382 protein-coding genes, 4 tRNA genes, 1 pseudogene and 2 riboswitches (2 of these 389 cut by a window edge) are annotated in these 461,373 nt (G+C 64.9%); of the genes and pseudogenes, 219 read left to right on the top strand and 168 right to left on the bottom strand.

All coding sequences use genetic code 11. The annotated features are described in order from the left end of the window. From ENE74_RS04150 to ENE74_RS04100, 11 genes are all read right to left on the bottom strand, one after another. Window positions 1-1,639 carry the 5' portion of a sensor histidine kinase gene (locus ENE74_RS04150; protein ID WP_127689338.1) on the bottom strand. Its footprint begins 1,034 nt before the window's first position, so only the first 1,639 of its 2,673 coding nucleotides appear in the window; it begins with the start codon at window positions 1,637-1,639; the stop codon falls past the left edge of the window. Continuing rightward, complete coding sequence (gene kdpC, locus ENE74_RS04145; RefSeq protein WP_127689337.1) at window positions 1,636-2,226, bottom strand: potassium-transporting ATPase subunit KdpC; 591 nt, start codon at window positions 2,224-2,226, stop codon at window positions 1,636-1,638. Before kdpC ends, ENE74_RS04150 begins: the two co-directional genes overlap by 4 nt. Before the next feature lie 18 nt (window positions 2,227-2,244). Further along, the gene (kdpB, locus tag ENE74_RS04140; protein WP_127689336.1) at window positions 2,245-4,293 is read right to left on the bottom strand and encodes a potassium-transporting ATPase subunit KdpB; all 2,049 of its coding nucleotides are present in this window, start codon (window positions 4,291-4,293) and stop codon (window positions 2,245-2,247) included. Between the two features lie 14 nt (window positions 4,294-4,307). Next, window positions 4,308-6,011 carry a potassium-transporting ATPase subunit KdpA gene (gene kdpA / locus ENE74_RS04135; RefSeq protein WP_127689335.1) on the bottom strand — a complete coding sequence of 568 codons (1,704 nt, stop codon included), beginning with the start codon at window positions 6,009-6,011 and terminating at the stop codon, window positions 4,308-4,310. An 11-nt stretch (window positions 6,012-6,022) separates the two neighbouring features. Beyond that, on the bottom strand, window positions 6,023-6,112 hold the full coding sequence (kdpF, locus tag ENE74_RS04130; RefSeq protein ID WP_127689334.1) for a K(+)-transporting ATPase subunit F: 90 nt from the start codon (window positions 6,110-6,112) through the stop codon (window positions 6,023-6,025). 224 nt (window positions 6,113-6,336) lie between these two features. After that, window positions 6,337-6,549, bottom strand: a complete 213-nt coding sequence (locus ENE74_RS04125) for a DUF4169 family protein (RefSeq protein WP_127689333.1) — start codon at window positions 6,547-6,549, stop codon at window positions 6,337-6,339. Further along, window positions 6,542-6,814 (bottom strand): hypothetical protein, encoded by a 273-nt coding sequence (locus ENE74_RS04120; protein WP_127689332.1) that lies wholly within the window; start codon window positions 6,812-6,814, stop codon window positions 6,542-6,544. The genes ENE74_RS04125 and ENE74_RS04120 overlap by 8 nt, the downstream gene beginning before the upstream one ends. Before the next feature lie 12 nt (window positions 6,815-6,826). After that, window positions 6,827-7,762 carry an NAD(P)H-dependent flavin oxidoreductase gene (locus ENE74_RS04115; protein ID WP_127689331.1) on the bottom strand — a complete coding sequence of 312 codons (936 nt, stop codon included), beginning with the start codon at window positions 7,760-7,762 and terminating at the stop codon, window positions 6,827-6,829. Between the two features lie 143 nt (window positions 7,763-7,905). Beyond that, window positions 7,906-8,223, bottom strand: a complete 318-nt coding sequence (locus tag ENE74_RS04110; RefSeq protein ID WP_127689330.1) for a hypothetical protein — start codon at window positions 8,221-8,223, stop codon at window positions 7,906-7,908. 185 nt (window positions 8,224-8,408) lie between these two features. Continuing rightward, on the bottom strand, window positions 8,409-10,004 hold the full coding sequence (locus ENE74_RS04105) for an isocitrate lyase (protein ID WP_127689329.1): 1,596 nt from the start codon (window positions 10,002-10,004) through the stop codon (window positions 8,409-8,411). A 130-nt stretch (window positions 10,005-10,134) separates the two neighbouring features. After that, on the bottom strand, window positions 10,135-11,361 hold the full coding sequence (locus ENE74_RS04100) for a dicarboxylate/amino acid:cation symporter (RefSeq protein WP_127689328.1): 1,227 nt from the start codon (window positions 11,359-11,361) through the stop codon (window positions 10,135-10,137). A gap of 121 nt (window positions 11,362-11,482) precedes the next feature. On the opposite strand from ENE74_RS04100, the gene ENE74_RS04095 reads away from it, so the two are divergent. From ENE74_RS04095 to ENE74_RS04085, 4 genes are all read left to right on the top strand, one after another. After that, a complete protein-coding gene (locus ENE74_RS04095) occupies window positions 11,483-12,763 on the top strand; it encodes an MFS transporter (RefSeq protein WP_241241810.1) in 1,281 nt (426 codons plus the stop codon). Window positions 12,764-12,868: 105 nt separating this feature from the next. Then, window positions 12,869-13,027: a hypothetical protein gene (locus ENE74_RS18455; RefSeq protein WP_241241809.1), complete on the top strand. Its 159-nt coding sequence runs from the start codon at window positions 12,869-12,871 to the stop codon at window positions 13,025-13,027. Between the two features lie 130 nt (window positions 13,028-13,157). Beyond that, complete coding sequence (locus tag ENE74_RS04090) at window positions 13,158-14,813, top strand: TolC family outer membrane protein (protein ID WP_127689327.1); 1,656 nt, start codon at window positions 13,158-13,160, stop codon at window positions 14,811-14,813. Between the two features lie 116 nt (window positions 14,814-14,929). Beyond that, window positions 14,930-35,869: a calcium-binding protein gene (locus ENE74_RS04085; RefSeq protein WP_127689326.1), complete on the top strand. Its 20,940-nt coding sequence runs from the start codon at window positions 14,930-14,932 to the stop codon at window positions 35,867-35,869. 6 nt (window positions 35,870-35,875) lie between these two features. Here the strand turns inward: ENE74_RS04085 and ENE74_RS04080 are convergent, their stop codons facing one another. Further along, window positions 35,876-37,387: a S10 family peptidase gene (locus ENE74_RS04080; protein WP_127689325.1), complete on the bottom strand. Its 1,512-nt coding sequence runs from the start codon at window positions 37,385-37,387 to the stop codon at window positions 35,876-35,878. A 167-nt stretch (window positions 37,388-37,554) separates the two neighbouring features. Here ENE74_RS04080 and ENE74_RS04075 point away from each other — a divergent pair, with 167 nt between their 5' ends. The 3 genes from ENE74_RS04075 (at window position 37,555) to ENE74_RS04065 (ending at window position 41,207) form a co-directional block, all read left to right on the top strand. Continuing rightward, a complete protein-coding gene (locus tag ENE74_RS04075; RefSeq protein WP_127689324.1) occupies window positions 37,555-39,288 on the top strand; it encodes a tetratricopeptide repeat protein in 1,734 nt (577 codons plus the stop codon). 96 nt (window positions 39,289-39,384) lie between these two features. Beyond that, window positions 39,385-40,485 carry a bifunctional transcriptional activator/DNA repair enzyme AdaA gene (locus ENE74_RS04070; protein WP_127689323.1) on the top strand — a complete coding sequence of 367 codons (1,101 nt, stop codon included), beginning with the start codon at window positions 39,385-39,387 and terminating at the stop codon, window positions 40,483-40,485. Further along, window positions 40,485-41,207 carry a 2OG-Fe(II) oxygenase gene (locus ENE74_RS04065; protein ID WP_127689322.1) on the top strand — a complete coding sequence of 241 codons (723 nt, stop codon included), beginning with the start codon at window positions 40,485-40,487 and terminating at the stop codon, window positions 41,205-41,207. The genes ENE74_RS04070 and ENE74_RS04065 overlap by 1 nt, the downstream gene beginning before the upstream one ends. Before the next feature lie 20 nt (window positions 41,208-41,227). On the opposite strand, the gene gyrB is transcribed toward ENE74_RS04065, so the two are convergent. Continuing rightward, entirely contained in the window at window positions 41,228-43,717 is a 2,490-nt protein-coding gene (gene gyrB, locus ENE74_RS04060) for a DNA topoisomerase (ATP-hydrolyzing) subunit B (RefSeq protein WP_127689321.1), read from the bottom strand. 81 nt (window positions 43,718-43,798) lie between these two features. Here gyrB and ENE74_RS04055 point away from each other — a divergent pair, with 81 nt between their 5' ends. Continuing rightward, window positions 43,799-44,320, top strand: a complete 522-nt coding sequence (locus ENE74_RS04055; RefSeq protein WP_127689320.1) for a hypothetical protein — start codon at window positions 43,799-43,801, stop codon at window positions 44,318-44,320. A gap of 135 nt (window positions 44,321-44,455) precedes the next feature. On the opposite strand, the gene ENE74_RS04050 is transcribed toward ENE74_RS04055, so the two are convergent. From ENE74_RS04050 to rpmI, 7 genes are all read right to left on the bottom strand, one after another. Beyond that, window positions 44,456-46,021, bottom strand: a complete 1,566-nt coding sequence (locus ENE74_RS04050) for a peptide chain release factor 3 (RefSeq protein ID WP_127689319.1) — start codon at window positions 46,019-46,021, stop codon at window positions 44,456-44,458. A gap of 161 nt (window positions 46,022-46,182) precedes the next feature. Beyond that, entirely contained in the window at window positions 46,183-47,055 is an 873-nt protein-coding gene (locus ENE74_RS04045; protein WP_127689318.1) for an aldose 1-epimerase family protein, read from the bottom strand. Window positions 47,056-47,202: 147 nt separating this feature from the next. Beyond that, on the bottom strand, window positions 47,203-49,572 hold the full coding sequence (pheT, locus tag ENE74_RS04040; RefSeq protein ID WP_127689317.1) for a phenylalanine--tRNA ligase subunit beta: 2,370 nt from the start codon (window positions 49,570-49,572) through the stop codon (window positions 47,203-47,205). Further along, complete coding sequence (pheS, locus tag ENE74_RS04035) at window positions 49,569-50,666, bottom strand: phenylalanine--tRNA ligase subunit alpha (RefSeq protein ID WP_127689316.1); 1,098 nt, start codon at window positions 50,664-50,666, stop codon at window positions 49,569-49,571. Before pheS ends, pheT begins: the two co-directional genes overlap by 4 nt. 90 nt (window positions 50,667-50,756) lie before the next feature. After that, window positions 50,757-52,616, bottom strand: a complete 1,860-nt coding sequence (locus tag ENE74_RS04030) for an acyltransferase family protein (RefSeq protein ID WP_164847366.1) — start codon at window positions 52,614-52,616, stop codon at window positions 50,757-50,759. Between the two features lie 301 nt (window positions 52,617-52,917). Then, window positions 52,918-53,283, bottom strand: a complete 366-nt coding sequence (gene rplT / locus ENE74_RS04025) for a 50S ribosomal protein L20 (protein ID WP_127689314.1) — start codon at window positions 53,281-53,283, stop codon at window positions 52,918-52,920. A gap of 14 nt (window positions 53,284-53,297) precedes the next feature. Continuing rightward, on the bottom strand, window positions 53,298-53,501 hold the full coding sequence (gene rpmI / locus ENE74_RS04020; RefSeq protein ID WP_104951759.1) for a 50S ribosomal protein L35: 204 nt from the start codon (window positions 53,499-53,501) through the stop codon (window positions 53,298-53,300). Between the two features lie 202 nt (window positions 53,502-53,703). Between rpmI and ENE74_RS04015 the strand changes: the two genes are divergently transcribed. Beyond that, window positions 53,704-55,863, top strand: coding sequence for an AsmA family protein (locus ENE74_RS04015; protein WP_127689313.1), 2,160 nt, complete (start codon window positions 53,704-53,706; stop codon window positions 55,861-55,863). A 39-nt stretch (window positions 55,864-55,902) separates the two neighbouring features. After that, window positions 55,903-56,319, top strand: a complete 417-nt coding sequence (locus ENE74_RS04010) for a VOC family protein (RefSeq protein ID WP_127689312.1) — start codon at window positions 55,903-55,905, stop codon at window positions 56,317-56,319. 9 nt (window positions 56,320-56,328) lie between these two features. Here ENE74_RS04010 and hisN read toward each other — a convergent pair whose 3' ends face one another. Then, on the bottom strand, window positions 56,329-57,117 hold the full coding sequence (gene hisN / locus ENE74_RS04005; RefSeq protein ID WP_127689311.1) for a histidinol-phosphatase: 789 nt from the start codon (window positions 57,115-57,117) through the stop codon (window positions 56,329-56,331). A 109-nt stretch (window positions 57,118-57,226) separates the two neighbouring features. Between hisN and ENE74_RS04000 the strand changes: the two genes are divergently transcribed. Together ENE74_RS04000 and ENE74_RS03995 are read left to right on the top strand one after the other, a co-directional pair. Beyond that, window positions 57,227-57,619 carry a VOC family protein gene (locus ENE74_RS04000; RefSeq protein ID WP_127689310.1) on the top strand — a complete coding sequence of 131 codons (393 nt, stop codon included), beginning with the start codon at window positions 57,227-57,229 and terminating at the stop codon, window positions 57,617-57,619. A gap of 55 nt (window positions 57,620-57,674) precedes the next feature. Then, window positions 57,675-57,908, top strand: a complete 234-nt coding sequence (locus ENE74_RS03995) for a hypothetical protein (RefSeq protein ID WP_127689309.1) — start codon at window positions 57,675-57,677, stop codon at window positions 57,906-57,908. A 75-nt stretch (window positions 57,909-57,983) separates the two neighbouring features. Here the strand turns inward: ENE74_RS03995 and ENE74_RS03990 are convergent, their stop codons facing one another. Beyond that, window positions 57,984-58,919: a ribose-phosphate pyrophosphokinase gene (locus tag ENE74_RS03990; protein ID WP_127689308.1), complete on the bottom strand. Its 936-nt coding sequence runs from the start codon at window positions 58,917-58,919 to the stop codon at window positions 57,984-57,986. Window positions 58,920-59,037: 118 nt separating this feature from the next. Between ENE74_RS03990 and ENE74_RS03985 the strand changes: the two genes are divergently transcribed. From ENE74_RS03985 to ribH, 7 genes are all read left to right on the top strand, one after another. Next, window positions 59,038-60,693 carry an NAD+ synthase gene (locus tag ENE74_RS03985; RefSeq protein ID WP_127689307.1) on the top strand — a complete coding sequence of 552 codons (1,656 nt, stop codon included), beginning with the start codon at window positions 59,038-59,040 and terminating at the stop codon, window positions 60,691-60,693. Then, window positions 60,690-62,030, top strand: a complete 1,341-nt coding sequence (gltX, locus tag ENE74_RS03980; RefSeq protein ID WP_127689306.1) for a glutamate--tRNA ligase — start codon at window positions 60,690-60,692, stop codon at window positions 62,028-62,030. Before ENE74_RS03985 ends, gltX begins: the two co-directional genes overlap by 4 nt. Window positions 62,031-62,235: 205 nt before the next feature. Then, on the top strand, window positions 62,236-62,697 hold the full coding sequence (locus ENE74_RS03975; protein WP_127689305.1) for a hypothetical protein: 462 nt from the start codon (window positions 62,236-62,238) through the stop codon (window positions 62,695-62,697). A 2-nt stretch (window positions 62,698-62,699) separates the two neighbouring features. Then, a complete protein-coding gene (ribD, locus tag ENE74_RS03970; protein ID WP_277601350.1) occupies window positions 62,700-63,695 on the top strand; it encodes a bifunctional diaminohydroxyphosphoribosylaminopyrimidine deaminase/5-amino-6-(5-phosphoribosylamino)uracil reductase RibD in 996 nt (331 codons plus the stop codon). An 11-nt stretch (window positions 63,696-63,706) separates the two neighbouring features. Next, window positions 63,707-64,315 (top strand): riboflavin synthase, encoded by a 609-nt coding sequence (locus tag ENE74_RS03965; protein WP_127689304.1) that lies wholly within the window; start codon window positions 63,707-63,709, stop codon window positions 64,313-64,315. A gap of 72 nt (window positions 64,316-64,387) precedes the next feature. Next, a complete protein-coding gene (ribB, locus tag ENE74_RS03960) occupies window positions 64,388-65,671 on the top strand; it encodes a 3,4-dihydroxy-2-butanone-4-phosphate synthase (protein WP_127689303.1) in 1,284 nt (427 codons plus the stop codon). A 13-nt stretch (window positions 65,672-65,684) separates the two neighbouring features. Then, window positions 65,685-66,104, top strand: coding sequence for a 6,7-dimethyl-8-ribityllumazine synthase (ribH, locus tag ENE74_RS03955; RefSeq protein WP_127689302.1), 420 nt, complete (start codon window positions 65,685-65,687; stop codon window positions 66,102-66,104). 53 nt (window positions 66,105-66,157) lie between these two features. Here the strand turns inward: ribH and ENE74_RS03950 are convergent, their stop codons facing one another. Continuing rightward, window positions 66,158-67,252: an alkene reductase gene (locus ENE74_RS03950; RefSeq protein ID WP_127689301.1), complete on the bottom strand. Its 1,095-nt coding sequence runs from the start codon at window positions 67,250-67,252 to the stop codon at window positions 66,158-66,160. Window positions 67,253-67,320: 68 nt separating this feature from the next. Between ENE74_RS03950 and ENE74_RS03945 the strand changes: the two genes are divergently transcribed. The 5 genes from ENE74_RS03945 to ssb all read left to right on the top strand — a co-directional run bounded on the left by ENE74_RS03945 (window position 67,321) and on the right by ssb (window position 71,644). Further along, on the top strand, window positions 67,321-68,217 hold the full coding sequence (locus ENE74_RS03945) for a DMT family transporter (protein ID WP_127689300.1): 897 nt from the start codon (window positions 67,321-67,323) through the stop codon (window positions 68,215-68,217). Window positions 68,218-68,227: 10 nt separating this feature from the next. After that, window positions 68,228-68,890 (top strand): COQ9 family protein, encoded by a 663-nt coding sequence (locus tag ENE74_RS03940; protein ID WP_127689299.1) that lies wholly within the window; start codon window positions 68,228-68,230, stop codon window positions 68,888-68,890. An 80-nt stretch (window positions 68,891-68,970) separates the two neighbouring features. Beyond that, window positions 68,971-69,228, top strand: a complete 258-nt coding sequence (locus ENE74_RS03935) for a FeoA family protein (RefSeq protein WP_127689564.1) — start codon at window positions 68,971-68,973, stop codon at window positions 69,226-69,228. Beyond that, entirely contained in the window at window positions 69,225-71,084 is a 1,860-nt protein-coding gene (gene feoB, locus ENE74_RS03930) for a ferrous iron transporter B (protein WP_127689298.1), read from the top strand. Before ENE74_RS03935 ends, feoB begins: the two co-directional genes overlap by 4 nt. Window positions 71,085-71,110: 26 nt before the next feature. Then, window positions 71,111-71,644 carry a single-stranded DNA-binding protein gene (gene ssb, locus ENE74_RS03925; protein WP_127689297.1) on the top strand — a complete coding sequence of 178 codons (534 nt, stop codon included), beginning with the start codon at window positions 71,111-71,113 and terminating at the stop codon, window positions 71,642-71,644. 24 nt (window positions 71,645-71,668) lie between these two features. Here the strand turns inward: ssb and ENE74_RS03920 are convergent, their stop codons facing one another. Beyond that, window positions 71,669-73,159 carry an MBL fold metallo-hydrolase gene (locus tag ENE74_RS03920; RefSeq protein WP_127689296.1) on the bottom strand — a complete coding sequence of 497 codons (1,491 nt, stop codon included), beginning with the start codon at window positions 73,157-73,159 and terminating at the stop codon, window positions 71,669-71,671. 90 nt (window positions 73,160-73,249) lie between these two features. After that, a complete protein-coding gene (locus ENE74_RS03915; protein WP_206517632.1) occupies window positions 73,250-74,986 on the bottom strand; it encodes a class I adenylate-forming enzyme family protein in 1,737 nt (578 codons plus the stop codon). A gap of 68 nt (window positions 74,987-75,054) precedes the next feature. Here ENE74_RS03915 and lgt point away from each other — a divergent pair, with 68 nt between their 5' ends. The 4 genes from lgt to ENE74_RS03895 all read left to right on the top strand — a co-directional run bounded on the left by lgt (window position 75,055) and on the right by ENE74_RS03895 (window position 79,208). Further along, on the top strand, window positions 75,055-75,921 hold the full coding sequence (gene lgt / locus ENE74_RS03910; RefSeq protein ID WP_127689295.1) for a prolipoprotein diacylglyceryl transferase: 867 nt from the start codon (window positions 75,055-75,057) through the stop codon (window positions 75,919-75,921). Then, on the top strand, window positions 75,911-76,996 hold the full coding sequence (locus tag ENE74_RS03905; RefSeq protein ID WP_127689294.1) for a class I SAM-dependent methyltransferase: 1,086 nt from the start codon (window positions 75,911-75,913) through the stop codon (window positions 76,994-76,996). The genes lgt and ENE74_RS03905 overlap by 11 nt, the downstream gene beginning before the upstream one ends. Continuing rightward, a complete protein-coding gene (pgeF, locus tag ENE74_RS03900) occupies window positions 76,993-77,757 on the top strand; it encodes a peptidoglycan editing factor PgeF (protein ID WP_127689293.1) in 765 nt (254 codons plus the stop codon). The genes ENE74_RS03905 and pgeF overlap by 4 nt, the downstream gene beginning before the upstream one ends. Before the next feature lie 104 nt (window positions 77,758-77,861). Further along, a complete protein-coding gene (locus ENE74_RS03895) occupies window positions 77,862-79,208 on the top strand; it encodes a cystathionine gamma-synthase family protein (RefSeq protein ID WP_127689292.1) in 1,347 nt (448 codons plus the stop codon). 14 nt (window positions 79,209-79,222) lie between these two features. On the opposite strand, the gene ENE74_RS03890 is transcribed toward ENE74_RS03895, so the two are convergent. After that, window positions 79,223-80,767 (bottom strand): hypothetical protein, encoded by a 1,545-nt coding sequence (locus ENE74_RS03890; protein ID WP_127689291.1) that lies wholly within the window; start codon window positions 80,765-80,767, stop codon window positions 79,223-79,225. Between the two features lie 125 nt (window positions 80,768-80,892). Here ENE74_RS03890 and ENE74_RS03885 point away from each other — a divergent pair, with 125 nt between their 5' ends. Beyond that, the gene (locus tag ENE74_RS03885; protein WP_127689290.1) at window positions 80,893-81,957 is read left to right on the top strand and encodes a D-alanine--D-alanine ligase family protein; all 1,065 of its coding nucleotides are present in this window, start codon (window positions 80,893-80,895) and stop codon (window positions 81,955-81,957) included. After that, the gene (locus ENE74_RS03880; protein WP_127689562.1) at window positions 81,957-82,820 is read left to right on the top strand and encodes an NTP transferase domain-containing protein; all 864 of its coding nucleotides are present in this window, start codon (window positions 81,957-81,959) and stop codon (window positions 82,818-82,820) included. Before ENE74_RS03885 ends, ENE74_RS03880 begins: the two co-directional genes overlap by 1 nt. Window positions 82,821-82,823: 3 nt before the next feature. Here the strand turns inward: ENE74_RS03880 and ENE74_RS03875 are convergent, their stop codons facing one another. Beyond that, window positions 82,824-83,939, bottom strand: a complete 1,116-nt coding sequence (locus ENE74_RS03875) for a helix-turn-helix domain-containing protein (protein WP_127689289.1) — start codon at window positions 83,937-83,939, stop codon at window positions 82,824-82,826. Window positions 83,940-84,247: 308 nt separating this feature from the next. Between ENE74_RS03875 and ENE74_RS03870 the strand changes: the two genes are divergently transcribed. Further along, window positions 84,248-85,357, top strand: coding sequence for an aspartyl protease family protein (locus ENE74_RS03870; RefSeq protein WP_241241808.1), 1,110 nt, complete (start codon window positions 84,248-84,250; stop codon window positions 85,355-85,357). On the opposite strand, the gene trhO is transcribed toward ENE74_RS03870, so the two are convergent. After that, complete coding sequence (trhO, locus tag ENE74_RS03865; protein WP_127689288.1) at window positions 85,348-86,172, bottom strand: oxygen-dependent tRNA uridine(34) hydroxylase TrhO; 825 nt, start codon at window positions 86,170-86,172, stop codon at window positions 85,348-85,350. The genes ENE74_RS03870 and trhO overlap by 10 nt on opposite strands. 65 nt (window positions 86,173-86,237) lie before the next feature. Here trhO and pdeM point away from each other — a divergent pair, with 65 nt between their 5' ends. Both pdeM and ENE74_RS03855 read left to right on the top strand, forming a co-directional pair. Next, a complete protein-coding gene (pdeM, locus tag ENE74_RS03860) occupies window positions 86,238-86,939 on the top strand; it encodes a ligase-associated DNA damage response endonuclease PdeM (RefSeq protein WP_127689287.1) in 702 nt (233 codons plus the stop codon). Window positions 86,940-87,122: 183 nt separating this feature from the next. Next, window positions 87,123-89,957 carry a TonB-dependent receptor gene (locus tag ENE74_RS03855; protein ID WP_127689286.1) on the top strand — a complete coding sequence of 945 codons (2,835 nt, stop codon included), beginning with the start codon at window positions 87,123-87,125 and terminating at the stop codon, window positions 89,955-89,957. An 87-nt stretch (window positions 89,958-90,044) separates the two neighbouring features. Here ENE74_RS03855 and ENE74_RS03850 read toward each other — a convergent pair whose 3' ends face one another. From ENE74_RS03850 to cyoA, 7 genes are read right to left on the bottom strand one after another with little or no spacing between them, the layout of a single operon-like run. Beyond that, on the bottom strand, window positions 90,045-90,617 hold the full coding sequence (locus tag ENE74_RS03850; RefSeq protein ID WP_127689285.1) for a response regulator transcription factor: 573 nt from the start codon (window positions 90,615-90,617) through the stop codon (window positions 90,045-90,047). Further along, complete coding sequence (locus ENE74_RS03845; RefSeq protein ID WP_127689284.1) at window positions 90,607-91,974, bottom strand: ATP-binding protein; 1,368 nt, start codon at window positions 91,972-91,974, stop codon at window positions 90,607-90,609. Before ENE74_RS03845 ends, ENE74_RS03850 begins: the two co-directional genes overlap by 11 nt. Continuing rightward, window positions 91,971-92,723 carry an SURF1 family protein gene (locus ENE74_RS03840; RefSeq protein ID WP_127689283.1) on the bottom strand — a complete coding sequence of 251 codons (753 nt, stop codon included), beginning with the start codon at window positions 92,721-92,723 and terminating at the stop codon, window positions 91,971-91,973. The genes ENE74_RS03845 and ENE74_RS03840 overlap by 4 nt, the downstream gene beginning before the upstream one ends. 30 nt (window positions 92,724-92,753) lie before the next feature. Further along, window positions 92,754-93,122 carry a cytochrome o ubiquinol oxidase subunit IV gene (gene cyoD / locus ENE74_RS03835; RefSeq protein WP_127689282.1) on the bottom strand — a complete coding sequence of 123 codons (369 nt, stop codon included), beginning with the start codon at window positions 93,120-93,122 and terminating at the stop codon, window positions 92,754-92,756. Next, window positions 93,119-93,751 (bottom strand): cytochrome o ubiquinol oxidase subunit III, encoded by a 633-nt coding sequence (cyoC, locus tag ENE74_RS03830; RefSeq protein ID WP_127689281.1) that lies wholly within the window; start codon window positions 93,749-93,751, stop codon window positions 93,119-93,121. Before cyoC ends, cyoD begins: the two co-directional genes overlap by 4 nt. Continuing rightward, window positions 93,751-95,769, bottom strand: a complete 2,019-nt coding sequence (gene cyoB, locus ENE74_RS03825) for a cytochrome o ubiquinol oxidase subunit I (protein WP_127689280.1) — start codon at window positions 95,767-95,769, stop codon at window positions 93,751-93,753. Before cyoB ends, cyoC begins: the two co-directional genes overlap by 1 nt. An 11-nt stretch (window positions 95,770-95,780) precedes the next feature. Next, window positions 95,781-96,986 carry a ubiquinol oxidase subunit II gene (gene cyoA, locus ENE74_RS03820; protein WP_127689279.1) on the bottom strand — a complete coding sequence of 402 codons (1,206 nt, stop codon included), beginning with the start codon at window positions 96,984-96,986 and terminating at the stop codon, window positions 95,781-95,783. A gap of 156 nt (window positions 96,987-97,142) precedes the next feature. Here cyoA and ENE74_RS03815 point away from each other — a divergent pair, with 156 nt between their 5' ends. Continuing rightward, window positions 97,143-98,492 (top strand): MFS transporter, encoded by a 1,350-nt coding sequence (locus tag ENE74_RS03815; protein WP_127689278.1) that lies wholly within the window; start codon window positions 97,143-97,145, stop codon window positions 98,490-98,492. Here the strand turns inward: ENE74_RS03815 and ENE74_RS03810 are convergent. The 3 genes from ENE74_RS03810 to ENE74_RS03800 form a co-directional block, all read right to left on the bottom strand. Then, window positions 98,489-98,848 (bottom strand): thiol-disulfide oxidoreductase DCC family protein, encoded by a 360-nt coding sequence (locus ENE74_RS03810; protein ID WP_127689277.1) that lies wholly within the window; start codon window positions 98,846-98,848, stop codon window positions 98,489-98,491. The two genes, ENE74_RS03815 and ENE74_RS03810, sit on opposite strands and share 4 nt — an antisense overlap. Before the next feature lie 61 nt (window positions 98,849-98,909). Beyond that, window positions 98,910-99,584, bottom strand: a complete 675-nt coding sequence (locus ENE74_RS03805; RefSeq protein WP_206517631.1) for a spermidine synthase family protein — start codon at window positions 99,582-99,584, stop codon at window positions 98,910-98,912. Between the two features lie 242 nt (window positions 99,585-99,826). Then, window positions 99,827-101,407: an Ig-like domain-containing protein gene (locus ENE74_RS03800; RefSeq protein ID WP_164847365.1), complete on the bottom strand. Its 1,581-nt coding sequence runs from the start codon at window positions 101,405-101,407 to the stop codon at window positions 99,827-99,829. Between the two features lie 542 nt (window positions 101,408-101,949). Between ENE74_RS03800 and ENE74_RS03795 the strand changes: the two genes are divergently transcribed. Together ENE74_RS03795 and ENE74_RS03790 are read left to right on the top strand one after the other, a co-directional pair. Beyond that, window positions 101,950-102,741, top strand: a complete 792-nt coding sequence (locus ENE74_RS03795) for a PhzF family phenazine biosynthesis protein (RefSeq protein ID WP_127689274.1) — start codon at window positions 101,950-101,952, stop codon at window positions 102,739-102,741. Window positions 102,742-102,817: 76 nt separating this feature from the next. Continuing rightward, a complete protein-coding gene (locus ENE74_RS03790) occupies window positions 102,818-103,330 on the top strand; it encodes a YdeI/OmpD-associated family protein (RefSeq protein WP_164847364.1) in 513 nt (170 codons plus the stop codon). A 35-nt stretch (window positions 103,331-103,365) separates the two neighbouring features. Here the strand turns inward: ENE74_RS03790 and ENE74_RS03785 are convergent, their stop codons facing one another. Next, a complete protein-coding gene (locus ENE74_RS03785) occupies window positions 103,366-104,481 on the bottom strand; it encodes a serine hydrolase domain-containing protein (RefSeq protein WP_241241807.1) in 1,116 nt (371 codons plus the stop codon). A gap of 38 nt (window positions 104,482-104,519) precedes the next feature. Here ENE74_RS03785 and ENE74_RS03780 point away from each other — a divergent pair, with 38 nt between their 5' ends. After that, window positions 104,520-104,831: a hypothetical protein gene (locus ENE74_RS03780; RefSeq protein ID WP_127689271.1), complete on the top strand. Its 312-nt coding sequence runs from the start codon at window positions 104,520-104,522 to the stop codon at window positions 104,829-104,831. A 132-nt stretch (window positions 104,832-104,963) separates the two neighbouring features. Here ENE74_RS03780 and mnmA read toward each other — a convergent pair whose 3' ends face one another. Beyond that, window positions 104,964-106,070: a tRNA 2-thiouridine(34) synthase MnmA gene (gene mnmA / locus ENE74_RS03770; RefSeq protein ID WP_127689269.1), complete on the bottom strand. Its 1,107-nt coding sequence runs from the start codon at window positions 106,068-106,070 to the stop codon at window positions 104,964-104,966. Between the two features lie 137 nt (window positions 106,071-106,207). On the opposite strand from mnmA, the gene ENE74_RS03765 reads away from it, so the two are divergent. The 7 genes from ENE74_RS03765 to ENE74_RS03735 all read left to right on the top strand — a co-directional run bounded on the left by ENE74_RS03765 (window position 106,208) and on the right by ENE74_RS03735 (window position 114,189). Then, window positions 106,208-106,507 carry a hypothetical protein gene (locus tag ENE74_RS03765; RefSeq protein WP_241241806.1) on the top strand — a complete coding sequence of 100 codons (300 nt, stop codon included), beginning with the start codon at window positions 106,208-106,210 and terminating at the stop codon, window positions 106,505-106,507. A 121-nt stretch (window positions 106,508-106,628) separates the two neighbouring features. Next, the gene (sciP, locus tag ENE74_RS03760; protein WP_127689268.1) at window positions 106,629-106,928 is read left to right on the top strand and encodes a CtrA inhibitor SciP; all 300 of its coding nucleotides are present in this window, start codon (window positions 106,629-106,631) and stop codon (window positions 106,926-106,928) included. A 220-nt stretch (window positions 106,929-107,148) separates the two neighbouring features. After that, window positions 107,149-107,406: a GlsB/YeaQ/YmgE family stress response membrane protein gene (locus tag ENE74_RS03755; RefSeq protein ID WP_127689267.1), complete on the top strand. Its 258-nt coding sequence runs from the start codon at window positions 107,149-107,151 to the stop codon at window positions 107,404-107,406. 325 nt (window positions 107,407-107,731) lie between these two features. Beyond that, window positions 107,732-108,928 carry an efflux RND transporter periplasmic adaptor subunit gene (locus tag ENE74_RS03750; protein WP_127689266.1) on the top strand — a complete coding sequence of 399 codons (1,197 nt, stop codon included), beginning with the start codon at window positions 107,732-107,734 and terminating at the stop codon, window positions 108,926-108,928. Between the two features lie 54 nt (window positions 108,929-108,982). Then, entirely contained in the window at window positions 108,983-112,204 is a 3,222-nt protein-coding gene (locus tag ENE74_RS03745) for an efflux RND transporter permease subunit (protein ID WP_127689265.1), read from the top strand. A gap of 69 nt (window positions 112,205-112,273) precedes the next feature. Beyond that, on the top strand, window positions 112,274-113,548 hold the full coding sequence (locus ENE74_RS03740; RefSeq protein WP_127689264.1) for a DUF445 domain-containing protein: 1,275 nt from the start codon (window positions 112,274-112,276) through the stop codon (window positions 113,546-113,548). Between the two features lie 197 nt (window positions 113,549-113,745). Then, window positions 113,746-114,189 carry a response regulator gene (locus ENE74_RS03735; protein ID WP_127689263.1) on the top strand — a complete coding sequence of 148 codons (444 nt, stop codon included), beginning with the start codon at window positions 113,746-113,748 and terminating at the stop codon, window positions 114,187-114,189. Here the strand turns inward: ENE74_RS03735 and ENE74_RS03730 are convergent. Further along, window positions 114,134-115,657 carry a PAS domain-containing protein gene (locus ENE74_RS03730; protein WP_127689559.1) on the bottom strand — a complete coding sequence of 508 codons (1,524 nt, stop codon included), beginning with the start codon at window positions 115,655-115,657 and terminating at the stop codon, window positions 114,134-114,136. The genes ENE74_RS03735 and ENE74_RS03730 overlap by 56 nt on opposite strands. A 7-nt stretch (window positions 115,658-115,664) precedes the next feature. Continuing rightward, the gene (gene murA, locus ENE74_RS03725; protein ID WP_127689262.1) at window positions 115,665-116,948 is read right to left on the bottom strand and encodes a UDP-N-acetylglucosamine 1-carboxyvinyltransferase; all 1,284 of its coding nucleotides are present in this window, start codon (window positions 116,946-116,948) and stop codon (window positions 115,665-115,667) included. A 206-nt stretch (window positions 116,949-117,154) separates the two neighbouring features. Here murA and ENE74_RS03720 point away from each other — a divergent pair, with 206 nt between their 5' ends. Beyond that, a complete protein-coding gene (locus tag ENE74_RS03720) occupies window positions 117,155-117,889 on the top strand; it encodes a Crp/Fnr family transcriptional regulator (protein ID WP_127689261.1) in 735 nt (244 codons plus the stop codon). A gap of 30 nt (window positions 117,890-117,919) precedes the next feature. Here ENE74_RS03720 and ENE74_RS03715 read toward each other — a convergent pair whose 3' ends face one another. Next, complete coding sequence (locus tag ENE74_RS03715; RefSeq protein ID WP_127689260.1) at window positions 117,920-118,486, bottom strand: HNH endonuclease; 567 nt, start codon at window positions 118,484-118,486, stop codon at window positions 117,920-117,922. Window positions 118,487-118,590: 104 nt separating this feature from the next. Between ENE74_RS03715 and gluQRS the strand changes: the two genes are divergently transcribed. The 5 genes from gluQRS to egtD all read left to right on the top strand — a co-directional run bounded on the left by gluQRS (window position 118,591) and on the right by egtD (window position 122,641). Then, on the top strand, window positions 118,591-119,469 hold the full coding sequence (gene gluQRS, locus ENE74_RS03710; protein WP_127689259.1) for a tRNA glutamyl-Q(34) synthetase GluQRS: 879 nt from the start codon (window positions 118,591-118,593) through the stop codon (window positions 119,467-119,469). A gap of 9 nt (window positions 119,470-119,478) precedes the next feature. Then, window positions 119,479-119,715 carry a twin transmembrane helix small protein gene (locus ENE74_RS03705; protein WP_127689258.1) on the top strand — a complete coding sequence of 79 codons (237 nt, stop codon included), beginning with the start codon at window positions 119,479-119,481 and terminating at the stop codon, window positions 119,713-119,715. Between the two features lie 12 nt (window positions 119,716-119,727). Further along, complete coding sequence (locus ENE74_RS03700) at window positions 119,728-120,297, top strand: cob(I)yrinic acid a,c-diamide adenosyltransferase (protein ID WP_127689257.1); 570 nt, start codon at window positions 119,728-119,730, stop codon at window positions 120,295-120,297. Window positions 120,298-120,402: 105 nt separating this feature from the next. Then, a complete protein-coding gene (egtB, locus tag ENE74_RS03695; protein ID WP_127689256.1) occupies window positions 120,403-121,674 on the top strand; it encodes an ergothioneine biosynthesis protein EgtB in 1,272 nt (423 codons plus the stop codon). Between the two features lie 4 nt (window positions 121,675-121,678). After that, entirely contained in the window at window positions 121,679-122,641 is a 963-nt protein-coding gene (gene egtD, locus ENE74_RS03690; RefSeq protein WP_127689255.1) for an L-histidine N(alpha)-methyltransferase, read from the top strand. Here egtD and ENE74_RS03685 read toward each other — a convergent pair whose 3' ends face one another. After that, on the bottom strand, window positions 122,642-123,685 hold the full coding sequence (locus ENE74_RS03685) for a DUF1176 domain-containing protein (protein ID WP_241241804.1): 1,044 nt from the start codon (window positions 123,683-123,685) through the stop codon (window positions 122,642-122,644). 87 nt (window positions 123,686-123,772) lie between these two features. Here ENE74_RS03685 and ENE74_RS03680 point away from each other — a divergent pair, with 87 nt between their 5' ends. Then, complete coding sequence (locus ENE74_RS03680) at window positions 123,773-124,654, top strand: 3-hydroxyacyl-CoA dehydrogenase NAD-binding domain-containing protein (RefSeq protein WP_127689254.1); 882 nt, start codon at window positions 123,773-123,775, stop codon at window positions 124,652-124,654. A gap of 142 nt (window positions 124,655-124,796) precedes the next feature. Here the strand turns inward: ENE74_RS03680 and ENE74_RS03675 are convergent, their stop codons facing one another. Next, window positions 124,797-126,119 carry a hemolysin family protein gene (locus tag ENE74_RS03675; protein WP_127689253.1) on the bottom strand — a complete coding sequence of 441 codons (1,323 nt, stop codon included), beginning with the start codon at window positions 126,117-126,119 and terminating at the stop codon, window positions 124,797-124,799. Window positions 126,120-126,270: 151 nt separating this feature from the next. Here ENE74_RS03675 and ENE74_RS03670 point away from each other — a divergent pair, with 151 nt between their 5' ends. Then, the gene (locus ENE74_RS03670; RefSeq protein ID WP_127689252.1) at window positions 126,271-126,948 is read left to right on the top strand and encodes a YiaD family glycine zipper/OmpA-like lipoprotein; all 678 of its coding nucleotides are present in this window, start codon (window positions 126,271-126,273) and stop codon (window positions 126,946-126,948) included. Between the two features lie 122 nt (window positions 126,949-127,070). Here ENE74_RS03670 and ENE74_RS03665 read toward each other — a convergent pair whose 3' ends face one another. The 5 genes from ENE74_RS03665 to argB form a co-directional block, all read right to left on the bottom strand. Then, window positions 127,071-127,688, bottom strand: a complete 618-nt coding sequence (locus ENE74_RS03665; protein ID WP_127689557.1) for a MarC family protein — start codon at window positions 127,686-127,688, stop codon at window positions 127,071-127,073. Further along, window positions 127,688-128,323 carry a Cif family virulence factor gene (locus tag ENE74_RS03660; protein WP_127689251.1) on the bottom strand — a complete coding sequence of 212 codons (636 nt, stop codon included), beginning with the start codon at window positions 128,321-128,323 and terminating at the stop codon, window positions 127,688-127,690. The genes ENE74_RS03665 and ENE74_RS03660 overlap by 1 nt, the downstream gene beginning before the upstream one ends. Window positions 128,324-128,424: 101 nt before the next feature. Further along, the gene (gene folD / locus ENE74_RS03655; RefSeq protein WP_127689250.1) at window positions 128,425-129,318 is read right to left on the bottom strand and encodes a bifunctional methylenetetrahydrofolate dehydrogenase/methenyltetrahydrofolate cyclohydrolase FolD; all 894 of its coding nucleotides are present in this window, start codon (window positions 129,316-129,318) and stop codon (window positions 128,425-128,427) included. After that, window positions 129,318-129,614, bottom strand: coding sequence for a YggT family protein (locus ENE74_RS03650; protein WP_127689249.1), 297 nt, complete (start codon window positions 129,612-129,614; stop codon window positions 129,318-129,320). Before ENE74_RS03650 ends, folD begins: the two co-directional genes overlap by 1 nt. Window positions 129,615-129,723: 109 nt before the next feature. Continuing rightward, window positions 129,724-130,626, bottom strand: a complete 903-nt coding sequence (argB, locus tag ENE74_RS03645; RefSeq protein WP_127689248.1) for an acetylglutamate kinase — start codon at window positions 130,624-130,626, stop codon at window positions 129,724-129,726. Window positions 130,627-130,845: 219 nt separating this feature from the next. On the opposite strand from argB, the gene ENE74_RS03640 reads away from it, so the two are divergent. After that, complete coding sequence (locus tag ENE74_RS03640; protein ID WP_241241803.1) at window positions 130,846-131,868, top strand: MlaA family lipoprotein; 1,023 nt, start codon at window positions 130,846-130,848, stop codon at window positions 131,866-131,868. Here ENE74_RS03640 and ENE74_RS03635 read toward each other — a convergent pair. Then, a complete protein-coding gene (locus tag ENE74_RS03635; RefSeq protein ID WP_127689247.1) occupies window positions 131,828-132,547 on the bottom strand; it encodes a dienelactone hydrolase family protein in 720 nt (239 codons plus the stop codon). The two genes, ENE74_RS03640 and ENE74_RS03635, sit on opposite strands and share 41 nt — an antisense overlap. A gap of 84 nt (window positions 132,548-132,631) precedes the next feature. Between ENE74_RS03635 and gpmA the strand changes: the two genes are divergently transcribed. From gpmA to ENE74_RS03565, 14 genes are all read left to right on the top strand, one after another. Next, window positions 132,632-133,318 carry a 2,3-diphosphoglycerate-dependent phosphoglycerate mutase gene (gene gpmA, locus ENE74_RS03630; RefSeq protein WP_127689246.1) on the top strand — a complete coding sequence of 229 codons (687 nt, stop codon included), beginning with the start codon at window positions 132,632-132,634 and terminating at the stop codon, window positions 133,316-133,318. A gap of 215 nt (window positions 133,319-133,533) precedes the next feature. After that, window positions 133,534-134,019 carry a 5-(carboxyamino)imidazole ribonucleotide mutase gene (gene purE, locus ENE74_RS03625; protein WP_127689245.1) on the top strand — a complete coding sequence of 162 codons (486 nt, stop codon included), beginning with the start codon at window positions 133,534-133,536 and terminating at the stop codon, window positions 134,017-134,019. Further along, window positions 134,016-135,086 carry a 5-(carboxyamino)imidazole ribonucleotide synthase gene (locus ENE74_RS03620; protein ID WP_127689244.1) on the top strand — a complete coding sequence of 357 codons (1,071 nt, stop codon included), beginning with the start codon at window positions 134,016-134,018 and terminating at the stop codon, window positions 135,084-135,086. The genes purE and ENE74_RS03620 overlap by 4 nt, the downstream gene beginning before the upstream one ends. A gap of 31 nt (window positions 135,087-135,117) precedes the next feature. Next, complete coding sequence (locus ENE74_RS03615) at window positions 135,118-135,636, top strand: dihydrofolate reductase (protein WP_127689243.1); 519 nt, start codon at window positions 135,118-135,120, stop codon at window positions 135,634-135,636. A gap of 41 nt (window positions 135,637-135,677) precedes the next feature. Further along, window positions 135,678-136,502 (top strand): alpha/beta fold hydrolase, encoded by an 825-nt coding sequence (locus tag ENE74_RS03610; RefSeq protein WP_127689242.1) that lies wholly within the window; start codon window positions 135,678-135,680, stop codon window positions 136,500-136,502. Window positions 136,503-136,554: 52 nt separating this feature from the next. Beyond that, window positions 136,555-137,514, top strand: coding sequence for a bifunctional riboflavin kinase/FAD synthetase (locus tag ENE74_RS03605; RefSeq protein ID WP_127689241.1), 960 nt, complete (start codon window positions 136,555-136,557; stop codon window positions 137,512-137,514). Window positions 137,515-137,675: 161 nt separating this feature from the next. Then, window positions 137,676-140,831, top strand: a complete 3,156-nt coding sequence (locus ENE74_RS03600) for an isoleucine--tRNA ligase (protein ID WP_127689240.1) — start codon at window positions 137,676-137,678, stop codon at window positions 140,829-140,831. 140 nt (window positions 140,832-140,971) lie between these two features. Further along, window positions 140,972-141,487: a signal peptidase II gene (lspA, locus tag ENE74_RS03595; RefSeq protein ID WP_127689239.1), complete on the top strand. Its 516-nt coding sequence runs from the start codon at window positions 140,972-140,974 to the stop codon at window positions 141,485-141,487. Further along, window positions 141,480-141,932: a DUF3035 domain-containing protein gene (locus tag ENE74_RS03590; RefSeq protein WP_127689238.1), complete on the top strand. Its 453-nt coding sequence runs from the start codon at window positions 141,480-141,482 to the stop codon at window positions 141,930-141,932. The genes lspA and ENE74_RS03590 overlap by 8 nt, the downstream gene beginning before the upstream one ends. Window positions 141,933-142,005: 73 nt before the next feature. Then, a complete protein-coding gene (locus ENE74_RS03585; RefSeq protein WP_127689237.1) occupies window positions 142,006-144,636 on the top strand; it encodes a putative bifunctional diguanylate cyclase/phosphodiesterase in 2,631 nt (876 codons plus the stop codon). Between the two features lie 124 nt (window positions 144,637-144,760). Then, a complete protein-coding gene (locus ENE74_RS03580; RefSeq protein ID WP_127689236.1) occupies window positions 144,761-145,330 on the top strand; it encodes a hypothetical protein in 570 nt (189 codons plus the stop codon). A gap of 3 nt (window positions 145,331-145,333) precedes the next feature. After that, complete coding sequence (locus ENE74_RS03575) at window positions 145,334-146,041, top strand: COG3904 family protein (RefSeq protein ID WP_127689235.1); 708 nt, start codon at window positions 145,334-145,336, stop codon at window positions 146,039-146,041. Between the two features lie 65 nt (window positions 146,042-146,106). Next, a complete protein-coding gene (lepA, locus tag ENE74_RS03570; RefSeq protein ID WP_127689234.1) occupies window positions 146,107-147,912 on the top strand; it encodes a translation elongation factor 4 in 1,806 nt (601 codons plus the stop codon). 62 nt (window positions 147,913-147,974) lie between these two features. Continuing rightward, complete coding sequence (locus ENE74_RS03565) at window positions 147,975-148,502, top strand: DUF3833 family protein (RefSeq protein ID WP_164847363.1); 528 nt, start codon at window positions 147,975-147,977, stop codon at window positions 148,500-148,502. A 13-nt stretch (window positions 148,503-148,515) separates the two neighbouring features. On the opposite strand, the gene ENE74_RS03560 is transcribed toward ENE74_RS03565, so the two are convergent. Both ENE74_RS03560 and ENE74_RS03555 read right to left on the bottom strand, forming a co-directional pair. Next, window positions 148,516-149,295, bottom strand: a complete 780-nt coding sequence (locus ENE74_RS03560; RefSeq protein ID WP_127689232.1) for an ABC transporter ATP-binding protein — start codon at window positions 149,293-149,295, stop codon at window positions 148,516-148,518. Then, window positions 149,289-150,275, bottom strand: a complete 987-nt coding sequence (locus ENE74_RS03555; protein WP_127689231.1) for a FecCD family ABC transporter permease — start codon at window positions 150,273-150,275, stop codon at window positions 149,289-149,291. The genes ENE74_RS03560 and ENE74_RS03555 overlap by 7 nt, the downstream gene beginning before the upstream one ends. 129 nt (window positions 150,276-150,404) lie before the next feature. Here ENE74_RS03555 and ENE74_RS03550 point away from each other — a divergent pair, with 129 nt between their 5' ends. After that, complete coding sequence (locus ENE74_RS03550; RefSeq protein ID WP_127689230.1) at window positions 150,405-151,199, top strand: ABC transporter substrate-binding protein; 795 nt, start codon at window positions 150,405-150,407, stop codon at window positions 151,197-151,199. 33 nt (window positions 151,200-151,232) lie between these two features. On the opposite strand, the gene ENE74_RS03545 is transcribed toward ENE74_RS03550, so the two are convergent. From ENE74_RS03545 to ENE74_RS03535, 3 genes are all read right to left on the bottom strand, one after another. Beyond that, entirely contained in the window at window positions 151,233-153,167 is a 1,935-nt protein-coding gene (locus tag ENE74_RS03545) for a TonB-dependent receptor plug domain-containing protein (RefSeq protein WP_127689229.1), read from the bottom strand. A gap of 182 nt (window positions 153,168-153,349) precedes the next feature. Beyond that, window positions 153,350-153,574: riboswitch (cobalamin riboswitch) on the bottom strand. Between the two features lie 95 nt (window positions 153,575-153,669). Next, window positions 153,670-155,382 (bottom strand): cation acetate symporter, encoded by a 1,713-nt coding sequence (locus ENE74_RS03540; RefSeq protein ID WP_241241802.1) that lies wholly within the window; start codon window positions 155,380-155,382, stop codon window positions 153,670-153,672. Then, window positions 155,379-155,705 (bottom strand): DUF485 domain-containing protein, encoded by a 327-nt coding sequence (locus tag ENE74_RS03535; protein WP_127689554.1) that lies wholly within the window; start codon window positions 155,703-155,705, stop codon window positions 155,379-155,381. The genes ENE74_RS03540 and ENE74_RS03535 overlap by 4 nt, the downstream gene beginning before the upstream one ends. Before the next feature lie 108 nt (window positions 155,706-155,813). On the opposite strand from ENE74_RS03535, the gene ENE74_RS03530 reads away from it, so the two are divergent. From ENE74_RS03530 to ENE74_RS03520, 3 genes are read left to right on the top strand one after another with little or no spacing between them, the layout of a single operon-like run. Next, window positions 155,814-156,221 (top strand): hypothetical protein, encoded by a 408-nt coding sequence (locus ENE74_RS03530; protein WP_127689228.1) that lies wholly within the window; start codon window positions 155,814-155,816, stop codon window positions 156,219-156,221. Window positions 156,222-156,278: 57 nt separating this feature from the next. Next, window positions 156,279-158,300 (top strand): TonB-dependent receptor family protein, encoded by a 2,022-nt coding sequence (locus ENE74_RS03525; RefSeq protein ID WP_127689227.1) that lies wholly within the window; start codon window positions 156,279-156,281, stop codon window positions 158,298-158,300. Window positions 158,301-158,314: 14 nt separating this feature from the next. Beyond that, complete coding sequence (locus ENE74_RS03520; protein ID WP_127689226.1) at window positions 158,315-159,604, top strand: PepSY-associated TM helix domain-containing protein; 1,290 nt, start codon at window positions 158,315-158,317, stop codon at window positions 159,602-159,604. Window positions 159,605-159,703: 99 nt separating this feature from the next. Here the strand turns inward: ENE74_RS03520 and ENE74_RS03515 are convergent, their stop codons facing one another. Next, the gene (locus ENE74_RS03515) at window positions 159,704-160,069 is read right to left on the bottom strand and encodes a DUF983 domain-containing protein (RefSeq protein ID WP_127689225.1); all 366 of its coding nucleotides are present in this window, start codon (window positions 160,067-160,069) and stop codon (window positions 159,704-159,706) included. Between the two features lie 110 nt (window positions 160,070-160,179). Between ENE74_RS03515 and pabB the strand changes: the two genes are divergently transcribed. The 10 genes from pabB to ENE74_RS03465 all read left to right on the top strand — a co-directional run bounded on the left by pabB (window position 160,180) and on the right by ENE74_RS03465 (window position 171,396). Then, window positions 160,180-161,370, top strand: a complete 1,191-nt coding sequence (gene pabB, locus ENE74_RS03510; RefSeq protein WP_127689224.1) for an aminodeoxychorismate synthase component I — start codon at window positions 160,180-160,182, stop codon at window positions 161,368-161,370. Continuing rightward, window positions 161,367-162,041: an aminotransferase class IV gene (locus tag ENE74_RS03505; protein WP_127689223.1), complete on the top strand. Its 675-nt coding sequence runs from the start codon at window positions 161,367-161,369 to the stop codon at window positions 162,039-162,041. The genes pabB and ENE74_RS03505 overlap by 4 nt, the downstream gene beginning before the upstream one ends. 36 nt (window positions 162,042-162,077) lie before the next feature. Further along, on the top strand, window positions 162,078-162,515 hold the full coding sequence (locus ENE74_RS03500; RefSeq protein WP_127689222.1) for a CoA-binding protein: 438 nt from the start codon (window positions 162,078-162,080) through the stop codon (window positions 162,513-162,515). 38 nt (window positions 162,516-162,553) lie between these two features. Then, window positions 162,554-164,824 carry a xanthine dehydrogenase family protein molybdopterin-binding subunit gene (locus tag ENE74_RS03495; RefSeq protein WP_241241801.1) on the top strand — a complete coding sequence of 757 codons (2,271 nt, stop codon included), beginning with the start codon at window positions 162,554-162,556 and terminating at the stop codon, window positions 164,822-164,824. Between the two features lie 34 nt (window positions 164,825-164,858). Beyond that, the gene (hemH, locus tag ENE74_RS03490; protein WP_206517647.1) at window positions 164,859-165,878 is read left to right on the top strand and encodes a ferrochelatase; all 1,020 of its coding nucleotides are present in this window, start codon (window positions 164,859-164,861) and stop codon (window positions 165,876-165,878) included. A gap of 20 nt (window positions 165,879-165,898) precedes the next feature. Further along, window positions 165,899-166,621, top strand: coding sequence for an acetoacetyl-CoA reductase (gene phbB, locus ENE74_RS03485; RefSeq protein WP_127689220.1), 723 nt, complete (start codon window positions 165,899-165,901; stop codon window positions 166,619-166,621). 60 nt (window positions 166,622-166,681) lie between these two features. Beyond that, entirely contained in the window at window positions 166,682-166,957 is a 276-nt protein-coding gene (locus ENE74_RS03480; protein WP_127689219.1) for a ribbon-helix-helix domain-containing protein, read from the top strand. Between the two features lie 57 nt (window positions 166,958-167,014). Beyond that, window positions 167,015-169,432, top strand: coding sequence for a TonB-dependent receptor (locus tag ENE74_RS03475; RefSeq protein WP_127689218.1), 2,418 nt, complete (start codon window positions 167,015-167,017; stop codon window positions 169,430-169,432). 145 nt (window positions 169,433-169,577) lie between these two features. Continuing rightward, on the top strand, window positions 169,578-170,261 hold the full coding sequence (locus ENE74_RS03470) for a Fe2+-dependent dioxygenase (protein ID WP_127689217.1): 684 nt from the start codon (window positions 169,578-169,580) through the stop codon (window positions 170,259-170,261). 16 nt (window positions 170,262-170,277) lie between these two features. Next, a complete protein-coding gene (locus ENE74_RS03465) occupies window positions 170,278-171,396 on the top strand; it encodes a PepSY-associated TM helix domain-containing protein (protein ID WP_127689216.1) in 1,119 nt (372 codons plus the stop codon). A gap of 83 nt (window positions 171,397-171,479) precedes the next feature. Here ENE74_RS03465 and ENE74_RS03460 read toward each other — a convergent pair whose 3' ends face one another. Both ENE74_RS03460 and ENE74_RS03455 read right to left on the bottom strand, forming a co-directional pair. Then, window positions 171,480-176,159, bottom strand: coding sequence for an NAD-glutamate dehydrogenase (locus ENE74_RS03460; RefSeq protein ID WP_127689215.1), 4,680 nt, complete (start codon window positions 176,157-176,159; stop codon window positions 171,480-171,482). Window positions 176,160-176,286: 127 nt separating this feature from the next. After that, entirely contained in the window at window positions 176,287-177,612 is a 1,326-nt protein-coding gene (locus ENE74_RS03455) for a PAS domain-containing protein (protein WP_127689214.1), read from the bottom strand. 186 nt (window positions 177,613-177,798) lie between these two features. On the opposite strand from ENE74_RS03455, the gene ENE74_RS03450 reads away from it, so the two are divergent. The 3 genes and pseudogenes from ENE74_RS03450 to ENE74_RS18450 all read left to right on the top strand — a co-directional run. Beyond that, a tRNA-Thr gene (locus ENE74_RS03450) sits at window positions 177,799-177,874 on the top strand. A 263-nt stretch (window positions 177,875-178,137) separates the two neighbouring features. Then, a complete protein-coding gene (locus ENE74_RS03445) occupies window positions 178,138-179,016 on the top strand; it encodes a hypothetical protein (protein ID WP_127689213.1) in 879 nt (292 codons plus the stop codon). A gap of 241 nt (window positions 179,017-179,257) precedes the next feature. Further along, a pseudogene (locus tag ENE74_RS18450) lies at window positions 179,258-179,386 on the top strand (hypothetical protein); the annotation flags it as partial. Window positions 179,387-179,459: 73 nt separating this feature from the next. Here ENE74_RS18450 and ENE74_RS03435 read toward each other — a convergent pair. From ENE74_RS03435 to ENE74_RS03405, 7 genes are all read right to left on the bottom strand, one after another. Then, on the bottom strand, window positions 179,460-181,004 hold the full coding sequence (locus ENE74_RS03435) for a phospholipid carrier-dependent glycosyltransferase (protein WP_127689211.1): 1,545 nt from the start codon (window positions 181,002-181,004) through the stop codon (window positions 179,460-179,462). Continuing rightward, entirely contained in the window at window positions 180,998-182,170 is a 1,173-nt protein-coding gene (locus tag ENE74_RS03430; protein ID WP_127689210.1) for a TonB-dependent receptor domain-containing protein, read from the bottom strand. The genes ENE74_RS03435 and ENE74_RS03430 overlap by 7 nt, the downstream gene beginning before the upstream one ends. Then, window positions 182,170-183,261 carry an endonuclease/exonuclease/phosphatase family protein gene (locus tag ENE74_RS03425; protein WP_127689209.1) on the bottom strand — a complete coding sequence of 364 codons (1,092 nt, stop codon included), beginning with the start codon at window positions 183,259-183,261 and terminating at the stop codon, window positions 182,170-182,172. The genes ENE74_RS03430 and ENE74_RS03425 overlap by 1 nt, the downstream gene beginning before the upstream one ends. A 118-nt stretch (window positions 183,262-183,379) precedes the next feature. Continuing rightward, on the bottom strand, window positions 183,380-184,555 hold the full coding sequence (locus ENE74_RS03420) for a glycosyltransferase (RefSeq protein WP_127689208.1): 1,176 nt from the start codon (window positions 184,553-184,555) through the stop codon (window positions 183,380-183,382). A gap of 3 nt (window positions 184,556-184,558) precedes the next feature. After that, a complete protein-coding gene (locus ENE74_RS03415; RefSeq protein ID WP_127689207.1) occupies window positions 184,559-185,086 on the bottom strand; it encodes a DUF2141 domain-containing protein in 528 nt (175 codons plus the stop codon). Next, window positions 185,083-186,021: a hypothetical protein gene (locus ENE74_RS03410; protein ID WP_127689206.1), complete on the bottom strand. Its 939-nt coding sequence runs from the start codon at window positions 186,019-186,021 to the stop codon at window positions 185,083-185,085. Before ENE74_RS03410 ends, ENE74_RS03415 begins: the two co-directional genes overlap by 4 nt. Further along, entirely contained in the window at window positions 186,018-187,250 is a 1,233-nt protein-coding gene (locus ENE74_RS03405) for a glycosyltransferase (RefSeq protein WP_241241800.1), read from the bottom strand. The genes ENE74_RS03410 and ENE74_RS03405 overlap by 4 nt, the downstream gene beginning before the upstream one ends. Window positions 187,251-187,405: 155 nt before the next feature. Between ENE74_RS03405 and ENE74_RS03400 the strand changes: the two genes are divergently transcribed. The 3 genes from ENE74_RS03400 to ENE74_RS03390 all read left to right on the top strand — a co-directional run bounded on the left by ENE74_RS03400 (window position 187,406) and on the right by ENE74_RS03390 (window position 189,527). Continuing rightward, a complete protein-coding gene (locus ENE74_RS03400; protein WP_127689205.1) occupies window positions 187,406-188,230 on the top strand; it encodes a hypothetical protein in 825 nt (274 codons plus the stop codon). Between the two features lie 170 nt (window positions 188,231-188,400). Further along, window positions 188,401-188,853 carry a PA2169 family four-helix-bundle protein gene (locus tag ENE74_RS03395; protein WP_127689204.1) on the top strand — a complete coding sequence of 151 codons (453 nt, stop codon included), beginning with the start codon at window positions 188,401-188,403 and terminating at the stop codon, window positions 188,851-188,853. Window positions 188,854-189,011: 158 nt separating this feature from the next. Further along, window positions 189,012-189,527, top strand: a complete 516-nt coding sequence (locus tag ENE74_RS03390) for a sterol desaturase family protein (protein ID WP_127689203.1) — start codon at window positions 189,012-189,014, stop codon at window positions 189,525-189,527. 23 nt (window positions 189,528-189,550) lie between these two features. Here the strand turns inward: ENE74_RS03390 and ENE74_RS03385 are convergent, their stop codons facing one another. Both ENE74_RS03385 and ENE74_RS03380 read right to left on the bottom strand, forming a co-directional pair. Next, window positions 189,551-189,997 (bottom strand): hypothetical protein, encoded by a 447-nt coding sequence (locus tag ENE74_RS03385; protein ID WP_127689551.1) that lies wholly within the window; start codon window positions 189,995-189,997, stop codon window positions 189,551-189,553. A gap of 199 nt (window positions 189,998-190,196) precedes the next feature. Next, window positions 190,197-190,358 carry a DUF1674 domain-containing protein gene (locus tag ENE74_RS03380; protein WP_127689202.1) on the bottom strand — a complete coding sequence of 54 codons (162 nt, stop codon included), beginning with the start codon at window positions 190,356-190,358 and terminating at the stop codon, window positions 190,197-190,199. Between the two features lie 88 nt (window positions 190,359-190,446). Here ENE74_RS03380 and htpX point away from each other — a divergent pair, with 88 nt between their 5' ends. The 10 genes from htpX to ENE74_RS03330 all read left to right on the top strand — a co-directional run bounded on the left by htpX (window position 190,447) and on the right by ENE74_RS03330 (window position 201,763). Continuing rightward, on the top strand, window positions 190,447-191,373 hold the full coding sequence (htpX, locus tag ENE74_RS03375) for a zinc metalloprotease HtpX (RefSeq protein WP_206517628.1): 927 nt from the start codon (window positions 190,447-190,449) through the stop codon (window positions 191,371-191,373). A gap of 60 nt (window positions 191,374-191,433) precedes the next feature. Continuing rightward, on the top strand, window positions 191,434-192,738 hold the full coding sequence (locus tag ENE74_RS03370; RefSeq protein ID WP_127689200.1) for an RsmB/NOP family class I SAM-dependent RNA methyltransferase: 1,305 nt from the start codon (window positions 191,434-191,436) through the stop codon (window positions 192,736-192,738). Between the two features lie 57 nt (window positions 192,739-192,795). After that, window positions 192,796-193,284, top strand: coding sequence for a diguanylate cyclase (locus tag ENE74_RS03365; RefSeq protein WP_127689199.1), 489 nt, complete (start codon window positions 192,796-192,798; stop codon window positions 193,282-193,284). A 74-nt stretch (window positions 193,285-193,358) separates the two neighbouring features. Then, complete coding sequence (rpe, locus tag ENE74_RS03360; protein ID WP_127689198.1) at window positions 193,359-194,033, top strand: ribulose-phosphate 3-epimerase; 675 nt, start codon at window positions 193,359-193,361, stop codon at window positions 194,031-194,033. 14 nt (window positions 194,034-194,047) lie between these two features. Beyond that, window positions 194,048-195,805: a heparinase II/III family protein gene (locus ENE74_RS03355; protein ID WP_241241838.1), complete on the top strand. Its 1,758-nt coding sequence runs from the start codon at window positions 194,048-194,050 to the stop codon at window positions 195,803-195,805. A gap of 40 nt (window positions 195,806-195,845) precedes the next feature. Further along, window positions 195,846-197,435 (top strand): bifunctional phosphoribosylaminoimidazolecarboxamide formyltransferase/IMP cyclohydrolase, encoded by a 1,590-nt coding sequence (purH, locus tag ENE74_RS03350; RefSeq protein ID WP_127689197.1) that lies wholly within the window; start codon window positions 195,846-195,848, stop codon window positions 197,433-197,435. A 104-nt stretch (window positions 197,436-197,539) separates the two neighbouring features. After that, window positions 197,540-197,878 carry a UrcA family protein gene (locus tag ENE74_RS03345; protein WP_127689196.1) on the top strand — a complete coding sequence of 113 codons (339 nt, stop codon included), beginning with the start codon at window positions 197,540-197,542 and terminating at the stop codon, window positions 197,876-197,878. A gap of 131 nt (window positions 197,879-198,009) precedes the next feature. Continuing rightward, entirely contained in the window at window positions 198,010-199,590 is a 1,581-nt protein-coding gene (locus tag ENE74_RS03340; RefSeq protein WP_127689195.1) for an NAD(P)/FAD-dependent oxidoreductase, read from the top strand. A 5-nt stretch (window positions 199,591-199,595) separates the two neighbouring features. Beyond that, a complete protein-coding gene (locus tag ENE74_RS03335; protein ID WP_127689194.1) occupies window positions 199,596-199,994 on the top strand; it encodes a GtrA family protein in 399 nt (132 codons plus the stop codon). Beyond that, window positions 199,994-201,763 (top strand): hypothetical protein, encoded by a 1,770-nt coding sequence (locus tag ENE74_RS03330; RefSeq protein ID WP_164847362.1) that lies wholly within the window; start codon window positions 199,994-199,996, stop codon window positions 201,761-201,763. The genes ENE74_RS03335 and ENE74_RS03330 overlap by 1 nt, the downstream gene beginning before the upstream one ends. 2 nt (window positions 201,764-201,765) lie before the next feature. Here ENE74_RS03330 and msrB (ENE74_RS03325) read toward each other — a convergent pair whose 3' ends face one another. Genes msrB (ENE74_RS03325) through ENE74_RS03315 form a run of 3 tightly spaced genes read right to left on the bottom strand, consistent with a single transcriptional unit; the run spans window position 201,766 to window position 204,488 of the window. Further along, window positions 201,766-202,278 (bottom strand): peptide-methionine (R)-S-oxide reductase MsrB, encoded by a 513-nt coding sequence (gene msrB / locus ENE74_RS03325; RefSeq protein ID WP_127689192.1) that lies wholly within the window; start codon window positions 202,276-202,278, stop codon window positions 201,766-201,768. 30 nt (window positions 202,279-202,308) lie between these two features. Next, window positions 202,309-203,517 (bottom strand): ABC transporter permease, encoded by a 1,209-nt coding sequence (locus ENE74_RS03320; protein WP_127689191.1) that lies wholly within the window; start codon window positions 203,515-203,517, stop codon window positions 202,309-202,311. Further along, window positions 203,514-204,488 (bottom strand): ABC transporter ATP-binding protein, encoded by a 975-nt coding sequence (locus tag ENE74_RS03315; protein ID WP_127689190.1) that lies wholly within the window; start codon window positions 204,486-204,488, stop codon window positions 203,514-203,516. Before ENE74_RS03315 ends, ENE74_RS03320 begins: the two co-directional genes overlap by 4 nt. Before the next feature lie 23 nt (window positions 204,489-204,511). On the opposite strand from ENE74_RS03315, the gene queG reads away from it, so the two are divergent. Further along, a complete protein-coding gene (gene queG / locus ENE74_RS03310) occupies window positions 204,512-205,558 on the top strand; it encodes a tRNA epoxyqueuosine(34) reductase QueG (RefSeq protein WP_127689189.1) in 1,047 nt (348 codons plus the stop codon). A 16-nt stretch (window positions 205,559-205,574) separates the two neighbouring features. On the opposite strand, the gene ENE74_RS03305 is transcribed toward queG, so the two are convergent. Both ENE74_RS03305 and ENE74_RS03300 read right to left on the bottom strand, forming a co-directional pair. Further along, on the bottom strand, window positions 205,575-205,961 hold the full coding sequence (locus tag ENE74_RS03305; RefSeq protein ID WP_241241799.1) for a hypothetical protein: 387 nt from the start codon (window positions 205,959-205,961) through the stop codon (window positions 205,575-205,577). Next, window positions 205,954-206,631, bottom strand: coding sequence for an EI24 domain-containing protein (locus ENE74_RS03300; RefSeq protein WP_127689188.1), 678 nt, complete (start codon window positions 206,629-206,631; stop codon window positions 205,954-205,956). Before ENE74_RS03300 ends, ENE74_RS03305 begins: the two co-directional genes overlap by 8 nt. A gap of 122 nt (window positions 206,632-206,753) precedes the next feature. Here ENE74_RS03300 and ENE74_RS03295 point away from each other — a divergent pair, with 122 nt between their 5' ends. Beyond that, window positions 206,754-207,752, top strand: coding sequence for an adenosine kinase (locus ENE74_RS03295; RefSeq protein ID WP_241241798.1), 999 nt, complete (start codon window positions 206,754-206,756; stop codon window positions 207,750-207,752). Window positions 207,753-207,827: 75 nt separating this feature from the next. Here the strand turns inward: ENE74_RS03295 and ENE74_RS03290 are convergent, their stop codons facing one another. The 3 genes from ENE74_RS03290 to tsaD all read right to left on the bottom strand — a co-directional run bounded on the left by ENE74_RS03290 (window position 207,828) and on the right by tsaD (window position 211,472). Further along, window positions 207,828-209,345: a lipopolysaccharide biosynthesis protein gene (locus ENE74_RS03290; protein WP_127689186.1), complete on the bottom strand. Its 1,518-nt coding sequence runs from the start codon at window positions 209,343-209,345 to the stop codon at window positions 207,828-207,830. A gap of 112 nt (window positions 209,346-209,457) precedes the next feature. Continuing rightward, window positions 209,458-210,441 carry an NAD(P)H-dependent glycerol-3-phosphate dehydrogenase gene (locus tag ENE74_RS03285; protein WP_127689185.1) on the bottom strand — a complete coding sequence of 328 codons (984 nt, stop codon included), beginning with the start codon at window positions 210,439-210,441 and terminating at the stop codon, window positions 209,458-209,460. Then, window positions 210,438-211,472: a tRNA (adenosine(37)-N6)-threonylcarbamoyltransferase complex transferase subunit TsaD gene (tsaD, locus tag ENE74_RS03280; protein WP_127689184.1), complete on the bottom strand. Its 1,035-nt coding sequence runs from the start codon at window positions 211,470-211,472 to the stop codon at window positions 210,438-210,440. The genes ENE74_RS03285 and tsaD overlap by 4 nt, the downstream gene beginning before the upstream one ends. 44 nt (window positions 211,473-211,516) lie before the next feature. On the opposite strand from tsaD, the gene hemC reads away from it, so the two are divergent. From hemC to ENE74_RS03260, 4 genes are all read left to right on the top strand, one after another. Further along, complete coding sequence (hemC, locus tag ENE74_RS03275; protein ID WP_127689183.1) at window positions 211,517-212,473, top strand: hydroxymethylbilane synthase; 957 nt, start codon at window positions 211,517-211,519, stop codon at window positions 212,471-212,473. Between the two features lie 83 nt (window positions 212,474-212,556). Beyond that, complete coding sequence (locus ENE74_RS03270; RefSeq protein WP_241241797.1) at window positions 212,557-213,204, top strand: uroporphyrinogen-III synthase; 648 nt, start codon at window positions 212,557-212,559, stop codon at window positions 213,202-213,204. Then, window positions 213,201-214,202, top strand: a complete 1,002-nt coding sequence (locus ENE74_RS03265; RefSeq protein WP_127689181.1) for a hypothetical protein — start codon at window positions 213,201-213,203, stop codon at window positions 214,200-214,202. The genes ENE74_RS03270 and ENE74_RS03265 overlap by 4 nt, the downstream gene beginning before the upstream one ends. Before the next feature lie 69 nt (window positions 214,203-214,271). Then, complete coding sequence (locus ENE74_RS03260; protein WP_127689180.1) at window positions 214,272-214,982, top strand: alpha/beta hydrolase; 711 nt, start codon at window positions 214,272-214,274, stop codon at window positions 214,980-214,982. A gap of 4 nt (window positions 214,983-214,986) precedes the next feature. On the opposite strand, the gene ENE74_RS03255 is transcribed toward ENE74_RS03260, so the two are convergent. After that, complete coding sequence (locus ENE74_RS03255) at window positions 214,987-215,382, bottom strand: acyl-CoA thioesterase (protein ID WP_127689179.1); 396 nt, start codon at window positions 215,380-215,382, stop codon at window positions 214,987-214,989. A 5-nt stretch (window positions 215,383-215,387) separates the two neighbouring features. Beyond that, window positions 215,388-217,463 (bottom strand): S9 family peptidase, encoded by a 2,076-nt coding sequence (locus ENE74_RS03250; protein WP_127689178.1) that lies wholly within the window; start codon window positions 217,461-217,463, stop codon window positions 215,388-215,390. Window positions 217,464-217,564: 101 nt separating this feature from the next. Here ENE74_RS03250 and ENE74_RS03245 point away from each other — a divergent pair, with 101 nt between their 5' ends. Next, window positions 217,565-219,346: an aminopeptidase P family protein gene (locus ENE74_RS03245; protein ID WP_127689177.1), complete on the top strand. Its 1,782-nt coding sequence runs from the start codon at window positions 217,565-217,567 to the stop codon at window positions 219,344-219,346. A gap of 7 nt (window positions 219,347-219,353) precedes the next feature. Here the strand turns inward: ENE74_RS03245 and ENE74_RS18135 are convergent, their stop codons facing one another. Further along, window positions 219,354-219,500: a hypothetical protein gene (locus ENE74_RS18135; protein ID WP_164847361.1), complete on the bottom strand. Its 147-nt coding sequence runs from the start codon at window positions 219,498-219,500 to the stop codon at window positions 219,354-219,356. A gap of 131 nt (window positions 219,501-219,631) precedes the next feature. On the opposite strand from ENE74_RS18135, the gene ENE74_RS03240 reads away from it, so the two are divergent. From ENE74_RS03240 to ENE74_RS03230, 3 genes are all read left to right on the top strand, one after another. Continuing rightward, window positions 219,632-219,706: transfer RNA gene (locus ENE74_RS03240), tRNA-Thr, on the top strand. A gap of 81 nt (window positions 219,707-219,787) precedes the next feature. Further along, a complete protein-coding gene (locus ENE74_RS03235) occupies window positions 219,788-220,789 on the top strand; it encodes a threonine aldolase family protein (RefSeq protein WP_127689176.1) in 1,002 nt (333 codons plus the stop codon). 11 nt (window positions 220,790-220,800) lie between these two features. Continuing rightward, window positions 220,801-221,733 carry a DMT family transporter gene (locus ENE74_RS03230; protein ID WP_241241796.1) on the top strand — a complete coding sequence of 311 codons (933 nt, stop codon included), beginning with the start codon at window positions 220,801-220,803 and terminating at the stop codon, window positions 221,731-221,733. Here the strand turns inward: ENE74_RS03230 and ENE74_RS03225 are convergent. Beyond that, the gene (locus ENE74_RS03225) at window positions 221,646-222,500 is read right to left on the bottom strand and encodes a Rossmann-fold NAD(P)-binding domain-containing protein (protein ID WP_127689175.1); all 855 of its coding nucleotides are present in this window, start codon (window positions 222,498-222,500) and stop codon (window positions 221,646-221,648) included. The genes ENE74_RS03230 and ENE74_RS03225 overlap by 88 nt on opposite strands. A 97-nt stretch (window positions 222,501-222,597) precedes the next feature. On the opposite strand from ENE74_RS03225, the gene pepN reads away from it, so the two are divergent. Further along, entirely contained in the window at window positions 222,598-225,198 is a 2,601-nt protein-coding gene (pepN, locus tag ENE74_RS03220; RefSeq protein WP_127689174.1) for an aminopeptidase N, read from the top strand. 3 nt (window positions 225,199-225,201) lie between these two features. On the opposite strand, the gene ENE74_RS03215 is transcribed toward pepN, so the two are convergent. The 9 genes from ENE74_RS03215 to ENE74_RS03175 form a co-directional block, all read right to left on the bottom strand. Beyond that, window positions 225,202-227,310: a transglycosylase domain-containing protein gene (locus tag ENE74_RS03215; protein WP_127689173.1), complete on the bottom strand. Its 2,109-nt coding sequence runs from the start codon at window positions 227,308-227,310 to the stop codon at window positions 225,202-225,204. 72 nt (window positions 227,311-227,382) lie between these two features. Next, entirely contained in the window at window positions 227,383-227,787 is a 405-nt protein-coding gene (gene msrB / locus ENE74_RS03210; RefSeq protein ID WP_127689172.1) for a peptide-methionine (R)-S-oxide reductase MsrB, read from the bottom strand. A gap of 36 nt (window positions 227,788-227,823) precedes the next feature. Next, window positions 227,824-228,912 (bottom strand): NAD(P)/FAD-dependent oxidoreductase, encoded by a 1,089-nt coding sequence (locus tag ENE74_RS03205; protein ID WP_127689171.1) that lies wholly within the window; start codon window positions 228,910-228,912, stop codon window positions 227,824-227,826. Beyond that, complete coding sequence (locus ENE74_RS03200; protein ID WP_206517627.1) at window positions 228,909-229,601, bottom strand: methyltransferase domain-containing protein; 693 nt, start codon at window positions 229,599-229,601, stop codon at window positions 228,909-228,911. Before ENE74_RS03200 ends, ENE74_RS03205 begins: the two co-directional genes overlap by 4 nt. Further along, window positions 229,601-230,650 (bottom strand): type III polyketide synthase, encoded by a 1,050-nt coding sequence (locus ENE74_RS03195; RefSeq protein ID WP_127689546.1) that lies wholly within the window; start codon window positions 230,648-230,650, stop codon window positions 229,601-229,603. Before ENE74_RS03195 ends, ENE74_RS03200 begins: the two co-directional genes overlap by 1 nt. Window positions 230,651-230,728: 78 nt before the next feature. Continuing rightward, window positions 230,729-231,760 (bottom strand): DNA polymerase III subunit delta, encoded by a 1,032-nt coding sequence (holA, locus tag ENE74_RS03190; RefSeq protein ID WP_127689170.1) that lies wholly within the window; start codon window positions 231,758-231,760, stop codon window positions 230,729-230,731. Next, the gene (lptE, locus tag ENE74_RS03185) at window positions 231,747-232,274 is read right to left on the bottom strand and encodes an LPS assembly lipoprotein LptE (protein ID WP_127689169.1); all 528 of its coding nucleotides are present in this window, start codon (window positions 232,272-232,274) and stop codon (window positions 231,747-231,749) included. Before lptE ends, holA begins: the two co-directional genes overlap by 14 nt. A 116-nt stretch (window positions 232,275-232,390) precedes the next feature. Next, the gene (gene leuS / locus ENE74_RS03180; RefSeq protein ID WP_127689545.1) at window positions 232,391-234,910 is read right to left on the bottom strand and encodes a leucine--tRNA ligase; all 2,520 of its coding nucleotides are present in this window, start codon (window positions 234,908-234,910) and stop codon (window positions 232,391-232,393) included. A gap of 57 nt (window positions 234,911-234,967) precedes the next feature. Further along, on the bottom strand, window positions 234,968-235,420 hold the full coding sequence (locus tag ENE74_RS03175) for a DUF3576 domain-containing protein (RefSeq protein WP_127689168.1): 453 nt from the start codon (window positions 235,418-235,420) through the stop codon (window positions 234,968-234,970). Between the two features lie 254 nt (window positions 235,421-235,674). Here ENE74_RS03175 and ENE74_RS03170 point away from each other — a divergent pair, with 254 nt between their 5' ends. The 4 genes from ENE74_RS03170 (at window position 235,675) to ENE74_RS03155 (ending at window position 240,843) form a co-directional block, all read left to right on the top strand. Beyond that, window positions 235,675-236,403 (top strand): hypothetical protein, encoded by a 729-nt coding sequence (locus ENE74_RS03170; protein WP_127689167.1) that lies wholly within the window; start codon window positions 235,675-235,677, stop codon window positions 236,401-236,403. A gap of 129 nt (window positions 236,404-236,532) precedes the next feature. Then, window positions 236,533-237,909, top strand: coding sequence for a M20/M25/M40 family metallo-hydrolase (locus ENE74_RS03165; RefSeq protein ID WP_127689166.1), 1,377 nt, complete (start codon window positions 236,533-236,535; stop codon window positions 237,907-237,909). Between the two features lie 45 nt (window positions 237,910-237,954). Beyond that, window positions 237,955-239,115, top strand: a complete 1,161-nt coding sequence (locus ENE74_RS03160; RefSeq protein ID WP_127689165.1) for an aromatic ring-hydroxylating oxygenase subunit alpha — start codon at window positions 237,955-237,957, stop codon at window positions 239,113-239,115. 99 nt (window positions 239,116-239,214) lie between these two features. Further along, complete coding sequence (locus ENE74_RS03155; RefSeq protein WP_127689164.1) at window positions 239,215-240,843, top strand: phytoene desaturase family protein; 1,629 nt, start codon at window positions 239,215-239,217, stop codon at window positions 240,841-240,843. Here ENE74_RS03155 and ENE74_RS03150 read toward each other — a convergent pair. From ENE74_RS03150 to ENE74_RS03140, 3 genes are all read right to left on the bottom strand, one after another. Next, window positions 240,805-242,121: an amino acid permease gene (locus ENE74_RS03150; RefSeq protein ID WP_127689163.1), complete on the bottom strand. Its 1,317-nt coding sequence runs from the start codon at window positions 242,119-242,121 to the stop codon at window positions 240,805-240,807. The two genes, ENE74_RS03155 and ENE74_RS03150, sit on opposite strands and share 39 nt — an antisense overlap. A 100-nt stretch (window positions 242,122-242,221) precedes the next feature. Further along, window positions 242,222-244,600, bottom strand: a complete 2,379-nt coding sequence (locus ENE74_RS03145) for a TonB-dependent receptor (RefSeq protein WP_127689162.1) — start codon at window positions 244,598-244,600, stop codon at window positions 242,222-242,224. A gap of 149 nt (window positions 244,601-244,749) precedes the next feature. Further along, window positions 244,750-246,579, bottom strand: a complete 1,830-nt coding sequence (locus ENE74_RS03140; protein ID WP_127689161.1) for a tetratricopeptide repeat-containing sulfotransferase family protein — start codon at window positions 246,577-246,579, stop codon at window positions 244,750-244,752. Window positions 246,580-246,625: 46 nt separating this feature from the next. On the opposite strand from ENE74_RS03140, the gene ENE74_RS03135 reads away from it, so the two are divergent. After that, complete coding sequence (locus ENE74_RS03135; protein ID WP_127689160.1) at window positions 246,626-247,654, top strand: 2-oxoadipate dioxygenase/decarboxylase family protein; 1,029 nt, start codon at window positions 246,626-246,628, stop codon at window positions 247,652-247,654. 21 nt (window positions 247,655-247,675) lie between these two features. Here the strand turns inward: ENE74_RS03135 and ENE74_RS03130 are convergent, their stop codons facing one another. Beyond that, on the bottom strand, window positions 247,676-248,626 hold the full coding sequence (locus tag ENE74_RS03130; RefSeq protein WP_206517626.1) for a tetratricopeptide repeat protein: 951 nt from the start codon (window positions 248,624-248,626) through the stop codon (window positions 247,676-247,678). A gap of 138 nt (window positions 248,627-248,764) precedes the next feature. Between ENE74_RS03130 and ENE74_RS03125 the strand changes: the two genes are divergently transcribed. The 4 genes from ENE74_RS03125 to ENE74_RS03110 are packed head-to-tail and all read left to right on the top strand — an operon-like array spanning window position 248,765 to window position 254,980. Then, window positions 248,765-251,308 (top strand): cyclic nucleotide-binding domain-containing protein, encoded by a 2,544-nt coding sequence (locus ENE74_RS03125; protein WP_241241795.1) that lies wholly within the window; start codon window positions 248,765-248,767, stop codon window positions 251,306-251,308. 1 nt (window position 251,309) lies between these two features. Beyond that, a complete protein-coding gene (locus ENE74_RS03120) occupies window positions 251,310-252,185 on the top strand; it encodes a hypothetical protein (RefSeq protein WP_127689159.1) in 876 nt (291 codons plus the stop codon). Window positions 252,186-252,189: 4 nt separating this feature from the next. Further along, window positions 252,190-254,109, top strand: coding sequence for an FHA domain-containing protein (locus ENE74_RS03115; protein ID WP_127689158.1), 1,920 nt, complete (start codon window positions 252,190-252,192; stop codon window positions 254,107-254,109). A 22-nt stretch (window positions 254,110-254,131) separates the two neighbouring features. After that, the gene (locus tag ENE74_RS03110; RefSeq protein ID WP_127689157.1) at window positions 254,132-254,980 is read left to right on the top strand and encodes a phosphodiesterase; all 849 of its coding nucleotides are present in this window, start codon (window positions 254,132-254,134) and stop codon (window positions 254,978-254,980) included. A gap of 40 nt (window positions 254,981-255,020) precedes the next feature. Here ENE74_RS03110 and ENE74_RS18130 read toward each other — a convergent pair whose 3' ends face one another. The 14 genes from ENE74_RS18130 to ENE74_RS03045 form a co-directional block, all read right to left on the bottom strand. After that, on the bottom strand, window positions 255,021-255,161 hold the full coding sequence (locus ENE74_RS18130; RefSeq protein ID WP_164847360.1) for a hypothetical protein: 141 nt from the start codon (window positions 255,159-255,161) through the stop codon (window positions 255,021-255,023). 87 nt (window positions 255,162-255,248) lie between these two features. After that, window positions 255,249-259,295: an LVIVD repeat-containing protein gene (locus ENE74_RS03105; protein WP_127689156.1), complete on the bottom strand. Its 4,047-nt coding sequence runs from the start codon at window positions 259,293-259,295 to the stop codon at window positions 255,249-255,251. Beyond that, a complete protein-coding gene (locus ENE74_RS03100; RefSeq protein ID WP_127689155.1) occupies window positions 259,295-261,151 on the bottom strand; it encodes a hypothetical protein in 1,857 nt (618 codons plus the stop codon). The genes ENE74_RS03105 and ENE74_RS03100 overlap by 1 nt, the downstream gene beginning before the upstream one ends. Window positions 261,152-261,154: 3 nt before the next feature. After that, window positions 261,155-263,119: a heme-binding protein gene (locus tag ENE74_RS03095; protein WP_127689154.1), complete on the bottom strand. Its 1,965-nt coding sequence runs from the start codon at window positions 263,117-263,119 to the stop codon at window positions 261,155-261,157. Between the two features lie 112 nt (window positions 263,120-263,231). Then, window positions 263,232-264,692, bottom strand: coding sequence for a multiheme c-type cytochrome (locus ENE74_RS03090; protein WP_127689153.1), 1,461 nt, complete (start codon window positions 264,690-264,692; stop codon window positions 263,232-263,234). 125 nt (window positions 264,693-264,817) lie between these two features. Next, a complete protein-coding gene (locus tag ENE74_RS03085; RefSeq protein WP_127689152.1) occupies window positions 264,818-266,251 on the bottom strand; it encodes an aldehyde dehydrogenase family protein in 1,434 nt (477 codons plus the stop codon). 118 nt (window positions 266,252-266,369) lie between these two features. Then, window positions 266,370-268,016, bottom strand: coding sequence for an acetolactate synthase large subunit (locus tag ENE74_RS03080; RefSeq protein ID WP_127689151.1), 1,647 nt, complete (start codon window positions 268,014-268,016; stop codon window positions 266,370-266,372). 72 nt (window positions 268,017-268,088) lie between these two features. Further along, window positions 268,089-276,506 carry a beta strand repeat-containing protein gene (locus tag ENE74_RS18625; RefSeq protein WP_127689150.1) on the bottom strand — a complete coding sequence of 2,806 codons (8,418 nt, stop codon included), beginning with the start codon at window positions 276,504-276,506 and terminating at the stop codon, window positions 268,089-268,091. Beyond that, window positions 276,503-278,278 carry a ShlB/FhaC/HecB family hemolysin secretion/activation protein gene (locus ENE74_RS03070; RefSeq protein WP_127689149.1) on the bottom strand — a complete coding sequence of 592 codons (1,776 nt, stop codon included), beginning with the start codon at window positions 278,276-278,278 and terminating at the stop codon, window positions 276,503-276,505. Before ENE74_RS03070 ends, ENE74_RS18625 begins: the two co-directional genes overlap by 4 nt. 393 nt (window positions 278,279-278,671) lie before the next feature. After that, complete coding sequence (locus ENE74_RS03065; RefSeq protein ID WP_127689148.1) at window positions 278,672-279,436, bottom strand: hypothetical protein; 765 nt, start codon at window positions 279,434-279,436, stop codon at window positions 278,672-278,674. Further along, window positions 279,423-281,432, bottom strand: a complete 2,010-nt coding sequence (locus tag ENE74_RS03060) for an adenylate/guanylate cyclase domain-containing protein (protein WP_127689147.1) — start codon at window positions 281,430-281,432, stop codon at window positions 279,423-279,425. The genes ENE74_RS03065 and ENE74_RS03060 overlap by 14 nt, the downstream gene beginning before the upstream one ends. Window positions 281,433-281,448: 16 nt before the next feature. Then, the gene (locus ENE74_RS03055) at window positions 281,449-284,583 is read right to left on the bottom strand and encodes a CHAT domain-containing protein (protein WP_241241794.1); all 3,135 of its coding nucleotides are present in this window, start codon (window positions 284,581-284,583) and stop codon (window positions 281,449-281,451) included. Between the two features lie 121 nt (window positions 284,584-284,704). Continuing rightward, on the bottom strand, window positions 284,705-285,565 hold the full coding sequence (gene phhA, locus ENE74_RS03050; RefSeq protein WP_127689146.1) for a phenylalanine 4-monooxygenase: 861 nt from the start codon (window positions 285,563-285,565) through the stop codon (window positions 284,705-284,707). A 24-nt stretch (window positions 285,566-285,589) separates the two neighbouring features. Beyond that, window positions 285,590-286,642 carry an oxidoreductase gene (locus ENE74_RS03045; RefSeq protein WP_127689145.1) on the bottom strand — a complete coding sequence of 351 codons (1,053 nt, stop codon included), beginning with the start codon at window positions 286,640-286,642 and terminating at the stop codon, window positions 285,590-285,592. Between the two features lie 89 nt (window positions 286,643-286,731). Between ENE74_RS03045 and ENE74_RS03040 the strand changes: the two genes are divergently transcribed. Then, window positions 286,732-287,181, top strand: a complete 450-nt coding sequence (locus ENE74_RS03040) for a hypothetical protein (RefSeq protein ID WP_241241793.1) — start codon at window positions 286,732-286,734, stop codon at window positions 287,179-287,181. A 38-nt stretch (window positions 287,182-287,219) separates the two neighbouring features. Here ENE74_RS03040 and ENE74_RS03035 read toward each other — a convergent pair whose 3' ends face one another. Continuing rightward, window positions 287,220-287,711 (bottom strand): Lrp/AsnC family transcriptional regulator, encoded by a 492-nt coding sequence (locus ENE74_RS03035; RefSeq protein WP_241241792.1) that lies wholly within the window; start codon window positions 287,709-287,711, stop codon window positions 287,220-287,222. 45 nt (window positions 287,712-287,756) lie between these two features. On the opposite strand from ENE74_RS03035, the gene ENE74_RS18125 reads away from it, so the two are divergent. From ENE74_RS18125 to ENE74_RS03000, 8 genes are all read left to right on the top strand, one after another. Next, on the top strand, window positions 287,757-287,945 hold the full coding sequence (locus ENE74_RS18125; protein ID WP_164847359.1) for a hypothetical protein: 189 nt from the start codon (window positions 287,757-287,759) through the stop codon (window positions 287,943-287,945). Window positions 287,946-288,056: 111 nt separating this feature from the next. Beyond that, entirely contained in the window at window positions 288,057-291,056 is a 3,000-nt protein-coding gene (locus ENE74_RS03030) for a TonB-dependent receptor plug domain-containing protein (protein WP_127689144.1), read from the top strand. A 111-nt stretch (window positions 291,057-291,167) separates the two neighbouring features. Further along, on the top strand, window positions 291,168-292,787 hold the full coding sequence (locus ENE74_RS03025) for an amidohydrolase (protein ID WP_241241791.1): 1,620 nt from the start codon (window positions 291,168-291,170) through the stop codon (window positions 292,785-292,787). 72 nt (window positions 292,788-292,859) lie between these two features. After that, window positions 292,860-294,446: an amidohydrolase gene (locus tag ENE74_RS03020; protein ID WP_127689143.1), complete on the top strand. Its 1,587-nt coding sequence runs from the start codon at window positions 292,860-292,862 to the stop codon at window positions 294,444-294,446. A gap of 74 nt (window positions 294,447-294,520) precedes the next feature. Beyond that, window positions 294,521-294,826, top strand: a complete 306-nt coding sequence (locus tag ENE74_RS03015) for a WYL domain-containing protein (RefSeq protein WP_127689142.1) — start codon at window positions 294,521-294,523, stop codon at window positions 294,824-294,826. Window positions 294,827-294,940: 114 nt separating this feature from the next. Next, the gene (locus ENE74_RS03010; protein WP_127689141.1) at window positions 294,941-295,330 is read left to right on the top strand and encodes a YciI family protein; all 390 of its coding nucleotides are present in this window, start codon (window positions 294,941-294,943) and stop codon (window positions 295,328-295,330) included. Between the two features lie 34 nt (window positions 295,331-295,364). Next, entirely contained in the window at window positions 295,365-295,727 is a 363-nt protein-coding gene (locus ENE74_RS03005) for a YciI family protein (RefSeq protein ID WP_127689140.1), read from the top strand. 10 nt (window positions 295,728-295,737) lie between these two features. Then, on the top strand, window positions 295,738-296,973 hold the full coding sequence (locus tag ENE74_RS03000) for an RNA polymerase sigma factor (RefSeq protein ID WP_127689139.1): 1,236 nt from the start codon (window positions 295,738-295,740) through the stop codon (window positions 296,971-296,973). A 160-nt stretch (window positions 296,974-297,133) separates the two neighbouring features. Here ENE74_RS03000 and ENE74_RS02995 read toward each other — a convergent pair whose 3' ends face one another. Together ENE74_RS02995 and ENE74_RS02990 are read right to left on the bottom strand one after the other, a co-directional pair. Beyond that, complete coding sequence (locus tag ENE74_RS02995; RefSeq protein WP_127689138.1) at window positions 297,134-298,585, bottom strand: aldehyde dehydrogenase; 1,452 nt, start codon at window positions 298,583-298,585, stop codon at window positions 297,134-297,136. Window positions 298,586-298,877: 292 nt separating this feature from the next. After that, window positions 298,878-298,952 (bottom strand) — tRNA-Val (locus ENE74_RS02990). A 149-nt stretch (window positions 298,953-299,101) separates the two neighbouring features. On the opposite strand from ENE74_RS02990, the gene ENE74_RS02985 reads away from it, so the two are divergent. Further along, window positions 299,102-300,427 carry a dicarboxylate/amino acid:cation symporter gene (locus ENE74_RS02985; RefSeq protein ID WP_127689137.1) on the top strand — a complete coding sequence of 442 codons (1,326 nt, stop codon included), beginning with the start codon at window positions 299,102-299,104 and terminating at the stop codon, window positions 300,425-300,427. A 69-nt stretch (window positions 300,428-300,496) separates the two neighbouring features. Here ENE74_RS02985 and cpdR read toward each other — a convergent pair whose 3' ends face one another. Next, entirely contained in the window at window positions 300,497-300,874 is a 378-nt protein-coding gene (gene cpdR, locus ENE74_RS02980) for a cell cycle two-component system response regulator CpdR (RefSeq protein ID WP_127689538.1), read from the bottom strand. A gap of 152 nt (window positions 300,875-301,026) precedes the next feature. Here cpdR and ENE74_RS02975 point away from each other — a divergent pair, with 152 nt between their 5' ends. Continuing rightward, complete coding sequence (locus ENE74_RS02975; protein WP_127689136.1) at window positions 301,027-301,950, top strand: N-formylglutamate amidohydrolase; 924 nt, start codon at window positions 301,027-301,029, stop codon at window positions 301,948-301,950. A 231-nt stretch (window positions 301,951-302,181) separates the two neighbouring features. Here ENE74_RS02975 and ENE74_RS02970 read toward each other — a convergent pair whose 3' ends face one another. Both ENE74_RS02970 and ENE74_RS02965 read right to left on the bottom strand, forming a co-directional pair. After that, window positions 302,182-302,952 carry a SapC family protein gene (locus ENE74_RS02970; RefSeq protein WP_127689135.1) on the bottom strand — a complete coding sequence of 257 codons (771 nt, stop codon included), beginning with the start codon at window positions 302,950-302,952 and terminating at the stop codon, window positions 302,182-302,184. Window positions 302,953-303,106: 154 nt separating this feature from the next. Continuing rightward, the gene (locus ENE74_RS02965) at window positions 303,107-305,368 is read right to left on the bottom strand and encodes an NADP-dependent malic enzyme (RefSeq protein WP_127689134.1); all 2,262 of its coding nucleotides are present in this window, start codon (window positions 305,366-305,368) and stop codon (window positions 303,107-303,109) included. Between the two features lie 121 nt (window positions 305,369-305,489). Here ENE74_RS02965 and mutS point away from each other — a divergent pair, with 121 nt between their 5' ends. From mutS to ENE74_RS02950, 3 genes are all read left to right on the top strand, one after another. Further along, window positions 305,490-308,102 (top strand): DNA mismatch repair protein MutS, encoded by a 2,613-nt coding sequence (gene mutS / locus ENE74_RS02960; RefSeq protein ID WP_127689133.1) that lies wholly within the window; start codon window positions 305,490-305,492, stop codon window positions 308,100-308,102. Between the two features lie 43 nt (window positions 308,103-308,145). Next, window positions 308,146-310,920, top strand: a complete 2,775-nt coding sequence (locus ENE74_RS02955) for a [protein-PII] uridylyltransferase (RefSeq protein WP_127689132.1) — start codon at window positions 308,146-308,148, stop codon at window positions 310,918-310,920. 82 nt (window positions 310,921-311,002) lie between these two features. After that, the gene (locus tag ENE74_RS02950) at window positions 311,003-312,631 is read left to right on the top strand and encodes a helicase HerA-like domain-containing protein (protein ID WP_127689131.1); all 1,629 of its coding nucleotides are present in this window, start codon (window positions 311,003-311,005) and stop codon (window positions 312,629-312,631) included. A gap of 204 nt (window positions 312,632-312,835) precedes the next feature. On the opposite strand, the gene ENE74_RS02945 is transcribed toward ENE74_RS02950, so the two are convergent. Continuing rightward, window positions 312,836-315,148: a TonB-dependent receptor plug domain-containing protein gene (locus ENE74_RS02945; RefSeq protein ID WP_241241790.1), complete on the bottom strand. Its 2,313-nt coding sequence runs from the start codon at window positions 315,146-315,148 to the stop codon at window positions 312,836-312,838. Window positions 315,149-315,343: 195 nt separating this feature from the next. On the opposite strand from ENE74_RS02945, the gene ENE74_RS02940 reads away from it, so the two are divergent. The 3 genes from ENE74_RS02940 (at window position 315,344) to ENE74_RS02930 (ending at window position 320,272) form a co-directional block, all read left to right on the top strand. Next, window positions 315,344-316,420 carry a phytase gene (locus tag ENE74_RS02940; RefSeq protein ID WP_164847358.1) on the top strand — a complete coding sequence of 359 codons (1,077 nt, stop codon included), beginning with the start codon at window positions 315,344-315,346 and terminating at the stop codon, window positions 316,418-316,420. Window positions 316,421-316,537: 117 nt separating this feature from the next. Beyond that, complete coding sequence (locus ENE74_RS02935; RefSeq protein ID WP_127689130.1) at window positions 316,538-319,180, top strand: TonB-dependent receptor; 2,643 nt, start codon at window positions 316,538-316,540, stop codon at window positions 319,178-319,180. Between the two features lie 24 nt (window positions 319,181-319,204). Further along, a complete protein-coding gene (locus tag ENE74_RS02930; RefSeq protein ID WP_127689129.1) occupies window positions 319,205-320,272 on the top strand; it encodes a tyrosine-protein phosphatase in 1,068 nt (355 codons plus the stop codon). Window positions 320,273-320,297: 25 nt separating this feature from the next. On the opposite strand, the gene ENE74_RS02925 is transcribed toward ENE74_RS02930, so the two are convergent. Together ENE74_RS02925 and queF are read right to left on the bottom strand one after the other, a co-directional pair. After that, window positions 320,298-320,696 carry an acyl-CoA thioesterase gene (locus ENE74_RS02925; RefSeq protein WP_127689128.1) on the bottom strand — a complete coding sequence of 133 codons (399 nt, stop codon included), beginning with the start codon at window positions 320,694-320,696 and terminating at the stop codon, window positions 320,298-320,300. Between the two features lie 55 nt (window positions 320,697-320,751). After that, window positions 320,752-321,210, bottom strand: coding sequence for a preQ(1) synthase (queF, locus tag ENE74_RS02920; protein ID WP_127689127.1), 459 nt, complete (start codon window positions 321,208-321,210; stop codon window positions 320,752-320,754). A 111-nt stretch (window positions 321,211-321,321) separates the two neighbouring features. Here queF and ENE74_RS02915 point away from each other — a divergent pair, with 111 nt between their 5' ends. The 7 genes from ENE74_RS02915 to ENE74_RS02885 all read left to right on the top strand — a co-directional run bounded on the left by ENE74_RS02915 (window position 321,322) and on the right by ENE74_RS02885 (window position 332,651). Beyond that, window positions 321,322-322,482 (top strand): hypothetical protein, encoded by a 1,161-nt coding sequence (locus ENE74_RS02915; protein ID WP_127689126.1) that lies wholly within the window; start codon window positions 321,322-321,324, stop codon window positions 322,480-322,482. Window positions 322,483-322,513: 31 nt separating this feature from the next. Beyond that, window positions 322,514-324,058, top strand: coding sequence for a cryptochrome/photolyase family protein (locus ENE74_RS02910; RefSeq protein ID WP_127689125.1), 1,545 nt, complete (start codon window positions 322,514-322,516; stop codon window positions 324,056-324,058). Window positions 324,059-324,085: 27 nt separating this feature from the next. Beyond that, window positions 324,086-324,928: a 3-mercaptopyruvate sulfurtransferase gene (sseA, locus tag ENE74_RS02905; RefSeq protein ID WP_127689124.1), complete on the top strand. Its 843-nt coding sequence runs from the start codon at window positions 324,086-324,088 to the stop codon at window positions 324,926-324,928. Beyond that, entirely contained in the window at window positions 324,925-326,151 is a 1,227-nt protein-coding gene (gene metC, locus ENE74_RS02900; RefSeq protein WP_241241789.1) for a cystathionine beta-lyase, read from the top strand. Before sseA ends, metC begins: the two co-directional genes overlap by 4 nt. A 104-nt stretch (window positions 326,152-326,255) precedes the next feature. Further along, window positions 326,256-327,863, top strand: coding sequence for an alpha,alpha-trehalase TreF (gene treF, locus ENE74_RS02895; protein WP_206517625.1), 1,608 nt, complete (start codon window positions 326,256-326,258; stop codon window positions 327,861-327,863). A gap of 127 nt (window positions 327,864-327,990) precedes the next feature. After that, window positions 327,991-330,531 carry a TonB-dependent receptor gene (locus ENE74_RS02890; RefSeq protein ID WP_127689122.1) on the top strand — a complete coding sequence of 847 codons (2,541 nt, stop codon included), beginning with the start codon at window positions 327,991-327,993 and terminating at the stop codon, window positions 330,529-330,531. A gap of 125 nt (window positions 330,532-330,656) precedes the next feature. Then, on the top strand, window positions 330,657-332,651 hold the full coding sequence (locus ENE74_RS02885; protein WP_241241788.1) for a hypothetical protein: 1,995 nt from the start codon (window positions 330,657-330,659) through the stop codon (window positions 332,649-332,651). Between the two features lie 6 nt (window positions 332,652-332,657). Here ENE74_RS02885 and ENE74_RS02880 read toward each other — a convergent pair whose 3' ends face one another. The 4 genes from ENE74_RS02880 to ENE74_RS02865 form a co-directional block, all read right to left on the bottom strand. Beyond that, window positions 332,658-333,335, bottom strand: coding sequence for a DUF6445 family protein (locus ENE74_RS02880; protein ID WP_241241787.1), 678 nt, complete (start codon window positions 333,333-333,335; stop codon window positions 332,658-332,660). A gap of 2 nt (window positions 333,336-333,337) precedes the next feature. Further along, window positions 333,338-334,867: a tryptophan halogenase family protein gene (locus tag ENE74_RS02875; RefSeq protein WP_127689119.1), complete on the bottom strand. Its 1,530-nt coding sequence runs from the start codon at window positions 334,865-334,867 to the stop codon at window positions 333,338-333,340. A gap of 107 nt (window positions 334,868-334,974) precedes the next feature. Further along, window positions 334,975-336,267 carry an MFS transporter gene (locus tag ENE74_RS02870; RefSeq protein WP_127689118.1) on the bottom strand — a complete coding sequence of 431 codons (1,293 nt, stop codon included), beginning with the start codon at window positions 336,265-336,267 and terminating at the stop codon, window positions 334,975-334,977. Between the two features lie 25 nt (window positions 336,268-336,292). Next, complete coding sequence (locus ENE74_RS02865; protein WP_241241786.1) at window positions 336,293-337,075, bottom strand: 2-keto-4-pentenoate hydratase; 783 nt, start codon at window positions 337,073-337,075, stop codon at window positions 336,293-336,295. A gap of 192 nt (window positions 337,076-337,267) precedes the next feature. Between ENE74_RS02865 and ENE74_RS02860 the strand changes: the two genes are divergently transcribed. The 5 genes from ENE74_RS02860 to ENE74_RS02840 all read left to right on the top strand — a co-directional run bounded on the left by ENE74_RS02860 (window position 337,268) and on the right by ENE74_RS02840 (window position 342,582). Continuing rightward, complete coding sequence (locus ENE74_RS02860) at window positions 337,268-338,320, top strand: LacI family DNA-binding transcriptional regulator (protein WP_127689116.1); 1,053 nt, start codon at window positions 337,268-337,270, stop codon at window positions 338,318-338,320. A gap of 88 nt (window positions 338,321-338,408) precedes the next feature. After that, window positions 338,409-339,248, top strand: coding sequence for a 5-dehydro-4-deoxy-D-glucuronate isomerase (gene kduI / locus ENE74_RS02855; protein WP_127689115.1), 840 nt, complete (start codon window positions 338,409-338,411; stop codon window positions 339,246-339,248). A gap of 12 nt (window positions 339,249-339,260) precedes the next feature. Further along, a complete protein-coding gene (gene kduD, locus ENE74_RS02850) occupies window positions 339,261-340,016 on the top strand; it encodes a 2-dehydro-3-deoxy-D-gluconate 5-dehydrogenase KduD (RefSeq protein ID WP_127689114.1) in 756 nt (251 codons plus the stop codon). A gap of 18 nt (window positions 340,017-340,034) precedes the next feature. After that, window positions 340,035-341,045, top strand: a complete 1,011-nt coding sequence (locus ENE74_RS02845) for a sugar kinase (RefSeq protein ID WP_127689113.1) — start codon at window positions 340,035-340,037, stop codon at window positions 341,043-341,045. Continuing rightward, the gene (locus tag ENE74_RS02840) at window positions 341,032-342,582 is read left to right on the top strand and encodes a carboxylesterase/lipase family protein (protein ID WP_127689112.1); all 1,551 of its coding nucleotides are present in this window, start codon (window positions 341,032-341,034) and stop codon (window positions 342,580-342,582) included. Before ENE74_RS02845 ends, ENE74_RS02840 begins: the two co-directional genes overlap by 14 nt. 3 nt (window positions 342,583-342,585) lie before the next feature. Here the strand turns inward: ENE74_RS02840 and ENE74_RS02835 are convergent, their stop codons facing one another. Continuing rightward, complete coding sequence (locus tag ENE74_RS02835; RefSeq protein ID WP_127689111.1) at window positions 342,586-342,984, bottom strand: cupin domain-containing protein; 399 nt, start codon at window positions 342,982-342,984, stop codon at window positions 342,586-342,588. Continuing rightward, window positions 342,981-344,444 (bottom strand): pectate lyase family protein, encoded by a 1,464-nt coding sequence (locus ENE74_RS02830; protein ID WP_241241785.1) that lies wholly within the window; start codon window positions 344,442-344,444, stop codon window positions 342,981-342,983. The genes ENE74_RS02835 and ENE74_RS02830 overlap by 4 nt, the downstream gene beginning before the upstream one ends. A gap of 185 nt (window positions 344,445-344,629) precedes the next feature. On the opposite strand from ENE74_RS02830, the gene ENE74_RS02825 reads away from it, so the two are divergent. The 3 genes from ENE74_RS02825 to ENE74_RS02815 all read left to right on the top strand — a co-directional run bounded on the left by ENE74_RS02825 (window position 344,630) and on the right by ENE74_RS02815 (window position 350,173). Beyond that, complete coding sequence (locus tag ENE74_RS02825; protein WP_127689110.1) at window positions 344,630-347,485, top strand: TonB-dependent receptor; 2,856 nt, start codon at window positions 344,630-344,632, stop codon at window positions 347,483-347,485. A gap of 106 nt (window positions 347,486-347,591) precedes the next feature. Continuing rightward, the gene (locus tag ENE74_RS02820) at window positions 347,592-348,596 is read left to right on the top strand and encodes an alpha/beta hydrolase (protein WP_127689109.1); all 1,005 of its coding nucleotides are present in this window, start codon (window positions 347,592-347,594) and stop codon (window positions 348,594-348,596) included. Continuing rightward, a complete protein-coding gene (locus ENE74_RS02815; protein WP_127689108.1) occupies window positions 348,593-350,173 on the top strand; it encodes a family 43 glycosylhydrolase in 1,581 nt (526 codons plus the stop codon). The genes ENE74_RS02820 and ENE74_RS02815 overlap by 4 nt, the downstream gene beginning before the upstream one ends. On the opposite strand, the gene ENE74_RS02810 is transcribed toward ENE74_RS02815, so the two are convergent. Both ENE74_RS02810 and ENE74_RS02805 read right to left on the bottom strand, forming a co-directional pair. Continuing rightward, complete coding sequence (locus ENE74_RS02810; protein ID WP_127689107.1) at window positions 350,170-351,027, bottom strand: SMP-30/gluconolactonase/LRE family protein; 858 nt, start codon at window positions 351,025-351,027, stop codon at window positions 350,170-350,172. The genes ENE74_RS02815 and ENE74_RS02810 overlap by 4 nt on opposite strands. A gap of 22 nt (window positions 351,028-351,049) precedes the next feature. Beyond that, a complete protein-coding gene (locus ENE74_RS02805) occupies window positions 351,050-352,858 on the bottom strand; it encodes an IlvD/Edd family dehydratase (RefSeq protein ID WP_127689106.1) in 1,809 nt (602 codons plus the stop codon). Window positions 352,859-353,256: 398 nt separating this feature from the next. Here ENE74_RS02805 and ENE74_RS18620 point away from each other — a divergent pair, with 398 nt between their 5' ends. The 3 genes from ENE74_RS18620 to ENE74_RS02790 are packed head-to-tail and all read left to right on the top strand — an operon-like array spanning window position 353,257 to window position 354,923. Continuing rightward, complete coding sequence (locus ENE74_RS18620) at window positions 353,257-353,391, top strand: hypothetical protein (RefSeq protein WP_277601347.1); 135 nt, start codon at window positions 353,257-353,259, stop codon at window positions 353,389-353,391. Beyond that, window positions 353,392-354,291 (top strand): 2-dehydro-3-deoxygalactonokinase, encoded by a 900-nt coding sequence (locus ENE74_RS02795; protein ID WP_127689104.1) that lies wholly within the window; start codon window positions 353,392-353,394, stop codon window positions 354,289-354,291. Further along, entirely contained in the window at window positions 354,291-354,923 is a 633-nt protein-coding gene (locus tag ENE74_RS02790) for a 2-dehydro-3-deoxy-6-phosphogalactonate aldolase (protein WP_127689535.1), read from the top strand. Before ENE74_RS02795 ends, ENE74_RS02790 begins: the two co-directional genes overlap by 1 nt. Before the next feature lie 24 nt (window positions 354,924-354,947). Here the strand turns inward: ENE74_RS02790 and ENE74_RS02785 are convergent, their stop codons facing one another. After that, complete coding sequence (locus ENE74_RS02785; RefSeq protein ID WP_127689103.1) at window positions 354,948-356,354, bottom strand: HlyD family type I secretion periplasmic adaptor subunit; 1,407 nt, start codon at window positions 356,352-356,354, stop codon at window positions 354,948-354,950. Between the two features lie 93 nt (window positions 356,355-356,447). Here ENE74_RS02785 and ENE74_RS02780 point away from each other — a divergent pair, with 93 nt between their 5' ends. The 4 genes from ENE74_RS02780 to ENE74_RS02765 all read left to right on the top strand — a co-directional run bounded on the left by ENE74_RS02780 (window position 356,448) and on the right by ENE74_RS02765 (window position 361,628). Continuing rightward, a complete protein-coding gene (locus ENE74_RS02780; protein ID WP_127689102.1) occupies window positions 356,448-358,706 on the top strand; it encodes an ATP-binding cassette domain-containing protein in 2,259 nt (752 codons plus the stop codon). A 96-nt stretch (window positions 358,707-358,802) separates the two neighbouring features. Next, window positions 358,803-359,519 carry a hypothetical protein gene (locus tag ENE74_RS02775; protein ID WP_127689101.1) on the top strand — a complete coding sequence of 239 codons (717 nt, stop codon included), beginning with the start codon at window positions 358,803-358,805 and terminating at the stop codon, window positions 359,517-359,519. 34 nt (window positions 359,520-359,553) lie between these two features. After that, the gene (locus ENE74_RS02770) at window positions 359,554-361,230 is read left to right on the top strand and encodes a hypothetical protein (protein ID WP_127689100.1); all 1,677 of its coding nucleotides are present in this window, start codon (window positions 359,554-359,556) and stop codon (window positions 361,228-361,230) included. A 35-nt stretch (window positions 361,231-361,265) separates the two neighbouring features. Beyond that, complete coding sequence (locus ENE74_RS02765) at window positions 361,266-361,628, top strand: PilZ domain-containing protein (protein ID WP_127689099.1); 363 nt, start codon at window positions 361,266-361,268, stop codon at window positions 361,626-361,628. 21 nt (window positions 361,629-361,649) lie between these two features. On the opposite strand, the gene ENE74_RS02760 is transcribed toward ENE74_RS02765, so the two are convergent. Then, window positions 361,650-362,585: a glutaminase gene (locus ENE74_RS02760; protein ID WP_127689098.1), complete on the bottom strand. Its 936-nt coding sequence runs from the start codon at window positions 362,583-362,585 to the stop codon at window positions 361,650-361,652. Window positions 362,586-362,670: 85 nt separating this feature from the next. Here ENE74_RS02760 and ENE74_RS02755 point away from each other — a divergent pair, with 85 nt between their 5' ends. Together ENE74_RS02755 and ENE74_RS02750 are read left to right on the top strand one after the other, a co-directional pair. After that, window positions 362,671-362,871, top strand: coding sequence for a hypothetical protein (locus tag ENE74_RS02755; RefSeq protein ID WP_127689097.1), 201 nt, complete (start codon window positions 362,671-362,673; stop codon window positions 362,869-362,871). An 11-nt stretch (window positions 362,872-362,882) separates the two neighbouring features. Further along, entirely contained in the window at window positions 362,883-363,674 is a 792-nt protein-coding gene (locus ENE74_RS02750) for a crotonase/enoyl-CoA hydratase family protein (protein ID WP_127689096.1), read from the top strand. Between the two features lie 3 nt (window positions 363,675-363,677). On the opposite strand, the gene ENE74_RS02745 is transcribed toward ENE74_RS02750, so the two are convergent. Together ENE74_RS02745 and ENE74_RS02740 are read right to left on the bottom strand one after the other, a co-directional pair. Further along, window positions 363,678-364,244 carry a carboxymuconolactone decarboxylase family protein gene (locus tag ENE74_RS02745; protein ID WP_127689095.1) on the bottom strand — a complete coding sequence of 189 codons (567 nt, stop codon included), beginning with the start codon at window positions 364,242-364,244 and terminating at the stop codon, window positions 363,678-363,680. Window positions 364,245-364,501: 257 nt separating this feature from the next. Further along, a complete protein-coding gene (locus tag ENE74_RS02740; protein ID WP_127689094.1) occupies window positions 364,502-365,644 on the bottom strand; it encodes an acetyl-CoA acetyltransferase in 1,143 nt (380 codons plus the stop codon). Between the two features lie 68 nt (window positions 365,645-365,712). Here ENE74_RS02740 and ENE74_RS02735 point away from each other — a divergent pair, with 68 nt between their 5' ends. Further along, entirely contained in the window at window positions 365,713-366,075 is a 363-nt protein-coding gene (locus tag ENE74_RS02735; RefSeq protein WP_127689093.1) for a Zn-ribbon domain-containing OB-fold protein, read from the top strand. On the opposite strand, the gene ENE74_RS02730 is transcribed toward ENE74_RS02735, so the two are convergent. Continuing rightward, window positions 366,063-367,298, bottom strand: a complete 1,236-nt coding sequence (locus tag ENE74_RS02730; protein WP_127689092.1) for a CaiB/BaiF CoA transferase family protein — start codon at window positions 367,296-367,298, stop codon at window positions 366,063-366,065. The two genes, ENE74_RS02735 and ENE74_RS02730, sit on opposite strands and share 13 nt — an antisense overlap. A 98-nt stretch (window positions 367,299-367,396) precedes the next feature. Here ENE74_RS02730 and ENE74_RS02725 point away from each other — a divergent pair, with 98 nt between their 5' ends. Next, window positions 367,397-368,125: a ThuA domain-containing protein gene (locus ENE74_RS02725; protein WP_127689091.1), complete on the top strand. Its 729-nt coding sequence runs from the start codon at window positions 367,397-367,399 to the stop codon at window positions 368,123-368,125. A 24-nt stretch (window positions 368,126-368,149) separates the two neighbouring features. On the opposite strand, the gene ENE74_RS02720 is transcribed toward ENE74_RS02725, so the two are convergent. Beyond that, window positions 368,150-368,812, bottom strand: coding sequence for a TetR/AcrR family transcriptional regulator (locus tag ENE74_RS02720; RefSeq protein ID WP_127689090.1), 663 nt, complete (start codon window positions 368,810-368,812; stop codon window positions 368,150-368,152). 109 nt (window positions 368,813-368,921) lie between these two features. Here ENE74_RS02720 and ENE74_RS02715 point away from each other — a divergent pair, with 109 nt between their 5' ends. From ENE74_RS02715 to ENE74_RS02685, 7 genes are all read left to right on the top strand, one after another. Continuing rightward, on the top strand, window positions 368,922-369,680 hold the full coding sequence (locus ENE74_RS02715; protein ID WP_127689089.1) for an SDR family oxidoreductase: 759 nt from the start codon (window positions 368,922-368,924) through the stop codon (window positions 369,678-369,680). A 72-nt stretch (window positions 369,681-369,752) separates the two neighbouring features. After that, window positions 369,753-370,544 (top strand): SDR family NAD(P)-dependent oxidoreductase, encoded by a 792-nt coding sequence (locus ENE74_RS02710; protein ID WP_127689088.1) that lies wholly within the window; start codon window positions 369,753-369,755, stop codon window positions 370,542-370,544. After that, complete coding sequence (locus ENE74_RS02705; RefSeq protein ID WP_127689087.1) at window positions 370,544-371,305, top strand: SDR family NAD(P)-dependent oxidoreductase; 762 nt, start codon at window positions 370,544-370,546, stop codon at window positions 371,303-371,305. Before ENE74_RS02710 ends, ENE74_RS02705 begins: the two co-directional genes overlap by 1 nt. 32 nt (window positions 371,306-371,337) lie before the next feature. After that, window positions 371,338-372,669, top strand: a complete 1,332-nt coding sequence (locus tag ENE74_RS02700) for an aromatic ring-hydroxylating oxygenase subunit alpha (RefSeq protein ID WP_127689086.1) — start codon at window positions 371,338-371,340, stop codon at window positions 372,667-372,669. Beyond that, window positions 372,669-373,643 (top strand): thiamine pyrophosphate-dependent dehydrogenase E1 component subunit alpha, encoded by a 975-nt coding sequence (locus ENE74_RS02695; RefSeq protein WP_206517624.1) that lies wholly within the window; start codon window positions 372,669-372,671, stop codon window positions 373,641-373,643. Before ENE74_RS02700 ends, ENE74_RS02695 begins: the two co-directional genes overlap by 1 nt. A 10-nt stretch (window positions 373,644-373,653) precedes the next feature. Then, window positions 373,654-374,664: an alpha-ketoacid dehydrogenase subunit beta gene (locus ENE74_RS02690; RefSeq protein ID WP_127689085.1), complete on the top strand. Its 1,011-nt coding sequence runs from the start codon at window positions 373,654-373,656 to the stop codon at window positions 374,662-374,664. Between the two features lie 4 nt (window positions 374,665-374,668). Continuing rightward, complete coding sequence (locus ENE74_RS02685) at window positions 374,669-376,060, top strand: 2-oxo acid dehydrogenase subunit E2 (protein ID WP_127689084.1); 1,392 nt, start codon at window positions 374,669-374,671, stop codon at window positions 376,058-376,060. A gap of 105 nt (window positions 376,061-376,165) precedes the next feature. On the opposite strand, the gene ENE74_RS02680 is transcribed toward ENE74_RS02685, so the two are convergent. From ENE74_RS02680 to ENE74_RS02665, 4 genes are read right to left on the bottom strand one after another with little or no spacing between them, the layout of a single operon-like run. Further along, window positions 376,166-376,699: a nuclear transport factor 2 family protein gene (locus tag ENE74_RS02680; protein WP_206517623.1), complete on the bottom strand. Its 534-nt coding sequence runs from the start codon at window positions 376,697-376,699 to the stop codon at window positions 376,166-376,168. After that, window positions 376,696-377,010, bottom strand: coding sequence for a putative quinol monooxygenase (locus ENE74_RS02675; protein ID WP_127689082.1), 315 nt, complete (start codon window positions 377,008-377,010; stop codon window positions 376,696-376,698). The genes ENE74_RS02680 and ENE74_RS02675 overlap by 4 nt, the downstream gene beginning before the upstream one ends. Further along, a complete protein-coding gene (locus ENE74_RS02670) occupies window positions 377,007-377,306 on the bottom strand; it encodes a putative quinol monooxygenase (RefSeq protein ID WP_127689081.1) in 300 nt (99 codons plus the stop codon). Before ENE74_RS02670 ends, ENE74_RS02675 begins: the two co-directional genes overlap by 4 nt. Then, entirely contained in the window at window positions 377,306-378,673 is a 1,368-nt protein-coding gene (locus ENE74_RS02665) for an aromatic ring-hydroxylating oxygenase subunit alpha (RefSeq protein ID WP_127689080.1), read from the bottom strand. Before ENE74_RS02665 ends, ENE74_RS02670 begins: the two co-directional genes overlap by 1 nt. Window positions 378,674-378,923: 250 nt before the next feature. Here ENE74_RS02665 and ENE74_RS02660 point away from each other — a divergent pair, with 250 nt between their 5' ends. From ENE74_RS02660 to ENE74_RS02645, 4 genes are read left to right on the top strand one after another with little or no spacing between them, the layout of a single operon-like run. Beyond that, entirely contained in the window at window positions 378,924-381,404 is a 2,481-nt protein-coding gene (locus tag ENE74_RS02660; RefSeq protein WP_127689079.1) for a TonB-dependent receptor, read from the top strand. After that, entirely contained in the window at window positions 381,404-383,329 is a 1,926-nt protein-coding gene (locus ENE74_RS02655; RefSeq protein WP_127689078.1) for an outer membrane protein assembly factor BamB family protein, read from the top strand. Before ENE74_RS02660 ends, ENE74_RS02655 begins: the two co-directional genes overlap by 1 nt. Window positions 383,330-383,344: 15 nt before the next feature. Next, complete coding sequence (locus tag ENE74_RS02650) at window positions 383,345-384,508, top strand: acyl-CoA dehydrogenase family protein (RefSeq protein WP_127689077.1); 1,164 nt, start codon at window positions 383,345-383,347, stop codon at window positions 384,506-384,508. A gap of 8 nt (window positions 384,509-384,516) precedes the next feature. Further along, window positions 384,517-385,155 (top strand): FMN-dependent NADH-azoreductase, encoded by a 639-nt coding sequence (locus ENE74_RS02645; protein WP_127689076.1) that lies wholly within the window; start codon window positions 384,517-384,519, stop codon window positions 385,153-385,155. On the opposite strand, the gene ENE74_RS02640 is transcribed toward ENE74_RS02645, so the two are convergent. After that, window positions 385,126-385,617 (bottom strand): MaoC/PaaZ C-terminal domain-containing protein, encoded by a 492-nt coding sequence (locus ENE74_RS02640; RefSeq protein WP_127689075.1) that lies wholly within the window; start codon window positions 385,615-385,617, stop codon window positions 385,126-385,128. The genes ENE74_RS02645 and ENE74_RS02640 overlap by 30 nt on opposite strands. A 128-nt stretch (window positions 385,618-385,745) precedes the next feature. Between ENE74_RS02640 and ENE74_RS02635 the strand changes: the two genes are divergently transcribed. The 4 genes from ENE74_RS02635 to ENE74_RS02620 all read left to right on the top strand — a co-directional run bounded on the left by ENE74_RS02635 (window position 385,746) and on the right by ENE74_RS02620 (window position 389,301). After that, window positions 385,746-386,234 (top strand): PaaI family thioesterase, encoded by a 489-nt coding sequence (locus ENE74_RS02635; RefSeq protein ID WP_164847357.1) that lies wholly within the window; start codon window positions 385,746-385,748, stop codon window positions 386,232-386,234. Further along, window positions 386,231-386,755: a VOC family protein gene (locus tag ENE74_RS02630; protein WP_127689073.1), complete on the top strand. Its 525-nt coding sequence runs from the start codon at window positions 386,231-386,233 to the stop codon at window positions 386,753-386,755. The genes ENE74_RS02635 and ENE74_RS02630 overlap by 4 nt, the downstream gene beginning before the upstream one ends. Window positions 386,756-386,851: 96 nt before the next feature. Further along, window positions 386,852-388,498 (top strand): class I adenylate-forming enzyme family protein, encoded by a 1,647-nt coding sequence (locus ENE74_RS02625; RefSeq protein ID WP_127689072.1) that lies wholly within the window; start codon window positions 386,852-386,854, stop codon window positions 388,496-388,498. Beyond that, the gene (locus ENE74_RS02620) at window positions 388,495-389,301 is read left to right on the top strand and encodes an SDR family oxidoreductase (RefSeq protein ID WP_127689071.1); all 807 of its coding nucleotides are present in this window, start codon (window positions 388,495-388,497) and stop codon (window positions 389,299-389,301) included. Before ENE74_RS02625 ends, ENE74_RS02620 begins: the two co-directional genes overlap by 4 nt. Here the strand turns inward: ENE74_RS02620 and ENE74_RS02615 are convergent. The 6 genes from ENE74_RS02615 to ENE74_RS02590 all read right to left on the bottom strand — a co-directional run bounded on the left by ENE74_RS02615 (window position 389,288) and on the right by ENE74_RS02590 (window position 395,223). Next, window positions 389,288-389,518, bottom strand: coding sequence for a hypothetical protein (locus tag ENE74_RS02615; RefSeq protein ID WP_127689070.1), 231 nt, complete (start codon window positions 389,516-389,518; stop codon window positions 389,288-389,290). The two genes, ENE74_RS02620 and ENE74_RS02615, sit on opposite strands and share 14 nt — an antisense overlap. Window positions 389,519-389,568: 50 nt before the next feature. Continuing rightward, window positions 389,569-390,198 (bottom strand): DUF1109 domain-containing protein, encoded by a 630-nt coding sequence (locus ENE74_RS02610; RefSeq protein WP_338142973.1) that lies wholly within the window; start codon window positions 390,196-390,198, stop codon window positions 389,569-389,571. A gap of 11 nt (window positions 390,199-390,209) precedes the next feature. Further along, window positions 390,210-390,746: a sigma-70 family RNA polymerase sigma factor gene (locus ENE74_RS02605; protein ID WP_127689069.1), complete on the bottom strand. Its 537-nt coding sequence runs from the start codon at window positions 390,744-390,746 to the stop codon at window positions 390,210-390,212. 80 nt (window positions 390,747-390,826) lie between these two features. After that, a complete protein-coding gene (locus ENE74_RS02600; protein ID WP_127689068.1) occupies window positions 390,827-391,204 on the bottom strand; it encodes a PilZ domain-containing protein in 378 nt (125 codons plus the stop codon). 38 nt (window positions 391,205-391,242) lie between these two features. Then, window positions 391,243-392,883, bottom strand: a complete 1,641-nt coding sequence (locus ENE74_RS02595) for an alkaline phosphatase D family protein (protein WP_127689067.1) — start codon at window positions 392,881-392,883, stop codon at window positions 391,243-391,245. Between the two features lie 30 nt (window positions 392,884-392,913). Then, window positions 392,914-395,223 (bottom strand): TonB-dependent receptor, encoded by a 2,310-nt coding sequence (locus tag ENE74_RS02590; protein WP_127689066.1) that lies wholly within the window; start codon window positions 395,221-395,223, stop codon window positions 392,914-392,916. 430 nt (window positions 395,224-395,653) lie between these two features. Here ENE74_RS02590 and ENE74_RS02585 point away from each other — a divergent pair, with 430 nt between their 5' ends. From ENE74_RS02585 to ENE74_RS02515, 15 genes are all read left to right on the top strand, one after another. Continuing rightward, window positions 395,654-396,040 carry a RidA family protein gene (locus tag ENE74_RS02585; RefSeq protein WP_127689065.1) on the top strand — a complete coding sequence of 129 codons (387 nt, stop codon included), beginning with the start codon at window positions 395,654-395,656 and terminating at the stop codon, window positions 396,038-396,040. Beyond that, window positions 396,037-396,966 carry a cobalamin-binding protein gene (locus ENE74_RS02580; RefSeq protein ID WP_127689064.1) on the top strand — a complete coding sequence of 310 codons (930 nt, stop codon included), beginning with the start codon at window positions 396,037-396,039 and terminating at the stop codon, window positions 396,964-396,966. Before ENE74_RS02585 ends, ENE74_RS02580 begins: the two co-directional genes overlap by 4 nt. Window positions 396,967-396,994: 28 nt before the next feature. Beyond that, window positions 396,995-397,345, top strand: a complete 351-nt coding sequence (locus tag ENE74_RS02575; RefSeq protein ID WP_127689063.1) for an ArsC family reductase — start codon at window positions 396,995-396,997, stop codon at window positions 397,343-397,345. 164 nt (window positions 397,346-397,509) lie between these two features. Then, window positions 397,510-398,532 (top strand): glycerophosphodiester phosphodiesterase, encoded by a 1,023-nt coding sequence (locus ENE74_RS02570; protein WP_127689062.1) that lies wholly within the window; start codon window positions 397,510-397,512, stop codon window positions 398,530-398,532. Window positions 398,533-398,588: 56 nt separating this feature from the next. Continuing rightward, on the top strand, window positions 398,589-399,008 hold the full coding sequence (locus tag ENE74_RS02565; RefSeq protein WP_127689061.1) for an RrF2 family transcriptional regulator: 420 nt from the start codon (window positions 398,589-398,591) through the stop codon (window positions 399,006-399,008). A 181-nt stretch (window positions 399,009-399,189) separates the two neighbouring features. Next, complete coding sequence (locus tag ENE74_RS02560; RefSeq protein ID WP_127689060.1) at window positions 399,190-399,885, top strand: RBBP9/YdeN family alpha/beta hydrolase; 696 nt, start codon at window positions 399,190-399,192, stop codon at window positions 399,883-399,885. A gap of 228 nt (window positions 399,886-400,113) precedes the next feature. Further along, on the top strand, window positions 400,114-400,317 hold the full coding sequence (locus ENE74_RS02555; protein ID WP_241241784.1) for a YezD family protein: 204 nt from the start codon (window positions 400,114-400,116) through the stop codon (window positions 400,315-400,317). A 92-nt stretch (window positions 400,318-400,409) separates the two neighbouring features. After that, window positions 400,410-402,860, top strand: coding sequence for a TonB-dependent receptor (locus ENE74_RS02550; protein WP_127689058.1), 2,451 nt, complete (start codon window positions 400,410-400,412; stop codon window positions 402,858-402,860). A 105-nt stretch (window positions 402,861-402,965) separates the two neighbouring features. Further along, on the top strand, window positions 402,966-403,517 hold the full coding sequence (locus ENE74_RS02545) for a hypothetical protein (RefSeq protein ID WP_127689057.1): 552 nt from the start codon (window positions 402,966-402,968) through the stop codon (window positions 403,515-403,517). A 200-nt stretch (window positions 403,518-403,717) separates the two neighbouring features. Beyond that, window positions 403,718-404,590 (top strand): 3-methyl-2-oxobutanoate hydroxymethyltransferase, encoded by an 873-nt coding sequence (panB, locus tag ENE74_RS02540; RefSeq protein WP_127689056.1) that lies wholly within the window; start codon window positions 403,718-403,720, stop codon window positions 404,588-404,590. Between the two features lie 88 nt (window positions 404,591-404,678). After that, entirely contained in the window at window positions 404,679-405,383 is a 705-nt protein-coding gene (locus ENE74_RS02535) for a tetratricopeptide repeat protein (protein ID WP_127689532.1), read from the top strand. Further along, window positions 405,373-406,701: an outer membrane protein assembly factor BamB family protein gene (locus tag ENE74_RS02530; RefSeq protein WP_241241783.1), complete on the top strand. Its 1,329-nt coding sequence runs from the start codon at window positions 405,373-405,375 to the stop codon at window positions 406,699-406,701. The genes ENE74_RS02535 and ENE74_RS02530 overlap by 11 nt, the downstream gene beginning before the upstream one ends. Before the next feature lie 105 nt (window positions 406,702-406,806). Then, window positions 406,807-408,183 (top strand): ribosome biogenesis GTPase Der, encoded by a 1,377-nt coding sequence (gene der, locus ENE74_RS02525; protein WP_127689054.1) that lies wholly within the window; start codon window positions 406,807-406,809, stop codon window positions 408,181-408,183. A 9-nt stretch (window positions 408,184-408,192) separates the two neighbouring features. After that, window positions 408,193-408,438 (top strand): sulfurtransferase TusA family protein, encoded by a 246-nt coding sequence (locus tag ENE74_RS02520; protein WP_277601346.1) that lies wholly within the window; start codon window positions 408,193-408,195, stop codon window positions 408,436-408,438. A 130-nt stretch (window positions 408,439-408,568) separates the two neighbouring features. Next, entirely contained in the window at window positions 408,569-408,973 is a 405-nt protein-coding gene (locus tag ENE74_RS02515; protein ID WP_127689530.1) for an Hpt domain-containing protein, read from the top strand. Window positions 408,974-409,033: 60 nt separating this feature from the next. Here ENE74_RS02515 and bfr read toward each other — a convergent pair whose 3' ends face one another. The 3 genes from bfr to ENE74_RS02500 all read right to left on the bottom strand — a co-directional run bounded on the left by bfr (window position 409,034) and on the right by ENE74_RS02500 (window position 411,094). Beyond that, entirely contained in the window at window positions 409,034-409,513 is a 480-nt protein-coding gene (bfr, locus tag ENE74_RS02510; RefSeq protein WP_127689053.1) for a bacterioferritin, read from the bottom strand. A gap of 103 nt (window positions 409,514-409,616) precedes the next feature. Next, the gene (locus tag ENE74_RS02505) at window positions 409,617-409,787 is read right to left on the bottom strand and encodes a (2Fe-2S)-binding protein (protein ID WP_127689052.1); all 171 of its coding nucleotides are present in this window, start codon (window positions 409,785-409,787) and stop codon (window positions 409,617-409,619) included. Between the two features lie 62 nt (window positions 409,788-409,849). Then, window positions 409,850-411,094 (bottom strand): DUF418 domain-containing protein, encoded by a 1,245-nt coding sequence (locus tag ENE74_RS02500; protein ID WP_127689051.1) that lies wholly within the window; start codon window positions 411,092-411,094, stop codon window positions 409,850-409,852. Window positions 411,095-411,168: 74 nt separating this feature from the next. Between ENE74_RS02500 and ENE74_RS02495 the strand changes: the two genes are divergently transcribed. The 8 genes from ENE74_RS02495 (at window position 411,169) to ENE74_RS02460 (ending at window position 420,154) form a co-directional block, all read left to right on the top strand. Next, the gene (locus tag ENE74_RS02495) at window positions 411,169-411,933 is read left to right on the top strand and encodes a methyltransferase domain-containing protein (protein WP_127689050.1); all 765 of its coding nucleotides are present in this window, start codon (window positions 411,169-411,171) and stop codon (window positions 411,931-411,933) included. Between the two features lie 172 nt (window positions 411,934-412,105). Then, a complete protein-coding gene (locus ENE74_RS02490; protein ID WP_127689049.1) occupies window positions 412,106-412,381 on the top strand; it encodes a metal/formaldehyde-sensitive transcriptional repressor in 276 nt (91 codons plus the stop codon). Between the two features lie 2 nt (window positions 412,382-412,383). Next, window positions 412,384-413,334, top strand: coding sequence for a CDF family Co(II)/Ni(II) efflux transporter DmeF (gene dmeF, locus ENE74_RS02485; RefSeq protein ID WP_338142972.1), 951 nt, complete (start codon window positions 412,384-412,386; stop codon window positions 413,332-413,334). Between the two features lie 58 nt (window positions 413,335-413,392). Continuing rightward, window positions 413,393-415,585, top strand: a complete 2,193-nt coding sequence (gene purL / locus ENE74_RS02480; RefSeq protein ID WP_127689047.1) for a phosphoribosylformylglycinamidine synthase subunit PurL — start codon at window positions 413,393-413,395, stop codon at window positions 415,583-415,585. Window positions 415,586-415,770: 185 nt separating this feature from the next. Beyond that, on the top strand, window positions 415,771-416,943 hold the full coding sequence (gene crtY, locus ENE74_RS02475; RefSeq protein WP_127689046.1) for a lycopene beta-cyclase CrtY: 1,173 nt from the start codon (window positions 415,771-415,773) through the stop codon (window positions 416,941-416,943). Next, entirely contained in the window at window positions 416,943-418,424 is a 1,482-nt protein-coding gene (locus tag ENE74_RS02470) for a phytoene desaturase (RefSeq protein WP_127689045.1), read from the top strand. The genes crtY and ENE74_RS02470 overlap by 1 nt, the downstream gene beginning before the upstream one ends. 130 nt (window positions 418,425-418,554) lie before the next feature. Continuing rightward, window positions 418,555-419,136, top strand: coding sequence for an LOG family protein (locus ENE74_RS02465; RefSeq protein WP_127689044.1), 582 nt, complete (start codon window positions 418,555-418,557; stop codon window positions 419,134-419,136). A gap of 52 nt (window positions 419,137-419,188) precedes the next feature. Next, complete coding sequence (locus ENE74_RS02460; RefSeq protein WP_127689043.1) at window positions 419,189-420,154, top strand: phytoene/squalene synthase family protein; 966 nt, start codon at window positions 419,189-419,191, stop codon at window positions 420,152-420,154. Window positions 420,155-420,302: 148 nt separating this feature from the next. Here the strand turns inward: ENE74_RS02460 and ENE74_RS02455 are convergent, their stop codons facing one another. Further along, window positions 420,303-421,094, bottom strand: a complete 792-nt coding sequence (locus ENE74_RS02455) for an inositol monophosphatase family protein (RefSeq protein WP_127689042.1) — start codon at window positions 421,092-421,094, stop codon at window positions 420,303-420,305. A gap of 7 nt (window positions 421,095-421,101) precedes the next feature. After that, window positions 421,102-422,448 carry a TldD/PmbA family protein gene (locus tag ENE74_RS02450; protein WP_127689041.1) on the bottom strand — a complete coding sequence of 449 codons (1,347 nt, stop codon included), beginning with the start codon at window positions 422,446-422,448 and terminating at the stop codon, window positions 421,102-421,104. Window positions 422,449-422,734: 286 nt separating this feature from the next. Between ENE74_RS02450 and ENE74_RS02445 the strand changes: the two genes are divergently transcribed. Further along, window positions 422,735-424,141 carry an amino acid permease gene (locus tag ENE74_RS02445; RefSeq protein WP_127689040.1) on the top strand — a complete coding sequence of 469 codons (1,407 nt, stop codon included), beginning with the start codon at window positions 422,735-422,737 and terminating at the stop codon, window positions 424,139-424,141. A gap of 3 nt (window positions 424,142-424,144) precedes the next feature. Here ENE74_RS02445 and ENE74_RS02440 read toward each other — a convergent pair whose 3' ends face one another. Genes ENE74_RS02440 through mutY form a run of 4 tightly spaced genes read right to left on the bottom strand, consistent with a single transcriptional unit; the run spans window position 424,145 to window position 428,061 of the window. Further along, window positions 424,145-424,768 carry a TonB family protein gene (locus ENE74_RS02440; RefSeq protein ID WP_127689039.1) on the bottom strand — a complete coding sequence of 208 codons (624 nt, stop codon included), beginning with the start codon at window positions 424,766-424,768 and terminating at the stop codon, window positions 424,145-424,147. A gap of 4 nt (window positions 424,769-424,772) precedes the next feature. Beyond that, window positions 424,773-425,690, bottom strand: coding sequence for an NAD(+) diphosphatase (gene nudC / locus ENE74_RS02435; RefSeq protein WP_127689038.1), 918 nt, complete (start codon window positions 425,688-425,690; stop codon window positions 424,773-424,775). Then, on the bottom strand, window positions 425,687-426,976 hold the full coding sequence (locus ENE74_RS02430; protein ID WP_241241781.1) for a serine hydrolase domain-containing protein: 1,290 nt from the start codon (window positions 426,974-426,976) through the stop codon (window positions 425,687-425,689). Before ENE74_RS02430 ends, nudC begins: the two co-directional genes overlap by 4 nt. Further along, complete coding sequence (mutY, locus tag ENE74_RS02425; protein WP_127689037.1) at window positions 426,952-428,061, bottom strand: A/G-specific adenine glycosylase; 1,110 nt, start codon at window positions 428,059-428,061, stop codon at window positions 426,952-426,954. The genes ENE74_RS02430 and mutY overlap by 25 nt, the downstream gene beginning before the upstream one ends. A 26-nt stretch (window positions 428,062-428,087) precedes the next feature. Here mutY and ENE74_RS02420 point away from each other — a divergent pair, with 26 nt between their 5' ends. The 6 genes from ENE74_RS02420 (at window position 428,088) to ENE74_RS02395 (ending at window position 434,338) form a co-directional block, all read left to right on the top strand. Continuing rightward, on the top strand, window positions 428,088-428,645 hold the full coding sequence (locus ENE74_RS02420) for a DUF721 domain-containing protein (RefSeq protein ID WP_127689036.1): 558 nt from the start codon (window positions 428,088-428,090) through the stop codon (window positions 428,643-428,645). A gap of 25 nt (window positions 428,646-428,670) precedes the next feature. Next, on the top strand, window positions 428,671-429,354 hold the full coding sequence (locus ENE74_RS02415) for a thioredoxin domain-containing protein (RefSeq protein ID WP_127689528.1): 684 nt from the start codon (window positions 428,671-428,673) through the stop codon (window positions 429,352-429,354). Between the two features lie 51 nt (window positions 429,355-429,405). Beyond that, window positions 429,406-430,161: a DsbA family protein gene (locus tag ENE74_RS02410; protein ID WP_127689527.1), complete on the top strand. Its 756-nt coding sequence runs from the start codon at window positions 429,406-429,408 to the stop codon at window positions 430,159-430,161. Between the two features lie 56 nt (window positions 430,162-430,217). Beyond that, on the top strand, window positions 430,218-433,658 hold the full coding sequence (gene smc / locus ENE74_RS02405; protein WP_127689035.1) for a chromosome segregation protein SMC: 3,441 nt from the start codon (window positions 430,218-430,220) through the stop codon (window positions 433,656-433,658). A 169-nt stretch (window positions 433,659-433,827) separates the two neighbouring features. Further along, complete coding sequence (locus ENE74_RS02400) at window positions 433,828-434,100, top strand: BrnT family toxin (protein WP_127689034.1); 273 nt, start codon at window positions 433,828-433,830, stop codon at window positions 434,098-434,100. Beyond that, a complete protein-coding gene (locus ENE74_RS02395; RefSeq protein ID WP_241241780.1) occupies window positions 434,066-434,338 on the top strand; it encodes a BrnA antitoxin family protein in 273 nt (90 codons plus the stop codon). The genes ENE74_RS02400 and ENE74_RS02395 overlap by 35 nt, the downstream gene beginning before the upstream one ends. On the opposite strand, the gene ENE74_RS02390 is transcribed toward ENE74_RS02395, so the two are convergent. After that, the gene (locus tag ENE74_RS02390; RefSeq protein ID WP_127689033.1) at window positions 434,335-434,787 is read right to left on the bottom strand and encodes a hypothetical protein; all 453 of its coding nucleotides are present in this window, start codon (window positions 434,785-434,787) and stop codon (window positions 434,335-434,337) included. The two genes, ENE74_RS02395 and ENE74_RS02390, sit on opposite strands and share 4 nt — an antisense overlap. Window positions 434,788-434,866: 79 nt before the next feature. Beyond that, the gene (gene ubiA, locus ENE74_RS02385) at window positions 434,867-435,769 is read right to left on the bottom strand and encodes a 4-hydroxybenzoate octaprenyltransferase (RefSeq protein ID WP_127689032.1); all 903 of its coding nucleotides are present in this window, start codon (window positions 435,767-435,769) and stop codon (window positions 434,867-434,869) included. A gap of 64 nt (window positions 435,770-435,833) precedes the next feature. Between ubiA and ENE74_RS02380 the strand changes: the two genes are divergently transcribed. Continuing rightward, the gene (locus ENE74_RS02380) at window positions 435,834-436,598 is read left to right on the top strand and encodes a 16S rRNA (uracil(1498)-N(3))-methyltransferase (RefSeq protein WP_127689031.1); all 765 of its coding nucleotides are present in this window, start codon (window positions 435,834-435,836) and stop codon (window positions 436,596-436,598) included. 103 nt (window positions 436,599-436,701) lie between these two features. Next, window positions 436,702-438,075: a glutamate--cysteine ligase gene (locus ENE74_RS02375; RefSeq protein WP_127689030.1), complete on the top strand. Its 1,374-nt coding sequence runs from the start codon at window positions 436,702-436,704 to the stop codon at window positions 438,073-438,075. Window positions 438,076-438,185: 110 nt separating this feature from the next. Here ENE74_RS02375 and ENE74_RS02370 read toward each other — a convergent pair whose 3' ends face one another. The 5 genes from ENE74_RS02370 to ENE74_RS02350 form a co-directional block, all read right to left on the bottom strand. Further along, entirely contained in the window at window positions 438,186-439,493 is a 1,308-nt protein-coding gene (locus ENE74_RS02370; protein ID WP_127689029.1) for a methyltransferase family protein, read from the bottom strand. Between the two features lie 59 nt (window positions 439,494-439,552). Then, window positions 439,553-440,182, bottom strand: a complete 630-nt coding sequence (locus ENE74_RS02365) for a DUF1345 domain-containing protein (protein WP_127689028.1) — start codon at window positions 440,180-440,182, stop codon at window positions 439,553-439,555. Between the two features lie 34 nt (window positions 440,183-440,216). Further along, window positions 440,217-441,440, bottom strand: coding sequence for an argininosuccinate synthase (locus tag ENE74_RS02360; RefSeq protein WP_127689027.1), 1,224 nt, complete (start codon window positions 441,438-441,440; stop codon window positions 440,217-440,219). Between the two features lie 129 nt (window positions 441,441-441,569). Beyond that, window positions 441,570-441,941, bottom strand: coding sequence for a hypothetical protein (locus ENE74_RS02355; protein WP_127689026.1), 372 nt, complete (start codon window positions 441,939-441,941; stop codon window positions 441,570-441,572). 81 nt (window positions 441,942-442,022) lie between these two features. After that, entirely contained in the window at window positions 442,023-442,595 is a 573-nt protein-coding gene (locus ENE74_RS02350; RefSeq protein ID WP_127689025.1) for a TMEM165/GDT1 family protein, read from the bottom strand. A 92-nt stretch (window positions 442,596-442,687) separates the two neighbouring features. Further along, window positions 442,688-442,795: riboswitch (yybP-ykoY riboswitch) on the bottom strand. 179 nt (window positions 442,796-442,974) lie between these two features. Here ENE74_RS02350 and ENE74_RS02345 point away from each other — a divergent pair. From ENE74_RS02345 to ENE74_RS02330, 4 genes are all read left to right on the top strand, one after another. Then, the gene (locus ENE74_RS02345) at window positions 442,975-444,501 is read left to right on the top strand and encodes a catalase (RefSeq protein WP_127689024.1); all 1,527 of its coding nucleotides are present in this window, start codon (window positions 442,975-442,977) and stop codon (window positions 444,499-444,501) included. A 100-nt stretch (window positions 444,502-444,601) separates the two neighbouring features. Continuing rightward, window positions 444,602-445,066: a Fur family transcriptional regulator gene (locus ENE74_RS02340; protein ID WP_127689023.1), complete on the top strand. Its 465-nt coding sequence runs from the start codon at window positions 444,602-444,604 to the stop codon at window positions 445,064-445,066. A 69-nt stretch (window positions 445,067-445,135) separates the two neighbouring features. After that, complete coding sequence (gene dxs, locus ENE74_RS02335; RefSeq protein WP_127689022.1) at window positions 445,136-447,061, top strand: 1-deoxy-D-xylulose-5-phosphate synthase; 1,926 nt, start codon at window positions 445,136-445,138, stop codon at window positions 447,059-447,061. Window positions 447,062-447,125: 64 nt separating this feature from the next. Continuing rightward, window positions 447,126-447,425: a DUF3297 family protein gene (locus ENE74_RS02330; protein ID WP_127689021.1), complete on the top strand. Its 300-nt coding sequence runs from the start codon at window positions 447,126-447,128 to the stop codon at window positions 447,423-447,425. Between the two features lie 66 nt (window positions 447,426-447,491). Here ENE74_RS02330 and ENE74_RS02325 read toward each other — a convergent pair whose 3' ends face one another. From ENE74_RS02325 to recF, 3 genes are all read right to left on the bottom strand, one after another. Further along, window positions 447,492-448,160: a CHAP domain-containing protein gene (locus ENE74_RS02325; protein WP_478403540.1), complete on the bottom strand. Its 669-nt coding sequence runs from the start codon at window positions 448,158-448,160 to the stop codon at window positions 447,492-447,494. Window positions 448,161-448,271: 111 nt separating this feature from the next. Then, entirely contained in the window at window positions 448,272-448,787 is a 516-nt protein-coding gene (locus tag ENE74_RS02320) for a CHAP domain-containing protein (protein WP_206517621.1), read from the bottom strand. Between the two features lie 143 nt (window positions 448,788-448,930). Further along, a complete protein-coding gene (gene recF / locus ENE74_RS02315) occupies window positions 448,931-449,995 on the bottom strand; it encodes a DNA replication/repair protein RecF (RefSeq protein WP_127689020.1) in 1,065 nt (354 codons plus the stop codon). A gap of 132 nt (window positions 449,996-450,127) precedes the next feature. Between recF and ENE74_RS02310 the strand changes: the two genes are divergently transcribed. Then, complete coding sequence (locus ENE74_RS02310) at window positions 450,128-450,652, top strand: peroxiredoxin (RefSeq protein ID WP_127689019.1); 525 nt, start codon at window positions 450,128-450,130, stop codon at window positions 450,650-450,652. A gap of 104 nt (window positions 450,653-450,756) precedes the next feature. Here ENE74_RS02310 and ENE74_RS02305 read toward each other — a convergent pair whose 3' ends face one another. Together ENE74_RS02305 and ENE74_RS02300 are read right to left on the bottom strand one after the other, a co-directional pair. Continuing rightward, window positions 450,757-451,698 carry a dienelactone hydrolase family protein gene (locus ENE74_RS02305; RefSeq protein WP_127689018.1) on the bottom strand — a complete coding sequence of 314 codons (942 nt, stop codon included), beginning with the start codon at window positions 451,696-451,698 and terminating at the stop codon, window positions 450,757-450,759. Window positions 451,699-451,733: 35 nt separating this feature from the next. Further along, on the bottom strand, window positions 451,734-452,162 hold the full coding sequence (locus ENE74_RS02300) for a gamma-glutamylcyclotransferase family protein (protein WP_127689017.1): 429 nt from the start codon (window positions 452,160-452,162) through the stop codon (window positions 451,734-451,736). A 430-nt stretch (window positions 452,163-452,592) separates the two neighbouring features. Between ENE74_RS02300 and ENE74_RS02295 the strand changes: the two genes are divergently transcribed. The 6 genes from ENE74_RS02295 (at window position 452,593) to ENE74_RS02275 (ending at window position 457,534) form a co-directional block, all read left to right on the top strand. After that, window positions 452,593-452,775, top strand: a complete 183-nt coding sequence (locus tag ENE74_RS02295) for a PspC domain-containing protein (protein ID WP_127689016.1) — start codon at window positions 452,593-452,595, stop codon at window positions 452,773-452,775. Window positions 452,776-453,134: 359 nt separating this feature from the next. Continuing rightward, window positions 453,135-453,881 carry a sulfite exporter TauE/SafE family protein gene (locus ENE74_RS02290; protein WP_127689015.1) on the top strand — a complete coding sequence of 249 codons (747 nt, stop codon included), beginning with the start codon at window positions 453,135-453,137 and terminating at the stop codon, window positions 453,879-453,881. A 79-nt stretch (window positions 453,882-453,960) separates the two neighbouring features. Continuing rightward, window positions 453,961-454,086, top strand: a complete 126-nt coding sequence (locus tag ENE74_RS18615; RefSeq protein ID WP_277601345.1) for a hypothetical protein — start codon at window positions 453,961-453,963, stop codon at window positions 454,084-454,086. Window positions 454,087-454,165: 79 nt separating this feature from the next. Continuing rightward, window positions 454,166-455,830 carry an MFS transporter gene (locus tag ENE74_RS02285; RefSeq protein WP_127689014.1) on the top strand — a complete coding sequence of 555 codons (1,665 nt, stop codon included), beginning with the start codon at window positions 454,166-454,168 and terminating at the stop codon, window positions 455,828-455,830. A gap of 66 nt (window positions 455,831-455,896) precedes the next feature. After that, a complete protein-coding gene (locus ENE74_RS02280; RefSeq protein ID WP_127689013.1) occupies window positions 455,897-457,105 on the top strand; it encodes an FAD-dependent monooxygenase in 1,209 nt (402 codons plus the stop codon). Window positions 457,106-457,198: 93 nt separating this feature from the next. Beyond that, window positions 457,199-457,534 carry an immunity protein Imm33 domain-containing protein gene (locus ENE74_RS02275; protein ID WP_127689012.1) on the top strand — a complete coding sequence of 112 codons (336 nt, stop codon included), beginning with the start codon at window positions 457,199-457,201 and terminating at the stop codon, window positions 457,532-457,534. A gap of 161 nt (window positions 457,535-457,695) precedes the next feature. On the opposite strand, the gene ENE74_RS02270 is transcribed toward ENE74_RS02275, so the two are convergent. From ENE74_RS02270 to ENE74_RS02260, 3 genes are all read right to left on the bottom strand, one after another. Further along, window positions 457,696-458,112: a hypothetical protein gene (locus ENE74_RS02270; RefSeq protein ID WP_127689011.1), complete on the bottom strand. Its 417-nt coding sequence runs from the start codon at window positions 458,110-458,112 to the stop codon at window positions 457,696-457,698. Window positions 458,113-458,564: 452 nt separating this feature from the next. Further along, window positions 458,565-459,227 (bottom strand): LON peptidase substrate-binding domain-containing protein, encoded by a 663-nt coding sequence (locus ENE74_RS02265; RefSeq protein WP_127689010.1) that lies wholly within the window; start codon window positions 459,225-459,227, stop codon window positions 458,565-458,567. A 1-nt stretch (window position 459,228) separates the two neighbouring features. Further along, on the bottom strand, window positions 459,229-460,140 hold the full coding sequence (locus ENE74_RS02260) for a tetratricopeptide repeat protein (protein WP_127689009.1): 912 nt from the start codon (window positions 460,138-460,140) through the stop codon (window positions 459,229-459,231). 224 nt (window positions 460,141-460,364) lie between these two features. Between ENE74_RS02260 and ENE74_RS02255 the strand changes: the two genes are divergently transcribed. Then, window positions 460,365-460,439: transfer RNA gene (locus tag ENE74_RS02255), tRNA-Gly, on the top strand. A 154-nt stretch (window positions 460,440-460,593) separates the two neighbouring features. Here the strand turns inward: ENE74_RS02255 and ENE74_RS02250 are convergent. The 3 genes in view from ENE74_RS02250 to ENE74_RS02240 are tightly spaced (each overlapping or abutting the next) and all read right to left on the bottom strand, a layout consistent with a single transcriptional unit that may run on beyond the window. After that, window positions 460,594-460,896 (bottom strand): hypothetical protein, encoded by a 303-nt coding sequence (locus tag ENE74_RS02250; RefSeq protein ID WP_127689008.1) that lies wholly within the window; start codon window positions 460,894-460,896, stop codon window positions 460,594-460,596. Further along, window positions 460,893-461,303 carry a hypothetical protein gene (locus ENE74_RS02245; RefSeq protein ID WP_127689007.1) on the bottom strand — a complete coding sequence of 137 codons (411 nt, stop codon included), beginning with the start codon at window positions 461,301-461,303 and terminating at the stop codon, window positions 460,893-460,895. Before ENE74_RS02245 ends, ENE74_RS02250 begins: the two co-directional genes overlap by 4 nt. Next, a protein-coding gene (locus ENE74_RS02240) for an HNH endonuclease (protein WP_127689006.1) crosses the window boundary here: on the bottom strand, window positions 461,290-461,373 show its 3' portion. 630 nt of this gene lie beyond the right edge of the window; the window shows 84 of its 714 coding nt (coding positions 631-714); its start codon lies beyond the right edge, outside the window; the stop codon is at window positions 461,290-461,292. Before ENE74_RS02240 ends, ENE74_RS02245 begins: the two co-directional genes overlap by 14 nt.

Below are 461,373 nucleotides of genomic sequence, written 5' to 3'. Positions count from 1 at the left end.
GCACGGTGCGCAGCGCGAACAGCCGCCCGACTTCCTCACAGATCGCCTGCGCCAGCCCGTCCGCCTCGCCCAGGCTGGTCAGGCGGCGCAGGAAACCGGCCAGCGTGGCGTTGGTGCGCGCGCTCGCTGCGGCCAGGTCCGCCTGCACCCGCACGCGCGCCGTCAACTGGCTCGTCACGGTCGCAACCCCGATCAGTACGAAGATCGAGATGATATTCTCCGGATTGTTGACCGTCAGTGTACCGGTGGGCGGCAGGAAGAAGAAATTATAAGCAAGGCTGGATGCGACGCCCGCGAACAAGCCCGCGCGCAACCCGAAGACGCTGGCGGCGGCCATCACCGGCAACAGATAGAGCAGCGAGACATTGCCCAGATCGAGAATGTGGAACAGCGTCGAGCCGAGCGCCGTCACCACTGCGACCATCACGAGCGTCCAGACATAGGCGGCGGGCGGGCCCCAGCTGCCCGCCGCGACACGTTTGCGGCTCGTCCGGGGTGCCGGGGCTACGCCGCCCTCCATCGGCAGAACATGGACCGCGACGCCCGGCGTCTCGCGCACCAGTTGATCGACGACCGATCCGTGGCGTAGCTCGAACAGGCGCGAGCGGTTCGACTTGCCGACGACAAGCTGGGTCGCGCGCGCGTCCGTGACGAAGCTCTTGATGCCGCTCACCACATCGGCAGCGGGCACGGTGGCAACATCGCCGCCCAGTTGCATCGCGAGGTTGAGCGCGGCCGCCAGAGACCGGTGCGCGTCCTCGCCGAAGCTCGCGCTGCGTGGCGTTTCGACATAGAGCGCCGTCCACGGTGCGCGCATCGCATCGGCAATCCGCTTGGTCGCGCGGACAAGGCCGTCCGCACCGGGCTGTTCGCTGACCGCCACGACGATCCGCTCGCTGGCCGCCCATGTGCCGCCCTGGCCGAGCGCGCGGACATGATCGAGCATCTGCTGATCGACCGCCTGCGCCGCGCGGCGCAGCGCCAGTTCACGCAGGGCGGACAGGTTCGATTTGGAAAAGAAATGCTGGAGCGCACGCGTGGCTTCTTCCGGCACATAGACCTTGCCGTCGCGCAGCCGTTCGATCAGCTCGTCGGGAGGGATATCGACGACTTCGATGTCGGCCATTTCGATAATGCTGTCGGGCACCGTTTCGCGCACCCGCACGCGCGTGAACGACGCAACGACATCGTTCAGACTTTCGACATGCTGGATATTGAGCGTGGAATAGACGTCGATGCCCGCCGCCAGCAGTTCCTCGACATCCTGATAGCGTTTGGGATGGCGGCTGCCCGCCGCATTGCTGTGGGCCAGTTCATCGACCAGCGCCAGGGCAGGCGCGCGGGCCAGCAGCCCGTCGAGATCCATTTCCTGAAGGACGCGCCCTTCATAGTCGACGGGGGCGCGGGGCAGTACTTCGAGCCCCGCGATCAGCGCGGCTGTTTCTTTCCGCCCATGCGTTTCGACCACACCGACGACCACATCGACCCCCGCCGCCTGTCGCGCGCGCCCTTCGGACAGCATTTCGTAAGTCTTGCCGACACCCGGCGCGGCACCCAGAAATATCTTGAGCTTGCCGCGCGATTCCTGCGCTGCGGCGCGCAGCAGGGCATCGGGATCGGGACGAGGGCTGTCGTTCACCGTGCCGGTGTAGTCCCGATCCGGTCAAGCTGTCTATTGAGCAGCAGAACGTTGACACGCGGCTCGCCCAGAAAACCGAGCAACGGTTTTTCGACCGCGCCATCGACCAGCGCACGAATACGGGCGGCATCGATCCCGCGCGCCTGCGCGACGCGCGCGACCTGCGCCTGCGCATTGGCAGGGGAGATGTGCGGATCGAGACCGGAGCCGGAGGCAGTCACCATGTCCGCGGGAATCGGCCCGGTAACACCTTCGGCACGGATCGCCGTCACGTCGGCATCCACCCGATCCTTCAGCGCGGCGCTGGCCGGGCCCAGGTTGGAACCGGCCGACGCCAGCGCGTCATAGCCTTTGCCTGCAGCGGAGGGACGGGGATGGAAATAGCTGGGCTGCGCGAAACCCTGCGCCAGCAGCTCGGACCCGACGATACGCCCGCCATCGCGGATCAGGCTGCCGTTGGCCTGCGCAGGGAACAGCGCCTGCCCGATGCCGGTAATCGCGGCGGGATAGGCAAGGCCCAGCAACAGGGCGAAGAGGATCGTCATGACGATCGCGGGGCGCAGGGCGGAGGTGAGGTGGTTCAGCATGATTTGTCCTTCGATCGCTCAGGCGAGGCCGAGGCCGGTGACGGCGAGGTCGATGATCTTGATGCCGACGAACGGCGCGATCAGGCCGCCAAGGCCATAGATCGCAAGGTTGCGCCGCAGCAGTGATCCGGCTTCCATGGGCGTGTATTTCACCCCCTTGAGCGCCAGCGGCACCAGCATCGGAATGATGATCGCATTGAAGATGATGGCCGACAGGATCGCGCTTTCCGGGCTGGCGAGGCGCATCACGTTGAGCACGCCAAGCCCGGGGTAGAGCACCGTGAACATCGCCGGGATGATCGCGAAATATTTCGCCACGTCATTGGCGACCGAAAAGGTCGTGAGGCTGCCGCGCGTCATCAGCAGTTGCTTGCCCAGGCCCACCACTTCGATCAGCTTGGTGGGGTCGCTGTCCAGATCGACCATGTTGCCCGCTTCGCGCGCGGCCTGCGTCCCCGTGTTCATGGCCACGCCGACATCGGCCTGGGCGAGGGCAGGGGCGTCGTTCGTCCCGTCGCCGCACATCGCGACCAGGCGGCCTTCGGCCTGTTCCTTGCGGATCAGCGCCAGCTTGTCCTCGGGCGTCGCCTGCGCCAGGAAATCGTCGACGCCCGCTTCGGCGGCGATCGCGGCGGCGGTCAGCGGATTGTCGCCGGTAATCATCACCGTGCGGATGCCCATGCGGCGCAGCTCGGCGAAGCGTTCGCGGATACCCGCTTTCACGATGTCTTTCAGAAACACCGCGCCCAGCAGCACGCCGTCCTGCGCCACGGCGAGCGGCGTGCCGCCCGCGCGGGCGATCTCGTCGGTGATGCGGCGCAGTTCGGTCGCGGCGGCGGTTTCGGCGATACCCGGATTGGCCTTCAGGATCGAATCGACGGCGCCCTTCTGAATCAGGCTGTCGCCGATCTTCACGCCCGAAATGCGGGTCTGCGCGGTGAAGGGAATGACTTCGGTACCCTTGGGCAACTGTGTCGTCGCGATGCCGAAGCTTTCGCGCGCCAGGGTGACGATCGAGCGGCCTTCGGGCGTTTCGTCGGCCAGGCTGGCGAGCAGTGCGGCGGTCGCCATCATGTTGCGATCGATGCCCGACAATATGCGGAACTCGCTGGCCTGACGGTCGCCGATCGTGATCGTGCCGGTCTTGTCGAGCAGCAGCACGTCGATATCGCCCGCCGCCTCGACCGCGCGGCCGGATTTGGCGAGCACGTTGAAGCGCACCAGCCGGTCCATCCCCGCTATGCCGATGGCGGACAGCAAGGCAGCGATGGTCGTCGGGATCAGCGTTATGAGCAGCGCGGCGAGAATGGCGACGGGGATCCCGCCGCCCGCATAGCGTGCGAAAAAGGGAATGGTGCCGACGGCGATCAGGAAGATGATCGTGAGGCCCACCAGCAGGATGGTGAGGGCGATTTCATTGGGCGTTTTCTGCCGCTCGGCGCCTTCGACCAGCGCGATCATGCGGTCGAGGAAACCCTGGCCCGGCTCCACGGTGACACGGACCTTGATCTGGTCGGATATGACGCGGGTGCCCGCCGTCACGGCGGACCGGTCGCCGCCCGCTTCCCGGATGACGGGCGCGCTTTCCCCGGTAATGGCCGCTTCGTTCACGGACGCGACGCCCTCGATCACTTCGCCGTCGGACGGGATCAGATCGCCGGTTTCGACCAGCACGACATCGCCGACATGCAGCGCGCTGGCGGCCACGGCTTCATGCCCTGCACCCTTGGCGAGCAGGCGCTTGGCCTTCAGTTCCGCCTTGGTGTCGCGCAAGGACGCGGCCTGCGCCTTGCCGCGCCCTTCGGCCAGCGCCTCGGCAAAGGTGCCGAAGAGGACAGTCAGCCACAGCCAGACGATCAACTGAAGATTGAAGCCGATCGGCAGGCCCTCCTGCCCGATGACGAGCAGGACAGTCAGCAGGGTGGCGACGGTTGCGGTGACGAACATCACCGGGTTGCGGATCAACTGCCGCGGATCGAGCTTGCGGAAAGCATCGGCGATCGCCGGTACGATCAGATCGGCTGTGAACAGCGATTTGGCGGGCGCTTTGCCATCGGTGCGGGCCATGATGTGAGGCTCCGTTAAAAGTTTTTGCCGGCCGTCATGGTGACATGATCGGCGATGGGACCGAGCGCGAGGCTCGGCAGGAAGGTGAGGCCGCCCAGGATCAGGATGATGCCGACGAGCAGCCCCACCCACAGTCCCCCGGTCGTCGGGAAGGACCCTGCTGTCGCAGGCGTATATTTCTTCGCCGCAAGGCTCCCGGCGATGGCCAGCATCGGCACGATTACGAAGAACCGCCCGAGCCACATGCACACACCCAGCAGGCCGTTGTAGAAGGGCGTGCCCGAGGTGATGCCGCCAAAGGCCGATCCGTTGTTCCCGACCGCGCTGGTGAAGGCGTAAAGGATTTCGGAAAAGCCGTGCGGCCCCTTGTTGAGCGGCCCGGCAAGGCCCGCCGTCGTTACGCTGGCGATGGCGGTTCCGCCCAGGATACACAGTGGCAATATGGCGATCGCCAGCACCGCCAGCTTCACTTCGCGCGCCTCGATCTTCTTGCCCACATATTCGGGCGTGCGGCCGACCATCAGCCCCGCAACGAACACCGCAAGGATGGCGAACAGCAGAAAGCCGTAGATGCCCGCCCCGACGCCGCCGATCACGACTTCGCCCAACTGGATGTTGAGCAGGGGGATGAGGCCGCCCAGCGCGGTAAAGCTGTCATGCATGGCGTTGACCGCGCCGCAGGATGCGGCCGTGGTGACGACCGAGAAGAGGGCGGAGGCGGCAATGCCGAAGCGGACTTCCTTGCCCTCCATATTGCCGCCGGTCAGACCATGGGCATGGAGCATCGGGGTGCTGGCCGCTTCCTGCCAGTAGACGATCGTCGTGCCTGCGAGAAACAGGATCAGCATGGCCGAGAGGATCGCCCACCCCTGCCGCGTGTTGCCGACCGCCTTGCCGAAGCAATAAGTGAGGCCGACGCCGAGCAGGAAGATCGACAGCATCTGAATGAGGTTGACGAACGCGCTGGGATTTTCGAACGGATGCGCGCTGTTCGCGTTGAAGAAGCCACCACCATTGGTGCCGAGCATCTTGATGGCTTCCTGGCTTGCGACCGGGCCAAGCGCAATTGTCTGCTGCGCGCCTTCCATCGTCGTGGCCACGATCTGCTGGGTGAAGGTCTGCGGTACGCCGCTCGCCACCAGGACGATCGCATAGACGATGCACACCGGCAGCAGGACGTAGAGCGTGACCCGCGTCACATCGGCCCAGAAATTGCCCAGGCTGTTCGCCTGTCGCCGCGCAAATCCGCGGAACAGGGCGAAGGCCAGCGCAATGCCGCTCGCCGCCGACAGGAAATTGTGGATGGTAAGGCCGAGCATTTGGCTGAGGTTGGACAGCGCCGCTTCACCCGAATACCATTGCCAGTTGGTGTTGGTGGTAAAGCTGATCGCGGTGTTCATGGCCCCGTCCGGGGTCAGGCCTACCATGCCGGGCGTGTTCAACGGCAACAGGCCCTGCAAGCGCAGGATCGCATAAGTGAACAGCAGCAGCACGAGGTTGAACGTCAGCATGTGCAGCGCATAACGCTTCCACGACTGTTCCTCGTCCGGGTCGATCCCGGCGAGGCGATAGAAGCCGCGCTCGACTGGTCCAAGGACGGCGTGCAGCGGGGTGCGCTGGCCTTCGTAGATTGCGAACAGCCACAGCCCGACTGGCTTGGCCAGCGCGACGAGGATGCCGACGAAAAGGAGGATGAGCGTCCAGCCCTGCCAGGTCATGGCGAATATCCCTAAAAGCGTTCGGGCCGCAGCAGCGCGGCCACGAGGTACAGGAGAAGGCCTGCGGCGGTGATCGCGGCCAGCCAGAAATCGGGGTTCATGATGCTGTTCCCTTGCTCATGCCCAGGGTCATGCGTCATCGCACAGGCGGACCCAGGCGACCGTCCCGAGGAACAGCCCGCCCAGAATGGCCAGCCACAAAATGTCCTGCATTGCCGATGCTCCCTTGCCGCCACGCGCGATTGCGCACGGTCAAGGGAGCCAGATAGGCGGGTCGGCCATTAGCGTTCGAGGGCAAACGCCAGCCCGTGCCATATGTTTGGCGTTAGTTTTCGGGCAATGCCGGGTCGTCCGGGATGTCCGGCGCTTCGCGTCGTGCACCATCCAGCCGCGCCGTCATGCGTGCGGTATCCCGTTCCGCGGCATGGCGTTCGGCCTTGGTGCGACCAAAGCGTGCCCGATTTTCCGCCGCGGTCCGTTCGGCCTCGGCGCGCTGGCGGGCCTTGCGGGCGCGCCGCAAGTTGATGATCTCAGCCATCTTGGTCGTCCCGTTCGAGCGCGATAGCCATATCCATGAAATTGCGCGCAGCCTCACGATCGGCCTCGTCCTTGAAGGCGACATCCAGGTCCGGCGCAACGCCCAGCATGTGCATTAGCGTCCACAATGCAAAGCGGCGCGGCCGGTCCGTCTCCATGCCGAAATCGACACGCATTCTTTCCGCACCCTCCGCCAGCGCGGCGGGGGCGACGGCCGCCAGATCGGGCGTGCCGAAATAGCGCAGCAGCAGCATCGCAAAGTCCATGGGCCTGTGCCTTTAGCCGCAGACACGCGCCTGGGCAGCGCGATATTCCCGGACCAGGCGTTCGACCAGCGTCGCCGTGGGCACCACGGCATCGACCACGCCGATGCCTTGGCCGCAGCCCCAGATGTCGCGCCATGCCTTTGCCCCGTCGAGCGCCGCGCCGAAATCCATCTTCGACGGGTCAGACACCGGCAGATTGTCGGGATCAAGACCCGCGCGCACTATGCTGGGGCGCAGATAATTGCCATGCACGCCGGTAAACAGGTTGCTGTAGAGGATGTCAGCCCCCTTGGAATCGACGATCATCTGCTTGTAGGCGTCCTCGGCATAGGCTTCCTGCGTGGCGATGAAGACCGAACCCATATAGGCAAGGTCTGCGCCCATGGCACGCGCCGCCAGGATCGCATCGCCGGTGGCGATCGCGCCGGACAGGGCGAGTGGGCCGTCGAACCACTGGCGGATTTCCTGGACGAGTGCGAAGGGAGACAGCGTACCGGCATGGCCGCCCGCGCCCGCCGCTACGGCGATCAGGCCATCGGCCCCCTTTTCCACCGCCTTGCGCGCGAAGCGATCGTCAATGACATCGTGCAGTACGATGCCGCCATAGCTGTGGATCGCATCGTTGATGTCCGGCCGCGCGCCGAGCGACGTAATGACGAACGGCACCTGATAGCGGACGCAAAGCGCCAGATCTTCCTCCAGCCGCGGGTTGCTCTTGTGAACGATCAGGTTGACCGCAAACGGTGCATCCTGATCGGTCAGTTCGGTGCGGAGCCGTTTCAGCCACTCTTCGAATACGCCGGACGGCCGCGCATTGAGCGACGGGAACGATCCGACGACGCCTGCACGACATTGCGCCATCACCAAGTCGGGCTGCGAGATGATGAACATGGGGGAGGCGATGGCGGGAACAGCCAGGCGGTTTTCAAGCAGTGCGGGTAGCGCCATGGCCGATATATCCTCTCGTCGTCCGCACAGTCTGCGGCTTTCGAGGGTCGTTATGTCGCGCGAATCGCCGGTGCGAAACGCAAAAATGCAAAGTGACGAAGGCCGTAGCGCCAACCGGGTGAGTTGCGCCCTCTGTGCAGCGGTCAGGCTGCTCTGAGATGATCGCTGATGACTGTGCGAGTCGGTGGCGGGGCGTCGTCGGTCATGCTGGCAATGCCGGTCCACCATGGCGCCAGATCGCCGGATGACGGCGTGACCGGCGATCCGTATCGTGGACAGGCAATCCACCGGCCGTTGCGCCAGATATATTTCCACAGCGGGTCGGCGTTGATCGGACATTGGACGAAGCGTCCCGGGACGAAGCGCTCGGTCGTGTTGCCAACCGGCGCATGATAGTCTGCACGCAATTCGGCGATAACCTGCCGTCGCGTACCATCTGGAAACAAAACAGGGACTGCCATGCGCCACGCTCTCCGACAGCGATTATGGTTGTGGAAAGACAACGGGGCAGAGGCAATATTGTTCAATTTATGACATGAAAATCATCGGGTTAACCTGCGTTAACCGATGACGGGCGGGTCGAAGGCAAAGGGGGAGGCCGCCGGTGCGACCTCCCCTTTGATATCCCTTTCTGGCGATACGCCGGTCAGGCGGCGAACTGGTTCATCGTGTTATGGACGCCGCCAGCCTTCAGCGCGGCTTCTCCGGCGAAATATTCCTTGTGGTCGTCGCCGATGTCGCTGCCGGACATGTTCTGGTGTTTGACGCAGGCGATCCCCTGGCGGATTTCCTGCCGCTGTACACCCAGTACATAGCCCAGCATTCCGGCATCGCCGAAATATTCGCGAGCAAGATTATCGGTCGACAGCGCGGCGGTATGATAGGTCGGCAAGGTGATGAGATGGTGGAAAATGCCGGCCCGCGCTGACGAGTCGCGCTGGAATGTGCGGATACGCTCGTCGGCTTCCGCGGCCAGCGCCGTCATGTCGTAATCCACGCTCATCAGGCGATTACGGTCGTAAATCGCCATGTCCTTCCCTTCCGCGGCCCATGCGTCATACACCTGCTGCCGGAAATTGAGCGTCCAGTTGAACGAAGGTGAGTTGTTGTAGACGAGCTTCGCATTGGGGATGACGGCGCGAATGCGGTCCACCATGCCTGCGATCTGGGCGATGTGCGGCTTTTCCGTCTCGATCCACAGCATGTCCGCCCCGTTCTGGAGCGAGGTGATGCAGTCGAGCACGCAGCGGTCCTCGCCCGTGCCAGGCCGGAACTGGTAGAGGTTGCTGGGAAGACGCTTGGGACGCAGCAGCTTGCCGTCGCGATTGATGATGACATCGCCATTCGCCTGCGCAATGTCGTCAATCTCTTCGCAATCGAGGAAGCTGTTATACTGGTCGCCCAGATCGCCCGGTTCCTTGCTGAAGGCAATCTGCTTGGTGAGGCCTGCGCCCAGCGAGTCGGTGCGGGCGACGATGATGCCGTCTTCCACCCCAAGCTCCATGAACGCGTAGCGGCAGGCACGAATCTTGGCGAGGAAGTCCTCATGCGGCACGGTGACCTTGCCGTCCTGATGCCCGCACTGCTTTTCGTCCGACACCTGATTTTCGATCTGGAGCGCGCAGGCCCCCGCCTCGATCATCTTCTTGGCGAGCAGATAGGTAGCCTCGGCATTGCCAAACCCGGCATCAATGTCGGCAATGATCGGCACGACATGCGTCTCATAGGTATCGATGGCGTTCAGAAGCTGCTTTTCCTTCACCTGATCGCCCGCCGCGCGCGCTGCGTCGAGATCGCGGAACATCATGCCCAGTTCGCGCGCATCCGCCTGGCGCAGGAAGGTGTAAAGCTCTTCGATCAGCTTCGGGACACTTGTCTTTTCGTGCATCGACTGGTCGGGCAGCGGACCGAACTCGCTGCGGAGCGCAGCGATCATCCAGCCGGACAGATAGAGGTAACGCCCCTTCGTCGTGCCAAAATGCTTCTTGACGGCAATCATCTTCTGCTGGCCGATGAACCCGTGCCAGCAGCCGAGCGACTGTGTGTAGTTCGCCGGGTTTGCATCATAAGCGGCCATGTCGGCGCGCATGATTTTTGCGGTATAGCGGGCGATGTCCAGGCCGGTGCGGAACCGGTTCTGCGCACGCATCCGGGCCACTGCCTCCGGGTCGATACTGTCCCATGTGCCGTTATGTGCGGCGACCGTCTGGCGCGTTTTCAGGATGTCGTCGTGATAGGTCATGCGTGCCTCCCTGGCAAAATCGATGCACGCGATGTAGGGAAGTTTACCGGCGGACGCGCAGAAACTCTGTCAACTTTCGTGCAAGACTGTAGCTATGCCGCGCTGCACCAATGATAAGTTGTAAAAATCATTACAAGTTGCGATCCTGCCTCCGCGCCAGCGCGGTGGTGGCCGCGACGTCCATGGTGACATTGCCGATAGTGCGGACGAGGTCGGGAATCATTTCCACCGCCACCAGCAACGCCAGCGGCGCGAGCGGCACGCCCATCGCCAGCGCGATCGGCGTGATCGAAGTCAGAAAACTGACCTGCCCCGGCAGGCTGATCGACCCCAGCGTGGTGACGGCCGCCACGACAGCCCCGGCGGCGATCGCGCCTGCGGACAGGTCCATGCCGACCCAATGCGCGACATAGAGGGCGACCGCCAGGTTCATGGCCGGGCTGGTGACGCGGAAAATCGCGACGGCGATCGGCAGGGGAACGCCCGCGACATCGGTCGGCACGCCAAGCTGCTGGCATCCGCGCAGCATGGCGGGCAGTGACGCGAGCGAACTCTGGGTGCTGAGCGCAACCGCCTGCGCCGGGGCAACGGCACGGACAAAATCCCGCAGCCGCACCCTTCCACCGAACAGCGCCATCGGATAGGCCAGCGACCATGCGGCCAGTCCCGCGCAGGACACGATGACGATGTAGTGGGCAAGCGCGCCGATTGCCGCCGTACCCGCTTTCATGCCGACGACGAAGGCAAGGGCGAATACACCCAGCGGTGCGATCCAGAGCACCCAGTTGACGATTTCCAGCATCGCCTTTTCGATCGCCCCGAACAGTCCGGTAATCCGGTCGCGCGCGTCGGCGTCCAGCCGTGTGGTCGCGATCGCGAACAGCGTAGCGAACAGGATCAGTGGCAGCATCGCATCATTGGCGGCCGCGGCAATGGGATTGGTGGGAACGATTGAGCGCAGGAAATCAGCGAGGCCCGGCGCAGCGCCGACAACCTCGCGCGACTGGCCAAGTGCGGCATTGAGCGCGGCGGCGGAGGCTGAGGGCATCGGCCACAGGCGCAGGAGTGCAGGGATGAGCAGCGCGGCGATCAGCGTCACCAGCCAGAGCAGCCCGATGAACAGCACGACCGATCGCAGCGCCAATGCGCCGCCGCGCGCACTGTCCGCAGTGCGGCCGATGCCCGTCACGAGCAGCGATATGACCAGCGGCACCACGGTCATGCGCAGCGCGTCGAGCCACAGATTGCCGATCGGTTCGGCGATTGTCGCGGCGGTGCCCCAGCCCATGCGGGCGCCGATAATGCCGACAGCGATCCCGACGACCAAAGCGAACAGGATGCGGCTGGTTTGTGACATGGACGTCAGGGGTAACAGGTGGCGCGGCGCAACGAAAGGGGGCAGCGGAAGGAGGGTGCCAGGTGTCGCTGGACGAAGGCGACGGTTGCATCCCGTGCAGTCGTCGTGTTCATAGTCGGTGATGTCCGCGCCTGACCTGTCTTTGCTCGCCAAGCGGCGCTTTGCCCCGCTGTTCGTCGTCCAGTTTCTGGGGGCGTTCAACGACAATCTGTTCAAGTTCGCACTGCTGTTCCTCGCCAATTTCAGCCTGTATCGCGCGGAGCCGGACAAGGCGGAACTGCTGGCGACGCTCGCGACGGGTCTCTTCATCCTGCCCTATTTCCTGTTTTCGGCACTGGCGGGGCAATTGGCCGACGCGTCGGACAAGGCGCGGCTGGTGCGTATCGTGAAAGGCGCCGAAATCGGCATCATGGCTTTGGCGCTCACGGGATTCTGGTCGGAATCCGTGCCTCTGCTGCTGCTGTGCCTCTTTCTGATGGGCCTGCACTCGACGATCTTTGGCCCGGTCAAATTCTCCATTCTGCCGCAACATCTGCACGGCAATGAAATCATGGGCGGCACCGGCCTGATCGAGGCAGGCACTTTCGTCGCGATCCTGAGCGGCCAGTTGCTGGCTGGGCTGATTTCGCCGTGGGAAGCCGGTATCGTCGCCACCTGCCTCGCCATGCTGGGCTTTGGCATGAGCCTGCTTGTCCCGCCCGCGCCTGCCTTGAGCACCGGCATCACCGTGGAGCGCAATGTGTTCAAAAGCACCTGGGCGATCCTGATGTCCGCCCGGCGTGGACGCGCCATCTGGCTTTCGATCCTCGGCATCAGCTGGTTCTTCGCGGTCGGCGCGATCCTGCTGGCGGAGTTCGCGCCGCTGGTGAGTGGCGTGCTCGGCGCGCGACAGGATGTCGCCACGCTCTTTCTGCTGATCTTCTCCCTGAGCGTCGCGAGCGGATCGCTGCTCGTCAACCGACTGCTGCGGGGCCAGGTCTCCGCCCGCTTCGTGCCGGTTGCCGCGCTGGCGATGGCCGGCGGCATGATCGACCTGTGGCTTTCCACCACCGCCTATGCCGTCGTCACACGCGATGCCACCATCGCGCAGTTCGTCGCAACCCCGGGAAGCTGGCGGATCATGGCCGACCTGTTCTGTATCGCTTTTGCGGGCGGCATGTTCATCGTCCCGCTCTATGCCATTCTCCAGACGCATAGTCCCGTTGCCGAACGCAGCCGGACGATCGCCGCGAACAACATCGTCAACGCCTTCGTCACGGTGGCGGTGGTGGCGATCGCGACGGTCATGCTGGCGCGCGGGGAAAGCGTGCCGGGGGTGGTCGGCGCCATGGGGGTTGCGACGCTCGCTGTCGCCGTCGTCTCCTGCTGGCTGTTGCCGGAAACACGGCAACAGGCGGCCTGATCCAGGGCTGCGTCCGCCCGGCCATTGGTCGCACGGCCGCCGGATCACAATCTTGCGTTAACCATCTTGTCGTAGGTCGTTTGTCGAACCGGACAGGAGCTACATATGCGCGACAAGGCGGACGATTTCACACAGCTATGCCGTCGGATGCAGCTGCTGATGCAAGACGCCGCGCCGCCGGTCTCTACAGCTCCCGAAGCTATCCGACTGGACGACATGGTGCGGCGCCTTTCGCAGCGCATGGCCCTGCGCCGCCCCCTGTGATCCTTGCACACCGATGAGCGATTACGCTTAATTCGATGTTAACCATATTGGCCCATTTCCCTTCTGCAACACAGTCACAAGCCCGTCGCTGACCAGCGCGGGGTTTGGAAAAGAGAAGGTCTGCAAGGGCATGAAACAGCATCCCTCCGTCGGTTTGACGCATGGCGCACGTCTGGCGCTGGTGCTTTCACTGTGCGTTTCGGGATCCGCGCTCGCGGCTGCGGACATGGCGAAGGTCGCCGGGCCGCTGCCGGACGGGACGCCTGTCGCCGCACTGGCGGCGTCGGATTTTGCGCAGGATGGCGGGTCCGCGCCGGTAGTGCCGCCGCCGCCCTATGTGCCGCCAGCATCGACGACGGCACCGCCCACACCGGCGCAATCCGGTCAAACCCCCTTGCCGGTCTTCGACGATCCCTATGCGGTACGGCCCGATGGCACGCTGCCGCCGATCCCCGTCGATCCGCAGCCGGTCGATCCCGCCGCAGCCGTCGCCGCAGCCCGCGCTGCCGCCGAACCGCCGGCCGGCGCCACCGAATCGCTGCGTGACGCGATTGTCGAGGCGCTGAAGGCCAATCCCGAGATCCAGATCGCGCTCGCGCGGCAGGATGATGCCAAATATGGCGTTCACGAAGCGCGCGCAGGCTATATGCCCCGGCTGGACATGACCGTTGCCATCGGTGGCGAACTGAACCGGCCGCAAATCGGCGCCAACACCGACCTGCGCCGCAGCGAAGGCGTCGTCACGCTCAACCAGAATCTGTGGGACTGGGGCACGACGATCAACGATATCAAGCGCGCCCGCGCAAGCTATCGCAGTGCGCAGTGGAGCACGCGCGAGCGGATCGAGGCCATCGCCTACGACATGTCGCTCGCCTATCTCAGTGTACTGCAACAGCAGAAGCTGGTCGAGCTTTCCAATGAGGAAATCGCGGCGAACGAAAAGATCGTCAAGATCGTCGCCATTCAGGAAGACCTTGGCCTCACGACACCGGCCGACGTCAGCCGTGCGACCGCACGGCTCGACAATGTGCGCGCCATCCTGCTCGATCGTACCAGCGCGTTGCAGCAGGCGCGCGAATCCTATCGCCGCCTGACCAACCGCCTGCCCGGTGTTGCGGTCGATCTGCCGCCGACGACGCCGGTGCTGCCGATGACGGCGGACGCCGCAGTGGCGATGATCGACACGCGCAGCCCGCGCATGGCGCAGGCGGTGGAGGATCGCCGCTCGCTCGATCGTCAGCGCGCCAGCCAGACCGGCACCTTCTTTCCGCGCCTCGCCATTCAGGCGCAGGGCAATTGGCGGGACGATGTTCTGGGCCGCACGGGCACCAATAAAGATGCCCGCGCAATGCTGACCATGACCTATAATTTCTTCAACGGCGGGGCGGACATCGCCGTGCGCAACCGCATTTCCGCGCGCCTGCGCCAGGCCGATTACGAACTGGATCGCCGCCGCCGCGAAGTCGAACAGGACATCCGCATCGACTTCAACGCGCTCGATGCGGCACGCGGCAAGATCGTCACGATCGAATCGGAAATCCAGTCGGCCGAAAAGGTCGTGGCGCTTTATGCGCAGCAGTTCCGTGAAGGACGCCGCACCGTGTTCGACCTGCTCGACAGCCAGAACATCCTGTTCAACGCGCGCGCCAACCAGATCACCAACATGACGGCCAAGAATGCCGCCGAATATCGCGTCCTGCAAAAGCTGGGCAGCCTGTTCGATCTGGTCAGCGGTGGCGAGCCGCTGCCGCAACTCGTCGTTCCGGCGCCCGTCCGCAGCAACTGAGCCGCTTTCGGGTCGCACGCAGTCGGTCCGCGCCCGTCGCAGGGTAAATGCGGCGTTTACCATATCTAAAGAGACAGGCGGATAGGCTGGCCAGGAAAACATAGGGATTTCGCGGAATGGCCAAGGTCAAGGGTGGGACGGCAAAGGGCGGCAAGACCGGCGGCTTCAAGGAGCCGGTGGCGCATGCCGTGTCCGACACGGCAGGTGCCGCCGCCGTCATCGCGACCGGCACCGCCAACTATGCCGACGCGAAGATCATCAAGCTGGGCGACGACGACCGCGCCGTGCTTGAACGCTTCTACGGGCCGTTCAAGGCCGAAATCATCGACATCGACGTCGTGCTGCTGTTCGAGGACGGCACGAAGATCATCATTCCCGGCATGGCGCTTGCCGTCTTTTCGGGCCGCAATCCCGCGCTCGTTTTCAAGGACAAGTCAGTATCCGCGCAAAGCGCCGTCAATGACGTCGCCGAAATCAAGGAACAGGCAACGCCGATCAAGTTCGGCCTTTCGTCCGCCAGTTCCGACGACGATCTGGGCAAGAAGCCGGCCGCAGCTGGCGAGAAGGACTCCGGCGGCATTCAGCCGATCGATTCCGCGCAGGCGCAAACCAGCGCGGCGGCCAAGGAAGACAATCAGAAGCGGTCCGACGAAGATGCGAGCCGCCTGACCGAAAAGATCGCCAACACGCCTGCCAGCCCCGGTGCACCGCCCAGCCCCATTTCCGCGCGCGCCGTGGAACCCACGCCGGACGACGCCATTGGCGAAGCAGGCATCGGCAAGCTGGTTCCGCAGCTCAAGTTCACGCTGTTCAACCAGGAAGGCGTTGCGACCGGGACCGAGGCAGGTGCCACCGTCGTGCGCGGCTCCACCGGCGGGCCGGGGTCTGAGACCGACGCGGCCTATGGCGCGCAATCTGCAAAGGAAAGTATCAGCGGGACGGCGGGCAACGACACCATCTTTGCCGACGATCCCCGGGTCGTGCCGTCAGGGACCAGCCTGCGCGTGCTGCACGTCGAGGCGATGGTGCCGGCAGGCAATCTGGAACTGCTCACCTTTCTCATTCCGTCGCTGCCCGCGGGCTATTCGGTCGCCAACGCCACGCTGACCGACAGGGGCTGGCTGGTTACCGCCGATGCAGGCAACATCACCAAGGTTACCACGACGGTCGATGCGCAAGGCAGGACGGTCGCGTTGCCGACCAACCAGTCGCATTTCAGCTTCGACATCGAACTGGTTTACGCGCTGCCCGCCGAAAGTCAGCCGGTGGCGTCGAGCGGCTTTCAGGACGAGTTTTTCCTGCCCGTGCAGCTTGGCCTGTCCACGGACGGCAAAAACAGCTCCAACAGCGTCGAAGTCTCGACGCATTTCGGCATCAAGGTCGTCAGCAGCGCCGCCGACATGGTCGTCACCGATCCGGTCAGCGGCAATCCCATCTATGTGCTGTTTTCCAATCCGCCGGGTACGGTAGTCGCGGCAGGCGACGGCAACGATCGCATCGTCGCGGGCGCAGGCGAGGATCAGATCGATGGCGGCAACGGGATCGACATCGTCAGCTATGCGCAATCGAACGTCGGCGTCCGTGCCGACCTTGCGGCGGGCACCGGCAGCGGCGGCTATGCCCGCGGCGATACCTACGCCAATATCGAGGGGCTGAGCGGCTCTGCGCATGACGACGTGCTGATCGGCAATGGCGGCGACAACAGCCTGGAAGGCGGCGCGGGCGCGGACGTGCTGGATGGCGGCGCGGGCTTTGACACGGTGGACTATACCGCTTCCCCTGCCGACCCAGAAAACCCGACAGTGGGTATCGAAATCCGGCTGGACGGCACGCCGTCGAAAGGCGGCGATGCGGAAGGCGATCGCCTGACCAATATCGAACATGTCATCGCCACGGCGCGCGACGACCTGCTGATCGGCACCGCCGCCAGCGAACATCTGGAAGGCGCGGCGGGCGACGACATACTGGTCGGCGGAGGCGGGGCCGACCGGCTGGACGGCGGCGCGGGCATTGACCTCGCAGACTATTCCGCTTCGGCAGCGGGCGTGGTCGCGACCCTTGATGGTTCGCCGGGCACGGGCGGCGATGCGCAGGGCGATGTCCTGTCCAATATCGAAAATCTCACCGGCTCGGGCTTCGACGATGTCCTCACCGGCGACGCGGGCGACAATATCCTGCGCGGTGGCGCAGGCGCGGACGTGATCGACGGCGGCGGCGGCACCGACTCGATCGATTTCAGCGACAGCAGCGTCGGTGTCACGGTCTATCTCGACGGACGGGCCGGTGTCGGTGGCGACGCGCAGGGGGATCGCTACAGCAACATCGAAAATCTCACCGGCTCCGACTTTGCCGACCGGCTGGTCGGTTCGACCGGTGCGCAGACGCTCACGGGCGGCCTCGGCGACGACGTGATAGAGGGTGGCGCAGGCGCGGACAGGATCGACGGCGGCGATGGCTTCGACATCGCAAGCTACGACAGCGCGGCCAATGGCGTGCGGGTCGCGCTCGACGGATCGACGCTCGACGGCGGCGATCCGGCAGGCGACGTGTTCGTCAGCATAGAGGGCCTGGAAGGGTCTCGTTTCGACGATGTGCTGATCGGCACGGCGGGCGATGATGTGCTGCTCGGCAATGCGGGTGACGACATGCTGCTGGGCCTGGGCGGCGCGGATGTGCTCGACGGCGGCGAAGGATTCGACGCGGTCGATTACAGCCTGTCGCGCTTTGCCGTCAGTGTCCGCCTCGACGGCGGCCTGTCCGAAGGCGGCGATGCCGATGGCGACACGCTACGCAATGTCGAACATGTGATCGGCAGCGCGCTCGACGACCGGCTGACCGGGGGCGCGGGTGCCGACCGGCTGGAAGGCCGCGGCGGTGACGACATATTGGCTGGCGGCGCGGGTGCCGACACGCTTCAGGGCGGCGAAGGCGTGGATACCGCCGATTATGGCAGCTCGGCGAGCGGCGTTACCGTGGCGCTCGACGGCAGCGCGGGGATCGGCGGCGATGCGCAAGGCGACATGCTTTCCGGCATCGAGCGGCTGGTCGGGTCCGATCATGCCGACCGGCTGACCGGCGACGACAACGACAATCTGCTGCGCGGTGGCCTTGGCGACGACATTCTCTCGGGCGGTGCGGGCGCCGACCAGTTGCAGGGCGGCGAAGGTCTCGACACGGCCGACTATTCGACGGCGCAGGGTGCCGTGACCATCCGGCTCGACGGCAATGCGTCGTCGGGCGATGTGGCCGAAGGCGACAGGCTGACCGGTATCGAGCGGGTCGTCGGCAGCGTCTATGCCGATACGCTGATCGGCGATAGCGGCGACAATATCCTGGAAGGTTCAGGCGGCGATGACAGCCTGCGCGGTGGCCTGGGCGCGGACAGCCTGATCGGTGGCGACGGCAACGACACTGCCGACTACAGCGATTCGCTGACCGGTGTGGCGGCCAGTCTCGCCACCGGCACCGCGACGGGCGGTTCGGCGCAAGGCGACCGTTTCGATGGCATCGAAAATCTTTCGGGCACCAGTTACGACGACGTACTCACCGGCGATGCGGGCATCAACCGCCTGACCGGCGGCGCAGGTAACGACATATTGGCGGGCGGGGCCGGTGCAGATGTGCTGGACGGCGGCGTCGGCACCGACCTCGCCGACTATTCGGCATCGGCTGCGGCCGTGCGCGTTGCGCTCGATGGATCAGCGGGCAGCGGCGGCGACGCGCAAGGCGATACGCTGAACGACATAGAAGGACTGACCGGTTCCGCCTTTGCCGACGAACTGATCGGTAACGAAAACGGCAATCGCCTGTCGGGCGGCGCGGGTGACGATGTGTTGCGCGGCGGCCTCGGCAGTGACGAGCTGATCGGTGGCGCAGGGTTCGACACGGCGGACTATTCGCAATCCGCGTCGAACGTGATCGTCTCGAACGACGGGTCGATCGGACTGGGCGGTGACGCGCAGGGCGACCGGCTGACCGAAATCGAACATATCCTTGGTTCGGCCTTCGACGACCGGATCACCGGCAGCGTCGGCAATGACAGCCTGGATGGCGGGCAAGGCGACGACGTACTGCAGGGCGCGGGCGGCGCGGACGCGCTAGACGGCGGCGCAGGGATCGACATCGCCGACTACAGCCTCTCGAATGCAGGTATACAGGCTGGTCTGGACGGGCGCGCCAATAGCGGCGGCGACGCGGCGGGTGACAGCTTTGTCAATATCGAAGGGCTTTCGGGATCAAACTTCGCCGACAGCCTGTTCGGTTCGGGCGAAGACGACATATTGCGCGGCCAGGGCGGCAACGACCGGCTGACCGGCTTTGCGGGCGCGGACGTGATCGACGGCGGCGCAGGATTTGATACGGCCGATTACAGCGCGTCGGATGCAGGCGTATCGGTCAATCTGGGCACCGGCAACGCATCGGGCGGCCATGCCGCCGGGGACGTTCTGACCAGCATAGAGGCTGTGACCGGATCGAACTTCGACGACCTGCTGACCGGGGGCGAGGGCGCTGAAACGCTGATCGGCGGGGCGGGCAACGACGTGCTGGCGGGGCGCGCGGGCGCGGACACGCTCGACGGCGGCGCAGGCTTTGACGTCGCCGATTACTCCGCCAGCGCCAGCGGCATCACGCTTGTGCTCGACGGCAGCGTTGGCCAGGGCGGCGATGCGGCGGGTGATGCGGTCCGCAACGTCGAGACGATACTCGGTTCGGAATATGCCGACAGCATCACCGGCGTCGATGCCGACGAAGTGCTGGAAGGCGGCGGCGGTGCCGACATGCTGGCGGGCAATGGCGGGCGTGACACCCTGATCGGCGGCAGCGGCGACGACCGGATTTTCGGCGGTGCGCAGGACGACAGCCTCGCGGGCGGCGAAGGCAACGACCTCTTGAACGGCGGCGCCGGTGCGGACAGTATCGACGGCGGCATCGGCATCGATACGGCGGATTACTCCGATTCCGCAGCGGGCGTCACGATCACCCTCGACGGATCGAGCGGTATTGGCGGCGATGCGCAGGGCGACGTGCTCACCAGCATAGAGACGGTGGTTGGTTCGGCCTTTGACGACATTCTGACGGGGCGCAACGACGCCGATCGCCTCGAAGGCGGTGCAGGCGACGACATACTGCGCGGCGGCGCGAACAGCGATACGCTGATCGGCGGCGACGGTGACGACTTTATCGAAGGCGGCGCGGGCGGCGACGTCGTGGACGGCGGCGCAGGCCGCGATACGGCTGACTATAGCGCGTCTGCGGGTGGTATCGCGGTGTCGCTCGACGGGTCCACCGGGCTTGGCGGCCACGCGACCGGAGACATATTGCTGTCGGTCGAACGCGTGATCGGCACCGGCCAAGCCGACACGATCGTCGGCGCGGACGCGGACGAGGATCTGATCGGCGGTGGCGGCGACGATCGCCTCGAAGGACGCGCCGGTGCCGATCTGCTCGACGGCGGCGCGGGCATCGACACGGCGGACTATAGCAGTTCGGCGCAGGGCGTGTCCGTCGATCTTCTGACCGGCACCGGAACGGGCGGCGACGCGCAGGGCGATAGCCTTGTGTCCATCGAACGGCTGGTCGGCTCCTCGGGCGCGGACGTCCTGAGCGGGACGGCCGGGGATGACGAGATCGTGGGTGGCGGAGGCGACGATCTGCTGGTCGGGCGCGGCGGCACCGACACGCTGTCCGGCGGCGCGGGCAATGACATATTAGACGGCGGCGCAGGCGCGGACATTCTCGATGGCGGCGCAGGCACCGACACGGTGGACTATTCCGCATCGACCGTCGCGATTTCCGCTGGTCTCGATGGCAGCACAGGCGCGGGCGGGGATGCGCAGGGCGATGTGATGACGGGCATCGAGCGGTTGATCGGCTCGGCGTTCAACGACACGCTGACCGGCGGGCTGCAGAGCGACGAATTGATCGGCGGCGCGGGTGACGATCTTATCACCGGCGGCGCAGGCAACGATACGCTCTCTGGCGGCGCAGGCGACGACATATTGGGCGGCGGTGCTGGCGCCGACATACTCGACGGCGGCGCTGGCCGCGACACCGTCGATTATTCGGCATCGACCGTGGCGGTCACGATCAACCTCGATGGAACGGCGAGCATCGGCGGCGATGCGACGGGCGATCAGCTGATCGGTATCGAAAATGTTACCGGGTCGAGCTTTGACGACGTGCTGAACGGCAGCGTCGCCGACGAGGAACTGACCGGCGGCGCGGGCGACGACATCATCACTGGTGGCGCGGGTATCGATATCCTGCGGGGCGGCAGCGGCAACGATCTTCTGAACGGCGGGGCAGGGGCAGACCAGCTGATCGGCGGCAGCGGCACCGATACGGCGAGCTATGCCGGCGCGGGCGCAGGTGTTGCGGTATCGCTCGACGGCACGACCGGCACGGGCGGCGACGCACTGGGCGACAGCCTGACCGAAATAGAAATCCTCGAAGGTTCGGCCTTCGACGACATATTGGGTGGCGGCGCGGGCACTGATACGCTGCGGGGCGGCGCTGGCAATGATCGCCTGCTCGGCAGCAGCGGCGCCGATATTCTCGACGGCGGCGCAGGCTTCGACATCATCGATTACAGCGCATCGGCCAGTGGCGTCACGATTGTACTCGACGGATCGCTGGGGGTCGGTGGCGATGCGGCTGGCGATCAGCTCAGCAGCATCGAGGGCGTGATCGGATCGAGCGTCGACGACAGCATCACCGGCAGCAACCAGGCGGATCTGCTCGATGGCGGCGCGGGCAATGACAGCATTACCGGCGGCGGCGGCGACGACGACCTGCGCGGCGGCGCGGGCGACGACGTGTTGGACGGCGGCGCAGGCGCGGACCGGATCGACGGCGGCGACGGCGTGGATACGGTCGATTATGCGACGTCGACGTCGGGCGTTTCGGTGTCGGTCGACGGTTCGACCTCCACCGGTGGCGCGGCGGAAGGCGACCAGCTTCTCAACGTCGAAAATCTTATCGGGTCGGATTTCAACGACGTGCTGGCAGGCACCGCCGCCGCCGATACGCTGACCGGCGGCGCAGGCGACGATCGTCTTGCCGGTCGGGGCGGCGCGGACGTGCTGCGGGGCGGCGCAGGCTTCGACACGGCGGACTATTCCGACGCCGCATCGGGAATCGCCGTATCGCTGGCGACTGGCACGGGCACGCTGGGCGATGCCGCGGGCGATACGCTCGACAGTATCGAGCGGGTGATCGGATCGGGCTTTGCCGACACGATCGCCGGGTCTTCCGCCGCCGACGTGATCGAAGGCGGCGCAGGCAACGACGTGATGACGGGCGCGGGCGGGGACGACCAGATACGCGGCGGCGCGGGCGACGACGTCATCGACGGCGGCACTGGTGCGGACGTCATCGACGGGGGCACCGGCACCGATCGCGTCGATTACAGTGCATCGGGCATCGGTGTTCAGGTCAATCTGAACGGCAGCGCCAGTTTCGGCGGGCTTGCCGAAGGCGACCTCCTGACCAGCATCGAGACGGTGTCCGGCTCTGCCTTTGCCGACATCATCAATGGCACGGCGGCGGCCGAAGACCTGCGCGGCAATGGCGGCGACGACATTCTGCGCGGTGGTGCGGGCGCAGACGTTCTGGATGGCGGCGCGGGCACGGACACGGCGGACTATACGCTGGCGGGCGCGGGCGTTTCGCTCAGCCTGGCAACGGGTGGCACCGGCGGCGACGCGGCAGGGGACAGTTTTGCCAGCATAGAAATCGTCGAAGGTTCCGCCTTTGCCGATACCATCGCGGGCGGCACGGCCAATGACGATCTGCGCGGCAATGCAGGCAACGACCTGTTGCAGGGCGGCGCAGGCGCGGACATGCTGGACGGTGGTTCGGGCGACGACGTGCTGAGCGGCGGTGCGGGCGCGGATATCCTTCAGGGTGGGGCAGGCAGCGACACGGCCGACTATTCCGCTTCCACCGCGGGGATCACGATCAACCTGGACGGCTCGCTCTCGGCGGGCGGCGATGCGCAGGGCGACACCTTGTCGTCGATCGAGAATGTCACGGGTTCGGCCTTTGACGACACGCTCGTCGGCACGGCGCAGAACGAGCGGCTGGATGGCGGCGCGGGCGACGATGTGTTGCGCGGCAATGCAGGGTCGGACGAACTGATCGGCGGCGCGGGCGACGATACCCTGATCGGTGGTGCCGGGGCGGATGTGCTGACCGGCGGCACGGGTTTCGATACGGCGAGCTATGCCGGATCGACGATCGGCGTGAACGTGCGCCTCGACGGCGGCCCGAGCACCGGTGGGGACGCCGAAGGCGATGTGCTGACGCAGATCGAAGGCGTCATCGGATCGGGCCAGGGGGACATCATCATCGGCGGCAATGCCAATGACGTGCTGGACGGCGCGGCCGGCGACGATGTCGTCACCGGCGGCGCAGGCGACGACGTGCTGACAGGTGGCAGCGGCGATGACATATTGAGCGGCGGCCTTGGTGCCGACAGCATCGATGGCAACAGCGGCACCGACACGGCGACCTACGCGGCCGCGACGGCTGGTGTCACGGTCGGTCTCGACGGTGCGGCGGGCACGGCGGGCGAGGCGCTGGGCGATACGCTTACCAACATCAACATTCTCATCGGCTCGGCTTTCGCCGATACGCTGGGCGGCGGCGCCGATGGCGAAGTGTTGCAGGGCGGCGCGGGCGACGACATCTTGCTGGGCAGCTCGGGCGCGGACACCCTCGATGGCGGCACGGGCACGGATACGGCAAGCTACGTCGCGTCGGGTTCGGCGGTCACCGCCTATCTTGACGGCCGTGCAGGCAGTGGCGGCGACGCCGCGGGCGATGTGCTGCTCGGCATCGAGCGGCTCGTCGGGTCGGCCAATGGCGACACGCTGATCGGCGGTTCGCTGGCGGACGGCATCGACGGCGGTGCAGGCGACGACCGGATCGAAGGCGCAGGTGGTGCGGACGTGCTGACGGGCGGCGCGGGCAACGATGTCATATTGGGTGGCGACGGGGCCGACAGCATCGACGGCGGCGCGGACATCGATACCGCAAGCTATGCCGATTCCGCCTCAGGCGTGTCGATCGGTCTGAACGGCGTCGCAGGCACCGGTGGCACGGCGCAGGGCGACGTGCTCGCCAACATCGAAATACTCATCGGTTCTGACTATGATGACGCGCTGGGCGGCGGCGCTGTCGCCGAAACATTGCGCGGCGGCATCGGGGACGACACGCTGCGCGGCAGCGCGGGCGCCGACATCCTGGATGGCGGCGTCGGCACCGACACGGCGGACTATTCCTCTTCGGCGCAAGGGGTGACGGTCGGCCTGGATGGCAGCACCGGTATCGGCGGTGATGCGGCGGGCGATACCCTGTCCAGCATCGAACGGATCGTCGGATCTGCGCAGGCGGATCGCCTGATCGGCGGCATGAACAGCGAAACGCTGGAAGGCGGCGCGGGCGACGACGTGATCGTCGGCAGTCTCGGCACCGATGTCCTGACTGGCGGCGCGGGCTTCGACACGGCGGATTATTCCGCGTCCAGCGCGGGCGTGACCGTGGGTCTGGACGGCAGTTTCGGGTCCAGCGGCGATGCATCGGGCGATCGCCTGAACGAAATCGAGCGGATCATGGGATCGGCCTTTGCCGACAGCCTCTCCGGCTCCACCGGCAACGATACGCTGGAAGGCGCAGCAGGCAACGACAGCCTGGCTGGCGGCGCGGGCAATGACAGTCTGGCGGGCGGCGCAGGCGACGATATTCTGGACGGCGGCGCAGGGGCGGACAGCTTCGATGGCGGTAGCGGCATCGATACCGTCACGTTCGCTACCGCAACGGCTGGCGTGACGCTCAGCCTTGCGACCGGAACGGGCACCGCAGGGGACGCGGCGGGCGACAGCTTCGTCAGCGTCGAACGCGTGATCGGCTCCGACTTTGCCGACAGCATAACCGGTGGCATCGGCGACGAGACGATCGAAGGCGGGGCGGGCAATGACGCTTTGGCCGGTGGCGCGGGTGCCGACAGCCTGACCGGCGGCAGCGGTGACGACAGCCTGGCGGGCGGCGCGGGTGCCGACGCTCTGGATGGCGGCGCAGGCTTCGACACGGCGGACTATTCGGCATCGGCGGCCGGCATCCAGCTCATTCTCGACGGATCGAGCGGATCGGGCGGTGATGCCGCAGGCGATACGCTGACCCAGATCGAGCGCGTGATCGGCACCGGCTTCGACGACATTATTTCGGGTGTTTCGGCGGGCGAAACGCTGGAAGGCGCGGGCGGCAACGACATTCTTTCGGGCAATGGCGGCGGCGACACCCTGCTGGGCGGCGCGGGTGACGATGTGCTGCGCGGTGGCTCGGGTGCCGATGTGCTGGATGGCGGCGCGGGAACCGACACGGCCGATTACAGCAGCTCGACGACCGGCGTGACCGTTGCGCTCGACGGCTCCACGGGTATCGGCGGCGATGCGCAGGGTGACAGCTATGTCAGCATAGAGCGTGTGCTCGGCTCCGGCGATGCCGACGTGCTGACTGGCGGGGCAGGCGCGGACATATTGGCCGGACAGGCAGGCGACGACATATTGACGGGTGCTGCGGGCAATGATGCGTTGCAAGGCGGATCGGGCGACGACATTCTGACTGGCGGCGCAGGCGCCGACAGCATCGACGGCGGAACGGGTAGCGACACGGTGAGCTATGCCGGGTCCGCGCAGGGCGTCACTGCGGCGCTCGACGGCACGATCGGCAGTGGGGGAGACGCCGCTGGTGATGTTATCGTCAACGCCGAAATCCTTGAAGGCTCGGCATTCGGCGACCGGCTGTCGGGCCGGACCGGCGCAGACACGCTGCTTGGCGGCCTTGGTGACGACGTGTTGGTCGGCAGCGCGGGCGCAGACAGCCTGGATGGCGGCGCGGGTGCCGACACGGCCGATTATGCCGGCTCGGCTTCGGCCGTCACGGTCAATCTCGACGGATCGGTTTCGCTCGGCGGCGATGCGGCGGGCGACACTTTGACCAATATCGAGCGCGTCATCGGATCGACGCACGACGATACGCTCAACGGTACCGACGGCAACGACATATTGGAAGGCAATGCCGGGGCGGACACGCTGACCGGCGGCGCGGGCAACGACAGCCTGATCGGCGGCGCGGGCGACGATCTGCTGCTGGGCGGCGCAGGCGCGGACGCCATGGACGGCGGCGCAGGCTTCGACACGGCAAGCTACGCCAGTGCCTCGGCGGCGGTGAATGTCGGCCTGGACGGCGGCGCGCAGACCGGCAGCGATGCGGCGGGCGATACGCTGGCCAATGTCGAGCGGCTCATTGGGTCCGCCTTTGCCGACACCTTGCGCGGCGGGTCGGCGGCGGAAAGCATCGTCGGCGGCGCAGGCGACGACAGCATCCTGGGTTCGGCCGGTGCCGACAGCCTGGACGGCGGTGCAGGCTTCGACACGGTGGACTATTCCGCATCGGCTCAGGGCGTGACAATCGGTCTGGGGGGCGCGACCGGTATCGGCGGCGATGCGGCGGGCGATCAACTGGTGTCGATCGAACGGATCGTGGGTTCGGGCCAGGCCGACGTGCTGACCGGCGCGACAGCCGACGACACACTGATCGGCGGCGCAGGCAACGACAGTATTTCGGGCGGCTTTGGCAATGATACGCTCGCGGGTGGCACCGGTGACGACACGCTTATCGGCGGCGCGGGGGCAGACAGCATCGATGGCGGTGCGGGTATCGACACGGCGGACTACAGCGCCTCGGTCGGTGCGGTGACGGTCAATCTGGATGGGCTCGCGAGCAGTGGCGGCGACGCTGATGGCGACATGCTGACCAGCATCGAGCGTCTGCTGGGTTCCGCCCAGTCTGATCTGCTGCGTGGCGGCGGGGCCGACGAACAGCTTTACGGTAATGCGGGCGACGATACGCTGGTGGGCGGCGCAGGTGCCGACCGGCTGGAAGGCGGCGCAGGCACTGATACGGCCGACTATACCGGCGCATCGGCCAGTGTGACCGTCAATCTCGACGGCACCGCAGGCATCGGTGCGGAAGCGGCGGGCGACACGCTGTTCACGATCGAGCGCGTACTGGGTTCGACCTTTGACGACGTGCTGAACGGTTCGGTCGGGGACGACACGCTGGTCGGCGGCGCGGGTGCCGACACGCTGAACGCAGGCGCAGGCAACGACGTGCTTCAGGGCGGTGCAGGCGACGACATATTGACCGGCGGCGCGGGTGCCGACCAGTTCGACGGCGGGACGGGCTTTGACACTGCGAGCTATGCGGGCGCATTGAGCGCGGTCACCGTCTATCTCGACGGCACATCGGGCAGTCGCAGCGATGCGGCGGGCGACGTGCTCGTCAGCATCGAACAGATTGTCGGATCGGCATTCGACGATCGCATCTTCGGTGCCAATGGTGCGGAAACGCTGCTGGGCGGCGCAGGTGCGGACGTGATCCAGGGCGCGGGCGGCGACGATATCCTGCGCGGACAGGACGGCGACGATGTGCTTGCCGGTGGTCTGGGTGCCGACATCATCGATGGCGGCCTCGGCATCGACACCGCGACCTATGCGACGTCGCTGGCCGGGATCATCCTCTATATGGACGGCACGGTATCGATCGGCGGCGACGCCGACGGCGATGTGCTGACCGGCATCGAGGCAGTGATCGGTTCCAGCCTCGCCGACAGCATCTATGGATCGACCGGCAATGATCTGGTCGATGCGGGCGCGGGCGACGACATTCTCTACAGCAGCGCCGGTGCGGATGCGCTGACCGGCGGCACCGGTTTCGACATCGTCGATTATTCCAACAACGCGGTTGCCGTCACAGTCTACATGGACGGCACCGCCTCGACCGACGGCTTTGCGGCAGGCGACACCCTCAGCGGCATCGAGCAGGTGATCGGCACCAGCCAGAATGACAGCATCACCGGCTCTGCCGGTGCTGATGTGATACAGGGCGGGGCAGGCAATGACGCGCTGAACGGCGGCGCGGGCAATGACAGCCTTTCGGGGGGCACCGGCGATGATACGCTGGTCGGTGGCACGGGATCCGACAGCCTGGACGGCGGCGCGGGCACCGATATCGCGAGCTATGCGGCCGCCACGGCGGGCGTGGTGGTCCGCATGGACGGTGTCGCCAGCTCCGGCGGCGAGGCGCTGGGCGACGTACTGATCTCCATCGAACGCGTCATTGGCTCGGCCTTTGCCGACAGCGTGGCGGGCAGCGCTGGCAACGACCGGATCGACGGCGGCGCGGGCGACGATGCGCTTCAGGGTCTCGACGGCGCCGACTTGCTGTTTGGTGAAGGTGGCGACGACATATTGGCGGGCGGGCTTGGCGCGGACGCGCTGGATGGCGGTGCAGGCAGCGACACGGCGGACTATTCCGGTTCAGCCAGCGGCGTCACCGCCTACCTCGACGGCACGGCGGGTGCGGGCGGCGAAGCGGCGGGCGATACGCTCGCCAATATCGAAATCCTGCGCGGATCGGCGCAGGCTGACAGCCTGTTTGGCAGCAGCGGCAACGACACCCTGTTCGGCCAGTCCGGCGACGACATTCTGGTGGGCGGCGCGGGCGCGGACGTGCTTTCGGGCGGCGACGGCTTCGACATCGCAAGCTATGCGGCATCGGTCGGTGCCGTCACGGTCAACCTTGCGACCGGCACCGGTACCGGCGGCGATGCCCAGGGCGACGTCCTGAGCGGGATCGAGCAGGTTACAGGATCGGCCAACGCCGATACGCTGACCGGCTCCGCAAATGCGGATACACTGCGCGGCGGGGCAGGTAACGACATCATCGACGGTGGCGCAGGCGGCGACAACATCGATGGCGGCGACGGCGACGACATACTGACGGGCGGCCAGGGCAGCGACATTCTGGACGGCGGCGCAGGTTTCGATACGGCTGACTATTCCGCATCCACGGCAGCCGTCACGGTCTACAACAACGGGATCGACCAGGGCGCGGGCGGCACGGCCACGGGCGACACGCTGCTCAATATCGAGCGGGTGCTCGGCTCGGCCTTCGGCGACGTTCTTGTCGGCGGAAACGGTGTCGAGACGCTGATCGGCAATGATGGCAACGACACCATCGAAGGTGGCGCGGGTGCCGACATCATCGATGGGGGCACGGGGACCGATACGGCTTCCTATGCGCGGGCGACCAGCGCGGTGGCCGTCAGCCTGGCGACGAACAGCGGCACATTGGGTGACGCCAACGGCGACACGCTGACATCGATCGAACGGCTCGTTGGCTCCGACTACAACGACACGCTGACCGGCGGCAGCCTTGCCGAAACGCTGGAAGGCGGCGCGGGCGACGACCTCATGATCGCCAGCGCGGGCAGCGATACCCTGACCGGCGGCGACGGCTTCGATACGGTAAGCTATGCGGCGGCGGCATCGGGCGTCACCGTCAATCTCGACGGATCGTCGAGCAGCGGCGACATTGCCGGCGGCGACCGGCTGACCGGCGTCGAATCAATCATCGGTTCGGCCTTTGCAGACACCATCACGGGCACATTCTCCGACGACAGCCTGCTTGGCGGCACCGGCAACGACGTGCTGGCGGGCGGCACCGGCAGCGACATCCTGCTGGGTGAAGACGGCAACGACACCCTCCGCGGCGATGGCGGCGCGGACCAGATGGATGGCGGTGCTGGCATCGACACCGTCAGCTACACGACGTCGGGCGCGGCGGTGGTGATCGACCTCACCCTCGGCACCGCGTCGGGCGGCGACGCGGCGGGCGACAGCTTCGTCAATGTCGAACAGTTCGTCGGATCGCGCCTGGGCGACATCATGATCGGCGGCGCAGGCGTCGACACGTTCGACGGGTTCGACGGCGACGACACGCTGCGCGGCGAAGCGGGCGACGATGTACTTACCGGTGGTATCGGCGATGACGTGCTGATCGGCGGCGCGGGCGCGGACACGCTGACCGGCGGCAGCGGGATCGACACGGTCGACTATTCGGCGTCCTCGGCCGCGGTCACGATCCGCACCGGCGGCACGTCGAGCGGTGGCGATGCGCAGGGCGACGTCCTCTCGGGCATCGAGCGGATCATCGGCTCGGCCTTTGCCGACCAGTTCGAAGGCAGCGGCGCGGACGAGGATTTCACCGGCGCGGCCGGCAATGACAGCTTCATCAGCAGCGCAGGCGCAGACATTTATCGCGGCGGTGACGGCATCGATACAGTCGACTATTCGGCATCGGCCGCCAGCGGCATGAAAATCTATCTCGACGGCAGCTTCGGCACCGGCGGCGACGCCGCAGGCGACCGCATCCTGGACGTGGAAATCGTCATCGGCTCGGCGCAGAATGACGAGATCACGGCGGCCGACTCGGGGTCCACGATCCTGGCGGGCGCAGGCAACGACTTCCTGTTCGGCGCGACCGGAGCCGATATCCTGAACGGCGGCGACGATGACGACGTCATCGCCAGCGGCCTCGGCGCGGATCAGGTCATCGGCGGCACCGGGATCGATACGGCGGACTATCGCAATTCGAACGCCGCTGTCACCATATCCAGCGACGGCACCGCGGGTTCGGGCGGTTGGGCCGCAGGCGATACATTGAGCGGTATCGAGCGGATCGAAGGATCGCTGTCCTACGGCGATACGCTGCGCGGCAATGCCACGACATCGACTGTTCTGTGGGGCTGGGGCGGCAACGACACCTTCGTCAGCTTTGCCCAGGCGGACGTCATCGACGGCGGCACCGGCACCGACATTGTGGATTACAGCGCCTCGCTGGCGGCCGTCACGGTCCGGCTGGATGGTACGCTGTCTTCGGGCGGCAACGCGGCAGGTGACAGCATCCAATTCGTCGAACGCGTGATCGGCTCGGCTTTTGCCGACAGCATCTTTGGCACCGGCGTCAACGAAACGCTGGAGGGCGGCGACGGCGACGATACGCTGGTTGGCGGGTCGGGTGCCGATACGCTGGACGGCGGCGCAGGCTTCGATACGGCGGACTATTCCTCTTCGGGCGGCATTTCGGTCCGCATGGACGGCGCGGCCGGGACCGCAGGCGACGCCAATGGCGACATATTGCTCAATATCGAGCGCGTGATTGGCTCCTCGCTGGCCGATATCATCATCGGGTCGGCCAATGCCGACACGATCGTCGGCGGCGACGGTGACGACATATTGCGTCCCGGTCTGGGTGCCGACACGCTCGATGGCGGCAACGGCTTCGATACGGTCGACTACAGCAGCTCGGCCAGCGGTCTTACCGTCAACCTCACCAACGCGGCGCTCTCGACGGGTCTTGCCCAAGGCGACAGCTTCACCAGCGTCGAAAACTTCCTGCTTTCCGGCCTGGCGGATACGTTCATCGGTTCCGCCAATGGCGAGGCAGTGAGCGCGGGCGCGGGCAACGACATCATCGACGGCGGCGCTGGCGGCGACACGCTCGACGGCGGCGACGGCAACGACACGCTGACGGGCGGCGCGGGTGCGGATTCGATCAACGGCGGCGCAGGGACGGACACGGTCAGCTACAGCGGCAGCAGTGCGGGCATTTCGATCAATCTTGCGACGGGCACCGGCAACACCGGCGGCGACGCCGAAGGCGACGTCTTCACCGTCGGCTCGATCGAAAACGCCATCGGCTCGGCCTTCGCGGACTATATTGTCGGCACCACCGGCGTGAACAACATCCAGGCCGGCGCAGGCAATGACGTCGTGATCGGCGGCGCCGGTGCCGATGTGCTGGACGGCGGCGCGGATGTCGACACGCTGAGCTATGCCAGCGCCGGTTCGGGTGTCACTGTCTCGCTGCTCAGCGGCACGGGTACGGTCGGCGATGCCAATGGCGACGTGATCACCAATTTCGAAAATCTGACCGGGTCGAACCACAACGACACGCTGACCGGCAACAACAGCGCCAACATCATCTACGGCGGCAATGGCGTGGACACGATCAACGGCCTGCAGGGTGACGACACCATCTATGGCGATGACGGCAACGACGTGATCGACGGCGGCGCGGGAGCCGACACGCTGGACGGCGGCCTTGGTACCAACACGCTCACCTATATCTCGGCGGCGTCGGGCGTTGCCGTGTCGCTGCTGGCGGGCACCGGTACGCTGGGCGATGCCAATGGCGACATCATCACCAATTTCACCAATCTGCGCGGATCGAACGCGGCCGACACGCTGACCGGCAATGCGAGTCGCAACATCATCGAAGGCAACAGCGGCAACGACATCATCGATGGTGGCGCGGACGTCGATACGCTGCGCGGTGGCGACGGCGACGACATCCTGCTGGGCGGATCGGAAGCGGACATCAACGATGGCGGCAATGGCACCGATACGGTGGACTATAGCCTCAGCGGCGCAGCGATCTCCGTCAACCTGACGAACAATGTCGGCACCGGCGGCGATGCCCAGGGCGATACCTACATCCTTGTCGAAAATCTGATGGGTACGGCCTTTTCCGACACGCTGACCGGCAATGCCAGCAACAACGTCTTCCTGGGCGGCGCGGGCAACGACCAGCTTTCGGGCCTGGCCGGTAATGACACGCTGAACGGCGGCGACGGGGACGATATCATCAGCGGCGGCTCGGGCATCGACGTGATCGACGGCGGCTCGGGCACCAACACCCTCTATTTCGGCACCAATCCGAACGATCCTTCTTCGGTTTCGGCCGCATCGGGCGTCACCATTTACCTCAACGGCACAGCCGGATCGGGTGGTGACGCGCAGGGGGATACCTATGCCAATATCCAGATCGTCTATCTGACCAACCTGGCCGATACGGCCTATGGCACCAACGCGAATGAGTGGTTCCGCGGGCTGGGCGGCGCAGACACGATCGACGGCGGTGGCGGCACCGACACCGCGTCCTATCAGGGCAGCGGCGCGGGCGTGACGATCGGTCTCGACGGCACGGCGGGCACCGGCGGCGAAGCGGCGGGCGATCGTCTCATCAACATCGAAATCCTGCTGGGCAGCAATCAGGAAGACGTGCTGTGGGGCGATGCCAACGCCAACCAGCTGTTCGGCAACGACGGCGCGGACGTGCTGCGCGGCGATGCCGGGGCGGATACGCTCGACGGCGGCCAGGGTCGCGACACGGTGGATTACACGGCATCGGGCAGCGCCGTTACCGTCCGTCTCGACACCGGCACCGGTTCGGGCGGCGATGCGCAGGGCGACAGCTATGTCAGCATAGAGAATGCAACCGGCAGCGCCCACGCTGACACGCTTTACGGCACGAGCGGCGACAACATATTGACTGGTGGTCTCGGCAACGACTTCCTGCATGGGGGGGCGGGTGCGGATCAGCTGAACGGCGGCGGCGGCACCGACACGGTGGATTATTCGGACTCGGCCGCCGGGGTGACGCTCTATCTCGACGGATCGACATCGACCGGTGGCGACGCCGAAGGCGACGTGCTGCTGTCGATCGAAGGCGCGATCGGTTCGGCCCAGGCCGATACGATCATCGGCTCCAACGCCAACGAAACGCTGTCCGGTGGCGCGGGCAACGACATCATCCAGGGCAATGTCGGCGACGACACGATCAACGGCGGCGACGGCAACGATCTGCTCTCGGGCGGCGCGGGCGCGGACATCATCGACGGCGGCGCGGGCACCGACACCGCCAGCTATGCCACATCCGGTTCGGCTGTCACCGTCTACACCGATGGCGTGACGCTGGGTTCGGGTGGCGATGCTGCGGGCGATCGCCTGACCGGCATCGAAACCGTCACCGGATCGGACTTCGACGACATCCTCTACGGCACCACCGGCAGCCAGACGCTGAACGGCGGCAATGGCAACGATATATTGATCGGCGGTGCAGGGGCAGACACGCTGGATGGCGGCGCGGGCATCGACAATGTGTCCTACGTCACCTCGTCGGCGGGCGTCACGGCCAGTTTCGCCAGTGGATCGCTGGTCGTCAGCGGTGGCGACGCCAGCGGCGACATCTTCATTTCGATCGAAGGCTTTGTCGGCACCAACTTCGCCGATACGCTGACCGGTGGCTCCGGCAGCGAGCGCATGGATGGCGGTGCAGGCGACGATATCGTCAACGGCAGCGCGGGCGCGGATACGCTGCTGGGTGGCAGCGGCATCGATACGATCGATTTCTCGGCATCGGCGTCGGGCATCACCCTGTATCTGGACGGGTCGGCCAGCATCGGCGGCGATGCCGCAGGTGACGTGCTGAGCGGCTTCGAAATCGCGGTCGGCTCGGGCTTTGCCGATGCCCTGTTCGGCACCGGCGCGGACGAAACGCTGCATGGCGGCAACGGCGACGACAGCGTCTATGGCGGTGCGGGTGCCGATACGCTGCTGGGCGAAGGCGGCAGCGACCTCCTTGTCGGTGGCGCGGGTGCGGACAGCATCGACGGCGGCTCCGGTACCGACACGGTCAGCTATGCAACCTCGGCTTCGGGTGTTTCCGCCTATCTGAACGGCACGACGGGATCGGGCGGCGACGCACAGGGCGACAGCCTCGTCGCGGTCGAAAATCTCACGGGATCGGGCTTTGCCGATACGCTGACCGGCGACGGCAATGCCAACGTCCTCGACGGGGGCAATGGCGACGACGTGCTCGTCGGTGGCGCAGGCGGCGACACGCTGACCGGTGGCAGCGGCTCCGATACGGCAAGCTATACCAATTCCGGCAGCGGCCTGACCGTCAGCCTCGCGAACAGCGCAGGCAATAGCGGCGATGCATCGGGCGACAGCTACGACAGCATCGAAAATCTGACCGGCTCGGGCTTTGCCGATACGCTGACGGGCGACAGCGGCGCAAACCGTATCGACGGCGGATCGGGCGACGACATCATCGTCGGCGGTGCGGGCAGCGACACCATCATGGGCGGTTCGGGTAACGACACGGCCGACTACAGCGGCTCGGGCAGCGCCGTTACGGTCCATATGGACGGCACGGCAGGCAGCGGCGGCGATGCCGCAGGCGACAGCCTGTCGGGCATCGAAGTCATCATCGGTTCGGCCTTTGCCGATGCCCTGATCGGCGACAGCGGTGCCAACACGCTGCGCGGCGGCAATGGCGACGATGTGCTGACCGGCGGGGCAGGGGCAGACACGCTGGACGGCGGCATCGGCACCGACACGGCAAGCTATGCCAACGCCACCGGCGGTGTCACCGCCAGTCTCGCCAACAGCCTCGCCAATACCGGCGATGCGGCGGGCGACGGCTACACGAGCATCGAAAGCCTCATCGGCTCCGCCTTTGCCGACCTTCTGCTGGGCGACAGCGGTGCCAACACGCTGCGCGGCGGCGATGGCAATGACATACTGACGGGCGGGGCAGGGGCCGACACGCTGGACGGCGGCGCGGGCATCGACACGGCCAGCTACAGCAGCGCAGGCAGCGGCGTGACCGCCAGCCTCGCCAACAGCGCGGGGAATACCGGCGACGCATCGGGCGACAGCTATGCCGCCGTTGAAAATCTGACCGGCTCCGGCTTTGCCGATACGCTGGTCGGCAACGGATCGGCAAATGTGCTGGACGGCGGCGATGGCAACGACGTGCTTGTCGGCGGGGCGGGCGGAGACACGCTGATTGGCGGCGGCGGCACGGACACCGCGGATTATTCGGCGTCCGGCACCGGCGTGACGCTGGACCTGACGGGCGCGACGGGCAGCGGATCGACCGGCGATGCGGCGGGCGACACGCTGAGCGGTATCGAACAGGTGCTGGGCAGCGGACAGGACGACAATTTCAGCCTGAGCCTTGCCGAAAACTGGTCAGTCAATGGCGGCGGCGGCTATGATCGCGTGGCACTGGCCGCCAACAGCGGCAATGTGACCGGTGGCAGCTTGCTGGGCGTGCTCAGCAATGTCGATGAAATCGACTTCACCGGCGGCAATGTTCAGGGCAACCTCACCATCGATGCCAGCCTCGTGCAGGCGCTCGTCGGCAACGGCAATGCCTCGCACCTCACCGTCCGCTTCGATGGCGATGACAGCCTGGCGTTCGATCCGTCGGCGCATTACACGCAGGCTGGCAACGACTATACGCTCTACAGCGATGCCTCGCTGACGACGGAAGTGGCGCGCGTGACGGTGGGCTGACCGCCCTTAGCGACTGCGAATGAACGCGCGGACGTCGGCGGACAGCTTGCGCAGATCCTCGGGTCGCACATACATCATGTGGCCGGCGTCGTAGTAATGGAACTGGATGCGCGCGGGGTCGAAGCCGGGACGGTTCATGGCATATTCCGCACCGAAAAAGGGCGTCGCGAAATCATACCAGCCCTGGCCGACGAAGACTTTGAGGCCACTGTTCTCGCGCAACGCCTTGCTCAGATAGGGCGCGACGTTGACATAGACTTCGCCGTCGCGGCCTCGCTGGCCCGCAAGCTTCCAGTCCCAGTCGCGCACCCCGCCGATGGTGACATAGTCCCGGTCGATCTTCAGCTTCAGATCGTCGCGCAGATAGCTGTTGATGGCCGTCGTATAGGCCGCGTCGATACCGTAGAAGCTGGGATCATTGTCCGGCGTCTCGCCCGCGCGATCATAATCGACGCCGGTGTAGCGCGTATCGAGCCGCCCGATGGCAAGGCCCCGGTCGCGCAGCAGTTCCTTGTAGAAACGCCCCGGCGATACCCGCAGATTGGCGTTGTCGACAAACTGTTCGGACAGGCCCGTCAGTCGCGCCAGCTCCGTGCGGACACTGGCGCGTTCCTCCGCCGTCAGCGCATTGCCCTTCAGCAGCGCGGCGGCATAGGGGCCGATCGCGAATGCGCGCGCCTGTGCGGCGATCTCCGCCACGGTTGCAGGCGGGTTGGCGATCTTGCGGTGATACCAGGCGGTCGTCGCCATCGACGGCACGTTGAGGATGTAAGGCATTTCATTGCCGGGCACTTCGGCGGGCGCGCCGAAATCCAAGATCGCGGAAACCAGGATGATGCCGTTGATCGCAACGTCGTTATACTGGCCTTCCAGCTCGTTGATCAGCGCGACCGAGCGGGTGGTGCCATAGCTTTCCCCGCCGATATATTTGGGCGATGACCAGCGGCCATTGTCATTGAGCCAGGTACGGATGAACTCGGCGATCGACTTGGCATCGGCCGAAACGCCCCAGTAATCCTTGGCTTCCTTCTTCCCGATCGCGCGGGCAAAGCCGGTGCCGACGGGATCGATGAAGACGATGTCGGTCACGTCGAGCAGCGATTCGGGATTGTCGACCACCGGATAGGGCGGCGCGCCGTCATCCTGCGCATCGGGCAGCACGACACGCTTCGGGCCGAACGCACCCATGTGCAGCCACAGCGATCCCGAACCGGGCCCGCCATTGTACAGGAAAGTCACCGGACGGGATTTGGGATCGGCCCCGTCCCTGACATAGGCCGTCGCGAAAATGGCGGCGAGCGGCTTGCCATCCTTGTCCTTGAGGTAGGTCTCGCCCGTGGTCGCGGTATAGGCGACGGCCTGTCCCCCGAACACGCCCTTGTGCTTCGTGACCGAGACGATCGGCGGCGGCGCAGGGGCGTCCGCAGGCGCGGCATCCGGCGCCTTTTCCCCGGCGGCATGGGCTGGAACGGCGGCAAATGCGACGGCGAGCGTCGATAGGCAGGATAGGAAGCGCATGAAAGACCCCTTTGTCAGAAGGTTACGCTAGACCAGTCTCCGGCGGTGGTGAAGGGCCTTTCACGCGCACCATCGCAAGTGGGCTTTCCGATCAACGGGTTGGCAAGGGCGCTAGACTAATGTTGCCGCCCGGCGCATGCTTGCCTTGTGTTTTCGGGGGAAAATGAATGACGCCACGCTTTCTGTCCGTCCTTGCACTCGCAACGGCTGCACCGGCCCTGGGGTCGGCGCTCTCGCTGCCGCGGGCTGCCGCGCCAGCGTCGGACGTGATGGCGCAGTTCACGCCGCAGGCGCTGATGGCATCGGGCTGCGGCTTTGTGGCGCAGGGCGAAGGCGTCGTTGCGGGCAAAGGCTTGGCCACCATGCCGCTTATCGACGGGCTGGCGCCGATCCATTATCCCGTAACCACGGTCGATCCGGTGGCGCAGCGATATTTCGATCAGGGCATGGCGCTGCTTTACGGCTTTGAGTTCGCCAAGGCGGAGCGCAGCTTTGCGGCCGGGCGCAGCCGCGATCCGGCCTGCGCGATGTGTGCGTGGGGGGAGGCGCTGGCAATCGGTCCCTATATCAACAGTGGCCCTTCGGGCGAGGCGCGCATCGCCACCGCTTATGGCCTGACGGCGCAGGCGCTGGCACAGCCGGACATTAGCGCGAAGGAGCGCGCCCTCATCCTCGCCCTGCAATCACGCTATGCGCCGGGCGGACCGAAGGCGCAGAAGGGCGTGCACGCCGTCACCTTCGCCAATGCGATGCAGGCGCTGTCCGACCGCTGGCCGGATGACGACATGGTGATGGTCCTGACGGCAGAGGCGGCAATGAACGTGCGCCCATGGGACTATTGGGAAGCGGACAATGCCACCCCGCGCGCCTGGGCGCGCCGCGCGATCGCCCTTGTCGAAACCGTGCTGGCCCGCAATCCCGACCAGCCCGAGGCGCAGCATCTTTACATCCACCTGACCGAAGCATCGACCACCCCTGGCCGGGCGGAACGGGCCGCCGATATGCTGGAGACCGCCGCACCTGCCTCCGCCCATCTCGTCCACATGCCCAGCCATACTTACTATCGCATCGGCCGCTTTGCCGATTCGGTGAAGGTCAACGTCAAGGCCATCGGCGTTGATGAGGCCATGGCCCGGCGCCTCGGCGACAATCCGCAATATTATGGCTATTTCAATCATCACACCCATTTCATCCTTTCGGCAGCGGAGCAGGTCGGCGATCGCGCGACCGCGCTGAAGGCAGCGGCGGATCTGGAAGCCGCGATTCCGGTCGAAAAGGCGATGAAGGCCCCGTATCTTCAGGAACGTCTGGGCACGGCCCTGCAAGTCCGGGCGCAATTCGCGCGCGATCTGAAAGAATTGCTCGCCATTCCGCAACCCGATGCGCGTCTGTCCGAACTGCGTCAGCTCTGGTGGGCGTTGCGCGCCGAGGGGCTGGGGCGCGCCGGGCAGGTCGCCGCTGCAAAGCGGGAACTGGTGGCCATGCGGCAGGCGCGCGGGCGCAAGAAACTTGATCCCGATTTCCGCCCGCTGGCGAAACTGGCCGAAACCATCGCCATGGCCCGCATGGCCGAGGGCAGCGGCAATCCCAAAGGCGCGATCCGCCTGTTGCAGGCTGCCGCCGGGATCGAGCGGACATTCAGCTATAACGAACCGCCGGTCTGGCATCAGCCGGTGGATGCGGCGCTGGGCGCGCTGCTGCTGCGCACCGGTGATGCGCGCGGGGCGAAGGCGGCGTTCGATCGCGCGCTGGTGCGCCGTCCCGGCAATGCCTGGGTGTTGTGGGGCATTGCGCAGGCGCAGGCGGCGCTGGGCGACCGGCAAGCCAGCGAACAATCGCGCGCCGCCTATCGCAAAAGCTGGGCAGGCGAACCGGACAGCAGCCTGCTCGCGATGCTTTGAATGCGGCCGCAACAATCGGAGCGTCGCGGAAAGCGGCTTGTCTCATAGGGTGCGAGGACGGCAGTCGCGCCGTCGGCCAGATGAATGGGACATGCCATGACGACCCTTAACCCGACGACCGCAAAGGCCGTTATTGACGATCCACGCTATGCCCGGCTCAGCGCGCGCGATCCCGCCGCGGACGGTCAGTTCTATTATGGGGTGAAGTCGACGGGTGTCTTCTGCCGCCCCTCTTGCCCCGCACGGCTCGCACGCCCGGACAACATCGTCTTTTTCGATACCGCGCAGGACGCGCAGGATGCCGGTTTCCGCGCCTGCCTGCGCTGCCATCCGCTCGCGATCGACGGGCGCGATCCCGCTACCGAGGCGATGCGCCGCGTGGCCGCCTACATCGATGCGCATGTCGATCAGCCCTTGTCGCTCAGGCTACTGGCCGACCAGGCGGGGTTGAGCCGCTTCCACTTTCAGCGGACATTCAAGGCGGTGATTGGTGTGTCGCCCCGTGAATATCAGGCGGCAGCGCGGCTGAAGACGTTCAAGGCGTTGCTGCGCGACGGCGAGGATATCCTCGGCGCGACGTTCGAGGCAGGCTATGGCTCCACCAGTCGGGTTTACGAGACGGTGACCGGGGGTCTCGGCATGACGCCATCGGCCTATCGCGCGGGCGGGGCGGGCGAAAGCATTGCCTATGCCCTGCGTGACACCGCCCTCGGCCCGCTGATGATGGCGGCAACCGACCGGGGTGTCTGCTTCGTCGAGTTCGGCATGGATGCAGCGGCACTGTACGCCCGACTGGAGCGCGAGTTTCCCGCAGCGTCTCTCGTCCCGTCCGGTCCGGCCGCAGACGCGCCGCTCGATGCCTGGATTGCCGCGCTGGACGACCATTTGTCCAGCGGTGCGCCGCGCCCGGACCTGCCGCTCGACATGCGCGGTACCGCCTTCCAGCTCAAGGTCTGGAAGTTTCTGCTCAGCGTCAGGCCCGGCGATGTCGTCAGCTACAGCGAACTGGCGCAGGGCGTCGGCGCGCCGAAGGCCGTCCGTGCCGCGGCATCGGCCTGCGCAGCCAACCGCATCGGCGTGCTGATCCCCTGCCACCGCGCCTTGCGGGCCGACGGCGGGCTTGGCGGCTATCGCTGGGGGCTGGCCGCCAAGCGGACGCTGCTCGACCGGGAACGGGCGGGGCGGAGCGCGGGCTGATGCCTGCCTTCGATACCGGTGCCTGCGATGCCAATGCCTTGGAAGCCAGTGCGATCGGGGCCGCGCTCGATCGCGAGGGGTTCGCGCGGCTTCCCGGCCTGTTGGATGCCGCCACCTGCAACACGCTGATCGCCGGTTATGCCGACGATCGCCTCTATCGTTCCACGATCACGATGGCGCGTCATGGCTTTGGCCAGGGCGAATATCGCTATTTCGCCTACCCCCTGCCCCCCGTGATCGCGCGGCTGCGGTCTGCCCTTTATGCCCCGCTGGCCGCGATCGCCAGCCAGTGGAACGCCCGGATCGGGATCGACCAGCCCGACTGGCCGACAGAGCATGCCAAGCTGATCGCGCGCTGCGCTGCCGCAGGACAGATGCGGCCAACGCCGCTCATTCTGCGCTACCGTCCGGGCGACCATAATCGCCTGCATCAGGATGTTTACGGCGACCTCACCTTTCCGTTGCAGGTGATCGTGCAATTGAGCGCGCCAGGCGTCGATTTTGCCGGCGGCGAACTGGTGCTGGTGGAGGGGCGCGCCCGGATGCAGTCCCGTCCGATCGTCGTGCCGCTGAAGCAGGGCGATGCCGTCGTGATCCCCGTGCGTGAGCGTCCGGTCGCGTCAGCGCGCGGCTGGGCGCGCGCAGCCATGCGCCACGGCGTAGCCACGGTGACGGCGGGCGAGCGCCATAGCCTCGGTATCATCTTCCACGATGCACGCTGAAGGGCGTTTCAGTCGTCGGCTTACACGTCGAGATTGGCGACGTTCAGGGCATTGTCCTGAATGAACTCGCGGCGCGGCTCCACCACGTCACCCATCAGACGCGTGAAGATTTCGTCCGCGACATCCGCCTGATCGACTTCGACACGCAACAGCGACCGGGCGTTGGGATCGAGCGTGGTTTCCCACAGCTGCTCGGCATTCATTTCGCCCAGACCCTTGTAACGCTGGATCGACAGACCCTTGCGCCCGGCGGCGAGGATCGCGTCGAGCAGGTCGCTGGGGCGCGATATCGTCGTGCCTTTGGCGGCGGTTGCGGACGCCGCAACTTCCGCAACTTCGTCGCTGTCGGCCGCTGCCGCCTTGGCGGTAATCAGGCGGCTTGACGTCAGATAGGCGCCTGCCTGCTCGGTCGCCAGTGCATGCAGCTTGCGCGCCTCGGCCGATCCCAGAAACGCCGCTTCGATGATGTGATGGTCGGTCACGCCGCGCCACAATCGCTGGAAGTGGTAGCCGCCTTCCTCGCTGACGATGCCGGTCCACCGGCCGTCCGTATCGGCCAGGTCGAGCCAGCGCACCGCTTCTGTCAGCGCAGCCTGGCGCCGGGGTGTGTCGATATCCGGGTCGAGCGCGCCGGCCAGCGCCAGCGCCTCGATGATGCGCGGATCATAGCGGCGGGGCATGTAGCGCATGAGCGTCCGCATCCTGCGGCTGTGATCGATCAGCGCGCGCAGGTCTTCGCCGAAGACGCGACCGTCCGCAGTGTCCAGCGCCATCGTCTCGACGCCATTGTCGACCAGATACTGGTCCAGCGCCGCCTCGTCCTTGAGGTACACTTCGCTGCGGCCGCGCGCCGCCTTGTAAAGCGGCGGCTGGGCGATGAAGAGATGGCCGTTTTCGATGATCTGCGGCATTTGCCGATAGAAGAAAGTGAGCAGCAACGTGCGGATATGCGCGCCGTCCACATCGGCGTCGGTCATGATGATGATCTTGTGATAGCGCAGCTTCTCGATGTTGAACTCTTCGCGAATGCCGGTGCCCATCGCTTGTATGAGCGTGCCGACTTCCTTTGACGACAGCATCCGGTCCAGCCGTGCGCGTTCGACGTTCAGGATCTTGCCTTTCAGCGGCAGGATCGCCTGATAATGGCGGTCGCGGCCCTGCTTGGCGGAGCCGCCTGCCGAGTCCCCCTCGACCAGGAACAGCTCGGACTTGGCGGGGTCGCGCTCCTGACAATCGGCCAGCTTGCCGGGCAGCGAGGCGATGTCCATCACGCCCTTGCGCCGCGTCAGTTCGCGCGCCTTCTTGGCGGCTTCGCGGGCGGCGGCGGCGTCGATCACCTTCTGGATGATCATCTTGGCATTGGCGGGGTTTTCTTCCAGCCATTCGGCCATCTTGTCCGCCATCAGGCTTTCGAGCGGCTGGCGCACTTCGGAAGAGACCAGCTTGTCCTTGGTCTGGGAGGAAAACTTCGGATCGGGCAGCTTGACCGAAACGATCGCGGTCAGCCCCTCGCGCATGTCATCGCCGGTGAGGCTGACCTTTTCCTTCTTCAGCATGCCCGACTTGTCGGCATAATTGTTGAGCGTGCGAGTCAGCGCCGCGCGGAATGCGGCCAAATGGGTGCCGCCGTCCCGCTGCGGAATATTGTTCGTGAAGCACAGGACATTTTCATAATAGCTGTCGTTCCATTCCAGCGCGACGTCGATGGTCACATCGTCGCGGGTGCCGGAAATGGCGATCGGCTCGGGCATCAGCGCCGATTTGTTGCGATCGAGATATTTGACGAACGCGGCGATACCGCCTTCATAATAGAGTTCGACAGTCTTGCTTTCCTCGTGCCGCGCGTCGGTCAGGAAAAGGCGCACGCCGCTGTTGAGAAACGCCAGCTCGCGATAGCGATGCTCCAGCTTGTCGAAATCATATTCGGTGACGTTCTTGAACGTTTCGGTCGAGAACATGAAAGTCACTTTCGTGCCTTTCTTCCCCTCCGGCGCAGGTCCAAGCACCTTCAGCGGTGCCTCCGCATCGCCGTTGCGGAAGCGCATCCAGTGTTCCTGCCCGTCGCGCCAGATGTTAAGCTCCAGCCAGTCGGACAGGGCATTCACCACCGACACGCCCACACCGTGTAGGCCGCCCGACACCTTGTAAGCGTTGTCGTCGCTCGTATTCTCGAACTTTCCGCCTGCATGAAGCTGCGTCATGATGACTTCGGCGGCGGACACGCCTTCCTCGCTGTGGATGCCGGTCGGGATGCCGCGACCATTGTCCTGCACACTGACGGAGCCGTCGGGGTTCAGGGTGATGTCGATCCGGTCGCAATGCCCCGCCAGCGCCTCGTCGATCGCATTGTCGCTGACTTCGAACACCATATGGTGCAGGCCGGACCCGTCATCGGTGTCGCCGATATACATGCCGGGCCGCTTGCGGACCGCGTCGAGACCTTTGAGAACCTTGATGCTGTCGGCACCATAGGCATTGGTGTTGGGGCTTGCTTGGCTGTCTTCGTTCATGGACCAGCATATAGGGCCGCAACCGGCGAAACTAAAGGAAAAACAGGTGCCGCGGCGGCTGCGATGCTTTAGGGTCAGGCGATGAAACGGTCTCTCCCGATGCTCATGCTGCCTGTTGCGCTCGCCGCCTGTTCCGACAGCCGCGACGTGATGGAGGAATTGCCCAACAGCTCCATTGCCGGCGCGCCCCGCGAAGCGATGCCCGAAACGCAGATCGAATCCACGCTGGCGCGCCCGGTGACGATCGGGGAGGACGGTCCGCAGCTCGACGCCTGCGGGGCGCTTGGCCTTGTGCGGGGCGTGGCGGCGGGCAAAAGGCTTGCGGTCCACGCCGCGCCGTTCCGGGAAGCCAAGGCGACGGCGCAGCTGGGCAATGGCGCGCGCGTCCATGTGTGTACCCGCAGTCTGGATCAGAAATGGCTGGGCGTGGTGGTGATGCCGGATGCGCCTGCGCCGGATGGCAATGAGGTCGGCGGCAACGCGGCTTTGCCAGCGCCTGTGGATTGCGGCGTCTCATCCCCCGTCGACCGCAGACAGGCCTATGACGGGCCGTGCCAGAGCGGCTGGGTGTCGAGCGGCTTCGTCAGGCTGATTGCGGGGTAGGGAGAAACGATCACCCCTCATCCGTTCGGTTCGAGCCTGTCGAGAACTGTTCCTGGAACTGCATTCTCGACGGACGCTTCTCGACAAGCTCGAAGCTGCTCGAACCGAACGGATGATAGAGAACGGCCTTGGTAATTACCGCTCCCGCGTCGCGCTGAATGTCAGGTCCGGGTGGCGTTCCTGCTGATAGCCGACATCCCATGCGCTCTTCGCCAGGAAGACATGGTTGCCATCCCGGTCGGTCGCGAGGCTGGAGCGATTGAACTCGATGAAGCTCTTTACCGCCGCGTCCGGCCCGGCGATCCAGCGCGCCGTGTCAAATGGTGAGGCTTCCAGCACGGCTTCCACCTTATATTCGGCCTCCAGCCGCGAAATCAGCACTTCAAGCTGCAACTGGCCGACCACGCCCACGATCCACTGGCTGCCGAACTCGGGATAGAAGACCTGGATGACGCCTTCTTCGGACAGGTCGTCGAGCGCCTTGCGCAGCTGCTTGGTCTTGGTCGGGTCCTTCAGCGCGACGCGACGCAGGATTTCCGGTGCGAAATTGGGGAGGCCGGTAAAGCGCACGTCGGCCCGCTCGCTCAGCGTATCGCCGACGCGCAAGGTGCCATGATTGGGAATGCCGATGATATCGCCGGGATAGGCCTCGTCGGCGATCTCGCGGTCCTGCGCGAAGAACAGGATCGGCGAATGGACCGCGATCGGCTTGCCCGATCCGCTTGGTGTCAACTTCATGCCACGGCGGAACTTGCCCGAACATAGCCGCATGAAGGCGATGCGATCGCGATGCTGCGGGTCCATGTTGGCCTGCACCTTGAAGATGAAACCCGTGACGTCGGCGCGCTCTGGCTCCACCGGCGCAGGCTCTGCCGGTTGCGGACGCGGCGGCGGGGCATAGGCCGCAAGTGCGTCGATCAGCTCGGTCACGCCGAACTTCTTGAGCGCCGACCCGAAATAGGCGGGGGTCAGGTCGCCGTGACGATAGGCGGCGAGATCGAACCCGCTATATCCGCCCTGTGCCAGCTCCGCCTCCTCGCGCAGCCGGGCCAGCGCACGGGGCGAAAGGCGCGCGGCAAGCGTCGCGTCGTCCAACCCGGTAAACTGGTGCCGCGCGCCTTCGAACTCCTTGCTCGGCCCGGTCGGCTGCATCAGCCGATTGGTCGCGAAATCGTAAATTCCCTCGAACTCGCCGCCCATGCCTGCGGGCCAGCTCATCGGGACCACGTCCAGCGCCAGCGCGTCGGCGACCTCGTCGATCGTCTCGAACGGGTCCCGCCCCTCGCGATCGACCTTGTTGATAAAGGTGATGATGGGGACATTGCGCATCCGGCACACTTCGAAAAGCTTGCGGGTCTGAGGCTCGATCCCCTTGGCGGCGTCGATCACCATGACGGCGCTGTCGACCGCCGTCAGCGTGCGATAGGTGTCTTCGGAAAAATCCTCATGCCCCGGCGTATCGAGCAGATTGAACGTGATGCCGTCCCGCTCGAACGTCATGACCGACGATGTGACCGAAATGCCGCGCTGCTGCTCGATCTTCATCCAGTCGGATCGCGCCCGCCGGTTCGCCCCGCGCGCCTTCACTTCGCCCGCCAGATGAATCGCGCCGCCTTCCAGCAGCAGTTTCTCGGTCAGCGTCGTCTTGCCCGCATCGGGGTGGGAAATGATCGCGAATGTACGGCGGGACGGTATGGTCATATTTTGCGCTTTCAAACGAACGACACAAAAGCCGTTCGTGCTGAGTAGGGACTGAGCTTGTCGAAGGCCCGTATCGAAGCATCACTGGCGGGCAAAGTCCTTCGACAGGCTGCTTCGACTTGGCTCGGCAGCGCCTCAGGACGAACGGACAGGACGCAAGGCTAATTCTCCACGAGCGTCACATGCATCCTAAACGCGCGTTCCTCGCCCGGCGTCAGCCGGATCACGCCGGGCTTTTCCCAGATGTCACCCGTAAAGCCGACGGGGTCGGCCATGCCCGCCCAGGGTTCCACGCACAGGTAGCGCGCACCGGGTCGCTGCCACAGCCCCAGCCAGGGGGTGTCGGGAAAATCGATCTTCAGATGCGCTGTGCCCGGTGCCCCCCACGTCAGGCTGCGGCTTTCCAGATGGTCCCAGATCAAGGCATCGCCTTCGAACATCGCATAGGTTGGCCTCAGCGTCCGTCCCTCTACCGGGGAAGATACGCTTTCCAGGGCGATCAGGCCTTTTTCATGCCCCACCTTGCGGATCGGGGCAGGTTCTGCCTTCTCGAAGGTGATCCGGTGATCCTCCACGGCCGCACCATAAGGCAGCGGCCAGGCGAAGGCAGGGTGATAGCCGAAACTGAACGGCATGTCGGATGCGCCATCGTTGTGCACGGTCGCCGTCATTTCCAAGGTGGCACCGGCAAGGGCAAAGCGCATGTCGAGCCGGAAATCGAACGGATAATGCCGCCGCGTTTCATCGTCCGCCTCAAGGCGCAGCACGGCGGACGTTTCATCGCCCTGGATTTGCACGAAGGCCGACGTCCGTGCAAAACCATGCTGCGGCAGGCTGTATTCCACGCCATTGACGCGATAGCGATCCTCCCGCAGTCGTCCGACGAAGGGAAACAGCAACGGGGCACGGCCGGACCAGAAGGCCGGGTCCGCATCGGTCAGCAGCTCGCGCCCCGCGGCGTCGGCCAGCGACCATAATTCCGCACCCAGCGGGTTGATGGTAGCGGCCAGACGGCCCGATTGCAGGGAGATCATGGCCGATACTCCCTGGCCCTTGCCCCCGTAACCGGACCCATACCCGTAACCCCAACCGTCACCCCTGCGAAGACAGGGCTCGCAGGCGATGGCGTACCGCCGGGAGACACCAGACCCCTGTCTTCGAAGAGGTGACGATATCGGCGTTCACCCACGCAGCACCGCGCCCAGCTTCTCCGCCGCCTTCACCACGGCACCACTTATCGCGATCAGATCCTCGTCGGTGAAGCTCTTCTCGCCCGGCTGCAATGTCACTTCGACCGCAAGCGACTTGTGCCCATCCTCCACGCCGGGACCGACGAACAGGTCGAACAGCCGCGCATCGACGATGTATTTCTTGTCGGCGCCCTTCACCGCCCGCACCAGCGCATCGGCATCGATCGCATCGGGCACCAAAAAGGCAAAGTCGCGCTTCACCGCTTGCAAGGCGGGTGGCGTGAAGGGGGCGCGCATGAAACTGGCTCTGCGCTTTACCGGAACAGCGTCGAGGAAGATTTCGGCCGCCGCCACGCTGCCCGAAAGGCCGAACTGCCGGGCAAGCGCGGGATGGAGCATGCCATATTCGGCCAGCACCGCTTTCGGCCCCAGTCGCAACGTGCCGGACTGGCCGGGATGATAAGCGCCGCCCGCTTCGCCGAAACTCTGGAGATTGGCGATCGGTGCGCCGGCCGCTGCCAGCAGCGCCAGCACTTCGGCCTTCACATCATGGGCGACAAAGCCCTGCGCCTTGCCGGTCTGCCAGCTGCGCGGCATTTTTTCGCCAGCCAGCACGATCCCCGCAGTCGCGCGCTCACCGGTGGCGAAATAGCGACGCCCGATCTCGAACAGGCGGACCGATGCCGCGCCCCGATCCATGTTCCGGCCGACTGCGGCGAGAAGGCCGGGCAGCAGCGACGGGCGCATGACTTTCATGTCCTCTGAAATGGGATTGGCCAGAACCCAGTCGCCGCCGCCGACCGATGCGGCTTCCTTTTCCGACAGGAACGACCAGTTGATCGCTTCGTTGAAGCCGCGGGCCGCCGCTGTGCGCCGTACCCGCCGCTCGATCATCTGCTCGGGCGTCGCCGTTGGCCTTGCGACGCCGGGCGCGCGGGGCAGGGGGGTGGAAGGTACCTTGTCGAGCCCGTAAATCCGCACCACTTCTTCCACAATGTCCGCCGCGCCATCGATGTCGCGGCGCCAGGAGGGGATGGCAATCGTCCAGATATCGCCGACGGACACGCCGAAGCCGAGGCTTTCCAGAATGCGCGCCTGAATATCCTCGGCGACATCGACACCGGCGAGCGCCAGCACGCGTGTTGGCGTGTATTCCACGCTTCGCCCGGCTGCGGGCGGCGCACCTGCTCTGGTCGCTTCGCTGGCGGTGCCGCCGCACAGGTCGAGCACCATCTGCGTCGCAATTGACAGGCCGTCGTCAAGAAAGGCGGGATCGACGCCCCGCTCGAAGCGCGTGCGCGCATCGCTGGTCAGGCCGAGCGCCTGTCCCGTCACGGCAATCGACTCGGGCGTGAAATAGGCACATTCGATCAGCACCTGCGTGGTGCCGTCCTGCGCGCCCGAATGCGCGCCGCCCATGATACCGCCGATGTCGTGCACCATCGCATCGTCGGCAATCACCGTCATACGCGGATCGAGCGTGTAGGTCTTGCCGTTGAGCGCCAGCACCTGCTCACCATCCTGCGCCTTGCGCGCCACCAGGCCGCCGTTCAGCGTCGCCATGTCATAGACATGCAGCGGACGGCCCAGATCGACCGAGACATAATTGGTGATATCGACCAGCGCCGAAATAGGCTTTTGCCCGATCGCCTTCAGGCGCCGTTGCAGCCATTGCGGGGATGGACCGTTCGTCACCCCGGTTACCGACCGTGCGAAAAACGCCGGGCAACCCGACGCATCCTCCGTCCGCACGTCGGGACCGGCGCCCTGGCCGTTGATCGTCGGGATCGTGATCGCCTTTAACGATCCGATCCCCGCCGCCGCCAGATCGCGCGCAATGCCGCGCACGCCCATGCAGTCCTGCCGGTTCGGCGTGATGCTGACGTCGATCACGGGATCGTCGAGACCGGCCCAGGCGGCATAGACCTGCCCCACCGGCGCGTCGCCGGGAAGGTCGATGATTCCGTCATGCTCGTCGCCCAGTTCCAGCTCGCGGAAACTGCACATCATGCCGTTCGATTCGACACCGCGAATCGCCGCGACTTTCAGCACCATGCCGTTCGCGGGCACGACGGCACCGGGCGATCCGAACACGCCGATCAGGCCCGCGCGCGCATTGGGTGCGCCGCATACCACCTGTAGCGGCCCGTCCCCGGCATCGACGGCAAGTACCTGCAACTTGTCCGCCTGCGGATGCGGTTCGGCGCTCAGCACCTTCGCAATGCGGAACGCGCCCAGCCTTTCCGCCGGATTTTCGACTCCGTCCACTTCGAGGCCGATATTGGTCAGCGTCTCGAGAATCGTCAGAAGGTCCGCGTCGGTTTCCAGATGCTCTTTCAGCCAGCTCAGCGTGAACTTCATGCGCCGACACCTCCGCTCAACGTCGGCACATCCAGCGCCGAGAAGCCATAATGCCGGAGCCAGCGGAGATCACCGTCGAAGAAGGCCCGCAAATCGGTCATCCCATATTTCAGCATGGCGAGGCGATCGACGCCGGTGCCAAAGGCAAAGCCCTGCCATTCATCAGGATCGAGCCCGCAATTTTCGATCACCTTGCGATGGACCATCCCGCTGCCCAGCACTTCGAGCCAGCCGCCGTCCTTGTCGTTACCGCTGCCGCCGATCACCCGCTGGCCGTTGACCAGCGTATAGCCCACATCGACCTCGACCGATGGCTCGGTGAACGGGAAATAGCTGGGGCGCAGGCGCAATATGATGTCGTCGCGCTCGAAGAACGCCTTCAAAAAGGTTTCGAGCGTCCATTTGAGATGTCCCAGCGTGATCCCGCGATCGATCACCAGCCCTTCGATCTGGTGGAACATCGGCGTATGCGTGGCATCGCTGTCCGATCGATAGACGCGGCCCGGCGCAATGATGCGGATCGGCGGCGCCTGCGTCATCATCGTCCTGATCTGCACCGGCGAGGTATGCGTGCGCAGCAGCATGCGTTTCTGGCCGTCGGCTTCGCCATCGGGGAAATAGAAGGTGTCGTGCATCGCCCGCGCCGGATGCGTCTCCGGGATGTTGAGCGCCGTGAAATTATGCCAGTCGTCTTCGATTTCCGGCCCGGTCGCGACGGAAAAACCCAGATCCGCGAAGATTTCCGCCAGCTCGTCCATGACCTGACTGACGGGATGGACGCTGCCGACGGGCCCTAGGTCGGCCGGCAAGCTCATGTCGATCCGCTCGGCGGCAAGGCGCGCGTCCAGCGCCGCTTGTTCCAGCGCGGCCTTGCGCACGGCGATTGCCCCGGCGACCGATTCACGCAGGTCCTGAATGGCGGGGCCCTTCTCCAGCCGCTCGTCAGGTGACATGCCGCCCAATGTCTTGAGCAGGGCCGTGACGACACCGTTCTTGCCCAGCGCGCCGACGCGCAGGGTTTCGACCGAATCGGCCGTATCGGCGGCGGCAATATCGGCCAGCAGGCGGGATTTGAGGGCGCTTATTTCGGTCATGAACGCGCGCTAGCCGAAAAGCGTGCATGAAAAAAGATGGCGCGCGACAAAGCGGCCACGCGCCAACCCGTCGGATTGCACGCCTAAGCGTCAGATCGCCGGAAAGTTCTTCAGCAGCATGGCCGCGCCGTCCTGTGTCAGATGGCCATAGTCGAAATGCAGCGGCGTACCGTTCTGGGTCAGATAGCGGCAGGACCGGGTCGTGTTGCCGGGGCATTCTACGTCCTGCACCGACACATAATTCGCGCCTGCTTCCCGCACGCGCCGTTCAAGCGACGGTTCAAGCGACCGCATGCTGCGCAGGCGGAAACTTTCCATGGCGGCCAGGTCGCGCATTTCGATCGCGCGCGCCAGCAGCAGCGGAAAATCGCCCTCGAACTCATCGGTCGGACCGATCACGGTGACGGCGACGCCGCGCGTTTTGAAATAGCCGATCGACTTCACGAGGTCTTCGACATCCTCGGCGCGCCATCGCCCGGCCAGGACGACATGCTCGATTTCCTTGTTCTTCAGCATGTCGCCGTAGACATAGCGGTTGAGTTTCGTGCAGCGATCCTCGCCCTGCGCGTTCAGGATCAGGCGGCAACCCGATGCGGTGACCTGCATGACGTGATCCTGCGGAAGCCGCTGTTGCAGCGCCAGCCAATATTGCGCCGCGTGGCTATCCCCCACAAGCGCAACGTCGCGGCGGCGGGGATCGGGCGTCGTGCACAGCGCATAATCGAACGTCGGATGTTTGGACGTCGCAAAGCACAGGCCCTCGCGATACTGCGCCGCGCGCGCTCCGGTATCGACATATTCGGCGAAGCGCGCGATGCGGTCCACCTCCGGATCGATCTTGCGCCAGCCGGTGGGATAGGCGGCAACGCCGACTGCCGCGGCGACGCTGGCCGCGAGCGCCAGCCCGCCTGCCGTCACGATGGGTTTTGACGGCCCTTCGCGGAAGCGGCGCAGCATGGGGCGTTCGACCAGATAGAAGGACGCCGCGGCCGCCGCAAAGGATGCCGCGACCAGCAGCGCGGATTCCGTCAGCGTGAGGCTCAACCCCTTTTCCAGCCGGTAGAAAGTGATGATCGGCCAGTGCCAGAGATAGAGCGAATAGGAAATTGCCCCGATCCAGCGCAGGGCGGGCAGGCGGAGCAGGCGATGGGTCACACTGTCTTCGCCATAGGCAATCAGAAGCGCGGCGCCGAGCGAGGGCAGCAGGCCCCAGGGGGCTGGCAGCGCCCAGTCTTCCTGCACTATCAGGATCGCGATGACGATCATCGCCAGGCCGCAGCCCGCCAGCGCATCACGGCGTGATTGCTGGGCGACTTGCGGAAACACGCCAACCGCGACGAGGCCGCCCAGGGCCAGTTGCCAGGCGCGGGCGGGCAGCAGGTAGAAGGCTGCTGCCGGCTGGATCGCGGCCATCACCAGCGCGGCCAGAAAGGACAGGATGACCACGGCGATCAGCGCCTGTCGCACATAGGCCCTTGCCCAGCGACGGACGATCAGCAGGAACAGCGGGAAGAAAATGTAAAACTGTTCCTCAACCCCCAGTGACCATGTGTGCAGCAGGGGCCGCATTTCCGCAAAGCCGCCGAAATAATCGACGGACCGCCAGTAGCGGATATTCGACACGAATGCGGCGGCCGATGCGCTGGCCCAGCCGGTCTTTTCCAGCTCGTTCGGCAATTGCAGCTGCGTGGCGACGATCAGCACCGCCGCGAGCATCAGGAACAGTGCCGGGAAGATGCGTACAATCCGGCGACGATAGAATGTCAGGATCGAAAAGCGGTCGGCATCCATGTCCCGCATCAGAATGCCGGTGATCAGAAAGCCCGAAATCACGAAGAAGATATCAACGCCCAGAAATCCGCCAGGCAAAATGCTGATCCCGGCATGGAACAGCAGGATGGGCATCACCGCTATGGCCCTGAGGCCGTCAATATCCGTGCGATGCTTCATGGCCATCTCTTAATTCCCGTGAAAGCCTGCCCTAGCGGTCGCACAGCTAAGATTTGGTTTTTCTGCCGTTTACCCTGGCGCAACCTTTTGCTGCGAATCGCGCGGCGGCAAACCATTAGTATAAGTCATTCTATGGTTGAATGTTCATATACCATGCCGTGGACCTGTGCCGTATCGGGCCATCCATGCTCTGGCTTGCAGCTTTTTACCCCATTGGCGATTGCAAAACATGCGCATGCAAAAGAGGCGGTGAAAGCCTGCGCCTTCACCGCCTCTCACATTGTGCAATCTCTCGCCCGGCTTATGCCGCTGCGGGAAGCGCCGCCTTCGCCTGGGCGATGATGGCGCTGAACGCTTCGCCTTCGTGCATCGCGATGTCGGCCAGGACCTTCCGGTCCAGATCGACGCCCGCCAGCTTCAGCCCGTGCATGAACTGGCCGTAGGTCAGCCCTTCCATGCGGACCGCCGCATTGATGCGCTGAATCCAGAGCGCGCGGAAGCTGCGCTTCTTGACCTTGCGATCGCGGTAGGCGTATTGGCCGGCCTTTTCGACGGCCTGCCGGGCGATGCGGATCGTATTCTTGCGACGGCCATAATAGCCCTTCGCCTGCTCCAATATCCGTTTGTGCTTTGCGCGGGTGGTAACACCCCGTTTTACGCGTGCCATGTTCGTTGCACTCCTTACTTCAGGCCGTAGGGTGCCCAGAGGCGGACGTGCGCGACGTCTGCTTCGGACAGCACGGACGTGCCGCGGTTCTGGCGGATATACTTGGCGTTATGCGAAATCAGGCGGTGGCGCTTGCCAGCCACGCCATGCTTCACCTTGCCGGTCGCGGTGAACTTGAAGCGTTTCTTCACACCGCTCTTCGTCTTGAGCTTGGGCATTTTCGTCTCCTTAGTCTTGCAGCAATAAGCCGATCTGACGATTGCGGACTGGCGCGGCAGCCCTACTGGCCGGCCCGTCCCATCTTGACCCCGATGGCTCGCAGGAGCCACGGGAACGGGCGCCTATATGCGCGAAAGGGCACAAACGCAAGCGCCAGCCCGAACCCCGGACCGAATCGATGGCCCATGCGTTACGACCGTCATGCCTGACCCGGAATTAGCGGCCCCGACTGACAATGCCCCACATCCTCGGGGCATCGGCGCACATGCGCGTGCCGCAAGGGAACGCTGGCGGCGTCTGCCCTTGCCGGTGCGCATCCTTTTGTGGGTGCTGTTCGCCCTCTTCGCAATCTGGCTGATTCTGTTCATCACCAAGGGGCGCTTCCTGAAAGGTCCGTTTCAAAGCATCGTTTCCGCCTCGCTCCAGCGCGAAGTGAAGGTCGCGGGCGATTTCCAGCTCTATTTCGCCCCGATCCGCATCAAGTTTTTGGCCGATGATATCAGCATTTCCAATCCAGGCTGGGCAAGCCAGCCGCATCTGTTCCGTGCCGACCGCATCGACATGCGGGTGTCGCCGTTCAGCCTTGTCTTCGGCGACAAGCGGCGGATAACCGATCTGCTGCTGCACAAGGGTGCCCTGGACCTGGAATGGAGCCGCGACGGCAGGACCAACAGCTGGACGATGGGCGATCCCGACAAGGCAGGCGAACCGCTGGAACTGCCTGTCATCCGCCGCGCGCTGATTGCGGGAACCACGGTGCGCTATCGCGATCCCCGGCTTTTCTTCACTGCGGACATTGCGTTCGACACGGTGCGCGCGCGCGATACCCGTTTTGCGCACGATATACGCTTTACCGGTACAGGCACAATGCGTGACAAGCCCTTTGTTCTGCGCGGCGGCCTGCTGTCGCCCAATGATACGGTCGTTGGCGGACGCAACCAGCTTGTCATCGACGCCGCCGCCGGGCCGACGAAGCTCAACATCACCGGCACGCTGCCCGGTGCGACCGAACTGGAAGGGTCCGATCTCAAACTGGTCACGACCGGGCCGAATGCCTCGATCCTGTTCGCGTTTCTGGGCGCGGCGCTGCCCGATACCCGCCGCTATCGTTTTACTTCGGACCTGACCAAGGCCGGTGAAGAATGGCGGTTCACGCGCATCAAGGGCTATTTCGGCGACAGCGACCTGGCCGGACGCATGACCGTATCGCTGCCCGGGGGGCGCCTGTTCATCGCGGCGGATGTCGCCACCGATACGCTCCATATGATCGATGTCGCCCCGTTCGTCGGCTATGATCCCGTCAAGCTCGACCGGCAGGGTACGGCTGCTCTGGTGGAAACCGTGCAGGGCCGTCCCAGGCTTCTGCCCGATGCGCCGTTGCGCAGCGACTCGCTGCGAGCCTTCGACGCGGCCGTGACGTACAAGGTGCGCCGCGTGCGGGGCGACAATCTCCCGGTTCGCAATATTGCGCTGACGCTCAAGCTCGACAACAGTCTGCTCACCATGTCGCCGCTCACATTCGACATGGCGGGCGGGTTCGTCACGTCGGATATCACGCTCAATGCGCGCGGCACGCCGGTCAAGACGACCTATGACATCCGCCTGTCGCCCACGCCGATGGGCAAGCTGCTGGCGGGCTGGGGCGTCGAGGAATCGGGCACGACCGGCACCATCAAGGCACGGGTACTGCTCACCGGCCTCGGCGATTCGGTGCATGATTCGCTATCGACGGCCGATGGGCGGATCGCGGTCATCTTGCCGGCGGGGTCGATGTGGGCGCGCAATGTGCAACTCTCTGAGCTGGACATCGGGACCTTCGTTCAGAAGATGTTCGAGGATAAACTGAAAGACCCGGTCCAGATCAACTGCGGCCTCATTGCTTTCACGGTGCGCAAAGGCGTGGCGGCAGCGGACCCGATACTGATCGACACGCGCAAGAACGTGATGCTCGGACGCGGCGGCTTCAGTTTCCGCAATGAAAGCATCGATCTGGCCTTTCGTGCGGATAGCAAGAAGTTCAGCCTGTTCGCGGGCCAATCGCCCGTCGGCATCGGCGGCTATTTCGCAAAGCCGGGCATCAATGCGATCAGCCCGGAACTGGTCGGGCGCGCAGGCGCTGGGCTTGCTCTGAGCGTTGTCGGGACGCCGCTCGCGGGCGTCCTGGCCTTCGTCGACGTCGGCGACGCAAAAAGCACGGCCTGCGGTCCGGTGCTGGCCGGGGCCAACGCCGCCGCCCAGCGTACCAAGAAGGGCCAGCCGCGCGACGATGTGGGGCGCGGCACAACGGCAAAGGCGGAAGACGGCAAATCAAATCGCGGCGAACGGCGCAACCAGAAGGACAAGTTTCTCGGTATCTTCTGATCCGTTAGATTGATCGGGAAGCGACTCGGGAGACAGGCCATGAACGACGTAGCCAAGCAGGTGCCGACGGGCGGCGTGACGCCGCATCTCACGATCGGCGATGGCAAGGCCAGCGATGCCATTGCCTTCTACGTCGCGGCTTTCGGAGCGGAAGAGCGTGGCCGCATGCTGGCGGACGACGGCAGTCGCCTGATGCATGCGCACATTCTGATCAACGGATCGTCCGTGATGCTGAACGACGATTTCCCAGAATATAATGGTGGTCCTGCGTCACTGCCCGCGTCCGTGACGCTGCATCTTCAGGTCGATAATGCGGACGCCTGGTGGAACCGCGCGGTCGCTGCCGGGGCCATCATTCGCTTCCCGCTCGATAATCAGTTCTGGGGCGATCGCTACGGGCAAGTGACCGACCCGTTCGGTCATGTGTGGTCGATAGGGGCACCCATCCCGGCGTGATTCTGGCGCTTATTCGTGGCTATCATGCCCATGCGCCAGCGCCTCCAGCACATCGTCCACCCGCGCGGCATCGCCCACGGCGATGATGCGACCGTCCCCGTCCGAGTCGATGGGTTCGCCTGACCAGTCGCACATCCGTCCGCCTGCGCCCTCGACCACCGGGACGAGTGCGGCGATATCATGCAGTTTGAGGCCCGCCTCGACCACGATGTCGACATGCCCGGACGCCAACAGTCCATAGTTGTAACAGTCGCCCCCCCATATCGTATCGCGGCACTGCCCTGCAAGAATGGCGAAATGCTCGCCGGTGCAGCCATTGAAATATTGCGGGCCCGTAGTCGCCAGAATGGCTTCGTCCAGAGCGCGGCACTGGCGGGTGGTGACCGGCTGGCCGTTGAACGTCGTCGGCTGGCCGACCATCCCGGCCCAGCGTTCGCGGGCGATCGGCTGGTCAATGATGCCGATCGTCGGCCATCCCGCCTGCGTCAGCGCGATCAACGTGCCGAATATCGGTCGCCCGGCGATAAAGCTTTTCGTGCCATCGATCGGATCGAGGATCCATATCCGTTCCGCGTCCTCGCGGATCGCGCCATATTCCTCGCCGATGATCCCATCGCCGGGCCGTTCCTTCTCCAGTATCGCCCGGATCGCCGCCTCCGCCGCGCGGTCGGCTTCGGTCACCGGCGATGTGTCCGCCTTGAACTCGGTGTCGTAGCGTGCCCGGAAAAACGGACGGATTGCCTCGCCTGCCGCGTCGGCGAGGCGCTGGGCGAGTGTGAAGTCATCGCGTGTTGTCATGCCCTATCCCTTCGCTCGGACAGCATCCCTTGGCAAGCCGCCGCTATGCCGTTGCCCCCGCCAGGGCAACGGCATAGCTTTGACATCATCACAAGATATGGAGGCAGCCATGACCACACCGCCGGGCTTCGCCAGCGTCACGCCCTATATGTTCGTTGAGGGCGCCGGCGCATTTCTGGCGTTTCTGGTCGATGGACTGGGCGGCGTGGAGACCGACCGGACGATTGGGCCAGGGAACCGCATCGCCAATGCGCAGGTGGTCATCGGCAATTGCACGATCATGGTCAGCGAAGCATCCGCCGACTGGCCGGCCATGCCCGCAAGCTATTATCTGTATGTGGCCGATGCCGATGCCGCCGTAGCCCGAGCGATCGCGGCGGGCGGCACGCTTGTCATGCCGGTCGCCGACATGCCCTATCAGGACAGACAGGGCGGCGTCTGCGATGCTTTCGGCAATGTCTGGTGGATTTCCCAGCGGCTGGTCGAAGGGGGCTATGCCTGACCATTAAGCCTCTGCGCAGCCTTGTCGTTCTAAGGAGCAGGAAAGGGGTAGCAGCATGGCACTGGTCGGGTGGATCGTCAGCGTGGTGGCGTTGCTCGGCGGGCTTGCGCTTGCGCAAGACATGCCTTTCGCACGGGCCGATGTCATCGCCCAAGGGCTGTTGTTCGCCGCTTTCATCACTTGCCCGGCCTTCTGGGCCGATGCGCCGTTCGGGATCACGGGAAAGCCGCGCGTTGCGGCCTGCATCGCCATGCTGCTGGCTGTGCCACTGGTCCTGATGCGACCCTGATGCGACACGCCGCGCCGCGCCAAAGTCGCGCAGCGCAACTTGTGCCCGCATGGCGTCACGTCATGACGCCAAAGGTCAATCGAACAGGCTGGAAACCGAGCTTTCGTCCGCAATCCGCTTGATGGCCTCGCCCAGCAGAGGCGCGATCGGCAACTGGCGGATGCGGCTGGACGTCTGGACACCTTCTGTGCCCAGAATGGAGTCGGTGATGACCAGTTCGGTCAAGGTGGAGGCATCGACCCGCGCCACCGCCCCGCCGGACAGCACGCCGTGCGTCACATAAGCGACGACATCTTCCGCCCCGGCATCCCGCAGCGCGGTTGCGGCGTTGCACAATGTGCCGCCCGAATCGACGATATCGTCGACCAGGACGCAGAACCGGCCCTTCACGTCACCGATGATGTTCATCACTTCCGATTCGCCCGCGCGCTCCCGCCGTTTGTCGACGATGGCCAGCGGCGCATTGTCGAGCCGCTTGGCCAGCGACCGCGCGCGGACAACGCCGCCCACGTCGGGCGATACGACCATGATGTTCCGGTCACCGAACCGCGCCTGGATGTCCGCCGACATGACCGGCGCGCCGAACAGATTGTCGGTCGGAATGTCGAAAAAGCCCTGAATCTGCCCGGCGTGAAGATCGACCGACAGCACCCGGTTGGCACCCGCCACCGTAATGATGTTGGCGACGAGCTTGGCGGAAATGGGCGTGCGCGGGCCCGGCTTGCGATCCTGCCGGGCATAGCCGAAATAGGGAAGGACCGCCGTGATCCGTTTCGCCGACGCGCGCTTCAGCGCATCTATGATGATGAGCAGTTCCATCAGATTGTCGTTGGCCGGATAGCTCGTCGACTGGATCACGAACACATCTTCGCCGCGCACATTTTCGTGGATTTCCACGAACACTTCCTCGTCAGCGAACCGGCGAACGCTCGCCTGCGTCAGGGGAATCTCGACATAATCTGCAATGGCGCGCGCCAGCGGCAGGTTGGAATTACCCGTCATCAATTTCATGGCAGAAGGCACCCCGTGACGTTTCTGTGACGCGCTTGCACGGCGCCCCTTTAGCGGGCACCCGTGGCGCTGGAAAGGCGCTTTTGCGTGACGCATGAAAATGCTCTAGGCGCAGGCCATGACTGACCGCCTGACCATCGCCCTTGCCCAGCTTAGCCAGTCGGTAGGCGATCTTGCCGCCAATGCCGATGCGATGCTGCACTGGCGGCAGCAGGCCCAGGGTGCCGACCTCATCGTCTATCCCGAGTTGCAACTGATCGGCTATCCCCCTGAAGATCTGGTGCTCAAGCCCGCGCTGGTCACCCGCGCGGGTGAAGAATTGCAGCGGCTGGCCGACGCCACGGGCGACGGCGGTCCCGCGATGCTGGTGGGCACCGTGGTGGCGGCGCAGGGGGTGCTGTTCAATGTCGTGGCGCTGCTCGACGGCGGAAAGATCGTTGCGATCCGGCAGAAGCGCGAACTGCCCAATTATGGGACATTCGACGAAAAACGGCTGTTCGCGCCGGGGCCGCTGCCCGAGCCGGTCGATTTCCGGGGCGTCAGGCTAGGCCTGCCGATCTGCGAGGATGTCTGGTTTCCGTTCGTCACCGCGCATCTCAAGGCGCAGGGTGCGGATATCCTCATCACCCCCAATGGCAGCCCCTATGAAATCGGCAAGGACGACCGCCGCCTGCATCAGGTGTGCGCCGCGCGGGTGCAGGAAACCGGGCTGCCGATCATCTATCTCAATCGCGTTGGCGGCCAGGATGAACTGGTGTTCGACGGCGCGTCGTTCGTCATGGGTGCGGACCGCGCTGTGCTGCACCAGTTGCCGGACTGGGAAGAGGCGCTGGTGCTCACACAGTGGGAAAAACGCGCCGGCGCGTGGACCTGCGCGCCCGGCGACATCCATGCGCTCGATCCCCATCCTGAAGACACTTACAACGCCATGGTCCTTGGCCTGCGCGACTATGTGAACCGCAATCGCTTTCCCGGCGTCGTGCTCGGCCTCTCCGGGGGCATCGACAGCGCGCTGTCCGCCGCCGTCGCCGTCGATGCGCTCGGCGCGGATCGCGTCTGGTGCGTCATGATGCCCTCGCGGTTCACCAGCAGGGACAGTCTGGACGATGCAGCCGAATGTGCCCGGCTGCTCGGTGTCCGCCTTGATTCGATTCCGATCGAACCGGCGGTGGCGGCGTTCGGGACGATGCTGGCGGATGTATTCGATGGCCGCGCCAGCGATCTGGCCGAAGAAAATATCCAGTCGCGCATTCGCGGCGTCACCCTGATGGGCATCAGCAACAAGTTCGGCCCGATGCTGCTGACGACGGGGAACAAGAGCGAGATGTCGGTCGGCTATGCGACCATTTATGGCGACATGGCGGGCGGCTATTCGGTGCTGAAGGATGCGTACAAGACGACGGTGTTCGATCTGTCGCGCTGGCGCAACGCCCATGTGCCTTCGCTGGGGCTTGGCCCTGCCGGTCCCGTCATGCCCGACCGTGTCATCACCAAGCCGCCGACCGCCGAACTGCGCGACAATCAGCGCGACGACGACAGCCTGCCGCCCTATGCGGTGCTCGATCCGATCCTGTACGGCTTGGTGGAGGAGGAATTGTCGGTGGATCAGTTGGTCGCGCGCGGCTTTAATCGCGATACCGTCGCGCGGATCGAGCGGCTGCTCTATATCGCCGAATATAAGCGGCGTCAGGCACCGCCGGGCGTCAAGCTCGGCACCCGCAATTTCGGGCGCGACCGGCGCTACCCGATCACCAATGCGTTTCGCACGACATGACCGTCGTTACCCGTTTCGCGCCATCGCCGACCGGGCACTTGCATGTCGGTAACATCCGCGCAGCGCTCCATAACTGGATGTGGGCGCGCAAACATGGCGGGCAGTTTCTCTTGCGGCTCGACGATACCGATGCGGATCGCTCCCGCCGCGAATATGCCGACGCGATCGAAGCCGATCTCGCCTGGCTTGGCCTGCATCCCGATGGCAAGGTACGGCAGTCGGATCGCTTTGCGCTTTACGAGGCGCAATTTGCGGCGTTGCAGGCGACGGGGCATGTCTATCCCTGCTACGAAACCGCCGAGGAACTCGACCTGCGGCGCAAGGTGCTGCTGGGACGAGGCCTGCCGCCAGTCTATGAGCGGACGGCGCTGACGCTGACGTCCGACGATATCGCAAAGCTCGAAGCGGAAGGGCGCAAACCGCATTGGCGCTTCAAGCTGGATCATGATGCGCCCATCGCCTGGACGGACCTGATCCGCGGCGACCAGCATTTTGATCCGAAGCTGCTGTCGGACCCGGTGGTGCGCCGCGCCGACGGATCATGGCTTTACATGCTGCCGTCGGTCATCGACGACATTGCCATGGGCGTCACCCATGTCGTGCGCGGCGAAGACCATGTGTCCAACACCGCAACGCAGCTTCAGATGTTCCATGCGCTCGGGGCGACGCCACCTGCCTTCGCGCATGAGGCATTGCTGGTGGGGGCCGAAGGCAAGCTGTCGAAACGGCTGGGGTCGCTGGGTGTCGCTGCCTTTCGCGATGCGGGGATAGAGCCCGTGGCGCTGATCGCCTTGCTGGCGCGGCTGGGCACCAGCGATCCGGTAGAGCCCGTCACCGATCCCAAGGTGCTGATCGACACATTCGATTTCGGCCGCTTCGGCCGCGCCCCCGCGCGCTTCGATGATGCGGAACTGGCGATGCTCAACCAGAAAATCCTGCATCTGACCGATTACGGGGCTGTGCAAGATCGCCTACCGTCCGGGATGGACGAACGGGCATGGGCGGCAATCCGGCCCAATGTGACGCGGCTCGTCGATGCGGCGGCCTGGTGGGCAGTCATCCACGGCCCGTTCACGCCACCTGCTCCGGCACCCGACGATCACTTGTTTCTGTCGCAGGCGGCCGATGTGATGGAAACGCTCGGCGACGATGACGAGAGCCTGTGGCGGGCGCTGACCGACGCCCTGAAGGCAGCGACGGGGCGAAAAGGCAAGGCGCTCTTCCTGCCCCTGCGCCTGGCGCTGACGGGGGTCGATCACGGGCCGGATATGGCGGCGCTGTTGCCACTGATCGGCAGGGCGGAAGCCATTCGCCGCCTGCGCATGCAGCCGCATTGATCGATAAAAAACGGACCCGGCGGCCTTGCGGTCGCCGGGTCAGGAAAGAGGCATCAACGCGATGCCTCTCGGGTCGCAAGGTCTTTTTAACCATCGCACCTGATTCGGCCGTGATGAAAGTCACAGGCGCGCCGTTTTCCAGGACGATCTCGGCCTGGGCGCCCTGGCTTTGCATCATGCCGGACAATCCCCTATATTCGCGAGCATGGCGATTTTTCCGAAACCGGTTTCTCCACGGAGCGCACTGGGCGACTTCTGGTCCTATTTTTCCGAAAAGCGCGCACACAAATGGCCGCTGCTCGGGCTGGCGGCAGCCATAACTTGGGTCATCATCTGGGCGTTTCTGCTCGACGCGAAGACGAACACCGCACCCCGCCGTTACAAGATCATCTATGTGCAGAGCTGGGACGCGAACCGCCCGGATGCGGTCATCATCGCCAAGCAGAAGGCGGATCTCGCCAAGGGCGAGATGCTGCTCGCCAAGAAGCAGAAGGAAATGCAGGCGGTCGCCGACATGGTCGGCATCGAATGGCGGGAGGAAGCGGCCCGCAACGGTGCGCGCCGCCAGGAGGCGCTGAAGGACATCAACGCGGTGCTCGATGCGCGTCTGGCCAAGGCGCGCGCCGAAGAGGCTGCGCAGGCAGGCAGTACGGCTGCAAAGCCCTGACTGTGGCGGGCGCGGGGGCGTGGTCGGTCGAGGACCGGCGGTTCATGGCGGCGGCAATCACCTTGTCCGGCAGAGGCCGTGGCCTGTCATCGCCCAATCCCAATGTCGGATGCATCGTCGTACGCGATGGGCATGTCGTCGGCGCGGGCTGGACGCAGGCGGGTGGGCGACCGCATGCCGAGGCTCAGGCGCTGGCCCAAGCTTGCGACCGGGCGGCGGGCGCAACCGCCTATGTCACGCTGGAACCCTGTTTTCACCTCTCGCCACGCGGACCACGCTGCGCCGATCTGCTGGCGCGAGCACGATTGGCCCGCATTGTTGTTGCAGCGCAGGATCCTGATCCCCGCACCGACGGCCAGAGTATCGCCTTTCTGCGGGCGCAAGGGATCGTGGTCGAAACGGGACTGCTCGCAGCGGAGGCCCGTGACGCCATGGCGGGCTTCTTCCTGCGGCAGACGACCGGGCGTCCGCATGTGACGCTGAAGCTCGCGGTCTCGCTGGACGGCTGCATCGCCCTTGCCGACGGGCGCAGTCGGTGGATCACAAGCGCGGCGGCACGGGCGCACACGCATGTGGAAAGGGCGCGTCATGACGCCATATTGGTCGGGTCGGGAACCGTGCGCGCGGATGCACCACGCCTCGACGTGCGCCTGCCGGGCCTTGAAAGCCGCGCGCCGCGACGGGTGATGCTGGGTCGCAGCGATCCGCCGGACGGTTGGGAAAGCATCACGCATCCCGGTGCGATCGCCGACCTGTCCCATGTCGATCATCTGCTGGTGGAGGGCGGCGCGCAGACCGCCGCCGCCTTTCTGCGCGCCGATCTGGTCGATCGCCTGCTGCTCTATCGCGCGCCGATCCTTGTCGGTACCGGGATGGCGGCGATCGGCGACATTGGCCTCCTGTCGCTCGATGCCGCGCATGGTCATTGGCGCGCCATCGACACGCGCATGCTTGGCCCAGACCGGCTGGAGGTTTACGGGCGGATACGCAACGCGTAAGGACGCTGACCATGTTCACCGGCATCATCACCGACATCGGCCATATCCGCACCATCGATCAACGGGGCGACATGCGGATCGTCATCGGTTGCGGCTACGACATGGATGGCGTTGCGATCGGTGCCTCGATTGCCTGTTCAGGCGTTTGCCTGACTGTTGTCGAAAAGGGCGCCGACTGGTTTGCCGTGGATGTCTCCGCCGAGACCGTTTCGCGGACCGCGCCGGGGTTGTGGACTGAGAGGCAGCGACTGAATCTTGAGCGCGCGCTCAAGGTCGGCGACGAACTGGGCGGGCATATCGTGACGGGGCATGTCGATGGCGTGGGCCAATTGGTATCCGCGACCGCCGATGGCGATTCGACCCGGCTGGTCATTGCCGCGCCCGCTGCTCTGGCCGCCAGCCTCGCGCCGAAGGGATCGATCACGCTTGACGGCATTTCGCTGACGGTAAACAGCGTGACGGACCAGCCCGATCGGAGCGTCCATTTCGGCCTCAACATCATCCCGCATACCGCGCAGGCGACGACCCTGGATGATCTGGCGCCGGGCCGTGCGTTCAATCTGGAGATTGATGTGCTCGCGCGCTATCTCGACCGGATGCTGTCTATCCGCGCAATGTGACATTCGCATCTTGTAATCACACTGTGATGTGATTAAGTGCTTTACCACATCGTTGGGTAGCGGGGACATGCCATGAGCACGGCACTGATCGAAACTTTGCGGCATCTGGTGACCGACGGCGGCGTGTCCCGCTCCGGCCTTGCCCGCGCGGCCGGGCTGCACGCGAACAGTCTGCGGCGACTGGGCGAGGCAGACTGGAACCCTACGGCGGATACGCTGGGCAAGCTCGAAGCCTATCTGCTGCGCCGCGAAGGCGGCACCGCGCTGGCCACGCCCGAGGAAATCATCAACGAAGCGCGCAACGGCCGCATGTTCATTCTGGTCGATGACGAAGATCGGGAGAATGAAGGCGATCTGGTGATCCCGGCGCAAATGGCGACGCCCGATGCGATCAACTTCATGGCGACGCACGGACGCGGGCTTATCTGCCTGGCGCTCACCAAGCAGCGTGTGGATCAACTGGGCCTCAACCTCATGAGTCGCCACAATGGCACACGCCATGAGACGGCCTTTACGGTATCGATCGAAGCGCGCGAAGGCGTGACTACCGGGATCAGCGCGGCGGATCGGGCGCGGACGATCGCGGTTGCCATCGATTCGGGCAAGACGGCAGCGGATATCGTGACGCCCGGCCATGTCTTTCCCCTCGTCGCCCGTCCCGGCGGCGTGCTGGTGCGGACCGGCCATACCGAAGCGGCGGTCGACGTGTCGCGGCTTGCCGGTCTCAATCCCTCCGGCGTGATCTGCGAGATCATGAAGGATGACGGCACGATGGCGCGCCTCGACGACCTCATTCCCTTCGCCCAGAAGCACCGGATGAAGATCGGCACGATCCGCGATCTTATCGCCTATCGTCGGCGCAACGACCATCTGGTCGAAAAGCGGGCGGAAGTGACCTTCACGAGCAAATGGGGCGGCGAGTGGAAGGCGATGACCTTTTTCAACAAGGCCACCGAAACCGAGCAGGTCGTGCTGCAAAAGGGCCGGATAGACCCCGATCAGCCCACTTTGGTGCGGATGCACCAGCTCTCGCCCTTCGTCGATTCCTTCGGTGAGGAAGGGCCGCGTTCAGGCTTGCTCGCGCGGTCCATGGAAATCATCGGGGCCGAAGGGTCGGGCATCGTCGTCGTGCTGAACCGCAACGCGCCTGATGTCTTTACCCGGATGTTCCAGCTCAAGGCCGCCAACACCATATCGGCCAGCGATATGGACGAATTGCGCGATTATGGCGTCGGCGCACAGATTCTCGCCGAACTGGGCGTGCATGACATGATCCTGCTGACCAACAGTCACCATAGCCTCATCGCGCTTGACGGCTATGATCTGGCCGTGGTCGGCGAGCGCCGCATCGATTGAAGGATAGAGCATCATGGCCAAGTTTCTGATCGTGGAAGCGCGATTTTACGAGCATCTGAACGACATGCTGATCGAAGGCGCGGTCGCCGCGCTCGAAAGCGCGGGGCACCGGCACGAAGTGCTGACGGTGCCGGGTGCTCTCGAAATCCCCGGTGCGATTGCCATGGCGGCCGAAACCGGGCGCTACGACGGCTTTGTCGCCATCGGTGTCGTCATTCGCGGCGAAACCTATCATTTCGAAGTGGTCTCGAACGAAAGCGCCCGTGGCCTGATGGCATTGAGCATGGATGGTATCGCGATCGGCAACGGCATATTGACCGTCGAGAATGAAGCGCAGGCGCTGGCCCGCGCACGCATGACCGAAAAGGACAAGGGTGGCGAAGCTGCCAAGGCCGCAATCGCCATGCTTGCACTGCGCGAACGCTTTTCCTGACGGACGCAGGGATACGCCGCGCGCATCCCTGTGCCGGTCATTGTGCGATGTGCTCAGGCCGCTATCTGCGATAATGCGGGATAATCGGTATAGCCTTCGGGTCCCTGGCTGTACCATGTGGCCATGGGTGCCTGCGCCAGCGGCGCGCCGGTCGCCAGCCGCTCTGGCAGGTCCGGATTGGCGATGAAGGGCCGCCCGAAACTGATAGCGTCGGCCAGACCGCTCGCAAGATCGCCCTGCGCGCGGGCCATGTCATAATCGCTGTTCAGCACCAGCGGGCCATTGAAATGCTGGCGGATGAGCGGCGACTGGCGCGGTTGATCGGTCGCGCCGAAGGTGCCCTCCGGTCCAGGTTCGCGCAATTCGAGAAACGCGATACCGATGGCGTCGAGCGCCTGGGCGGCGACGGTGAACAGGCTGGCCGGATCGCTGTCGATCACCCCTTGGGTATCGCCGTTGGGTGACAGGCGGACGGCCGTACGGTCTGCGCCGATCGCATCGGCAATGGTCTGCACCACTTCACGCAGCAGCCGCACCCGGTTTTCCACGCTGCCGCCATAGGCGTCGGTGCGCAGGTTGCTGCTGTCGCGCAGGAACTGGTCGATCAGATAGCCGTTGGCGGCATGTACCTGCACCCCGTCGAACCCGGCGCGGATGGCGTTGCGGGCGGCATGGGCGTAATCCTCCAAAAGCCTGGGGATTTCGGATGTTTCAAGCGCACGTGCCTGTGCATAGGGCTTTTTGCCGCCGTAGGTATGTGCTTCGCCCGGCGCCGTCGTGGCGCTGGCGGACACAGGCGCGGCTCCATCGATGAGATCGGGGTGGACGACGCGCCCCATATGCCACAGCTGCAGGACAATCCGGCCGCCCTTCGCATGGACGGCGGCCGTGACCGGCTTCCAGCCTTCGACCATCTCGTCGGTCCAGATGCCCGGCGCATAGGGCCAGCCGGTGCCTTCGCGGCTGATTCCGGTCGCTTCGGAAATGATGAGGCCCGCGCCGGCGCGCTGCGCATAATAATCGATCATCAGCGGTGTCGGCACATGGTCCCGCGTACCCCGGCCTCTTGTCAGCGGGGCCATCAATATGCGGTTCGGCGCGCGGATCGCGCCCAAAGTGACGGGATCGAACAAATCTGGGGTCGACATGCGCATTTCTCCATGCTGGTTGCAAAATGCAACGGGACATTCTGTGGGTGCGCAGCTAGGGACGGCGGATGAGCGTTTCAATAGCCACCAGTGAGGAGACCGCCGCACCGGCTCCGCCCCGCTTCGCCTTTCTGGCGCTGTTCTGCGGCAATGTGGCGCTGGCGTTCGGTCCGCTGCTGGTGCGGCTGGCGGATATCGGCCCGGTTGCGGCAGGCTTCTGGCGCCTGTCGCTCGCCGTTCCGCTGCTGATGCTGCTGGCGCGCTGGCGGGGACATGGTCTCTCCGGCATTTCCCGCAGCCTGTGGCCGGTCATCGCCCTGGGCGGTCTGTTCTTCGCTGCTGATCTGGCAAGCTGGCACGCGGGCATCATGCTGACGAAGGTCGCCAATGCCACGCTGTTCGGCAACATCACCAGCCTGCTGCTGCCTATCTGGGGTATTGTCGTCCTGCGGCAGCGTCCCGGGCGCCTGCAAGGGATCGCCATCGCACTGGCGGTTGCCGGAACGGCGCTGCTCATGGGCAACAGCTATGAACTGTCGCCGCGCTATCTGCGCGGTGACCTGCTCTGCATTCTCGCGGGTGTTCTGTACACGGGCTATATTCTGTCGATCCAGCGGGTAAGGCAGGTGCTCGACAGCTGGTCGCTGCTGGCCGCCTCCACCATCGCGGCGGCCGTTCCGATGCTGGTTTTCGCCTGGGCGGCTGGTGAGACGATCCTGCCGACCGACTGGACGCCGGTCATCGTCCTTGCGTTGCTCAGCCAGGTGATCGGCCAGGGTCTTGTCGTCTATGCGCTGGCCTGGTTCACGCCGCTCATCGTCGGGTTGACGTTGCTGGTGCAGCCGCTGGTCGGTGCCCTCATCGGCTGGCTCGCCTTTGGCGAGACCTTGTCGCTCACCGATGCCGTCGGTGCCTGCGCCATCGCACTTGCGCTGGTCCTTGTCCGACTGCCCGTCCGCGACTAGATTAGAGGGCATGACAGATCTGCCCGAAGACCCGACCGTCGATGAACTGCGTGTGGTGCTGGCACCGCTGGTCGCCCGCAACGCCGCTTTCGATGGCTGGCGCGATGCGGCCGTGGTCAATGCCGCGGACCAGGCCGGGGTCGATCCGGCGATTGCGGCTCTGGCGTTTTCGGCCGGTCCGATCGACATGATCGATGCCTGGTTTGCGCATGTCGACGTGGAAATGGCCCGGCAATTGCCGGCCGAGCATCTGGCTGCAATGAAGATCCGTGCCCGGATTACGGCATTGGTTGAGGCCCGCCTTGCCATATTGGCACCCGACCGGGAAGCGTTGCGGCGCGCGTTGACGCTGCTCGCGATGCCGCAGAACTTGCCCCGTTCGGTGCAGCTGGGCTGGCGCGCAGCCGATGCGATGTGGCGCTGCGCGGGCGATACCGCCACCGATTACAATCATTACAGCAAGCGCGCAATTCTGGGATCGGTCTATGCCGCGACATTGCTGACCTTCATCGACGATGCCAGCGAAGGCCATGAAGAGACCCGCGCCTTCCTCAAGCGTCGGATCGACGGCATCATGCGGTTCGAGACTGTGAAGGCGCGCCTCCTTCCGGCCGCTGACCAGCGCCTCAGCCTGTCCCGCTTCATCGGCCGGTTGCGTTATCCCGCAGTCTGAAGCGGGTTGCATTCGGCGCTGGCCAAAGCGAGCGCTTATTGATAATCAGTCGCAGTCTGTTCGTGCCTGAGGACGATGTGTTGCGTCTGCATCTCTACCCCTTGCGTCAGCCCGGCTATATTGACCGGGTGGACTGGTCCAGCCTGTCGCCTCTCGAAGGGCAGCGGCTGCGCGAGTTCGGGATATGCGAAGGGGCGAGCATAGAGGCGCTGCATCGTGGCGGCCTTCTGGGGCGCGGTCCGTTGGCGTGCCGGGTGGGGCGGATGACGATTGCCATGCGGCGGTCGCACGCGGCGGCCATCCATGTCCGCAGCGGGCCGGATCAGGTCCCGCAATGACGGCGATTCCGCTTGTCGCGCTGGTCGGCAACCCCAATGCAGGCAAAAGCGCGTTGTTCAACGCGCTGACGGGCGCGCGGCAGAAGCTGGGCAACTATCCCGGTGTCACGGTGGAGCGCAAGTCGGGGCGGCTTTCCTTCGCTGACGGTCGCCCGGTCGAGCTGGTTGACTTGCCCGGCACGTACAGTCTCGACCCCACCAGCCCCGACGAACAGGTGACGCGCGACGTCATTCTGGGTCGGCAGGCCGGTGAACGATTGCCCGACGCGTTGGTGATCGTCGTCGATGCGAGCAATCTGGACAATCACCTGCGGTTCGCGCTGGAACTGATTGCGCTGGGGCTGCCCACCGTCGTGGCGCTCAACATGGTTGATCTGGCGACGCGCGACGGGCTGGAACTCGATGCCGAAAGCCTGTCGCGCGAACTGGGCGTGCCGGTGATTGCCACAGTCGCCGTGCGCAAGCGGGGTCTTGATCTGCTGCGGCAGGCGCTCGACGGTCTGCTCGACGGCAATGTCCGCCGACTGCGTCCGTCCCAGCCGGATGTCGCGTTCGACATGCGCCGCGCCGAGGCCACGCGGATCGCGCGTGCCGCGATCGTCACCGAAACGCCGTCCCGTCGCCTGACGGCGGCAGTCGATCGTGTCGTGCTGCATCCAGTGGCCGGGCTGGCCGTGCTGCTCGCCTTGCTGTTCGTGATGTTCCAGGCCGTCTATGCCTGGTCTGAAGCACCCATCGCGCTGATCGAGGGCTGGGCGGCGGCGGCGTCCGATGCAGCTTCGGCGGGCTTGCCCGATGGGATCGTGCGATCCTTCGTTGTCGATGGCGTCATCAATGGCGTCGGTTCGGTCGTCGTGTTCCTGCCGCAAATCCTCATCCTGTTCCTGTTCATCCTGATGCTGGAGGCGACGGGCTATATGACGCGCGCGGCATTCATGATGGATGGGCTGATGGCGCGCGTGGGCCTGTCGGGGCGGGCGTTCATTCCCTTGCTGTCGTCCTTCGCCTGCGCCGTGCCCGGCATCATGGCGACGCGCACGATCAGCGATCCGAAGGATCGGCTGACGACCATCCTCATCGCCCCGCTCATGACCTGTTCGGCGCGCCTGCCGGTCTATGCCGTCATCATCGGCGCGTTCATCCCCGCCCGCTCGGTCGGTCCGGGCATCGGTCTTCAGGGGCTTGTCCTGTTTCTGCTCTATGTGCTGGGCATCGTCGGCGCGCTGGCCGCCGCCCTGCTCCTTCGGCTGACGGTCACTAAGGGGCAAAGCAGCGGCTTTCTGATGGAAATGCCGAAATATCAGTGGCCGCGCCTGCGCGATGTGCTGATCGGGCTTTGGCAGCGGGCCGTCATCTTCCTCAAGCGGGCCGGGACGATCATCTTCGCGTCGACGGTCATCCTGTGGCTGTGCCTGAGCTTTCCCAAACCGCCTGCGGGCAGCACCATGTCTCCGGTGGATTACAGCATCGCCGGGCGCATCGCCGGGGGGCTGAACGTCGTGATGGAACCGATCGGCTTCAACCGCGACATTTCGCTGGCGCTGATCCCCGCCATGGCCGCGCGCGAAGTGGCGGTCTCGGCGCTCGCAACAGTCTATTCGATCGAGGCGGGCGATGACGAAGCGGCGCTTGAGCGGTCGCTGGGCGACAGGTTGCAGGGCCGCTGGTCTTTGCCGACGGCGCTCGCTTTCCTCGCCTGGTTCGTGTTCGCGCCGCAGTGCATCTCGACCATAGCCGTCACGCGGCGCGAAACCAACGGCTGGCGCTGGCCGCTGTTCATGGTGATCTATCTTTTCGCGCTCGCCTATGCAGCGGCGGGCATTACATTCTGGACCGCGACGGCGGCAGGGCTATAAGGCCGGTTTACGCTTTCGGAGGAACTATGGCAGGCTCGGTCAACAAGGTCATTCTGGTCGGCAATCTGGGCAAGGACCCGGAGGTCAAATCGTTCCAGAACGGCGGCAAGGTATGCAATTTCAGCATTGCCACGTCGGAAAGCTGGAAGGACAGGAACACCGGCGAAAAGAAGGAAAAGACCGAGTGGCACAATGTCGCGATCTTTTCCGAAGGGCTGGTCGGCGTTGCGGAACGCTATCTGCGCAAGGGCAGCAAAGTCTATATCGAAGGCCAGTTGCGTACCCGCAAATGGCAGGACCAGCAGGGCAATGACCGTTACACCACCGAAGTGGTGTTGCAGGGCCTGGGTTCGGTGCTGACGATGCTGGATGGCGCGCCCGGTGGCGGCGGCGGCGGGCAGGGTGGCGGCGCGCGTTCCGGCAGTGGCGGCGGCGAGTGGGGCGGCGGCGCTAGTGGGGGCTATGACGACGACTTCGGGGGCGGGCGCAGCAGCAGTGGCCGTGGCGGCGCGAGCGCACCCAATTACGGCAACGACCTGGATGACGAAGTACCGTTCTGAAGACCTGGCGTTATCCCCGTCAGATCAGAAGCGGGCCTTGAAACTTTTCAGTGACCAGCTTCCATCGGCTTCGTTCATCGTCGCACACAGGATGCGCTTGCCGTCGGTCCGCACGTTGACAAGGCCATAGATCAGACGTCCGACCAGTTTCGTTCCCGACAGGCGCCGTTCATAGGTGCGACTGCCGATCACCTTGCGCTCGCGCGCCGCAATTCTGGCGTAGCGCAAGTCGAGCGTGTCCAGCGCCAGCGGCGCGGTGCCGGGGACAGCTATGTCGAGACTGACCGGCTCCGCGATCGTCACGGAGCGGGCCAGTTCCGTCGAATAGACCAGCGGCGTGACGATCTGGTCGTTGGTGATTTCGACGAAGCCGGTCAGGCCGGACGCCGCGACGATGCGGGGGCGGGGGTGGTCATGCCCTTCGCCATCGCCCGAACTGATGACCGTCGCTGCGGCATGCACGGCCTCCAGGAAAGCCATGGAAATGTCTTCGCTGCCGTGATGGCATGCCTTGGCCACGTCGCAGGCCAACGCATCGGTGCCCACGGCATCGAGTATCAGGGCTTGGCTCTGCCGGTTGAGATCGCCGGTCAGAAGGATACGCGCCTTGCCATAGTCGATCCGCAACAGAACGCTGTTGCCGTTGGTCGATTTGCTGTCGCTGTCGAGCACCGGCAGAGTCGGCGCGCCGTTCAACATGCCGTCAACGGGGCCGAGAACCGCGACCTTGACATCGCCCGCGTCAAATCCCGGCAGCATGCCGGTGCTGCGGCCCAGTCGCACGAACGGGACCGGTGCGCCCGCAGCGGTCCGCGCCGCCAGCGCCCGCGCGATGAACTGGCTCCAGCTTCCCTGAAGCTGCGGATGATGCGCCGAACCGCCGGTGGCCTGCTGCGCGCTTGCCCGGTCGTCGATGAGTTGGGTGAAATGCCGATTGCCCTGATCGTCCGCAGCGATGTCACCCAGCGTCCTGCCGGAAGGCTCGCGCCGCCACCAGGACAGGCCGGCATGTGCGAAAGTCTCGACGGTGATCGTGCGCGCGTCCAGTTCGCCGATGGAATCGACGTCGAGCAGATCGCTGAGGCCACCAAAATGGTCATAATCATTGTGCGACGCGATCAGCATGTCGAGAGCGATCACGTTCGACCCATAATCGCGGAAAAACTTCCAGTCGACGAAATCGGCCCCGCTCTTGTTGGTGAACTGGCTCGCGCGCGGCAACCCGCCATCGATCATGACATGACGAAAATCCGGGGTCTTGACCAGGATGCCATCGCCTTGCCCCACGTCGATGAAATAGATTTCGAGCAGCGACTCGCCGCCCAGATCGTCCTGCCTTACCCAACCCTTTTGGCCCCGCGCTGCGACATGCACCCAGCCATCGACCGGCGTATCCGGCAAGCGCCGCACGCCGTCGCCCCACAGCAGATAGGCCGCGACTGGCTTTTCGCGCGGGTTGGACCGCATGGGCGCTTCATCGACCGCCACGAAATCGTCGAAACCGGGATCGAACATGTGCCTGCTCCCTCATGCTTCGCTACGAGCCTGACGCACCATGATGACAGCGGCAAGACAGAGGCCGGTCCAATCTGGTGCGATGTCGGGCTAGCTGTCGGCGGGGATCGCCGCCTCCGCATAGCGATCGCGCAGGGCGCGCTTGTCGATCTTGAGCGAGCCGAGGCAGGGCAGCGGGGCTTCGGCAATCCAGATCCGGGCCGGTATCTTGAACGGCGCGAGATGCGTGCCCAAGAAAAGCCGCAACGCTTCGCCCGTGATGTTCATCCCTTCGCGCAAATACACGACGGCCACCGGTACTTCGCCTAGCCGCGCGTCGGGCTGGCCGAAAACGGCGCATTCCTTGACGGCGGGATGTGCATAGAGCGCGGCTTCCACTTCCGGGCCGGAGATATTCTCGCCGCCGCGGATGATGATGTCCTTCAGCCGGTCGACGATGAACACATAGCCGTCGGCGTCCATATAGCCGATATCCCCGGTCCGCACGAACCCGTCCGCCGTGAACAGGGCGGTGGTATCCTGCGGGCGGTTCCAGTAGCCCTTGATGTTGGCAATGCTGCGAATCGCAATTTCGCCACGCTGGCCCTGCGGCAGGCTGCGGCCATCGGCGTCGACGATGGCGACCTCCGTCAGCGGCCTGGTTGCCCGGCCGGTGCTGTCGGGCTTTGCAAGATAGGCTTCGCGAAAATTGCCGCAGCCCACGGCGTTGGTTTCCGTCAGGCCATAGCCGATCACCGGATTGGCACCGGCCAGCCCATCGACGATACGGCGCAACTGTTCGGGCGGGCGTGGCGCCCCGCCCGAGGCAACATCCTTGAGTGTCGAGAGATCATAGCGGTCGCGGTGCGGATGTGTCGCGATTTCGTAGCTCATCAGCGGCACGCTGATGAAATAGGTGATCTGTTCGGCGGCGATCAGGCGCATCGCTTCCTCAGCGTCCCATTTCGGCATCATCACCAGCTTGCGACCGATCACGAAACTCTGGAGCAATATCGTGATCTCCGCCGTCACATGGAACAGCGGAACGCACACCAAAGTGGCGGGCAGATGCGTCGGCGGGCTGCCGCGCTGGGTCATCACGTCGAGGACGCTCAAGGTCGCGCTGACGAAATTGAGCGCACCTTGCACCACGGCCCGCTGATCGGACAGCGCGCCCTTGCTGCGCCCGGTGGAGCCGGAGGTGAACAGGATCGTCGCATCATCATCCGGCGCCATTTCGGGCAGGGCCGTTGTCTCGTCGCCGCCCAGCGCGTTCAGCGCCGCCAATCCTTCGGCTACGGGCACGGTCTGCCGGATGCGGACAAGCGTGGCACCTGACGGGATGCCTGCTTCGTGGAGCGCGGCTTCGCGGCGCCCGTCGGCCAGCACCAGCGAACAGCCCGTGTCGGCGATCGCTTCTGCCAATTCCTGCCCGCTCCACCAGCCGTTGAGCAGGGTGGCGATGCCGCCCGCCATGGCAATCGCCATGTAAGCGATCACCCACCCCGCGCCATTGCGCGCGGCAAGGCCTATGCGGTCGCCCGGCTTTACGCCATGCCCGGCCACCAGACCGCCCGCCGCGCGCCGCGCAAGCGCATAAGCCTGCGCGAATGTTAGCCGCTCCGCGCCATCGACCAGAAAGGGCCGGTTCCCATAATGGGCACAATAAGTGGCGAACAGCGCGGGCAGCGTCTGCGGCGCGGACACCACATAAGGCAGCATGGCACCGTTGCGCGCGACATGCCCCAGTTGCAGCAGACCGCCCGGACCGGTCATCCGCGCAATCGCTGCATCTATGTCCCGGTCGAGCCGGGACGCGCTGTGGGGGGTCGCGCTGTCCTGCGCCATGCCGTCGCTCTCCACTTGGTCTTGTGCCTGTTCTCCTTTATGCAGGCGAAAATTACCGGGGAAAAGCCTTGATCGACCTGTTCGCCGCAAACGCCACGGCATACCTGCAATTCGAAAGCCTGGGACTGGACCCGGTTGCCCTGAACCTCGGCTTCTTCACGCTGAAGTGGTACAGCCTTGCCTATCTGGCTGGGATTCTGGTGGGTTACTGGTATCTGCTGAAGCTGATCGCGCAACCCGGTGCGCCCATGGCGCGACGCCATGCCGACGATATGATTTTCTATGCGACGCTGGGCATCATCATCGGCGGACGCCTCGCCTATGTGGTCTTCTACCAGCCTGCGATTCTGGCGAATCCGGCCGACATCTTCAAATTGTGGAATGGCGGCATGTCGTTTCACGGCGGCGTGATCGGGGTGACCTGCGGCATTCTCTATCTGGCGCGGAAGGAAGGGCTGCACTGGCTGCGTGTGCATGATTATGTTGCCTGCTGTGTGCCGTTCGGCCTGTTTTTCGGCCGTCTTGCCAATTTCGTGAACGGCGAATTGTGGGGCAAGGCGACGGACGTACCCTGGGCGATCGTCTTTCCGACCGGCGGCCCCAACCCGCGCCATCCGAGCCAGTTGTACGAGGCCGTGCTGGAAGGCCCGGTGCTGTTCGCCATACTCGCGTGGCTGTTCTGGAAAACGGCCGCGCGCTATCAGCCGGGCAAGCTCGTCGGCACGTTTCTGCTCGGCTATGGCCTTGCCCGTTTCTTTGTCGAGTTCTTCCGCGAAGCCGATGCGCAACTCATGGAGTTCGCGCAGCAGACCGGCCTGCACATGGGCCAGTGGCTGACGATCCCCATGATCGTGGGCGGCCTCTATCTCATTGCCACGGCCAGCGGTCGGCGCGTCCGTATCGAGCCGACGGCGGGAAGCGCCAGTGTCGGATGACGCCGCAACCGTCGTCCCGCTCGCCGAACGCCTGAGGAAGCAGATCGAGGCAGGCGGGCCGATATCCGTCGCACACTATATCGGCGAAGCCAACGCGCATTATTATGCCACGCGCGATCCGATCGGCGCAGCCGGCGATTTCACGACCGCGCCGGAAATCAGCCAGATGTTCGGCGAACTGATTGGCCTGTGCCTTGCGGATATCTGGATCCAGTCTGGGCGCGCCCGCGCGCCGCTCTACGTCGAACTGGGGCCGGGGCGGGGAACATTGGCCAATGACGCGTTGCGGGCGATGCGTGCCGCAGACCTCTTGCCGCAGGTACATCTGATCGAAACCAGCCCTGTGCTGCGGACGCAGCAGAAGAGCCTCCTGCCCGATGCCCAATTCCACGACGATCTGGAAACGCTGCCGCGCGACGCACCCATCTTGGCAGTCGCCAACGAGTTTTTCGACGCACTGCCGACGCGCCAGATCGTCCGCACCGAAAAGGGCTGGCGCGAGCGCGTCGTCATTGCGGGGGATGGCGGCGGCTTCACACCGATCGCGGGCTATCGCGACATGGCGGCCGTGGTGCCCCCGTCGCTCGCCGACGCGCCGGTCGGGTCGATCGTCGAAATCTCGCCCGCCGCTGCCACGGTCGCGATGCTGCTGGCACGGCGGATCGCGCAGCAGGGCGGGGCCGCTATCATTGTAGATTATGGCTATAGCGGCCCCGCGCTGGGCGACAGCCTGCAAGCGGTGCGCAACCACGCCTATGCCGATCCCTTCGTTGGGGTGGGCGAGCATGATCTCACGACTCACGTCGATTTCACGATGATCGGCCATGTCGGTATGCAGGCTGGACTTTCCGTGCTCGGACCTGTGGCGCAAGGGGATTTCCTGCGCGCCCTGGGCATCGATGCGCGTGCCGCGCAACTGGGGCATCGCGCGCCCGATCGGGCGGCGGCGATTGCGGCGGCGCGGGCGCGACTAGTGGAGCCGGAGCAGATGGGCGGCCTGTTCAAGGTGATGGCCTTCGTCCATCCCGACTGGCCGCGACCCGACGGGTTCGGACTGGCAGGGGCGTCGCTATGATCGAACGGCTTACGGCATCGGTGCTGGCGGCTGTGCCGCATGGCTTCCTGGGGCGCAGGGGCGGCGTTTCCACCGGTCTGTATGCCGGGCTGAATGTGGGCCTGGGCTCCGACGATGATCCCGACGCGGTCCGCCGCAACCGTGATCTTGCCCGCGATGCCGTTTTGCCGGGGGCCACGCTGGTGACCGTGCGGCAGGTGCATTCGCCCGATGTGATGCGCGTGACCGGGCCTGTCGGTGATGACGACCGGCCCGAGGCGGACGCGCTGGTGACCGATCGTCCGGGGCTGTTGCTCGGCATATTGACCGCCGATTGCGTGCCGGTGCTGTTTGCCGACGTGCAGGCGGCTGTGGTCGGCGCGGCGCATGCGGGGTGGAAAGGCGTACTGCATGGCGTGACCGACCGGACGCTGGAGGCGATGGAGGCCCTGGGCGCGGACCGGGCACGAATCGCCTGTGCAGTCGGCCCGTGCATCGCGCGCCATTCCTATGAGGTGGGAGAGGATTTCGCCGCACGGTTCGAGACCGCCGATCCGCACAACGAACGGTTTTTCAGCATGGGTCGGCCCGGCCACCGCCTGTTCGACATCGAGGCCTATGTCGTCGCGCGACTGGCGGCTGCGGGCGTTCGTCATATCGAGGCGCTGGGCGAGGATACGTGCAGCCAGCCTGATCGCTTCTTCAGCTACCGCCGGTCCTGCCTGAAGGGCGAAGCGGGCTATGGCCGTCAGATTTCGCTGATCGGGCTTGCGACCGGCTGAGCAATTGGCCGGATCGCATGTGCCCGGGGGCTTGACTATGCGACATATGGTTTCAATAGGAAGTCATTATATTTCGTGAAGCAGCCTAATTGGCGGAGAGGCGCATGATGACCGACGACCGGACGACATCCCCATCCGCACCGACCGAAGCAGAACTGACGGCGGTGCCTGCCTCCCGGCGTCGTGCCAAGCCCGACATACGCGAAATCGGTGGCCGCAAGCTGCGGCCTGCCACGCTGATGATGGGGCACGGCTACGATCCGGCCTTGTCGGAAGGGTCGCTCAAGCCGCCGATCTTCCTCACATCGACCTTCACTTTCGAAAGCGCAGCCGCCGGCAAGCGCCATTTCGAAGGTGTGACGGGCCTGCGTCCCGGCGGGTCGGAGGGTCTGATCTATTCGCGCTTCAATGGTCCCAATCAGGAAATCGCCGAGGACCGGCTGGCCCTGTGGGAAGAGGCAGACGATGCCTTGCTCTTTTCCAGCGGCATGTCGGCGATCGCGACCACGCTGCTTGCCCTGGTGCAGCCGGGTGACGTGATCGTGCATTCCGCGCCGCTCTATGCCGCGACCGAGGGTTTGATCGGCCGCATATTGGGGAAGTTCGGGGTACGCTGGATGGATTTTCCGGCGGGTGCGACAGCGGTGGAAATCGGTGAAGTGATCGAAAGCGCCAAGGCGAAGGGCCGGGTGGCGATGATCTACCTCGAAAGCCCGGCCAATCCGACCAATGTGCTGGTCGATGTCGAGGCGGTAGTCGCGCAGCGCGACTTTCTGTTTGCGGAAGGGGCGGATCGTCCGCCGATCGTGATCGACAACACCTTTCTGGGGCCGTTGTGGCACAAGCCGCTGGCGCATGGAGCGGATCTCGTCGTCTACAGCCTCACCAAATATGCCGGCGGCCACAGCGATCTGGTGGCGGGCGGGGCGCTGGGGCGACAGGCGCTGATCGATCCCATTCGCATGATGCGCAACACTATCGGCACCATTCTCGATCCGCACAGTGCATGGATGCTGCTGCGCAGCCTCGAGACGCTGGAGTTGCGGATGAGCCGGGCCGGAGAAAATGCGGCCAAGGTGTGCGCATGGCTGCGCGATCAGCCGCAGGTGGAGAAAGTCGTGTATCTCGGTTTCCCCTCCGATGCGCGTCAGCAGGATATCTTCGATCGCCACTGCACCGGCGCGGGATCGACCTTTTCGCTCTATCTGAAGGGCGGCGAGACAGAGAGTTTCGCGTTCCTGGATGCGCTGCGGATTGCGAAGCTGGCGGTGAGCCTGGGCGGAACCGAAACGCTCGCAAGCCATCCGGCGGCCATGACACATCTGTCGGTGCCAGCCGAGCGCAAGAAGGCGCTCGACATCGGTGACAATATGGTGCGCATTTCGATAGGCTGCGAGGATGCGGACGATCTGATCGCGGATTTTGCGCAGGCGCTCAAGGCCGTCGACTGACGGGCACACAGAACCTAAAGATTGCCGATGATCCGCATCTTCGTGGCGATCGCATGCATGTCTGCGTCCAGGCGGCTGGCCAGGCTCGCGCCGTCCATCGCCGCAAAGGCCACCATCTGCGGCATGGACAGGCCGATCCGCAAGGTTCCCCCGGTGGTGCCGTCGGCCAGGGTGACGCATCGCACCGGCTGGCCAAGCTTGATCGGCTGTCCGGCGATGGCCTGATTGTCGGTCCCGCAGGCATAGCGCCGCAAGTCCTGCACCAGCATGCGATGGATATGCCCGGCACCGGCAAAATCGATCGGCCGCGCAGCCTGCCCCAGATCGAGCGTGACGAGCGTGCGCATTTCCAGCGGCCGGTCGGGCATCAGGCCGGCCGCGTCACCTGTGGTCGGCGCGAGGCGCGGGGCACCCAGTTGCTCCGTCAGCATGCCGACCGCCGCGTCGAACAGATCGAGCGTGCGACGGATGTCGGCCGCCGTCAGCCGCTGAAACAGTTCCAGCTCGTAAATCGCCGCCTCCAGGCGCAACAGCAACCCCAGGTTCGCGCCATGCGGCAAACTGGCTGCACCGGGCCAGCGGTCGGGCCATTCCGCGCGCAGGAAAATCCGTTCCAGACCGGGCAGGATGCCACTCGACAGGCGTGCCGCCGCCGCCGGGATGAGCGCGATGCCGCTGAACGGCGGTCCGCCCATGAACTTCGATCCGGTCAGGAATATGGTGAGGCCACGGGCCAGATAGGCGGCGATCGCGGCCGGCGCGATCCGGCACTGGCATGCATCGACAACGAAGCTGATGCTTTGACCGAAGCGGCGGCGCAGCGCATCGATATGGGCGAGCGACGGCAGGATCAGGCCAGTCTTCGACCCGTGCACGACATGGACCAGCGGATGGCGTCCGGCATCGATTGCCGCCTGCGCGATGGCCGCAATCTCGATCAATATGTCTTCGGACGGTATCGGCTTGCTGCCCTTATCTCGCAGGCTGACGGTAAACAGGCGGACGGGTGCCTTATCGGCGCGGATAGGATCGCCGCGCGCGACGGCATGGCCGAGCGGCGTCCGGTCGGCATAATGCGCGCCGACGCAGGCCAGCGCGCACCCGCTGCCGACTTCGTCCGCCCCCAGCAGCACCGTGTCGATCCCGCGGATGTCGCGGCGCTGGGCTACGGACAGGCCGATATACTCAAGATCGGTGCCCGACGCGGCAAAAGCGATTTCGGTATCCGTCGGAAGCGCGAGCGCCGTCCGCAAACGGCCACGGAGCGCCTCCAGCGCCTCTGCGTAGCCGTCGCCATCCATCATGAGGTCCGGTGCGAGGGTCGCCAGTCGTCGGCGGATTTCGGCGAGAGCCGGTGCAGATATGTCGTTCGCGGTCGACGAAGAATAAGCGATCGCGCGGCTCGGACGGGGGGCGACCATATACTGGTTGAGGCCGGTTCGCGGGTCGAGTGTGATCCGCCGGTCGCCGCCCGTGGTCATTACCTCCGCAATGGCCTGTGGCGAGAGCGGACGCGGACGGGCGGACCTTTGCCGTTCGGCGGTCAGCGTGTCGGCCATGGCGCTGCTCTGTTCCGCATGCGGCAAGCTTATGCGCGGCGCATGACAACGGGATGAAAAACGGATGACAACGGCCGTCATCATAATGCAGCGAAACCATCATATTTCCATGTAAAATGAAGGGAATGACCGCTGCGTTCCCCCCGCTTCGCCCCACCCGCATCCCTGATGACGCGAAGGAGCGGCTGCGGCTGCTGTTCATTGCGAAAAATGCGCGCTGGACCGGCGGATTGCATCCGCAGGACGGTAATCATGCGCTCTATCATCGGGAAATGCGCGAAATCCTGGAAGCCATCGGCCTCCGGCTGCGGATTGCGGAAAGCTATGACGTGCTGTTCGCGCCGCCCGATGTGGATTTTGTCTTTCCGCTGCTCAACAGGGGCGGCTTCCTCAATTCCGAAATGCTGCTGCCGCTGCTGTGCACCCGCCATGGCCTGCCGTTTCTGGGCGCCAGTCCCATCCTGCGCGGCCTGTCCGACGACAAGCATCTGACCAAGCTGGAGGCGGCGGCGCGTCATGTGCCGACGGCCGAATGGACGGTCTTTCGGCGCGGCGCCCCGGTCGATCCCGCGCGCTGTCCGGGTGGGGACCGGCTCGTCATCAAACCGAACGCATCGTCTGCATCCTGGGGGATTCGCGATGCGTTCGACTGGGCAGGCGTGGCCGAGGCGGTGGCGCATATCCATGCCGAGGGCCATGACGCGATCGTCGAGCCATTTCTGACCGGCAGCGATGTCGAGGTGCCCGTAATCACCGTCAATGGCCGCCCGCATATCATGCCGATGATGATGTTCGAACAGGCGGACCCGACGCATCTGCGCACCTATCAGGAAAAGCGCGATCTGGTGGACCGCAGCCAGAAATATCGTCTGGTGCCCTTCGACGATCCGGCGCTGGTGGCCCGGATCACCGACCTGACTCATCGGATGATCGGCATTTTCGCGCCGTTCGACTATGGCCGGTTCGAGTTTCGGGTCGATGTGACGCGCGGCGAGATCGACTTTCTCGAAGTCAATCTGAACTGTAACCTGTGGTCGCAAAAAGTGTTCGGCCGTTCGGCGACGCTCGCCGGGCTGAGCCAGGCCGATCTGATCGAGACGATCGTTGCCGAAAGCCTGATACGGCATGGCCTGTGTGGACGGCATGAAATGGCGGCGGCCGGCACCGCGGCCATGTCGACGGCGGCATGATGACCAGCCACAGGCCGCAAGGCGAGGGTCGCCGTCCGATAACCGTGCTGGTGCTGGCGGCGCAGCGCGACGGGGTGATCGATCCGCTCGCGGCGCGATTCGGGGTCAGCCACAAATGCCTGGTGCCGCTGTGCGACCAGCCGCTGATCGCCCATGTCCTGCTGGCGGTGGCGGCCGCACCGCAGATGCAGCGCATTCTGGTTTCGATCGACGATCCGGCGGTGCTCGATGGGGTCGATGTCGTGCAAAGGCTGATGGCCCAAGGGCGCCTGCGCATCGTGCAGGCGCAGCCGAGCCTTGCCGACAGCGTGCTGCATGCTGCCGATGCCGCCGATTTCCCGTTGCTCATCACCACGGCCGACAATGCGCTGTTCACGCCCGAAGCCATCACCACGATGCAGGACAGCATGGATGCCCACGCCGCCGCCATCGGTGCGGCCTTTGCCCGCAAGGATGCAGTCCTGACCGCGCATCCCGAAGGCCAGCGGCGCTTCTATCGCTTCGCCGACGACAGCTACTCGAACTGCAACTGCTATTGGATCGGCGGGCGCGAGGCGCTGGCCGCCGCCAACATCTTTCGTGAAGGCGGGCAGTTCGCCAAGCATCCCGCGCGCCTTGCCCGCTCCTTCGGTATCGTCAACCTCATCCTGTTCCGGCTGGGCATAGGCACCTTGCAGCAATCCTTCGCGCGCTTCTCCCGCCGACTGCGGCTGCGGCTGGAGCCGGTGGTGTTCCAGGACGGCGCGCTGGCCATCGATGTCGATAATGACCGTACCTATGCCATCGTCGAGGACATCCTGAAGTTGCGGAAGTTGCGGCGTTGCAACCCGCAGATTTCCGCCATTTCCAACATCGCAGCCTGATTTTCACGCCGATCCCTCACGCCGGGCGCGGCGGCTGGCCCCATACCAGCGTTGCATGGCCTCTGCGGCATCGTCGGACAGTGCGATGAAGACGCGGCGGCCGTCGAGAGGGTCCGGCCTGCGTTCGAAAATGCCGCGCCCGGTCAGATCGCGGATCCAGCGGAGCGCGGTGGTCGGCGGCACGGCGGACGCGATGCACAGGCTCGATACCGACACGCGTTCTCCGGCCAGCCGGGCCGCCATCAGATCCAGCATCATGTCCCATGCCGGATCCCCGAACAGGTCGTCGCCGAAGAACTGGTCGCGCAGCCGGCGTGAGCGCAACAAATCCCGCACGGTCTGCGCCGTCATCCGTTCCTCGCCCTCGGCACCCTGCGCAGGCGAAGACACTATCGGCCAGCCCGGTGCATGCGGCGGATTATAAGCGGCGTTGCGATCCCGCACGGCGCCGTCCGCCCTGCCATTGCCGCCGTGCGCCTTGCCAAAGTCCCCGGCGAGACCCGCACGCAGTTGATCCAGCGTCCGGGCGAGCCGTTCAACGTCCTCGCTCAACCGTTGCAGGCGATTGTTGTCGCTTTCGCGTCCGACATCGTGCAGCGCCATGGTGCGCCGCTTGCCCCTGCAGGCGAGGGCGAATGCCGCCGCCCAGTCGGCATCATCCGGCGCGCAAAGCCACTGAACGGTATCGTCGAGCAGACCGTGGGCCGCGAGTGCGGAAAATGTCGCGTCCAGTGCATCCTGTGGCGTTGCCAGGATCAGCCGACTGTCGCCGTCGGTGACCATCGCCGCCACCTGCGGCAGAAGAACGCGCAGATCCAGGGTATCGGCCGCATCGAGCAGGATGATATCGACGTCGGCGATCCGCGTCAGACGGTCGCTGGCCTGCGCGAGGCTGACGCTGCCCAATTGCCGCGCACCGAAGCCTTCGGCCAGTGCCGCGAACCGGGGATGCGCTGCCGGGTCGGCGATGACCAGCATGGACGGCCGCCGATCCTGCATCCATTCCGGTGCGGACTGAACGAGCCGGTCGGCCCATGTCACCATCGTCGGTTCCGCAGAAAGACTATCGATCGCTTCCAAAGCGCCCGCATGGGCGAAGGCCATGATTTCATGCGTCATTTGATCCCCCTGTGCAGTGTTTGTTCTTCACTCCATGCGGCAAAGCCGACGCGCCGTCCTGCCAGTTTGCAACCATAATGGATCAAACTGCCCATCCCGGCCTCTGTGCGTCGGCAACATCCGCCTGGCTGCTTTATCGATCCGGCGCATATCCTCCGAAATGGAGCATGTTCCTTATATGTTCTGAATTGCGATGTCGAGCCGGATAATGATCGGCCCACGCCGAGGCTCATCTGTACCATGGTTTGCCTGTCACGATGCGTTGCTGGCGCAGGCCCCCTCGACCGCTCAGGCCAGCGGATCGACGCATGGATCGCGGCGCAACAGCGGGCCGTGGCGCGCGCGATAGACGATCGAGCGGCCGATTGAGCAGCGGCGGCCATGGTGCTATTGTAGAAGGCGTCGAGACACGGCCCGCTGCACATGCGATGGCCGGTTCGGGGAGAGTGACGATGGCGAACGCCTGGCGCAGCGCGATGACCTCCATAGCGGTGTTGGTTGCCGTGCCCTGTTTCGCGCAGGATCATGGCGATGGCGCGGCGCTCGATCCCGCCGATCCGCCCGCTGTGGTTCGCACCGGCACGGACACCGATGACCGTGTGACAGTGCCCATCCGCATATCGGACACGGGGCCTTATGCCTTCGTCGTCGACACCGGATCGCAGCGGACCGTCATCTCGCGGGAACTGGCCGATCGCCTCGCGCTGGTCGCCGATGCCACGGTGCGGGTGATGAGCATGACCGGCAGCAGCGACGTCAGCACGGTGATCGTGCCGCATCTCTCCTTCGGCAGCAGCCATATCCGCGACATCCAGGCCCCGGTCTTTGCTGGCGAACATCTGGGGGCGGAGGGGTTGCTGGGTCTCGATGGCCTTCAGTCCAAGCGGCTCGTCCTCAATTTCCGCACCGGCCGGATGGAAATCGGCCCCAGCCGCCGACGTCGGGGCAGCGACGAGGCGGACGCCATCGTCGTCACCGCGCGCAGCAAGCTTGGCCAGCTCATCCTGCTCAATTCGACGGCCGACGGGCAGCGGGTCAACGTCATCCTCGATACCGGGGCGGAATATAGCGTGGGCAATGCCGCCCTGCTGCGCAAGCTGACGCGCAAGCGCAAGGATCGCTTCGTCGGTACTGCAACGATGACGAGCGTGACGGGCGACACGCTGGTCGGCCAATGGGGCATGATCGACGAAGTGAAGATGGGCAACCTTACCATGTCCGACCTGCCCGTCGTCTTTGCGGAGGCGGCACCCTTTGCCGAACTGGGCCTGTCGGATAAGCCCGCGCTGCTGCTCGGCATCAATGCGCTGCGGGTGTTTGCGCGAGTGGCCATCGACTTCGGCGCGAAAAGCGTCGATTTCCTCCTGCCCGAGCAGGTTGCCCTGCCGAACCGGCAACTGGCCGCGCTTCAGCCCTGAGAGGTGCAGGCGTGCGGCCCGCCGGGGCGCACCGCCGCACCGCAGTCGCGGCAGAGCACATGATCGCCAGGGCGCAGGCCATGGCCGACCGCGACGCGTTCGTCGAACACGAAACAGTCGCCTTGCCACAGGCTCTCGGCTTCGGGCACTTCCTCCAGATAGCGCAGGATGCCGCCCCTTAGATGATAGACCTCGTCGATCCCGCGCGCGCGGGCATAGGCGGTGGATTTTTCACAGCGGATGCCGCCGGTGCAGAACATGGCGACTTTCGGGCGGCGGCCCTGCGCGGCGAGATCGGCGGCAAAGGCATCGAACCAGGCGGGAAAGGCGCTGAAGCTGGCGGTGCCGGGGTCGATCGCGCCCGCAAAGCTGCCGATCGCGACTTCATAGGCGTTGCGCGTATCGATCAGGATCGTGTCGGGGTCCGCGATCAGCGCGTTCCAGTCGGCCGGATCGACATAAGTGCCCGCATGCCGCGCGGGATCGAGACCGGCGTGCCCCATGGTCACGATCTCCCGCTTCACCCGCACCTTCATCCGCCCGAACGGCATGCGATCAGTCTGCGCATATTTGACGTCGAGATCCTGGCAATCGGGCAAGCTGCGGATATGCGCGATCACCTGCGCAATTCCGTCAGCAGGCCCGGCGATCGTGCCGTTGATCCCTTCGCGCGCGAGCAGCAGCGTGCCGCGCACATCTTCGGCTTCGCACAGGGCGAGCAGCGGCATGCGGATTGCCCCCGGATCGGGGAAATCGGCAAAGCGATACAGCGCGGCAACGGTAAAGGGTTCGGATTGCGGGGCGGGGCCAGACATGGCGGCGCTATAATCGACCCATCGCACAGTTGAAACCCTGCGTCAGTCACGCCATAGCAGAGCGCATGGTTCCTGTTTCGTTCGCCGGACATGACATGCACATCCTGCCGCGTGGCGCGCTGTTCTGGCCGCGCCGCAACGCGGTGCTGATCGCCGATCTCCATTTCGAGAAGGCAAGCTGGTATGCGCGGTCGGGCCAGATGCTCCCCCCCTATGACAGTATGGCGACGTTGGAAGCGATAGAGGCGCTGCTGGATGCGACCGGCGCGCGCGAAATCTGGTGCCTGGGGGACAGTTTTCACGACAGCGACGGTCCCTCCCGACTGCCCGCCGATGTGCGGATGCGGCTGGCGGCGCTGACCCGGCACCATATGTGGACCTGGGTGACAGGCAATCATGATGCCGCGCTGGCCCGGCGGCTCGATCATGCAGCGCTGGGCGGACGGGTGGTCACCGAGGCGCTGGTCGATGGCATCATGTTGCGGCACGAGGCTGTGGCGGCGGACGGCCAGCCGGAGATTTCCGGGCATTTCCATCCCAAGCTGCGTCTGTCGCTGCGCGGTCGGCATGTCGGACGTCCCTGTTTCGTGATGGGCGTCACGCGCCTGATCCTGCCCGCGTTCGGCGCGCTGACCGGCGGGCTGGATGCGGGCCATCCGCAGATTCGCGCGCTTGTGGGGGACGGTGCCGAGGCGCTGCTGGCGACTGAAGACAGGCTGCTGCGGTTTCCGCTGGCCGGTGCCCTGTCGCGTTGCGGCATAATCTGACAGCCCGAGGGTGACGGTACGGAATGCGTCCGTGGTGCGGTGCAGCACCATACCGACTGTTGTATAATGGTCGCAGGCTCCCAAGAATCCGTGCGTCTCTTGCCATACCCGGTATAAAATCCTAGGATCGCTGCCATCGAACGACGTGGCGTCACAGCCACGCAGACAAGAGAGGGTGCCCCGATGAACAAGACGCTTTGGTTGCAAACCGCCGGAGCGGCAGCGTTGATGACTGTCGCCATTTGCCCCGCACAGGCGCAGGATGCCGTGCCGCAGGGCGACGCCCCGCAAGCGGAAGCGGCCGGCGGGAACGAGAGTGACATCATCGTCACCGCAACGCGGCGCGCCAGCCCCCTGTCCGACGTGCCGATTGCCGTTTCGGCCGTGACGGCGCAGTCGCTCCAGAACAGCGGCGCAAGCGATATCCGTCAGCTCAACCAGCTTGCCCCGTCGCTGCTCGTTTCCTCGACGGGCACCGAGGCGAACGGGTCCGCGCGCATCCGCGGCATCGGCACGGTCGGCGACAATCCGGGCCTGGAAAGCTCGGTGGCGGTGTTCATCGACGGCGTATACCGCTCGCGCACCGGCGCGGGTCTCAACGAGCTGGGTGAGATCGAGCGCGTCGAAGTGCTGCGCGGGCCGCAGGGCACGCTGTTCGGCCGCAATGCGTCGGCCGGTCTGCTCAACATCGTGAGCAAGAAGCCCGAGTTCGAACTGGGCGGCAATGCCGAGATCACCTATGGCAATTACGACTACTGGCGTCTGGCAGGCCGCATCACCGGCCCGATCACCGAGACGATCGCCGCCAGCATCGACGGCGTCTGGTCAAAGCGGGACGGCTTTTTCAAGCTGGTGGACGGCACCGGCAATCAGGTTGGCGAAACGAACAATCGCGATCGCTATTTCCTGCGCGGCCAGTTGCTGCTGGAGCCCAATGACGCGCTGTCGGTCCGCCTGATCGGCGATTATACCAACCGTGACGAAAGCTGCTGCGGCGCGGCCTATATCGAAACGCGGGAACGGCGCCCGGCCGGTGGCGAGAGTTTCACCGTCGCGCCGTTCAATCGCATCGTTTCGATCCTTCAGGGGCAAGGCGGCATCTTCCCCGCCGACCCCTATGACCGTGAACTGAGCATCACGGCGGGCCGCAATTATGTCAGCAAGCTGAAGGACTGGGGCGTTTCGGGCGAGCTGAATTATGATTTCGGCGGCGCGACGCTGACCAGCATCACCGCCTATCGCGACTACAAGAGCCAGGATTACGGCGATTACGACTATGGGACCGCCGATCTGCTCTATCGCGATCCGGGCACGTTCCGCCAGTTCAAGACCTTCACGCAGGAATTGCGTCTGCAAGGGTCGGCCTTCTCCGACAAGCTCGACTGGTTGATCGGCGGCTATTTCGCCAATGAGAAGCTGACATTGCGCGACAATATCCGCTTCGGGGCCGATTACGGCCGGTTCGCCGCCTGCCGCCTGATGGCCGGGTCCGGAGTGAACAGCAACTTCACGTCGGCGCAGCTGGCCGCCTGTTCCAGCGGGGCGGCGACCACCCCCCTGATTGCCGCGACGCAGGGGAACCTCAACAGCGGGCTGACCGCCGCGTTCATCGGTGCGGGTCTTTCTCCCGCCGCGGCCGCAGGGCAGGCCGGAGCGATCTCGACCGGGCTGGGCAATGGCCTGCGCGCGCTGGCCGCCCTTCCCAGCGGCACGGGCGACGTGGACAACCGCTATTTCCAGAACAGCCGCAACTGGGCGATCTTCACGCATAACATCGTGCATCTGACCGACCGGCTCGATCTGACGATCGGCCTGCGCTACACGAAGGAGCGCAAGCGGTTCTCGGCGGATCTCAACAACAACAATGCCACCTGCGCCGCGCTGCAGAGCAGCAGCCTGCCGTCGCTTGCGACCAATCCGGCGCTGGGCAGCGCACAGGCACTGGCGGGCGGCATATTGACGCTGGGCTGCCTGGGCAACAGCAGCACCAGCCTGAACGCGCTCGACCTCAACGACCGGTTCAGCGACGGCGAGTTTTCCGGCACCGGCGTGCTGTCGTGGAAGCCGCTCAACAACCTGCTGACCTACGCCAGCTTCTCGCGCGGGTACAAGGCGGGCGGCTATAATCTCGATCGCTTCCAGCTTGGCACCACGGGGACCAACCTGGTTCCGGCGGTCTTCTCGCCGCGTTCCAATGCGGACGTGACGAGCCTGCGCTTCGCGGCGGAAAAGGTCGACGCCTATGAGCTTGGCCTGAAGTTCACCCAGCCCAAATGGAGCATCAATGTCGCCGCCTTCCGGCAGGAGTTCAAGAACTTCCAGCTCAATACCTTCAACGGCACCGGCTTTGTCGTCCAGAATATCAATGGCTGCGATGCCGCGCTGACGACGGGATCGACGGCGGCCGGTGGTGGCCGTTGCGCCAGCGACGATGTGGCGCCCGGCCTGATCAGCCAGGGTGTCGAGCTGGAAATGTCCGCCTCGCCGGTGCGCAACGTGCGTGTTACCGGCGGGCTCACCTATACGCGGGCGAAGTTTGCCAACCGGCTGGTCGGCAGCAGCAACGGGCAGGTGCCGCTCGATCCCGCGCTGTTCCTGCTGCCCGGCAATACCAACTCCAACGCGCCGGAGCTGGTGACGACCGGCAGCTTCGCCTGGACGCCGGATATCGGCACCGGCGGCCTGTCCGCGCTGTTCTACATCGACGGGCGTCTAACGAGCGACTATAATACCGGGTCGGACCTGTTCCCCGAAAAGGAACAGGATGGCTTCGCGATCTTCAACGCGCGCGTCGGCATCCGCGGCCCCGACCAGAAATGGGCGGTCGAGTTCTGGGGCCAGAACATCTTCAATACCGACTATACGCAGGTCGCCTTCAGCAGCCCGTTGCAATCAAGCAGCCCGGCGACATCGAGCACCGGCCAGTTCCGGCAGGGTGCGCCGATGGCCAACCAGCTGATCTCGGCCTATCTCGCCGAACCGCGCACCTATGGCATCACGCTGCGCGGCAAGTTCTGACGGACAACGTGCACGGGGCATGAACCGCTCCGTGCGCGCCGGGCGGCTGGGTGCAGCCACCGCCCGGAACGGCATTGCGCTCGGCCCTCAGCGGACCTGCCGCTTCTCCAGCTTGCGGGCCAAAGTCCGGCGATGCATGCCCAGCCGCCGCGCCGTTTCGGAAATGTTGAACCCGGTTTCCGCCAGAGTCTGATGGATGCGCTCCCATTCCAGCGTCTTGATCGAGGTGGGCCGGGTATCGAGCGGCGCGGCGACGTCTCCACCCGCCATGTCGCCCTGCGCCTTGCGGAACGCCGCCTCGATATCGTCGGTGTTCGACGGCTTGGCGAGATAGTGGCAGGCCCCCAGCTTGATCGCCTCCACCGCCGTGGCGATGCTGGCATAGCCGGTCAGCACCACGATCAGCATCGCGGGATCATGCGCGTGCAATGCCTGCACACAGACCAGCCCGGATGCCTGCCCGAGTTTCAGGTCAACCACGGCATAGTGCGGGCTGTGATCGCGCAGCAGCACGCCGAGCGCCTCCGGCTCCGCCGCCGTCAGAACGCTGTAGCCGCGCCGTTCGAACGACCGGCGCAAGGTGCGGGCAAAGGCTTCGTCATCCTCCACGATGACCAGCAGGCGGTCGGGCGGCTGTTCGTTCGGGGGTTCAGCGTCCATCGGGCGCGGCCCTTTCCTGCGGCAGCGCCAGCGCGGCGAGGGGCAAGGTGACGATCACCTCCGCGCCGCCGCCCGCGCGGTTGCGCGCGACCACCGCCCCGCCCAGCTTGCGCATCACATTGACCACCAGAAACAGGCCAAGGCCTGCACCGGGGCGGCTCTTGGTGGAATAATAAGGCTTGCCGATATTGGCGAGAATGTCCGGCGGAAAGCCGGGACCGGTGTCACGCACGACAATTGCAAGCTGATCCGCCCCAATCTGATCCACCTCGCGCATCACCAGCAGGCTGACGATTCCCGTGGAGGCTTCGAACGCATTGTCGAGCAGATTGTCGATCACCTGCCGGAGCGTTGCGTCCGCCACGATCGCCATGTCCGCGCCGAAGCGGTTGTCATAATGCAGGTCGGCATAGGGCCGGGTGATCCGCCATTGCGCCACCAGCGCCTCAAAAAAGCCATAGACGGTGGTGGGTTTCGATCCGTCGCTGCGCTCGGCACCGGCGGACAGCAGAATGCCGGTAACGATCGCCTTGCACCGCTGCACCTCCGCCTGCATTTCGGCGACTTCCTGCGCCATGTCGGGGGTCTGGGCGATCTGCGGCATGCGTTGCCAGTCGTTCAGCGCAACCGACAGCGACGCCAGCGGCGTGCCCAGTTCATGCGCCGCGCCGGTGGCGAGCAGGCCGATCCGCACGATATGATCCTGCTCCGCCGCCTGTTGCCGCATATCCGCCAGATAGGCGTCGCGCGCGCGCAGATTGCCGCTGATCCGCGTGACGAACAGCACCAGCAGTACCGCCATCAGCGCGAAACAGGCCCACATGCCCTGCACGTGCAGGCGGAACAGGCTCTGGTCCATGCTGGCGGGCAGGGCGAGCGGACGATAGGCAATCACGAGAAACGCAAAGCACAGGCAGGTGACGGCGACCACGGCCCAGCTCGACCAGCGGTCGAGGAGCACCGACCCCAGCACGACCTGAAGCAGGAACAGCGATACGAACGGGTTGGTCGCACCGCCGCTCATGTAGAGTTGCGCCGTCAGCGCGGCGACATCGAGCAGCAGGGCGGCAAACAGCTCTGCATTCGCAATCCCCCGCCGCCGTCGCAACGCGGCCATGCTGACGAGATTGAGGATCACCAGCGTCATCACCAGCGCCAGCATGGCGCCAAGGGGCAGGCGCACCCCCATGCCATAATGGACGATCAGGATCGTCGCGAGCTGCCCGCCCACGGCCAGCCAGCGCAACTGCACGAGCTGCACCATGTTGCGGTGCCCGGCCGCATCGGGCGAGGCCAGCGACACGACGCCCGTCAGGCTGTCGAGCCGCGCGGCAAGGGAAGGCAAAGCGGCCGTCATCGCCTGAGTTTAGGCGCATGGACGTGCCGACGCCATTCCTCTTTCCCGAACAGAAAGCCGACGACCACAAGCAGGATGGCGAGGCCATACCAGGTGAGCGCATAGACCAGATGATTGTCGGAAAAGACGACGACCGTCAGCCCCGCGACAGGGAGGGCGGGATCGCCGTTCCGGTCGTCGGGTTCGCGTTCGGCATCGATGAAATAGGGTGCGACCGTGCGCAACCCGCGCGCGGCGGCGATCGCTGCGACATCACGCGAATGCCAGCGGTCGGCGGCGGGATCGTTGCGTCGCAGAAAGCCGCCGTTCGGCTCGGTCAGGCGCAGCAGCCCCGTGATCGTGACGGTGCCTGACAGGCGCGGATAATCGCCGCGCCGTTCGGGCGGCACAAAGCCCCGGTTGACGAGGACGGTGAAGCCCTGTTCCGTTTCGAGCGGGGCCATCACCCAATAGCCGCTGCCGAGCGCCGTCACGGCCTGCACCAGCGTATCGCCGTCCGGCCGGAAATGTCCCCGCACGGTCACCCGGCGATAGCCATCGCTTGCGGCCGTGACGGCAGGCCATGCTGCCGGGCCGGGCGCGGTGACCGGCGGCGCGTGGATGCGCGCGTTCACCTGTTCGATCAGCGCCTGTTTCCATGTCCGACGCTGCACCTGCCAGGTGCCCAGCGCGATCAGCCCCACAAACAGCAGCAGCCAGACGCCGCCGACGACGGCCAGCCAACCAGCCGGTCGCGGCGCGCCTGTCACCGTATCTGGCCTGTCACGCTATCTGCCCTGTCACGGTATCTGGCGCATCTCTTGCGCCGTCATCGGCATCATATTGTCGGTAAGGTGATACATGACCCACAGCGACCCGCTGAATGCGATACCCACCAGCACGACGGTGAAGATCAGCGCCATCAGCGTCCACCCGCCTTCAGACTTGCTGCTCATGTGGAGGAAAAAGACCATGTGGACGATGATCTGCACCGCCGCGAAGATCATGATGAGATAGGCCGTCGCCGCAGCGGGCAGCGCCCCGGTCATCACCAGCCAGAAGGGGATGGCCGTCAGCACCACCGACAGTGCGAAGCCGGTCAGATAGCCTTTGCGGCTGCCGTGCGCTTCGACGACATCTTCATGCTCGACATGCGTTTCGGTGCTCATCGCAACATTCCCATCAGATAGACAAAGGTGAACACGCCGATCCAGATGACGTCGAGGAAATGCCAGAACAAGGAGAGGCACATGAGGCGGCGGCGGTTTGCCGCGATCAGCCCCTTGCGCGCCACCTGCACCATCAGCACGACCAGCCAGAGCAGACCGAAAGTGACGTGCAGCCCGTGGGTGCCGACCAGCGTGAAGAAGGCGGAGAGGAAGGCGCTGCGCTGCGGCGTTGCGCCTTCGTGGATCAGATGGCTGAACTCGTACAGTTCGATCCCCAGAAAGGCGAGGCCGAAGAGGCCGGTGACGGCGAGCCAGGCCTGAGTCTGGCCGGCCTTCTTCTCTTCCATCGCCAGCATAGCAAAGCCGTAGGTGATCGAGGAGAACAGCAGCATGGCGGTATTGAGCGCGACCAACGGCAAATCGAACAGGTCGCGCGGCGCGGGCCCGGCGGCATAGTTGCCGCCCAGCACGGCGTAGCAGGCAAACAGGATCGCGAAGATGAGGCAGTCGCTCATCAGATAGATCCAGAAGCCCAGCATGGTGCTGGACCCTTCGGGATGGTCGTGTTCCTCGCGCAGGTAGAACTCGACCGGGGTTTCGGTGTCGGCTTTCAGGGCGCGGGCGGACATCAGCGCGCCTCCGCCATCAGCAGCCGGGTGCGCGCCGCCTCGGTATCGGCGACGGTCTTGGCCGGGATGTGGAAATCCCGCTTGTAATTGAACGTGTGGCCGATCGCGACGAGCAGAATGCCCGCGAACGAGAGACCCGCCAGCCACCAGACATACCAGACCATCGCCGCGCCGAAGACGATGCTGAGACCCGACAGGATGACGCCGGTGCCGGTGTTGCTGGGCATGTGGATCGGCCGGTAGCCATCGAGCGGACGATCATAGCCGCGTGCCTTCATGTCCGACCAGGCATCATTGTCATGCACCACGGGGGTGAAAGCGAAGTTATAGTCGGGCGGCGGCGAGGATGTCGACCATTCGAGCGTGCGGCCTTCCCAGGGGTCGCCGCTGCCGTCGCGCAGCGCATGGCGGTTGCGGAAGCTGACGTAGAACTGGATCAGCATGCAGGCGATGCCGCCTGCGATCATGAACGCACCCAGCGCCGCGACCTGAAACCAGATCTGGTAGGACGGATCGTCGAACACGCGCATCCGGCGCGTGACGCCCATCAGGCCGAGCACATAGAGCGGCATGAACGCGACCCAGAAGCCCACCACCCACAACCAGAAGGACCGCTTGCCCCAGACCGGATCGAGCCGGAAGCCGATTGCCTTGGGCGCCCAGTAATTGATGCCCGCGAACAGGCCGAACAAGACGCCGCCGATGATGACGTTGTGGAAATGCGCTACCAGGAACAGCGAATTGTGCAGGACGAAATCGGCAGGCGGCACGGCCAGCAGCACGCCCGTCATCCCGCCCACCACGAAGGTCAGCATGAAGGCGACGGTCCACATCATCGGCAGTTCGAAACGGATGCGCCCGCGATACATGGTGAAGAGCCAGTTGAAGATCTTCGCCCCCGTCGGGATCGAGATGACCATCGTGGTGATGCCGAAGAAGCTGTTGACGCTGGCACCCGAGCCCATGGTGAAGAAATGGTGCAGCCACACGACATAGGCGAGGATGGTGATGACCACCGTCGCATAGACCATCGAAGTATAGCCGAAGAGCCGTTTGCCCGAGAAAGTCGAGGTGACTTCGGAGAACACGCCGAACAGCGGCAGGATGAGGATGTAGACTTCCGGATGGCCCCATATCCAGATGAGGTTCACGTACATCATCGGGTTGCCGCCGAAATCGTTGGTGAAGAAGTTGGTGCCGACATAGCGGTCGAGCGTCAGCAGCGCGAGCACGGCGGTCAGCACCGGGAAGGACGCGACGATCAGGATGTTGGTGCAGAGCGATGTCCAGGTGAACACCGGCATCTTCATCATGCCCATGCCCGGCGCCCGCATCTTCACGATGGTCGCGATCAGATTGATGCCCGACAGAGTGGTGCCGACGCCTGCCACCTGCAGCCCCCAGATATAATAATCGACGCCGACGCCGGGGCTGTAGCCGATGCCCGACAGCGGCGGATAGGCGAGCCAGCCAGTCGTCGCGAACTCGCCGACGAACAGCGACATCATGATGATCACCGCGCCCGCCGTCGTCATCCAGAAGCTGAAATTGTTGAGGAACGGGAAGGACACATCGCGCGCGCCGATCTGCAGCGGGACGACATAGTTCATGAGGCCGGTCACCAGCGGCATCGCCACGAAGAAGATCATGATCACGCCATGCGCAGTGAACACCTGGTCATAATGATGCGCGTTCAGATAGCCTTCGGAGCCGTTGAAGGCGATCGCCTGTTGCAGCCGCATCATGATCGCGTCGGCAAAGCCGCGCAGCAGCATGATGATCCCCAGGATCATGTACATGATCCCAATCTTCTTATGATCGACGCTGGTGAACCATTCTTTCCAAAGATAGCCCCAGACGCGGTAGTAGGTGAGCGCACCGACCAGCGCCGCACCGCCGAGCGCGACGACGGCGAAGGTGGCGACGACAATCGGTTCGTGCAGCGGGAGCGATTCTAGGGTGAAGCGTCCGAAGATCGGGCTGACGGGAACGAAATCCGCAGCATTGGGCGTATCCATGGGAAGCGGCCTTACAAAATGGCAGGTGCGTCGAGCGACGCTATGGATGGGGTGCGGCCCGGCTGCGGCAGGCCCGCGCCGATAAGCCCGCCCGGATCGGGCAGCGGTACCGGGCGGTCGTGCCTGAGCGCCAGCATCGCCTTTGCGTCGCCCGGTGAACAGAGCGCGCCGACATAGGCGGCATTGCTCCCCAGCACCGCCGCGCCCGATGATCCGCGCCGGGCATATTTGTCGTAGGAAAGCGCCCGTACATTGTGGACCGCCGCCATGCCGAGGCCACCCTTGGCGTCGATCTGCATCATGTCATGCATGCACATCTTGCCCGGCTCGACGCACATGTTGAGCGCCGCGTCATATAGGCCCGGTTCGACGCGCGCGAACCGCTGCACCGGCACATTTTCGCTTGGGCGTTCGAGCTTCAGATAGGCGGCGCGATCGAGTGCGCCGCCCTTCGTCCGCGCATTCTGAACCCATGCGCCGAAATCTGCGTCCGACAGGCCGTGAAAGCGGAAGCGCATGCCCGAAAAGCCGGCACCGCTATAGTTGGCAGAAAAGCCGACATAATTGCCCGGCTTGTTGATGACAGCGTGCAGCTTCGTCTCCATGCCCGGCATGGCATAGATCTGGCCTGCCAGCGCCGGAATGTAGAAGGAGTTCATGACCGACGACGATGTGATGCGGAAGCGGATGGGCCGATCGACCGGCGCGGCCAACTCATTGACGGTGGCGATCCCATATTCGGGATAGAAGAACAGCCATTTCCAGTCGAGCGCCACGACCTGCACTTCGAGCGGCTGTGCTTGGGCCTGTTTGGACAGGGCCTGCCCCGCCGAGACGCGGCCGAGCGGGCGATAGGGATCAAGCAGATGCGTGCTCACCCATGTCAGTGCGCCGAGGCAGATGATGATGAGCAGCGGCGCAGCCCAGATGATCAGTTCGAGCTGCGTCGAATGGTCCCAGTCCGGCTCGTAGCGCGCGGCCTTGTTCGCCGCGCGATACCGCCAGGCGAACAGCACGGTCAACGCCATGACCGGCACGATGATGAGCAGCATCAGCCCGGTCGAGATCAGCACCAGATCGCGCTGCTGCGCGGCGACATCGCCCGCGGGATCGAGCACAACGGCATTGCACGCGCCCAGCAGCATTAGCACGGGGAGAGCGACGAGGCTGCGCAGCGCCCCGGGGCGCGGCCGCAAATGGGAGCATGGCATAAGCATGGCAGCCTCCTACGCCCGGGCCGACGGGACTGACATTGGACATTTTGTCCAATCCTGCCCACAACGCGCATGTGGCAAAGGCAGTTTCAGCACGATAATGAACCGCACTGACACTTGCCGCTTTTGCGCAGGTCCAGTCTGAAGTGAGCATAGCATATGACCGCCGGAGTCGCGCCATCCAAAAGCGCCACGCGCGCATCGGGAAACTCCACGGAGCTGGAGCGGGACGCCCGCGTCATCAACGACGGCAGCATCGCGCCCGGTGAGATAGCGATCGGCGTGGTGATCGGGCGCACATCGGAGTTTTTCGATTTCTTCGTCTATGCGATCGCTTCGGTGCTGGTCTTTCCCGCGCTGGTCTTTCCCTATGTCGATCGGCTGACCGGCACTTATTATTCGTTCGCGATCTTCGCGCTCGCCTTTATTGCGCGGCCGGTCGGCACGCTCATCTTCATGTGGGTCGATCGCACATATGGGCGCGGTGTGAAGCTGACGATCGCGCTGTTCCTGCTGGGCGGATCGACGGCCGCCGTCGCTTTCCTGCCAAGCTATGCCGTGTTCGGCGTCGGTTCGGCGCTGCTGCTCGCGCTGTTTCGCCTGGGCCAGGGCGTCGCGCTGGGCGGCGCGTGGGACGGGCTGGCCTCGCTCCTCGCGCTCAACGCGCCGGAGGGCAAGCGCGGCTGGTATGCGATGATCCCGCAACTGGGCGCGCCGCTCGGCCTGATCGTCGCCAGCGCGCTGTTCGCGTTTCTGGTCAGCGCCCTTTCGGCGGCGGATTTTCTCGATTGGGGCTGGCGCTATCCCTTCTTCGTCGCCTTTGCGATCAATGTCGTGGCGCTGTTCGCGCGGCTGCGGATCGTCTCGACGCCCGATTATGCGGAACTGTATGAAAGCCGGGAGCTGCAACCTTCGCCGGTGCTCGAAACGGTGCGGACGCAGGGGCGCAACATCGTGATCGGGGCCTTCGCGCCGCTGGCCAGCTTCGCGCTGTTCCACATGGTGACCGTGTTTCCGCTGTCCTACATCTTTCTGTACACCCGGGAAAATCCGGCCCGCTTTCTGATGATCGAAATCATCGGCGCGGCGGTGGGCGTGCTGGCGGTGATCGCTTCGGGCATGATCGCCGATCGCGTCGGGCGGCGCTATCTGCTGGGCGCCACGGCGGCGGCGATCGCGATGTTCAGCGGCTTTGCGCCGCAGCTTCTGAACGGCGGCGACATTGGCGAGATCATCTTCATGGTCGGCGGCTTCATCCTGCTCGGTCTGGCGTTCGGCCAGTCGTCCGGCGCGGTCAATTCCAATTTTCCGAGCAGCCACCGCTATACCGGCGCGGCGCTGACGTCCGACCTCGCCTGGCTGTTCGGTGCCGGTTTCGCGCCGCTGGCCGCGCTGTGGCTGGCAAGCAGCTTCGGTATCCTGGCGGCGGGCGGCTATCTGCTCTCGGGCGCGCTGGCGACGCTGGTGGCACTCGCCATCAACAAGGAACTGGCACGCAAGATCAGTTAGTCCAGCCGACCGGCGAACCGCTGGAGGCGCGGGCGTAGGATCAGGAAGGCGCGGTAGAGCCGCTCCAGCAGCGCCAGCGCCAGCGGGTTGCGTGCCAGCAGGCCGAGCGGGCGCAGTAGCGGAATGGCGCGCCACATGGCGGCAAAGGCCGCCGCGCCGGACAACATTACGCCATCTTCCCGCGCATGGAAGCGGGCGAGCAGCGCCGCGCGATCCACCGGGCACGCCGCATCATCGCCATCGCCTGCGACATCGACGAAGGCGATCCGCCCGCGCCGGTCAAGCCGTCGCATCAGCGCGATTTCGCGACGGCACAGCGGGCATCCGCCATCATACCAGACAGTCAGCTGTGTCATGCCAATTGATATGGGGTGCGGCCTGCGCCAGTGCCATGGCGGCCGGATGCTGATTGCGGTGCTAAGGCTTTCTCGCCAGCCAGATCATATGGTGCGCCCCCTTGCGCCCGCCGGTCGCGCGGACCTTGACCGGATCGACGGCAAAGCCCGCGCGCGACAGCCTGTCCGTAAAGGCGGGATCGTCATAAGCGGACCAGATCGCGAGCATGCCGCCGGGGCGCAGCGCCGCCCGCGCCGCGCGCAGCCCCGCCGCGCCATAAAGCCAATCGTTCGCAAGATGGATGAGGCCGTCCGGGCCGTTGTCGACATCGAGGAGAATGGCATCATAGCCCGTCGCCGACCCGCCCTGCGCCGCCGCCAGCAGGCTGTCCCGCACATCTTCGAGGCGCACCGACAGCCGCGGATCGGAGAGGCTGTCGTGGAACAGATGGGCCAGCGGACCCTGCGCCCATTCCAGAATCTTCGGCACCAGCTCGGCAACGACGATGTGTGCCGTGCGATTGAGCAGCGCCTGCGCCGCCCGCAGCGTGAAGCCCATGCCAAGGCCGCCGATCAGCACACGCGCGCCGCTGCGATCCTTCAGCGGGGCGCAACTCAGGCTCGCGAGCGCCTCTTCCGATCCCTTCAGGCGGCTGCTCATCAACTCGTTGCGGCCGAACAGGATGAAATGATCGTTCCCGCGCCGCATCAGCCGCAACGTACCCCCGTCAGGGAGATCGGCGGTATCGAGAAGCATCAGGGGTATCACGCAGCGGGCGTCCGGTCGGTCAGAGGGCGCGGGGGGATCGGGCACGGCCCCGCAGACGGCATGTCGGTACACGCAAACGAGGGGAAGCGCGAATGCCTATTTGCACGGGAGAGTGGCGAAAGGGCGCCGAGCGTCTTTGTTATGGCAAGGCCGTCAAAACCCTTGCGCATGTCTGTCGTGCCGCAGGCAAGGAATACGTCCGCGCCGACCCGACCGGAGACAAGTTACCCTCAGACGACTGGTGCATCACCTGTGTAGAAGTCGCTGCGGGCGAGAGTGGCATTGAAGATGATCGATCCATCGTCGAATTGCCCGTCCCCATCCGTATCAAAGGTCACAAACGTTTTACCGTAGCGACTAACCAATGCGAACGCCCCGCCGATTGCCGAAATATCGACCACTTCGCCCGCTTGCCAATCCTTCACGAGATCGCCGTCTGCGCTGGTGAATACGAAACGATCGATGCCGCCGCCGCCGGCGATCACGTCCGCGCCAGTACCCCCGTCGAGTATATCATCGCCCGCATCGCCGAATAGATAGTCGACGCCCCCCGCGCCGAACAGCAGGTCGTTGCCCGTCCCGCCCTTGATCTGATTGCTGCCGGAATCGCCGCGAAGCACATCGTCGACGCGGGAGCCATGGATATTCTCGATCCCTCCAATTCTGTCCCGGCCAGCAGCCCCCGTGTCCTGCTCCCCCAGCAAGGCGAGGTCGATGCGGACGCCGCCGGTGCGGTAGGTCGAATAGTCCACCCAGTCCTCACCCGCGCCGCCGCGGATTACATCATTGCCCTCGCCCCCGAAGATGCGATCGTCACCCGCGCCGCCGTCGATCACATCGTCGCCGCTCGTATCCTTCAGTTGGTCGTCAGCGGATGTGCCCGAGATGGTCGCGTCTTCCTCTGCCGGAGTGACCGTCAGCGTCACTGTGGCGATCTCGCTCTCGTCCAAGCCGTCGCTGGCGCGGTAGGTGAAACTGTCTGTACCGGAAAAACCTGCGTTCGGCGTGTAGGTGAAGCTGCCGTCCGCCGCGAATTCCAGTGTCCCGTTTGCGACGCCGCTCACCAGAATGGCCTGTAGCCCGTCGTCCTCCAGATCGCCGTCGTTCTCCAGCACCGAGCCGCTGAAGACCGTATCTGCGTCAAGCTCGTAGAAGTCGTCACCCGCATTGGGTGCGTCATTCACCGGCTGAATGTTGATGATGGCACTGTATTCGTCGCTGGCGAGATTACCGTCGGTCACTCGGAAGTTGAAGAAGACGTCTTCGCTATACTCCTGAAACGGCCGGAAGCTGAAGCTGCCGTCCGGGTTGAGGAACAGGTCTCCAAAGCCGGCGTCCTGCGTGAGGATGACGCTGAGCGCGTCACCGTCCGGATCGCTCGCGCCGTCCAGCACGCCCGGGCCGGAAACGACGAGCACGCCGCCTTCCTGCATGAAGAATTCGAAGAAATCCTGTCCGGTGGGCGCACCATTGTCGGGTTCGGGTGGCCCGCCCACCTCTATGCTCACAGTCGCCGTGTCCGCCGTCCCGTCTGTATAGACGATGGTGTAGGCGAACGAGGCCTGGCCGGAAAAGCCTGGTGCAGGTGTGAAGAAGACGTTGTTCGTATTCGCGTCGAGGACTGCTGTGCCGCCCACCGCATCCTGCACCGACGTTATGTTGCCGACACCCCCAGCAGGATCAATGTCGTTGGCGATCAGCACGTTGCGCGGCAGCACGAACCGAGTCTCAAACGTCGTGAAAAACGGCCCATCGTCGCCAGCAAGGGATAATTCGGCGGCTGCTGTTGGCAATACATCTAGGCTGGTCATCGACGCCTCCCGCGTTACGCCACGGCATATCGACGAGTCGCGCGGCTCTGCAATGCGGAAGCATATAGCAAAGTCAGGCATGCGTCCTTGGAACAAACGGCCGTCCTGCGGCCACATTCATCAGCTGGCACTGTCAGACCTATAGCGCGCCTGCCAGCCATCCCTCGATTTGGGGTGCACCGCGTCAACTGGGGTCAAGTTGTCGTTGGACTGACACCATAGCCACTTTGGCACAAGACTGGGCACTGCACCGTGCGCATCGGGTGCAATCGGCACAGCGGTTTTCTGGCGTTCGCCGGAATGGTCGCATGCGGCCGTGCCTTTCAATGCAAAATCTGCGCTTTCGCGACGGGCCTTCGCCACCGGCATCGGCGGTGCCTTGCGCATGTTTGCGGAGCAGGCCGACGGACAGGCTTGATCCCGGGTCAGCGGTCCGCCGGGCGGGGGCAAAGCCAGTGCGTTGCGACTGGACCTTTGCACGCTGCCATCGGCATGCCAGAGCCGGGCGCATCTTGCCCTGACATGTCTTGAGGATCGCCATCATGCGCCCGTTGCCCTTCACGCAGGTCGATGCCTTTGCCGACCGGCCTTTCACCGGGAATCCGGCGGCGGTCATGCCGCTGGATTGCTGGTTGCCGGACGCGACGTTGCAGGCGATTGCGGCGGAGAATAATCTTGCCGAAACCGCCTTCACCGTACCGGATGCCACGGGCACCGCGGACTACGAACTGCGCTGGTTCACGCCCCTGGTCGAAGTCGCCTTGTGCGGCCATGCCACGCTCGCGAGCGGTCATGTCCTGATCGGCGATCGGGACGCCGTGCGCTTCGCCACCCGCAAGGCCGGTGTGTTGGAGGTGCGGCGGGATGGGAAAGGCTATGCGCTCGATCTGCCAGCTTGGGCAATGCAGCCGAAAGCCTTGCCCGACATCGTGGCGGGCGTCGGCGGCGCGCCGGTGGAGACATGGTGGCGCGAAGGCGGCTACAGCCTGCTCGTCTATGCGAGTGCCGAAGAGGTGCTGGCGCTGTCCCCCGATTTCCATCGCCTGCGTGCCATCGATCCGGGCGATATCCTCTACATCGCCACTGCGCCGGGCCACGATACGGATGTGGTAAGCCGCGTGTTCGCGCCGGGCGCCGGGATCGACGAAGATCCGGTCACCGGCTCGGCCCACGCCCTGCTGACACCTTATTGGGCACAGCGCCTAGGCAGTGACCGCTTTACGGCCTTTCAGGCAAGCGCGCGCGGCGGCCACCTCACCTGCCGCCTTGAGGGCGACCGCGCGGTGCTGGGTGGCCAGTGCGTGACGGTGATCGAGGGGATATTCCGCATATAGGCGCGCGCGGATTGCAACCGGTCGATCGAGGCGATACGCTCCTCAAGCATCCGCCATGCGCCTGACAGGTGCCGCAATGGACTATTTTCCCTTCGCGTTTACCGGACTGGTCGAACACCATGATCTCGGCACCTATCGCTACACGGTGCTGTGGCTGCCGGACGAGATTGCCGGGCAATTGCCCTTAGCCGAACATCCCCGTTTGCGGATCAGCGGTGAACTGAACGATCAGCCGTGTACCGGCGCCTGGCAACCTTCGCGGGGGCGCTGGTATCTGATGCTCGGCAAACCGCTTCTCAAAGCGACGGGCCTGTCCGTCGACTGTTTCGCCACCCTGCGGTTCCGGGTCGAACCGCAGGATGAGGTGGATATGCCGCCGCTTCTGGCACAAGCGCTGGAAGGAAACCGGGCGGCGGCCGAACGCTGGGCGATGCTGACGCCGGGCAAGCAGCGGGCGATCTGCCACCATGTCCTCTCGGCCAAGACCGGCGCGACGGTGGCGCGCCGCATCGCGCAGGCCGTGCTCTGGCTGGAGACGCAGGAAACCGATCTGCGCCAATTGCCGAAAATGAAGACGGACGATGGCTGAAAAGCTCTGTTTCCGGCTCCCCATGGCGACGTGATCTACCCCGGAAACAGCTCCACCAGCCGCCCCAGCGCCTTGCGCAGCGGCACGCGCTGTTCGCTGTCGGATACGCCCAGCCGCACGATCGTGAGGCGCTGGCGCGGCGACACGAGGATATATTGCCCGTTGTGACCGACGCAGCCGAACAGGCTTTTCGGCCCGATCCCCTGAAACAGTGCGCTGTTTTCGCTGTCCCGGTTCAGCCAGATATGCCCGCCATAGGCCGGTTCCCGCTCGCTCGGGCTGGTCATGAAATCCACCCAGCGCTGCGACAATATCTGCCGTCCGTTTGCGCGGCCCCTGGTGCGCAGGAACTCGCCGAACTTTGCATAATCCCGCGCGGTCATGTGCATGATGCTGCCGCCGATCATCGTCCCGCGCGCATCGAACTCGGGCGTCAGGCTGCCGAGGCCCACCGGCTGCTTCAGCCGTCCTTCAATGAACTGCATCATCGCGGCGCGGCGGGTTTCGGGATCGCTGCTATCCGTCAGCATTCGGGTGAGGATATCGCTCAGGATCACGCTGGTGGCGCTGGAATAATTGAATCGCGCGCCCGGATGTTCCGCCAGAGGCTTGGCCTCCGCATAGCCTGCCATATCCCCCGCGCCGTCGGTGAACAGCATCCGCGCGGTATCGGTCGCGGCAATCGCGCCGCCTGCATCCTCGGCGCTTTCGGCATGGGCAAGGCCGGAGGACATGGTGAGCAACTGCCGCAGGGTGATCGCCCCGCGTGGATCGCCCGCCTGGTTCCAGGCAGGCACCGGCGCCGGCGAATCCAGCGCCAGGCGCCCGTCGGACACCATCAATCCGATCAGTACGGCCGTGATGGTCTTGGCCATCGACCAGCTAAGCTGTTTGGTATCCGGCCCGAATTGGGGCGCGTAGCGTTCCGCGACGATCTTGCCATCGTGCAGCACCAGAAGCGCGCGGGTGTCGCCCATGTCGTCCGCATCGAAAATCGCGTCGATCGCGCCGCGCAGCGCCGCTTCCGATACCGCCGAATCGGCTTCGACCATGTAGAGCGGCGCAGACTGCCCCGCGCCCGGCACGGCGGAAGCCAGCAGCAGCAGCGGGACAAGCGAGAGGCTTGCACGGATCGCGGTTTTGGTCTTCATGGCCGCGCTCATAGCATGGCAATGCGGAAAGGGGAGGCATGTCTCACGCTCGTCGCTGGCGCATCGGCGCGCTGGTCCTGATCGTCGCGCTGGCCGCCACGGTGGCCTGGAACTGGCGCGCATGGCAGGGGCAGGCGGCGGTCGGCGCGGCCTATGGCGCGCGGATGACCTGCTCCTGCCGTTATGTCGAAGGGCGCAGTATGGAAAGTTGCGCAGACGATACCGAACCGGGCATGGAAATCGTGTCGATCAGTGACGCGCCGCAGGACAAGGCCGTAACGGGTCATGTCCCTCTGATGGCGAAGCGCACGGCGCGCTGGCGCAAGGGGTTCGGATGTATTTTGGAGTAACAAAAGCAAAAAAAGCCCCTCCCCTGCAGGGGAGGGGTTGGGGTGGGGCTGTCGGTTGTCGCCTGCATTGTGGGTGATCGCTTACATGCCCCACCCCCGGCCCCTCCCCTGAAGGGGAGGGGAGGCGTCAGCCTAAACCCCCTCCAGCACCGCCGCTTGGGTCGCATCGATCCAGCCCCCGCCCAGTACCCGATCACCGTCATACAATACCGCCGCCTGGCCGGGCGCGACGCCCAGTTCCGGCGTATCGAAGACCAGCCGGTTGCCATCCAGCCGGGCGGGCACCGGTCGTGCCATGGACCTGACCTTGGCGGTCAACGGCCCGGTGAAGTCGCCGCCAAGCCAGTTGATGTCGCCAAGAGATGCGGATGCGACCGCCAGCGCGGCCTTCGGCCCCACGATCACGGCGCGGCGTTCCGGGTCGAGCCGGATGACATAGAGCGGCGAGGGCTGTCCGCCGATGTCCAGCCCTTTCCGCTGCCCCACCGTATAGTGAATAAGGCCGCGATGCATGCCGAGCGGCGTGCCGTCGACATGGAGGATCGGGCCGCTTGCGTCGGCATCGGGCCGCACGCTGCGCACGATCTTCGCATAATCGCCATCGGGTACGAAGCAGATATCCTGGCTGTCGGGCTTCAGCGCCACCGCAAGACCCAGGTCTTGCGCCAGCGCGCGCACCTGCGGCTTGGGCATGCCACCCAGCGGAAAGCGCAGATAGTCAAGCTGCGCCGCCGTGGTGGCGAACAGGAAATAGCTCTGGTCCCGCGCGGGATCGAGCGCGCGGTGCAGTTCCGCCCCCTGCGGCCCCATCACCCGGCGGACATAATGGCCGGTGGCGAGGCAATCGGCACCCAGATCGCGGGCCAGCGCGAACAGATCGGTAAACTTCACGCCCATATTGCACTTCACGCAGGGGATCGGCGTACGACCGGCCATATATTCGTCTGCGAAATCGGCGATCACCGATTCGCGGAACCGGCTTTCGTAATCGAACACATAATGGGCGATGCCAAGGCGGTCGGCGACGGCGCGCGCATCACGAATATCCTGCCCGGCGCAGCAGCTTCCGGCCCGCCCGGTCGCGGCGCCATGGTCATAGAGTTGCAGCGTTACGCCGATCGTTTCCGCGCCCGTGCGCGCGGCGAGCGCGGCCACGACGCTGGAATCGACCCCGCCGGACATGGCGACGACGATGCGCCGCGCCGAAAGCGGCGCCTCAAGTTGGAAGTCAATGGGCATGATCGCTCGCCCATAGCCCGTATTCCGGGGCGTTTCCACCCCGACCGCGCCACGCTTAACCGGCCCTTCATTCCGGCTAACAGGATGTGACTGCCTGATTTACCGCCCCTTATCCTTTGCTGGCTAAGACGGTCGGCATGGATCTGAGTTTTTCCAGGATGCTGGCCCTCAAGGCTTCCGGTGCATTGCCGCCGGAATCGGTGTGGATGGCGGACTTGCCGGTCCTGCTTGCGGCTTCGGCCGCGCAGCAGGCGGCCAGCCCGACAGCCCAGAAGATGGCATCCTTCCTGCGGGGGCAGGCCGGGAAGGACGATCGGGTCGATGTGCTGGCCGCGATGTTCGGGGTCGGCGCAAACCGTGGCGCGATCGACGCCACATGCCTCGCGGGCAGTTTCAATCCCGTGATCGCGCGGCAGCACAATGTGGCGCGAGAGTAGTGAATATGGCGTTTACCTTGGCGCTTTAGCCGATGTTCAGCGCTGTGATGCACAGTCAAGGCCATGCCCGAAAGGCAGCAATGCCCGAAGGCTTGACCCCGATGCCGTTATTGAGGTGAGAATGTTCGAGAACCAGAAAATCCGCCCCGCCCAGGTCGTCGGGCCACTAGGGGAACCGCTGACCCTCGACAGCCTGCCGCCGGCTGGCACGACACGCTGGGTCGTGCGCCGCAAGGCGGAAGTGGTCGCCGCGGTGAACGGCGGGCTGATGACCGTCGACGAGGCGTGCCAGCGGTATGCGCTCACCCTTGAAGAATTCGCAAGCTGGCAGCGCGCTGTCGACCGGTCGGGCATGCCCGGCCTGCGGGTCACGCGCATCCAGCATTACAAGTCGCTTTACGAGCGCCAGCAGAAATATTGACGGGCTTCCTGGAGAGGAACCGGCGTCCTCAAGAGGATGCATCGCGAAGGCCGCCTGCTCCCCATCGCAGGCGGCCTTTTGCGTTTCTGCGGGACAGGCGATGGCGGCAATAGATCGCCGATCGCAATAAACTTCGCACCGACATGGAACAGGCGAGGCCTTGCGCCGTTTACAGTGCCGTACACCGGGCAGGGGGATGCTTGGACGGAGGAGACATTTCATGACGCTTATTCTTTGGCTCATCATCGGCGGCGTGATCGGCTGGCTTGCCAGCATCGTGATGCGCACCGACGCCCAGCAGGGCATTTTTCTCAATATCGTCGTCGGCATCGTCGGCGCGTTTCTGGCGGGCCTGTTCCTGAGCGGCGGCACCATCAACAACAGCGACTTCAGCCTGTCGTCGCTGCTTGCCTCGTTTGTCGGCGCCGTCGTGCTGCTCGCGATCGTCAACCTCGTCCGTCGCGGCCGGGTGCGCTGAATCACCGCAACACCATCAATCTGAACATCGAAAAGGCCCGCAGCGATGCGGGCCTTTTTGTATTTCTGTGCTTTCCCGGCAAACGATTGTGGCGGGGACGCACGCTACCGTCCAAATTGGCTGCGCTTGACGGCGCCGTCGGGTAGAAACTATTGCAAATCAGCCGTTCCGGGCGCATTGCTGCCGCGGGTCGCGCCAGATTATGCTGTGCGCCATGCCCCCTGTTTTTCAGGCTTGAGCATGGTGATATATTCATATAATACAGTTGGGGACATCGGGGGAGCGGATCGGGTCATCGGTCCACCGCGCATCAGAGTGGACGGGCATGAATTACGAGACACAGTTCGCGAGCGATATCGGCATGATGCCTTTGCAGGATGAGGAAGCGCGCGGGCGCAAGCGTCGGCGCATCGTCATCGGCGGCGTGGTTGCAGCCACAGTGCTGGTCGTGGCGGCGCTCGCCCTGGGCAACAGGAACGGCGCCGCAGGGGACGATGCCGCAGCCGGCGCACAGGTGAGCGCGCCGGTCGTCACCGTGATCAGCCCTGGCCAGTCCAATGTCGCCAGTACCGTCACGGCGACCGGATCGCTCAACGCGCGTGTCGACATGCCCGTCGGCGTCGTGGGCGAAGGTGGCCAGGTGACGCGTGTGCTCGTGCAGCCGGGAGACTGGGTGCGCGCAGGCCAGGTGCTCGCCGTCGTCGAACGATCGGTCCAGTCCGAACAGGCCAAGGCCCTTGCCGCGCAGATCGGCGTGGCGCGTGCCGATGCCAAGCTTGCAAAGGCCCAGCTCGATCGCGCGCGCCAGCTCGTTGGTCGCGGTTTCATTTCGCAGGCTGATATCGACCAGCGCGAAGCGACGCTGGCGGCCGCCAATTCCCGTGTGGCCGTGGCCGAGGCGCAGCTTGCCGAGCAGCGCGCGCGCAACGGGCGGCTCGATCTGCGCGCCCCGGCCGCCGGTCTTGTTCTTACCCGTGCGGTGGAGCCGGGTCAGGTCGTCGGTGCGTCCAGCGGCGTTCTTTTCCGCATTGCGAAGGATGGCGAGATGGAATTGCGCGCCTTGCTGAGCGAGGCGGATCTGGCGAAGGTGCGTGTCGGTGTGCCGGCAACCGTGACGCCGGTCGGCGGCGCGCAGGGTGTCGAAGGACGCGTCTGGCAAGTGGCGCCCGTGATCGACCCCGTCAGCCGTCAGGGCATAGCACGCGTTGCTCTCCCTTATGCCTCCGCCATCCGGCCGGGTGGCTTTGCTGCTGTCAACATCGTGACCGGCACCGGGTCGGCGCCGCTGCTGCCCGAATCGGCCGTGCTGAGCGATAACGGCGGCAATTATGTCTTCGTGGTCAACGCAAAAGACGTGGTCGAGCGCCGCAAGGTGCGCGTCGGTCAGGTGTCGAGCACGGGCGTTGCCATTACATCGGGACTGAGCGGGCAGGAGCGGGTGGTCGCATCGGCCGGTGCCTTCCTCAATCCGGGCCAGAAAGTGAAGCCCGAATTGCAGAAGCTTGCCCCGACCGGCGCCTGACAATCGAATGAAGCGCGCAGGCGCAACAGCGCGGCGCGAAATGAGGCTGAACAGATGAGCTTTCGCAATATATCGGCCTGGGCCATCCGCAATCCGGTGTCGCCGATCGTCATGTTCGTGGCGTTGCTGCTGGCGGGCATCGTCAGCTTCATGCGCATGGACGTGAACAATTTCCCGGATATCAGCTTTCCGGCCGTCAACGTTACCGTGTCTCAGCCTGGTGCGGCACCGTCCGAACTGGAAACACAGGTCACGCAGCGGATCGAGGCGGCGGTCCGGTCGATCAGCGGCGTCGACGAAATCACGTCGATCGCAAACGAAGGGCAATCGAGCACTTTCGTTCAGTTCAACATCGGCACGCCCATCGACCGCGCCGTTGCCGACGTCAAGAATGCGGTGGATCAGGTCCGCGGCGATCTGCCCGACGGCATTCTGGAGCCTCAGGTCACGCGGGTCGATGCCGAAGGCGGGCCGATCGCCTATTTCAGCGCCGAAACCACCGACATGACGCTGGAGGAATTGAGCTGGTATGTCGACAACACGGTGGCGAAGCGGTTGCTCGGCATTCAGGGCATGGCCTCGGTACGGCGGAGCGGCGGCGTCAGCCGCGAAATCCGCGTCATACTCGATCCCGCGCGGATGCAGGCGCACGGGATTACCGCATCGCAGGTGAACCAGCAGCTGCGGCAGGTCAATCTCAACGCTGCCGGTGGCCGCGCCGAAATCGCCGGGGCCGAACAGTCCGTGCGCGTCCTGGGCAATGCGGCAGATGCTTATGCCCTGGGCCAGACGCAGATAGCGATTGCCGGCGGGCAGACCGTCAAGCTCGCCGACATTGCCGATGTGCGCGACATGTACGCGGAACAACGGTCGATCGGCCTGATGAACGGCCGTCAGGTCACGAGCTTCAGCATCGAAAAGGCCAAGGGCTCATCGGACGTCACGGTCTATGACGAAAGCCAGAAAGTCCTTGCGGAGTTGGCGAAGGCCAATCCCAAGGTGAAGTTCAAGCAGCTTTTCACCAGCGTCGATTACACCAAGGCGCAATATCATTCCGCGATCGCGGCGATGATCGAAGGCGCGTTGCTGGCCGTCGTCATCGTGTTCCTGTTCCTGCGGGACTGGCGCGCCACGCTGATTTCGGCGCTGGCCATTCCCTTGTCCGCGATACCCGCCTTCTGGTTCATGGAGATGATGGGTTTCACCCTCAACTTCATCTCGCTGCTGGCACTCAGCCTCGTGGCCGGTGTGCTGGTGGACGATGCGATCGTGGAGATCGAGAACATCGTCCGCCACATGCGCATGGGCAAATCCGCGTATCAGGCATCGATCGACGCGGCGGACGAAATCGGCCTCGCCGTGCTGGCAACGACCATGGCGATCGTTGCGGTGTTCCTGCCGGTCGCGCTGATGCCGGGTATTTCGGGGCAGTTCTTCATTCAGTTCGGCATGACGGTGGTCGTCTCGGTGCTGCTCAGCCTTGCCGTCGCCCGTCTCATCACGCCGATGGTCGCGGCTTACTTCCTCAAGGCCCATGGCGAAGCGACCCACGGCGAAGGCTGGATGATGGATCGCTATATGAGTGTCCTGCGCTGGTCGCTCGATCAGCGTGCGGCCGACCGCGTGCGCGCGTGGGACAAATGGCAGGCGAAGCTCGACACTGCTCGCACTGGCCTGTCGCGCGCGTGGATCAGGCTCCAGCGGCGCAGCCGCGCCATGCTCGTCGATCATCGCGTCTGGACGGTTGGCATCGGCTTTCTCGCCTTCGTGCTGACCATTGTCGCCTTTGCGACGCTGCCCATGGCATTCCAGCCGACGACCAACAATGACTCCAGCCAGGTCAAGATCGAAATGGTCCCCGGCAGTACGCTGGAACAGACGCGCCGCGTGACGCAGCGCGTCACCGATCTGCTGTCGGCCGATACCAAGGTGGTCGATGCGGCCTTTGCCGATATCGAGCCGACCAAGGCCGATATTTTCCTGACCCTGCGCAAGGATCGGCCGGTCACGTCGGTGGAATGGGAACGGTCGATCGCCCCCAAGTTCCGGGATATTGCCGACGCGCGAGTCAATTTCCAGTCGCAATCGGGCGGTGGTTTCGGCCGCGACGTGATCCTGATGTTCGGCAGCGACAATCCCGCGCTGCTTGAGAAGACCGCCAATCAACTGGTCAGTGAAATGGCCGGCCTCAAGGAATTGCGCGATCCGCGGGTGCAGGGCGACATGCAGCGGCCTGAAATCATCATCAAGCCGCGCATGGATCTTGCCGCGAGCATGGGCGTCACGACTTCCGCGCTCAGCCAGACGATCCGTATCGCCACCTTGGGCGACATCGATCAGAACAGCGCGAAGTTCTCGCTCAGCGATCGCCAGATCCCGATCCGCGTCTCTCTGGCGGAGGGATCGCGCAGAGACCTCTCGACCATCGAAAATCTCCCGGTCCCGACGGCCAATGGTGGCTCGGTGCCGCTCAACGTCGTGGCTGATATCGAGTTTGGCGCAGGCCCCACCCAGATTCGCCGCTACAATCAGATCCGCCGGATCGTTGTTGGGGCCGATTACGCACCGGGTGTCGTCACCAGCGACGCGATGAAACTCATCAATGCGCTGCCGACGATGAAAAAGCTGCCCGACGGCGTTCAGAAGCTCAATGTGGGCGATGCCAAGTGGCAGGCCGAAATGATCCAGAACTTCATCGTCGCCGTGCTCTCCGGCATTCTGCTGGTCTTTGCCGTGCTGGTGCTGCTGTACAAGCGGATCATGCCGCCGTTCGTGAACATGGGGTCGCTGCTCCTCGCGCCGCTGGGCGGCCTCCTTGCGCTGCATGTCGCCGGACAGCCGGTGTCCATGCCCGTGTTCATCGGCCTGCTTATGCTGCTTGGTATCGTCGCCAAGAACTCGATTCTGGTCGTCGATTTCGCGCTTGAGGAAATCTACAAGGGCGTGCCGAAATATGATGCGATCATGGATGCCGGGCACAAGCGCGCGCAGCCGATCGTGATGACCACGGTGGCGATGGTCGCGGGCATGGTGCCAACGGCGCTTTCGCTGACGGGCGATGGCGCGTGGCGCCAGCCGATGGGGATCACCGTTATCGGCGGGCTGATCCTCTCGACGGTACTGACGCTGGTTATCGTCCCTGCAACGTTCAGCCTTGCGGTCGGCCTGGAATCCTGGCTCGGGCCGCGGCTTACCCGGGGCCTGCTGACCTATACGCCGGGCGACAAGACGGCGGACGAGGCGCGCGGCGACGGGTCCGTTCAACCCGCCGAGTGACGGACCGCTTGGTCCTCCCTCCGCATTTTGTTGCCTGAACGAAACGGCGCGCAAGGCGTTGGGCCAGTCATGAAGCTGTTTCGTCTCGATCCGCCCGCCGCCGCCATCACCTCGGCCGCCGCCCATGGCACGCGCCGCATGCGCATTCTGGCAACGGGCATGCTGGTCGCGATGGCGGCGCTTTTCGTGCTTGCGCGATCCCTGGCGCATCACCATCCCGCGATCGGTTATGTGCAGGCCTTTGCCGAGGCGGCCATGGTCGGCGGCCTGGCGGACTGGTTCGCCGTAACCGCACTGTTCCGCCACCCGCTGGGCCTTCCCATTCCGCACACCGCCATCATTCCGCGCAACAAGGACCGGATCGGCGATACGCTGGCGGCGTTCCTGCGCGACAATTTCCTGACCTCCGCCGTCGTTGCCCGGCGCATGCGGCGTGTTGACGTGGCATCGGCGGCCGGTCGTTTCCTGAGCCAGCCTTCGGATGGTGACGGACGGTTGCGACAGGGGGCATCGCGCCTGGCGGCGAATCTGCTGGAGGCGCTCGATCAGGAACGGCTGGGCGGCATGGTGAAGGGCGCCATTGTCCAGCGGCTGCGCGGCCTGAACCTGGGGCCGCTCTTGGGCCAGGCACTGGACGCGGCCATGCATGACGGTCGCCACGCGCCGGTGCTGGACAGCATGATCGGATGGGCGGGGCGGACGCTGGAAGCGAACGACCATTTGATCCGCGACATGGTCCATGCGCGCGCGGGCAAGCTGTTGCGCTGGACGGGACTTGACGAGAATGTCGCCAATGCGATCATAACCGGGCTGCAGAAGCTGCTTGCCGACATGGCCGAGGAGGCCGACCATCCCTTGCGCATCAAGGCCGAGGAGGCGCTGCGCAATCTGGCCGCTGACCTCCAGTTCGATCCCGAAATGCAGGCGCGTGTCGCGTTGATCCGTGACGAGATCGTCGATAATCCCGCGATGCAGGCCTGGATCAACGGCTTGTGGGAGCAGGGCCGTGCCAGCCTGCTGCGTGCCGCTCGCGACCCCTCGGGCGCAATGGCCGGCCGGTTCGGCGAGGCACTGCGTCAGCTTGGCGGCACCTTGCAGGACGACCCGCAAATCCGCGCGGTGCTGAATCGTCTTGCGCGGCGCAGCGTCGTGGGCGCGACCGCGGCCTATGGTGACAGCATCGTGAAGCTGGTCAGTGAAACCGTGCGCGGCTGGGATGCGGTCACGGTGACCAGTCGCCTGGAAAATGCGGTGGGTCGCGACCTTCAGTATATCCGCGTCAACGGCACGTTGGTCGGCGGGTTGGTTGGCCTCGCGCTGCACGCTGTCGACATGCTCCTGTAGAGCGTCTGCCTACCGAACCGGCGACGGTCGGCTAAATGGGTGGAACCCAAGGACGTTTTGCGCATTATCCGGGATGTCTCCGTGCGCCTGCTGGATAGCGATAACCAGCGGGTAACGGCTGTTGGCTTTTGGAAAGGAGTTTCGGGCTTGATCCGGCGCAAAGGGATCGGTTACCGACATGCGATGGTAGGAATGGGATGGCACAGCGCGTTCTGATTGTTGAGGACGAGATTTTCGTCGCTCTGGAGATCGAGGACATCGTGACTTCGGCCGGATTTGCGGTGAGCGCGATTGCCGCCGATCGTGCTGCCGCCTTGTCCGCTGCGCCGGAGAGCGATATCGCGCTGGTCGATCTCAACTTGCGCGATGGCCCGACCGGTCCGCTGATCGGCCAGACGCTGGCACGCGACTTCGGCATCAAGGTCATTTACGTGACGGCCAACCCCAGCCAGATTGGCCCTGCCGCCGAGGCTGCACTGGGCGTCATCACCAAACCGTTTCGTAGCGCCACGATCGAAACCGCGCTGGCGATCGTCAGCGCCGCCAATGACGATCTCGCGATCGACTTGTCGGCGGTGTCCGGCTTCATCCCGTTTCGGCAGGGTCCCGGCGCATCGCGCGGGTCGGAATCCGCAGGCTGACGACAAGCCCCTCCGGCCGCCAGTCGCGTTCAATCCGGCCGCCCAGTTGACGTTCAACGCTCAGGGCAATGAGCCGCGTTCCAAAGCCGCCTGTCGAAGGCGAAGCCACGCTCGGTCCGCCCTCTTCGCGCCATTCCATGACGCTCGTTTCGCCCTCTGCGGCGATCGTGACATGGACCTTGCCTTGCGCATTCGAGAGCGCCCCATATTTCGCCGCGTTGGTTGCAAGTTCATGGAACAGCAACGCCAGCGGCGTTGCGGAACGGTCGTCGATCACCTGGTCCGCGCCATGAATGATAATCCGGTTCTGGGCCGCAGACTGATAGGGCGCGAAAAGCTGGCCCAGCACGCCGATCAGGCTGTTCTGCCCCTGTTCGGAAGCCGACCCCAGGCTGTGCGGCCTTACATAGTCATGTGCCCGCCCCAGCGCATTCACGCGATCGCGCAACTCCTCCGCGATTCCCGCCAGCGCGGGATGCTGCCTTGCGGAAAGGCCGATCAGGCCGTTGATGACCGAGAAGATGTTCTTGATGCGATGCGACAGCTCGTGCGCGATCATCTCGCGCTCTTCCATCTCCTGCTTGCGGGCGTGGATGTCGGTACAGGTGCCGAACCACCGGGTAATACGCCCTTTCGCGTCGCGCATGGGCAGCGCCCGGCCCAGCACCCAGCGATAATCGCCGCTGTGATGCCGCAAGCGATATTCGATTTCGTAGGGATCACCTGTCGCCAGCGAATGGCGCCAGCGTTCCCAGGCAATCGGCTGATCGTCGGGATGAAACATGCCGTTCCATTCCTCGCCATCCGTTGAGCCTTCGGGCATGCCGGTAAAGGCGTACCAGCGCGCATTGTAATAATCGTGATAGCCGTCGGGCAACGTCGACCAGACCATTTGCGGCATCGCATCGGCCAGAATGCGGAACCGCTCCTCGCTTTCCGCCAGCGCCCGCGCACGGCTTTTCGCATCCTTGCGCTGAATCCTGTCCGCTCGCCTGTTTTCGAGGAACGTCGAAACCTGCTGCGCCAGCAGGATCAAACCCTCTTCCTGAATGGCCGTCAGGCCCTCACGCGGCTGACTGTCAATCACGCACAGGGCGCCGAGGGGAATGCCATCGCTGCTTTTCAGAGGCGCACCTGCATAGAAGCGGATGAACGGCGGACCGGTGACCAGACCGTTTTCGGCGAAGCGCGGGTCCTCGTGCGTATCCGGTACAGTGAACAACTGCTCGCCCAGCATCGCATGGGCGCAAAAGGACAGGTGCCGCGGGGTCTCGCTTGCCTCCAGCCCCACGCGCGCCAGAAAGCGTTGCCGGTCATCCTCCACAATGCTGACGATCGCGGTGGGCACCGCGCACAGCCGACTGGCGAAGCGGGTAATGTCATCGAGCGCCTCGAACCCTGCGGCATCAAGGTCGTAATGCGCCAGCAGCGCGGCCCGATCCGTCTGCACGCCACCCTCGGGCGACATGGTCTCGTCAGCCATCGCTGATGCGTTCGATGTCGGCCCCGACTGCGGACAGCTTTTCTTCCAGCCGCTCATAACCGCGATCAAGATGATAGACCCGGCTCACCAGCGTTTCGCCTTCTGCGGCCAGGCCCGCCAGAATAAGGCTCATGGAGGCGCGCAAATCCGTTGCCATCACGGGCGCGCCGGTCAGCCGTTCGACGCCGCGCACAATGGCGGTCCGTCCGTTCACGCTGATATCCGCCCCCATGCGCGCCAGTTCAGGCACATGCATGTAGCGGTTCTCGAATATCGTTTCGGTCAGTACGCTGGCACCCTGCGCCAACGTCAGCATGGCCATGAACTGGGCTTGCATGTCCGTCGGAAAAGCCGGGAACGGCGCCGTCGATAATGTAAGCGGACGTAGCGGGCCGTCGGCGGCGATGCGAATGCCGTCGCGCAATGCCTCGACATGCACCCCCGCCTCGCGCAGCGCCGCCAATATGGCCTGCATATCGGCCGGATTGGCGCCGATCAGATCGAGGCTGCCGCCAGTGATCGCCGCGGCGCAGGCATAGCTGCCCGCCTCGATCCGGTCGGGCATCACGCTGTAGGTCGCGCCGTGCAGCCGCTTTTTGCCATGCACCGTCAGCGTGCCGCCGCCGATTCCCTCGATCTCCGCGCCCATCGCCGTCAGCAATTTGCACAGATCGACAATTTCCGGCTCGCGCGCGGCATTTTCCAGGGTGCAGCTGCCATTCGCCAGAACCGCAGCCATCAACGCATTCTCGGTGGCGCCGACCGACACGACGGGAAAGCTGAATGTGCCGCCCGGCAGGCCGCCATCGGGCGCGCTGGCACGGACATAGCCAGCCGCGATTTCGATCGTCGCGCCGAAGGCTTCCAGCGCCTTGAGATGCAGATCGATCGGGCGATTGCCGATTGCGCAGCCGCCCGGCAGCGACACCGTCGCCTCGCCTGCGCGCGCCAGCAACGGGCCGAGCACCAGGATGGAGGCACGCATTTTCCGCACGATGTCATAAGGCGCCTCGGTGGAGGTAACGCGGCCTGCACGCAGGGTCATCACGCGGCCGAAATCTTCAGGCCGCGCGCCCTCGATCATCGTCGATACGCCAAGCTGGTTGAGCAGATGGCCGAAACTGTCGACGTCCGCCAGCCGAGGCAGGTTGCGCAGCGTTACCGGCTCGTCTGTCAGTAGCGCGCACGGCAACAGGGTGAGCGCCGCATTTTTGGCACCGGAAATAGGCAGGCGACCCTGAAGGCGCGCCCCGCCGCGAATATGTATCTGATCCATCCCTTCGCTTCATAAGCGTAATTACGGGCCATGCAACATGGCGTGCGCCGACAAAAAGGGCATTTTTTTGAGTCATCGCAAACTGTTGGTGTCAAAAGCAAAAATTGCGGTCTGATGGTTAATCGAAGTTAGTGCGCGCGTCGCAAATGCAGCCAAAAGCGACTTCAGGCGTTCTGCCATCGTAACAACCGGAACTAGAAGGTGTAATTGTGACGGGAAGTTGTTTTGCCGAACGTCTGGAGAAACATATTCCGCTTAACGAGGCGGAACGTCGCGCGCTTGCACGTCTTGAAGAGACGCAGCGCAAGGTAAAGCGTGGCGCCGTTATTCAGCGTGCCAACGATATAGTGTCGGAACTCTTCGTGCTGCGTCATGGCCGGGTGATGAGCTATGTCATTCTGCCCGATGGCAGTCGTCAAATCCTGCGGGTTTACTTCCCCGGCGACTTCATCGGATCGGCCAGCACCATCTACAGCAAGGCACCCGAGACCCTGGTGGCGCTGGCAGATTCCGTAGTGTGCCCTTTCGACAAGAAGGGGCTGCGCGTCCTGCTGGAGGAATATCCGCGCGTAGCCGCGCTGATGTTCGTCCTGTCGCAGGCCGAACGGGTCGCCCTGACGGATCGTCTCGCATCGCTCGGCCGTACGTCGGCAAAGGCGCGTGTCGCTGCGTTCCTGCTCGACATCATCCACCGGCTGCGGGTGATGGACGATGATATCACCGACACCTTCGACCTCAAGCTCACGCAGGAGGAGATCGGCGACGCCATCGGCCTGACGTCCGTTCACGTCAACCGGATGGTCCGCCAGATGGAAGCAGAAGGGCTGATCCGCCGGTCCAACGGGTCAATTACGCTGCTCAACGAAAAGAAGCTGGCAGAAATCGGCCATTATACGGACCGCTATACGGAGCTGAACCTTGACTGGCTGCCTGCCGCCTGACGGTTGCGCGACCACGGCCCGAAGTGCCGTTCAGGCGAGCAACTCGATATCCCAGTACAGCCAGTCGTGCCAGCTTTCATGCAGATAGCCCGGCGGAAAGGCGCGGCCATGCTCCTGCAATTGCCAGGTTGTCGGCCGGATCGGCTGGACATGCAGGCGCATGCCCGCCTCGCGCGGTGTGCGCCCGCCTTTCTTGAGGTTGCACGGTGAACAGGCCGTGGCGACATTTTCCCAGGTCGTTCGCCCGCCCGCCCGGCGCGGGACCACATGATCGAACGTCAGGTCATGCGGAGACCCGCAATATTGGCACGAGAACTTGTCGCGCAGGAACAGGTTGAAGCGGGTGAACGCGGGATGTTCGGAAGGGCGCACATATTGTTTGAGCGCAATCACCGAAGGGATTTTCATCTGGAAACTGGGGGAATGGACTTCGCGCTCATAGCTGGCGACGATGTCGACCCGTTCCAGGAATACGGCCTTGATCGCCGTCTGCCAGGGCCACAGGCTCAGCGGATAGTAACTGAGCGGCGTGTAATCAGCGTTCAGGACCAGCGCCGGGCAATTTTCCGGATGCCGTATCAGGTCGGGATGGTACATAGAAGAACTCTATCCCCCAATGGGCCTTACCACTGTCACGCCAATCGCCGATTAGCGTGACAGTGCCATGACAGCATTACCACCATGGCCCGTCAAGAGTCTGTATGAACCCGTCCGCCCTGCCACAGCATATTGTGACGCGCTTTGCGCCCAGTCCGACGGGGCGTCTGCATGTCGGGCACGGCTGGTCCGCGCTGATGGCGCATGATCTGGCGCGAACGCATGGTGGACGGTTTCTCCTGCGGATCGAGGATATCGACGGTGCGCGCAGCCGCGCGGAGCATGTCGAGGGCATCATCGCGGATCTGCGCTGGCTGGGTATTGACTGGGACGAACCGGTGGTGCGTCAGTCGGACCGGCTCGACGCTTATGCCGACGGCCTAGCGCGTCTGAAAGATATGGGCCTGGTCTATCCCTGCTTCTGCTCCCGCGCTGACATTGCCGCCAGCGCAAGCGCGCCGCATGGTTCCGCAGGGCCACTGTATCCGGGCACCTGTCGTACGTTGCGCGATAGCGAGCGGGTCGCGCGGATGGCCCGTGAAGCGCACGCCTGGCGAATGGACATGGCGCGCGCCGTGCGGCTGGCCGGACCGCTGGAATGGCAGGATGCCGACCGCGGGACGGTGGTGGCCGATCCGCTGGCGGCGGGCGATGTCGTGCTGGCGCGCAAGGATGCGCCGACCAGCTATCACCTCGCCGCGACGCTGGACGATGCGGCCATGGGGATCACCTTCGTTCTACGGGGGGATGATCTGCGCGGCGCGACGGACATCCATCGCCTGCTGCAGGCGCTGCTCGGGCTGCCGAGCCCGGTCTATCGTCATCACCCCCTGCTGGTCGCGGCGGACGGCAGGCGGCTGGCCAAGCGGGACGGTGGTCTGCAACTCGCGCAGTTGCGCGCCGACGGCGTCGATCCGGCACGGCTGCGCGCCGATTTGCGGCTAGGCATGTTCCCGCTTGGAATCCGGCCCGACGGTCCCTAGATTGTTGCGATGAACACATTCATCATTCTCCTCATCATCGCAGCGGCGATCGCGACAGTCGTCATGCTCGTGCGCGGTATCGTGGCTTTTCTGCGCACGACGGAGGAAGAATTGAAATCGGGCAATGTCGGCCCAAGTGCTTCCAGCCTGAAACAGAACAAGGCGATGTTCGCGCGCATCGGCTTTCAGGCCGTCGCCGTGCTGCTGGTCGCGCTGCTGATGCTGATGAATGGCGGCAGCCAGTAGGCCGCGCCTCCGGTGGTAAAGCTCAACCGCATCTACACGCGTACCGGCGATCTTGGCACCACGGGGCTTGTGGATGGATCGCGCGTTCCCAAACATGATGCCCGGCTTGCGGCGATGGGCGACGTCGACGAAGCAAACAGCGCGATCGGTGTCGCGATTGCCCTTATGGGCGCAACAGCCGCCGCCGATGCCTTGCGCGTGATCCAGAACGACCTGTTCGATCTGGGGGCGGACCTGGCGACGCCTGGCGACGATTTCACCCCCGGCCCGATGGCCCTGCGCATCGTCGCCACCCAGACCGAGCGGCTGGAGAATGAGATTGATGCGATGAACGCGCGTCTCGCGCCGCTGGACAGTTTCATCCTGCCGGGCGGATCGCATGCCGCCGCCGCCGTGCACCTTGCGCGGGCGATCGTGCGCCGCGCCGAGCGCAGCGCCACGTTAGCGGCGCAGGATATGGCCCTGAACCCGCTGGCGCTCATGTACATCAATCGCCTGTCCGATTATCTCTTCGTGCTGGCGCGCTGCCTCAACGATGATGGTGTCGCCGACATCAAATGGGTGCCCGGCGCATCGCGCTGAATGTTGCGTTGCCGACACGATCTCGACTTATATTTCGTGCATTGGGAACATTGACAGGGGGTTACGCGCTGTTTGGCGCGACGGAGCAGACGTCTGCACGGGAGAATGCCAGTGACTTTTGACCGGCAGGCTACAGCGCGTCGGCAGCATGATGCCGCTTTTGCGCATGTGCGATCGCTCAGCGTGGCGCTGGTTGCGCCGCTTTCGGATGCTGACGCCACTGCCCAGTCGATGGACGATGCTTCGCCCGCCAAATGGCATCTGGCGCACACGACCTGGTTCTTTGAGACGTTCGTTTTGCGCGATCACGTCTCTGGCTATCGCCCGTTCGACCCCGCCTTCGCTTATCTGTTCAACAGCTATTATGAGGCGGAAGGCGCCCGCCATGCCCGGCCGCAGCGCGGGCTGCTGACACGCCCGTCCCTGGCCGATGTGTTGGCGTATCGCGCGCATGTCGATGCGGCCATGCAGTCTGCCATGCCCTATCTGCCCGAAACGGCGCTGGCGCTCGTCACCCTCGGTCTCCATCACGAGCAGCAGCATCAGGAACTGCTCCTGACCGATATCCTGCATCTGTTCGCACAGAATCCGCTTGCGCCTGCCATGTGGGCGGCACCCGCCGCCATGCCTGCGCCGATGCCCGGGCCGATGGACTGGATCACCGGGCGCGAGGGCGTGGTGGACCTCGGCCACCATGGCAATGGCTTTGCCTTTGATTGCGAAGGACCAGCGCACAAGGTTATTCTGACGCCGCATGCGCTCGCCAGTCGTCCGGTCACCAATGGCGAATGGCAGGATTTCATGGCCGACGGCGGCTATGCCGATCCGCGGCACTGGTTGTCCGACGGCTGGGCCTGGGTGCAGGCGCAGGGCGTTGCAGCGCCACTCTACTGGCGGCGCGAGGATGGCGGGTGGAGCCGTTTCGGCCATGATGGCCGCCGCCCGGTCAACCCGGCGGCGCCGGTCACGCATATCAGCCTGTACGAAGCCGACGCTTATGCAAGCTGGGCCAATGGGCGATTGCCGACCGAAGCGGAATGGGAAAGCGCGGCGCAAGGCCTCGACCCGAACGGTGGCACGCAACTGGACGAGGCACGCTGCCCGCGCCCGCGCGCCTGCGAGCAACGCGGGGGGTTGGCGCAGATGTTCGGCGATGTGTGGGAATGGACCGGAAGCGCCTATCGCCCCTATCCGGGCTTCCGTGCGGCGGAAGGCGCGGTAGGCGAATATAATGGCAAGTTCATGTCCGGGCAGTTCGTGCTGAAGGGTGGCAGTTGCGCCACGCCGCGCGGTCATATGCGCGCCTCCTATCGCAATTTCTTCTATCCGCACCAACGCTGGCAGTTTACCGGCCTGCGCCTCGCCAGGGATATATAGACCGATGTTGTTGACGCTCGACCGGCAGACGGTCTCACCGCCTGCCGTTGATCCCGCATTCCGGCAGGACATTTTGGACGGGTTTGCCCGGATGCCCAAGGCGACGCCGGCCCGCTGGTTTTACGATCATCGCGGATCGGAACTGTTCGAGGCGATCACTGCCTTGCCGGAATATTATCCCACACGTGTGGAAACCGCCCTGCTTGCGGCGCATTGTGGCGATGTCGGCATGCTGACCGGGCAGGGGCGCGCCGTGATCGAGTTCGGCGCGGGCAGCGCGACGAAGACCCCGCATCTGCTGTCTGCCATTGCCCCGGTGGCCTATGTACCCGTCGACATCAGCGGTGACTTTCTGCGCGAAAGCAGTGCGACGCTCGCCGCGCGCTTTCCCGATTTGACGGTTCTGCCGGTAGAGGCGGATTTCAGCCGGGCCATTCCCTTGCCGAGCGCCGTGGCGGACATGCCCAAACTCGGGTTTTTTCCCGGATCGACCATCGGCAACATGACCCCGGCGGAGGCAGTCGATCTGCTGCGGATGATGCGGGGATCGCTGGGCCCGGGATCGATGCTGCTGATCGGCATGGACCGCGTCAAGGACCCTGCGGTGCTGGTGCGTGCCTATGATGACGCGCAAGGGGTGACGGCGGCGTTCAACCTCAATCTGCTCGCCCGCATCAACCGCGAATTGCGCGGCACCATTCCGCTGGAGGCCTTTGCCCATCGCGCTGTCTGGAACGATGACGCGGCGCGGATCGAGATGCATCTGGAGGCGCTGGAGGATGTCGGGTTCACGATCGACGCTGTGCCGTTCAGCATGAAGGCGGGCGAGACGATCCATACCGAAAACAGCCATAAATATGGCCCGCGTGATGCGCGCCTGCTGTTACGCGCTGCGGGATGGGCGCCCTTGCGCGAATGGACCGACGCGCTGGATCAGTTCGCGCTGATCTTGGCGATGGCGGCGTAATCAGGGCACCACTTTCGCGCGCCAGGTGGTAATCCAGTTCCACCCGCCGCGACATTCCCCCATCTGCGTCGCTTCCGTCAGGCGGAACATCGTTCCGTCCCACACATAGGTTTCGCTGCTGCCGCAATCGCCGATGCCGCGTCCCTTTGCATAGCTCGACAGGCTGCTTGTCTTCGCCTCGAACCCGGCATTGACCAGCATCGGCAGGCCCGCATCCTCGCTCCAGCCGGGTTGCAGGTCGAAGCGGGCAGGCATGAAACTGCGCCGCCCCGGCATGCCGGTGGCGATCAGCGGGACTGACGAAAAATTATAGGCGCCAGCGCCGCACGGCATCAGGACCAGCGTCTGGGTCTTCGAAAGGCGGTGCAGTTCCGGTTCCTGATCGGCGGTGAACTCGTCGGCGCAGCCGCTGACATCCGTGGCTTTCGCCAGTTCCTCGCGCCACAGGCTGCTGGGCGCGGCCCCTGGGGGAACGACCGCGCGCGTGACCAGCGGCAGCGGCGGCGGCGGTTTGACCGCATTAGCGCCCAGCGGTCCCTTCGCCACGATCGCCGTCACCGTTCCCGCCCGACCCTGTTGCGCGTCCATATAGCGCAGCGCCGCAGCCGATCCGCTCAGTGACGGCTTGCCCAAAAGCGCCTTGCCGTGGCGCACTTCCATCGTTTTGCCGCGCGCCATGGCATCGGCGATGGCGGTCCCCTGAACGCCCGTGAATTGCGCCTCGTCATCGGTGGCGACGGCGCTGGCGATTGCCTTTCCGTCGATGACGATGCTGACCGATCCCTTGATGCTGTCCTGACTGCGGACCGAAACGACCGGCTGGGCCTGGGCCTGCGGCGCGCGCGAAAGCGTTATCGCGACATGCCCGTCAAACACTGCGTCGGCGGGCAGCAGCGCCTCTGCGGCACAGGTCCGGCCATTGTCGCAGCCGATCGTCCAGTCGCGATAGGTTTCGAGCTTCCCCGGTTGCGGCGCGGCGGCGGCGGCGACTGACGCACCCGTCGCCAGATGGACGGCAACGCCCAATGCTATTGCAATTTTCAACGCCTCAATCCCCCTCCATTTTACGATAGCCTGATTTGCGACCCTCCGGTAGAGGCCGATGCATATCGGGAAGAGAGGAATGGGACCATGCAGCCTTCGGCACGATCGATCGGCATTATCGGCGCGGGACAGATGGGCGCGGGGATCGCGCAGGTGTCGGCGCAGGCGGGCTATGATGTATTTCTGGCGGATGTCGATGCGGCACGCGCACAGGCCGGCAAGGATGGCGTTGCAAAGCAGCTGAACCGGCTGGCAGAGAAGGAGAAGATCAGCGCCGCCGACGCCCACGCGGCCATCGACCGGATCGTGCCGGTGAGCGATTATGCCCCAATGCGCGATGCGTTTCTGATCATCGAGGCAGCGACCGAGCGTGAAGAGATCAAGCGCGCCATCTTTGCAAAGGCGGCGGAGGTGCTGGCACCCGATGCCGTGCTGGCCACCAACACCTCGTCCATCTCCATCACCCGGCTGGCGCAGGCGAGCAGCGATCCTACGAGGTTCGTCGGCGTCCATTTCTTCAATCCGGTGCCGCTCATGAGCCTGGTGGAGGTCATTCGCGGCCTCGCCACAAGCGAAGCGACGATTGCGGTAGCCCGCGACTATGTGGGTCGCATCAACAAGCAGATGGTGCTGGCGAAGGACAGCCCCGGTTTCATCGTCAACCGCATCCTTCTGCCGCTGCTCAATGAAGCCTTTTTCGCGCTGGGCGAAGGCATCGGATCGGTCGTCGATATCGACCTTGGCGTGAAGCTGGGCCTGGGCCATCCGATGGGGCCGTTAACGCTGGCCGACATGATCGGTCTCGACACGCTGCTCGAAGTGCTGCGCGTGATGCAGCAGGATTTCGGCGACCCCAAATATCGTCCCGCGCCAATTCTCGTCAAATATGTCGAAGCGGGCTGGTACGGGCGCAAGACCGGGCGTGGCTTCTACGACTATTCCGGGCCGGAGCCCGTGCCGACAATATGATCTAATTCCCGCGGCGTCAGCCTTGCTGAATGGATAAGGCGCGCGCGGAGACGCGGAGCCGCAGAGAAAATAGCATAGCCTCTCCGCGACTCCGCGTCTCTGCGCGAACACATGGATTAACATGCGTGAAGCGGATTAGGGTCTACCGCCGCGTCACCAGCAGCTTGTCGATCTTGCGTCCGTCCATGTCGACGATCTCGAAACGCCACCCCTGATCGTCGAAATGCTCGCCGACCACCGGCAGATGCTTCAGGACCCAGAGCGCATGGCCCGCAACGGTCGCATAGTCCCGCTCTTCCGACAGGTCGATGCCAATGCGTTCGGCCAACTGGTCGATGGGCATCTGTCCTGACACCAGCAGGCTGCCGTCCTCCCGCTCGACCAGGTCAGGCTCATCATAATCGTCGCGGTCCGACGCAAACTCGCCCGCGATTGCCGACAGCAGGTCAGCGGGCGTCAATATGCCTTCGAAATGGCCATATTCGTCATGGACCATCACCATCGGTACATCGGCGCGGCGCAGCACTTCCAGCGCGTCCATGGCGTCCACCTGATCGGGCACCACTTCGGCGCGACGCATCAGCGCCCGCAAATCCAGCGTCTCGCCCCGGAACAACGCTGTCATGATATCGCGCGCCTGCACGATCCCGATGATGTCCTCGACCGATCCCTGGCCTACCGGCAGGCGTGTGCGGGGTGTTTCCAGCAGGCGCTGCCGGATGGAATCGATGTCGGCATTCACATCTATCCAGTCGACGTCCATCCGCTGCGTCATCACTTCGCGCACCGGGCGATCGGCGAGGCGAACGACGCCGGATATGATCGCACGCTCGCTTTCCTCGATTACGCCCGATTTGCTGGCCTCCGCGACGATCAGGTGCAGTTCCTCCGCCGTGACGTGATTTTCCGATTCGCGGTTCATGCCCAGCAGACGGAAAATCAGCGCACTCGATCCGTCGAGCAACCAGACGAGCGGGGCGGTTACCTTCGCGAGCACCAATATCGGCCGTGCCATGATAACGGCGATCGGTTCCGGTGCCCGCAATGCGAATTGCTTGGGCACCAACTCCCCAATGATGAGCGAGGCATAGGTGGTGAGACCGATGACGAGCGCGAAACCGATCGTCTGCGCCGTTTCGGGATCAACGCCAAGCCGGGCAATCCGGTCCCCGGTCGGCCCACCCAGGCTCGCGCCCGAATAGGCGCCGGCGAGAATGCTGATCAGCGTGATCCCGATCTGGACCGTGGACAGGAACTTGCCAGGGTCGGAGCCGAGCGCGAGCGCCAGCGTCGCCCCCTTGCTGCCTGCCTTTTCGAGGCCCTGCAGACGTGGCTTGCGCGCGGACACGATCGCCAGTTCCGACATGGCAAACACGCCGTTGAGCGCCACCAGCGCAAGGATGATGATGACGTCCGCCCAGGGAAAGGGCGTCAGCGGCGGAAGCGGAGGGGGGATCGTGGCCATGGCGGTCGCTGTCCCTCATGCCGCGAAACTGTCGCTTTCACAACAGATACATCATCCCATGTTCAGTTCGCATGTGGAACAAAACGGTCGCCAACCGGTTTAGGCCGACATCACCATGGCGATGCCATGCGCCAAGAGAGGGATAATAATCATGACCATCACCCAACGCCTGCTGGGCACCGCCGGACTTGGCGCGCTGCTGCTCACCGCTGCCTGCACCACCGATCCGAACACCGGACAGCGGACAATCTCCAAGGCGGCGATCGGCGGGATCGGCGGGGCACTGGGCGGCTATCTGCTCGGCGATCTTGTGGGTGGACGCCGCGACCGGACGGAAAAGATCGTCGGCGCGGGTATCGGGGCGCTGGCCGGTGCAGGCATCGGCGCTTATATGGACGCGCAGGAGCGCAAGCTGCGTGAGGAAACGGCGGGGTCCGGCGTGGATGTGATCCGCGATGGCGACAACCTGCTGCTGCGCATGCCCTCGGGCATCACCTTTGCCTATGATCGTGCCGAGGTGCAGCCGCAGTTTCAGCCGACGTTGAACGATGTCGCCGCGGTGCTGGCACAATATCCCAAGACCTATATCGACGTCTACGGCCACACCGACAGCGACGGTTCGGACGCCTACAACCAGACGCTGTCGGAACGTCGTGCCACATCGGTCGCCAACTATCTGAATGGCAAGGGCGTCCAGTCCGCGCGGATCGCGACCCGCGGCTATGGCGAGACCCAGCCCATCGCCTCCAACGCGACCGAGGAAGGCAAGGCCGCCAACCGCCGCGTGGAAATCAAGGTCGTCCCGGTGACCGAAGGCGATCTGCGGTAAATATATCCACGTCACCCCAGCGAAGGCTGGGGTCTCAAGCGACAGGATGCAATCCACCCGCGCGAGACCCCGGCCTGCGTCGGCGTGGGGTGACGATCATAGTGCCTTGGGCACCATGATCGTCAGAAACTGGCCTTCAGACCGTCGATCACGAATTGCGCGGCCAGCGCCGCCAGCAGCACGCCGAGCAGCCGGGTAATCACGGCCTCGATCTTCTTGCCCAGCAGGTTCATCAGCGGCCCGGCCGCGACCAGAGCGATCAGCATGAGCACCAGCACGGCCGCCAGCGCGCCCAGCACGGCAAGACGCTCGCTGATGCCATCTGCGCGCGCCATCAGCAGCATGACGGTCGCGATCGATCCCGGCCCGGCGATCATCGGCATGGCCATCGGGAACACCGACACATCCTCTATTTCCGGGGTATCGACGATCTTCTGCGCGCGATCCTCGCGCCGTTGCGTGCGCTTTTCGAAAACCATGTCCATCGCGATCAGAAACAGCATGATGCCGCCTGCGATGCGGAAGCTGTTGAGGTTGATGCCCAGCACGCCCAGCAACTGCTTCCCGTAAAGCGCGAATACCAGCAGGATGAGCGTGGCTATGAACACCGCGCGGATTGCCATGGATCGGCGCTGCGCCTCGGTCGCGCCGGTGGTTACGCTGGCATAGATCGGCGCGCAGCCGGGCGGATCGATCACCACGAACAACGTGACGAACGCCGACAGGAAAAGCTCTAATATCATGGCTGCGCCGCGACCTCGTTCACCAGAACATCCTCATAGACGCCGTTCGTCATCAGCGAAATGACGATGCGGCGCGATCGGTCGGGGCGGACATCGCTGGTCCATTTGAGGCTGCCGTCTTCCGACATGCCCTGACCCGGTGTGGCCAAAGCCGCAGGCGGCGGCGGAAGCGCCGACTTTCCAGGCGGCGGCATCGGCGGCATGCCGCGCGGACAGGTGGCGAGGCGCGTCATGATGATGTCGGCAGGCGGGCGCGGCGTTGCCACGATGTCACCGTGATCGAGTACCCACTGCCATCCACCCTTGCGGTCGCGTCGCCACACTGTAGTGAAATAGCCATGGGTGCCGTTCGGCCACTGCGCCGCGCCAGTGGTCACCCCGATGCTGCCATCGCAGGACATGACGACCATCTGCGGCTGCCACTTCACCGAAACGGGGGGATCCTTGCGGCCCTTCAGCCATGTCTGCGCCGTCACCATCTGCGGCACGAACATCACGGCGTCCTTGGCGGCGGTCTTGCGGAACGCCGTCCATTGTCCGCGTTCCTGCGCCAGCCGGGCGAAGGCGATCTCTGCGGCAACCACGGCGCTGGGATTGGCGGACAGGCGCATCGGCATGCGCGGCATGGGCATTTGTGCGGCACATGGCACGACCGACAGGGCTATGCCGATTGCAAAACCGACGACTTTAACGTGTCCGGCTATCCGTGCGCCCGGTGCCAGACCCCTGTATGTCACAGGCCCTCCGGTGCGGCCAAACCGGCGCGGGCGTGCGCCGCGACCAGCGTATTGCGCAGGAGGACGGCAATCGTCATCGGCCCGACGCCGCCGGGCACCGGCGTGATCGCGCGCGCATGCAGAATGGCTTCGGCGGTGGCGACATCACCGACGATGCGGCTTTTGCCCTCCTCCTCGCCGGGCACCCGGTTGATGCCCACGTCGATGACGGTCGCGCCGGGCCTAATCCAGTCGCCCTTCACCATTTCCGGCCGACCGACGGCCGCAACGACGATGTCCGCGCGATGCACGACCGAGGCAAGATCGCGGGTGCGGCTGTGCGCGATGGTGACGGTGCAGCTTTCGCCGAGCAGCAGTTGCGCCATCGGCTTGCCGACGATGTTGGAGCGCCCGATCACCACCGCTTCCAGCCCGGAAAGGTCGCCCAGTTCGTCCTTCAGCAGCATCAGGCAGCCCAGAGGTGTACAGGGCACCATGCCTGCCGCGCCGACCGCCAGCTTGCCGCTGTTGATGACGTGGAAGCCGTCGACATCCTTGTCGGGATCGATAGCCGCGATCACCATCGCCTCGTCGATGTGGGCGGGCAAAGGCAATTGCACGAGGATGCCGTCGATACGCTCGTCGCCGTTCAATTCCTCGATCAGTTCGAGAAGCTCCTCCGCGCCGATCGTTGCAGGTCGTTTGAAGGCGAAGCTGTCCATGCCCGCTTCGCGCGTCATCTTCGCCTTGGAGCGGACATAGACGCTGCTTGCCGGATCTTCACCCACCAGAACGACGGCAAGGCCCGGCTTGCGGCCCTGCGTCGCGACGAAGGCTTCGACGCCTAGCGCCACCTTCGCGCGTAGCTGCGCCGCAAACGCCTTGCCGTCGATCGTCCGGCCGATCGTCATCAGACAATCAGCGGCGTGAAGATCGCCGGCAGGAGGACGCGCTGGATGATATAGATTGCCAGCAGGACGACCATCGGGGATAGATCCAGCGCACCCAGATCGGGCAATATCTTGCGGATCGGGCGATAGATGGGCTGAGTCATCCGGTCGAGTGCATAAAGCGCGTTGCGGACGAAATCATTGTAGGTGTTGATGACGTTGAACGCGATCAGCCACGACAGGATCGCCTGGATGACGATGATCCACCAGACGACATTCAGCAGGATCATGAGAATCTGATAGATAACGAGCGCCATGCGGTCTCCGCGAAGCCTAGCGCCACGACATGTGGCGATTGCTGCCGCTTTACGCGACTGCCGGTGCCGGGGGCAAGCGCAAGCCTGCGATTATTCCACCAACGCGTGGCTATATCCGTACCAGCGTTCCAGCCCCGCGCCTGGTGAAGATTTCCAGCAGCATCGCATGGGGCACCCGTCCGTCCAGGATGACGGCTGCATCCACCCCCGCCTCGACCGACTGGACGCAGGTTTCTAGCTTCGGGATCATGCCGCCGGAGATGGTGCCGTCGCCCTGCAGCACCTTGATCTGCGCGGGGGTCAGGTCGGTCATCAGTTCGCCTGCCTTGTCGAGCACGCCCGGCACGTCTGTCAGCAGGAACAGCCGCGCCGCGCCCAGCGCCGCAGCGACCGCGCCGGCCATCGTGTCGGCATTGATGTTGTAGGTCTCGCCGCCCGCACCGATGCCGATCGGGGCGATCACCGGAATCATCCCGGCGCTGCTGATGGTATCGAGAATGGCGGTGTCGATATGGCTGGGTTCACCCACGAAGCCCAGGTCGATTGCCTGTTCGATCAGGCTGTCGGGGTCTTTCCGGGTCCGCTGCACTTTCGTTGCGGTCACAAAGCCGCCATCCTTGCCCGAAATGCCGACGGCCCGCCCGCCTGCCTGGCCGATCCAGTTGACGAGTTCCTTGTTGATCGCGCCCGACAGCACCATTTCGGCTACGCGCGCCGTTTCTGCATCGGTCACGCGCAGGCCGTCTATGAAACTGCTTTCCACGCCCAGTTTCTTGAGCATCGCGCCGATCTGCGGTCCGCCGCCATGCACGACGACGGGATTGATGCCGACGGCCTTCATCAGCACCACGTCTTCGGCAAAGTCGCGGGCCAGTTCCGGGTCGCCCATCGCATGGCCACCATATTTCACCACGAACGTCTTGCCCGCGTAACGCTGCATATAAGGCAACGCCTCGGTCAACGTCTCGGCCTTGGCAAGAAGTTCGGGGGCGGGGTCATGCTTGCTGGTCATGCCCGGGCGCATAGGGGAAAGGGGCGTAAGGGGCAAGATTGGCCGCAGCCGCCCTGCCGCCCTTGCCCGGCGCGGACTATGGCGCAACGGGATGCCATGGGCTATGCCGACTCGCTATTGGCCGGTTCGGCAATGACGATCCGGTCTGCCAAAACAAAAAGGTCTGCAAATTTGGGTTTTTCGGCTGTTACCTGCGCCATACTGACGGCAAGCGCGCCCGTGGCAGTGCCCGTTGGCACGCCACCGGCGCTTACCTACGCGCCGCTTGTGGAACAGGGTACGGGGGCGCAGGCGGTGACGTCGCCTGCACCCCCCGCGCCAGCCCCCGCTCCCGCCAGTGCCCCCGCCAGCGCGCCCGGCGATCCGGTACCGCTGCCTGCGTATCCGTCCCAGCCGACGCCCCCGCCTCCGGTGGTGCCGACGCTGTCCGGCACATCGCCGTCCGCAGAGACGACCGAAGACGCGATCGTCGTCAGCGGACAGGCCCCGGCCACGCCCGGCGATCCTCTGGAACAGGTCAATGCCGAAAGTTTCAACGTCACCCAGAAAGTCGACAAGGCATTTGTCGGGCCGGTTGCCCTGGCCTATCGCGATGCGGTGCCGCGGCCGTTGCGCCGGGGGCTGCGCAATGTTTTGCGCAACCTGCGTGAACCGGTGGTGTTCATCAACTATCTGCTCCAGCTAAAGCCCGGTAAAGCGGCTGAAACAGTTGGCCGTTTTGCGATCAATTCGACGCTGGGCGTCGCCGGGCTGTTCGACGCGGCCAAGAAGCGCCCGTTCAACCTGCCTTATCGCCCGAACGGCTTTGCCAACAGCTTTGGCTATTATGGCATCGGCCAGGGCCCGTTCCTCTATCTTCCCCTGCTTGGCGCAACCACCTTGCGCGACGTGATCGGCAATACGCTCGATCGTCTGGTTCTGCCGCTGGCGGTCGGCAAGCCGTTCAACAATCCGGTGGTTACGATTCCCATCGTTACATTGAGCGTGCTCGACGAACGCGCGCAGTTCGATGAGGAAATCGAGGCACTGCGCAAGACGCCGGACCCCTATGCCACCCAGCGCGACTACTACCTGAAGGCCCGCCAGGCCGAAATCGACGCCTTGCGCGGCAAGGCGACGCCGGGCATGAAGCCCTTCACGATTGCGCCGATCGCGCCGGTTCCCGCTGCCGATAATGCCGACGAGACCGGGGAAACGGTGGTCAGCCCAGTATCTCCGCAAGAAAATCCGCCATCGCCCTGAAGCTGCGCCGGTCGGCATCCGGCTGATAGGCAAGGCCGCGTTCGGGCATGTTCGCGTCACGATCGGTAAAGGCATGGCCGGTATGGCCATAGGCGTGCACTTGCCAGTCACACCCGGCCTGCGTCAGTTCATGCGCCAGCGCCACCATCGCATCGGGCGGCGCGATTGGATCGTCCCAGCCATGGCTGATCAGCAGCTTTGCGCTGATGGCGCTATTCGCGAAAGGCGGCGGATCGTACACACCGTGAAAGCTCACGCCGCCGCGAATGGGGGCCCCGCAGCGCGCCAGATCCAGGACGCATTTCCCGCCGAAGCAATAGCCGATCGCGGCCAGCCGGGTCGCGTCCACCCCGTCAAGGTCGCGCAGCACATCCAGTGATCGGAGCAAACGGGCTTTGAGCAGTGCGCGATCGGCATTCAGTTCGGCCATATATCGCCCCATATCAGGGTCGGCGCGGGTGGTGCGCTTGCCCTGGCCATAGACGTCGGCGACCAGCACCACATGGCCGAGCGCCGCGACTCTCTCCGCCATTGCGAAATCCGCTTCCTTGGTGCCGAGCACATTGGGGATCAGCAACACGCCGGGCAATGGGCCGGCTGCGCTGTCATCGGCGATAGCCATGGCCTCGAACGGACCGCCGGGGCCATCGTGAACCAGGATATTGCGCGTCATCGCCATGGCCGATTCTCCCTCTACGCCGCATTGCATGACGCGATTTTGCCGCTAAGGAAAGCGCGTTCGCCAGATCATCGGGAGACCGCAATGCCCACGCTTGTCCTTATCCGCCACGGCCAGTCGGCCTGGAATCTGGAAAATCGCTTCACCGGCTGGTGGGATGTCGATGTGACCGAAAAGGGCGCGGGCGAGGCGCGTGCGGCAGGGCAGTTGATGAAGGCGAAGGGGCTGGATTTCGACCAGTGCTTCACCTCGCTTCAGACGCGTGCGATCAAGACGCTCAATCTGGCGCTGGAAGAAATGGGGCGTCTGTGGCTGCCGGTCGAAAAGGACTGGCGCCTGAACGAGCGGCATTATGGCGGGTTGACCGGCCTCGACAAGGCGGAAACGGCGGCGCGCCACGGCGATGAACAGGTGCATGTGTGGCGCCGCAGCTTCGACATTCCGCCGCCGCCGATGGAAGCGGACAGCCCGTTCGCCATGACGCAGGATCGCCGCTACGCCGGCATCAGCATTCCGGCGACCGAAAGCCTCAAGGATACGATTGCCCGCGTGCTGCCCTATTGGGACGCGCGAATCGTGCCGGAGCTGAAGAGCGGCAAACGCGTTCTCATTTCCGCTCACGGCAATTCGCTGCGCGCGCTGGTCAAGCATCTGTCGGGCATTTCCGACGCGGAAATCGCCAGCCTCGAAATCCCGACCGGCCAGCCGATCGTCTACGAACTCGATGGCGATCTGAAGGCACTCGATCGATACTATCTGTCGGAGCGGTAAGTCATTTTATCATCCGTTCGCCCTGAGCGAAGTCGAAGGGTTCTGCCGAGCGATAGCGAGGTTTCCTTCGCCTGCGGCTCAGGAAGAGGCTTCGACTTCGCTCAGCCCGAACGGATTGAGGGTAGCTCTGCAAGCATCACACATTGCGATAAACCGCCTCTCCCGCTAATGCGCTGTCCTTGCGGTGCGGTGAGGCGCACCGACGGGGAGCAGGCATGGCGGACGGGGTACAGGTCGGCATCATCATGGGCAGCCGATCCGATTGGGATACGATGCGCCATGCCGCCGATATCCTCGATGCGCTGGGGATCGTCCATGAATGCCGCGTTGTTTCCGCGCACCGCACGCCCGATCGTCTTTATAATTACGCGAAGACAGCCGCCGGACGGGGGCTGAAAGTCATTATCGCGGGCGCGGGTGGCGCGGCGCATCTGCCCGGGATGGCGGCGGCGATGACACGTCTGCCGGTGCTGGGTGTTCCGGTCGAATCGAAGGCGCTATCGGGCATGGACAGCCTGCTTTCGATCGTCCAGATGCCCGGCGGCATCCCGGTCGGTACGCTGGCGATCGGCAAGCCCGGCGCGATCAACGCCGCGCTGCTGGCCGCCGCGATGCTCGCCACCACAGATGATGCACTCGCCGAACGGCTGGAGGCCTGGCGCGAGACGCAGACCGCCAGCGTTGCGGAGATGCCCGAATGACGGCGATCGCGCCGGGTGCGACCATCGGCATATTGGGCGGCGGACAGCTGGGGCGGATGATTGCCATCGCCGCCGCGCAGCTTGGCTATCGCACGCACATCTACGCGCCCGAGGCCAGCGGCCCGGCGGCCGACGTGTCGCCCCGCTGGACTGAGGCCGCCTATACCGACGCCGATGCGTTGGCGCGCTTTGCCGACAGCGTCGATGTCGTCACCTATGAGTTCGAGAATATCGACACGGCGGCGGTTGACGTGCTTTCGACTCACGGCCTTGTCCGGCCGGGTTGCAAGGCGCTGCGTGTCGCGCAGGATCGCCTGGCCGAGAAGCGGTTTGTGGACACGCTCGGCGGCATGACCGCGCCCTTCATGGCTATCGACAGCCTTGATGACCTGGACAATGCGATCGACCGGATCGGTTGCCCGGCGATCCTAAAGACCAACCGCATGGGCTATGACGGCAAGGGTCAGGCGCGGATCATGGTGCCGGGCGACAGCGTCGGCGCGTGGAACGCCATTCACCGCGCGCCCGCCATCCTGGAAGGCTTCGTAACGTTCGAGCAGGAGTTTTCCGTCATCGCCGTACGCGGCGCGGGCGGCGAGATACGGTTCTGGGACAGTCCGGCCAACGTTCACCTCGATGGCATTCTCGCCACCTCGACCGTGCCCGCGGGCGCAGTGATCGAGGAACAGACGGCGGCGGCACGCGCGCTGACCCGGCAGCTGCTCGACGCACTCGACTATGTCGGCGTCCTTGCCGTCGAGTTTTTCGCCTCCGCGCAAGGCCCGGTGTTCAACGAAATGGCGCCGCGTGTCCATAACAGCGGCCACTGGACAATCGAAGGGGCGATCACCAGCCAGTTCGAAAATCATGTCCGTGCGATCTGCGGCCTGCCGCTGGGCGACACCGGTCTTGCCGCGGCTGGCGTTTCCATGCGCAATCTGATTGCCGATCAGGTGGACCAATGGCCCGATATTCTTGCCGACCCTTCCAATCACCTGCATCTTTATGGCAAGGGCGAGGCAAGGCCGGGCCGCAAGATGGGGCATGTGACCCGGCTGGTGATCTGAACGTCATAATGTGGGGAAGGGAGCGACCGACATGCCGACCACCCATCCCGAAATTGTGCTGATCCTGGCCCGCGCCGACAATGGCGTCATCGGCCGTGACGGTGCGCTGCCCTGGCACCTGCCCGCCGACCTGCGCCGGTTCAAGACGCTGACCCAAGGGCGCCCGATGATCATGGGCCGCAAGACCTTCGACAGCCTGCCCGGTCTGCTCGACGGCCGCCGCCATATCGTCCTTACCCGCGATCGCGGCTGGGCGGACGACGGGGCGGAAGTGGCGCATGATCTGGACGGGGCGATCCGGCTCGCCAATGCGCCGGTCATTTCCGTCATCGGCGGCGCGGAAATCTATCGCCTCTTCATGCCGGTTGCCGATCGCATCGAAATGACGCAGGTCCATATCGATGCCGTGGGAGATACCACAATGGACGCCTTTGACCCCGCGTTATGGCAGGAAACCGGGCGCACCGCTCACGCGGCCGAAAGCGGGCGGCCCGCATATAGTTTCGTCACATATGTGCGGAGTCCAGATTATGTCATGGAACGCCGCTAATCCGCGTATTGGAGTAGCCCCATGCAGAGCAGGAGAGCCTGATGCCTAGTATCGACACATCGGACGGGACGCGCATTCATTACAAGGATATGGGCGAGGGTCCGCCGGTCGTGCTGATCCATGGCTGGCCATTGAATGGCGACATGTGGGAATATCAGACGGTTGCCCTGGTCGAGGCGGGCTATCGCGTCATCACTTATGATCGTCGGGGTTTCGGCCAATCCAGCCACCCCGCCAGCGGCTACACTTATGATGTGTTTGCCGACGATCTGGCCGCTTTGCTCGAAAAGCTGGACCTTTCGGGCGTCAGTCTCGTCGGGTTTTCGATGGGCGGTGGCGAGATTGCCCGCTATCTCTCACGTCACGGCGCGGGCCGCATCGCGCGCGCGGCACTTGTGGCATCGGTCGTGCCCTATCTGCTGAAGACGCCGGACAATCCCCATGGTGCCGATGAACCCGTATTCGAAGGGATCAAGGCCGCAATCCGCAAGGATCGTTTTGCCTTCCTGCAATATTTCGCCCAAGGCTTCTACGGGGTCGGGGAGGATGCCCAGCCGGTAAGCCAGGCGGTGCTGGACTGGAGCTTCCAGCTGGCTGTCATGGCCAGCCCGATCGCGACGATCGCCTGCGTCGATGCGTTCGGCAAGACCGATTTCCGGCCCGACCTTGCGCATTTCACCATTCCCACGCTCGTCATCCACGGCACCGCCGACATGACGGTGCCAATCGACGCCAGCGGCCGTGCCGCCGCAGCCGGCATCGCAAGCGCGACACTGATCGAATATGACGGCGAACCGCACGGCCTGTTTGCGACAGCACCGGACCGGCTGAACCAGGATCTGATCGACTTCCTGCAAGGCGACTGAGCGCGCGTTCAGCGCATTGCCCTGGCCCCCCGCTGTCCCTATAGGCCGCTTCATGCAGCGGCTGGACAGCGGCGCGGCGGTTCCCGCGGACCTGCGGGGGGCCATTGTCGCGCTGGGCAATTTTGACGGATTTCATCTGGGGCATCAGGCCGTGGTGGGCCGCGCCGTGGCGTGGGCGCGGGCGGAAGGCCGCCCGGCGATCGTCGCCACGTTCGATCCGCACCCCATGCGTCTGTTTCGCCCCGATGCGCCGCCCTTCCGGCTGACCACGCTTGACCAGCGCGAGGGGCTGTTCGCCGCCGCCGGGGCGGACGCCATGCTCGTGTTCCGTTTCGATGCGGCGCTCGCCGCGCTCGGGCCGGAGGATTTTGTCCGCAGCATGCTGCATGACACGCTGGCCCCGGCGGGTGTCGTCACGGGGGAGGATTTCACCTTCGCCAGGGGCAAGGCGGGAAACATCGCCCGCCTGGCGGAAATCGGCGCGCCGCTCGGCATCCGGGCTGAGGCCGTGGGTGCCGTCTCAACCGAGGATGGCCTGCCCGTTTCTTCCAGCCGCATTCGCGCCGCCTTGCAAGCTGGCGATTGCGCCACGGCCACCCGCCTGCTCACCCGCCCCTTCGCGATTGAGGGCATCGTGCAGCATGGCGACAAGCTGGGGCGCACCATCGGCTATCCCACCGCGAATATCGACATGGGCAGTTATCTGCGCCCCGCTTACGGCATCTATGCGGTGCGCGGCGTGCTGCCCGATGGCCGGATATTGGACGGCGCGGCCAATCTCGGCATTCGTCCGACCTTTGATCCGCCCAAGGAACTCCTTGAGCCGCATTTCTTCGATTTCGCTGAAAGCCTCTACGACCAGCGGATCGAAGTCCAACTGATCGAGCGCCTGCGCCCCGAAGCGAAGTTCGACAGCCTCGACGCCCTCGTCGCACAGATGGACGCTGATTGCGCCCGCGCGCGGCAGATCCTTGGCCCCCAAGAACTTGCAGGCGGGCCGTCGCTCGCGTAGGGCGCTTTTTCGACTTTCACCCCCTCCGTTCGTTTCGAGCGCAGGTTCGAGCGAAGCCGAGAACCGAAGTCGAGAAAGCCGTCCTGTGATGCGCTTTCTCGACGGTCGCATCTCGACAAGCTCGATGCTGCTCGAAACGAACGGTTGATGGAAACAGGTTCATGACCGACCAGCCCACCACACCTAGCCAAGAAACCCAGGACTATAAATCCACCGTATTCCTGCCGCAGACTGACTTTCCGATGAAGGCCGGTCTTGCGCAGAAGGAACCGGCGATCGCTGCGCGCTGGGATGCGATGGACCTCTACGGTCAACTCCGCGCGCGCCGGAAGGGTCGGGAACGCTTCATCCTGCACGACGGCCCGCCCTACGCCAATGGCGACATCCATATGGGCCATGCGATGAACAAGGTGCTGAAGGACATCATCGTCCGCAGCCAGTCGTTGCTGGGCAAGGATGCGCCCTATGTGCCCGGCTGGGATTGTCACGGCCTGCCGATCGAATGGAAGATCGAGGAAGAATATCGCAAGCAAAAGCTGAACAAGGACGAAGTGCCTCCGCAGGAGTTTCGCGCCCAGTGCCGCGCCTATGCCGACAAGTGGGTGGCCGTGCAGAAGGAGCAGTTCAAGCGCCTCGGCGTGATGGGCGACTGGGACGATCCCTACCTCACCATGAAGTTCGAGGCGGAAGCCACCATCGTTGGCGAAATCCTGAAGTTCGCGGAGTCCGGCCAGCTTTATCGCGGCGCAAAGCCGGTGATGTGGTCCCCGGTCGAAAAGACCGCACTGGCCGAAGCCGAAGTCGAATATGAGGATGTGACGAGCACCCAGATCGACGTGGGCTTCGAGATTGTCGAGGCGCCGAATGCGCCCGGTTTGATCGGTGCATTGGCAGTGATCTGGACAACCACGCCTTGGACGATTCCGGTAAATCAGGCGCTCGCGTTCTCGCCTGATGCGGATTATGTCGTTCTAAATTGCGTGAACGTGGTCGGGTGCAATCCATATATTGTCTTGGCCCGCGATCTCGTCCCAGCGTTTTGCAAGCGAGCTGGACTTCCAGTTCCCCTCGAATTTGGTGGAGATGGCCGGGAACCCGAACCGAACGGCCCGTCAGTTATGGCGGAGCCTGCATTTACAATTTTGGGGGAGCAACTGACGGGCGTTAGTGCTGATATGTATTCGTTTAGTGGGCAGGCGTTGAGTGGCGCCATCGCCCGCCACCCCATGCACAAACTGGGCGGCTTCTTCGCCAAACCCCGCCCGTTCCTCCCCGCCGATCACGTCACCACCGACGCGGGCACCGGCCTCGTCCATATGGCGCCGGATCATGGCGAAGAGGATTTCCTCGTCTGCAAGGCGCATGGCATAGACCCTGTGTTCGCAGTGAATGCGGAAGGGAAATATCGGGACGATTGGCTGTGGCTGGGGGGCCAAGGGTCCGTCATCAACATGAAGTTCGTCAGCAAGGATGGCCCGATCTGCACCGACTTGCGCGAAGCAGGCGCGCTGCTCGCCGCGTCCGACGACTTCAGGCACAGCTATCCGCACTCGTGGCGGAGCAAGGCGCGCATCATCTACCGCTGCACCCCGCAATGGTTCATCCCGATGGACAAACCTTCCACCGTTCGGGCTGAGCGAAGTCGAAGCCCTCTGCTGAGCGAAGTCGAAGCATCTGACGGGGCCTCGCTACGCGCGGCTGAGCCCTTCGACTTCGCTCAGGGCGAACGGATCGGAGACAACGCCCCCACGCTCCGCCAAACCGCCCTAAACGCCATCGCCCACACCCGCTGGGTGCCTGCGCGGTCCACCAACCGCATCCGCACCATGGTGGAGGGCCGGCCGGACTGGGTGATTTCCCGCCAGCGCGCCTGGGGCGTGCCGATCGCGCTCTATGTCCATCGCCAGAGCGGCGAATATCTCAATGATCCGGCGGTCAACGCGCGCATCATCGAAGCCTTCAAGGCAGGGGGCGCCGACGCATGGTTCGGTGCGGACCATCAGGCGCTGCTCGGTCCCGACTACAAAGTCGACGACTATGAAGTGGTGAACGACATCCTCGACGTGTGGTTCGACAGCGGCTCGACCCACAGCTTCGTGGTCGAAGCGCGCTATGGCAAGGGCACCCGCGCGGACCTCTATCTCGAAGGGTCGGACCAGCATCGCGGCTGGTTCCAGTCCTCATTGCTGGAGAGCAGCGGCACGCGCGGCTGCGCGCCGTACAAGGCCGTCCTCACGCACGGCTTCGCGCTCGACGGGCAGGGGCGCAAGATGTCCAAGAGCCTCGGCAATGTCGTCGATCCGCTCAAGATCATGAGCGAAAGCGGCGCGGACATATTGCGCGTCTGGGTCGCCTCCACCGATTATTTCGACGATGTGAAGATCGGCAAGGAAGTGCTGGCCGGGGCTTCCGACGCCTATCGTAAATTACGCAATACTTTCAGATACTTGCTTGGCGCGCTATCGGATTTCACCGATGCGGAGCGGGTACCGGTGGAGGACATGCCGGAACTGGAACGCTATATGCTTCACCGCCTCGCGACGCTGGACGCGGAATTGCGCGCAGTGGTGGACAAGGATGGGGCAAGCGAAAACTGGCTGGAGTTTTCCCGCTACACCCGCGCGCTGTTCGATTTCGCCAATGCGGACCTGTCGGCTTTCTTCTTCGATATCCGCAAGGATTGCCTCTATTGCGATGCGAAGAGCGATCCCAAGCGGATGGCCTATCGCACCGTCCTCGACACCCTGTTCCACGCGCTGATCCGCTATGCCGCACCGATCATCCCCTTCACGGCGGAGGAAGTATGGCAGAGCCGCTTCCCCGACGAGAGCGAGAGTGTGCATTTCCTGGAATGGCCGGATTTCGCGGCCCTCCTTCGTCATTCCCGCGCAGGCGGGAACCCATCTGGCAACACGGACGAAGGTGCCGGGCCGGAGATGAGTCCCCGCCTTCGCGGGGATGACGGTGAGTGGTTGCTGGATACGGAATTGGACGAGAAGTGGGGTGCCATTCGATCCGCTAGGGACGAAGTTAACGAAGCCATTGAGCCTTTGCGGCGGGAGAAAACCATTCGTTCCAGCTTGGAAGCCGGGGTAAATATCGGCGCTGAGTTTTTTGAACTGCTAAAGCTGAACGAGACCGATCTGGCGGAGATATTTATTACGTCAGAAGTCAAGGCATCTACCGATCTTATGGCGGAAGAACTTAGTGTGTTCAAAGTTGACCACCACAAATGCGGCCGTTGCTGGCGTCTGCTGCCCGAAGTGACCGAGGATGGTGCGCTGTGCGATCGTTGCGATACGGTGCTGACCGGATGACCATAGTTCCCAGCCATCCCCATCGTCATCCTGAACTTGTTTCAGGATCCATTGTGCCCCACGGAACCGCTGCGCGTGCCGAGACATGGATGCTGAAACAAGTTCAGCATGACGACAGCTTTGGGGGCTAAGGACGCATCATGACTGCCAACCCTCGCCCACTCGGCATTATCGCCGCTGCGCTCGTCCTGATCCTCGATCAGGCGATCAAATATATGGTCGCGGTGCCGCTTGCGCTCAAATCGCGGGCGGATGTGGGAGTCGACATTCTGCCCTTCTTCCGTCTGCGCTGGCTGGAAAACCGGGGCGTGTCGATGGGCTTTTTCCATGCGGACAATGAAACGGCGCGCTGGCTGCTGGTCGGCATGACGGCGGCGATCGCGCTGTTCGTCGCCATCTGGATGTGGCGGGAAAAGGCGCGTGGCGATGTGATCGCCCTCGGCCTGGTGCTCGGCGGGGCGCTCGGCAATATCATCGACCGGGCGCGTTTTGGCTATGTCGTCGATTATGCCGATCTGCATATCGGCGAATGGCGGCCCTTCCTGATTTTCAACCTGGCCGACGCGGCGATCACCATCGGTGTGCTGATCCTGCTTGCGCGGGCCTTCCTGCTGCGCGAGAAGAGCGCGAACACGGAGTCACTGGATAATGGTTAAGATTTTGCTCTCGGGCGGCCTGTTGGCCGGTGTCGCGATGCTGTCGGGCTGCGGCTCGACCGGTCTGTTCAACCGCGATCGGCCCGACGAGTTTGCCGTGTCGCGGCAGGCGCCGCTGGTGATCCCGCCCGATTTCGCGCTGGTGCCGCCCGCCCCCGGCGCGGCCCCTACCGCCAGTGCGGACGCATCGCGTCAGGCGATGGAAGCGATGTTCGGTGGCCCGTCGGCGCGCAGCGCCAGCGAAACGGCCGCGCTCGGTCGCGCCGGGCGCAACAGCGCCGATCCGGGCATCCGCTCCGCCGTGGGCGATCCCGATACGGCCGTGGTGGACAAGGGAGCGACCACGCGCGACATCATCGCCGCGCCGGAAGGCGACGGCCAGAACGCCCGCGCCGCCACATCGGATGCCGCGGCGCCCCCGCCGCCACCCCCGCCCTCGAACTGATCGCGGCGCGCGGCACGACACGGCCGTCGCTGTGTAACCGGATTGCAAGGAATGTCAGGGCAATAGCATTGCCATGGCTATTTCCCGTGCATTGCTGAATCGTCCGTCGCGCACGCACGGCGCGTCATTGATGATGGCGCTGGGCCTGTCGGAAAGTCGGCACGACGCGCCGCCCTTGTGGATCGGCACCGCCATTCAGTCGATCGCGCGGCTGTGGCCCGTCATGATCCTGGGGCGTGTGGTCGCGACGCTGGCGGGCGGCATGTTCCCGCCGATGGCGACACTGGCAACGGCCCCGGTGCTGGGCGCGCTGGTGCTCGTGCTGGTGACTGACGCGCTGCTGTGCGCGGGATTCAGGCTGTCGCGCTTTTGCGGCCTGCGCCCGCATGTCCAGATGCGACTGACGCTGGCGGTGATGATGCTGTCGGGCGCGGCATTCAGCTTTCTGCTCGTCTTGTTGAGCGGTCCACTGCCGGATGGCGGACGGGCCGTGTCCGCCGCGGCGTCCAGTGCGGCCATGCTCGCCATCTGCATCTGCGGCAGTCGGCGGGTGCTCGGCCTGGGCTACATCGCGGGCACCGGCGCCGTGATAGCCGCCAGTCAGGGCGGACTGACGCTCTGGGGCATTCTCGCCATGCTGCTGTTGGCGATCGGTGCGATCACCCTGTGGCAGGCGCGTGCCGACCAGCATAGGTTGCAGGCGCGCCACGCCCGCGATTATCGCGGGCGACGGGCGGAGGCCCTGGTGCGCGATCATGAGCTTTCGGGCCGCGGGTGGTTCTGGGAAACCGATCGCAACGGCAAGATCAGCTATATTTCCGAAACGCTGGCGCGCAGCCTGGGCACGACGTCCGAAGGGCTGGTCGGCAAGCCGCTGGTCGATCTGGTCGGCCGGGGCGAATGGCAGAAGGGCGACGGCGAGCGGACTCTTGGGTTCCATCTTTCCGCCCGCACGGCCTTCATCGATATTCCCGTACATGTGAAGCGCGGCGAGGAGGATCGTGCCTGGGCCATTTCCGGGCAACCGATCGTTGATGATTATGGCCAGTTTCAGGGCTTTCGCGGCAGCGGCGCGGACCTGACCGAAATGCGCCGCAGCCAGGCGGAGGTGAATCGCCTCGCCCAATATGATTCGCTCACCGGCCTTGCCAACCGCGTACAGATGATGCGGACGCTAGAGCAGGCGGTGCTGGGCAATCGCGGGCTGCCGGGCGAGTGCGCATTGTTCCTGCTTGATCTCGACCGGTTCAAGGGCGTCAACGACACGCTGGGCCATCCGGCGGGCGACCAGTTGCTGCGCAATGTCAGCCAGCGGCTGCAACAGGTGATCGGCGAGCGCGGCCGTGTCGGACGCCTGGGTGGCGACGAGTTCAAGGTTGTGCTGCCCGGGGCGACCGACCGGCGGATGCTTGCGACGCTGGCCGATGCCGTCATCGCATCGCTGTCCCAGCCTTATGCGATCGATGGCCACCAGGTGGTGATCGGCGCTTCGGTCGGCATCGCCCTGTGCCCCGCAGACGGCGTCACGACCGATGCGCTGATCCGCAATGCGGACCTTGCCCTCTATGCCGCAAAGGGCGATGGGCGCGGGGTGCATCGCTTCTACGCGGCGGACATGCATGCCGATGCCGAGGACCGGCGGCAGCTTGAGCATGACCTGCGCCAGGCGCTGGCAGCGGACGGGCTGCGTCTTGTCTACCAACCGGTCGTGAGTGCCGCGCAGGAGCGGATTTCGGGGTTCGAGGCGCTGTTGCGCTGGGAGCATCCGGTGCGTGGCGCGATTTCACCGGCCGACTTCATTCCGATTGCGGAGGACGCGGGTCTTATATCGCAGATCGGTGAATGGGTGCTGCGCACGGCCTGTCGCGATGCCGCGATCTGGCCGGAGGATATCAAGGTCGCGGTCAACGTGTCGCCGATTCAGTTCGCCAATCCCGCCTTTCCGGGCATTGTCGTCAGCGCGCTGGCAAGCGCCGGGCTGGCGGCGCAGCGGCTGGAACTGGAAATCACCGAAAGCGTGTTCCTGAACGACGATGCCGACAGCGACGCCATGTTCGCGCGGTTGAAGCAGATCGGTGTCCGGCTGGCACTTGACGATTTCGGCACCGGCTATTCCTCGCTCGGCTATCTCAAGAAAGCGCCATTCGACAAGATCAAGATCGACCAGAGCTTCGTGCGCGGCGCGGCGATCGCGGGCAGTCGCAACAGCGCGATCATCAAATCGATCGTCAGCCTGGCCGAGGCGCTGTCGATGGATACCACGGCCGAAGGCGTGGAAACGCATGATGAACTGACGCTGGTGCGCAGCCTTGGGTGCAGCCATGTGCAGGGCTATATCTACGGCAAGGCGCAGGACGCGCTGGCCACCATGGAAATGCTGCGTGCGGTCGGCACTCTGGCCGAAGCGGATGGTTTCCGGTCCAGCCGACCGGTGCGCAAGTCCATGTTCCGTTCGGTCGCGGTGCTGCACGACGGGCATCGCTATACCGGCCGCATCCGCAATATCTCGTCCACCGGCGCGCTGATCGAAGGATTGTGGAATGTGCCGGACGGCACCTGTTTCCGCGTCGAGCTGGCCGAAGGCTATGTGCTGGAGGCGCTGTGCCGGTGGTCGGTCGAGGACCGCATGGGCATCGAGTTTCTGGTGCAGGCCGATCTGGAGCGGATGCGCGCGACCGTCCCGCAACGCGCGCTGGCGTCCTGAGGCATATCCGACGCGTCCGGGCGCACATGCTGTGACAGCCGTCACTGTGGACTGGATGCCGCGCCGCTAAGCGCCTATACAGCCGCTGAAGCGGGGTTTGACGGAGGATCAAGGGAGCGACATCATGCGAGCCGGCACGTCCATATCCGCAATTGCCGTGGTGGCCGCGCTCGCGCTCGCCATGCCGCAACCCGTCTCGGCCCAGTTTGGCCTCATCCGCGACGTAACGCGTGGCGCGCGCGACACCAGCAGCAGCAGCGACAGCAAGTGCAAGACCGAAGGTGGCAAGAAGGGCAAGAACATGCTGGGCAGCGTGCTCGGCGGTATCGCCGGACGCACCGCCAGCCGTGCGGGTCTGAGCAGCTATGTCCCGGTCGCGGAGTTCAGCGACACGCTGTCCGAAGCCATCGCCTGCCGCCTCGATCCGCAGGAGCAGGAGCAAGCCGCAACCGCGACGACCCAGGCCGTCGAACAGGCTGAACGGTCGGGCAGCGCCGGCGAGGCGGTTGCCTGGGAAAGCGGCACGCGCGCCAATGTCTCCGGCACCTCGACCGTCAATTCGTCGACCCAACTGGCCGACGGCAGCAAATGCATGATGGTGACCGACGTCGTGATTGTGGAAGGCGAGGAAACCCGTGTGCAAAAGCGCATGTGTCGCGGCCCTGGCCAGCCGCGCTATGTGTTGCAGGCCTGACATATGACCTTCCGTCGGATCGGCGCTTTGATCGCGGGATTGCTGCTGACCGCCGCCGGTGATCCGGCCGTTGATCCCAAGAATCCTACATGTCCGCTCAATCCCGACTGGTCGGCCAACAAGACGATGCAGTTGACGGTACGCAACCAGGGCGGAATGAAGGTGCTGCTGGCGGAAGGGGCGATCGACAACGGCCTTATGCCCCGTCTGTTTCAGGTGCTTCAGAAAAATCCCGACATCGGCGAAATCTGGTTCCGCTCCCCCGGCGGTGTCGCGACCGTCGGCAATGAGGCGGGGCGCCTCATCCGCAAGAGCTACCCCAATGTCGTGACGCGCATTCCGAACGGATGGGCCTGTTTTTCCGCGTGCAATTTCATGTTCATGGGCGGCACCGTGCGGATCGTCGAGCCGGGCGGGTTGTATATGGTCCACATGTTCACCCATGTCGGCGACCGGGCGGCAGTCAGGCAGGAAATACAGGAAGATGCCGACAGCGCCGTCGACATGATCGGCGATATCGAGCAGAGTTCGGCGTTGCTGGCGAGCGACGATAACGACTTTCTGATCCGCATGGGCGTATCCCGCAAGCTGCTGACCGAAGTGATGTACCGGCAAAAGGCGATCGCAGGATCGGGCGACGATCAGTCCACGCGTCGCTGTCTGACGCAGGACGAACTGTTCCGGTACAATGTCGCCAACGCCAGCGACTGAGGGCGCAGACGGCCTATCTTAGTGCGCCTGCTGACAGGGGCGCGGCTTGCTGCTATCGGCGCTGCATGACTGAACTTGGCCGCATCCGTAACTTCTCCATCATTGCCCATATCGACCATGGCAAATCCACCCTCGCCGACCGGCTGATCCAGCGGTGCGGGGGGCTGACCGACCGTGAAATGTCGGCACAAGTGCTTGACAACATGGACATAGAGAAAGAACGCGGGATCACGATCAAGGCGCAGACCGTGCGGCTTGATTATACCGCGGCGGACGGGCTGCTCTATGAGTTGAACCTGATGGACACGCCGGGGCATGTCGACTTCGCCTATGAAGTGTCGCGCAGCCTTGCCGCGTGCGAAGGCGCGCTACTGGTGGTCGATGCGGCGCAGGGGGTGGAGGCGCAGACGCTCGCCAACGTCTATCAGTCGATCGAACATGACCATGAGATCGTGCCGGTCATCAACAAGATCGACCTGCCCGCCGCCGAGCCGGAAAAGGTGAAGGCGGAGATTGAGGAAGTCATTGGCCTCGACGCGTCGGAAGCCGTACTGGCCAGCGCCAAGGCCGGGATCGGCATCGACGAAATCCTCGAAGCGATCGTGAAGAAAATCCCGCCGCCCAAGGGCGATCGCGATGCGCCGCTGGAAGCGATGCTGGTCGATAGCTGGTACGACCCCTACCTGGGCGTGGTCATCCTGGTACGCGTCGTCAACGGCGTGATCAAAAAGGGACAGCATATCAAGTTCATGATCGGCGGGACCGATCATCTGATCGATCGTGTCGGCTGCATGCGGCCCAAGATCGAGACGCTGGCGGAGATCGCGGCGGGCGAAATCGGCTTCATCACCGCGCAGATCAAGGATATCAGCCAGACGCGGGTGGGCGACACGATCACCACGGTCAAGAACCCTGCCGCCGCACCGCTTCCCGGGTTCAAGGAAGTGCAGCCGGTGGTGTTTTGCGGGCTTTTCCCGGTCGATGCGGCGGATTTCGACAAGCTGCGCGATTCGATCAGCAAATTGCGGCTCAACGATGCGTCGTTCAGTTTCGAGATGGAAAGCAGCGCGGCCCTGGGTTTCGGCTTTCGCTGCGGGTTCCTGGGGCTGCTGCATCTGGAAATCATCCAGGAACGGCTGACGCGCGAATATGATCTCGACCTCATCACCACTGCGCCGTCGGTGGTGTACAAGATTCAGCTTACCCACGGCAACGGCGAGATCGAGCTGCACAATCCCGCCGACATGCCCGATCCCACCAAGATCGCCGACATCGAGGAACCGTGGATCGAGGCGGTCATCTACTGCCCCGACGAATATCTCGGCTCGATCCTGAAACTGTGTCAGGACCGGCGCGGCATCCAGAAGAACCTGACCTATGTCGGCGGTCGCGCGCAGGTGACCTATGAACTGCCGCTCAACGAAGTGGTGTTCGACTTCTACGATCGCCTGAAATCGATCAGCCGCGGCTATGCCAGCTTCGACTATCACCAGATCGGCTATCGCAGCGGCGACCTGGTGAAGATGAGCATCATGGTGAATGCCGAGCCGGTCGATGCGCTGAGCATGATCGTGCATCGCGGCAGCGCGGAAACGCGCGGGCGCGGCATGTGCGAGCGGCTGAAGGACCTGATCCCCCGCCACCTGTTCAAGATCCCCATTCAGGCGGCGATCGGCGGCAAGGTGATCGCGCGCGAGACGATCGCGGCGATGCGCAAGGATGTGACGGCCAAATGCTATGGCGGTGACATCAGTCGCAAGAAAAAGCTGCTCGACAAGCAGAAGGAAGGCAAGAAGCGGATGCGCGAATATGGCAGCGTGCAAATCCCCCAGGAAGCCTTCATCGCCGCACTGCGGATGGGGGAGGAATAGGGGACGTGCATGGGCCATTGTGCCCTGTCGCCCGCCTCGCTACTCTGCCGCCCATGTCGTTCATGCCCTTGCACATACGGCCGGGGTTCGTCCTGCGGCATGTCGCCCTTTTTCTGATGGGGGCGGCGGCGGTCGCGACCGTCGTGCAAGCGGCCAGCCCGGCCCGCCGTTTCGATCCGGCGGCCTTCTTCTCCGGGCGGACAGTAGGCGATGCGCAGATCAAGATCATCATGCGGCGTGCCCATGGCATGCATGTCGAAAGCACCGGGAAAGTCGAGGCGGACGGTACGCTGTCTGTGCGGCAGGTGGTGGCCGAAGAAGGCAAGCCGGTGAAAAGCCGTGCCTGGCGCATCCGCGAGGTCGCACCGGGCCGCTATGAAGGTTCGTTGAGCGACGCCGTCGGGCCGGTGACAGGGACGCTGGAAAACGACGTGCTGCGTCTGCGTTTCGCGATCAAGGGCGGGATGAAGGCGGAAAATGTGCTGCGCCTGCGCTCCGACGGCCAGTCGGTGCATAATGTGATGACGGTGCGCAAGTTCGGCATCACGGTGGCGACGCTGGACGAGATCATCCGCCGCGTCGGGGATTGATGGACAGGCCGGATCAGTCCGCCCGCGCGCGCAACGGCACCACGGCCGCCTGGCCTTCTATCGCCCCGGTCCACACGCGCATGCGATAGACAGCGGCAATGCGCTGCGCTGTGAGCACCTGCTCCGGCGCTCCATCGGCGACCAGGCGGCCTTCGTCGAGCAGCAGCACCCGGTCGCAGAAGCGCGCCGCCATCGACAGGTCGTGCAGCACCGCAACGACCAGCGTGCCCGCAGTGGCCTGCGCGCGCAGCAACTCCATCACCTCCATCTGATGCCCTGGATCGAGCGATCCCAGCGGTTCATCGACGATCAGGGCAGGTGCTTCGACGGCGAGGGCGCGGGCGAGCAGCGCGCGGGCGCGCTCGCCGCCGGAAAGCTGCGTCGCATCGCGCGCGCGCAGATGCGCGATGTCGGTGCGTCGCAGGGCGCGATCGATCGCCGCCTGATCCTGCGGGCCTATCGCGGAAAAGGGCGCGAGATGCGGCAGGCGGCCCAGCGCCACCAGCCGTTCGACGGACAGCGGCCAGTGCAGCACCTGCCCCTGCGGCAGATAGGCGACGCGGCGCGCAATCGCGGCGTCGGGGATCGTCGTGATGGGTTGCCCGTCGATCAGGATGCGCCCGGCGGCGGCGGGCACCAGGCCGCGCATGGCGCGGACCAGCGTGGACTTGCCCGCGCCATTGGGGCCGATCACGCCGACCAGTGAGCCCGGTGCAAGGGTCGCGCTGATGCCGTGCAGCACGGCGCGTCTGCCCAAGGCGACATCGAGCGATTCGATCGAGAGAGTCACCACAGCCGCCGCTCCCGCAACAGATGGACGAGAAATATGGGTACGCCGAGGAAGGCGGTGACGACGCCCAGCCGCAGCTCGCTGCTCGCAGGGATGAGGCGCACAGCGACGTCCGCGAGCATCAGCAACGCCGCGCCGCCCAAGGCCGACGGCAACAGGATGGCACCCGGGCTGCGGTCGGTCAGCGGGCGGACGAGATGCGGTACGATCAGCCCGACGAAGCCGATCGCGCCGGACACGGCGACTGCTCCCCCGACGCCGATCCCGACGCCCAGCAGCAGGCGTGCGCGCAGCCGCGGCAGGCTGACGCCCAGCGACCGGGCGCTATCTTCACCCAAGGTCAGCGCATCGAGCGCACGGCCGTTCCACAGCAGCAGCGCGAGGCCGATGCCGATGCAGGGGAGGGCGATGCGGACATGGTCGAATGCGCGATCCTCCAGCGATCCCAAGAGCCAGCTCGTGATCTCCATCGCCGCGAAGGGATTGGGCGAGAGGTTGAGCGCAAGGCTGATCCCGGCACCCGCCAGCGTGGAGATGGCGATGCCCGCGAGGATCAGCGTCAGCGGGCTTTCGCTGCGCCCGGCGAAGGCGAACAGGGCGGCCAGCGCGATCAGCGTCGCGCCGATCGCGGTGGCGGGAAGCAGGACGGGATGCAGCGTCGCCAGCCCGAAATAGAGTGCGATGACGGCACCCAAAGCGGCGGCGCTCGACGCGCCGAGGACGGACGGTTCGGCCAGCGGATTGCGCAGATAGCCTTGCAGCGCCGCCCCCGCCGCGCCCAGCATGGCGCCGACCGCCAGGCCCAGCAGCGCGCGGGGCAGGCGCAGCTCGAACAGGATGATGCGCGCGACCGGATCGTTCGCGCCGGTCAGGGCGGCCAACAGGCGCGCGGGCGGCAGGGGTGCGGTGCCGACAAGCAGCGAGAGGATCACGGCGATGGTACAGAGGAGCGCGAGAGTGGCGAGCAGGGCGGGGCGAGTCATGGCCGGGCGTTCTCCTGCGGAGGCAGGAGTGCAGCGCGGCTTGGTGCGGTGCGTGTGGCCCTGGATTCCTGCTTTCGCAGGAACACGGGATAACTTGCCTGAAAGCCCACCCCACGCCAATACACCCGCATGAACCGCCTGATCCTTGCCCTTCCCCTGCTGGCCCTCACCGCCGCATCCGCGCCGCCGCCGAAGCGGATCGTGTCATTGAACCTGTGTGCCGACCAGTTGCTGCTGGCATTGGCCGACCGGGGGCAGATCGCCGCGCTCACACCGCTGGCCCGCGACACCGCCATGTCGGCCGAAGCGGCCCGCGCAAAGGCGTGGCCGGTGGCGAAGGGCGGCGCGGAAAATCTGTTGATGCTGAGGCCCGATCTGGTCATCACCAGTCCCTATTACCGGATTGCACCGCAGGCCAGCGGCACCTATCGCACCCTGTCGCTGCCCGAAGCGAACAGCTATGCCGACATTCGCGCGCAGGTGATGCAGGTTGCGCAGGCCATCGGCCATCCCGAACGCGGTACCGCGCTGCTGCGGCGGATGGATGCGGACCTGGCCAGCATTCCGAAACTGTCGCGCCCGCCGGTCGCGGCCTACTGGCAACGGCGCGGCTATATGACCGGCACGGGCACATTGGTCGATGATCTGATGCAGCGCGTTGGGCTGCGCAATCTGGCGGGGGTGCTGGGCAAGCCGGTGCTGTCCCGTCTGAGCGTGGAAGAAATGGTCGTGGCCCGGCCAGATTATTTGATCGTGGAGACGGCGACGGACGTGGTGCAGGACAAGGGCACCGAAATGCTCCACCATCCCGCACTGAAGGCGATGCCGCGCCTGCGCCTGCCCGAAGCGTGGACCGTGTGTGGCGGGCCTGCCTATGTCCGCGCGGCGCAGAGCCTTGCCGCGCAACTCCGCCCCCGCCGATAAGGCGAGAGCGGAGCAGGCAAGGCAGCGTGACGATCAAAGGCTGATCTTCACGCCCGCATAGGCGGCTTCACCGGCCGAAACGGCACTGAAGATTTCCTCATAGCGTTCGCCCAGCGCATTTTCGATGCGACCAAAGACGCTGATCCGCCGACTGACGGCGTAGCTGGCCGACAGATTGACCAGCACATAATCCTTCAGCGTCACCGTCAACGGCACGAAACTGGGATCGGTGAAAGCGAGGTCGGTCTGGCGCCCGTTGTACCGCGCCGTGAACGTGGCGGAGAACCGCTCGTCGGTGCTGAACAGCGTCGCGTTCAGACTGGCGACATGCTTCGGGCGGCGCACTTCCCGCGTGTCGTTCTCGCGGGCTTTCAGCCAGGTGTAGGCTGCATCCACCTGTATCTGCGGGATGGGCCGGGCGGCTATCGTCGCTTCCAACCCCTGCTGTTTCGATCGGGTGGTGCGGTTGCCCGGTGTCGCGACGAAAGTCGGCGGCAGGAAAGTGGTGAAGATTTCATCGTCCAGCCGACTGTCGAAATAGGTGACGCCGAAGGTCGCCTGCTCGTCGCCAAGGGTCTGAACGATACCCGCTTCCCAGCCTTTCGACTTTTCCGGTTTCAGATCGGGATTGCCGATATAGCGTCCGTCGGAAAAGCCGTAGAGTTCGAAATAGCCGGGATTCTTGACGCCGGTGCCATAGGCGCCGTGCACACGGGTGCCGGTGGCGAGCGCATAGCTGCCCTGCGCCCGCCAGGTCGTGACATCGGCGAAGCGGTTGTTCTCGTCCCGCCGTATCGATGCGCCGAGCGCCAGCGCATCGTTGATCGTCACGTCATATTGCGCGACGAGGCCCAGATTGTCCGTCCGCCGCTTGCCGGTGAAGGCGAAAGGCGAAGGCGTGATGTTCTGGAACTGCTCCCGCTCCACGTCGACCGCGCCGGTCAGGCGGTGGGCGATGGCGTCGCTGCCGAAACGGATCGTGCTTTCGAGCGAACCCTTGTACCGCTGCCCCTTGTTGCCGAAATCGAGCGTGCCGGACTGAAAGCCCTTGCGCGTCGTATCGGCAAACTGGCCGGACAGCGCCGTCGTCCATCGGCCGTCGAGGGCCGAAAGATCGGCACGGAGCAGGCCGTAGAATGCCGTGTTGCGGAAATCGGTGCCGGGACTGTCCACGATCTGGCCAAAGCGCGGGCTGCGCGTATCGTTCTCGCTGTTGTTCGTGTCCGCCTGAGTCAGGCTGTAGCGGCCGACAGCGGTCAGCTTCAAGGCATCCGATGCCGTGAACATCAGCTTGGCCGATGCGCCCACACTGTCCGATCCGATATCGCGGATGCCGCCCCGTGCCGTTGGCGTGCCGTCCGTATGGTTCCACGATGACGCCAGCGCATAATCGATCGCGCCGGACACGCCCGCGATTCGCGCCGCGCCGTTGAACGTGCCGAACGATCCGCCCTCGGCGCGCAGGCGGATGCCCGGCGCGCTGCTTCCCGTCGCCGTGATATACTGGATGACGCCACCGATGGCGTCGGAGCCGTAGAGCGAGGATTGCTGGCCACGCAGCACCTCGATGCGGGCGGCATCGTCGGCGATCAGCGTCGCGAAATCATATTCGCCCTGATAGGGATCGGACACTTCGATACCGTCGATCAGCACGAGGACATGGTTCGCCTCGCTGCCGCGGACACGGACCTGCGTCAGCCCGCCGACGCCGCCGGTGCGGCTGACGGCAAGGCCCGGCACGTCGCGCAATATATCGGAGATGACGCGCGTCTGCCGTTGTTCGAGCTGTGCGCCATCCAGCACGGTCACGGATGCGCCGAGCAGGCGCGTGGCAATCGCATCGCCGGAGCGGGAGGCGGTAACGACGATGCGGTCGTCCGCTTGCGCAGCGGGATCGGCAGAAGGGTCCTGCGCAAGGGCAGGGCTGGTGATGGCAAGGGCCAGCACGGACGCAAGGGTGATTTTCATGGCAATATTCATCCCGCGGCGTCGCATGAGCGACTGGCCGGAGCGTCCGCGCGAACGGTCGGCGCACACGCGGGAATGGACGCCGCAGCACCCCCGAGCACGCGCCGATGCGGCCCCGGCCGCTTCGGTTCGTCGCTCAGACGGAGAACTACCGTGCCCTGACCAATCCCTGAGTCAAAGCAAGAGCGACCGGTGCGCTGGCAGGTCTCCTGGCTCACGGGTCATCGTTTGACGCACACCTTCCCAGGGATCGCTCCCCAGTGGCTGCCCCCTCCCGCATGGGGAAGAAGCGCGTGCATCGCACTCTCCGCTTACAGTTGCAGGGACAGCGGTGGATTTGGCGGGGTAAGCCGCCGCACCACATTCCCTTTCAAGCCCTTTCGGGCACCGGCGCGATCACGCCGCTGCATGTGATGCAGCGACGCCGTGGTCATTACGCAACTTCAGGGGAAAGGCAAACTCAATACGTCACCCCGGCGAAGGCTGGGGTGACGGAAAGAAACTAATGATCCGACGCCGCATGCGCCCCGACGCCCGTTTCCGACCGGATACGCTGCGCCGCGTAGCCCGCTTTGTCGATCGCCGCACGCGGGCCGCGGTCCAGCAGCGAAATGAGCCAGATCGACAGGAATCCGGCTGGTACGGAGAACAGCGCAGGTGAGGAATAAGGGAAAGGGGCATCCGCCAGACCCAGTACCTTTTCCCAGATCGCGGGCGATAGCACGGTGAGAGCGAAAGCAGTGAGCAGGCCGATTGCGCCGCCCCATGCCGCGCCGCGCGTTGTGCATCCCTTCCACAGCAGCGACAGGATCAGTACCGGAAAGTTGCCGGATGCGGCCAGCGCGAAGGCGAGGCTGACCATGAAGGCGACGTTCTGTTTCTCGAATGCGATGCCCAGCAGGATAGCGACGGTGCCGAGCGCCAGCGTCGTGATACGCGACACCCTGAGCTCATCGGCCGAGCTTGCCGCGCCGCGCCGGACGACGGTGGCATACAGATCATGGCTGACCGCCGACGCGCCGGAGAGTGTCAGCCCTGCGACCACGGCAAGGATGGTCGCGAATGCCACCGCGGAAATGAACCCCAGGAACAGGTCCCCGCCGATGGCGTGCGCCAGATGCATCGCCGCCATGTTGCCGCCGCCGCGCAACGCGCCGTCCGCATCCAGATAGGCGGAGTCCGTTGCAACCAGCACGATCGCGCCAAAGCCGATGATGAAGATGAGGATGTAGAAATAGCCGATCCATGTGGTTGCCCACAGCACCGACTTGCGCGCTTCCTTCGCATCCGGAACGGTGAAGAAGCGCATCAGGATGTGCGGCAGCCCGGCTGTGCCGAAGATCAGCGCAAGTCCCAGCGATAGGCCCGATACCGGATCCTTGATGAAGCCGCCCGGCCCCATGATCGCGCGGCCCTTGACTGCGGCGTCCGCGGCATTTGCCCCATCGGCGGCGGCAAGGCCTGTCTTCACCTCGACTGCACGGGCGAACAGCGCCTCGGGTGAAAAGCCGAATTGTGCAAGGACCGATACGGCCATGAAGGTCGCCCCGGACAGCAGCATGACAGCCTTGATGATCTGCACCCATGTCGTCGCGCGCATGCCGCCGAACAGCACGTAGAGCATCATCAGCACGCCGACGACGATCACCGCATAGCTGTAGGGCAGGCCGAACAACAGTTTGATGAGCTGCCCCGCGCCGACCATCTGGGCGATGAGGTAGAAGGATACGACAAGCAGCGTGCTGCCCGCAGCGAAGCTGCGGACCGGCGGCTGCGCAAAGCGATAGGAGGCGACATCGGCGAAAGTGTATTTGCCAAGGTTACGCAGCCGTTCCGCCATCAGGAACAGCAGGATCGGCCAGCCGACCAGAAAGCCGGTGGAGTAAATGAGGCCATCATAGCCATCGACGAAGATCTGCGCCGAAATGCCAAGGAAGGACGCGGCGGACATATAGTCGCCCGCCATCGCCAGACCATTCTGGAAACCCGTGATGCCGCCGCCCGCCGTGTAGAAATCGCTGGCGGTGCGGGTGCGCGCGGCGGCAGCCTTGGTAATCCAGAGCGTCAGCAGCACGAACAGGCCGAACATGCCGATCGCCACCCAGTTGGTGGGCTGCTGCTGGGTCGATCCGGTCAGTGCATCGGCCAGCGCGGGTGCAGGCGCGATCAGCAAGGCAGCGGCGATGACGCGCATCGGGAACAGTGGGGGCCTCATGCCGGTGCCCGACTTTGCGCCTGTGCCTGCGCGAGGATCTGCGCCATTTCGCGATCGTACACGCTGTTGCTGCGCCAGACGTAGAGACCCGTCAGCATGATTGCGAACAGGATGAGGCCCATGCCGATCGGCACACCGACGGACGTTACGCCTGCGCCAATGGGCGAGGCCATCCAAGCCTTTTGAAACGCCATCAGCAGGGTGAAGGCTGTGAATGCACCCAGAATGATGACCGCCAGCAGCCAGCCGAGCCGCGATCGCCTGCGCACCAGGGCATGATAGCGCGGATCGGCGTCCAGTCTGGCTATCACATCGTCGTGCATCATCGTCCCTTTGGCAACATCCGCACCGATAGACCATCTGCGCGTGCGCGGGGCAAGTTTTGCGTGGGGATATCGACAGCAACGGGCTTGCCCGCTATGGCGCGCGGCATGCAGGGAAAGGGGGCCTTCGCCAGACGCGGCCAGACAGCGATAATGCTGGCCCTGCTGCTGTGCGCCCTGTTCGCCCGCGCGCTCGTTCCGGCGGGATGGATGCCCGCGATCGCCGGTGAGGGCTATACGATCACGCTCTGCACCGGGGCAGGGGCGATGTCGGTCTGGGTCGATGGCGACGGGCAGGTCCACAAGCAAAAGCCGTCGAACACCGACCGCACCGATCAGCCCTGTTCCTTTGCCGGTTTCCTGAACGCCGCCACCCTGCCGGACATGGTCGGCGCGCCCGTGCCTTTCCTTGCCTACGGCATCGCACGCATTGTCCTGCCGGTCACGACCCTGGCGATCGGCCGCGGTCTCGCTGCGCCGCCGCCGCCGCCCACGGGACCACCCGCCACCCTCTGATACAGCCTGCCCTGCGCACGCGCCGGGTCCTTTCTGTTTCCAGAGGAATTTTGCATCATGACATCGCTTTTCCGCGCCCTTGCCGGCGCGTCGCTGCTTGCATTCACGCATCCGGCTCTTGCGGCAGCGGACGACAGCGCCGAAGACAGCCGCTCCATCATCGTCACCGGTCAGAAGGCCATCGAAGAGGCACAGGCGCAGGCGGCGCGCACGCCGGGCGGCACCGACATCGTCGCGGCAGACGCATATCAGGACAAGGCGGCCGTTTCGCTGCGTGATGCGCTCGCCTTTTCGCCCGGCGTCTACACCCAGCCGCGATTCGGGCAGGAAGTGCGCCTGTCGATCCGGGGATCGGGCCTGTCGCGGGGATTCCACATGCGCGGCCTCACGCTGTTGCAGGATGGCATCCCCATCAACCTGGCCGACAACAACGGCGATTTCCAGGAACTCGATCCCACAATCTTCCAGCATCTTGAAGTCTATCGCGGCGCCAATGCCTTGCGTCTGGGCAGCAGCACGCTCGGCGGGGCGATCAACGGGGTCACGCCGACCGGACGGACTGCGCCGGGCGTCACCCTGCGCGTCGATGGCGGCAGCTTCGGCACCGTGCGCGGTGTCGCGACCATGGGCTATGCCGACGACAAAGCCGACGTCTGGGTGGCGGTGGCGGGTGACAGCAGCAGCGGCGATCGGGAGCATGCGGATCGCAGGGCCCTGCGCTTCAACGGCAACGTCGGCCTGCGCCTCTCCGACCGGGTGGAAACACGGCTCTATACCAGCGCGCAGACGATTGACCAGGATCTGCCCGGCGCGCTCGATCTGGCGACGGTGCTGACCAGGCCGAAGACCGGCAATTTTGTGAACGATCAGGAACGCGACATCCAGTCGCTCCGGCTCCAGAACCGTACCCGCCTTCTGCTGGGGGAACAGGGCACGCTCGACGTCGGGATTTTCATCAACCAGAAGGCGCTGTTCCATCCGATCTTTCAGGTGATCGACCAGGATTCGACCGATTACGGCATTTATGGCCGTTATGAACAGGATTGGGAGCGAGTCGGGCTTACTCTGGGCGGGACAAGCCGCTGGGGCCGCGTCAACGCGCTGCAATATCGCAACCTGAACGGCGATCGCGTCGGCGCGCCGCTCGCCAATGCCCTGCAGAAGGCGCGCACGACCGAGCTGTACGGCGAAGTCCGCGTGGCACCTGTCGAACGGCTCTGGCTGATCGCTGGCGGGGTCTATGTCGACGGCCGCCGCAGTGTCGACAACCGCATAAATCCGCGGGCCAGCGACGCCCGGAGTTTTTCGGAGTTCGCTCCCAAGTTTGGACTGCTGTTCGATGCGACCCCCGCGATTCAGCTTTACGCCAATTACAGCCGATCCGCAGAACTGCCGGGCTTCAGCGAACTGGCGGCGGCGCAGCCCGATCCCGGCTTTGTGCCGCTCAAGGCGCAGACGGCATGGACCACGGAGATCGGCACGCGCGGCAAGGCGGGCATGCTGCAATGGGACGTGAGCCTCTATCGCGCCGACCTGAAGAACGAACTGCTCCAGTTTTCGGTGATACCCGGCATCATTCCGGCCGCGACATTCAACGCCGACCGGACCCGGCATCAGGGTATAGAGGCGGGCCTGGATCTCACGCTGGCCCCGTGGGCGACATTGCGACAGGTCTACACCCTGTCTGACTTCACGTTCCGCGATGATGCGGTCTATGCCGACAACCGTCTGCCGGTGATCGCGACGCATCTGTATCGCGCGGAACTGAAGCTGGGGACCGAAAGCCTGGCGATCGCGCCCAATCTCGAATGGGTGCCCCGCGCGGCCTATGCCGATTATGTCAACAGCGTCCGGCCCGATGGCTATGTGCTGATCGGCCTGACCGCGCATGCGCAGGTGATGCCGGGCGTCACGCTGTTTGCCGACGCGCGCAACCTGACAGGCAGGAGGGCGGTCGGGGACATTTCGGCCGTGGTGCGGGTGACGCCCAATGCCAATCCCGCCCTGCCAAGCACGCAGGCACTCTACTATCCGGTCGAGCGACGGGCGCTTTCGCTCGGCGTTCGTGCGCTATTCTAGGAAAGGAGCGCGCAATGGACAGCACATCCTTCTATCGCATCATCTGGCGCTGGCATTTCTATGCCGGGCTCATCGTTCTGCCGATACTGCTGTGGCTCGCCACCACCGGCGCGCTCTATCTCTACAAGCCGGAGATCGAGCGCGGCTGGTATGGCGTCTGGACCCAGCGCAGCCTGCCCGGTGACGCGGCGTCTTTGGAAACGATCCGACGCAATGTCGAAATCCAGACCAGGGGCAAGGTGACACGCATCGAACGCGCCGCCGATCCCGACGCAAGCTGGCGGGTAGGCGTCGATATGCCGGACGGGGCGAAGCGCACCGCGTTCGTCGATCCGGTCGTCGGGTTGGTGCTCGGGACAATGCGCGGCGGCGGCATCATGGAAACGGTCAAAGCGTTGCACAGCCTTGCGATCGCGGGGCCGGTCGGCAATGCGCTGGTGGAAATCGTCGCGGGCTGGGCGATCCTGCTGTGCGTCACCGGCTTCATCCTCTGGTGGCCGCGCGGCACCAACAAGGCGCTCGCGCTGCGCGGGTCGCCACGCCATCGTCGTTTCTGGCGCGACTTTCACGGATCGACAGGGCTGCTGGTCGGTGGCGTCCTGCTGTTCCTCGCCGTGACCGGCATGCCGTGGTCGGGTCTGTGGGGAAACGGGCTGCGCGACGGGATCAACGCGGCCGGGCTGGGCAGGCCCGCAGCGCCCGGCGCGTCCGCATCCGACCATGGCGATCACGCTGTGCAAGAAACCTTGCCCTGGTCGATGCGCGACGGCGCCCTGCCTGCTGCGCATCATGCGCACGCCATCGGCGTCGATCGCGTGGCGCAGATCGCGGCGGACCGCGGAATGACGGGTGCGCTTGCGCTGTCATTCCCCAAGGCACCGGGCGCGCCGTGGGTCGCCAGCGTCCCGGCCAGCCGCGTGCAGGACAGCCATGTCCTGTTCGTCGATCCGGCCAATGGCGCGGTGTTGCAGGAGGTGCGATACGGCAATGTCGGCGCAGGCGCGCGGGCAGTCGAATGGGGCATCTACACCCATCAGGGGCAGCAATATGGCGAAATCAACCGTCTGGTGATGCTGGCGGGGTGCATCGGCACCTGGCTGCTCGCGCTTTCCGCCCCCATATTGTGGTGGAAGCGGCGAAAGGACGGACGCCTTGCCGCCCCGCCGCGCGCCATGCCGGGATCGCGCATGGGCGCGGTGACGGGCGCGATGCTGGCTATCGGCGCACTGTTTCCGCTGACCGGATTGACGATGCTGGCGGCGCTGGGCGGCGAATGGCTGTGGCGAGGAAAAGCGCCGGTCTAGAGCAGCGTCCGATCCGGTTGCATCGGCTCGGCTGCTCTATTCCTTTAATGTGCCGCGTCTTCTTAGTCAGCAGATGATTCCATCTGCCTGGAACATGCTTTAGCCCGCAAAACCGTCCATCCGGCGGCTCCATTGAAAGGCGATCACGCCGCCTTTTGCAGGCTGGATCAGCGCAGCCGCCAGCACCAGGGCCACGCTTGGCCACAGGATCATCAGCGCCACCATCGGCAGGCCGCTGCCGATGGTCTCCGCCATGATGGGGACGAGGATGTGGCCGAGCAGGATGATGACGACATAGGCCGGAAAGTCATCCGCCTGGTGCCGGTCCCACGCGGTTCCGCAATGGGAACAGGCCGATGTCGGCTTGAGGAAGCGCGGAAACATCTTGCCCTCGCCGCATGCCGGACAACGGTTGCGCAGCGCGCGGCGCAGGGCAGGCAGAAACGGGCGGTCGGTTTCGGGCATGGCATGCAGATAGTGGCTCCGGCTCGCTGCGGCAATGAGACAGATTGTCCATGGCCACGGCGAACTGCGCCCTAGCCAGGTGCAGCGATCCTTGGCACAAGGCGCGCTGCATGCATCTTCCCGATCCGCCCGATCCCTTCATCCTGTTCGACGATGCGCGGGCGCACAACCCGGCACCCGCCCGGCTGTATCGCGATCCTGTCGAGATCATCGTGGCGCAGGATTATGCGCAGGTGCAGCCCGCGCTTGATCGCATCGGCGAAGCGGGGGAACGCGGTCTGCATACCGCAGGCTATATCGGCTATGATGCGGCTTTCGCGCTGGAGGCCCGGCTGGCGGCGTTGCAGCCCGCGCGTGGCGCTGGCGACATGCCGCTGTTGTGGTTCGGGCTGTTCGACGGCTATCGCAATATCGACCCGCAGGACGTGCCCGCGATGCTCCCGCCGCCGGGCAATGCCGGGACCGGACCGGCGCTGCCCCTGATCGACGCCGATATCTATGGTGCCCGGTTCGCGGCGGTGCAGGACGCGATCCGGGCGGGCGACGTCTATCAGGCGAACCTGACTTTTCCCTGCGACGTGCCGCTGCACGGCGATCCGCGCGCGGTCTATGCGGCGCTGCGCCCGCACGCGAAGGCAGGCTATGGCGGCATCGTCCACATGGGCGCGGACTGGCTGCTCTCCTTTTCGCCCGAGCTGTTCTTCACCCTGGTGCGCGGGCAACTGACGGCGCGACCGATGAAGGGCACCGCGCTGCGGCAGATCGACAGCGAAGCCGACGCAGCGGCGGCCGCGCAACTGCGCGACGATCCCAAACAGCGCGCCGAAAATCTGATGATCGTCGATCTGTTGCGCAACGACCTCTCGCGTGTATCGCGCGCGGGCAGCGTGACCGTGCCCGAGCTGTTCCATGTCGAAAGCTATCCGACCGTGCATCAGATGACATCGACGGTCCGCGCGCGCATCCTGCCGGGTCTTTCGGCCGTGGACGTGCTGCGTACCATTTTCCCCTGCGGTTCGATCACCGGCGCGCCCAAGGTGCGGGCGATGGAAGTGATCGCCGCCGTGGAGCAATCGCCGCGCGGCGCCTACACCGGCGCGATCGGGCGTATCGATGCGGATGGCAATGCCGCGTTCAATGTTGCCATACGCACCATTTCGGTGAAGAAAGGGGCTTCGATCGGACAGATCGGCCTTGGCTCCGGCGTGGTGGTGGACAGCGTCTGCGACGCCGAATGGCGCGAATGTCTGGACAAGGCGCGCTTTCTGGGCAGCGGCACGGCAGAGGCGGAAATGGCATGAACGGAGCGCAGGCGATCCTTTCACAGGCGGCAGCAGCCGAAGCGCGGGACGGGGCACGCTATGACCTGATGGAAACGATGGCCTTCGATCCGCTGGACGGCGTGCGTCTGCTCGACCTGCATATGGATCGCCTGGCGGCCAGCGCCGCCGCGCTGGGTTTCGCGTTCGACCGGCATGGCGCGCGCAACGAATTGCAGGCCGCCACCTTTCGCCTGCGGGTGCCAAGCCGCATTCGCATGCTGGTGTCGCCGCGTGGATCGGTCGCGATCGAGGTGCGCGCGCATCGCACCTGGCCGGACGCGATCATGCGCGTCGCCGTGGTCCGCTGTCCCGCGCCTGCCGACGATCCTCGGCTGATGCACAAGACGACCGACCGGTCGATCTATCGCGCGGCATTGAAGGCAGGCGGCACGTACGAAGTGCTGATGACGGACGCGTCCGGCTTTCTGACCGAGGGCTGTTTTTCCTCGATTTTCGTCGAGCGTGGCGATCGGCTGGTGACGCCGCCGCTCACGCGCGGTCTGCTGCCCGGCATATTGCGCCGCAGCCTGATCGAGCAGGGCCATGCGGTCGAAGGCGATCTGCGGCCTTATGATCTGGAAAACGGCTTCTATATCGGCAATGCCTCGCGCGGGATGGTGGCGGCGCAGAAAGTCGCGGTCGGCGGCTGACCGGGGTCGATCGCCCGCGAGAAGGAGAAAGATGCCATGCCCCTGAGCGAGGATAGTGCCATCGCCGCCGTGCTGGAGAGGACGCGCATCGTTGCACTGGTTGGCGCGTCCGATCGGCCCGACCGGCCCAGCCACCGGGTAATGCAGGTACTGCAACGGCACGGCTATCGCGTCATTCCGGTCAATCCGCAGCTTGCCGGACAGGTGCTGCTTGGGGAAACCGTTGTCGCCGCGCTTGCCGACATCGCCGTGCCGATCGATCTGGTCGATGTATTCCGCAATGCCGAGGCGGCCAGCGCAATAGTGGATGAAGCGATTGCGATTGGCGCAAAGGCCGTCTGGATGCAGCTTGGCGTGATCAACACCGCTGCCGCGGCGCGGGCGGAAGCGGCCGGACTGCGCGTCGTGATGGACCGCTGCCCCGCGATCGAGATACCGCGTCTTGGCGTTTCTCCCGTCGTGTCGGGCGGATAGCGCCTTCCCACAGGCGGTATCGGCCTCTATCAGGCGGCATGGCGCGCAGGACATCGGCATCGAAAGGCATCATGCGCAGCGCGCCGATAAGCCGTCGCAGCCTGCTGATCGGCGGCGGCGTGGCAACGGGCTTGCTCGTGGCGTGGAGCGCGTGGCCGCGACGCTATCTGCCCAATGTCAATGTTGCGCCGGGCGAAACATTGTTCAACGCGTTTTTGAAAGTGGATCGCGCCGGGCAGATTGTCGTCATCGTGCCGCAACTCGAAATGGGGCAGGGCGTAACGACTGTGCTGCCGCAGATCCTGGCCGACGAACTGGGTGCCGACTGGCGGACGGTCGCGGTGCAACCCGCGCCCATCAGTCCGCTCTATGCCAACAGCCTGCTGGCCGCCGAGGACCTGGACAGCGACTGGCTGCGCCTGCTGGGCGATGCCGGGCAATGGGCGCAGCGGGAATATGCGCAGCGGTCGGCGCTGATGCTGACCGGCGGATCCAGCTCGGCCGCGATGTTCGAAGACGCCTATCGCGACGCGGGTGCGGCGGCGCGGGTGTTGCTGTGCAAGGCAGCGGCGGCGCGCTGGGATATCGGCTGGGAAGCCTGCGACATTCAGGATGGCGTCATTACCGATGGCCAGCGCACCTTGCGGATCGGGGAACTGGCGGGCGAAGCGGCGGCCTTTGCCCTGCCGGAGATATTGCCGCTGCGACAAGGCACCGAAGGGCGGCTGATCGGCCAGGATGTGCCCCGCATCGACTTGCCGTCCAAGGTGGACGGTGCGACCAATTTCGCCGCCGACATCCGCCTGCCCGACATGGTCTTTGCGTCCATCCGCCAGGGCCCCGTCGGTGACGCGCGGCTGATATCGCTGAACGAGACAGCCGCGGCAAAGGTGACGGGGTTCCTGAAGCTGGTTCGGTCGGACCGCTGGGTCGCCGCCGTCGGCACCAACTGGTGGGCGGCGAACAAGGCGCTCGACGCTGCCGATCCGCTGTTTCGCGTCGATGGCGCGCTGCTTGACAGCGACCGGATCGACAGCGCGCTGGAGACGGCGTTTGCAGGGCAGGCGGGGCGACGGCTCTATCAGCAGGGCGATCTGCTGCCGGTATTCGAAGGCGCGACGATCGTCGCCAGCGAATATCAGGTCGCGCCCGCGCTACACCTGACCGCCGAAACTCCGGCGGCGACGGCCCGCGTTCTGCCCGACCGCGCCGAAATATGGATGGCGAGCCAGGCACCCAGCCTGACCCGCGCCGCCATCGCCGACGCGCTCGGCCTGCCCGAGGCTGCCGTCACGCTCTATCCCATGCAGGCGGGCGGCTCCTTCGGCAGCCGAATGGCACATGATGTCGGGGTGCAGGCGGCGCTGATTGCGCGAGATATCGGGCGTCCGGTGCAGCTGATGTGGTCGCGATTGGAAGAGATCATCGCCGATCGCCCGCGCCCGCCGGCGCGCGCGCGGATGGCGGCGAAGCTGGGCCGGGGCGGCCGCATCGACGGCTGGCTCGCGAAAGTCGCCGCGCCTTCGGCTCTTGCGGAAAACTGGGCGCGGATTGCGGGCGGCGCGCTGCCGCATGATGCGATGCGCGCGGCGGCGGATCGGGCGGACCGGCGCGCAGTTGCCGGCATGGTGCCCGCCTATGCCATGGGCGCCTTTGCGATCGACCATTATCCCGCCGACATCGGCCTGCCAACGGGACGCTGGCGATCCAATGCCGACCATTATGCCGCCTTCTTCAACGAATGCTTCATCGACGAACTGGCGCGGATCGCCGGTATCGAGCCTCTGTCGTTCCGTATCCAGATGCTGGGGGACCAGCCGCGGCTGGCCCATTGTCTTTCCACCGCATCGGCACTGGGCGGCTGGCAGGGCGGCATCGCGGGCAGCGGCCAGGGTCTGGCCTGTCACGCCATGCGTGGTTCCTTCGCGGCGGTGATGGTCGAGGCCGCGCTGACCGACGGCAGGCTGTCGGTCGGGCGGATCGTCGCGGCGGTCGATTGCGGTGAACAGGTCAATCCCGACATCGCCCGGCAACAGATCGAAGGCGGGCTGATGTTCGGGCTTGCCTCCGCGATGGGCGGTGCCGCCCGTTATGCCAAGGGCATGCCCGTGCGCGGGATTCTGGGTCGCCTGGGCCTGCCGCGTCTCGCCGATGTCGGGGAAATCACGGTCGAAATCATTCGCAGTACCGCCAGGGCTGGCGGTATCGGTGAAGTCGCTGTACCGCCGGTGGCGCCGGCCATCGCCAATGCGCTGTTCACCGTGACCGGCCAGCGCCTTCGCACCTTGCCGCTTCTTGCCGGGAACTGATCCGATGTCGTCTGCGCCGCCCGATTATCCCGCCTTGCCGATACCGCCCGATCATCCGCCGGTGGCGTCGTCGCGCATCGGCTTGCTGGTCGTCAATCTGGGGACACCGGACGGACCGGATGTCGCTTCGGTAAAACGCTATCTGCTTGAGTTCCTGTCCGACAGGCGCGTGGTCGAAATCCCGCCTATCGTCTGGCAACCGCTGCTGCGCGGCCTCATTCTCAACACCCGCCCGAAACGTTCCGCCGCCGCCTATGCCAAGGTCTGGATGCCGGAGGGGTCGCCGCTTGCAGTCTACACGCGGCGCACGGCCGAAGCGATGCAGGCGCATCTGGGGACCGGCATTCTCGTCGACTGGGCGATGCGCTATGGCAATCCGTCGATCGCCGACCGGTTGCAGGCGATGAAGGATGCCGGGTGCGACCGCATCCTGCTGGCCCCGCTCTATCCGCAGTATAGCGGCGCGACGACGGCAACGGCCAATGATGCCGCCTTTGCCGCGATGGCGACGATGCGCTGGCAGCCCGCCGTCCGCACCTTGCCGCCCTATCATGACGACCCCGCCTATATCGACGCGCTCAAGACGTCGATCGAGCGGCATCTCGCCACACTGGATTTCGCGCCTGACCTTCTGGTGGCAAGCTTTCACGGCATGCCCGAGCGGACGCTGCATATGGGCGATCCCTATCACTGCCAATGCCGCAAGACCGCCCGGCTGCTGTCCGAAGCGATGGGCCGCGATATCGCTGTCACCTTCCAGTCGCGCTTCGGTCGCGCGAAGTGGCTGGAACCGGCGACCGACGCTACATTGGAAGCGATGCCCGAAAAGGGCATTGCCTCCGTGGCGATCTTCACCCCCGGCTTCTCGGCCGACTGCCTCGAAACGCTTGAGGAAATAGCGATGGAGGGCCGTGAGACATTTCTGGCGGCGGGCGGCAAAGATTTTGCCTATTTGCCCTGTCTAAATGCCGATACGGAAGCTATCACTCTCTATGCGCGGCTGTTCAGCCGTGAACTCGCCGGATGGTGGAACACCAACGGCACGATAATCTGATGCATGGCTAGGAGAGGCATATGGGCAGAGTGGCAATCGTTACTGGCGGAAGCCGTGGCATCGGCGAAGCGATCAGCCTGGCGCTGAAGGACATGGGCGTTACCGTTGCCGCCAATTATGCCGGCAATGACGAAAAGGCACAGGCCTTCACCGACCGCACCGGCATTGCGACCTACAAATGGGATGTCGGCGATCACGAAGCCTGTCTTGAAGGCTGCGCCGCCGTGGCGGCGGACCTTGGCCCTGTCGATATCGTCGTCAACAATGCCGGGATCACGCGCGACGGCGTGTTGCAGCGCATGAGCTTCGACGACTGGAACGACGTGATGCGCGTCAACCTGGGCGGCTGTTTCAACATGGCGAAGGCTACGTTCGGCGGCATGCGTGAGCGCGGCTGGGGCCGCATCGTCAATATCGGTTCGATCAACGGCCAGGCCGGGCAATATGGCCAGGTCAACTATGCTGCCGCCAAGTCCGGCATTCACGGCTTCACGAAGGCGCTGGCGCAGGAAGGCGCCAAATATGGCGTGACCGTCAATGCCATCGCGCCCGGCTATATCGATACCGACATGGTTGCCGCCGTGCCGCCGCCGGTACTGGAAAAGATCGTCGCGAAGATTCCCGTCGGGCGGCTTGGGCAGGCGCATGAAATCGCGCGCGGTGTCGCTTTTCTGTGCAGTGAGGACGCAGGCTTTGTCACTGGCTCCACATTGTCGCTCAATGGCGGCCAGCATATGTACTGACGGCCAGCGCCTTGCCTGCGCGGGGGCGGGCAAGGCGCGCCGTTTCGGGCCGCGCGCGCCATGACGCGCGCCACTGCGCCCGGCGAGGTCATGGCCGGACCGGTGAAACGCAGCGTGACCATCGCCGGGCATCAGACGTCGATCAGCCTTGAACCTTTGTTCTGGGATGCGCTGCGGGCCGCGGCGCAGCATCGCGACCTGCCGCTCAACGCGCTGATCGCCCGGATAGACGTGGAACGGATCGCGGCGTCCGACCCCCCCAATCTTGCCAGCGCCATCCGCCTGTGGCTGTTCGCAGACGCAATTTGCGACAAAGATGAAAATCACTCGCAATAGCGTTGACAGTGCGAATGACTCTCAATAACAAACCCCTCAGAAGCAAAGGGGTTTTGAATGTCTGTTATCGGAAAGAATCATGGCGTAGCGCCCGCCTTCCTCGCCCTGTCCTGTGTCAGTGCCAGCCTGTGTCCGGCTTTCGCCCAGACCAATATGGCACCGCTGGACGCCGCTGCGGCGGTGGCCGATCCCGAGCAGCCGCTGCGCAACGACATCGTCGTCACGGGCGCAACCTATGAAGATGTGGCGATCAATCCCAAGGCGACGCAGCCGATATTGGACACGCCACAGACCATCACGATCATTTCCGACCAGGTGATCCGCAAGCAGAATCTGTTGACGCTCCGCGATGTCCTTGCGACCGTGCCCGGCATTACCTTCGGCGCGGGCGAAGGTGGCGGTGGCTATGGCGACAGCATCAACCTGCGCGGCTATTCGGCCAACAACGACATCACGCAGGACGGCGTGCGCGACAGCGCCCAGTACAGCCGCACCGACCCGTTCAACACCCAGCAGATCGAAGTCTATAACGGTGCCAATTCGGTCTACAACGGCTCCGGCTCGGTCGGCGGCACGATCAATCTGGTCAGCAAGCTGCCGCAGGCGGACGACCTCACCATTATCGAGGGCGGCATCGGCACCGACGATTATTATCGTGCGACGGTGGACAGCAATGTGCGCGTGTCCGATCTGGCCGCCGTTCGCCTGAACGCCATGTATCATCGCAACGACGTGCCGGGGCGCGATGTTGAACGCTACGAACGCTGGGCCGTCGCGCCGTCGATCACCCTGGGCGTCGGCGGCCCGACCTCGCTGACGCTGTCCTATCTGCATCAGGAAGACAAGAATACGCCGATCTTCGGCGTGCCTTTCGTGAAGAACGAGATCAACGACGGCCCGCTGCCCGGTGTCAGCGACAGCGACTATTTCGGTATCGTCAATCTGGACGAACAGGACCAGACGATCGACCGCGTGACGGCGACGTTCACGCACGAACTGAGCGAGCGTGTCTCGCTGCGTAATCTCACGCGCTGGCAGCGGGTGGCGCAATACAGCCAGACGAGCGCGCCGCAGGGCACTTTCTGTCTGGCGTCCGGGGTGCAGCCGATCACGGCCGCGAACCTTGCGACCCCCGCCGCCTGCCCGACCGGATTGCGTCCCGGCCAATATCAGCCGTCCGGCCCGCGCGGCCTCGTCCGCGATCAGGTCAACGACCTGATGTACAATCAGACGGATCTCAAGATCCTGTCCGGCGAGAAAGGCAGCCTCTTCAACACGCTTGTCGTGGGCGCATCGGCGACGTGGGAAGATTATGCGCTGCGCACGGCGCAACTGCTGCGCAATCCGGGTGGCGCACTGCCCAACCCCGTCTTGCCGGTCATCGACCTGTCCAGCCCGGACACCACATGGACCGGCCCGGTCAACTATGTGCTGACCGGCGTATCCGACGGCCAGACGCGCAATCTGGCAGTCTATGCGTTCGACACGCTGGAAATCGGCAAGATCGAGCTGAATGCAGGCATGCGCTATGAGAATGTCCGCAACATCTTCCGCGCTGATACGGTCACGACGCCGGCGACCGGCGCCGTCTATACTCGCGGGGCGAAGCAGACGAGCGACGAGAATCTGTTCTCCTATCGCTTCGGTGCCGTCTACAAGCCGACGCAGGACCTGTCGCTCTACACGGCTTATGCCAATAGCCGGACGCCTTCGTCCGCGACGGTGCGTTTGGGCTGCGGCGTCATTCCGGCACCGGGCGCCGCCGATCCCTGTGCCGTCGCACCGGAAAAGGCACGCAGTTATGAAGTGGGCATCAAGGCGGCGTTGATGGGCGGCCGGTTGCAGGCGACCGCGGCCCTGTTCCGCAACGAGCGCAGCAACTATCGTGTGCCTTCCAACGATCCGACGCTGCCCGGCAGCCTTCAGGTGCTCGACGGCCGGTCGCGGGTCGACGGGCTGGCGCTCGGCGTCACCGGCACGATTACGCCGCAATGGACGATCTTTGCCAACTACACCTATCTGAAAAGCAAGGTGGTGCAGGGCGTGTCGGATTTCTGCCGTGCCAACCCGTCCGCGACCTGCCTGAACAGCGCAGCCAATCCCGATCCGGCGGCGGGCGACGACCTCATCCAGACGCCCGAACATTCCGGCAGCCTCTATACCAGCTATCGTCTGCCCTTCGGTCTCGAGATCGGCTATGGCCTTACCTATCAGGGCAGCTTCGCGCTGAACCAGAGCGTGCTCGCCAATCCGCGCCAGTTCCGGTCCGACGACTATCTCGTCCATCGCGCCTTCCTGTCCTATCCGATCCGCGAAGGGCTGACCGTTCAGCTCAACGTCCAGAACTTCACAGATGAGGATTATTATACCGGCATCCGCAACAACATCACGGCGGCGACGGGCGTGGTGAGCGGCGGCTGGGCGACGCCGGGTGAAGCACGGTCGGCGCGTCTCAGCCTGTTCTACAGTTTCTGATAATGCCGTTTTCCGTCGCTGCCCCCTCCTCGCGCGCGACGGAAGAAGCAGGCGGGCAACAGGGACTCTCCTCCTCTCCTGTTGCCCGCCTGTTCAATTGTTGTTACAGATTCGCAATAGCATCCACAAATGGGCCACGCGCCGCATGATCCTTGCCATTCCCGATGTTCTCGACTCTGCCGGGGTGCAGGCCGTGCGCGCGCTGATCGATGCGGGCACTTGGACGGATGGCAATGCGACGTCGGGGCACCAATCGGCGCTGGCGAAGCGCAATCTGCAACTGCCGGAAGACAGCGCGCAGGCGCGGCAGGCCGGGGCCATGATCCTCGACGCGCTGGGACGCAATCCGCTGTTCATCGCGGCGGCGCTGCCTCGCAAAATCTATCCCCCGCTGTTCAACAGCTATGCGGGCGGTCAGGCATTCGGCACGCATGTCGACAATGCCATCCGTCTGCGTGCGGGCAGCGACTTTCGCGTTCGCAGCGACCTGTCGGCGACATTGTTCCTGGAAGATGCCGATGCCTATGATGGCGGCGAGCTGACGGTCGAGGGTCAGTTCGGCGTCGGCGCGATCAAGCTGCCTGCCGGACACATGATCGTCTATCCCGCTTCGTCGCTGCACCGGGTCGAGCCGGTGACGCGCGGACGACGGGTGGCGAGTTTCTTCTGGATCGAATCGATGGTGCGCGACGATGCGGCGCGCCAGACCTTGTTCGATCTCGACGCCAGTGTGCAGGCGCTGGCGGCAGACCGCGGCCACGATGACGCGCAGGTCATCCGGCTGACCGGCATCTATCACAATCTGCTGCGGCGATGGGCCGACAGCTGAAGGGACGACTCACGCCATGAGCAAAATCGCGCTCCGCAATTTCTGGTTTCAGTTCCACAAATGGATCGGGCTGATCCTGGCCATCGTCATCATCCCCATCAGCATTACCGGATCGGCGCTGGTGTGGCATGATGCGCTCGACAAGGCGCTCAATCCGCAGCGTTTCGCCTTTACATCCAGCGAGGCGGCGCTGCCGCCGTCTGCCTATGCCGCCGCCGCGCAGGCGGCGCTTGCGCCGGGCGAGCGCATCGTCTCGCTGCGCTTTGCGAAGGATGAGCCGGTGATGGTCGCCGCCGCGCAGCCGCGCAAGGAAGGTGCGCGGGGGCGGCCTGGCCGCACCGTGGTCTATATGGACCCGGGGACCGCCAGGGTGCTCGACAAGGCCGACGGCAACGCCGGGCTGGTGCGGTTCATGCACGGTCTGCACGGCAGCCTGCTGATCCCCGGCATCGGTCGGCAGATCGTCGGCTGGATCGGTGTTGCCATGCTGATTTCCAGCATCTCGGGACTTTGGCTCTGGTGGCCGACCGTCGGAAGCTGGCTGAAAGGCCTGCGCTGGAAGCGGCATCGCAATTTCGACACCAATCTGCATCACCAGATGGGCTTCTGGATCGCCCTGCCGCTGTTTGTCCTGTCGCTGACCGGCGCGTGGATCAGCTTTCCCGCCTTCTTCGGCAAGATTTCCGGCGATGTGCAGCAGTCTCGGCCCGGGCAACCCGATCGCGCGGCGATGATGCGCGCAAAGCCGATCGAAAAGCCGACGACTTCGCTCGATCAGGTGGTCACCGCGAGCACCGCGCTCTCGCCGGACAGGATCACGTCGGTCAACTGGCCGACGGACGTCAAGCCGGAATGGAGCGTGTCGTTCAACGGCAAGACCGTCGCGGTCGACGATGCGACGGGCACCGCCAAGCTGGACAAGCCGCGCGATACGAAGGAAACCACGGCCCGCCTGATGCGCCGCATTCACGACGGCACCGGCATGGGCCTGTTCTGGCAGGTCGTCATCTTTATCGGCGGCATATTGCCTGCGATCCTGGCGATCACCGGCATCATCATGTGGTGGCGCGCCCGCACTTGGCGCGGCGATCTGGCCCGGCGGCAGAAGGCGAAGGCGCAGGCGGCCACGGCCTGACGGGTACGCCATCACTGCCAAGGGCAGGGCATAGCCGTGACCATGGGCGCATCCCGATCACCGCGGGATGCGCCCATATCGTATCAGTTCCGCCCGAGCAGTCCGCGTGCCTGCCCGGCAATCTCCGCCAGCATCGCGACATTGGGCACGGCGACCGATTTCGCCCGCTTTATCAGCGCGGTGAACTGCGCGATGCGCGGGGCATGCTGCGCCAGCCAGCCGTCGACATAAGCGGCGACATCGCCGCCGCCCGACTGCGCCAGGAAATCGAGCCGCACCTGCTGCATGTCCCGCGCGACGCCGGAAATCAGCAGCCGTTCCCATGGATCGCTCGGTTCCATGCGGGCGGCCGCCGACTGCACCCAGTCGATGCCGACGGCTTCGCCCAGATGCGTGAAGGCCCGCGTAATCGCGACTTCATCGACATGCAGCGTCGATGCCAGCCGTGCGAGACCGACGGCACCGTCGAGCTTGAACAGCGCAGCGGCGCGGACGACCAGCGGTTCGGGCGCGCCCAGCGCGGTCAGGGTGTCCGCCACGCTGCCGCTGCGGCGGATCGCCTCATGCGTCAGCAACTGGTCGACTTGCGCCGCCAGCGTCCCCACACCGGCGGCAAGCGCGTCCACCCCCGCCTGTGGCAAGGTCCCGGCAGGCAGGCTGCGCAGGATATCGGCAATCTGCGCGCGCATGCCCGATGCGATATGGCCGAACAGGGCCAGTCGCGCATCTTCCGCCATGGTCGCCGCGTCGATATCGGCCCAGAGCTGGCGCACGTCGAACAGCCGCTCGGCGATGACGAAGGCGTTGGCAAGGTCGGCGAGCGAACAGCCTTCCTCTTCCGCCAGTTCGAACGGGTGGATCAGGCCAAGGCGGTTGACGATGCGGTTGGCGAGCTTCGTCGCGATGATCTCCCCGCGCAACTGATGCCCGGCGATGGCCTCGGCCTGGCTGGCCTGCATTTCGGCGGGGAAGGCCGCGGCCAGTTCGGCCGCCATGCTGGGGTCGGACGCCAGCGCGCCATGTTCGATCGCGTCCTGCAACGCCAGCTTGGCCGTTGACAGCAGCACCGCAAGCTCGGGCCGGGTCAGGCCCTTGCCGTCCTGCCCGCGCCGCAGCAGATGCTCGTTGCTCGCCAGCCCCTCCACAGCGCGATCGAGCCGCCCGCTGCTTTCGAATGTCTCGATCAGGCGGACATAGCTGGCAAGGTCGGTCGCCCCGCCGCGCTCCGCGATCGACAGGCCGAGCGCCTGGAGGCGATTGTCCTCCAGCACCAGCGCGGCGACATCGTCGGTCATCCGCACCAGAAGCGCATTGCGATCGTCGAGCGAAAGCCGATCCTCGATCATTTCCTTGTTCAGCGCGATCTTGATGTTCACTTCATTGTCGGAACAGTCGACACCGGCCGAATTGTCGATGAAGTCGGTATTGATACGCCCGCCGTCGAGCGCAAAGGCGATGCGTCCGGCCTGGGTGATGCCAAGGTTCGCGCCTTCGCCGATCACCTTGACGCGCAGCTCCTCGGCATTGACGCGCAGCCGGTCGTTCGCCGGATCGCCTACGTCGCCATGGCCCTGTGCCGCTGCCTTCACATAAGTGCCGATGCCACCGAACCACAGAAGGTCCGCCGGGCTGCGCAAAATCACCGAAATCAGGGCTGTCGGCTCCATTTCGGTGTCGGTGACGCCAAGCATCGCCTGCACCTGCGGCGAGAGCGGAATGCTCTTCATCGATCGCGGAAACACACCGCCGCCTGGTGAAATCAACGCCTTGTCATAATCGTCCCAGCTTGACCGGGGGAGCGCGAACAGGCGTGCACGCTCCTCCCAGCTTTTTGCGGCATCCGGCGCCGGATCGAGAAAGATGTGACGATGATCGAAGGCCGCGACCAGATGGATCGCCTTGCTGAGCAGCATGCCATTGCCGAACACGTCGCCCGACATGTCGCCACAGCCGACGACCTGCACCGGTTCTGCCTGTATGTCGGTGTCCATTTCGGCGAAATGGCGCTGCACGGAAAGCCATGCGCCGCGCGCGGTGATGCCCATCGCCTTATGGTCATAGCCGTTGGACCCGCCGCTCGCGAAGGCGTCACCCAGCCAGAACTTGCGGTCGAGCGCGATGCCGTTCGCCACATCGGAGAAGGTCGCCGTGCCCTTGTCCGCGGCGACCACGAAATAGGGGTCAGCCGCATCGCGGATGACGACGCCCGAGGGATGCTTCGCCTTGCCCGCCACCAGATTGTCGGTCACCGACAGCAGCGACCGGATGAAGATGCGGTAGCTTTCAGTGCCTTCCGCCAGCCAGGCATCGCGATCGGTCGTCGGGTTCGGCAACTGTTTCGGGTAGAAGCCGCCTTTCGCGCCGGTCGGCACGATCACGGCGTTCTTGACGCGCTGCGCCTTCATAAGGCCAAGGATTTCGGTGCGGAAATCGTCGCGCCGGTCCGACCAGCGAAGGCCCCCGCGTGCGACCGGTCCGGCGCGCAGATGGATGCCCTCCACGCGCGGCGAATAGACCCAGATTTCGCGCCAGGGGAGCGGCGCGGGCAGGCCGGGCACCTGTGCGCTGTCCAGTTTGAAGGCCAGCGCCTCCTTTGCCGCAGGCGCGTAGAAATTGGTACGCAGCGTCGCGAGGATAACGGCGCGGAACAGCCGCAGGATGCGGTCCTCGTCGATCGCCGAAACCTTTTCGAGGCCCGCATCGATGTCCGCCTGTGCCTGCGCCGCCAGGGCCGCGCCATCGCCCCGTTGCGCGGGATCGTGCAGCGCGGCGAACAGCCGCACGAGCGCGCGGGCGATATCCGCTTCCCGGCGCAGCGTGTCGGCCACGGTGCCCATACTGTAGGCCACGCCGGCCTGCCGCAGATAGCGATAGAGCGCGCGGAACAGGATGACGGCCTGCGGGTCGAGCGCCGCCGTTACCACCAGTTCGTTCAGCCGGTCGTTCTCCGCCACGCCCTGAAGCACTGTGGCGATGGCCGTCTGCACCACCTCCGCACGGTCGAGCAGCGGCTGCGCATCGCCGCCGGGCAGCTCCAGCACGAATCGCTGGATATGGCCCAGCGCGCCGCGATCCACCGCCGTGCTCATTTCCTCGATCGCGCGGAAGCCGAAGTTTTCGAGCGCAGGCACCGCTTCGGACAGCGCCACCGGCTCGTTGCTGTACAGCTTCAGCCGCAGCCGCGCGGTCGCGTCTTCATCATTGCGATACAGGCGCACGCTGCGCGCCGTAGCGCCGGACAGACGATGCAGATGCCCGATGTCGATGGCCGCTTCGACCGGCCCGGCGCCGTTGCGATAATTGGGCGGGAAGCCATTCGCATAACGCTGCGCCAGGGCTGCGGCACGACCTGCATCCTCGCCTTCGGCCAGCGCCGCTTCCACCGCGGGCAGCCAGCCGCGCACCATGTGCTGCAAGGCGCGATCCAGCGCCTGCGCATCGGGCACCATGCCGCCGTCGCGCAGATCGAGCGTGATGCGCAGCAGTGCAAGGCCGCCTTCCTCCAGCGCGATCGACCAGCTCAGTACCCCGGCGTTGGCGGCGCGCGCCAGCATGTCCTGCACGGCGATCCGGCGCGCCGTCGAAAGCTCGTCGCGCGGCAGCCAGACGAAGGCGTAAAGATGCCGTGCCAGCGCACTCGTTGCCAGGGCGAGCTTCGGCCGGGGACGATCGGCGAGCGACATGAACGTCAGCGTCAGCCGCTCCAACGTCTCGCGATCGAAGCCGATCAATATGTCGTGCGGCAGCATGGTCAGCGCATGGACCAGGGCCTTGCCCGCATGCCCGCCGGGATCGAAGCCGAACTTTTCGATCAGCGCCGTCAGCGCCGAACGCAGCACCGGCACCTTGTCCGGCGGAGCGGACAGGCCCGCGCTGGTCCACATGCCTGCATGGATCGACAGTGCGGTGATCTCCCGCCCCTCTCGCACCGGCAGGATGATGAGATCGACCAGGACGTTGCGATGGACCAGGGACGTCCGGTTCGACTTGATGATGAGCGGCGCGCGCTTGCCTTCCTCGAACCAGACAAAGGCCGCCTCGATCGTCGCAGGCGCAAGCAGATCCACGTCCGGCAGCGTGCATATGCCAAGCTGGCGGATCGGCTTGCCGTCGCGGGTCCGGCGTTCGTGCCCGGTCTGCGTCAGATGCCGCGCGAGGAACCAGCGCAGCAGCGCCGCGCCTTCCTCTTCCTGCACCGTTTCGGCATCGTCGCGCAGCGCCTGCTGCATGGCGGGCCAGTCGTGCACGGCGGCGCGGACATGCGCCAGTACCTGCGTCAGACTATGTTCCAGTGCACGCCGGGCCTTGGCATCGGCCCGGTCGGCTTCGATGTAGATCATCGATTCGCGGCGCGCGCCGGGCGTATCGTGCGGCAGGATCGCGCCCAGAACGCCATCGGCATCGCGCGATACCGCCAGCACCGGATGGAGCAGGCGGTGGATGACCAGATTGGCCGCTGCCAGGCTATTGGCGATCGAATCCACCAGAAAGGGCATGTCGTCGTTGACGATGGCGATGCGCATGGTGCGCGGCGCGGGCGTCGTATCGCTTGTGGTGCCGCCCAATTCGCCGCCGGTCGTGTCAATGGCCAGCGCAGGCGTTCCCGCAGTACGGCTGGCGGCGGTGGCGGACAGGAAGGCAGCGGCATCGGTGAGCGCGCGGTCGTCGAATCCTTCGCGTTCGCCCGGCAAGGCCCCGTGCGCGAGCGCGGCGCGCAGCGCCTCCTCGACAGCGGCTGATTTCGGCTGCGCAGCGTGCGTCATTTCCTCACCTCATATGTGGGCCATATGGTCCGGCTATGCGGTCCTATATGCCTGCCTTGAGGGAGTGGCTCAACCCAAATCTGGAAAGAATGTTTCGATTATTTGAAACGAAATAACAATGTTATCATCAACCTGCGTCTTGCAGCACGCGGTCGGCCAGCGGACTGTCGCCGGGCAATGTGCCGACGATCGATAGGCTTCCATCGGCTTCGCGCCGACCGATCAGGATAGCCAGGCCATCGCCGTCCGTCGCGATCAGATTGAGCGCCAGCGCAGGCGCTGTCCGCAACCGCGCGCGAGACAGATGCGCGCGATCGGGCTTGGCGTGCTGTACGCTGCGGCGCGCGGCGCGGGCATCGCCGACCAGCCCCTTCAGACCACCGGCATAATGTTCCAGATAATCGGCGAGCGAACCGGCTTCCAGCCCGACGGCATGCGCATGGTCCAGCGCGGTCGCATATTCGGTGATGCGCGTCTTGTCATAGCCGGTGCCGAAGATCAGCTTGACGACCGCGGTCATCGGGCTGCGCGCCTGCACCTTTATGCCCGCGTCGGCGAGCATTTCGGCATAATCCTCCGGCGCGGCCTGTGCCGCGATCGCGAAATCATGGGCGAGGCCGATGGCACGATAGAGTGCGCTGCGGCTGCGCGCGTCGCTGTGCCCCGCCTCCGCTGCACAGTCGCGCGCAATGGCCAGCCAGTCGCCCAGTGATGCGTCCGCACCCAAAATGTAGCTTTCGTTCAATTCCAGTTCGGGCAGGAAATCCTCGTCCAGCTGCACAGGTTCCGCAGGCAGGCGGCGCACAGTGGCCCCGGCATCGCGCGAAGGCCCGTCCGCCCAGACCGGTGCCGCCGCGATAGCCGCGGGCGCGCTGCGCAGCGCCTGATCGACTTCCTCCGCCAGCGCGTCGGTCAGATCGCGGCTGGCGATTTCCTTCCAGTTGATGACGCCATAAACGAAATCGATCGTGTCATCGTCCGACGAAAAAGGCATCAATATGCCGCGATAGAGGATTTCCGCGCCGCGCTGATTGACGAACTCGGCCTCGAAACCGATCGGTGCGGCATTGGCGATGATCTGAAGATAATGGTCGGTCAGCCGCGAAAGGAGCGACCGGTTCGGCACGTCGCCGATGGTGTCGATCTGCCCGGTAATTTCGCATTCGCGGCGCAATTCTGTGCCCAGATAGACGACGGCCGGATTTTCGATCCCCGCCGTAAAGTCCAGCAAGACGCTGTGTGGGCCGAAATCCTCGATCTGGTCGGGGTTCAGATCCTCGATGGAAGGCAGCATCCGGTCGCCCAGCAGCGACGCCCAATAGTTATAGGCGCGCACATGCATGCGCCGTTCGTTCGCGCCGATGCCGTCGGGCGATTCGATCGCGTGATCTTCCCCAGCGAAGCTGCTGTCCTCCTGGTCGTTGGCGGCATCATGCCCCCGAAGCGTATCCATGTCCGACCTGTCCTGTCCGTGCCCATTGCCGACGTTCCCACAGGATGTGCCATGCGGATGGTAAATATGTGGTAAACCAACGCAGTGCCGGTGCGGCAAAGCCCGCGACGCGCTTTTTCGTCGCGCGCGAAGCCTTGCAACGCCCCCCGCCTCCTGATAAGCGCCCTCGACCAGCGCAGCATGCGCGCCGCTTTAGCTCAGTTGGTAGAGCACATCATTCGTAATGATGGGGTCACAGGTTCGAGTCCTGTAAGCGGCACCAGCCTGTCACAAGGCAGATCAGAAGCTCCCGGCGCAAAGGGTTTCCGGCTTGGGGCGTGAGTGGGTGCTTGCTAGGGCGCTTTGGTAAGGTTTTGCGGCAAACTGCATCGGTCTGGATTATAGCAGGTTCGCTGCGCTTAGCGCGGGCTGAGTAATGCCGTTGAACCCTCCCACCAAGTGAACATACTAAGTAGGTCGTCGGTTTTAGGACGAAGTTGAACCGTGTCGAGATGGATAGTCATACTAGCCAGATGAGAAAACGCGATGGCGAAACATAAGCCGCAAACTCGTTTTACGATCGACGTCGGTGGATCTCCGGAGAAGGTATGGTCCGTACTTGAAAAGAAGAATGGCGATCTCATCGTTAGGCCGCGCAACTCCGTAAATCATGAGGGTTTTGACGGCGATGATCGTATCCTGACAGACAGAATTTCGGTCCACACAAGCGATCGCAGCGGCGGCACAACCATCAAGCGGACCTTTGAGGTCGCCTCCGGCGATCGTTTGGCTTGCGCTGCTTACATCAGGAATTCGAAAGAGAATCTTCTTTGGCCCACACGGTTTGTTCGTTGGCAAGACTTTCGAATATTGCCGAAACCGGTCGCTAAGTCTGGGAAAGACAGCTTCGTCGATATGGGCTGGTTCAACCCCGCCGTTCAAGCGCTGGTGACGTCGCTGGTTATCGGAGGTCGCAATAACGAACTTCCCAAGATTCCTGGCTTCGACCTTCATCAAGCGTCCTTCTCTCGCTTCAAGGTCGGGATTTATTGTACGTTTGTCTGCACTCCCGCGTATTCGAGCGGCGACAGCTTCGAGACTGGGACGAGCGATCAGAGGCTGAACGATGATCCTGTTGGAACTCAGTTGCCGGATGGAGCGGCATCCCTGACGGCCGAACAGCTCAATGAGGTTCTTGCGCATGGCGTTGGTCGGCTGAGCGATGCGATGGTGCGAAGGTTTGTCACCAGCGGCGTCGAGCACGACGCTGATGTGTTGGCCAAGGTCAAAGCGATGTCGTCCTTCTACCTTCCGGAGGCATGTGTGTCCGTGGAAGCCATGGTCGAGCGAATGCACAAGGGCGTCTACAAGGCACCCGACCGCGTCCATTCAATAAACTTACTCCTACGGTCTCGCCGCCTCTGAAGCGTAACAGCTTTCCGTTACACAAAGCTGGTGGCATGCACCGATATCAGCCGGGGCTAGCACGGGACGGATTCCCGGCATCGATCCTTTCAATGAGCATTGGATTAGAAGCCAACGTAAGGCGGGGATCGCACAAACTGGGCTTAACCTAGGGCAAATCCGAAAAATGCCTGCTCTTTACCGAATAGCCTTGCAAATCCTCACGGCCTAGCAGCTTTGTCCCTGCTTTCGTAACGATAGGATGACGTGTTCGAGTCACGCACCCTCCTGCCGACGAAGATCATATCACATATGCACCTATGACGGCGCCAACACGGTTGTTGCGCGTAACAGTGACCGAGCGCGTCGAGATGGCGTGCTTGCCAGCGGTGCGCAGATCATATCGACCGATTATCTGAAGACGCCCAATCTCGACCGCAACGCCTATCACCTTGCCTCGTTCGCTAGCGGTGGCGCTGCAACGCTGCCTTGGCCCGTTGCTCCCGGACGAACAAAGTACCTTCGCCCGATGGCAGCGGCGTCGCGCGATAGCCGTGCGCCACTGCGAAGGTGCGGAGCGGCGCATCGAGGCCCTGTGGCGCGGCAGGCGTGATCGCGCTCTCCGGCCCGGTCACGATCGCGGCCGGCGGATGACGGGTCAGTGCCTCGGCCAGATTGGCACGGTTGACGACATGAAATGCGCTGCGCTCGGCCGGGGTAAGAAGATCGCGCGTACGGAACAGGAAAGGCCCGGTGGCAAAACGCGGGTCGAGCGATACGCCGCTGTCGATCACCCGTTCCGGCGCGAGCGTGACGATCGGTCCCGTCGCGCCGCTCGCCCGCACGGCGCGCCCGACCGCGCGGGCATCGCCGACCGCTGACAGCAGCGGACTTTTGGTGTCGGCAATGCCGGGGGCGATGGCGACCAGCGTTTCCGCAACGCCCGCCGTCATGAACAGGGCGAGAGCGCCTGTCGCAAGAGGCCGCCGCCATCGCGGATCGTCCAGTATCGCGGCAAAGCGCAGGAACAGCGCGGGCAACAGCGGCAGCAGATATTGCACATAAATAGGCCGGGGAAGCCATGCGGCGATCAGGGCGGCCAGGATCATGCAGTCGAGCAGCCGCTGGCTTACGTGCGATGGACCAGGCCGGTGCCGAGCCGCAGCGGCAATGGCGCACAGGGCGATCAGCGCGGAACCCTGCGCCAGAAAACGCAGCAACCTGACAAGGCTGAGCGGCGTTTCGATCATAAAGCTGCGCTGGTTCAGCGTCTGCCATTCGCGCGGTGCGTGCAGGCTATAGTCGATGATGCCGAACCAGGCGGCGTCGGGCGCGATCGCCCACAGCACGAGTGTCGGCAAGCCGCCCGCCAGCCCTCCTGCCGCCAGCGCGCACAGGCAGGGCCAGCCAATGGCGCGCAGATGCAGCAGCGCCCACAGACCGACGGCAGCGGCCGGAAGGCCATAGCTGATTTTCGCCGAAGCGGCCGCACCCAGCATCAGCCCGGCCAGAAGGAAGCGGAGCGGCTGTCCGCCAGTCCGCAGGGCGTCGAGGACAAGAGCGAGGCCCGCCATATGGAGCAGCAGCGGCAGGGCATCGTTGCGCGCGACGGTCCCGGCGAACAGAAAGGCGTGGCTGCTTGCGAGCGCGAGCGTGGCGACTGCGGCGCTGCGGGGCGATCCGCCTGCGTGTCGCACGGCCATGTGGAGCAGCACAGCCGCGCCTGCCGCGCACAGCGCATTGGCAGCGCGCAGCGCCGGGAACAGCCAGCCTTCGCAGAGCCAGGCGAGTGGCGCGAACAGCAAGGGCTGAAGCGGCGTTTGCAGATAGGCGAAATCGCGATACGGCAACCCGGATCGCATCAGAGCGACCGCCACGACATATTGGCCCTCGTCATGGTCGATCGGGCGCACGAAGGCGACGCTGAGCAGGATGGCGAGCAGCAGCAGGAACAGGCGCAGCGACGGTGCGTCGGCCGCACCCGGCGCGCGGGGACGACTATTTACCAAGCCATGTCCGCACTGAACATGACGGCGCGCGCCTGATCGACGGCACGCAGGCCGGCGGACGTGGTGGAATCAAGAAGGCCGATGCTCACAAGGCGACTGGGGTTCCTGATATGGGCCGCAAGGCGCAGCGTGCGACCGCGCGCTTGCACCGACGTGTATTCGATGCCGCCCTCACCCCGGAAAGGCGACTGCTGCGTGCCCAGTGCCGCGAGTGCGGCGCGCCCGGTGCGGGACGCCTGCGCGGTGATCCGCCAGGGACCGCGCGCCCAATGTGCGGCCATCGCCATTTCCCGTTCCTGCATCGATCGCCCGTTGGTCGTCGCCACATTGGCCTGGCGATAGCTTGCCGACCAGTCGAGACCCTGCGTGATCTGATGCCGCACCTGCATATCGGTGCCGAGCAGGCTGGCCGAACCGATATTGGTCGGCATATAGGCGCGCGCGGCAAAGGACAGGCCGTTGCGGATATCGGCGCGATAGATGCGGGTCGCGAGTGTAAGGCCCGCCGCTTCATACTGCCCGCCAAGCGAAGCGAACCGGCTCTTTTCCGGGCGCAGCGCCATGCGCAGCGCCTCGAAATCGGGGCGGGACAGGCCGAGCGGACCGGTAAAGCCCGTGTCGCCATAGGCCCGCATCGCCTCGCTATAGTCCGCCGACAAGGCGATCGCGCTTGTCGGACGAAGGCTGATGGCGGCATGGGGCAGAAACCAGTCGCGGGCGTTCAGCCGATCGTCGCCGCTGCCGATGGTCACATTGGCATTGCGGTTGCTGACTTTCACGCCGCGAAAGCCGACGGTCATCGCCACCTGATCGGACAGCACGAAACGGTCCATCACCGAAATGAGGCGGCTCCTGCTGCGCGGGCGATAGTCAAAGCCGGGTGCATCGTCATCTCGCTGGATGTCGGCGCGCATCCCGACATAACGGCGGCTCTGGCGCTGCACGCGCACAGCAAGCACATGGTCGGGCTCGTCGCCGGGCACCGGCCGCGACAGCCGGTCGAGGCCGGGCAAGGGTGCCGCAGGGCGAACCGGCGCCAACGGTGAGCGCCGCAGCGCGGGCTTCAGGGTGAAACGGACGCTCTGGTCCACGATGACATCCTGGGCCGATGCGATCCCGCCGCAGAACACCAGGGCGACCACGGCGATCATGTGCCGCGCGGGCATCAGCGATAGCCCGCGATATCGACGCGCGCCAGCTGCATCCGCTGGGCTGGATCGCGATCATAGCCGACGACATAGCCGAAATGGTCGGACAGCGGCCGACCGTCCGGCTCGGAGCCGAACGGCACATACGCGCCGGTGACGACAAGCCCGGCCCCCGCTCTACCCCGGGCGAATATCCAATCCTTGCGCCGTTGCGCGGCATGGATCAGATCGTCCCGCGCCGACAAGGGCGACACTTCCGCCGTGTCCAGCGCAAGCTGCGCACCGCCGCGTGTCTCGGCAACGAAATCGAGACCATAGCGGGCGAAGCTTTCGAAGAAGGCGCGATCGCGATCGGCGTTGCCGCCGATGTTCATGTCACCGCCCACCATCAGCATACGCTCGCGCCCGACCGTGTCGGCAACGAAGCGCGCGGTCAGTTCGGCTTGCCGTCGATAGGCAGCGAGCGACCGGCCGACCGATACCCCCGCAGCCTTGCGGGCGTTGAGATGGACGTTGACGATAGCGACCGGCTCGCGTTCGCCAGGCACCTGCACGTCGGCGATCATCAAGCCCTTGTTCGCGAGGCAATCGAAGCCGGCGCAGGCGAAATCAGGGAAGGCGAGACGTCGTACACGGGTGATCGGATAATCGGACAGGATGATGAGACCACTGTCGAGATGCTTGCCCATGGCTTCGCCCCGGTCCCACCGGGCTTTGGCAAGAAATGCGTCGTCCGCTGCGGTGGGCGTGATGGCTGAACGCATCGTCCGGTCCGGGCCCAGCGCCATATGCCGATAGCCTGCCATGCCGGCGATCTGCTGCGCCTGGCGGCTGAAACCTTCCTGAAGCAGCACGATATGCGGTTGCTGCCCGATGGTGCGCAGGTTCCGCAGGCGTGTGGCGATCCGGCGCATTGCCACGTCCCGCTCGAACGCCAGGGGCCATGGCAGATCCATGACGTTGTACGTCATGATGGACAGGGAAGGATTGGTGCCGGGCGGCGGCGGTTGGGCGGCAAGGTCCCGGTCCGACAGATTGCTGCTGTTCAGTCCGGTCGCGACGAGACAAACCAGCCCTGCAAACAGCATGGCACGCATGGTTTTGTACATGGTGACGCCCCCTTGGCTGGCATCGCCCTAGCGTATCAATGAGTCGTCTGCGTTTCTTCCGCGCTGCAATATGATGAAAGCCCGATGGCAGGGCCGTCATCAATCGGACTCCGAAATGTCATGCGGCGACCGGCAACTGGCGTGCGCTCTGTTCATACAAGGCGAAGAGGTCCGCGAAATGCGCGTCCATGGTGCGGGTATTCTCGGCCGCCGCCCGCGCCGTGGCCCGATGCTCCGCCACCCCTTCGCCCAGGAAGCGGCGGATCGCGGCCGCCAGGCTGGATGCGTTCGCCGCGCGATAATGATGCCCTGCACCGGGCACGAGATGATCGGCCGCCGCGCCGCCATCGGGCAGGAACATCGGAATACCGCTGGCGCGCGCTTCGGCCGCGATCATGCAGAAGGTTTCGGATTCGCTGCCGTGCACCAGCGCATCCGCGCTGGCGAGCAGGCGGGCGAAAGCGGCTCGGTCGGTAACAGGTGCCATCAGGCGGACATGCGGATTGTCGGCGGCGGCGCGCTGCACGCTCGCCCGCGCGCGGCCATCGCCCGCAATGACAAGCCCCACCGGGCGATCGAAGCCGCAGGCCGTCGCCGCTTCGATAATCATCGGCCAGCGTTTCTCCGGGGCGTGGCGCCCGGCACCGAACAGCAGCACGGCGTCCTCGTCGAGATCGCACCACTGGAGCAGCCGCCGCCGCAGATCTGGGTCGCGGTGGCGCGGCGAGAACAGGCCCGGCTGCACCCCCATGCGGTTGACGACGACATGCCGTAGCCCGCCCTGCGCCAGCCGCGCCGCCAGTTCGTCGCTGGCGCAGACGATATGGTCGAAACGGGCGTCCAGCCGCCGCAAATGCCGCCAGAACCAGTCGAACCCGCGATCGATCATGTCGCGACTGGCCAGGCTGCGAAACCAGCGATAGGCATAATTACCCAGCGGATCGGCATGCATGATGAGGCTGCGCGGGGCGTCTCCGCGCCAGTTGCCCACCATCGAAGCGCTGCCCCAGGGCGTGGATGCCTCGACCAGATCGGGCCGCAGGGCGTCGAGCCGGGCATGCAGCGCCGCTTCGTCATGAAAATAATGATAGCGCCCGTCCAGCGGGAAGCGGCGGCCCGGTACATGCTCGATCCGGCCAAGATCGCCGAAACATTCGACATCCGCCTGTGCGGCGGGTGCGAGAATAATGACTTCGTGCCCGCGTGCCGGCCCCGCCAGCATCTTGTGCCGGACATAGGTTTTGACCCCGCCGCCCTGTGGCGCATAAAAGGCGCAGACATCGACGATACGCATGGCCTAAAGCGCCCTGATCGGGCCGAAGGACAACAGCCCCCGACGATAGTTCATGACGATGCGTTCGCGCGTGGGACTGTTGCCCGCGATGATCGTCGCGGCGGCCGCCTTGGGTTTCCCCATGCCCAGCTTCGGATTGCCGCCAAAGCCGACGCCATCGACCGAAAGACCGAACTTCCGGTTCGCGTCGCGATCGTGCAGCACGGTGACCGCATAGCGTCCCGGCCCGGGCACCCGGACGCACAGTTGCACCGCTGACCCATGCTGCACGGGCACTTCCACCCGCCGGAATGTCTTGCCCTGCGCGATCAGGATATTGTCATCCTGCAGAAAATCCCGGTCGTTGGCCGGATAGACTTCGACCTTCAGCTTCCCTTGCCGATCCTTCAGCCCCACGATGTCGAGCAGGAAGGACGGGCCGCTTTCGCCGGGACGGCAGCGTGCTTCCGCCTTGCCCAGATCGGGCGTCGAAGGGATGATCGGCGTGGCGGCCGCGATCAGCGCGATTGCCCAGGGCAGAACGGCGCTCATATCGTCCGCCGCTGTTTCGCGAGGCCGCTGAGACCCAGCAGCAGGCCGACCAGAAGATGAGTGGCCAGCAGCAATGTGGCGATCACCGCCAGCACTTGCGCGATTTCCAGCTCACGACCGACCAGGAATACGGCCACGCCTGCGAACAGCACGTCCTTGTTGGGGACGAGCGGCAGGCGGGACAGAACCAGCCGGACGGTCGACAGCATGAACCACCAACTGATTGCCACCTCGGGCAGAAGCAGGTGCCACAAGGCCGCGTAGAGCAGCACATTGGCGACGATCCGCGCCAGATGTACCCCGGCGACCATGCGGCGCTGCGCCTTGGGCAGGCTGAATATCTTGCGGCCGAAGATGATCGGGCCGAAGGACGTGACGACAAGAATGGTGAGCGATATCGCGAGCGTCCGCCCGTCCACCGCCAACCGCAGCGACGAAAGCAGGGGCAAGGTGAAAAGCAGCATGACCAGCGTGACGACATTGCCCATCACGCCCGACAGGATCGCTGAATCCTTCACCGCGCCAAAGGGAGATCCCGCCATTTTCACGTTGCGCCGCGCCCAGGCATAGAAATAGACATCACCGACATAGCCGAGCAGCAGTTCGTTGCTGATCCGTTTGCGGAACAGGGCCGAAAGACCGCCTGTCGGGATCGCCCAGAGCCGGTTGAAGATGATCCAGTCGCATAGCGGCGTCAGGCTGTAGGTCACGGCGAAGACGAACCAGAACAGCAGCGTCCGCGGCAGCATGGCGATCAGCCGGTCGAAATCGAAAGCGCCAATCTGGATGAAAACGACGGCCAGTATCGCCAGGGATATCAGCGGCCCGAACCATGCGGTCCAGTTACGGCCGGACCGCAGGAGCGGCGTCGGGTCCAGTGTTACGGCACCGCCGGGCGGGCCGATCAGCGGCGGCAGGGCATCGGCGTGGCTCATGATGGCTGTGCCTCCAGAGAGTGACGAGCGGGGGGATGTGCGGCGCCGCGCTGACCGGCAGGCGCGCCGTTCAGGATGTGGCGAAACAGGCGATCATAAGCAGGCACCGCGCTTTCCAGCGTGAACGCCGCTGCCTTCTCCCGCGCCCGACTGCTATCCATGGGCGTCGGGCGGGCCATGCGGATGGCCTGCGCAAAGGCCTGCTCATCGTCGCGCGGAACAAGTGCGCCCAATGCGCCGTCGTCCAGCAACGGGGCCATGCTACCGCAGCAGCGGGTGGCGATGATCGCAATGCCGCGCGCCAGCGCCTCGACGACGGCGCCGGGCTGCCCTTCGTAGCGGGAGGAAAGCAAAAGGACGTCATGATCGGACAGGCGCTTCAGGATATCGGCACGGAATCCGGCGAAATCCACCCTTGTGTCGATGCCCAGCCGCCGGGCAAGCGCGTGGAGGGCGGCGCGCTCGCGCCCGTCGCCATAAATTGTCAGCCTGTCTTCGGGTCGGCTGGCGGCTGCAAAGGCGCGCAGCATCAGCGGATAATTTTTCTGCGGTTCCAGCCTCCCGACCGCAACGAACCGCCGACCACCCCCATGGGATGCGGTTCGTGGCAACTGCGCGCACCGATCAAGATCGGCGAGTGACAGTACCGGGTTGGGCACGACATGAACGCGTGCGGGGTCGATGCGCAGTCGCGTCACTGTTTCCCGCGCCATCGGTTCGGACAGGACGGCGAAATGGTCGATCGCCCTGCCCTGGATCCGCAACCACATGGTATAGCAGGCGCGCAGGGGCACGGGCATGTCGGCCCGGATCAGATCGTTGCTGATCTTGGCAAGAATTGGCGGACAATGCTGACCCAGCCGGATTTTCAGCAGCACGGCGATGATCGTGTAGCTGTTTCCGGGACAGAATATGATGTCAGGGCGTCGGGTGCGAACGGCGCGCAGGCAGGCCCTCAACATCGCCAGAGTGCGCCAGTTCAACACCCTCGCTGGCCGACGGAAGGGGACTGGGACAACGCTGCCCGCTATCCGATCGTCCGCCATCGGACCATCGGGATCGCCCAGCACCAGATGCACGGTAGTGCCCGCCCGCTGCCAGCCAGCGATCAGGCGCAGCGCAATGCGCTCCACGCCGCCCGGCCCCGGCGCATGCAGGAACGTCAGGACTTGCAGTGCACCGGCGTCAGTGGCGATGTCGCCTTCCCGCGTCGCGGGGCGGCTCGACACTCGTGGCGGAGGTGCGCACTGCATGCGCCGCCCATGTCGGATTTTGATAACAGCTTGATGCAATATCCGTGACGAAGCGATGAATGCGCGGATATATTTGCGCAATGCTGACGGCGATCACGAACCCGTCACAATCGGCGCGATATAGCAGAGACATGGTACGCTATTGTGTCTTGAGCCTGACGATCCTGCTGGTTGCGCCTCTGGCCGCTGCACGGACCGCCCATGCCGCCGAAGCCGCGCCGGTCACGCTGCGCATCGCTGCCGAGGAAGCGCGGCAGGGCGTCGCGTCGGACGGGGTCCACGTCTACGCGATCGACAACGACCGGATCGGCAAATACCGGATCAGCGACGGCGTCCGCGTAGCCCGGTGGCAGGGGGAACGGGCGCAGTTTCCGCACATGAACAGTTGCACCGTCGTGCGGTCCGAACTGATATGCGCTGCCTCCAACTATCCGGCGCTGCCGCAGACCAGCGCGATCGAGATTTTCGATACCAAGAGCCTGCGGCATCTGCGCAGCATCAGCTTGGGAATGGGGCTGGGATCATTGACGGCGCTGGATTGGCATGGCGGGCACTGGTGGGCGATCTTCGCCAATTATGATGGCAAGGGCGGAGAGCCTGGCCGCGATCACCGCTACACGACGCTCGTACAGCTCGACGACCGCTTTCGGCAGCTGCGTGGCTGGCTGTTCCCCGCATCACTGCTCGCGCGTTTCGCACCGTTCAGTTGCTCGGGCATGAGCTGGAGCGACGAGGGGACGCTCTACGTCACCGGGCATGACCGCCCGGAACTTTACGCGCTTCGCCTGCCGCAGGCCGGATCTACGCTGGACCATCTCGGCACCATTGCCATTGCGACCGAAGGGCAGGCCATCGATTGGGATCCCAAGGTGCCCGGTCGCCTCTGGTCAATCATGCGTGGCCAAGCCGTTCTGGCCGCCAGCGCCATTACGTGGCGGAAGGACGATCGGCCTTGAGTGGCGTGCGATCGTCATGCGTCGTGCGCAGCTCTCGCTCTGGCGGAAATCATGCTGATCGAAGTTAAGTCGCGCTTTTTGTCTGCGACTTTCATGATCCTGTGTCGTTGAGGGTGGGCGCGTCTGAACGAGAGCGCGCGGCAGCCCCCATTTGCCCGAGAGGACCCATCATGTTCGACACGAACCACGATATCTCAACGCTGAACAGCCTGATTGCCACCACAATCGACAGCGTGGACGGCTACACCGAAGCCGCCAAGGACAGCAAGAACAGCCACTTCACAGCCTTGTTCACCAGCCGTGCGGCGGAACGGCGCGATGTCGCGACGCGGCTGCAACAGGAAGTCTCGCGTCTTGGCGGCAATCCGGAAGACGACGGCACCATCCTTGCGGGTGCCCATCGCGTGTTCCTCAATCTCAAGTCGACGGTGACCGGACAGGACGACAAAGCGATCATCAACGAAGTCGAAGCCGGTGAGGATCATATCAAGGCCAAGTTCGAGGATGCCCTGCGCGACGAAAAACTGTCTCCGGCCACGCGCGACCTGATCGAAAGCGCTTATGGTTCGGTCAAGTCCGGCCATGACGAAATGCGCGACATCAAACATTCGATGGAACATTGATTCAGCGTTGATCAAGCGTGCTATCCGGGCGGCGGGGGAAACTTCGCCGCCCTTTGCCGATGTGCGTCCTCTCCGGCCGATACGGACAAATTGTCCCATAGCGCAGAAAATCGTCTTTCACGGTTCAGATATGCGTCGCGCCTCGCTATAGGGGCGGGATGTTCACCAGCCTCCTGTCCCTGTTCATGCTGTTCCTCGCCACGGTCGCGGCGATGGAAGCCTTTGCCTATGTGATGCATCGCTGGGTGATGCATGGGTTCGGCTGGTTCCTGCACGAGAGCCACCACCGCCCGCGCACGGGCAATTGGGAATTGAACGACGCCTATTTCATCATTTTCGCGACTCCGGCGATCATTTTGCTGCTGGGCGGCGTACAGTTTGGCTGGGGCCACTGGGCCACCGCCATCGGTGCGGGCATCACGGCCTATGGCATGATCTATCTGGGGTTCCACGACATCATCGTCCATCGGCGCCTGAACCACCGCTATGTGCCGCGCTCAACTTATATGAAGCGGATCGTCCAGGCGCATCGGTTGCATCATGCCGTGGAGACGAAGGAGGGCACAGTCAGCTTCGGCTTTCTGGTGGCCCCGCGGCCGGAAGCGCTGAAGGCGGAACTGGCGCGGCGCGGTCGCGCAGGTGTTCGCGCGCCGACGGGCATCCCCGCCGAATAGCAGTGTCTGCCTAACGCGACCGGCTACAGCGCCAGCAATCGCTCCCCAATGGCATTGAGCGATGCGATTTCCGCCTGCAACTGGGCGAACGAGACATGCACGGGCGCATTCTTCTGATCGCGACAGGCAAAACCGCCATGCTCTGGTCCCTGGAAACCCGACACGATCAGGCCGCGAAACCGGTCGATGCGCTGGATGTCGCGCTCAAGCGCTGCGATTTCCGCCAGAACGGTGGCGTTGCGCCGGTCGCGCATCGAAATCATCGCGCGAAGTTCGGCCAGCAGCTTCCCCATGCCGGGCCGGGTGCGCGATCCGACCGTGCGGATGTCGCCCGCTGCCTCGCGCAGCAGGCCGATCTTCTGTTCCAGCCTTTGTTCCAGAACACCCCAAGCGCACACCAGTTTCCCGACACCGCAGAGCAGATCGTCATCAAGGCTGTCCTGGCTGGCGAAGGACGGTTGGCTGTTCATGTACATGGCGATGCAATTCCTGACCCCGCCGCTCTGTGATCGGCGGCATCGCTAATGCCTAGCGCAGGCAACATCATGTGACGCCATGATGGCACACGCGTTGCCCGCGCGGGATGCACGGCACGGCGGCATATGTGCGAAAATGTGGACGAGTTGTGACATGCCGACTTGTGGTCTGTGTTCGGATTGCCTTCCGCCTTCAGAAGTCGATGGCGATGCCTTTGCGTTCCCAGTCGCCATAGCGCACCGGGCTGAGCGTTTCTGTTGTCACGCGCGGCGCATCAACGGGGTCGGGCGCGGGTGGCGGGGTGCTTTTGGTCCAGTGCGCCGGTGGTTTCACATGGTCGGGGCGCTTACCCATTTGTCGGCTCCTCACATTGACGCTGCATCACTGCAATCCCACATTCAGGATGCACCCGCTAAGTGGGCATCAATGGAGTGACGGACAAGTGAACGGTTTCAAGACGACCATGCTGCTGGCGGCCATGACGGCGCTGTTCATGGCGCTTGGCTACACGCTCGGCGGCAGCGGCGGCGCGATCATCGCGCTGCTGGTGGCTGCGGGCATGAATCTGTTTACCTTCTGGAATGCCGATCGCATCGTCCTTTCGATGCATGGCGCGCGCGAGGTCGACGCGCATAGCGAGCCGCAGTTCTTCGGGCTGGTGCAGGGCCTGGCGCAGCGCGCGGGTCTGCCGATGCCGCGGGTGTACATCATCGATTCGCCGCATCCCAACGCCTTTGCTACCGGCCGTGATCCCGATCATGCGGCCGTGGCTGCGACGACCGGCCTGCTGTCGATGCTGAGCCGGGATGAAGTGGCGGGCGTGATGGCGCATGAACTGGGCCATGTGAAGAACCGCGATACCCTTATCATGACGATGGTAGCCACGATCGCGGGCGCCATTTCCATGCTCGCCAATTTCGGGCTGTTCTTTCGCAGTGGCGACAATAACGGTCACAGCAATATCGTGGCGACGCTGCTGGCGGTGATCGTCGCGCCTTTTGCCGCGATGATCGTGCAAATGGCGATCAGCCGCACCCGCGAATATGGTGCCGACCGGGCAGGCGCGGAAATCAGCGGCAATCCGCGCGCACTTGCCTCGGCCTTGGCCAAGATCGCGGGGCAGGCTGCGCGCATCCCCAATCCGGTCAGCGAACGCAATCCCGCCGCCGCGCAGCTCTACATCGTGCCGACGCATATCAGCGAAATGTTTTCAACGCACCCGGCGACCGAAAGCCGTATTGCCGCGCTGGAAGACATGGCGGCCGATATGGGCAGCGTGCCTTTGGGCGTTGCGTCCCCGCCATCGGCGCTCAAGCGGGTGCACAGGGCCTCGCGCCGTGGCAGCGCGCTAGATCCTCACCGCCGTTAGACTATAGCGGCGGATAACCGGCGAGGTGACGCGCCCCGGAAATGCCGCTAGGGGAGCGCCATGGCCTCCGTCCCTCCCGTCTCCCGATATCCCGCCCGCGCGCCTGAGGCACCCGGCTTACCCGCGCGACGTTCGGCGCTGCGCCTGCTCGACGCTGTTCTTCGTCGTGGCGATCCACTGGAAGTCGCGCTGCATGGCGCAAGCCAGGGGCTGACCGATCGGGCCGATCGCGCCCTTGTCCATGCCATTGCGGCAGAGGCACTGCGCCGCCTGCCCGACCTTGACGCGCTGATCGACGGGGCGACCCGGCAGCGATTGCCGGACGACGCCAAGGCGCGGATGGTGCTGCGCATCGCGCTCGTCCAGGCGCTGGTGCTGGGTACACCGCCGCATGCGGCCATCGCCACGGCCTTGCCGCTGGTCGACGGTGGCCCGCGCAAGCTGGTCCATGGCGTGTTCGGTACGCTGATGCGCGGCGGCGCGACTCTGCCCGATGTGCCCACGCTGCTGCCCGAAGTCGCCGCGCGCTGGGCCGCGCAATGGGGCGATGCCATGCCGCATGCGGCCGCCCGCGCCACAGCGCAGCGCCCGCCAGTAGACATCAGCCTTCGCGATCCGGCGCAGACGGCGGATTGGGCCGATCGCCTGTCGGGCGTGTCGCTTGCTCCTGGCCATGTCCGCCTGCCCGATCATGAAAATGTGACCGGCCTTCCGGGGTTCGAGGAAGGGGCCTGGTGGGTGCAGGACATCGCCGCATCCATCCCCGCGCGGCTGCTGGGCCAAGGCGAGGGGCGGACCGTGCTGGACCTGTGCGCCGCGCCGGGCGGCAAGACGATGCAGCTTTCGGCGGCCGGATGGCATGTGACGGCGATCGACCAGTCGGCCAAGCGGCTGACGCGCCTGTCCGACAATCTCGATCGTGTCGGCCTGTCGGCGCAGGTCGTGACCGGGGACCTGCGGCAATGGCAACCGGCCGAACCCGCCGACGCCGTGCTGATCGACGCACCGTGCAGCGCGACGGGCATCTATCGCCGCCATCCCGATGTTCTGCATCGGATCGGTCCGCGCCAGATCGCGGAACTCGCGACATTGCAGACCGAACTGCTGGCGCGTGCGGCCGAGTGGGTGAAGCCAGGCGGCGCGCTCGTCTATGCGACATGCTCGCTCGAACAGGCCGAGGGCGAGCAGCAGATCGACCGCTTCCTCGCGGGCGGGCAGGGCTGGACCGTCGTGGCGCCCGCGCCCGGCAGTCTGCCGCAGGGGGTTACAGCGACTCCGCAAGGCTGGGTGCGGACCTTGCCGCAGACATTGGCCGATCAGGGCGGCACCGATGGATTTTTTGTTGTGTCGCTGCGGCGTGTTTGACAATAATCCTTAAGGGTCATGCTGTTATCGTGCATGGTCGGATCAACAGGAGATTGCGTGCGTCCCGTCGAGCCTCTGCCACTGCATCATAGCTGGCCGCTCAGCGCCATCGACGACCGACTGCCCGGCCTTCCGGCCGATGGCACGGCGATGCCGGACGGCGACGCGCTTGCGGCGCAGGGCATCGGTCTGTGGCACTGCGATCTTTTGACCGAACGGCTGACATGGACGGCTGGCGTCTATGACATTTTCGGGCTGATGCGCGATGACGTGGTGACACGTCCGCATGCGGTGTCGCTCTATGCACCGGATTCGCGCCTGGCGATGGAGCGGTTGCGGGCCCACGCCATCCGTCATCGTCGCGGCTTCACAATCGATGTGGATATCGACCCGGCAGGCGCGTCGCGCCGGGCGATGCGGCTCACCGCCGTGCCGGTGCTCGGGCCGGGGGGCGTTATCGCCCTGCGGGGCATGAAGCGGCTGTTGCCATCCCTGCCATGCCGTTCGGGGCGGCGGGATGCGGCACTTCTGCCGACGACGGATTGACACGCACATCGACGGCAAAAAGCCGCAAATGATGCGTTGCCCCGCGCCCCCGGCAAAGCTAAGGCGATGGGTTAATGACCCCGAGCGCCAGCCACCCGATCCTGATTTCCCCGTCCATTCTCTCGGCCGATTTCGCGCGCCTTGGGGAAGAAGTGCGGGCTATCGACGCAGCGGGCTGCGACTGGGTGCATGTCGATGTGATGGACGGGCATTTCGTGCCGAACATCACGATCGGGCCGATGGTGGTAAAGGCGTTGCGCCCGCACACGGCCAAGCCGCTCGACGTGCATCTGATGATTGCGCCGGTCGACCGCTATCTTGACGCGTTCGCCGACGCGGGGGCGGACATCCTGACCGTGCATCCCGAGGCCGGGCCGCATATTCATCGCAGCGTTCAGCATATCAAGGGGCTGGGCAAGATGGCCGGCGTGGTGCTGAACCCTGGAACACCGGCGAAGATGCTGGATTATCTGATCGACGACATCGATCTTATCCTGATCATGAGCGTCAACCCGGGGTTCGGCGGACAGAGCTTCATCGACAGCCAGCTTCGCAAGATAGAGGCGTGCCGCAAGATGATCGACAAGAGCGGCCGCGACATTCGTCTGCAAGTCGATGGCGGTATCGACGATCGTACCGCGCCAATGGCCATCGCCGCAGGTGCCGATGTGCTGGTGGCGGGTACGGCGACGTTTCGCGGCGGGCCGGATGCCTATGCCGACAATATTCGGAGGCTGCGCGGGGGGTGAACGATCTGACGCGCATCCGGGCCAAGCCCGCCGCCGAGCGCGCGTCCTTCCCGGACGTGCCGGGCGGTGCGGAGATCGAGGAAGGCAGGCGGCTCATCCGGGTGTCGGATGACAAGGGCCTGTCGCTCGCCGAACGGATCGCGCATCGCTTCTATCGCCTGACCTGGCGGACACCGCTGCATGCGGTGCGACTGAAAGGCAAGTTTCCGCTCAAGCTGCTTGCCGTCCCTGACGACAGCATTCCGGGCGACGTCGTGGCCGGGCAGGCGATCCGCGCAGGGTATTTCCTGTTTCGCGGCATGAAGCAGCCGATCGACACGCTCGATTTCGAAACGCTGGCCCTTGCGCCCGCTTTTGTGGACTATATCCACAGCTTTCGCTGGCTGCGAGACCTTTCGACGGTCGCAACGCGCGAACAGGGTGCCCCGGTGGCCGAGGCCGTGATGCGCAAGTGGCTGGCGGCCCATGCCGAAAAGCCGAGCGAACCAGCGTGGCGGGCCGACAATGCCGCCTGGCGGCTGCTCTACTGGACCAGCCAGGCCCCGCTCATCCTGTCCTCCAGCGATCTGGTCTATCGCTCGCTGGTGCTGAACTGCATTGCGCGCACGGCCCGGCATCTCGACCAGAGCGCGGACAAGGCCCCGGTCGGCCTGCATCGGCTGGTCGCCTGGGGCGGCGTCGTCGCGGCCTCGATGCTGATCCCCGGCGGCGGCCCGCGCAAGCTGTTCGGCGAGGCCGGGCTGCGTCGCGCGATCGACAGTGCCTTCCATCCCGATGGCGGCGCAATTTCGCGCTCTCCGCTCGCGCAGCTCGACGGCATCATGCTCCTTGCCATGCTCCGTTCGGTCTATGACGTAAGGCGGGAGGATATGCCCCGCTTCATCGCCGACGCGCTCAACCGGGCCGTTCCCGCGCTGCTGGGCATCACCCATGGCGATGGCGGGCTGGGCAACTGGCAGGGCGCCGGTGCGACCGATCAAGCCCATGTAGATGCGGTCGTTGCCGCAACCGGCGTCCGTGCCAGACCGTTGCGGCAGGCACGCGACTGGGGCTATCAGCGGCTGGCGGCGGGCAACAGCGTCCTGCTGGTCGATGCCGCCCCGCCGCCTGTGGCGCGGCTCGCGGCAGCGGGCTGTGCCTCGACCGGTGCCATCGAATTGAGCGACGGGCCGCACCGCCTGATCGTCAATTGCGGTGGCGCGGCGCTGGCCGGCGCCTATCTGCCCGACGATCTGGCGCAGGGCCTGCGTACCACCGCGGCACACAGCACCCTGGTGCTGGCCGACAGCAATTCGACCGCGATTCTGCCCGACGGTACGCTCGGCAAGGGCGTGACCGAAGTCGAGCTGAACCGGCAGGAGCTGGAAAGCGGCAGTCGTCTCGAACTCAGCCATGATGGGTATGTGCGGCGGATCGGCTATGTCCATCGCCGCCTGCTGATGATGAGCAGCGACGGGCGCGAAATCCGGGGTGAGGACATGCTGTTGCCTGCCGAGCGCCGTCGCAAGCCTGCCCCCACGCCGTTCGCATTGCGCTTTCATCTCGCGCCGGGTGTCGAGCCGACGCTGACCGCCGATGCGCAAGGCGCGCTGCTGCGCATCGACATGGGTGCGCTCTGGCAATTTCGAACCGGCACGGGAACGATCGCGATAGAAGACAGCCTGTGGATCGATGGCGAAGGCAAACCGCGGGCCTGCCTGCAACTGGTGGTGAGCGGGCAGGCGGAACCCGGCGGCATCAGCACCGGATGGTTGCTGAAGCGCGTGGGATAGGCCGTTTCCGGCACCCGGCGTATTTTCAAGGACGAGAGACATGAACGATATCCCGATCAAACGCGCCTTGCTGTCTGTTTCGGACAAGACCGGTCTTGCTGAACTGGGGGCGGCGCTTGCCGCGCACGGCGTGGAGCTGGTCTCCACCGGCGGCACGGCGAAGGCGCTGCGCGATGCCGGGCTGACCGTCATGGACATCAGCGAACTGACCGGCTTTCCCGAAATGATGGACGGCCGGGTCAAGACGCTGCATCCCATCGTCCATGGCGGCCTGCTGGCGGTGCGCGACAATGCCGACCATGTCGCAGCGATGGCGGCGCACGGCATCGGCGCGATCGATCTGGTGGTCGTCAACCTCTATCCCTTTGCCGCGAAAGTTGCGAAAGGGGCAGGGCGTGAGGAGATCATCGAGAATATCGACATTGGCGGCCCGTCGATGGTCCGGTCCGCTGCGAAGAATCACGCGAGCGTGGCAATTGTCACCGATCCGGCGGATTATGACCGGCTGATCGCGGAGATGGGCGAGAAGGGCGGCGCGACCAGCTATGACTTTCGCCGCCTTCTCGCAGCCAAGGCCTATGCCGCCACCGCTGCCTATGACAGCATGATCGCAAGCTGGTTCGCCTTTGCCGATCAGGGGACCATGTTCCCGCCCAGCCTCACCCTTGCCAGCACCCTTGTCTCGCCGCTGCGCTATGGCGAGAACCCGCATCAGTCCGCGGCACTCTACGTGCCTGCCGGGCCATCAGCGCGCGGCATCGCACAGGCCGTTCAGGTGCAGGGCAAGGAACTGTCGTACAACAATTACAACGATGCCGATGCCGCGCTGGAACTGGTCAGCGAGTTTCGCGACGGCCCGCCGACGGTGGTGATCGTCAAACATGCCAATCCGTGCGGCGTCGCAAGCGGCGATACCTTGATCGCAGCCTATGAAGCGGCGCTGGCCTGCGACAGCGTGTCGGCTTTTGGGGGTATCATCGCGGTCAACCGCCCGCTGGACGGCGCGACGGCAGAAGCGATCAGCGGCATCTTCACCGAAGTGGTCGCGGCGCCCGACGCCGATGCCGACGCCCGCGCGGTGTTTGCGAAGAAGAAGAACCTGCGCCTGCTCCTGACCGGCGACCTGCCGGACCCGGCGCGGCCCGGCCTGCAATTGAAGAGCATCGCGGGCGGCCTGCTGGTCCAGAGTCGCGACAACGGCCGACTATCGCCCGACAGGCTGACGGTCGTGACAAAGCGCAAGCCGACCGCGCGGGAACATGAGGATTGCCTGTTCGCATGGACGGTCGCCAAGCATGTGAAGTCGAACGCCATCGTCTATGCCAAGGATGGCAGCACGGCGGGCATCGGTGCCGGGCAGATGAACCGGTTGGAATCGGCCCGTATCGCCGCCTGGAAAGCCAAGGATGCGGCGGAAAAGGCGGGGTGGAGCGCACCGCGCACCATCGGTTCGGCGGTCGCCTCCGATGCGTTCTTCCCTTTCGCCGACGGGCTGCTCGCCGCGGTGGAGGCGGGGGCCACGGCGGTGATCCAGCCGGGCGGATCGATCCGCGACGCGGAAGTGATCGCCGCGGCCGATGCAGCGGGTCTCGCCATGCTGTTTACCGGGATGCGCCATTTCCGGCACTGATACGCTGCGGCGCAGCGACGAATTGCCCTTTAATACAGGCTTCGGCGCGCCTATCTTCGGCCTGCGACCCGCATAGATCGGGCGTGCAGGAGAAGGACGATATCATGTTGAAAAGCTTTTGGACGGGTGCGGCCTGCGCCGCGCTGATCATGCCTGCCGGGCTGGCGCTCGCGCATGTGACCGACCCCGGCGTGATCGTGTCGGGAACCTATGGCAGCGAGACGCAGACGATCCGGGTTTCGGTCGCCGATCTCGATCTGCGTCGTGATCCGGCCGTCGATGTCGCCGACCAGCGCATCCGCAATGCCGCAGAACGCGTCTGCGACAAGGCGAGCGCCCGGAAACTCTATCAGAAGCTGGATTTTGCCCGCTGCTACGAACCGGCGATAAGCGAGGCGCGCGGCGAACTCGACTCGCTGGTGAGCACCGCACGCGCGGGCTGACCCTGGCGACGCCTGATCGAAACGCCGCCCCGGCATCTGTGCAGGGGCGGCGTTTTCGCAATATAGGGTTAACCAGTCCTTAGAAGATTTCGTTCACTCCCGATGCAAAGGCAATTCGGGGATGAACTCTTATGGGGCGTGCGGACACAGGCGTTGATGTCGCGATCATCGGCGCTGGCCCGGCCGGACTGACGGCAGCCTATCTGCTGACGCAGCAGGGCTATAGCGTCACGGTGATCGAAAAAGACCCGCACTATGTCGGCGGCATCAGCCGCACGGTCGAACATGACGGCTTTCGTTTCGACATCGGCGGCCATCGCTTCTTTTCGAAGTCGAAGGAAGTCGTCGACTTGTGGAACGAGATATTGCCGGATGATTTCATCCAGCGCCCGCGCATGAGCCGCATCTATTATGAGGGCAAGTTCTACAGCTATCCCTTGCGGGCGTTCGAGGCGCTCTGGAATCTGGGGATAGTCCGGTCGACCCTGTGCATGGCGAGCTTTGCGAAGGCCAAGCTGTTTCCCAACCGCAATGTCCGCTCCTTCCAGGACTGGACCGTCAATCAGTTCGGCCACCGGCTGTTTTCGATCTTCTTCAAGACCTACACCGAAAAGGTGTGGGGCATGCCGTGTGACGAAATGTCTGCGGACTGGGCGGCGCAGCGCATCAAGGGCCTGTCGCTGGGCGCAGCGGTGCTCGACGGGCTGAAACGCAGCCTTGGCCTCAACCGGCGCCCCAATGACGGCATGGCCACCAAGACATTGCTCGAAACCTTCCGCTATCCGCGGCTGGGGCCGGGCATGATGTGGGAAGCGGCGCGCGACAAGGTGGTCGCTGGCGGTAACCGGGTGCTGATGGGCCATGCTCTCAAGCAACTGACGCAGGATCAGGTGACGGGTCGCTGGCGGGTGACCGCCACGACTGGCGATGGCGCCACGGTGGCGATCGACGCGGCCCATGTCATCAGCTCCGCACCGATGCGCGAACTGGCGAGCCGCATCCACCCGATGCCCGAGACGACCGGGGCGGCGGCGGACCTTAAATATCGCGACTTCCTGACCGTCGCGCTGATGATCCGGTCGGACGATCTGTTCCCGGACAACTGGATTTACATCCACGACAGCAAGGTGAAGGTCGGTCGCGTCCAGAACTTCCGTAGCTGGTCCCCCGAAATGGTGCCCGATGCACGCATCGCCTGCGTCGGCCTCGAATATTTCTGCTTCGAAGGCGACGGCCTGTGGTCCTCGAACGATGACGACCTGATTGCCCTCGCCAAAAAGGAAATGGCGATCCTCGGCCTGTGCAAGGCGGAGGATGTCGTGGGCGGCGCGGTGGTCCGGCAGGAAAAGGCCTATCCGGTCTATGACGATGCCTATGCCGCCAATGTTCTGGCGCTGCGGACCGAACTGGAAGCGAAATATCCCACGCTGCATCTGGTCGGGCGGAACGGCATGCACCGCTACAACAATCAGGACCATGCGATGATGACGGCGATGCTGACTGTGCGCAACATCGCGGCGGGTGCGCGCGTGTATGACATCTGGGGTGTCAACGAAGACGCGGAATATCATGAATCGGGTGACGAGGGCGAGCGGGCGGCGCTCGCCAGCGAACGGCTGGTGCCATCCCGCATTGCCCCTGTCGATCCGGCGATCGCGCAGGACGCGGGCGCGATCAAGCCGGACGCGATCAAACCGGACAGGGCCGCATAACCGCCATGCTGGGCCGCTGGCTCGCCTTTTGCGTGCAGCTTACCTACACGCGCTATCTGGTTGCGAGCGCATTGGCGCTGGCGGCCGATCTGGCCATTTTCACCTTGCTGCTGATCGGCGGTACGGCGGCGATCGTCGCATCCGCCGTCGGCTATCTGTGCGGCATCGCCGTCCACTGGCTGCTGTCGAGCCGGGCGGTGTTTACGGCCACGGGCTACATCACCACGCGCCATCGGCAGCGGGTGCTGTTCGTCGGTTCGGCGCTCGTCGGCCTGGGCCTGACGACGGCCATCGTCGGGCTGGGTGACCGCATCGGTATAAACCCGCATATGGCGAAGGCTGTAGCCATCGCCGTCAGCTTTCATGTCACCTATTTGCTGCGCAAGACGATCGTTTTCGCCTGATGCCCGCCTTGCCACCCCCATCGCGCTGGCGGCTGGCGCCAAGCGTCGCGATCCTGGCGCTTCTGCTGTGCCTGCTGATGACGACGCTGGGCTGGACGACAATTCAGACGCTTGCATTCCGCGATCCTGACGATGCGATGCGCTATGTGCAGGTGCGCGATTTTCTGGCCGGGCAAGGCTGGTTCGACGTGTCGCAGCATCGCGTCAATCCGCCCGTCGGCGGCCCGATGCACTGGTCGCGACTGGTGGATCTGCCCATCGCGGGCGTAATGCTCGTGCTGCGCCCGTTGCTGGGCGCGGCGACCGCTGATCGCGTGGCGCTTGTGCTGGTGCCGCTGCTGCTGCTCGGCATGCTGTTCGGCATGCTCGCACTGGCCGTACGGCGGCTGGCAGGCACCTTGCCCGCGATCATGGCCGCCGTGCTGCTGGTGCTTTCGATGCCTGTGCTGATCCAGTTTCAGCCGACACGGATCGATCATCATGGCTGGCAGATATTGATGGCCGCCACCGCCCTGTGGGCAATTTTCGATCCGCAGGCGCGGCGCGGCGGCATTATCGCAGGCCTTGCCGTGGCGCTGTGGACGCATGTTTCGAGCGAAGGCCTGCCTTATGCGGCGCTGTTCGGCGGTGTCCTGGCCCTCGCCTATCTGCGGGATGCGCGCGCATGGCCTCGTCTGCTTGCCTTTGCCCTGGCCCTGACGGGCGGTGCGGCGGCGTTGCTGCTGCTGGCCCGTGGCTGGCCGGATGGCGCGCGCATCTATTGCGACGCGATTTCGCCCGTATATCTTCTGCCGATGATCGCGGCATCGGTCGCGCTGCCGGTTGCGCGACGTCTGCTCGGTGAAGGGCACTGGCTGCGTCGCGGCTCCATTGCCGCGCTCGCGGGCGTGGTCGGGGCCACAGTCTATCTCGCCGTGGGCGGTGAATGCCGTGGCGGACCGTTCCAGACGCTCGATCCCGTCGTGTACAAATATTGGTATCTCAACGTGGCGGAAGGGCGACCCGTGTGGGAACAGTCGCCGTTGATGGCCGCGATCGTTATCGTGCCGCCGCTGTTCGGCATGATCGGCTGCTTCCTTGCCGCACGGAATGCGGAAGAGGCAGACCGCCGCTTCGCCTGGATCATCATGCTGCTGATTGCCGGTGGCGCTTATGGTGTCTCGCTGTTCGTCATGCGCGCGCTGTCGATCGCCAATCTCATGGCATTGCCCGGCCTGGCGATGCTGATGCTGTTGCTGTTGCCCAAGGCGCAGGCGCTGCGCACCGCATGGGGCCGGGTCCTCGCGACGGCGGCGCTGTGTGGGCTGACGCCGATCGGGATCAGCGCGCTTGCCGCATCGCTGTTGCCGGGAGAGCCTGCGGATTCGGCAACCGGGCAAGCCGGGGACAACTGCACCGGGCAGGCGCAGTTGCAGCACCTCGCCGCCCTGCCGCGCGGCACGATCATGGCCCCGATGGACATCAGCCCCTATCTGCTCGCCTTTACGCCGCATGCCGTGGTGGCCACGCCCCATCATCGCAACGAAGCGGGCATGCGCGCCGTCATCAGGACGTTCATGGGCGGTGCGGACGACGCCCGTGCGATCCTGATGCGCCACCGCATTGCCTATCTTGCCTACTGCCCCGGTCGTGCCGAAATCGACAGCTATGCCCGGCACAATCCGGCAGGCTTCATGCAGTTGCTGCTGACCGGTCCGGTCCCGACATGGCTGGAACGCGTGCCGACGGCGCCCGGCGATAGCATACGCCTCTATCGCGTAAGGCGCTGACCTCAGGCCTTTGCGCCGACCGCGAACGTCATCGCCGCCCCGTTCATGCAGTAACGCAGACCAGTGGGTTTCGGTCCGTCCTCGAACACATGCCCCAGATGCCCGCCGCAGCGCGCGCAATGCACTTCCGTACGCGGATAGCCAAGATCGAAGTCGCGGCGGGTGCCGATCGCGCGTGGCAGCGGTTGCCAGAAACTGGGCCAGCCGGTGCCGCTGTCATATTTGGTGGCGGATGAAAACAGCTTCTGCCCGCAACCGGCGCACAGGAACAGCCCGGCGCGATGCTCCTTGTTCAGCGGGCTGGTAAAGGGCCGCTCGGTGGAGGCCTCCCGCAATACCGCATATTGTTGCGGGCTGAGTTTCTTCTTCCACTGCGCAGGTGTGAGCGTGACGGGAAATGGCGCGGCGCTCGCCTGCTCCTCCGTTCCGGTCAGCAATGTCGCCGCCGTCGCCACGACGCCGAACCCGACGGTGCCGAGCAAGGTGCGGCGGGATAGAAAGGCCGGACTGTTCATGACGGTTCCTCATGCAATGATGCAAGGCAGCTACGTGCCGGACCGGGAAATGGATACGCGCAGGCGCGAAAAAAATCCACGACCGCCGCCGCCGGACTTCAGCACGTTGCGCCGGAACAGGCGGACGCCGATGCGGATGATCAGTGCCACCCACAGCCATTGCCAGGCCAGCGCCGCCAGATGCGGCAGCAGCGCATCGGATTGCGCCGCACGGGCGATCATCGCAAAGGGTGAGCTGAACGGAAAGGCGACGGCCAGCAGTTCCATCGGCTGTCCCATGCGATCGACGTTGAAGCTCGCGAGGAAGAAAAACATGACCTGCGTCATCGTGATCGGCATGGAAATGGTCTGGACGTCGCGGACCGTCGCCGCCTGCGCACCGATCCCGATGAACAGCGAACCGAGCAGGGTGTAGGCCGTGGCGAAATAGACCGCGGCGAGCATCAGGAACAGCGGCCAGCCCATCGCCGGCGGCGGCAGCGGGAAACTGATGCCGACGAACACAGTGTAGACGGCAACGGTGGCACTGGACCAGACGGCGATGCCGACGAACGACATCGCGAGCATCGCCATCAGCTTGCCCAGGAAAATTGCGTCAACCGGTATGGCGGCCGCCAGTATTTCTATGATTTTATTGGTTTTTTCCTCGACCATGTTAGACAGGACCATGCCTGCCAGCAACATGGTGAGCAGAAACAGCAGGATTTGCGCAAGGCGTCCGGTCAGCAGGCGGGCCTGCTGTTGCGCGCCGCTGCTGTCGGCGACGATGCGGGTCGTGACAGCCGTTTCGGGCAGCGCGCTGCCTGCGCGTGCGATGCTGGCGATCAGGGCGATGTCGCCGCGCATCCGGTCGATGTCGCCCTGGCGACCCGTCAGCACCGGCCGGTCGAGCGTGCCCGAAAGGACGACGTTGATCCGCTCACCCTTCCGCGCGAGCAATGCATCGGGTTGCTCGCCTGCGGCATAGCGGCGGAGCTGGATCGCCGGACGACGATAGAACAGGGATTTCAGCCGTGCCTGCCCGTCTTCGAGCGCCTGCGCCTCCTTTGCGGAAAGCGTGATGCCGACGACCGGACGCAGGCTCTCCGTCGCCATCCGCTGGCCCAGCCCCCCCGCCACCACGCCGATGCCCAGCGGCAGCAGCGGGCCGATCAGAAACAGGATGAATGCCTTGGAAAAGATGATCGCGGTAAAGTCGCGCCGCGCAACTACAAAAGCCGCGCGCAACAATTCCCTCATGCTCCGTCCTCTTCGTCGATCGCAGGCACCATGTCGCGGGCGGCCTCCGCCCCTGCGATCGCCACGAAGGCGTCATGCAGGCCGGGGCGCTCGATCGACAGGCTCTCGATGCCCGCGTCGCCATCCACAAGCGCCTTGAGCAGGGGTTCGATCCCGTCGAGCGGCAGGGGGAAGCTCCACACATTGCCTTCGACCAGCGCGTCGGCGGGCACGGCGGCTCGCCACGGTCCGTCGCTGCGCCGGGTTTCCAGCCGCACCTGCGGGCGCAGGCGGTCGCGCGCGGCGCCGACCGATCCTTCGAAGCGAATCCGGCCGCCCGCGACGATGGCGATACGCTCGCACAGCCGTTCGGCATGGGCGATCACATGCGTCGAGAACAGGATCGTGACACCGTCCGCCGCCTGCCGCCGGATGAGTGCCTCCAGCTTTCCCTGATTGATGGCATCAAGACCGGAAAACGGCTCGTCGAGCACGATCAGCCGCGGGGCGTGGACGATCGTGCCCAGCAACTGCACCGTCTGCGCCATGCCTTTGGACAGGGCGCGCACCGGCTTGTCCGCGGCTTCGCCAAGACCATGGTCTTCCAGCAATGCCCGCCCGCGCCTGCGCCCCTCGCGCAGCGGCAGGCCGCGCAGCGCGCCCATGAAGGCGATCGCCTCCACGGCTTTCATCGCTGGATACAGGCCGCGCTCTTCGGGCAGGTAGCCGATCGCCCGGGCGAGTTTCAGCGGCTGCGCCTCACCCAGCAGGCGGCGATGTCCGCCGTCGGGATCGATGATGCCCAGCAGCATGCGCAGCAAGGTGGTCTTGCCTGCGCCGTTGGGCCCGAGAATACCATAAATGCTGCCTACGGGGACGGCGATGTCAATGCCGTCGACCGCGTGGAAATCGCCGAAACGCTTGACAAGGCCATGCCCCTCGACGGCATAGGACAGGTGATTGGGGGAGACAGGATCGGAAACGCCGTTCATCCGGCCTACGATAGCCGCGCGCCATGACAAAACAAAGCCTTCCTCTCGAAGAGCAGCTCAAGGCTGCGGCTGCGGCGACCGGCTTTGCCGATTGCGCGATCGCGGCGGCCGATGCTGCGCCGCGCAGCGCCGCGCGCCTGCGGGACTGGATCGCGCAGGGATGCCATGGCGACATGCTGTGGATGGAAGAGCGCGCGGAACAGCGCGGGTCGCCGAAGGGGCTGTGGCCAGAGGTTCGCTCGGTCATCATGCTGGGGATGAGCTATACGCCCGGCCGCGATCCGCTGGCGCTGGAGCATGTTGGCGACCGGGGCCGCATTTCGGTCTATGCGCAGGGGCAGGATTATCACGATGTCGTGAAAAAGGCGCTCAAGGCGCTTGCGCGCTGGCTGGTCGATCGCGCGCCGTGCGATGTGAAGGTCTTCGTCGATACGGCTCCGGTGATGGAAAAGCCGCTGGCGGAGGCGGCCGGGCTGGGCTGGCAGGGCAAGCACAGCAATCTGGTGAGCCGTCGCCACGGCAGCTGGCTGTTCCTGGGCGCGATCTACACCACGCTGGATCTGACGCCGGATGTGCCGGGGAGCGACAGTTGCGGGTCCTGCATCGCCTGTCAGGCGGCATGCCCGACCGATGCCTTTCCCGCGCCCTACCGGCTCGACGCGCGGCGGTGCCTTTCCTACCTGACAATCGAGCACAAGGGACCGATCCCGGAGGCCTTTCGCAAGCCGATGGGCAACCGCATCTATGGCTGCGACGATTGTCTGGCCGTGTGTCCCTGGAACAAGTTTGCGGATGTCGCCGCAACGCATCGCGCGTTTCTGGGTCGGGCGGAATTGGCGGCTCCGGCATTGCGCGATATCCTGGCGCTGGACGACGCGGCATTTCGGGAGATTTTCTCGGGCTCGCCGATCAAGCGGATCGGGCGCAACCGGATGGTGCGCAACGCGGCCATTGCGGCGGGGAACAGTGGGGAGCCGTTGTTGATCGCCGTGCTGGAGCCGTTGACGCGCGATGCCGACGGCGTAGTGGCCGAAGCGGCGGGCTGGGCCATCGCACAGCTGCGTGCGTGACGACCGCGAAATGGTGCTATTTGGCGGCGAGGAGCGCCGCGCAGGCGGCCGGGTCCATCTCCATGCCGCTGGGCTGTCGGCTGTCGGCATAGCTGACCACCGGTTCCTTGCCCTTGGCCGGAGCGTAGAGATAGGTATCGAGTATGCATCGGCCATTGGCGAATTGCAGCTTGCGCACATGCGGATCGCGGATGTCGAGGCGCGGCGTGCCAAACATCTGGATCAGGCGGCGGGCGTCCATGCCGGTCAGCATCGTCGGCTTGCCATAGGCACCGGCCATCGGCACGGCGGGTCGCGTGGCCGCGGTCGGCGGTGGTGCGCTGGGCACGGCGGCACAGGCTGACAAGGCCATGATGAGCAGGCCGGGGCCGCTCGCGCGCCGCATGGTCCGCCATTCAATCATCGCGCTTCCTTCCCGCTCCATGCAGCACATGGACGGCCATAGCCGCACTCCAGACCGGCGCAAGCAGGTTCGCGACCGGCACCAGGAAGAGCAACGCCGAAACGAAGCCCATCGCCAGACGGGTGCCTTTCGGAATGGGCGGTCGCTCGGGATGGCGTGCCTCCACCATGTCTGCCAGATCGCGCCCCAGAAGATAGGCGTTGACCGCCAGCAGCAGCGCAAGGGTGCCGACGCCGGTGACCAGCAGGGCAATGTAGAAGGGCAGGGCAACCAGATTCCAGCCGACCGTGCGCAGTACCGATCGCAGGGCGAGGCGCATGCCCTGCGCGAAAGAGACGTCGTGCGCCCGTTCTGCCTGCTGCGGATAGCTTTCGCGCTCGATCGCCGCGACGATCGCATCACCGAACAGGCCGATTACGACGATGGCAATGGACCGGAAGAGAAGCCAGGCGGATGCCGCCGCCAGCAGCACGGCGGCGGCGGCCTCCACCAGTCCGCCAGCGCGCTCGGCCCAGCCGATCCAGCCGAAAAAGCTGTGCAACCCTGCCCTCAGGCCTACGCCGAGCAGCGCGAACAGCAGCACCGTCACCATCAGCGAGCGGATCAGCACAGCGCGCGCGACGGGGTGGAATATCTGTGGAAAGGCGCGCAGCGCCGCGGTCACGATCATGCTGCCGTCTATCGGCGGAGCGCGAGGGGGCGTCAATCCACCACCATCGCGCCATGGATTGCGCCGGACGGCGTCGTTCACTAGGACGCGGCCAACGCTTCCCTCGTACCGCAGGATATGATGTGACTGACACCCCCGCCCGTTATGACGTGATTGCGATCGGCAATGCCATCGTCGACGTGATCGCCCGCGCCGATGACGCCTTTCTCGCGACGCATGCGTTGATTAAGGGGGGCATGCAACTCGTGGATGCCGCCATGGCCGAGCTGCTGTACAGCGAAATGGGCGCGGCAGTAGAAATCAGCGGCGGATCGGCGGCTAATACCCTGGCGGGCATGGCGGCGTTCGGCAAGTCCTGCGCCTTCATTGGCCAGGTGCGCGACGATCAGCTTGGCCAGGTGTTCGCGCATGACATCCGCGCGCTGGGTATTGCCTTCACGACGCCCGCGCGCACCGAGGAGCCGCCGACCGCCCGCTGCCTCATCATGGTGACGCCGGATGCGCAGCGGACCATGAACACCTTTCTGGGCGCTTCGCAGTTTCTGCCCGCACAGGCGCTGGACAAGGCGATGATCGAAGCGGCGCAAATCCTCTATCTGGAAGGCTATCTGTGGGATCCGGAGGAACCGCGCGCCGCCATGCGCACGGCGATCGGCTATGCGCGCGCGGCCGGGCGCAAGGTTGCCTTCACCTTGTCCGCCGATTTCGTGATCGCCCGCCATCGGACGGATTTCATGGCGCTGCTGGAGGAAGGACTGATCGATATCCTTTTTTCGAATACGGATGAAATCTGCACATTGACGCAGCTGGCCGACTACGAAGCGGCGATTGCGGTGATCGCGCCTAAAGTGCCGGTGCTGGTCTGCACATGCGGCGCGGATGGCGCGATCGCGATCGTCGACGGGGTGCGGAGCGAGACAGCGGCGGCGCCGGTGGCGCGGATTGTCGATACGACTGGCGCAGGCGACCTGTTCGCTGCGGGCTTTCTGACCGGCCATGTCGAGGGGCTGGATGCGACCGCCTGCCTGAAACTCGGCGCGTTGGCGGCGGCGGAAGTCATTTCGCATTATGGGGCGCGGCCCGAAGCGGATCTGAGGTTGCTGCGCGCGCAGGCGCTGTAAGGGCGGGTCAGAGTGATTTCGAGTGAAATGGAACATTTCACGGCTCGGAAATCACGACCAAACAACGAACAAGGTCTAGGCGACCGGCGCAGCCTTGCGGAACAGGGCGCGGTCTTCGGCCGCAAAGCCGCGCCGCCAGATGACCAGCGCATAGACCGCCAGTATCGCGGGAACGCCGACCACCAGTTCCACCCATTCGAGATAGTGCGGCAGCGCGACGAAGGCCGCCCCGGCGAGAGTAGCCGCGGCCGCCGCCCACAGCAGCGCGCCGCGCCACACGTTGACGGGCGCGTCGAGCAGCCCCGAAAGCAGCCGAGCCTTGACGAAGGAACTGAGGCCCAAAGCGATGGCAAGCGCCGCCGCCGGTGCCGCGGCGAGAACCAGCGGGCCAAATCCGGCGTTGCGGGCGGCTAGGATGAGCGCAAAGCTCAAGCCCGCCTGCACCGCGATCATCGCCAGCGAAATCATCAGATTGCGGTGCCGCGCCATATAGACCAGCGCCGATTCGCTGACTACGGCGGTGGCGGCCACCACTTCGGCGATCAGCAGGAATGCCAGCGCCCCGGTGCCGCCAACGAAGTTGGGGCCGACCAGGCCCATCACAGCCTCACCCGGAATGCCGAGTGCCAGCGCGATCCCCGCCTGTGCCGCGATGATCCAGAAGCCGACCTGGCTGACTTGCCGCGCAATCGCGGGCAGATTGTTTTCCGCGATGTTGCGGGTGATGACCGGGCCAAGAATCGGGTCGAAGCTGGTCTTGAGCTTCTGCGGGAGCGACGCGACCTGCTGCGCGACATAATAGATGCCGACCACATAAGGTGCGGCGAACAGGCCAAGGATCGCCATGTCGAGCCGCCGTGAACCCCATTCCACCGCATCGGCGGCCGCGAGCGGCAGATTGTAGCGCGTCAGGCGGCCCATGGTCCGCCACTGCGGCAGCCAGCCGCGCGGCAGGCCGTAATGCCGCACCATCGGGATCAGCGAGGCCAGAAGGGCGAGGATCATCGACGCGACATAGGCGAGGATCAGACCATCCCGTGTCGAATAGAAATAAAAGCCGAGGGCGCCAAAGCTTATGGCCCAGGGTTCGATGATCGAGCGCGCACGCACCGTGGCGGCGATGTCGAACCGATAGGCGCAGGCCGCAAGGGCAACATCCGATCCGGCGATCGCGATGATGATGAGCGGCAACAGGCGGTCGAGGCCGTTGATACCGCTGTTGGGGAACATGGCTTGCGGGAACAGGATCAGCAGCCCCGCCGCCAGCAGCGATGCGGCGAGCGTCACCAGCATCGCTTCCGCCACGACATGATTGTGCGGTCGCGTGGTCCGGCTCAGTTCACCCGCGAGGCCGCGTTTCAACCCCATGGTGGCAAGCTGCGCGGCAAACTCCACCACCAGTATCGCATAAGCGAAACGCCCCAGAACGTCCGCGCCGTAAAGCCGCCCGGCGATGAACAGGAACGGCAGGCGCGCAGCAAGGCGCAGCAGGAAGCCCAGCACATTGGTCCGCCCACCCTTCGCAAGCGCGGCGATATCGGCATCATCGCTCCGCACGGCGGCCGTGGCGCCATGCGCTGAAACGCCCGTCATGGCGTCGGAAGTTGGCAATGGCGCCAAATGGGGATGATCCTCTCGCCTGTGACCGGCAACTCTATGGGACAAGGGTGGCTTTGGGGAAGGGCTATATGGTGGATGTCCGCCATCAGCGCACGATCTCGTCGCGGATCGGGCGCGCGAGCAGGGCTTCGACCACTTCGGCAACCGGCGCGCTGCCGTCCAGCAGGCGGCACACTGCTTCGACGATGGGCATGTCGATGGCGGCGGCGCGCGCCACGTCGCGCAATACCGGCGCGGTAAACGCCCCCTCCGCCACTGTCCGCCGGTTTGCAAGCAGTTCGGTCGCCGGGCGTCCTTCGCCCAGCGCCGTACCCAGTGAAAAATTGCGCGAATCGGTGGAGGAGCAGGTAAGGACGAGATCGCCGAGACCCGAAAGGCCGCCAAGCGTTTCCGCCCGTGCGCCGCGCGCCAGGCCGAAGCGCGTCATTTCGGCAAAGCCCCGGCTGATCAACGCGGCGCGCGCATTCAGGCCAAGGCCTGCGCCATGGGCGACGCCGCAGCCGATGGCGATCACATTCTTGACCGCCCCGCCGATCTCCGCGCCGATCACATCGTCAGACAGATAGGGGCGGAAGGCCGGGCGCTTCATGCGGGCCGCAATCGCCTCGCCAACGGCCCGGTCCTCGCAGGCGAGCGTCACGGCCGTGGGCAGGCCGCGCCCGACCTCATGCGCGAACGTGGGGCCGGACAGGACGGCAACCGGCGTGTCGGGGTAGAGTGCCTGCGTCGTTTCCGACATCAGCAATCCGGTGCCCGCCTCTATCCCCTTGCAGCACAGCACCAGCGCCTTGTCAGCGACGGGCGCGTCCGACAGCACGCTGCGCAGATGCTGGGCCGGCGTCACCAGCAGCAGGACGTCGCAATCGGCCAGATCGGCCAGAGCTGCGGTCGCGAAGATCGTGGGGGCGAGCGGGATGCGCGGCAGATACAACGGATTTTCGCGCGTCCGGTTGACGGCATCGACGACTTCGGGTTCGCGCGCCCACAACCGTACAACGTCGCCGCCCGATGCCGCGACCTGCGCCAGGGCGGTGCCCCATGCGCCCGCTCCAATCACGCCGACCTTCATGCCTTCACTCCTGCGCCACGCGCCGCTTGCGCATCCGGGTCCAGCGGCCAGCGCGGGCGGGCGGCGAAATCCAGCCCGTCGGTCAGCCCCAGGGCGAAACGTTCCGCGCCTGCCCATGCGATCATCGCCCCATTGTCCGTGCAAAGCCAGAGCGGTGGCGCGACGAATGGCAGATCATATGCGGCGGCAAGCCCGGCCAGCGCGCCGCGGATCGCCTGATTCGCCGCCACGCCGCCAGCGACGACCAGCGCCGTGACATCGCGATGCGCCCGCAGCTGCCGCGCGGTACGGTCCATCAGGCAATCGATCGCCGCCTGCTGGAAACTGGCGGCGATGTCATCCACGCTGTGCGTTCCTGCCTGTGCGGCACGCATCACGGCGCTTTTCAGGCCCGCGAAGGAAAAATGCGGCTCGGCCGTGCCTACCAGCGGGCGGGGAAGCGGTACGCCGTGCGGATTGCCGCGGGTCGCCGCCGCCTCGACCGCCGGGCCGCCCGGATAGCCCAGGCCCAGCAGCTTCGCCGTCTTGTCGAACGCCTCGCCAGCCGCATCGTCTATCGTGGTCGCGAGGCGCGCATAATCGCCGACGCCCCGGACCAGCAGCAATTGGCAATGTCCGCCGGAAACGAGCAGCAGCATATACGGGAACTGCAGCGTCCGGTCGGCCAGGCGCGGGGACAGCGCATGGCCTTCGAGATGATTGACGGCGATCAGCGGCTTTCCTGCTGCATGGGCCAGCGCCTTGCCCGTGACCAGCCCGACCATCACACCGCCGATCAAACCTGGCCCGGCGGTCGCCGCGATCGCATCGACATCGGCCAGTTTCAGCCCGGCATCGGCCAGCGCCCCCTCGACCAGCGGGGTCAATACCTCGACATGCGCGCGGGCGGCCAGTTCGGGCACGACCCCGCCATAGGGGCGATGTTCCGCCTCCTGCGTGGCAAGCCGGTGCGCCAATATCCGCCCGTCATGTGTGACCAGCGCCGCTGCCGTTTCGTCGCAACTGGATTCAAGACCAAGGATGATCGTCATGGGGCTTCCCTCTAGTGCGACCTCTGGATAGAAGAAAGCGACATATGGTCGAACAGTCTCCCCCTCTTCGTCTGGGCACGCGCGGATCGCCGCTTGCCCTTGTGCAGGCCAATATGGTCGCCAACGCGCTGTGCGCCGCCCATGGCTGGCCGAGCGAGGCGATCAAGATCGTGACGGTCAAGACCAGCGGCGATCGCATTCAGGATCGTGCACTGGCGGATATCGGCGGTAAGGCGCTGTGGACGAAGGAACTTGATCGCGCCCTGATCGATCGGGATATCGATTTTGCGGTGCATTCGATGAAGGACGTGGAGACCGTCCGTCCGTCCGAGATCATGATTGCCGCGATGCTGCCGCGCGCCGATGTGCGCGACCGGCTGATCGGTGCGGAAAGCTTGGCCGACCTGCGGCAGGGTGCCGTTCTGGGGACCAGCTCGCCGCGGCGTTCGGCGCAGGTGCGGCGGCTGCGCCCCGATATCACGACGACCCTGTTTCGCGGCAATGTGGCCACGCGCCTCGCCAAGGTAACGGCCGGCGAAGTCGATGCGACATTGCTCGCGGCGGCGGGCCTGGACCGGCTCGGCCAGCAGGATATCGGCCATGCGATCGCTCTTGACGTCATGATGCCTGCGCCCGCGCAGGGTGCGGTCGGCATCGAGACGCTGGCGGACAATGCGCGCATGCAAGGCTATCTGGCGGCGATATCGGACGCCGACACTTATGATTGCGTGATGGCCGAGCGGGCCTTGCTGCTGGCCTTGGGCGGCAATTGTCATTCCCCGATCGGCGCGCTGGCGCGGATCGAGGGGGACGGCATCCTGCTGATCGCGGAAATACTGACCGGTGACGGAAGCGAGCATGTGTCGGACAGCGCGTTGTTTTTGCGCGACGATCCTGCCGCCGCGTCGGCACTGGGGCAGGCCCTGTTGCGCAAGGCCAGTCCCGCGATCCGCGCGCTGTTCGACGGCGCGACCGACCTGCCGCAGGAGGCATCGGCATAGTCGCGCTGCCGCCTTTGCTTGTCCTGCGCCCTGAGCCGGGCGCGGCAGGAACGCTTGCCAGAGCGCGGGCCGATGGTTTCGATGTGCAGGGCTATCCGCTGTTTCTTGTCGCCCCGTTGCCGTGGACCGGCCCGGAACCGCATCTCGTCGATGCCGTGATGTTCACCAGCGCCAATGCCGCGCGCTTGGGCGGCCCGCAACTGGCGCGCTATGCGCATCTGCCTGCATTTGCGGTGGGGGCAACGACGGCTGCTGCCGTGCGCGAGGCGGGCTTTGCCAGCGTGGAAAGCGGCGACGAAGGTGTCCAGCCGTTGATCGACCGGATTGCGGCACAAAGTTTTTCGCGCATCTTGCACATTTCGGGGCGTGACGTGCGGCTGTTCGATCCCAAAGGCCTGCGCGTCGCTTCCGCCTGTGTCTACGCGTCGGTGGAACGCGGCAATGCGGATGATCTGCGGGCGATGCTGCGGCCGGGCATGATCCTGCTCGTCCATTCTCCCCGCGCCGGTACTCGGCTTGCCGCACTGGTGCCGCCTTCGGAACGGCGCGCATTGCATATCGTCGCCATCAGTCGGGCGGCTTGCACCGCCTGCGCCGAAGGCTGGGCCAGCGCGCAGGCGGCGGACCGACCGCAGGATGCAGAGATGCTGGCGCTCGCGGCACAACTATGTGATGGCAAGACCCCGGTCGCAACGCGCATCCTTGCCCCCGGACAGAGGGAGCAGGCATGAACGACAGCGTCAATCTGCCCGGCAGTGGCGACGGCGGCGAGCGTGCACCGCCCGAGTCGCCGGTCGGTATGCAGCCGTCGCCTGCCCCGACGGGGGACAGTTCCGGTGGCGCGGACATGCCCGTCCAGCGCGCCTTTCGGGAGCGGCGGCGCGGGCGCACACCCTGGCTGATCGCGGGCGTGATGCTCGCGTTTCTGGGTGGTGTCACGGCGACGCTATTGTTGTATCCGCGTCTGGCCGGATGGTGGGTTGCACCCGCAACGCCGCAGGCCGTCGTCAGCGCAGCCCCGGTCGAACCGCCTCGGGATCTGGCAGGCGGACGCCCGATGGATGCCGCGCGGCAGGATTTGCTGGCGGTGCGCATGATGGAGCTCGAGGACAGGCTGGCGCGTATCTCGGTGGCCGCGCAGACTGCGTCGGGCAATGCGACGCGTGCCGAGGGCCTGATGGTCGCCTTCGCCGCGCGCCGCGCGCTCGATAGCGGCGCACCGCTGGGCTATGTCGAGGGACAATTGCGGCTCAGGTTCGGTCAGGCGCAGCCGCGCGCGGTGGCGACGATCATCAATGCCGCGCGCGAACCGGTAACGTTGACGGACCTGCAAGGCGGATTTGCCGAGATCGCGCCGTCGCTCGCGCACAGCCCGCCGGGCACAAGCTGGTGGACGGCATTCCGGCAAGAGGCCCGCAACCTCGTCATCATCCGCAAGACCGCGACGCCCTCTCCCTTGCCTGAACGCACGATACCCCGGATCGAACGCCTGCTGGCGGCAGGCCGCGTGGCCCCGGCGATGGAAGAAGTGGGGCGGCTTCCGGGGAAGGCAGCGGCCGAAGGCTGGCTGGACATGGCGCGCCGCTATCGCGAGGCGCGGCGGGCGCTCGACCTGATCGAAACTGCGGCGATTCTGGAAAGTCCGCCCGCTGCTGTTCTGCCGCCCGGACCGGCTCCGTCCCCCCCACCGATCATCGTTCCGCCGCCGATGCCGTCGTCCCCCGAATAGTGCGTCATTCTATCGCAATCTGCGCGTCATAAATCTTTCATAAATCTTCCCGGTGCTTATAGTCGCGGGATGTCTCGCGCTATCGCCCTGCCTGATTCCCGCGCCATTGGCGTCGCTGCGCCCTCCAGAGCGTTGCTGGCAGGGGAAGTGCGCGCGTTTCTGCATATGCGCTGGGTCGCCGCTTTCGGCCGACCGGTGCCGCTCGCCGTGCAGGGCGAGGGGCGGCCGGTGTTGGTGCTGCCAGGCTTTCTCGCGTCGGACAATACGACGGCGCGGCTACGCCGTTCGCTGCGCAATGCCGGTTTTGCCGTGCATGGCTGGGGCCTCGGGCGCAATCTGGGCGTCAGCGCCGACATGCTGGATGCGATCGACCGGCGGGTGGCCGCGATCGGCGACACGCGTCCCGTCACGCTGATCGGGTGGAGCCTGGGTGGCCTGATCGCACGCGAATATGCCAAGCGCGCACCCGATCGCGTCAATCGCGTCATCACCATGGGCAGCCCGTTTTCCGGCGATCCGCGCGCCAACAATGCCTGGCGGATGTATGAACGCATCGCGGGCCATCCAGTCGACAGGCCGCCGGTGGAGTGCCGCCTGAACGAAAAGCCGGCAGTTCCTACAATTGCCTGCTGGTCGGCGCGCGACGGCGTGGTCGCGCCCGCCTGCGCGCGCGGTCAGGACGGCGAACGTGACATGGCGCTGGAGTTTGATTGCACCCATATGGCGTTCATCGCCGACCCCAAGGCCATCCGCACGATCGCCCGCCTGATCGTCGACTGATCGATCACGCCAGGAAGGGCGCGGCGACCTCGGGTGGAATGCGGCCAATGCGTCCGCTGGCCCGCTCCACCATGACCCAGGTCGATTTGGCGCTGACGCAGATCTTGCCGTCCGGCCCGGAAAACTCCACGAACCGGTCGAAGCGCGCCCCGCGAGGTGCGTCGCCGACCCAGGTGCGGGCTGTCACGACATCGCCTGCCTGCACATTACCCCGATAGTCGATTTCGTGACGGCTGACGATCCAGACATAGATGTCGACATGCGCCGGATCGGCCGCCGCCTGCCAGTGGCGCGTCGCCACTTCCTGCAACCACTGCACCCAGACGGCATTGTTCACATGCCCCATTTCGTCGATATGGCCGGGCAAGGCCGTGATGGTGGTGACGAACGGCGTCGGCATGGGGCCTATTCCGCCAGCCCCATCTGCCACAGGATGAAGGCAAACTCCTCCGCGCCTTCCAGCAAGCTGTCGAACCGGCCCGACTTGCCGCCATGGCCCGCCCCCATGTTCGTCTTGAACAGCAGGATGTTGTCGTCGGTCTTGTGCGCGCGCAGCCGGGCGACCCATTTCGCCGGTTCCCAATAAGTGACGCGCGGATCGTTCAACCCCGCGGTGACGAGCATGGGGGGATAGGCCTGACGCGTGACGTTCTGATAGGGACAATAAGATAGGATCGTTTCGAACGCTGCCTTGTCCTCGATCGGATTGCCCCATTCGGGCCATTCGCCCGGCGTCAGCGGCAGGCTGTCATCCAGCATCGTGTTGAGCACGTCCACGAAGGGGACGTGCGCCACCACCGCGCCCCACAGATCGGGGTTGCTGTTGATTACCGCGCCCATCAGCTCGCCGCCCGCCGATCCGCCGGATATGCTGATCCGGCCTTGCGCCGTGTAGCCAAGAGCGATCAGCCCTTTCGCCACATCGACGAAATCGTTGAATGTGTTGGTCCGCTTGTCCAGCTTCCCATCCAGATACCATTGCTGGCCGAGATCATCGCCGCCGCGGATATGCGCGAGCGCAAAGGCAAATCCCCGGTCGAGCAGCGACAGGCGCCCGGCGGAAAAGCCCGGTTCCATCGCGATGCCATAGGCGCCATAGCCGTAGAGATGCAGCGGCCCGGAGCCGTCCCGGGCAAAATCCCGGGGATAGACGATCGACACGGGGATCTGCGTGCCGTCGCGCGCCGCGATCATCAGCCGCTCTGTCGCATAGGCCGACGCATCATAGCCCGAGGGGATTTCCTGGACCTTGAGGACTTCCAGCCGATCGTCGTCCAGATGATAGTCGTAGATCGTGTCGGGCGTGACCATCGATTCATAGCCGATGCGCAGTTTCGTCACGTCATATTCGGGATTGTCGTCAAGGCTGGCGGAATAGCTTGCTTCGGGAAAGGCGATCCGTTTGGCGGCATGCGTCGCATAGTCGCGGATTTCGACTTGATCGAGGCCGTCGTCGCGCCCTTCAGTGACATAGAACTGTTTGAACAGCGTGAAATCGGTGAGATAGAAACGGTCGGATGGCGCGATGACTTCGGTCCATGCGTCCGGCCGGTCGAGCGTTGCGGTCACGAGCCGGAAATTGGGGTGCGTGTCGTTGGTGCGGATGTAGAGCGCACCCTCCCGCTCGTCGACATCATATTCACGGCCCGGCTGGCGCGCGGAAACCAGCAGCGGCTTTGCCAGGGGATCATGCGCGGGCAGCAGCCAGGCCTCGCTCGTGACATGATCGCCGGTCGACAGCACGATCCATTTTTCGGAGGATGTGAGGCCGATGCTGACGCGGAACCCCTCGTCATCCTCATGGAACAGTTCGACATCGCTCTCCACCGGATGCCCCAGCCAGTGCAGCCGGGCATTGTCGGTCCGCCAGTTGTCGTTGGCGAGGCTGTAGAGCAGACCCTTGCTGTCGCTGGTCCACACTAGCGAGGACAAGGTGCCCGGAATGACATCCGGCAGCATGCTATCGGTGGACAGGTCCTTGATCCGCGCCTCGAACCGCTCCGAACCGTCAGTATCGACCGCGAAGGCAAGATATCGGCCGCAGGGCGAAACGGACATTGCGCCCAGACGGAAATAGTCATGACCCTGCGCCAGTGCGGTTTCATCCAGGATCACATGGTCGGCATGGCCGTCCGCGCTGGCCGCCACGGGCCGCCGATACCATTTGCGATATTGCGCGCCTGTTTCGAACGCACGCCAGTAGAGATAATCGCCGTCTTTCTGCGGTACCGAACGGTCGTCTTCCTTGATGCGACCCTTCATTTCGGCGAACAGCGCGTCGGTCAGCGGCTTGTGCGGGGCCATCGCCGCTTCGAAGAACGCATTCTCCTCCCGCAGATAGGCCAGCACCGCTTCGTCGGTCACGCGGGGATAGCCCGGATCGCGCAGCCAGGCCCAGGGATCCTCGATCGTGATGCCATGATGGGTGAAGCTGTGCGGGTGCGTGGCGGCCACGGGCGGCGGAACGGGTGTGGTTGTCATCGGCGTCTTTTGTCCTGACAGGGGTGCTGGCGCAACCCGGCATGCAAGCCTATGTTGCATTTCAGCAGGATGACATCCCGTCATCCGATCAGGAAAATCGCATGTCTACCTATGAAGCCCGCCTGAGCGCACTGCGCGAACAGCTCCGCAAGGATCGCCTCGACGGCTTTGTCGTCCCTTTGACCGACGAGCATATGAGCGAATATGTGGGCGCCTATGCGCAGCGCCTCGCCTGGCTGACCGGCTTTCAGGGATCGGCGGGCAGCGCCGTGGTGCTGCCGCAGGAAGCCGCGATCTTTGTCGACGGCCGCTATACGTTGCAGGTGCGTGAGCAGGTGGACGGCAATCTGTGGCATTATGAAAGCGTGCCCCAGACCAGCGTCGCCGCCTGGCTGGGCGCGCATGCCGCCGATGGCGGCCGCATCGGTTACGATCCCTGGTTGCACACCCGCGCCTGGGTCGATCAGGCGAGCGCGGCCCTGGCGGAGAAGGGTGCCACCCTCGTCGCCGTCGACACAAACCCGGTAGACGCCATCTGGCCCGACCGGCCGGAGCCCAGCAAAGCGCATCTGGTGGTCCATGACGACATCTATGCCGGTCGCAGCGCCCGCGAGAAGCGGCAGGACATCGCCGACTGGCTGACCGAGCGGAAGGCGGACAGCGTGGTCCTGTCCGCGCTCGATTCGATCGCCTGGACGTTCAATATCCGCGGTGCCGACGTCGAGCGTACCCCGGTCGCGCTGGCCTATGCGCTGGTCCATGCCGATGCGACGGCCGACCTTTACGTCGCGCCGGAAAAGATAAGCGATGCGGTGATCCAGCATCTTGGCAATGCGGTGCGGGTGCACGACCGGGCGGATTTTGCCGATGCGCTCATGGCGCTCGCGGGCAAGACCGTGGTTGCCGACCCCGAGCGTGCCGTCGCCGCCATATTCGACACGCTCGACCGGGGCGGCGCGCACGTCGTGGCGCTCCGCGATCCTGCGGTGCTGGCGAAGGCGATCAAGAACGCGGCCGAAATCGCCGGCCATCGTGCCGCCCAGGCCCGCGACGGCGCCGCGCTCAGCCGCTATCTCCACTGGCTTTCGGTGGAGGCACCCAAGGGCGAGTTGACGGAAATGTCTGCCGCCGAACGGCTGCACCAGTTCCGCCAGGAAACCGGCAAGCTCAAGGATCTCTCGTTCGATACCATTTCGGCTTTCGGTCCCAATGGCGCCATTCCGCATTATCGGGTGGAGGCGGCCACCAGCCTGCCGATCGTCGCGGGATCGCTTTATCTGGTTGATTCCGGCGGCCAGTATCTGGATGGCACCACGGACGTCACCCGCACGATCGCCATTGGCACCCCCCCGCCCGAGATGCGCAACCGCTTCACGCTGGTGCTGAAGGGGCATATCGCGCTGGCCAATGCTGTTTTCCCGAAGGGCACGCGCGGCGGCCAGATCGATGTTCTGGCACGGCAATATCTTTGGGCCAATGGGCTGGATTACGCCCATGGCACCGGCCACGGGGTCGGCAGTTTCCTGTCGGTCCATGAAGGCCCGCAACGGATAGCGACGTTCAACGGCGGCGACGAACCGCTGCGCGCGGGCATGATTCTGTCCAACGAACCGGGTTATTACAAGCCCGGCGAATATGGCATCCGCATCGAGAATCTGGTGCTGGTGGAGGAGCGTGCCGTACCGGGTGCGGAACAGCCGATGCTGGGTTTCGAAACGCTGACCTTCGCGCCGATCGACCGCACGCTGATCGATCTGTCGATCATGACTGCGGCTGAGCGCGGCTGGCTGGACGCCTATCATGCCAGCGTGCTGGCGGTCGTCGGCCCACAATTGGACGGAGCAGCTAAGGCATGGCTCGAAAGCGCCTGTGCGCCGCTTTGAGCTAACGTCATTCGTCCGCGTCGGGATCCCTGTCCGGCTGGCGGTTGCTTTGCAGGGGGGTGGCATTGGCTTCGCGCGCCTGTCCCTTGCGGCGGCGCAGATTGTCGCGCAGCGCCTGCGCCAGCCTTTGCTTGCGGTCGTCATCCTGGCTCATGGCAAACAGCCCTAACGAAAATCATGCCCTCGCGGCAAGTCGCCTTGACAATCGAGGGCAGGAAAGGCCATAGGCCCGCTTCCCGCACAGGCCTGACGCGGTCGGCCCTGTCGCGCATGCGAAAATGGTGTGCTGCTGTAGCTCAGTGGTAGAGCGCATCCTTGGTAAGGCTGAGGTCGCGAGTTCAATCCTCGCCAGCAGCACCATTTTCGCTTTCCCGCTCGTTGGCGGATGGCGCGCGGTAACAGCTGTTGACGCTGCCCGCGCCGCGCCCCATGGCAATGCATATGCGCTTTTTTTCCGACAATGCCGCTCCGGTGCATCCTGCCGTCCTCGCCGCGATCATGCAGGCCGACGTCGTGGATACAGCCTATGACGGCGACCAGTGGAGCGCGCGGCTGCATTCGGCGTTTTCGGCGCTGTTCGAAACGCCGGTCAGCGTGCTCTGGGTGTCCACCGGCACGGCCGCCAATTGCCTGGCGCTTGCGGCGCTTTGCCCGCCCTATGCCGCTGTGCTGTGTCATGCGGACGCGCATGTCGAAACCGACGAAGGCGGCGCGCCGGAGTTTTTCACCCACGGCGCCAAGCTGATGACGATCGCGGGCGAAGGCGCGAAGATTACGCCCGATGCGCTCGGCAGGCGACTGCGCGCGATCCGCGACGACGTGCATCAGGTCCAGCCCCGCGCCCTCACGATCACCAACGCCACCGAATATGGCCGCGTCTACACGCCGGATGAGGTCGCCGCGCTCGGCGCGCTGTGCCGCGCGCACGGTCTGCGCTTTCATATGGATGGCGCGCGCTTTGCCAATGCGGTGGCGCATCTGGGCTGCCATCCGGCGGACCTGACGTGGCGGGCGGGTGTTGAGGCGCTGTCCTTCGGCTTTGTCAAAAATGGCGGCATGATGGCGGAGGCGCTCCTGTTCTTCGACACCACATTGGCGGATGAAACGCGGCGGCGGCGCAAGCGGGCGGGGCATCTGCTTTCGAAGGGGCGCTATCTCGCGGCGCAGCTTCTGGCGATGCTCGACGATGATCTGTGGCTGCACAACGCGCGTTCCGCCAATGCCGCCGCGCAGGTCATCGGCCGGGCGGCGGGCGGCCGCTGCCTGCATCCGGTCGAGGCGAACGAAGTGTTTATCGCACTCTCTCCGGCCGAAGCCGCAGAGTTGCGGCAGCAGGGTTTCGACTTTTATGACTGGGGCGAGGGCGCGGCGCGGCTGGTGACAAGCTGGCATCATGACGTCACGGCGGTGCAGCCGCTGGCCGACGCCATCGCCGCTCTGTAAATGGCGTTCGCGTGACACATAGCCACGCCGAACCCGATGACCATGGCCCGTCGCTGCTCTCCCCTGCGATTGCGCTGCCCTTTGCCATCGTCACCCTGATCTGGGGATCGACCTGGCTGGTGATCCGCGATCAGGTCAGCCTCGTGCCCGTAAGCTGGTCCATCTGCTACCGCTTTCTGCTGGCGGGGGTCGCGATGGCGATACTCGCCCGCAGCCGGGGCCTGCCGCTTGCCATCGGCTGGCGCGGGGTCGGCTTTGCTGCGGCGCTGGGGGCGAGCCAGTTCATGGCCAATTTCAACTTCGTCTATCGCGCGGAAATGGTGCTGACGTCCGGGGTCGTCGCCGTGTTCTATGCGCTGCTGCTTATTCCCAACAGCCTGTTCGCCTGGATCGCCTTTCGCCAGCCGGTGACGCGCCATTTCGTGGTGGGATCGGTGATCGCCGTCACCGGCGTCGTGCTGCTGTTCCTCCGCGAATATCGTTTTGCCGATGTCGCACCGGGTGCGGTGCTGACCGGTATCGGCCTGTCCTTCTTTGGGTTGCTGGCGGCATCGGTCTCCAATGTGATGCAGGGCACGGCGATCGCCCGTCGGCTGCCCATCATCAGCGTGCTGGCCTGGGCGATGCTGCTGGGCGGGATCATGGATGGCGTGCTGGCGTGGATCACCACCGGCCCGCCGACGATAGACATGCGCCCGGCCTATCTGGCCGGGGTCGCCTATCTCGCGCTGGCGGGATCGGTCGTCACCTTCCCGCTCTATTTCCGGCTGATCCAGCAGATCGGTGCAGGTCGCGCCGCCTATACGGGGGTACTGACGCCCGTCATCGCGATGCTGCTCTCCACCCTGTTCGAGGATTATCGCTGGTCGCCGCTTGCGGCGCTGGGTGCGCTGCTCTCGATCCTCGGCATGGTCATCGCGATGCGCGCCAGGCCTTCGCGGTAGGTCGGACAGGCCGGGTTCCAGCCGAGCAGACGCTTGGCCTTGCCGTTCGCGATCCGCCGGTTCTCGCCATAGAAGGCCCGCGCCATTGGCGACAATTTTGCTTCCTCAAGCGACAGCAGCGGCGGCAGCGGCAGGCCGGTCAGGGCGCTCGCGGCCGCGATCACTTCATTCTGGCTGCATGGATGATCGTCCGCCAGATTATAGGGACCCGGCGGTCCGTCGAACCCGGCAATTACCCCCGCCACGATATCATCCACATGCACCCGGCTGAACACCTGCCCCGGCAGGTCGATACGCCGCGCCCGCCCATCGATCAGCCGGTCTATGGCGGAACGGCCGGGACCATAAATGCCGGGCAAGCGAAACACGCGGACATCGTCGCGCAACATCTGCCATGCCAGATCCGCCTCCGCCCGCGCGCTGCGTCGTCCGTGGCCGATGGAGGCACTTTCATCGACCCACGCGCCGCCGGTGTCGCCATAGACGCCGGTGGCGGAGAGATAGCCGGTCCAGCGCGCCGGTGCGGCCGCGATATCGGCGCCATAGGCAGCGAGCACCGGATCGGCGCCGTCTTCGCCCGGCGGCACCGACGAGAGTATATGGCTGGCCGTGCCGATCGCGGCGCGCACCGCTTCCGAATCGGCAAAGGCAAGTGCGCCATCGATGGCGGTCTGTCGGGTAGCGGTGATACGCCAGCCCTGCGCCCGAAGCGCTGCCGCGAGGCGGGAGGCAGTATAGCCAAGGCCGAAGATGAGCATATCGGTCATGGGGATACGCATACACCATAAATCCTCCCCTTCGAGGGGGATGAGGATTCGGCACAGCGCCATTGCCCCTCGCTACGCACCGGCATAGGAGGGGGACATGGCCGACATTCATACCACCGGGGCCGGTGCCCCCGCGATCATCCGCCGTTCCGACTATCGTGCCCCGCTGTGGCTGGTGCCCGATGTCGCACTCGATTTCGCGCTCGATGCCGATGCGACGCAGGTGCGCGCTACTTTGGCGGTGACGCGCAATGGCGATCATGACCAGCCGCTGCGGCTGGACGGTGAGGGGCTGGTGCCGCTGTCGATCACCGTCGACGGCATTGCGCTGACGCCCGACCAGTGGTCGATGGATGGGTCGGCGCTGGTCATTCCCCTGTCCGGCAATGCGCACGCGGTCGAGACGCTGGTTACCATCGCGCCCGCCGCCAATACGCAGTTGATGGGTCTGTACGCTTCGGGCGGGTTGCTGTGCACCCAGTGCGAGGCGGAGGGTTTCCGCCGGATCACTTTCTTCCCCGATCGCCCCGATGTCCTGTCGCGCTACAGCGTGCGGATGACGGCGGACAAGGCGCTTTATCCGGTGCTGCTGGCCAATGGCGATCCGGTGGCGTCCGGCGATCTGGAGGACGGACGGCACTGGGCGCAGTGGAACGATCCTTTCCCGAAGCCCTGCTATCTTTTCGCGCTGGTCGCGGGCGATCTCGCCTGCAATGCCGACGGCTTCACCACCATGTCGGGGCGGAAGGTGTCGCTCGGCATCTGGGTGAAGGCGGCGGACCTGCCGCGCACCGCCCATGCCATGAAGGCGCTGAAGGATTCGATGGCGTGGGACGAGCGTGTCTATGGCCGCGAATATGACCTGGCGGCGTTCAACATCGTCGCGGTCGCCGATTTCAATTTCGGGGCGATGGAGAACAAGGGCCTCAACATCTTCAATTCGCGCTACATCCTGGCCGATCCCGAAACCGCGACCGACATGGATTATGACGCGGTGGAAGGCGTGGTCGCGCATGAATATTTCCACAACTGGTCGGGCAACCGCGTCACCTGCCGCGACTGGTTCCAGCTTTCGCTGAAGGAAGGGTTCACGGTCTTTCGCGACCAGAGCTTCTCCGCCGACATGGGGTCGCCCGCCGTCAAGCGCATCGACGACGTCCGCATCCTGCGCGCGGCGCAGTTTCAGGAGGATTCAGGTCCGCTCGCGCATCCGGTGCGGCCCGAATCCTATATGGAGATTTCCAATTTCTACACGGCGACCATCTACAACAAGGGTGCCGAAGTCATTCGCATGATGCACACGCTGCTGGGGCCTGAGCGGTTCCGCGCGGGCAGCGACCTGTATTTCGACCGGCACGACGGGCAGGCGGCGACCTGCGAAGATTTCGTCAAGGCGATGGAAGACGGCGGCGGGATCGACCTCACGCAGTTTCGCTTGTGGTATAGCCAGGCGGGAACGCCGCGCATCAATGCGACCCTGACACATGATGCTGCGACCGGCGAAGCCATCCTCACCCTGTCGCAGGCGGTGCCGCCGACCCCGGGGCAGCCCGACAAGAAGCCGATGGCGATGCCGATCCGCATCGCGCTGTTCGACCGCGCATCGGCGCGGCACCACGGCGACGCATTGCTGCATCTGACGCAGGCGGAACAGAGCTTCCGTTTCCCCGGATTCTCCGCGCCGCCCGTTCTTTCGATCAACCGGGGCTTTTCCGCGCCGGTGGTGATCGACAGCGACCGCAGCCAGGCCGATCTTGCCTTCCTGTCCGCGCATGACGACGACCCGTTCGCCCGTTATGAGGCGATGCAGCAGTTGATGGTCAATGTGCTGGTGGGCACCGTCGCGGGGCAGGCGATGGACGACACGCCGGTGATCGCAGCGATCCGGGACACGATCGCCGATAGCAAACTCGACGACGCCTTCATTGCGGAAGCGATCCGTCTGCCGAGCGAAAGCTATATCGGCGATCAGATGTTGCTGGTCGATCCCGACGCCATCCACCTGGCGCGCGACCGGTTGCAGGCAAAGATCGGCGCAACGCTGGAGCAGGAATGGCGGGCGCTTCATGCGCGGACGGAAGCCAATGGCTTTTCCCTGTCGTCCGCCGCCAAGGGCGCGCGCAAGTTGCGCAACACTGCCCTGCTCTACCTGTCGGCTTCAGGCGCGAAGGATGCCGACGCCATCGCCTTTGCGCAGTTCGATCGCGCCGACAACATGACCGAGCGCCAGGGTGCCCTGGCCGTCCTCGCCAGCGGCATAGGCGACCATCGGGAGGCGGCGCTCGACATCTTCTACAACCGCTATGCCGACGATGCGCTGGTGCTCGACAAATGGTTCCAGACGCAGGCTCTCGCCTTTCATCCCGATACGCTGGCGATCGTCGATGCGCTGGGGCGGCACAAGGATTTCACCCTGTCCAATCCCAACCGGGTACGGTCGCTCTATGGTGCATTTGCGGCCAATCAGTGGGGTTTCCATCAGGGCGACGGTGCGGGATATCGCATGGTGGCCGACATCGTGATCGCGCTCGACTCCCTGAACCCGCAGACGGCGGCGCGCCTGGTACCGCCGCTGGGGCGCTGGCGCCGGTTCGATGCCGTGCGCGGCGGCGCGATGCGCGCGGAACTGGAACGCATCCTCGCGACGCCGGGTCTGTCGAAGGACGTGACCGAGCAGGTGGTCAAGAGCCTGGAATAAACGTCATCCGGGTGGTGGCGGCGCGGGCCTTGGCCGCTCCCGCGCCGGGCGCTCGCGGCCCAGCACATTGTCGATCCAGTTCTGGTCCATGCGTGGCGGGGCAACGACATCCTCGCCTTGCTCCTCGCGCGGCGACCGGGCCGGTTCACGCGCATCGCCGTCGCGCGGTTCGCGCTCGATCGGCATGCCGTTCTCGTCCACGAACATGCCCGATCCATTGTCCGGCGCACCGAAATAGGATTCCTCGTCCGGCTCCAGTTGCCATTCGGGCAAGGTGACCTGGGTTTCGAACGGCTCGACCGGGCGTTGGGCGACCGCCGCTTTCATATATTGGGCGAAGGCCTGCGCCGGGGCGCGGCCGCCCTGAAGCCCGCCGACCGCACGGGCATTGTCGCGGCCCATCCAGACACCCGTGGTCAGCCCGCTGGAAAAGCCCATGAACCAGCCGTCCTTGTTGCTATTCGTCGTTCCTGTCTTGCCCGCGACCGGACGGCCGATCTGGGCCGCGCGGCCGGTGCCGGTGTTGACGGCGGTCTGGAGCAGGTCGGTGATCCCCGCCGCGACCCAGGGGGCGACCAGCACACGGCTGGTGTCGTCCTCATGCTCGTACAGCAGCCGCCCGTCGGCGGTCGTCACCTTGGTAATGCCATAAGGCGTCACCGCCACCCCCTTGCGCGCGACCGAGGCGAAGGCGCGCGTCATGTCGATCAGCCGCACGTCGGATGTGCCCAGCACCATCGACGGGTGGGTGTTGACCGGCGTCGATATGCCGAAACGGCGGGCCATGTCGGCGATCGTCGGAAAGCCCACTTCCATGCCGAGCTTCGCCGCGACGGTGTTCACCGAATAGGCGAAGGCCGTGCGGATATCCATGTCGCCGGAAAAGCGCCCGTTGCTGTTGCGCGGCGACCAGCCGTCGATGTCGATCGGCTCGTCCTTCACCGCCGTGTCGGGGGTATAACCCGCCTCCAGCGCCGCCATGTAGACGAACAGTTTGAAGGCGGAACCGGGCTGGCGCACCGCCTGCGTCGCGCGGTTGTAGTTGGACGTGACATAATCGTTGCCGCCCACCATCGCGCGCACCGCGCCGTCGCGATCGACCGACACGAGGGCGCCCTGCGTTCCCGGCGGCGCATTCGCCTTGATCGCGGCGGTGGCCGCGCGCTGCATGGCAAGGTCGATCGTGGTCCACACTTCGAGCGGTTCGGCCGGTTCGTCGATCAGCGTGTCGAGCTGCGGCAGGGCCCAGTCGGTGAAATAGCGGACGCTGTTCTGCGGCGCTTCGGGGGCAAGTTTCACGCCCTTCAGGTCCGCGTCGGCACGCTGCACGGCGGTGATCGCGCCGTTTTCGCGCATCACGTCCAACACGACGCCCGCCCGCCCGATCGCCGCGTCGGCATCTGCGGTCGGCGAATAGCTGGACGGTGCCTTGACAAGACCCGCGATGATCGCCGCTTCGGGCAGGCTGAGGCTGGTCGCGGCATGGCCGAAGAACTTGCGGCTCGCGGCGTCCACGCCATAAGCACCGCCACCGAAATAGACCTTGTTGAGATACAGCTCCAGGATCTGGCGTTTCGAAAACTTCCGCTCCAGCGCCATCGCCAGGATCATCTCGCGGACCTTGCGGCCCCAGGTGTAGCTGTTGTTGAGGAAGATGTTGCGCGTCACCTGCTGCGTGATCGTGGATGCGCCCTGCAATCGTCGCCCCGTGCCCCGGTTTTCAAGGGCAAACCACGCCGCGCGGGTCAGGCCGATCGGGTCGATGCCGGGGTGATGATAGAAACGCCGGTCCTCGACAGAGACCATCGCCTCGACCATCACCCGCGGGATCTGGTCGAACGACAGCCAGCGGCCAAAGCTTGGCCCCAGCGACACGATCACGCTGCCGTCGGCGGCGTGCACCCGGATCATCTGGCCATTGGGGGAGGATTTGAGCGCTTCGTAATTGGGCAGCGACTGCATCGCCACGAACACCGCGACGACCAGAGCGATCAGCCCCGCGACCGCGCCCACCGCGCCGACCTTCAGCCCGCGGACCAGCCAGCGTTTGATGGTTGCGCCGGTGCCGCCTCCACCGGCGGTTGATGTCCTGCTCTTGCCCGCTCGTGCCATGTTCCATGCCGGATACGCGTTAACCGAGCGCGCCACAAGCGGGCGCGCGGCTTTATCGGGGCTGAACGGTGGTCAGGCGCCTTCGTCGCGCGGCTTGAAATCCAGGCTGGCGCTGTTCATGCAATAGCGCATGCCCGTGATGCCCGGACCATCGGGGAATACATGGCCCAGATGGCCGTCGCAGGTCGCGCACCGCACTTCGATCCGCCGCATGCCGTGGCTCACATCCTCGACTTCCTCGACGGCATCGGCATCCACCGGCGCGGTAAAGCTCGGCCAGCCTGATCCGCTGTCATATTTTTCGGCCGCATCGAAAAGCTCCGCACCGCAGCCTGCGCAATAATAGACGCCGTCTTTCTTGTTGGCATTGAGCGCGCCGGTGAAGGCGCGTTCGGTGCCTGCCTCGCGCAGGATATGATATTGTTCGGGGCTCAGGCGCTGGCGCCATTCAGCGTCGGTCAGGTGCAGCTTTTCCATGGCCGCAATATGGTACGGCAGTGCGACCGGATCAAGTCAGCCAAGGCGCGTCAGCCGGGCGACGATGTCGGTAGCCCCGGGCACCCCGATCAATGCACGGGCGAGAGAGGGGCGGCTGCCCAGTCCCTTCACAAGCCCCGCCAGCAGCAGTGGCATCGCGGCGCGGCCTGCAAATGCATGCTGGTGGAGGCGCGCGCCTGCCGCGCCGTTCTCCAGCCAGTGCGCGACGGCGCTTTGCGCGCTGGCGAGGGCGATGCCGACACCTTCGCCCGCAACGGAGGGGATCACCGCCGCCTGATCGCCCAGCCGGAACAGGCCGGGGCGGGTGTCTCGCGCGCGCCATCCATAAGGCACATTGCCGATCGCGTCGATCCGCACGCGGCAAGGCATGTCGGTCAGCCGGTCGGCCAGCGCCGGGGATGCCATCGCCAGTTGCGCGAACAGGTCGTCGGCTTTGCCGTCCGCTTCCTGAAGGCGGCTCTTGCGCACCGCCATGCAGGCGTTGACGCTGCCATCCTCCTGACACACCAGGCCCAGATAGCCGCGATCGAACAGGTGCAGTTCGATTCGCCCGCCGATCAGCCGCGCACGCGCCGCGCTTTGCGGCAGGCGCAGACGCAGGCCGAGCTCGGGGTCTGCGCCGCTGCCGCTGCCGCCGCGATCCCGGTTCACGCCCCGCAGGTCGGTCTTGCCGGTGGCCAGGAACAGGCTTTCGGGCTGCAGCGTCGCGCCACTCGCCAGTGTCAGGTCGGTGCCTTCGACCGCCCGCACCGCGACGCCGCGCCGCACGTCGGCGCCCTGCGCCGCGGCATGATCCAGCAATGCCGAATCGAGGCGGATGCGGGAAAGGCCCATCGCCGGGGCAGGCAAAGCTGCCGTCCATTCGCGCGCGCCGATGAACAACGCGAGCGTGCGGACATCGTGCCCGCCAAGGCTGGCGGGATCGATCCCGAGCGCGGCGATCCGCTCGACCGTGCGCCAGCTTAGAAATCCGCCGCAGATGGTGTCGCCCATCCGCTCCAGCCGCTCCAGCAGCGTCGCGCACACACCCGATCGGGCGAGCGCGATGGCTGCCGCCGCACCTGCGGGTCCACCACCGACGATGACGGGCGGGGCCTTGCTCATTTGATGCGCGACACGCACAGGCGGAAGGGGAAGAGGCGTTCGACCGTGGCGATCCCGTCCAGCTCCGCCGCGTTCAGCATGTCGTGCCATTCGGCGGGGCGGAAGCTGCGCGCGATCGACAATTGCCCGTCCTCGCGCACGATGCGATGCACCCCCAGCAGCCGCGCGGCCCATGGATAGCCGTGATAGGCGAGGGCGTGACGGTGCAGGTCGTTGACGAACCAGCCGCGCCGCGCGGTGGCTTCCATGAAACGTAGGAAGGCGCTCCGCTGCGGGTCGTCCATATGATGGGTGACAAGGCTGGAGATAATGAAATCCCACGGTTCATCGGCCAGCGCGGCATAGTCGCCGGTGCGATAGGTGATCGGCGCTTGTGCCGGATGCCGGGCCAGCGCCACGGCTTCGCTGCGCGGATTGAGGTCAATGCCCACCAGATCGCAGGCGATCCCGTGCTTGCCTGCCCACCGCCAGATCGCGCGCAGCATGCCGCCATCGCCATAGCCGACATCGAGCAGCCGGAACGGCCCCGTCGCGGCCCGCTTCAGAAAGCGGATCGTCGGCCGCGCGGTCAGCGTTGCCGTATTGATACGCGCCAGCCCGGCCAGCACCTGCGCATAGACCACAGGGGACAGGGTTTCGGCGTCCATCTGCTCCTCTTCCAGCGCGCGCGTGGAAAGGTCGCGACTCATCAGTCCGCGCCGCTGAAGCAAAAGCCTTCCGCCGCCAGCCCCGGCCCGAACGCCAGCGCCAGGCCATGATGGGGGGGCGGTTCGGCCAGAAGCCGCGCCAGCACGAACATCAAGGTGGCCGACGACATGTTGCCGCAGCTTTCCAGCACCGCACGGCTGTGATCGAGCGCATGCGGGGGCAAGGCGAGCGCGTGGGCGACGGCATCGAGGATCGACCGCCCGCCCGCATGCACGGCCCAGGCATCGACCTTGGCGGGATCGACCGGCAGCATGGCGGGATCGGCCAGCGCCGTCGCGATCGCGCCGGGCACTTCGCCCGACAGGTGCATGGCAAAGCCATGATCGCCCAGGTCCCAGCGGATCAGGTCGGCGCTGCCGGCAAGCGTCTTGGAAAAGGGTTTGTCGATCGCGAGACCCTTCGCCTCCGCCGTCACCAGTGCCGCCGCGGCACCATCACCGAATTGCAGCATCGCGAGCAGTGGCTCGATCGCGGTTTCCGCCTGGAGATGGAGCGTGCTCAGCTCCACGCAGACGACCAGCACCCGGGCATCCGGCTCAGACCGTATGATATGCCGCGCCGACCGAAGCGCCGCGACGGCGGCATAGCAGCCCATATAGCCGACCAGCAGCCGCTCGACCGACGCTGACAAGCCGAGGCGCTGCGCCAACACCTGCTCGACGCCCGGCGCGGTAAAGCCGGTGCAGCTTGCCAGCACCAGATGCGTAATGCGCTCGATCGGCACCTGCGTCGCCAGTGCCGCCACCGCCCGCTGCGCGAGGGCGGGCGCGGCATCGGCATAGATGGCCATGCGCTGCGCCGTCGTCGGCCAATCACCGGCGTAGAACCCGCCTGCGTCGATCGGCGATCCGGTGGTGTCGGGCAATATGGACCAGCGACGGGCGATGCCGCTGCGTTGCGCCATCCGGTCGAACAGCTTCGCCTCACGCGGATCGGCCAGTTGCGCGCGCGCCCAGCCGATAAACGCCTGGTGGATGTCCTGATCGGGAATGGCAGTGCCGATCGCATGGATATGAGCAGTAACGGGAATCGGCGACACCTTGTGGCTTTTGTCAGAAGATAGGCGCGCAATCCGTACTTACCAATGGCCCGCCAAAGAAACGCAACGTTACCCGGTGCGTTCGCGCGCCGCCTGTCGCGCGATGGTGAGCAGTTCCTGCGTCACCACTACGTCGCCTGCGTTGCGGCTGGACCGGCTGGCGCGTTCCGCGGCACCAAGCCGCTGGATCACGCGCGCAATCCCGACGGCATCCCACAGCTTGACCTGCCGGGTGACGACAGCCTTGTCTTTCCAGAAGATCGCCTTTCCGGCCCCCTCGATCGCGGCGTCGAGCCGACCCGACCGGTCGAAATCGGCGCGAATCTGAGCAATGAGCATGGCCCTATTCTGCAACGGGCGCAGGATGCTGCCCATGTTTGTGCCCATCACGCGCAGCCCGGCCAGCGCGCTGTGCATGGTCCTGAGGTCGCCGCCGAGCACGGCGTTGACCAGCGGGCCGATGTCTTCCTCCAGCGATTCGGCGGACAGCGCATTCAGCGCCTCGGCCGTCGCTTCGACCGGTCGGTCGGGCGCGGCATCCAGAAACAGCGCGATCTTCTCGATTTCGCCGTTCATCAGCGCGCGGTCGCCGCCGGTCAGGTCGCTGATGCGCCGCGCCAGCTCATGCGGCAGGCGCAGGCCCAGCTCGCGGGCTATGCCGATGGCGATCTGGTCGGCATCGCGCCCTTCGGGCACATAGCTGATACAGGCCATCGCCGCCTTGTGATCGAGCGCGAGCTTCACCAGTTTCGACGTGGCTTTCAGCGCCCCGGCGATCGCCACCACCGGATTGCCCGCATGCTCGGCCTGCAACAGCGCCTCGATGGCGGGCAGCGCCTCGTCGCCCAGCGGTGTCACGCGCACCCATTGCCGATCGCCGAACATGGAGAGCGAGGCCGCTTCGTCGGCCAGCCGGGCGGGATCGGCCTTCAGCGCCGAACCGTCAAGGTCGATGCGCTGTGCATTCGGCCCCATCGCGCGCTCCAGCCGCCGGGCCAGCGCGATGCTGCCCGATTCGTCCGGGCCGTAGAGGAAAAACAGGCGGATATCGGCGGGCGGCGCGTCGAGCGCCCGCTCCATCTGGCCTTTATTGGCCTTCACGGGAAGACGGTATGGCCGCGGTGCCGGACTCTTGGGACGCAAATAGCGCAAGCCGCGCGATGATCTGGTCCGCAACCGTTTGCGACAATCTTTCGAGCGCGGTGTCCTCTGCCGCGATCGTCGCATATTCGCTGGAGGACACGTCGATGCCTGCGTCCGATCCTGCCGTTGCGTCCACCATCTGCGTGCCGGTGGCGGTATCGACCAATTGATAGCGTGCGCGCAATGTCCGTCGCTCACGGGTGATGGCATCGTCGGCGCGTACGCCAAAGCCCTGAATGCTGTCGTCCAGCCTCACCACCAGGCGGTATCGCGGGCCGGTGCCGCCCTGCACCAGCCGGTCGCGCAGCGCGTTGCCGACCAGCCATCCCGCCTTGCCCTCGATGGGTGCCACTTCGACATTGGCCAGCGCCTGCGCCACCGGGCCAGTGCTTCCCCCGCTGTAAACGGGCCGCAGCCCGCAGGCGGAGAGGAAGGCCGTTGTGGCGAGGAGAGGGAGAAACATGCGGTTCATCAGAAGACTCTCTAGCCGTTCGCCCTAGGCTTGTCGAAGGGTTCCACTGAGCGTAGCGAAGGGCCTTCACGGACGTTCAGGCGCGGGCTTCGACTTCGCTCAGCCCGAACGGGGACTTATATCACCAGATTGACCAGGCGATCGGGCACCACGATCACTTTCTTCGGGGTCGCGCCGTCCAACGTCCGCATCACATTTGGCGCAGCGAGCGCCAGCCGCTCCAGCTCGTCCTTCGGCGTACCCTTGGCCACGGTGATCGTGTCGCGCAATTTGCCCATCACCTGACAGGCGATCGTCACTTCATCCTCGACCAGCAAGGCCGGATCGACAGCGGGCCATGCCGCGTCCGCGATCAGCCCTTCGCCGCCCATGTCGGCCCAGGCTTCCTCGGCCAGATGCGGCGTCATCGGTGCGACCAGCAGCGCCAGCGTGCGGATCGCGCTGTTGCGCGACGCGGATGGAGCGGCCTTTTCGATCGCGTTGGTCAGTTCGTATATCTTGGCGACGGCCTTGTTGAACGACAGTGCCTCGATATCGCGGGCCACGCCGTCGATCGTCTGGTGCAACTTGCGGTCGAGCGCCTTGTCCATACCCTCGGCGGCCGCGTCGATCTGGCCGAACAATCGCCACAGGCGATTGACGAAGCGCCACGATCCCTCGATTCCGCTCTCCGTCCACGGCAGGTCGCGCTCCGGCGGGCTGTCCGACAGCATGAACCACCGCACCGCGTCCGCGCCATATTGGGCGATGATGTCGTCGGGATCGACGACATTCTTCTTGGACTTGGACATTTTCTCGACACGGCCGATGGTGGCCACCTCACCGGTGTCGATCACGATCGCCCTGTCACCGTCCCGGCGCACATCCTGCGGGCTGAGCCAGCGTCCGTCCGCTGCCTTGTAGGTCTCATGCGTCACCATCCCCTGCGTGAACAGGCCGGTGAACGGCTCGGCGATGTCCAGCGCGCCGATGTGGCGCAGCGCGCGGGTCCAGAAGCGCGCGTAGAGCAGGTGCAGGATCGCATGTTCCACGCCACCAATATATTGCCCGACCGGCAGCCAGCGTTCGGCCTCCGCCTTGTCGAACGGTCTGTCCTTCGGCTGGCTGGCGAAGCGGATAAAGTACCAGCTTGAATCGACGAAGGTGTCGAGCGTGTCGGTCTCGCGCCGCGCAGGCTTGCCGCAGGTCGGGCAATCGACATGCTTCCACGTCGGGTGCCGGTCCAGCGGATTGCCGGGAATGTCGAAGCTGATGTCCTCCGGCAGCACGATCGGCAACTGGTGCTTCGGCACGCCGACGGGGCCACAGGTGTCGCAATGGATGATCGGGATCGGCGTGCCCCAATAGCGTTGCCGCGACACGCCCCAGTCGCGCAGTCGCCAGACAGTCGTCCCCTTGCCCCAGCCGCCCGCTTCGGCGCGCCGGATTACTTCGGCCTTCGCCGCCTCGATTCCCATCCCGTCAAGGAAACGGCTGTTGACCAGTTTGCCCGCCCCGGTGAACGCCTCGTCATGGATCGGGGCGTCGGCTTCGCCTTCGGGTGCGACGACGCGCGGCACCGGCAGCATATATTTGCGCGCGAAATCGAGATCGCGCTGGTCATGCGCGGGTACGCCCATCACCGCGCCGGTGCCATAATCCATCAGCACGAAATTGGCGACGAACATCGGCAGCTTTATCGCCGGGTCGAAGGGATGCAGCACCGACAGCCCGGTGTCGTATCCCAGCTTCTCCTGCGTCTCGATCTCAGCCGCCGCCGTGCCGGACTTGCGGCATTGGTCGGCAAAGGCGGCCAGATCGGCATTGTCCTGCGCCAGCGCCAGCGCGATCGGATGATCGGCGGCGATCGCCGCGAAACTTGCGCCGAAAATCGTGTCGGGCCGGGTGGAGAATACTTCCAGCCGCTCGATCCCCGCGACTGCCTGGTCCAGCGCAAAGCTAAATTGCAGGCCCTGGCTCTTGCCGATCCAGTTTTCCTGCATCAACCGCACCTTGTCCGGCCAGTGCTCCAAGGTGCCAAGGCCATCGAGCAGCGCGTCGGCAAAGTCGGTGATCTTGAGGAACCACTGGCTCAGCTTGCGTTTCTCCACCGGCGCGCCCGATCGCCAGCCTTTGCCGTCGATCACCTGTTCGTTCGCCAGCACGGTCATGTCGACCGGGTCCCAGTTTACCGCACTTTCCTTGCGATAGACGAGCCCCGCGGCATAAAGGTCGAGGAACAGCGCCTGCTCATGCCCGTAATAATCGGGTTCGCAGGTCGCCAGTTCGCGGCTCCAGTCCAGCGCGAAGCCCAGCTTCTTCAACTGCGCGCGCATCGCCGCGATGTTGCTGCGCGTCCAATCGCCCGGATGCACTTTCTTTTCCATCGCCGCATTTTCGGCGGGCATGCCGAACGCGTCCCAGCCCATCGGGTGCAGCACTTCATGCCCCGTCATCCGGCGGAAGCGCGCCAGCACGTCGCCCATCGAATAATTGCGCACATGGCCGATATGGATGCGGCCGGACGGGTAGGGGAACATCTCCAGCACATAGGATCGCGGCTTGTCGCTCGCGTCGTTCGCGCGGAAACTCTGCCGTTCGTCCCAGATGGCCTGCCAGCGGGCATCGGCCTCAAGCGGGTTGAAGCGCCTTTGCATCATTCGCTCCTGAAGCGGGCGCACGCCGGGCGTGCGCGACGAAGTTGGGCGACAGCGTTACTGGCCGCTGATCGCCATCCGGCGAAGATCACGCGCCTTGGTGAGGATGATCTCTTCCAGCTTCTGCACAGTCGCGGCCTGCAACGGCGCATCGACCCACTGGCCATTGTTGTTGACCTGACGGCTGCCCGCGACGCGCAGGGCATCCGCGCGCAAATCCTGGTCCAGGATCGACACGGTCAGCTTCATCCGTTCGGTCGGGCTGTTGGGATTGGCGTACCAGTCGGTCACGATCACGCCGCCGTTGGAATCGGTCTGCACCAGCGGCATGAAAGACAATGTGTCGAGGCTGGCGCGCCACAGATAGCTGTTGACGCCGATGGTGGTGATCTTGGCTGCGGCCAGGTCCGCCTTTGGCCGGTCCTTGGACCCGCCACCGCAAGCCGCAAGCGGCAGCATGGCGGCCAGCACGATGAACGATGCCGCCGGGCGGGCCGTAAAGTGGCGCATATGCCATATCCTGTACAATTTCTTTAGCATGGGCGCATCTATAGGGAAGATGCGGCGCGGGGCAAGTGTCGCTGTATGGCGCGGCTGCGATCATGCGACCGCCGGTCCGGGTCGGCTCGGGCATCCGCGACCCCGAATCTGTGGGAACTGTGCAACAGCTCGGACAAAAAGACTCTTCGCCCTAGCCAATGGCGGCTCTCGGGTGTTAAGCCGTTATGGAGATTATTCTCGGGGCAACAGAGTCGTTTAAGGTCATGGCAGTCAAGGGTGGACATCTGGCTTGGTCGGGCGCGGCAATCGCGGCGATGACGCTTGCCCTGTCGCCTGCCATGGGCCGTGTAACCGACCTGATGGCGGCGCGCATCGCAAATCCGGTTTCGCTGGGCAGCCTGGGCAGCATAGGTTCGTTCACTCCGGCAACCAAAGATCCCGTTCTTTCCGCCGCTTATGCCAGCGCCGTCATGAGCGGCAATCGCAAGGCCTTCCGATTCACCCCGACCAGCGGGTCGATGAGCGGTCGTCGGTCGATCACGGTTCTCGTGCGCGCGAACGACGATCTGCCGGTGCGGATGGAGCGGACTTTGCCATCCGTCGGCATTGAGCCGGTGGCCTTCAACCTCAATGCATCGCGCGGTTGGCGCAAGTTCGCGCTGCCCGACTCGGTCGGTCGCAAGGCGATCGACCCCATTCCGGTGGAAACCCCGGCGGCGGCGCGCAACTTCTCGCTAGATCAGGGCAAGAAGAAGCAGCGGTTCAGCACGAACGTCGTGGTCGATGCGAAGAATGATGTTGGTATCGGCGCACCGGCACTGGGGAATGAAAAGCCCTATTCTGTTGATGTCGGCAGTTCTTATTCCTTGTCGCGCAATCTGAACGTGACGGCCGGTCTGCGCTATAACGGCCGTGTCAACCGCCTCGCGCCGATCACGGACGAGCGGCAGGACAGCCAGGCGCTCTACCTGGGCACCGTGTTCAAGTTCTGATTGTTCTGCGCGCCGGATAAGCGGCGCGGCGGCTCATCGAAAATCGCGATCGCTATTCCGGTTGGCGGCGCTCGCCCGCTGTGCCACCCTGCGTCCGGTCTGACGTCCGTATCGCAAGGATATTTCCCCATGCCGACATTCCCCGTGCGCCTGTTGTTCGCTTCGGCGGCGCTTTTTTCCGCAGCGACGGCACAGGCCGCGCCGGACCCTGCGCTCGGCAAGGATGTCCTCCTCCAATCCATCGCCTTCAAGACCGTCGAGGGCGAAGGCCAGGTGCCGAAGCTCGCGGCCTATTATGCCGCCGTGCTGAAGGATGCCGGTTTCGCCGATGCCGACATTGTCATCACGCCGATGGGCGAAACCGCAACGCTGGCCGCGACGATCAAAGGAAGTGATGCCGCGCTGAAACCGCTGCTGCTCATCGGCCATATGGATGTGGTTGCCGCAGACCGGAAGGACTGGACGCGCGATCCCTTCGTTCCGGTGGAGGAGAATGGCTATATCTTCGGGCGGGGCGCCGAGGACAATAAATATGACGTGGCGATGATGGTCACGACGCTCGCCTATCTCAAGCGGACGGGCTTCGCACCGCGCCGCACCGTCACCTTGTTGCTGTCGGGTGACGAAGAAACGCAGATGAAGACAACCCGCGCCCTCGCCGCCCGCTACAAGGATGCGGAACTGCTGCTGAACGGCGATGGCGGCGGCGGCGTGCTGGGCGAGGATGGCAAGCCGGTGCTGTATCTGTTGCAGGCCGGCGAGAAGACCTATGCCGATTTCGAGATCGCGATCACCGATCCGGGTGGGCACAGCAGCGCCCCGACCGCGAGCAATCCGGTCTATCGCCTCGCCAAGGTGCTTGACCGGCTGGCCGCCTACCAGTTTCCCCCCATGGCGAATGAACTGACCCGCGCCTCGATGCGCGCGGGTGCCCGGCGGATCGGCGGGGAAGCCGGCGCGGCCATGGCACGCTATGCGGAGAATCCACAGGATGCGACCGCAGCGGCCTATCTGTCTTCCCGTTCCGAATATGTGGGGCAGGTGCGCACCACTTGCGTGGCAACGATGCTGAGCGGCGGCCATGCCCTCAATGCGTTGCCGCAGCGTGCGACCGCCAGTGTCAATTGCCGCATCTTTCCGGGCGTCGCCATCGATGCGGTCAAAGCCGAACTAACGAAGGTGATAGCCGACGACAGCGCGACCGTCACCACCCTGAACGATCCGACCGGCAGCGATGCATCCCCCTTGCGCGCGGATGTCACCGCCGCCGTGACGAAGGCGGTGCAGGCCCGCTATCCAGGGCTGGAAATCACCCCGAACATGTCGGCAGGCGCGACGGACAGCCTGTATTTCCGTGCGCTCGGCGTGCCGAGCTACGGGGTGTCGGGCCTGTTCATGAAATCGAGCGACGGCTTCGCGCATGGCCTCAACGAGCGGGTGCCAGTGGCCGGGATCGCGGGTGCGCTCGCGCAATGGGAAACAATGGTAAAGACCCTGGCGCGATAGCGCAGACTTGCACCGAATCGGTCATTGTTTTACACTCGCTCAACAATGACCGATATCGCCGATCCGCTCGCAGGCTGGAGCCTGCCCGCCTGGACCTATGACGACCCGGATTTCTTCCGGGCGGAACAGGCGCGGATATTTGCGTCGAGTTGGCAGATCGTGTGTCATGTCAGCGACATTGCCGCGAAAGGTGCCTGGCACAGCCTCGATTATCTGGGTGAGAGTATCATCGTCGTGCGCGGCGAGGATGGGGCCGTGCGCGCCTTTACCAATGTCTGCCGCCATCGCGGCTCGCGCATCGTCGATGGCATCAGCGGCTGTGCCCGAAAGCTGGTATGCCCCTATCATGCCTGGACCTATGATCTGGACGGGCGGCTTGTCGGCGTGCCTCAGAAAAGCGACTATCCGGGGCTGGATATCGATCGCCATGGCCTGACGCCCGTGGATATGAACATCTGGCGCGGCTTCATCTTCGTGCGGCTGGTGCGCGAAGGGCCTTCGGTCGCGGACATGATGGCCCCTTATGACGATCAGATCGCACCCTATCGGTTCGAGAATCTGACGGCGCTGGGCCGCGTCATCCTGCGACCGCGCGATGTGAACTGGAAGAATGTCGCCGACAATTATTCGGACGGGCTGCACATCCCGGTCGCCCATCCCGGCCTCACGCGCCTGTTCGGGCGCAGCTATGGCGTGGAGGCGACGGCGCATGTCGATCGCATGTGGGGCGATCTGGTCGAACGGCCTTCGCCCAACTGGTCGGAACGGCTCTACCAGAAGCTGTTGCCACCGGTGCCGCACCTGCCGGCAGCGGCACAGAAACGCTGGCTCTATTTCAAGCTGTGGCCGAATGTCGCTTTCGACATCTATCCCGATCAGGTCGATTTCATGCAATTCCTGCCTGTCAGCCCGACGCAGACGCTGATCCGCGAAATCAGCTATGTACTGCCCGATGCTTATACACCGGATGAATCACGCCGCGAAATGCGCGCCGCGCGGTATCTCAACTGGCGGATCAACCGGCAGGTGAATGCGGAAGATACCGTGCTCATCACCCGGGTGCAGGAAGGCATGGCCTCGCGCAGCTTTTCGATCGGGCCGCTGGGAAAAAGCGAAGTCTGCCTGCGCGCCTTTTGCAGCCGGATGCGGACGCTCATTCCGCAGGCGCGCGAGGAGGTGCGACCGGCGGCGGGGTGGAGCAACTAATCCCCCTTCCGCTTGCGGGAGGGGCTAGGGGAGGGCATGTCAGGATGAGCGGTCAACAGCCCCTCCCCCGACCCCTCCCGCAAGCGGAAGGGGAGTTTTATGTACGACGCACTCATCATCGGCGCAGGCCATAATGGTCTTGTCTGCGCCTTCTACCTTGCGCGGGCGGGGCTGAAGGTCCGCATCGTCGAGCGGCGTCATGTCGTGGGCGGGGCGGCCGTGACCGAAGAGTTCCACCCGGGCTTCCGCAATTCGGTGGCCAGCTACACCGTCAGCCTGCTTCAGCCCAAAGTCATCCGGGACATGGGGCTGGAAGCGCGCGGTTATCGCGTGATCGAGCGGCCGATTTCCAACTTCCTGCCGCAGGATCCGGCGGGTCCGCATGGCGGCGACTATCTGAAACTGGGCGGCGGTCTCCAGCGCACCCAGGCGGAGTTTGCGCGCTTTTCGAAGAGGGATGCCGCCGCGCTCCCCGCTTATTATGACGCGCTCGAAAATGTCGCCGAAGTGCTGCGCGGTCTGGCGCTCAAGTCGCCGCCCAATGTCGGCGACGGTCTGCGCACGCTTTACGACGGCGCAATGCAGGGCCGCGCGCTCGCGAAACTCAGCCTCGAACAGCAGCGCGACGTGCTCGACCTGTTCACCAAGTCCGCGCGGACATTTCTCGACGGCTGGTTCGAAAGCGATGCAGTGAAGGCGGCGTTCGGCTTCGATGCGGTGGTCGGCAACTATGCCTCTCCCGATACGCCGGGCAGCGCCTATGTTCTGCTGCACCATGTGTTTGGCGAAGTGACCGGCAAGAAAGGCGCCTGGGGCCACAGCGTCGGCGGCATGGGCACGATTACGCAGATCATGGCGCAGGTGTGCCGCGATCTGGGCGTGGAGATCAGCCTGGAAAGCCCGGTCGATACAGTGCTGGTCGATGGCGACGCGGTAGCGGGCGTGCGCCTTGTTTCCGGTGAGGAGATCGCCGCGCAGCGTGTCATCGCCAATGTCGGGCCGAAGCTGCTTTATGAAAAGATGATGGCACCGTCCGACCTGCCTGCCGATTTCCTGAAACGCATCAGGACGTTCAAGGCGGGATCGGGTACCTTCCGCATGAATGTCGCGCTGTCGGAGCTGCCACGCTTCACCTGTCATCCCGAGCCGGGCGAACATCACCAGTCGGGCATCATCATCGCGCCGACACTCGACTATATGGACCGCGCCTTCATCGACGCGAAACTGCACGGCTGGTCGAAGGCCCCGATCGTCGAGATGCTGATCCCCTCGACCGTCGATGACAGTCTCGCCCCGCCGGGATGCCATGTCGCCAGCCTGTTCTGCCAGCAATTCGCGCCGGTGCTGCCTGATGCCAAAGACGGGAAAAAACGCGACTGGGATGATGAAGAACAGGCCGCTGCCGACTGCATCATCGACACGGTGGAGCGGCACGCCCCCGGCTTCCGCGCGTCTATCCTTGCGCAGACGCGGCTCAGCCCCAAAGGGCTGGAGCGCACATTCGGCCTGACCGGCGGCGACATCATGCATGGCAACATGTCGCTCGACCAGCTCTGGGCCGCGCGCCCGGTACTGGGCCACGGCAGCTATCGCGGGCCGGTGCGCGGCCTCTACATGTGCGGCGCGGGCACCCATCCGGGCGGCGGCGTCACCGGCGCGCCTGGCCACAATGCCGCCCGCGCCATCCTGTCAGACGGCAGCATCTTCGGGAAATTGCGCGGGCGGTAAGCGGCTCGTCCGCCGCCGCGTCCACCAGAAGAGCGGAAAACCCATCAGCATCAGAACCAGGCTGAGACCGCTAACGGACGGTCCTGCGCCCCACAGGGTCCATAATGCATAGACCAATCCCAGGATTGCCGCCGGGATCGCCACGCGGAAATGCAGCGCCGCCGCCGCGCAGCCCAGATAGAGCCACAGCGTCGCGGACGTCGCGAGCAGCGCCATGGCAGTGAAGATCGCGACCAGTCCTTGCAGGCTGTTGGCGATCAGCAGCAGCGTGGCAAAGACGCTGGAGAGGATCAGCGCGCGAACCGGCGTGCCCCGCGCGTCGGTCACGCCGATCCAGCCGGGCAGTTCGCCGTTGCGCGCCATCGCCAGCGGCACTTCGCCTTGCAGCAAGGTCCAGCCGTTCAAGGCGCCAAGGCAGCTTATCGATGCGAACAGGGCGATCAGGCTGGCCGGCCCGGGCGCCCAATAGCGCGTGACGAACGCGGCGAAGGGCGATGCCGACTGCGCTTCGGCCATTGGTAGCAGCAATGCGATCCCCGAACAGACGAACAGATAGATCGCGCCGGTCGCCGCCGTGCCGATGATGGTCGCGCGGGGAATGATGCGTGTGGGATCGCCCACCTTGTCCGCCGCCGCGCTCGCCGATTCAAACCCGAGCAGCGCCCACAGGGTCAGCGCGGCGGACGCCGTGACGGCCGGTGCGGCAAGCCCTTCCGCCGGAAAGGGCGCGATCACCGCGCTGCCATTGCCGAGCGCCGCGGCGATCAGCACGACGACGACGACCATCGGCACCAGTTTCAGGATCAGCGTGACGAGCTGCAAAGACCCCGCCACTTGCGCCCCGCGCAGATTGAGCAGCGTCACGCTCCACAATATGGCAAGTGCCGCGCCGACGCCGACGGCCGGTGTCTGGCCCAACATGGGTATCAGGGGCGTGAGGTTAGCGACGACGGCGACCGCGATCGTCACATTGGATGTGATGATCGATATCCAGTAGGTCCAGCCGATCGCAAAGCCCGCCCAGGGGCCGAAAGCCTGTGCGATCATCGCGGGCGGTCCCTTGGCCTGGGGCAGCCGCACGGTCAGGCGCGCAATCACCCAGGCCAGCGCCAGCGCGCCCGATATGGTGATGATCCATCCTGCCACCGCGTTCCAGCCATAAGGTGCCAGCGCGGCGGGCAGCAGGAATACGCCGGTCCCGATCATATTGCCCATGACGAGCGCGATGCAGGCGGCAAGGCCCAGCGGACGGGCGGCTTTGGGCGCGGGAGAGGTCACGCCGGGATTAGGCGGGAAGCGCGCACGGATTGCAAGAGACCATCCAGAGGGTCGGTTCCGCTCTCACCTCCGCGCGGCGGTGGTGAGAGCGGAATGAGCGTCAGAAGCGGAAGCCGACCTTCGCCCCGATCAGCCGCGGCTGAATGGGTGTACGATAGATTTTAGGCCCGATCGCCGTCTGCCCGCCGGGATCGCCGCACACTGTTTCAAGGCATTGCAGCCCCAGCGTGCTGAACGCGCGCTTGTCGAGCAGGTTGGTGGCGAACAGTTCCGCCGTCCAGTTGCCGCTGCGCACGCCGATGCTGGTATCGAGCGTCGCATAGCCCGGCAGATTGCCCTTGATGTCGGCCTGCTCCGTGCGCAGATCGGTGCGGCGCGATCCTTCGTAAATGCCCGCTGCCTGGATGTGCGCCGTCATGTCGCCGATCGGAAACTCGTAGCGGGCAAGGGCATTGGCCTTGAGCCGCGCGCTCACCGGCAGCCGCGCACCCTTCGGCGCCAATATGTCGGCTGGCGCGCAGCCGTTGGTATCGTCCACCGCGCAATAGGCCTTTGTGAGTTCGGCATCGTTGTAGGAGAGGCTGCCCGTCAGCGTCAGCCCATCGGCCGGGCGCGTCCACAGCTCCGCCTCCACGCCCCGGATACGCGCCCTGCCGGCATTCTGGATCTGTGTCAGGCCGTTGGCACCCAGCACCGAAATCTGCAGATCCTGCCAGTTGAGCTGATAGACTGCACCGTTGAAGCGGATACGGTCATTGGCCCAGCTTGTTTTCCAGCCCGCTTCATAATTGTCGATGAAGTCGGCTTGATAGGGCGGCAGGGTAGCGCGCCGGTTGATGCCGCCGGGGCGATAGCCGCGCGAGGTGGTGAAATAGACCAAAGCATCGGGCGTGATCTTGTACGTCGCGTTGATCTTGTGCAGGAAGCCCGTGTCCTTGGTCCGCTTGTCCAGATTGGTGCAGGGCGATCCGGCGACGATCGTCGGGCCGAAACAGGCGGCGACGCCGGTGCGGCTGGAATAGCCCGCCGAATAGCCGAAGAACCCGACGAGGCTGTTGTCATATTTGTACACGCGGCTGCCGAAGGTCACGGCAAGCTTGTCGGTCACGTCCGCCGTCAGCTCGCCGAACACGGCATAATCGCGATCGACGCGGAATTGCTTGGTCAGCCAGATGTTGCTGTCGGTCCCCGGCACGGTCAGCGAGTCGGCGATATTGTCGATGATATAGTTCTGCTCGATGTTATGCGTCTGCCGCTGATAGAAAGCGCCGCCTACGAAGCGCACCACGCCATCGGCAGGGGAAGAAAAGCGCAGTTCATGGCTCTGCTTGGTAAAGCGGTCGATGCCCTGGATATACTGGTTCGGGTTCACCAGATCGCCGTTGTTGTCGTAGAAATAATTGCCGTATCCCGCCAGCGCATCATAGAAATAGGCATAGTCGGCATAGTCGCTGTTGGTCGAAACCTTGCGCTTCAGATACGAGCCCGCATAGGTCACGTCCCAGTTCCCGATCTTGCCCTCGATCGTCAGTGCGGCCTGATACCAGTTGTCGCGCGCGCCTTCGGGGTTGAACTGCATCGTCTGCAAGTCGCCCAGGCCGCTTTCGACCCCGAAGCTCCCATTGGCCTTCTGCCGCTGGCCCATGATCTGCGGCGTGACGGTCCAGTTGTCGTCCAGGTCGATCTTCAGCGCGGCGCGACCACCATAGGTGGTGACGTCGTTATAGTCCTTCTCGACGAACGGCGCGTTGTTCATGGTGATGCCGGAGGACGGGAAGGTCAGGCTGCCCGCGATATTGTCGATATAGCCCGCGTCCTTCTTGTACCAGCCGACCACACGCAGCGCGATATTCTCGTTGAACGGCGTGTTGATGAAGCCCTGCGCGATATAGCCTTCGCCGCCCTTGGCGACGCTGTTCACTTCGAAATCGCCGCCTGCCTCGAACTTGCTGGCGTCAGGCTTGTTGGTGATGATGCGGATGGTGCCCGCCTGGCTGGACGACCCATAGAGCGTACCCTGCGGACCGGCGAGCGCCTCGACGCGGGCGATGTCGTAGACGTTGACGTCCAGCGCGCCCTGGATCGTCGTGATCGGCTGCTCGTCCAGATAGATGCCGACCGAAGGCTGCGATGCAGAATGGTTGGCATTCTCGCCGCTGGCGACGCCGCGGAAATAGACCTTGGCCGATCCGGGGCCGCTCGTCTGATAGGATACGCTGGGCAAATAGCGGGCGTAATCCTCGAACTTCTGCACTTGCAACTGGTCGAGCTTTTCGGTGCCGAACGCGGTGATCGCAATGGGCACGTCCTGAAGATTTTCGGTGCGGCGCTGCGCTGTCACGACGATGGCGTCGCCGGTGTCGGGCGCATCGGCCGCCGCCTGCGCATGGGCAAAGCCCGATGTGCAGAGCATCGTCGTTGCCAGCAATGCGGCCGAACCCGCTTTGCCAAGGCGCTGTGCAGTCGTGGAAAAACGCATGGAATGACCCCCTCGTGATCTTATCGATCTGTCCTCTCATTTCTTCACGAAACGGCATCAGCGGCAAGGCCAATATGACAAACGTATAACAAGAGGCGACGAATCTGCCGCACTGTTGCACGTTCGCCACGATTGCCTGGCATCGTCGATCAGTCGGCCGGGACCGCGGGATAGGCCGTCAGCACCGGGCCGAGCGCCTGTTCGAGCGGTGCGAGCCAGGCCGCATAGTGGCGCCAGCGATCCATGCCTTCGCGGTTGATGGGGCGGCGGACCTGTTCGCTGCTGGCCGTGCGGACGGCGCGGGCATTTTCGTGGAAGCGCAGGCATGCGTCCTCGAACGGCAGGCCGAGATGATCGAGCAGGCGGCGCACCTCGGTCTCGGGATCGTCGACGAGCGCCTCGTGGATCACGCGATGCACCCGGCCGGGTAGCACGGCATCGAAATGCCGCATCAGCGCGACATAGTCGGCATAATAGCGGCCCATGTCCTCCAGCGCATAGCTGAATGCCTGTCCCTGCGCGAAATGCTGTTTGAAATTGGAAAAGCCGCAATCCATCGGGTGCCGCCGCGCGTCGATGATCTTTGCTTGCGGCAGGATCAGGTGGATGAGACCCGTGTAGAGCCAGTTGTTGGGCAGCTTGTCGATGAAGAAGGGCTTATCGGTCTTTCGCTGGATGCGCGTGCGTTCGAGATATTCGGCGCCCAGCTGGGCCAGTCGATCGGGTGTGGCCTGCGTGATCGCGGCGATCCAGCTTCCCGGTCCGTCATCGACCGAACGCGCCTCACGCATGGCGATGGCGGGCATGTCGGGCAGTTCCATCGTGCCTTCGACCATGGAATGCGAGGACAGGATCTGTTCGATCAGCGTCGATCCCGCGCGCGGCATGCCCAGGATGAAGATCGGGTCGGGTGCCCCATGCCCCTGACCCGCGCGCGCCGTCAGCAGTGCGGGTGTGAAGGCGGCGATGCTGCGCGCGACATGGCGGCTGGTATCGTCGGCATCATAGTCTATCTGCGCCCGGCGCAGCGCATTGCCCTGTGCATAATATTCGAAGGATCGCGCCCAGTCCTGCGCGTCCTCCGCCGCCTTGCCCAGCGCGAAATGCAGGTGAAACCGGTCCTCCACCGTGATGTCGGCATCGTCCAGCGCCGCTTCCATCGCCGCGACGTCGGCCACGTCGAACCGCACGGTCTTGAGGTTCGCAAGGCTCCACCACACTTCGCCCAGCCCCGGCTGGACGCGCAGCGCCTGCCGATAGGCCGCAATACTGTCCTCCTGCCGCCCCACGGTCTTGAGGATATGTCCGTGGCTCATATGCAGCTTGGCATGGTCGGGGAAACGGTCGATCAGTTCGGCATAGAGCGCGATCGCCTCGTCATAGCCACCTATGCGGCCCAGCGCGGCGGCTTTCAGATTGCGATGTGCGGCATTGTCCGGTTCTTCCGACAGGATCTTGTCCAACTGCTCAACCGCTTCGCCATAGCGATTCTGCTTGTAGAGAACCGTTGCCAGATTGGCGCGCGCGGCACCGAATCCCGGCGCCAGTTCGAGCGCACGGCGCAACAGATTTTCCGCGTCGGGCAAGCGGCCGATACGCGCGGCCAGTTCCGCAAGCATGCGGATCGCCGCGCAATCGGTCGGGTCGCTTTTCAGCCGTCCTTTCAGGATCGGTTCGGCAACGTGCAGTTCGTTGGCGAGCAGCGCCTGCGCCGCAGCCAGCATCTGCGGATCGTGGACGGCCGTGCGCACGGCCTCCAGATCGGCATCCTGCGCTTCCCCGATGCGCCCCAGCCGGCGCAAGGCGAGTGCGGTCAGCCGATGACCCTCGCTGCTGTGCGGCGCGACCGTCAACACTTCGCGAAGCTGCGCCAGCGCCAGCGCCGGATCGGTGGCGATCAGGCGACGGGCGCGGGCAAGGGCATCGGGTAGCGACAGGCTTTGGGGATCAAGCGACAGGCTTTGGGGATCAACAGTCATGCGTGCTGCCTAGCATCGGCGCGCGGGAGGCGCTATCTGTCGTCGCATGACGATCCCATCCGATACGCTGACACAGCTTGTGACGGCCGTTCTTGGTGCCGAAGCGGCCAGCGCCGCTTTGACGCTGCTCGCACTGCCCGATCTGCCGGACGCTGACGCCGCGATGGTCAGCCGCGCCCATGGCGCGGTGGCCATGACAGTCGCGCTGCATCATCGCCTGCTGGAGCGTGTGCCGACCGCCGCTGCTTATGCCGCCGACTGCCGCGCCGCGGGCCGCCGCATCCTGCTCGATCATGGCGCGTTGCGCACCGTCATCCTGCCCGATGCCGCACCGACCGGTGCCATTCCGGGCGGTGCCGCGGCTTTTGCGCGCATTCTGGAGCCGCTCGGCTATGTTCGCGCGGACATCTATCCGCTCGATCGCTTGCGGATGACCGGCTACGCCTGGTGCCATCGGGACTTGCCGGACAGCATCGCCCAGTTCTTCGTCAGCGAATTGCATGTCGATCGCTTTGACGCCGGTTTCGCCGCTGCCGCGACGCGGATTTTCGGCACCACGCGCGATCCGCTGACGCCGGAGGCCCAGGAGGCGCTCGCAGGCTTCGCGGCCAATGGCCGTGTGCCGCTGGCGCTGGCGCTCGCCGCCCTGCCCTCGCTGGTCGCGGCGTTCGACCGGCATCATGCCCTGCCTGCCCTGGCCGATTACGAGACGCTGAAGGCCGCGAGTGCCGAAGCGGCGTGGATCGCGACGGAAGGCAATGCCTTCAACCACGGCACCGACCGGGTGGATGATGTCGAGGCTGTCGCCGCTGCGCAGCGTGCGGCCGGGCGCGCGATGAAGGACCGTATCGAAGTGTCGGGCAGCGGCCGGGTGCGCCAGACGGCCTATCGAGCCGACTGGGTGGAGCGGGCGTTCCTTGGCGTGGATGGCGCGGCGGTGACGCTCACCGTTCCGGGTTCCTTCTACGAGTTCATCGACCGCGCAGTCGATCCGGCCAGCGGCCTGCTCGACCTGAAGTTCGACAGCGGCAACGCGCAGGGCATTTTCAAGATGACGGCCTCGCTCGACGCCTAGGCAGCGTAAGACGCTGGCGCGTCAGATGCCCGGCACGTCCAGCAGGCGCGCTTCGTTCCGTATCCGCGCCGCCTGTGCCGGATTGGCGGCGACCGCCTGGCGATAGGCCTGCGTCGCACGGGCGCTCTGCCCCAGCGTCATCCGGCTGCGGATCAGCATGATCCAGCCGTCGATGTTGGCGGGATTGGCTTTCAGCTTCCCTTCCAGACTGGCGATCATGCCGTCGATCATCTGGTCCTGCTGACCCTTGGGCAGGGCGGCGGCGGCCTGCATCTGGCTGCGCGTCGGGCCGGGGATGGCGGCCGTCGCCACCGGCGCGATCGCCGGGTGCGGCGTGGCGGACCGTGCCTGCGCCAGCCGCGCCGTCACGTCGATCTTGTGAATGCGCCCCACCTGCTCGATCGTGCGGCGCAGGTCCTTTTCCCATGGCGCGCCGCTCGGTGTGTCCTTCAATAAGGCGAACCAGTCCTCGATCGCGCCTTTGTGATCGCCCTTGAGATCGCGGGCGACGGCAAGGAAATAGCGCGCACGGGGATCCTTTGCGTCGATGGCGATCGCCTTTCCAAAGGCATCGGCGGCCTGCGGCGGCATCGGGTCCTTCTCGCTCGCCATCACCAGCGCCTCGCCGTAGGACGACCAGAAGGTCGCATTGCCCGGCATCAGCGCCGTTGCACGCTTGTACGCGCGCGCGGCATCGGCATAGCGATTGCCTTCGAAATAGGCCCAGCCCAGCATCTGCCAGCCTTCGGCATCGCCCGGATTGGCACCGACACGGTTCTGGAGCTGCTGGATCAGCGCCGCGGGATCGGCCGGGGCCTGTACCGGCAGCGGTGCCGAAGCGGCGTCCTGCGGTGCGGGCGCGCCGGTCTTGTCGCGCAGGACAGCATAGCCGACCGACAGCAGCGCAATGGCCGCAGCGCCGCCCAGCAGCATCCTGCCGCCGCCACCTGCCTTTTTCGCCGCGTCCGCCATGCAAATGCCCCTCGTCGTCAACTCCACCCTAGCGCGCCGCGAAGGAAATGGTAGAGTGCACCCTACGGTTCGCACCCGTATGACGCACGACCGGGGGGGCACAAGCCGGCGCGTCACCATAAGTCATGGGGGAAAACTGTGAGTGATCGCGTGCGTATCGCTATCGTCGGCTCCGGGCCGGCGGGCCTGAGCGCCGCCGCGCGCGCGGCGGCCCTGGGCCTTTCGCATGTGCTGCTCGAAAAGACCGATCATCTTTCCGACACCATCTACAAATATCAAAAGGGCAAGCATGTGATGGCGACGCCCAGCCAGCTCGTGCTGCGATCCGACTTCGCGTTCGACGCGGGCAAGCGCGAGGCGATCCTGGGCACCTGGAACGATCAGGCCGCGGCGCAGGGTGTGAACGTCGCCTACAAAAGCGAAGTCAAGGCGATCGAAGGCACCGGCGAGGCGATCCCCGGCAGCGTCCAGAAGATCGTTGTGCGCAATCGGGACGGCAGCAGCGAAACGCGCGAGAAGCAACGGTTCGCGCCCCCCTATCGGATCACCCTGACCAACGGGCAGGCGATCATTGCCGATTCGGTGATCCTTGCCATCGGGACGCAGGGCAATCCCAATCTGCTGCGCTGTCCGGGCGGGGACCTGCCGCATGTGCAATATCAGCTCGACGATCCGGCTGAATATAATGACGAGCATATCTTCGTCATCGGGGGCGGCGATGCGGGTATCGAGAACGCGCTGGGGCTGGCGGCCGACGAAGCGCAGGGCAACATCGTCAGCCTCATTAATCGTGGTGCGGAGTTTTCGACTGCCAAGGGTGCCAATGTGCAGGCGCTGCTGGCGGCAGGCGCGGCGGGGCGCGTCGCCATCCTGACCGAAAGCTCGCCGGCGAAGGTGGAGCCGGGTTTCATCACCGTGGACACGCGGGACGGCGAAGTGCGGCTGCCCTGCGACCGAATCATCGCCCGGATGGGGTCCGCCCCGCCGCGCGGGTTCGTCGAAGAGTGCGGCATAGAGTTTACCAGCGGCGACCGTCTCGCCTTCCCGAAGCTCTCCCCGGTGTTCGAGACCACGGCGCCCGGCATTTTCGTGATCGGCGCGCTGGCGGGCTATCCGCTCATCAAGCATTGCATGAATCAGGGCCATGATGTTGTCGAGTTCATCAACGGCAATACGTCGCTCAAGCCCGCGGACGAACCGATCCTCGCCGCCAAGTTCAAGGACCTGCCGGGACAGCGCAGTGTCGACGAATGGCTGGAGTTCCTGCGCACCAACATTTCGATCCTGGAGGGGCTCTCCCCGCTCCAGATGCGCGAGTTCATGCTCGACAGCGAAGCGCGCGCCTATCGCCAGGGCGATGTGATCTTCGAGCGCAACGATCCCGGATCGTCGCTGTTCGCGATCGCGCAGGGACAGGCGCTTGTCGAAGTGCGCAGCGATGCCCCGTCGATCAGCGTGCCTATCGAAAGCGGGTCGATCTTCGGCGAAGTCGGCCTGATATCGGGGCGACGGCGAGGCGCGACGGTGCGCGCAGGCGCCGACTCGATCATGGTGGAGGTGTCGCGTACCGCCGCGCTCAAGCTCATGTCGTCGGTCCCCGCGGCCAAGCGCGCGGTCACGCGGATTTCGACCGAACGGCAACTGCTCCAGATGTTCGGCGCGGGCCTGACCCCGGCCGACCTTGCAGACGTGCTGGACACTGCCGAGATCCTGACGGTCAAGGCCGGTGAGTTCATCATCCGCGAAGGCGAGGAAGGCGACGATATCTTTGTCATCCGCGTCGGCTCCATGATCGTCGAGAAGATCGTCGGCGGAAAGCCGGTGTTCCTCTCTTACCTGCCCGCAGGCAGCTATGTCGGGGAAATGGCGCTGATTGCGGGCGGGCGGCGCACCGCCAGCGTCAAGGCGACCGTCAAGTCCGAAGTCATCCGGCTGAAGGGCGAAGCGTTCCGCGCGCTGATGGACGCAAAACCCGCGCTGCTCGAACGCGCGCGGCGCGACATGGCCGCGCGGCAGGACATCAACGCCTTCGTCGAAAGCCGCAAGGACAGCTTTTCCACGGTGGTCGACATGTATTCGCAGACCGCCAAGTTCCTGGTCGACAACGGGATCGGCGAGGCGACCGACGTGCTGCTGATCGACGAGCATCTCTGCGTAGGCTGCGACAATTGCGAAAAGGCCTGCGCCGACAGCCATGAAGGCCTGTCCCGGCTCGATCGCGAGGCGGGCAAGACCTACGCCCATCTGCATGTGCCGACGAGCTGCCGCCATTGCGAGCATCCGCACTGCATGGCCGATTGCCCGCCCAACGCCATCCATCGCGGGCCGGATGGCGAAGTGTTCATCGACGATAGCTGCATCGGTTGCGGCAATTGCCAGCGCAACTGCCCTTATGGCGTGATCCGTATGGACAGCGTGCCGCCCAAGAAGCCCGGCCTGTTGAGCTGGATGCTGTTCGGTTCCGGGCCGGGACCGGGCGAGCCGTCCAAGACATGGCGCTACAAAAATGCCGAACCGGGCGTCGAAAAGCCCAAGAAGGCCATCAAATGCGACATGTGTTCGGGGATAGAAGGCGGCCCCGCCTGTGTCCGCGCCTGTCCCACGGGTGCGGCCATCCGCGTGTCGCCGGAGGATTTCCTGGGGATAGCGCGCCTCGAACGCATCACCGGGGAGGGGCGCTGACATGGCGACACGCGCCGCCCCCTCCCGCCGTGCCAAGGGCGACAGCCGACATGAAGGGTTCCTCCAGCATGCCGGTTTCCGCTGGCTGAAGATCGCGACGGTCCTCTGCCTGGTCATCATCGCCAGCTATGTGATGATCGACGTGACGCCCCGGCACAATGGCGGAAGCTGGTATGGCTACACGCTCGGCACGATCGGCGTTCTGCTCATCCTGTGGCTGACGGCGCTCGGCCTGCGCAAGCGGACGATGACGACCGGCCGCTGGTCGCTGAAGGCTTGGACATCGGCCCATGTCTATCTGGGCCTCAGCCTGATCGTCATCGGCACCCTGCACACGGGATTCCAGCTGGGGTGGAACGTCCATACGCTCGCCTGGGCGCTGATGATGCTGGTGATCGTCTCGGGGCTGTTCGGGATCGGCGTCTATGCCGCGGTGCCTGCTGCGCTCAGCGACAATCGCGACGAAATGACGCAGGGGCAGATGCTGGACGCCATCCGCGCGATCGACCGGCAGTTGCATGATGCCGCGCAGCCATTGCCGCACGATCAGGCCGATCTGGTCCGTCGGTCGCTCGATCAGGACCCTTTCAGCGGCGGCCTTTTGCGGCGTCTGTCGGGCAATTACCCGCAGTGCGCGACGGCGCAGGCGCAGGCGGCGTTGCGCGCCTGGACGGGGTCGCGGCCCGACACCGGCAATGATCCGCTGGAGCGGATCGACGGGCTGCTCGAACGCAAGCAGGCGATGCTCTCGCGGTTGCGCAAGCATCTGCGCCTCAAGGCGCTGCTCGAAATCTGGCTCTACGTCCATGTGCCTGCCACCTTCGCCCTGATCGCGGCGCTGGTGGCGCACATCGTCAGCGTCTTTTTCTACTGGTGATGGCATGAGCTTCCTTATCCGCCAGATCAGCCACACCGCCGACGGGCGGGAAATCGTGCGGACCGCGACACTCGCGAAGCCGCAGCTTTCCGTCGGCCGCGCGGCGGGCAGCGACATCCATTTGCCCGACCTGTCGGTCACCCCCGATCATGCCCGGATAGAGCAGATCGACGGACGGCGCGTCACCGTGCGGGCCACGGGCACATTGGGCTTCAGTGTGGACGGACGCACCGTCACACGGGCGGATATCGACGCGGTCGAAGGCGCCGAATTGCGGTTCGGCGGGCATCGCATCACCGTGTCGCATGGTGCAGGTGACGAGATCATCCTTTCCGTCCAGCGCGTCGATGCGCTGTCGGACGCCAGCGAGGACAAGGACGAGGCGCGGGTCTTTTCGCTCGGCGGGCTGCTGCCCGGGCGGCGCGCGATGGCCTGGTCGCTGGCGCTTTCGATTCTGGTCGGCTTCCTGCTGGTGCCGATCATCAGCTATGCGACGCGCCCTGCCGCCGACATGCGCAACATCTATACCGTAAAGGGCGAACGGCAGGCGCAGATGCAGAAGGCGGCGCTGGCGAAGGGCGACGGCGTGGTGGGTGACGCATCCTGGTCTTCTGGCCCGTTGAGCCGCGCCCATCATGCGCTGGAAGGGCAATGCGAAAGCTGCCACGTCAAGGCGTTCGTCGCGGTGCAGGACAGCGCCTGCCAGACGTGCCACAGCCCCGCGGAGGTGCACGACCATGCGCCTGCCGCGCGGATCGCGATGGCGCGCGAAGCGCCGGGGCTGGGCGGGCGCATCCTGGCGGGCTTTGCATCCGCCTTCGGCAGGCCGCCCGCCGGTGCCTGTGTCGATTGCCACAGCGAACATGAAGGCGCAGGCCCGATGCAGCCGACCGCGCAGCAGTTCTGCACCGACTGCCACGCCAGCCTCGACAGCCGACTGAAGGACACGAAGCTAGGCAATGCGGGCGACTTCGGCACGGCCCATCCCCAGTTCAAGGCCGCCGTACTGACGCAGGCCCCCGTGGCCGGGATGCCGCATCCCGCGTTCACCCGCATTTCGCTCGACCGGAAGCCGACCAGCGACGGGGGCCTCAAGTTCCCGCATGACGTGCATCTGAAGAAGACCGGCGGTGTCGCCCGTATGGCGCGGACCCTGCGCGCCGAACAAGGCTATGGCGACGCGCTGGCCTGCAAGGATTGCCATCGGCCCACCGCCGATGGCGTGCGCTTCCTGCCGGTCGATATGGAGCAGGATTGCCAGTCCTGCCACAGCCTTGGTTTTGAGAGCATCGGCGGCACCGTGCGGACCTTGCGCCATGGCGAACCGGCACAGGTGATCGCCGACCTGCGCGCTTATTATCGCTCGACCGGGCCGGTACGCCCGATTGCGCTGGGCGGCATGGCGCGGCGCCTTCCGGGCGATTATGCCGCCGGGCGCACCGCGGCGACCTATATGCAGGCTGCGCGTACCCGCCCGGCCGATGCCGAAGCGGCGATCCGCGCGGTCTTTTCGAAGGGCGGTGCTTGCTATGACTGCCATGTCGTCACGCCGCCGGGCGTCGCGGGCAAGGCAGGGTGGCAGATCGCCCCGGTCGAACAGCCCATGCGCTATTTCGTCAACGGCTGGTTCGATCATGCCGCGCATCGCACCGAGACCTGCGAGAGTTGCCACGCTGCGCCGCGTTCCGCCAAGGCCAGCGATCTGCTGCTGCCGGGCGTCAACAGTTGCCGGGAATGCCATGGCGGCGAAAAGGCGAAGGCCGATGTGCCCTCCGCCTGTGCTCTATGTCACAGCTATCATGCCGGTGACGGCGCACCCTGGGTTCCGGCTGGCACGATTCGGGACAAGACGGTCAACAAGGTCATTGCGCTGTCGGGCGCTTCTGTCGGCGAGGCATCGGTGGGCATGCGACGCAACAGATAAGGACGAGAGGGGAGCGCGTCCGATGCTGATCGCACAGATCACGGACATTCATCTGGGGTTCGAGCCGGACAATCCGGCCGAGTTCAACCGCAAGCGCCTCGATCAGGCGCTGGGATGTCTGATCGGCGGGCCCAATCGCCCCGATATTCTGCTCGCCACCGGCGATCTGGTCGATCGCGGTGACGTCGACAGCTACCGCCGCCTTGCCAATGCGTTCAGCCAATGCCCCTTTCCCGTCTATCCCTGCATGGGCAATCATGATGATCGTGCGAGCTTCTCTGCCATTTTCCCGCATATCCCGGTCGTCGACGGGTTCGTGCAATATGTCGTGCCACTGGACGGCCTGCGCCTGATCGTCATCGACACGCTGGAACCCGATCGCCATGGCGGCGCGTTCTGCGACATCCGTGCGGCCTGGCTGCGCGCCCGGCTCGAAGAGGCACCGGCGACGCCGACGATCATCGTCATGCATCATCCGCCGGTCGAAGTGGGTATCGCATGGATGAACACGCATCCCGAAGAACCGTGGGTGCAGCGGTTCGCCGCTGCCATCGCGGGCCATGCCCAGGTCGAGGCGCTGATCTGCGGCCATCTTCATCGCGCGATCGTGGCACCGTGGAAGGGGACGACCATCGCCATCTGCCCGTCGACGGCGCCGCAGGTGTCGCTCGACCTGTCGCCGATCGACCCCGAAGCGCCGGACAACCGCCCGATGATTATCGCCGATCCCCCGGCCTTTGCGATTCACCGGTGGGGTGAACATGGGCTTGTCAGCCATTTCGAGACAGCGGACGAGCATGTGATGCTGGCGAAGTTCGATAGCGGCATGCAGCCGCTGGTGCGGGCGCTGATCGGCGAACGGCCGGTCTAGTTTTGCGACGGCGCTGTGGGATAGGAGCGAGAAGACTCCGTTATGACTGGTGCGACCGGAAATGGGCGGCAAGCTGCGCCCATGCTTCCGCCCGCTGCCTGCGGATGTCGCGTGCCTGACGGCGGATCATGATACGTTCGTCGATTGTCTGGCGGTCGCGCAGCGGGCTGGGGAATGACATGGCGGGTTAACGACCGATCGCGCATTAGGCTGCATCGGTCACGGCGACTAAGCGGCATAATGCGACGAGCCGTGTTCCGACCGGCGATCAGTGTGCCGCGGCGGGGCTTTTGAGCGGCGGGCGCCAGGCGCGCATGTCGACGGTATCGCTCACCTTATAGGGTATCCCTCTGGGCGAGAGGAACAGCCGTTCCATTTCCGATCGCGTGAAGGGCCGGGAGCCGAGGCGGCCGAACACCGCCATCTGCCCGCCGGTTTCGTCCACCGCACGATCGCGGTCCAGCCCCTTGGATAGCGCCAGCGCAGGCGAGGGGGTGCGCGCCCAGGCGATCAGTTCGGGCTTAGGCGCAGGCGAGAAACCGTAGAAATTGGGCTGGCTTTCGGGGCTGGTCAATTGAATGACCTTGAGACCGTTGCGGCCGTCCGCGACATAGGCGAAAAGCGATGCATTGGTGGTGCCGACGATGACATCCTCGACATCGGTCATCGCCCCGCCGAACGTCTCCTTCGCATAGATCGTCGGGCGCAGCGGATTGGTGATGTTGACGATCACCAGCCCCTCCGCCTTCGCCGCGACATAGGCATAGGTGCGCGCCAGGTAGATGCGGCGCGCATCGGCCAGCGGCACAGTGGCGGTCGGCACCGCGACCGGATTGCGCAAATCGGTGACATCGAACAGTTTCAGGCCGTCCGCATCCGTGACCCACAGATAACGGAACTGGATGGCGCTCGCCCGCGCATCCCGCAGCGGCCGCACGGCGGCCAGCCGGGGTTTCAGCGGATCGGCCAGATCGACCACGACCAGCCCCGCATCCGCCGCGATATAGGCGATTTCCCCTGCCAGATGGATGTGTCGCGCGCCTTTCAGCACATTGTCGGGGTTCCAGGTGACGGCGCGCTTGAGGAAATTGTTGCGGAACTCGCCGTCGGCCATCGTCTCGACATTGACCATGATGAGGCCCTCTACGCTGTCGGTTACCGCCGCATAGGAATAGATCGGCAGGAACGGCTGTTCCTGATTGATCTTGCGCAGTTCGGGCGTGCTGCGCGTCGGCGCGATCGGCTGATTGGTGGGCAGCGCCATGCAGGTGGCGTTGGTGGTCTTCACCCGCGTGTTGTGCCCCAGTTTCGAGAAGGGCGCGCTGATGATCCGCTCGGAAAAGCCCTTGTTGCCGATCGAGGCGACATCATAGACGTGGAAGCCGCCCTTACCCTCCGCCACGAACATATATTCGCCGCGCAGTTGCAGGCAGCCGACCCGGTCGGCCGTGCCCTGCACGACATTGGCGAACTCCTCGATCGCCTGTGTTTCGCCCGATGCCTTGCCGTCGAAGAACTTGCCGCGCGTCCAGTTTTTCAGCTCGCGCTTGTTGTCCTCGACATGCATGCGCCAATAGTCGGGATAGGCATATTTCTGGAGATAGCTGCCGATCACGGCTTGAGGCTCGTCCCATTCGGTGATGCGGATCGCCTCGAACCCGCCTTCAAGGCCGGTCCAGGCGTTCAGGCCGACAAAGTTCACGAAATTGGTGCCAAGCAGCATCAACTGCGCCATGATCGCGTTGTTGTCGTCCTTGTCGGACAGGTGGCAATCCGAGCAGGTCTTGGTTTCAGTCGTGCGGACCGTATGCGGAAAATGCGGCGCGAACGCCTGGCTGGAAAAGCCGATGCCGGAAATCGGCGGCTGCTGGATGTAGATGCGCTCGCGGTTCAAATTGGTGGAGGACAGCACCAGCGCGCTGGTCGAGCGGACCGGCGTGATCTGGTTGCCCTTCGTCGTCATGTGGCGGCCAAGCTGGAACATCTCGTCGCGCGCGACCTGCGGGTTGTAGGTCGCGAAGTTGCGCGTTTCCTCGCCTTCGAAATGCTGGACCTTGGTTTTCCAGTTGGCTTCGATCGGCAGGTGACAGCCGCCGCAGCTCGTCGTCCAGCTCAAATGACAGGTGAAGCAGGCCATCTTGTCGTCGCCATGCGCCCGATCCCCTTGGGCGACACCCGGACCGAAGGCATAGTCGCCGCCTTCATAGCCCGCTTTGCTCATCAGCTTGGCGCGCGCCGCCCGGCCATTGAAATGCGGGCTGGTGGCGTCGACCGAATCCTTGACGAGGCTGACTTCCCATTCGAGCTTGGGATCGACGATCGACCGCTGGATCAGCGTCCGCCTGCCGCTGGCGTCGTAGAACAATTCGAACCGCCGCTTGCCATCCGGGTTGCGCAGCAGCGCCAGGTTGGTGCCCTTGGGCGGCGCGGCGGGGCCAGATGTCAGCAGCGTCGGATAGGCATCCGCCGTGCCATGGCAATCCTTGCACCCGATTTCGATGGCATTGGCGACTTCGCCATAGATGAAGCCGTTGCCGTGGCTGTCCTGGCCGAAATGGCAATCGGCGCATTGCAGGCCCTTTTCAGCGTGGATGTCCATCATGTGCACGGTCTTGCCGGGGTTGGTGCCCGGCTGCACGAACTTGCCCTCACCCTTCTTGCGCCACTTTTCGGGATCGTCGTTGGCGACGATCTTGCCGTCCTTGTCGAGGAGATTGCCTTCGCGATCCCGCTTGAAGATGCCCCGGAAGTTCCAGCCATGGCCATGATAATCGGCGAACTGCGTGTCCTTCGCCTTCTCGTTCAGGTCATAGACGTTGCGCAGGAAATCGATGTCGGACCAGTTGCCCTTGGGCGCGGCACCTTCGGGGTTGCGGTCGAGCGTGGCGTGGACTTCCGCCGCGGTCGGATATTTCTGCTTCTTGGGCCACATCAGGGGTGCGTCGGACTCATAGTCCCACATGGTGTAGCCCAGATAGCTGTTCAGGAAGATATTGGGCTGATGCATGTGGCAATTCATGCACTGCGCCGTCGGAATGGCCCGCGTGAAGGCATGTTTGATCGGGTGGCCGCTTTCCTTGGCGGCGGCGACAGGATGTTCGGGCGTTGCGGCATCATGTCCCGGCTCGACTGCTTCGCCGTGCTTGCCTTTCAGACCGCCATGCCCGGTTTCGGCATGCTGCACCTTGGCGGCGATCGTCGGGTCGATCGTCGCGCTTTGCCCGTCGCGGCCATATTGGGCGTAGATCAGGCTGTGGCGCGGTTCGCGGTCGTTGGCATAGACGACATGGCAGCCCGAACAGCCCGAATGGCGATAGTCGCCCGGCTGGTCGTTGGTGCCCATGAACCACATGAAGGGATCGTTCAGGCGGGTCTTGTGAATGTTGAGCACGGGGATGGCGACGCGCAGGCCGGTGCCGGGGCCACGGCTCGACTGCTTGAGGTCGGGACGGCCTGGTTCCTCCAGCCGCTGGATCGATCCGGTGGGGTTGGGCAGGCCGATTTCGGCGAACTGCGTCTGGATGTTGCGCCCGCCCCGCTCGAACACGCGGAACACGTCACCGGGCGGAATGACATGCCAGGTCGGCAACGGATAGAGCTCGGCCAGCGCGCCGCGCGCCTTTTCCGCTTCGGTCAATGTGCCGGGCGGATTGCCGGGCGTGACGATCTTCGCCGGTTCGCCTTCGCGGGTGTAAGCCTCGCCGAAGATGTAATTCTTGAACGGCACGATCCCGTTGTTGTACGCCGCGCCCCCCCACAGCATCGCGCCCGACGCCATGATCGACCGCTCCGCCGCCTCGATCGTCGCCAAGTGGCACGATCCGCAGGCTTCGCGCGCCACGCGATAGTCGGACGGATTGACGAAGCGCACAAACTCGGGCGCTTCGCGATTGAGCAGCGCATAGGTGCGCTTGGGATTGGCGGAGGAGGGATAATGCCAGCTTTCGGGATAGGTCGGCAGGACATGCGCCTTGTCCCGCGCGGCGGCATAATCGGGATGGTCGAAGCCCAGCGCCGGGTCGCCGCGCACCGATGCATTGCCGCCGTGACAATCGGTGCAGCCCAGCATGACGGCGGGGGTGGCATGCATCGAGGGTTCGTCGGTCTGGACATGGCAGCTATAGCAGCCGTCGGATTTGGCCGCGACCTGCGCCGCCGTCTGGCTCATCGGCGCGGGCGGGGCGATCGCATAGACGCGCTTGACCGGCTTTTCCTCGTCGCTCGCCTGCACGATGGCGACGGGCACGAGCAGGGCGGCGAGCAGGAGCGCGAGCCAACCCCGCAGCCGCAGGAGAGAAGGGAGCAAGTCGCGCATCAGTAGCTCAAAATCACATTGGCGAGCACCGAATAATAGTTCCGGTGGCGCTGGCTGTTGTCGAAAAGATCACGAAACCCCTTGCCGGGCAGAAGGGTCGCGGCGGACAGGCGGAACACGATATTCTGTGTCGCCTTGGGCCGCCAGATCGCGGCGGCGGACAGGTCCCAACCGATCGATTTGGGAATGCTGCCCTCGACCCGCAGCGCCTGCAAGGTGGCGGTGTTCTGGAACCACAGATGATTGGCGTTCGCCGACAGGCGCGTGGTAGGCGTCAGGTCGAAATCGGCGCCTGCGCCGACCAGCATCGTGCCGGGGTTGTTGAAATTGGACTGGCCCTGTTCCTTCGAGGATCGCAGCGAATTGAGGATACCGTTGCGTCCGTTGATCGCAATGACGCGCCCGCCGCCTGCGAACGGAATCGTCTGGCGGATCCAGTAGCTCGTGTCGGCCCCGGCGAAGACCGGATTCTCGAAGATCGCGTCGAAGCCGGTTTCGGTATCGTCATAGGGATCCTTGTCGCCGCTGGCATAGAGGCCCGAGAGGCGAAAGCGCATCCAGTCGATATCGTAGCTCAGTTCCCCCGCCGCGAAGAAGGCGCGGATTTCGGCCTTGCGTGAGGTAAAGAAGCTGTTCCGGTCTTCCCCCAGCGCGCCGTAGACCGACGCCGTAAGGTTGAGCCGCCCGATTCGGCCATCGGCATTGTAGCCGAGGTAGACGACATCATAGGCGCGGCCCCGCAAGTCGCCGAGCAGCGCCGGGCGCACCGGAAAGCCGTTGTCGTCGATCTCCACATCGCCCTTTTCGCGGTTCATGTTGTACACTGCCGTGATCTGGCTGGTGAGGCCGGGGATCAGGAAATCCTGCCGATAGACGTTGGCGAGAAAGATGAAATCGTCGCGCGGCCGCTGCACCACGCTGTTGAGGCCGCTGTTGGTATCCTTTTCCAGCCGCCAGAAAGCCGCGAGGTTGAACTGGAACCGGTTGTTGTCGCGATTGCCGAACAGGCGGATGCCAAGCTGCTGATCGTTGAACAGGAAGCCGCGGAAATCCGACTGCATCGGCTGAATGCCGACACGCAGCGAGCGGAAATCATAGCGGTCGGACGTGTTGGCGAGGTGATAGTCGACGAACAGCTCCTGTACACCCAGGAAATGATCGGTGCGGCGGCTGCGCTTCGAGGGTTCCACGAACAGCACGCGCCGTTCAGGCACATCGACATGATTGACGTTGAACGCAAGCGCGACGCGATATTCGATCTCCGGCGGTTTGAATGCCGTCGATCCCTTCACCAGCGACGCACCCAGGATGACGGTCTGCGAAAACACGAAGCTCGCATCCTTGCCGAACACGTCGAGACTGCCGGGCCGCTCGGTTGTCTGCACACCCACGGGGATCGGGAAGGTGCGCGGTTCCAGCACCGTATCGCTGACGGCGCTGGCAACGAAGAACCAGTCGTCATGATGGATCGGCAGCCATTTGACCTTGTCCCGATTGATCGGCCGGTCCCCTTTCAGCGTATTCTGATTATAGGGGTCGAACCAGCGTTCCTTGACGACGCCCAGGCTCTCGATCAGCCGCCACCGGTCGGGGACCGGCACCTGATCGACCGGAAAGGCTTCGGGCGGCGGTGCCCGCACCGCGCCGGGGTTGTCCTGCGTTACCCTGTCCGGCAATTCCCGCTCGAAACCGGGGCGGCGGCGGCCGTCGATCAACTGTTCGTCGGCATCGGCCTCCGACTGATGCTCGGGCGCGGCGATGACGTCCTGCCAGTTGTCCGGCGGCGGCGGTACGGGCGGCTGTGCGTCCGCTCCGCTTATCGCCGCGACCAGCGGCAGAAGAGACAGGAGCGCCATCGCCTACAGCCCCCCGCAGGCGTCTTGCGCATTGGTATCGAGGAAGGGCGCGAAGGGACAACCGACATAGCGCAGCCGCACGCTGGCATTGCCAAGCTGCACGACGACCTGATCGGCGCGAATGGCGGCGGGCGCGTTGCCGACGCCGCTCGTCCGCTTGCCGCCGTTGTTGAGACCCAGGAACGATATCATGTCGTCCTGATCGATCCCGTCCCCCGACACGCCGATGCCGCCGATCAGGACATTGCCGCGATAGATGGGGACGGAGCCGGGGAAAATCTGAATACCGTTCTGCAGGCGGTTCTGGTTCGCGGCGGGGGCGGGCAAGGCTGTGCAGCGTTGCGGCGTATCGGTGGGCGACGCGCCGGTGACGAAGCCGAGATGCGCGGCGAGATCACCCAGCACCAGTGCCGATTGCAGCCCGGTGGAGAAGGGGTTGAACTGCGCGATCGGGCGGGAAAAGGGGCCGTTGGGCCGACCGACTTCGCCATCGGGGAAATAGGGGCGGGAAATCAGGCCATGGGCGCGGTCGGTATAGGCGGTCTTGCCGGTCAGCGCGCTCTGATCGTTGAAAAACGCGCGGGCCTTGCCCACAAATGCCCGCACGTCCGCGCTCGGATTGGCGAGCAGTTCATCGCCTGCGCGTGCGAACGAAAAGAAGGCGGCGGTGCGGGCCTTTTGCAGCGAGACGTCCGTGCCGAAGATTGGCGCGTCGGGCGAGCGGACGATACCCAGCGCCTGCCCGCGTGTGTCGACGACCGAGATGGTCACCTGCGCCCGGCTGTCGAGCGGCTGCCGGATCTGCGCACGGGCGCGGCTCATGACGGTAAAGGCTTCCTCCAGGATCGCCGTTACTTCGGCGGCGGTGAGGGGCTGGGCGACATCGGCGGCGTCGGTCGCGGCGCGGATCGGGAAGCGGTTGTTGCCCGCGCCGTCGGTCAGCACAAAGGCGTCACGATTCGAAAACTCCGCGCTGCGTGACGCGCGGATGCCCGAGGCTTCGCTGCCATAAGGCGTACCCGCCAGTATCGCCGGGGCCGGATCGCCATAATAGCCGCGCACCGCGACAAGGCTGCCGAGCGCGGGGTTGGTCGCGGCAAAGCTGGGCGAACCGGTCGCGATCAGACCCGCATAGGTGGCGTCTGCATAGCGCAGCAGCGTGCCGTCCACCGAAATGCGGTTGGCGCGGATGCTTTCGGGCGCTTCGAACCCCACCGTTCCGGCGAGCGCGATATACTCTTCCGGGTCATTGTCATCGTCGAGAATGTTGGGATCGAAGCCATAGACGCCATCGGCCATCACCCCGATGCCGCCGACGACCACGCCGTTCTTGTAGAGCGGGAAGCCACCTGCGTCGGCGGCCAGGCCCAGCGGCGACCGCTTCGGCCCGATCAGCGCGCCGGTGCCCGAGGAGGCATAACGCGCGGCAAGGTCCGAGCAGGGCAACTGGCTGAACTGCACCCCGAACAGCGGCCCGCTTTCCAGGCCGACCGTCGTCGGCGCTGGCGGGAAATGCGGCTGGACGATCTGGCTCGCCGTGCGCGTGGAAAAGGCGTTGCCGCCGCTGGAAAGATAGGCGCCGGTGATCGCCTTGGCGATGGCCCCGGCCGCGGCGGGCACGGTCAGGTTCTGCGCGTCGATATTCTGGCCATCCGGTGCCGCGCTGGTGGTGGCCGTGGTCCGCGCGCCGGTCATGGCGAAGATGGCAAGCACGTTGCCCACCCGGTCGGTCACGGCGATGACGGCGGGCAGGTTGCGGGCGCGCGCTTCCGCAGCGGCGCGGGCGACCACTGTCTCGACATCGGCGACGGTCAGCGCCTCGGGCGCGGGCACGGCATAGAGACCGGCGGGTGTCGGTGTCGGCGTGGGGGAGGGCGTGGGTGCTGGCGTCGGCGTCGACGATCCCCCGCCGCCGCACGACGAGAGAACCAGCGACGCACCGGCCAGAAATGCGGAAAGACGCTTCATGTCGGTCTGTTCTCCTGCGAAAGCAGGAGCCCAGAGTCCACAACGCGCAGGCTGTATTTCGGCGCTCTGGGTTCCTGCGTCCGCAGGAACATGGCCTTGGTCATGACAGGCTTCACCGCAACGCCCCGATGCCGCGCGCCGCGCTGCCCAGTGCCATGCGGAAATCGCCGGGGCGGAAGCTGTTGGGTTCGCGTACGGCGGCATAGGCGCGGTTGATGTCGGCGCGGATGCCCGCCGCCGCGCCGACCGTCACCCGGCCCGATTTGACCAGCGCATTGAGCAGCGTGTCCAGCCCCATGACGGCCTGGACCGACCCTTCATAATCGGTGAAGCGCGGCGCGATGGCCTGGCCAGCGATCCGCTCGACGATGGCAAAGGCCATGTCGCCCCCCGGCGGCGCGCTGGCGAACTGCGCGGCGAGGGCGGCGGCGCTGGCCGCGAGACGTCGGGCCGCCGCGACGCTGCTCGCGCGATCCCGGCCCATGGCGGCATGAAATGCGCGGCTGTCGCTTTCGAACCGGGCAGCAAGGGCAGGGGCCGCGACCTGCGCGGCGGCAGACAGCATGATGATGTTCTCGTCATTATAGGGCGGCATGCCCGGCGGGATGGGGCGGCCGGGGTTGGCTTCCCAGCTTTTGACGCGGCTGTCCTGATCGTAGATGCGGCGGTGGCAGCTATGGCAATCGAGGAAGTAAAACTCCGGGAACACGCCTTCGGTGCCGCGCGCCCCGGCGTAGAGCGAGAGCGAGCGTTCCAGCGCCAGCGCCTGCCCTACCGCCCACAGGCGGAGGCTGTCGGGTCGCCCCTTGCGGCTGACATAATCGGCATCCTCGTCATGATGCGCCTGAAGCGTGGAAAACAGGTCCAGCTCGAAGGCGATGCGGGGATGGCCCGCCGCCATGATCCGGTGCGTGACGAACTGGCCGGGCCGGTCGCTGCCGAAATGGCAGTCGAGGCAGACGGCGGCGCGGGCGGCGGGCCGGTCGAGCGGGACCAGGCCATTGGAGACATTGGTCGCATGGCTCGCGCCGACGGCGTAATGCGAGGCGATCCAGCCGCCCGCCGGGCCATGGCATGCCTCGCATCCCACGCCGTCCTGCGTCAAAAAGCGGTCGCCGCGCGGACCCGATGTCGGGGTTGCGTGACAGCCGAGGCATTCGGTGGCAGCGGTCGGATCGCCGATGCCGAGCGTCGCCGCGATCTGGCGGCTGCGCGCGCCACCCAGCACCGCGAAGGCGCGGCTGTGCGCGCCGCCCTGCGTGGACGGTTCCTGCCAGCGTTGCAACTCGTCCTGCCGCACCACCTTGCCATCGGCTTCCATCCGTCCGTGGCAGGTCGTGCCGGCGCAGGACGCGACACCGGTGAAGGTGCCGCGCGTGGCCGTCGCCGCCGGTTTGCGGTCCAACGAAGTTGCGGATGTTGCGGCGTTCAACACCGCAGAAAACAGCGATTTCTGCCCGGCGCTGTTGGAAAGCCCGGCAATCGGGATCACCGTCAGCAACGCAAGTGCGGCCAGCAGCAGACCTGCCGCTACAGCCGCCCTGATGCGGATGCTTCTGCCCCGAAAACCCATCTGTACGCCCCCAATCCGCGCCGGGCCGGATCGGCCGGGCACGCCCCCGTCAGTATGCGAGCGACCGCCTGTTTCTGTGTCGCACCCTAGCGCCGACCGGGGCGCAGTTTCAATCCGAAATGCGCTCAGTTGCGCCGGATGACGAGGTTGCGGATTTCGGTCATGTCCTCCATCGCAAAGCGTATGCCCTCGCGCCCCAGCCCCGAATCCTTGACCCCACCATAGGGCATGTTGTCCACGCGATAGCTCGGCACGTCGTTGATGACGATGCCGCCGACGTCCAGCCGGTCCCACGCGTCGAACATCTTGAACAGGTCGCGGGTGAAGATGCCCGCCTGCAATCCGAACTTGCTGTCGTTCACTTCCTCCAGCGCGGCGTCGAAATCGTCGAATCGGCTCAGCAGCGCCAGCGGACCGAAGGCTTCCTCGCGATAGGCGTCGGCTTTGCGATCGACATTTTCAAGGAGAGTCGCCTCCAGCATCGCGCCGTCGCGCTTGCCGCCGCACAGCAGGGTCGCGCCGCCCGCGATCGCCGCCTGTATCCAGCCGTCGAGCCGCTTCGCCTCGCCTTGCGAAATCATCGGGCCGACGAACGTGGCGCGATCCTTGGGATCGCCCGCCACCAGCGTTTTGGTTTTCGCGACCAGCATGTCGCGGAACCGGTCATAGATGCGCTCGTGGATGATGATCCGCTGCACCCCGATGCAGCTCTGGCCCGACTGGTAGAAAGCGCCGAAGATCACCCGTTCCAGCGCATCGTCGAGATCGGCGTCGGCATCGATGATGACCGCGGCGTTGCCGCCCAGTTCCAGCACCACTTTCTTCTTTCCCGCCTTCGCTTTCAAATCCCAGCCGACGCCGGGACTGCCGGTGAAGGAGAGCAGCTTCAGCCGGTCGTCCTCGGTGAACAGGTCCGCCCCTTCGCGATGGGCGGGGAGGATGGAGAACGCGCCTTCGGGCAGGTCGGTTTCGGCGAGTATCTCGCCCATGATGATCGCGCCCAGCGGGGTGCGGCTGGCGGGTTTCATGACAAAGGGGCAGCCGACGGCGATGGCGGGCGCGATCTTGTGCGCGGCAAGATTGAGCGGGAAGTTGAAGGGCGAAATGAAGCTGCACGGGCCGATCGGCACGCGCTTCCATATGCCCTGATAGCCCTTTGCGCGCGGGGATATGTCGAGCGGCTGGACTTCGCCGGTCATCCGCACGCTTTCCTCCGCGGCGATGCGGAAGGTGTCGATCAGGCGGCCGACTTCGCCTTCGCTGTCCTTGATCGGCTTGCCCGCTTCCACGCACAGCGCATAGGCCAGCTCGTCGAACCGTTGCTTGAACCGATCGACGCAATGCTGGAGCACCGCCTGGCGTTCATAGGCGGCCATGCGCGCCATCGGCTCGGCCGCGCGCACCGCGCCGGCAATGCCTTCCTCGATCGTCGCCCTGTCCGCCTGCGCCACGCGGAACGCAACTTCCCCGGTGAACTTGTCGGTCACTTCGAGGTCGGTGTTGGGCTGGACCGCCTTGTTGTTGAGATAGAGCGGATAGACGGATTTGAGTTGGGTCATGATGGTCCTCATGGTCCCCTCTCCCCTTCAGGGGAGAGGGTTAGGGAGAGGGGGAAGCGCGGAACGTCGGACTATGTTCCCCTCTCCCCGGCCCTCTCCCCTGAAGGGGAGAGGGAGACTAAAGCGCGGCGCTCAGTTCCTTGATATCCTTGTTCAATATCCGGTCGTTCTCGCTGTAGTCGACCGGACAGTCGATCAGGTGGACGCCCGGCGTGTCGCGGGTATGACGCAGCAGTTCCTCCAGATGCGCGGCGCTTTCGACGCGATGGCCATGCGCGCCATAGGCCTGCGCATATTTCACGAAATCGGGATTGCCGTAGGTCAGTCCCCAGTCCTCGAAACCCATATTGGCCTGTTTCCAGCGGATCATCCCGTAACTGCCGTCGTTCAGGATCAGCACGGTGATGTTCAGCTTCAACCGCACGGCGGTTTCCATTTCCTGGCTGTTCATCATGAAGCCGCCATCGCCGCAGATCGCCATCACCTTGCGATCGGGATAGACCATGGCGCTGGCCATCGCCGACGGAAGCCCCGCGCCCATCGTCGCCAGGGCATTGTCGAGCAGCACGGTATTCTGCTGCCGCGCGGGATAGTTGCGGGCGAACCATATCTTGTAGACGCCATTGTCGAGACAGATGATGCCGTCGTTGGGCATCACCTCGCGGATCTTGCGGACCAGATAGGGGGGGAAGATGGGGAAGCGGGCGTCGCCGTCCAGGCTGGCGGTATGCGCGACTTCGGCCGCGCGATAGGCCAGCATCTTTTCGCAGCCCCAGCCTTGCGGCACGATGTCTTCCTTCATCTGCCAGATGGCATTGGCGATATCGCCGATCACTTCCACCTGCGGGAAATAGACCGGATCGACTTCGGCCGAGCGGGTGGACACGTGGATGACCGGGGTGCCGCCGTCATTCTTCATGAAGAAAGGCGGCTTTTCGATCACATCATGGCCGATGTTGACGATGAGGTCAGCCGCGCCGATCGCACGATGCACGAAATCCCCGGCGGAGAGCGCCGCGCAGCCCAGGAACTTGGGATGGGTTTCGTCGATCACGCCCTTGCCGAGTTGCGTGGTGAGGAAGGGGATGCCGGTCTTTTCCACGAATTGCAGCAGCATGCGCCCGGTCATCTTGCGATTGGCGCCAGCGCCGATGACGAGGACGGGGGCCTTGGCCTTTTCCAGCATATTGACCGCGGCGCGCACCGCCTTGGGATCGGCGGAGGGGCGGCGGGCGAGGCTGGGCTTGATCGGTGTGGAATCGGTATGCTCGTCGGCGACATCCTCGGGGAACTCCAGATGCGTCGCGCCGGGCTTTTCCTCCTCGGCGAGGCGAAAGGCTTCGCGCACGCGGCTTGGAATATTGTCGGCGCTGGCAAGCTGATGGGTATATTTGGTGATCGGTCCCATCATCGACACGACATCCAGAATCTGGAAGCGGCCTTGCTTGCTTTTCTTGATCGGCTTCTGCCCCGTCACCATCAGGATCGGCATGCCGCCCAGTTGCGCATAGGCCGCCGCCGTCACGAAATTGGTTGCCCCTGGCCCCAGCGTCGCCATGCAGACGCCGGTCTTGCCGGTATGGCGGCCATAAGTCGCCGCCATGAAGCCCGCGCCCTGCTCATGCCGGGTCAGGATGAGCTTGATCGATTTGGACCGGCTGAGGCTGTCGAGCATGTCGAGATTCTCCTCGCCCGGCACCCCGAAAATATACTCGCAGCCTTCTTCCTCAAGGCATTGGATGAACAGGTCGGAAGCCTTCGTCATGCGTGTTCCCCCTCTGGTGTCAGTCCGTTTCGTTGCGCCGCCGGTCCAGGCGATCCGGTGCAGGCCATCGGTTCAGGGCGATGCAGGATCGGGGCATCCTTCGTCCCCCGCGACACTGCAATTGCTGTCCCACAAATCCTCGTTACCCGCGCCCGTCACCGGCTCGTCGATCAGCGGCGGATAGCCTTCCGCCACGAAATCGCGCAGCTGCACGATGGCGACCGGGAAAATCTGTGCGACGGCAACGGTCGGGTCAAGAATGCGGTCGATCGCATCGCGATTGTCCGGCGTCGACACGGCAGGCGCGTCGCACCCGGCGGGATTGGCAATCAGGCACCCGTTCAGCGTCGAGCGGTCGGCATATTGGCCGACCTGACCGCCTGCCACGCCGTTGATGGACAGCAGCGCGATGGCATCCTTGCCGGTCACAAAGCCGCGGACGGTGTCGATCAGCTGTCCGTTCAGGACGATCTGCGTGCTGGCATTCGCCGCGTCGATGCGGATGCTGCCCGCGGTAAAGCCGCGCCGGTCGGCAAAGGCGTCGGTCGATCCGCTGTTCTGGATATAGGCGCCCCCGGATACGGCCAGGCGGATGGCGCCCGCGCGCAGATAGCCATCCTGCACGACGATGCCGTCATTCTGCCCCAGCCGCTCGCTGCGCGCATCGAGCGTGGTGGCGGCGCTCACATCATCCATGGCCGCCAATGTGGCGACGATCACGTCGGCACTGGTCATCTGGAGCGTGCCGCCCGGCGTTGCATTTGCACCCTGCAGGTCGATGAGGCCGCTGCCCGCGATCACCTCGACCGCTTCCTGCGCATTGATCGTCAGGCCGCCCTGCGGCGCAAGCCCGGTAAAGCGGACGGCCCCCTGCACGCGCACCTTGCCGGTCGAGACGATCGAAAAGGTCCCCGTGCTGGCGATGTTGCCCGTTGCCCCGGCCGTCACGGTGAAGTCGCGTACCGACACATCGGCCGCGCGCGACGATCCGAACGCAGTCGATTGCGCCGCCGAGACCCGGTTGCCCGTCACAGCGATACTGTCGGCAAACAGCTGCGAGATTTCTGTGGCCGACAGGCTGTAGCTGCCGGTCAAAGATCCGCCGCCGATGAAGGTCTGCCGCTGGTTGTCGGTGTTGGTGAGCGACAGGCCCGTGGTGACGCCGCGCACGCCCAGCTGCGCGCCCGCACCGATCACTATGTCGCGCGACCGGATGTCGATCGTGCGGGCGGAGACGGTGCCACCGGTGATCGTCGCCACCCCGGCGGCGGCGATCGTCAGCGGTCCGCCGATCGTCACCGGCCCGCCCAGGCTCGCCTCGCGCGCGGAAACGATCGCAAGGCTGCTGCCGTCGATATCCGACGCGCTTACGAAGCTGCCCGTGCTGGTCAGGCTGACGGCGGCGGGGGTGGTGAGATCGTCGGCCGTTAGCGTGGCGGCGCGCAGGGCAATCGGCCCTGCCGTCGCCGTGACGCTGTTGAAGGCCAGCGTGCCTGCGCCGCTGATATCGACGCTGCGGGCGGTCGCGCTGACGCTACCGGCGGCCGCCAGATCGGGCAGCACGATTGCACCATTGGCTGCGGCGAGCACCGCCGTGCCGTTGGCGCGCAGTTGGGTGACGGAAATGCCCTGATCGCCGGTCAGCGCGAGAGTGCCGCCGGTAAGCGATCCGCCGGTGAGCGTGCCCCCGTTAGCCGCGACGCGCAGCGCGCCGGTGGCCGTGGCCGATGTGAGGGCGATGGCGCGGCTGGCCGTAACGTCGATGGTCGTGCCCGAGGCAAGCGCCCCGAGCGTCGCGTTGCCGTCGGTCGCGGCGACCGCGATCGCGCCGGTGGCGTCAAGTCGATCGGCGCTGAGAGCGGCCGCGCCGAGCGTCACGGTGCCCCCGGTCGCCGTTACCGTTCCGAAGGTAAGCGTGCCCGGTCCGCTGATCGCGATCCCCTGCGCGGTGGCGTCGATTCGTCCGGCCGCCGTCACATTATCGAGGGCGATCAGACCGTTGGCGGCGGTGATATTCGCGGTGCTGCCGGACGATAGTTGTCCGAGGCTGACGCCCCGATCGCCGGACAGGCTGATGCTGCCGCCGGTCAAGGATCCGCCACCGATACTGTCCGTGATCGAGCGCAGGCGGAGGAGTCCGCCGCTGGTGGCCGAACCGACCGAGACGGCGCCGTTGACGGTCGCGTCGATCGTGCGGGCCGCCGTCAGCGTATTGAGGAACGCGTTGCCCGATGTCGCGGTCACAAGGATGTCGCGTCCGGCATTGGCCTGGGTGGAAATGAAGGCATCCGTACCGCCGGTAATGACGATATCGTCCGCCGACGTCGCGTTGAATGCCACGGCGCCATTGGTGCCCGAGACAGTCAATATGCTGCCGCCGGATGCGCCGAGCCCGGTCGTGGTGCCGTTCTGAAGCGTGGCGACCCCGGCCAGCGCATTGAGCGTGAGGTCATCGCCCGCAAAGACGGTGCCTGCGGTGACGCTGGTGCCCGTGAACGTCAGGCTGCGCCCGGCGCGCACCGTGCCGGACTGGAGCACGCCGCCGCCGGTCGCCGTGATCGTGAAGTCGCGCCCGGCGGTAGAATTGCTGATCTGGGTCTGGCCGTCGCGGCTGGTCAGCACGATGTCGCCGGTGCCCGCCGTCAGGAAATTGGCGATCAGGTTCGCGCCGGAATCGATGGTAATTCCGGTGCCTGCGCTGGCCGTTCCGACGCCTATGAAATCGTCGCTCGTCGCCAGATCGATCGTCGTGCCCGCGGTCAGCTGCGTCATGTTGATCGCGCCGTCGAAGCTGCGAATGGCGATCGCATTCGTCGCCTGGATGCGGGCGAGCGGGCTGGCCGTGATGTCGCCAAAGGATTCGAGCGATACGAAGCCGCCAAACAGGCCGGGCGTCAGCGCCGGGCCAAGCGCGGTCTGGGTGATCGTGATCGATGCGTCGCCAAAGGCCTGGAGGCCGTCGGTCGTGCGCAACTGCCCGTTGAGACCGAAGGTGAAGGCCAGGGCGTCGTTGGTGATGAAGGTCGCGCTGCCCGCCCGAATGCTGTTGCGGCTGCTGCCGACCGCGATGCCGGTGCAGGCGCAATTGGCGCCCAGAGCCTCGGCATCGAGCGTACCGCCGATCGAAAGGCCGCCGCCGGGGGCGCCGCTGCTGTCGGTGATGACGATGCTGCCGCCCTGTGTGCCGCCGGCAAAGCCGCCAGCCGTCTGGAAATCGCCATTGGCCTGCATCGCGACGTTCGCGATGCTGCGCAGTGCACCCGTCGCCAATGTGCCGCCGTCGCCGTTCAGCAGGCGCGCCGTGCCGCCCGTTGCAAAGCCGCCCGCGCCATTGCCCGACTGGACCGGGCCGCTGGGGGGGATCGGCGGCGTGGCCGAGGGATTGCCGGGAAAGCCCGGCCCGGTGCCGCCTGCTCCACCGTCACCGCCGATGCCGTTCGCTGCCATCGTCAGGTCGGCCAGCGCGAAATTGCCGTTGGCCGCGCTGAATTGCGTGGTCCCGCCAGTGCCTTCCCCGCCATCGCCGCCGATGCCGCCGCTCGCCCCGGTGGCGCTGCCGGTCCCGCCGGTGCCGCCCGCGCCCCCGGTGCCCCGTGCCGAAAGGCTGTTGGCCGTGAAGGCGGCGGTGCGCAGCGTAGCGGTATCGATCGTCAGCCCGCTGCTGCCGCCGCGACCGTTGCCGCCGCGTCCACCCGTCCCGCCGGTCGTGCCGGTGGCCCCGCCGCTGCCTGCGCCGCCGGTGGCATCGGCGGCGATGGCCAGCCCGCCGGTCAGATCGAGTGTGCCGTCCGCAATCACATTCAGCTGCGCCTGTCCGCCCAGCGCATTGCCCCCTGCCGCGCCGGGCTGGCCCGGACCCGCCGACAGCCCGCCTGCGCCGCCGGTCGCCGCCGCCCGGATGGCGAGCGCCGCGACGGTTGCGCCCGTCGCCCCGCTGACGCTGGCGGACGCTGTGCCGCCGGTTGCCGCGCCGCCGCTGCCCGCGTTGCCGGTCGTACCGCTCCCGCCGCTGCCCCCGGTCGCGTCGGTGGCGATCTCCAGCGATGCGATCGTCGCTTCCGGCGCCAGCGGCGCGACCGACGGTCCGGGCGATCCGGTGAAGTCGAACAGGCCCAGGCCCGCCGTGCCGCCGGTCGCTACGCCGCCATTGCCGCCGCTGCCGCCATCGCGTCCGGCCGCCCCGGTCGCGTTGGCCGACAGGATCACGGTCTGGAGTTCAAGCACCGCGCTTGACCCATCCAGTTGGGCAATGCCGCCCGTTGCGTTTCCGCCGCCGCCGCCACTGCCGCCGTCGGGCAGGCCCGGCGCACCCAGGCCGCCGGTGGCGTTGGCGGCGATCGTCAACGTGCCGGGTGCGGTCTGGCGCACCGTGCCGTTTTCCGCCAGGACGCGGGCACTGCCGCCCGTCGCATTGCCCCCGGCACCGCCGTCTCCGCCATTACCGGCCACGGTGCTGCCTGTGCCTATGGTGCCCGCACCGCCGGTCGCGTCGGCGCTGATCCGGCTCTGGCCGCCCAGTTCGATCGTGCCGTTGTCGGTAATCCGTACCGCCGCTGCGCCGCCCAGCGCCACGCCGCCATTGGTGCCGTTGATGCCCGCGCCACCCTGTACACCGCTGCGTCCGCCTGCGCCGCCCAGGCCACCGGCGCTGACCGTCAGCAGGTTCGTCTGCACCAGCGCCGAAGGCCCGGCGACGGTCAGCCCCGCATCGCCGCCCGTGCCGTTTCCGCCATCACCGCCGCGCCCGGAGAACCCGTCTCCCCCTGCGCCGCCGGTGCCCTGTGCGAGCACGCGCAGCTGGTTCGTGACGGTCAGCGTGCCGAACGTCACGGTCAGATCCGCACCGGTGCCGCCCGTGCCGCCAAAGCCGCTGCCGCCTGTGCCGCCGGTCGCGCCGACACCGCCGACCGATCCGATGCCGCTGGCATCGACGGTCAGGTTGGCGAAGACCGGATCGACATCGAGCAGGAACGCCGCCGTACCGCCTGTGCCATTGCCACCGCTGCCGCCCGCGCCGGGGCCATAGGCGTAAATCGGGTCGTCATTGAGATCAAAACCGATCACACGGCGGGCGTTGCCTGCCGCGCCGCCGGTGCCGACGGCCGATACCGTGACGGAACCGATGCTGTGCCCTTCGCTGGAAAAGGCCAGCCGTGCCGTGCCGCCGGTGCTGTTGCCTGCATTGCCGCCGTTGCCGCCGTTCGCGTTGTCGCCGCCTGCGCCGCCGGTGCCCAGCGCGGACAAGGTGATCGACGGCGCGGACAAGATGCCGCCTGCCAGAAGGAAATCGATCTCCCCGCCGGTGCCGCCGCCGCCATTGCCCGCGCGGAAGCTGGTAGTGGCTTCCTGAAAGCCGCTGTTGCCGCCCGCGCTGCCGGTGCCCGACGCCGCGACGAGGAGGCTGGTGACGGTAACCGCGGCGGTGGTGCCGCTGTCCATGCGGAACCGGGCGACGCCGCCGGTGCCGCTGTTGCCGTCTGCGCCGTTGCCGTCGATCACGTCGATGCTCTCGCCGCCGGTTCCCTCCGCCCCGATGCGCAGGGTGCCGACCGTCAGCGCGCCGCTGGTCGCTTCGAAGCTGGCGGTGCCACCGACCCCCGCGCCGCTGATCGCGCTGGTGACGGCCGCCCCCGCGCCGCTTTGCGCGGCGCCGCCGGTGCCGGTCGCGGAAATGTCTATGGTGCCGATCGTGCCCGTGCCGCCGCCGAGCACGAAAGTGGCGCTGCCGCCCTGTCCCGTGCCCGCCACAAAGGCAGTCGTGCCGCCGCCGCTGCCGCAGGTCGGGCAATTCAGCGCGGACGCGCCGCCGATGCCCCGTGCCGCCGCCGTGATCGTCGTGGCATTGAGTTGCCCGCCCAGCAGGTTGACGGCGATCGTGCCGCCCTGGCCCAGCCCGCCGTCCCCTTCGTTGAAAAAGGCCCCTTCGCCCAGCGGTGTGGCCGAGCCGTCGGCCCCGGCATCCACGGTGCCCAAGGTCAGGATGCCATTGCCGAGCGCCCCGAAGCGGCTTTCGATCGTGATCAGGCCGCCTGTTCCGGTGCCGGTCGCGCCGACAATGCCGTCCGAACCGATCGACCCGCCCGCTCGCCCGATCGCCGTGATTTCCAGTACACCGGGGATGCTGAGGTCGGCATCGCTGCTGTAGAGCAGGATGCTGCCGCCGGTGCCATTTGTGCCGTTGGTGGCGGTGGCCCCGATGCCGTTGGCTGACAGCCTGCACAGGAAACTGGCGCAATCGGTGATCGAGAGCGCACCGCGCAGACCGTTGTTGCGGGTGGCGAAAACGGAAATGGTGCCGCCGGTCATCGTGCCGCCGGACTGTGCGCCGCCCAGGCCTTCGGCATTGGCGGCCAGGGAAAGGCCCCCGGCGGAAAATGTGCCGCCTTCGGCGCTGACCTGGATCGTCCCGCCGAATCCGTTCGGGACGCTGGTTGATGTCGGCGATCCGGGGTTGAACGGATTGGACTGGACACCGGCGCGTGCGAAGAAATCGCTCGTCACCGCAATGGTGCCGCCATCGCGCGCACGCGCGACGATCGTGCTGGCCTGCGCGGGCGTCGGCGCGCTGCCGCCCAAGCCGAGGATCGCGGTATCGCCATAGAGCGACACCGATTGCGCCAGGGCCAGGCGCGCGTTGTTGTAGACGTCCAGGCTGATGCCGTTTGCGCCGGGGAGCGACCCGCCCAGCGGGCCGCCGTTCGTGGAATAGCCCATGGCGCTCGTCACGTCGCCGAACAGGCTCGTCCAGTTATGCGTGCCGCCCGACAGATCGACATAGATGTCGCCTGCGGTGGCGCGCCCCGCCGCCCCGGTGGACGATGTGCCGCCGGTCGCCTGGGCGCGCAGTTCCACCGTGCCGAACGTGGTCGTGCTGGCCGTCGCGTTGATGCGGACCACGCCACCCTGCGCGTTGCCGCCGATCTGATTGGGGACGCTGGTGAACAGGCTGTTGCCCGAGGCATCGACATTGACGTTGCCCAGCCCAAGCGTCGCGCCGTTGGTCGCCGTCAGGGTGACGCTGCCGCCGGTCGCGGTGCCGGACCGGTTGTTGTCGCTGCTGGCATTGGCGGCGGCATTGGCCACCAGACTACCGGTCGTGATGGCGGCGGCATTGGCGCTGATGACAATGCTGCCGCCGGTCGCGTCCGGCACGATCGGATTGCCGTTGCCCGATGCGTCGATCGCAAGCTGCCCGGTGACAGCGACGCTGCCCGGTGCCGCGACGATGCTGCCGCCGGTTGCGGATATGCCGACCGCGCCGCCGATCGCGCCGTTCCCCGCGACAAGGCGCAGGTCCCCCAGCGCCTCGATTGTCTTCCCGATTCCGGCGGTCAGGGCGATGCTGCCCAGCGCGGTCAGCGTCGTGTTCCCGGCAAAGCGCGTGAGGCCCGCGCCCGCGATGGTGATCGCGCTGTTCGCCGCGGCATCGACCGGGGAGGACCATGTGCCTGCACCCAGCGACAGGCTGGCGGTGCCGGTGCCCGCGCCGCTGGACGGTGCGTCGATCAGGCCACCGGCGATATCATAGCCCGCGGACAGCACGACCGCGCTGTTTTCCTGAGCGACGCTGGCGGCGGCGGGATAGCCGACATCGCCCGACAACAGCATGGTGAGGGCGTTGTTCTTGGGAACCGCGACCATGAAGACGCGCTGATTGTCGGGTGCAGACGGCGGATTGTTGGTGGATGCCGGACCGTTTGTCGTGCCCGTATGGACGACCCCATTGGTGTCGGTCGTGCCGACTGTCACGGCAATATCGAACAGCCCGCCGTTGATGCGGATATCGGCCTGTTCGGCGGCGACATAGGCGGTCGATCCGTTGACGGCGACGGTGCCGCCCTGTTCGACGCGCGGCGCGACGAGCGCGACATAGCTGTTCGCGGCGGAGGCTGTGATCTGCGCGCCGCTGTTGATCGTCACCCCGGCGGCGTTGCCCGCTGCGCCGCGAAAGCGGATGGTGTTGCCCGGGCCGAACAGCCCGCCGGTGGTATCGATCGGGTTGCTGCTGAGCACCAGATTGCCGATGTCGAGCACGCCGGTCGATCCGACCACGAAGCCGCCCGGCGTGTAGAACCAGACCGAACCGCCCGGTGCGCCGTCGATGCGGCTCTGGATCGTGCCGTTCAGTTCGATGACGCGCGACGTCGGCAGGCCGGTGGCGACATCGACGGGCTGAATCCGGTTGAGGACCGTGTAATTGGTCAACCCGGCGCTGGGATTGTTGCGATAGAGCACCATGTTGCCATCGGGCAGGAAATCGATCGCGCCGGTGCCCACCTGGTCGTTGGGCCGCCAGTCGACAATCGTCTGCGGATTGTTGACTTCGATGATGTCCATGCTGCCACGGAAGATGCCGGGGCTGCCGACGGTGCCGGTCACATTGCCCAGAAAGCCACCCTGCGCATCCAGCGGCACGATGCCCGCAATGCCGCCCATCACGATGGCCGTGGCGCAGGTTGTGAACAGCCGTCGGCGCAACTTGCCCATCATCGCCTCCAGGGGATCAATTGTGCCGTCACCGACAGCAGCACGCGCACATCGCTGCGCGTGGTTTCGAATATCGTTTTCTTCAGCGGCACCGCGACGCTCAGGTCGTATCGCGCCCGGTTGCCGAACGCGCCGCGCAGTCCGCCGCCCGCCGAATAGAGTTTCTGCGGGTCTATCCCGTCAAAGCCGCTATCCCGGTTCCAGATCCAGGCGGCGTCGAAAAAGGCATAAGGTTGCAGCGTCAGATCCTTCGTGCTGCGCGGCATGATGCTGCCGACGCGCACTTCGGCCGCAACGCCCACACCGCTGTCACCGATGGCCGCGCCCGGATCATAGCCGCGCCCGACGGTATAGTTGCCGACGCTCATTTCCTCATAGGAAAGCAGAGCGTGCGGCGCATATTGCGCGCGCGGCGAAAGGCTGAAGGCAATATTGGGCACCGGGCGCACTTCGGCATAGCCATTGGCGCGCAGCACGAAGGCGCTGGGATCGCCCTCCGGCCGGCCAAGCGGCACGCGCGGGGCGCGGCAGGCGATCCCCGCCGGGCCGCAGGGGTCGCTGGCGCCAAGCCCGGCGATGCCATGCCGTGCCTCGATCGATCCGCCGATCCGCCATTTCGGCTCGGCCGCGGAATAGCCGGTGGTGCTGGTCAGGCTGGCGGTGTCGATCGCTTCGGCATCGAGCCGGGCGTAGACGACGCGCAGCCGGTCGCGGCTGAGCGGCGTGGTCGCGTTGGTACCGCGAAAATCGACATCCTGATCGACAATGTCGAGGCCGATGGCGCCGACCAGATTGCGCGACTGCCGCCGCACGATCGGATAGCTCAACGCGATGCTGGCGATCAGCGTTTCGGACTTGATGGTCCGGTCGACGATATCCGGCTTGGTCCACGCATAAGTGAAATCGCCCGACAGCCGCAGTCCGTCGCTGCCCAACCCCATGCTGTGCCCGAATTGCAGCACCGTCTGTTCGCTGGTCTGCGCAGTGGAAAACAGGCTGAGGACGGTGCTGTCGGCAAGGCCGGTCAGGTCGTTGATTTGCAGCCGGGCGAGCGCGCCGAAGCGGCCGACACTGGGCGACCCCAGATTCTGGACGTTGACGTCGAGCTGCACGGCGCGGCGCGTGACGCGGACTTCGCCGATCACTTCGCCCGGCACGCGTGTCCGCGCCGGGCGCAATGCCAGCCGCACGTCGTAACCCGGCATGTCGCGGGCCAGCAGCAGATGCCGCTCGGCCATCATGCTGTTGAAAGCAGGCTGCCCGATCAGCGCCTCCAGATGCGCGGCGATCATCCGCTCGCCATTGCCCGCGTCGCCGCGCACCTCGATGCTGACGAGGCGCGCCATCAGCACGTCGAGAACGACGGTGCCGCCCTTTTCTATCCGTTGTGCGGGCATCTGCACGGCGGCCAGAAAACCGCGCGCACGCAGCGCCGTCGCCGCCCGGTCCCGGATTTCGCACAGGCTGGCGATCGGCACGTCGCGCCCCGCCAGATCCGCCCAGCTATCGCGCAGGCTGGCGGGATCGACGGCCTTCAGATTGTCGAACCGAACATCGGCGAAATTGACGGTGACGCTGGCATAGCGCGGATCGGCCAGCGGGCAGGGCGACCGTTCGACGCCGCCCTCCACCGTCAGGCGGGATGGCGCGGGCGTCTCTCCGCTAGGCAGGGCGCCGCGCTCGATCTCCTCGCGCGTCGGTGCGCCGGTCGGCACCGGACCGGGGGGTGGCACCGTCTGCGCAAGGGCGCTTGCAGGCAACAGGACGGAAGCCATGAGCGTCGCAAGGCATGATATCGAGGGGCATGACATCGAGGGGCGCGAGGGGACCATGGCCAACGCGGACGTGCCGGTGAACGACAGGGATGAACCCGAACATCCTCTGCGAAACGCCAGCCCCATGACAATCCCCCTGCCATCCGCGAAAACGGGCGCGGCCTGTCGCCACGCCGGCCGGATGGTATCCGATGATGTGGCCGGTTGCTTTGCCCAAAGCATCCGGCCAGTGCCGTTCATGCGACCGTACAGGGACTCGGCACCGCTCTTGTGACGGCGCTCCTTGTGTCCTTCGACCTATCAACCCCTATGGCCTATGACAAGCGCGGTGCCCGCTCATCATGTCTCATCATCGCGGATTTGCGACAAACTGTTGCTCCGCGCATACCGCTGTCATGGCGCATCGGGGGCCGGATCGGGCAAGGCGACGGTTTCGACCAGCAGGGCGAGCTGCGCGTCGCATTTCCTGGCGATCAGCGTGGACGCCATGGTTTCCAGTCCGCCTGCGTCGGTCCCCATCAGCGAAAAGCCGATGTCCACCGGACGCGCCAGCCCGTTCCAGCTCAGGCGATAGCGCGCGCCTTCCGTAACGGGCAGCGTGGCGGGCCAGCTTGCCACGGCCTCACCCGCCGCGAACGCCACCGGCGCGCTGCCGCCGCCGCTGGTCGCGGTGATCGTGACGGTCGCCGCGCTCGCGATATCGGGCCGCCACAGGCGGACATTGGCGGGATCGGGCACGCAGGCTGTGCTGGCCTGGCTGATGTCGACATACCACAGATTGGGGCTGCGCGGAGCAGCGGCATCCTCTGCCACGCCGCCGCGCACCGCCCCGGTGCGGGCACGCCGCACGCGTTTGGTTTCGAGCAGCGAGGCAAGGCTGGTGCGGCTGTCGGTGCCCGCCGTCGCGGTCGCCGCGAGGCTGAACGTGCCCGGTCCGCGCAGGGTACGGGTGCCGCGCCCGTCCAGCAGGGTGACGACATCGCCGCCCTTGAGCGCGATCGACCCGCTGTCCGCCAGCTTGCGGCCGGGCGGGAATCCCTTGGCGGAGGGACCGGACGCGCGCACGACGATGGTTTCGGCGGCCAGCGGTGCCGCCGCCAGCGTGCCCATCACAAGCGCGAGCGCACAGCCGATCGACATGTTCCTATCCCACAGCATAGACATCTCCATCCTTCGTCTGTTCGATCCGATAATATAGATGCGCCAGCGCATTGTCCTGCGGATAGCGCGCCAGCAGCGCCGCCAGATCGACGAGCGCCCCGGCCCGGTCCGTCTTTAGCCGGTTCAGGATGGCGCTTAAGTGATCGCGGTCACTGGCCGGAAAATCGGGTGCAGGCTCGAATATGTCGACGGGTTTCGCGCGCCCGCGCAGCACCACCGTGCCCATCGGCCGCCACCAGTCGAGACCGGCGCGCTCCACGGCTTCGCGGCTCGCCATCATGCTCGATTGCAGGGCCTTGTTCGCCGACTCGAGTCGCGCCGCCGTGTTCATGCTGTCGCCCAGCGCGGTATACTGGATGCGTCCCTCGCCGCCGAAATTGCCGACGATCGCCTCGCCATAATGCAGGCCGACGCGGGTCTTGCCGATCGGCGGGACGGACCCGTCGGGATATTTCTCCGCCACGCCGATGCGGAAGGCTTCGCCTGTCTGCCACATCGCATAGGCGGCCTGTGCGGCCTTCGTCCCGTCGTCGGGCCTGGCGATTGGCGCCCCCCAGAAGGCGACGACGGCGTCGCCCACGAACTTGTCGATCGTGCCGCCATGCGCCAGCACCACGTCCGAAAGCATGTCGAGATAGCCGTTGAGCAACTGCGCGACCATTTCCGGCGCGATGCCGTGGCTCAATTTGGTGAAGCCCTCCAGATCGGTAAACACGACGAAAATCGACCGTTTTTCGCCATGCAGGGCAAGTTTCTCGGGTTCCTGCAATATCTGCGTGGCGATGTCGCGCGGCAGATATTTGCCCAGCGCCGACTGGGCGAAACGGCGCTGCTGCGACCCGACCGCCCGCGCGGCGGAGCCGACGGCGGCAAACGCCAGCACCCAGCCGATCGCCCAGCCGATCGCAGGCACCCCCTGCGTATCCCAGCCGCTGCTCTGCCACCACAGGGGCAGACCGCCGAGCAGCAGCGCCTGCACCAGAAGGCAGGGCGCGAGCGCATACCAGCGCAACTCGGCGAGACTGGTGAACGCGGCCGACAGGACAGCGAGGATCGCCACTGCCCACAATATCGCCGCAGGCACCGGGCGCAGCGCCGCCCCGTCGAGCGATTGCGCCAGCATATTGGCATGGACTTCAAGGCCGATCATCGACTTGCCGCTGGTCGTCGACATCGGCGTCTCGAACTGGTCATTGTCGACGATATCGCCGCCGATCATCACATGCCGCCCGCGCACCTGATCGACGAAGGCCGCGCCGGTCGCGGGATCGGTGAACAGGTCGATGGGGAAGGATGCGAACACCGGCCGGTCGGGATCGGCGGGCAGGCGATAGCGGATGCTGCCGCGATACCGCTCGAAAGCAGGCGAAGGTGCCATCGCCTGCACCAGGATCGTCGGCAGGCTGGGCAATTGCGCAGGCCAGCTTCGCGCGACATTGTCTGCGTCCGCCTCCAGCCGGATGCTCGCGGGCTTGACCCTGGCTGTACGGGCGCGGGCGATGAAGGCATCAAGAAACTGCTGCTGCTCATAGATGATCTGTTCGGCATTGTCGGCGACTTCGGCATAGCCCAGATAGGTCGGGGTTTTCATCGCCCGCAGCGTGGCGATCAGTTCCGCATCCTCGTCCTGCGGCTGATCGATCAGGATATCGATGCCGATGGATTTCGCCCCCAGTCCGTCGATCGTCCGCAGCGCGCGGGCCAAAGTGGCACGGTCGAGCGGCGATCGCTTCTTCGTCGCGATCAGCGTCTGGTCGTTATAGACGATCAGGACGACGCGCGGGTCCTGATCCACCCGTGGCGCGAAATGGGTCATCCGCAGGTCGTAAAGCGTGCGCTCGGCGTCGCCGACAACGGGCACATACTCCCAGCTGAAGCGGGCGCAGAACAAGGCGACGATCAGGACGATCAGCGTCGTTGCCAGTCGCCAGCGCCCGGCATCCCGCACGATCCGTGTCGCGCGGTGCAGCCATTGTCGGCGGACGGCGTTCATGATCGTGTGCGCGCCCTCAACGGGCGGCAACGGCGGCCGGGGTGACCAGTGGCCGCGCCCCGTCGCCGATGATCGCAAAGCCCGACCAGTAGAAAGGGTGCGAGGTTTCGGCCTGATCCATCAGCGCGATTTCCGCCTGTTGCAGGGCCTGCGCCGTCCCGGTGCCGCGCGGCGCGGAAAACAGGCCGCCGATCAGCCGCTCGGTCGCCTTATATTCCTCCGGCGCGGGCCAGTGGCTGGCGATCACCGAGCGTCCGCCTGCGCCGATGAACGCACGCACCAGCCCGTCGAGCGCCCCGCCGCCCCCGGTCAGGCCCGCCGCCCGCGTGGCTTCCACGCTGGCCTTGCCCGCCGTGTCGCAGGCGGAGAGGATGACGAGATCGGCGTCGAGCTTCAGGTCGAAGATTTCCCCGAACTGGAGCAGCCCGTCGGATGTGCCGGCGCCGCCGAAGCTGGTGAGGAGCGCCGGGCGCGCCGGGCATTGCGCGCGCGGCGCGGTGACGAGGCCATGCGTCGCGAAATGCAGGATGCGGAAGCTGTCGAGATTGTCGCGCGCCAGAATGGCATCGTCGGTGAAAGCCGTGCCGGTCAGCACTTCGGACCCGGCAAGGCCGATGCGCTGGGCGGCCTGACGCAATTCGGTCGCCGGGATCGGGCGGCTCCATTCGGCCGCGGGCCAGGTGCAGTCGGGGCCGGACGCGCCGCCCGCCGCCCGCGTCAGCGCGATCTTGCGCAGCGGCGAGACCGGCGCATTTTCGCCAAAGCCGATATAGTCGCGCGCCGCCGCCGAGGCTGGCGCATTGCGCGCGTCGCGGAACGCCCGGGCGGACAGGGCGGTGCTGATGGCATGGCTGCGTCCCAGCCACTCGATTCCGCGGAAATCAAACTCGCTGTCGGGGTTTGCGGCGACGCGCTTGGTATAGGCATCGACGCCGGTCTGGCTTGCGATCAGGAGATTGACGGGCAGTTGCAGCATGGCCCCGTCCGGCTCCACGATCAGATGCCTTGCCGTTGCCAGCCGCGCCTCGACCGGCGCGAACAGATCGCCGTACAGGCTGCGGGCCAGCGTCACGTCGAGCGGGTAGGTCGCCTGCGCGCCGTTCACGGTGGTGGAGATCGTCTCCCGCAGATCGGTGACTTTCTGCGCCAGCGCGGCGGTCGTAACGGGCAGGCGATAGCCGGTGGCACCCTCTCCGTCGATCCACACGGCATAGAGCGCGTCGCCAAGCTGGGCCATCTTGAAATAGGCTTCGCCCGGTTTCAGCGTCGCCTGCATATCGGCGAGCGTCAGTACGTCCTTCGCCACCGCGCGATATTGCGGATAGGCCGCCAGCGCCGCCAGTGTCGCTGTCTGCTGATCGGCGAGCGCGGCGATATCGCGTTGCTGGGCGGCAATTTCGCCCGCGACCGCAGGATTGGTGGCCTGGGCCTGCGTCAGTTGCGCCAGCGTGATTCGCGCCCTTTCTATGTCGCGCGCCAGCGATACCGACTGGCGGAACAGCCGCGATCCTTCGCTGGTGCCTGCCGAAAGCTCGCGAGTCAGCACTTCCAGCGTATCGGCCGCGCCGGGCCGCACCAGCGTCTGCGTCGCCAGAAACAGGTCGGCGGTCAGTTCGGGGCGGGTGGGTATCTGTGCGGCGAGCAGCGCGAACCAGGGCTGTAACTGGTTCGACAGGCCGGTCAGCGCGTTGCGGCTTTCCGCCGTTGAGGCGATGATGCGGCGATAGAGCGCGATCGCGTCCTCCGTCCGCCCGCGCCGGACCAGAAAAGCGCCCAGCCGCGCCCGCGCGCCGTTCATCGCCACGGTTTCGGGATATTGCGCGGCGAGCAGCGCCACCGCCTGAATGAGTTGCGCCTCCGCCGTCGCGAAATCGCCTTCCGCTTCATGCGTCAGCGCAATCTCGGCCAACAGTTGCGCGCGCAGCCGGGTGATGGACGTCACGCGCCCCTCGCGGATCGCCATGGCATCGGCCAGTGCCTTGGCAAGCGTTGCGCGCGCCTGCGCAGGCTTGCCCGTCAGCCGCAGTAGCGTGCCGCGCAACTGTTCGGTCTGCGCATCGATGATCGCCGCGCGCTCCACGGGCGTCAGCTTCGTTTCGCTGCCACCGGTCAGCGATGCGATCGACGGACCCGCGCTGTTGATGGCGGCCGCGATCTGCGGACTGAGCGATATGCCGCCGGCCTCGTCGCGCAGCGGGTCTAGCGGATCGCCGAGCGGCTGATTGAGCAGTGCGAGCGCCGCAGCATAGTCCCGCTGGTTCAGCCGGTGCATTGCCTCGAAATTGCGGCGCAGGCGCAGCTGTACCGGATCGCGGGTGGCAATTGTCCGGGCCTGCGCGAACACGCCATCGGCTTGTGCGAACTCGCCCATGTTCGACAATTGCAGCGCGCGATTGACGGCATATTCATGCGCCCGCGCCTGCCGTTCCACGGGGGTGAGCCGGGCTGTGTCGGGTGCCGCCGCCAGCCGATCCTCCAGACTGTCGAAAAACTCCGCCGCTTCGGCATAATTGCCGGAATTGTTGCGGCGATAGCCTTCCGCCAGCACCGTCTGCGGATCGAGGTTGGCGGCCTGCAACCGGGCGAAGGCGGCCATGTCGTCGCCGCCCAGCGTCGCGATCTCGACCTTGGCGTCGATCGCGCGATCGGTGACGATCGTGCGCAGGCCGATATCGAGCGCGCTGCCATAGCTGGCGAAGCCTTGTGCGACATATGTGGTGTTGCCGCGCGTGAAGCGGATGATGCGATAGGCGACGCCGTTGTCGGCGATGCGACAGTTACGTGATAGGACCGTGCCGAGATCGGGCAGGGTCGCGCCGCCCTCTTCGCTGCACGCCAGCGCCGCGCCGCGCGATTGCGTCAGTTTTTCGAGCAGCGCGGCGTCGCTGATGCCCGCAGGCAGACGCAGGGCATAGAGCCGCCCGACCGGCTGTGCCGAATCGCGGCAGGCGATCGTCCAGGCGCGGTCGAACAAGGTGCCCACCGCCGGATCGCCGCTGCGGCTCTGCGCCTGACAAAGCGCACCGCCGCCCGTGCCGAGTCGGAAGCTGTCGGCGAGGCTGGGTCGGTCGCCTTGTGCCCCGGCGGGCGTCGGCAGGGCCAGGATCAGCGCCGCCAGAGCCGCCGCATGTGAAAGGGAATAGCGTCGCACCTTGTGTCTCCCACCCTTCCACCGGCCTTTGCCTGATGGAAGTGCCCCCGATGCGACCCCTTATACTGATTGCGAGGGACAGTAGCGCCCCGGAGGCATCACCGGCAAGATCAAAAGGGCATCAGGACGACAAAGCGACTTTCGCATGCGCCTGCGTACCGCGCGTGAGCACGCGGTCTTCGGCGAGGATCGCATCGGGCGCGAGGTCGTCCATCGTCTCCAGCGCGGCGTAAAGCGGCGCGAAATCGGTTTCCATCGTCTGGCGCAACAAATCCTCGAAACTGTCGATGACGAAATAGCTCTGCTGATAATCGTCGATGCGATAATCGGTCCGCATCAGGCGTATGAGGTCGAACGCGATGCGGTTGGGCGAGGCATCTTCCAGCGCGAACCGCGATTCGCCGTAGGACGAGACGATCCCCGCACCATAAAGCTTCAGATCGTCGCCGTCGCGGATCAGCCCGAACTCGACCGTATACCAGTACAGCCGCGCGAGCTTGTGCAACGCGCCAAAGCCCAGGCTGCGCAGGCCGCCCTGCCCATAGGCCTGCATGTAATCGGCAAAGGCGGGATGCGCGAGCAGCGGCACATGGCCGAACACATCGTGAAAGACATCCGGCTCCTGAAGATAGTCGATCTGGTCGGGGGTGCGGATGAACCGCCCCGCGACGAAGCGCCGGTTGGCAAGATGGTCGAAGAACACGTCGTCGGGCACCAGGCCGGGCACGGCAACGACCTGCCATCCGGTCTTTTTCATCAGGCGTTCGGACAGTTCGTCGAAATCGGGAATCCCCGGCTTCGTCATCCGCAAAACGTCCAGCCCTTCAAGAAAGGCAGGCGTCACCCGTCCGGGCAGCATGGCGGACTGACGCGCGAACAGCCGGTCCCACATGGCATGCTCGTCCGCCGTGTAGCGCGCCCAGTCCTGTGGAACGGTCCAGTCGGCTGCCGATTCGGGCGGGCGTTCATATTGCGTGCTCATGGCCCGCCTATGCGACAGAAAGTTTCAAATGTCACTATCTGCTGGACATGGAATCACGCGTCCTTCGGCGGCACTGCGCTCCGCCGCGTCCATCACCCGCATCGTGTCGAGTGCCGATTGCGCCGTCACGGGATTGGGTCCGTCACCAGCCAGCGCCGCGCATATCCCGGCATAATAATCGGGATAGGCGCCGCGCATCAGCGGCACCGGCTCAACCCGGACGGTCGCATCGGGCTGCGCGCGATAGAGGCTGGCCGGATGCTCGGCCACGCCCCAGCCCGCGTCGAGCGGCGTCATGCCCGCGCGGGACTGGCCTTCCTGTACGTCCAGCCCCTCGCTGCGGAAACTGCCGCCCAGGCCATGTACCGCAAAGCGCAGCGTGCTGAGGGGCATGGCCATGCTGGCATGTAGGATGACGCGCAGGTCGGGGTAGAGCAGCTGGACATGCGCATGGTCGGGGGCGACGCCACCGGGCCGCAGCACGGTCAGGTCCGCCGATACGGCATATGGCATGCCGAACAGGACCAGCGCCTGATCGACCAGATGCGGGCCGAGATTGGGCCATATGCCCGCGCCCGCCTGTTCCCGCCAGCGATCCTCGACCACCGGCCGGAAACGGTCGAAGTGCGATTCGTAGAGCGTGATCTTGCCCAGCGCCCCTTGCGCGATCAGCGCGCGCAGCGTCAGGAAATCGCCGTCCCAGCGGCGATTGTGAAAGACCGACAGCAAAGTGCCGCGCGCAGCCGCCAAGGCGCACAGCCGTTCCGCATCGGCAAGGCGCAGCGCGAAAGGCTTGTCGATCACGACCGCCTTGCCCGCCGCAATCGCTGCTTCGGCCTGCGTGGCGTGCAGCGCATCGGGCGTTGCGATAACCACCAGATCGACCGCCGGATCGGCAAGCATGGCCCCAAGATCGGGATAGACGCGGACATCCGGCCAGTCGGCATGCACTTTCGCCGGATCGCGCGAGACGACGCAATGCAAGGCGAGGCCCGGCGTCGCGGCGATGAGCGGCGCGTGAAACACTTTCCCTGCCAGTCCGTAACCGACCAGCGCGACGCGATAGCGCAAGGCCATGGCAGTTCCTCTCCTCGAATCCGGTCATCGCTTATTCAGGAAGGATCGGCTATGGGTTTTTCGCTACGAACGCGGATCGAGGTGATGTGATGCGGAAGTTTTCCAAGGTGCTGCTTTCTGCCGCGTTGCTTGCGGCGGTATCGACGGTCGGCGGATTGGCGACCGGGGCGCAGGCGCAGGGATCGTCGAAAATTCGTGAGGTGGGAGAGGCGAAGCTCGCCAAGGCGATCGCAGGTCGGGAAGCGGGCGAGCCGGTCAGCTGCATCAACTTTCGCGACATCCGTTCCAGCCGGATCATCAGCGGAACGGCGATCATCTATGAGGGCAACAACGGCGTTCTCTATGTGAACCGCCCTGCATCGGGGGCCGCGTTCCTGCGCACGGGCGATGCGCTCATCACCGTGACGTCGCTGTCGCAACTGTGCAATGTCGATATCGTGCGGCTGTTCGACACCGGATCGCGGTTCGAACGCGGTTCGATCGGGCTTGGCCAGTTCGTACCCTATCCGCGGGCAAAGGCCACGAAGGCCGTCGGTTAGGCCGTCGGCCACACATTGCCGACTGTCATTGCCAGGCGCTATCGCCGTTCGAATATCGTCGGCGGATTGGTGCGCCGCGCCACTTCGCGCATCACGAAACTGCTGCGGATTTTGGAGACATGCGGCAGGATGGATAATTCCTGCCGGTAGATCTTGTCATAGTCGTTGAATGACGTGACGTGGATCATGATGATGAAATCGGTATCGCCCGACACGAAGCCGCAATAGGACATCGAGGGGCATTTGATCACCGCCTGTTCGAACTCGTTGAGCACATTTTCCGCCTGCGAGTTCAGCTCGATCGCGACCAGCACCACGCCGCTGAAGCCGAGCGCGATCAGATTCACCGACACATTATAACCGCCGATGATGCCCGATTCCTCCATCATCTTGCGCCGTCGCGCGACGGCGCTGCTGGAAAGGTTGATGCGTTCGCCGACCGCCACATCCGACGCGCGCCCGTCTGCCGACAATTCTTTCAGGATTCGAAAATCAATATCATCCAGCGATAATGCGGCTGAAATCGTCAAAATATGTTCCTTTCATGCGTGAATCCATCGCAATGTTGCTTATTCGTGCCGCAGATTCCCGAGAACCGCAAGATTGTTTCTGTTACGCTTCAGGCGTCGGGAACAGCAGTGGCGGAAACTGCCAACCCGTTCGTTGACCTCAAACGGAAACAATATGTCGGCGCGATGGCATCACGCGCACTGAAAATAGCGAGGCGTCGGGAGCGTCTTCGGGAACGCATGGCCGGAGAATGAACGGCGGCACATTGAACAGGGAAAGCGGCCCGGCGCCTGACAGGTGACACGCGGCGGCAACAGGAGACGGAAGCCAGAAAGCCGGAAATTACTGATCCAGGGGGACATTATATGGGCGATCTGCAACATTCGGCGGCCGACGGCTGCACCAAAGGGCACAAACGGGCGCGGCTGCATCTGCTCGCAACGATCGGCAGTGCCGCCTTCTGTCTGGCGGCGCATGCGGCGCATGCGCAGGATGTGACGCCTGCCGCCGATCTGGATCAGGCCGAACCCCAGAGCACCGACAATATGGACATCACCGTCACCGGATCGCGCATCGTGCGCGACGGTTATGATGCGCCGACCCCGGTCAGTGTGGTGAGCACCAAGGAACTGAAGGCCGAAGCACCCGCCAATATTTCCGATTTCGTGAACACGCTGCCGGCGGTGCGCGGGTCCGGCACGGCGGCCAGCACCAACGGCTCGCTTTCGAACGGCGCGGCGGGCGTCAACAGCGTCAATCTGCGCAGCCTGGGCGCGGCGCGTACGCTGGTGCTGTTCGACGGCCAGCGGTCGGTCGCCTCGACCACCACCGGTCAGGTGGACGTCAACACCTTCCCGCAGGCGCTGATTTCCCGCGTCGAAGTGGTGACGGGCGGCGCGTCCTCGGCCTATGGGTCGGACGCGGTGTCGGGCGTCGTCAACTTCATCCTCGACAAGGAATATAAGGGCTTCAAGGCGGAATATGAGCATGGCGTCACCACTTATGGCGACGGCCCCAACCACAAGTTCACCGCGACCGGCGGCAAGGAGTTTGCCGGTGGCAAGGGCCATATCCTGCTCAGCGGCGAATATTTCACGCAGAAGGGCATCCAGACGATCGACCGCGACTGGAACGACAGCGGCTATTTCCTTGCGAACAATCCCGCCTACAGCTCCGCCCGCTGCACCGATGCGGCATCGCTCAACACGCCCTGCGTCGCGGAGTTTATCGTTTCCGATGGCATCGGGACGGGTCAGTTCACGCCCGGTGGCCTCGTCAGCACCGGTCCGTTGCGCGGCACCTATTTCGGATCGGTGAATCCGGCAACCGGCAAGGCGACCGTCAACCAGCTTAATTTCGGCGCAACCAGCGGCCAGTGGATGATCGGCGGTGATACCGACATCACGACCGAAGGCCACCGCGGCAGCGCCACCTTGCTGCCGTCCGAAACGCGCGCGAGCGCCTTCGGCCGGGTCAGCTATGAGTTTTCGCCGGCGTTCGAACTGTTCGGCCAGCTTGCCTACAGCTACTACAACGGGAAGAGCTTCTATCAGCAGACGCCGACCACGGGTGTCGTCATTCAGCGGGACAATGCCTATCTGCCGGACTCGGTGCGCGCGGCGATGGTCGCCAACAATCTGACGTCCATCCAGATCGGCACCAGCAACATCGACATCCCGCCGCAGGGCAGCGACAACAAGCGCGAAGTCGGCCGCTATGTGCTGGGTGCCGAAGGCGATTTCGGCATGTTCGGCAAGGACTGGAGCTGGGACGCTTATTATCAATATGGACGCACGAAGACCCGCGAACTGCTGACCAACGCCTGGAACATCCAGCGTATGACACTCGCGACCGATGCGGTCGTCGCCCCGGCAGGCAATGCGGCGGGGATCGCGGCGGGCACCATCGTCTGCCGCTCGACGCTCACCAATCCGTCCAACGGCTGCGTCCCGCTCAATCGCATCGGTGTCGGCGGCGCTTCGCAGGCGGCGATCAACTACGTGCTCTACAACGGTTCGCAACCGCTGCGTACGCAGGACCTGAGACAGGAGGTGGCGGCGTTCAACCTGTCCACCAACAATCTGTTCGACATGTGGGCCGGGCCGGTGTCGCTCGCTTTCGGCGGCGAATATCGCAAGGAATCGGTCTCGGGCTATGTCGATCCGCTGTATCAGCCGATCGTGACCAATGGCGTAACCACCGGCACCTGGATTTACGGCAACTATCTGCCCACCTTCGGCAAATATAATGTGAAGGAAGCCTATGTCGAAACCATCGTGCCGCTCTTCAAAGGCATGGATTTCAACGGCGCCTTCCGCATCACCGATTACTCGACATCGGGCACGGTCAAGACCTGGAAAGCGGGTCTGACCTGGCAGGCGATCGACGACATCAAGTTCCGCGGCACGATCTCGCGCGATATCCGCGCGCCCAACCTTTCGGAGTTGTTCGCACCGGGCACGGGCCGCACCAACACCGTCAACGTGCCGCAGCCCAACGGCACCGTCGCGGCAAACCAGTTCAACGAATCGACGGTCGGCAACAGCGATCTGCGCCCGGAAATCGCCAAGACCTACGGCGCGGGCGTCATCCTGACGCCGACGTTCCTTCCCGGATTTGCGGTGTCGGTCGACTATTACGACATCACGCTGAAGGGCGCGATTTCCTCGCTCACCGCGCAGACTCTCGTCGATCGCTGCTATCTCCAGAACATTGCCGAATCCTGCGCCTTCATCTCGACGACGGGCGGACGCGGGGTGACCACGCCGGGCCTCGCGGTGACCAGCATTGAGATCAAGCCGACCAACTTCGTCAGCCAAAAGACGCGCGGCATCGATTTCGAGGCAAGCTATCGTCGCCCGATGTTCGGCGGCAACGTCACCCTGCGCGCGCTTGCCAGCCGGGCGTTCGAGCTGACCACCGAAAATGGCGTTACCCTGGCGACGGATGCAGCGGGCGAAAATACCGGCAGCCTGCCCGACTGGACCTATCGCCTGACCGCAGGCTACGACAATGATGCCATAGCCTTCCAGTTCGTCGGGCGCGGCGTCAGCGGGGGCGTTTATAATAACAACTATATCGTCTGCTCGACGGATTGCCCGCTGTCCACGGCGGACAACCGCACGATCAACCGCAACAAGATCCCCGGCGCCTTCTACCTCGATTTCAACGCCAGCTACTCGTTCGAAGTCAGCAGCGCGAAGATGCAGGCGTTCGTCTCGATCCGCAACGTGCTCAACACCGATCCGGTGCTGGTCGGCAATGGTCCGACCGGCAACAACACGCCTGCCTATCCGCAGACCAACCGCAACCTGTACGATGTGTTGGGTCGGGTGTTCCGCATGGGCGTGCGGCTCGCGCTCTGACGGGGGGAGGGAGGGACAGGCCCGGCGTTTCCCCTTTTTCGCCGGGCCTGTCCGCCTTTTTTCGCGGAGCGACATGCAAATCGCCAAATATGGTTCCAGGAAGGATGAACAATGACTGGTCTTCTTGACGTAATGCGCAAACGGCCGATCGGCCGGGGAATGATCGCAGGCTTGCTGCTGTCCTCCGCGCTTGCCATGCCGACGCTGGCGCATGCCGAGGCGTCGCCCGCGCTGAAGAAAGAGGCGATGGCCGGTGTCGATGCCCGCGCCAAGATGGTGCAGGAAATGGTCGATTCGGTCTTTTCCTTTGCGGAGCCGGGCTTTCAGGAGTTCAAGACGTCCGAATATCTGACCGGCATTCTGGAACAGAATGGCTTCAAGATCACCCGCGGCGTCGCGGGCATCCCGACGGCGTGGACCGCAACCTGGGGCGAGGGCGGGCCGCTGATCGCGCTGGGCAGCGATATCGACGGGCTGCTCGGCCTGTCGCAATATCCCGGAACGCCGACCATCAAGCCGATGGTCGAGGGCGCGCCGGGCCATGGCGAAGGGCATAACAGCGGCATGCCGCTCATCATCGCGGCGGCGCTCGCGGCCAAGGACGTGATGGTGAAAAACGGGATCAAGGGACGGCTGATGCTGTGGCCCGGCGTCGCGGAAGAATTGCTGGCGACCAAGGCCTATTATGTGCGCGCGGGCCTGTTCAAGGATGTCGATGCCTCGATCTTCACCCATGTGGGATCGAACTTCGGCACGGGCTATGGCGACAGCGGCAACAACGGCATGGTCTCGGTCGAATATACGTTCAAGGGCAAGACCGCGCATGCCGCGGGCCAGCCCTGGTCGGGGCGCAGCGCGCTCGACGGGGTGGAGCTGATGAACATCGGCTGGAACATGCGGCGCGAGCATCTGCCGCTCACCCAGCGGTCGCACTATGTCATCACCAACGGCGGCGGTCAGCCGAACATCGTGCCGGGTGTCGCCTCGGTCTGGTATTATTTCCGGGAGCAGAACTTCAAGTCGATCCGCGCGCTCTACGAAACCGGCACGACGATCGCCGAAGCCGCGGCGAAGGCGACCGGCACCACCGTCACCAAGCGTGTGCTGGGCTATGCCGCGCCCAATTTCGGCAACAAGCCGATGGCGGAAGTCGCCTACAAGAATATCCAGATGGTCGGCCTGCCCAAATGGACTGCCGAGGACCAGGCCTTCGCCAAAGCCGCGCAGGAAGCCAACGGGCAGCCGCTGGCACCGCTCGCCACCACCATCCCGCCCCTGTCGTCGCCCGAAACCCGTGGCCCGTCCACGGGCGGAGGATCGGATGACATTGGCGACATCATGTGGACGGTGCCGACGATCACCATCCGATTCCCGTCGAACATCCCCAGCATGATCGGCCACAATGTGCAGTCCGCCATCGCCATGGCCACGCCGATCGCGCACAAGGGCGCCGTCGCCGGGGCCAAGGCCGTGGCGCTGACCGTCCTGGACCTGCTGACCACGCCAAAGATCATCAGCGACGCGAAAACCTATCAGCAGACCGTGCAGTTCAAGGACGAGAAATATGATCCCGTCCTGACCAAGGACGATCAGCCCGCCATTCATCTCAACCATGAAATCATGGAGCAGATGCGGCCGAAGATGACGCAATTCTATTATGATCCGTCGAAATACAGCAGCTATCTCGAACAGCTCGGGATCAAATATCCCAATCTCGACACCGGCAAATAAGCCGCGATCCTGGCCCCGGCGAAATCTCTCGCCGGGGCCATCTGACGCCTCCCCCATCCGAAAGCCTCACCTATGACCAAGCCTCTTGCCCCGCTCGCTGCTGTTTTGCTCTGCGCCACGATGCTCGCCACGCCGCAGGCGGCCAACGCGCAGGCAAAGCCCGCTTTGAAGGCGGAGGTCGCCGCCGGTGTCGATGCCCGCGCCAAGATGGTGCAGGAAATGGTCGATTCGGTGTTCAGCTTCGCCGAGCCGGGCTTTCAGGAGTTCAAGACGTCCGAATATCTGACCGGCATTCTGGAACAGAATGGCTTCAAGATCACGCGCGGCGTCGCGGGCATTCCCACCGCCTGGACGGCCACCTGGGGCGAGGGCGGGCCGCTGATCGCGCTGGGCAGCGACATCGACGGGCTGCTCGGCCTCAGCCAGATGCCGGGATCGGCAAAGATCACGCCGCAAGTGGAGGGCGCGCCGGGCCATGGCGAAGGGCATAACAGCGGCATGCCGCTCATCATCGCGGCGGCGCTCGCCGCCAAGGATGTGATGGTGAAGAACGGGATCAAGGGGCGGCTGATGCTGTGGCCCGGGGTGGCGGAGGAATTGCTGGCTACCAAGGCTTTCTATGTGCGCGACGGTGTTTTCAAGGGCGTCGATGCGTCGATCTTCACGCATGTGTCGTCGGCTTTCGGGACGGGTTACGGCAATCTGGGCCTCAATGGCATGGTCTCGGTCGAATATGTGTTCCGCGGCAAGACCGCCCATGGTGCGGCCCCTTGGAACGGCCGCAGCGCGCTGGACGCGGTCGAATGGATGGGCGCGGCATGGAACTTCCGCCGCGAACATCTGCCGCTCAGCCAGCGGTCGCATTATGTCATCACCAACGGCGGGGGCCAGCCGAACATCGTGCCGGGCACTGCCTCGGTCTGGTATTATTTCCGCGAACAGAACTTCAAGGCGATCAAGGATCTTTACGCCCTGGGCAACGGCATTTCGGAAGCGGCCGCCAAGGCGACCGGGACCAGCGTGTCGCACCGTCTGCTCGGCTATGCCGCGCCCAATTATGGCAACAAGCCGCTCGCCGAAGCCGCCTATGCCAATATCAAGGCGGTCGGCATGCCGAAATGGACCGCGGCGGACCAGCAGTTCGCCAAGATGGTGCAGACCGCCAACGAGTTTCCCTTAAAGCCGCTGGACAGCGCCATCATGCCGCTGTCGACGCCCGAAACGCGCGGCAATGCCAATTTCGGCGGATCGGACGACATCGGCGACGTGATGTGGACCGTGCCGACGATCACCATCGGCTTCCCGTCGAACGTCCCCAACGTCATCGGCCACCATGTCACGTCCGCCATGGCGATGGCCACGCCGATCGCGCACAAGGGCGCGGTCGCCGGGGCGAAAGCCGTCGCCATGACCGTGCTGGACCTCGTGACCACGCCCGCGCTGATCGCGGAGGCGAAGAAATATCAGCAGACTGTGCAGTTCAAGGACGAAACCTACGACCCAGCCCTGACGCCGGAGGACAAGCCCGCGATCCATCTGAATGCGGAAATCATGGAGCGCATGCGTCCGAAAATGCAGCCTTTTTATTATGATCCGGCCAAATATGGCAGCTATCTGGAGCAACTCGGCGTCGCCTATCCCCCGGCTGCGGCGGACTGACGGGACTGGCAGCCGCGCTGCTGCAATGCACAAAAACACTGGACATCCGCGTCCGACCGCACAATTTGGGCGCAATGGAAACGAACCGCATTTTCTTCGAGGCGATCGCGCTGCGCAAATGCGTGTCCGCGACCTACAACCGGACCAGCGTAGTGCTGGCGCCGCATATTCTCTACACACGGCATGACGAACTGTATCTCGACGCCGTGACCCTGACGCGCGACGGACAGGCGCCGCGCGAACTGAAGCTCGGAAGTTTCAAGCTGACGGGTCTCAAGGATGTGGCGCTGACCGACCGCCCGTTCGATCCCATGCCGCTGTATGACGCTCGCGATGCCCGCTATGCCGGCGTGACGGTGTTCGCGATCGAACAGGCCTGAGGGCTTTTTTCACTTTTCCGCATTTTTATTTTCCACGCCTGTCTAAATCGGCGATCCGCGCGGCTCATTGTCATGCGAAGTCATGGTGGCTTTGCAGGGTACAGGGAGGCCGCGATGGCTCATCGATATCTGGGACTGCTTCTGTCCGCGCTGCTGGCAGGCGCGGGCAGTGCCGCGCAGGCGCGCGATTTCACGCTGATGATCTACGAACGCCCGCAGGATCTGGCTTTGCGGGACGATCGTGGCGAAGCGGGCCGCCGCTATTGGGGCGACTATGCCGCATTCGGGGCGGCGCTCGCGCAGGCGGGCGTGATGAAAGGGGGCGCGGCGCTCGACGATCCGTCGCCGGTTGCCGCAGGCGACGATGCGCCGCGGCTGAGCGGCTACTTCATCATCGATGTCGCAGATCACGCAGCCGCCGAAACATGGGCGCGGCGCATCTCCGCTGCTGCGACAGGCCGTGTCGTCGTGCGCCCGCATATCGCCATGCCCGGCACAAAATGATTGCCTGACGGATCAACACAGGAAAGGATAGACCATGCATTATGTACTTCTCTACAAGGAAACCGCTGCCGAAGTCGGCAAGCGGGCGGACCCGGCCGAGGCCGATGCCTATTGGGGCGGCTGGAACGCCTATATGGGTGCCATGGCGCAAGCTGGCGTGATGGTGGGTGGCAACGGGCTGCAACCGCCCGAAACCGGGACGACGCTCAGCATCGTCGATGGCGTGCGCCATGTGCACGACGGCCCCTTCGCGGACAGCAAGGAAGCCTTGGGGGGCTATGTTGTGCTGGATGTGGCAGACCTTGACGCAGCACTGGAATGGGCGGCGCGCGCGCCGTGCGTCAGCGCCGGATCGGTCGAAATCCGTCCTGTCCTGCCCCCGCCACCGCAGTCGTGATGGCGGGACGATGACGCAGGCACAGGCGCGCAGCGTTGCAGAGCAAGCCGCGCGCCTGTCCTACGGTCGTCTGGTCGCGATGCTTGCCGCGCGCAGTGGCGATATCGCTGCCGCCGAAGATGCACTGTCAGCCGCTTTCGCTGCCGCTTTGGAACATTGGCCGGTGCGCGGCATACCCGATCGGCCCGAGGCATGGCTGCTGACGGCGGCGCGTCGGACCCTTGGACAGAAGCGCGCCCGTGCTGTCACCGCCCGTGCGGCAGAGCCGGTGCTGACCCTGCTGGGCGAGGAACGCAATATGCCGCATGACGGGATATTCGGCGACGACCGGCTGAAGCTGCTGTTCGTTTGCGCACATCCGGCAATCGATGAAAGTGTGCAGGCGCCGTTGATGTTGCAGACTGTACTGGGTCTGGACGCGGCGCGGATCGCAGGCAGCTTCCTGATGTCGCCTGCTGCGATGGGGCAGCGGCTGGTGCGGGCAAAGACCAAGATTCGTGATGCAGGCATCGCCTTCGTCGTGCCGGACGCGGAGCAGATCGGCGCACGCACCGGCACCGTGCTGGCGGCGATCTACGCCGCATATGGTACCGGCTGGGAAGATGTGATGGGCGCAGATGCGCGCCGCAAGGGCCTGGCGCAGGAGGCGATCTGGCTTGGACGGCTGATGGTGCAACTTCTGCCCGACGATCCCGAAGCGATGGGCCTGTTGGCGCTGATGCTGCATTGCGAGGCGCGGCGCGTCGCCCGGCGCGACACTGAGGGCGGTTTCGTACCGCTCTACCGCCAGGACCCGGCGCAATGGTCGCGGCCGATGGTGCGGGAGGCGGAGACGTGGCTGCGCACGGCCGCGACCTTTGCGAAGCCGGGCCGGTTTCAGACCGAAGCGGCGATCCAGTCGCTGCACGCGCAAAGCCTGATGACGGGGGAGGCGCTGCATGCGCCGCTCAACCGTCTTTACGACCTGCTGGTCGCGGTCGCTCCGTCACTCGGAGCGCAAGTGGCGCGGGCGGTTGCGCTAGCGGACAGCGGCGCGCCCGACCGGGCCTTGCTGCTGCTGGACCAATGTGCCCGGCAGGCCGAAAGCTATCAGCCCTGGTGGGTGGCGCGCAGCCATGCGCTGCGCCTGTCCGGCCGCCGGGTGGAGGCGGCACAAGCCGTCGACATCGCGATCGGCCTGACCGAGGACAAGGCGATCCGCCGCTTTCTGGCGGAGCAGACAGCCATGGATCGCAACATCGGCTAGCGGCATTGCCGACCGGCTGGGCGGTAACGCGTAGCCGGAGCGGTCAAAACAGAGCCGCGCAATGCCATCCGTCTCGTCCAGGCGACAGTGGCGCGGGACCGGGATCAGGGCCCCTTGTCGCCATGATATTTTCGGGGGATTATCCGGTAAAGGCAGGCCGTTATATGGGATATTTACCGGGCTGGGTTTCCATGGTGATCCAGCGCAGTTCGGTGAAGGCGTCGATCCCCGCCTTCCCGCCGAAACGGCCATAGCCCGAGGCCTTGGTGCCGCCGAACGGCATCTGCGCCTCGTCATGCACGGTCGGGCCGTTGATATGGCAGATGCCGGACCGGATGCGCCGCGCGACACGCAGGCCGCGCGCTGTGTCGCGGGTGAAGACGGCAGAGGACAGGCCATATTCGGTATCATTGGCCAAGGCGATGGCATGATTTTCGTCCCGCGCCCGGATCACTGCCACGACGGGGCCGAAGCTCTCCTCGCGGAACAGCTTCATGTCCGGTGTCACCTTGTCGACGACATGGGCAGGCATCAGCACACCGTCCGCCGCGCCGCCGTTCACCAGCATGGCGCCTGCCGCGAGCGCATCATCGATCAGCGCCTGAACATGGTGGACGGTCTTGACATCGACGACAGCGCCCAGCGGCGTCTTGCCTTCGCGCGGGTCGCCCACGGCCATGGTGGCGACTTTGCTCTGAAACTGCACGACGAACGCATCGGCGACGGCGTCGAGCACGATGATCCGTTCGGTCGACATGCAGATCTGTCCCTGGTTCAGGAACGCGCCAAAGGCCGCGGCTTTCACGGCCTCGTCGAGGTCCGCATCGTCCAGCACGATCAAAGGCGCCTTGCCGCCCAGTTCCAGCAGCGCGGGCTTCAGATTATCGGCGCAACGTCGCGCGATGATCCGCCCGACGGCGCTCGATCCGGTGAAGTTGACACGGCGCACGGCGGGATGGTCGATCATCGCGCCGACGACATCAGCGGCATCCTGCGGTGCGTTGGCGATGAAATTGACGATGCCGCCCCCCAGGCCGGCTTCCACGAACGCCTCGACGATCAGGCTGTGGGTGCGCGGGCATTGCTCTGACGCCTTCAGCACTACGGTATTGCCGCAGGCGAGCGGCACGGCGATGGCGCGGGTCGCCAGGATGACCGGCGCGTTCCAGGGGGCCATACCCAGCACGACGCCCGCCGGTTCGCGCACCGCCATGGCGATGCAGCCTGGCTTGTCGGACGGGATAACTTCACCGCTGATCTGTGTGGTAAGACTGGCCGCCTCCCGCACGATCGCACTGGCGAGCATCAGGTTGAACCGTGCCCAGCCTTCGGTCGCGCCGATTTCGTCCATCATCGCGGAGATGAAGGCGTCTGCCTTGCTGTCCAGTGCATCGGCGGCCTTCATCAGAACGGCACGGCGCGCATTGGGGGCCAGCGCGGCCCAATCGTCGAAGGCGGCATCGGCGGCATCGACAGCCGCCACCGCATCTGCGGTGCTTGCCGCAGCGGCACGGGTTGCGAGCGCGCCCGTCACGGGGTTGAGGCGATCAAATGTTGCGGCCGTATTGCGCGCCGCGCCGCCGACAGACAGCGTGACTTCCGTGTCAGACATACAAACCTCGGCATGTTGGGATGCAGTTGAAACCATTGACGATCGAGAATGCTGACCGGGTGTCCGAACGGTTGCGACTATATGGACCAGACGCCTGAATTACCTGCCGCTGCCGCCAGTTCATCATTTTGCTCGAGTGGAAGGCATAGCCCGTTTTCAGATGGTGTCAATTGATACCAATTGGGCGTCTGGTCTTCACAACTCGCCGAACAGCAAAAATGCGACGGCAAGGACATGCGTCCGTTCACCGCAAAAAAGGCCCGTAAACCAGAAGGTTTTACGGGCCTTATCATGGTGGGCGTGGCAAGGATTGAACTTGCGACCCCTGCGATGTCAACACAGTGCTCTACCACTGAGCTACACGCCCACGGGAAGGGAGCCCTTAGCGAGGCTTGAAAGGCCGTGCAAGCGGGAATCGCGCTTTCATCCGTTGGACAGACGGGATAGTCCCTCGCCATATTCGCCCGAGGCGGGAACCGAACAGGGCCCGAAGCGGGAACCGAACAAGGATAGCCGATGCTGCCGCTGACACCCCATCCACCGATGACGCCGCTGCCCTTCTATCGGCACCTTTATGTGCAGGTGCTGGTGGCGATCGCGCTGGGTGTGCTGGTCGGCCACCTCTGGCCGGAAACCGGGGCAAGCCTGAAGCCGCTGGGGGATGCCTTCATCAAGCTCGTGAAGATGATCATCGCGCCGGTCATCTTCCTCACCATCGTCACCGGCATCGCGGGGATGAAGGAACTGGGTGCCATCGGCCGGGTTGCGGCCAAGGCCTTCGCCTATTTCCTCACCTTCTCCACCCTTGCGCTGGTCGTCGGGTTGATCGTCGCCAATGTGGTTCAGCCAGGTGCGGGCCTGCATATCGATCCCGCCTCGCTCGATGCGGGAAAGGTGGCTGACTATACGCACAAGGCGCATGACCAGACGCTGACCGCCTTCCTGCTCAACATCATCCCCGCGACGCTGGTATCGGCGGTGGCGGAAGGCAATATCCTGCAGGTCCTGTTCGTCGCCATCCTGTTCGGCGTCGCGCTCACCATGATCGGGGACAAGGCGACGCCGCTGATGACCGTTCTTGAATCGGCGAGCCATGCCATTTTCCGGCTGGTGGCGTTGCTCATGAAGGCCGCGCCGGTCGGGGCCTTTGGCGCCATGGCCTTTACCATCGGCCAATATGGCATCGGTACGCTCGCCAATCTGGCGGGGCTGGTCGCGACTTTCTACCTGACGTCGCTGCTGTTCGTGCTCGTCGTGCTCGGCGCCGTCGCCCGCATCGCCGGGTTCAGCATCCTGCGGCTGATCGTCTATCTGAAGGCGGAACTGCTGCTGGTGCTGGGTACCTCGTCATCCGAAGCGGCCTTGCCCAGCCTGATCGAGAAAATGGAACGGGCGGGATGCCGCAAGTCGATCGTCGGTCTTGTCGTGCCCACAGGCTATAGCTTCAACCTCGATGGGACCAACATCTACATGACGCTGGCGGCGCTGTTCATCGCGCAGGCGACCGATGTGCATCTGTCGCTCGAACAGCAGGTTCTGCTGTTGCTGGTCGCCATGGTCAGTTCAAAGGGCGCGGCCGGGGTGACCGGCGCCGGCTTCATCACCCTCGCGGCCACATTGTCGATCGTACCCAGCGTACCGGTGGCAGGCATGGCGCTCATTCTGGGGGTCGATCGGTTCATGAGCGAATGCCGCAGCCTGACCAACTTCATCGGCAATGCAGTCGCGACCGTCGTGGTGTCCGCATGGGAAGGGGGGTTGGACCGCGACCGGCTGAATGCCGCAATGGCGGGCACCCCGCTCGATCCTGCGGCGGGAACGCAGGAAATCATTCCCGATTGACGGCGGGCCAGTTCTTTATTTTACCGTGATTTCCGAGCCGTGAAATGTTCCATTTCACTTGAAATCACTCTAGCTCAGGCCGGTGGCGCTCTGCTGGCCGAACATCCGCTCGACCTCCAGCACCAGATCCCGAAGGTGGAACGGCTTGGACAGCACCTTCGCCTGCGGCATCGATTTGCCCGCTTTCAGGGTGACGGCGGCAAAACCGGTGATAAACATCACGCGCATGTCCGGCGCGATCGTCGCTGCCTGCTGCGCCAGTTCGATGCCGTCCATTTCCGGCATCACGATATCGGTCAGCAGCAGGTCGAATGCATCGGGCCCGATCAGCGGCAGCGCGGCGGTTCCGCGATCGACCGCTACGACCTCATAACCCGATTTCTCCAGCGCGCGGGCAAGATACTGCCGCATCGCATCGTCGTCTTCGGCCAGCAATATCCGCACCATCGTCTTCATCACTCTTTCCGTTGGGCGCCACGGCCACCGGGCGCACCGCCGCACCTGCAATGCGGGCTTGGCGTAAGCGCGCACCTTATGCGACAAGCCCTTAATTTTTTCCAGACGCGCGATGCATTTTGCGCGGCGGCAAGGGGGACTTGATGGGGGCAACGGATGAGCAGGGCAATGGCGTTCCGGCCCTGCGTGCGCCGCTGCTGCGCTGCCCGGCGTTCGACCTGTACGGGGCGGACGGGATCGATGCGCCGCCCGCCAGCCCTGTGGTCGTGTCTGTGCCGCATGCCGGGCGCGCGTATCCCGCGCCGCTGCTGGCCCTGTCGCGCGTGCCGGCAGCGACGCTGCGCCGCCTGGAGGATCGCTATGCCGACCTGCTGGTCCACGGGCTGATTGCGCGCGGACATGACGTGCTGCTGGCCCATGCGCCGCGGGCGCTTATCGATCTCAATCGCGACACGCGCGAAATCGATCCGGTGATGCTGCGAAGCCTGCCGCACGGCGTCCCCCTGCTGGCGAGTGCCAAGCTGCGCGGCGGCCTGGGGTTGGTGCCCCGTCGTCTGCCCGGCGTGGGCGACCTGTGGCGCGGCCCGATCGACTGGGCTGACGTGCGGCAGCGCATTGCGGCGGTGCATGCGCCCTATCATGCGACCTTGGCGGACCGGCTTGCGCGGGCGCGCGCCGCTTTCGGCTATGCGATTTTGCTGGACGTGCATTCGATGCCGCCGCTGCCGGAAATCGATGCGCAGCCTGCCGCCCGCATCGTGCTCGGCGACCGCTTCGGGCGCAGCGCCTCGCACCGGCTGATCGCCCGCGCGCACGACATGTTCGCCCTGGCGGGTCTGCACGTCGCGCAGAATCACCCCTATCCGGGCAATTATCTGCTCGAACGCCACGGTCGGCCGGAACGTGACATCCACGCCTTGCAAGTCGAAGTCGACCGGAGCCTCTATCTCGATTCGGCACTCGACCGGCCCGGACCGGGACTGGCAACGATGCAGGCCATGCTGGTGCGCCTTGCGGACATATTGGCCGATGAATGGCCCGGTACCATTGCGCAGGCCGCGGAATAGTTGCGGCACATAAAAAACCACCCCGTGTAAACACGGGGTGGCCTAGGTTCAGGGAGGAGACGTCTCCCGCAAGGGAGACATCCATACATCGCACCCGAAAGGGGGACAGGTGCGCTGCATCAACAGGAGTTAGGCGCAAGCGCGCGAAGTTTCAAGCCACCCCACCGCAAAACCGGTGCGTTTTGACAACCTTTTTTGAAAAATTGCGCCAGAACCGACTGTTTCTGGGGCTTATTGCGGTGCCGGAACGGCCGGCATCTTTCCCTGATCGACCTGAAGCTGGAAGATATCGCGCATCAGCTGCAGCGAAAAAAGATGGGCGTGAATCAGCGGCAGCATGCCGTTCTGCGTGATCTTGCGCAGCTGGTCGCCGCGCATCTCGCGTAGCTTGTCCTCGTTGACCATCTGGAACCCGCGATAGATGAACGGCTGTTCCTGACCCGGCACCTGGATGGACACTTCGCCATCCATCAGCAGCTCCATCGTCTTCAACTCGCCGACGAACTGGCCGGTGCGAGCGGCAGCCTGCTCGAACTCTTCGCAGAACTTGAGGATGTTGGTGGTCGTTTCGGTCGGCTGGCCGTCGACGATCAGGGCATCGCCTTCCTCGAACGCGCCGACATGCGGGCTGGTCGGATCGAAGCACAGCGAAAGCTCTTCGCTGTCGGGCCGCAGCTTGGCCAGCATCCAGGGATAGCGACGGACATAGGCCGGAACATAGGCCGGGCCGCGCAGCTTGCCTTCGTCATCCAGAAAGGTGTTGACGCCTTCGTTGAGGCCCATCAGCGCCAGCGGCACCGGATCGTTGCCCGACGAGAAGATGATCGGCACGAAACGCTGCGCGGTGATGAACTCGTCGATCGTGAGCGGCACGGCATGCTGGTTGGCAAGGAACGGCGCGCTGTCCGATGCGCGAATATGATAGTCGCCATGTTCCTGGCTGTTGAGCGGAATGAGGTCGTTGTAGAAAATCGGCAGTGCATTGCTGGGCGCGGTGGCCATAGGTCTCTCCCTGTTCGGATCGGCACGGACCGCGCAAGCTGGTCGATGCACACTGGTCAGATGGGGACAGCGCAGTAATGGTCCCGCGCGCCCGAGGCAATGGCTTTATCCGGGCACCGGCCGTCTGTGCCGGGATGGTGCGCCCGCCTGCGCCCTATAGCGCGATGCCGCCCGCCGCCAGCACAGCCAGCGTCACCAGCTCCGACGCGGTCGATGCCATGGTTGCCACCTGCACCGGCTTTTCCAGACCGACCAGCATCGGCCCGATAACCGAATCGCCGCCCAGTTCCCGCAACAGCTTGGCGGACAGATTGGCCGATTGCAGACCGGGCATGATGAGCACATTGGCCGGGCCGGAAAGGCGCGAGAACGGATAATTCTTCATCACCGCCGGGTTGAGCGCCACGTCCGGCGCCATTTCCCCTTCATATTCGAAATCGACCCCGCGCGCGTCGAGAATGGCGACGGCCTCGCGCAGGTTCGTCAGCCAGTTGCCCGAAGGATTGCCGAAAGTGGAATAGGACAGGAAGGCAACACGCGGATCATGTCCCATGCGCCGCGCCACCGCCGCTGTGCCGATCGCGATGTCGGCCAGCTCCGCCGCGCCCGGCCGCTCGTTGACGGTGGTGTCCGCCATGAACACGGTGTGGCTGCGCCCGACCAGCACGTGAATGCCGAACGGCGTTCGCCCCTCGATCGGATCGATCACCCGGCGCACTTCGCGCATCGTCTGCGAATAGGTGCGCGTGACGCCCGAAATCATCGCCTCGGCCTCGCCCAGCTTGAGCAGCAGTGCACCGAAAATATTGCGATCGCGGTTCACCATCCTCTCGCAATCGCGATGCAGATAGCCTCGCCGTTGCAGCCGCTGGTAGAGCAGATCGACCATCCGCGGCACCAGCGGCGAATTGACGCTGTTGTGCACTTCGAAACTGTGCGGATCGCTCACGCCCAGCGCCCGCAGCCGGTCGTACACGTCCTGTCGCCCGACCAGCACGGGAATGCCATAGCCGCCGTCGCGGAACTGGATCGCCGCGCGCAGCACCACTTCCTCTTCCCCCTCGGCGAACACGACGCGCTTGGGTTCGGCCTTGGCACCTTCATAGGCTAGCGTCAGCACCGATGTCGTCGGATTGAGGCGGGCCTTGAGCGACTGGCGATAGGCTGCCATGTCGGCAATGGGCTTTTGCGCCACGCCGCTGTCCATCGCCGCCTGGGCGACTGCGGCGGGTACGATTTCCATCAGGCGCGGGTCGAACGGTGCGGGGATGATATAGTCGACGCCGAAGCTGTGCGACTTGCCATAGGCCTTGGCTACTTCCTCCGGCACCGCCTGTCGCGCCAGCGCCGCGATCGCCTGCGCGGCGGCGATCTTCATCGCTTCGTTGATCGCCGTCGCCCGCACATCCAGCGCGCCGCGAAAGATGAACGGGAAGCCCAGCACATTGTTGACCTGATTGGGATAATCCGAACGGCCCGTCGCCACGATCGCGTCGGGCCGGGCGGCCTTGGCTTCCGGCGGGGTGATTTCGGGATTGGGGTTGGCCATCGCGAAGATGATCGGCTGCGGTGCCATGTCCTTGACCATGTCACCTTTCAGCGCGCCGGCGGCGGACAGGCCCAGGAAGATGTCCGCGCCTTTCAAGGCTTCCTCCAGCGTCCGCGCGTCGGTCTTGGCCGCATGGGCCGACTTCCACTGGTCCATGCCCGCCGTGCGACCCTGATAGATGACGCCGGTACGGTCGCACATGATGACCTGATCATGCGGCACACCCATGGCCTTGATCAGTTCTGTGCACGCGATCGCGGCCGCGCCTGCACCGTTCACCACGATCTTCACGTCGCGGATGTCACGCCCGGTCAGGTGCAGCGCGTTGATAAGCCCTGCTGCGCAGATGATCGCCGTGCCATGCTGATCGTCGTGCATGACGGGAATGTTCATGCGTTCCTTCAGCGCCTGCTCAATGATGAAGCATTCGGGCGCCTTGATGTCTTCCAGATTGACGCCGCCGAAGGTCGGCTCCATCAGCGCGACGGCATCGATGATCGCCTGCGGGTCCTCGCTGTCCAGCTCGATGTCGATCGAGTCGACGTCGGCAAACCGCTTGAACAGCACCGCCTTGCCTTCCATCACCGGCTTGGAGGCAAGCGCGCCCAGATTGCCCATACCCAATATGGCCGTGCCGTTCGATACGACCGCGACCAGATTGCCCTTGGCCGTATAGTCATAGGCAGTCGCCGGATCGTCTGCGATCGCCTGCACCGGCACGGCGACACCGGGGGAATAGGCAAGGCTGAGGTCGCGCTGTGTCGCCATCGGCTTGGATGCGATGATCTCGATCTTGCCGGGGCGTCCCGTCGAATGGAAGAAGAGGGCTTCCCGTTCGGAAAACTCCACATTCGATTTGTCGCTCATGCTCCTGCTCCCGCCACGCTGCCTTGCCCAGCACTAGCGGCATTGACGGCAGTTGGACAAGCGTCGCCGCAAATATCTGTCCCTTTCGCCGTGTCGCGCGAGCCGCTATCGCAGCGGGGCCATGGTCCATTCTCCTCCCGCCGCGCCAACGCCGATGATGGCGCAATATCTGGCATTGAAGGCAGAGGCCGCCGATTGCCTGCTGTTCTACCGCATGGGGGATTTTTTCGAACTGTTCTTCGACGATGCGAAAGCGGCGGCGGCGACGCTCGACATTGCGCTGACGTCGCGCGGCGAACATGATGGCGCACCGATCCCGATGTGCGGCGTGCCGGTGCACAGCGCCGAAGCCTATCTTGCCCGGCTGATCCGCGCGGGCCACCGCGTCGCCATCGCGGAACAGACGGAAACGCCCGCGGAGGCCAAGGCGCGCGGGTCGAAGGCCTTGGTCGCGCGCGCGATCGTGCGCTATGTCACGGCGGGCACGCTGACCGAGGACGCGCTGCTCGATGCGCGGACGGACAATATGCTGGTCGCGCTGGCGCAGGTCGGGCCGGATTATGGGCTTGCGGCGGCCGATATCTCCAACGGCCGTTTCGAAACGATGACGCTCACGCCCGCCCAGCTTGGCGCGGAGCTGGCCCGGCTGCGGCCGAGCGAGGTGGTTATGCCATCGGGCCTGGCGATCGACACCGGCTATGCCGCTTATCCGTTCGATCGCGCCGCATTCGATTCGCTGCGCGCCGAGGCGCTGTTGAAACGGCATTATGCGGTGGCGACGCTTGACGGCTTCGGCAGCTTCAGCCGGGCGGAGCTTGCGGCGATGGGCGGGTTGCTGGCCTATCTGGATCATGCGGGCAAGGGGACATTGCCTTTCCTCGCCATTCCCGTGCGCCGCAGCACCGACGCGCATATGGCGATCGACGCAGCGACGCGCGAGAGCCTGGAAATCGTTCAGACGATGGCGGGGCACCGCGCCGGGAGCCTTCTGGCCGCCGTCGATCGTACCGTGACCGGACCGGGCGCAAGGCTGCTGGCGGCGGATCTGTCCGCGCCGTTGCTCGACAGGCAGGACATCGATGCGCGGCTGGCGCTGGTCGCCTGGCTGCACGGCGACAGCGGACTGCGCGGCGCGTTGCGTGGTGCATTGCGCGCCTTGCCGGACATCGGGCGGGCGCTGGGTCGTATCGCGATGGGTCGAGGTTCGCCGCGTGATCTGGGCCAGTTGCGTGACGGGCTGGGCGAGGCGCGGTTGCTGCGCGAACGGCTCGGTGCGCTGTCCGATCGTCCGGCCCTGCTCGACGCACTGCTGCCGACGCTGGACGGGCACGGCGAACTCGTCGACCGCTTGACGCGCGCGCTGGTACCCAGCCCGCCGACGGAAAGCGGTGGCGGCGGCTACATTGCCGACGGCTATGATGCGGCGCTCGACGAATTGCGCCGGATGGCGGGCGATGGCCGCCGCGCCATCGCTGCGCTGGAGGCGCGCTATCGCGAACAGACCGGCATCGCCAGCCTCAAGATCCGCCATAATGCGGTGCTTGGCTATCATGTAGAGGTCTCCGCGAAGCATGGCGACGCGCTGATGCGCGAGGGCAGCGGCTTTACCCACCGCCAGACGCTGGCCGGGGTTGTGCGCTTCAATTCGGTCGATCTGCACGAGCAAGCGAGCCGGGTCGCGCAGGCAGGCGGCCACGCCCTCGCCGCCGAGGCCGCGCATCTGGAGGAACTGATCGAAAGCGCGCTCGCTCGCAGACGTGCGATCGATGCGACGGCGCGCGCGCTTGCGCGGCTGGACGTCGCTGCCGCGCTGGCGGAACGGGCGGCGGAAGGCGGCTGGTGCCGTCCTGACTTTGCCGACGGGCGCTGCCTCGACATTACCGGCGGCCGGCATCCGGTGGTGGAGGATGCGCTGACCCGCCAGGGCCAGGCGTTCGTCGCCAATGATTGCCGCCTGTCCGACGGAGACCGGCTGTGGCTGGTCACCGGTCCGAACATGGGCGGCAAATCGACATTCCTGCGCCAGAATGCCCTGATCGTCATTCTAGCGCAGTCGGGCAGCTTCGTGCCTGCCGCGTCGGCCAGGATCAGCCTTGTCGATCGGTTGTTCAGCCGGGTCGGCGCGTCGGACAATCTCGCGCGGGGCCGATCGACATTCATGGTCGAAATGGTGGAGACCGCCGCGATCCTGGCGCAGGCAACCGAACGCAGCTTCGTCATCCTCGATGAAGTCGGGCGCGGCACATCCACCTATGACGGGCTGGCGCTCGCCTGGGCGGTGGTCGAGGCGGTGCATGAAGTGAACCGGTGCCGCTGCCTGTTTGCGACCCATTATCACGAACTCACGCGCCTTGCTGAAAAGCTCGACGCGCTGTCGCTCCACCATGTTCGCGCACGGGAATGGAAAGGGGATCTGGTGCTGCTGCACGAGCTGGCGCAGGGTCCCGCCGATCGCAGCTACGGTCTGGCGGTGGCGCGTCTCGCGGGCCTCCCGCCTGCCGTGCTGGCGCGCGCCAAGGATGTGCTGGCCCGGCTGGAGGCAGGCAAGGCAAAGACCGGCGGCATTGCCGCGGGCCTGGACGATCTGCCGCTTTTCGCCGTGTCTGCTGCCCGCGAGACCCCACCCGCCGACCCCCTGCGCGAGGCGCTGTCCGTACTCGATATCGATACGCTCAGCCCGCGCGCGGCGCTCGACATGCTCTATCGGCTGAAGGCCCTGATTGAGGGCCCCTAAATCAGCGGTTCCCACTGCGCGTCGCAATCCCTACATAGCGCCCATGCCAACCCTGTTCGACAGCCTTCCCAATCGCCGTGCGATCATCGACCGGCGCATCGTTGCCGACCGCATCGCCGTGCTCGCGCAGGAGAGCGATGGCGATGTTCAGGCGGTGCGCGTCGCGATCGTCGGCGAACTGCGGCTGGCGTTGGAAGCCGGGCGCGAAGAAGCGGCGCGGCGGCTGACCGCGCATCCGACGCGTGGCCGGGAAACGGTGTCCGCTTTTGCCTTCCTGATCGACCAGATTCTGCGCCTGCTCTATGACGCCACCACCCATTATCTGCACCCCGCAGGCAATCGCAGCACCTCGGAGCGGCTGACGCTGATTGCCGTGGGCGGTTATGGCAGAGGCGAAATGGCGCCGCACAGCGACGTCGACATCGGTTTCATCACGCCATGGAAGCCGACCGGATGGACCGAACAGGTCATCGAATCGATGCTCTATTCGCTGTGGGACCTCGGCCTGAAGGTCGGGCACAGCAGCCGATCGATTGACGAGACGATGCGGATGGCGAAAGGCGATCTCACCATCCGCACCGCCTTGCTCGAAGCGCGCTACATCTGGGGCGATCGCGCGCTCTATGAGGAGACGTCGCGGCGGTTCGACGCCGAAGTCGTGAAAGACACGGCCAAGGCCTTCGTTGCCGAAAAGCTGGAGGAGCGCGATGAGCGCCACCGGCGGATGGGCGACAGCCGCTATGTCGTCGAACCCAATGTGAAGGAAGGCAAGGGCGGCCTGCGCGATCTGCATACGCTGTTCTGGATCGGCAAATATGTCAATCGCGTCCGTTCCGTAGCCGAGCTGGTGGACGCCGGGCTGCTGACCCGGCAGGAGCTGCGCCAGTTTCAGAAGGCCGAGGATTTCCTGTGGGCCGTCCGTTGCCATCTGCACATGATTACCGGGCGTGCGGAGGACCGGCTGACGTTCGACCTGCAAGTGGAAATTGCCGAGCGGACGCATTTCGCGGGGCGCAACGGCCGGTCCGCCGTCGAGCGGTTCATGCGCTATTATTTCCTCCAGGCGAAGATCGTCGGCGATCTGACGGCCGTATTCCTGGCGCATCTCGACGACCGGCAGGCGGCGCGCGGGCACCGCTATGTGCCCAGCTTCTTCCGCCGCCCCAAAAAGCTTGACGGCTTCATTCTCGACCGGGGGCGCATCGCCTTGCCCTCCGACGATTTTTTCCAGGCAGACCCTGTTCGCCTGATCGAAATCTTTGCCGTGGCGGACCGGCACGGGCTGGCGATCCATCCCTCCGCCATTCGCGCGGCCAGCCGCGACGCCCATCTAATCGACCGGCACATCCGCAAGGACCCGCGCGCCAATGCCGCGTTTCTCGACGTGCTGACGTCGCCGCGCGACCCGGAAACCGTCTTGCGCTGGATGAACGAGGCCAGCGTGTTCGGCCGCTTCATTCCCGATTTCGGGCGCGTCGTCGCGCAGATGCAGTTCGACATGTACCACCATTATACCGTGGACGAACATACCATCCGCGCCGTCGGGCTGCTCGCGCGGATCGAGAAGGGCGACATCGCGACCGACCATCCGCTGTGCACCGGCCTTATGGACAAGCTGCTGTCGCGCCGGGTGCTCTATGTCGCGGTGCTGCTGCACGATATTGCCAAGGGGCGCGGCGGCGACCACAGCCTGCTGGGTGCGGACGTCGCCCTCTCGCTGTGCCCGCGCCTCGGCCTCAGTGCGGCGGAGACAGAGACGGTATCCTGGCTCGTGCGCTATCATCTGCTGATGTCGGCAACGGCCTTCAAGCGGGACCTGTCCGACTACAAGACGATCATGGACTTCACCGATGTCGTGCAAAGCCCCGAGCGGCTGCGACTGCTGCTGATCCTGACGGTGGTCGATATCCGCGCGGTCGGCCCCGGTGTGTGGAACAGCTGGAAGCGGCAGCTGCTGACCGATCTCTATGACGCGGCGGAGGAAGTGCTGCGGCTGGGCCACAAGCAGAACGGGCGGCGAGAAAAGGTCGAGGCCAAGCAGGAGGCGCTTCAGGCGGCAATGGGCCTGAGCGATGCCGTGTTCTCCGCGCTGACCAAACGCTTCCCCGAATCCTACTGGATCGCGGAGCCGGACGACATATTGGCGCAGAATGTCCGCCATGTGATGGCGGCGGGCAAGGCGCCCCTGTCGATCGCCGCCGAAGTCTATCCGCAGCGCGGCGCGACTCTGGTGACGGTCTATGCCGCCGACCATCCCGGCCTGTTCTATCGCGTGGCGGGCGCCATCCATCTGGCAGGCGGGAACATCATTGATGCCCGCATCCACACAATGCGCGACGGCATGGCGATCGACAATTTCCTGGTGCAGGATCCGTTCGGCGGCCGTTTCGACAGCCCGGATCAGCTCGACCGCATCAAGCGGATGATCGAGGAGGCGCTGGCCAACCGGCACAAGCTCATCACCCGGCTGGAGGCGCGACCGCTCCCGCGCACCAGGGCAGAGGCGTTTCACATCGTCCCCAATGTCCTGATCGACAACAAGGCCTCCAACCGGTTCACGGTGGTGGAAATCAACGCGCGCGACCGCCCCGCCTTGCTTTTCGCGCTGGCCAATGCGCTGTTCCAGTCCAAGGTGACGGTCCATAGCGCGCATGTCGCCACCTATGGCGAGCGGGCGGTCGATACATTTTATGTGACCGACCTGCTTGGCGGCAAAATCGAGAGCAAGGCGCGTCTCCAGACGCTTGAGCGTCGCCTGCTCGAAGCCGCCGGCGCCGAACTGACCGAAGTGATCGAGCGCAGCCGCGAAGTCGCCTGAGCTTTTCCCGGCGGCGCTGTGCGGCCTTCCCATGCATGGCCTGCTTGGCTAGTCTCGCGCGGGTCTGATGGGGAGTTGCGATATGAGCGAGGGCATTTTTCTGGGTCTGGCCCCCGATCCGCAGGGCGGCGCGCGCCAGTCGCTGAACTTGAAGCGCGCCAATCGCCATGGGCTGATCGCCGGGGCGACCGGCACCGGCAAGACGGTGACGTTGCAAGGCATTGCCGAGGGCTTTTCCGCGGCTGGTGTACCGGTGTTCGTGGCCGATGTGAAAGGCGATCTTGCCGGTATCGCCATGGCGGGATCGCCGACCTTCAAGAATGCCGACAAGCTCGTGGCGCGCGCCGCCGAAATCGGGCTGGAGAACTACAGCTATTCCGACAATCCGGCGATCTTCTGGGATTTGTACGGGCAGCAGGGGCATCCGATCCGCACGACGATCAGCGAGATGGGGCCGCTGCTGCTTGCCCGGCTGATGAACCTCAACGAGACGCAGGAAGGGGTGCTGTCGATCGCTTTCCGCTATGCCGACGAGGAAGGGCTGCTGCTGCTCGATCTCGGCGATCTCCAGGCGATGCTCAGCTTTTGCGCCGAAAATGCCGACATGCTCTCGGCGAAATATGGCAGTGTGACGAAGGCCAGCGTCGGCACGATCCAGCGGCAGTTGCTGCAACTCGACAGCCAGGGGGGCGGGCATTTCTTCGGCGAACCCGCGCTCGACATCCATGATTTCCTGAGCGTGGATGACAAGGGCCGCGGCTATATCAACATACTTGCCGCCGACAAGCTGATGCAAAGCCCGAAGCTCTATTCGACGTTCCTGCTGTGGCTCCTTTCCGAACTGTTCGAGACGCTGCCCGAAGTCGGCGATCCCGAAAAGCCCAAGCTCGTGTTCTTCTTCGACGAGGCGCATCTGCTGTTCGATGACGCGCCCAAGGCGCTGACCGACAAGATCGAGCAGGTCGTGCGGCTGATCCGGTCGAAGGGCGTGGGCGTCTATTTCATCACGCAGAACCCGATCGACATTCCCGAGGATGTCGCGGGCCAGCTTGGCAACCGGGTCCAGCATGCCTTGCGCGCCTTCACCCCGCGCGATCAGAAAGCGATCAAGGCGGCGGCGGAGACGTTCCGTATCAACCCCGATCTCGACATTGCGACGGCGATCACCGAACTCAAGACCGGTGAGGCGCTGGTTTCCGTGTTGCAGGACGATGGATCGCCCTCGATCGTGCAGCGCACCTTGATCGCGCCGCCGCGCTCGCGCCTGGGTCCGCTCGATGCGAAGGAACGCGCGATCATCCAGTCGATTTCGCCCGTGGCGGGCAAATATGACGAGGCGATCGATCGCGAATCGGCCGAAGAGATACTGGCAGCGCGGGGCAGTGCGGCAGCGGCGGCGGCACAGGCCAGCAAAGCCCAGGCGGAAGCCGAAAAGGCCGCTGCCGCGCAGGCCAAGATCGAGGCGAAGGCTCGCGAGCAGGCGTTGCGGGAACAGGCGCGGGCTGAGGCTGCCGCCGCGCGCGAGGCCGCCAAGCCTTCCGCATTAGGAAAGGCCGTCCAATCCGCCACCCGGTCCGCCGCCTCGACCGTCGGGCGTCAGGTCGCCAACGAATTGAGCAAGGCCGTGTTCGGCGGATCGACCCGCAAGTCGAGCGGCGGCGGGATCGCGGGTCGGCTGGTGCGCGGGATATTGGGCGGCCTGTTCAAATAGGGACGCGATTTGAGGCTGCTTCCGAACCAACTGTGCTGACTGACATTTAAGTCAGGCTGTTCCCTGGTGAAAGCCGGGGTCCAGAGTCTCACAGAATTGCACTTCGTTGCCCTGGACCCCGGCTTTCGCCGGGGAACCGATGTTTGTCAGAAGGCGTAGCGGGCGATGAGCTGGAACACCGGCCCGGCCTTTTCGCTTTCCAGCTCATATTCGTCGAAGTCGCGGGCAGTCTGGTCGGCCAGATTGTCGAACTTGTTGAACACTTCGCGCTTGGCGCCATTCAGCAGGTTGGAGCCGACCGCGCGGATCGTAAAGCTCTTGCCCACGCGCTTTTCCACGAAGATTTCGAGGTCCGCGCCATAAGTGGTCGTGACTTCTTCCACCAGAACCCGCTCGAACGCCGATCCCTGCTTGCGATAGGTTCGCGCCGAAGGCGACCTGCGCGGAGGGAATGTCCTGAATGAAGCCGAAGTTGTAGACATATTTCGATTGGCTGTTGAACCGGCGCTTGCCCAGGAAATCGGTGATTTCGCTGTCCAGATAGGAGAAGTTGCCGAACACACCGGTATTGGGCAGGCCCACGAAGCCCAGATCGGTCGAAAGGTCGAACTCGATGCCATAGACCTTGCCGTCCCCCACATTCTGCGGCTGATAGACGAACGTGCCTTCGCCTTCGGAGCCTTCCTCGCCGGTGTTGGTCAGCTCGATCAGATCCTTGACGTCGCGATAGAAGATGTTGACGCCGAAGATGCCGCCGCGGCCGATGCGCCGTTCATAGCCCAGGTCAAAGCCCCAGGCGGTTTCCGGGTCAAGCTGCGGATTGCCGAGCAGGTCGCTGTCGCCCACTTCCTCCTCCAGCAGCGCGGGGGAAATGAAGTTGAAATCCGGGCGACGGTTGGTCCGGGCGACGGAGCCTATGATCCGGTCCTGCGGCGTCAGGTCGAGCTTGAACGAGGCGGAGGGCAGGAACTTTTCATAGCTGTTGCCCTGTTCGGGGATCGCGGCCGCTTCGGTGAAGTCGGTGATTTTGAGGTCCGTCGTTTCATAGCGCAGGCCCGCTTCCCAGGAGAAGCCGCCATGCTTGCCTTCGACCAGCGCGAACACGTCACGACGGTCTTCACGGATGCGATTGACGCCACCGTCGGTGTCTTCCACATCGGCTTCGCGCAGGCCACCCGACAGGCTGGTCGGATTGCCGGAAAACTGGTTCCAGCGCGCTGCAAGACCGGCAATCTCGTCTTCCTCATCCGTATCGCGGATGGCGGTGCTGCGGCGTTTGTTCTGGAGATAGCCGCCGACGATGAAATTGATTTCTTCGCTGAGTTTGAACGTATGGTCGAGTTTCACCGAAAACTCTTCGTCGACGATATCGGTGGCGGTCAGCGCGCCTTCGAACACCGGGTCTTCGTCGTCATCGACATCGAAATCGATCTGATATTCGGTTTCGCGGCTCTTTTCGTCGAACTTGGCATAGCCGACGCGCAGCGATGTCGTGCCCAGCGACCATTCGTGGCTCAGCTTGCCATCGATGCTGTAATTTTCCTGGTCGATCTCGTTCACATTGGCGTTGTCGGACAGCAGATTGCCGCCCGGTAGCGGCCCGGTGGTCGCGGTCGGATCGTCATATTCGAACGACCGCTCGGTCTCCGTCCGGTCGGTGCGGACGTAGAAGCCGTTCAGCTTGAAATCGGTCGTGTCGCCGTCGATCTCATAGGTGCCGTTGAAGCTGTAATCCTTGCCATCGCGGGTGTCGGTCTGGTCTTCGCGATTGTCGAAATCGTCTTCGGCGAAATCGGGATTGTTTTCGGGCGAGTCGCCGTAGCGCAGGCTGCTCTTGAGCTTGGGATTGTGCCGCCCTTGGAGGTTTGCGCCGAGCAGCAGACGTCCGGGACCGACCTGCCCGCCATAGACGAAGCCCAGGCTCGGCTCGAACTCTTCATCGTCATAATACAGCGCGCCGCCGCGCACATAGCCGCCGTCAAGCTGATAGCCGTCACGCAGCACGATGTTGAGCGAACCGGCGATGGCGTCGCCCGTGCGCCGGGCCGACGACGAGCGGATGATTTCGACGCGCGAAATCAGCTCGGCCGGAATGCGGTCGAGGAAGAAGGAGCGGTCAGCGGCGGAGCCGGGTACGCGCTCGCCGTTGATGAGAATCTGCGTATAGCCGGGCGGCAGGCCGCGCAGCCGCGCACCGTCGCTTTCGATGACGTCCGACAGGAAGGTGACCGAAGGGACACGCTTCAGCGCATCGCCGGCGGTCAGTGGCTCGAACCGCTGAAAATATTCGGTGCCATATTGCAGCGTCGGTTCGGCGCTGTCCTCGCTGCGGTTACGAAAGCCGATACCGGCCTGCACCACGATATCGTTGGAGGTGATGATCGGGTCGTCGCGCCGCGTTTCCTCATCGGCTGGGCGCGCGTCCTGCGCGAAGGCGGACCCGGCGATCAGCGCCGCCGTCGCGATGCCCAGTGCCAGCAATGTCCGCACAGATGTGCGCTGCGCTCCGATGGTCATGGTAATTCCCCCTGGTCACGATAGATCGTTGACCGGGGCGTTATGGACATTCGTTGACAGGGCAGCGTCCGAACGATGACTGCATCATGACGTTTGATGTCGCATATGTTACGTTCAGATCCCTTCCCGTCATCTGTTTGTCATGCAACTGCAATGCTTTGACCGCAACAGACGCCCCTACATAAGGGGGACGGCATGACGGCAGCAGGGCAACGCGGATTGGTGCAACTGGGCCTGATGGGCCTGGCCCTGAGTGCCTGCACCCCGGCCGAGGTGCCCGTTGCGGTGCGGATCGCCAATGCAGCGCCTGCGGTCTCCGTCACCGCGCGGGGCGAGACGACGCCGGTCGGCACCACCAATGCCGACGCTGCCGACGATCCGGCCATCTGGCGCAACGCCAGCGATCCCGCCGCCAGCCTGATTGTCGGGACCGACAAAAAGGCAGGCGTCTATGTCTATGGCCTGGACGGCAAGGTGCGCGATTTTTCCGATGCGGGCCGCGTCAATAACGTCGATCTGCGCGATCAGGTCGTTATCAATGGCGCGCCGGGCATATTGGTCGCGGCCAGCGACCGCAACGATCTGGCGCGCGCCAAGCTGGCGCTTTTTCGTCTTGATCCGGCTACGGCAAAGCTCACGCCCCTCGGCACGATCGATGCAGGGGTCGGGGAGGCCTATGGCGTGTGCTTCTATCGCGATGCGACGGCGCTTTACGCGTTCATGGTCGTCAAGGACGGAACGATCAATCAGGTGGCAATCGATGCGTCCGGCACCGTGCCCACCGGAAAAATCGTGCGCAGCCTGAAACTGGCCACTCAGTCCGAAGGCTGCGCAGCGGACGAGCGGACCGGGCGACTGTACGTGGCCGAGGAAGATGTCGGCCTGTGGCGCTTCGATGCCGCTGTGACCGGATCGACAACGCCGGTGAAAATCGCGGCGGCCGACAATCGCAATATCGTCGCCGATGCGGAAGGGGTGGCGATCGCGCCGGTCGGCGAGAAGGACGGCTATGTCATCGTATCGAGCCAGGGCGACAATGCCTATGTGCTCTATCGCCTGTCCGACGACAGTTATGTCGGCCGCTTCCGGATCGTCGATGGCGCGATCGGTGGCAGCGAGGAAACCGACGGGATCGACCTGATGCTGGGCGATTTCGGCCCGGCCTATCCCGGTGGCCTGTTCATCGCGCAGGATGGCCACAATGCAGCCGCTGCGCAGAACTTCAAGCTGGTTGCCTGGGGTGACATCGAAAAGGCATTGGGATTGCAATGAATTGCGGCACTGCCGCATTTCCGTAACGGAAGAGTCGCGGCACCGACGCGGATTTGCACCTGCGCTGTCATGAAGCCTGCCTAATGGCCTCCCGGTAGACATCCGGGGGGTTGGTTCATGATCTTGCGCAAGGGGGCTGTTGCCCGTCACATTGTTTCCGGTTCGGCACTCGCTCTGGCCTTGTCGCCATTCGCGGCACAGGCGCAGGACGCCGGCGTTCCGGCCGTCGCCCCGGCACCGGAAGACGCCTATGAAGACGCAATCGTCGTCACCGGATCGATCGTCGCGGCGCAGGGGGCATCGATCGACGCCAAGCGTCGCGCCGACAATTTGGTCGATATCGCCGCCGCCGACTCGGTCGGTCGCTTCCCGGACCAGAACAGCGCCGCCGCGCTGGCACGCCTGCCGTCCGTGGCGGTGCAGCGCGACCAGGGGCAGGAACGCTACATCCAGGTGCGCGGCGCGCCCAACCGCTGGACCTCGGTCAGCGTAGACGGCATTCCGGTAATCGGTGTGGATGAAGGCGGCGAAACCCGCGCCTATCGCTTCGATGCGATTCCCGCCGTGCTGCTGAGCGCGATTGCCATCAACAAGTCGCTGACGCCCAATATCCAGTCGGAGGCGATCGTCGCGAACATCGATCTGCGCACTTATTCGCCGATGGCCGAAAAGGGCCTGCATATTCAGGGTGACGTGGGCTACGGCTTCATGGAATTGGGCAAGGGCGAGCAGCGGCAGGCATCGCTGCGCGCATCCTGGTCCAACGACATCTTCGGGATCGTGATCGGCGGATCGCATTATCGCCGCAAGCAGGTGACCGACAATCGCGAAGTCGGCTTGTACGACGCGAACGGGCCGACCGAGCTGGACATCCGCAACTATCAGTTGCTGCGGGAAAACAACGGCCTGTTCGCGGGGATCGAATATGCCCCGGTCGAAGGCCAGCGTTTCTATGCCAAGACGATCTATACCGAGTTCAACGACGACGAGCAGCGGCATCAATATGAGTTTCGGCTGGATCGCGCGCTTTCGGGTACACGCAGCCTGAGCGGCGGCGATCTGGTCCGTGTGCCGGTGCGCGGCACATTCAATTACGGCGAATATCGTACCCGCAACTACATCAACACCGTCGGCGGCGATTTCGATACGGATACCTGGGATGCGTCCTTCGCCTTCAACTATACGCGCACGGAAAACACCACCTATCTGCCGCTGGTACAGGCGAGCACCGCGACCGCGACGTCGCCGTCGCTCAGTTTCGATTTCAGCAATCCCAATTTCCCGATCGTGTCGCTATTCCAGACGGTGCCGGGCACCACGCCGGGCAGCTTCGTGCGCGGCCCCGCACTCAGTGGTCTCGACCAGACCACGGTCAACAGCGGTGCGATCCTCATTCCCGCCGTGCAGGATACATTCTCGGACAGCTACACGGTCAAGTTCGATGTGTCGCGCGAGTTCGAAGGGCTGACTCTCTCGGCGGGCGGGCTGTATGCGGACCGGAGGATCGACGGCTATACATTCGCGACGAGCAACGTCATCAACCTTGCCACCGCGCCCGCGACCGTGGGTCTCAGCTTTGCGCCCGGCAGTTATGTGACCGGCGAAAAATGGGATACCGGCTTCCCGCTCGGCATCACGCTCAACTATGTCGACAATGTGCGGATGCGCAAGGATGTGGACGCCATCCTCGACGCGCTGCAGGCGGCCGGGCGTTACAATCCGGCCACCAATGTCCCCGTCACCAACCGCTACAATATCACCGAAAATCTGCTGGCGGGCTACGCGATGAGCAAGTTCGAGTTCGCCGGCGGCCAGGTGGTCGCCGGGGTCCGCGTCGAACATATGAAGCTGGGCAACGTCGGCACGGGGGCGCTCGCCAACGGCACGCTCGTGCCGCTGTCCGAAGGGCAAAGCTATACCGATGTCTTCCCGAGTGTGAATGCGCGCTTCGACCTGTCGGACGATCTGGTGCTGCGCCTCGCCGGACAGCGCGGCATCGCCCGCCCGTCTTTCGGCCAGATCCGGGTGAGCGCATCGATCAACGACACGACCTCGCCGGGCACCATCGGCGGCGGCAACCCGCTGCTGAAACCGGAATATACCTGGGGGCTGGACGGCAGCGTCGAATATTATCTGCCGGGTTCGGGCATCCTGTCGCTCTCTGGCTTCTATCGCTGGGTCGATAATGTCCTCTATTCCACGCAACAGATCGCCGGGACGGACGCGTACAACAGCAACGGGGTTGATCGGTCGCGCTATCTGCTGGTATCGACGTTCAACGGGGACAAGGGCTATCTCTACGGCATCGAGCTGAATTATCAGCAGCAGCTCACGTTCCTGCCCGGCGCGCTCGACGGCTTCGGGTTTCAGGGCAACATCACCTATCTCGACGGCGCGTTCGACACCGCCGACCGCAAGGACATCGGCTTTCCGGGCACGTCGGATATCGTTGCCAACGCGTCGCTCTATTACGAGAAATACGGGCTTTCGGCACGCATCAGCTATCAGTGGCGCGGCGACTGGCTCGAAACGCTGACCTTCGGCACCGGCGCGGCGGTGACGGGGGACGAATATCGCAAGGGCTACGAAAATCTCGATGTCGCCTTGCGCTATCAGATCAATCCCAATTTCACGCTGTTTGCCGACCTCTCGAACCTGACCGATGCGACCTATTCGGCCTATCAGGGCACAGAGGCGCGCCCGACCGAAGTGGAACAGATCGGCCGTCGCTATCTGTTCGGTGTCCGCTTCGGCTTCTGAAAACTGTTGAGGGAGATGCCTGCCATGAAACGCCTTCTCGCCCTTGCCCTGCTGCTGGGCAGTGCCGCCCCGGCCATTGCGCTCGATCAGGCAAACGTTACGCGGATCGATACCGCGACGGTGCGGATAGACTGGAAGGACGCCGGGGCCGTCGATATCTACGCCGCCACCGATCCCGACGCTACGATCCGAACCGCGCGACTGATCGTGCGAAACGACCGCGACGGGATGGAGACCGTTCCGGCGGACAAGGCGACCCGGACCTATTTTCTGCTGAAGGACCGCAAGACCGGTCAGACGACGCGTGTCGCCGAACGCATCCTGCCGCTCGACAAGGGATCGAACTTCCGCGATCTGGGGGGCTATCCCGCCGCTGGTGGCAAGCATGTCAAATGGGGCCATATTTTCCGGTCCGGCGCGATGCCGCTGCTCGACGAGGCGGATTATGCCCAGTTACAGGGTCTCAAGATCGGATCGGTCATCGACCTGCGCTCGATCGAGGAGCGGGAAGTTGCGCCGACGCTGCTTGACGACCGCACCGGCGCGCTGTTCATCGCCAACGACTATTCGGCCAAGGCCATGTTCGCGGCAATGCAGACACGGCCCGACGGCGGCATCACGCTGCCCGACAATCTCTACGGCGGCCTTGGCATCATGCTCAAACCGCAATTCCGCGCCATCTTCGCGCGACTGCTCGCGGACGAGGGTGCGGTGGTCTACAACTGCTCGGCTGGCCAGGATCGCACTGGCATTGCCAGCGCGCTGATCCTGACGGCGTTGGGCGTGCCGCGCGACATCATCATGACGGACTATCATCTGTCCACGCCGACACGTCGCCCGGAATATGAAATGCCCCCGGTCAATCCCGCCGACTATCCCAATAATCCGGTGCTGCAATATTATGCCGCTGCGATGAAGAAGCCCGGCGGCGTGAAAGCCGAACCGCTGTACGCGAAGGATGGCGAAGCCTATCTCACCAAGTTCTTCCGCGGCATCGAAGCGCAGTACGGATCGGTCGAGGCCTATATGGACAAGGAATTGGGCGTTACGCCGGTCAAGGTTGCGGCGCTGCGGGCGCGTTATCTGGAATAGCGGGCAGACCGGCCGCCTGTCGCCGTCAATCCCGCGGCAGGAACCGGTCGGCGATATCCTGCGCGATGCGGGCAGGACGCAGCGTGACCGAATCGAGGCAGCACCAGCTTGACTTGACTTCAGCCAGCACCTCTTCGCCACGCTTGATGAGCGTTTCGTAGAAAGCGCGGGCACCCTGCACCTTTTCCACGATCACCGTGGCGATGATGGGATCATCGAGGAAAGCAGGCTTGCGATAGGTTATCTCGTGCTTCAGCGCGACCCAGAGATGTTCCGCCACGGCCGAGGGCGGGGCGATCTTTTCCCAGTGAGCGACCACCGCTTCCTGCACCCATTTGAGATAATGGGCATTGTTGACGTGGCCCATGAAGTCGATGTCTTCAGGCTGCACGGCGATGCTGTGGTGATGAACGGCGGCGGTCATCCACTGACATTAGTGTAAGCGGCGGGATATTGCCAGCGCGCAATCAGCCGCGCCATCAGCCTCTGCCGCGATAGCCGGGCACGTCCTGCGACGGGAGCCACAGCCCGGCGGGCGGGGCACCCGATTGCCAGAACACGTCGATAGGAATGCCGCCGCGCGGATACCAGTAACCGCCGATGCGCAGCCATTGCGGTGCCATTTCGTCGAACAGCCGCTGGCCGATGCCGACGGTACAATCCTCGTGGAAGGCGGCATGGTTGCGGAAGCTGCCCAGAAACAGCTTCAAGGATTTCGATTCGACGATTGTCGCCCCCGGCGCATAATCGATGACGAGATGCGCGAAATCGGGCTGGCCGGTCACCGGACAAAGCGACGTGAACTCCGGCACGGCAAAGCGCACGAGATAGAGCGCACCCGCGCGCGGATTGGGCACATAGTCGAGGACGGCCGCTTGCGGCGTCGCGGGCAGGGCGCTGGTCTGGCCCAGATGCAGGGGAGGCTGTGGCAGTGTCATGGCCGCTCGTCTACGCGATTGCACCGCCCATGTCATTCCCCGGCCTTGCGTCGCCGCCATTCATGGCTAGTTCACGCGCAGGCCAGCCTTGAAAGCGGGATCATGGGGATAATGCGACAGCTATTTCTGGCGGGGGCGATGATCGCCGGGACGTTTCCGGCGGCAGGGCAGACCAACGACGCGCCGCCCGCGCTTGAGGATTTCCGTCTCGATCCCGCGCGTGATCCCAATCGGCCGGCGGTGCCGCAGGCGGCCGGGCCGGAAATCGACAATCGGCCCGCTGTCCCGCTGCCGTCCGCGCCTGCCGAAACGGGCGCAACACCGCCTCCGCGCGTTGCCCCGACGATGAACCCGACGACCGCAGCGCCCGCTGCCCGTACCGCCATCCGCCCGCGGACAGATGCAAGCCCGACGGTGCCGGACGAACCGGATATGCCTTCGCCGCCCGTCATGCCATCGCCGGTTGCGGGCGGCCCGGTGGTGCCGTCCCCGGTGCCGCAGGAGTCGTCGGCTTTGCCGTCGGTATCGGCTACGCCCGCCGCGCCAGCGGGGGACATTCCGGCGTTGCGCTGGCCCTGGATTGTCGGCGGCATGCTGATTGCGGGGATGCTCGGCGTCCTCCTGCTGCGAAAGCGTCGGCAGGCCAGTAGCAGACGGGCGCGCCTATCTGTCGCCCCCGAAGCGCCCCTCGCGCAGCCTTCGCCACCGGCCAAACCCCGCGCCGCCGTGCCGCCGACACCGCCATTGCCCGCCACGCCGGATCAGCCCGCCGGACCTGCGCTATCCGTGGCGCTGCAATTCACGCCGCTTTCAATGCGGACGACGCCCGGCGGGGCACAGCTTGCCTATCGCCTCGCCCTGCGCAACATCAGCGATGCGGTGATTGAGGGCCTGGCGGTGTCTGCCTTCATCGCCAATGCCGATGCGCGCCAGCCGCAGGCCCTTTCGGCCTTCTATGATGACCCCTTCGCGCCGGAAGCGCATCGCGTCGCGGATTTGGCACCGGGCGCAGCCGTGGCCGTGGAAGGGCTGCTGCACTTGACCGGAGAACGCCTGACGCCGATCGCGGTGCAGGGCCGTGCGCTGCTGATCCCGATCGTTGCGTTTCGAGTTATCTCGCTCGATGGCGACGACATGACGCGCGGCGCATTCATTGTCGGGCAGGAAAGCACCCCGCCCGCCGCGCGGATGGCGCCGTTCCGCCTCGACCAGGGGCCGCGCGCCTATCAGGGCCTGGGCTGTCGTCTGGCGCAGGGGCCTGTCGCCGCTTGACCGCATGCGCCGACTGGCCGACGCGGGTGGGATGACGACGCGCGCCCTCACCCTGATTCCCGTGCTGGGCGACCAGCTGAGCCTCCACCTGTCGGCGCTGGAGGGGGCGGACCCGGCGGCATCGGTGGTACTGATGATGGAAGTGATGGAGGAGACGACTTATGTCGCCCATCACAAGGCGAAGATCGCATTCATCCTGTCGGCCATGCGGCATCATGCGCAGGCGTTGCGCGCTGCCGGGTGGACCGTCGATTATGTCGCGCTGGACGATCCCGAAAGCAGCGGGAGCTTCACCGGCGAAGTCGCCCGCGCGGTGGAACGGCATGATCCGGCGCGCATCGTCGTTACCGAATCGGGCGAATGGCGGGTGCAGGCGATGCTGGAAAGCTGGGCCATGCGCTTCGCCCTGCCCGTCGATATCCGCGCCGATACCCGCTTCATCGCCGATCATGCGCTGTTCGATAGCTGGGCGGCAGGCAAGAAGCAGTTGCGGATGGAATATTTCTATCGCGCGATGCGCCGCCGCACCGGCCTGCTGATGGATGGCGATCAGCCGACCGGCGGGCAGTGGAATTATGATGCCGACAACCGCAAGCCAGCCAAGGCGGACCTGTTCATTCCGCGACCGCCACGCTTTGCGCCCGATGCGATCACCCGGGATGTCCTCGCGCTGGTCGAAACGCGTTTTCCTGATCACATCGGACGGCTCGACCGCTTTGCCTTCGCGACGACCCGAGAGGATGCGCTCAAGGCGCAGGCGGCGTTTCTGGATACGGCGCTGCCGCGTTTCGGCGACTATCAGGACGCGATGTTGACCGACGAACCGTTCCTCTGGCATTCGCTGCTGTCGCCCTATCTCAACATCGGCCTGCTCGATCCGCTGGACCTATGTCGCGAAGTCGAGGCGCGCTACCGGGCGGGCGCGGTGCCGCTGAACAGCGCGGAAGGCTTCATCCGGCAGATTATCGGCTGGCGCGAATATGTGCGCGGCATATACTGGCGCGAGGGGCCGGATTACGTGACTCGCAACCATCTGGACGCGCACCGTCCGCTCCCCGCATTCTACTGGACGGGCGAGACCGACATGCACTGCATGGCCCAGGCGATCGACCAGACGATCGATCATGCCTATGCCCACCATATTCAGCGGCTGATGATAACCGGCAATTTCGCGCTGCTGATCGGTGCCGATCCGGCGGCGGTGCATCGCTGGTATCTGGAAGTCTATGCCGATGCCTATGAATGGGTGGAATTGCCCAACACGCTGGGCATGAGCCAGTTTGCCGACGGCGGCGTGATCGCGTCCAAGCCCTATTGCGCGGGCGGGGCCTATATCGACCGCATGTCGGATTATTGCGGATCGTGCCGCTACACGGTCAAGGCGCGAACCGGGCCGGACGCGTGCCCGTTCAACGCGCTCTACTGGCATTTCCTCGATCGCAATGCCGACAGGCTGCGCGGCAACCCGCGCCTTGCCATGCCCTATCGCACCTGGGAGAAGATGGCCGAGGGGGACAAGCAGGCCTTGCGGGACAGCGCGACGGCCTTTCTCGACAGTCTGGCTTCCGCGCCCTAAAGGAAGGCGCGACGGAGGGTGTGACACATGGATCTGCTGGTTTCGACGCAATGGCTTGCAAGTGAACTGGGGGCGAGCGACCTGCGGGTGGTCGATGCCACCCTGTTCCTCCCCGGCAGCGATCGCGATCCGCAGGCGGAATATGATGCCGGGCACATTCCCGGCGCGTTCTTCCTCAATCTGCCCGCGCTGGCCGACAGCAACGATCCGCGCCCCGGCATGGTGCCGCCGGCGGAGAAATTCGCCAGCCGCATGGCCGCGCTGGGGCTGGGCGATGGCAGCCGCATCGTCATCTATGACAACAGCCCCCTGCGCACATCCGCCCGCGCCTGGTGGATGTTCCACCTGTTCGGCGCGCACAATGTCGCGATCCTGGATGGCGGCATGGGCAAATGGCTGGCGGAAAAGCGGCCCCTGGAATGCGGCAAGCCAAAGACGCGGCATCGCCATTTCACGGTCTGGAAAGACGAAGGCATGATCGTGACCAAGGCTGACGTGCTCGCCAATATCGCCAGCAAGGCTGCGCAGGTTGTCGATGCCCGATCGATGAGTCGCTTCACCGGGGAGGACCCCGAACCGCGCGCGGGTATGGCGTCCGGCCATATTCCCGGATCGGTCTGCCTGCCCTTCAGCCGCCTGTTCAACGCGGACGGCACCTGGAAGCGCGGGCATGAGCTGCGCGGACTGTTTCATGAAGCGGGCATAGATCTCACGCGCCCGCTGATCGTGAGCTGCGGCAGCGGTGTGACCGCCGCCGACGTGCTGTTCGCCGCGCATCTGCTGGGGAAGACCGACGTGATGCTGTATGACGGAAGCTGGAGCGAATGGGGCGCGGACCCCGCAACGCCCAAGGCGGTCGGCCCCGCATGAGCAGCGGCGACGGCGATAACCGTCGCCCGCTCACGAAGCTGGCGCAGGCGGGGCGGCGGGCCGAATGGACGGGCATGCCCGGACAGCCCGGCGGGATCGTCAACCCCCCGGTCTGGCGCGCCTCGACGATCCTGTATGAGGATGTGGCCCATCTGCGCGCGGCGCTCGGCAACACCCATGAGCGGTTGTTCTACGGGCGCAAGGGGACGCCGACGGCCTGGTCGCTCGCCGATGCGCTGACGTCGCTGGAACCGGCGGCAACCGGGACGGCGCTCTTCCCCTCCGGCGTGGCCGCGATCGCCTGCGCGCTGATGGGTGTGTTGCGGCCGGGCGACCAGTTGCTGATGGTCGATGCCGCTTATGATCCGACGCGGGCCTTCTGCGAGAAGGTTCTGCGGCCGTTCGGGGTCGAGACGATCTATTATGATCCGCTGATCGGGGCGGGCATCGCCGATCTGTGTACAGAAAACACACGCGCGATCTTCATGGAAAGCCCCGGCAGCCTGACCTTCGAGGTGCAGGACGTGCCTGCGATCGTCGCGGCGGCCAAGGCGCGGGGCATCGTCACGCTGATCGACAATACCTGGGCGACGCCGCTCTATTTCCAGCCGCTGCGACTGGGTGTCGATATCAGCATTCTGGCGTGCACCAAATATATCGTCGGCCACAGCGATGTCATGATCGGGTCGGTCACGGCGAACGCCGCGACTTGGGAAAAGATACGGGCCAGCGCGCAGCTTTTCGGGCAGATGACCAGTCCCGACGATGCCTGGCTCGCATCGCGCGGATTGCGCACGCTCGGGGTCCGGCTGGCGCAGCATCAGGCAGGCGCGCTGGCGGTGGCGCAATGGCTGGCGCGGCAGCCCGATGTCGCGAAGGTGCTGCATCCCGCGCTGCCCGATTGCCCCGGCCATGCGCTGTGGGCGCGCGACTTCACCGGATCGAGCGGGCTGTTCTCCTTCGTGATGCGGGGCGGCACCGGCGCGCAGGCGGATGCCGCCCGCGCGGCGCTGATCGATGGCCTTGCGCATTTCGGGATCGGCTACAGCTGGGGCGGCTTTGAAAGCCTGGCCCTGCCCGTCGATCCGCATCGCTATCGCAGCGCGACCCGATGGCAGGTCGATGGCCTTGCCGTGCGGCTAAACATCGGGCTGGAGGACCCGGCCGACCTGATCGCCGATCTGGATGCGGGCCTTGCGCGTTGGCGCGCCGTGATGGCCTAGCATAGGACCGCGCCAAGAACGCCCTTTGGCTGGGCGCAGAAATAGAATATCGTGGAAAAATAGGGCGCTATCCTCTTGGCGTCGCATAAGGCCGGGAGACGAAGATGCGACGGGACTTGCTGCGCCGGGCGATCATGGCCTGTGTTGCGCTCTGTCTGGCTGGTGCAACGGCGCCGCCCGACAGCCCTGCCGAGCGTTATGGGCCGCTGTTCGAGGCGGTGCAGAGTGCGCGCCTCTTCGACGACAGCAAGACCTTCGCCGATGCTATTCCGCGTGAGTCGCCCGATGCCATCGTTGCCGCCTATCGCGCCGATCCGCCACGCGACGTGGCGCAGTTGCGCGCCTTCGTCGCCCGCCACTTCATCCTGCCCGACGAGGCGCGGCCCCCGCGCGCCGATACGCTGGCCGAGCATATTCGCAGCCTCTGGCCGCAACTCACCCGCCCGCCCCACAGCGTGACGCCCGCCGGATCGGAGATTGCCTTGCCTGCGCCCTATGTGGTGCCGGGCGGCCGCTTTCGTGAAATCTATTATTGGGACAGCTATTTCACGATGCTGGGCCTGAAGGCGGACGGGCGCGCCGACCTGGTCGAGTCGATGCTGGACGATTTCGAGAGCCTGATCGCCCGCTACGGGCGGATTCCCAATGGCACGCGCACTTATTATCTCAGCCGGTCGCAGCCGCCGTTCTACGCGCTCATGGTTGCGCTGTCCGACAGCGACTCGCCTCGCCTGATGGCGCGCAGGCTCAAGGGGCTGCGGGCGGAGCATGATTTCTGGATGGCGGGCGCGGCCTGTCTCGACACGTCGGGCCGCTGCGCCCGGGTGGTGCGCATGCCTGACGGCAGCCTGCTCAACCGCTATTGGGACGACAAGGCGACCCCGCGCGACGAAAGCTGGGCCGAGGATGTGGAGACCGCCCGGAAAAGTGGCAGGCCCTTGCCGGAGACTTACCGCGATCTGCGGGCCGGGGCGGAAAGCGGATGGGATTTCTCCTCCCGCTGGCTGGCCGACGGGACAAATCTGACGACGATCAGGACGTCGGCGATCGTTCCGGTCGATCTCAACAGCCTGTTGTGGATATTGGAGCGCAGCATCGCCGCGCGTTGCAGGGCGGCCGGAGACGAGACCTGCGCCACGCGTTATGAAGGTCTGGCCGCGCGAAGGCGCGCGGCGATAGGGCGCTATTTGTGGAATGCCACAGACGGCTGGTTCGGGGACTGGGATCACGCGGCGCAGCGCCTGACCCCCATATTGTCGGCAGCGACGCTCTATCCGCTGTTCGCTGGCATCGCGACGCCCGATCAGGCAAACCGGATCGCATCGGTCGTGCGCGCCGACCTGCTGGGGCCCGGTGGCCTGCGCACCACCCGCACGGACAGCGGCCAGCAGTGGGACGCGCCCAATGGCTGGGCGCCGCTTCAGTGGATCGCCGTCGCTGGTCTCCGTCGCTACCGGCACAACGCGCTGGCGGCCGACATTGCGACCCGCTGGATCGCGACGGTCGATCGCAACTGGAAAGCGACGGGAAAGATACTGGAGAAATATGACGTCGAGCAACAGCGACCCGGCGGCGGCGGCGAATATCCGCTGCAGGACGGGTTCGGCTGGACCAATGGCGTGACGCGCGCACTGATGGCCTGCTACCCTCCATCCAACGACAGCGAACAACGGCCTGCCGCACCCGCCGACTGCTCTTTATCATATCATTGATAAATCGCTTTTTTTCATCGGAAATCGTTTGCACCTGCGGCCGTGGGCGACTATCACACGCAACTGCAATCGTTTGCTGATTGCGCCGGGTGACTCGCATAAGGTCACGGGCAAAAGGGAGAGTATCATGTCGCCAATTCGCCATTCAGGCCGCCGTTCGAGCATCCGTGCCCTCTTGCTGCTTGGGTCCTCGCTGGCGAGCACCCCGGTACTCGGCCAGACCCCCACTGCCGATCAGCCCCCCGCAGAAACTGCCGCGCCGCCCGAAAATGTGCAGGATATCGTCGTCACCGGTACGACCTCGCGCAACCGTCCGCTGATCACCGCATCGGCGGACATCACGCTTGCCGATCGCGCGGCGATCGATCGCCGTGCGCCGCGCTCCACCGCCGACCTGCTGGAACTGGTGCCGGGCATCTTCGTCGAAGGCACTGCCGGTGGTCTGTCCAACAATTATTCGGTGCGTGGCCTGCAGGGCGGCGGCCAGCGTTTCATCCAGCTTGAAGAAGATGGCATGCCGATCATCTATCAGGGTGGCGGCGCGGACTTTTTCTTCTCGCAGGATTTGACGATCGACCGGCTCGAAGCGGTCAAGGGTGGGTCATCGGGCGTCCTGACCGTCAACGGCGCGGGGGCGACGATCAATTTCCTGTCCAAGCGCCCCAATTTCGAGGAAGCCGAGGGCATCGCCCGCGCGAGCGCTTATGACTTTGGCCTGCTGCGCGGCGATCTCTATTACTCCGCGCCGATTACCGACAAGCTGGCGTTCAGCATCGGTGGCTATTTCCAGAGCAGCCCCGGCGTACGCGACAATCCGTTCAGCTATGAAGGCTATCGGGTGAAGGGCGCGCTCGAATATCGCTTCGACGATGGCGGTTTCGTGCGGCTTTCCGGCAAATATGGCGACATCAAGGAAGCCTATTATGCGGGCATGCCCTATGCCTATAATGATGGAAAGCCGAGCGCGGTGACGGGCCTTGATCCGCAGCGCGACAATATCGGGGGTGATTCCTTCTCGCGGATTTCCATTCCGGTCTCCACCTTCGTTGATCCCGACGGCTTCCGTGATTTCCGTTATACCGAGGGTGTGCGGGTGAAGACCAAGCAGATCCGCCTCGACTTCGAAAAGCCGGTGAGCGAAAGCCTGTCGGTCTTCGGTCGCGGTCGTTACCTCGATCTGTCCTATGACTTCAACGGTCTGTTCCCCGGCTCCGGCACGGGCAATGCGGGCCTTGCCAGCGCCGTCGATTATCTGACGCCGGGCACCTCGCCGATCAACGGTCTGTTGACTGCGGGGCGCGCTGCCTTCCCGACCGCGACGCGCTTCGGCATCCGCAATCTCACGACCGGCGTGGTAACGGGATCGAACCAGACCGCTGCACTCAACGGCCTCAATGGCAACGGCTTCCTGCAACAGACGACGCTCAACCATGATTATCAGGAAGGGCATGATTTCGGGATGAACCTGGGCGCCCGATGGGAAGTGGAAAGCGGGTCGATCAAGAACTCGCTGACCTTCGGCATTCTTTATTATGACGTGCGCCGCTATCAGGACCAGTCGGCGACGGCGACCGCACTCAACGATGTCAAGAACAACAGCGACCTCTATGATGTCGTCGCGCTGGATGCGAACAATGCGGTCATCGGTACGCTGACCGACAATGGCCTTGTCTCTTACGGCAACTGGGGTGCGGGCATCCGCGAGCGCAGCGATGAATCGATCTCGCTCTATGTGAACGACGAAATCGCGATCGGCGACAAGCTGCGCGTCGATGCGGGCATTCGCTGGGAAAATCTGGATTCGCGGTATGACGAAGGCAATGCGGCCGCAATCAATCAGCCGGTACCGGCCGGCGTCGGTGGCGTCGTTCGCGATGTCGGCTCGACCTTCGACGGGACGTTCCGCACGGTGACAGACAAGAAGGACGCGATCGCCTGGACGATCGGTGCCAACTATCTCTTCACCGACAATTTCTCGATCTACGCGCGCTATGCCGACGGGTTCCAGACGAACAATACCGATCCGATCACGAAGATCGAACTGTATGAAGTGGGCGCCCGCGTTCAGTTCGGGCGGATATTCAGCGGGTCGGTCACGGCGTTCCAGACCAATTTCAACGATCAGTTCTACAATTTCATCGATCCGGTCGATCCGACCCGACAGACCGCGTTCCTGGCCGACCTCAAGACACAGGGCGTGGAGATTGACGCGGTGGTGCGGCCGACAAACTGGTTGTCGATCAACGTGACCGGCGTGTTCCAGGATCCCACGCTCAATAATCTGCGTCTCAATGGCGTGCCGCAGACCGGTTTCGACGGCAATCGCCCGGAACGCACGCCAGCGAAGCTCTACACGATCACGCCGACCATCCAGTTGCCCAACGGGCTTGGCGAAGTCTTTGCCCGCTACAAATATGTGGGCAAGATTTTCGCCGACTCCGGCAATGCGGTTGCCCTTCCCGGCTATGGCGTCACGGGTGTCGGCGCGACACTCAACGTCACCGAACGGCTGCAGCTCAGCGTCAATGCGGATAATATCTTCAACGTCATCGGCCTGACCGAAGGCAATCCGCGCCAAGGCCAGACCCAAAATGCCGATTCGGGCTTCTTCTACGCGCGTGGTATCGTCGGGCCGACCTTTGGCGGCACCTTGACGATGCGTTTCTGACGGAAGCCTTTCGCCTCAGGAAAGTGACCGGCAGGACCGTCCCTGCCGGTCGTCGATGATAGCTGATACAGGAGAAGAGCATGCGGCAATTCATGCCATGGATAGCTGCGGGTGCTGCGCTTTGCATGACGGGTTCGGCGCCCGCCCAGAAGGCCGCGACACCGGAACTTGCCTATCAGTTGACCGAAGGCAACAACATCAATGCCTTCCTGCGTGACGGGCCGGTAGCGGCGCATATGCTGCTACGGTCCGGCAATGATCCGCGTATTTTGTTTGCCTTTCCCGGCGGCAACAGCGGGGTGGGCCTGTGGTTCGCGCCGCTCGACACGCCCGCACAATGGACGCTCGACACGCCGCCGCTGCGGACCGAGCTACGCGACAAAAGTGGCCGGGCGCTTCATGCCGTGCGCGCGATCGCGTCGATCGATGCCCGCCGGCTGACCGTCAGGCAGGCCGTGCTGTCGAATGTTCGGTTCCTGCGCGATTATCAGGCGATCGGCAAAATCCCGGACGCGATCGCGACGCCGCCCGCGACGATTGTCGGCAACCGCATGCTTTTCGCCCGCGACCGGGCCGACGGCGCGCCGGGTTACCAACTCGCGCTGACGATCCTTAACGGACGCATCGAGGGTCAGGCGATCGTCGCGACCGGCAACGGGCCTATCCGGATGGAAATCGTCGCGGCCACGGGTGACGCGCCGCTGACGGGTCTGGCCGAAGCGGATCTGCTGAACGACACCGCAGCAAAAGACCCCGCCGCGCGCAATGCCCTGCGGTTCCTGAGCTATCGCGAGAAGTTTCTGGCCGGATCGTGGCGCTTCAACACCTATTTCGGGCGCGATACGCTGATGTCGGTGCGCCTGCTGATGCCTGCGCTGCAACCCGCCGCCATCGAAGCTGGCATCAATTCGGTGCTGGCGCGGCTCAGCCCGGAAGGCGAGGTGGCGCATGAGGAAGCCCTGAGCGAGTTCGCGTTGCTCGAACGACGGGAAAAGGGCGGAACGGGAGATGCCGCTACGCTCGATTACGCCATGATCGACGATGATTTCATGCTCGCGCCGGTGGCGGCCAGCTATCTGCTCGACCGGGCGACACCCGCTGCCGCGCGGGCCTATCTCGCGCGCCCGGTGCCCGGTGAGGCCAGCCCCGGTTCGGCCGAAACCGCTGGTGCGCTGTTGATGCGCAACCTGCGCTTCGTGCTCGACGCTGCCGAAGCCTATGTCCGCGATCCCCGCGTCGAGAGGCTGATCGCGCTCAAGCCCGGCCGTGATAACGGCCAGTGGCGCGACAGTAACGAGGGGCTGGGGGGTGGCCGCTATGCCTATGATGTCAATGCTGTCTTCGTTCCAGCGGCGCTGGATGCCGCCGATCGGCTGGCACAATCCGGCGTACTCGACGGCTTTTTGACGGCAACCGACCGCCGACGTCTGACGCAGGCTGGCGCCATGGCCCGCCACTGGCGCAGCCGCGTGCCGGGCCTGTTCCGCGTGTCGACGCCTGCCGCGCAAGCGATCCCTGCTATCCGCCGCTATGCTAAGAGCCTTGGGGTGCCGGCGGAGCTGGCGGTCGCGGCGCTTGGCAATGCGCCGCTCGCCTATCATGCCATCGCCCTCGATGCCGCAGGCAAGCCGGTGCCCGTCATCCATTCGGACGAAGGTTTCGCACTTCTCTTCGCAAACCCTGCCCCGCAGGACATCGACCTGATCCTTGCTTCGATCATGCGACCCTTTCCCGCGGGCCTGATGACCGACATCGGCCTGCTGGTGGCCAATGCGGCACAGGCCGATGCGGGGGTGCAGGCGATCTTCACGCCTGCCAAATATCATGGCGCGGTCGTCTGGTCCTGGCAGCAGGCGCTGCTGGCCGCCGGCATCGCGCGGCAGCTCGAACGGACCGACCTGCCGCAATCGACGCGCACGCGCCTGACCCAGGCGCAGACGCGCCTGTGGCAGGTGATCCAAGCGGGGCGGGCCGTTCAGAGTTCCGAGCTGTGGTCCTGGGCCTTCAAGGATGGCCGCTATCAGGTCGTCGCGTTCGGCGCAGGCAAGCAGGATGTCGACGAGTCCAATGCCGCACAATTATGGAGCACTGTCTATCTGGCGGTGCAGCCACCGCGCTGACAAACGTCAGTCGGCGTCGAAAAAGGCGGTGACGGTCAGTCGTCCGGTGGCGGGATCGACGGAAAGCGGATAGCGATCGTCGATTGCACCGCTGTGCAGCAGCGCGCTGCGATAGAAGATTGCCCGGTTGAATTGCGCTGCAACGGCGTCGATCTGCGTGAACTGTGCATCGTCTGGGCCGGGGTAGCGCGCGGGCGGCGGTCCGTTGCTGCGCACCTCCCGCCCGACGATCGCGAGATAGGCCGACGCCTGATCAGGACCGATGGTTTCCAGCCCGGTGGCGCAATGGCGATAGAATGCGGTGCCGCCCGGATTGGCGGGCGAGAGATAATGGACCATCGCGATGCGGCCGGGCATCGTCGCGTCGATATGCGGCATCCGTTGTTCCACCGTCAGAGCATCGGGGCTGCACGTCACCATGGAAAAGCTCGCGTCCAGCACGCGGGCGGACCGCCGCAGACCGAATATACGGTCGAGGACAAGCGCAACGACATCCCGGATGCCGGGCAGATAATCGGGCGGCAGATCGGCACGTATCCCCGGATAATGGGCACCGGCAGGCCCGAAAGCGGCCGCGCACGCGGCATCGCGCAACGCATGCGGATCCTCTGTCAACCCATCGACGATGGCGACGGGCTGTCCCTCCCGCCCGATCCTGCGGGCAACGATGTCCGGCGGCGGCACGATCAGGCCGCGGCGCGGCCGCCCCCTGTCAGCGCCGCAATGGCGGCATCATGCCGGGGCAGCGTCGGGACGGCGCGGGCGATGAGCGCCGCGATCTGTTCAAGCTGGGTCCGGTTGGCGGGGGCCTCCAGCGTGTCGGCAATGGGGCTATAGTCTCGCGCGAGGATGCCCTGTCCATTCAGCACCGCCAGCCAGCTTGCCTCGCGAAACAGCTCGTCGGTTTCGATCATGATGCGGCCGGTCGCGCGATAATGCGCTTCCCGCGCAACCAGCGTGTCCGGGAGCACCATCGCGCGGCAATGCTGCCACAATGGCTCGGGCTTGTCCGCCGTCGCATGATAGTGGAGAATGAGGAAATCCTTGATATTGTCCATATCGCGGTCGAGCAGCAGGTTGAACCGGTCCGCCAGACCCGGATCGCAGTCGGCATCGGGGAACAATGTCAGCAGCTTGGCAATGCCTGACTGGATCAGATGGATACTGGTTGATTCCAGCGGCTCCAGAAAGCCGGAGGACAGGCCGATCGCGACGACATTCTTCACCCATGCCCGCCGCCTGCGCCCGGCAGTGAAACGCAGGAAGCGCGGGTCCGCCAGCGCCTCTCCGTCCAGACCCGCGAGCAGCGTGGCCGCAGCCTCGTCGTCGCTCAAAAACGCGCTGGCATAGACATAGCCATTGCCGGTGCGATGTTGCAGCGGGATGCGCCATTGCCATCCGGCGCTGCGCGCTGTCGATCGCGTATAGGGCGTCGTGTCGGCGACGCGGGCGCATGGCACGGCCACTGCCCGGTCACAGGGGAGCCAATGCGACCAGTCCTCGAAGCCCGCCTGCATGACCCCTTCGATCAGGAGCGCGCGAAAGCCCGAGCAGTCGATGAACAAGTCACCGTCCAGCCGCTCGCCGGCCTGCGTCGTTATCGCCGTGATGAAGCCGTTCTGCGGATCCTGCGCGATCGCGCCCAGCTTTCCTTCGACGCGCCGCACGCCCATTGCCTCGGCGAGGCCGCGCAGATGGCGCGCATAGAGTCCGGCGTCGAAATGATAGGCATAGCCCAGCGTCGACAGGATTGATCGCGCCTCGCTCACTGGCTTGGCGAACCGGTTGTCCTTCGCCAACTGGCTCGCCAGCGAGAAAGCATCGAGCGGCAGGTCCAGTCCGTCGCGCTGCGCCTTCAGCCAGCGATGATGAAACGGAACGCCGGGAAACGCGACGCCATATTGGCCGAACGGATGGAAATAACGATGCCCCGGCCGTGCCCAATCGACAAACTCGATCCCCAGTTTGAAACTCGCCTGCGTCGCGGCGACGAACGCAGCCTCGTCCAGCCCGATAAGGTCGTTGAACCAGTGGATGGTCGGGATCGTCGCCTCGCCCACGCCGACTGTGCCGATCTCCTCCGACTCCAGCAGCGTGATGGCCACGCTGCGCCCCAATGTCCGGGCCAGCGCCGTCGCGGTCATCCAGCCGGCGGTTCCGCCACCCAGAATCACGACCTGGCCGATTCGGCGTCCTCTCCCATTTTCTGCTTCCATCGGCGGATTATGGCAGAGTTTTCAAAGGCGACAATCGTTTGTAAGCCGATGACGTGCATTTGTGCCGATTGCAGCGGTATTGTGCCTGTCGGGGATAACGCCGCGCCTCATCCGCTACTCAGATCGACCCTGGCGAGGCGCGGCGAGAGCAGATGGACCGCGAGCAATGCGACGAGATAGGCGCTGGCCGCCACGGCGAACAGCGGCGCATAGCTGCCCAGGCCGTCGAGCACGAACCCGGCATATTTGGCCATGACCATCCCGCCGATCGCGCCGACCGTGCCGCCGATGCCGACCACCGAACCAACGGCGGCGCGGGGGAACAGATCCGACGGCAAGGTGTAGAGATTGGCCGAAAACGCCTGATGCGCTGCCGTCGCAATGCCGATGACGATCACCGCGACCCATAGATTGTCGATCGACTGTGCGAAGAAGACGGGTAGAACGGCGAGCGCGCAGACCAGCATCGTGATTTTCCGCGCGACATTGACGCTGCGCCCTGCCCTGATGAGGCGGCTCGACATCCAGCCGCCAATCACGCTCCCGAAATCCGACAGTATGTAGATCGCGACGAGCGGCGGCCCGAAGCTGACGAGATCGAGGCCGTAGCGGCTACCCAGATAGCCGGGCAGCCAGAACAGGAAGAACCACCAGATCGGATCGATGCAGAACTTGCCGATGGCATAGGCCCATGTTTCGCGCACCGTCAGCAGTGTCCGCCAGCCGATGGGATCGACCGGATCTGCGGCGTCCTGCTGAATATAGGCAAGCTCGGCCTGCGTTACTTTCCGGTGATCGGCGGGGCTGCGATAAAAGACGAGCCAGGCGATCAGCCACAACACCCCGAAGATGCCGGTGACGATGAACGCCATACGCCATCCGTAAGCGAGGGTGATCCATGGCACGAGCAGAGGCGTGACGATGGCGCCGACATTCGCGCCCGCATTGAACAGGCCGATGGCGAAGGCGCGTTCCTTCTGTGGAAACCATTCGGTCACGGCCTTGATGCCGGCCGGAAAATTGCCCGATTCGCCGATGCCCAGACCAAAGCGCGCGATGGCGAACTGCGTGACGCTGTAGACGCCGCCATGTGCGACATGGGCGATCGTCCAGACGGTGACCGCAACGGCATAGCCCATCCGCGCCCCGATCAGATCGACGACGCGGCCAAAGCCCAGATAACCGACCGCATAGGCCGCCTGAAACCAGAAGACGATATTCGCATAGTCGGTTTCGGACCATTGCAGCTCGGCCGACAATGTCGGCTTCAGCACACCGATCATCTGCCGGTCGACATAATTGATCGCGGTCGCCGCGAACAGCAGCGCCACGACCACCCAGCGATGGCGTCCGATGCGTGGTTGCCCAGGCTGATGTACGGGCTGTGGAACTGACGCCATGGGATGATCCTCTTTCCGTTTATCGTTATCGTGCGGGCGATTGGGCCTCTATCACGCAGCCAACACGGCCGAACGGACCGAAATCCGCCGTCACATGCTGGCCGACGCGCACCGGATGTACGCCGGTTATCGCGCCGCTGGAAACCCATGTTCCCGCTGGCAGACGGATAGCCCGCTGCGCCAGATTTTCGAGCAGGAAGCGCAGCGCGCCGACGATCCCGTCCGGGAAGGCGGCCGCCTGCCCGGTGCCGACAACGGCGCCGTCGATCGACAGGCTGACGGTCTGGCCGGTCAGGTCGGCATGGGCGAAATCGGCGATGGCGGGGCCGATCAGCAGCCCGTTGTTGTTGCCGAAATCCGAAATGGTTACTGCCGGGCCGTGGCTGTTGATGCCCGGAAAGGGCGAACTCGCGATTTCGATCCCGATATGGACCGCATCCACCAATGCCCAGCTTTCGGCGAGCGAGAAATGCATCTTGTCCCGTTCCGGCGGTGCACCGATCCGCAGCAGAAACTCCGCTTCGGCGGCGCCGAAGCCATCGGCGAAGATCAGGCCAGGTGCACCTGCTGTAGCCTCGACGATGGTGTCGGCCAGGATCGGCCCGGCAAGCCGCTCTGCACCCCATGACGCGCTGTCGGGTGGCAGGATACGTCCGACCTTCCACCCCGCTACGGCTTTCTCCTGCGCGGCAATGGCATGGTCCTGAATCGCATAGGCCTGGGCGAGTGTCGCGGGCAGCGCACCGGGATAGGCCGCAAGACCGCGGGCTGCCTGGCGCGCCTCCAGAAACTGGCGGGCGATTGCCACCGGTGCCTCATGTGCTGGGTGATCCGCGGACGTCACTGTAACCCTTTCGATGCTTCTTTTCCGTCAGCGGCATCGTTTGCGATGCATATCCGCCCCTCCCAAGGACCGATAAGGGAAACCGGTGTCAATTGCAAGACGACAAGGGCACCGGGTTGTGCTGGCACGTTCCGATCCCGGCGCTATAAGGACGGAATGGCCAAACAAGCGCAGGACGAGGGGCTGAACGCCAAACTTACGATCAATGACATCGCGCGCATGGCGGGCGTATCGAAAAAGACCGTGAGCCGGGTCATCAACCGTTCGCCGCTGCTGAATGCGCAGACGCGGGAGAAGGTCGAGCAGATCATTGCGGACACCGGCTATGTCCCCAATCCGCAGGCGCGTGCGCTGGCGCTTGGCCGCAATTTCCTGATCGGGCTGATTTACGACAATCCCAACCAGCAGATGATCCTGAGCATGCAGCGCGGTATATTGGAGGCGCTGCATGGGACCGAATTCGAGCTGGTCGTCCGTCCGGTCGATCGTGGCTCGGCACGGGTGATGGACGATATCCGCGGCTTCATAACCCGCCAGCGGCTTTACGGCGTCATCCTTCTGCCGCCGATTTCGGAAAATGACACGTTGGCGCGGCTGTGCGACGAAGAGGGCTGCCGTTATGTTCGCATGGGGTCTGCCGTGCTGGACGATCCTGAACATATGGTCGTGTCCAACGATCGCGATGCGGTGGCCGATGCGGTGCGCTATCTGATCGCGCAGGGCCACCGGCGGATTGGTCTGATCGCCGGGCCGCATGGCTTTCGTTCGGCGAAGGAGCGGCGCGACGGGTTTGAGCTGGCATTGAGCGAAGCGGGCATCTCGCTGCCGCGCAGCCTGGTCGCCGACGGGCAATATACTTTCGAATCGGGCATTTCCGCGTGCGAAAGCCTGCTCGATCTGTCTCCGCGCCCAACTGCGATCTTTGCCGCGAATGATGAAATGGCGGCGGGCGTGCTCTATGCCGCGCGGCTCCGGGGCATAGAAGTGCCCGACGAGCTTTCGATCATCGGCTTTGACGACACGCCGCTTACGACCCGCGTCTGGCCGCCGCTGACGACCGTGCGCTGGCCGATCGTGGCGATGGGCCGCGCCGCGGCGCTCAAGCTGATCGGCACCGCGATCGGCGAAGGCAGCGCCGTCAATGAACCGTCTACCTTCAGTTCGACATTGATTCGCCGTGGATCGGTTGCGCCGCTGCCGATTGCCTGATAGCAGACGGAACATTTTTGGTGACACCGGTGTCTGATGTCCGCCAGGGCGTTGCGCCGGTCCGGTGAGGCAGAGGATCGAAACGGCCATGTTCGACAAGACATATTATGCGACGCACCCCGACATGATGGAATGCGTGAGCAACGCGGAATTGCGGGATCGCTATCTGATTGATGGCCTCTTCCGTGATGGCCAATGTGTTCTCAACTACACCCATGCCGACCGTTTCGTGATCGGCGGTGTCGCTGTCGCTGATGCCCCCGTGGCCCTGCCGGCACAGACAGAGCCTGCCTCGGCAGCGGGACATCCCTTTCTGGAACGGCGCGAACTGGCGATCGTCAATGTCGGCGCGGCAGACGGCATGGTGACCGTCGATGGCGAGACATTCGCGCTGGGCAACAAGGATTGCCTCTACGTGACCATGGGTGCCCGCGATGTCATCTTTTCGGGCGCAGGCGCGCGCTTCTATCTGGCGTCCTGCCCCGCGCACAAGGCGTTCACGACTCGCAAGCTGTCGATTGCCGACGCCAATGCCCTGGAGCGCGGCAGCCTGGAGGAATCGAACGAACGGACGATTTTCCAGCTCGTCATTCCGGGCATCTGCGACAGCGCTCAACTGGTGATGGGTTTGACGGTGCTGAAGCCGGGCAGTGTGTGGAACACCATGCCCCCGCACATCCATGAGCGGCGCAGCGAAATCTATTTCTACTTCGAACTGGATGGCCCCGCCGACCGCGTGTTCCATTATATGGGACAGGGGGAGGCCATGCGCCACATCGTCATGGCCAATGAGGAAGCGGTTATCTCGCCCCCCTGGTCTGTTCACATGGGATCGGGGACGAAGGCCTATGCCTTCATCTGGGCCATGGCGGGCGAGAATCAGGATTATACGGACATGAACGTCCTCGACATCTGCCAACTGGCCTGAAGGGACGCTGCGATGGACAATCCGTTCGACCTGTCGGGGAAAGTTGCGCTCGTCACCGGCGCGAATACCGGCATCGGCCAGGCAATCGCCGTGGCGCTGGCGGCGGCGGGGGCCGACGTCGCCTGTGCCGGGCGCACCCCGGCGGCCGATACCGCCGCGCAGATTGCGGCCCTGGGGCGAAGCAGCGCCCTGATCGCGGCAGACCTTTCCTCGATAGAGCCTGTCGATCGTGTGGTGCAGGAAACGCACGATAAGCTGGGTGGCCTCGACATCCTCGTCAACAATGCCGGTATCATCCGTCGCGCCGATAGCGTCGACTTCACCGAGGCGGACTGGGACGCAGTCGTCGATACCAATCTCAAGTCGGTTTTCTTCCTCTGCCAGGCGGCGGGTCGCCACATGATAGCGCAGGGCGCCGGCAAGATCATCAACATCGCCTCCATGCTGACCTTTCAGGGCGGCATCCGTGTGCCGAGCTACACGGCCTCCAAAAGCGGCATCGGCGGCCTCACCAAATTGCTCGCGAACGAATGGTCGGCCAAGGGCGTCAATGTGAATGCGATCGCGCCGGGCTATATCGCCACCAACAACACCGCGGCGCTGCAGGCCGACGAAAGCCGCAACCGGCAGATTATGGAGCGGATTCCGGCCGGGCGCTGGGGCAAGCCATCCGATCTTGGCGGCGCTGCGGTTTTTCTGGCATCAGGGGCGTCGGATTATGTCGATGGCCATATCATGGCGGTCGACGGCGGCTGGCTGGCGCGGTAGCGCGCGATAGGGAGGATCATGGCGCATTTTGCGTTTTTCGGCGAATTGCTGGCGCGGCTTTCGCCGCCGGGGCGGGAACTGCTGCGTACGGCCCGCACTCTGGACATCTGCGTCGGCGGGGCGGAGGCGAATGTCGCGGTCGGCCTGGCCAATCTGGGTCATGCGACACGGATGATAAGCTGCGTGCCGGATAATCCGCTGGGCGCCATGGCGGTGGGACTGCTGCGTCGCGAAGCTGTCGACTGTACGCATGTTGCCACGGCGGCGGGCCGCATGGGCCTGTATTTCCTGACGCCCGGCGCAAGCCTTCGGGCGTCCGAAGTGGTCTATGATCGCGCCGACAGCAGTTTCGCGCGCGCGCAGGCGGAGGATTTCGACTGGGATGCGGCACTGGACGGCGTGACGCACCTGCATCTGTCTGGCATCACCCCGGCGCTTGGCAAAGGCTCCGCGCGCGCTGCGGTGGCTGCGGCGCAGGCGGCGCGGTCGAAGGGGATCACCCTGATATTCGACGGCAATTACCGTGCACGCCTGTGGGAGGCATGGGATAGCGATCCGCGCGCGATCCTCACCGAATTGATCGGCATGGCGGACATACTGTTCGGCAATCATCGCGACATCTCGCTGCTGCTTGGCCGCGAACTGCATGGCGACGGACCGGAGCGGCGTCGCGAGGCGGCTGAGGCCGCATTCCAGGCTTTTCCGCAACTCAAGCTGATCGCATCGACCGCGCGCCATGTCGTGGATGCCGACAGCCACCGCATCGCTGCGCGGGTCGACAGCCGCAGCGGCGCGGCGCAGACGCCCGAAGTGCTCGTATCCGGCATTGTCGATCGCATCGGCGGCGGCGATGCCTTTGCGGCCGGTACGCTCCACGGGCTGGTCAGCAGCAATGGCGATATCGAAGCTGCCGCGCGCAGCGGTCTTGCGCTGACCGCGCTCAAGCATTCGTTGCCGGGCGATGCCAGCCTGTTCAGCCAGCAGGACATCGACGCATTTCTGACCGGCGAGATGGATGTCCGGCGCTGATCGGCGCAGCATAATCGCGGGCGGGGTCACGCTGCTCGCGGGGCTGTCCGCCCCGGCCATGGCACGGCGGGCTGATCCGCTGGTCGATACGCGCGCCGGCCGCGTCAGAGGCCGCCGCGAGGGCGGCCTGCTCGTCTTCCGCGGTGTGCGCTACGGTGAGGATACGGCGTCCCGCCGCTTCCGTGCGCCAGAGCCCGTGCGTCCTTGGACTGGCGTTGCGGATGCGACGGCCTTTGCCCCGTCCTGCCCGCAGCGTGCCCGACAAGTCGCGATGAGCGAGGACTGCCTGTTCCTCAACATCTGGACGCCCGGCGCGGACTCGCGCGCGAAGCGGCCGGTGATGGTCTATATTCACGGAGGGGCTTATTCCAACGGCAGCGTGGTCGATCCCCTGACCGATGGCGCACGGCTGGCAACGCATGGCGATGTCGTCGTGGTCACTGTCAATCACCGGCTCAATGCGTTTGGCTATCTGTATCTGGCGCGCAAGGATGCGCGCTTTGCCGACAGCGGTAATGCCGGGCAGCTCGATCTGATTCTGGCGCTGCGCTGGGTCCGCGACAATATCGCGGCTTTCGGCGGCGATCCGGCCAATGTGCTGCTGTTCGGCCAGTCGGGCGGCGGTGCCAAGATCGCGACGATGATGGCGACACCCGCCGCCGACGGCCTGTTCCATCGCGCGATCACGATGAGCGGGCAACAGGTGACGGCATCGGGGCCGATCAACGCCACCCGCCGGACAGACGCCTATCTCGCCAATCTGGGAGTCGCGGACGGTGACTGGGACCGGCTGCTGGCTATGCCGTGGCAGAGGCTGGTGGAAGGGTTGACGGCCGAAGACCCGATCCTGGGCGGTGGCGTCTATTTCGGGCCGGTGCTCGATATGCGCAGCCTGACCCGCCATCCCTTCTGGCCGGATGCGCCGCCGCAGGCGCACCGCATCCCCATGATGCTGGGCAATACGCATGACGAGACGCGCGCCTTCATCGATCCCAAGGGGCCGGTGGTCGCGACACTGGACTGGCGCAATCTTGCTGCGCGGATCGCGCCGGAACTGCGCATGGACCTCTCACCGGAATGGATCGTCGCCCAATATCGCGCGCAGTTTCCGGACTGGAGCGCGGAGCGGATCTTTTATGCGGCGACGACGGCGGGGCGCAGCTGGCCGGGGCAGGTGATCGAGGCAGAGGCGCGCGCACGATCGGGTGCGCCGACGTGGGTCTATCAGGTCGATTTCACGTCCCGTACCAATCCCGAGCGCGGCGCGCCGCACACCATCGATATCCCGTTGAGCTTTGGTACTCTCGGCGCCGAAGGGTCGATCACGGGCACGGATGGGGATGCGCAGGCGGCATCGCGGGCGATGATGGACGCGTTCGTCGGCTTCGCGCGAACAGGCAGAGCCGCTTGGCCGCCATATGATCTGGATCGCCGTGCGACGATGATCTTCGACGCGCAGAGCATGGTGCAGAATGATCCGCGCGGATGGGAACGCGTCCTTTTCGCCCGCGTGCCCTATGTCCAGCCGGGAAGCTGAGGATCAGGGCTTGCTGTCCGGCACTACGGGATAGCTGATGATGAGCGCCAGCGGCGCGCGGCCGGTCTGCCGGATACCGACGCGGGCACCGTTGTAGAGATAGGCCGCCATCCCCGGCCCCAGACGGCGGACCACACCGTCCGACTCCACTTCGCCTTCCCCCGACAGCACATAATAGACTTCATCATGCGCGATCGGATGGACGCCGATCGCGGCACCGACATGCAATATGCGTTTGCGGAACTCCATGGCGCGGGGCTGCGGCACGGCGTCGCTGATGCGATAGGCGGTGCTCATGCCGATCGCGCCATGCGGCGGCGGCTCCTCTCGCGCGACGCTCTTTTCATCGACAACCACCATCGGCGGCGCTGCGGCGAGCAGCATGACGAGCATCGCGCTCATGGCCGCGTCGGCTCACGCATCAACCGGTCCCGGTCCGACAGCCGCTCGGCAATTTCGGCTTTCTGTCCGGGATAGCGCCCGGATTTCGGCTCCATCGTGTCGAGGTTCCAGTCTGCGGCCACGAACGGCGCGCGCGAGGCGGGCATTTTCGGATAGCCGCCGACCGTTTTTTCATCGTCGATGATCGTGCCGCGCCCCTCCGCCACGAAGAACAGAACGCGGATGTCGTCGGCATCGCGATCCCACGGCCGCGCGCCTGCATTGGCAAGAACATGCGTCTCGACATCGCGCACCGGCAATATGTCGAGGCCCGGCCACCAGGTGGGGGGCGTGCGCGTTTCGATCAGCTTCGCCTGCGTCTCGCCATAGCGGCCGAACATGGGCAGGGGCTTGCCGAACCGGTCTACGGCCAGATTGTCTTTGCCGTAGTATTCCAGATCGCCGTCGCCACCCAGCGTCAGGAACGGCAGGCCGGGCGCCGTCGATACCCCCCCGCGCAGGACATTGCCCACCGCCGAAAGCTTGCCGTTCTGATAAGGATAGCCCGCCCATTCCAGCGCCATCAGATTATAGTGCACGGCCCGCTCGCCGGGATTGTAGAGGATGTTGTTGACCAGCGCGGCATGCGCGCCCCCTTTCAGAAGCGGGTTGCGTTCGACATTATGCGCATAGACGTTGCGGTAGATGAGAATGCCGGTGGCATTGTCGTGGATCAGCGTGCCCTTGCTGTGCTCGCCTTTCGGATGGCTGGCATTGGCCAGTCCCTCCGCCGCGATATTGTAGGAAAAGGTGATGTTGTGCGACGTGTTGGCGCGCCATTCCACGGGCGTTTGACCGGTAAAGCGCGGGCCGGATGCCGACATGTTCTCGTCCACGCCCCAGGTGAAGGTGCAATGATCGATCACGATGTCATGGCCCGCCACCGTGGACAGCGCGTCGGCTTCCCAGCCGCTAAGCGGCGGTTGTCCGTCCACGCCGGTCCGTACCCGGATATGCCGCATCACCACGTCATGCGTGGCGATGTCGATGCCGGTGCGGATCAGCGTGATGCCCGGCGAGGGCGCGGTCTGCCCTGCAATGGTCAGATAAGGCTCGGTAATGCGGATGCCGGTGCGGCCCATGTCGATCACCCCGCCGACTTCGAACACGACGATGCGCGGCCCCTTTGCCTCCAGCGCCGCGCGCAAGCTGCCCGGTCCTTCGGCGGCGAGGGTCGTCACCCGGATGATCCGCCCGCCGCGCCCGCCGGGCGTCGTTGCCGCCCATCCAACCGCGCCCGGAAAGGCAGCGGCTTTTTCCGCCTTAGCGGCCGATGCGGCTGCGGCTGACGGCGGGTTGTCCTGCGCCAGGACCGTGGATGACAGCATGGGCGAGACGGTTGCGATAAGCGTGGCGCAGGCGGCGTGCATGACTGCGCGGACGAGATGCGGCATGTCGCAGAATCGACGAGGCTTTTTCATTATTCCGGTTTCCTCTCTTGCAACCCTTCTTGACATCCGGCGCGACTGGCCGCAAGTTTCTTTTGACACCGGTGTCCAAAGATTCATTTTCGTGCCAGCGTGGCTCTCAGAACCGCCGCGGTATGATGCAAAAGGATCGCATTGTCGGGACAATCAGGGCCGGTCTGACAGAGAGGGATGTCTTCATGAACGGATTTTCAACCCAGCCGACTCGCAGCATTTCCGGGCGCTGGCTGCTTGCAGCTTCGATATTTGCCATCGCGACCAGTGCATCGCCTGCACTTGCACAGGCTGATGCCGCTGCCGCCGCGCCTGTGGGCGACGAACCCGAAATCATTGTTACCGGTTTCCGTCAGTCGCTGGGCGCTGCCATCAACCTCAAGCGCGAATCGGTCGGCTCGATCGATGCCATCGTCGCGGAGGATATCGCAAAGTTTCCTGACCAGAACCTCGCCGAGTCGCTGCAACGCATCCCCGGCATCTCGATCCAGCGCGACGGGGGCGAAGGCCGCGCGATCACCGTGCGCGGCCTGGGCGCGCAATTCACCCGCGTGCGCCTGAACGGGCTGGAAACCGTCGCAACATCCTCAGACGGGCAGAGTATCAATCGCGACCGTTCGTTCGACTTCAACGTGTTCGCCTCCGAACTGTTCAGCTCGCTCGTCGTCCACAAGACGGCCGAAGCATCGCTCGACGAAGGATCACTGGGCGCGGTCGTCGATCTCAACACCGGCAATCCGCTGGCGGGCAAATATGGCCTGACGGTCGTCGGTTCGGCGATCGGCAGCTATAACGATCTCAGCAAGAAATGGGGGCCGCGCGGCGCGGGCCTGCTTTCGTGGAAATCGCCGGACGGCACCTTCGGCGTCGCTGTCTCGGCAGCCTATTCTAAGTACAAGACGCTGGAACTGGGCAACAATACGGTTCGCTGGGCGCAGGCGCGCTTCGACAGCGCCAACGGCACGCGCTGCTTCACCGCGCAGAACAGCGGCGGCACCTATATTCCCGGCGCGGCCTGCAATGCCGTCGCGCTCGCCTTTCACCCGCGCATTCCGCGCTATGGCGTGATCGGCCATGATCGCGAGCGGCTCGGCCTGACAGGCAGCGTGCAGTGGGCACCAAGCGACGCCACCAAGATTTCGATCGACGGCTTGTTCTCCCGCTTCAAGGAAATCCGCACCGAAAAATATGCCGAAGTGCTGTTTCGCAGTCTGGAGCGCCCGGTCGACGTCAGCAATTACGTGATCGATGGCAACAACAATCTGATTTCCGGCACATTCAACGACGTGCCCGTCCGCACCGAAAATTACTATCGCAAGTCGAGCACCGATTTCTATCAGCTTGGCGCGACCTGGGATCAGGACGTCACGGACAATTTCCGGTTCACGGCACTGGGCGGCTTTTCGAAGTCCGACGCGAGCATCCCTGTCGAAAGCACGTTCGTCTACGACGATCGCGATGCCCAGGGGTACAGCTATGACTATACGAACATGGAGCGGCCGAAGCTGACATTCGGTACGGACGTCACCAATCCGGCCAATTTCCAGTTGTCCGAAATCCGCGATCGCCCCTCCTCCACGATCAACAAGTTCCGCACCGCACAGCTACGGACCGAATGGGATGTCACCGAAGGCCTCACGGTGAAGGCAGGCGCCATGTATCGCCGCTTCGATTTCGATACCGAAGGTTTCAGCCGCGATACCGTCGTATGCGGCAATGGCGGGGCTGACCGCGTTCTGGGCACGATCACCTGTTCGCCGTCCTCGGCCTTCGGCGCCAGCGCGGTCTACGGCTTTGCGGGCACAGCTGCGCTGTCGGAGCTGGTCAATCTGGGCAAGGCCGGCCAGCCTGCCGGCACCACGACAAGCTGGGTCGTGCCCGACCGCGAGGCGGCCGCGGCCTTTACCAAGCTCTACGATCGCGTGGCGGCGGTCGATCCCGGCAACACCCGCAGCGTGACCGAGGAAGTCACGGGCGGCTATCTCCAGTTCGATGCCAAGGGGGAGATACTGGGCCTGGAATATGCGGCCAATGCGGGCATGCGCTATGCCAAGACCGACCAGAGTTCCAACGGTCTGCTGGCCGGGGTGTCCCGCACAGTCACACGGTCCTATGACGACTGGCTGCCGTCCATGAACATCGCGCTGTTCCCGCATCGCGATGTCGTCATTCGCGGTGCCATTGCAAAGGTCATCACCCGGCCGTCGCTGGGCAGCCTGACGCCGGGCGGGTCGGTCGACGGGTTCAATTACAATATCAGCTTCGGCAATCCCGACCTTCTGCCGTTCCGCGCCACATCCTTCGATCTGGGCGTGGAATATTATTTCGCGCCGCAATCGATCTTCTCGGTCGCGCTGTTCAAGAAAGACGTCGCGAGTTTCCCGATCAGCGATACGACCACGGGAACCTATGCGTCCACCGGCCTGCCGCTGTCGATCATTCCGCCCAGCTCACCGGCGGCCGGCAATCCGGAGGGAAGGCTGTGGAACATCACCCGGCCGATCAACGGGTCCGGTGCCAGCCTGAAGGGTGTCGAGATATCGCTGCAAGCGCCCTTCACATTCCTGCCGGGGTTCCTGTCGCGCTTTGGCGGAATCTTCAATGCCACGTTCGTCCGGTCCAGCGCGACCTACACGACGCCCGGCCCCATATTGAACCCCTGCGCCGGGGCGAACTGTGCCCTTGGGCCCAATGTCGCGGTGACCCGTACTTCGACGCTGTTCGGATTGTCCAAAAAGGCGTTCAACGGCACGCTTTACTATGAGGACAGCAAGTTCAGCGCGCGCGTGTCGGCCAGCTATCGCGGTCCCTATGTCGATGGAACGAGCGGCACCGGCAACGTCTTTGAAGGCTATAATTCGACCGTCAACGTCGATGCCTCCGTGCGGTACAAGCTGACCGACTGGGTCGAAGTCTCGCTGGAAGGGGTCAACCTGACCGACGAATATCGCAGCCGCTACACAGACGTCGATGCCAACCGCAATTATGAGTACAACCATTTCGGGCGCACCATATTGGTCGGTGCGCGGTTCAAGATGTGACGGCCGCGACCTGACTTCAGCTCCCGCGGACCATCGCTGATCCGCGCCTTGGCCAGCCGTCGTCTGCACATGGCGGCTGGCCATTTTTTCGGGAGAGACAAGTGTGATGACGATGGATCGCCGGATGCTGATGACTGCGGGCCTTGGTGCGGCCCTGCTCGAAGGGACGCGCGGGGTGGCACAGACGGCGGCACCGGGTGCGGGCAGCTTTGCCGCGGCGCTGCCGCAGCCGAGCGAGACGATCGACCTGTGGCCGAACGGCGCGCCCGGCGCGCCAGCTGTCCTGCCCGTCGAGGAAGTGAAAGAGCGCAGCACCGACACGGCGGTGAACGATCGTGCGCTGCTGAACATCGCGCGCCCGCGCATGGCGGTGTTCCGCCCCCTCCGCCCCAATGGCGCGGCGATACTGATTACGCCGGGTGGCGGCTACAACTGGGTGGTGATCGACAGGGAAGGCTATGAGCTGGCGGCGCTGCTGGCCGATCAAGGCATTACCGCGTTCGTGCTGTTCTACCGCCTGCCGCATCAGGGCTGGGCAGCGGGGCCGGATGTTGCCTTGTCCGATGCGCAGCGGGCGATACGCCTTATCCGGGCGCGGGCGGCGACCTATGCGATCGACCCGGCGCGTGTCAGCAGCCTGGGCTTTTCGGCGGGCGGCCATCTGTGCGCCGATCTTTCGGTGCGGTTCGACGCACGCACCTATGCGGCGGTGGACAAGGCCGACCGGCTGTCCGCGCGACCATTTCTCTCCGCACCTATCTATCCGGTGGTGTCGATGCGCCTGCCCCATGCCCATGCGGGATCGCGTCGCAACATGCTGGGCGACGCACCGACACCGGAACAGGAAGCGGCGCATTCACCCGACATGAACGTGCCCGCCAATGCGCCGCCGACCTTTCTGATCCATGCCGAGGATGACGGATCGGTGCCGGTGGAAAACAGCCTGCTGCTGCGCGCGGCGCTGCGGGCAAAGGGCGTGCCGGTGGAAACGCATCTCTTCACCCATGGCGGCCATGGCTTCGGCATTCGCCGGGCCATTGGAAAGCCGGTCGCGGCCTGGCCCGACCTGTTCCTGGCCTGGGCACGGACGCAGGGGCTGTTCGGATCATGACGCTGTCCCGCCGGGACGCGATGGCCGCGGCGACGCTGGGCGGGATGGCCCTGGCGGTGCCCTGCCTGGCGACCGGCGGGCAGGCGACGCCGGACTGGCGGCGCGGCAAGGACAATCAGCGGATCGCCGATCTGGGCGACGGCCGCTTTCGCAATCCGGTGATGGCGGGCGACCATCCCGATCCCACCATCCTGAAGGATGGCGACGATTATTACATGACCTTCTCAACCTTCGATGCCTATCCGGGCCTGCTGATCTGGCATTCGCGCGATCTGGTGAACTGGCAGCCGGTCGGCCCGGCGTTGACCAGGCCCATCGGTTCGGTTTGGGCCCCGGAACTGTGCAAGCACGACGGCCGCTATTTCCTCTATATCCCGACCAAGAACCCGACGACCAATTGGGTCATTCATGCCGACCGGATCGAGGGGCCTTGGAGCGACCCGATCGACCTCAAGCTGCCGCATCATATCGACCCGGGCCATGCGGTGGGCGAGGACGGGTCGCGCTGGCTGTTCCTGTCCGGCGGCGATCGCATCCGGCTGCGTGCCGATGGCCTCGCTACCGTCGGGAATGTCGAACATGTCTACGATCCCTGGCGCTATCCCGACACATGGGATGTCGAGGGCTTTTCCCCGGAAGGGCCGAAGATCACCCGGCGCGGAGGCTGGTTCTACCTCATCACCGCGGTCGGCGGCACCGCCGGTCCGCCAACGGGCCATATGGTGATTGCCGCGCGTTCCCGATCGATCCATGGCCCGTGGGAGCATCATCCCGCCAACCCGCTGGTCCGCACGGTGAGCAGCGCGGAACAATGGTGGTCGCGCGGTCACGCGACGCTAGTCGAGGCACCGGACGGACAATGGTGGTCGGTCTACCACGGCTATGAAAAGGACTATTGGACCCTGGGGCGGCAAACCTTGCTCGATCCCGTCGCATGGACGGCAGACGGCTGGTTCCGCATGACCGGCGGCGACCTGTCGCAGCCGATGCCCAAGCCCGGCGGCGGGCGTGCCGTGTCGCATGGCATGGCCCTGTCGGACGATTTTTCGACCCTGGCGCTCGGCACCCGCTGGAACTTCTTCAAGCCGCGCCCGGATGAGGCGACGCGGCTGCGCGTGGCGGGCAAGACGTTGCACTTGCGGGGCGCAGGCACCGCGCCGCGCGACGGATCACCACTTCTGCTGGTCGCGGGCGATCGCCGCTATCGCTTCGAATGCCGGATCACCCTTCCGCCCGGCGGAGTCGCGGGCCTGCTGCTCTTCTACGATCAACAGCTCTATTGCGGGCTGGGATTCGACGGCGAGCGATTCGTGACGCATCAATATGGGCAGGAGCGCGGACGCCCGGCCAATCCCTACGGCCGGTCGCTCAGGATGCGCGTGACCAATGACGGCCATATCGTGTCCTATCATCTGAGCGGCGATGACGGCGCGACCTGGAAACGGTTCGATCGGGGCATGGAAGTGTCGGGTTATCACCACAATGTGCGTGGCGGCTTCCTGATGCTGCGGCCCGGCCTTTATGCGGCGGGCGAAGGCGAGACGCAGTTCAGCGATTTCCGCTATACCGCGCTTTAGCCGGGGAACAGATGCGTCGGCAGGCCAGTGACGCCGCAATCGACTTCGAAGAGCGCGCCGTCATGATCGGACGGCGGCAGGCCCGTCGCCGCCGACGTCACGAACATGCGGTCGAGGCGATCGCCCGCAAATGTGATGTTGGTGACCTGCCGCGCGGGTAGGGCGATCGCCCGGTCCAGCAGGCCATCCGGGTTGAACCGGCTTACCCGTGCGCCACCCCAGTGCGCGACCCACAAATAGCCCTGCGCATCCACTGTCATGCCGTCGGGATAGCCATCGTCTTCGCCAAAGCGGATGAAAGGCACCCGGTCGTGGATGCCGCCGTGCGCGTCGCGGGCAAAGCGATAGATGATCCGCTTCGTTGAGTCTGCATGGTAGAGCCAGTGTCCACAGGGCGAAAAGGCCGGACCATTGGGCACGCCATAGCCGCTGTCCATCGGCCGCCAGCGGCGATCGGCGGTGAAGCGGTAGAGCGCACCGCTGTCCACCTTTTGCGGCATGTCGAGCGTGCCACACCATATCGCGCCGCTGGCGTCGGCTTTGCCGTCGTTCATGCGGTTATCGGGCAGATGCGGTTCGGGATCGCCGATCGGCCGGATGGCGACCGGATCGAGGTCAAGCTCGGCAAAGCCGCTTTTGAAGCCTGCGATGAAGCCGCCTGCTTCCCGCTCGACGACCCAGCCGACCGGCTCGGGCATCGGCCAGCGCATGATCCGGCCATCGGTCAGCGACAGCCGATTGACGGCCGGGTTCTCGATATCCACCCAGTAGACCGCATTGCCGCGCGCCGACCACAACGTGCCCTCGCCGAGAAGGTCGCGTTCGGCGCGCGCCACTTTCGTCCAGAGTGTCACGCGACGGCCTTCCTTTCGCGCCTCAGTGGTTGTCGCGGGGGAGGCCCATGGTCTGCGCGATCCGCTGAAACGTCTCGGCCCCTTCCAATATCGCGCCGCTGCTCAATTGTCCTACCATGCTGCGCTGGATCTGCTGCCAGGGCGTCTGCGAAGGGGGATAGGGATAGCCGCCCTGCGCCTCCAGTGCGCGCCGCCGTTCGGCAAGCTCGTCCGCATCGATCAGCACATCGACCGTGCCCTTGCCCAGATCGACGCGCACCCGGTCACCCGTTCGCAGCAAGGCGAGCCCGCCCATCGCCGCCGCTTCGGGGCTGGCATTGAGGATCGAGGGACTGCCGCTCGTCCCCGACTGCCGTCCGTCGCCGATGCAGGGCAGCGCCGCTATGCCCTCGGTAATCAGATAAGCGGGCGGGCGCATGTTAACCACTTCCGCCGCGCCGGGATAGCCGATCGGCCCTGCGCCACGCATGAACAGCAGGGTTTCGGGCGTGATGCCGACCGCGGGATCATCGATCCGTGCGTGATAATCCTCCGGTCCGTCGAACACCACGGCCGGTCCTTCGAAGGCCTGGGGATCGTCGGGGTTGGACAGGTAACGGGCGCGGAAAGCCGCGTCGATCACACTGGTCTTCATGATGGCGGCGTCGAACAGATTGCCCGAAAGCACCAGAAAGCCGGCGTCCTCGACGATAGGCTCCGAAAACGGCCGAATGACGCGCAGGTCCTCGATCATGGCGTCGCGACAATTGTCGCCGATCGTCTGGCCGTTGACGGTCAGGGCATCCTCATGGATCAGCCCCGCGCCCATGAGCTGCGCCACCACGGCGGGCACACCCCCCGCCCGATAATAATCCTCGCCCAGATATTCGCCGGCCGGTTGCAGGTTGACGAGCAGCGGCACCTTGTGGCCGTAGGTTTCCCAGTCCTTGAGCGGCAGATCGACGCCCATATGCCGGGCGAGCGCGGCAAGATGGATCGGCGCGTTGGTCGATCCGCCGATCGCCGAATTGACCACGATGGCATTGTGAAAGGCGTCCCGCGTCAAAATGTCGGACGGCTTCAGATCCTCATGCACCATCGCCACGATCCGCTTGCCCGTCAGGTAGGCGGCTTCCTGCCGGTCGCGATAGGGCGCCGGGATGACGGCCGATCCCGGCAGCATCATGCCCAGTGCTTCGGCCAGGCTGTTCATCGTCGATGCGGTGCCCATGGTGTTGCAATAGCCCGTCGATGGCGCCGAGGACGCCACCAGCCGGATGAACCCCGCATCGTCGATTTCGCCCGTGGCCAGCATCTGCCGCGCTTTCCATACGATCGTGCCCGATCCGGTGCGTTCGCCTTTGTGCCAGCCGTTCAGCATGGGGCCGACCGACAATGCGATTGCGGGAATGTTGACCGTCGCCGCCGCCATCAGGCAGGCCGGCGTCGTCTTGTCGCAGCCGGTGGTCAGGATGACACCGTCAAGCGGATAGCCATAGAGCGATTCAACGAGTCCCAGATAGGCCAGGTTGCGGTCCAGCGCCGCCGTCGGACGCTTGCCCGTTTCCTGGATGGGGTGGACCGGAAACTCCAGGGCGATGCCGCCCGCCTCGCGAATGCCATCGCGCATCCGCTCCGCCAGCACCATATGATGCCGGTTGCAGGGGCTGAGATCGCTGCCGGTCTGGGCGATGCCGATGATCGGCTTGCCCGACCGCAGTTCGGCCAGGCTGAGACCGAAGTTCAGATAGCGTTCCAGATAGAGCGCCGTCATGTCGACATTGTCGGGATTGTCGAACCAGGCGCGCGATCGCAACCGGGGGGCTTTGGCGGTATGGGTCGTGTCTGTCATGGCTATGTCGCAGGCCTTGGATGGTCAGGGTCGGGGAAAGCGGGATATCGTGACAGGCCGGGGCGGCGCGTCGCAATCCATGCGGGCGGATATAGGGGCGCCGTCGGCAGACGGATCGGCAAAGGCCTGCGCCTTCGGGGCGAGTACATCGGTCCGGTAATTGCACCGAGTAATTCTTGCAACCAATGGACCATCCGTGGTTCCATCGGCGAGCGCGGCGCGAATCGCCGCGTGACCGGCAGCACTTGATGCAATGGCCGGTAACGCGCGCGTCATCATGCCTGGTCTGCCCATTTTACCATGCCGCCTCACCCCCTTGTCGGCGATCATTGACGTCTCTTACGAAACTTTATAGTCCGACAAATCATATCTGTGCAAGCCATGTCTGGCACTGCGCCGTGCTGACCGCTATTGCCGGGCCGATGCAGGATGATGGCGCCGACAATTGCGAATGGCCCAGAGAGCGGCCGACAGGCTGCCATTGTGTGCAATGGGCGATGAACGAGGAAGTGACACATCATGCGGATTTCTGAATGACGATCCGCCATGTTCTCGGCGACTGGGGCACCAGTCGTCTGCGCCTGTTTCTGTTCGCCGACGGCGGCCTGGTCGATCGGCGCGACGGCCCGGGGATCGGCGCGCTCGACCGGCCGGCGCGCACCGTTCTGGCGGAGCATCTGGCCCCCTGGCAACAGGATGGGCCGATCGACACTGTGACCCTGTGCGGCATGGCGGGTGCGCGCGGCGGGCTGGTCGAGGCAGGCTATGTCGCCTGTCCCGCCGGGGTGGAGGCGTGGCGGGGGCAGGCGACCTGGCTGGAGGTCGACGGCAGTCGCATCGCCGTGTTGCCGGGCCTGCGCAGCCCCGCCAGCGCGCCTGTGCCCGACATCATGCGCGGCGAGGAAACACAGATTTTCGGTGCTTTCGCCCTTGATCCCGCACTGGCGCGCGGAGTGCACCGGCTGGTGTTGCCGGGGACGCATAGCAAATGGGTGCGCGTGGAGGATGGGACGGTGCGGGATTTCCGCACCTTTCCGACCGGGGAAGTCTATGCGCTGCTTTCCCGCCGATCGACCTTGGCCGGTCCGCAGACGGCGGCCACCGGAACGGAGGATGATCCCGACGGCTTTGCACACGGCCTTGCGCGCAGCGACGAACCGGTTCTGGGCGCGCTGTTTGAAGCGCGGGCGGGCCAGTTGCTCGACGGTCGGTCGCCGGACTGGGCGCGGGCCTATCTGTCCGGTCTGCTGATCGGCGCGGAAGTGACGGCGCAGGCGCTGGTGGACGACGGGAGTGAAATTGTGCTGATCGGCGATCCGATGCTGTGCGACCGCTATGCACGGGCGCTGGCGGCGCGGGGCCGCCGCAGCCGGACGCTGGATGGCGAGACGACGGTTCTGGCAGGTCTTGCACTGGGGAGAAACACACCATGATGACGATCGACGCCGTGCTGGCGGATGGTGCCCCTCCGGTGATGGCGATCCTGCGCGGTGTCCGCCCGGACGAAGCGGTCGCGATCGGTACGGCGCTGGTCGCAGCGGGAATCCGCCTGATCGAGGTGCCGTTCAACTCGCCTGAGCCAGAGCGGAGCATAAGGGCGCTGGCGCAGGCATTGGGCGACGTCGCGGCAATCGGGGGCGGCACGGTGCTGTCCGCTGAAATGGTCGATACACTTGTGGCTGCGGGCGGCCGCTTCATGGTGTCGCCCAACAGCGATCCCGCCGTGATCGCCTGCGCCTGCGCCCGCGGGCTGGAAGCGATGCCCGGATGCCTCACGCCGACCGAAGCCTTCGCGGCACTGGGTGCGGGGGCGCGGCGGCTGAAGCTGTTTCCCGGGTCGGCGTTCGGCCCAGCCTATATCGGCACCTTGCGCGACGTGCTCCCGGCAGGAACCGGGCTCTGGGCGGTCGGCGGTGTCGGCGCGGCCAATCTGGCGGAATGGCGTGCGCGGGGTATCGACGGGATTGGCGTCGGCGGTGCGCTCTATCGCCCCGGCGACGATGCCGCGACGGTCGGCGCGCGGGCAGCGGCACTGGTCACGGCCTGGCGCGCGGCAGACGGCTAGCCTGCCGCCCAGCCTGTCGCAGCGTCACTCGCGCATGGCACTGTCGCGAATGCGGATCAGCGGGCCGAGGATATAGTCCATGATGGTCTGGCGCCCGGATTTGATGTTCACTTCCGCCGTCATGCCGGGGATCACCGGCTTGCCCCTGCCGAAGCGCGTGGTATCGGCGCGCAGGCGCACGCGGTAGAAGACTTCGCCCTTCGCATCCTGAATGACATCGGGCGAAACATCGACCACCTGCCCGTCGAGACCGCCGTAAATGGCGGAGTCATAGGCGGAAATCTTGATATTGGCGGGCAGCCCGGCCCACACCTGGCCACGATCCTTGGGCGCGATGCGCGCCTCGACCATCACCACCTTGTCCACCGGCACGATCTCGACGATCGGCTCACCGCCGCGAATAACGCCGCCGACGGTCTGGACATAGAGCTTGTTGACGATCCCGGCCATCGGCGCGCGGATTTCCTCGCGCGATTCCTTGTCGGTATAGGCACCCAGCGTTTCGTCGGCCTTGGCCAGTTCCATCCGCAGCCTTGCGGCTTCGGCTTTGGTTTCCTGCACCGATTTGGTCCAAATTTCGCCCTTGCGCGCCGTCGATTCGCTCAGTTGCGCCATCGCCTGCGGGATCTGGCTCTGCACGTCGGCGATGCGCGTCTGGAGCGCCAGCAGCGCGGAGCGTTTCTCAAGCACTTCGCGTTCCGAAATCGCTTCGGCCTGGTAGGCGCGCTCCAGCTTGTCGAGCTGGGTCATCATCAGCGTCTGTTCCTTGCGCAGATTGCCGAGGCGCGATTGCAGCCCCGCGATTTCCGCCCGCCGCGCGCGCGCCTGTTCCGAAATGATGCCGGATTCCTGGCCACGCTGGTTGCGGCTCGAATAGAACAGCGCCTCTTCGGACGCCGCGATTTCGGGCGCCACGCGTGCCAGCTCTTCGGGCACGGTGAAGGATGATGCGCCGCTGACTTCCGCTTCCATGCGGGCGAGCGTGATCTTCTTGGCGATCACGTCCGTCCGGGCGTTCTCGAACTCGGCGATGGTGAACTGGTTACTGACTTTCATCAGTATCTGGCCCTTGCGCACGCGCTGGCCTTCCTGAACGAGCAATTCCTTGACGATCCCGCCTTCGAGATGCTGGACGACCTGGTTCTGCACCGAAGGCAGCACGCGGCCCGCGCCGCGCGTCACCTTGTCCACCTGAAACAGGATCGCCCAGGCGAGGAACGCGACGACGAGAAAGCCGAGCACCTTGAGAACACGGGTCTGGCCATCGGTGCGGACGCGCGCGCTCCAGGGCGCAATGCCGTCGATCGGCGCGCTGGACACTTTCATGTCGCCTGCAAAGGCGGCCGCCAACTCGCGGCTGCTCACCCCTTCATACAGGCTGGCACCGCCGAACGCGCGGATGATTCGATCCCTGATCGCCGTGAAAAACATCGTTGGTCCCCGAATAATCTTCGTCCGCGTTTACCAGTCATTATCCTTAAGAATGTTTAATGATCGCCGTAGAGATGTGGGGACCACAGCATTATGGCATCTTCAGAACAGCTTAGGGGCGCCAGCCTGATGGAGCGGATCGCCGCGTCCGTCGGCATGAAGGCATCGCCTGATTCGCGGACCGAACGCGCGCGCCGCGCCGACCATGCCGCGCGCGCCTGGGCGGGATCGATCGAACCGGCCTCGCTCGTCACCTGCCTTGAACGGCTGAGCGCCTTGTGTGGCAAGCCGACGCCCCGCGACATGCTGATTGCGGCGCTGCCGATGCCCAACGGCTTCATGGACCCGCGGCATGCCCCCATTGCGATGGCGCGGGCCGGTCTCGATGCGCGCTGGGATACGCGCCCGCTCGCCAGCCTGACGCCGCAGGACGTGCCCATGGTGCTTCAGTTGCGCGAAGGCGGATCGGTGCTGCTGGTCGCGCTGTTCGACGATCCCCATGCGACGATCGTCGATGCGACCGGCGAGAAAAATGTGCCTTTGCCGGTGCTGGAGCATCTGGTGAGCGAGGATGTGCTGGTGTGCGGCCATGTCGATCCCGCCAATGGTCTCGATATCGATGACGAACGCAGCTTCGTGCGGCGCAATCCGCGCCTGTGGCTGCTCGGCAGTTTCCTTGGCGAGCGCAAGCGGCTGGGCCAATTGCTTGTCGCGGCTGCGCTGCTCAACCTGTGCGCGCTGGCGATTCCGCTGTACATGCGCGCCATATATGACCGGGTCGTGCCCAATCTGGCGATCGAATCGCTCTGGGCCTTGTCGGCTGGCGTGCTGCTCGTCCTGGTATTCGAGTTTCTGTTCAAGCATGTGCGCGGCGGCTATATCGATGCCGTCGGCGTGCGCGTGGGGCAGGCGATCCAGAACCGGGCGATGAACGCCTTTCTGCACGCGCGCCTGGGGCAAGGCGACCGGAGCGTCGGCGGGCTGATGACGGCGCTGCGCGATGTCGAGGCACTGTCGCTGCTCGTGCCGCAGGCGATCGTCACCTTCCTTGTCGATGTGCCGTTCTTCTTCGGTTATGTCGCGCTCATCATGCTGATCGGCGGCTGGGCCGTTGCCGGTCCGGTCGTGGGCGCGGCGGCCATGGTGCTGGTCGGCATCATTGCGGCTTATGCCCTCAAGCTGTCGAGCAAGCGCGCCTCCAAGCTGATGCACGCGCGCAGCAATCTGGTGGTCGATGTCAGCGAAGGGCTGACGACGATCAAGGCCAATCAGGCCGAACGCCATTTCCTGCGCCAGTGGGACATCGTGTCCGACCATATCGGCATGAGCGCCCGCGTCGCGCGCAAGTGGAACGACCTGCCCACGTCAATGGCCGGCTTTCTGGTGCAGGCGGTGACGGTGATGGTGGTCATCATCGGCGTGTTCCAGATCAAGGCCGGGATCATGACGACCGGCGCGATGATCGCCGTCACCATGTTGACGGGCCGGGCAATGGTGCCGGTGTCTGCGGCCATTTCCATCGTGTCGAAAGGCTATCAGAGCCTGTCGCAGTTCGCCGCGCTGTCCCGCATCCTCGGGTCCGAACCGGAGCGCGAAATATCCGATCCCGCTGTCAAGACGCGCGCGATCAAGGGTGATATCCGCTTGCAGAACGTCGTCTTTTCGCATGCGGAAGCGGCGACGCCCAGCCTGAAGGATATCAGCCTGTCGATCCAGCCGGGCGAAAAGATCGCGCTTATCGGCCGGTCGGGATCGGGCAAATCATCGCTGTTGCAGATGATCGCGGGGCTGCATCAGCCGCAGGGCGGGACCATCACCGTCGACGGCAATGCCATCGACCAATATGCCGCAAGTCATCTGCGGCACAGCATCTGCTATTCGGCCCAGGACGCGACGGTGTTCAACACGTCGATCTGGGCCAATATCCTGCTTGGCCTGCCCGAGCCGGATGCCGACGTCGTGGAGCGTGCCATCGCCGCATCGGGCCTGGACCGGTTCGTCAGCCGCAGCGTGGAAGGCTATGGCCGTAATGTCGGCGCCAACGGCGTCAAGCTTTCGGGCGGGCAACGGCAATCGGTCATCCTGGCGCGCGCCCTGCTGCGCGATCCGCCCGTCCTGCTGCTCGACGAGCCGACGGCGGCGATGGACATCAACAGCGAGCAGGCCGTCATCGAGGGACTGCGCGATGTCGCGAAGGATCGCACCCTTGTGATCGCGACGCACCGCATGGCGCTGCTCGATCTGGTCGATCGCGTCATCTGGCTGGAAGACGGCAAGGTTTTCGCCGACCGGCCGCGCGCCGAAATCCTCATGATGATGCGCAACCAGCAGGCAGCGGCGCGCGCGGCATGATCGGGGTGGCTTAGACTTTATTAAGGTTAATTCGCTACCAACCATCAACTGAACGGTCCGTGCCTGTGCTGCACGGCGACAAGACGGGGAAAATACGTGGCCGGCGCTTCAGCAGAAGGGGAAGTCAATCACTGGCCGGCATTCGTCGACGTGCTGACGACCGTCATCATGGTCGTCACCTTCCTGCTCGTCATCATGAGCGCGGCGGTGATGGTCCTCTCCCAGCGGACCTTGCAGGCGTTCAAGGCGCAGATCGAGGCGAAGCAGAACCCCGACAGTGCCAAAAACGGCGCGAAGACCACGCTCGCCGACCAGACGCCCGCCCCGCAGGTGAAGGCCGAAGCGGGGTCATCGACGGCCGAGCTGGGCAACATTCTGCGCAGCGAAACGCCCGTGAACGGCAGCGAACAGCTCACCATCCGTACGCGCGAGACGCCCGATACGCTCAAGCTTCAGGTCAAGGCCATGGAAGAGGCCGACAACACGAAGGGCGTGGAGGTGAAGACCGCCGACGTGCTGCTGCGCGTCAACTTCGAACCGATGGCCATCCGCTACAATGACGAGGCGACGCAGCAGGTCGTGGACTTCCTCAAGTCCCGCCAGGCACCGGGCATGAAATATGAAATCTGGTCGTTCGCGCCGCAGACCTCCTCGATATCGGAGGCACAGCGCCTCGCCTTCTATCGCGCCGCGATGACGCGCAACCTTCTGGTGCGCGCCGGGATCAAGCCGGCCGACATCTATACCCAGATCCGCGTTGCGGACGGTGCCTCGAAAGACGGACACAATGTCCGTGTCGTCCTGAAACCCTGATGCCCGTTAGCCACCAGCGAAAGACTCTCTGACGATGGAACAGAAAATCCGGTCCGAATTGCTGAAGATGACGGTGGTCATGCTGGTCCTGCTGGGCCTGGGCATCTATGCGCACCAGTTCGTCATCGCAGGCATCCAGGCGAAGGTCGCGCTGAACCTGTCGATCTTCGCGGTGTTCTTCCTGGCGGCGGGCATTGCCTTTCGCCATGTCCTCAACCTGCGCAACGAAGTGCTGGCGCTCAAGGCGCTGAAGGTCGATTATGGTGACCGTTCGCGCCGCCCGCTGGATCCCTACAAGCATCCCGCCGTCGTGTTCCAGGAACCCGAACTGCTGGGGCAGGGCTATCGCCTGATCACCGAGGAGCTGAACAAGCAGGACGGCCTCCAGATTTCCAATGCGACCGTGCAGGTGCTGCTGCACGATGTCGATCAGCGCATCAACGATCGCAAATCGACCCTCATCTATTTCTCCGGCCTCATGGTGTTTCTGGGGCTGCTCGGCGCGTTCATGGGCCTGATGAAGACGGTGCAGTCGGTCGGCGATCTGATCGGCGGCATGGACGTTTCCGGCGCGGCCGGAACCGACAGTTTCGGTAAGCTGATCGAAGGGATGAAGGCACCGCTGAACGGCATGTCCGTCGGCTTCTCCTCATCGCTGTTCGGCCTGATGACGTCGATGGTGCTGGGTGCGCTCGAACGCTTCATGACGAGCGCGATGAAAACGCTTCGCAACGAGTTCGAGCATTGGCTGTCAAACCTCGCGGCGCTGGAAAGCAGCCAGGGCGAGGCCGCGCATCGCGATGCCGCCGACATGAGCGGCGTCGTCAAGGCGCTGGAAACCGGCGGCAAGCAGCTGCGCGATCTGCGCGACGCGGTGGCCGGCGGCGCGAGCATCAACGCCGATGCGCAGCGGTCTATCGCGACGATGGCCGATGCCGTCACCAGCCTTTCCCAGTCGGTCAAGACCGTCACGGACCCGACACCGATGCTGAAGCCGATCGCCGATGTGGTGGCGGAGCTGGCGCGCAACCAGACGATGATGGTCGGCCAGTTCCAGGGGCTTTACGACATGGCAGAGCGCGACCGCGCCACCATTCGCCACATGCTCGAACGGATGAACGCCGGGATCGACCGGCAGGGCGGCATGAATGGCCCGCAGATGCACGAACAGCTCGACCGCATGGTCGCGCTGCAATCCGAATTGCTCGCCGTCACGGCCGATACGCCACCCGTCACTACCCTTGCACAGGCACCCGCGCGACCCGGTCTGTTCGGGCGCTTGTTCGGCGACCGTGCGACGGCGGACGCGCGGCGCGAGCGCAAGAAGCTGCGGGCCGAAGTGCGCGACGTGGTGCTTGCCCAGCGCAAGTTCGCGCGCGCCGTCGAACAGGCGCTGGGGGATTCGATCGGCAAGATCGAGGCGGGTCGCCGCAGCGATCATGGCATGCTGGCCGACATGGTGGCGCGCAACGACCGCAACCAGGCGCGCGTCGATGCGCTGCTCGAACGGCTTAACGGCCTTGCAGGCGACGAGGCGCAGGGCAAGGACAGTCTCGACATGGCTGCGGGCCTGCACGGCGCGCGGCTTGAGCTGGAAGTGCTGCGTCGACGGATGCATCTGTCGGAGGAAGCGGCCGAGCCGTCCGACGGCAGCGCAACGGCCGACCACAGCACGCAACAGTCACCCCAATCGCAAAGCAAGGCAGGCTGAGCCGTCGGCTCGGACAGGAACAGGAAAGCACGACCATGGCCCTTTCATTGCGCCGCCTTTTCGCACCCAAGCAGACGTTCAGTCGCTCCGCCGCGCGCTATGCCTGCAAGCTGGAGGGATCGCTGATTGTCATTGATCGCATGGCAACGTTCGACGGGCGAGTGATCGACATTTCGAGCGGCGGCGCGATGTTCCGTCCTCGCCTCGCCTATCTGATGGACCGGCGCGACGTGCCGGTGTGCCTTACGGTCGGAACGCATGAAGTGTTCGGACGGATCATGAGCACCAGTCCCAAGGGTTTTGGCCTGCGCTTCGACGAGCCGATCGAGGAAGCCGAACTGATGGCAATGCTGGCCACCGGCGAGCAGGACGCTCCGGCACCCGTGCTGGCCGACTGACGCGATCGCGCGCGGCGGGCCTTACTCCGGGTCGAACACCGACCAGCCCGTGCGCTGCACCAGCCGCTCCAGCGCCAGTGTGCCGAGCTGCGAATTGCCGCGCGCATTGAGGCCCGGTGACCAGACCGCGATGGAGGCGATGCCCGGCGCGACCGCCAATATGCCGCCGCCGACGCCGGACTTGCCGGGCAGGCCCACCCGGAAGGCGAACTCGCCCGATCCGTCATAATGGCCGCAGGTCATCATCAGCGCGTTGATGCGCCGTGCCCGCTGGCGCGAGACGATCGTCCGCCCCGTTTCTGGATTGACGCCGCCGTGCATCAGATAGCGCCCGGCCAGGGCCAGTTGTCGGCAGCTCATCGCCAGCGCGCACTGGTGGAAATAGATGCCCAGCGTCCGTTCGACTGGATGATGGATGTTGCCGAACGCGCGCATATATTGGGCGAGCGCCATGTTGCGATAGCCGGTGTCGGCCTCCGCCTGCGCCACCACATTGTCGATGACAATGCTTTCGTCGCCCGCAAGACCACGCACGAATCGCAGGATTTCGCCGATCGTCTCGCCCGGTTCATGGCGGCCGAGCAACAGATCCGATACCACGATCGCTCCTGCGTTGATGAACGGATTGCGCGGAATGCCCTGTTCCGTTTCAAGCTGGACGATCGAGTTGAAGGCGCTGCCTGAAGGTTCGCGGCCTACCCGTTTCCACAGCGCGTCGCCGACCATGCCGAGCGCGAGCGTCAGGCCGAACACCTTCGACACGCTCTGGATCGAAAAGGGCATGTCGCCGTCGCCCGCGACATGGGTCGTCCCGTCCGCCTCCACCACCGCCATGCCGAATCGGGACGGGGAAACGCAGGCGAGCGGCGGAATATAGTCGGCGACGGTGCCGCGATCGGGCGCATCGGCCATTTCCGCGGCGATGTCGGCCACGATGGTGGGTAGTGTGCCGTTCATGCCCTGTCCTGCCTCCCCGCCCTGCCTGCCCTTTCGTGGCTGCGCCGGGCTTGCGTCCGCCCTCCTGTGTCAGCATTATGCCGCGATGCGCACGATTTCCAGCGATGTCACCGTCCGCCTCTATTATCTGGATGAGGGGGATGGCGCGGCGGCGTCCACGCTGGCTTATGCGCCGCTCAGCCAGGCGCTCGCGCTGGCGGCGGCGCAGCCTGAGGCCGTGCAGGCGGGTCTGTTCGTCCAGACGGACAATGATGTCATTGCCTATCTCGATCTGATCGCGGAATAAGGAGTATGGCGATGACGGACCAAAGCGATCGGATCACCTTGACTGTGGATGGCGGCATAGCCGATCTGCGGCTCAACCGGCCCGACAAGATGAACGCATTTGACGGAGCACAGTTTCTGGCGCTGTCGGCGCGCATCACCGAAATCGCGGCGCGGCGCGACATTCGTTGCGTCGTGCTGTCGGGCGAAGGGCGGGCGTTCAGCGTCGGCGTCGATCTTCAGGCGCTGGCCGGTGCCGCCGAACTGCGCGACCTGATGCCGCGCACCCATGGGCAGGCCAATCTGTTCCAGCATTGCGCCTGGGGCTTGCGCGCCTTGCCCATGCCGGTGATCGCGGCGGTGCATGGCTATGCCTTCGGCGCCGGCTGTCAGGTGATGCTGGGCGCGGACATACGCATCGCCCGCCCCGACATGGAATGCGCGATGATGGAAATCCGCTGGGGCATTGTGCCGGACATGGGCGGCATCGCCCTGCTGCGCGATCTGGTGCGCGGCGATGTCGCGCGTGAGATGATATTCACGGGGCGACGGATCAGCGGGACGGAGGCTGCCGCGCTGGGGCTGGTGACGCAGCTTGCCGACGATCCGTTCGAACGGGCGATGGCGATAGCGCGCGGGATCGCGGCTTCCAGCCCTGACGCCATTCGCGCGGCCAAGCGCCTGCTCGATCTGCCGCGCGGGGCGGAGGATGCAACGATACTGCTGGAGGAATCGCGCGAACAGGCCGCGCTGATGCGTTCGGCCAATCACCGCGAGGCGCTGGCGGCGGGCCTCGAAAAACGCGCGCCGCACTTCGCGGACTGACGATCAGGCCGGTTGCGGGATCGCCGTCGGCATGCACACGCCGTCCAGATCGAGCACATGGGTGAGACGCCCGAAGGCGATCCAGGAGACGATCGCGAAGGTCATGTCGACGATCTCCGCATCGCTGAATGCGGCATGCATCCGCGCCCAGAAATCCTCGTCTTCGTCCATGGACTGCGGTGCCTGACCGAGCCGTTCGGCATAATCGATGGCGAGCCGTTCCCGTTCGGAAAAGCAAGTCGCGCCTCGCCAGTCGGCGATGGCCGCATAAAAGGCTTCGTCCGGCACCGGATTGCCGCGCGCCGACACGGCCTTGCCCGGATCGCCGCCCGATCGTTCGAGATGGCCTTCCAGATCGCGGGCGGCACGCATGCCGATACACAATTTACAGCCGTTGATATGGGCGGTGCGTACGCGCGCCGCCTCCATCTCGCGCAGGGTCATGGTGGAATGCTCGTAAACCGCGCGCGAATAGGCCCCCGCCGCCGCACCGACTTCGGGCGCGTAATGGCTCCACACATAGGCAGACGGATCATGCGCGAAACTGTCAGGCACATGGACTCGGGGCATGGCGGCTCTCCTGCTTCATATTTTTAATAAACATACATGATTGTTTGTATTGGGGGAAGGGGGGGCAGCGCCATATTCCCTTCTCCCTTGAAGGGAGAAGGATACGTAGCCTTATGGGCGCAGTTGGATGAGGGTGAGCGGACCTTTGGTCCGCGCGGTTCCGATGGAACCGCATACCCCTCACCCGGCTCCGCCTAAGGCTCTTCGAGCCTAAGTCTCCGCAGCCCTCTCCCTCAAGGGGAGAGGGGTAGGTAGCTTCACCCTCGCCCCAGCACCACGGTTGCCTGGCTCGATAGCGCGCCGCCATTGCCATGGGCGAGCGACAGCGTCACGTCGGCAATCTGGTTGGCAGCCTCGCCGCGCACCTGCCGCGCCGCTTCCACGATGCCGTGCAGGCCGTTCATGCCGGGATGGGCATAGCTGAGGCCCCCGCCATTGGTGTTGACGGGAAGCCGCCCGCCCGGTGCGATGCCGCCGTCGGATACGAACGCACCGCCTTCGCCTTTCTTGCAGAAACCCAGGTCTTCGAGAAACAGGATCGTGTTGATGGTGAACGCGTCATAGACTTGCACCACGTCGATATCGGCCGGGGTGACGCCTGCCATCGCCATCGCACGCGGGCCGGATTCGGCGGCGGCGGTCACCGTCAGGTCGGGGGCGCAACTGATCGCATTATGCCATGTCGCCGCCGCCGCGCCCAGCACCGCGACGGGGGCTTTGGGACCATCGGCGGCGCGGTCCATCCGCGTCATCACTACCGCCGCTGCACCGTCGGTGACGAGGCAGCAGTCGGCGCGCGATATCGGATCGCTGATCATCCGCGCGGACAGGCACTGGTCGAGCGTCAGCGGATCGCGCGCGAAGGCTTCCGGATTGGTCGTCGCCCAGGCGCGGGCCGCCAGGGCCACCTGCGCCATCTGTTCGCGCGTGGTGCCATATTGGTGCATGTGCCGCGCGGCTGCCAGCGCATAGCTGCTCAAGGGATAGAGCGGGCGATAAGGCGCTTCCCAGCGGTTGCTGCGCGCGGGTGTAGAGAGCTTGCCGCCTGCACTGCGCTGGTTGGAGCCATAAGCGATCAGTGCGCAGTCGATATAGCCTGCGTCCAGCATCAGCGCCGCGGTCGCCACATGGCTCATGAAGGACGAGCCGCCGGTGCGGTTGTTGTCGGTATAGCGCGGATGCAGGCCATAATGTTCGGCAAGGCTGAGGCCCGCGAACAGATCGTCGGGAAGGCACAGGAACAGCGCATCGATATCGTGCAGCGTTAGGCCCGCGTCGGCGATCGCCATCAGCCCGGCCCTGGCCGCCATTTCGATCGGGCTATGGCCGGGGCAGGTGCCGACGCCGAACGTTGCGACGCCCGTGATCGCGGTCTTGGCGCAAGGAAAGCGGTCTGCCATCACACGGCTTGCGGATTGACGGGGCGCGCACCGCGCGTCAGACCATCGCGGAAGAAGGAGAGACGGCGATGCACCATGGACCCGAGCAGCAATGGCGCGATGGGCTGGCGCAGGGGCGATTCCTGCTGCAACGCGACCCGGAAACGGGTCTTTGCCGTTTTCCGCCGCGCGTGACGCGGGATGGCACGATCGACTGGGTGGAGGCAGCAGGCACCGGCACCGTCTATTCGGTGACGGTCGTCCGTCAGCGTCCGCCGGAAGCCGACTATAATGTCGTGCTGGTCGATCTGGACGAAGGGCCGCGCGTCATGAGCCGGGTGGACGGTGTCGCGCCCGACGCCGTGACGATCGGCATGCGCGTGCGGATGACCATCGGCGCAATCGACGGCAGCCCGGCCGCGCTCTTCCTGCCCGAAAGTCACGCCGGCTGAGCCAGCCGAAGCGCGCCACTGGCGCCGAGCGCCTTTATTGCGCTGTCGGAAAAACCCGCCTCGCGCAGCACGTCCGGCCCATGGGCGCCTAGATGCGGCCCCGCCTCGCCGATCGCGCCGGGGGTTTCCGAAAAGTCGACGGGAATACCCGGCAGGCGGATGGCACCCTCCGCCGTCTCGCGCCGGTCCCAGAAGCCGACGGCCTCCAGATGCGGGTCAGTCAACAGGTCATCGATGCTGGCGATCGGCATGGCGGGGCATTGCGCGGCCTGCAACAGCGCCATCCATTCGTCGGTTGTCCGCTCCGCCAGCGTGTCGGACAGCTTGCCCAATACCGTGGTGATATTCTCGGTCCGGCTGCGCATCGATGCGAACATGGGATCGCGCGACCAGTCCGGATTGCCGATCGCATCGAAGAAGGCGCGCCAGTGCTTGTCGTTGTAGATCATCACCGCGATATAGCCGTCGCGCGTCTTGTAGGGGCGGCGGTGGGGCGAGGTCGCGCGCGGATATTCCGCCTTGCCGATCGCCGGGTCGAACAACGCCCCGCACAGATGCTCCACCATCGCGAAGGACGCCAATGTCTCAAACATCGGCACTTCGATTTCCTGCCCCAGGCCGGTCTTTTCGCGGGCGTAGAGTGCGGCGGTCACGGCATAGGTCGCGGTCAGGCCCGCCACCTTGTCCGCCACCACGGTCGCCAGATAGGTCGGCTCGCCATGGGATAGAGTCGCCTGGAGCGAAACGATGCCCGATGCCGCCTGCACGATATCGTCATAGGCCGGATAGTCGGCATAGGGACCGCGGCGGCTGAACCCGTAGAGATTGGCGTAGATGATCCTGGGGTTGGCAGCCTTGACTGCGGCATAATCGAGGCCGAGCCGTGCCATGGCTTGCGCGCGCATCGAATGGATGAAGATGTCCGCGCCCTCGACCAGTGTGAGCAGCGCGGCGCGGCCTTCGGGATGCTTCAGATCGAGCACGATGCTGCGCTTGCCGCGATTGACGTTCATGAACATCGCGCCGCGATTGCCCTGCGGGCCGGGCGGCAGATAGCGGGTCGTATCCCCTTCGGGGCTTTCGACCTTGATGACGTCGGCACCCAGATCCGCGAAAATCTGCGTGGCATAAGGCCCCATCAGCACACTGGTCAGGTCGATCACCCGCACGCCCTTCAGCGGACCCTGCCCCCGGCCGGCCTGCTGGCTCTCCACCCCTGTCATCCTCTGTATTCTCCAATCAACTGTGATTGTTTTGTGTATGGAAATGGCGCAAAGAGCAAGGGCCTTGCCAGCAGTGCGGGCGGGAAGGGGAGCAACTGATGCGGGCGCATCTGATAGCGGCAGGCAAATATCACGACATCGATTTCGCCCGGCTTGAGCTGCTCAAGCTGATGGCGGAATTGCCGCAACTGCGCACCAGCGTTGCGTCGGATTACAGCAATGGTGCGCTGATCGTGCAAAGCCAGTTGCTTGTTACCTATACCTGCGACCTGATGCCCGCGCCGGAGGAAGTGGCCGCTCTGCGCGCCTTTCTGGAAGGGGGCGGGCGCTGGCTGGCGCTGCACGGCACCAATGCGATCCTGCGCTTTGCAGAGGACGGCACGGTGCTGACGCCCGACGACGCGCCCGCGATGATGGCGCTGCTCGGTACGCAGTTCGAAGGGCATCCGCCGATCGGGCCGTTCAAGGTGGACGTTACCGATCCCGACCATCCGATGACCCGGGGCGTCCGCGCTTTCAACGTGATCGACGAGCTGTATCTCAGCCGCCGCACCGCCGACATCGACGTGCTGCTGCACACGCGCTTTGCCGGTTCCTGCCCGGAGTTCGGCGACCGGCAGTGGGACGAGGCGCAGGTTCCCGTGCTCTATGAGCGGACGGTGGGCGCAGGGGCGGTGCTGTACCTGACGCTGGGCCATTGTCGCGGCCATTATGACCTGGCGCCGCTCCGCCCGTTCAATCCGCACCCCGACCGCTGCGCATGGAATTATCCGGTCTATTATGAACTGCTGCGCCGCGGGCTGCGCTGGGGGCTTGGCCTGATATAGGGGGCCTGATCTAGCGCACCTGATCTACGCCTGCTCGCCGCCCGCCGCGATCCGCAGCGCCAGGATCTGCTGCTCCAGGCTGACGAGCACTGCCTCGATCATGTTTTCGTCCACCCCATGCGTCAGGCGATTGATCGCCAGCCCTTCGAGCAGGTTCTGCGACAGCGCGAGCGCGAGGTTGAACCGTTCCAGATCGCGCTGCCAATCGGGGAAAAGCTGGATCGCCAGTTCATACCAACGCTGGCGGAACTCGATGCGGACCGGTTCCAGAATGGCGGCCAGTTCGCGATCGGTCCGGGCGGCGATCGCCAATTCCTGAAAGGCGATGAAATTGGGGCGCAGCAGCTGTTCCCAATAGGCGCGAACAAGCGTGTGGACATTGGTGTCCTTCGCCTCTGCGGCGCGGCGGAAGGCGCGCAGTCGCTTGTGATGCAGCTCGACGATCGTCGCCTGCATCAATTGCCCGCCATTTTCGAAATGATGCAGCATCGCGCCACGCGAAAGCCCGGCTTCCTCCGCGACCTTGGGCGTCGTCGTCTTGGAGTAACCATATTTGACGAGGCAGCGGATCGTCGCCTCGACCAGGCGTGCCTTCGTCTGCGCGCTTTTCAACGCCTGATGCGTCGGTTCTATCTTGTCGCGCGCGGGCGCGATGGCGGCCAGCGGCTTGGTTGCGGATCGGGCCATCGGCCGGGGCTTCCCTCACTCTAGATCATAAACAAGCATGATTGTTTTTACTTTGACAAGTCAAGCGCAAGCTGGAACCTTGGCAAAATAAAGCGGATGAGGAGATAGCATGGGACGTCTGGATGGCAAAATCGCGCTGGTAACGGGCGGCGCCTCGGGTCTGGGCAAGGCGGATTGCGAAGCGTTCGTGGCCGAAGGTGCGACGGTTTTCGTGTCGGACATCAACGGTGAGGGCGCGCAGGCGGTAGCGGCGGGATTGGGCGACCGCGCAATCGCCGTGGCGCATGACGTGGCGCGCGAGGAGGACTGGTTGCGCGTCTATGCCGATATCGATGCGCGCTTCGGCAGGCTGGACATATTGGTGAACAATGCGGGGATCGTCGTCGTCGCCGACCCGGAGGAAACGACGCTCGACCAATATGAGCGCGTGATGCGCGTCATGTCGACCAGCGTGTTTCTGGGCTGCAAACATGGCATTCCCCTGCTGGCGAAAGCGTCTGCCGGGTCAATCATCAATATGTCGTCGATCGCCAGCCATCTGGGCTATGCGCCGTTCTTCGCCTATTCGGCTGCGAAGGGCGCGGTGCGGTCGATGAGCAAGTCGATCGCGGTGCATTGCCAGGACAAAGGCTATCCGATCCGCTGCAACACGGTGCATCCCTCATCGATCGAAACGCCGATGATCCAGTCGGCCGAAGGACGCGCCGGGCAGGAAAAGGCCATTGCCGACGGGGTGCTGCCGGCCGGGGCAACCGGATCGCCACGCGACGTCGCCAGCCTGCTGGTGTTCCTCGCCAGCGACGAGTCCCGCTTCCTCACCGGCGGCGAATATATCGTCGATAATGGCCTGTCGATTCGCGCGGGCTAGGGCGTCCATAAAAAAGACAGACGTGCATGTTTTATTCTTGAATCGCGCGCGCCAGCGCGTAAGGAGTAGGGCATGGCAACGGCGGGACGATATGCGGGCAAGACCGCGCTGGTGATCGGCGCATCCAGCCCCGGCGGGCTGGGTGAGGCAGTCGCGATCGCCCTGCGTGCGGGCGGATGCACCGTGCATGTCGCCGGACGTCGCGTCGCGGCGCTGGATGCGCTGGCCGGCGATCTGGGCGGCCTGGCCATCGCCTGCGACATGCGCGACGAGGATGCGATAGCCGCCATGTTCGATCTGAGCGGCCCGATCGACATTCTCGTCAATGCCTCGGGTACGACGGGGGCGGCGCGGCTGGCGAAGATTCAGCGGGCGCAGATCGAAAGCGAGCTTGCCATTCACGTGACCGCCAACATGCTGCTGCTCAAGCATGCCAGCGGCGTTATGCGGCGGGGCGGCAGCATCACACTCTTTTCCTCGATCACCGCGCGTGTGCCGGGCGAGGGGCTTGCCGCCTATAGCTGCGCGAAGGCGGCGCTCGACCAGCTCGTGCGGATCGCCGCGCTCGAGTTCGGTCCGCTCGACGTGCGCGTCAACGCCGTCGCGCCCGGATTTTCGCCGACGCCGATGACGGAAGGGATATTCGCCGATCCGGCGATCAGCGCGCTCTATCTGCGCGACTGTCCGCTAGAGACCCGGCCGCTCGACGAAAAAGCCGTCAGCGCGCGTCAGGTCGCCTCCGCGGTCGGCTGGCTCAGCGATGCGGACTGTTTCGCCAATGGCGAGATCGTGCAGCTTTCGGGCGGGGCGCAGCTCGGGCGGCTGCCGCGTCTTGATGAATTACGGGAAGCCAGGAGGCACTGATGGATCTGGGATTGTCGGGCAAGAAAGCTCTGGTCGTCGGCGGCGCGCGCGGCATCGGCTTTGCCGTCGCGGAAATACTGGCGCGCGAAGGCTGCGATGTGGCCATCACCGCGCGGTCGGAGGACTCGGTCAAGGATGCCGTCGCCAATCTGCGCAAATATGGCACCAACGTCATCGGATCGCTGGTCAACGTGATGAAGGCGGACGAGTACAAGGCTTGGCTGGAGGGCATCATTGCGGAGCTGGGCGGATGCGACATCCTCGTGCCGATCACGTCGGCCGGGGGCGGCGTCGGCAGCGAGAAATATTGGACGCGCGCCTTCGAAGTGGACGTAATGGGCCCGGTCCGCGCGGTCGAGGCGGTTCTGCCCGGCATGACCGAGCGGGGCGGCGGTTCGATCGTGCTGATCGCCACGACATCGGCGAAAGAAGCCATGGGCGGGCCGCAGCCCTATAATGCGATGAAGGCGTCGCTCATCACCTGGGGCAAGCAACTGGGCCTCGCGCATGGCAAGGACGGCATTCGCGTGAACATCGTGTCGCCAGGCCCGGTTGAGTTCGAGGGCGGCAACTGGGACATGATCAAGGGCACGATGGAAAAGTTCTACAACGGCCTGATCCGCCAGCAGCCCACCGGCCGCTTCGGCACGCCGGAGGAGATCGCGCGCGCGATCGTGTTCCTCGCCAGCCCGGCGGCAAGCTGGTGCAACGGTTCGCATCTGGTGGTCGACGGCGGCTTCACCAACTGCACCCATTTCTGAACCGCTGACGAGAGGCGCGAGGCAATAGCGACATGGACGTCAAGCGGCATGTGGACATCATTCGGGTCAACCCCGACGACTGGCCGGACGGTACGCCCGCGCACAAGGCGCCGGACCCGGACCTTGGCCATGCGCTGATCCCGGCGGCGCGCTACACCTCGGCCGATTTCATGAAGCTGGAATGGGACCGGATGTGGAGCAAGCTATGGCTCCTCGGCGGGCGCTCCGACGATCTGAAGGAAGCCGGCGACTATATCTGCACCGACATCGGCCGGGAATCGGTGCTGATCGTGCGGCAGGCGGACGGATCGGTGCGTGCCTTCCACAACGTCTGCCTGCACCGCGGCAACAAGCTGCGGCCCGAGGGCACGGGCCATGCCGACAATTTCCAGTGCATGTACCATCACTGGGAATATGATCATGCGGGCGTCATCGTTCGCATCCCCGATCTTGATACGTTTCCGCAAGGCGGCCCGCCATGCGGCCGGATACCGGAAGTCAAGGCAGGCGAATGGGGCGGGTTCGTCTGGTTCTCGCTGAACCCGGACGCGCCGCCGCTGATGGACTATCTCGATCCCATCCCGCAACATCTCGACCCCTATCATTTCGAACGGATGGCGTGGAAGCGCGACATCACGATCGAATGGGACTGCAACTGGAAGGCGAGCGTCGATGCGTTCAACGAAAGCTACCATGTCCAGGGCATTCACCCGCAGCTCAAATGGTATCTGGACGACATCAACATCCAGTATGACTGCTACGAACGGCACAGCCGCTACCTGATTCCCTTCGCCACGGTCAGCCCGCGCGTGGTGCTCCCCTCCGCCATTCCGCCCGCCATCTACGAGATCATGGTGAAGGCGGGGATGGACCCGGCCGACTATGACGGGCGCGTGAGCGACATCCGCCGCGACGTGCAGAAGTTCATGCGCGCCAACGGCAAGGCGCGGGGCCGGGACTATTCGGAGCTGAACGACGATCAGCTGACCGACGATTATCACTATACGATCTTTCCCAATGTGCAGCTCAACTGCCATGCTGATGATCTCATGCTGTTCCGCCAGCGGCCGCATCCGACTGACCCCGACAAGATGCTCTATGATCTTTGGATGTTCGAGCTGGTGCCCGAAGGGGAGGAATGGCCCGAACGGCCCAAGCGCCTCTATTTCAAACATGGCGACAAGAGCATCGGGCAGGTGCTGGACCAGGATGCGTTCAATTTGCCGACCGTCCAGAAGGGGATGCACAGCAGCGCCTTCGAGGGGCTGTGGATCGGCGATCAGGAAATCCGCATCCGCCATTTCCACAAGGTGCTGAACGATTACATCTACGGGCATAACGGCCCCGGCGAAGGGGACATCTGATGGCGTTTGCGCATAACAGCCTGAGCCAGGAGGCGCTGCTGGACGCCTATCGGCGGATGGCGACGATCCGCCAGTTCGAAGAGCGGCTGCACGAGGAAATCAAGACCGGCGAAATCCCCGGCTTCACGCATCTTTATTGCGGGCAGGAAGCGGCGGCGGTCGGCGTGTGCAGCCATCTGGACGATGAAGACATGATCGTGTCGACGCATCGCGGCCACGGCCACTGTATCGCCAAGGGCTGCGACGTGATTGCGATGATGAAGGAAATCTACGGCAAGCGCGACGGCCTGTGCAAGGGGCGGGGCGGCTCCATGCACATCGCCGATACCAAGATAGGAATGCTGGGCGCCAATGGCATCGTGGGGGCAGGCGCGCCGCAGGCTGTCGGCGCGGCAATTGCCGCAAAGATGGACGGCCGGAGAAAGGTGGCCATTGCCTTCTCCGGCGACGGCGCCTGCAATCAGGGTACCACCTTCGAGGCGATGAACATGGCGGTGGTGCTGAAGGTGCCGGCGATCTTCGTGTTCGAGAACAATCATTATTCCGAGCATACCGGCTACAGCTATGCCGTGGGCACATCGGGCGACATTGCCAGCCGCGCCGAAGCGTTCGGCATGAAAGCATGGCGCGCCAATGGCAGCGATTTCTTCGACACCTATGCCGCGTTTGGCGACCTGCTGGCGCATGTGCGCGGCGGTCATGGCCCGGCGGCGATCGAGCTGGATACCGAACGCTTCTACGGCCATTTCGAAGGCGATCCGCAACGCTATCGCGGGCCGGGCGAGCTGGACCGCATCCGTGCCGAGCGGGATTGCCTGATCGCGTTCCGGCAATCGTCGGGCATCGCCGCCGATGCGCTCGACAGCATTGACGCCGAAGTCGCCGCGCTGATCGACGAAGCCGTCACTGCCGCGCGCGCTGCGCCGGTATCCGAACCCGCCCACGTCCTTGAGGACGTGTACGCCGATTATTGAAGGGCATCGCATGGCCATCATGAACATTCGCGATGCGATCAACCGCACGCTGCACGACGAAATGGAACGCGATCCCAATATCATCCTGCTCGGTGAGGATGTTGCGGGCGGCGCGGGCACGGCGGGCGGGCAGGAATCGATCGGCGGCATCTGGGGCACGTCGGGCGGGCTGATCGGCAAGTTCGGTGCGGACCGGGTCATCGACACGCCGATATCCGAAAGCGCGATCATCGGCGCGGCGGCGGGCGCGGCGCTGGCCGGCAAGCGGCCGGTCGCCGAGCTGATGTTCGCCGACTTCATCGGTGTCTGTGCGGATCAGATCATCAACCAGATCGCCAAGTTCCGGTACATGTTCGGCGGGGAAACGGCCTGTCCGGTGGTCGTGCGGCTGATCTATGGCGCGGGCATGAACGCGGCGGCACAGCACAGCCAGGCGTTCTACAATCTGCTGACCAGCGTGCCGGGTCTGAAAGTCGTGCTGCCGACGACGCCCGCCGACGCGAAGGGCCTGCTGACCGAGGCGCTGCACGGGCAGGACCCGGTGATGTTCTTCGAACATAAGGCACTTTACACCAAAAAGGGCGAAGTGCCCGACGGTCCCTATCGCATCCCCTTCGGCCATGCGCGCATGGTCCGCGAAGGTGGCGACGTGACGATCGTGGCGCTCGGGCGGATGGTGAGTTTCGCCGAAAAGGCGGCGGATGCGCTGGCGGCGCAGGGCATCGGCTGCGATATCATCGATCCGCGCACGACCAGCCCGCTGGACGAGGAAGCGATCCTCGACAGCGTGGAGCAGACCGGGCGGCTGGTGGTGGTGGACGAAAGCCCGCCGCGCTGCTCGCTGGCCCGCGACATCATCGGTCTGGTGGCGGAACAGGGCTTCACAAGCCTGAAAGCACCGCCGCGCATGGTGACCGCGCCGCACACGCCGATACCCTTTGCGCGCGAACTGGAACGCGCCTGGTTGCCGTCGCCCGCCCATATCGAGACCGCGGTGCGCGGCGTGCTGGACTGGGGCTGATCGCATGGCGGATTTGAAAGCCTTCACCATGCCCAAATGGGGCATTGAAATGGCCGAGGGCACGATCGCCGAATGGATGGTGGCGGAGGGCGCGCCTTTCGCCAAGGGCACCGTGCTGACGCTGATCGAAACCGACAAGATCACCAATGAAGTCGAGGCCGAAGCCGACGGCTGCTTCGTACGCCTGATCGCGCAGGCCGGGGAGACGCATCCCGTCGGCGCACTGCTCGCCGTGCTGGGGGCAGTGGATACGCCGGTTGCGGAAGTCGACGCCTTCGTTGCGCAGTTCCGCGCCGTCGATACCGCGATGCCGGGGGTCGAGACCAGCGCATCGGCGACAGCGCCGGTGGCGGCTGTTCCGTCGCCCGTTACCATTCCCGACGATACCGCCATCAGCCCGGTGGCACGCAGTATCGCGCAGGCGCAGGGCGTCGATGTGTCGGCCATCAGCGGATCGGGCCGCAAGGGGCGGATCACCCGGCAGGACATCGATCTGTATCTACGCGGACAGACACCGCCCGTGCTGAAGGGGCCGATCGACGCGCCGGGGCAGGAAAGCGCCTTTGCCTCGCCGCTCGCCCGGCGACTGGCGGTGCAGATGGGCGTCGACTTATCGATCGTGAAAGGCAGCGGACATCGCGGGCGCATCACGAAGGCGGATGTGCTGGCGAAGGCGCCCGCGCCGGCGCCTGTGGCAGCCGACGCTGCGCCGCCCGTCCCCGCCACCAGCACCGACGATGTCGAGATGATCCCCATGTCCGCAATGCGCAAGGCGATCGCCGCGCGGCTGACGCAGGCAAAGCAGGAGATCCCGCATTTCTATCTGCGGCGTCGGGTGCGCGCCGACCGGCTGATCGCGCTGCGGATGCTGCAAGGGAAAGTCGCGAGCCTCAACGACTATCTGCTGCGCGCCGTCGCGCTCGCGCTGCGCGAAGTGCCGGAGGTGAATATCCAGGTGCATGGCACCGTTGTGCACCGCTTCGCGCATGCCGACATCGCCGTCGCGGTATCGACGCCGCGCGGCCTCATCACGCCGATCGTCCGCCATGCCGACGCAATGGACGTGCGTGCAATTGCCGATCGCATGGGGGAGCTGGCGCAACGGGCGCGGGCAGGCAAGCTGGCGGCAGAGGAGTTTCAGGGTGGAAGCTTTTCCGTCTCCAACCTCGGCATGTTCGGCGTGGAGCAGTTCGACGCGATCATCAACCCGCCGCAGGGGGCGATCCTGGCGGTGGGCAAGGCTCGGCCTGAACCGATCGACGACGATGGGGCGATCCGTATCGTGCCGGTCCTGCACCTGTCCTTAAGCTGCGATCATCGTGCGATCGATGGCGCGGACGGCGCCCGCTTTCTGGGGGCGCTGGCGGAACTGCTGGAAAATCCCGAGCGGTTGTAGGGCCTGGCTGTTCCCCGGCGAAAGCCGGGGTCCAGGGTTGCGAGGTCCAGTATGTGCCGCCCTGGACCCCGGCTTTCCCCGGGGAACTATTCTAATGTTTGCCCCTCATTCCCCGCACCATGTCCCAATCCCCTCGGGCAAGTCCGCAGGTCGCGCATCGCCATAGGCACGCATCCTCTCGCGCGTCGGCAAGGCTGCGGCATAATCGGCGACCGGCAGATAATAAAAGAAATGCAGCAACCGGTCGGCAAAGCGCCACGCGCCGTCCTCCCGGCGATAGACATCATGATAGCGCATGCCCGTGACCATCGGTTCGCCGTTGCGGACGACTTCGGCATGGGAGGAGACGATACCGGTCGCCGCGTCAGGATCGACGGGGTCGAGCGTGATCCAGTGGTCGTGCGTCACATGAAAGCCGAAGCGCAATGCGGCGAAGCGTCCGCGATACTGGTCGCAAATAGCCGCGCGCCCCTGCGCGTCCATCACCCCGTCTGCCGACCGAAACCGGCCTTCGCGTGCGAACAGCGGCGCGACAGCCGTGAGGTCCTGATTGTCGATCAGGATCGTGTAGCGCGCCTGCAATTGCGCGATGGCGAGGCGGTCCTCGATCGCCTGGATGCGGGCGGCAAGGTCACTCACTGATGCGACTTGAAGAAAGCCAGTTCCATGTCCTGCGCCAGGCATTCCAGCACCGGTGGGACTAGCCGGTCGTGGAAATCAATGTGCATATGATGCTCGAAAGCCGCCTCGTCGCGGAACGTGGCGATGCAGTAGAACAGGTCGGGGTCGTCGTCCGACTGGAGCAGTTCATAGACCCAGGCATCCGGCTCATACGCGTGGACGAGGCGCTTCAGCTCGGTCTGAAGCGCGATGAACTCTTCGCGCTTTTCCGGCTTGGTGCGCAGGGTCGCGACAAAGGATTTCCCCGGCTGCAACGGCGTGGCGTTCATGCGGACACCTGTTCGATGTCGTAGAGATATTCGCGCGTATAGCTGCCGTCCATGCAGGCGAGGATGTCGTCGATGATCCCCACAAGCTTCGGATTCTGCTGATGCGCGACGTCGGCATCGGCATTGGTGAAGCTTTCGAACACGGCGAACATGCCCGGCTCCTCCAGCCGGTAGAACTTGTAGCCCAGGGTGTCGGGCTCCTCCGCACTGATGGCTTCGATCTGCGGAATGAGCGCCACGAAATCGGCGATCTTGTCGGCCTTGATGCGGAAGCGGGAGAGAAAGCTCATCGGCATCAGGCGGCTCCCGCGTCATTGCCAGCGGCCATATACCGGTCCAGCTCGACATGGAAATGGCGCAGGCGGGCTTCCTGTTCGCTCCACAACGGGCCGCGGAACCCGCGCGAGCGCGCGCCCTTCTGCACCACCGGCAGCAATTCGCTGTCCTGATCGAGCACTTCGCCAAGCTGCGGCGGCACGCCCAGCGGCACATGCACGATTTCGGGGCGGGTACGGCCGGTCGTGTCCGTCCCTTCGGCTAGGCCCATCCAGGCCGGCGCGCCATAGCCGGGAATGTCCTCATGCTTGAACAGGATCATCGTGTCGTAAGTGAACTGTTCGGGATCGGTGGGGTGCGGCAGGAAGCGGTGGATGAACACCGCTTCGGGATGACAGCCGATCTGCAGATTCGGGAAAATGCCGTAGATCGTCGAATCGGAAAGCTGGGTATCGCTGAACCGATCATAGCCAAGATTATACTGCGCGGAGCGGGCACGCTTGGCCTGCTGGATCGCGGCGCGGCTTTCCTGCGCGGTGCCGGTGAAGCTGTCGGGGTCAAGCCCGGCGTCGCGCATCATCATCTTGATGCCTTCGTTGACCGATGTCTGATCCGGGAAGCGCGGACTGGGTTGCGCGAAGGGCACGAACTGGCGGCTGAGGCCGTTGGGATACAGGTCGATCTGCGTGCGGTCGTCCATCACGCCCTGCGTCTGCGGATGGACGCTGTGGAGATGATAGATTTCGTAAAAGGCGTCTACCCCGCCTTTCCAGTTGGCCGCCCAGTCCGACCGTTTGTGCTGGACGACGTTCATGCTGCCGATGTCGTAGAGCGCCAGATGATCGGCGACGATGCCCAGATAGTCGGCCAGCGGCGGTGCATCCGGGTTCATGGTGATGAAGATGAGACCGGCCGCTTCCTCGCATCGCACCGAAGTGAGATCAGTGCCGTGGCACAGAACGTCGGGATGGAACGTCTCCTTGTCCGTCACCTTCGCATTGCTGCCATCCAGGTTGAACCGCCAGCTGTGGAAGGGGCAGACGAACTGGCTGACCGACCCGAAATGGTCGAGGGCGATCTGGCTGCCGCGATGGGGGCAAACGTTGTAATGCGCCTTCAGCGTCATGTCCGCGTCGCGCACGATGATGAAGGATTCGGTGCCGATGTCGAAGCGCAGATAGTCGCCATCCTCCGGCACGTCGCTGACGACGCCCGCAAGCAGCCAAGTCTTGCTGAACACCCGGTCCCACTCCGCCTGCGCCCAGCCACGGTCGTAATAGCGTTCCGGCCCCAGCCGCGCGGTGCCGTTGTCGGGGCGGGGGACTTCCGCGTTGAAGGGATGGGGCGTCCCGACATGAATGGGCCAGTTGCGGAAATCGAAGTTCATCAGCGCATCCTCGTCTCAGTGTCGTGGCCGGATCCGGTTTGCCGACCGTCTTTTGGCCGGTGAATCATGCCTGAATCGCCGACCTGTTGCATGCACTCTACATCAAAAGAGAAAAAAACAAACATGATTGATTGTTGTTTTTCCCTGTGGCAGACATTGCGGCGTTGAAATGACGCCCGTTGAAAAGACGACCGTTGAAAAACACGACAAGCGCCCGACGGAAAGTGCGGGTGCAATACAGGAGGGGTTTATGTCTGTAGCGAAATTGCTTGGGGCCGTGTCGATCTTTGCGACGATGGCCAGTGCCGCCGTTCCCGCGCTGGCGCAGGATGCCGCGGCCGTGGATGCGTCCGCCGCCGCACCGCAGGAAAGCGCGGGCGGCATCGCGGACATCATCGTGACCGCCACCCGTCGCGATACCGACCTGCAAACGACGCCGATTGCCGTTTCGGTGGTCGACAGTTCGCTGATCGAACAATCCTCGCCGCGCAACATCGGCGATCTTTCGGTGTTCGTGCCCAATTTCTCGGCGGCCACGATTACCGGCTTCAATGCGGCCTCCTTCTCGATCCGCGGGGTCGGCCAGAACACGATCATCGTCTATTTCGAACCGCCGGTAGCCGTGCTGGTCGATGACTTCGTGGTTCCGAGCGTCCAGACGCAATTGCTCGATACGTTCGACGTGGCGCAGGTCGAAGTGCTGCGCGGACCGCAGGGCACCTTGTTCGGCAAGAACACGACCGGCGGTGCGGTGACGGTGCGGACCCAACGCCCGGAGCTGGGCAAGCTGGGCGTCAAGGGACAGATCGTCGCCGGGCGCTATGGCACCTATGAAGCGCGCGGCGCGGTCAACGTGCCGATCGGCGATACGCTGGCGTTCCGTGGCGTGATCGGCATGCAGAAGTCCGACGGCTATTATCGCAACGGCGCCTGCTATGGGCCGGTCGTGGCCTTCGCGCCATCCAAGTTTGCCGGGCGGCAGGGCTGTGGCGACGGCCGCGCGCTGGGTGGCACGGATGTCTGGAACGCGCGCGTCAAGCTGTTGTGGGAACCGACATCGGGCATCGATGCGCTGCTGCAATATGAGCATCTGCGCGACCGTTCTGACAGCATCCCCACGGTCAACGAAACGCCCAACAGCCCCGCCTTCCTGTTCGATACGCTGAATGTCGGCGCGGCCACCGGCGCAGGCAGCGATCCGCTCGACAATGCCGGGATCACCAACCGGCAGGACAATCTGATCAAGATGGGCAATGGCCAGCGCATCAACGTCGACGGCGTGTATCTCAACGTCAACATCGACGTCGGGCCGGGCACCTTCACGTCGGTATCCGGCTGGCGCAAGCAGAAGTCGCGCCTGCCCAACACCTATACCGGCCAGGCCCCGGTCGCCGCCGATGGCGAGGTGCTTTCGCTGTTCGACGCCAACCGGTCCGACGATCGCCGTACCTGGCAGCAGGAAGTGCGCTTCGCCTCTGATCTGGGCGGCAGCTTCGACTTCGTGACCGGTGCCTTCCACCAGAATGACCGGACCAGCTTCTGCGTGTCGCAGCTTCTGGGCTTCCTTGATCTTGCCAGCGGCGGCCTGCCCTTCGGCCCGTGGAACCAGAATCCCTATATTCTGTGCAACGCGCAGAAGGCACGCTCGACCGCCGTGTTCCTGGAGGGCACGCTGAAGATCACGCCGACGCTGACACTGACCGGCGGCGGCCGCTACACCTGGGAACGCAAGACATGGTTCGGGCGGCAGCAGGTGTTCCAGCAGCAGCTGAACGGCGGGTTCGATCCGACACTGCGGGTGAACAACACGATCGACGCCAATGTGTTCGATTTTCCGGCCGGTGTGATCCAGGTGAAGGCGCGGGCGAACGAGCCGACATGGCGTGCGAGCCTGGGCTGGCAGGCGACCGACGACGTTTTCGCTTATGCAACCTATTCGCGCGGGTTCAAGGGCGGCGGCTTCAACGACCAGATCGGCGGATTCCATCCGTTCGTGAATGCCGACGGCAGCGACGACAATGCGGCGTTCGCGGCGGCGGCATCGGCCACCGCGCCGGAAAAGGCCGACAGCTATGAAGTCGGTGTCAAGACTTCGGCGCTCAACAACCGCCTGCGGTTCAACCTCACCGGCTTCTACGTCGATTATTCCAACCTGCAAAAGCAGATCGTGGTGCCGATCACCGTCGGTGGTCAGCAGAACCAGGTAACGCGCTTCTTCAACGCGGCATCGGCCAATGTGAAGGGCATCGAAATGGAAGCGACCCTGATCCCGGTCGACAATTTCACCCTGCGTGGCGTCCTTGGCTATCAGAAGGGCAAGTACAACGAATATGTAACGCCCATCCCGGCGGGCTATGACTTGTCGAGCGCACCGCTCGACCGCCTGCCCAAATGGCAGTGGACCATCGATGCGAGCTATGAAGTGCCGATGGGTAGCCACAAGCTGCTGTTCAACGGCAATGTGAACTACACGGCGCGCAACCTGTTCACGCAGTCGATCACCAGTCCCGACGAGAACACCTATCTCAATGCGCGGACCCTGGTGAATGCGTCGATCACGCTCGCCGAAGCGGAGGACAAATATTATGTCCGTGCCGTGGGTCGCAACCTGACCGACGAACGCTACCGCACGGCATCGCAGGTTGTCGGCGGGCTGTGGTCGAACAGCCAATATGGCCTGCCGCGCTATTACGGGCTGGAACTGGGTGTCAGCTTCGGCGGTATCCGCTGATGGGGCAGGGATTGCGCTATCGCTGGCCACTGATAGGCGCCTTGGCCGTCTGCGCCGCCTCGATCGGGGTGGCGCAGGATCGGCAGGCCGCAAGTCAGCAGGCGGAAACAGCGGAAGCGCAATCCAGCCGCATGAAATCGACCGACGAACTGGTCGCCCGCACAGGCGAGGCGATCGATCCCGATACCCATCCGGGCAAGGCGCTGTTCAACGAAAATTGTGCCGGATGCCATATGGGCGGCGTGCCCAAGGCACCGGCGGTCGTCTGGCTGGAGATGATGGCGCCCGATGCGATCCTGGGCGCGATGCAGGGCGGCATCATGAGCCAGCAGGCCGCCCATCTGAAACCTGCGCAGCAGGTAGAGATCGCCGAATATCTGACGCGCACCAAGCTGGCGGACTACAAGCCGCCTGCGCCGCCCGCCCGCTGCACCGGCGCGGCGTTGCAATTTACGGGCGCGCCGCCGGCTGCCGTCGGCTGGGGGCATGACAACCGCCGCTTCGTGCCTGCGTCCGTCGGCGGGCTGTCCGCCGCCGACGCGCCGAAGCTCACATTGAAATGGGCCTTTGCCTATCCTGCTGCCGTGCGCGCGCGATCGCAACCGGCGATCGGCTGGAACACGGTGTTCGTCGGCAGCCAGAACGGCACCGTCTATGCGTTCGATCTCGATACGGGTTGCGCAAAATGGACCTACCGCGCCAGCGCCGAAATCCGCACGGCGATCGTTGCCGATCCCGTTACGAAGCGCCTGCATTTCGGCGACGTGCTGGGCCGCGCTTATGCGGTCGATGCGATGACCGGCAAGCCGCTGTGGCAGACGAAGCTGGACGATCATCCCAACGCGACGATCACCGGATCACCGGCACTGGGGGGCGGCATGCTGTTCGTGCCGGTGTCCTCGCTCGAAGTGACTTCGGCAGCGGACCCGGCCTATCCCTGCTGCTCGTTCCGCGGCGCGGTCGCGGCGCTCGATCCCGCGAGCGGAGCCGTCCGCTGGAAAACCTACACCATTCCCGACGCCCCGTCGCCGCAGGGCAAGAACGACAGCGGGACGCCGATGTTCGGACCCTCCGGCGCGCCGGTCTGGGGTAGCCCGACCTATGACGCGAAGCGCAACCGGCTCTATTTCGGATCGGGGGAAAATTACTCGTCGCCTGCCGATGGCAACAGCGATGCAGTGTTTGCCGTCGATGCCGCCAGCGGCAAGAAGCTGTGGCAGATACAATTCACGGCGAATGACGCCTGGAATGTCGGCTGCATGGTCGGCAACGGCACCTGCCCGAAGGAAAACGGGCCGGATGTTGATCTCTCGGCATCGCCCGTGCTGGTCGATATCGCCGACGGCAAGCAGATGCTTGTGCTCGGCCAGAAGTCCGGCATCGCTTATGGTGTCGATCCCGACAGTGGTCAGAAAGTCTGGAGCCAGCGCCTCGGCCATGGCGGTACGCAGGGCGGGGTACATTTCGGCATGGCGGCGGAGGGATCGACCATCTACGTGCCGATCGTCGACATGGCCGATACCCGCGACGGGCGCATGTATGACAAGGCGCAGAACGGCGCGGGCATCCATGCGGTCGACGCGGCGACCGGCGCGATCCTCTGGCGCAACAAGGCCGACAATATCTGCGGCGGCGCGCAATATTGCGATCCCGGCATATCGGCGGCGGCCACGGCGCTGCCGGGTGGCGTGATCGCCGGGCATCTCGACGGGCGCTTGCGGGTATATGACGGGAAGGACGGCCATGTGCTCTGGTCCTACGACACGCGCCAGCCTGTCCGCACCACCACCGGCGTCACGGCCAGCGGCGGCGGCATGAGCGGGCCGGGTGCCGCGATCTACAACCGTCATGTCGTGGTCAACAGCGGCTATGGCCTCTATTATCACATGCCCGGCAATCTGCTGCTGGTGTTCGCAGCCCCTTAACGGAACAGGATAGCTATGGATTTCGGACTGACGGACGACCAGCGCCAGTTGCAGGAAGCTGCGCGCGCCTTTGCACAGGCGGAACTGCCCGCGATCGCCGCCCGGCTGGAGGCGGACAATGTCCCGCCCGGGCACGATCTCATCAAACGCTATGCGGACATGGGGTTCCTGGGCATCAACGTACCGCAGTCTCTGGGCGGCCTCGGCATGGGCAATCTGGAGGCGCTGATCGTGCTGGAGGAGTTCGCCAAGATTTCCTCGGCCATCGCTTTCCCCATTTTCGAATCCTGCGTCGGCCCGGTGCGGGCGATCGAGCTGTTCGGATCGCCATCGCTCAAGGAGCGGGTTGTGCCTGCGGTCTGTTCCGGGGATCTGGTGGTCGCGGTGTCGATGTCCGAGCCCGATGCCGGCAGCGCATTGACGGACCTGACGACGCGTGGCGTGATCGATGGTGACCGGATCGTGCTCAATGGCACCAAACGCTGGTGCTCGGGCGGCGGCCATGCCGACGGCTATGTGATCTATTGCCGCCTCTCCGATGCGCCCGGCGCGAAGGGGATCGGCGCGGTCTATGTCGAGAAGGATACGCCGGGTCTCAGCTTCGGGCCGAACGAGCATCTCATGGGGTTTCGCGGCATCCCATCGTCCGATCTGATGCTCGACGACTGCACCGTCCCGCTCGACAATCTGGTCGTGCCTGCCAATGGCGGCTTTCAAAAACTCATGGAGGCGTTCGACCTCGAACGCTGCGGCAACGCCACCATGTCCATGGCGCAGGCGTCCGGCGCGCTGGAGGATGTGCTCGCCTATGTGCAGGAGCGCAAGCAGTTCGGCAAGGCGATCATCGAGTTTCAGGCGGTACAGCTGAAACTCGCCGAAATGCAGATGAAGGTCGATGCCGCCCGTCTGCTCATCTGGCGCGCGGCCGCCAATGCGCAGGACGGCATCCCGTCGGTCAAGGACAGTTCCGTCGCCAAATGCTTTGCCAACACGATCGCGCGCGAAGTGACCGGCGACGCCGTGCAACTTATGGGTGCCTATGGCTACAGCCGTGACTTTCCGATGGAACGGCGGCTGCGCGATGCCTGGGGCTGGGGCATTGCGGGCGGCGCGATCGACATTCAGAAGACGAACATCGCGGCGGCCATGGTGGGCAGACGCTTCGACCAGCGGCGATAGGCGTCAGGATGCGCCTGCTCCATATCGACGCCAGTCCCCGCGACACGCGATCACGGTCACGCGCCGTCGCCGATCATTTTCTCGCGGCGCTGGCGGCAATGCGCCCCGCTCTGGTGGTCGAGCCGCTCAAGCTGTTTGGCCATGCGCTGCCGACACTGGCCGACGGTATGGTCGAAGGCCGCTATGCGCGCATCATGGGCGGGACCGAAACGCCCGACATTGCGGAAAAATGGGCCGAAGTGCAGGGGCATGTCGATCATTTCCTCAGCTTCGACGCCTATGTTATCTCGACGCCCATGTGGAACTTCGGCGTGCCCTATGTCCTCAAACATTATGTCGACGTGCTGACGCATCCGCGCATAACGTTCGTGAATGACGCGCAAGGCAATGTGACCGGCCTCGCCAATGGTCGCAAGGCGCTGGTGATCGCCGCGAGCGCGATGGACTTCGGCGGGGCGGGGGACGCCAACGACGCGCTGGCGGCGCTGGATTTCCAGTTGCGCTATCTGGAGACATGGCTCCGTTTCATCGGCGTCGATCCGGTCGAGACGATCCGCGTCGCTCCGACCTTCGGCGCGCCCGAAGCGGTCGAGGCGGCGATGGCGGCGGGCGGGGCGTCAGCCGAGCGTATCGCCGCCCGATTCTGAAGCGAAAGCCGTGCGGCTGTAGACCAGGTTGATGCTGCGGAAGGATATGACCACCGCATCATGCTGGTTCAGCAAGCGATATTCGGTGATCGCGGTGCCGCGCGGCTTTCCGCTGTCCGACGGGATCAAATCCACAATCCGCGATGTCGCGCGCAGCGTGTCGCCCGCGCGCACCGCCGTTTTCATCCGCACCTCATCCCACCCGACGCCGCAGACGAAATCGATGTCGCTGTTCATTTCATGATCGAGGATGCGCCAGACGGCCAGCACCTGAATGCCGCTGGCAATCAGTTCGCCGAAATGCGATGCGCGCGCGGCGTCCGGATCGACGTGGAACCACTGCGGATCATAGCGACGCGCGAAATCGACGATATCATCCTGGGATAGCGTTCGCGGCCCGGACAGGCGGCTTTCGCCGATGACAAGGTCCTCGAACTTTCGAGGTGGGCGCTGATGGGCCATGACGGTTCGGGCTGCTCCGGTCGGGAAGGATGACCTTGGCAAGCCCTCGCACAAAAAACAATCACAATTGCTTGTTTACTGAGCGCAGAATCCTCTTATGCTGCGCTCCATATAAGGAGAGTATCGGCGTGGAGGCAGCATGGCGAACCCGCATACGCGACGGCGACCGGCTGTGTACCGAATGCGTGCCGCGCGGCGCCTGCAAGTTCGGGGTGTCGGTGCTCGCATTCGACGATGCTGCGCAACATATGCGCAGCACGATCCTGTGCCCCGCCGCCTATGAAGGAGGGCCGGGGGTTGCCCATGGCGGCTGGGTGTGCGCGGCACTCGACGAAGTGCTGGGACAGACGGTCATGGAATATCATGCCCGCGTGGTGACGGCCAATCTGTCGGTCGATTTCCGCCTGCCCGTACCCGTCGGCGAGGCGCTGACCGGCCATGCTTGGATCGATGCCCTGGACGGCCGCAAGGTACGGGCGACGGGCGAGCTGCGCCTGGCCGCCAGCGATGCGGTGCTGGCCCGCGCCACCGGCCTGTTCATCATCATCGATCCCGCCCATTATGTGCGCCATGCGGACTGGCTGGCGCAGCAGAAAGTGACCGGAGGTACAGCATGATCCCCGCCGACCAGCAAATCGTCCAGTTTTCCTGGGTCGTCAACGACATCGACGAGGCCGCCGCGCGCTGGCATCGCACCACGGGCGTCGGCCCGTTTCTGGTCGGACGGCATCTGACGCTGATCGATCCGAAGCATCGCGGCAGGCCGCAGGTCACCGATTTTTCGATCGCCGTGGCGCAGGCCGGGCCGATCCAGATCGAACTGGTGCAGCAGCATGATGACAGCCCGTCCTGCTATCGCGACACGATGGCGGCGGGGGCCGAGGGGCTGCATCATGTCGCCTTTATCGCGCAGGATTATGATGCGGCGCTGGCCTTCTATACCGATCAGGGCTTTGCCGTGGCCAGCGAAGGTCGCTTTGGCGAAGTCCGCTTCTGCTATGTCGATACGGCCCCGGCGCTGGGCCATATGGTCGAGATACTGGAGGACAAGCCCGCGATCCACGCCTTTTTCGCGGCGGTCGTTCGCGCGGCGGAGCAATGGGACCGCAACCCGGATACCGCCGTGCGCGACATGTGAGCGCGGTCAAGCACGCGATCAAGTCAGAAAGCACTTGCAAAAAACAATCATGACTGTTTGTTATATAGGCAGTCGAAATGATCGTCGGGAGAGGCAATGACGGGCGAGGCACTCTACACGCTAGGCGCCGTGCTGCGCGAAAGCGGTGTGCGCCATGGCGATGCCGACGCGCTGGTCTTTCCAGACCGGCGGCTGAGCCACGCCGGCCTCGCCGCATCGGCGCGGCGATGGGCGCGCGCCTTCATCGCGATGGGCGTGCAGCCGGGCGAACATGTCGGCATATTGCTGTCCACCTGTCCCGATTTTGTCGAGGCGATGTTCGGCGCAGCCATGGCGGGCGCGGTCGCGGTGCCGGTCAATGCCCGCTATCAGGCGGGGGAATTGGCTTATCTCGTCAGGGATGCCGATCTGGTCCTGCTGGTAACGACGGGGCGTGTCGCCGATTCGCTGGATTTCGGGCAGCGGCTCTGCGCAGCGTTGCCGACCTTGCCGCTGGCCGAGAATCCCTATCGTCTGGCACTGCCGGAAGCGCCGCGTCTGCGCCAGATCATCTGCCTCGAAAGCCCGTGCGCACCTTATCTGGTCGGCGTGTCCGCTGCGCTGGCGAAGGGCGATGCCGATGCGCAGGCCGACGCGGCGGTCGATGCGCGGATCGATGCGGTCACGCCGACGGATATCGCGCTCATCCTCTACACGTCGGGCACCACCGCCAATCCCAAAGGCTGCATGATCAGCCACCGGGCGATGGTGGGCAACAGCCGCAACCTTGGCAAACGCTACGAAGTGACGGCGCGCGACAAGGTGTGGTCACCCCTTCCGATCTTCCACATCGCAGGCATCTTGCCGATGACGATGATCCTGGACGTCGGCGGCGCGTATCTGACGGTGCCGCATTTCGACGCGGGCGTGGCGCTCAAGATGTTGCAGGATGAGCGGGCGACCGTCGCCTATCCCAGCTTCGTCACAATCATGCAGGGGCTGATCGAGCATCCCACCTTCAAGGATACCGACCTGTCGTCGATGCGCCTGATGAACAGCAATTTCGCGGTGCAGCCTGCCTGGATCAAGGAGGCGATGATCGCCGCCATGCCCGCCATCACGCATGTCGGCACTTATGGCCTGACCGAGGCGGCGGGCACGATCTGCACCAGCCGTCTTTCGGACAGTTTCGCCCTGCGCACGGAGCGTCTCGGTGTCCCGCTGGACGAATGGGAAGTCGCCATCCGCGATATCGAGACCGGCGCGCCCTGCCCCGAAGGCACGCCAGGCGAAATCTGCGCGCGCGGGCCGAACATGCTCTCAGGCTATTATAATGCGCCGGACAAGACGGCCGAAAGCATCCGCGACGGCTGGTTGCACACGGGCGACATCGGATCGTTCGACGCAAGCGGTCACATCATGTTCCATGGCCGGACGAAGGACATGCTGAAGGTTGGAGGGGAGAATGTCGCCGCTGCCGAGATCGAGGCGGCGTTGCAGACGCACCCCGCCGTCAAGCTGGCGCAGGTGGTCGGCATTCCCGACGATCGCTATGTCGAGGTGCCCGCCGCGTTCGTCGAGCTGGCCGAAGGCGCGGTGACGGACGCCGCGACGCTGATCGCCCATTGCACCGGCACGATCGCCAGTTTCAAGCTGCCGCGCCACATCCGCTTCGTTGAAAGCTGGCCCATGTCGACGTCCAAGATCCAGAAGTTCCGTCTGCGCACCGCGCTGATCGAGGAACTGGGCGCGGGCGTCGCATGACCGCGCAGCCGCTTGCGGGCAAGGTTGCTGTCGTCATGGGGGCGGCGGGGCGCGACAATATGGGCCAGGCCATTGCCGCGCGACTGCATGCCGATGGTGCGCAGATTGTCGTGGGCGGGCGCCATGCCGAAGAGCTTGCGCGCTTTGCCGACAGCATCGATGGCGCCTGGGCGCTGTGCGACCTGACGGACGAAGCGCAACTGGCCGCTTTGATGGACACCGCCGTGGCGCGCTTCGGTGGAGTGGACATCGCCATCAATGCGACCGGATGGGGCCTGCTCAAGCCATTTCTGGAAACGACGCGCGAAGAGTTGCAGAAGATCGTCGATCTGCAATTCACCGGCTGTTTCCTTTACTATCAGGCGGCGTTGCGGGTGATGCGCGACGGCGGATCGATCGTGCAGATCAGCTCCGCCACGGCCACGATCATGCTGGAGGATCACGCCGCCTATATGGGCACCAAGGCCGGCACCGATCACGTCATCCGCTGCATCGCCAACCAGTTCGGGCATCGCGGAATCCGCGCCAACAGCGTCGCGCCGGGTTTCACCGAAACGCCGATGACGGCGCGCGCCGCGGCCAATCCGGCGGTCGTGGCGGCGTTCGAGAAGGAATATCCGCTGGGGCGAGTCAACACGCGCGAGGATATTGCCAACGCCATCGCCTGGATCGTGTCCGACGCCTGTTTCATGACCGGCCAGACGTTTCAGGTGAACGGCGGCCTTACCCTGCGGCGCAACCCGACCAACGCCGAAATCGTCGCCGCCGTGCGCGCCGCAAAGGCAGGCGTCAGCCCGGCGTGATCCGCGGATAACGCAGGCGCAGGTCGTCCGCCAGTCGCTCTATTTCCGTCATGTCGCGCAAGGTGCCGTGCGGGGTCACGGCCCAGTTGCAGTGCGGATGAGTCTCAACCGGGTAGACGCGCACCTCGCCCAGCGCCAGTCGCCAGTGCCGCCGGGTGCCACCGGCACGGCGCAGCAAGGTGACGATGAAGATTTCGTGCAGGTCGGTCGCCGTCATGGTCGCGGCGCATAGCATGGCGATTGGCGAACGCCTTGCCTCTTTTGACGTTACCAGCGCAGCAGGCGCGGCCCGGTGAGCCAGCCGCCGAGCGTCGCGACCGCAATCCCCAGCGAATACCACAGCAGCACGAACGTCGCCGATGCTTCGGGGCAGTGCAGCCCGTAGAGCGTCGCGGACAGGCCGCCGGCCGCCAGGCCTGCCATCGCTCCGGTCAGCCGCAGCCGGGTCGGCGCGAACCGGCGAAATGCCCAGAGACCTGCGACGAAAATCGGCAGCGCCAGCAACAGAATGTTGAGCGCACAGCGATCCCAGCTTTCCCCTTTTACCAGCGCCATCCATTCCGTAGCGGGGGTAGCCAGCAATTCATGGGCAGAGAGACCCGCCATCAGCAGCACGGGCACCGACAGCAGCCACAGACCGCGCGGGCGCGGCGCGTCCGGGCGCGCCAGGCCTATGGCCGCGGCCGTGCCGCCCAGCGCGAGAGCCAATGTGTAGATCAGCTTCATCCAGAAGGTGCCGCCCGCCAGCGCCGCCGCCAGATCGTCGCGCAGGCCAATCGTCATCGGAATGATCGCCACCGCGACAAGGCCGCCGGTCGCCAGCGCCCCCGCCATCCGCCGTTCCACCGCGCGCCGGGGCACAGGCCGCACGTCGTGCGCCAGGGTTTCTATCAGCATGTCCGTCTCCATCATAAGTCGCCGCGCAGCCGCGCCGCCAGCGCCCGCAAGCCGCGATGGACCGACACTTTCACGTCCGATTCGCTCATGCCGCGCCGCTCTGCCGCCTCCACGATGCTCAGCCCCTCGACACGCGTGTCACGTATCGCCTGGGCCTGCTTGTCGGGAATGGTGGCGAGCAGATGATCGACATCCATCGCCGCCCCGCTCGCTGCCTCGAACCCCTCGGTCACCAGAATGTCGTCCAGCCCGTCGATCGACAGATGCTGGCGGTGGCGGCGGAAATGGTCGATCATCTTGTGTCGCGCGACCGCAAAGGCCCAAGGGGCAAAGGGGCGGGTGCGGTCATATGTCCCCCGCCGCGTGTGAATGGCCATCAGCGTTTCCTGCACAAGGTCGTCGACTTCTCCGTCCGCATCGCGCAGCCGCCTGGCGAAGAAGCGGCGGAGCAGCGGAACGAGCGCGCGCAGCAGGGCGCGGTGGGCGGCAGCGTCACCGTCCAGACCGCCGACCATCATTCGCTGCAATTCGTCCTCGCTTGCCTGCACGCACACTCCTTTGCGCTATTCTGCGCGAAGCGGCAGGAAGTTACAGCCCGATCATTTCCCTGGCGGGAATAAACGTGGGGTCAGGCGGTGGGTGTGACGATGACACTCTGGACGGTTGCGGCGCACAGCGGCGACAAAAAGCGCAGGCCGAACCGGCGATTGCGGATCCAGACGACTTCCGCCGCCCATTGCGCGCCCTGCCATGCGACATCGACGATCGCGCCGCGCCGCAATGCCGTTTCGGTAAAGCACAGCGCGCCGCCGGTGCCGATGTCGAGCAGATGCGCGCGCATGTCGCGCTCCCCGTCGTTCAACGTGACCGGCGTGAAGATCTTGGACCGGCGCAGCAGGCGGCGTTCGGCGAGACGGATGCCTCCGCTCGCCGTCCGCATGCTGTTCCTGTGTCCTGCCATACCGGCCATGACGCTCTCCCGCTCGGCCAGCATCATAAACCGCATGTCGTTTCAGATTCGTTATCAGTCCGTCGACGGATCGATCAGACGCTTTCGAGCGTCCGCATGCCCTTGCGCACCCGCATGGTCTTGGTCTCGGCCACCTCGTTCGTGCGGCTGCGGATATCGCGCATGAAATGCCAGGCGCCGCTGACCTGCTGCGGTGTGATGTCGAGCGAGACATAGCCGCGACGGCTGGTGTCGCTGAATATCAGATCGGGGTTGGTCTGCCGCAGGGCGGCGGCGACATCGGCCGGGGCCACCTGCGGCACATAGCTTTCGAAGCCGGGTGAGGTGACGCTGTGCCCGGCAAACTCGACACCTGCGGCCACGCGCTTGCCGTTGCTGCCGCGATCGCCCAGATCATAGCCCCAGGCATTGTGGCTGTCGCCCGACAGCACAACCATATTCGCGTCTGCCGTCAGTGCGGCTTCGTAAAGGCGGGTGCGTGCGGCGGGATAGCCGTCCCACGCATCGAGATTGAACGGCAGGCCAGCTTTCGATGCGGCGACGCCGGCCATCGTGCGCTGGCGGATATAGTCCGGGGCCGATGCGGGCACCCAATCCGCGGCCTGCGACGGGAAGCGGCCGTTGCCCATCACAAGCTGCTGCGCGACGATCTGCCACGCGGTGCCCTTGCGGGTGGAGGCGGCAAGACCGTCGTACAGCCATTTTTCTTGGCGTTCACCCATCAGGCTGCGGTCCTTCGCGCTCCACGGCCCGTCGCGAAACTCCATCAGCGCCTTGCCAAGGTCGCCGCGCCCGGCCAGTGCCTCGGCCAGTTCGAGCTGCTTGCTGCGCCCGGTTATGCGCGTTTCCGGGCGGAACAGCGTCGCCAGCGAGCCGATTTCATAGGCGCTGTAGGGGGCCTCGGACACCGGCATCCATTCGCGATAGACACGCTCGGCGACGGCCTTGCGCGTTGCCCAGTCGCCTTCGGTCTCCGGCTGGTGATTTTCCGCGCCGTCGGTCCATGCATCGTTCGCCAGTTCGTGATCGTCCCACTGCGCGATCATCGGGAACATCGCATGCAGGGCCTGAAGGTCGGGATCGAGCCGGTAGCAGGCATGGCGCAGGCGATAGTCCGCCAGCGTGACCATTTCGTTCGTTGGCTGGATCAGCCGGCCGGGCAGGGCCTCCTTCGCGCTGGGATAGGTGCCGACGGGATATTCGTAGAGGTAGTCGCCGCAATGGACGACCAGATCGATATCCTGCCGCTGCGCCGCATGGCCATAGGCCGTGAACCAGCCGAACGGCAGGTTGGAACAGGAAAAGAGCGCGATGCCGAAGCGCGCCACATCGCCCTGGGGCAGGGTCTTTGTGCGGCCGACCGGGCTCATGCTGCCATCCGGGGCGACGAAGCGATAGTAATAGACGGTACCGGGCTTGAGACCCGCAACGGTAATCTTGGCGGTATGATCCGCTTCGCCCCGCGCGGTAACCTCGCCGCCGCCCGCGACGTTGGCAAAGCGGCTGTCGGCGGCGACTTCGCAGCGCAAGGTCGTGTCATTCGCGGCGACGAAACGTGTCCACAGCAGCACCGAGCCGGCCGAAGGCTCTCCGCTGGCGACGCCATGGGTAAAGCCTTTACCGGCCAGTGCGGCCGCCGCACCCGGAATGGCGAGCGCGCCCAGGCCAAATATGCTGCCCTTGATAAGCAGGCGGCGATCGATCGGGAAGGTCATGGCATGGTCCTCCGGCTATAGGGTGTTAGATCAGAAACGGCCCGTTATCTGCACGCCGTAAAAGCGCGGCTCGCCCGGAATGAAGGTCGGGATGCCGAAGCTGCCGCCGGTGTTGCCTGCGTCGAGCAGATAATCCTGATTGGTCAGGTTGCGGGCGAATCCGGCAATCTCGATCCGGTCATCGGCAAAGGCGACCCCGGCGCGCAGGTTGACCAGCGTCACTGCCTTCTGGCTGATGAGCGGGTTGTTGGGCACTTCGAAGAAGATGCGGCTGCGATAGGTGACGCTGGGCGTTGCGAAGATGCGGGCGCCGTTGCCGATCGGCGCATCGATGGTAAAGCCCGCCGCGCCCTGGACTTCGGGTTGCAGGCGGAACTTGTCACCCGTGAAATTGCCGTTTTCTGCCTTGTCGTCGATGCCGCCGTCGATGTAGCCGACATTGGCGAAGATATTGAGCCACGAGGTCGGCTGCACCTGCACTTCGGCCTCGACACCCAGATTGCTGGCGGACCCGGCGCTGACGGTGCGGGTCACGGCGTTTTCAGTCACCGTTACCTGGAAATTGTCGTAAGTCTGGTAATAGACGCCGAGCGAGCCGGAAAAGATGCCGGTCGCCGCTTTCAGGCCGACTTCATAGTTCCACACATTTTCTTCCGGCACCGCCTGGCTATTGGCGACGACCACCCCATTGACGCGCGCGGCGCCCAGATTGACGGTGGGCGAGCGGCGGCCCTTCGATACGGTGGCAAAGCCGTTCACGCCGGGCGCGAAACGATACAGGACGTTGAAGCGCGGCAGAAAGGCCTGAAAGCTGTCTTCGTTGCGGAATGTCCGTCCGCCGGTGTCGATCTGCCCCGGGATAAGCGGCGCGCCGGTAATCACCGAATTGGGCGCGCGGGCGATGAAGCCCGAACGCCGCTTTTCGATCAGCGCGCGGATACCCGCCGTCAGTTCAAGCGATGGCGACGCGATCCAGGTGCCGTCCGCGAACATCGAATAGCTGTCGTTCTTGCCCTGATTTTCGAAGGTCGAGCTGTAGGGGATCGTCGTCGCCGCGCCGCGCGTCAGGATGGCGGTCGCCTGCGACGCCGTCACCACGCCTGCGCTGTTGATGCAGGCCAGGCCAGGCACCAGCCGCGCCGCGCACTGCAGATAGGTGCCTTCCTCGGTCGAGAAGGGTACACGCTGGAAGCTGTCCTCGCGGAACAGATTCCAGCCGAAGGAGCCGCGGAAGCTTTCCGAATTATAGGCGAAACGCGTTTCGTGGCTTGCCTGCCAGCCAACGGCTTCCTCCGCAAACTCCAGATACCACGCGGCCGATCCGTCGGCGTCGAACACTTCGTTGCTGTTGAAATCGCGGTAGCCGTTGACCATCGTCAGCGTCCAGTCGTCGGCGATGTCCCAGCTGAACGTCAGGTTCGCATCGTAGACGTCGCGGTTGAGGCCCAGCTTTTCCGCGCCGAGTACAGCGGCCGACACCGGCGATCCGCCCAGATGTGCGACGCCGAAGGGATTGCCCGGACCTGCCGTCGTCGGCAACACGCGCGAAATGAAAGGCGTACCGGAATTGCGCTGCCGGTCGTAGGTCAGGATCAGGTCGGCGGTGAACCGCTCGCTTGGCGTGAAGCGCAGCGACCCGCGGATGCCCAACTGATCCTGCCGATAGAGATCATCCTGATTGGGGGCGAGATTGGTGACATAGCCGTCGCGCTTTTTCCATGCGAAGGCGACGCGGGCGGCGATCTTGTCCGACCCGACATTGAGGAAACCGCCCAGGACGGTCGCGTCATAATTGCCGTAGCTGCCATAGGCTTCGCCCGACAGGCCGGGCTTGGGCCGCGCGGAAATGATGCTGATCGCGCCGACGGCGGACGCGGTGCCGAACAAGGTCGCCTGCGGTCCCTTGATGACTTCGATCCGCTCCACGTCGTAGATGTCCTGATAGGAGCCGCGCGAGCGCGATATGTCGACGCCGTTGTAATAGAGGGTGATGCGCGGCGCCTGTTGCGCGGAGCCGCTGTCCGATGTGATGCCGCGTATGACGATACCGGGGTTGTTGGCGCTCTGTTCCTGAATGTTGAGGCCGGGAATATAGTTGGACAGCTCATCAAGGTCCGAAACGCCCAGCTGCTTCAGCCGCGCGCCGCTGGTGGCCGAAATGGTGATCGGCACGTCAACCGCACGCTGCTCGATCTTCTGCGCCGTCACGATGATCGTGTCGCCTAGATCGGTTGCTGCCTCGACCGGATCGGCGGCAGGCGCCGGGGCTGTCTGCGCAAGCACCGGGGTGGCGGCGGTGCCGCACAGCAACAGGGCCAGCAAGCGGAGGCGACGGTTCATGATGTTCCCCTTGATCGCGATTCAGGACGTTGCTGAATCGATGGAGAGCCGCTGCACCGCGCAGGTGACGGGATGACGACGCAGCCATGACAGGATGGCGACGGATTGAAGATGTGATTGTCATAAATCGACCCGGACCTTCTCCGTTGAAGGCACAAGGATACGAAGCCCCTTCGACTGCCTGCCTGTGGCAGGCGCTCAGGACAGGCGTATGAGCGGAGCGGATTAGGCGACGTTGGATGAGGGTGAGCGGACCAAAGGTCCGCGCGCTCGCCCTGCGAGCGCATACCCCTCACCCAGCTACGGATAAGCCACTTCGTGGCTAAGTTTGCGCAACCCTCTCCCTCAAGGGGAGAGGGCTTTTTTGCATTTACCTCTTCGCCCGATCTCGGTTACGGCCCCGCATCTTTCCTTCAGCAAAGGTATTCCCATGACCCGCACGCTTATCTCCTCCGGTTCTCCTTTCGAGGCGCAGGTCGGCTATTCGCGGGCGCTGGTGCAGGGGGACTGGTGCTTCGTCGCAGGGACGACCGGCTATGATCCCGATACGCGCATCATGCCGGAGGATGTGGCGGACCAGGCGCGCAATGCGCTGGCGGTGATCGGCAAGGCGCTGGGCGAAGGCGGGTTCAGCTTCGGCGATGTGGTGCGCGTCACTTATTATATCACCGACGCGGCCTATTGGGACAGTATCGGCCCGGTGCTCGGCAGCGTGTTCGGCGCGATCCGCCCGGCCGCGACCTGCATCGTCTGCGGCCTCATCAAGCCCGAAATGAAGATCGAGATTGAAGTCACCGCGCTACGAGCCGAAGCATGAGCACCTCTGACCTCCGTATCGTTTCGCTGCTCCCCAGCGCGACGGAGATTGCCGTGGCTCTGGGCTTTGGCGATGCGCTGGTCGGGCGCAGCCATGAATGCGACTGGCCGCGCGGGGTGGAGGTGCTGCCCGTCATCACCAATTCCAAGCTCGCCAAGGGGCTGGCGTCGGGCGAAATCGAAAAGCGGGTGCAGGAAATCGTGGCCTCCGGCCTGTCGGTCTATGAAGTCGACGGGGATAAACTGTGCGCGCTGGCGCCCGATGTCATATTGACGCAGACGCAATGTGCGGTCTGCGCCGTAACGCCGGCGGATATTCAGGATGCGCTCGATGCGTGGACGGGCAAGCAGCCGGTGCTGGTAAGCACAGCGCCGGACGACATGGCTGATGTGTGGGGCGATTTCCTGCGCGTCGGCGCGGCGCTGGGGGCGCAGGATCATGCCGCCGATGTGGTCTCGCAGTTGCAGGCGCGGATCGCCGCCGTCTCCGCCGCTGTCGCCGGTCGTCCCCGGCCGCGCGTCGCCGCGATCGAATGGCTCGATCCACCGATGGTGGCGGGCAACTGGGTGCCCGAACTGATCGAGGCGGCGGGGGGAACAAGCCTGCTTGCGACGCCCGGCCAGCATTCGCCGTGGATCAGCTGGGACCAGATTGCCGACGCCGATCCCGACGTCCTCATCCTGATGCCCTGCGGCTTCCGCATTCCGCAAACCCTGGCCGAATTGCCGGGCGTCGCGGCCGATCCACGATGGCAGGCGTTGCGCGCGGTGCGGAGCGGAAAAGTCTACGCTACCGATGGCCAGTATTTCTTCAACCGCCCCGGCCCGCGCCTCGTTGAATCGGTCGAGATCATTGCCGAAATCCTGCATCCGGGCGTCGGTGCATGGGGTCATGAGGGCGTCGGGTGGCAGCGGGTGGAGCCCTGACGGGCCGTTATCGACAGGAGGACAGGGCGTGACGATCACCATGTACGGCATCAAGAATTGCGATACGATCAAGAAAGCGCGGACGTGGCTGGATACGCATGGCGTCGCTTATGATTTCCATGACTACAAGGCGTCGGGCATCGACGCGGCGACGCTGCGCGGATGGGTGGAGGAGCATGGCTGGGAGGTCATCCTGAACCGCGCAGGCACGACCTTCCGCGCCTTGCCGGAGGCGGACAAGCAGGGGATCGACGCGGACAAGGCGATCGCGCTGATGCTCGCCAACCCCTCAATGATAAAGCGCCCGGTGCTGGACCTTGGCGACCGGCGGCTGGTGGGATTCAAGCCGGATGCTTATGCCGCTGCGCTAGGCGGATAATACGCGTTGCCGTTTCCATGCCTCCCTTCCGTTCGTGTCGAGCGAAGTCGAGACACGCTTGCGCAGTGCGCGCGGCATGTCCCTCGACTTCGCCCGGGACGAACGGGGATTTTGGGGGATAGCGCCGTCACGCCGCTGTCATGCAGCACACCTAAGCCAGCGCGATGTTGACAACCCTGTTTGCCGCACTGCTGCTGGCCGCTATGCCCGTAGCCGCCATGGCGCAACCGATCATCATCGCCCATCGCGGCGCCAGCGGGGAGCGGCCCGAGCATACGCTCGCGGCCTATGAACGCGCGATCGATCAGGGTGCGGACTATATCGAGCCGGATCTGGTCCTGACCAAGGACGGCGTGCTGGTCGTGCGGCATGAGAACGAGATCGGCGGCACGACCGATGTCGCCGATCATCCGCAGTTTGCCGATCGCAAGACGACGCGCACGATCGACGGGCAGGCGATGACCGGATGGTTCACGGAGGATTTCACGCTGGCCGAACTGCGCACGCTCCGCGCACGCGAACGTCTGGCCGAGGTGCGCTCCGCCAACCGCCGGTTCGATGGCCTCTATCAGGTGCCAACATTCGAGGAAGTGCTGACGCTCGTCAAGGCGAAGGAAGCCGAGACGCGGCGGCGCATCGGCATCTATCCCGAAACCAAGCACCCCAGCTATTTCGCCTCGATCGGGCTTCCGCACGAAGCACCCCTGCTCGCGTTGCTGGACCGTTTCGGCTATGGCGCGGCGGACGATCCGGTCTTCATCCAGTCGTTCGAGGTCGGCAATCTGAAGGCGTTGCGCGGCAAGACGCGGCTGCGGCTCGTTCAGCTTGTCGCCCGCGAATATGGACCGCCCGACCTGTCCGGCGTCACTTATGCCGACATGCTGACTGACGCGGGCATGCGCGATATCGCGACCTACGCCGATGCCATCGGCGCCGAAGGCACGCTGATCGTGGGGCCGGACGGTCTTGACACCGGCTTTGTCGCGCAGGCGCATGGCGCGGGATTGCAGGTGCATATGTGGACGTTGCGCGCCGAGAACATGTTCCTGCCACCCGCCTTGCGCCGGGGGGACAATCCCGCCGCGCATGGCGATTATGCGGCGGCGCTGCGGCTGCTGATCGCTACCGGCGTCGATGGCGTTTTCACCGATTTTCCGGGCATGGCGCGCGCGATCCTGCAACCCTGATCGCTATCTCTGCCAGAGTACTTGAAATTGCGGGCATATGCGCCGATGGAAGGGTTATGCTTTCGCAGAAGACCCGTTATGCCATCCGCGCGCTCCAGCATCTGGCGGATCATCATGGTGAAGGGCCGGTGCCGCTGACCGACATCGCCGAGACGCAGAAAATCCCTGCCAAGTTTCTGACCGTCATCCTTTCCGAACTGTCGCGCGAGGGGCTGGTCGATACCCAGCGCGGCCGCGACGGCGGCTATTGGCTGGCCCTCTCGCCCATCGACATCAGCTATGGCGACATCGTGCGGCTGACACGCGGATCGCTGGCGCTCACGCCCTGCGCCAGCCGCTTCGCGCATGAGAGCTGCACCAACTGCCTGCCCGAATCCGAATGCCGCCTGCATCGCATCATGCTGCGCGTACGGGATGAAACGGCGCGCGTGCTCGACAGCATCAGCCTGGCGGAGCCTGTTTCGCTGGATATCTGAGGCCGGATTATCGTCCCGCGCACAGCGAAATGGCGGTCGGCAACAGGCAGAATGTGGCTTTTCCCCGCCCTTGAGAGTGCGCTTTTCCGCCCGCCAAGATTTCGCCACATTTCATCGCTCGGCTATTGTCTACTATAATAATAGAATTACGGTGCAGGCTCCCCTCACGAGGAGCAGCGATATGGAGCGATTCGGATTATCAGGCGGCGCCGCAGCCGGGCGCGCGCAGCAACCCGTGGTGCTGACGGTGCCGGGCCTGAACAACAGCGGGCCGGGCCACTGGCAGACGATCTGGGAGGAGCGGCGCGGGGATTGTCGCCGTGTCGATCTGGGAAGCTGGTCCAGCCCCAGTCGCAACGCGTGGGTCAACCGGCTCGACACCGCGATCCGCGAGACGGCGCATGCCCATGGCGCGCCGATCATTCTGGCGGCGCACAGCCTGGGGTGCCTGGCCGTGGCGTGGTGGGGCGCGTTGCAGAGCCAGCCCTATGGCTGGCCGGTGGCAGGCGCGTTGCTGGTTGCGCCGCCCGATTGCGAGCGGACCGAAACACCCGAAACGATCGGCGGCTTCGCGCCGGTGCCGCGCAGCGCCCTGCCTTTTCCCTCGATCCTCGTCGCCAGTCGCAATGATCCTTACATCTTCTACGAGCGGGCGCACAGCATCGGCAAGAACTGGGGCAGCCAGATTATCGATGCCGGCCATAGCGGGCATATCAACGCGCAAAGCGGCCTTGGCGAATGGCGGTTCGGACAGGCCCTGCTGGACCGGCTGATCGCGCTGGCCGACGATCATGGGCCGCTTGGCCAGCAACGCGGCGGCCCGGCCCTGACCGTCCCCTCCACGCCGCACCATCCGCCGCACGGCCTGTTTCGCTAGGACCGATCGACATTCCGTCCTTACGGCCTGCAAATGGCGGTTTTCCGTGCTTCCGGTGCTCACGTACTTTTAGTACGCTGCGCTCCGGGTCACGAAAAACCACTATTTTCGGCACGTCATCCTCTGAATGTCGACCGGTCCTGAGCGCACGAAGTTTATCTTCGCAGCCTGCGAACTTTGCTTTTTTGTCTATCGAATAAATTGAGATATGAAGAACGACAGAGGGACATGATGAGCAACGAAGAACCTGAACGTTTCATCGCGCCAACCGCAAAAGCCGCCGGCGCGCCGATCCGCATCGATATAGAGCGCAGCGTGGCGACCATCCGTGCCGCGCTGGAAGGCCTGCGCTTCGGGTCGATTCTGCTGACCGTGCACGATGCGCGGGTGGTGCAGATCGACGTTACGGAGAAGACCCGCTTCAACGCCTGATTACCGACAAAAATCAAAGCCTGAATGCGACGACCGGACCGCCGGAAGCGCAACAAGCAAGACCCGTCAACGGACCATTACAGGGGACTTTCATGACTGTACGCCACTTGTTGCTCGCCACGGCGGCGAGCGCCACCTTTGCGGTGCCTGCCGCACAAGCCCAGGAAGCGGCTCCACCCATACCGGCCGATCAGGCGGAATCCGATGGGCCATCGAGCGTATCCGCGATCGTCGTGACGGCGCGCCGCCGTGTGGAAACCGCCCAAAGCGTGCCGCTGGCGATTTCGGTCATCAAGGGCGACAGCATCGAAGCCACCGGCAATTTCAACATCAACAAGCTTCAGCAACTCGCGCCGACATTGCAGGTCTATTCCTCCAATCCGCGCAACACATCTGTCAACATTCGCGGGCTTGGCGTGCCGTTCGGCCTGACCAGCGACGGTTTCGAGCAGGGCGTCGGCATCTATGTCGATGATGTCTACAATGCGCGTGTCGCCGCTGCGGTCTTCGATTTCCTCGATGTCTCGCAAGTCGAAGTGCTGCGCGGTCCGCAAGGTACGCTCTATGGCAAGAACACCACGGCGGGCGCGATCAATATCACGACCAACCAGCCGACGTTCGATTTCGAAGGACGCGCCGAACTTACGGTCGGCAATCTGGAGTTCCGGCAAGCGAAGGGCGTGATTTCCGGTCCGCTGACGGACAAGATCGCGGCGCGCATCGCCATCGCCGCGACCAGCCGCCGGGGCACCATCTTCAACGTGACGAGCGACCGCTACATCAACGAACAGGACAATCTGGGCATCCGCGGGACATTGCTGTTCAAGCCGAACGAGGATCTGAGCATCATCTTGACCGGCGATTACAGCCGTCAGGAGCCGGAATGCTGCGGCACCGTGTTCGTGCGCGTGGGGGCCACCCAACGCCTGCTCAGCCGACAGTATGACGCACTCGCCGCGGCGCAGAACTATACGGTCGTCAGCCGCAATCCCTTCGACCGCCTGACCGACATCGACGCCAGTCTGCGCGCCGGTAACAAGATCGGCGGGGCATCGCTGAAAGCGGAGTGGGACCTTGGCCCCGGTACGCTTACCTCTGTTACCGCATGGCGCTTCTGGGACTGGAAGCCGGAGAACGACCGCGACTTTACCGGCTTGTCGATCGTCTCCAGATCACAAAATCCTTCGCAGCAGGACCAGTATAGCCAGGAACTGCGCTATAATTATTCGGGGCGAGATATCGATTTCGTACTAGGGGCCTTCGGTTTCAAGCAGCGGATCGATACCCAGGGTGTGGAGCAACAGGGTGTCAATGCCAGTCGCTGGAATCTCACCGGCGCGCTGGCGAACGATCCCAGCGTACTGAACGGCCTGACCGCATCCAACATACAATCGTTGAAGAGCACCAGCGCCGCCGTGTTCGGTCAGGTAAGCTGGAAACTGACGGACGCCTTCACGATCCAGCCCGGTGCGCGCATCAACTATGACAAGAAGTCCGGCTTTTATCAGCGGGTCGTCACCACCGGGTCTGGCGCAGTCCTGACATGCCCCCAGTCGGCAACCACCAATCCCGTTGGCGCGGCGCAGTGCGGCATTTATCAGCCGCAAACGAGCGCGCCGTCCGTCAGCGACTGGAACTTCACTTATGATCTGACGCTCAGCTACAAGCTGGCGCAGGACGTGCTCGCCTATGCGACCTATGCGAAGAGCTTCAAGACGGTGGGGATCAACCAGAACGGCCTGCCTACCGATGCGGCGGGCAATCCGATCACGTCCGCCGGCGTTATCAAGCCCGAATCGGTCAATCATTTCGAAGTCGGTCTCAAGACGCAATTGTGGGATCGCAGGGCGACCTTCAACCTGTCCGCTTTCCGCACCGATATCAAAGATTATCAGGCGACCGTGACCAACGGTCAGTTGGGCGTGTTGCGCGGCTATCTTGCCAATGCGGGCAAGGTGCGATCGCAGGGTTTCGAAGCGGATTTCTCAATCCGCCCGACCGATCGGTTCACGGCCTATGTCAACGGTGCCTATACCGATGCGAAATATAAGGAGTTCGTCGACGCGCCTTGCCCGCCCGAACTGTCGGGGGGCACCACCGCGACGGCCGCCAATCCGGCCAGCCCCGCCGGTCGGCCCGGGACTACGGCTTCACCGTCGTTCAGCCCGGCGAACTGCGATATTTCCGGTCAGCGTCTGCCCGGCGTGTCGAAAGTTTCGCTGTCTTACGGCGCGGAAGCGAACACTCCAGCCACTTTGCTGGGCAAGGACGGGCAAGTGTATCTGGGCGTCGATGGCAATTATCGCTCGCGCTTTTCGTCCAATCCGTCGCCTTCGGACTATACCTGGATCAAGGGCTATGCGCTCACCAACTTCCGGCTGGGTTTTCGGGGCGGCGATATCGACGTGTTCGGCTGGGTGCGTAATGCCTTCGACGTCAACTATTTCGAACTGCTCCAGACCGCACCGAGCAATGTCGGCCTGGTCGCGGGGCAGCCGGGTGATCCGCGCACTTATGGCCTGACGATCAAGAGCAATTTCTGATGCGCTGACTTCCGATACAATATCATACCGACGCGGGAGCCGATTGACGGTTCCCGCGTTACCCTCCCGTAACTATCTTCAGAAAAGAAAGTGAGGGAGGCCATCATGAAAACTCTGTTCCGTTCGGGCGTCGGCGTATCGCTGGCCCTTTCGATCGCTGTAACGTCCATCGCTGCGACACCTGCCGTCGCGCAGGAGCAGGACCGGATCGAGCGCGCCGTCACCCAGCCGTTGCGCGACACCCGGATCAAGGACGACAAGATTCCCGAAATCCTGCAACTTGCAGCCAGCGCGCCCTACAGCACGCGCGGGGTCAAGACGTGCAAACAGATTCGCGCCGAAGTGGTGAAGCTGGAAACGGCGCTGGGCCGCGACGTCGATTCGGCCAGCAACAAGGATGGCGAGGGCGCGGCGATGGCCGCGACGGCGGCGGGCGAAGTCGTCAAGGCGATCCTGCCGGGCCTTGGCCTCGTGCGCGTCATCACCGGTGCGGACAAGCAGCAGCGCCGCGTGGAAGCCGCCGTCTATGCCGGATCGGTGCGGCGCGGCTTTCTGAAAGGCATGGGCCTCGCCAAGGGGTGCGCCGCCCCCGCCGCACCCACCAAGGCGGCACAGGCCGAAGTGCCCGAACTGCTGCCGGTGAAGAAAGACGACTGATCGTAATACCATTTCAGACGATCCTCCCCTGGCAGGGGAGGTGTCAGCGCGAAGCGATGACGGAGGGGTGTCTCGCTCGCGATAGGTGGACACCCCTCCGTCTGGCTACGCCAGCCACCTCCCCTTCCAGGGGAGGATCAGAATTAGGCATATTCCTTACCCCGTTTGCGCCGCGTCCGGGGGTGGGGTAGGGAACGGCCATGTCCACCACGTTCACGCTCGACACCTCCACCAGCCGTGCCAATCCCACGCCTGCGCCAATGAAGCGGCTGACCGTGCCGGCCATTCAGCAGCGCAAGTCCGGCCGCCGGACGGCAGACCCGCTGGTGATGCTGACGGCCTACACCGCGCGACAGGCGCAACTGCTCGATCCGCATTGCGACATGCTGCTCGTCGGCGATTCGCTGGGGCAGGTGATCTACGGCCTGCCTTCGACGCTGGGCGTCACGCTCGACATGATGATCGCGCACGGCGCGGCGGTGGTGCGCGGCAGCTATCACAGCCTGGTCATCGTCGATATGCCCTTCGGCAGCTATGAGGCTTCACCCGCCGCCGCCTTCGCCAGCGCCAGCCGGGTGCTCGCCGAAACCGGGGCCGCCGCGGTCAAGCTGGAAGGCGGGCAGGCGATGGCGGAGACCATCGCGTTCCTCAGTCAGCGGGGCATTCCGGTAATGGCGCATGTGGGCCTGACGCCGCAGGCCGTGAATGCGCTGGGTGGCTATGGCGCGCGGGGCAGAAGCGATGCGGAGCACGCAAAGATTCTGGCCGATGCCCATGCGATCGCGCAGGCGGGTGCCTTTGCCGTGGTGCTGGAAGGGGTGATGGAGGATCTTGCCGTTGCCGTCACCGACAGCATCGATATTCCCGTCATCGGCATCGGCGCGTCGGCCCATTGCGACGGACAGGTGCTGGTGAGCGAGGATATGCTGGGCATGTTCGACCGGGTGCCCCGGTTCGTCAAACGGTACGAGGCGATCGCCGACACGATAGCAGGCGCGGCGGCGCGCTATGCCGCCGATGTCCGGGCGCGCGCCTTTCCGACCGAGGACCAGGTGTATCGGCCGAAAAAGTAAGTTGCGTACAGGGCCGGGATCGCTAAGGTCCGCGGCCAATTCCCCCCTTTTTTTGCCGTCAAGTCGGCCGTGATTTCGGAGAGTGATGTTGGCCGTTTCGCCACAATCCAATGAAGCCTTTCTTCGCGAAGTGGACGATGCCGTCCGGCAGGACCGGATGGTCGGTTTCTGGACGCGCTATGGCCGCTGGGTGATCGGCGCGATCGTCGCCGGGCTGATCGCGTTGGCGGGATGGCTCTACTGGGATCATCGCAGCACGCAGGCGGCGGGCGCGACGGCGGAAGAACTGGGCAAGCTGCTGGATACGGTGGTCGCCGGTGGCACGCCGAATGCCGCGCAGTTGCAGGCGATCGCGGATGCCGACCAGCCCGGCTATCGGGCGGCGGCGCAACTGACCAAAGCGGCGGTGGCGGCGCAAAAGGGCGACCGCGCCGGGGCGATCGCACTTTACAAGGCGATGGCGGCCGACGGGGCGCTCGATCAGCCCTATCGCGATCTGGCGCTGGTGCGGCAGACCGCGCTGGAGTTTGACGGCCTGAAGCCTGCGGACATCGTTGCCCGGTTGAAACCGCTGGCGGTCGCGGGCGATCCGTGGTTTGGCAGCGCAGGAGAAATGACGGCGATCGCCTATATGAAAATGGGCAAGCCCGATCTGGCGGGGCCGATATTCGCCGCGGTAGCCAAGGACGCTCAGGTGCCCGAAACCATCCGTTCACGCGCGCGACAGATGGCAGGCTTATTGGGGATCGATGCGATCGAAGACAACAAGGATGGCGGCACGGATGCGCAATAGGCTCTTGAAGGGCGGCACGATACTTGCCGCCATCGCCCTGCTGGGCGGCTGCGGTATCGTCGGTGGCAAGAAGGGCGGACCCAAGACGCCCGTGGTCGGCAAGCGGACATCGATCCTGACCAGCGAGCAGGGGGTCGAAGTCGATCCCGCGCTGGCCGATGTGGTGGTGACGCTGCCGGAATCCTATGTGAACACCGAATGGAGCCAGCACGGCGGCGATCCGTCGAAGGCCATGGGCCATGTCGCGCTGGGCGCGCAGCCGCAGCAGGCCTGGACGGCCACCATCGCAGGCAGCACGCCGCGCGCCCGGCTGGCGGCCTCGCCGGTCGTGGCGGGCGGCAAGCTGTTCGTGATCGACGCCGACGCACGCGTGATCGCCATGGATGCGCAGACCGGGGCCCGTCTGTGGGCAACATCTCTGCCTGCCGAAGGCAATGGCCGTTCGCTGTTCGGCGGCGGTGTCAGCGTGGTGGGCGACCGGGTCTATGCGTCGACGGGCGTGGGCGATGTCGCCGCGCTCAATGTCGCCGATGGCGCGATCATCTGGAAAAAGCGTCCCGGCGGTCCGCTGCGCGGCGCACCCACGCTGGCCAACGGTCATGCCTATGTCATGAGCCAGGACAATCAGATTTTCGCCCTGAACCAGAGCGATGGCGAAACCCAGTGGACCGAGTCCGCGACGCTGCAGGTGACGGCGGTGTTCGGCGTCGCGGCCCCGGCGGCGGCGCAGGGTACGGTGATCGCGGGATACAGCTCGGGCGAGCTCAATGCCTATCGCTATGAAAATGGACGAACTTTGTGGGGCGATGCGCTCTCGCGCACCAGCATTTCGACGGCGGTCGCCTCGCTGACCGACATCGATGCCGATCCGGTGATCGACCGGGGCCGCGTGTTTGCGATCGGCGAGGGCGGGCGCATGGCGTCCTACGAGTTGGTGACCGGCCAGCGGCTTTGGGAAATCAATATTGCGGGCATCTCCACGCCCTGGGTCGCTGGCGAATGGCTGTTCGTCGTGACCAGCGATGCCAAGCTGCTGTGCGTGGCGCGGGCGACCGGCAAGATCCGCTGGATCAGCCAGCTTGGCCGCTGGCGCAAGGAAAAGAAGAAGACCGGGGCGATCCGCTGGACCGGGCCGGTGCTTGCGGGCGGGCGCCTGATCCTCGTTTCCACGCAAGGCGACATGGCCTATGTCGATCCGGCGACCGGCACGGTGCAGGCGACCCAGGACATGGACCGTTCCATGTCGCTCTCACCGGTGGTTGCGAACAACATGCTCTATCTGCTGGCGGATGACGGCAGGCTGACGGCATTGCGATAATCGGGGCCAAGGCCCTATAGATATGGCCGCCCGGCCCGCGTCCATCACGGTGGCGCGGACCGGGCGGCATTTGCTTTTCAGATATGTGTTTTTAAGGGATGTGACGTGGCGAAGCTGCCCACCGTAGCCATTGTCGGGCGGCCCAATGTGGGCAAGTCGACGCTGTTCAACCGCTTGGTCGGCAAGCGGCTGGCGCTGGTCGACGATCGCCCCGGCGTGACGCGCGACCGCCGCGAGGGCGACGCCACGCTGGTCGGCATGGATTTCCGCGTGGTCGATACCGCCGGTTACGAGGATGAAGACCCGCACAGCCTGCCCGGCCGGATGCGCCAGCAGACCGAAGCGGCTGTGGCCGAGGCGGACGTGGCCCTGTTCATGTTCGACGCGCGCGAGGGCGTCAATCCGCTGGACGAGGAAATCGGCCGCTGGCTGCGCGGCGGCAATACGCCGGTCGTCCTCGTCGCCAACAAGGCGGAGGGCAAGGCAGGCGACGACGGTGTGCTGGAGAGTTTCGCCCTGGGCTTCGGCGCGCCGGTCGAATTGTCCGCGGAGCACGGACAGGGGCTTGTCGAACTGTTCGAGGCATTGCGCCCGCATCTCGAAAAGGACGAGACCGACACCCCCGACGATCCGCCCGCCTTTTACGAGGACGATGAAAGCGCGCCGCTGAAGCTCGCGATCGTGGGACGACCCAATGCCGGCAAATCGACGCTCATCAATCGCATTCTTGGCGAGGAACGGCTGATTACCGGCCCGGAAGCAGGCATCACCCGCGACAGCATCGCTATCGACTGGACCTGGACCTCGCCCGAAGGCGAGGACAGGATCGTGCGCCTGATCGACACGGCGGGCATGCGCAAGCGAGCGAAGGTGCAGGACAAGCTGGAGAAGCTGGCGGTCGCCGATGGCCTCAACGCCGTCAACTTCGCGGAAGTCGTGGTGCTGCTGCTCGACGCGACCTTGGGGCTGGAGGCGCAGGATCTGCGCATCGCCGACCGCGTGCTGGAAGAGGGCCGGGCGCTGGTGATTGCCATCAACAAATGGGACGTGTCGGAAAACGGTTCGTCGTTGTACCAGGGGATCAAGAAGGCGCTGGACGAAGGGCTGGCGCAGGTGCGCGGCGTGCCGATCATGACGGTGTCGGCCATCACCGGAAAGGGCATCGACGATCTGATCCGCGTCGCCTTCGAAACGCGCACGGCCTGGTCGCAGCGAGTCTCGACCGGGGCGCTCAACCGCTGGTTCGAAACGGCGCTGGAGGCCAATCCGCCGCCCGCACCCGGCGGCAAGCGCATCAAGCTGCGCTACATCACGCAGATCAAGACGCGTCCGCCCAGCTTCGTGCTGTTCGGCACCCGGCTCGACATATTGCCCGAAAGCTATCGCCGCTATCTGGTGAACGGGATCAGGCGGGAACTGGGCTTTGGCGCGGTGCCGGTGCGGCTGACGCTGCGCAGTACCAAAAATCCCTACGACAACTGACGCTGCCGGGTGCCTACCACCGACCAGACGCCTGAAATCGATGCGCGCGGCATGCGTTGCCCATGGCCCGCGCTGCGCGCCGCACGGGCGATGCGGACGCTGGAGTCGGTTGTCGTGCTGGCGGACGATCCCATGGCAGCGGGCGAACTGGCGGCATTGTGCGCGCAGCAGGGATGGGCGTTCCTTGCCCTGGATGACGCGCGCAGCCCCGCATTTCACCTCACGCGGGTAGGCCGATGCGATAGTCCAATCTGAAACAGGTTTGTTTTCCGCGATTTAACCGTCCATTTACCGTTCGCATATTACAGGTGGTGCAAGTGGCTGCATAAGGGGCAGCCCGTCAGGAGCATGCGCCGTGTCATTTCTCGATACCCCGCTTATCGACATGACCGATTTCATCCGGGCGCGGACGGAACTGGGCAGCGGTTTCGTGCGCCTGCTCGGCTATTTTCGCGAGGACGGGACGAAATCCGTCGCGGCGATCGAGGAAGGCATGCGCGCGCGCAATGCCGCCGCGCTGGTGATCCCGGCGCATACGCTGAAAGGCGAATCGCGCCAATTTGGTGCGGAACGGCTGGGGGACATGGCCGAGCAGATCGAAATGGTCGCGCGCCGCTGCGTCGAATATCATGAAAGCCCGGACGAGCTGGTCGAGATCGTGGTCGGCCTGCGCGGCTGTTTCACCGAAACGCTCGCCGCGCTGGAACGGGACAGCAACCCCCTCGTCACGCGCCGCCCCGGCGGCTTCGGGCGGCGGATCGAGCCCGTGCAACGGCTTTCGCGGCTGTAAGACTATCGCTTCCCGGCTTTCACCGGGGCACAGCATCGTCCGCCGCAATCTGTACTGCCGTCAGTCCTCCGCAGGTTCCGACTGGAGCTGGATGTAATTCTGCAGGCCCATGCGCTCGATCATTTCGAACTGGGTTTCCAGCGTGTCGATATGCTCTTCCTCGCTTTCGAGGATATGCTGGAACAGGTCGCGCGTCACATAGTCGCGGATGGATTCGCAATAGGCGATCCCGTCCTTGAGCGGCGGCAGCGCCTCATATTCCAGATCGAGGTCGGATTTCAGGATTTCCTCCACCGTCTCGCCGACCTTCAGGCGGCCGAGCAGCTGGAAATTGGGCAGGCCGTCGAGGAACAGGATGCGCTCCGCCAGCTTGTCGGCATGCTTCATCTCGTCGATCGACTCTTCATATTCAAACTTGGCGAGCTTCTTGACGCCCCAGTGATTGAGGATGCGATAGTGCAGGAAATACTGGTTGATCGCCGTAAGCTCGTTCTTGAGCACTTCGTTCAGATAGTCGATGACCTTCGGGTCGCCCTTCATGGGATATGCTCCAGACTGCGTGTTACGCCACTGTCATAGAGCGGGAGTGCGGCGAAGTCATGTGAAAAACGGCGGAAATCCGCCATTTTTTCAATTGAGAACGTCAGGCAGTAGCGCGCTCGGCAGCGATAATGGTTCGCGCAAACGGCACGCACTGACCGCATTTGGGGCGGCGGCCAAAGCGGGCATAGGCGCTGCATGGCGTGTCGCAGCCTTCGCGTGCGGCCTCCCGCAGGTCCTTTTCGCGAATCGCATTGCAGATACAGACGACCATTGCGCTCTCCTGAAACACAGAAATAGCGTTCTTGCTAATAGGTCGCAATAGTAAACTTCGGCCTAAGTGCGATTCAGTCGCATTGGCTGCAATGATCCGCGCGCGAGCGAACGCCAGACCCATTCCAGCGGGCCATAGCGGAAGCGCATCAGCCAGGGTTCTGACCACAGCAGCATCAGCGCCCACATGACCAGCACGAACAGATAGGCCTGCGCGCGACCGACATGGCCATAAAGACCCAGCCCCCAGCCGTAGAAGACGGCGCACATCACCAGGCTGGTGCCCAGATAGTTGGTGAAGGCCATCCGCCCCGCAGCGGCGATGCGCCGCACGAGCGGATGACGGGGTGCGGCGAGGATCAGCGCCATGAACAGCGCCGCATAGCCGACCGTAAGCGGGATGCGGAACGGAAAGGACCAGGCAAAGGCGGTGCCGAATGCCACCAGCGGATCATAGCCCGATGCGACGACCCAGATCGCCAGCCCAGTTGCGGGCGGCAGACCGACCAGAAAGCAGCGGCGTGCGACGGCGCGATATTGGTCGATCGGCCAGCGCCCGGTGAGGAATCCGCCTTTCAGCATCGCCATGCCGAGCAGCATGAAGCCCAAAGTGTCGAGCAGGAAATAGACCAGCGTCCCGAATTGCCCAGGCAGGGCCGCCAGCGAGGCCGTCACGATCGCCCCGAAACCCGAGCGGTAGAGTGCCACCTCGCGCGCGATCTCGGGATTGCCCGGCGCGCCGAAGCTGTCGACCATTGCCCGATAGCCTTCGATCATGTCCGGCGTGGCGGATGGTAGCGATATGGCGTGGCGATAGGCATAGGCGCTCGCCATCACCCCGCCAACGAACAGGAAATGCAACAGAAAGGCACCAAAGGCCCATTTGAGCAGCGCCGCCGGTTCCTTGCCGACGAACAGCCACGCAATGAGGCTGACCAGCGCATAGGCCATCAATATGTCGCCCCACCACAGCAACACGAAATGCAGCATGCCGAACAGGAACAGCCAGGCCGCCCGGATGATGTGGACACGGCGGCCGTCGCGCCCCGCCAGTTCCGCCCGCTCGATGATGAGCAGCATGGACGCGCCGAACAGCAGGGAGAACAGGCCACGCATCTTGCCGTCGAACAGCACAAAGGCCAGGAACCAGGCACCGATATCGGCTGGCCCGGTGCCTCCCCAGGCCGCCGGATTGATATAGGCGGCTTCCGGCATCGCAAAGCCGATGATGTTGAGCAGCACTATCCCCAGCACGGCAAAGCCGCGCAGTGCGTCGATCGGGAGCAGGCGATCTTCGGTCGGTGTCATGCTGTCCTCATATCGCCTCGCGCAGCCAGCGCCATCCTCTTTCACCGCGCGGGCGGTTCTGTCACAGGCACGCCATGGGACAGACTCGCAAGGATCGGATCGCAGCCGCGTTCGGCGCAGCGGCGGAAGGCTATGAGGCGCATGCACCGGTGCAGCGCTATGCAGCCCGCGCCGTTGCGGACCTGGCCGGATTGGTGCGCCTGCCGGGCGGCGCGCGGATCCTGGAAATCGGCTGCGGCACCGGATTGCTGACGCGCGAAATCGGCCTGCGCTGGCCGGGCGCGACACTGGTCGCCACGGACCTTGCCGCACCGATGGTGGCGCAGGCGGCACGGGGCGGCATGGTCGCGGGCACGTTCATGGTCATGGACGGCGAGCGGCCGGTGTTCGACGAACCGCATTTCGACCTGATCCTCTCCAGCCTCGCCTTTCAGTGGTTCGACGATCTGGCGCAGGCCATCGCGCGGCTCGTCGCGCTGCTGCGGCCCGGCGGACGGCTGATCTTCTCGACCATGGGTGCGGGGAGTTTCGCGGCCTGGCGGGCGGCGCACAATGCCTGCGGCGTGCAAGCGGGTGTTCCCGACTATCCGACGCTGGACGAATTGCGCGCGATGCTCGCAACCTATGCCGACAGCTTTGCCTTCGACGAAACCTATCCGGTGGCCTGGGGCAGCGGCCGGGCGCTGGTGGCGCATCTGAAAGGCATCGGCGCAGTCGTGCCGATACCGGGCCGCGGGCCGCTTTCGCCGCCTGCATTACGGTGCGTCATGAAGGCGTTCGATACGCAGGGCGGCAGCGACGCCTATCATGTGCTGTTCGGTCGGGTGACGCGCCTGTAATCCCCCCGGCGATCATCCTCTTCGGGGAGGGATGTCTTGTTCCCCCGCGAAAGCAGGGAAACACAAGATGCATGTTCGACGCGATTGATCGCCGACACCTTGGCCCGTGACGCCCGCACGGCCCGTATCGCGGGCTTTCCCATGGCAATTAAATAGTATAGGGGACTATGCTATGGGACATCATGTGGCAGACCGGGACAAGTTGCTGGCGCGGGTGCGGCGGATCGCCGGGCAGGTGGCAGCCATCGAGCGGCAGCTTCATGAAGAGGCCGATTGCGCGACCACGCTGCAACTGGTCGCGTCGGTGCGCGGGGCCATCGGCGGACTGATGGAGGAACTGATCGAAAGCCATGTCCGGGAGCATATGGCCCGGCCCGGCCTTACCGATGCGGCGCGGGCGGCGGCCGCCGAAGAATTGCTGGCGATCATCCGCCGATACGGGAAATGACGATGGAACGCGCGCCGGTCGACGAAGGCGAACACAGCCATTATTTCGATCATATCTACCTTGCCGCCGGTCATGATCGTAACGCGCGCAAGACGCTGCTGGTCGTCTGGCTGACGGCCGCGACGATGGTGGTGGAAATTGTCGCGGGCTGGTGGACCGGCTCCATGGCCTTGCTGGCGGACGGCTTTCACATTGCGACGCATGCCGGTGCGCTGGGGGTGGCGGCGCTCGCCTATCGCTATGCCCGTGTTCATGCGCGCGATCCGCGCTTTACCTTCGGCACGGGCAAGGTCGGCGATCTCGCCGGGTTCGCCTCTGCCCTGATGCTGGGCGTCGTGGCGGTCGGCATCGCCCTTGAATCGGCGATGCGGTTGCGCGATCCGGTCACGGTCGATTTCGGCGAAGCCACGCTGGTCGCGATCGTCGGACTGGCGGTCAACATCGTCAGCGCGCTGATGTTGGCGGAGGATCACGGCCATGCTCACGGCCACGCGCATCATCATGATCCGCATGGCCATGACCATGCCGTCGATACGCACGGCCATCGCGACAATAATCTGCGCGCGGCCTATATCCATGTGCTTGCCGATGCGTTGACGTCTGTCCTCGCCATCGCCGCGCTGCTGGCCGGGCGCTATCTCGGCTGGGTCTGGCTCGATCCGGCGATCGGCATCATGGGCGCAGTCGTCATCGCGCGATGGGCCTGGAGCCTGATGGGCGATACCGCCGCGATCCTGCTCGACACGGCAGAACCGCAGCTGATGGCGCGGGTCCGCGCACTGGCGGAAGGGCATGGCGCGACGATCGCGGACCTCCACGTCTGGCGTATCGGCCCGCATGCCCACGCCGCCATCATCAGCCTGGGCACGTCGGCCGATCTTCCGGCCTTGCGCGCCGCCGTCATGGCCGTGCCCGGCATGGCGCATGTCACGGTGGAGTGTGTGGCCGGATAGCCCAATAGCTGGCCCAATGCCGGTTGCTCAAATTGCGTCGTCCCGCTAAACGCGCGCCATGTCCAGCACCACGCCCCAGATCACCCCGGAAATCGTCGCCGAACATGGTTTGAACGAGGAGGAATATGCCCGCGTGCTGAACGCGCTGGGGCGTGAGCCGAACATGACCGAGCTCGGCATATTCTCCGTCATGTGGTCGGAACATTGCAGCTATAAATCAAGCCGCATCCATCTGAAGAAACTGCCGACGAGCGCCCCCTGGGTCATCTGCGGCCCCGGCGAGAATGCGGGCGTGATCGATATCGGCGAAGGGCCGAACGGCACGAAGCTCGCCGCCATCTTCAAAATGGAAAGCCACAATCACCCCAGCTACATCGAACCCTATCAGGGCGCGGCGACCGGCGTGGGCGGCATATTGCGCGACGTGTTCACCATGGGCGCGCGGCCGGTGGCGAACATGAACGCGCTGCGCTTCGGTCGGCCCGATCATCCCCGGATGCGCCACCTGATTTCCGGCGTCGTGCGCGGCATCGGCGGCTATGGCAATTGCGTGGGTGTGCCGACCGTCGGCGGCGAAGTGAACTTCCACCCGGCCTATGACGGCAACATCCTGGTCAACGCGATGACCGTGGGCATCGCGGAGCAGGACAAGATTTTCTATTCGGCGGCGTCGGGCGTCGGCAACCCGATCGTCTATGTCGGATCCAAGACCGGGCGCGACGGCATCCACGGCGCGACCATGGCGAGCGCGGATTTCGGCGAGGACAGCGACGCCAAGCGTCCGACGGTGCAGGTCGGCGATCCCTTCACCGAAAAGCTGCTGATCGAGGCGTGTCTCGAACTCATGGCGTCGGACGCGATCGTCGCCATTCAGGACATGGGCGCGGCGGGTCTGACCTCCTCCTCGGTTGAAATGGCGAGCAAGGGCGGCGTCGGCATCCGGCTCGACATGGACAAGGTGCCGCAGCGCGAAACCGGCATGACGGCCTATGAAATGATGCTGTCCGAATCGCAGGAACGGATGCTCATGGTGCTGAAACCCGGCAAGGAAGCCTTTGCCGAAGCGATTTTCCACAAATGGGAACTGGACTTCGCGGTGATCGGCGAAGTGACCGACACGGGCCGCATGGTGCTGGTGCATCATGGCGAGACAGTGTGCGATATTCCGCTGGCGCCGCTTGCGGACGATGCGCCGCTCTATGACCGGCCGCATGTGCCGACGCCCAAGCCCGCGCCGCTCGGCGACATTCCAGAAAGCACCGACATCGCTGCGGATTTGCTCAAACTGATGGCCAGCCCGGACATCGCCTCGCGCCGCTGGATATGGGAGCAGTACGATCACAAGGTCGGCGCGGATACCGTGCAGGCGCCCGGTGGCGACGCGGCCGTGGTCCGCATCCACGGCACCAGCCGCGCCTTGGCGATGAGCACCGACTGCACCCCGCGCTATTGCTATGCCGACCCCTATGAAGGGGGCAAGCAGGCGATCGCGGAATGCTATCGCAATATCAGCGCGGTCGGCGCGCTGCCGCTGGCGGTGACCAACTGCCTCAATTTCGCCAACCCGCAGCGGCCCGACATCATGGGGCAGATCGTGGGTTGTCTGGAGGGGATTTCCGAGGCTTGCATCGCGCTCGACTTCCCGATCGTGAGCGGCAATGTGTCGCTATATAACGAAAGCAAGGCGACCGGCGGGGGCAGTGCGATATTGCCGACCCCTGCCATCGGCGGTGTGGGCGTGCTGGACGACATTGCGAAGATGGCGACGGTGGCGTTCAAGGCTGAGGGCGAGGTGATCTTCGTGATCGGCGCGAGCAACGGCCATCTGGGCCAGTCGCTCTGGCTGCGCGAAATCCATGGCCGCGAGGACGGCCCGCCGCCGCCCGTCGATCTGGCACAGGAAAAGGCGCATGCCGCGTTCGTCCGCGATCTGGTGGCGCAGGGCAAGGTGAGCGCGGTGCATGATGTGTCCGACGGCGGCCTGCTGGTGGCGATTGCCGAGATGGCGCTGGCGGGCGGCATCGGTGCGACGCTGAAGGACATCGGAGATCATTTGACGGCGTTCGGCGAGGATCAGGCGCGCTATGTCGTGACCAGCGGCGCGGCGGACGTGATCCAGGCGGCGGGCATTGCAGTGACGCGTATCGGCACGACCGGCGGCGATGCGATCGTGCTGAATGGTGGCGCGATATCACTCGCCGACATCCGCACCGCGCACGAAGGCTTTTTCCCGGCACTGATGGACGGGTGACGGTTCACCCATATACTTCGTCGCCCTAAACTTGGTTCAGGGTCCATTAGCTCTGGCCTATGGGCGTCATTGCGACGTCAGAGCTAATGGATGCTGAAACAAGTTCAGCATGACGATTGTGTAGAATGGATTACCGCCAACACCACCCCCTTCCCGCGCCGCGCTCCACCCGCTAGGGCAGAGTGATGTCCGATGCGCCGCCCCCCAACAGCCTGTCCTGCGATCTTGCCATTATCGGGGGAGGGCTTTCCGGCGGGTTGATTGCGCTGGCGGTGCGGGCCAAGCATCCGCAAGCGAGAATCCTGCTGGTCGAGAAGGACCGCAACGTCGGCGGCAATCATGTCTGGTCGTTCTTCGACGGCGATGTGCCGGACGGTGACCGCTGGCTGATCGATCCGATGATCGCGCATCGCTGGGACGGGGGGCATGACGTGCGCTTTCCCCAATATCGGCGGACGCTCTCGACACCGTACAACAGCATCACGTCGGACAGTTTCGACCGGCATCTGCGCGCCGTGCTGGGCGATGCCATCGTGCAGGGCAGCGCCACCGCGCTGTCGCCGACAAGCGTTATGCTGGCCGACGGGCGGGAGATCGCGGCGCAATCGATGATCGACGCGCGCGGCGGCGGCGATCTTTCGGTGCTGAAATGCGGGTGGCAGAAGTTCGTTGGGCAAAGGCTGAACCTTGCCGCACCGCACGGCCTGACCCGGCCGGTCATCATGGACGCCACCGTGCCGCAGATCGACGGATATCGTTTCGTCTATCTGCTGCCGATCGACGCACAGCGGATTTTCGTCGAGGATACCTATTACAGCGACGGCCCCGATCTGCCGGTCGAGACCATCCGCGCCCGGATCGCCGATTATGCCGCGGCGCAGGGATGGACGGTCGAGACAGTCGAGCATGAGGAAACCGGCGTGCTGCCGGTGGTGCATGGCGGGGATTTCGACGCTTATTGGCCGCAGGGGGATGCCGTGGCGCGGGCCGGGGTGCGGGGCGGCATCTTCCACCCCATGACCGGCTATTCCCTGCCCGATGCCGTAGCGTTCGCGCTGCATGTGGCGGACAAATGGCCGATGGGCGGCGCGGCACTCGCAACCGAAAGTCGCAGCTTCGCCAAGGCGCACTGGGCGAGCGCGGGCTATTATCGAATGCTCGGGACGATCCTGTTCTTCGCGGCGGAACCGGCGGCACGTTATCGCATCTTCCAGCGTTTCTATTCGCTTTCGCCCGCGCTGATCGAGCGGTTCTACGCGGGCCGCTCGACACTGTATGACAAGGGGCGCATCTTGTGCGGACGGCCACCCGTCCCCATAACGAGAGCGATAAAGACACTGATGCGCCGGGGATCGTAATGCAGAAAAAAGCTATCGTCGTTGGCGCCGGTTTCGGCGGGCTTGCGCTTGCCATTCGCCTGCAATCGGCGGGAATCCAGACGGTGCTGGTGGAAGGGCGCGATCGGCCCGGCGGCCGCGCTTATTATTGGGAAAAGGACGGCTTTGTCTTCGATGCCGGGCCGACCGTCATCACCGATCCCAACTGTCTTCAGGAATTGTGGCGTTTGTCGGGTCACGACATGGCGCAGGATGTGACCCTGATGCCGGTGATGCCCTTCTATCGCCTCAACTGGCCGGACGGGACCAATTTCGATTATTCCAACGACGAAGTGTCGCTGCGCCGCGAAATCGGCAAGCTCGATCCCGAAGATATTGCAGGCTATGAACGTTTCCTCGAATATAGCGCTGGCGTGTTCCACGAAGGATACGAGAAACTGGGTTCGGTTGCGTTCCTCGATTTCGCCTCGATGATAAAGGCCGCGCCCGCGCTGGCGAAATATCAGGCGTGGCGGTCGGTCTATTCTATGGTCTCCAGCTTCGTGAAGAACGAGAAGCTGCGCGAGGCGCTTTCGTTCCACACCCTGCTGGTCGGCGGCAATCCGATGAACACCAGCGCGATCTATGCCCTCATTCACAAGCTGGAGAAGGACGGCGGCGTCTGGTTCGCCAAAGGCGGCACCAACCGGCTGGTCGCGGGCATGGCGACCCATTTCGAGCGGATCGGCGGCACCATGCGCGTGGGCGATCCGGTGGTCGAGATCGAGACGGTGGGCGACCGGGCGACCGCCGTGCGCACCGCGAGCGGCTGGCGCGGCGAAGCCGATGCCGTGGCGAGCAACGCGGACCTGATGCACAGCTATCGCGATCTTCTGGCCAAGCATCCGCGCGGCAGGAAGCAGGCGCAAAAGCTGACCAGCAAGAAATGGTCGCCGGGGCTGTTCGTTGTCCACTTCGGGATCAAGGGGACATGGCCGGGCATCCCGCATCACATGATCCTGTTCGGCCCGCGCTATGACGGGCTGCTCAAGGACATCTATCAGCATGGCGTGTTGGCGCAGGATTTCTCGCTCTATCTGCACCATCCGACCGTCACCGATCCGTCGATGGCGCCGGAGGGCTGCTCCAGCTTCTACGCGCTCTCGCCGGTGCCGCACATGGGCAAGCTGCCGATCGACTGGGACAAGATGGGGCCGGTCTATGCCGACCGCATCCTGGGCGAAATCGAGAAGCGGCTGATCCCGGATATCCGCGAACGGATCGTGACGCAGTTCCATTATGCGCCCAATGATTTCGGGCGCGATCTGAACGCGCATCTGGGCAGCGCGTTCAGCCTGGAACCGCTTTTGACGCAAAGCGCCTGGTTCCGCGCGCATAATCGCGACGATGTGATCCCCAACCTCTATCTCGTCGGCGCGGGTACGCATCCGGGCGCAGGCATTCCCGGCGTCGTCGGCAGCGCGAAGGCGACGGCGGCGCTGATGGTCGAGGATATGCTATGATGGGGATTGCTGAAAAGCCCCTCCCCTTCAGGGGAGGGGTTGGGGTGGGGCATGTAACGCCGCCAACGCTCGCGATCATAACTTACATTCCCCTCCCCCCGGCCCCCTCCCCTGAAGGGGAGGGGGAGATATGAAACGCCTTGCCGTTTATTGCGGCTCCGCCACGCCTGCCGATCCCGCCTATATCGAAACCGCGCGGCATGTCGGGCGGACGCTCGCGGCGCAGGGCATCGGTGTCGTCTATGGCGGCGGGCGGCTGGGGCTGATGGGCGCAGTGGCCGATGCGGCGCTGGATGCGGGCGGCGAAGTGATCGGCGTGATCCCGCAGGCGCTGGTCGGCGTGGAAGTGGCGCACCGCGGCTGCACGGACCTGCGCATCGTTGCCAATATGCATGAGCGCAAGGCGCTGTTCACGGACTTGTCGGACGGCTTCGTGACCTTGCCCGGCGGCGTCGGCACCATGGACGAATTGTGGGAAGCGGTAAGCTGGGCGCAGCTTGGCTATCATGAAAAGCCGGTCGGGCTGCTCAATGCGGCGGGCTTTTACGACCATCTGATCGCGTTCAACCGGCACATGATCGATACGGGCTTCATCCGCCCGGCGCATGCCCGGATCATCGTGCAGGCCGAAACGATCGAGACGCTGCTGGTGGCGATGGCGGCCTATCAGCCGCATGAAACGATCTTCCGCATGAAAGCGGCGCAGCTTTAACCTCCCCTCCCGCTTGCGGGACGGGGCGGGGGAGGGCATTTGGCTTCCTATCATGTCCGTAACAGCCCCTCCCCTAACCCCTCCCGCAAGCGGGAGGGGGATATTGGTCGCTCACGCCGCCCAAAGCATCGCGCGCGGCTCCAAATCCTTTGCACTCGCGTCCAAGCTGTTCGATCGCCAGACCCGCGAACGCGCCTGGCTGCTCTACGCCTGGTGCCGCAAGTGCGACGATCTGGCCGATGGGCAGGACCATGGCGGCACCATGGCGCTGGTCGAAGATGCGCAGACCCGGCTGGCGACGATCCGTACCCTCACGGACGCGGCCTTGCGCGGCGAGCCGACCGGCGATCCGGCGTTCGACGGGCTGGGCGTGGTCGTTGCCGAATGTCGCATCCCGCATCGCTTCGCTTGGGATCTGATCGAAGGCTTTGCACTCGATGCGGCGGACTGGCGACCGCAGACGGAAAACGACCTGCTGCAATATTGCTATCATGTCGCGGGCGCGGTGGGCCTGATGATGGCCGTGGTGATGGGCGTCGACCCGGATGACGACGCGACGCTGGATCGCGCCTGCGATCTGGGGCTGGCGTTCCAGCTCGCCAATATCGCGCGCGACGTTGCGGAAGATGCGGGGGCGGGGCGCTGCTACCTGCCGCGCGACTGGCTGGCCGAGGCGGGGATTGCGCCGGACGCGCTGATGGCGGATCGCGGAAGACTAGCGGCATTGCAGCATCGGCTGGCGCTGATGGCAGCGGCCTATGAGGATAGCGCGCGGCACGGCACCGGCGCGCTCGGCTATCGGAGCGCCTGGGCGGTGCTGTCGGCGGCGGGGATCTATGGCGATATTGCGCGCGAAGTGGCGCGGCGCGGGGAAGCGGCGCTCACCGACCGGGTTTTCACCAGCAAGGCGGCAAAAGTCGGCTGGGTCGCGAAGGCGGCGATGCAGGCGCGGGGGCGGGCACGGAAATGGCCTGCGGATGCGGCACGAGTGGGGTTGTGGACAAGAGAACGGTCATAGATTGTTCTCCTGCGAAAGCAGGAGTCCAGGGTTCTGGACGCATCCCAAGCGAATCTGGACTCCTGCTTTCGCAGGAGAACGTGAAGTAGGCGTTTGCTAACATCCCCCTCTCCCCGGCCCTCTCCCCTAAAGGGGAGAGGGAGTAGGGCTACCCCCGCCCCAATATCTCGCGCGCCCGCGGTTCCAGCCGTTCCACCGCCGCGGCATGGATGCCCGGTGCGCAACATAGCACGCCGAACGCCGTCGGGTTTGCGTTATTGAAGCCCAGGGGGCGGCCCAGCGCGTCGCTCACCGCCGCGCCTGCCTCCATCGCGATCAGGGCGGCGGCGGCGATGTCCCATTCATTGCCCCAGCGGATCGTGGCGAGCAGGTCCGCCTCGTCCGCCGCGATCATCGCCATGCGCAGCGCGATGCTGTTGGGCTTGGCAACGGCGGTCAGGTCGCGGTCCGCCTTGGGCAGCGTATCGGCGGGGACGCGCGCACCGGGAAGCTGCGTCCGTGTGCTGGCCACGAGTGTCCGGCCGTTGCGCGTCGCGCCTTGCCCGGCCTGCGCCAGCCACAGCTCGTTGCGGGCAGGTGCTGCCAATATGCCGAAGCGGGGCAGGCCATATTCGACCAGCGCCACCGATACTGCCCAGCCGTCACGCCCGCGCAGATAATCGCGCGTCCCGTCGATCGGATCGACCACCCACACGCGGTCGGTGCCCAGGCGATGGGCGCTGTCCGCGGTTTCCTCCGACAGCCAGCCTGCGTCCGGCGCAAGATCAAACAGCGCGCTTTTCAGCATTGCGTTCACGTCCATGTCGGCGTCGCACACCATTTCGCCGGGCGTCTTCTCCCACCGCTCCACCTGCGTCTTGCCACCCGCCCACAGGGTCAGCGCATGGTCGGCGGCCTGCATTACCGCGTCGATCGTCTGCCGGAAAAGTCCGTCGCGCATTCGGTTCTCAGCCGCCCGCCACCGTCATCCCGTCGATGCGGATCGTCGGCACATTCGTCGCATAGCGGAAATGCAGATCATTGGCCGGCACGAGATTGCGGAACATGTCGATCAGATTGCCCGCTATGGTGATTTCCGCCACCGCGCGCACCACGCCGCCATTCTCGATCAGAAAACCCGAGGCACCCCGGCTGTAATCCCCCGTCACACCGTTGACGCCCATGCCGATCAGGTCCGTGACATACAGGCCGCGCGTCACATCCGCCATCAGATCGCCCGGTGTCGCGCTGCCCGCTTCCATATGGACGTTGCTTGGCCCCGCGCCGGGTGCGCCGCCGCTGCCCCGGCTGGCATGGCCCGTGGGTTCAAGGCCTAGCTGCCGGGCCGACGCGCTGTCGAGCAGCCAGCCGGTCAGCACGCCGGCCTCGATCAGCGCGCGGCGCTGCGTAGGCAGGCCCTCACCGTCGAACGGACGGGATCGCAGGCCGCGTTCGCGCAGGGGATCGTCGATGATCGTCACCTGGCTGTCGAAAATCGCTTCCCCCAGCCGTTCGAGCAGGAAGCTGGAGCGACGGGCGATCGCCGGTCCCGTGATTGCGCCGACCAGATGGCCGATCAGGCTCGACCCGACCCGCGGATCGAAGATGACGGGCATCTGCCCGCTTTCCACCTTGATCGGATTGAGGCGGGCGACGGCGCGCTGCCCTGCCTTGTTGCCGATGGTCTCCGCATCGTCCAGATCGATCAGATGGCGGACGCTGTGGCTGGCGTGGTCGCGCTGCATGTCGGCACCTTCGCCCGCCAGCACGCTGGCATAGGTCGCATGGCTGGTCCCCGCATAGCTGCCTGCAAAGCCATGGCTGGTGGCCAGCGCGACCTGCGTGCGGCCGGACGACGCACCGCCGCCTTCGCTGTTGGTGACGCCGGGCACTGCGCGCGCGGCATCCTCCGCCTCCAGCGCACGCTCCTTCAGCGCGGCGGGGTCAGGCTCGCCCTTGTCGCACAGGTCGAGGCTCGCGGGCTTCTTGCGCAGCAGACGGTCTTCGGGGGCAAGGCCCGCATAGGCATCCTCGGGCGCCTGCCCGGCCATGGCGATGCAGCGATCGACCAGTGTCGCAAGACTGGCAGGGTTCATGTCCGAAGCCGAGACGGTTGCCGAGCGACGGCCGACGAACACGCGCAGTCCGATTTCCTCGCCTTCCGACCGCTCGACATCCTCCAGCGCGCCCAAGCGCACCGAAACATTGGTGCTGGCGTTGCAGACATAGATCGCGTCGGCGGCATCCGCCCCGGCCTTGCGGGCGGCCTCGACCAGATTTTCGGCGCGCTTCTGGGCTTCGTCTAGGCTGAGCATGAAACAGGGGAACTCTGTGCTGAGGGGGAATGACCCCGCGCCTTAGCGGGCCGGGGGGACAGGTGCAATGTGGGAGGGCTAGCTAATCCTCCCCTGCAAGGGGAGGTGGCAGGGCGCAGCCCTGTCGGAGGGGTATTACCCTATCGATAGCGGGACACCCCTCCACCACGCCTTCGGCGCGGTCCCCCTCCACTGCCAGGGGAGGATTTATGAGTCTCGCGCAATCCAGCATCCCTCGCTATCGTGCGCGTATCGGCAACATAATGACGAAGCACGGGGAGCAGACATGGCCGACTGGAACAGGCGCAAGCCGATCGACAGCCTGGTGGCGACGGCGGCGGAGCATCGGCTGGTGCCGACGCTGTCCTGGCCGCATTTGCTGGCGCTGGGCGTGGGGGCGATCGTCGGCACGGGCATATTGACGCTGATCGGTGTCGGCGTCGATCGCGCCGGTCCCGCCGTGTTGCTGTCCTTCGCGATCGCGGGCGCGATCTGCGCCTGCGCCGCCCTCGCCTATGCCGAAATGGCGACGCTGATGCCGACGGCCGGCAGCGCCTATACGTACAGCTATGCGGTGCTGGGGGAACTGGTCGCCTGGATCGTCGGCTGGTGCCTGATCCTGGAATATTCGCTTGTCGTATCGACCGTCGCGGTCGGCTGGTCAGGCTATGCGGCGCCGCTGCTCACAGGCGTCGGCTTTCCGGTCGCGTTTACGGCCAGCCCGGCGCTGGGCGGCATCGTCAATCTGCCCGCCATCTTCATCATCGCCGTCGTCGCGCTGCTGCTGTGCATGGGCACGCGGGAAAGCGCACGGCTCAACACCGCGCTGGTCGTCATCAAGATCGCCACTCTCAGCCTGTTTGTCTTCTTCACGCTCCCGGCCTTCGATCCCTCCAATCTGGAACCGTTCATGCCGTTCGGCTTTGCCAAGACGATGGGACCGGACGGGGTGGAGCGTGGCGTGATGGCGGCGGCGGCGATCATCTTCTTCGCCTTCTACGGCTTTGACGCGATTTCCACGGCGGCGGAGGAAACGAAGAACCCGGAACGCGATCTGTCGATCGGCATCGTGGGATCGATGATCGCCTGCACCCTCATCTACATCTTCGTTGCGGCCGCCGCCGTCGGGGCGCTGCCGTTCACCCGCTTTGCCGACAGCCCGGAGCCGCTGGCACTGATCCTGCGCGAAATGGGGCAGGGGCAGGTCGCGCGGATCGTCGCCATCGCCGCGATCATCGCGCTGCCAACGGTGCTGCTGGGCTTTCTCTACGGCCAGTCGCGCATCTTTTTGGTCATGGCGCGCGACGGTTTCCTCCCCGTGGGCCTCGCCCGGATATCGAAGCGCGGGACGCCGGTGCGGATCACGCTGCTCACCGCCGTGCTGGTGGCGGTGCTCGCCGGGCTGCTGCCGATCGATGAAATCGCTGCGCTGGCCAATGCCGGGACGCTGATCGCCTTCGCCGCCGTCGGCGCGTGCATGCTGGTGCTGCGCCGCCGCGCGCCGGACATGCGCCGCCCGTTCCGCGTGCCCTTCGCCTGGGTCGTCGGGCTCGGCGCAATCGGCGGCTGCCTCTACCTCTTCGCCAGCCTGCCGACGAAAACGCTGATGGCCTGCCTGATCTGGAACGTGATCGGGCTGGTGCTGTATTTCGGCTATGGACGGCGACGGAGCTTATTGGGGCGGGCGCGTTAAATCTCAGGGGGCTGTCGAAAAGCTGACCATGAAGCCCTGAACGGAGAGGATCGGTTCTTTTTGGGCATTTAACATCGCTGGCGGCTTGAGTAGGGCGACCGCCTGCTGACATGCCACCTTACCGAGCCTCGCAACTGTTTCGACGTCATTCGGATTTTCGCTAGGTTTGCACTCTGCGATTGTGCCGTCGGCCTTTACCAGAAGCGCGACCAGCACGTTGGCGGGATTTTTGACAGACTTTGGTAGTGTGGCCACTGTTAAGGCCAAGTCCGCTATCTGCTCGACTGCGGGTCGCGGCCTGCTGGGAAGGCGCCAAATCGCTCTCGACTTGAAGGTGGCGTAAACTGGCTGGCCATCCGCTGTTTTGGCTGGTGAAAACTCGGATCTGTGCATCATCAATGCACATGTTTGTTGGTCAAGATCGCTGTGTCCGCTGCTCGCGACAATATCACATAGTACCGGTTTGCCTTCGGGTGAAACCGCGATACGAAAACGCGTTTGGCCTACAGCACCGCGGCTTTTTGCAGTTGCCGGATAATCGCTATCGGTGATCCACCGTTCAGGATGACCTTTCGGTTGGGCAAGTTGTATTCCCGTTGCAGCTAGCGCCAAAGCCATCATCATCATAGCTTCACTCCCCCAGCCAAAACCGAAACAGATGATAGGCCACGGCCATTTCCGGCGGTGCCAAAAATCGCGCGCCTGCCTCGCCCGCCAGGGCCGCGCGCACCTCGTCGCGCGTCACCCACATCGCATCTTCGATCTCGGTCATGTCGATCGTCAGCGCGTCGTCCCGCGCGGTGGCCACGCAGGCAATCATCAGCGAGGAAGGAAAGGGCCAGGGCTGGCTCATGGCGTAGCGGACATTCTCTACCACGATCCCGGCTTCCTCCCACAATTCGCGGGCGACGGCTTCCTCGATCGTTTCGCCCGGCTCCACAAAGCCCGCCAGCGCGGAATAGCGCCCGGCGGGAAAGCGGGGCTGGCGCCCCACCAGCACGCGGCCGTCATGTTCGGCGAGCATGATCGTCACCGGATCGACGCGCGGGAAATGCTCCGCGCCGCAGCCGCGCTGCTCGCTTTCGCTGCCGCTGAGCGTGCCGCCGCCACAGCGCCGCGCCCAGCCCGCCTTGGACGGGACGGTGGGCGTGCCGCAGCGCGCGCAGAAGCCATGGCGCGCATGCCAGTCGATCAGGCTGCGCGCCGTGCCGTAGAGTGCCAATTGGTCGGGGCTGAGCAGCGGGGCGATGGCCCACACCTTCGGCGCATAGGTCGCGGCGGTGCCAAGCGCGGGATCGAGGTACGCGAAGACAGGTCCGGCCGCGCCGATGCCCAGCAGAACGAAATCGGTCGGCTCGGCGTCCTCGGGCAAAGAGGCGGTCGCGATCGCCGCGCCATCCACCACCGGGTCCAGCCCGTCGAGCAGGAGCATCCGCGCGCGCCGGTCGGCAAAGGCTTCGGCGAGCCGCACGGGATCGCTGCGCACCTGATCGGCGCGATCGAGCGTGCCGCCGACGAAACCGGGAACCGCAGCGGTCGCCGCGATCACGCCAGCGCCTTGTACACCGCCGCTGGGACATCGGCCTGCCAGCGGATGCTTTCGGCAGGCATGTAATTGGCATATCCGCCCGCGCGCACCTGCCGCACCGGATCGGCGAAGCCCACCGTGCCCGCCGCGCCCGCCCAGCCAAAGCTGCCGGTGCCGGGGCCAGTCAGCGTCACGCGCCCGCCCGCGCCAAAGCCACGCCCTTTCAACATCGCCGTGTCCGTCGGCACGACGGGTGGCAGCAGGTTCGACATGCCGAGCCGCGCGGTTTCCGGGGCCATGATCGTGGTGCCGTCCAGCGTGCCGAGGCCGACCAGCATGGCAAGAAAGCGGTCGTAATCGCGCGCGCTGGAAATCAGCCCGGCACCGCCGAACGGAAACGGCGGGGGATCGAGGAAGATGGACGTCGCGCCGGGATCGACCGGCAAGGTCACCGGACCGGCATGATAATAATTGGTGGCGAGCCGCGCGGCATTGTCCTTCGTCACCGTAAAGCCCGTGCTCGTCATCTTCAGCGGATCGAAGATGCGGGATTGCAGGAACGCGTCGAACGGCTGGCCGGACGCGACTTCGATGACCCTACCGAGCACGTCCAGCCCGACCGAATAGCTCCACCGGGTGCCCGGTTCGGCGACCAGCGGCAGGGTGGCCAGCCGGTCGGCGAAATCCTTCAGGCTTGGCGCATGCACCATCGGCGGCTGGCCGGGCAGGGGCGCGCGCGAGGCGATGAAGGCATAAAGGCCGAGGCGCTGATATTCGGCCAGCAGCGGCCCGGTAGTCACGATCGTATAGCCCAGGCCCGCCGTATGCGTCATCAGATGGCGGACGGTGATCTGCGCCTTTGCGGGTACGGCGTCGAGGCTGCTGTCCGGGCTGGTCAGCACCCGCATGCTGGCAAAACCGGGGATGAAATCGGCGATCGGCTGGTCGAGACGCAGCTTACCTTCGCCGATCAGGATCATCGCCGCCATCCCCGTAATCGGCTTGCTCATCGAATAGATGCGCCAGAGCGTGTCGGGGTCTGCCTTCACCGGCGAGTCGCTGGCGATCGTGCCGCCCGAAAGATAGTCCGGCGCGGCGGTGCCCCGTCCCACGGCGATGACACCGCCCGCAAAGCGGCGCTGCGCGACATAGCCGTCGATGAGGCCCTGTAATCCGGGCCAGCTTTCCGCAGGCGTCCTTGCCAGGGCGGCAAGCGGAAAGGCAGCGCCCGCGCCCAGCAGTGTCGCGCCGCGCAGCAGGCTGCGCCGGTCGATGGTCAGGCTCATGGCTGCGGCAGTCGTCGACATAAGGCGTCCTCTCTGTTCATCACGGCATCGGCGACCTTCGCGAACAGGGTCGGCAGCCCCGCGTCGCCGATCGCGGCAAGCGGCCACCATTCCCCGTCGCCCGGCATAGTGCAATCGCTATCTGCCGTGCCGATATGTACGGTCAGTGACAGCGCGAAATGGGTGAACACATGGGTCACGGGCATGGGCAGCCTGTCCCATTGCCCGCCGATCGGGGCCCCTATAGGGACCTGTATCGAAGTCGTCGGCTTTGGTGTCGGGGATGCGTCTGCAATCCAGGCCGACGTCGGCAGGCCGCGCATGCCGCCCAGCAACCCCTTGGCGGGTCGCCGCTCCAGCCAGACGGCGTCGTCCCGCACGATCCACCAGACATCGCCGCTGCGCTGCGGCCGGGCCTTTTTTGCGGCCTTCAACGGAAAAGCTGTGGGATCGGCGGTCGCGAAGGCCGCGCAGGTCTCGCGCAGCGGGCAGATGCCGCAGGCCGGATTGCGCACGGTGCAGATGGTCGCGCCAAGGTCCATCATCGCCTGCGCGAAATCCCCGGCGCGTGCTTCGGGCGTGATGGCGTCCGTGCGCTGCCGGATCTCGGCGCGGGCAGCCGGCAACGGCGTTGCGATCGCGAACAGCCGGGCGACCACCCGCTCGACATTGGCATCGACCACCACGGCCCGTGCGCCAAAGGCGATCGCGGCAATCGCGGCGGCCGTATAGGCACCGACGCCGGGCAGGCCGCGCAATTCGGCTTCGCTCGACGGGAAACGCCCGCCACGCTCACGCGCCACGACGCGCGCACAGGCCAGCAGATTGCGCGCGCGGGCGTAATAGCCAAGCCCGGCCCATGCGCTCATCAATGCCGCATCATCGGCCGCGGCCAGATCGGCGACCGTCGGCCAGCGTGCCGTAAACGCCTCGAAATAAGGGATGACCGCCGCCACCGTCGTCTGTTGCAGCATCACTTCGGACAGCCACACCCGATAAGGATCGGTCGCGTTCGTCCCCGGTGGCGCACGCCAGGGCAGGCGGCGCGCATGGCAATCATAATAGTGCAGGAGTCGGTCGGCGACCGATGCGCTCTCGACGGGCATGGCCGGGCTATGCCATGAAGCGGACGATGACGGAACGCCCTCCACCGGAAAAGACGCAGGTCGGCAAAGGCAAGCATGGCAAGGCCCCGGCCGAAGAGCGCCCGCGCGCCATGGGGCCACGCGCGATCGCCGACCTGATGCCCGATATCGGCCGCGCCGCCTTCCGCAAGTTCGGCTTTGTGCAGTCGAGCATCGTCACCCGCTGGGCCGACATCGTGGGGCGCGACCATGCCGATATCTGCGTGCCCGAATCGATCCGCTTTCCCGTCGGACAGAAAGCGGGCGGCACCTTGACGCTCACGGTATCGAGCGGCCATGCCCCGATGCTGCAACATATGCTGCCGGACATCATCACGCGGGTGAACCGCTTCTTCGGCTATGCCGCCGTTGCGAAGGTGACGATGCGGCAGGGCCATGTCGAGCCGCGCGCACCGCTGCGCAGTCCGCCGCCCAAAAATCTGCGCCCCGTGCCGGTGGAGCTTGGCGATTCGCTGCGCGACATCGGCGACCCGGAATTGCGCGCCGTGCTCGAATCGCTGGCGCAGGGGCTTGCCAATTCCAGCGGATTGCCCAAGATCGGCTGATCCTTTTGTGCAGAGACAGCATGTGATGAACAAGCGCGCGTTCCTTTTCGGTCTTCTCGCCCTGCTGCCCGGCACCGCGCTGGCGCAGCAGGCCCCGGACTGGACGAGCAGGATCACGCTCTCGCCGCTGGGTGGCCATGTGATGGGCAATCCGCTGGCCCCGGCAAAAGTCGTCGAATATGTCAGCTACACCTGCAATCATTGCGCGGCTTTCGTGGCGGAATCCTCAGCACCGCTGAAATCGGGCTGGGTGCGGGGCGGGAAGACGAGTGTCGAGGTGCGCAACGCCGTGCGCGACCGCTATGACCTGACCGCCGCCATGCTGGCGCGCTGCGGCGGCCCGGCGCGCTTCTTCGGCAATCACGAGGCGCTGTTCGCCAATCAAACGGCCTGGTTCCCGCAGATCGAAGCCTATGAGGCGGCGAACCAGAATCCGATCGCCGGCCAGTCGAACACCGATGTCATGAAGGATATCGGTCGCAAGACCGGTCTTTATGCCCTCATGGCCAAGCGCGGGTTCAAACCGGCTCAGCTCGACGCCTGCATCGCCAGTCCGGCCGCGATGAAGCAGGTGCTGGCGATGACCGACGACGCGTGGAAAGGCGTCAAGATCAGCGGGACGCCCGGCTTCACCCTGAACGGAAAGCTGCTGGCCAACACGTCGACCTGGGCTACGCTGCGGGCTGCGTTGCCTGCCGAGGCCAACTGAATTACATCGGGTGGCGAGATACATCTTCTCATGAAAATGGACATGCTTTCGATGAAATTGCTGAACGGCTCTGCCCCCTCTGCTCTGGCCGCCGCTGCCCTTGCCCTGTCGCTTGCCGCCTGTGGCTCGAAGGAAGGTGGCAACACCACCGCGCCCAGCGGTGCCCCCGTTGCGGCTGTGGCGGCCCCTGCGGGCACCACCTGGGCCGATACGGTTGCCGCGACGCCCGATGGCGGCTTTCGCATGGGCAACCCCGATGCGCCGGTCAAGGTGACCGAGTTTGCGTCTTACACATGCAGCCATTGCGCCGATTTCTCCAAGCAATCCGCCGAGGAATTGCGGGAAATGGTCAACAGCGGGAAAGTGAGTTTCGAGCTGCGCAATTATGTGCGCGATCCACTCGATATGACGATGGCGTTGCTGGCGCGGTGCAGCGGCCCGGGACCGTTCTTCCCGCTGTCTGAACAGTTTTTCGCCAATCAGCCCGCGATGTTCGAAAAGGTGCAGGCCATGGGCGAGGGGCCGTATCAGGCGGCGATGGCTGCGCCGCCGCAGCAGCGTTTCGTATCGCTCGCCACCAGCACCGGCCTGCTTGAGTTCGCCATGCAGCGCGGGATCGCTCAGGATCAGGGCAAGCAGTGCCTGGCAGACAGTGCCGCCGCCGAAAAACTGGCGTCGTCGGTTCAGACGGCCACCGAAAAATACAATATCAGCGGCACACCCACCTTGCTCATCAACGACAGCGTCGTGGAAAATGCGACGACATGGGAAGTCCTGCGGACGAAGCTCAAGGAAGCGGGCGTCTGATTGGCGCGCGGGGGGCAGCTTCTTTCTGACGGGCATGGCGCGGTGAGGGCCACGCCGTGCAGATAAAGCGGCTGAAACTCAGCGGTTTCAAGAGCTTTGTCGATGCGACCGAACTGCGCATCGAGCCGGGGCTGACCGGCATCGTCGGTCCCAACGGCTGCGGCAAGTCCAACCTGCTGGAAGCGATCCGCTGGGTGATGGGCGAATCGAGCGCACGGTCCATGCGCGGCGGTGGCATGGACGACGTTATCTTCGCAGGCACGGCGACGCGCCCGCAGCGCGATTTTGCCGAAGTCGCGCTGCTCACCATCCAGGAACAGGGCGAACTCTTCCCTTCGGTCGATGTCGGCGCGGACGGCGAACTGGAAGTGATCCGCCGGATCGAGCGCGGCGCGGGCAGCGCCTATCGCGCCAACGGGCGGGATGTGCGCGCGAAGGACGTGTCGCTGATCTTTGCCGACGCGGCAACCGGCGCGCACAGTCCGGCCCTCGTCAGCCAGGGGAAGATCGCCGCCGTGATCGCCGCTCGTCCGCAGGAACGGCGCGCCATGCTGGAGGAAGCGGCAGGCATCGCCGGGCTGCATGTGCGCCGCCGCGACGCCGAACAGAAATTGCGCGCCGCGGAAGCCAATCTCGCCCGGCTGGACGACATATTGGGTGATATGGACAATCGAGCGAACGCGCTGCGGCGGCAGGCGCGCGCGGCCGAACGCTATACCGTGCTCTCGGGCCAGATTCGCACGGCCGAGGCCCGCACGATCTTTGCCCGTTGGCGTGAGGCGGCTGCGGCGGCCGAGGCCGCCCGCGCCGAAGCGCAGGCGGCCGAGGCAGCGGTCGGCATGGCCCAGGAAGCGCAGACAGCCGCCGCAGCCCATGTCCGTGCGGCGGTCGATGCGCTGGCCACGGCCCGCAGTGCGGCCCAGCAGGCGCGCGATGCCGCGACCGACGCGGGCCATCGCCTCGCCACGCTCCGGGCCGAACGCACCGCGATCGCCCGGCGTCTCGATGATCTGTCGGCGCAGGCGGCGCGACTGGAGGAGGACAGGGGACGCGAAAGCGCGCTGGCGCATGATGCCGCGCAGGCACTCGCGCGTCTGGCGGAAGAAGGTGCCGCCCTGAAGGCGCGTATCGCGGAAACCCAGGCGACCGCACCGGACCGCGCGGCGCGCGTGGCGGAAGCCGAAACCGTCGCGCGCGATGCCGAAGTCGCGCTGGCCAGGGCCATGGCGCAGCAGGCGGGCGAGCAGGCGGAACTGCGCGTCGCCGAAGCCGCGCTGATCGCGGCGAAGGGCCGGCTGGAACGTGCCGAGCGTGACCTGCGCCGGGCCGAGACGGAACAGGCGGACCTGCCGGCCCTCGCGCCGCTGGAAGCGCGTCGCGAAGAAGCCACGGTGGCGCGGCAGGCGGCACAGGCTGACCAGGCCAGTGCGGAGGCGGCGATCGCGGCGGCCGAAACGCATCGCGACGAGGCCGCAACGGCGCGGGCGGCGGCGGAATCGGCGCTGTCGGCTGCGCGCGCGGCGCTGGCGGCGCTCGATAGCGAAGCGGCGGCGCTCGCCAAGGCGCTGGAGCGTCGGGACGGTGCGGATCGCGCGCTCGATCGTGTCACGGCTGCGTCGGGCTATGAACGCGCTCTGGCGGCGGCTTTGGGCGACGATCTGGAAGCGGCGATCGGCGTTGCGGGCACGCGGCGCTGGGGCGGCGGCGAGGCGCTGGCGGGCGATCCCGCGGTGCCGTCGGGCACCACGCCGCTGTCCGATCATGTGACGGCCCCGCCCGAGCTTGCGCGGCGGCTGGCGCAGATTGCCGTGGCGGAGCATGACGCCGGACAGACGCTCGCGGTCGGACAAAGGCTGGTGACGCTGGATGGGCAGATGCGGCGCTGGGACGGTTTCGTGGCGCTGGAAGGTGGCGCCGAGGCGGCACAGCGGCTCATCCGCCGCAACCGGCTCGACGCCATCGTCACCCAGCGCCCGGGGCTGGCGCAGGATGTCGACGATGCCGGGCAGGCGCTGGCCATGGCGGAAAATGCCGCGCAGTCGGCCGCCGCCGCGCTGCTTGCCGGACGCGCCCGACTCGCGGATGCGGAGCAGCGTGCGCGGGCGGCATTGCGGAGCCTTGATGACGTTGCCGGGGCCATCGAGCGGCGCGCTGCCCGTGATGATGCACTGGCGGCACGGCTCGAGGATCTGCGGCGCGATCATGCCGCCGCGCTGGCCGATCATGAGGCGGCGCAGGGCGCGCGCGCGGCATTGCCCGATGGCGCGGAAACGCACACGCATGTCGCCGCTCTCTCGCAGGCAAGCGATCGGGCGCGGCTTGCGGTTGCGCAGGCACAGGCCGATCTGGCGATGGCCGAGCGCGCCGCCGCAAGCGATCGTGAGCGGCTTGCGGCGACAGAGGCCGAAGCGCGTGGCTGGCGCGCGCGGGCGGGTGAGGCGGCCAAGCGGATCGCGGCAATGGCGGGGCGGGCGGACGCGATCGCCGCCGATCGCGCGGCGCTCGACGGGAAGCCCGATACACTGGATACGGAGATCGCGACGCTCGCCGATGCGGTGACGACGCTTGCCGATCGGGCCACCGTTGCGCAGACAGCGGAGCGCGCTGCCGAAACGGCGCTCGCTGAGACGGAAGCGCGGGAACGTGCCGCCGCCGAGCAGGTCAGCGCCGCCCGCGAAGCGCGCGCGGGTGCTGCTGCACGGGCGGAGGCGGCGCAGGACAAGCGGCTGGAGACGGGACGGTTGTCCGGCGAGCGGTTCGAATGTCCCCCGCCGGTATTGCCCGAAAAAACCGGTTTCGACAGTGCCACCATCCGCATCGCCCAGACCGAGCAGGCCGAACAGGACCGGCTGGTGGCGGAGCGCGAACGGATCGGCCCGGTCAATCTGGTTGCCGCTCAGGAACTCGCCGAACTGGAGGCCGCACAGGCGCGCAGCCGCGCCGAAAGCGCGGAGCTGACGCAGGCGATCCATCAGTTGCGGGGCTCGATCGGCAGCCTCAACCGCGAGGGGCGGCAGCGCCTTCTGGCGGCGTTCGAAGCGGTGGACGGGCACTTCCGGCGGCTGTTCACAACACTGTTCGACGGCGGGCAGGCGCATCTCCAGCTGATCGACAGCGAGGATCCGCTGGAGGCCGGCCTGGAAATCATGGCCCAGCCGCCGGGCAAGAAGCTGGCGGCGTTGACGCTCCTGTCGGGCGGGGAGCAGGCGCTGACGGCGGTCGCGCTGATTTTCGGCCTGTTCCTGACCAATCCCGCGCCGATTTGTGTCCTCGACGAAGTGGATGCGCCGCTCGACGATGCCAATGTCGAACGTTTCTGCGACCTGCTCGACCGGATGGTCGCCGATACGCGGACCCGTTACCTGATCGTCACCCACAATGCCGTCACCATGGCGCGCATGCACCGCCTGTTCGGCGTGACGATGGTGGAACAGGGCGTCAGTCGCCTGGTCTCGGTCGATCTGGGCGGGGCAGAGGAACTGCTGGCGGCGGAATAGCCTTGACGCAGATAGTTTTTGGAGTTACATAAAATGGAGCAACACACGGTAACTCTGCTCAACACTTCGCATTGATCTAATCTCGGATTCCATTCTCATAAGCCCTTTGTGTGTTGCTTGACCTAAGGCGGACCGCCTCGCGCGTTTCGTTTCGGCAGAGGGATGGAACATGAAGGTTAGTTTTGATGAGACGAAGCGCCTATGGACCTTGGAAAACCGGGGACTGGACTTTGTCGATGCACCTGAGATTTTGAAGGGTGTTCACATCGTTCTGGAAGACGATCGCAAGCCTTATCCTGAACCACGGTTTCTGGCGTACGGATTTGTCGATAACCGGTTGGTAATGTTTGCTTTCACGCCGATTCCAGATGGAATACGTGTCTTTTCGATGAGAAAGTGCAACGCCCGTGAACAAAGAAAGTTCGATCATTGGGTTGGATGATGACGACCTGCCAGAATGGACAGACGATCAATGGAATCGTGCCGCTATCTACGATGGCGATCGTCTTATCCGCCCCGCCGACGGCACCCTTACAAAGCCCGGCCGTCCCAAATCCGCCGATCCCAAGCGGCAGGTGACGTTGCGGCTCGACAGCGTAGTGGTCGAGGGGTTTCGGGCGACCGGACCGGGCTGGCAGAGCCGCATCAACGCGGCGCTGCGCAAGGCGCTTGATCTCTAGTCGGCTTTCTTGCGCAGCCGCCGGGCGTTGGCGGTCGCGCCATTTTCGATCGGGGCCATGGTGCGACCTGATGCATGGTTCGCGCGTTTGAGCGCGCGGGTCGATTGCGATGCCAGAGCCATGCCCTGCGCGGCGGTCATCGGCTGGCCGGACAGGGCGATTCCCATCATCTTCTGCCAGATCGCAAATCCGTCCGCCTGAAAGCGTGTCATCGCCTGAAATCCGGCCAAGCCCGCCTGCGAAAAGGCCGTCACCTTTTCCGGCACCATCATCGACAGCTCGGCATAATCGCCGGTCAGGGGATTACGCATGGCGTCCGCCATCAGGCGCGTGCGATGATCGACGACAAAGGCGGAATCCTTCGTCAGCGTCCCCATGCGCGTCGCGCCCTGCGCCATCGCGCTCCAGGTGGACAGCATGTCCGCCCACAGTCCAAACCCGTTCATCATAAAGTCGCTCCCGTCACTGCCCTAACGCCCGGTGCGTAGCATTATGTCCGTGTGATGCGACAAAGCCGTGGCAATGCGCTCATGCGCTTCCGACGACCAGGCAGGCAAGCGCCATCAGCAGTCCGGCAAAGCGGTTGGCGCGGAACTTGGCGAGCGGATCGGCACCGTCCTCTCGCAATGTCAGCACCTGCCAGGCGAGATGCGCAGCCACCGGCAGCAGCGCGGCGAGGGCCAGCGGCTGCGGTCGTATCTGCCATATCGCTGCACCCCAGCAGGCGAGCGCACCGGCATAGAACAGCGCGACACCCGGCTTCACGCGCCGCCCCATGCGCAATGCGCTGGAACGGATGCCGATCAGCGCATCGTCTTCCCGGTCCTGCAATGCATAGATGGTGTCATATCCGATCACCCAGAGGATGCTGCCCGCATAGAGCGTCAGGCCGGGCAGGGTCAGGCTGCCGCTGATTTCGCTCCACCCCACCAGCGCGGCCCAGCTGAAGACTAGGCCAAGCCACGCCTGCGGCCACCAGGTAATGCGCTTCATGAAAGGATAGGCGGCCACCAGCGCCAGGCTGGCGAGCGCCACGACCTGGGCATAGGGGCGCAGCTGGAGTAGCACGACAAGACCGATCAGGCTGAGCGTCACCAGCCAGGCCCATGCGACCTTGAGCGAGACAGCACCACTCGCCAGCGGCCGGGCGGCGGTACGGGCAACCTGCCGGTCGAGATCGCGGTCGACGATGTCGTTGTATACGCATCCCGCCCCGCGCATCGCGATGCTGCCGAGCAATATCCACAGGATCATGTCCCAGCGCGAGAAGGCCCCGCCCGCCAGCGCGATCGCCCATGCGCCGGGCCAAAACAGCAGCCACCAGCCGATCGGCCGGTCGAACCGGGCGAGCATGGCGAGCGCGCGCGGCAGGGCCGGCAGACGCGCGATCAGGCTGCGGGCTTCGCTGTCTGGCACGATGGCTTGGGTCACTTGTCCTCCGGTCGCCCTGCGTCCTAGAGAGGACGTCCGCGCGAACCGATGAATGGATTTCACGATGACTGCAACCCCTGCATGGCCCCCCCAGAGCGCGTCGCGCCTCTATGTGGAGGCCGCGCTCGGCGAAGGCGTGGCAGTGACCGTCGAGGGCAATGCGGCGCATTATCTCATCAGCGTGATGCGCGTGAAGCCGGACGACATCGTGCTGCTGTTCGACGGGCGATCGGGTGAATGGGCGGCGCGGGCGCGCGATATCCGCAAGCGCGATCTTGTGCTCGATTGCGTCGTGCGGACGAAGCCGCTCGAACGGGTGCCGGATTTCTGGCTGTGCGTTGCGCCGGTCAAGAAGGGCCGGATCGACCTCATCGCCGAAAAGGCGTGTGAACTGGGCGTTGCGCGGCTTCAGCCGGTGCAGACCCGGCGCGCGGTGGTGGACAGGCTCAATCTTGATCGGCTCCGCGCGCATCTGGTGGAGGCGGCGGAACAGTGCGGCCGCACGGCGCTGCCCGACCTCGCCGCTATGGTGAAGCTCGACGCGCTGCTCCGCGACTGGCCCGAAGGGCGGCATCTTTTCTTCGCCGACGAGACGGGTGGCGTGCCGATGGCCCAGGCTTTGGTGGCCTATCGCGGCCCGGCCGCCTTGCTGGTGGGGCCCGAAGGCGGTTTCGATCCTGCGGAGCGCGCCGCCATTCGCGCGCTGCCCGCCGCGGTGCCGGTGTCACTCGGCCCGCGCATCCTGCGCGCGGAAACCGCCGCGATCGCAGCGACCGCCGCATGGATGACACTGAACGGCGACTGGGCGCCGCAGGGAGGCGCGGAATAAACAGGTTGCGATACGCAATGGGATTGCGCCTGTCATAACGGGGCCTTATCTGCATCCTGCCCGCCTGATTTGACGTGCGTGGCGGAACGATTAAGGGCGGGGCATGAGCACCAGAACAGACTCCGGCGGCAGCGATCCGATCATCGAAAGCCGCGATCAGCTCATCGCGGCCTTCGCCAAGGGGGAAAAGCCGCCCGAACGCTGGCGCATCGGCACCGAGCATGAAAAGTTCGTCTACTCGGTCAAGGATCATCACGCCCCTTCCTATGAGGAAAAGGGCGGCATCCACACCCTGCTTATCGGCCTGACCCGCTATGGCTGGAAGCCGGTCTTCGAAGGCGAGAACATCATCGCGCTTTCGGGCGACGACGGCACGATCAGCCTGGAACCGGCGGGGCAGCTCGAACTGTCCGGCGCGCCGCTGGAAAATCTGCACCAGACCTGTGCGGAAACCGGACGGCACCTCGAACAGGTGAAATATGTCGGCGACATGCTGGGCCTTGGCTTCCTGGGTCTCGGCATGTGGCCGGACAAGACGCGCGCCGACCTGCCGATCATGCCCAAGGGCCGCTATGAGATCATGCTGCGGCACATGCCGCGCGTCGGCTCCATGGGCCTCGACATGATGCTGCGCACCTGCACGGTGCAGGTGAACCTCGACTATCGCAGCGAAGCGGGCATGGCGAAGATGTTCCGCACTTCGCTGGCGCTGCAACCGCTCGCGACGGCGCTGTTCGCCAATTCGCCCTTTACCGAAGGCAAACCCAACGGGTTCCTGTCCTATCGCAGCCATATCTGGTCGGACACCGATCCGCACCGCACCGGCATGCTCCCCTTCGTGTTCGAGGACGGCTTCGGCTACGAACGCTATGCCGACTATGCGCTCGACGTGCCTATGTATTTCGTGTTCCGCGAGGGGAAGTATATCGACGCTTCGGGCCTCAGCTTCCGCGATTTCCTCGAAGGCAAGCTTTCCGTCCTGCCCGGTGAAAAGCCGACCGAGAAGGATTGGGAGGATCATCTCTCCACCGCTTTCCCCGAAGTGCGGCTGAAGAGCTTTCTTGAGATGCGCGGCGCGGACGGCGGGCCGTGGGGGCGCATCTGCGCGCTGCCCGCGCTTTGGGTCGGGTTGCTCTATGACGACACGGCGCTGGATGCCGCGTGGGATGTGGTCAAGGACTGGTCGATGAACGAACGGCAGGCCCTGCGCGACTCCGTGCCGCGTCTCGGGCTGAACGCGCCGATCGGCGGCGGCAGGACGCTGCGCCATATCGCAGCCGAAGTGGTGGAGATCGCCCGCAGCGGCCTTGCTGCGCGGGGGCGGCTGAACAGCGCGGGCGACAACGAAACGGGCTATCTCGCCGCGTTGCAGGATGTCGTCGCCAGCGGCAAGACGCCTGCCGAACGGCTGCTCGACCGCTATCATGGCGAATGGGGCGGTGATGTCAGCCGGGTCTATGCGGAAGAGAGTTTTTAAGCGTAGCAGTTGTTCGTCGGCGAAAGCCGGGGCCCAGGGCCACAAAGGACTGTATTGCGTTGCTCTGGACCCCGGCTTTCGCCGGGGAACAGTTGTATTCGTATACCCGCTTACTCCGCAGGCTGCGTGACCGGCTCCGCCCGTCGTCCGCGATCCCCCGCCAACAGCCGGTCGATCCAGCCGTTGCGGGCCATCCACGCGCTATAGGCCGCATAGGCCGGATCGGGCAGCAGATGCGCTTCCTCTGTCCGCGCGCGCCAGTAATAGACGCCGCTGACCAGCGCCAGAATTGCGCTGTTGCGCACCATGTCGATCAGGCTGCCACTGGTCGCCAGGAAAGGCAGGGTGGACAGCCACCAGAACAGGTTCTTCGACAGATAGGCCGGATGGCGCGTCCACCGATAGGGACCGTGGGTGATAATGCCGCGATGCGTGAGATTGGAAAAGCGCAGGCCGAAGGCCACTGTCGCCCAGGCATAGATGCCGGTCAGTGCCACCAGCATCGCGCCCCAGATCCATTGCGCTGTGACATGCAGCGGCCCGCTACCCGCCAGCCAGTGCGACCAGTCCGCCGTGCCCGGATGATAATCGAGCGGCCCGCCGCCGCCCATCAGCACGAACGGCGGATAGCAGATCAGCGCCGCGACCCAGCCGGCCAGAAATGGATTGGCGGTGCGGATATGCGCGTCGAGCGGCTTCAACGTCAGCATATAGCCGACCGTGGCAAAGGCGACGTCGATGAGGAACAGCAATGTCACCAGAAAATTGGTGAGCGCAAACGGGCTGGCCAGCACGTCCGCGCCTTTCCAGTGGACCAGATTGGCGAAATTGCCCGGCACGACGGAGAGCATGAAGGCCAGGAAGAAGCCTTTGACCAGCCAGGCGCGCAGATGATGCGCGACCTGGCTCAGGTCCGCCTGCCCCGCCGCGCCGCCGATGATCCACTGGCCAAAGGCGTAGGTCGCGTCCTTCGGATCGACAAGGCGGCGATCGAGCCACAGGACATAGGGGACGGAGAGGGCCAGCAGCACGGGTGCTGCGGCACCGAACAGCTGCATGACGAAGCGATAGTCGCCGCTCCAGTACCAGCGGCCGAGGCCATAGAGGATCGCGATGCCACCCCATGTCACCCAAAGCCCCGCGATCTTGACGAGGCTGGTGTCGAGAACATCGGCCAACGGGCGCGGCGGGCCGTTCCAGTCGATCCCGGTCGAGCGATTGCGATGCACCCGATCCACCAGCAGCGACCAGAGGATCATCGGCAGGCCGCAGGCGGCAACGGCGGTCAGCCCGGCATAAGGACCGTCCATGCCATAATGCCAGGCGACACCCGTCCACGCGAGCAATCCGGCAAGACCGGCGATGCCGACGCCATGGCTGACGGCGGAAGGCGGGCAGGGGTCGGTCGCGGCGGTCATCGTGCATGCCTAACCCAAAAGGGTAAGCAAGCGGTGAAGGCATGGAACGCCAGCGCCGGTCAACCGCCCAATATGTTGATCGTGAAGGCAATCACGCCAAGATTGAAGATGAATGCGGCAAGGCAGTGGAAGAGGACGATGCGGCGCACCGCGGTTCCGCTGATCGTCACGTCCGATGTCTGGAACGTCATGCCCAGCGTGAAGGCGAAGTAGAGAAAATCCCAATAGTCCGGCTCGTCGGTTCCGGGAAAGGCCATACCGGCCTGACAGGCGGCCTGCGCCTCGTCCCGATAGCAGATATGGGCATAATGCAGGGCGTAGACGCTGTTGGAAAAGATCCACGACAGCGTCAGCGTGACCAGCAGCAACGCGATGGCGCCGCCCTTGGGCGCATCATGGGCGGTCACGGCCACGCCGACCGCGATCAGGATGACCAGCGTGACGATGGCGGTCAGTAGCAGCATGATGCCGCGATTGGCATCGTTGCGCCGCGCCGCATCGCGCATGGCTTCGGCGTTGGCATCGAGCAACGGCCAGACCGACAGCAGAAAGGTCACCGCGGCAATATCGAATCCGGCCATCACCGCTTCATGCCAGGGCAGCATAAGCGCGAGTGGCGCGCACAGCGCCAGCAACGCCAGAAACATGCCGTAGCGCCAGGGAAACAGCCGACGGCGCTCCCCTTTCATCGCCTGCGCCTCACGGCATTTCGCGCCCGATGCGTCAGGACGCGCCGTCCCGCCGCCCGAGCAGGCGAAGGCGCAGGGCATTCAGCTTGATGAAGCCCGCCGCATCGCGCTGGTCATAGGCGCCCGCGTCATCCTCGAACGTCACGACCTTCTCGCTGTAAAGCGAATGCGGCGACTTGCGCCCGGTGACGTAGACGCCGCCCTTGTAAAGCTTCAGGCGAACGGTGCCCGTTACCTTGCTCTGGCTGTGGTCGATCGCCGCCTGCAACATTTCGCGTTCGGGCGAGAACCAGAAACCGTTATAGACCAGCTCGGCATAGCGCGGTGCCAGTTCATCCTTCAGATGCGCGGCACCGCGATCGAGCGTCAGTTGCTCGATCCCGCGATGCGCGAGATGGTAGATCGTGCCGCCCGGCGTCTCGTACATGCCGCGCGACTTCATGCCCACGAAGCGGTTTTCGACGAGATCGAGCCGCCCGATGCCGTGCCTGCGGCCGTAATCGTTCAGCGTTTCCAGCAGGGTCGCAGGCGACATGCCTTCACCGTTGATCGCCACGCCATCGCCCCGTTCGAAGTCGATGGTGATGACTTCGGGCTGATCGGGCGCGTCTTCGGGATGGACCGTGCGCGAATAGACATAGTCGGGCACTTCCTCCCACGGGTCCTCCAGCACCTTGCCTTCGGAGGACGTGTGCAGCATGTTCGCGTCGGTCGAAAAGGGGCTTTCCCCGCGCTTGTCCTTCGCGATGGGGATCTGATGCTCCTCGGCAAAGGCGATCAGGCGGGTGCGGCTGGTCAGGTCCCACTCGCGCCACGGCGCGATGACCTTGATGTCGGGCGCAAGGGCATAATAGCCCAGCTCGAACCGCACCTGATCATTGCCCTTGCCGGTCGCACCATGGCTGACCGCGTCGGCGTTGACCGCGCGCGCGATTTCGATCTGGCGCTTGGCGATCAGCGGCCGGGCGATCGAGGTGCCGAGCAGATAAAGCCCCTCATAGAGTGCGTTGGCGCGCATCATCGGGAAGACGTAATCGCGGACAAACTCCTCGCGCAGATCGTCGATGAAGATATGGTCGGGCTTCACGCCCATCAATTCCGCCTTGCGCCGGGCCGGTTCCAGCTCCTCGCCCTGGCCCAGATCCGCCGTGAAGGTCACGACTTCACAGCCATAGGTCTGTTGCAGCCACTTCAGGATGACGCTGGTGTCGAGACCGCCGGAAAAGGCAAGGACAACGCGGTTGATGGAATCGGACATGCGCGGACTTTCCCCGAAAGCAAGAGAGACGGCGCGCGGGTAACAGGCGGCGGCGGCAAGTGCAATAAAGCGATCCCCGCCACGGCCCCTTCTGTCCGGGTCCTTCCGCTGCCTGCCGCAGTCCGGCGCTCAGTCGCTATAGGGGCTGTCGAGCCAGGCGGCCGCCTGTTCGCGTGTACGGAAATACTGGAATCGCGGATCGGGGGCGAGCCGCTCGATCTGCATCTTCATGATCGTGCTGCCCGTGACATTGGCGGACCGGCGCAGGCCGTTGGCCATGCACCAGGCGATACGCGCGTGGCCATCGTCCGTCGTGTCCTGCGGCATGACGCCGAAATCGCTGAAATCGGCAAGAATGTCGAACCAGGACCCATGCCCCTTGGCAAGGGATGCCGCCGCCCGCAACTGCGTATCGAAGCCGGCCAGCGCGGCCTTCGAATAGCCGTCCTTGAAGGCAATTTCGACGCGATGCGCAGCCTTGTTGATGATTACCTGAACCATATCGGGTCTTTCGCTCTCCCAGCATCGCGGCATTCCGCATTGGCCTATGCTGCGGCATCCTATGGCCGATAGATTGATAATTTATTGGAGACCGGCAAGCAGCCACAGGCCGATCGCAAGGAACAGCAGTGCCGCCGCCTGACGAATCCGCGCGAGGGACAGGCGCCGGATCAGCGCCTCCCCCAGATACACCGCCGGTACGTTGGCGATCATCATGCCCAGGGTCGTTCCCGCCGTGACCGCCAGCACCTGCCCGACCGTCGCGCCAAACTGCGCGCCCAGCGCAATCGTCGCCACCTGCGTCTTGTCCCCCATCTCAACCAGGAAAAATGCAACCAGCGTGGTGGCGAAGGCGCCGCCGCGCGACCGGGGGGCATCGTCGGCATCCATCGTGTCGGGGACGAGCGTCCACAGCGCCATGGCAATGAACCCCAGCGCGATGGCATAGCGGAAGGCGATGCTGTCCAGCAGCCCGGCGATGCCATGGCCCAGCAGCGCCGCCAGGAAATGATTGGCGAGCGTCGCCACCAATATCCCGGCGATCACCGCGACTGGTCTGCGGAAGCGGACGGCGAGGAGAATGGCAAGCAATTGCGTCTTGTCGCCGATTTCGGCGAGGGCGACCACGGCGGTCGATGCAAGAAAGGCGTCCATGGGGCAATGTCCGGGGTCGGGCAGCGGATGGACACAATGTCACCGGCCTTCCCGCCCGACCGGGACGGAAAGCCGATGCCATTGGTCTCGACAGACAGGACCATCGATCCTGCCCCGCGCACCATGGTGTCTCCACCAAATATGTTGATGCGCGACCCACGGCCAAAGCCGTGGCTGGCTACTCCCCAGATGACGCGCTAATCGCTAGGCGAGTCGCCGGACCGAGGCAAGGGGCACTGAGGCAAGAGGGGCTGGCGCAAAGGCGCAGCGGTAAACGCTTTTTGCGATCAATGTGGCATTTTTAATCAATTTTCTGATGTAACGCCGACGGCTTAGACACTGTTTCACCATAGAGCATGGCACGACGAGGAGAACAGCGATGACCGACCAGCCGAAATCCGCCCCGCAGACCGGCGGCCCCGTGATGACGACGAGCGCGGGCGCGCCGATCCCGGATAACCAGAACTCGCTGAGCGCCGGGCCGCGCGGTCCGCTGCTGCTGCAGGATTATCAGCTGATCGAAAAGCTGGCGCATCAGAATCGCGAGCGCATTCCAGAGCGCGTCGTGCATGCCAAGGGCTGGGGCGCGCATGGCACCCTGCGCATCACAGGCGACATCAGCAAATATACCCGCGCCAAGGTGCTGCAACCCGGCACCGAAACCCCGATGATTGCTCGCTTTTCCACGGTGGCCGGTGAAGCAGGCGCAGCGGATGCCGAGCGCGACGTGCGCGGCTTCTCGCTCAAATTCTACACGCCCGAGGGCAATTGGGATTTGGTCGGCAACAACACGCCGGTGTTCTTCGTGCGCGATCCGGTGAAGTTTCCCGACTTCATTCACACGCAAAAGCGCCATCCGCGCACCAATCTGCGCTCACCGACGGCGATGTGGGATTTCTGGTCGCTCAGCCCCGAATCGCTGCATCAGGTGACGATCCTGATGTCCGATCGCGGACTGCCGGTCGGCGTCCGTCACATCAACGGCTATGGCAGCCACACCTTCAGCCTCATCAACGACGCGGGTGAGCGGTTCTGGGTGAAGTTCCACTTCAAGACGATGCAGGGCCACAAGCACTGGACTAATGAAGAGGCCGCCGATGTCGTGGGTCGCACCCGCGAATCGACGCAGGAGGACCTGTTCGAGGCGATCGAGACCGGCGACTTTCCGAAGTGGAAGATGCAGGTGCAGATCATGCCGGAACTGGATGCCGACAAGACGCCCTATAATCCGTTCGACCTCACGAAGGTGTGGCCGCATGGCGACTATCCGCTGATCGACATCGGCGAGTTCGAGTTGAACCGGAATGCCGACAATTATTTTTCGGAGATCGAGCAGGTCGCATTCAGCCCGTCGAACATCGTGCCGGGCATCGGCTTCTCGCCGGACAAGATGCTCCAGGCCCGCATCTTCGCTTATGCCGACGCGCATCGGCACCGGATCGGCACGCATTACGAGGCCTTGCCCGTCAACGCGCCCAAATCGCCGGTGAACAATTATCACAAGGATGGGGCGATGCGCTTTACGCCGAACAATCCCAATCCGGCCGCCTATTATGAGCCGAACAGCTTTGGCGGGCCGGTGGAGCGCGCCGAATATCGCGAGCCGCCGCTGCGCATTTCGGGTGATGCCGACCGCTACAATCATCGTGAAGGCAATGATGATTTCAGCCAGCCGCGCGCTTTGTTCGAATTGTTCGATCAGGCACAGAAAGACCGGTTGTTCTCCAACATCGCCGCCGCGATGGGCGACATCCCGGATTTCATCGAGGAACGGCAGTGCGCGCTTTTCGATCAGGTGCATCCTGACTATGGCGCGGGCGTGCGCCGGGCACGCGCGGCTATCAAGGATCGCAATCCGTCGATTTCCGCGCCGACGGACAAGGTTCTGGCCGACGCTTCGGCCTGACCGGCAATGTCTGTACCGGGCTGCATCCGTTGCGGGTGCGGCCCGGTGCTGTCGTACAGCCGGGCTTGCCGCGCCGGACCCGTGCGCCTAGATAGTCAGCATGGCGCATGCGCATCATCACCATGAACCAACCGGCCGCTCGCTGGCTGAGGCTGCACAGGCAACGCTGGAGCACCGCGGCGAGCAATGGACGCCGATGCGCGCCGCCATTTTCGATGCGCTGGCGCGGGAAGACAAGCCTGCTTCCGCCTATGACATTGCCGACAGCGTGTCGCGGGCACGCGGCAAGCGCGTTGCGCCCAACAGCGTCTATCGCATTCTCGACCTGTTCGTGTCGTCAAACCTCGCGACGCGCGTCGAAAGCGCCAACGCCTATATCGCCAATGCGCATCCCGGTTGCCTGCACGACTGCATCTTTCTGGTGTGCAAGACATGCGGCGAGGCGAAGCATGTCGATGACGACGCGCTGACCGGCAATGTGCGCAAGCGCGCGGCGAACGAAGGGTTCGTGGCGGACCGCCCCGTGATCGAAGTCCTCGGCACCTGCGCCAGGTGCGCGGCCTGACATCCGCATTACACTATTCGACATGCTCTGCCGAAGCCGCTAAGCTGAAGGCAGGAGAACACGATATCCATGTCTGAACGTCCGCTTACGCCGCTGCTCGATACCGTCCATGTGCCGGCCGATTTGCGCAAACTGGCACCCGAGCAATTGCCCCAGCTGGCCGATGAATTGCGGCAGGAAGTCATTTCGGCGGTCGGCGTGACCGGCGGCCATCTGGGTTCGGGGCTGGGCGTGGTCGAGCTGACCGCCGCGATCCATTATGTATTCAACACGCCCGACGACCGGCTGGTGTGGGATGTCGGCCACCAATGCTATCCGCACAAGGTGCTGACCGGGCGGCGCGATCGCATTCGCACCCTGCGCATGGGCGGCGGCCTGTCGGGCTTCACCAAACGGGCCGAAAGCGAATATGATCCGTTCGGCGCAGCGCACAGCTCCACCTCGATCAGCGCGGCGCTGGGTTTTGCCATCGCCAACAAGTTGCAGGGGACACCGGGCAAGGGCATTGCGGTCATCGGCGACGGCGCGATGTCCGCCGGCATGGCCTATGAGGCGATGAACAACGCGCGCGAGGCGGGCAACCGCCTCGTCGTGATCCTCAACGACAATGACATGTCGATTGCCCCGCCTGTGGGTGGCCTGTCAGCCTATCTGGCGCGGATCGTGTCCAGTCGTGAGTTTCTTTCGGTGCGCGAGGCGTTGAAGCGGGTGGCGCGCAAGCTGCCGCGCCCCTTGCAGAAGGCAGCGCGCAAGACTGACGAGTTCGCGCGCGGCATGGCGATGGGCGGCACCCTGTTCGAGGAGCTGGGCTTTTATTATGTCGGCCCGATCGACGGGCACAATCTGGAACAGTTGATCCCCGTTCTCGAAAATGTGCGCGATGCGGAGGAAGGACCGATTCTGGTCCATGTCGTGACGAAGAAGGGCAAGGGTTACGCCCCGGCCGAAAATGCCGCCGACAAATATCATGGCGTGCAGAAGTTCGACGTGGTGACGGGCGCGCAGGCGAAGGCGCCGCCCGGACCGCCCAGCTATACGGCGGTGTTCGCCAAGGCGCTGATTGCCGAGGGCGAACGCGACGACCGCATATGTGCGATCACGGCGGCGATGCCGTCGGGCACTGGTCTCGACAAGTTTCAGGAGGCGTTCCCCGACCGCACGTTCGATGTCGGTATTGCCGAACAGCATGCGGTGACATTCGCCGCGGGCCTCGCCGCGCAAGGCATGCGTCCGTTCTGCGCCATCTATTCGACGTTCCTCCAGCGCGCCTATGATCAGGTGGTGCATGATGTCGCGATCCAGAATCTGCCGGTGCGCTTCGGTATCGATCGCGCGGGATTGGTGGGGGCGGACGGCTGCACGCACGCCGGCAGTTTCGACGTCACCTATCTGGCGACCTTGCCCAATTTCGTTGTGATGGCAGCGGCGGACGAGGCTGAGCTGGTCCATATGGTCCACACATGCGCGGTGCATGACAGCGGGCCGATCGCCGTGCGCTATCCGCGCGGCAACGGCACTGGCGTCGCCTTGCCCGCCGTGCCGCAGCGGCTGGAAATCGGCAAGGGCCGCATCGTGCGCGAAGGGCACAAGGTTGCTATTCTCTCGCTCGGCACCCGGCTGGAAGAGGCGCTGAAAGCCGCCGAGGCGCTGGAAGCCAAGGGCCTGTCCACCACCGTCGCTGACCTGCGCTTTGCCAAGCCGCTGGACGAGGCAATGATCCGCCGTCTGCTGTCGACGCATGAAGTGGCGGTGACGGTGGAGGAAGGCGCGATCGGCGGGCTTGGCGCGCATGTGCTGACCATGGCAAGCGACCTTGGCCTGACTGACGCGGGCCTCAAGATTCGTACCTTGCGCCTGCCCGACATTTTCCAGGATCAGGACAAGCCCGAAAAGCAATATGCCGACGCCGGGCTGGATGCCGACGCGATTGTCGACAGCGTGCTGACGGCGCTGCGGCACAACAGCGCGGGCATGGTGGGCGAGGTGCGCGCCTGACAGAAGCGTTGACGCCTTGTCCGATGCCTCCTAGTGCGCCGCTTTCTGTTGCAGGACCATTGACATGACCGATATCGAAACTGGCGAACCGACGGGTAGCGGTGCCGCCGACACGCCGCCCGATCGCCTCTCCACCAATCCGCGCAGCCCCTATTTCGATATGGACGTGCTCCAGCGCGGCATCGGCATCCGTTTCAAGGATCGGGTACGCAACGATGTGGAGGAATACAGCATATCCGAAGGCTGGATCCGAGTCGCGGCGGGCAAGACGAAGGATCGCCATGGCCAGCCGCTGACTATCAAGCTGTCCGGTCCCGTTGAAGCCTGGTTTGAACATGCTGCGCAGGATAGCGGCGGGGCGTAAGTGCCGTCATTCTGACGTGAGGGCCGTTATGGCGTGTCGTTTCCCCATCGGTGCGGCACCGCAGGACTATCTGATCCGCGCATCCCGCTTCACGTCGCGAATGATGTCCGCCAGCGAACGCTCTTTCTTCGGACGGAAATCCTCGATGCGCGAGACATCGGCGTAAGCAAGGCGCGGTGTCTGCGCTTTGGGCGCCGACGCTGCTTCGCGTACAGGCGCAATCGCCTGCGTGAGGCGGTATCCGCCCAGCCCCGTGAACGGATTGAGTCGCGCCTTCTCGCCATAGATGAACCCGAATGTCGGGTTGGTCCGTGCGCCCATCTGCCCCGTCGGCGTATGCCACACGCGCACTTCGCTCCAGTCGTTCGCATCGGACACGTCGATCGCCCGCACATCCTCCTCGATCGCGCCGGGGCTGGACCAGTTGGCATGGCGGATCAGCACTTCGCGCGCCGACAGGATTTTGCTGACCACCGCCACATGGCCAAGCTCCATCGGTCCGTACGGCTGGAACGCCAGCACCGCGCCCTTGCGCGGACGATGGCCGCGATCGTATCGACCCGCCGCCTGGTCCCACCAGGTCCATGCATCGCCATAGAGGACGACGCCCGACACCGCGCGGGCATAGGGAACGCATTGCAATATGTCCGCCGCGCGCAGCGGCATGGCGCTGGCCAGGGCAAGACCGGTCGCCAGCAGCATCGCTGCTGCCTTGACCCGAAAATGTCGCATCATCGTGATTCCGAAAGCTCGTCATCACCCCACCAGCGACTGGTCTAGGCAGAAATGCCTAGCATCGGGTTAAGCATCGCGGTGGATCGAGGATGCGACGCCCGTCGGCAAGAATTAGTTGAGCGCGGTCGTTCCCGCCGCCGCCGCGATCTGTACCGGACGATCTGCGGCCGCCGGTGCCTGCGCATAGATGAAACCGCGCGCGGGGTTCGATCGTGTGCCGAGGGCGCCGGTGGGGCCGTACCAGACCTTGACGTCGCTCCAGTCGTTCGCAGCCGATACGTCGATGGCACGGACGTCCCGTTCGATGCCGCCGCGATAGGACCAGTTCGCATGCGTCAGCCGCACCTCGCGCGGGGAGACGACCTGGCTCACCATCGCGACATGGCCCGCGGGCATCGCGCCGGACGCCGCAAAGGCCAGCACCGCGCCGACGCGCGGTTCCTGCCCGCGATCATAGCGTCCCTCCGCCTGCGCCCACCAGTCGGCGGCGCGTCCGAAAAGCTGAATGCCCGAAATCTGCCGGGCATAAGGCGCGCATTGCAGGGTTCCGGCCATCGCAGGTGTCTGTGCAGCCAACAGGCCGCATGCGGCCATCAGCACAAACGCCGCGCGAAACATCATTGTCATGGTAGGTGCGACCCCTCGCTTTGTCCTGAAAGCCATAGACGGGAGGAGACGTAGCCGCGCCACTGGTCTGCGGCGAAGCGTTGCGACGATGCGTTGCGCGGCGCACCCTCCTGCGTGACAGCGGGAACGAAATTGCCATGTCGTTACACGCGGGTGATATGTCCCTGTTCGACGTGCAGGCGCGTGGCCTGCGCCAGCCCGTCGAACAGCGCCGGTTCGGTGCCGGTCATCCACACTTGCCCACCGGTCGCCGCCAGCCGGTCGAACAAAGCGAGCCGGCGCGCCGGGTCGAGATGCGCCGCCACTTCGTCGAGCAGCAGCACCGGAGCATGGCCGGTCCGCTGCGCCACCAGCCGGGCATGCGCCAGGATGATCGACAGCAGCAGCGCCTTCTGTTCGCCGGTCGAACAGAGTGCTGCGGGCTGACGCTTGGCCGCATGCTGCACCATCAGGTCGCTGCGGTGCGGGCCGGACAGGGCGCGCCCGGCGGCGGCGTCGCGGCGGCGCCCCTCCCGCAATTGCGTCGCAAGCGGCCCGGCATCGGCCGTCCAGCCTTCGATAGCGAGCAACGGCCGCGCGAACGTCTCGTCGGGTTGCTCGGCCAGCGCGATCGCCAGCGCCGCCACGCAGTCCGCCCGTGCGCTGGCCAGCGCCGTTCCATGCGCTTCCATCTGTCCCTCCAGCGCGCTCAGCCAGGCCGGATCGGCGGGGCGACTGTCGGTCAGCAGGGCATTGCGGCTGCGCATCGCTGCTTCATACCGGGCGCTGTGGGTGGCATGGCCGGGATGCAACGCCAGAGTCAGCCGGTCGAGGAAGCGCCTGCGCCCGCCGGGGCTTTCGGCGAAGAGCCGGTCCATCGCGGGCGTCAGCCACAGCACCGCCAGATGTTCGGCCAGCGCCGTCGCCGCACTCTGCGTGCCGCCGATTCGCACGGTGCGCCGGTCGGGCGTCTCGGCGGTCGCGCCGGTCCCTATCGTTACGCCGTCCACCTGCGCCGCGATGCCGAAGCCGCCGCTCCCGCCTTGCCGCGCCATCTCGCGCAGCGCCGCGCCGCGCAGCCCGCGTCCCGGTGCCAGCAGCGATATCGCTTCGAGGATATTGGTCTTGCCCGCGCCATTGTCGCCCGTCAGCACGATGAAGCCGTGCGCGGGCACGATCAGCGCGTCCTCATGGTTGCGGAAATCGCTGATGGTAAGGCGGCTGAGCATCGCCGCGGTCTAGCGGGCTTTTGTCGATAGGGTAAGATCGCATGCCGCCGCGCGTCGGGCTTGCGCGCGGCGGCAATAGCGATCATCACCGCAGCAACAGGATTCCCCTTCGCCGGAAAAGGACATTGCGCCATGAAATCCGTTCTCCCGCTGTTTGCCGCCGCTCTCCTCACGATGCCGACGCTGGCCTCCGCCGCACTGCCCGTCGGTGCCAAAGCGCCCGATTTCACGACGCGCGGCGCGCTGGCGGGGAAGATCCGCACCATTAACCTGGCGCAGGAGCTGAAGAAGGGGCCGGTGGTGCTCTATTTCTTCCCGGCCGCCTTCACGCCGGGCTGCACCGCAGAGGCGCGTGAGTTCGCTGAGGCGACGGACGCTTTCAAGAAAGCCGGCGCGACCGTTATCGGCCTGTCCGCCGATCCGGTGGACAAGCTGGCCAAGTTTTCGGTCGAGGAATGCCGCAACAAGTTTACCGTCGCCTCCGCCGGGCCGGGTGTCATTTCCGGTTATGACGTCGCCCTGCCGCAGCGCGCGGGGATGAGCAACCGCACCTCCTACGTCATCGCGAAGACCGGCCGCGTCGCCTATGTGCACAGCGACATGAGCTACACCGCGCATGTCAAGAACACGTTGGCCGCGGTGCAGGCGATGAAATAACGTCTGTTCTCCGGCGAAAGCCGGGGTCCAGAGTTGCACAGAGTTGCACAGAGATGCATTTCGTTGCCCCGGACCCCGGCTTTCGCCGGGGACCAGCGGCACGCTCACCCCTTCACATATTTCCCGAACCAATCGAGGGTCGCGGTCCACGCGGCCTTTGCTGCCGCTTCGTTATAGCTCGGGCGATAGTCGGCCATGAAGCCATGATCGGCGTCGGGATAGACAGTGATGTCGGACGGCGGTGACTTGCCGACCTCTTTCAGCTTCGCTTTCATCAGGGCGACGTCGGCAACGGGTATCCCCCTGTCCTTGCCGCCATATTGGCCGAGCACGGGAGCATTCAGCTTGCCTGCCTCGTCGATCGCGATCATCGGCTGAAGCGGCGCTGGCTTTCCCGTCATCCGTCCGTAAAAGGCGACGCCGCCGTCCAGCGCCTTGCTATGCGCCGCATAGAGCCACACGACACGTCCGCCCCAGCAAAAGCCGGTAATGCCCCGGCGCGATGCGTCGCCGCCATGTTCGCCCGCCCACGCATAGACGCTGTCAATGTCACTCAGCACCTGCGCGTCGGGTGCCTTGGAAACGATGCCTTCGATCAGCGCCTTGTAATCGGCGATCTTGGTCGCGTCGCCATGGCGGGCGAACAGGTCCGGTGCCACGGCGCAATAGCCAGCCTTGGCCAAACGACGGCAGATGTCCTTGATCCATTCGTGCACGCCGAAGATTTCATGCACGACGACGATGACGGGCGCGGGCTTGCTGCCCTGTGGCTTCGCGACGAATAGCGGGACGGCAAAACCGTCCGCCGCCATCACGGTCGCGCTGTCCTCGCCAATGTCCGCGCCGTCGGTCTGGATCGTGGTCGAAGCGACCGGTTGGCAGGCAGCGGCAAAACCGGCGGCAAAGGCCCCGCCCACCAGAAGGCGGCGGCGGTCTACCCCGGTCGAGGCGATCCAGTTGCGATCCTCCGGCAGGCGGTCCTGTTCCAGGCTGTCGGTATGAAGGCTGGCGGGCTGCGGACTGTCGGGCGTCAGGTCGTCATGCATTACGGGTCTCCTCGGGCTTTCCCCCGGTCGGGAGACTAGCGGGGCGGGGGCAGGGCGTCGCGCAGAAAATCGCCGCCCACAACGAGGTCGAGCCCGGCCGTGGAATGGCGATAGACATAGGTCCACGCATCGACCGTGCCGTCCTGCGTCTGCACCGGCAGGATGATCCGCGCATATTCATGCGGCGCAGGGCAGTCGGCCGCACATTCCTCATAGGCGTCCAGCCGGGCGAGGATCGTTTCGCCCGCCGGTCCATGCGGCAGGCGAAACAGGTCGCCCCGCACCATCAGCCCGCGCGCATCGGGAACCAGCCCCGGATAGCCTGCCACATGATAGAGACGGCCTGCGACCTGTGCGGTCCCGATCCAGAGCGCAACCTCTGCCAGCCACGTCGCCTCAGCGTTTGCGCAGCCGCGTCGCAGCGTGCCGTAGACGAACAGATGTCGAGCCGGAAGCGAATGCATGGGCACAGGCTATCGCACAGAGAAATCTGAATCCAGCATGACGATTTACGACAGGTTGGAAAATTATCCCAACTCACGGGATTTATTCCGCGCTCATTCGTGCGCCGTGCCGACAGATAGTCCCATTTTCCGGGCAAAATCGAAATTGGCACGGCCTGTGCAAAGCTATTGGCATCCGCCGGATGGTCCGGCTTGGTAGGTAACAGGGAATATCATCATGTCTTTCAGCAAGCTTCAGAACGCCGCCTTCTCGCTGGTCGCCGCTTTCATCGTCGCCACCGTGTTCGTCACCGCAGCCGCCGGTCCGGCCGTCTCGTTCGCCTGACTGGCCGCCAATGCCGACGTCAAAGCCGACGTCCGGCACGTCCGTTCCGCGGGGCATGGACCCCGCATGTTTCAACCCCATATGTTTCGACAAGGATAGAAGATTATGGACCGCAGCTTCACTCTCGACCGCCGCAACGCAAAGATCATGGGCGTCTGCGCGGGTCTGGCGACGCGCACGGGTGTCGATGTCGTCGTGATCCGCATCGCGCTGGTGCTGCTGACGTTGCTTGCGCTCGGCCCGGTGGCCGTCGTCGGCTATCTGCTGGTCGGCTGGCTCGCCAACTGACTAGCCCCGGCGCACGTGTCGCACCAACAAAAACGCCGCCCCGGCATGCATGCCCTGGGCGGCTTTTTGTTGTCCTGCTTTAACGGCGCAGCGAAGCCGGTGATCCTTTTGTGCAGATCAGGCGTAAAGTACCGAATAGAAAGTCAGAATCTGGGCGCTGATGGCCACGAGGGCGCCGACGCCGTAAGTTGCGATACGCATTTTATGTCTCCTTGATGAAATATAATGTCGGGACAGCGCAATTAGGTATCGTCTCGTCCTGCTTCAATCGCAAAGCGCGGCGGTACAGATGCAGCAATTGCAATCGTCGCTATGCCAGTCCTCTGGTGCCCGCCCACCGCACAGGCTACGGCCGGTCCATGTTCGCCGATCCCTGGTTCCTCCTGGCCGCATGCATTGCCGTCATCCTGATCGGGCTGGCCAAGGGCGGCTTTTCCGGGCTCGGCGCGCTCGCGACGCCGGTGCTGGCGCTCGCGACCGGCCCGGTGCAGGCGGCGGCCATCCTGCTGCCGCTGCTTATTGCCAGCGACGTGGTGAGCGTGTGGTCGTTTCGCCGGGACTGGAACCGCCGGATCGTCGCGATCATGCTGCCGGGCGCATTGCTTGGCATCGCGCTCGGCTGGCTGATTGCGGCGCGCCTGCCGGTCGCCGCGATCATGGCGGCACTCGGCCTCATATCCGTCGGCTTCGGCGTCTGGCGATTGTGGGTGGAGCGCGGCGGCCGCATGCCTGCGCCGACGCGCGCGTCGCCACTTACCGGTGCGGCTTTCGGCGTCGCGACCGGCTTCACCAGCCAGATCGCGCATGCGGGCGGACCGCCTTTTCAGATCTGGGTCACGCCGCAGCGGCTGCCGCACACCGAATATGTCGGCACCAACGCCATATTGTTCGCGATCATCAACTGGGCGAAGGTGCCAGCCTACATCGCCCTGGGTGAGTTTGGCGCGGCCAATCTGACGGCATCGGCGGCGCTGGCACCGCTGGCGATCGCCTCGACGCTGGCGGGCGTCTGGCTGGTCCGGCGCGTCCACGGCGCGCGCTTCTACACCATCGTCTATCTGCTGATGATCGGGCTGGGTATCAAGTTGCTGATCGACGCCGTCTGACCGATCCGGCGAATAGATACGCGATGCGGTGCGCGATCTGCTATCAGGGCGACACGCACAGCATAGAAGGACCATCGCCATGGCCAAGGGCCAGAAGAAAACCAGTCGCGAAGCCCGCAAGCCCAAGGCGGAAAAGCCGCCCAAGCCCAATGCGTCCAACCCCTCGACCAAGCCGGGTGGCCTCAACATCGTGACGATCAAGTAAGGCAGCGCCCGCGCAGGGCAATCGCCGCGGTTTCGCCCATGGCCAAAGCGTCGCTTTCCGGTTAGGGCCTGCGTCAGCCATGCCAGCGCCCGATCTTCCCGCCCGGCCCGTGTCTCCGTTTTCCGTGCCGATCTTCCGCGCGGTGTGGCTGGCCAGCATGGCTTCCAACTTCGGCGGGCTGATCCAGTCGGTCGGCGCGTCGTGGATGATGACATCCCTGTCACCCTCTCCCGCGCTCGTCGCCCTGGTGCAGGCGTCCACCACCTTGCCGATCATGCTGCTCTCGCTGCTGGCGGGGGCCATGGCCGACAATCTGGATCGCCGGGTGGTGATGCTGTGCGCGCAGGGTTTCATGCTGCTGGTATCGGTCGCGCTTGCGCTTACGGCCTGGGCGGGGTGGATTACGCCCGCCCTGCTCCTCATGTTCACGTTCCTCATCGGCTGTGGCACGGCGTTCAACGGGCCAAGCTGGCAGGCGTCGGTCGGCGACATGGTGCCGCGCGCCGCGCTGCCCGGTGCGGTCGCCTACAACAGCATGGGGTTCAACATCGCGCGCAGCCTTGGCCCGGCGATCGGCGGGGCAATCGTGGCGGCGGCGGGCGCGGCGGCCGCCTTTGCGATCAACGCGTGCAGCTATATCGCGCTGATGACGGTACTGTTCCGGTGGAAGCCCGAACGGCCGCCGCGCCTCCTTCCGCGCGAACCGATTGCCGATGCGATGGGGGCGGGCATCCGTTACGTCGCCATGTCCCCCAACTTGCGGATCGTGCTGCTGCGCGCGCTGGTCTTTGGTCTGGCCGCCAGCGCCATTCCCGCGCTCATGCCGCTTATCGCGCGCGATCAGGTGGCGGGCGGGCCGCTCACTTATGGCTTGCTGCTGGGTTCCTTCGGCCTTGGCGCGGTGGCGGGCGCACTGGGCAGTGGACGGGTGCGGCAGTGGTTGTCGACCGAATGGATCGTGCGGCTATCCGCCGCCGCCATGACGATCAGCGCCGCGGTCAGCGCGCACAGCAGCCTGACGGTGGTGACGGTTCTGGCGCTGTTGCTGGGCGGGGCGGGCTGGGTGCTGGCGCTTTCCACCTTCAACGTCACAGTGCAGATGGCCGCGCCGCGCTGGGTCGTGGGCCGCGCGGTGGCGCTCTATCAGATGGCGGCGTTCGGCGGCATGGCGGCGGGAGCCTGGCTGTTCGGGGAAATCGCCGATGTCCATGGTGTCGCCCTCGCCCTGACGGTGGCCGCCGCTATCCAGGCGTTGAGCGTGCCGCTCGGCCTGTTCGTGCCGCTGCCGCAGGTGGAACAACTGAACCTCGATCCGCAGAACCGCTGGAGCGAACCCGAACTGGCGGTGGAGATCGAACAGCGCAGCGGGCCGATCGCCGTCGAGATCGAATATAAGATCATGCCGCCGGACATCGCCACTTTCCTGTCGGCCATGGCCGAGCGGCGGCGGATACGCGTGCGCGACGGCGCGCGGCACTGGACCCTGCTGCGCGATCTGGGTGACGAGACGCTGTGGATCGAACGCTATACCGTGCCGACCTGGCTCGATTACATCCGCCACAACCAGCGCCGGACGCAGGCCGACGCCGCCAATCTGGAACGTATCCGCGCCCTTCACCAGGGGCCGGGCCAGCCTGTCGTCCACCGCATGATAGAGCGTCAGACGAGCGTGGCGCTGCCCGCGCGCGGCGACCCGCCGCCTGCCGCGATCGACCCGCTGACCGATCCGACCCGGTCAAGCTGATCGAGGGCCTTTCCTTGCTGCCCTCGCATCCCTAGATCATAGGCTCGGTTATCGGGGACGCATCCTATGCAGCGGTTCGACGTCATCATATCGGGCGGAGGTCTCGTCGGCCTGACGCTGGGCATCGCGCTCAGCCGCCATGGCGTGCAGACCGCCGTCATCGACCCGGCAGACGCCGACGCAGCGATTGCGCCGGGTTTCGATGGGCGCATCTCCGCCATCGCCAGTGCGACGTGGAACATGCTCAGCGCGATCGGCGTGGGCGAGAGACTGGCGGGTAAGGGCTGCCCGATCGAGCGTATCTGGGTCAGCGACGGTCTGAAGCCCGGCGCGCTCGATTTCGTGACGCCCGATGGCGACGGCGCGATGGGCACCATGTTCGAGAACAGGGACATCCGCATCGCCCTGCGCGATGCCGCTGCGCATGCCGACGGCCTCACGCTGTTCCAGCCCGAACGGGCGACCAGCGTGGATCGCGATGCCGACGGCGTCCGCATCACGCTGGGTGACGGGCAACAGATTGCCGCCGCGCTGCTGGTGGGGGCGGAGGGGCGCAACAGCCCGACGCGCGACGCCGCCGGGATGCGCGTCGCCCGCTGGTCCTATCCGCATGTCGGCATGGTGACCGCGATCGAGCATGACGTGCCGCACGCCAACACCGCGTATGAAATCTTCTATCCCGGCGGTCCCTTCGCATTGCTCCCCATGCAGCCGGGCAACCGTTCCGCCATCGTGTGGACCGTCCCCGCGAAACAGGCGCCCGCCATGCTGAAGCTGAGCGAACGCGCTTGGCTGGCCGAAGCGCAGAAGCGGATGGGCGGTTTCCTGGGCGACATCCGCATCATTTCGCCGCGTTCCAGCTATCCGCTGGGTTTCCATCATGCCGCGACGATCGCCGGCACGCGCCTCGCGCTGGTCGGCGATGCCGCGCACGGCATCCACCCGATCGCGGGGCAGGGCCTGAACCTGGGCCTGCGCGATGTCGCGGCCCTGACGCAGGTGCTGGTGGAAGGGATGCGCCTCGGCCTCGATCCCGGCGACGCGCAACTGCTGGCGCGTTATCAGAAATGGCGCAGCCTCGATTCGCTCAGTGTCGCGGTGGCGACCGACGTGCTCGTCCGCCTGTTCGACCTGCAAGGCCGCGTCCCGTCGGCCATCCGCCGCTTCGGCCTGGGCGCCGTCCAGCGCATGACCCCGCTCAAGAACCGCTTCATGGCGGAAGCACGCGGGGAATCGGGAGCGTTGCCGAAATTGCTGATGGGGGAAGCGGTTTAGGGGGAGCGTCGTTTTTCGACCAATTTTAGCCGATCACGGGAGTTTTCTGGCTTCCCCATAGCGGACATAGGCAGACCCCGCTAAATCTAGCGCATGGATGAAATGCAGCTTGAGATATGTCAGCGGTATGGCGCAAAATTCATGCCGTCCGAAGAGACATACAAGGTCGGTATTTCCGAGAGCGCCCTGCGAGGTGAGTTACCGCTCAATGGCCTTCGTCATCCGCCGGAAAGTGGGACGACTGGATGGTTCATCTGGTCAGGAGAATGGTCCGATGACCCGCACTTTTTCAGGCCGCTGCATGTTTACCACTTGGCAGAGCATTGTCCGGCGGCATTGCCGTTCATAGCCCTGCCTCCGGGCTGGAGGTTTCTGGTCGCTGAGGGATATGAGGATGTTTGGTCCGACAACGCCCTTCTTAATATCTAAACCCGACCGTCCGCTAACCACCCTAAAAGCGCTCCGGCTTCAAAGGCTATCCACGCGACCGATTGGCCCGTCCGGTTCGGGGGCGGAAAGCCGCCCGGCGTCACGCGACCATCTATTGCCATTCTTGTCGGCTGCCGCTCACCTTTATAAGCGGTCGCTCACTAAACCCAACGACTGCCAGCTTTTTCCCAAGCCTTCCAAAAGATAACGTGGTCGTCGTCATTCAAGACTTCCCAACCGGCTGCTTTGAGGAACGCCTCCGGCGTTACTTCTTCAGGGCCGATCTTGCGCGCCTGGAGAGGTGGTATGAACATGTAGTGTTCACCTTTGCCTCTCAGATTGGAGAGCATCTGACCAATCTCGCCATCGCAAATCCGAAGAAATAGGGGTCTATCCAATTTGCGTATCACGCCATTGAGTATGTAATGACCGACATGAGACGTTATTGAATCGTCTTGTAGCAATTCGGATAAGCCGGGAGCCGCACGGATATCAGTTTCTAACGCGGCGGAAGACTCGCACAAGGCGATGTCCTCCACAGACCGAATGCCAAATCTATCAAGGTCATGGGTTTCCATGCTTCAACCCCCTGTGGTCGTGTAGCGAATGACAGCTTTCTCCTACTAAATGGTTCAAAGCCGTCATTCCGTAATCCACCCATAACCGTCATTCCCGTGAAGGCGGGAACCTAACTCTCGTCTTGGTGACTCGGGTGCGGCTGGCGAAATGGGTTGCCGCCTTCAGCCGAAGGCTGAAGTTTATCCTGAGCTTGTCGAAGGGCGGGAATGACAAAAAGAGGTACTTTGTTCCGCCATTCGTCATGCTGACGAAGGTCAGCCTCCATTGGCTCAACATTGGCGAAGGCGCGCGAACCCCGTACCAATGGATTCTGACTTTCGTCAGAATGACGCCGTTGTTACCGGTCCAGCCTCCTCCCGCCACCACCCCAAAAGTAGGAAACCGGGCGGGTAACGTTGTGTGAACTTCGTGAACTTCCGCGCTCCCCGCATGGGCAAAGCGCCCGCAACCCCTATTGCAGCGTCGCGGCGCCGTCCCCGTCGGTGCGGCCGAAGAACTGCATGAGCTGGATCGTCCGCTCCGCCCGTTCCTTCAGCGACGTCGCCTCCAGCAGCACCTGCTTGGACGCCGGGTCAAACGGCGCGATCTGGGCAATGCCGTTCACCAGCGATGCGTCGTCCAGGCGCGACACCGCATCCCAATCCACCATATAGCCTTGCGCGCGGGCGAAGCGTTGCGATTCCTGTTCCAGCGCCGCGCGCTCCGCCGACGCCAATATGTCGTCATCGCGATGGCCGTCGATTTCCACTTCGGCTTCGACCTGGCGGAAGGGTGTCGTCACGTCCAGTTCGCGCACGATTTTGAAGCGGGCAAGGCCGGTCAGGATGATGTTGAACCGCCCGTCCTCCAGCGCCTCGAACTCGCCGATATGGCCCACGCAGCCGATGGCATAGAGCGGCGGACGCGCCGGGTTCGCCTCGCGTCCTGCCCCGCCGCCCGCCGCTCCCGCCGCCGCATCACCGCGCGGCTGGATCATCCCGATGCGCCGGTCGCGCGCCATCGCATCGTGGATGAGCGCACGATAGCGCGGCTCGAAGATGTGCAGCGGCAACTGCATCCCCGGAAACAGCAACGCGCCCGTCAGCGGGAACAGCGATATGCGCTGGGTCGCCATCTCAACCGAACAGAATGGCAGACAGCCGCCGCCGTTGCGCCGAAACCCACGGATCTTCGAGCCCGACGACTTCGAATACTTTCAGCAGCTGTTGCCGCGCGGCGCCTTCGTTCCAGTCGCGGTCGCGTGCGATGATGGCGAGCAGGGCGTCGGCGGCGGCATCGCGGTCGCCATTAGCCATATGCCCGTTCGCCAGCGCGAAACGCGTTTCGTGATCGTCGGGATCGGTGGCGAGTTTCGCTTCCAGACCCGACAGATCCTCGACCGGCTGCACCGTCAGCGCCAGCGAGAGCGCGGCGCGGGCGCGTTCGACCGGCGGGGTCTTGCCGATGTCCTCGGGCAGCGCATCCAGCATGGCCTGCGCCTCGTCCGTCTCGCCCAGTGCGACGAGGGCACGAATCTGCCCGGCCAGCGCCTCGGCATTGTCCGGCGCCATCTCGACGATCTGCGTGAAGATGGAGAGGGCGCGGCCTGCGTCGCCCTGCGTCAGAACATCCTCGCCCATGGCGATCAGCGGCGCGATTTCCTGCGCCTGCGCCTTTTCGTCCGATTCGATGGGAAGCTGCGCCAGCAACTGGTCGAACATCTGGCGGAATTGCCCTTCGGTACGCGCCTGCGTCAGGTCCGCGACCGGCTGGCCCTGGAAAATGGCGTAAACGGTCGGGATCGATTGCACGCGGAATTGCGAGGCGATGAAGCCATTCTCGTCGACGTTGATCTTGACGAGCTTCACGCCCTTGGCCGCATATTCGGCGCACACCTTCTCGATCACCGGAGTCAGTTGCTTGCAGGGCCCGCACCATTCGGCCCAGAAATCAACGATGACCAGCGATGTGCGCGACGGGTCCACCACGTCGCGGCGGAAATCTTCCACCGCCTGCTTGTCCGCCTCGCTCAACCCCAGCGTCGCCAATGTCCGTCTCCTGCCTGATGCATGAAAGAAATGCTGCCCCTTATGTGGGGCATTGCCGCGCCTGCGCAAGCCATCCCGTCCGCTTTGCCGCGTTTCCGCGCTTCCGTCCGCCAATTTCCGCAGGATTGGAGCGGACGCCCAAAAAACCCGCTTGCCGCATCGCAAAACCGATGCTAGTTGCCGCGCCTCACCCGCCGGAAGGACTTGCGTCCCCGGCCGCCAGAGCGGGCGTAGCTCAGGGGTAGAGCACAACCTTGCCAAGGTTGGGGTCGAGGGTTCGAATCCCTTCGCCCGCTCCAGTTTTCCGATATAAATCAGTGAGATAATCGCCTTCAAGGCGAGCCCAATTTATGCCTTCAATCTGTATCGCCACCATGTCGCCACGGGGATTTAATACACGGGCCGCGATTTCCGGTTCGAAATTGTCGAGTGAGTGTGACCCGTGTGGTGCACTCAGCGTCTCAAGAGTCGGTTCGCAAGTTCCCGCACATCGGCCTCCATGGTTGCGGCGCTCACGTTGTCCAACTTTATCGCCTTTGCCCTTTCAAGGAAATCGAGACTTTCAGCCTCGGCCTGTGACAGCATCACGACGTCAGCGGCAGGGAGTTCCGATTTAATCTGGGCCTTGCAGTCGATAGCAAACTTGCAGGACTCTGAATCTGTTGAGCGATGCACAAGCAATAGGTCGATGTCATGCGGTCGGGCCTTGCCGTTGAAGAACGAGCCGAACCCGTAAACCGCAACGCTCTCAGTCAAAGGAAGCCTCGCTTTTTGTAGCGCTCCTCGTCCCAGTCACTGAGATAGGCCCAGAAGTTGGGTCGATTGAGCGCCGCCATAAAATCCCGAATGCTGAAGAGGCCGACCTGCTCGGCACTGCATTGCATCTTGAGGTCGTCCGAATATCCGCACCAGTTGGACGAGATGATAATCACATCCAACTTTCCGAGCTTAGAGATCGTTTCCAGATACTCAGCAGCGCCATAGGAGTAGCATTCGCAAACGAAGGCTTCGAGCACGGTGCCATCGGTCTTGATTAGACTGTATCTCCCATTTCCCAACGATTGCAGGTCGCGCACGCGGCTGTGCGCACGCATTCGTTGTTCAAAGAAGTCGAAATGACCATAATAGCTCGGCCAAGGGAACGCTTCACTATGTGCTGGCATGCAACGTCTCTTCAATCAATTCGGCAAAGGCCTTCGGAAAGCGGACAACGCCTTCATAAGCAATCTCATC

The sequence above is a fragment of the Sphingobium algorifonticola genome (assembly GCF_004005485.1).
Taxonomy (GTDB): domain Bacteria; phylum Pseudomonadota; class Alphaproteobacteria; order Sphingomonadales; family Sphingomonadaceae; genus Sphingobium; species Sphingobium algorifonticola.
The sequence above is the reverse complement of the archived record's forward strand: the minus strand, read 5'-3'. Positions and strand labels throughout refer to the sequence as shown.

What these genes read in the sequence shown, in the direction of transcription:
- ENE74_RS03470 (WP_127689217.1), top strand. Translation starts at nt 169,578, where the DNA reads ATGATCCTTGCCATTCCCGATGTTCTCGACTCTGCCGGGGTGCAGGCC.
- ENE74_RS02585 (WP_127689065.1), top strand. Translation starts at nt 395,654, where the DNA reads ATGACCCGCACGCTTATCTCCTCCGGTTCTCCTTTCGAGGCGCAGGTC.
- treF (WP_206517625.1), top strand. Translation starts at nt 326,256, where the DNA reads ATGCGACGGGACTTGCTGCGCCGGGCGATCATGGCCTGTGTTGCGCTC.
- ENE74_RS03045 (WP_127689145.1), bottom strand. Translation starts at nt 286,642, where the DNA reads ATGGCCTTGCGCTATCGCGTCGCGCTGGTCGGTTACGGACTGGCAGGG.
- ENE74_RS02795 (WP_127689104.1), top strand. Translation starts at nt 353,392, where the DNA reads ATGACGATCCGCCATGTTCTCGGCGACTGGGGCACCAGTCGTCTGCGC.
- ENE74_RS03140 (WP_127689161.1), bottom strand. Translation starts at nt 246,579, where the DNA reads ATGACTGTTGATCCCCAAAGCCTGTCGCTTGATCCCCAAAGCCTGTCG.
- ENE74_RS02420 (WP_127689036.1), top strand. Translation starts at nt 428,088, where the DNA reads ATGACGGAACGCCCTCCACCGGAAAAGACGCAGGTCGGCAAAGGCAAG.
- ENE74_RS02560 (WP_127689060.1), top strand. Translation starts at nt 399,190, where the DNA reads ATGGAGCGATTCGGATTATCAGGCGGCGCCGCAGCCGGGCGCGCGCAG.
- ENE74_RS03950 (WP_127689301.1), bottom strand. Translation starts at nt 67,252, where the DNA reads ATGTCGACCCCAGATTTGTTCGATCCCGTCACTTTGGGCGCGATCCGC.
- ENE74_RS18130 (WP_164847360.1), bottom strand. Translation starts at nt 255,161, where the DNA reads ATGTCATTCCCCAGCCCGCTGCGCGACCGCCAGACAATCGACGAACGT.
- ENE74_RS03875 (WP_127689289.1), bottom strand. Translation starts at nt 83,939, where the DNA reads ATGACGCATGAAATCATGGCCTTCGCCCATGCGGGCGCTTTGGAAGCG.
- ribH (WP_127689302.1), top strand. Translation starts at nt 65,685, where the DNA reads ATGGCCAAGTTTCTGATCGTGGAAGCGCGATTTTACGAGCATCTGAAC.
- ENE74_RS03445 (WP_127689213.1), top strand. Translation starts at nt 178,138, where the DNA reads ATGGCGAAACATAAGCCGCAAACTCGTTTTACGATCGACGTCGGTGGA.
- ENE74_RS03890 (WP_127689291.1), bottom strand. Translation starts at nt 80,767, where the DNA reads ATGGCCGACACGCTGACCGCCGAACGGCAAAGGTCCGCCCGTCCGCGT.
- pdeM (WP_127689287.1), top strand. Translation starts at nt 86,238, where the DNA reads ATGGTTCCTGTTTCGTTCGCCGGACATGACATGCACATCCTGCCGCGT.
- ENE74_RS03395 (WP_127689204.1), top strand. Translation starts at nt 188,401, where the DNA reads ATGTTCGACACGAACCACGATATCTCAACGCTGAACAGCCTGATTGCC.
- ENE74_RS02440 (WP_127689039.1), bottom strand. Translation starts at nt 424,768, where the DNA reads ATGATGATGATGGCTTTGGCGCTAGCTGCAACGGGAATACAACTTGCC.
- ENE74_RS02820 (WP_127689109.1), top strand. Translation starts at nt 347,592, where the DNA reads ATGACGATGGATCGCCGGATGCTGATGACTGCGGGCCTTGGTGCGGCC.
- kdpA (WP_127689335.1), bottom strand. Translation starts at nt 6,011, where the DNA reads ATGACCTGGCAGGGCTGGACGCTCATCCTCCTTTTCGTCGGCATCCTC.
- ENE74_RS02470 (WP_127689045.1), top strand. Translation starts at nt 416,943, where the DNA reads ATGCAGAAAAAAGCTATCGTCGTTGGCGCCGGTTTCGGCGGGCTTGCG.
- metC (WP_241241789.1), top strand. Translation starts at nt 324,925, where the DNA reads ATGAGCAGCGGCGACGGCGATAACCGTCGCCCGCTCACGAAGCTGGCG.
- ENE74_RS03715 (WP_127689260.1), bottom strand. Translation starts at nt 118,486, where the DNA reads ATGTACCATCCCGACCTGATACGGCATCCGGAAAATTGCCCGGCGCTG.
- ENE74_RS03525 (WP_127689227.1), top strand. Translation starts at nt 156,279, where the DNA reads ATGACATCGCTTTTCCGCGCCCTTGCCGGCGCGTCGCTGCTTGCATTC.
- ENE74_RS02690 (WP_127689085.1), top strand. Translation starts at nt 373,654, where the DNA reads ATGGCCATCATGAACATTCGCGATGCGATCAACCGCACGCTGCACGAC.
- ENE74_RS03410 (WP_127689206.1), bottom strand. Translation starts at nt 186,021, where the DNA reads ATGAGCCACGCCGATGCCCTGCCGCCGCTGATCGGCCCGCCCGGCGGT.
- ENE74_RS02935 (WP_127689130.1), top strand. Translation starts at nt 316,538, where the DNA reads ATGATCTTGCGCAAGGGGGCTGTTGCCCGTCACATTGTTTCCGGTTCG.
- ENE74_RS02280 (WP_127689013.1), top strand. Translation starts at nt 455,897, where the DNA reads ATGCAGCGGTTCGACGTCATCATATCGGGCGGAGGTCTCGTCGGCCTG.
- ENE74_RS03945 (WP_127689300.1), top strand. Translation starts at nt 67,321, where the DNA reads ATGAGCGTTTCAATAGCCACCAGTGAGGAGACCGCCGCACCGGCTCCG.
- ENE74_RS03305 (WP_241241799.1), bottom strand. Translation starts at nt 205,961, where the DNA reads ATGATTGAATGGCGGACCATGCGGCGCGCGAGCGGCCCCGGCCTGCTC.
- gluQRS (WP_127689259.1), top strand. Translation starts at nt 118,591, where the DNA reads ATGAACCCGTCCGCCCTGCCACAGCATATTGTGACGCGCTTTGCGCCC.
- gltX (WP_127689306.1), top strand. Translation starts at nt 60,690, where the DNA reads ATGACCGTCGTTACCCGTTTCGCGCCATCGCCGACCGGGCACTTGCAT.
- ENE74_RS03010 (WP_127689141.1), top strand. Translation starts at nt 294,941, where the DNA reads ATGGCTCATCGATATCTGGGACTGCTTCTGTCCGCGCTGCTGGCAGGC.
- ENE74_RS02995 (WP_127689138.1), bottom strand. Translation starts at nt 298,585, where the DNA reads ATGTCTGACACGGAAGTCACGCTGTCTGTCGGCGGCGCGGCGCGCAAT.
- ENE74_RS03430 (WP_127689210.1), bottom strand. Translation starts at nt 182,170, where the DNA reads ATGCCCGCGCGGCACATGATCGCCGTGGTCGCCCTGGTGTTCTGCGGC.
- feoB (WP_127689298.1), top strand. Translation starts at nt 69,225, where the DNA reads ATGACGGCGATTCCGCTTGTCGCGCTGGTCGGCAACCCCAATGCAGGC.
- ENE74_RS02695 (WP_206517624.1), top strand. Translation starts at nt 372,669, where the DNA reads ATGGCGTTTGCGCATAACAGCCTGAGCCAGGAGGCGCTGCTGGACGCC.
- ENE74_RS03520 (WP_127689226.1), top strand. Translation starts at nt 158,315, where the DNA reads ATGGACAGCACATCCTTCTATCGCATCATCTGGCGCTGGCATTTCTAT.
- ENE74_RS02590 (WP_127689066.1), bottom strand. Translation starts at nt 395,223, where the DNA reads ATGAACCGTCGCCTCCGCTTGCTGGCCCTGTTGCTGTGCGGCACCGCC.
- ENE74_RS04030 (WP_164847366.1), bottom strand. Translation starts at nt 52,616, where the DNA reads ATGAAGCATCGCACGGATATTGACGGCCTCAGGGCCATAGCGGTGATG.
- ENE74_RS03530 (WP_127689228.1), top strand. Translation starts at nt 155,814, where the DNA reads ATGCAGGGAAAGGGGGCCTTCGCCAGACGCGGCCAGACAGCGATAATG.
- ENE74_RS02955 (WP_127689132.1), top strand. Translation starts at nt 308,146, where the DNA reads ATGCCAACCCTGTTCGACAGCCTTCCCAATCGCCGTGCGATCATCGAC.
- ENE74_RS02360 (WP_127689027.1), bottom strand. Translation starts at nt 441,440, where the DNA reads ATGTCCGATTCCATCAACCGCGTTGTCCTTGCCTTTTCCGGCGGTCTC.
- ENE74_RS03165 (WP_127689166.1), top strand. Translation starts at nt 236,533, where the DNA reads ATGCCGACATTCCCCGTGCGCCTGTTGTTCGCTTCGGCGGCGCTTTTT.
- ENE74_RS03790 (WP_164847364.1), top strand. Translation starts at nt 102,818, where the DNA reads ATGGACTATTTTCCCTTCGCGTTTACCGGACTGGTCGAACACCATGAT.
- ENE74_RS03650 (WP_127689249.1), bottom strand. Translation starts at nt 129,614, where the DNA reads ATGGCGCTCGTTATCTATCAGATTCTCATGATCCTGCTGAATGTCGTC.
- ENE74_RS02610 (WP_338142973.1), bottom strand. Translation starts at nt 390,198, where the DNA reads ATGCTGATAGAAACCCTGGCGCACGACGTGCGGCCTGTGCCCCGGCGC.
- ENE74_RS03610 (WP_127689242.1), top strand. Translation starts at nt 135,678, where the DNA reads ATGCCTAGTATCGACACATCGGACGGGACGCGCATTCATTACAAGGAT.
- ENE74_RS02660 (WP_127689079.1), top strand. Translation starts at nt 378,924, where the DNA reads ATGTCTGTAGCGAAATTGCTTGGGGCCGTGTCGATCTTTGCGACGATG.
- ENE74_RS02860 (WP_127689116.1), top strand. Translation starts at nt 337,268, where the DNA reads ATGGCCAAACAAGCGCAGGACGAGGGGCTGAACGCCAAACTTACGATC.
- ENE74_RS03810 (WP_127689277.1), bottom strand. Translation starts at nt 98,848, where the DNA reads ATGACACAGCTGACTGTCTGGTATGATGGCGGATGCCCGCTGTGCCGT.
- ENE74_RS02705 (WP_127689087.1), top strand. Translation starts at nt 370,544, where the DNA reads ATGGATCTGGGATTGTCGGGCAAGAAAGCTCTGGTCGTCGGCGGCGCG.
- pepN (WP_127689174.1), top strand. Translation starts at nt 222,598, where the DNA reads ATGGCCGACATTCATACCACCGGGGCCGGTGCCCCCGCGATCATCCGC.
- ENE74_RS03285 (WP_127689185.1), bottom strand. Translation starts at nt 210,441, where the DNA reads ATGAAGGTCGGCGTGATTGGAGCGGGCGCATGGGGCACCGCCCTGGCG.
- ENE74_RS03005 (WP_127689140.1), top strand. Translation starts at nt 295,365, where the DNA reads ATGCATTATGTACTTCTCTACAAGGAAACCGCTGCCGAAGTCGGCAAG.
- ENE74_RS04065 (WP_127689322.1), top strand. Translation starts at nt 40,485, where the DNA reads ATGCCTGCCTTCGATACCGGTGCCTGCGATGCCAATGCCTTGGAAGCC.
- ENE74_RS02630 (WP_127689073.1), top strand. Translation starts at nt 386,231, where the DNA reads ATGATCCCCGCCGACCAGCAAATCGTCCAGTTTTCCTGGGTCGTCAAC.
- ENE74_RS04015 (WP_127689313.1), top strand. Translation starts at nt 53,704, where the DNA reads ATGCCTGACCCGGAATTAGCGGCCCCGACTGACAATGCCCCACATCCT.
- ENE74_RS03080 (WP_127689151.1), bottom strand. Translation starts at nt 268,016, where the DNA reads ATGACGAAGGCTTCCGACCTGTTCATCCAATGCCTTGAGGAAGAAGGC.
- ENE74_RS04110 (WP_127689330.1), bottom strand. Translation starts at nt 8,223, where the DNA reads ATGGCAGTCCCTGTTTTGTTTCCAGATGGTACGCGACGGCAGGTTATC.
- tsaD (WP_127689184.1), bottom strand. Translation starts at nt 211,472, where the DNA reads ATGACGATCATCCTTGGTCTTGAATCCAGTTGCGACGAAACGGCAGCG.
- ENE74_RS02375 (WP_127689030.1), top strand. Translation starts at nt 436,702, where the DNA reads ATGAGCACCAGAACAGACTCCGGCGGCAGCGATCCGATCATCGAAAGC.
- ENE74_RS02330 (WP_127689021.1), top strand. Translation starts at nt 447,126, where the DNA reads ATGACCGATATCGAAACTGGCGAACCGACGGGTAGCGGTGCCGCCGAC.
- ENE74_RS02790 (WP_127689535.1), top strand. Translation starts at nt 354,291, where the DNA reads ATGACGATCGACGCCGTGCTGGCGGATGGTGCCCCTCCGGTGATGGCG.
- ENE74_RS02495 (WP_127689050.1), top strand. Translation starts at nt 411,169, where the DNA reads ATGGGACAGACTCGCAAGGATCGGATCGCAGCCGCGTTCGGCGCAGCG.
- ENE74_RS03545 (WP_127689229.1), bottom strand. Translation starts at nt 153,167, where the DNA reads ATGAAAATCACCCTTGCGTCCGTGCTGGCCCTTGCCATCACCAGCCCT.
- ENE74_RS02785 (WP_127689103.1), bottom strand. Translation starts at nt 356,354, where the DNA reads ATGTTTTTCACGGCGATCAGGGATCGAATCATCCGCGCGTTCGGCGGT.
- ENE74_RS03880 (WP_127689562.1), top strand. Translation starts at nt 81,957, where the DNA reads ATGACCAGCCACAGGCCGCAAGGCGAGGGTCGCCGTCCGATAACCGTG.
- ENE74_RS02760 (WP_127689098.1), bottom strand. Translation starts at nt 362,585, where the DNA reads ATGAACGGCACACTACCCACCATCGTGGCCGACATCGCCGCGGAAATG.
- ENE74_RS03805 (WP_206517631.1), bottom strand. Translation starts at nt 99,584, where the DNA reads ATGCTTCTCGATACCGCCGATCTCCCTGACGGGGGTACGTTGCGGCTG.
- ENE74_RS03785 (WP_241241807.1), bottom strand. Translation starts at nt 104,481, where the DNA reads ATGAAGACCAAAACCGCGATCCGTGCAAGCCTCTCGCTTGTCCCGCTG.
- ENE74_RS03040 (WP_241241793.1), top strand. Translation starts at nt 286,732, where the DNA reads ATGCGGAAGTTTTCCAAGGTGCTGCTTTCTGCCGCGTTGCTTGCGGCG.
- ENE74_RS02910 (WP_127689125.1), top strand. Translation starts at nt 322,514, where the DNA reads ATGACGACGCGCGCCCTCACCCTGATTCCCGTGCTGGGCGACCAGCTG.
- ENE74_RS04045 (WP_127689318.1), bottom strand. Translation starts at nt 47,055, where the DNA reads ATGATCTCCCTGCAATCGGGCCGTCTGGCCGCTACCATCAACCCGCTG.
- ENE74_RS02840 (WP_127689112.1), top strand. Translation starts at nt 341,032, where the DNA reads ATGTCCGGCGCTGATCGGCGCAGCATAATCGCGGGCGGGGTCACGCTG.
- ENE74_RS03370 (WP_127689200.1), top strand. Translation starts at nt 191,434, where the DNA reads ATGGCCTCCGTCCCTCCCGTCTCCCGATATCCCGCCCGCGCGCCTGAG.
- ENE74_RS02930 (WP_127689129.1), top strand. Translation starts at nt 319,205, where the DNA reads ATGAAACGCCTTCTCGCCCTTGCCCTGCTGCTGGGCAGTGCCGCCCCG.
- ENE74_RS02665 (WP_127689080.1), bottom strand. Translation starts at nt 378,673, where the DNA reads ATGAACTTCGATTTCCGCAACTGGCCCATTCATGTCGGGACGCCCCAT.
- ENE74_RS03200 (WP_206517627.1), bottom strand. Translation starts at nt 229,601, where the DNA reads ATGAGTCGCGACCTTTCCACGCGCGCGCTGGAAGAGGAGCAGATGGAC.
- ENE74_RS02430 (WP_241241781.1), bottom strand. Translation starts at nt 426,976, where the DNA reads ATGTCGACGACTGCCGCAGCCATGAGCCTGACCATCGACCGGCGCAGC.
- ENE74_RS03000 (WP_127689139.1), top strand. Translation starts at nt 295,738, where the DNA reads ATGACGCAGGCACAGGCGCGCAGCGTTGCAGAGCAAGCCGCGCGCCTG.
- hemC (WP_127689183.1), top strand. Translation starts at nt 211,517, where the DNA reads ATGGTCGAACAGTCTCCCCCTCTTCGTCTGGGCACGCGCGGATCGCCG.
- ENE74_RS02640 (WP_127689075.1), bottom strand. Translation starts at nt 385,617, where the DNA reads ATGGCCCATCAGCGCCCACCTCGAAAGTTCGAGGACCTTGTCATCGGC.
- ENE74_RS03095 (WP_127689154.1), bottom strand. Translation starts at nt 263,119, where the DNA reads ATGAAGCGTCTTTCCGCATTTCTGGCCGGTGCGTCGCTGGTTCTCTCG.
- ENE74_RS02875 (WP_127689119.1), bottom strand. Translation starts at nt 334,867, where the DNA reads ATGGAAGCAGAAAATGGGAGAGGACGCCGAATCGGCCAGGTCGTGATT.
- ENE74_RS03345 (WP_127689196.1), top strand. Translation starts at nt 197,540, where the DNA reads ATGTTGAAAAGCTTTTGGACGGGTGCGGCCTGCGCCGCGCTGATCATG.
- ENE74_RS02770 (WP_127689100.1), top strand. Translation starts at nt 359,554, where the DNA reads ATGGAACAGAAAATCCGGTCCGAATTGCTGAAGATGACGGTGGTCATG.
- ENE74_RS03565 (WP_164847363.1), top strand. Translation starts at nt 147,975, where the DNA reads ATGCCCTTGCACATACGGCCGGGGTTCGTCCTGCGGCATGTCGCCCTT.
- cyoA (WP_127689279.1), bottom strand. Translation starts at nt 96,986, where the DNA reads ATGCTTATGCCATGCTCCCATTTGCGGCCGCGCCCCGGGGCGCTGCGC.
- ENE74_RS03100 (WP_127689155.1), bottom strand. Translation starts at nt 261,151, where the DNA reads ATGGCGCTCCTGTCTCTTCTGCCGCTGGTCGCGGCGATAAGCGGAGCG.
- ENE74_RS03070 (WP_127689149.1), bottom strand. Translation starts at nt 278,278, where the DNA reads ATGGCTTCCGTCCTGTTGCCTGCAAGCGCCCTTGCGCAGACGGTGCCA.
- ENE74_RS03340 (WP_127689195.1), top strand. Translation starts at nt 198,010, where the DNA reads ATGGGGCGTGCGGACACAGGCGTTGATGTCGCGATCATCGGCGCTGGC.
- ENE74_RS03415 (WP_127689207.1), bottom strand. Translation starts at nt 185,086, where the DNA reads ATGAGCGCCGTTCTGCCCTGGGCAATCGCGCTGATCGCGGCCGCCACG.
- ENE74_RS02305 (WP_127689018.1), bottom strand. Translation starts at nt 451,698, where the DNA reads ATGCATGACGACCTGACGCCCGACAGTCCGCAGCCCGCCAGCCTTCAT.
- ENE74_RS03330 (WP_164847362.1), top strand. Translation starts at nt 199,994, where the DNA reads ATGCCCGCCTTGCCACCCCCATCGCGCTGGCGGCTGGCGCCAAGCGTC.
- ENE74_RS02755 (WP_127689097.1), top strand. Translation starts at nt 362,671, where the DNA reads ATGCGCACGATTTCCAGCGATGTCACCGTCCGCCTCTATTATCTGGAT.
- ENE74_RS02340 (WP_127689023.1), top strand. Translation starts at nt 444,602, where the DNA reads ATGGCGCATGCGCATCATCACCATGAACCAACCGGCCGCTCGCTGGCT.
- mutS (WP_127689133.1), top strand. Translation starts at nt 305,490, where the DNA reads ATGGTCCATTCTCCTCCCGCCGCGCCAACGCCGATGATGGCGCAATAT.
- ENE74_RS03915 (WP_206517632.1), bottom strand. Translation starts at nt 74,986, where the DNA reads ATGGCGCAGGACAGCGCGACCCCCCACAGCGCGTCCCGGCTCGACCGG.
- lepA (WP_127689234.1), top strand. Translation starts at nt 146,107, where the DNA reads ATGACTGAACTTGGCCGCATCCGTAACTTCTCCATCATTGCCCATATC.
- ENE74_RS04115 (WP_127689331.1), bottom strand. Translation starts at nt 7,762, where the DNA reads ATGGCGCTACCCGCACTGCTTGAAAACCGCCTGGCTGTTCCCGCCATC.
- dmeF (WP_338142972.1), top strand. Translation starts at nt 412,384, where the DNA reads ATGGAACGCGCGCCGGTCGACGAAGGCGAACACAGCCATTATTTCGAT.
- ENE74_RS02445 (WP_127689040.1), top strand. Translation starts at nt 422,735, where the DNA reads ATGGCCGACTGGAACAGGCGCAAGCCGATCGACAGCCTGGTGGCGACG.
- lptE (WP_127689169.1), bottom strand. Translation starts at nt 232,274, where the DNA reads ATGAACCGCATGTTTCTCCCTCTCCTCGCCACAACGGCCTTCCTCTCC.
- ENE74_RS03020 (WP_127689143.1), top strand. Translation starts at nt 292,860, where the DNA reads ATGACCAAGCCTCTTGCCCCGCTCGCTGCTGTTTTGCTCTGCGCCACG.
- ENE74_RS02675 (WP_127689082.1), bottom strand. Translation starts at nt 377,010, where the DNA reads ATGAACGCCACGCCGTTGCAGCCGGGGAAATCCTTTGTCGCGACCCTG.
- ENE74_RS02975 (WP_127689136.1), top strand. Translation starts at nt 301,027, where the DNA reads ATGGGGGCAACGGATGAGCAGGGCAATGGCGTTCCGGCCCTGCGTGCG.
- ENE74_RS02710 (WP_127689088.1), top strand. Translation starts at nt 369,753, where the DNA reads ATGGCAACGGCGGGACGATATGCGGGCAAGACCGCGCTGGTGATCGGC.
- trhO (WP_127689288.1), bottom strand. Translation starts at nt 86,172, where the DNA reads ATGTCTGGCCCCGCCCCGCAATCCGAACCCTTTACCGTTGCCGCGCTG.
- ENE74_RS02450 (WP_127689041.1), bottom strand. Translation starts at nt 422,448, where the DNA reads ATGCTCAGCCTAGACGAAGCCCAGAAGCGCGCCGAAAATCTGGTCGAG.
- ENE74_RS03540 (WP_241241802.1), bottom strand. Translation starts at nt 155,382, where the DNA reads ATGAGGCCCCCACTGTTCCCGATGCGCGTCATCGCCGCTGCCTTGCTG.
- ENE74_RS02965 (WP_127689134.1), bottom strand. Translation starts at nt 305,368, where the DNA reads ATGAGCGACAAATCGAATGTGGAGTTTTCCGAACGGGAAGCCCTCTTC.
- ENE74_RS03740 (WP_127689264.1), top strand. Translation starts at nt 112,274, where the DNA reads ATGAAGCTGTTTCGTCTCGATCCGCCCGCCGCCGCCATCACCTCGGCC.
- gpmA (WP_127689246.1), top strand. Translation starts at nt 132,632, where the DNA reads ATGCCCACGCTTGTCCTTATCCGCCACGGCCAGTCGGCCTGGAATCTG.
- ENE74_RS02345 (WP_127689024.1), top strand. Translation starts at nt 442,975, where the DNA reads ATGACCGACCAGCCGAAATCCGCCCCGCAGACCGGCGGCCCCGTGATG.
- ENE74_RS03030 (WP_127689144.1), top strand. Translation starts at nt 288,057, where the DNA reads ATGGGCGATCTGCAACATTCGGCGGCCGACGGCTGCACCAAAGGGCAC.
- ENE74_RS03850 (WP_127689285.1), bottom strand. Translation starts at nt 90,617, where the DNA reads ATGGACGCTGAACCCCCGAACGAACAGCCGCCCGACCGCCTGCTGGTC.
- ENE74_RS02530 (WP_241241783.1), top strand. Translation starts at nt 405,373, where the DNA reads ATGCGCAATAGGCTCTTGAAGGGCGGCACGATACTTGCCGCCATCGCC.
- ENE74_RS03460 (WP_127689215.1), bottom strand. Translation starts at nt 176,159, where the DNA reads ATGACGCACGCTGCGCAGCCGAAATCAGCCGCTGTCGAGGAGGCGCTG.
- ENE74_RS02830 (WP_241241785.1), bottom strand. Translation starts at nt 344,444, where the DNA reads ATGAAAAAGCCTCGTCGATTCTGCGACATGCCGCATCTCGTCCGCGCA.
- ENE74_RS03065 (WP_127689148.1), bottom strand. Translation starts at nt 279,436, where the DNA reads ATGCTGTGGGATAGGAACATGTCGATCGGCTGTGCGCTCGCGCTTGTG.
- ENE74_RS03585 (WP_127689237.1), top strand. Translation starts at nt 142,006, where the DNA reads ATGGCTATTTCCCGTGCATTGCTGAATCGTCCGTCGCGCACGCACGGC.
- ENE74_RS02555 (WP_241241784.1), top strand. Translation starts at nt 400,114, where the DNA reads ATGATGAGCAACGAAGAACCTGAACGTTTCATCGCGCCAACCGCAAAA.
- ENE74_RS03335 (WP_127689194.1), top strand. Translation starts at nt 199,596, where the DNA reads ATGCTGGGCCGCTGGCTCGCCTTTTGCGTGCAGCTTACCTACACGCGC.
- ENE74_RS03680 (WP_127689254.1), top strand. Translation starts at nt 123,773, where the DNA reads ATGCAGCCTTCGGCACGATCGATCGGCATTATCGGCGCGGGACAGATG.
- ENE74_RS03580 (WP_127689236.1), top strand. Translation starts at nt 144,761, where the DNA reads ATGCGAGCCGGCACGTCCATATCCGCAATTGCCGTGGTGGCCGCGCTC.
- ENE74_RS02825 (WP_127689110.1), top strand. Translation starts at nt 344,630, where the DNA reads ATGAACGGATTTTCAACCCAGCCGACTCGCAGCATTTCCGGGCGCTGG.
- ENE74_RS03730 (WP_127689559.1), bottom strand. Translation starts at nt 115,657, where the DNA reads ATGTCGCCCGAGGGTGGCGTGCAGACGGATCGGGCCGCGCTGCTGGCG.
- ENE74_RS03995 (WP_127689309.1), top strand. Translation starts at nt 57,675, where the DNA reads ATGGCACTGGTCGGGTGGATCGTCAGCGTGGTGGCGTTGCTCGGCGGG.
- leuS (WP_127689545.1), bottom strand. Translation starts at nt 234,910, where the DNA reads ATGCAAAGGCGCTTCAACCCGCTTGAGGCCGATGCCCGCTGGCAGGCC.
- cyoC (WP_127689281.1), bottom strand. Translation starts at nt 93,751, where the DNA reads ATGTCCGCCCGCGCCCTGAAAGCCGACACCGAAACCCCGGTCGAGTTC.
- murA (WP_127689262.1), bottom strand. Translation starts at nt 116,948, where the DNA reads ATGGATCAGATACATATTCGCGGCGGGGCGCGCCTTCAGGGTCGCCTG.
- ENE74_RS03235 (WP_127689176.1), top strand. Translation starts at nt 219,788, where the DNA reads ATGCGCTTTTTTTCCGACAATGCCGCTCCGGTGCATCCTGCCGTCCTC.
- ENE74_RS04050 (WP_127689319.1), bottom strand. Translation starts at nt 46,021, where the DNA reads ATGACCATACCGTCCCGCCGTACATTCGCGATCATTTCCCACCCCGAT.
- msrB (WP_127689172.1), bottom strand. Translation starts at nt 227,787, where the DNA reads ATGGAAAAGCTGCACCTGACCGACGCTGAATGGCGCCAGCGCCTGAGC.
- ENE74_RS02745 (WP_127689095.1), bottom strand. Translation starts at nt 364,244, where the DNA reads ATGCCCCGAGTCCATGTGCCTGACAGTTTCGCGCATGATCCGTCTGCC.
- ENE74_RS02325 (WP_478403540.1), bottom strand. Translation starts at nt 448,160, where the DNA reads ATGATGCGACATTTTCGGGTCAAGGCAGCAGCGATGCTGCTGGCGACC.
- ENE74_RS03115 (WP_127689158.1), top strand. Translation starts at nt 252,190, where the DNA reads ATGAGCTTCCTTATCCGCCAGATCAGCCACACCGCCGACGGGCGGGAA.
- ENE74_RS02925 (WP_127689128.1), bottom strand. Translation starts at nt 320,696, where the DNA reads ATGACCGCCGCCGTTCATCACCACAGCATCGCCGTGCAGCCTGAAGAC.
- ENE74_RS02350 (WP_127689025.1), bottom strand. Translation starts at nt 442,595, where the DNA reads ATGGACGCCTTTCTTGCATCGACCGCCGTGGTCGCCCTCGCCGAAATC.
- ENE74_RS03320 (WP_127689191.1), bottom strand. Translation starts at nt 203,517, where the DNA reads ATGAGGGAATTGTTGCGCGCGGCTTTTGTAGTTGCGCGGCGCGACTTT.
- ENE74_RS03605 (WP_127689241.1), top strand. Translation starts at nt 136,555, where the DNA reads ATGCAGCGGCTGGACAGCGGCGCGGCGGTTCCCGCGGACCTGCGGGGG.
- ENE74_RS03795 (WP_127689274.1), top strand. Translation starts at nt 101,950, where the DNA reads ATGCGCCCGTTGCCCTTCACGCAGGTCGATGCCTTTGCCGACCGGCCT.
- ENE74_RS02625 (WP_127689072.1), top strand. Translation starts at nt 386,852, where the DNA reads ATGACGGGCGAGGCACTCTACACGCTAGGCGCCGTGCTGCGCGAAAGC.
- pheS (WP_127689316.1), bottom strand. Translation starts at nt 50,666, where the DNA reads ATGACCGAAATAAGCGCCCTCAAATCCCGCCTGCTGGCCGATATTGCC.
- ENE74_RS02410 (WP_127689527.1), top strand. Translation starts at nt 429,406, where the DNA reads ATGAAATTGCTGAACGGCTCTGCCCCCTCTGCTCTGGCCGCCGCTGCC.
- ENE74_RS02460 (WP_127689043.1), top strand. Translation starts at nt 419,189, where the DNA reads ATGTCCGTAACAGCCCCTCCCCTAACCCCTCCCGCAAGCGGGAGGGGG.
- recF (WP_127689020.1), bottom strand. Translation starts at nt 449,995, where the DNA reads ATGCTCAGCCGCCTTACCATCAGCGATTTCCGCAACCATGAGGACGCG.
- ENE74_RS02300 (WP_127689017.1), bottom strand. Translation starts at nt 452,162, where the DNA reads ATGCATTCGCTTCCGGCTCGACATCTGTTCGTCTACGGCACGCTGCGA.
- ENE74_RS04075 (WP_127689324.1), top strand. Translation starts at nt 37,555, where the DNA reads ATGACGCCACGCTTTCTGTCCGTCCTTGCACTCGCAACGGCTGCACCG.
- ENE74_RS02950 (WP_127689131.1), top strand. Translation starts at nt 311,003, where the DNA reads ATGAGCGAGGGCATTTTTCTGGGTCTGGCCCCCGATCCGCAGGGCGGC.
- ENE74_RS03815 (WP_127689278.1), top strand. Translation starts at nt 97,143, where the DNA reads ATGACCGCCGGAGTCGCGCCATCCAAAAGCGCCACGCGCGCATCGGGA.
- ENE74_RS03175 (WP_127689168.1), bottom strand. Translation starts at nt 235,420, where the DNA reads ATGCGCCACTTTACGGCCCGCCCGGCGGCATCGTTCATCGTGCTGGCC.
- ENE74_RS03385 (WP_127689551.1), bottom strand. Translation starts at nt 189,997, where the DNA reads ATGAACAGCCAACCGTCCTTCGCCAGCCAGGACAGCCTTGATGACGAT.
- ENE74_RS04095 (WP_241241810.1), top strand. Translation starts at nt 11,483, where the DNA reads ATGTCCGCGCCTGACCTGTCTTTGCTCGCCAAGCGGCGCTTTGCCCCG.
- kduD (WP_127689114.1), top strand. Translation starts at nt 339,261, where the DNA reads ATGGACAATCCGTTCGACCTGTCGGGGAAAGTTGCGCTCGTCACCGGC.
- ENE74_RS02595 (WP_127689067.1), bottom strand. Translation starts at nt 392,883, where the DNA reads ATGACCTTCCCGATCGATCGCCGCCTGCTTATCAAGGGCAGCATATTT.
- ENE74_RS03600 (WP_127689240.1), top strand. Translation starts at nt 137,676, where the DNA reads ATGACCGACCAGCCCACCACACCTAGCCAAGAAACCCAGGACTATAAA.
- ENE74_RS03475 (WP_127689218.1), top strand. Translation starts at nt 167,015, where the DNA reads ATGTCTGTTATCGGAAAGAATCATGGCGTAGCGCCCGCCTTCCTCGCC.
- ENE74_RS03845 (WP_127689284.1), bottom strand. Translation starts at nt 91,974, where the DNA reads ATGACGGCCGCTTTGCCTTCCCTTGCCGCGCGGCTCGACAGCCTGACG.
- kduI (WP_127689115.1), top strand. Translation starts at nt 338,409, where the DNA reads ATGTTCGACAAGACATATTATGCGACGCACCCCGACATGATGGAATGC.
- ENE74_RS03920 (WP_127689296.1), bottom strand. Translation starts at nt 73,159, where the DNA reads ATGTTCGATCCCGGTTTCGACGATTTCGTGGCGGTCGATGAAGCGCCC.
- ENE74_RS03975 (WP_127689305.1), top strand. Translation starts at nt 62,236, where the DNA reads ATGGCGATTTTTCCGAAACCGGTTTCTCCACGGAGCGCACTGGGCGAC.
- ENE74_RS18615 (WP_277601345.1), top strand. Translation starts at nt 453,961, where the DNA reads ATGGCCAAGGGCCAGAAGAAAACCAGTCGCGAAGCCCGCAAGCCCAAG.
- ENE74_RS03245 (WP_127689177.1), top strand. Translation starts at nt 217,565, where the DNA reads ATGTCTACCTATGAAGCCCGCCTGAGCGCACTGCGCGAACAGCTCCGC.
- ENE74_RS02275 (WP_127689012.1), top strand. Translation starts at nt 457,199, where the DNA reads ATGGATGAAATGCAGCTTGAGATATGTCAGCGGTATGGCGCAAAATTC.
- ENE74_RS03090 (WP_127689153.1), bottom strand. Translation starts at nt 264,692, where the DNA reads ATGGGTTTTCGGGGCAGAAGCATCCGCATCAGGGCGGCTGTAGCGGCA.
- ENE74_RS02580 (WP_127689064.1), top strand. Translation starts at nt 396,037, where the DNA reads ATGAGCACCTCTGACCTCCGTATCGTTTCGCTGCTCCCCAGCGCGACG.
- ENE74_RS03120 (WP_127689159.1), top strand. Translation starts at nt 251,310, where the DNA reads ATGGCGACACGCGCCGCCCCCTCCCGCCGTGCCAAGGGCGACAGCCGA.
- ENE74_RS02845 (WP_127689113.1), top strand. Translation starts at nt 340,035, where the DNA reads ATGGCGCATTTTGCGTTTTTCGGCGAATTGCTGGCGCGGCTTTCGCCG.
- ENE74_RS03555 (WP_127689231.1), bottom strand. Translation starts at nt 150,275, where the DNA reads ATGACTCGCCCCGCCCTGCTCGCCACTCTCGCGCTCCTCTGTACCATC.
- sseA (WP_127689124.1), top strand. Translation starts at nt 324,086, where the DNA reads ATGGATCTGCTGGTTTCGACGCAATGGCTTGCAAGTGAACTGGGGGCG.
- ENE74_RS03400 (WP_127689205.1), top strand. Translation starts at nt 187,406, where the DNA reads ATGGTACGCTATTGTGTCTTGAGCCTGACGATCCTGCTGGTTGCGCCT.
- ENE74_RS18455 (WP_241241809.1), top strand. Translation starts at nt 12,869, where the DNA reads ATGCGCGACAAGGCGGACGATTTCACACAGCTATGCCGTCGGATGCAG.
- bfr (WP_127689053.1), bottom strand. Translation starts at nt 409,513, where the DNA reads ATGAAGGGCGACCCGAAGGTCATCGACTATCTGAACGAAGTGCTCAAG.
- ENE74_RS03255 (WP_127689179.1), bottom strand. Translation starts at nt 215,382, where the DNA reads ATGCCGACGCCGTTCGTCACCACCATCACGGCCTTGCCCGGCCATATC.
- ENE74_RS03025 (WP_241241791.1), top strand. Translation starts at nt 291,168, where the DNA reads ATGACTGGTCTTCTTGACGTAATGCGCAAACGGCCGATCGGCCGGGGA.
- ENE74_RS02565 (WP_127689061.1), top strand. Translation starts at nt 398,589, where the DNA reads ATGCTTTCGCAGAAGACCCGTTATGCCATCCGCGCGCTCCAGCATCTG.
- ENE74_RS03620 (WP_127689244.1), top strand. Translation starts at nt 134,016, where the DNA reads ATGACGGCGATCGCGCCGGGTGCGACCATCGGCATATTGGGCGGCGGA.
- ENE74_RS02620 (WP_127689071.1), top strand. Translation starts at nt 388,495, where the DNA reads ATGACCGCGCAGCCGCTTGCGGGCAAGGTTGCTGTCGTCATGGGGGCG.
- cpdR (WP_127689538.1), bottom strand. Translation starts at nt 300,874, where the DNA reads ATGGTGCGGATATTGCTGGCCGAAGACGACGATGCGATGCGGCAGTAT.
- ENE74_RS03480 (WP_127689219.1), top strand. Translation starts at nt 166,682, where the DNA reads ATGACGCGCGCCACTGCGCCCGGCGAGGTCATGGCCGGACCGGTGAAA.
- ENE74_RS03265 (WP_127689181.1), top strand. Translation starts at nt 213,201, where the DNA reads ATGAACGACAGCGTCAATCTGCCCGGCAGTGGCGACGGCGGCGAGCGT.
- ENE74_RS02730 (WP_127689092.1), bottom strand. Translation starts at nt 367,298, where the DNA reads ATGACAGGGGTGGAGAGCCAGCAGGCCGGCCGGGGGCAGGGTCCGCTG.
- ENE74_RS03315 (WP_127689190.1), bottom strand. Translation starts at nt 204,488, where the DNA reads ATGAACGGCGTTTCCGATCCTGTCTCCCCCAATCACCTGTCCTATGCC.
- ENE74_RS03800 (WP_164847365.1), bottom strand. Translation starts at nt 101,407, where the DNA reads ATGACCAGCCTAGATGTATTGCCAACAGCAGCCGCCGAATTATCCCTT.
- ENE74_RS02645 (WP_127689076.1), top strand. Translation starts at nt 384,517, where the DNA reads ATGCGCCTGCTCCATATCGACGCCAGTCCCCGCGACACGCGATCACGG.
- queF (WP_127689127.1), bottom strand. Translation starts at nt 321,210, where the DNA reads ATGACACTGCCACAGCCTCCCCTGCATCTGGGCCAGACCAGCGCCCTG.
- gyrB (WP_127689321.1), bottom strand. Translation starts at nt 43,717, where the DNA reads ATGAACGAAGACAGCCAAGCAAGCCCCAACACCAATGCCTATGGTGCC.
- ENE74_RS02515 (WP_127689530.1), top strand. Translation starts at nt 408,569, where the DNA reads ATGACCGATTTCATCCGGGCGCGGACGGAACTGGGCAGCGGTTTCGTG.
- ENE74_RS03390 (WP_127689203.1), top strand. Translation starts at nt 189,012, where the DNA reads ATGTTCACCAGCCTCCTGTCCCTGTTCATGCTGTTCCTCGCCACGGTC.
- hisN (WP_127689311.1), bottom strand. Translation starts at nt 57,117, where the DNA reads ATGACAACACGCGATGACTTCACACTCGCCCAGCGCCTCGCCGACGCG.
- ENE74_RS02870 (WP_127689118.1), bottom strand. Translation starts at nt 336,267, where the DNA reads ATGGCGTCAGTTCCACAGCCCGTACATCAGCCTGGGCAACCACGCATC.
- ENE74_RS02750 (WP_127689096.1), top strand. Translation starts at nt 362,883, where the DNA reads ATGACGGACCAAAGCGATCGGATCACCTTGACTGTGGATGGCGGCATA.
- ENE74_RS02940 (WP_164847358.1), top strand. Translation starts at nt 315,344, where the DNA reads ATGACGGCAGCAGGGCAACGCGGATTGGTGCAACTGGGCCTGATGGGC.
- ENE74_RS02270 (WP_127689011.1), bottom strand. Translation starts at nt 458,112, where the DNA reads ATGGAAACCCATGACCTTGATAGATTTGGCATTCGGTCTGTGGAGGAC.
- ENE74_RS03060 (WP_127689147.1), bottom strand. Translation starts at nt 281,432, where the DNA reads ATGAACGCCGTCCGCCGACAATGGCTGCACCGCGCGACACGGATCGTG.
- ENE74_RS03745 (WP_127689265.1), top strand. Translation starts at nt 108,983, where the DNA reads ATGAGCTTTCGCAATATATCGGCCTGGGCCATCCGCAATCCGGTGTCG.
- mutY (WP_127689037.1), bottom strand. Translation starts at nt 428,061, where the DNA reads ATGCCCGTCGAGAGCGCATCGGTCGCCGACCGACTCCTGCACTATTAT.
- ENE74_RS02380 (WP_127689031.1), top strand. Translation starts at nt 435,834, where the DNA reads ATGACTGCAACCCCTGCATGGCCCCCCCAGAGCGCGTCGCGCCTCTAT.
- ENE74_RS02970 (WP_127689135.1), bottom strand. Translation starts at nt 302,952, where the DNA reads ATGGCCACCGCGCCCAGCAATGCACTGCCGATTTTCTACAACGACCTC.
- ENE74_RS02985 (WP_127689137.1), top strand. Translation starts at nt 299,102, where the DNA reads ATGCTGCCGCTGACACCCCATCCACCGATGACGCCGCTGCCCTTCTAT.
- ENE74_RS18625 (WP_127689150.1), bottom strand. Translation starts at nt 276,506, where the DNA reads ATGATGGGCAAGTTGCGCCGACGGCTGTTCACAACCTGCGCCACGGCC.
- dxs (WP_127689022.1), top strand. Translation starts at nt 445,136, where the DNA reads ATGTCTGAACGTCCGCTTACGCCGCTGCTCGATACCGTCCATGTGCCG.
- ENE74_RS02490 (WP_127689049.1), top strand. Translation starts at nt 412,106, where the DNA reads ATGGGACATCATGTGGCAGACCGGGACAAGTTGCTGGCGCGGGTGCGG.
- ENE74_RS02570 (WP_127689062.1), top strand. Translation starts at nt 397,510, where the DNA reads ATGTTGACAACCCTGTTTGCCGCACTGCTGCTGGCCGCTATGCCCGTA.
- ENE74_RS03660 (WP_127689251.1), bottom strand. Translation starts at nt 128,323, where the DNA reads ATGCCCATGCCGCGCATGCCGATGCGCCTGTCCGCCAATCCCAGCGCC.
- ENE74_RS03780 (WP_127689271.1), top strand. Translation starts at nt 104,520, where the DNA reads ATGTCTCACGCTCGTCGCTGGCGCATCGGCGCGCTGGTCCTGATCGTC.
- ENE74_RS03895 (WP_127689292.1), top strand. Translation starts at nt 77,862, where the DNA reads ATGATGACCGACGACCGGACGACATCCCCATCCGCACCGACCGAAGCA.
- ENE74_RS03765 (WP_241241806.1), top strand. Translation starts at nt 106,208, where the DNA reads ATGGATCTGAGTTTTTCCAGGATGCTGGCCCTCAAGGCTTCCGGTGCA.
- ENE74_RS03420 (WP_127689208.1), bottom strand. Translation starts at nt 184,555, where the DNA reads ATGCGTATCGTCGATGTCTGCGCCTTTTATGCGCCACAGGGCGGCGGG.
- ENE74_RS03105 (WP_127689156.1), bottom strand. Translation starts at nt 259,295, where the DNA reads ATGCGCGACTTGCTCCCTTCTCTCCTGCGGCTGCGGGGTTGGCTCGCG.
- ENE74_RS02650 (WP_127689077.1), top strand. Translation starts at nt 383,345, where the DNA reads ATGGATTTCGGACTGACGGACGACCAGCGCCAGTTGCAGGAAGCTGCG.
- ENE74_RS04080 (WP_127689325.1), bottom strand. Translation starts at nt 37,387, where the DNA reads ATGCGCTTCCTATCCTGCCTATCGACGCTCGCCGTCGCATTTGCCGCC.
- sciP (WP_127689268.1), top strand. Translation starts at nt 106,629, where the DNA reads ATGTTCGAGAACCAGAAAATCCGCCCCGCCCAGGTCGTCGGGCCACTA.
- ENE74_RS03495 (WP_241241801.1), top strand. Translation starts at nt 162,554, where the DNA reads ATGGCGCGCAGGACATCGGCATCGAAAGGCATCATGCGCAGCGCGCCG.
- ENE74_RS02615 (WP_127689070.1), bottom strand. Translation starts at nt 389,518, where the DNA reads ATGACGGCGACCGACCTGCACGAAATCTTCATCGTCACCTTGCTGCGC.
- ENE74_RS02600 (WP_127689068.1), bottom strand. Translation starts at nt 391,204, where the DNA reads ATGCGGTTTATGATGCTGGCCGAGCGGGAGAGCGTCATGGCCGGTATG.
- ENE74_RS04055 (WP_127689320.1), top strand. Translation starts at nt 43,799, where the DNA reads ATGAAACGGTCTCTCCCGATGCTCATGCTGCCTGTTGCGCTCGCCGCC.
- ENE74_RS02550 (WP_127689058.1), top strand. Translation starts at nt 400,410, where the DNA reads ATGACTGTACGCCACTTGTTGCTCGCCACGGCGGCGAGCGCCACCTTT.
- ENE74_RS02725 (WP_127689091.1), top strand. Translation starts at nt 367,397, where the DNA reads ATGCGGGCGCATCTGATAGCGGCAGGCAAATATCACGACATCGATTTC.
- ENE74_RS02455 (WP_127689042.1), bottom strand. Translation starts at nt 421,094, where the DNA reads ATGCGCGACGGACTTTTCCGGCAGACGATCGACGCGGTAATGCAGGCC.
- ENE74_RS02815 (WP_127689108.1), top strand. Translation starts at nt 348,593, where the DNA reads ATGACGCTGTCCCGCCGGGACGCGATGGCCGCGGCGACGCTGGGCGGG.
- ENE74_RS02890 (WP_127689122.1), top strand. Translation starts at nt 327,991, where the DNA reads ATGTCGCCAATTCGCCATTCAGGCCGCCGTTCGAGCATCCGTGCCCTC.
- ENE74_RS03260 (WP_127689180.1), top strand. Translation starts at nt 214,272, where the DNA reads ATGTCTCGCGCTATCGCCCTGCCTGATTCCCGCGCCATTGGCGTCGCT.
- ENE74_RS02400 (WP_127689034.1), top strand. Translation starts at nt 433,828, where the DNA reads ATGAAGGTTAGTTTTGATGAGACGAAGCGCCTATGGACCTTGGAAAAC.
- pabB (WP_127689224.1), top strand. Translation starts at nt 160,180, where the DNA reads ATGCATCTTCCCGATCCGCCCGATCCCTTCATCCTGTTCGACGATGCG.
- ENE74_RS02670 (WP_127689081.1), bottom strand. Translation starts at nt 377,306, where the DNA reads ATGCCGATGAGCTTTCTCTCCCGCTTCCGCATCAAGGCCGACAAGATC.
- ENE74_RS18135 (WP_164847361.1), bottom strand. Translation starts at nt 219,500, where the DNA reads ATGAGCCAGGATGACGACCGCAAGCAAAGGCTGGCGCAGGCGCTGCGC.
- ENE74_RS02765 (WP_127689099.1), top strand. Translation starts at nt 361,266, where the DNA reads ATGGCCCTTTCATTGCGCCGCCTTTTCGCACCCAAGCAGACGTTCAGT.
- ENE74_RS03940 (WP_127689299.1), top strand. Translation starts at nt 68,228, where the DNA reads ATGACAGATCTGCCCGAAGACCCGACCGTCGATGAACTGCGTGTGGTG.
- ENE74_RS04090 (WP_127689327.1), top strand. Translation starts at nt 13,158, where the DNA reads ATGAAACAGCATCCCTCCGTCGGTTTGACGCATGGCGCACGTCTGGCG.
- ENE74_RS03155 (WP_127689164.1), top strand. Translation starts at nt 239,215, where the DNA reads ATGTACGACGCACTCATCATCGGCGCAGGCCATAATGGTCTTGTCTGC.
- ENE74_RS03505 (WP_127689223.1), top strand. Translation starts at nt 161,367, where the DNA reads ATGAACGGAGCGCAGGCGATCCTTTCACAGGCGGCAGCAGCCGAAGCG.
- rpe (WP_127689198.1), top strand. Translation starts at nt 193,359, where the DNA reads ATGACCCCGAGCGCCAGCCACCCGATCCTGATTTCCCCGTCCATTCTC.
- ENE74_RS02805 (WP_127689106.1), bottom strand. Translation starts at nt 352,858, where the DNA reads ATGACAGACACGACCCATACCGCCAAAGCCCCCCGGTTGCGATCGCGC.
- pheT (WP_127689317.1), bottom strand. Translation starts at nt 49,572, where the DNA reads ATGAAGTTCACGCTGAGCTGGCTGAAAGAGCATCTGGAAACCGACGCG.
- purL (WP_127689047.1), top strand. Translation starts at nt 413,393, where the DNA reads ATGTCCAGCACCACGCCCCAGATCACCCCGGAAATCGTCGCCGAACAT.
- ENE74_RS03380 (WP_127689202.1), bottom strand. Translation starts at nt 190,358, where the DNA reads ATGGGTAAGCGCCCCGACCATGTGAAACCACCGGCGCACTGGACCAAA.
- purH (WP_127689197.1), top strand. Translation starts at nt 195,846, where the DNA reads ATGAACGATATCCCGATCAAACGCGCCTTGCTGTCTGTTTCGGACAAG.
- ENE74_RS03615 (WP_127689243.1), top strand. Translation starts at nt 135,118, where the DNA reads ATGCCGACCACCCATCCCGAAATTGTGCTGATCCTGGCCCGCGCCGAC.
- ENE74_RS03750 (WP_127689266.1), top strand. Translation starts at nt 107,732, where the DNA reads ATGAATTACGAGACACAGTTCGCGAGCGATATCGGCATGATGCCTTTG.
- ENE74_RS03085 (WP_127689152.1), bottom strand. Translation starts at nt 266,251, where the DNA reads ATGACCCAACTCAAATCCGTCTATCCGCTCTATCTCAACAACAAGGCG.
- ENE74_RS03985 (WP_127689307.1), top strand. Translation starts at nt 59,038, where the DNA reads ATGACTGACCGCCTGACCATCGCCCTTGCCCAGCTTAGCCAGTCGGTA.
- ENE74_RS02835 (WP_127689111.1), bottom strand. Translation starts at nt 342,984, where the DNA reads ATGAGCGCGATGCTCGTCATGCTGCTCGCCGCAGCGCCGCCGATGGTG.
- ENE74_RS02685 (WP_127689084.1), top strand. Translation starts at nt 374,669, where the DNA reads ATGGCGGATTTGAAAGCCTTCACCATGCCCAAATGGGGCATTGAAATG.
- ENE74_RS02290 (WP_127689015.1), top strand. Translation starts at nt 453,135, where the DNA reads ATGTTCGCCGATCCCTGGTTCCTCCTGGCCGCATGCATTGCCGTCATC.
- ENE74_RS02740 (WP_127689094.1), bottom strand. Translation starts at nt 365,644, where the DNA reads ATGGCAGACCGCTTTCCTTGCGCCAAGACCGCGATCACGGGCGTCGCA.
- ENE74_RS02465 (WP_127689044.1), top strand. Translation starts at nt 418,555, where the DNA reads ATGAAACGCCTTGCCGTTTATTGCGGCTCCGCCACGCCTGCCGATCCC.
- ENE74_RS03110 (WP_127689157.1), top strand. Translation starts at nt 254,132, where the DNA reads ATGCTGATCGCACAGATCACGGACATTCATCTGGGGTTCGAGCCGGAC.
- ENE74_RS02370 (WP_127689029.1), bottom strand. Translation starts at nt 439,493, where the DNA reads ATGACCGCCGCGACCGACCCCTGCCCGCCTTCCGCCGTCAGCCATGGC.
- ENE74_RS02885 (WP_241241788.1), top strand. Translation starts at nt 330,657, where the DNA reads ATGACGGGTTCGGCGCCCGCCCAGAAGGCCGCGACACCGGAACTTGCC.
- ENE74_RS03250 (WP_127689178.1), bottom strand. Translation starts at nt 217,463, where the DNA reads ATGACAACCACACCCGTTCCGCCGCCCGTGGCCGCCACGCACCCGCAC.
- ENE74_RS03205 (WP_127689171.1), bottom strand. Translation starts at nt 228,912, where the DNA reads ATGAGCAAGGCCCCGCCCGTCATCGTCGGTGGTGGACCCGCAGGTGCG.
- ENE74_RS02700 (WP_127689086.1), top strand. Translation starts at nt 371,338, where the DNA reads ATGGACGTCAAGCGGCATGTGGACATCATTCGGGTCAACCCCGACGAC.
- ENE74_RS04085 (WP_127689326.1), top strand. Translation starts at nt 14,930, where the DNA reads ATGGCCAAGGTCAAGGGTGGGACGGCAAAGGGCGGCAAGACCGGCGGC.
- ENE74_RS03965 (WP_127689304.1), top strand. Translation starts at nt 63,707, where the DNA reads ATGTTCACCGGCATCATCACCGACATCGGCCATATCCGCACCATCGAT.
- ENE74_RS03575 (WP_127689235.1), top strand. Translation starts at nt 145,334, where the DNA reads ATGACCTTCCGTCGGATCGGCGCTTTGATCGCGGGATTGCTGCTGACC.
- ENE74_RS03135 (WP_127689160.1), top strand. Translation starts at nt 246,626, where the DNA reads ATGACGATCCCATCCGATACGCTGACACAGCTTGTGACGGCCGTTCTT.
- ENE74_RS03160 (WP_127689165.1), top strand. Translation starts at nt 237,955, where the DNA reads ATGACCGATATCGCCGATCCGCTCGCAGGCTGGAGCCTGCCCGCCTGG.
- ENE74_RS03705 (WP_127689258.1), top strand. Translation starts at nt 119,479, where the DNA reads ATGAACACATTCATCATTCTCCTCATCATCGCAGCGGCGATCGCGACA.
- ENE74_RS03215 (WP_127689173.1), bottom strand. Translation starts at nt 227,310, where the DNA reads ATGGCACGAGCGGGCAAGAGCAGGACATCAACCGCCGGTGGAGGCGGC.
- ENE74_RS02545 (WP_127689057.1), top strand. Translation starts at nt 402,966, where the DNA reads ATGAAAACTCTGTTCCGTTCGGGCGTCGGCGTATCGCTGGCCCTTTCG.
- msrB (WP_127689192.1), bottom strand. Translation starts at nt 202,278, where the DNA reads ATGAACAGTCCGGCCTTTCTATCCCGCCGCACCTTGCTCGGCACCGTC.
- pgeF (WP_127689293.1), top strand. Translation starts at nt 76,993, where the DNA reads ATGATCGAACGGCTTACGGCATCGGTGCTGGCGGCTGTGCCGCATGGC.
- kdpB (WP_127689336.1), bottom strand. Translation starts at nt 4,293, where the DNA reads ATGGCCCGCACCGATGGCAAAGCGCCCGCCAAATCGCTGTTCACAGCC.
- ENE74_RS03675 (WP_127689253.1), bottom strand. Translation starts at nt 126,119, where the DNA reads ATGGCCACGATCCCCCCTCCGCTTCCGCCGCTGACGCCCTTTCCCTGG.
- ENE74_RS03425 (WP_127689209.1), bottom strand. Translation starts at nt 183,261, where the DNA reads ATGTACAAAACCATGCGTGCCATGCTGTTTGCAGGGCTGGTTTGTCTC.
- ENE74_RS03755 (WP_127689267.1), top strand. Translation starts at nt 107,149, where the DNA reads ATGACGCTTATTCTTTGGCTCATCATCGGCGGCGTGATCGGCTGGCTT.
- mnmA (WP_127689269.1), bottom strand. Translation starts at nt 106,070, where the DNA reads ATGCCCATTGACTTCCAACTTGAGGCGCCGCTTTCGGCGCGGCGCATC.
- crtY (WP_127689046.1), top strand. Translation starts at nt 415,771, where the DNA reads ATGTCCGATGCGCCGCCCCCCAACAGCCTGTCCTGCGATCTTGCCATT.
- ENE74_RS03535 (WP_127689554.1), bottom strand. Translation starts at nt 155,705, where the DNA reads ATGCACGACGATGTGATAGCCAGACTGGACGCCGATCCGCGCTATCAT.
- ENE74_RS02295 (WP_127689016.1), top strand. Translation starts at nt 452,593, where the DNA reads ATGGACCGCAGCTTCACTCTCGACCGCCGCAACGCAAAGATCATGGGC.
- ENE74_RS02655 (WP_127689078.1), top strand. Translation starts at nt 381,404, where the DNA reads ATGGGGCAGGGATTGCGCTATCGCTGGCCACTGATAGGCGCCTTGGCC.
- ENE74_RS03130 (WP_206517626.1), bottom strand. Translation starts at nt 248,626, where the DNA reads ATGGCGGACGCGGCGAAAAAGGCAGGTGGCGGCGGCAGGATGCTGCTG.
- egtB (WP_127689256.1), top strand. Translation starts at nt 120,403, where the DNA reads ATGCCAGTGACTTTTGACCGGCAGGCTACAGCGCGTCGGCAGCATGAT.
- queG (WP_127689189.1), top strand. Translation starts at nt 204,512, where the DNA reads ATGACAAAACAAAGCCTTCCTCTCGAAGAGCAGCTCAAGGCTGCGGCT.
- ENE74_RS03885 (WP_127689290.1), top strand. Translation starts at nt 80,893, where the DNA reads ATGACCGCTGCGTTCCCCCCGCTTCGCCCCACCCGCATCCCTGATGAC.
- ENE74_RS03170 (WP_127689167.1), top strand. Translation starts at nt 235,675, where the DNA reads ATGGCAGTCAAGGGTGGACATCTGGCTTGGTCGGGCGCGGCAATCGCG.
- ENE74_RS04070 (WP_127689323.1), top strand. Translation starts at nt 39,385, where the DNA reads ATGACGACCCTTAACCCGACGACCGCAAAGGCCGTTATTGACGATCCA.
- ENE74_RS03635 (WP_127689247.1), bottom strand. Translation starts at nt 132,547, where the DNA reads ATGGCGATGACGCGCAATATCCTGGTTCACGATGGCCCCGGCGGTCCG.
- ENE74_RS03300 (WP_127689188.1), bottom strand. Translation starts at nt 206,631, where the DNA reads ATGATCGTGACCGCGGCGCTGCGCGCCTTTCCACAGATATTCCACCCC.
- ENE74_RS02415 (WP_127689528.1), top strand. Translation starts at nt 428,671, where the DNA reads ATGAACAAGCGCGCGTTCCTTTTCGGTCTTCTCGCCCTGCTGCCCGGC.
- ENE74_RS03015 (WP_127689142.1), top strand. Translation starts at nt 294,521, where the DNA reads ATGGAAACGAACCGCATTTTCTTCGAGGCGATCGCGCTGCGCAAATGC.
- folD (WP_127689250.1), bottom strand. Translation starts at nt 129,318, where the DNA reads ATGACGATCGGCCGGACGATCGACGGCAAGGCGTTTGCGGCGCAGCTA.
- phbB (WP_127689220.1), top strand. Translation starts at nt 165,899, where the DNA reads ATGGGCAGAGTGGCAATCGTTACTGGCGGAAGCCGTGGCATCGGCGAA.
- ENE74_RS04120 (WP_127689332.1), bottom strand. Translation starts at nt 6,814, where the DNA reads ATGGACTTTGCGATGCTGCTGCTGCGCTATTTCGGCACGCCCGATCTG.
- rpmI (WP_104951759.1), bottom strand. Translation starts at nt 53,501, where the DNA reads ATGCCCAAGCTCAAGACGAAGAGCGGTGTGAAGAAACGCTTCAAGTTC.
- ENE74_RS03465 (WP_127689216.1), top strand. Translation starts at nt 170,278, where the DNA reads ATGAGCAAAATCGCGCTCCGCAATTTCTGGTTTCAGTTCCACAAATGG.
- ENE74_RS03290 (WP_127689186.1), bottom strand. Translation starts at nt 209,345, where the DNA reads ATGACGGGCGTTTCAGCGCATGGCGCCACGGCCGCCGTGCGGAGCGAT.
- ENE74_RS03590 (WP_127689238.1), top strand. Translation starts at nt 141,480, where the DNA reads ATGGTTAAGATTTTGCTCTCGGGCGGCCTGTTGGCCGGTGTCGCGATG.
- purE (WP_127689245.1), top strand. Translation starts at nt 133,534, where the DNA reads ATGGCGGACGGGGTACAGGTCGGCATCATCATGGGCAGCCGATCCGAT.
- ENE74_RS02945 (WP_241241790.1), bottom strand. Translation starts at nt 315,148, where the DNA reads ATGACCATCGGAGCGCAGCGCACATCTGTGCGGACATTGCTGGCACTG.
- ENE74_RS03225 (WP_127689175.1), bottom strand. Translation starts at nt 222,500, where the DNA reads ATGACCGATATGCTCATCTTCGGCCTTGGCTATACTGCCTCCCGCCTC.
- kdpF (WP_127689334.1), bottom strand. Translation starts at nt 6,112, where the DNA reads ATGAACCCCGATTTCTGGCTGGCCGCGATCACCGCCGCAGGCCTTCTC.
- ENE74_RS04105 (WP_127689329.1), bottom strand. Translation starts at nt 10,004, where the DNA reads ATGACCTATCACGACGACATCCTGAAAACGCGCCAGACGGTCGCCGCA.
- ENE74_RS02310 (WP_127689019.1), top strand. Translation starts at nt 450,128, where the DNA reads ATGAAATCCGTTCTCCCGCTGTTTGCCGCCGCTCTCCTCACGATGCCG.
- ENE74_RS02355 (WP_127689026.1), bottom strand. Translation starts at nt 441,941, where the DNA reads ATGGTTCAGGTAATCATCAACAAGGCTGCGCATCGCGTCGAAATTGCC.
- ENE74_RS03500 (WP_127689222.1), top strand. Translation starts at nt 162,078, where the DNA reads ATGCCCCTGAGCGAGGATAGTGCCATCGCCGCCGTGCTGGAGAGGACG.
- ENE74_RS04125 (WP_127689333.1), bottom strand. Translation starts at nt 6,549, where the DNA reads ATGGCTGAGATCATCAACTTGCGGCGCGCCCGCAAGGCCCGCCAGCGC.
- ENE74_RS03870 (WP_241241808.1), top strand. Translation starts at nt 84,248, where the DNA reads ATGGATCGCGGCGCAACAGCGGGCCGTGGCGCGCGCGATAGACGATCG.
- ENE74_RS03735 (WP_127689263.1), top strand. Translation starts at nt 113,746, where the DNA reads ATGGCACAGCGCGTTCTGATTGTTGAGGACGAGATTTTCGTCGCTCTG.
- rplT (WP_127689314.1), bottom strand. Translation starts at nt 53,283, where the DNA reads ATGGCACGCGTAAAACGGGGTGTTACCACCCGCGCAAAGCACAAACGG.
- ENE74_RS02500 (WP_127689051.1), bottom strand. Translation starts at nt 411,094, where the DNA reads ATGACACCGACCGAAGATCGCCTGCTCCCGATCGACGCACTGCGCGGC.
- ENE74_RS02915 (WP_127689126.1), top strand. Translation starts at nt 321,322, where the DNA reads ATGCGACAGCTATTTCTGGCGGGGGCGATGATCGCCGGGACGTTTCCG.
- ENE74_RS02245 (WP_127689007.1), bottom strand. Translation starts at nt 461,303, where the DNA reads ATGCCAGCACATAGTGAAGCGTTCCCTTGGCCGAGCTATTATGGTCAT.
- panB (WP_127689056.1), top strand. Translation starts at nt 403,718, where the DNA reads ATGTCCACCACGTTCACGCTCGACACCTCCACCAGCCGTGCCAATCCC.
- ENE74_RS02285 (WP_127689014.1), top strand. Translation starts at nt 454,166, where the DNA reads ATGCCAGCGCCCGATCTTCCCGCCCGGCCCGTGTCTCCGTTTTCCGTG.
- ENE74_RS04000 (WP_127689310.1), top strand. Translation starts at nt 57,227, where the DNA reads ATGACCACACCGCCGGGCTTCGCCAGCGTCACGCCCTATATGTTCGTT.
- cyoB (WP_127689280.1), bottom strand. Translation starts at nt 95,769, where the DNA reads ATGGATACGCCCAATGCTGCGGATTTCGTTCCCGTCAGCCCGATCTTC.
- phhA (WP_127689146.1), bottom strand. Translation starts at nt 285,565, where the DNA reads ATGAGCACGCAATATGAACGCCCGCCCGAATCGGCAGCCGACTGGACC.
- ENE74_RS02265 (WP_127689010.1), bottom strand. Translation starts at nt 459,227, where the DNA reads ATGGCGACCCAGCGCATATCGCTGTTCCCGCTGACGGGCGCGTTGCTG.
- ENE74_RS03515 (WP_127689225.1), bottom strand. Translation starts at nt 160,069, where the DNA reads ATGCCCGAAACCGACCGCCCGTTTCTGCCTGCCCTGCGCCGCGCGCTG.
- ENE74_RS03670 (WP_127689252.1), top strand. Translation starts at nt 126,271, where the DNA reads ATGACCATCACCCAACGCCTGCTGGGCACCGCCGGACTTGGCGCGCTG.
- ENE74_RS02780 (WP_127689102.1), top strand. Translation starts at nt 356,448, where the DNA reads ATGGCATCTTCAGAACAGCTTAGGGGCGCCAGCCTGATGGAGCGGATC.
- ENE74_RS02365 (WP_127689028.1), bottom strand. Translation starts at nt 440,182, where the DNA reads ATGAAAGGGGAGCGCCGTCGGCTGTTTCCCTGGCGCTACGGCATGTTT.
- ENE74_RS04010 (WP_127689312.1), top strand. Translation starts at nt 55,903, where the DNA reads ATGAACGACGTAGCCAAGCAGGTGCCGACGGGCGGCGTGACGCCGCAT.
- ENE74_RS02715 (WP_127689089.1), top strand. Translation starts at nt 368,922, where the DNA reads ATGGGACGTCTGGATGGCAAAATCGCGCTGGTAACGGGCGGCGCCTCG.
- ribB (WP_127689303.1), top strand. Translation starts at nt 64,388, where the DNA reads ATGAGCACGGCACTGATCGAAACTTTGCGGCATCTGGTGACCGACGGC.
- ENE74_RS02735 (WP_127689093.1), top strand. Translation starts at nt 365,713, where the DNA reads ATGCACCATGGACCCGAGCAGCAATGGCGCGATGGGCTGGCGCAGGGG.
- cyoD (WP_127689282.1), bottom strand. Translation starts at nt 93,122, where the DNA reads ATGAGCACCGAAACGCATGTCGAGCATGAAGATGTCGTCGAAGCGCAC.
- ENE74_RS04100 (WP_127689328.1), bottom strand. Translation starts at nt 11,361, where the DNA reads ATGTCACAAACCAGCCGCATCCTGTTCGCTTTGGTCGTCGGGATCGCT.
- ENE74_RS03455 (WP_127689214.1), bottom strand. Translation starts at nt 177,612, where the DNA reads ATGGATACGCTTCGGGGGCATGATGCCGCCAACGACCAGGAGGACAGC.
- egtD (WP_127689255.1), top strand. Translation starts at nt 121,679, where the DNA reads ATGTTGTTGACGCTCGACCGGCAGACGGTCTCACCGCCTGCCGTTGAT.
- argB (WP_127689248.1), bottom strand. Translation starts at nt 130,626, where the DNA reads ATGACCAGCAAGCATGACCCCGCCCCCGAACTTCTTGCCAAGGCCGAG.
- ssb (WP_127689297.1), top strand. Translation starts at nt 71,111, where the DNA reads ATGGCAGGCTCGGTCAACAAGGTCATTCTGGTCGGCAATCTGGGCAAG.
- ENE74_RS02505 (WP_127689052.1), bottom strand. Translation starts at nt 409,787, where the DNA reads ATGGTCGTCTGTATCTGCAATGCGATTCGCGAAAAGGACCTGCGGGAG.
- lspA (WP_127689239.1), top strand. Translation starts at nt 140,972, where the DNA reads ATGACTGCCAACCCTCGCCCACTCGGCATTATCGCCGCTGCGCTCGTC.
- ENE74_RS02390 (WP_127689033.1), bottom strand. Translation starts at nt 434,787, where the DNA reads ATGATGAACGGGTTTGGACTGTGGGCGGACATGCTGTCCACCTGGAGC.
- ENE74_RS02720 (WP_127689090.1), bottom strand. Translation starts at nt 368,812, where the DNA reads ATGGCCCGATCCGCAACCAAGCCGCTGGCCGCCATCGCGCCCGCGCGC.
- ENE74_RS03855 (WP_127689286.1), top strand. Translation starts at nt 87,123, where the DNA reads ATGAACAAGACGCTTTGGTTGCAAACCGCCGGAGCGGCAGCGTTGATG.
- ENE74_RS03145 (WP_127689162.1), bottom strand. Translation starts at nt 244,600, where the DNA reads ATGCGTTTTTCCACGACTGCACAGCGCCTTGGCAAAGCGGGTTCGGCC.
- kdpC (WP_127689337.1), bottom strand. Translation starts at nt 2,226, where the DNA reads ATGCTGAACCACCTCACCTCCGCCCTGCGCCCCGCGATCGTCATGACG.
- ENE74_RS03550 (WP_127689230.1), top strand. Translation starts at nt 150,405, where the DNA reads ATGAACCGCCTGATCCTTGCCCTTCCCCTGCTGGCCCTCACCGCCGCA.
- ENE74_RS02320 (WP_206517621.1), bottom strand. Translation starts at nt 448,787, where the DNA reads ATGACAATGATGTTTCGCGCGGCGTTTGTGCTGATGGCCGCATGCGGC.
- ENE74_RS03990 (WP_127689308.1), bottom strand. Translation starts at nt 58,919, where the DNA reads ATGAAATTGATGACGGGTAATTCCAACCTGCCGCTGGCGCGCGCCATT.